The following is a 461373-nucleotide window of genomic DNA, read 5'->3' on the forward strand; positions in this document are numbered from 1 at the left end:
AGAAGAAATTAAGAGAAAAGAAAAAGAAGCTACCGCTTCTGAAAAAGAAAGCAGCAGCGGCAGCAAATCTTCTTTTTGGGAGACTTGGTTGAACGAAGCGTTGGGGGAGCCTTCATGGCTGGAGCTTCAGGCCATACACTCGGGGTTGAGTGGTGCTTTCCTGCCGCACCTGGAGATCATCTCCAAGGCTTTCAGGGAACACGTGCTGTTGCAGGGAACGGAGGTTACGATCTGTTCGCTGCGCGATGTCAAGTCGTACTTCAGCAACTTCATTCGTCAGGGCACTGTTACGAACAAACGCTTGCGAAAGCTGATTGAAAAGGCTGCTGCCACGGATGTGTACCGCTTCGAGCAGCTGGTCGACGGACAGCGAACGTATTGCGGATTGCCCATCCCGGAGGGAGCACCACCTCGTCCGGCCGTGACTTCGGTGTGGGATGAAAGGAAGTTCTGCTGGGAGTATTAGCTTGCTTTCACGGCAACAAATTGCTCGTGGCAATCCACCCAACTGCTCAGGGCAATCGCCTCCATTGCTCGGGGCACATTTTGAATTGCTCGGGGCAATTAGAAGCACGAGTCGTGACCGTTTTTGGGTGCTTTTTCGTGAAGTGCTCCAACACCTGTTGCAGGTTCTCACTCGGCAAAAAATACAGGCAAAAAAATGTTGCAAAACAAACATTTTGTGTTCGAAATTGTTTTTAGATACGAAGCTACCTAAAAGGTGGTAATGGTGCAGCAATGAATACCCATTTGTGGGTAGAGGCGCACACCCTGCAAAAAAGTATCTTTGCAACATAAAAAGAAATCAAATCAATCATAGTTTGAATTATGAAAATAGAAAAAATTACAGGAAGAGAAATCCTCGATTCAAGAGGTAACCCCACAGTTGAGGTGGATGTATTGTTGGAATCAGGTATCGTAGGAAGAGCATCCGTTCCATCGGGAGCCTCAACCGGTGAACACGAAGCGCTGGAGTTACGCGATGGCGACAAAGCCCGTTATGGCGGCAAAGGCGTACAGAAAGCGGTTGATAACATCAATAACATCATTGGTCCGCACTTGGTGGGTGTTTCTGCACTCGACCAAAGAGGTATCGACCATCTGATGCTTTCACTTGACGGTACTCCTACTAAATCCAAACTGGGTGCCAACGCCATTTTAGGTGTGTCTCTGGCTGTAGCTAAGGCTGCTGCCGCTTACTTGGACCTGCCCCTTTACAGATACATCGGTGGTGTTAACACATACGTAATGCCTGTGCCGATGATGAACATCATTAACGGTGGTTCACACAGTGACGCTCCTATCGCTTTTCAGGAATTCATGATTCGTCCCGTAGGTGCCAAATCTTTCAAAGAAGGTTTGCGCATGGGTGCCGAAGTGTTCCACGCATTGAAAAAAGTATTGAAAGATCGCGGACTGAGCACTGCCGTAGGTGACGAAGGTGGCTTCGCTCCTACTCTGGAAGGTACCGAGGATGCATTAAACTCAATATTGGCAGCTATCAAGGCAGCCGGATATGAGCCTAAAAAGGACATCACCATCGGACTGGACTGTGCTGCTTCTGAGTTCTTCAAAGACGGCGTGTATGATTACACCAAGTTTGAAGGTGCCAAAGGAGTGAAAAGAACTGCCGATGAGCAGGTTGACTTCCTGGAATATTTGATTAACGAATTCCCCATCGATTCTATTGAAGATGGTATGAGTGAAAACGACTGGGAAGGTTGGAAGAAGCTAACCGACCGTATCGGCGGACGCTGTCAGTTGGTAGGTGACGACTTGTTCGTAACCAATGTTGACTTCCTGTCAAGAGGAATTGAAGAAGGTTGTGCTAACTCCATCCTGATCAAAGTTAACCAAATTGGTTCGCTGACAGAAACGTTGAATGCCATTGAAATGGCTCACCGTCACGGATACACCACTGTTACTTCTCACCGTTCAGGCGAAACAGAAGATGCAACAATTGCTGACATTGCAGTAGCAACCAATAGCGGACAGATTAAGACTGGTTCTTTGAGCCGTTCTGACCGTATGGCTAAGTACAACCAATTGCTCCGTATTGAGGAAGAATTGGGCGACCGTGCCGTTTATGGTTACAAACGCATCAAATAAAAGAGAGAATATAATTTATGAAAAAGGCCGGAAGCGATTTGCCCCGGCCTTTTTTATGAATTGATTTCAGTTGTTTTAGAACGCTTTGCGATACAGAGCCTCAATGTCTTCTACTGAAGTAGAACGAGGATTACCTCCTGTGCAAACATCGTTGAAAGCAGCTACTGCCAAAGCAGGGATGTCTTCTTCTTTCACGCCGATTTCGCTAAGCTTCTGCGGAATGTTAATGCTTATAGAAAGAGCTTTCACTGCATCAACAGCAGCTTTCACACCTTCTTCAGTACTCATACCGTCAACATTTACACCCATTGCCTTAGCTATCTCTTTGTATTTGGGGGCAGCTGGCGATTCGGCATTGTATTCCATCACGTAAGGTAACAGCAATGCATTGGCCACGCCGTGCGGTGTGTCGTAGAACGCTCCCAGCGGATGCGCCATAGAGTGCACAATACCCAAACCTACATTAGAGAATCCCATACCTGCAATGTACTGTGCTTGTGCCATGGCTTCACGGGCAGCCGTGTCTTTACCATTGTCAACAGCAGCCTTCAAATTGGCAGCAATCATTTCGATGGCTTTCATTTCAAACATGTCACTCATCACCCACGCGCCCGGTGTGATGTAACTTTCAATGGCATGAGTCAAGGCATCCATACCCGTTGCGGCAGTCAGTCCCTTCGGCATAGAGTACATCAATTCAGGGTCAACAATGGCAACAGCGGGAATGTCGTTGGGGTCAACACATACCATTTTCTTTTTAGCTTCCTCATCAATAATTACGTAGTTGATGGTTACCTCGGCAGCAGTTCCGGCAGTGGTAGGCAAAGCAAAAGTAGGAACGGCTTTGTTTTTTGTGTCGGCAATACCCTCAAGCGACTTCACATCGGCAAAATCGGGGTTATTCACAACGATACCAATACCTTTAGCTGTGTCAATAGAAGAACCTCCGCCCAATGCGATGATGAAGTCGGCTCCGGATGCTTTAAAAGCAGCCACACCGTTTTGTACATTGGCAATGGTAGGGTTTGCCTTTACATCGCTGTAAAGTTCGTAAGGAATTTTGGCATCATCCAAAACCTTGATCACTTCGGCAGCAACACCAAATTTAATCAGGTCCTTATCAGTTACAAAAAAGGCTTTCTTGAATCCGCGACGAGCTGCTTCCGTAGCAATCACCGTGCGACAGCCTGCTCCAAAATAAGAGGTTTCGTTTAAAATAATCCGGTTAATCATAATTTTATATTATTTAGCGTTGATAAATGTCGTGACTTGCCCTACAAAGATAGGAAAAAAGAAAGCGAATGCCTTTCACTAAAAAACACCACCATCAAAACCAATAACATAAAAATCAAAACGATTAGACCGAAGGCAGTAGCAGGGGTGAACAAAAAAAGGCAGAAGAAGAAATGTGTTACCACACCTGCCCCTTCTGCCTGTCAAACAACAACAATCTTCTATTCTCCTACCTTAAAAGCTATTTCTTGTCCGCTTTGGCTGTCGCCTGCTACCCAAAGAGCAAAGTCTCCGGGTTCAACAACATGTTTCATGTCGATGTTCCAAAAAGCCAATTCGCTTACCGGCAGTTCAAAAGAGAGCGACTTCTTTTCTCCCGGCTGTAAAGTAACACGCATAAAACCTTTTAACTCTTTCACCGGACGGGTTACTGAGCCCACCTTGTCTTGCACATACAATTGAACCACTTCGGTTCCTTTGTATTTACCCGTATTCTCGAGGTCAAATGTCACCTTCAACACATCATCTTTCTTCAGCGTGCCCGAAGCCAGCTTGATATTGCTGTACGAGAAAGTAGTGTAAGACAGTCCGTATCCGAATGGATACAACGGGTCAAAGCCGGCATCCATGTAGAAAGATGTACAGCCCAATGACGTTTGTCCGGCCTCAACCGGAATATCGTTTAATAAAATTTCATTGCGTGTAGCGGGGCGTCCGCTGTTGTTGTGCGAATAGTAAACGGGTATCTGCCCCACCATTTTAGGGAAGGTTACCGGTGTTTTTCCGCTGGGCACTTCTTTACCAAACAACAAATCGGCTATTGCCGGACCACCCATGGTACCCGGATGGAAATAGTAAAACACAGCAGCCGACTGGTTGACTTCTTTTTCAATGGTCAACGGGCGACCCGCCATGACAACGGTCACCACCGGTTTACCTGTTTTGGCCAACGCTGCCAGCAAGTCAGACTGTGCACCTTGCAGATTCAAGTCGGCCAAGCAATGAGCTTCTCCCGAAAGGATGGATTCCTCACCCACAAATGCCAGTACCACATCTGCACGAGCTGCCGCAGCAGCTGCCCGCGCAATGCCCGTTGTATTTTTATCGCGACTGAAATCCAATCCGGCTTCATAGATAACATTTACCTTGTCACCATATTGTGCCTGAATGGCTTTCAGAGGAGTTTGCGTATATGCTTTATCGCCATCGAACACCCAGGTACCCATTTGCTCGTAAGGAGCATCGGCCATGGGGCCAACCACAGCTACCGTTTTCACCGTTTCTTTCAACGGCAAAATTCCATTGTTTTTGAGCAGTATGGCCGACTCTGCCGCAGCGCGTTTGGCAGCCGCCAAATGTTCCGGTGCGTACATAACCGACTGACGCTTTTCGTCAACATAAGGATTCTCAAAAAGTCCCAGACGGAACTTGATTCGAAGAATATTACGTACCGCCTCATTGACAACGTCTTCCTTTACCTTTCCCTCTTTGATAAGATCTTTGAGATGAGTCATGTACGTGTAACTAACCATTTCCATATCTACCCCCGCATTGGCAGCCTTCATTGCAGCATCTTTTTCATCAGCGGCAAATCCGTGAGGGATCATTTCTTTGATCGAAGCCCAGTCAGACACCACGAATCCGTCGAATCCCCATTCCTTGCGAAGCGCTTGCTTTAGAATAAACTCATTGCCCGAAGAAGGCACTCCGTCGTTGTCATTAAAAGAAGTCATGTACGTAGCTGCACCAGCCTTTGCAGCAGCCTCAAACGGCGGCAAATACACATTCCGCAATCTTCGTTCGGGAATGAAAGTAGAATTGTAATCACGACCACCCTCGGCAGCACCGTAACCCACAAAATGCTTGGGACAAGCAGCGATGGCGGTCGGGTCATTCAACGAATCACCTTGGAAGCCTTTCACCATGGCAGCGCCCATCACGGCAGTAAGATACGTATCTTCTCCGCATCCTTCGGCTATACGTCCCCAGCGTGGATCGCGGGCAATGTCAATCATGGGAGCAAACGTCCACCTGATACCTACAGCAGAGGCCTCAATGGCAGCAACACGCGCCCCCTCTTCTGCAACGGCAGGATTGAACGTAGCAGCCTGCCCCAACGGAATAGGAAAAATAGTTTTAAAACCATGAATCACATCACGCGCAATCAACAAAGGAATGCCCATGCGTGACTCCTCAACAGCCACCCGTTGCAACGCATTGACGCGAACGGGATCAATTTCATTCAAGATAGAGCCAATTTCACCTTTTTTAATGGCTACGCTCATCTCTTCAATATTACCCAAAGAGCTGATCTGATTCATCTGACCGATCTTCTCTTCTAATGTCATTTTCGACAAAAGAGTTTCAATCTTGTTTTCAATCACTTTATCTTTGTTTTCCTGCACCGTACCGCAGGAAGACAAAGACAAAAGCAACAAACATCCCGGAAGGATTTTACCAATTCTCATATCTATTTACATTAATTATTTTTGAAACACACGCACATAGTCGATCTCGTAAGTGGCGGGTAACACACTTTCATCTACCCCTTGCGCGCCACCCCAGTTACCGCCCCAGGCCAGATTTAACTTCAGGTAAAACGGCGCATTAAACGGCCAGGTGTTTTTGTTACCGGTTTTATCGTTGGCAAAGTAGAAAAGCTCCTTGCCGTCGACAAACGTTTTGATATAATCTTCCGTCCACTCCAATGCGTAAACATGAAATTCCGTCTGCGCTGTTGAAAGCAGAATTTCTTTTGTTTTCTGAGTGCCGATGGAATGGTTATAGGCCTTGCAGTGAATGGAAGAAGATACGTAATTGGCATTGTAGCCTACTTCTTCCATAATATCTATCTCACCATCATCGGGCCATGCCGTAAAGTTTTTAGGTAACATCCAGAAGGCAGGCCACGTTCCTTTTCCTTTAGGCAGTTTTAAGCGGGCTTCAAAATAACCGTATTTCCAGCTCTGCCTCGTATTCATACGAATGGAAAGTACCTGATTACCAACCTTCTTAGCAATAATCTTCAACTTACCGTCGGTCACAACCGCACACGTATCAGTGCCGGAGAAACCTGATATATAATTTTGCAGCTCATTATTTCCCCAACCGTTGTTACCTGTTTCATAAGACCAATTAGTAGTAGCAGGTAAAGCAGGTCTTCCACCACTCAGCCTTGATGCATTAAATTCATCATTCCACACCAACTGATAACCGGCAGGAGCAATAATTTTGGCCGGCTGAGAAATTGAATAAGTTGCTGTGTACGAACCCGATTTGAATGTCAGTTCTGCTGTTTTGGGTGAACCGGAAGTATTCTCTTCAACAGTAATAGTAACACTAGCCGCTCCGGTTGAACCTGAAGAGGGAGTTACTTTGCACCAACTCTGGCTGCTTATAACCTCCCAATCAGCATTCGAACTGACTTGCAATACTTTATTCTCAGCTTGCCCGGTGAGTTCCAGAGACTGTGGAGTAATACTGATTAAAACGGCGTCAGGCTTAGATACCGGATCATCACTGCTACAGCAATAAATGAAAGGTAAAATAGAAATAAACATCAATAAAAGGACTTTTCTCATCATATCATCATTGTAGGTTGTAACCATTATAAGGGCAGCTTGCGCTGCCCTTATGGGTTTGCTTATTTATTAAAAGAGAAATCATCAAAGAAGAATATGCCAGGCGCAGCATGGCCTTCACCGCCAAACTGAATCACTATCTTGTCATAGTCTTTACGATCTTTCACGGAACTAAAATCAAATTCAAGTTCCAACCATCTGTCTTTCTGAAGATTGGCTTTAACGATTTCAGTCTGCGTAGTATATGAAGTAGTACCCAGATTACTATTTTGCAACTTCACAGCAACTTGTGACTGTAGTTTGTTAATAGTAACCCAATCACCGGCTGTAGCAAATACATCTTCATAGTTATTGTACGAAGGAATATATACTTTCATTCTTACCTTATTCATTTCAGTCAAATCAAATTTATATCCGGTTACGGTATAAGATATGTTTGAATAGAATGCAGATGTTTTTTGGTACAAATAAACGAGTTTGGATTCATTAACCGGTACTGGAGCAGGGTTTGCATAAATGTGTTGTAACGTGCCCATTTCCTCGCGCTTAAAGTCGACAGACAATTTCTCCTTTTCAAAGTTTTCGGCTAAAGCAACTGCTTTAACAGGTACCACAGGCTTCACATTTTTCTCTTTAGGAATAAATCGATACCACCATTTATTGCCGGATTCTACTTTACTAGCACAACTCAAATAAAGAGCATCATCGGTCAACGATTCAATTTTATAGGTAGATGTACCTGCATAATGCCCCAAGAAAGCATCATTGCTTAACGTAAGCGTTTTCTCATTCTCGTCTAAAGCAAAAGTATATTCAGCTTGAGGCGTATATGCCACATCAAAGTCACCAGCACCACCCGGATTTTCTATAAAGTCACTTATTCCCAATGCATTTTTACCATTGGCATTGGTATAGATGTAACCATTATTTTTCCATATCATCTTCACACCAACCTGAATAAAGGTGAACTCTTGCTTATACAAGCTGGCTCCTTCTTTACCAGAAGCAGGGCATGACCACCATGACGGACTAGTAGAAACACTACCGTCATCATTAAGCACCGGACCTACACCAAAGTGCCCGTCGTGATATTCGTCAAATACCCAAGTCTTTCCTGCCAGATTAGCTGCACCGCCTGTTAAAGCATTGTACATCGGAGTATCAAGCAATGACATATCGTCTTCAGCAATAATAATTTGCTTAGTTACAGTAGCAGAACCACCTGTGGTATACAGCGTTAATGAAACGGTGTATGTACCTGCGAAAGGATATTGAGCCTCAACCGATTCACCTTTGGCCGTTGCACCATTGCCCAAATTCCATGTAGCAACACCCGAAACAGAAGAGGTGTTCTTAAGAACTATAATATTTGCCTTTGAGGAAGACGGAGTTGCAGTAAACGACAAATCAGTTTCTGTCGGTGTAGTCCCCAAACCATATTCATTGTTTTCTTGAGGGTCACAGCTTGTCATCAAAAGAACTGATAACAAAGCCAGTATACCTGTTTTAAATATATTTTTCATATTGTTTCGTATTAACTTGTTACGGTTCATCTTAATTCCAACCTGTATTTTGTTCTAATTCATATTCAGTTCCTTTTGTCTTATCAAGTTCACCTTGAGGAATAGGAAGATACTTCATGTAATCATTCCAGGTACGAACCGAATTGTGTGCTGCATCATTATCGTTCAACAAAGAGGTGTCTCCCCAACGAACAATGTCCCAAAAGCGCATACCTTCGCCCAAGAATTCCCGACGTCTTTCTAGTTTTATATTTTCAGCTGTTGCCGGAATAGAATTATCAGCTCCAAAGGCGCGTTTGCGGATTCTGTCTAAACATGATTGGGCGGATAAGCCGTTCACTTCGGTTTGACCATGAATAACAACCAATTCGGCATAATTAAGCAAAGCTTCGGCAAAACGGAAGATACGTACATTATTGCAGTAGTTTAAGTCTTGGTCTCCGGGAGGAGGGTTATAACCTATACGAGCCGAATACTTACGCATGAATAGGCCAGTATCCTGAAAGCGCGGAGTATAACTGCCTTCCGGCCATGCATTAATTGATCCGGCCAAACGAGTATCGCCATCTTCATATACGGCATAAGCAGCCTGTCTTACCGGTCCGAATCCCCAGCCTCCTTTAAATACCTCTGCCGGGTCAGTCAGTCCATTAGGAGAAATAAACGCAGGAAGGTTAGTTCCATATCCTTGCCAACCGCTTGACCAAGTTTTTCCTTCGGGCAACTGGTTACTTTCAAAGATTGATTCTACGCAAAATTCATTCTCATCATTCCACATGGCATCAAAGTTTGAATAAAGGTCATATCCTCCGGTAGAAATAAGTTCTTCCATGTCTTTAGCCAATTCGGCATATCTTGATGCATCTTTCTGGTACAAAACAACACGAGCTTTCAGCATCAATACAGCAGCACGTGAAACACGCCCCGTATTGGCTGCAGAAACTTTCATGGGTAATTTTCCTTCAGTAGCAGCAAAATCAATGTCTTCCATGATTTCTTTGTAAATGTCGTCAGCCTTGAATTGTTTTGCCATGTAAGGTGCACTAGTTAAGGGTTCTTCAAAATAAGGAATATTTCCCCAGAACTTCCATAACAAATGAACATAGTAAGCGCGTAAGAAATGTGCTTCTGCTTTGTATTGTTCAAGTGTGGCTTCGGGCACATTCACTGCATTTCCACAAGCTATAATTACATTGTTACAACGAGCAAGCCCCGTATAATAGATACTCCATAAACCGGTTATATTTTCATCGGCCGATGAAGTAAACTGTGACAGTTTGTATAATTGTCCCTGGTCACCGGCATCTCCACCACCTTTATAAATATCATCCGAACGAAGGTCAGACATCAGCGGCACACTGTTGTAGTTGCTATTTGCATAACTGTCAAACAACAATATCTGATAAGCAGAGCCTAAATTAGATAAGATAGCTCCTTCGGTAGCTGCTCCTCCGGCTTCTTGTTTCTCCGTGGAGGAGGCTGTTAGAAAATCATCACCACATGAAGTTGTACCAAGTACAACAAAAGCGGCTGCTATTATCATTAAGAATTTATTATTTTTCATACCATTTATCATTTAAGAATTAAAAAGTAATATTTGCTCCCACAGAAATGGTTCTTGCCTGCGGATATATACCACGATCAATACCAATAGTAGTATATCCACCTGAAGCAACTTCGGGGTCAAACCCGTCATACCCGGTGAAAGTCAACAAGTTCTCTGCTGCAATATAAACTCTCAACTTTTGAACAGACACTTTTTGAGTCCACATTGCCGGCAAGGTATATCCAAACTGAGCAGTTTTTAAGCGGACATAACTTCCATCTTTGATATATAAATCAGAAGAACGCCAGTTGCTATTGGGATTTGATGATGTCATGCGTGGTATTTTATTAGAAGTACCCTCGCCAATCCAACGATCAAGTATCCATGTTGGACGGTTCATAGCAGGGATATCACCACGTTGTGAAAAGTCAAACACATCATTTCCGGCAGTACCTTGGAAAAATAAATTAAGATCAAAACCTTTCCACTCTGCATTTAACGTCAATCCGAAAGTCCAGTCAGGCATTCCCTTACCAATTTTGGTTTTATCAGCATCGTCAATTACGCCACTGTTATCATAATCAACAAAGATAACATCACCCGGCTGGGCTTTAGGTTGTAATTTAACTCCTTTATCATTTACGTAAGCGTCAACTTGTGCCTGGTTTTGGAAAATACCGGCGGTTTTGTATCCATAGAAGAACGGGTAAACTTCACCATTCTTACCTTTTACATAACTACCTAAACCTGATGCACCAGCGTTTTCATAAATAGCTTCTCCTGAAGCATTACCCAATTTTATCAGTTTGTTCTTTAAATAAGAAGCATTGGCGTTTACAGAATATTTAAAATCTCCCAATGACTGCTTCCATCCCATTTCAAATTCCAATCCCCAGTTCTCCATATCACCGGCATTGGCAATGGGTGCGCTCTGCCCAACATAACTTGGAATAGGCTGATCCATCAACATACCATTTGTCTTTTTCTTGAAATAGTCAAAGCCAAAATTCAAAGCATTATTAAAGAAGCGGATATCAAAACCTAAATCGGTTTGTTCAGACTCTTCCCATTTCACATCGGGATTAGGTATTGCAGCCGGAGAACTACCATACTGCATCACACCATTTTTACTTTCCGTAGCAACTACGTAGCCACCACCAAAATAATAATTCTGTCCGCCATCCATCAATGATGTGTAACGGAAATTACCAATATTCTCATTACCGTTTTTACCCCAACTTGCACGAAGTTTCAAAGAAGTCAACCAATCCGGTCTGTTTTCCATAAAAGGTTCATTGGATACGTTCCATCCTAAAGATACAGCAGGAAATACAGCCCATTTATGACTAGGGCCAAATCGAGAAGAACCATCGCGGCGTACAGTTGCCTGTATCATGTACCTCTCTGCATAGTTATAATCAATACGACCAAAATAAGACGCTAAACTAGCATTATTATACCCACCGGTTCCACCATAAACACGTTCGTCATCTCTATCGGCTATAGCAGAGTTTATATTTGCTTTTGACGGATCATTTTCAAGTAAATCATAATCACTGCCCCCTAATTGACGATAGGTGTACCTTTGAGCAGATTGACCTAATACCACAGTCAGATTATGATTGCTAGCAAATGTTTTATTGTAAGTCAATACATTTTCAACCTGCCACTTATAACCTCTATTCATCTCACTCCAAACGGAACTTTGTGTTACGTCTTTGCCTTGGTTTGCCAAGAAATAAGGAAATTCATATCCGTCTTTCCCCCAAAATGCGAGGTCGAATCCATAGCTACTTTTGAATTTAAGTCCGGGCAATACATCTATTTCTCCCCAGAAAGTACCTACAAATTTATCTTCGTTGTTTTTCTCCGAACGAGGTTGATGCAACATAGCAACTGGATTTGCAATTTCTTGAAAGCCCGAAGGAGGAATAGAATAAACGCGACCATCTTTATCTTTTACCGCATAAGGATGTGCTGCCAATATATTAGCCGCTTCGGTGTCACTTGCATATACAGAAACCAAAGGAGAAAAAGTGAGTGCACTACCCAGAATAGAACCATATTCAGAGTTGGTTTCAATTCCTGTAGATTTTCCTCTTGAGTAACCAACATTCACTCCTACTCTTACTTTATTAAGGAATTTGCGGCTATTATCCTCAAACACATTATAAGTAGAATTTGTACGAATGCTCCATCTGTCATAATTTGATTTGCCATAATCACCACCAACAATACCTTCTTGATTAAAATAACCTAAAGAGAGGAAATAAGAGACTTTTTCACCACCCCCACTGATACTTACTTGATGATTTTGAACGGGAGCATCATAATTGAATGTTTCATCTTGCCAATCGGTACCTTTACCGGCGTTGGCAACCTGATCTGCAGTGTATCTGGGAGCATTCCCATCATTAATCTGCGCTTCATTCATTATAACCATGTATTCAGTTGCATTGAGCACAGATTTCTTCTTCCACGGATTCTGCCATCCATAGCTAAAGTTGTAATTTACAGTAGCCTTACCTAATCCTTTGCCAGTGCCTCCATCTCCGGTTTTTGTAGTAACCAACACTACACCGTTGGCAGCGCGTGCTCCATATATAGCAGCAGAAGCGGCATCTTTCAGTATTTCAACTGACTGAATATCTACCGGGTTCAAATAACCAATGCCACCATCAACAGGCATGCCATCTACAATATATAAAGGGTCGCTGTTGTTTACGGTACCAATACCGCGAATCCTCACCTTGGAATCGGACCCCGGTTGGCCGGAACTCTGAGTTATTTGCACACCGGATACTTTTCCTTTTAATGCATCTTCAACGCGTGAAGGTTTTGCTACATTCAATTCCTCTGCTGTTACACGGCTAATAGCTGCTGTTACAACACTTTTCTTCTGAACACCGTAGCCCACAACTACAACCTCATCGAGCGTTTCGGTATCTTCTTGCAAAACGACTCTCAGTGATCGGTTACCTTTAACTGAAACCTCTTGCGATTTATATCCTACATAGGAAATAGATAAGATACAATCAGAAGGGGCATTCAATGTAAACTGACCATCGAGATCTGTAATTGTACCATTAGTAGTCCCTTTCACTACCACATTAACTCCGGGCAAAGGTTCACTGTCTTGCCCGCCTACGATTACACCTTTTATCTGTATATTCTGTGAAAATACAGTAAGTGCAATCCCCCAAAAAAGAAATAAGAAAAATAATTTTTTCATAAATTTGATAAATTAAGATTAACACTGTTCCTTGTCGAACGATGCAAACATAATGTATTTGGGCATGAATGATATCATAAAATAGCATTCCTAAATACGTCAATTCAAAAATTTAAATACGTTACCAATACGTCAAAAATAAATAATCAGCTGATAATCAATGTTTTATATATACACCAATCCAACTCGTCATTTATGTTATAAAGCATATATAACAAATAAGGCCACATCAAAATGCAGCCTTATTAATACCATGTGAACAGGAGTTAAATTTTAGTGTTTAAATATTCAGTTAATCCTTCATCTCTTTCCAACTCAAATTTCTTTCGAAGACGATAACGGATTGTTTCAACTCCCCTAATGGAAATATTTAAAAGAGGAGCTATTTCCTTACTGGAAAGATTCATTTTAAGATAAGCGCACATCATGCGTTCATTTAAAGATAGATCGGGATGTTTCTCTCCCAAATGCTTCATAAAGTTATTGTGAATAAGATCGAACTGATCTTCAATGCGTTTCAAGAGTTCATCCGACTGGATGTTAGCATCGATTTTATTGTTAACCACCAGCAGCATTTGTTTCGCATCTCTGGTGCCATCTCCTTTCATGCTGGAAACAACCTTATACAAATCGGCTTTAATCTCGGTAAGCATTTCGTTCTTGCGAACAAAATTAATCATCAGATTGGCCATCTCCTGACTTTTATGTTGCAAATCGTATTCCAACTTTTCTTTTTCAAGTTCCATAATTTGTCTTTCCTTTATAGCCTTCTCTTTCTCGTATTCTTTTTCCAAATGATGAATCTCTTTATCCTTTTCAACTACTACCTGCTCTTTTTTACGTTTTACACGTGAATCATCCCAGCGATAAACATACCATAAAGCCAAAAGAAACAAAACCAAGTATATTGCATAAGCTATCGCTGTTCTATACCAGGGAGGCAGAATTTGAAAAGAAAAAGTGTCGGCAGAACTACTGCCATCAAGAAATACTGCTTTTACTTCAAATACATAGTCGCCTTCGGGCAAATTACTGTATTCTTTAGTCAAAGAAACAGTAAAGTCCGACCATTCACCGCCATTCAGACGATACTGGTAGCTAACCTCCTCACCTTGCGTAAAAGATGATATGGCATATTCAATACGTATTGAATTATGCGCATACGGAATTCTGGTATTTTCTTTTTCTCCCAAAAAATTGCCTATATAAACCAATGAATCTTTGGGGTATGAAACGAAGACTTTACGTACAAACATAGACCGGCTATAGTCCTTTTTTATCTTTTGGGCCGGCACTTTCAACATGGCAAATCCATAATCATTGGGGATAACCATCAATGAATCATTTAAAGGAACTATTCTCTCGGCTCCCTGCACCAATTCAACACCCGGCAATTCTATAGGAACAACAACAGTGGCCGCTCCTTTTTTGTAATTACGCAAATTGGCAATACAAATTTCTTTATGACTCAGGCTGATAACGTGATTATTAAATTCCAGTAAACGTGAATACGTGGTGGTTCCATTCAATAAATTATCTATTTCCTTAGAGTGTTGCATGCAATCACTCTTATCATTATACTCATATGCTCCTTTGGGAGTGGCAAAGTAGATTTTATGATTCAATTTGCTGACATAAATATCTCTTTCGGAGGGAAATCCTTTTGTCATCCCATACGACTTTATATTCTCAGCTCTTTTTAAGTCCGCACTTAATTCAATCCGCAATGTTTTATCCGAGTTAAAAACCCATATAACACGTGATGATTCTTGTTCAAAGAAACGGCAAGAGTCAAACAAACCATCTATTTTATGGACAACTTTCCATGTGCCATTTTGTTTTTCAAGTAGATACATTCCGTCATAAACTCCGACGAACATTTGATTCTTTTTGCCCATGATCTGTTCACAGGTCCATGTACCCGAGATATAACCAACACGTTCCATCTCGTTACCTTTTACCAAAAACAATCCTCTATCATGCAAACAAAAAAGATCATCTCCTATTTTGCATAAGTTCCACACCTGTCCACTGGAATGCCCTACCGGCTTTATATCCGGTAAATTATCATTCATAACAACAGGATATTTCACGTAATAAAGCCCCCTATTTGTTCCCAAATACAAGAAATCATTGTGTAAGAATGCGGCATACCCGGTTCCAAACGAATAAGGATAGGTGTATAGATTAGTGAGCGATGAATTCAGGCATATATAATCTATTCCGCTATCAAGACCAGCCCATAGGTTATGAGAACGGTCAAAAGCCATGGAAAGTACGGTATTATTCTGAAGACCGTTGTTCTCATTGAAATACTTTGTGACCAGAGTTTGCTTATTAACCAGAATAATACCCTTATGGACGGTTCCCAAAGCTATTTGATTTCCGGATGAAGCAACGCAAAACACTTCGTTATCCCTCAAGAAAGTTTCGGCGCCTGTTAAGAAAGGACGAGTAACGCCTCCATCGCAGTAAAAAAGGCCATCGTAGGCAGTGACAACAATCACCCCTTTCCCATGAGGAATAATTCCTCTAATGCGCTTCGACATTAATGATTCCGCACCCTGCAAAGGGAAAAAGGTATTGCCAACCAGAACATACACTCCATAATCCGTTCCTATGTACAATACCCCATTAACCATGGCGGAGCATTCAATTTTGGCTGCCGCATCTATTGCCGTGTATTTACCATTCAAATATTTTAGTATTTTCCCGTCACCTTGTATATAGAGTATATTATCATTTTCATGAATACGCCAAACGTTGCCGATAAAACGGTTTGAATCAGGAATCGAGTCAGACATGCAAACATACACAAGCTTTCCACCTTTTCCCGGTTTAAAGTACCCGAATTCGTTGATTCCACCTACATAAATACACTTTTGAGAGGTAGAAGGAAGCACTGATCTCACATCCGAATGATTGTGTAAAGCGAACACATTCCATGAGCTTCCATCAAATTGAAGCATGCCATTTTTGTTTGCGAAATACACCCAGTTGGCATCATAAGAAGCAATCTGCCAAGTCTGCGAGCCCTTACCGTAGAGGTTTTTATTATAATTGATAATAAAACTATTCCAATCAGCGTAGACAGGAAAGGCAAAACCTAAAAAGAATAAAGAGATAATACTCCAGTGTCTTAATACCGGCCAGTATCTTTTCATAGTAATTGGTGTTTAGTGTACAAAGTGATAACACAAATGTAGATAAAAAAGGCGAATCTGAAAAGAAAGGAAGAGGAAGTATATAAAAAAAGCGTTTCTGTAGAAAGAAACGCTTTTTTGAGCCTCTTGTCGGATTCGAACCAACGACCCCGAGATTACAAATCACGTGCTCTGGCCAACTGAGCTAAAGAGGCAGGTGGGTAAGCTTACTATATCGCGCCGCTACAACCAACTACCTTTGCTGCGATCAAGCCCTGGAGGATTCGAAGGGAGCTGGCCGTATAGGACTTACCCGGGCGCAAAGGTAGGTATTTTTAGCAAACCTGCAATACCTTGCCTAAACTTTTTTGATAGGTAAATATGTAACTAGCTACCTATCAATCGATTAATATGCCAAACTATTTGCAAAAAAACAAAAATTAACCTGCAAAGCGTCAATCTTTTCCTTACCGGACCTATCTTTGCAATGAAACTTATACTTGTTTATGAACAGGTATTTCGTGGAAAGTACTAACTTTGTGCACAATTATAACAAAAAGAAATGGCAGAGAGCAGAAGTCACATACAAAAATACGCCATGCATTTTGGCACGTACATGGGAGTTTACTGGATCTTAAAATTCAGCCTATTCCCCTTGGGATTAACTATTCCATTCTTACTTTTCTTATTTCTGGGGCTAACCTTAGGTGTACCGTTCATGGGGTATTACTATACCCGAATTTATAGGAATAAAATATGCGGCGGAGAAATCAGCTTCGGCCATGCATGGATGTTTACCGTATTCATGTATATGTTTGCCGCATTACTCACAGCCGTAGCACATTATATTTATTTTCGTTTCATAGACCATGGCTATATAATTAATACTTATACAAACATTCTCAATGCGGCTACCCAAAACACTTTGCCGGGAATGGATTCCTATATAACACAAATCAAGGAGGCGATGAATGTAATCAAAGCATTCAGTCCCACTGACATTACCTTGCAACTCTTGTCGCAAAATGTTTTTTATTGCAGCATACTGGCCATACCCACTGCATTAATTGTAATGAAAAGAAAGAAAAACATAGAATAAATATAAATCATGGATATATCTGTTGTTATTCCATTATATAATGAAGAAGAATCACTTCCCGAACTTTATAGCTGGATCGAAAGAGTGATGAAAGCAAATAACTATTCATTTGAGGTCATTTTCGTCAATGACGGAAGTACTGATAATTCTTGGGAAGTAATAGAGCAACTTAAAGCTACATCGGGTGAAACCGTTAAAGGAATCAAGTTCCGCCGGAATTATGGTAAATCTCCGGCTTTGTACTGTGGGTTCAAGGAAGCTCAGGGGGAAGTCGTGATTACAATGGATGCAGACTTGCAAGACAGCCCCGACGAAATACCCGAATTATATCGTATGATTACCGAAGAAGGCTACGATCTGGTTTCCGGATGGAAACAAAAACGATATGATCCGCTCTCAAAAACTCTTCCCACTAAGTTGTTTAATGCCACGGCCCGTAAAGTATCGGGAATCAAGAACCTTCATGATTTTAACTGCGGACTGAAAGCTTACAGGAAAAAAGTTGTTAAGAACATCGAAGTATACGGTGAAATGCACCGTTACATACCCTATTTGGCCAAGAACGCTGGGTTTAAAAAAATAGGAGAAAGAATAGTGCAACATCAGGCTCGCAAATACGGAACCACTAAATTCGGTTTAAATCGTTTTGTGAATGGATATTTAGACCTCATATCATTGTGGTTCTTATCGCGATTTGGAATAAAGCCCATGCATTTTTTCGGTTTATTGGGCTCGTTGATGTTTTTGCTGGGATTCATCTCAGTCATTGCGGTAGGAGTTTCCAAATTGTATAATATGTACAACGGAATGCCGTACCGATTGGTCACCGAATCGCCCTATTTTTACTTATCGCTTACTGCTATGATTATTGGTACCCAACTATTTTTGGCCGGTTTTTTAGGCGAGTTGATCTCCAGAAATGCTCCGGAAAGAAATAACTACCAAATTGAAGAAATAGTATGATCGAATAGATCCTAACTAAACATGATCAAATAATGAAGAATCTGATTACAAAACGATTCATGTATACTTTGGCAACTACTTACGTTGTATTAAGTGTTGCTTCATGCGTGGAAGAAGAAAATTGTTCGCAATACGGCAGAGAAAGCCTCACTTGTAACGTTTATACACTGGAAGACAGCAAAGCTGTAAAAGACACTTTAGATTCACTCCATGTTACTGCATTGGGTACTGACTCAATCATACTGAACAGAGAAGCCAAAGTTCGAAGCTTTTCCCTGCCTTTGCGCTATACCAGTGACACAACCACCTTTGTGCTGAAGTACATCAACAACATAAAAGATACCATACGGGTTATCCACACCAACACCCCCAAGTTTATATCGATGGATTGTGGTTACCAAGTTAGCCAGGTTGTGGAAAAAGTAAGTTATACCAAGCATCAATTAGATTCAATATACATATCAGATGAAGAAGCCAATACTACAGGGACTGAGAATCTCAAACTTTTTTATTAGTCTGATTGTTCTTTTGCTATCGGCACAGCCTCTATTCAGCCAGATTCAACCGGCTAATAAGCGACCGGCCGGCAAGGCAGACAGCAAGAAGAAAGACGAAAACAAAGTTGTTTTTCCTCTCTATAACGGAGTATATGTAGGAGCCGATTTATTCGGTTTGGGCAATAGCCTATTGGGAGGAGACTTTATCAGTTCTGAAGTTAGCATAGACGTGAATCTTAAGAATAAATTCTTTCCGGTTGTAGAAGTAGGATATGGTAAAGCCAACAAATGGCAAGACGATGGAGGCATACACTACAAAAGCAGCGCTCCTTATTTTAGGGTGGGAATGAACTTCAACACCATGTATAAGAAGCAAAGAGAAAATCACCTTTTCGTGGGGTTTCGTTACGGTGCAAGCAGTTTTAATTATGATGTTGAAACAACTCCTTTGCAAGATCCCATTTGGCCGGGTCAAACCAGTAATCCGGATATTGTTGACGGCATTTGGGGCGGCAGTTTACCTTATCGGCGCACCGGACTTAAAGGCAGCATGCAATGGTTTGAACTGGTAGCCGGAGTACGTGTGCAGATATTCAAAGATTTTATGATGGGATGGACCGTCCGCAAAAAGTATAAGACCTCATCATCCATCAGTGAATACGCTAATCCCTGGTATGTACCCGGTTTTGGAAAATATGGAGATTCGCAAATGGGAATCACCTACTCACTTATTTATAAACTCCCGTTTTAAGATACAAGTATGAATACAAAGAATTCAAAAACAAAGCTTTTGTGGTTAATTCCACTGGTTTTGGGCACCATTTATATTATTCGCCGTGAGCAACAAACGCCCTATAACAGTATAGAAGGTCTTATTTTCGGCACCGTTTACCACGTTACTTATCAGTACGATGGCGACTTAAAGCCCGAGATAGAGAAAGCATTTAAAACTTTCGATGGGTCCTTGTCAACGTTCAACGACACCTCTGTTATATCTAAAATAAATCAGAACAAAGAAGTCGTACCCGATTCCTTTTTCTTAAACGTTTATAACCGTTCGATGGAAATATCAAAGGAAACAGATGGCGCATTCGATATAACCGTAGCTCCTTTGGTCAATGCCTGGGGATTTGGTTTTAAGAAAAACCAGCAAGTAGATAGTCTGACGATTGATAGCTTACTACAAATTACAGGCTACGAGAAAATATCACTTGCCCAAGGTAAGATTATAAAGAAAGATGCCCGTATTATGCTCGATTGCAGTGCCATTGCCAAAGGATATGCCAGTGATGTAATAGCAGGCGTACTGCAAAGACACGGTGTAAAAAACTTCATGGTAGAAATTGGAGGTGAAATAGTAGCCAGAGGACATAACCCGAAAAAGGAAGCTTGGCGCATCGGGGTAAACAAACCCGTTGACGACTCATTGTCTATGAACCAAGAACTGCAAACAATTCTTCAGCTCACCGATGTAGGTATGGCGACTTCAGGCAATTACCGCAATTTCTATTACAAAAATGGGAAAAAGTATGCCCACACCATTAACCCTAAAACAGGTTATCCGGTACAACACAATTTATTGTCGACCACAGTTGTGGCTAAAGACTGTATGACAGCCGATGCATTAGCGACCGCATTCATGGTTATGGGATTGGAAAAAGCCGAAGCATTTGCCAATGCACATCCTGAAATTGAGGCATACTTCATTTACAGTGATGAAAAAGGTAACTTTCAAAACTATTTCACCAAAGGGATGAAGAAGTATATTGCAGAGAAACAATAAACTACTTCATAAAAACGAAATAAACAGCCAAAATCAAACACAAGAATGCCGCCAGGTGATTCCAATGGAGTGATTCACCTTTGAATAAAAGAGTAGAGAACAGTGTGAACACAACCAGCGTAATCACCTCTTGAATCACCTTGAGCTGCATCAGTGTGAAAGGACCGCCATTGCCGTGGAAACCCATCCTGTTGGCAGGCACCTGCGCACAATATTCAAACAGAGCTATTCCCCATGAGAAAAGAATCACCATAATAAGCGGCCAGTTATCAATCAGTTTAGCATCTTGCAATTTCAGGTGCCCGTACCAGGCGAATGTCATAAATACATTGGAAACAATAAGTAACAAAATAGAATAAACTCCTTGAGACATCATATGGATTATATTTTTATAATATAGATTCTTTCATCGCGTCCGGCAACAAATCAGTCTGTATGTTTGTCATGCTCCCCCACAAACTATAACGAGCTTCCGGGTTCATACTTTCCAACTGCTTCAAAACCCCTTTCATGTCGCTCCTACTCGACCCTGATTCGTACGGACAATTCTTCACCTGTTTTTTGTAATTCCTAATCTCGGCCAGTTCCAGCAAATCGCTTTCATGAATAAGGCACATCGGGCGAATGATTGTCATATCGAATTTCCTCATAACCAGTTTAGGAGGCATCGTACTAAAAGCCCCCTGATAAGTCATATTCATTAACAGCGTTTCAAGTATATCATCCATGTGATGCCCTAACGCAATCTTGTTGCATCCGCTCTCCTTAGCTACTGCAAAGAGAGCTTTCCGACGATTCCATGAACATAAAAAACAGGGAGATTTTCGGGTATCCATAGTAGGGTCAAAGGATGTTTCAAATACAATTAACGGAACATCATAGGCGGCTGCATGGTTTCTGAGGTATTCCAAATCACTTTGATAAGGAATATTCTTCATCACAACATGTACCGCTATCACAGAAAACCGGGGTTTAAAAATGCGTGCCCTCTTCCCAAGAAGCTCAACCAACGCCAACGAATCTTTTCCACCCGATAGGCCAACCAGTATTTTGTCGCCATCCTCAATTAATCCGTATTGTATAACTCCTTTGCCAAACCGCTTATTGATACGGTTGATACATACATCTTCCTTTGTTAACTCTGCCATAAATTCAAAATTGGGTGCAAAAGTAAGCCAAAAGAATCATTTAAAGAAGAATTAACATAATAGAAATACAGGCAGGAAGTGTTATTTATAAAATATTTGTATTTTTGAACTTCTGAACATAAAGTTGAATATAATAATGAAGAAAAGAGGGATTATACTTTTTCTATTCTGTTGCATCGTTAGCTTTCTTTCGGCACAAACGCTTGAAGAAGCAAAAGCCATGTTTTTAAAAGGTGAATATACAAAATCGAAACCGGTATTCAAGAAATATTTTAAATCTCAGCCAGCCAATGCCAGTTACAATTATTGGTACGGAGTATGTTGTCTCAAAACAAATGAGCCCCGCGCAGCGATAAAGCCTCTGGAACTGGCCGTAAAAAAGAAAATACAGAATGCACCATTCTTCCTTGCCGAAACGTATAATACACTCTATCGGTTTGATGACGCAGTCATGCTGCTTGAAGAACAAATACAGGCCAATTCTAAGAAGAAACAACCGGTTGACGATCTGGAAAAGCTATTAGAAAAGACAAAAGTGAATGCCCGTATGCTAAAAGGAGTAGAAGAAGTTTGCATTATCGACAGTTTTGTTGTTGACAAACGGAATTTTCTGGCAACCTACAAATTAAGTGAAGAATCGGGAAAGCTATTTACCTACAATCAATTCTTCGGATCAGAAGGAAAGAACGTAGGAACGGTTTATGAAACTGAAATTGGGAACAAGATATATTACAGTGAACGCGGACGTAACAAAACATTAGACATTTTTACTAAAAACAAAATGCTCGATCAATGGGGAGAAGGAACTCCACTACCGGGAAGCATTAATGATAATGGAAATGCCAATTACCCATTTGTGCTGACCGATGGAATTACTATTTATTACGCATCCGACAATGAAAATTCAATGGGTGGGTATGATATCTTTGTAACTCGTTACAACACCGGGACAGACACCTTTTTGAATTCCGAAAACGTAGGCATGCCGTTTAACTCACCTTACAACGATTACATGTTTGCCGTTGACGAATACAATGACCTGGGTTGGTTTGCTTCCGATCGTTTTCAGCCTGCTGACAAAGTGTGCATTTACGTTTTCATCCCCAACACTTCCAAACAAACCTACAATTACGAAAGCATGGATCCGGAGCTGATAAAGAATATAGCCAGGCTTTCGTCCATCTCCCTGACTTGGAAAGATAAAAACGCAGTAAAAGAAGCCAAAGAAAGATTAGAAGCTGCTATCAGTCAGAAGCCAAGGGAAGAAAAGAACTATGATTTTGAGTTTATCGTTAACGATCAGATAACCTACCACAAAATTGACCAATTCCAATCTGAGCAAAGCAAAGAACTGTTCAGGGAATACCAACAGTTGTGCAAGGATTACCGCCAGCAAAGCAGTAAGCTGAGCAGCCAGCGTGACTGGTACGGAGATGCTTCAGCCGAAGATCAGAAAAAGATGTCGGCAGCCATACTCGATTTAGAAAAAAGAGTAGAGGAAATGTCACATCAATTAGATACGTTATCGACCCGCGTACGTAACGAAGAAATACAATACCTTAAAAAATAATGTCTATGGATATACTTATTATTATTGTGCTTATCATTGCAGCGATCGTCCTTTTCTTGGTTGAACTGTTTGTAATTCCGGGAATCAGTATTGCCGGCATATCGGCTTTGGCTTGTGTGGCTTATGCCAATTACCACGCCTTTACCTATTTGGGACAAACAGCCGGATTCATTACACTGTCCGTTTCCATACTGGCTTGCATCGGCTCATTGATTTGGTTTATGCGATCTAAAACACTCGACAAGTTGGCTCTGAAGAAAAACATCACCTACAAAGTCGACAAACTTGCAGCCTCTCGTGTCAGAGTGGGTGATCAAGGTGTATGCACCACCCGATTGGCTCTTATCGGCTATGCAGAAATAAATGGTGATATAATAGAAGTCAAATCAACCGACGGCTTTTTAGATGAAAAGACCCCTATCATCGTTGAACGCATTACCGACGGGGTCATTCTGGTCAAAGAAATTAAAAAATAATATTCACTAAATACTATTATTATGATAGACAGTACGTTTTTAACGATAATCTTCGTAGTCGGAGGCATTATCTTTCTCATTCTGTTTTTTCACTATGTGCCATTCTTCCTTTGGTTATCGGCCAAAGTATCCGGAGTAAACATTTCGCTGATACAGCTCTTTTTAATGCGTATCCGAAACGTTCCTCCCTACATCATCGTACCCGGTATGATTGAGGCACACAAAGCCGGACTTAGCAACATCACCCGTGATGAACTGGAAGCTCACTATCTGGCCGGTGGTCATGTAGAGAGAGTGGTGCATGCACTGGTATCGGCATCCAAAGCCAACATCGAATTGACTTTCCAGATGGCTACAGCCATTGACTTGGCAGGACGCGATGTGTTTGAAGCCGTACAAATGTCTGTTAACCCCAAAGTGATTGACACCCCTCCTGTTACTGCTGTTGCCAAAGACGGAATTCAGCTCATTGCTAAAGCCCGTGTTACCGTACGTGCCAATATCAGACAATTAGTAGGTGGCGCTGGCGAAGATACTATATTAGCTCGCGTTGGTGAAGGTATCGTATCTTCCATCGGTTCGTCTTTAAATCATAAAGCCGTGCTTGAAAACCCGGACTCAATCTCGAAACTAGTGTTACGAAAAGGGCTCGATGCCGGTACTGCTTTCGAAATACTATCCATTGATATTGCAGATATTGATATTGGTAAGAACATTGGTGCTGCTTTGCAAATAGACCAAGCCAATGCCGATAAAAACATTGCGCAAGCAAAAGCCGAAGAGCGCAGAGCCATGGCCGTAGCTACTGAACAAGAAATGAAAGCTAAAGCCCAGGAAGCACGAGCTAAAGTTATTGAAGCTGAAGCACAAGTACCACAAGCAATGGCCGAAGCATTCAGAAGCGGAAACCTGGGAATCATGGATTACTATCGTATGAAGAATATTGAAGCAGATACTTCTATGAGGGAAAATATAGCAAAACCATCTGCAAATCAAGGGAAACCCCTTGGCGAATAAATAAAAAGGACCTTTACTTATGACAAAAAAATATTTTGCTTCTTCAGAACTGATTATCAATGAAGACGGTTCCGTGTTTCACCTTCACGTGAAACCGGAACAGTTGGCCGACAAGGTCATCCTGGTGGGTGACCCCGGTAGGGTGTCATTGGTAGCCTCACATTTTGAAGAAAAAGAATGTGAGATTGAAAGCCGTGAGTTCAAAACCATTACCGGTACCTACAAAGGTAAACGAATTACCGTCGTATCAACGGGCATTGGTTGCGACAACATAGATATCGTGATGAACGAACTCGATGCGCTGGCTAATATTGACTTTACAACCCGCGAAGAAAAAGAAACGTTCCGCCAATTGGAACTCGTCAGAATAGGCACTTGTGGAGGGTTACAGCCCAACACACCCGTGGGCACTTTCATCTGCTCGGAGAAATCCATTGGTTTTGACGGGTTACTCAACTTCTATGCCGGTCGTAACGAAGCGTGTGATCTGGAATTTGAGAATGCTTTCTTAGCCCACATGGGGTGGAAAGGGAACCTCTGTGCTCCGGCTCCTTACGTGATTGACGCCAATCAGGAACTGATTAACCGTATAGATCACGGAGACATGGTGCGCGGTGTGACGATTGCAGCCGGAGGATTTTTCGGACCTCAGGGACGCGAATTACGCATTCCTCTTGCCGACCCCGACCAAAATCAAAAGATTGAAAACTTCACGTACAAAGGTTACAAGATAACCAACTTCGAGATGGAAAGTTCCGCATTGGCAGGGCTAAGCAAACTCATGGGACACAAAGCCATGACCGTATGCATGGTCATAGCCAACCGCCTCATCAAAGAAGCCAATACCGGTTATAAAAAGACCATCGATACATTAATTGAAACAGTGCTCAACCGAATTTAGGTTGAGCACACCTTTTTCATATTACAATAATCGAGAAAAGATAGAATTAAGCCTCACCAATGAATAAGGTTTTGCCATCACTTCATTGCAACCGGCAGCAAGCGCTTCCTTAAACAAAACATATTCAACCTTCTTAAACACGCCTACAATACGAACATTGGAAGATAATTGTCTCATTTTCCTAACAGCCTCCCAGCCTTGATTATCGGGTAACTCCATTGACATCAAAACTATCGCGGGATGCATTCGCACAAAACTTCTAACCGATTCGTCAGCGCTGCGAGCCCATGCTAGTCTCAAATCATTTGCGAGCATATCATGCAGCTCTAAAAAAGCCCTTTTATCAGGATCAACAATCAGTACAATTTTGCCTAAATCAGACAGTTGTTCTTTCATTAAATTAATAGATGTATCAGTGTAACCAAGTGATGCATCCCAAGGCAAATAAAAAGAGAAAGTACTTCCCTTACCTAATTCCGAATCAACCTCTATCCGACCACCTAAACGTTGTGCAATTCGTTTTGCAATTGGTAAGCCCAATCCAATCCCTTGAGAAAACTCATCCACCTTCTCAAACATCTCAAAGATCTTTTCCAACTTATCGGCCGGAATACCTTTACCTGTATCAGAAACAGATAACTTTATATTATCTTTTAAAGGAATCAAATTAATCAAAATATCACCCTTATCAGTATTCTTTATGGCGTTCGTAATAAAGTTATGCATTACCTGAGTCACCCTATTCAAATCAGTTTGCATCCATATTTCTTCATTGGGTGCACCAACAATCAGCTTCACATCGGGTTTCATCTTCACCACATAAAGTTCATACAAATCACGAATGAGATGAGTCATTTCAACCCGCTGAACATTCAAAGCCATTTCTGTCGCCTCAAATTGCGAGAAATCTATGATATCGCTTATTAACTTAAGAAACAAGTCTGAATTTGACCGGATTAAGCTAGCATAAGTATTCTTTTCCTCCGGCGAAAGATCATTCATTGTTATTAACTCTGAAAATCCCAAAATAGCATTGAGCGGAGTACGAATCTCATGACTTACAGATGCAAGAAAAGCCGTTTTAAGTTTTTCAGCCTCTTCTGCCTTCTTACGTGCTTCTTCCAATGCTTCTATCTGTTTCACTTTCTCTGTTATATCACGTATAATGACCAAAACCTCGTGGTCAGAGAAAGGAGAATACCGTGATTGAAAATGAAAGACGATATCATTAAAAGTCATTTTTAATTCCGACTCTTTTATTGTACCTGTACTCAGGCACTCATCAATAGCTGTCATTATTGCCGTTGCTGCTTCAGGTTCATAAAGTTCAGTGACGGTATGTCCTATCAATTCTTCCCGGGTATGAAAAAGATGAATGTGCTGTGAAGCGATCACGTCAACCGTTTTATACTTATTATCAAAAATAAAACCAAAGTCGGGGAACGCATCAATAATCTTTCGGCTATAAGATTCTATATATTGAGCCCGATTCTCCTCCTCTACCCGATTGGTTATATTTGTACGGTAACCAATGATTCGCGCAGCAGAACCTTCTTTACACTCAGGACAAGTAAACAGTGAATCTTCAAGCCACAAGGTTTGTTCATTCTTTCCAACCATTCGAAAGCGTACTTTGAGCATTTGCTCGGCACCGGACATGATTGAATGAAAAACATTTAGGTAATTGACCACATCATTGGGATGTATAGAATGAATAAAACCTTCGTATGTATCATATTGAATGCCGATCTCTTCAATACCCAGGTTTTTGAAAAAGTCATCAGAAAACCCTATACATCTAGTGCTTCCGTCATAAAACCACATGGCTACCTTATGGGCACCAAGAATAGAAATGATTTTGCGGCAGTTTCTCTTAACTACTTCGCTATCGCCTTCGGTCGACAAGAAATTAAATTCTGCATCCATACCCGTTTTCTATATAAGGTTAACAACTAGAAAACACGCTCTTTCATACGAGTTCCTCAAATATAACAAAAAAAGCGTATATTTGTATACTCAAAAACAAAAAAAATGAATCAAGATACCATTTGTGCCATTTCTACAGCTCAGGGAGGTGCCATCGGATGCATCCGCCTATCGGGAACGGAAGCCATTTGTATGGCCGAAAGCATTTTCACTCCGGCAACACCCGGCAAGAAGTTTTCCGAACAAAAGCCTTACACACTCACCTTCGGTCAAATAAAAGACGGTGAGGAAGTAATTGACGAAGTACTGGTGAGCCTCTTCAAAGGTCCCCATTCATATACAGGCGAAGATTCCGTTGAAATCTCCTGCCACGGGTCTGCTTATATTCTTCAGCAAGTGATGCAACTACTCATCCGCAACGGATGCAGATTGGCGCAACCCGGCGAATATACTCAACGAGCTTTCTTAAATGGCAAGATGGATTTGAGTCAGGCCGAAGCCGTGGCCGATCTTATTGCATCTTCTTCTGCCGCCACCCACCGACTGGCCATGAGTCAGATGCGCGGAGGCTTTAGCAAAGAACTCACCACTTTGCGTGAACAACTCCTCCACTTCACCTCGCTCATCGAACTGGAGCTCGACTTCAGCGAAGAAGACGTGGAGTTTGCTAACAGAGACCAACTGATGCAGCTCGCCACACACATTCGGGAGGTCATCACACGCCTTGTCGACAGCTTTAGTGTGGGCAATGCCATCAAAAATGGTGTGCCGGTAGCCATCATCGGCGAGACGAATGCCGGTAAATCCACCCTGCTCAACGTGCTGCTTAACGAAGACAGAGCAATCGTTAGCGACATTCACGGCACCACAAGAGATGTGATTGAAGACACCACCAATTTAGGAGGCATCACCTTCCGTTTCATTGACACAGCCGGTATCCGTGAAACATCAGACACCATTGAGTCATTGGGCATTGAGCGTACTTTTCAAAAGCTTGACCAGGCAGAGATAGTGCTTTGGATGATTGATGCATCGGATGCATTAAAACAGATAGAGCAACTCTCGTCGCAGATTATTCCGCGATGTGCGGACAAACGATTGATCCTGGTACTAAACAAAACCGATCTCATCAGCGTAGGGCAGCAAAAAGAGCTTGAAGAAAAACTAAATGGCTTAATCACAGAAAACATTCATCACCTCTTTATCTCAGCACGCCACAAGCAACATACCGATGCTTTGCAACAACTACTCATATCAGCCGCGCAGCTCCCCACGGTAACACAGAATGACGTAATTGTTACCAACGTACGTCATTACGAAGCATTGAAACACTCACTTGAGTCGATCGAACGTGTTCAGGAAGGTTTGTCAACCGGCATTTCGGGTGATTTCCTTTCGCAGGATATTCGTGAATGTATTTTCCATTTAAGCGACATTGTGGGCGAAGTAACCAATGACATGGTACTTCAAAACATCTTTCATCATTTTTGCATCGGAAAGTAACCTACCATAAACAAACAATCAGCATTTCAGTATAAACCGTTATAATACGCCCTATTATAGCGGTTTTTCTTTTATCAGATATTTATCAGTTCTTTGCTTTATTATTCGTTTATTTATCATATATTTGTACCACATACGTACCACACAAACAAATAGAGAATACTTGTACCACATTTGATATGAGAAAGTCTCCTATTTGGACTAAAATAAATTGAAATAAAAGCTCCGTTTTGGACTAACATAGACTAAGATGGACTAACATGGACTAAAAGAGAGCGAATACATCCAAATATGCGAGCGAAAGAACCAATAAAGAAGCTATGTGAGTATTGCGGAAAGGAATTTCAGGCAAGCAGACAAGACACGCTCTATTGTTCCCATGACTGCAACCGGAAAGCATACCGAGAAGCAAAGCGTAAAGAGGTTATTGCTCTTACCGAAACATTGGTATCAAAGAAGAAGATAGAGCAGGCAGTCGTAGACTTATCAGATCGTGAGTATTTAAGCATTTCGGAAGCTGCAAAAGTATTAGGGTGGTGTAAACAGTCGGTTTATAACTATTGCCACAAAGGAATCATTCCGGCAAAGAGAATATCACAACGCACCACCTTGATACGCAAAAAAGACATTGAATCACTCTTTGATGCGATAGAACCCTACGAAGTACTAACTACTGGAGAGCGTAAACCTATTGAAAGCTGGTACACATTGGACGATATTACAGAGAAGTACGGACTACTTCGCCACCGAATAAGAAAGATTGTCAATGCCGAAGAAATCCCCACCAAGAAAGACGGCACACGAACACTGATTGCAAAAGGTAAGATAGATGCTTATTTTAAAAAGAAAGGTTTCGACGGATCATTAAATAATCTTGCTGACTGGCTAACAATATCCGGTGTCATGGAAGAGTACGAAATGACAGAACAAGGCGTTTACGTCTTCGTTTCCCGGTACTCCATCCCGAAGAAAAGAGTAAACGGAAAGCTCTATTATAGCAAACAGCATATTGATAAACTAAAGAATAAAGGACAATGAGAAAGTCAAGAACCACTAAAGTAACCCTACGTTTTCGGATGCTGGGTACAGGAAAAGAAACGCTCTACCTTGACTATTACCCCGGAGTTGAAAATCCAAAGACGGGTGAGTTAATGCGAAGGGAGTATTTAGGGCTGTATGTCGTTCCTCTAAAGAAACGCACCGGAGAACCTCAAACCAACAAAGACGGTTCATACAAATACAGTGAAGTTGATGAAGAAACAATCAGATATGCAGAACTAATCAGGAACAACCGGCAAAATGAGTTAAGTAAAGCAGAAATATATACAGAAGCAGAAAGCGAATTATTAAAAGCGAAAGAACGAAGTAAAGGAGATTTCATAAGTTACTTTCGGGACTTAGGACGTGATAAACAAGGTTCTAATTACAATAATTGGATGAGTACTTTGAAATATTTGCAAAGCTACACAATGATATCCGACAATACAAAAACAAAGCGGTTCTGTGACATCGATTTGCTTTGGTGTGAACGTTTCCGAGATTACCTCTTAAATGCAAAGACATATCGAAGCAAGGAGACTACTTTGTCCAATAACACAGCAGCTTCTTATTTCATCAAATTTAAAATTGCAATAAAGGCTGCTTATAAGTATGGCTACCTATCCAAAGATATTAATGCTGATCTAAAGAGTATCAAACAAAAAGAAACACACAGGGAATTCTTAAGCCTTGATGAACTTAGAAAACTAGTGGAAACTCCATGCACTAACCTAGTACTGAAACGGGCAGCTCTATTTTCGGCTCTAACCGGCCTAAGACATTCAGACATACGAAAAATGAAATGGAGTGAGATTACAGAAACTAACGGTAAGTACACCTTGAAATATATCATCCAAAAGACAAGTAAATACGATGAGTTGCCAATATCCGAACAAGCTATACAACTTTGTGGAGAAAGAGGCAATCCAGAGAATCTTATATTTGATGGACTAGTTTATTCCGCTTATACTAACAAGGCTTTGGCCCAATGGCTGGGAGCAGCAGGCATCACAAGGAACGTGACATTTCATTGTTTCCGACACACGTTCGCAACTTTACAGCTTGCAAGCGGTACACAAATAACAACTATACAAAAGATGTTAGGGCATAAGAATATAGGCACTACTATGGTGTATGCTAAGACACTAGAGGAGGCTAAAAGAGAAGCAATAGAAAAGATAAAAATACTATAATAAAATGAGAGGAGTTAGCTTAACTGTAGATAAATTCTTAGACTTTGTGTTCACCCATTCCGTCACGTACGATGAAATATATAGATATATTTTCAGAACAACATCTTTTGACGAACTCAAATTAGCGACATTTAGAAGCCAAATTGAGGGATGGTTAGAGAATAGAATTTATAGCGAATGCAAAAAGATGGAAAGGGAAAACCCTCAAATAGAATTTTGCGAGTTATTAGACAAAGAAGGTATACTAAAGAAAATCATAAAAGAGAATGAACTAATAGATATCCAATTAAACAAGATCAATAAAATATTAGATAAAGGAATAGACAACTCTATTAATTACATCCCAAAAAAGTTGGAATTGAACGATGAAGATTACCATAGAGTAAAGTCTATACTAAATTATACCAACCCATTACTAAACGGGATTCCGGTCGTTGACGGAGCCGATTATGTTGATAAAATATTGAATGATGAAAAAATACTTAAAGGAGCAAAGATTATACAAAATCTGTACGAGCAATACAAAGATTTTGAATTTGACGTAAAAGCACTATGTCAATTATCACCTTTTTGTATCAACACGAAATGGCATGTTTTCAAAAAATTATTTGATGAATATAACTACGAATCACGTTTTCTCGCAGAGCTAATACCGCCTGATTCTAGCAAAACAAAAAGTGATATAGAGAATTACGAGAAGTATTCCAGTCATTCCAAGGGGGAAATAAAGCTTACTTTTGCTAATATATTCACTTGCAATAATTGGGAAAAATACATTAACGTGCTAACTCAATGCGATCCCCCACTGCTGAAGAGGGAACAAAAAAAATATTATTTTATTGGCAATAAAAAAACTCAGAAAGGATGTGTAGCGCAATGGTTTAAATATCTTAGAAACAAAGGCTACATAGATCAGAATATTAGCCGAGATGAATTAGCACAATTATTAAGCAATGAGATTATTAATTTCTCTATATCTGGAAGTAGCATTGATAACAGAAGCCGTACTTATAGAGATTTTGAGCCTCAACTAAATGATTTATTAGAGAAGCAATTAGCATGATTAAGCATGCTAATTAATGCCAAATAAGACTTCATTCTTTTGCACCACTATCCTACACCGGGATGGTGGTTCTCATTTTCTTTCATGGCAGAAGACAAGAACCTACACTAAGCCAGTAGAGAATAACGATGAATGAAGTAATTACACTTGAAACAATGCCTAAAGCAATGGCTTATCTTATCACCAAGGTAGAAGCCTTAGAAAAGGCCATAGCACAAAAAGATAAAGTTCATAATATCCATGTAGATCATTGGTTTAACATAGATGAGCTTGCGGATTATCTGCCTGACCGTCCCGCAAGAGCTACTGTTTACGGTTGGGTAAGTCGAAAAGAAATACCATATCACAAAGGAGGTAAAAGATTACGCTTCTTGCAAAGTGAGATTGACACATGGCTATCTAGCGGTAAGAGAACGAGTAAGAAGGAATTGGAGGCGAAAGCCGAGAGCTATTGTGTTGCTAAAAAAGTATCAAAATAAGAAAGGATGCCTTATGAAAAGAACATCCAATCCCACCCATTCAATTGATGCCAACAAAGATACTCTTTCTAGGCAAATCACCCAACAGATACGTAAGCTTTTCTTAGAGGGCGGCAAATATACTGCCCGAGAACTGAATGAGTTAACATCAGGGAATGACAGTCGAAAAACAATATCCGTTCTACGGCATAAGGGACGAATGAACATTGTAGATTGTCGTTTACCCAATGGATGCAAACTCTATTGGTTGGACGAGAAAGGAGGCAATAATGAGTGAAGTTATCGAGAAAATTATGACTGAATTTGAGGAGCCTGAAATAATTGCCGAACCTGCTATTATGGAAGCTATAAAAAGTAGCAGACTAGATTTATCTCTCAATATTCCCGATCCGCAAATGTTAGTATCAAAAGAAGATTTACCCATATGTACTAGAGGTAACTTCTCGTTCATCATTGGATTACCCGGTTCAAGAAAGAGTTTTCTTTGCTCTGGAATATCAGCTGCATTTCTGAACGAAAACGGATGTATGGGGCTAGATAACCCTAACGGAACTGGAAAACTTCTTTGGATTGACACTGAACAGGCAGCCGGCCATGTGGCAAAGATAGGGAGAAGGCTTCACCGCATTGCAGGTTTACCCACAAACAGAAATTCGGAGAATATTATCATTCACATGTTGCGGGAATATCAGCCCACAATGAGACATGATATTTTCGTAGCGTGCCTAAAGCTGTATCATCCTGATTTTGTAGTACTAGACGGGCTAAGTGATCTTATCGCAGACCCGAATAATTCGGAACAGTCCACGGCTGTAGTTAATGATTTACTAGCCCTCACTAAGGAGTACGATTGTCATATACTCACCGTTATTCACGCCAATGTAGGAAGCGAGAAAGCACGTGGACATCTTGGTGCTGAGGCCCTACGAAAATGTGAAACTGCCATCTATGCAGAAGCGGAAGGAGATACAACCATCTGTAAATGGGTCAAAACAAGAGATATGCGGCCCGCTGAGTTTGCTTTCACAATTGTAGAAGGACTGCCCATCGAAGCTGAATACATGGGGAAACAATCAAAAGTGGATAAGCTGAAACAGATTATATCCGATTCAATGCCAAAGTTACCAAATACAATTTCTTATGCTGATTTATGCACTAAGATTATGGGTGTAGCTAAAATCAAGATAGCAGCCGCAAAGAATAAGATTCGTGATGCAGCTGAAAGAGGATTAATTATCAAAAACAACGTTGGCATGTATCATCTTCCAACCATAGATGACAGGCCTTCTAATCTGCCTTTTTAGGGAGTATAGGTTACGGTAGTATACGGGCTATCTATATATATAGCCCGATATACCTATACCAAATAGACCGAATATATACCAAATATAGACTGAATATACACCTGTTTCATGGTATATTTTATACCATTCTAAAAAACAGGCTAAATATACCAACTTTTTAGACCATGAACGAACCAATATATCACTTACAAAAATACGCCGGAATGAAAACCAGACACGTTTGTCCATCATGCGGTCACAAGGGAGAATTTACTTTTTATGTTGATGCCCAAGAAAAGCCCATAGCCCCGGAAGTTGGCCGATGCAATCGGGAACGATGTGGGTACCATCTCACACCGAGTAACTATTTCAAGCAGTACCCAAATAAGCAATCTATTGATTTCTCCATATGGAAACAGCCTCAACCGGCTAAGACTGTGACCGTGTCGTTACTGCCTATATCATTACTCCAACGAGATGCCTACAGAAGCAAGAACAATCTATTTCGTTTCATGGCCAAAGAGTTCGGAGAAGCTGAGGCCGCTTTTGCTTTTGATCTCTATCGAGTGGGCACATCCCGACACTGGAGCAATAACAACGGGTTGGCCACCATCTTTCCACAGATAGACGAACAAGGCCGATTGTGCCAAATAAAGGTAATGGCTTATAATCCTGTCACCGGCAAACGGATGAAGAAGCAGGACCGGGCAGAAGTATGGAACGATAAGATGCAGAAGTACACAACTGATGTCCGGCCAATGGATAAGATTTGGTTTGCCGGCAAAACATTGCTAAAGAACTACGAGGCGAATTTACAGCAAACTTTCTTTGGCTGCCACCTGATCAAAAATGCTTCACGAGTGGGAATTGTTGAAAGTGAGAAGTCGGCTCTTATCTGCTCTATTTTGATGCCGGACGTTAGTTGGATAGCAACAGGCGGTTGCAACGGGTGTAAATGGACGGAAAGAAGCGTTTTAAAACCTTTGGCCGGCAAAAGGGTAATCTTGTACCCTGACAGTGGAATGTTCTCAAAATGGGACGGAAAAGCGGCAATTTTGCGAAGTAATGGCATAAATGTAACCGTAAGTCAGACATGTGAAGGCTTGCCGGATAATTGGGACATTGCAGACATACTTCTTCAGGAACGTCACGCAAAGAAGGGTATGACCGTTGGCGAAGTATTGACCTATGCTACTGAAATAGGGGTTTCACATCAAATTAATGTCAACGCACGATGAAAGTATTCGAATTACTATCTCTATACTGCATATTTCGGTGATACCCACCCAGCGATTTCGGTCATATCCACCCAGTGTTTTTACTGATACATGGCTTTCTTTTGCAAATTTATTATTTCTTTCTCAAACTCTCTCCTTTAATATCAAAACGATGTGACGAATGTACAATTCTATCCAGTATCGCATCAGCAATAACCTCATTGCCTATCACATCATACCATTTACTAACCGGCAGCTGACTTGCAATAATTGTAGCCTTTCTCCCATGTCTGTCCTCTATGATTTCCATAAAATCGTTTTGTTGTTGCCCCTCTAATGCTTTCATTCCAAAGTCATCGATAATGAGTAAATCCACTCTGGATATCTTGGCAACCAACTTGATGATTGTTCCATCTACCCTTGCCAACTTGAGTTTACCGAGCAATTTCTGCATATTGAAGTAACACACTTTATAACCTTGATGACAAGCTTTGTTTCCTAGTGCGGTAGCCAGATAACTCTTGCCTACTCCTGCAGCACCAGTTATCAGGATCGCCTCTCCTTTATCTATATAACTTCCGGTACCCAACACTGCCAACATGTTTGAATCTACCCCACGATGACTACCGGCTTGAAGTTGTTCCAAGGTTGCACTGTAACGGAAGTCTGCCTCTTTTACAAGGCGGTTATTCCGATTCGTTGTACGGGTATCTCTCTCTGCCTGCAAAAGTAGCATGATTCCGTCAACAAGAGTAAGCTTATCTAAACGTTTGGTTTCGCCAAGTGAAGCCCATAGGCGAGCCATGCCTGATAGCTTGAGCGAGTGAAGTTCTTTAATAATTTCTTCCATGATACATTATTTTATAAATTATTGATAATAAGCCGCTCCCCGGATATTCTCATGATTATCCGGTTCGGGATTCTTTTTAATTGCATTTTCCTCTTCGATAAAAGCCTGTATGTTGCGCAGTACACGTTCCACAAACTTGTAGGTGTATTGTTTATGTTCCATGGCTATCCGGCAGGCTTTTTCCATTTCCGCTGCGGGGGTTATTCTTTGAAGACGCAGTAAGCCGTCACAGCGATTGTAAAAGAACTCCGGTGGCACATTTTGGGAAGCGAACATTAAGGTGAAGAACTCTCTTAATACAGCAGACTTTTCTCCTGCTCTCTCTGTATAGTAGGCTACAGAGCGTTTGTTGTATGCATTAGAATGTGAAGCAGTATGTTCTTCCAACATGCTGTAACCAAAGCCTTCCACGCGTGGGTGAGTAGCAATACGCTTACCTTTGAGATACACCTTGACCAGCGTACGAGTATAGATTACTTTGACTTTCTGCCCGATGTATTGATAAGGAACCGAGTAATAATGCTTGTCTCGTCCTAGGTATATACAACAATTAGCGCTAACGGTCAGCTCAGTATCATATTGCACTTCAAAGCGGGATTCAGGCAGTGGCTTAAGAGTTCTCTTTTCATCACTGATAAAGTGCTCCTCACGACTATAGGGACGTTGTTGCATCCGTTTGCGGTTATGTAACCGTGTCTGCTCGAACACAGCTTTATTAAGGTCTTCCAAAGAGAAAAACATACGATTACGCAAAGGAGCGTACACCCGTTGATATAACAGTTTAACTTGATTCTCAACTAAGCATTTGTCTTTAGGCTTGCCTGGTCTTGCAGGCAAAACCACAAAACCATAATGGTTACCCAAATGCTCCATCAAACGATTTATCTCAGGCTCGTAGCGGTCACTTTTGGTAACAGCTGACTTTAGGTTGTCCGGAACGACAATCTTAGTTACTCCGCCAAAGAAGCAGAACATCTGGGTAATGGCATAAATAAAATCTTCACTCTTTTGTGAAGGCACGCAAAGGGCAAATGCATAATCCGTATAAGGCAAGCAGCCCACAAAGGTCTGCACTTTAATGATTTCCCCCGTATCCATATCTGTATATTGCATTGGATCACCGGCAAAATCAATGTAGCACTTCTCCCCAGCCATATAAGTATTCACTAAGACAGTGGAAGGTGTTTGGATAGCAGCGTGTTGGTTCAGGTGGAAACAGAATTGGGTGTACCCGTAACCGCAGGGATACTCAGTGATATACTCCTCCCAAAGCCGTAAACGGGTTACGTGTTTACGGGTAAGCTCTTTCTCCAAATAAGGTAATCGCTTAGAAAAATCTTCAAACCGCTTGTCCACATAAGCAGGAGAACCACCGTTAAATAGATGCTCCAACTCAGGATTATCTTTTTGCAATACCTCTTGAAGATCAATGGACAAGCCTTTAAACTGACGGATGTATTTATTTACCGTTTCTTTGTAGAGTCCAAGTTGTGAAGCGATAGATCGGTTGGAAACTCCACTATGGTGTAATTGAAGTACTTGTTTTAGTTTACTCATTTCTGTTATTTTACCCGCCATATAATTGTGCATTAATTTATTATCAATTAAAACTAGAGCACAAAAGTAAAACAGATGTGAATATGACTGGGTGGCAATGCTCCGAAAAAGAGGACATTTTTGAACAGAACCATCTAAGTGGGGGGTAATGCTCCGAAATGCCCTTGGAGCATACCCACAAATGGAAACATTTGCTCCAAAATAAAGGCGTATGATTACTGTTTTTTATCATTTTTATCCCAGTTTATTCATAAACAAGGTAAATATGACTCAAAAATGGCTTTCAAAAAACAACTAGTTACGAGTTGTAAGCAAGCTATTTGGGGAGAAATACTGGGTGGCAATGCTCCGAATTATGCATCTATACAGAAAGCTGTTTGCCAATATGACTAGGCAGGGAATCAGTACAGATGATATTATGTACCTTGACATGTTCAAAGAATACAGAGTTATGCTGTCTGAGGGGCGAAGAAAGAGCGAAACGTACCAATACTTATCTGAGAAGTATAAAATCCCTCTATCAGCCTTAAAACAAGCCATCAAACGTTTAGATGAAAACTATAACTTATAACAGAACAATTCATGAATACAGACAATGACCTAGAAAATATTCTCAATGCTGAATCACTTGATGATCCTGACTACTGGAATGGTGATATTTGGGAAGAACTTGCAAGTCTCCCCGAACCGCTTAGTAGTCCGAAGTACTGGGATGATAATATTTGGAAAGAACTTACAAGCCTCAACATTTCAACAAATCTAAGTGAGGTGCAAGATGAGGCTTGCACGGAGGGAAGCACGTTAAGATAATAGCGAAACATTAAAACTATTTTATAGCTAGAAAGATCATTCAGAAATAGTTAATATTATCTATTTTCATTCAATATATTATCAATATCTAATTTTATGCGTTCATATTGCTCAGAAGGTATAATCTTCTGAAGTTGTTCGATTTTTGCAATTAACTCATTTTTTTTACCGAGCGCTTCTTTAGCTATAATTATATTAAGTTCCTCAAATTTGGATAAAATATATTGAATAATTTCTTTTAATAAATCCAATAACAATCGGCTTATTCTAGAAAAGTTAATGCACATTTGAGATTCTACTTCAACATCAACTTTAAGAATATAATTATAATATTCCCTATAGTCCTTAATGTCATTAAAATGGGCATAATAGGAATTCCTTCCCTCTTTTATTTTAGCATAATAAGTTTCTCTAAATACGGAGATTTCTTTAGTAAATGATTTAAATTGTCCCATTAGATCAGCTTCTAACGCAATAGTCCTTATTATCCCTAAATCATTATTATTCCTTTCTAAGAATCTATATAAATCTACATATACAGACTTTACGTAAAAGGTTTGTTCACTTTTATTTTTAGCTATATATAATTCTCTTAAGCTTATAGAAAAATCAGAAATATAACTAAGCGATAGACAGTAAATATTTAAAACATTCTCCCATGAGCACATTTTTTCAATAAGCTGAGTAGAAAAATCGTTTGGTAATAGGTTAAAAACTGCCCTGTATTTCTTCGATTGATTTATAACCTCAACCGCAGCATCAATGTTCAAAGAATTTTCAAGAATTAGATTCTTTGAAGTTTCATACAGATTGATCCCAGCCGCATTAGTTAAGATCACAATGCCATTTTCAACTATAGAATAACTTTTATTGTCCATAAATTCATATTTTATTTACAGATTGAATTAATCTTAAGTGTTAACTTTAAGCTCATTCATATATTACCTGCTATGTTGCCGTTTCTGTCACTGAGAGTAACATAAAAGGCATTACTCCGTCCTATTTGCTCGGTTTTGTGATCCTGTGAATTCAAATTTTAGATAAAATTCTTTATTAAATAACCTCTTTAATACAACAAGGTAGTGGTCTGTGCTATCTTGCAATATTTTTTGCTTCTTATCAATATTTATATAAAATTCATTTCTTACCTCTTCAAGTCCAGCCCTACTTTTTCCCATATTTGTAAGCGCTTCTTGATTCCCTTGAGTATATAAATCAAAATAAATTTTCCATTCTGATAAATGACTAATAGCATTGCTAGCAATAGTGCAAAGAGAAATCGTATATTCATGTGAACTACTAATAAGAGCGCCCATAATATCCATGACTTCCTTATCACTTTTTGTCGATACTATAACCATACGTGATTCGTGAATTAGTTCTAGTAATGTATTATTTGCATCTTTTATTAGATTAGATAACTTCTCAACAGAAGAACTATCATATAGATAAAAAAACAGAAAGTTTCTGTAAAACAGCAATTCTTCAATAAGATGCAAGATCTTTATAAATCGTTCAGTCCTTTGTTCTATATATGCATGTTTTCGCTGATTCTCAAAAGATATTTCATTTTTTACACTCTCAATTTGCTTAGTTATTTCACTTAGATCTTCTTTTGTAGCTAAGTTTTTACCCTTTTCTGTTTCATAAGAAATATCTCGACCATCTTGTTTATTAGCTAAACCTTTCCCCTTTTGGGTAAAATAACTAACGATGAGTTGTGTCAATACAGAAATGACAAAAAACAATAACAATTGTAACCAATCAGGCATAATTTAGTCCTCCTCTTCGGCTAATAGTTTTGTTTGTTCTCTATAATATTCTACGAGTAGAGAGGCGTTTGCAGATGGCGAATCGATATCTTTGCCATTATATTTAAGCACAAAATCAATTGGTATTATTATTCCGTAGTACTCACTTGAAAGATCATTGGGGGCAAGTGTGTAATCTTCAACCTTTTCGTCATGCATATTAAAGCCGTGAGGAATATAGATATCATATGTACTATACAAAATGAAACCTTCCAGATAGCCTTTTCTGTATTTATTCGCAATATATTGAGAGTTACCAAAGCATCTACTTTCTATTATTTTACGATCATTTAAAATAGCCTCATCAAGAGTTGATGAAACGTCAAAAACGTATGCGTTCTCAAAAAACCATATAAAAAAATCTTCTACTTCAGTATCATACAACTGATCCTGCAACGGATAACCTACACGATCCAATTTCTCGGTTATAGAGTTCTGTATTTCTTTTGTTAATCTTTTCATACCCTGTATCATATTAAAATTATTTCCAAGCAAAACAATGAGAGTAAAGTATTGATTTTGCAAACATATTGACTATAATCGAAGAAAGCAAAAGAAAATACTTGTTTTCGACAACAAAATTACTTCAACCCAATCTCAATAGGTTTTCCACAATGAGGGCATGTAAGCTGAGCCGTATCATGTTTAGGTTGTTCAAACAGTTCTGTTACGGGAACACCCAAGGCATCAGCGATCTTATTTAATGTCTCAACTGTAGGATTACCATTTACCATATTCGACAAATTTACACGGTTTATTCCCATCTTTTCGGCAAGTTCAGTAATCGTTAACCCTTGCTCCTTAATAACTTCTTTAATTCTTAATTCCATATTGTAGTATTTTAGTTTACGCCACAAATATAACGACATTTTCAATATGTAGCCACATAACGGTACACTTTTTCGTTAAAGTAGTGTTAAAGACATCTTTTAATTTGCATTATCGTACCGTTATATGCTACATTTGCGTCATAAAAGAAAATCAAAGCATTACGAACCATGATAAAAGAGTTTTTAAACCAGATGTGCAAAGAATACGAGCAAGTACTTTCAATGACTGAAGTTGAGGTATTAGCTAAGTACGAAGAGGACAAAGCAAGCTGTATTGCTTCTTTTGAGGCTGAGATTGATTATTGGGAAAACATTTACTATAAACTATAAAACGATGACACGAGAATCATTAAAACAAATCATGTCGCTTGCATGGCAGTTTGTCCGCAAGAACGGCTACACAATGAGTGAAGCATTAAAATGTGCTTGGGCCAATATACGCCTAAAGATGAAAATGCAAAAGGGCATTATCCGTTTCTACTATCGCAAAGTATCCGGGGAAACACGGGAAGCGTTTGGCACATTGACCGAGAAGTTAATGCCTGGTACTAAAGGGACCGGCCGGAAAGCAAACGAAACACTACAAACCTATTACGATACTGAATGTGAAGAGTACCGTTCATTCAAGAAAGCAAACTTAATTTATTAACCAGTAGCCCTTCGGGGCTGCCTCTTACTTGTACAACAATGGAAAATCAAACAGTTACAACGAAAAACACAGAAGCAAACGAAACAGAGCTGCAAAAGGCTCTCAAAAGAGACAAAGAAAAGTTCATTGACATATTTAGTCTCATAGGCAGATACACATGCGGAGAACGAGACTTAACACGAATGAAAAGTGATGGCATTGCTATGGATGTCATTATATCTATTAAACGGCTATGCGAAGCTGTCTCCGAGATAGATGGGTATACAGATGAATGCGTGATGAGCTACTATAACTTTTTCATGGAAAGCTCAAAAGGACAATATTATCAGTCAGAAGGAAAGGTTTTCTTTGATTCTCTTCTGCGCTTTCTGTTAGTCATTAAACACTACCAACGTGATGCTTCGCAAATATTCTCTGCCATGGAAGACATAGAGCAGTTCATGGACGAAAACTGACTCCGGCCACAGCATGGCTAAACATGATACGTACAGCCTCAACACACGCAACACAAGGATGAACATGTTTAAAACATCCTTGTGTTGTTCATTCAATGAAAAGCGTGTTCAATATTGTTTGTTGATACTAAAAGTGCCCTATGATACACCATGAAGATTTTTTGATAGTCATACACGTGCGTGCGTAATTTTTAAAAGGAAATGAGGCTTATTTATACCTCAAATTAGGTGTATTTAGTTTTGATTACCGCTTTAGTTACCTGTAGAAACGTAAATGGTAACGAAAGTGGTAACATAAACGGTAACATAAACATATTTAATGATAGCAATAATAACATTGATGCTAGCAATAGCCCATTAATCTCCGATGCAATAAATATTAAGCATACCTACGCTGCATCAATTCGAGATTTGTTGAGGCTATGTGGCTCAGTCAATAATGAAGGGGTCTTATTGGTCACACACGTGTGTGGAGATAGAAGCAGAATAAACCTTCAAATTTTCACTAATCGCTTTTAAAGTCACTAAGATTAATTATCTTTGCTTTAAAGCATTTCATTAGTGATATATTTATGCTTTTTGATTGTTAAAAACAACATACTTAGACCATATTTGTACCACAAAATTGTAACACCCTGATTATCAGCATAGGTTATATTTTGCATCGAAATGAGAAGGTTCCCGTCATGACGGGAGTTCCTGATTATGCAATAAGCGACCGATATTTTTACGATGCAAAACAATAATAAGTATCGCGCAAACCAACAAATAGTAGAATATGGGAGTTATTCCATTCAGAATAAATTCGCTAACCACCAACATGATGGCGAGCGTGATGGAGCCTAGTGAGACATATTTAAAACGCCATTTAACAATAAAATAAGACGCCACGGAGATAAGGACCGCAAGTGGAGCAAGTAAAACGGAAGCTCCCAATGTGGTGTTTACGCCTTTCCCTCCTTTGAACTTCAGAAAAATACTAAAATCGTGTCCCAGAATTGATGCAAGCGCCACATAATAGATAAACGAGTCGGATACCACATTTTGATAATAAGTTAAATGGGAATCATATGCAAAATACAAGTATAGACCTACCGGTAAAAGTCCTTTCGCCATATCCAACAACTGGGTAATGGCAGCCGCTTTTTTACCGGCTATGCGCTTTACATTGGTAGAACCGATGTTTCCACTTCCCAACTCCAGAATATTATGTCCGGTTACGAACCGCACCATCAGATATCCTACAGGAATTGAACCGACTAAATAGGTAGCTAAAAGAATGATTGCCTCCATACGAACCTCATTTCATTGTATCAGTATTAAAATATATAACAAAAATCCATGAGCAGTTACTTTTTAGGGAACCATGGGAAAAAGGAACTCGTTTTTTCTACATATTCAGCATACTTCGGTTTGGTTTGATTCAGTGTCTTTTCGAGCAAAGCCACCCCAGAAACCTTGATGATGAGCAAGGTCATCAGGACAGAGCCTAACACTTGCCAGTAGTTTCCGGCAGAAATACTAAATAGGCCGTAAGCCCACCACACGGCCGAATCGCCAAAATAATTGGGGTGTCGGGTATATCGCCAAAAACCATGAGAAAGCACCTTTCCTTTGTTTTGAGGATTGTTTTTAAAACGCGCCAATTGATAATCGCCTCCGGATTCGAAAGTAAAACCAACAAGCCAAACCAAAATACCAACATAATCGAGCGCATGGAGCGCATGAGATGGAGTGCCCATGCTAACGCCCAGCAACGGCAATGAAATCAGCATGGTCAATACACCCTGCAACAAGAAAGTCTGGAAGAAACTTACCCACCAATAGCGCGCAGGACCATACTTTTTTCTGAACGCCTGATACCTGAAGTCTTCGCCTTTCCCTTTATTGCGCCAGGTAAGGTAGATAGACAGCCGCACTCCCCAGAGAGTTACCAAAACGAGCAGGAGTATTTTTCGGGGAGTTAGATCGCCCGACATGAATACATAGAACGTGTTTACCACCACAAAACCGATTCCCCAAAAGAGATCGACAATACTTACATTCTTTAACCGAACGCTCAAGAGCCATAAAAGCGTAAAAAGAATCAAGATAACAAGCGATGCCTGTGAAAATAGTGTCAACATGACGGGTAAATTTAATTGGTTAATAATAAAGAGATTGCTATTGCCCCACTGCCAGCATGCATACCGATAACGGGTGAAATATCAACAATGGCAGCAGCCTTTTTACCGGTAAGAAGCACCATCTTTTTGGCTGTTTCTTCAGCACCTTCGGGGTTGTGTGCATGCAACACAATATAATTCCACACCTTTTTCTGCCGACTGATTTTTGCGATATGCCCCATTACTTTCTTTAAGCTAGCGCGCTGGCTGAAGGTATTGCCAAACAACATCGACTTTCCCTGCTCATCCATAGATATAACCGGATTGAATCCTAAAAGATTGGCTATGAACCCTTTGGGCTTTGACACCCGCCCCCCTTTGATCATATACTTCAAGTCGCGGACACTGACAAATATCTTCGTTTGCAGGATATCATCGGCAAGCGTTCGTACAACGGCATCGGCCGTTTGTCCGACTTCAATGCTTTTAGCAGCCTTCAGCACAAGCAATCCCAAGGCTCCAGACAGGTTTTTAGAATCAATCACGTAGATCGGCTTATTAAACTCTTTCGATATACGCTTTCCGGCTTTGGCACTATTGGCAAATGTTCCGCTAAAGTGCCCGGTGAGGTGTATGGCAATAATAGCATCATAATGCGAAGCTAGGTGGGAGTACAAATTCGTAAAGGTCTGTTCGTTTATTTGAGAGGTTTTAGGAAACTCAGCTTCCGATTCGAGCATATCGTAAAAACGGTCGGGATTGATGGTTACTTTATCCAGAAAATGATTGCCGGCGAAGTTCAGGTTAAGCGGAACGACATTTATTTGATAATAGTCGATCAGTTCCTGCGACAGGTCGCAAGAAGAATCGGTCACCAAGGCGATGTTCCATTTACGCTTGGTAGCCGTTTCGTGTTGTCGAATCATGTCGTCCACTTTTTGAAAAGTGATAGTGCCACACGCTTTCAGTTCCTGGAAAAGTTCTGCCGGCTGATTGGTATGAACATGAATGCGGCAAGTTGCTTCGGAACCAGCTACCACAACAGAATCGCCACTTTTACTTGCTATTTTCTGAATCTCATCACGACCTACACTCAGATTTTTAATGATCGCTTCTGTACAGTAGCGGTATGTAATCTCCTCATCGACTATATGCTCGGGGGAAACAAAAGAGAAAGCGGCTGGAGAGGGGGCAGCCAACTGTCGGACATTTCCGGTTCGTAAAAAATCGGTAACACCTTTGATAAACACCACAAACCCCTTCGCTCCGGCATCGACAAAACCCGATTGTCGCAGTGCCTTTAGTTTGAAGGTCGTTTCAGATAAAGATTTCTCCAACACAAACAGAGAGTCGATAATCACCTTTTTAAATTCATGTATATTTTCTCTCTTGGCATGAAGAAATTCGGCCCACTCTTTAATGATCGTCAGCATAGTGCCTTCCACCGGATTTGAGATAGCCCCGTACATATAAGGAACGGAACCGGAAACGCTTTCCGAGAATTCGGTGATTGTGAGTGCAGCTTTGTCTTTTGTTTCACAACTCAGCCCATACAAAAACTGGGCAAAAATAACGCCGGAGTTACCTCTGGCACCCACCAATGCCGCCTCGGCCATATCGTTTACCATCGTTTTATAAAACTTTTGCGGTTGAATGTTATCTAATACTGACCGAACCGTAGCGACTAAATTGGTTCCGGTATCTTTATCATTTACAGGGAAAACATTTAGCTTATTTATCTCTGCCTGATGTTGAAATAGTTGATTGGCACCGGCAATAAACGAATAATAAAGTATTCTCCCATCAACCTTTGTAGTGTCATTATTTGTTTTTTCTGGGTATTCAGCCATCTTCTTTGAATCATTTGGAACTTATCTTGTCATATTAACACTAATGAAACAACTCAAAGGAATTAGGGTTCACCGGATGAGTCTAAATAAGTTAATAATGATAACTCCCTAAATTCTACTTCATATCTTTGAGCCTATTTCTGCGTTGACGGCATTCTGCCAGATAGGTTTTCTGGGTGTCGGTGAATTCCAGGCACATAAAAAGTATGAAAAAAAGTATCACCAAGTATCACCAACTTTTTCCGCAGTTATTTATTACAAACACATCGCTATTTATCTTGTATATATAAGCCTTTTAACAAGCATGCTTATGCGATTTATTTTGCCGGTGAACAATTTTCGTCTCCACCCGGATGTACACAGTTTGTACACCCGCATGTACAGGTCCTGTACACCCAGATGTATAAAACTTGTACACCGGGGTGTATGTGGAAATTTGCAACGAGCTGTAATCCGTTTGCGAAAATGGACTAATTGGGATGAATTGCAGGGAAAAGAAGGCACAAATTCATCCATACCACAGAAATATTGAAAGTAAGCATTCTCACTCCATTGTTCGACGACAGACTCATCAGAGAGGTTGTGCAGATGTTTGAGAATCAGTAACCCGCACATCAGACGGATCGGTTCAGCCGGACGACCATTATCTGGGCTGTAAAGAGAAATCAATCTCCAATTTCATTCATTTTGACCTAATAATTCCCCCTGTCTGAAATAGCTCCAGGCAGGGGGAATTTTATGTGATATAGAACATTTATTTGGTCTTCAATGATAATGTGGCGGTAGGCAGCGAGCTCTTGATGCTCACGCTGACAGTGCCCTTTTTCTGCGTGCTGCGTACCACTAGTATGGCACGTCCTTTCCACGTCTTCGTGCGAGGCGAAGTGTAAAGTTCCGTGTCTTTCAGGTCAGCAGAGGCGAAGGCAAGAAGCTTGCCGGCACCCTTCACTGTGGCCTCACAAGGGAGGGCTGCTTCCGGTACGAGTGTACCGTCCTTGTCCACTACTTCTGCAATGATATAGGTGAGTGATTGGCCATCAGCAGTCATCACGGAGCGATCAGATGTGAGGCGCAGACGGGCAGGTTGGCTTGCTGTCTTCAGTGTAACACTCCTACCGCCAGTTTCAGCACGTATCGTACCAGCCTTGTAAGGTACGGTGAATACAGCTTTAAACTCGGTGTCGCGACTTACCTGCTTCGTGCCTATGAGTTCGTCATTCAGATAGAGGCTCACCTCAGGCTGATCGGTGTAGACCTCTACCTCTACAGGTTTGCCTTCCCAACCGTTCCAAGTCCATGATTCCCATGTAGGCCAAACGCTCCACATGGTTTGCTTGATTTCTCCGTGATAACCCTCTGGTTCTTTTACGGCCATATAGAGTGGTGTATCTTTATTCCAAAGCATCTCGCGATAATGACTGATAGGTTTGCGCCAACCTGTGATATCTACGTCGCCACATGGAGCGCCATGCCATTCAGGTTGTCCGCCCTCAATCCACGACTCACCCTCGCGTTCACCTTTGTAATAAGTACGCCCGATGCCGCTTTCGCCCAGATAGTCGAGACCCGTCCATACGATATCACCAACTACATAAGGGAAATCATTGACTGTGGCCCAGTTTCTGAAGGCATCGCGTGGGTAACTCTCAGTCTGCCAGATCACACGCTTTGGGTCACGCTTATGGTCATCGGCATGCTTGAATAGCATATAGTTATAGCCCACCACGTCGAGCACCTCTGCGTGTGGATCATATATTTCCCAGTCACGGTCCCATGCACACAAAGCCTCGGTCACAGGGCGTGTGGCATCTTTTTCAAGTATTGCGGCCTTCATCTGTCGGGCGGTATAGACCACGCGGATGTCCTTACGTTCAATCACTTCGTTGCCGATACTCCACGAGATGACGCTCGGATGATTACGATCGCGCAGCACCATCGACTGGATATCGTCACGGAAGCAAGAGTCGATGACGGTAGAGTAATCATAAGGATTTTTCTGAGTACGCCATCCATCAAATACCTCGTCGATCACGAGCATACCAATGGAGTCACAGGCGTCGAGGAAGGCGCGAGTGGTAGGATTATGACTGGTGCGGATGAGGTTGAATCCGGCATCCTTCATCTGTCTAACTTTACGTATTTCTGCGTCGTCGAAAGCACGTGCACCCAGCACACCGTCATCGTGGTGTACGCAGGCACCATTGATGAGTACCTTTTTGCCATTAAGCATGAAACCGTTTTTGGCATCGAAAGAAAAAGAGCGGATACCGTATTTGCAAGTCTGATTGTCGATGATCTTGCCGTTCTCCTTTAGCTTCACAGCGATTTCGCTAAGGGAAGGATTCTCGGGCGACCACAGTTCCGGATTATTGACCGTCAGCATCGTGCTCACGTTTTTGGTTTGACCAGCATCAACTGCCACCTTTAACTCAGTATCACCTACAATGACAGTAGCGTTACGGTTGGTCTGCGACTCATTGACAACCGTCACCTCCACCTTCACCTGAGCCTTATTTGCCAACACATCGGGGGTAGTGACAAAGACGCCATTCTCTGCGATATGTAATACGGGCATCGTTTCAAGCCATACGTGGCGGTAGATACCTGAGCCGGAATACCAGCGGCAATTAGGTTGTTCGCTATTGTCCACTTTGACAACGATCTCGTTCTTACTCTTCGGAGCTTTTTTCAGTATATTAGTGATATCGATTGTGAATGGTGTATAGCCATAGTGATGCTGTCCAGCCTTCTGTCCGTTGACAAAAATCTCAGCTTTTTGATATACCCCCTCGAAGTGGAGCTTTACAAGTTCGCCCTTAGGTGTGGAAAATGTCTTATGATACTCACCCTTACCAGCTTCGAACCATCCACCTCCAGTGCCTGTAGCACCTTTGCCAGAATTTGAACCTTCGAAAATGTCCCAGTCGTGAGGCAGATCAATGTTTTGTGTAGTTCCGTTATGTGTAAATTGCCAACCGAAGTCAAACAACTGTTTTTGTGACTGTGCCGACATGCCTATGGTCCAAATAAGCGCAGCCAAAGTTAAATAATAGTTTTTTAGTTTTTTCATTACGTATTAATTTATTTTCGATTTCAAAAGTACTAAAAAATGTTGAAACATACCTAACTTTTGCGTAAACTCGTTTATTTAGCTAGCATGTTTTTGATATATGAGAAGAAAAGGGCATTAGGCCTATTGTGATTTGCTTATGATCCGAATCATAAAGGAACCACAATGCCGTTCATGCCAGTAATCAAGAAAGCTAAGCAGCCTCTCAAATTTAGAGAAGCTGCTCATAAATTATTTCTTCATCTTACAGATACTCCTGGACATGGTACCAAATGTTCATAGGCTCTGTGTCAATAACCGAGTAAAGTCCAATCATTCAATCGGCTTTATGATTACACTCCTATCGTACCGTGCGATGTAGTGGCGAGAAGGAGTCCAAAATAGTCTCTCTCGTCAATCCTCAACAATCAGCACTGAACCTCTTTGTTAGCTCGCTCGGATAATAGGCTAAAGAAGAACGAAAATAAATAATCGCTCGTAAATTTAGCTTGCGTTTTAGACAATGTTAAGCACACCTCCGGCATACGAGGTATTGGCAAAATAAGCAGGCTCATACTCAAACGAATAACTCCCGTTATCGTTCTCAGTTGAGTTCCGGCCTCAACGCCTTCAGACCTTTGCACTTCGCATTGTTTATCGGTTCAGCTGTTTAACACCCACAGAAATCTCCAGTTCCAGCACATCCAATATCTTACTAAGTATCTCGATGGAGGGGTTCGCCTATCCACGTTCTATTTTATAGAGCGTATTAACACTAATATCCGCAATATCAGCCAAGTGGGGCTGCGTAATCATAAGGTCTTTTCTTCGGAGACGTATCTGCTCACCAATAGTCACCCGTAACGAGTTTATTTATTACAAGTATATCGCTATTTATCTTTTATATATAAGCCTTTTAACAAGTATGCTTATGCGATTTATTTTGCCGGTGAACAATTTTGTAACGAGCGGATAAAAATTTGCTTACTTGAATCAAATATTTATCAAAAACACAATTAAACATCAACACCTAATTAAAAAACAGACATGGTTTCTTATCTTTGCAGAAAAGAGACATAAGGGTATTGTAATACAACCAGCCAATAGATGAATACAAAGCAATGCATGATAGTGGATTTGGATAAATTTGGTGACAAGCGAATGTTTATCACAGAACAAGTTGCCTCCATTTGCGAAAACAAGAATGGACTGTGGACTATTCGGTTTTCCTCCTCTCCTCGCATGTTCAACTATAACTATTCTCGATTACTGTATCTCACAAACCCCGAAACGATCAATCTTGGCGAAAAGGGGCTATACATCAAAAATAAACGCATCAACGACGTAGCTGAGTTGCTCCGTTTTACGAACGGTCATTATACTTTCTATCGAGTGACTTATACCAATGGGTACTATGAGAATCTGGACGGAAGCAAAGTCTATATCACCCGTACTCCAATTGACAAGAATGGCGGTTCTACTTGGGATTATCTTTGCAAGTTGGCTGCCGAAACAGGATTGTTAGCTGAAGATGATGAAAGTATCTTGTCCAAGCAATACAACTTGGTGGATTTGAAGCGAGACAATGTACCCTTGGCACAATATTTAGGTGATAGAACGAAATTGGCTACTTATCACAAACCGAATCAGATATATTATCCTTTTGGATGCAATGCTAGTCAGAAAGCTGCTGTGGAAGCAGCTTTGACACATCAGATAAGTATTATTCAGGGGCCTCCGGGGACAGGTAAGACGCAAACCATTCTGAACATCATTGCCAATCTACTGATAAAAGACAAAACGATATTAGTGGTATCGAATAATAACTCTGCCGTAGAGAATGTAGCAGAGAAACTCAATGGAGAGAACCTGGGATTCATTGTTGCCAAGCTTGGTAGCGTGCAAAACAAGGAGGCGTTCATCGCCAATCAGTCAGGTTATCCCGATATGACAGAATGGAGTCTCGATGAACCGGTATCCATAGAGGAATTGGCGCAAAATTCGCTCCATAACGTATCCCAAGCATTTGATGAGCAATTGCGTCAGGCTCAACTGAAAGCAGCGTACGATGCTTTACTAAAAGAATCGAAGTACAACGATATACTGAGAGCAGGCAAAGCAGGAGAAGATTGGCTAAACGGTAAACCATCGACTAAACTCATGAAACTGCTAAGCCGATACCAAATGTTGACGGAAAGGGGACATAAACCAAGTTTATGGTTCAGGTTAAAATGGACGTTCTCATTAGCTACGCAGATGTTTTCGCTCTTAGGTAAGCAATCATCACATATCATTTCGACTTTTGAATCGGCCTACTACTTCTCTCGCAAAACGGAAATAGAACATGAGTTGGAATCAATTGCTTTGGCACTTCAACACATAGACATCAATAAGGGCGTAAAAGATCTACGTTCCTCTTCTCTCCAACTATTAAAGAACAAGATAGCAAAGCAATATGGTACCGGCGAAAGAAGAAAGTTCACCATTACCGATCTCAAGTTCAAATCGGAAGAATTCTTAAAAGAATATCCAGTTGTACTCAGTACTACCTATTCAGCCAAGGGTTGTATCAGCAAGGATATGGTGTTTGATTATGTGATCATGGACGAGGCTTCACAAGTCGATATAAAAACAGGAGCACTGGCACTGTCGTGCGCCATTAATGCCGTGATAGTTGGTGATGACAAACAACTGCCCAATGTGGTAAGCCGTGAAGAGGCATTGGCACTTAATGCCATCCAGACAACCTACGAAGTGGATGACCGATACAACGCCGTGACACACAGTTTTCTGCAATCCTGCGCCGAAATGTTTCAGCATGCACCGGTGATATTGCTACGTGAACATTATCGTTGTCACCCCAAAATCATAGAGTTTTGTAACCAACGTTTCTATGATGGAGAGCTTGTTGCTATGACAACAGACAACAGCGAAGATGAGGTGCTACAAGTAGTGAGAACCGTTGCAGGGAACCATGCCAGGAGCCATTTTAATCAAAGAGAAATAGATGTCATCACTCAAGAGGTACTGCCGGATTGCTCAGACGCGGAAAGCATAGGCATCATTACCCCCTATCGTTCTCAAGCAGAAGCCATAAACGAAGCATTAGGAAAAGATATTGCCAGCACAGTGCATAAGTATCAAGGACGCGAGTGCGACACCATCATTATGAGCATGGTAGACAACTCTCCCACTGAGTTTTCTGATGATGCCAACCTGCTTAACGTGGCAATATCTCGTGCAAAAACAAGGCTTTGCATTGTAACAAACGGTAACGAGATGAGTCAGGATTCCAATATCGGCCAGCTTATTAGTTACATCCAATACAATAATTTTGAAGTGAAAGCAAGTAAACTACATTCTGTTTTTGATCTGCTCTACAAGCAATATACGGCAGAAAGACTAGCTTACGAAGCTACACATTCTGCTGTCTCAGAACATCTATCAGAAAACCTCGTTTATGACCTCTTATCAAAAGCCATTGCCAAATTAGGCTTGTCCAATACGGATGTGCTTTGTCATTATCCGCTATCCATACTCATTGCAGACTGGAGTTTGCTAGATGATAAAGAGAAAGCATTTGCTGAAAGTCCGTTCTCACACGTAGATTTTCTTATCTACAACTCGCTCACCAAGAAACCGCTTTACGCAATAGAAGTGGATGGCTGGCACTTCCATAAAGGAAGTGACTCACAGCAATCTCGTGATGCACTCAAAGACAGGATCTTTTCAAAGTTAGGTCTCCGTCTGATTCGCATTTCTACTACAGATACTGTAAATGAGGAGACAATGATGAAATTGATTTCAGAAGAAAGTTTGATGTACAAAAAATAGGAATAAGATTCAATGCTAACCTTTGATAAAACTCCAAAAAATTACGGATCAAAGATAACCCACTTTAACGAAATCAAATTGATATTTTTAAATTGTTTTTCAAACGAATTCCTGTCTCATCTTAAAATTATTTATATTTTTGTAACTTGCGTATTAAAAGTATATAATCATGAAAACAAATAAATCTGATATAATGGAAATTATGGAACAAATAGTCTCTTTCACTAAGGAACGTGACTGGGACCAATTCCATAATGGAAAAGATTTAGCATTAGCTCTATCGATAGAAGCAGCAGAATTAAACGAAGCTTTTCTATGGAAGAAAGCTGAAGAAGTAAATATAGAAAAAATAAAAGAGGAATTGGCAGATATTTTTAACTATGCCTTTCTTATTGCTAATAAGTATGACTTAGACATCAAGAAAATAATTTCAGATAAGATTACGAATAATGCAAATAAATATCCTATAGAGAAATCGAAAGGATCTGCCAGAAAATATACCGAATTATGATTGTGTATCATGCTTCAAAAAAAACTTTTATCAATGACGTCTTCAATAACACAATTGCGGATGAAATAGAAAATGCATTCTTAGCGCATTTGGGAAGACATACTTCTTATAATGAAGTTCTATCATGGAGAAATTCAATGATTCACATGTACAAGGTTATCGACACACCAGATATTCCGAATGACGCTAGTATTGCTATTGAGTATCAAATACCACTGACGTCAAAACGAATAGATTTTATTATCTCGGGTTTCGATAATGAGAACAAAGGTCATGTTGTTATTATTGAACTAAAACAGTGGGAACAGGCAAAACTATCACCTAAGTCAGCATTAGTAAAAACTCGTTTTCAACATGGAGAAAGCGAGGTAGCACACCCTTCTTATCAAGCATGGTCATATGCATATATGCTCATAAATTATAATGAAACAATAAGAGACCAAGGTATCAATATATCTCCTTGTGCATTTTTACATAACTATCAAACAGATGATGTTATTACTAATCCTATATATAGTGAATATATAGAAAAAGCCCCTGTTTTTCTTAAAACAGATGCGCAAAAGCTACAAAACTTCATAAAAGACCGCATCAAATATGGAGCTAAAGATGACATTGTTTGGCTTATTGATAAAGGGAAACTTAGACCTTCTAAACAATTGGCTGACGCTCTTACTTCTATGATTAAAGGGAATCAAGAGTTTGTATTGCTGGATGATCAAAAGGTTGTTTTTGAGACAGCTATTGAAATGGCAAACAAGGGTAATGCTGGAAAAAAACATGTATTAATTGTTGAAGGAGGGCCAGGAACAGGTAAAAGCGTTGTAGCGGTCAATCTCCTCGTACAACTAACCAAACAAGGAATTGTCACCCAATACGTATCAAAGAATGCAGCACCAAGAAGTGTCTATACCAATAAACTATCAGGATCCTTCAAAAAATCATATATTGACAATCTATTCGTTGGCAGTGGAAAATTTATTGATGTTCCTGAAAGCACCTTCGGTGCTCTTATCGTTGATGAAGCACACCGGCTTAACGAAAAGAGTGGACTCTTCAGTAATTTAGGAGAAAACCAAATCTTAGAGATAATTCGCTCTGCAAAGTTTTCAGTTTTTTTTGTTGATGACAAACAACGAATACATATAAAAGATATAGGGACAAAAAGAGAAATTAAAAGAATTGCAGATTCATATAATGCTGTTGTTTATACAACGAAACTTGAATCCCAATTTCGTTGTAACGGATCTGATGGCTATTTAAGTTGGCTAGATAATGCATTGCAAATTAGAGAAACAGCAAACATTAAAATTTCGTCTGACGATTATGATTTTCGAATATTCTCTGATCCTAATGAACTATTTGATGCCATAAAAAACAAAAACCGAACAAACAACAAATCAAGACTTGTTGCTGGATATTGCTGGGATTGGAAAAGTCAGAAAGATATTAATGAATATGATATAGTAATACCAGAGTTTAACTTCAAGAAACAGTGGAACTTTAATTCAAATGTTCCTTGGATTTTAGGAGATGAATCCGTTAATCAAATTGGGTGTATTCATACTTGTCAAGGACTAGAGCTTGATTACGTAGGTGTAATAGTAGGTATGGATATACGTTATGAAAATAATAAAATAGTCACCGATGTACTTAAACGCTCTACTAAAGATCGTTCTATTGCTGGATTTAAAAGTTATCTAAAAAAAGACAACAAGAAAGCATTACAAGATGCTGATGAAATTATAAAAAACACGTACAGGACATTAATGACTCGTGGGATGAAAGGCTGCTATGTCTATTTCTGCGATAAACCACTTGCTCAACATTTCATGGACTTGATAGAAAATCAGGAAAAGAGTAAGTCCATTACACGAATTGAAGACACGGTAAATGATGATGTAAAATATATCGACTTTCTACCTTTTTATTCAATCAAGGCTGCATGTGGATATTTTGGAGAAGGAGAAAATGTTGAAGAAAAGGGATGGATAAAGGTAGAAGGTATGGGTAAATTAAATCGTAACATGTATGTAGTACAAGCTGTGGGGAATTCAATGGAGCCACTGATTTATGATGGTGATTATTGTGTATTTAGGAGTAATCCTTCTGGTAGCCGTCAAGGCAAAGTAGTATTGGCTCAACATCATAATTTCTATGATGCAGATTATAGTGGCAGCTATTCAATCAAAATATATACCAGCAATAAAGCATACAATTCTGATGGAAATTGGTGGCATGAATCAATTATATTAGAGCCTAAAAATTCTACTTATAATCCAATCATCATCGATGAAGATCAAGCCGACGATTTTCGAATTATTGGTGAATTCGTTGGAGTTATTAATCACAAAAAGGACTAATTCATAACATTTTTAAAATATGATATCTCCCTTATATAAAAAACATCTATCAAAATAGAAAAATATTTTGTGGGAACAAGAGGCTAAAGTCATTATTTAAAATTTTGCCATAGATATTATAATTGCGGTTTAAAAAAGATGATGAATATAATTCAACTAACAGAAAACAAGAAGCAGCATATAGACTTGTTATTGCTTGCTGACGAGCAAGAGTCTATGATAGACCGATATCTGGAGCGCGGAGACATGTTCGTGCTTGATGATGGCGGAGTAAAAGCTGTCTGTGTGGTAACTGATGAAGAAGACGGAGTGTGTGAGCTAAAGAACATAGCAGTTACCCCTGAGTATCAACGGCAAGGATATGGTAAAAGACTAATCAAATACCTGCTTACCCACTATATAGGAAAATATTCCCGAATGATAGTTGGAACAGGTGATGTTCCGAGCGCGGTTGGATTTTACACAAGTTGCGGTTTCAAGTATTCTCACCGCATTGAAAACTTTTTTACCGATAATTACGACCATCCAATGATTGAAGATGGTGTATTACTCAAAGATATGATTTATTTAAAACGAGAGATTTGTTACTCAATATAAACAAATAATTAAACTGAATTATGACAACAATTTATGGAATGAGCACCTGCCCCGACTGCACTTATGTGGAGGAGCAGGTCAAAGGAGACAGCAGATATAAGGTAATTGACATCGGGCTGCACGTAAGAGACCTCAAGGCTTTCTTGAAGCTTCGTGACCACAATCCGGTTTTTGATGAAGCAAAGAAAGCCGGGGCGGCAGGTATCCCTTGTTTCGTTCTTGAGGACGGTTCTGTAACACTAATTCCTGAAGAAGCCGGATTGCAATCACGTCCCATTGAAGGTACAGCTTGCAATATTGATGGAAGCGGTTGCTAGTATAGGGAAAAGCACAACGGTTAAGTGAAATATATAGTTTTATCTAACACTATTGGGCCGAAAACGCTGTTAGGAAAATTAAAGTCAGGCGCAAGGTAAACGGGTATTCATCCACTCTTCTTATTATATCTGAGTAGATTAGAAACATTTTATATTTAACTGATTTTATTGCAAGTATTTCACCATTCGGATTCCAGCCTGATGTGCATTTTGCAAATCTGAATTCCAATGAGTATTATGCCAAGCATCTTTCTTTCCTACGGAAAATCCTGCCATATCGTAACGATCGTAATTTTTAACCTGTAAGGTATTCAGAGCAATAATGCGTTCTGGCTTGGAAAGGAAGCGAGCAATAATGTCCTCGTTGCGTTCGTACATCGCCTGCATCTGTGGTTGATACTCCTCAGTAGCATTCATCGTGTAGATGATAGCTGTAGGCACACGTTTGGGTGCGTGAGTAGTGTAATCGTTGTAAGAGAGCCATGGGAAAGTAAGTCGTTCAATGAAAGCACGGAGTTGGGCGGTGACATCACTATAATATATAGGTGATGCAAAGACGATGCCGTCTGCAAATGCTGCTTCTTTCAAAACTTCGCTGATACCGTCTTTGTGGGCACAATATTCTGTAAACTTACTATTCTTTACCTTACAAGCCAAGCACGCCATACAACCGTGGTAGTCAACATCGTAGAGCCTTACGTGTTTCACTTGCACCATTTTATCGGCTTCTTTCACACCCGCTTTGAAGGCTTCAATCATCTTTGCTGTATTGAAGGTCTTGCGTGGACCTCCGTCAATTATCATTATCTTTTTCATCATTTTTGTATATATGTATTGCTTACTTGTTAAAGTCCCTGTTTATTCTTATAACATTCTCATGGCTGAAATCATCATTAGCCAACAATGCAAACTCCGCATCAAAACGTTTGCGATTTTGGAAAACACTTTCTTTTGTTGCCGTTGACTTACAACGTATATCTTTGAGCATTTCTGCCGTATAATCGCAGCAATATCCAGGTGAATTGGGTTGCTGACTCCAAGAATCTTTTAGCAGTCCATTGTCTATTGCATCAAACCCCATATCCTCGACAAGCCTCATTACTTTTTCTTTTTTAATAACATTATCCCCAGCTACCAACATGCCGAGTCGTCTCTTGTCATTTTGGGGTTTACCACCATTGATAAGAGTATGTGCCAACAACATATTGAAGGCTTTGATAACCGATCTGCCGATTTGCTCCGATACCCATAGACTCTCTACCATACCATCTTCAATTTCTTGAATCACACCGTGTTTCCTACCTGGATAATAATTATTGGAATCGACAATAACGACATCGTCAGAAACACTACAAAACAAATCTTTAGGGAGCTCTGCAATTGATGCAAAAGGTATGGAAAGCACGATGATTTCCACATCCTTTATTACTCCACGAATATCCTGCGGCTCAGCAGCAATTTCGCGTGCAAAGTCTTTTACACCTTCCACACCTTTAGTGTTTGCTACTTTCACTTGGTGACCTGCACCTACCAATTTTCTTGCTATTGTGCCACCGATAGCACCCGTACCAATTATTCCTATTTTCATTTGTTTGATTTTTAGATACTGCAAAGATACTGCAATATCTTTCAATGAAATGTTATCTAACGACACTGAATAATTATCTAATACAACGATTCTAGTGATAAATATATTATTTTACCATTTTTGTACCTGAAAGAATGATCGATTGATATTGGTATCATATTTTTATATTCTATATTTGCACTATAGATATAAATAGTCTAAGCTGTTAAGGAAAAAGTACATCAACCCGTAGGACTAAGTTTTTATGAAACTCATAGATACCATTAGCATGGAAGGCACACTCTACGAGCCTGGAAAACGAACAGAGGGTGTGTGGCTGAGGCAAGGTCTTGGTCTCATGATGGATTCCAAGAATATTGCGCAGGAAGACTGGCGAAAATACAACGAACCATATCGTGCGAATGACTGGCAAGTGATTCTTGTATTAGAGGGATCTTATACTTCGCGTTACAACTTATTGGATGTTGAGCGCACGAAGGGACAACTTATTATTCAACGCCCTGGATTGCTCATTACACACACAAAAGCCAGTAGCGACGTGAATCTTCGCACACTCTCCATTAATCCCGAATTGCTTGGCAACATTACAATGCAGGATTATTACTTGCTGTTTCGCCTCACCGAGGAACAACGTAAGTGTGTATTGTCCTACTTTGACTTGATGGAACAACAAGTCAAAAACTATAATTTAGACGTGAGAATTCTTTCTGATCTCGGCAGTTCGCTCCTCCGCTATGCTCTTCAGATTGGACAGGAAAGCTTTGGAAAAAAAGAAAAGCAATCGCAGGAAACAGTTTCGCGGAATACTCTGATATTCCGTGAGTTCATATCATTGTTGAATACGCACGGAACTAAGGAACACAAGATTGCATTTTATGCTGACCAGCTGGCAATGACACCCAACTATCTCAACTCGCTCATTAAGCAAGTAAGCGGACAAACCATGATGTCGTGGATCAACGAATACCTCATTGCCGAAATTAAGGCTACCCTCTCGCACAGTGACATGAGTGTGGAAAACATTTCCGATGCTCTTTATTTCCCCAATTCTGCTTTCTTCTGCAAATTTTTTAAAAAGCATACGGGGCTAACACCGAGCCAGTATCGTAAAAGTAAATAAATAGTAAAGCGATAGGTCAGAAATTGTTTTACCGCTTTACTTGAATTAATAATCAATGATTTATTTTGGAACAAGAATTTACTAGCCTTTAAAGATACCTGGATATAAATAATCATCCACCTTTTCTTTTCAGAAAATCTGTAGGACTTTCTCCAAATAATTCTTTATAACATTTTGTGAAATAAGACGGTGATGTAAACCCAACTTCATAGGCAATCTCAGAGACAGTCATCTCAGATGCAGCTAATAGAAAGCTAGACTTCTTTAGTCTCATCTGACGCAATAATTCATTTGGAGAATAATTTGTCAACGATTTTAATTTACGATAGAGTTGTACACGGCTCATGCCCATTTCACGGCCCATGTTCTCAACATTTAAATTCGGATCTTTCATTCTTTCTTCAACAAGCATCTTAAAGCGAGAAATAAAGTCTTTATCTAGATCGCTAATTGATTCTTTTTCAATAGCCTGATTATCTTCAAAAAATTGTTTTAATTGTCGACGATTAGCAATTAAATTACGTAAACGCGACAGTAATAATTGTGAGTTGAAAGGTTTAGAAATATAAGAATCGGCCCCACCATCATACCCTTGAATGCGTTGTTCATCCAAAGAGCATGCTGTAAGTAAAATAACCGGAATATGAGAAGTTTGTAATTCACTCTTCAAACGACGACAGCATTCTACTCCATCTAAACCAGGCATCATAACATCAGAAATTATGATATCGGGAATATATTTCATAGCAAGTTTAATCCCTTTTATTCCATCGGAAGCCTCTAGCACTCGATATTCTACCGACAGCAATGATTTTACATAAGTACGAATATCAGAATTATCATCAATGATAAGAACAGTAGGAGAATCTTCTTCAATCATTTCCTCTTCGTTAATAATCTCGGATTCAATCAATGTAGTACTAATATCCTCAACATCCACACATTTAGAATTTTCCACAAGAGAAGACTCCGATATATCTTGTTTAGGTAAAGTGACTACAAACATGGTTCCTTTACTATCACTATGCGCCACAATATTACCTCGGTGCATTTCAACAAAAGCGCGGACCAAAGCTAATCCAATACCCGTACCTGCTTGATGAGCATCAACTTGATAAAACCGTTCAAAAACAGCCTCAACATCTACCGGTGCAATATAGCTCCCCGAATTAAATATCTTCAAACAATAATTTTGAGAATCAGATTCCAAACTGATCACTATCTTACCATTTTCAGGTGTATATTTAATTGCATTTGAAAATAAATTAAAATAGATACGTTCCATCTTTTCGATATCAGCAATCGTTCTATAATCAACATCAGAAGAATAATCAAATGTAAAAGAGATGTGTTTCTTCAGTAATGCAACACGAAAAGAATCATTCCATTCTTGAAAGCCTGAAAGCAAATCAAAAGGCTCAGAATGAAGTTCCATTCTTCCATTCTCTACTTTCCGAAAATCAAGAACTTGGTTTACTAAACGTAGAAGAATATGCGTGTTTTTCTTCATCAGTTCTAATAGCTGTCGAGAACGTTCAGTTACCGATTTATCAGCCAATAGCTGTTCAATAGGATCAGCTAGTAATGTTAACGGTGTACGAAAGTCATGCGAGATATTTGTAAAGAAAACAAGCTTTGCATGTGTTGCAGTCTCTAATTCTCGAGCAAGCTGCTCCATTTGCATCTTTTGTTGTTCAAGCAGTTCCGTCTGTTGTATCAATTGAATTTTCTGTTCCTCCAATTTCTTTTTTTGCAAAGAAAGTTCACAATTTAGCTTATTTTTGGCACGCAGAGATAAATAAACTGTTATTAGCAAAGCAATCATTAATGACAAAGCCAATAAACTCCCTATCAAAATACTCTGTTGAGTAGCGTAACGAAGTAGATATTGATTAATTTTCCCCTTTAAAGTTTCAATCTTATCATCTAAAGTTCTAATATGAACTGTTTGCATTTTCATTATTAGAGCATTATCAGAATCAACAACAGAAGTATTTAGAATATTTTCACGTAGGAAATCACGTTTATTAAGGATATCCATAGCTGTTTGCATAACAACATCACCTCCTGTGGGGTAAATAAAAGTAGCATTCAATTTTCCGGAAAGTACATGCTCTAAGCCATAGCCTTCACCGGGAAGAGCATCAATTCCAATAAAACGAATGTTATTTTCTCTATGCTTATTAAGAGCAGCAGCATAAGCTCCGGCAGCCATGCGATCGTTTTGTGCATAAACAACATCTATTTGTGGATAGTCATCCAGCAATTTATTCATTTTCTCTTCTGCTTGCGACTGTAGCCATGCACCATCTTCTTTTGCCAGCAACTGAATATCTTTATATGAAGATATTGCATTTATAAAACCTTGATGGCGGTCAATTGCAGGTGAAGACCCTGCCAAGCCACTAATTTCAATCACGGTACCTTTACCATTAAGCATATTGGCCACATATTTACCAACAGATTTACCTATCTCATAATTATCCGCTCCTACATAAGCAGTATATTTATCCGATAGTATCCTACGATCGACCACAATTACAGGAATCCCTTTGTTGTATGCTTCTTCAACGACTGGGGTTATTGGAGCAGCTTCGTTAGGAGCGACAATAAGCAAATCCACTTTATTATCTATGAAATAACGAATATCATTTTTTTGTTTGATATTATCATCTTTAGAAGTACGTATTTCCACTTCAACACCATCATAAAAAAGAGCTTCACGCAACATCTCATTATTCATCTGATGCCGCCACTCATCATCGCTACACTGAGAAACCCCAATATAAAAATGAGCTTTCCGCTGTGAACAAGAATTCACAATAGCTCCAAGAATGAACAAAAATAATAAAATCGAAAGTTTATGTGGCTTCATGACGCTCTGTTAGTTAATGATCGAAAGAAACAAAGGTAATAGAAAAAGTGAAATAATAACAGAACATTTAAGTGCGAAACAAATAAAGAGAACTCCCCTCTCTCTAAAATATGGCATTAGAGATAGAGGAGATCATACGACGACTCAAATCAATACTTATTTCAATCTATTTTTCAAAACTTCCGGAAGTTCAGGCATTGCTCCACTTTGAGTGCACACAAATGCAGACACCTCTACAGCCAATTTATGAGCTTCCTGTACCGGTTTTCCAGCAAGTACCGCAGATGTGAAGGCTGCTGTAAACGAATCTCCGGCTCCAACCGTATCGGCAACAGCTACTCTTGGCGTTTCTTGAAAAGAAACAACTCCGGGCGTAAACACATAGCTGCCGTTGGTTCCACATGTTAGTATAAGCATCTTTAAATTATATTTTGCAAGAAGAATCCAACACTTATCTTGTAAGTCAATACCAGGATAATCAAAAATACGACTTATTGCAACCAATTCCTCATCGTTTATCTTTAGAACATTGCAACGGCTCATGGAATCACAGAGAATTTCTTTAGTATAGAACCCTTGCCTGAGATTGACATCAAAGATCTTCAAATTACCGTCTAAATCAGGCATCGCATCAAGAAAACGCTTGATAGTATCACGACTCACTTGACTGCGTTGTGCCAAAGAACCGAAACATACTGCACGTGTATTTAAAGCTAAAGATTTCAATTCATCTGTGAAAGGAATGTTATCCCATGCTACAGCTTCTTTAATATCATAACAAGGTACACCTACTGCATCAAGAGTAACTTGCACTGTCCCTGTAGGATAAGGAACACACGCAATCATAGTCTTTAAAGCTTTCTTTTGAAACACATCCATTATTTCTGTTCCATCTGTATCCTCACCCACTGCACTAACAATGCGACTGTCAAACCCAAACTGTGAAACATGATATGCAAAATTTGCTGGAGCACCTCCTATCTTTTTCCCCTCTGGAAGAACATCCCAAAGCGCCTCTCCCATTCCAACTATAACTTGATTCATATTAATTTATTATTTATTCTATGTATATAATTTAAACCGTTTGTTCTTTTACTCAATGTTTGATTTTTAGCATATAAAAAAATAAATATATTACACCAACGGTCATCACGGCAACCGCTCCACTTTGGCCAACAGCATCACTTGCCATACCCATTGCTATAGGGAAAATGGTTCCACCAAACAAGCCCATTATCATAAGACCAGATATTTCATTTTTCTTTTGAGGCATAGACAATAAAGCTTTTGAAAATATGACAGGGAAAATATTTGAATTCCCAAATCCAATAAGAGCAATACAAGCATATATCATCATTTTCTCATTAAAAATAAACAGGCCTACCATAGCTACTAACATACATATAACACTGATAGCAAAAAAAATCTTTGCCGATACCCTCTGTAAAATGAAAGCGCCCAAAAAACACCCTGCTGTACGAAAGATAAAATAAAGGCTTGTCGCAAAGCCAGCATCTGCTAATGTCATACTCAAACGCTCCATGAGAATTTTGGGAGCAGTTGTGTTAGTCCCGACATCAATACCAACATGACACATAATACCAAGAAAACAAAGCAAGATAAAGGGTCTACGTAATAAAGAAAAGCATTCCTTAAAGGTAGATGGGCGTCCTTCTTCTCTTTCCTCTTGAATGGATGTCATATTTAACCAAACAATAGCAAGCGCAGCTATTGACATATATATGAAAAACAACACTCGCCACTCCATTCCGAAAGAAGGTATGGTTTGCGCAACTCCCCACATGGCAATATATGGTGCTAAAAAAGAAGCAATAGCTTTTACAAACTGACCAAAGGTCAAATAGCTTGCCAACTTCCCTGTATTTACTATATTTGAAAGTAAAGGATTAAGAGATGTTTGCATCAATGTATTTCCAATACCTAATAATGAAAAAGAAATTAGCATGATTACAAAGCTATCTCCCAAAATAGGTAACAATAAAGAAAAAAATGTCACAACAAGGCTAAGTAATACTGTCTTTTTTCGTCCTATGCGGTTCATTAGTATTCCTGTAGGTACAGAAAAAATAAGAAACCAGAAAAACACGAGTGAAGGAAATATATTGGCTTGCGAATCTGTTAGGTTAAGATCTGCTTTTACATAATTAGAAGCAATACCTACTAAATCAACAAAACCCATAACAAAAAAGCAAAGCATGATAGGCAGCAGCTTAGTCTGCAAAGAAGGTTTTACACTTTCCATACTAAATAAATTCTATTTTTTTAATCCTAATCGATATACAGTCAATTCAGTAACATTGTAGCTTCCCCCTTTAGCATAGAAGCTGATGCGATTGTAAGGTTCTGAGGGAAATACAAGATTGGACATTGCAAAAGCCCCGTTATCACCAAAAGCTTCAATACTAGATTTATCAATAAACAGACGAATCTTTAATATATCCTGCCCTTTTACAGGAGCAATTGTTACAGATGGGAATTCTTTACTAAATGATATCATTCCACTCTTAGTACGATCCATGTAGAATTTCTTCTCAATCAAGTTATAATACATCTCAACCTCTTCACCTCTTGAGTTAAAGAGTTGGAAACCTATTACTTCTGCGTTTTTATTTTTAATTGTTAAGTCAATCTCATAACTTCCGGTATTATCATCAATAAGTTTGTCCAGATTATGATTGCGATCAACTTTAAAAGCGTATTTCATGCTACTTTTATCTCTCAACTTTAAAAGTTCAGGAGAAGGAGTTACTTTTATATAAGTTTCCCCCCTTGATGTATAAAGGGAAAGGTCCCGCGGCACTGAGTTAGCACTGCGATACTGTTGTGTAGGTACATCATTGGCATATTGCCAATTGCTCATCCACGCCAATGCTATGGTGCGGCCTTCAGGAGCATTACTCCAAGTAACAGTTGCGTAATGATCTTTCCCCCAATCCATCCACTTCGTAATCTCAGGTGATTCATTTACAAACTTCTTCCCATCAAATGTGCCCACAAAATATTGAGTGGCAGAGCCACCAAATGGTCCGCCCGGATTAATATTGCAAACAAGTACCCACTTCATTAGTTCAGTACCTTCAATAGGTAATTCTAACAAGTCAGGACACTCCCAAACGCCACCATGAGCCCCTTGCCCTTTACCAAAGCTACTTTCATAGGTCCATTCTTTCAAATTAGGTGAAGAATAGAACTGCATTTCCTGTCCTACAGCAAGTATCACAACCCATCTTTTAGTAGCATCGTGCCAAAAAACTTTTGGATCACGGAAATCGCGTTGTGTAGAAGTTAGTATAGGATTACGGGCATATTTTTTAAATGTTTTTCCGTTATCCAGACTGTACGCCATGCTCTGCACTTGGCGATCGCTAGCTGAAGTATAAAAAGCAACGATGGCCCCTGCACCAAACCCCGCAGTATTTTCTTTGTCAACGACACAAGATCCACTAAATATGGTTCCCAATGCATCTGGCGCTATGGCCACCGGTTGATGTTCCCAAGCGATAAGATCAGTACTTGTTGCATGTCCCCAATGCATATTTCCCCACATGGAACCATAAGGATTGTATTGATAAAACAAATGGTATACTCCATCTTTATATACCATTCCATTGGGGTCATTCATCCAGCCATACTGAGGTGTAAAATGATAGACCGGACGGAATATTTCACGATTAACTGTATCAAACTCATTAGAAAGTTTCATCTCATTCCAACAAATAGCCGTATCAGATATAAGCTGAAAGTTAAATGAAAGTGATTTATTATCAAACCCGGAAAGGTCCACTGGAATAAAATAATCAATCTTTCTTATTGCCAAGCGAACATTCATGCTGCGAACCACATCATTGTCCGCAATCATATAAAGTTTAGCCTCTGGAGAAGACTCCTCAACAGGAAGTAGCAGAAATTTCTTTGGACTCTCTATTTGTACTATACTTTGCCCCTCGCCTAAATGCTTAATAACAAAAGGAGGATTAGTTGCCTGACACGAAAACACAGCCGCGGCAGTCCCTAATATAAATACAGCAAACGTTCTTCCAACTGTATGCCAAAAATCTTTTAAATAATCCATGTCTTAATAGGTATTAAATTAATTATGTTTTTCTGTGATGCAAATATACTCTCTTGAATAAGTAGTGACTATCTTTTTTGTTTCAAATCATATTAGAAATGTTACATTCACTATCAAAACAAATAATGCAAACAGGTTTCTATCATCTCCATACAGATTTCAGCATCCAAGCGTTCAACTCCATTTTTGTCCCTTCCTTTTGTGCGAAAAGTTCAATTCCGGTTTGAGCCTCACCCGGATAGGTTAACAACGTAAATACGTCTCTCCCATCATTAGCAAAAATTTCAATGCTTGATTTATCTACAAAAATACGCAAGCGAATTTTATTGTCAACCGGTTTTACATTGGCATACGTCATACGATCAAATTTGGGTATTGCAACATCAGCACAATGAGTACGGTCAATCACCAGATTATACGAATCCGTATCATAGCTAACAACCACTTTACGCCCTTCACCTACACATAAATTAAAGCCAAAGGTATTGGATATATCAGTAGAAAATGAAGTTTCAAGCTCATAAACATTCTCTCGGGGCACAAACTCAGATAATAACCGTGTTCCTACTGGAATAGTACGTTTCATGGAAACTTTATTATAACGAAGTGTTTGCAATTGTTCTATGGGCGTCTGAGTTAACCGAATGCCTTCTGAATATGTTTTCAATCTCAAACTACGAGGAATAGACCAGAATCCCTTCCCATATTTTGATGGAACTAACTGTGCATAGTCCCAAGTCGCAACCCATCCCATTGAGATTTTAGATTCTAAAGTTTCATCAAAGTCCTGAAAAGTACGGGATGCATAAAAGTCTAATCCTTTGTCCACATACAAAGGTTCCTTAGGATGATTTTCTATCAGTTTAAAAGAAACGCCGTCAAAATCTCCTATAAAATATTGTTCTCGCGCCCAGTTTACAGACACCACCATTACCCATTTCTTTTCCTTGGAGCTTCCGTCAACTGGCAATTGAAACAAATCTGGGCATTCCCAAGATTTTTCATTATCACCGGCAGGGCCAAAATCACTCATCCAAGTCCATTCTTTTAAATCAGGAGAAGTATAAAACTTTATTTTCTTTTCTAAAGCCTTAGCTACCACCATCACCCATCTCTGAGTAGGCTCGTACCAAAATACCGTAGGATCTCTGAACTCTGTACTCCATATATCCAAAATCGGATTACCTTCATAATAATGAAATATTTCCCCATCATGGCTAAAAGATATGCCCTGTGCCTGTTTTTTGGAGTCTTTCTCGAAAATCGTATAGGCTGCGACATAAGCTTCTTTTCCAAAACCTGCCGTGTTATTCTTATCAATAACAACAGAACCGGTGAAGTAGCTGATATTATGATCTTGTCCGGTCATCGCATAGGGAGTTATTTGTTTATAATGCACTAAATCTTTAGATTCCACCTTACCCCACCAAAACATATGATATTTACCCTGATAATATATAAAACCCGAAGGGTCTCCTATCCAACCTTTCTCAGGACTGAAATGAAACTGAGGGCGGTAATATTCTTTATATAAACTATCTGAACGCAATTGTGCTTTGACAGACAATGTTAAGCCCCATAACAAAAGCAGACCTAATATTTTGTAGTTTTTCATTCCGTATGTTTTTATTAAAAATTCATATGTACTTTTGCATCCTTTAAGTTCCAAACTTCGGCAGTAGCCTCAGTCGTATTTCCATCTGAAAACAGCTCTAATTGAGTACTATTTTTCTTTAGTGGAAAGATTCTTGTAGTAAAAGTGTCTTCATTATTGATAAACCCCTCCACCACAGAACCATCAATAAATAAATGAATCTCTACCGGATTAGCTTTATTCATCTGATAATGATCTTTGCGAATTTCAAGAGGAATATGAGCACGCTGAGAAGAATGCGTCTGATCTAAAACAAGCTCTTGCTTTTCCACATCGTAATAAATCATGCTAAATTCACTATTATCAGGATTCTTACATAATGTAAATCCGAAACGTTTTGCATCACCTGGATAAAAAGTCATCTTGACTTCAACTTGATGACTGTCTCTGCTTACAACATAGGGTTTTGTTGATGTTAATTTTCTTTTAGGATAAAGCATATATTTTTCACGCAAATGTTTCATTACGGGATGAGGATTCTGACATAATTTTCCATTCTTCAATTGCCACCTTCTGGGGATGCTGTAAAGATGAGCCCAGCCTTGTTCATAAGTCGCTTCTCCTCCTATTTCATCAGGTATTATGGCAATTGCAGCTACATCTCCTTCTGGAGTTTCTACTACAGAGGGAGACAACAGACGGTTGATTACTTCCAAATTTTGAGGGATTAAGTTATCAGGAATAAACTTTTCATTCTTAAAATCACCTATCCAATATTGACAACGTGCAGGTACACCATTATGAGGAACTCTATTCACTAAAAGCACGTATTTATTACCCATTTTTTTAAAAACCGGCATTTCCCAAAAAACACCAGAGTGATCAACCTCTGGATTTCCCTCAAACAACAAATGTACAAAGTCCCATTTTTTCAGATCTGCCGATTTGTAAAGTAACAAAGCCCCATGAGACGCATTTATTTTCTCAATACCGAAACCAATAATCATGTACCAAGTTCCAGCTTCTTTCCAAACATACTGATCACGCATATCTGTACGGGTATATTGAGTCGGTTTTTGGGCAATAACAGGGTTACCTTCATATTTTCTCCATTCGATGAGAGAACTGTCTTTTGGAAAAGCAAGCGCAACTCCCAATTTATCTCCACCAGCTGTATATATTAGTTGAGGAATATCATCATCATTGATTACTGCATGACCGGACCATATGCCATTCTTATCATATGCATTGTCGGGAGTCAAAGCAGGTTTTTCCTCCGTCCAATAAAGTAAATTAGAACTAGTAAAATGTCCCCAGTTGATTTGTCCCAAAAATATTGCGGAGGCATTTTTCTGATTAAAAATATGATATTTCCCTTTATAATAAAATAGCCCATGAGTTTCATTCGTCCAATTAGCAGATGGCAATAAATGATAACGGGGACGATTGAAATCTTTAGCAAAACGTATTTCAGGAATAGCCAGAACAGGACATTTCTCAATATGCTTCACAATACTTTCCTGCAATAAACCCACATCCACAGGCTTATCTGCAATTTCTATTTCATCAATCAACCCATTTATAGACGTAACATTATACATCCAAAGTTTTTTTTCGCGAAAATCACGGCCTACTTGAATCTGTATCTCATTACCTAATAAAAGCTCCTGCCAATAGTTACTAATTAACTTCTTGCCATTCAAATAAATGGCTTTACCATTTAAATCAAGCAGTAAATGCAACCATTTAAATGGTTTAATCTTAGTATCTAATGAGTAATATACAAAAGAAGAGTCTTTTCCAATTCCAATAGATAAATCACCAAAGCGATCTGTACTTACAGTAATTGAATTACCTAAAACATCTTGCACTCCTATAAATGTCGCAGTATCTGTAGGATAAGATTCTAAAGCAAACCAACCTGAAACTGATGAAACTGGCTGATTTATAATCGTTTCAAGATAAGTTGAATACCCGTCAGTTCGAACAGCTTTTCCAACAATACCATCTACAAACTCATGTGATTCCTTTACAGTATGCAAATTCAAAGAAAAGTTACCGTCATCTGATAATAGCGGATTTGTATTATCAAAAGACCATTTTTCTTGGGCTATAAGGGCTTTTATCGGAAACAAGAAACAAATGGTGAGAAAACAAAACAAATATTTCATACCATACATTTTTCTATATTTATAAATAAGATAGTTATTCCAAATTTACATTCTCATCTCTTTCTATCTTTATCTTATCAACAGGCACACAATTATAAATTTTAGCAGATTCGTTGACGAGAAACACTCTAGTACTATTCTGATTTTCAATCAACAAATTAGCGAAGGAGTTTCCCTTACCTGCTAATGAGTAGACTGTTACAGGATCAATAGATAAATTATTCCAATTACAAACAACAATATTTGAACTCAACATATTAAAATTCCCGGCAACACGTATTACTCCATAATCCTCATTATAACCCATGAGTTGGTTTTTGAAAATGTCAGCCAGCCAAAATATATTTCCATTTACAAGATTATGATTCCCATTAATATCTAACATCCCAACATAATAACTTTTAAAATTATTATTAGTAACATTTATCTTTTCACAGTTATCTAAAACCAGATTTTTGGAACCATCAGGATAAATATGATTATTTGTAAAAAGGAAGTTTGTTTGATTCACCAATTTGCATGTAATTCCTGACGGTTGGGCACCTAGTTGACAATTGGAAATCATATTCTGAATGCCATCAGTCATTTCTATTGAGTTTTGCACTTCACATATCCAGCTATCCTGAATCATCATTGCATCGGCTGACTTCACCCGAATGCCATAATTCAAATTAATTCCAATTAAATTGGATATTCGACATCTGTCATTATCATATTTCACATCAATTCCAATCCCGTTATTAGAAGCGCCGCCAGAAATCATTAAATCTTTTATTTCAACCCCACTAATCCTATTCTTAAGACCTCCGAGATTAGGCATAATCGGTATTAAAATAGCCGTATTTGCTCTACGCAATATGAGTTTACTACCACCGCCAGGGCCTAATAGTTTATGAATATCGACAACATCAATATTGCTTCTCATTCCCGTATTCAGTCCTCTTATTGTAACAAAACTCTTATTAACAATAATAGGACTATCAAGAACAAAGTCACCCTCCGGAATTACAATTACCCCACCGGATGGAGGTAAATCCTCTATCAATTTATTGATTATTGTAGAACAATCATTTTCGCCATCACCAATAGCACCATACTTAGTTATAATATATTCATGTCCTTCTTTATTTTCGGTTATATCCTCTGTATAATATTCATTTGTACAAGAAGATAAGCAAGCCAATAACAGCAAAAAAATATAATTTTTCATAGTATAATAGTTCTTAAGGAAGGGTGAACTTAATCAGTCAGCACACCCTTCCTCATATATCACATATTACTTAAACGAAGGGTATCCAGGGTTCTGTACATATTTCCCTTCAGAGAAGCCGTATTGATTGTTCGGTATTGGATAATACTCATCTTTACCTTTGGTGAACTGTGCATTTCCGTAATAAATACGATGGTCCTTTTCTGTCGTAATATAGCTATTGATCATTTGATCTGCTATACCCCAACGAACCAAATCAAAGAAACGTTCACCTTCTAACGCTTTCTCTAATCGGAATTCCCATCGAAGAGCCTTACGAGCATAATCTTGGTCCCACACCTCAGTAGGATAAGGATTAATTAAATAATTCGCTGCATATTTAGAATTATCACTAAAATTTTTTACGTAAGAGCTATTCCTTGCACGACTACGGATATTGTTAATTAATGTCCGGGCAGTCTCAAGATCAGTACCTTCGTTTAATTCAATCAAAGCTTCAGCTTTCCAGAGAAGGATATCTGCATAGCGAATTATTTGCCAATTCAATTGTGAAGCTCCCCAAGGCCAGCCTTGAAACATATCACTACTTTCCGGAGATACCCAAAATCGTTTTGCACAATTATAACCATATGTTTCCTTGTCACGTACCCAGCCCTCACAAGCTTTTTCCTTGTAAGTCTTCCAAGTTATATTCGGACGTCCTACTACGAAATCAAGTCGTGGGTCAACATTAGGAGTTGTATTTATTAAAGTATAATTGCCATTAGATAATACAGCCCAACTGTAATCTGCTTTTACTTGATAATTAAAATCGGGTAAACCATTCGCATCTGTTTGATATGCATTAATCAAATCTTGACTAGGCAAGAAAAAGCCATCACCACCATAAGGACTACCACCACCAGGTGAGTTCAACAAATTACTCCAATTAATACGACCGGCGCTTTCAGTACCATCATTCATAGAATATTGAATGGCAAATACAGATTCTTTGCCATTTTCATAAGCAACAAGATCTAATTTTTGGAAATCATCAAGTAACTCATAACGATTACTGGCCATCACCTGATCACAAAGAGTTGCTACTTCACGAAGTAATGTTTTGTTAATATTCACCACTGCATGCGTAGTTTCATCTTGTTCATATGCTTGGTATAATTTGATTTTGGCAGCATAAGCTAAAGCGATGTATTTGTGAATACGTCCCACTTCTGGTTGAGATGTAGGAAGCTGTTCTGCTGCATCAAGCATTTCTTGAGCCAATTTATCCAATATTTCATCACGTGTAAATTCATTATTAGAAATTTCTGGATATTGAGAAATATCAACATTCTCATCAAAATAAGGTATTTTATTGAAAAGGCGACTCAATTCAAAATAATAGTGAGCACGAAGAACCTTCATTTCAGCAATGCGAGATATACGACCACTTACTTGTTCATCTGTAGCAGCATTTAACACACGTAAAGCAGAGTTACAACGCTGTACGCTACAATATAAGTGATACCACTTACTATCAAGAAAACCATTAGTGGCATCCATATCAAAGATTTCCATCCGATGAACTTCGTTAAGATCACCGACTCCTCCGCCTCCTTTATAAGCGTTATCTGAACGTACTTCTCCATATGTCCAGTTAGAAGTAGGATGGCACCACACACTCCAGCTTTGTCCTTCAGGGCCTCCAAGAGCGGCATATGCAGCATTAACAAGAAGATCGGCCCCTTCGGTTGAAGTCATAATATTTTCATTCAAGCTACCTTGAGGTACCAGATCCAAAAAGCTATCTTCATCGCAGCTTACAGTCATCAACGCCAAAGCGCCAAGCATATATATATATTTAAATTTCATAGTTATATTCTTTTAATGAGTTTAAAAACCAAATGATAATCCTAAAGAAAATGTACGAGGCAAAGGATAAGGATAACCCAAACCTTCGGGATCAGCCCCTTTATAACCGGTAATCGTAAACAAATTCTGAGCTTGGAAGTAAATCCGGGCATGATGTAACTTCATTTGATTAAGAAGTGATTTTGGTAGTGAATAACCTAACGTCAGACTTTTCAGTTTGATATAAGAACCATCTTCAATATAAAACTCTGAAACTTCATGCTCATTATTGCTATTTAGAGTGGTCAAAGCAGGTACGTCGCTATTGTATAAGCCGGTTTTTTCAAAGTTTTCATAAGCGTGCATGGCATCAAGTAGACGAGTGGAGTGATTACCGCTCCAGCATTGAAACAAATCCGTATAATATTTAGAATTATTGTAAGCATCACGAATCATACCATTAAAAAACATATTAAGATCAAATCCTTTCCAAGATGCGCCGAGTGTAAGACCGCCAATCACTTTTGGATTATCAGATCCCAACCATACGCGATCATTGGTATTAATGTCACCATCACCGTTAGCATCTACATACTTTATACGTCCCACACCTGGAGCTCCAAATTGAACATCATATTTAGACTTGTATTCGTTCACTTCCTCTTGAGTGCGAAATACGCCATCTGTTTTGAACCCCATCCAAGAGCCAAATGACTCTCCTACCAACGTTTTATCAACACCGTTACCTCCTCCATAAGTATAATAAATATCTTCAGTCAGATCAGTAACTTCATTCTTATAATAAGAGAAATTGACATCTACATTATATTGAAAGTCTTTAACTTTATCTCTCCAACTTAAAGACATTTCCAAACCTTTATTACTCATTGTACCACCATTGTACCAGCAATATCCTCCCTCACCAATTACTGCGATATATGGTTTTTCTACCAGCATATCACTTGTCTTCTTATCAAAATAATCAAGTGATACAGCCAAACGATCATTCAAAAGAGTGGCATCTACACCTACATTGATTTGTCTTGTACTTTCCCATTTCAAATCAGGATTAGTAGATCTTACCTTATATCCGCCCGGAGCAAGCGTTGTGCCGTCACCGTTAATGTTATAACTTGCATTTTTCAGGCTGATAAGATATTTGGTATATGGAGCCTCATTATCAATAATATCATTGCCATTAATACCCCAAGATGCACGAAGCTTCAAATCGGTTAACCATGTTTTGGTAGATTCCATAAACTTTTCGCTCGTGATACGCCATCCCGCAGAAACAGAAGGAAAATAATCAGCATTATTACCTTTAGCTAAACGAGAAGAAGCATCGCGACGTAGCGTAACAGATGCCAGATAACGTCCTTCATAATCATAATTAGCTTTACCGAAATAAGAGACCATGCCATAATTTGATGCGCTAGCACCCACATTCTTACCAGCAGTTACTCCATCAAGATAAATATAATCTTCATTTTCTACTGCCAAACCTGTTCCATAGCCAAACATTGATTCCGAATGATTCTTTTTGGCTTCAGTAGCAACCAGAGCAGTTAAGTTATTTTTACCAAAAGATTTAGTATATGTAGCCGTATTCGTCCACACCCAATCAATTCTCTTGTTAGTAGATTGAGTCAACTTGTTTACTGCATCACGCGCCCATGCAGGCTCAAATGTTTTATTAGTTTCATCATAGTAATTCATTCCAAAATTGGTACGCAGCACCAAGTTCTTTATCGGTTCTATTTCAAGGAATGCATTTCCAAAGATACGCCAATAATTGTGTTTGTTTTGTTTTTCATTTTCAAGCAAACGAGCCATATTTGGAGCATCGCCTAAAACATCATTAATCGCATCATTATAACCGCCATTTTCGTCATAAACGGTTTTGGCTGGGTGCTGCTTAATGGCATTTTCATCCACGCCACTCGGGCTAAGAGTTTGTGTCCACCGATTAATAGCTACATTCTCACCTATACGCAACTGGTTATTAAAAAAATTATAATTTGAACTGATGCGAGTATTGATACGTTGAAAATTTGTATTCTTTACAAGACCATCGTGATCAAGATAGTTCAATGCTAATGAAAAAGAACCGTTATCAGACCCTTTTGAAAGTGTAGCACCATAATTTTGCATCAAAGCAGTACGATAAATTACATCTCTCCAGTCAGTATCTGCAGCATGAACTTTCACATTATTCAACCCAATATAATCCTGAAGCTGAGGAGTTGAGCCATTACCATAAATTTCGCTACTTGGTGTAGCGCCATTATTTGCATATTTGTAAGCTTGCCAGTAAACTTGCCCCCACTCGTCAGCATTCAACATATCAAAACCACATTGATAAGTCTGCATCGTAAGTGACATATCAAAATCCACACGAGTTTCACCACTCTTCGCACGTTTAGTAGTAATGATTATGACACCATTAGCAGCTTGTGCACCATAGATAGAAGCAGAGGCTGCATCTTTTAAGACCTGTATAGACTCAACGTCATTCGATGAAAGAATAGAAGATATATTTTCACGAGTCATTACTCCATCAATCACGTAAAGAGGAGAATTCGCATCACTGCGAAAAGAGGACTTTCCACGAATTAATGTAGAAGTGTTTCCACTACCCGGGGTGCCATCTACCGTAATGTTCATGCCTGCAACTCGACCTTGTAAACTTGATAATACATTACCGGTCGGGATATCGGCTACATCTTTCATTTTAACTACAGCAACGGAACCCGTTAGACTAGCTTTTTTTTCAGACATATAGCCAGTAACCACTACTTCATTCAGCATTCGTGAGTCTTCTGTCAACTCAATACGAAGTGTTGGCTTAGCTCTCAATGTCACAGTCTGATAACCAACGTAGGATACAGATAAAGTAGCTCCAGAAGCTACAGAGAGATTAAAATTTCCATCAAGATCAGTTATAGCCCCGTTACTATTGGAGCCCAGTTCTAACACAGAAGCACCGATGATTGATTCACCGGTCAATTTTTCAACGACTTTACCTTTCACTTGGATTCGCTGGGCAAACAAGGTAGTGCCCGTTAAGAGAAGCACAATTAATGTGCAAAGTCTGAGACTAATGTTTTTCAACATGCTTACGTAGTTTAAAGTTAATAAAGAATCTGTTCTTCAACCCCAAAGTGGGTTTTGACATCGGCAAAAGTAGTGCAAACAGTCTTTCACGAATATAACAAATGTTTCAAATGATAAGATTCTTGATACAGGTTCATTAATTTATCTATCATTTAATGATAATCTTGGTGAGATGCATAAAATTACATCATCAAAAAACAAATCAAAAGTTATATTTCAAGGAAAAGGGGCATAGCTATTAGAAGGGAGACAGACTTTGATAAATCTTTGTGGTCCCACTTTTATTTGATTCACAGAAGGCAAAGTAAATGAGATGAATAGTATTGATCTAATTTTTGTAGAACTAGAAAGTTATTATCTTTTAAAGAACATTTTTTCTACACACACACTATGACGGCAATCACCAATTACCAAAATAGCTGTAACTGTTATTATCCGGATTAACGACGATTTGTTCTACAACAATTTCGGGGTCAATCATTATGATCTTCAAAGTGTGCTTACCCGGTTGGGTTGAAAATGAAACATCAAGCCAACGAATATTGTCAAACACTTCGTCACGACGAGGCAACTGACGACCATTCACAAATCCGCTAAGCGAGAGTTGGCTGCGTGAAGGAAGTGGTTTAAGCACCTTCGACACGGCAAGATTCTGTTTGGTATATTCAGAGAACGTATCTACCAATCCACGTCGAGCATCAAGTATCTGCATGGGTTGATCATCAAGCTGTAAGCCTATCCGAAGACCACGAGCGGGGTAAATATCTTGTGTGGGGAGAATACCAATGGCAACCTGTCCGGTACTCAGGTCTACCTCGTATTCCAAAGTTGCACCTTTGCCTGTTTCATCACTCTTTGCCAACACATTATCTATACCCATACAACCATCACCTCGGCCCAGATCGGGAAGGAATATCCATTTGGCGTCTTGACCATCTGTTTTGTTGGTGTATTGGTATGCAGAGATAGAGTATTCCTTGGTATCTTCCTTGGGATAAAGACTGTGCTCAACCTTAAATCCCAAAGTCATCGGGTTGCGGTTCTTGTCCGGAATAGCCCATTGAGTATAGCCAATATGATTATCAAGTATCATGCCTTTCCACTTACCACCAGCCAATTCATTGTTATAATAGTCGGCAAGACGTTTATCTTTCTGCATCAGCAGTTCAATGGTAGCCGAATCGCCCAGCGTGGCGCAATTGTATATCATTGCCACACCGGCACTGGCAACGGCTGGATAATATACCAATTGATAGAAAGCATCTTGTGCTTCTGCCGGGATTTTATCCTTCAACGCATCACATCTGAGCACAAGCGACTGCCACAAATTGTTGGTTCGCATCATTTCTTCCATATTGAATATGCCCGGATATTGTACTTCTGCCTTTCTCCAAAGATTGTATTTGCTGTATTTACTTATAATATCAGCAACCTCACTCGCATACTCCTTTCCAAAGATGCTCTCTGCAAATTCTTCCTGATAGGCTTTCTCATCACCCGGTTGAATGGCATCCGGATTCCATGCATACTTCATGATGAAGTCAATAGGCATTTCCTTGGGTTTGAGATCACCAACATTGATAATCCAGATGCGGTCGAGTCCTGTCTTATAAGCCAGATTTAACTGCTGGCGAAGCTTTGGGACAGTGGTTGTATTTACCCAACGGTCATTCCAGGGGCCACCATTCATATCAATGTGATAGTAGAGTCCAAGACCTCCCTTGCGTTTACGTTCGAAGTCACGACCGATGCGGCGGATGTATCCCCAGTTGTTGTCGCAAAGAAGTAGTGTCACATCATCAGGTACAGTGAATCCGGCATCGTAATAACGCTGAACTTCAGTAAAGATGGCCCAAAGCTGCGGCACACTACTTGCCGGTTTTCCATAGACTTTGTTTATGATATTACGCTGACTGGCAATCACTTTCTTCAGTGTTTTCATATTGTCGGCATCATTGCCTGCTCCCATTGCCACATCGCCATCACCTCGCATACCCATAGTGATGATGTTTTCGTATGGTTTATTGCGTTCAATGCCTTCCGTAAAAAACTTATCCAGACGATTAGGGTTCATTGCATAATCCCATGGGCCAACAGAATCTTTGCGAGTGACGTACTCCTTATGGGCACGCATCATGGGTTCGTGGTGACTGGTTCCCATCACAATACCCATCTCGTCGGCCACCTTAGGAGAAAGCGGATCGTCTTCATTGAAACGGCTGTCCCACATGGCTGGCCAGAAATAGTTTGCCTTCAAGCGCAAAAGCAATTCAAAAATCTTGCTGTATGCTTTTGAGTTAATGCCACCGAAATGTGTGTTGCACCATGTTCCAAAAGAGGGCCATTCATCATTGATAAATATCCCGCGATATTTCACTGCCGGTTCGCCGTCAGTGTATTCGCCTCGACTAACGTATATACGATCATGTTTAGCAATGGGAGCATCGGCCATCCAGTACCATGGGCTCACCCCAATCTGGCGGGAGAGTTCATAGATACCATAGATGGTGCCACGCTTATCGGAACCGGCAATAATAAGTTTATCACCGTCGGTCGTGATGATGTACTGTTCCCACTTGCCTTTCAACGTCTTATTTATTTTGCTGTAAGATTTCAAATGCTTACTCTTACCAACGGTACCAATAACGATGTTGGCCTTGTCTGAACCGGTAACTGCCTTGAGATCATTTTGGAGATTGCGGATAGCAATTTTAACGCCTTCCCAATCATTGTCATCGTAAGTGATTGTCCCATTCGATGGACAAAGAAGAAAGCCGTCATTCACAGTATTAAATGACACAAATCTCTCCGCAGCCCGAGCGGTCAAAGAACAAAAACTAACAATCAAAAAGCTGAATACTACAATACGTTTCATAATATATCATTTAGTTGGGTTATTTTTCAAGTAATCGTACTCCATAAATCTCACCAATCTGCTTACCCTGACGGGCTACAAACTTAATGCGCACCTGTGTCTTGTCTTTGAGTACCGATGAGGGGATATCGTATGTTTCGGTTTTGAATTCCGAGATGCGATATTTGCCGGTGTTGTTGACCGACTTAACAAGCACATCGTCAATAAAGATGTCGAACTCATGGGTTTTCCATTCGCCCACACCCCAGTATTTGAGTTGCAAGTCCAGATCGGTTTTACCCCCTGTCTGCATCAGGTAACTGAAATAATGACCATCACGGGCATCGCGATAAAAAACATCATTGGTATTGCCGGTGAAAGAGTTGTCTGTCTCCATCTTGTGATCGGTTTCCGGTTGTTGCTCTCCCGGTTGAACTTTATCGATGGTGCGCGCCTCCAGCAGTTGGCGTTCTTCCTCCTCCTTGGCTAGTTGAGCTATGTATTCCTTATAATTCTTCTCCGTAAGGGCCAGCCAATACATCATGTAGCGACTATCATGTATCTCAAAAAATGGTTGCAATTCATTATCTATAGCATTCTCCATGCGGGTAGAAAGACGGAAATGCAACGGTTTACCGGGTATAGGGGTAAGCTGAGTGGCAATAGACTCAATATCGTTATTAATCAGAATCGGAGCCTTGTCGACAGGTAACTTCTTACCACTGGCATACTGACCGAAGCGACTGTCGTCGGCCACCAGGCGTGCAAGATCTTCCGTACCGGTTTTCATTCCGAGAAGAACAGGACCGTGCATGATGGCAATGTACTGCGGCGTGTTTGGCAGATATTTTATGCTGTTGTGCATCGGAAATGTAACATCAACCACATCACCTTTCTTCCATTGACGATCTATGCATACGTATGATGAAGGACCGGTGATGAGTGTTACCGGCTTGCCATTCACGCTGACCTTGAAGTCACCCGGCTTCACCCAACCCGGATAACGAACCAGTAGTTTGAACTGTCCCTTACCTTTGGCGATGGTAATTTTACTTGTTTCATCGTATGGAAAGGCTGTTTCCTGACGAAGGACAACACCTTTTGCCTTCCAATTAAGCTCAGAGGCTGTAAATAAATTCACATACAATGCATCGTGGCGGGAAGTATAAATAAATTGTCCATACTTGCCATGATTTTCCATTCCCGTACCCACGCAGCACCACATGGCTTCGTTGGGAGCAGAATAGTTACGATAATGACGTGGACGGGCAGGTGTGAAATAAACATATCCCCCGTGTTCCGAATGTTGAGTAGAAAGGATGTGATTAAAGGTTGCCAGTTCATAATAATCAGCATATCGGGCTTCCGGGTTGCGACGGTGAAGATCTTCCGTCAGCTTCAACATGTTATTGGTATTGCATGACTCGGGACCATCAATGTCGTTGATGAAGTCGGTGCATGCTTCCTTGCTTGGAAAATGCTCGCGACGACTATTCCCGCCAAAGGCCAGGGAACGTTCGCCGGTCACAATGTCCCAAAAGAAAGAGCCCGCAGCATGATACGTTTCATCACCCGTCAGTTCGGCAATGCGCTCAAAGCCAATAGCTTTTGGTACTTGCGTATTGGCATGCATATTATCAAGGCAATCTTGCCGCTGCGACATGGGAGTAAGGAGTTTCTTGTGAGAAAATCGCTTGGCACAGTCAATGTACTTCTTATCATGAGTAATGGCATAAGCATCGGCAAGTACCTCATTCATACCACCATGCTCGTTGCCCAGCATTTGTTCCATCTGTTCATCACTCAAGGAAGAGGTGATGTTAACAGCCCAATCACTGAACTCAAGGAAGAGTTGTTTGGCCTGTTCGTTACCGCAATAGAGCCAAGCATCACGAAGTCCGGCATACATCTTATGAAGATTATAGAACGGAGCCCACGAACCAAAATAAGTAGAGAAGTTTCCTGTTTTGAAAGTAGACCAAAGCTTGTCGCTATGAGGGAATCCGCCCATGTAACCGTTGCCCCACTCGGGATGATTTTTCTTGTTTGCCTCGGCACATTCAGCAATCTCGGCAATCATGTATTCCATCCGCTTGCGGCACTCTTCATGACCGGTAGCCGCGTTGATAGCCATAGCTGTGAGATAATGCCCACCCACATGCCCGTCCAAACCATCCCAGTTTGGATAGGTCTTTCCCTTAGGAGCAAGCCCCGCTTCCTTGCGATAAGGAGCCAGCAACCGATCACAGTCGTACTGCAAAAGTGTCTTAATATTCAAATCGCAAGCTTTTTTAAGCGGACCATCGAGCAAGGTTACATCGCCAAGAGGAAATTCATCGGCATAAAGCTTATCTTGAGCGAAACTTGGCGCGCAAATCAAAACAAAAACAGAAACTAAAATACTTTTCTTATTCATGAGTCTTTTTATACTATATTATTTCTTCGTTGTCTCTACTTAATAATCAAGCAAAACCTTATCAATCACAATCGGTTTATCACCTGTTGACCAGAAACCAATGATATACAAATGTGACGGATCTATTGTAAGCCCATTCTTATCCTTCATGTTTTGCAAGTCGACCACCACCTTACGTGAAGATCCGAAATCATACGTAGCCGAATCCGTCCAATAGCTGGTTTTATCAAACAAACGGAAAGAAACACTGGACTGATTATCATTGCCCAATTCTATTGTTAAGGTTTTGAAAGCCGATAGGTTCAGTCCGTTAGCATACTCCCAGCCTCCAAATCCATACTTTCCGGTTACTAAGGTGCGCGTACCTTCGTCAAACGTTCCCTTTTCCCAGATGGAAGGGTTGAACATGGCAGCCGTCAAGGGGAAAGGCGTAATGACATTGACAGTGAGAACCAACTGTTTAGTGACTCCTTTTGCGGAAGTATAAGAAATGGTCACTTGAGCCTGCCCTTCTTTCACCGCAACCATTTTACCGGCATTATCTACTTGAAGCACAGCAGAATTACTACTGCTGACGGATGATTTCGAGGTAACAACCCGAGTAGTTCCATCAACATATAATGCTTTCACTATAAAACTCTTGCTGTCGCCCATTCGGATACTTAAGCTGTTAGTGACGCCGGCAACTTGCAGACTGTTCAAATCGCCTTCGGCTGGTGCTTCACCCGCATACTCCTTAAACCAATGATACACCGGCCACGGACACGCTTCGGGGTCATTGAGAAATGCATAATTTCCTTCCGTTCCGGCTACATTTTTAAATTGAGCCAACAAGTGAGGGCTTGTGAAAAGCAACCAACTGGCATTGCCTGTTCGATCCATGATATACTTGAAATTAGCGCCGAATCCGGTTCCACCCACTTCGCCCGTGATACTCTTTCCCCAAGAAGAATTATACTTTTCGGGGGCCCAGTCCATTTCAGTAATCATAATAGGGGCAAAATTAGCAACCGGCATCACCTGTGCATCCCATCCTCGTTGGAATCCATCATATCCGCCACCCATCACACCACCTAGTTCGGCGCTGGGCGATTGAGCATCGCTGCCGTACCAACCGGGGTAAACATGTACGGCATAACCAATATTCTCTCCTTCAATCGGGTACGTGGCATAGCCGCTGTAACTGGACTGATAAGATAAGCCCGGCACCCAGATAATATTCTTCGCTCCGTTAGTTCTTACTTTATCGGTAATAGTCTGGAAATAGCTCTTGAGATTCATGAAATGTCCGCTACCCGTTCCAGCATACGTACCGTCGGGCCCCAGAATATGAATGGGTTCGTTGGCCAACTCAAACATAATATCCATATTATTCTTTATATCAGGATGTTTGGATACAATGTTCCACAACGTGAGCAGAAATTTCTGGTAGTCATCGCCGACCGCAATTTTTTCGGGGGCAACTCCGGGCGGGCGCATCACGATGTATAGTCCTTTCGAGATAGCATATTTGGCCATGGGAATAAATAGTTCGTCGAGATACTTTTGGAAGCGTGCAGACGAAAAGCGTTCGTGCCCTTCATAGCGCACTGATTCCTTACTCGTATCATCACTCCAATAAGGATCCAAGTGCATACGAATAAAATTGAATTTCCAACCGGCCGACTGCATCTGGTCAATCAAGCGTTTGTTGTAACTTAAACAACCCGATACATCGTAGTTATTCCAAGCATTCTGATTAAAATAAGGGCTGTAAGTCTGGGCAAAGCCATGCAGATTAACGATTTCGCCTTTGTTATTCTTCAAGTACCGCCCCACTACCGTCAAAACCGGCAAAGCCGATTCCTCATCTGTCGTTTCTTCTTCGGGCGTGGTTGGATTCTCCTTGGGAGGTTCTTCTGCTACTGGTGCCGTATCGTCGGAGCATGAACTTAGCATGCCCACTAAAAGTAACATCACGAAAAATTTCAGGTTGCGTTTCATAGTATTTTATTGATAACAATTTGACCATACAAAAATAGGAATAACCCACACAGTCACAAGCCTCTTACTGAAACGCATTTATTTCGTGATGTTACATTTGTAGTTTGTTATGTTACATATGCCTACACGTATGTTACATCTGTAACATAAAAGAATTAATTCTTATTGAGTTCTTTTATTTCATTAGGAGAATATCCGTTCAGGTACCAACGTGGCGAATGGTTAGAGTAATTAATAAAATGAGTTCTTCTTAGTCATAAAATATACCTGAGTCAACATTATTTTGTGCTATTGTTTAAATAACTATATAAAATTGTTTTATATCTTTGTGAACACTCAGGTATATAATTATATGCATGGAGTAAACTGAACACCCTAAAAAACGAGTCAATGTCTTTATTCAGAGTTATTTTATCTATTATATTCCCTCCTCTTGCTGTGATCGACAAGGGTTGCGGTTCCGTGCTGATCGTGTTCATTCTTACATTGGCAGGATGGATTCCGGGCGTTATAGCAGCGCTTATCATCATCAATGGTTCAAAAAAATAAGGCTCGTAAAACCCAATCAAGTTCCATCATTTTCTACCTCGAGGTAAAAAAGGCCAAATGGTATTATATCTCAAATTAGTCCATTATCTTTTTTGATGTGATACCACATACCTTCTTTGGGAGAATCCGGCAATGAGCCAAGTCTATTCTGAATGTACTTTAAATGTATTAAATTCAATACCCGGTCTGTATCCGATAAAAACTCTTCAAATTTATAAAAAGCAGATAATGGTTTATATCCTTTATTTAATGCAAAGCCTAGAAAATCTTCAAACTGCAATAAATCCTCAACTTCGTCGGTCAGTTCAATCAATTCCATCCCCTCAATCTCCAACGGAATGTGGGCTTCTCTGATTACTCCCATCTCATCAACAGCCGCTACCATAGGATCTTGATACGCATTGCGTTTGCGTATTTTTTTCTGATCCAATCTCCAAATCCGGTCTTGCTGGCAAAAGCCATGCTCCAGCCACAGACCGGCATTATCAAGAACAATGCCTTCCTTTTTGCCTGCACAAGGGCGCATACATCTTCCTACTTGCTGTAAATACAACGCTAATGATTTGGTAGGACGAGCCAATTGTACGACTTCACAATCGGGTACATCAAACCCTTCGGACACTATATCAACGTTACTCAAAACCATAGTCTCTCCATTCCTGAAACGCTGTAATATTTGTTCACGTTCCTTCTTCGGAGTATTAGCGTCAATGTGTTCTGCCGAGATTCCTTCTTGCTGATACCTTTGCACAATGAGTCTGCTATGTTCTATATTAACAGCAAAAACAATCATCTTTTTACCTTCAGCTTTACTATAATAGCTTTCTATCAGATCTGCCATCAGTTCGGAGTCTTGCATGAGTTCACCCAATTCGTCTTGAACGTAATCATTCATTTTAATATTGATGGATGACAAGTTGGGGGTTACACCTACAAAATGCTTCACTTTAACTAAATAACCATGAGAGACAAAGCCACTTAGTTGTCCGCAGTTAATAAGTATATCAAATAAGTCAGAAAATCCTTCACCGTTCATGCGAATAGGTGTAGCAGTAACTCCCAGAAAACGTGCTTCATAATAAATATCCCACAATTTTCTATAAGTTGCTGCTTTTGCATGATGGCATTCATCAATGATCACTATATCTGCCTTAGGATACTCTCTTCTTGACAAAGATTGTATCGTTGCAACTTGTACCTCTTTTGTTCTATCAGGTTTAATCTGTCCGGAAATGATTCCGGCATCTATTCCAAAACGTTGCAAACGGTCAATAATCTGTTCTACTAGTTCTTTCCGATGAACAACAATGAGTACATTCTTCTTTTTACGATGTGCACGACGCACAATTTCGGAAAAGACAGTTGTCTTTCCTGTTCCGGTGGGCATCTGAAACAAAACATTCATCAGATTGCGTGAAGTTGGATCCCAAGCATCGAATATGGATCTAATTCCCTCGATTTGGTATGGACGTAGTTCTATCAATTTTGTATATGTTTTAAGGGAAGAAAGAGAATTCATAGTATAATACATCCATACTTCCTTAATTATATAGCAAAGATACAAATTATTTATACTATTTTTGTAAAACTCAATCATTTAAACATCACTCACCATGGAACAGAAATGTAACGATTGCTCTTTGCGGGCAAAGTATGACAAGAATCCCAAATCATTCATGGGAAAGTTCTGGCGTTGGCACATCAATTTTTGTCCGGGTTGGAAAGCTTATTTCCAGTCACTTGACCCCGAAGAACAGGAGATGTTACGAACAAAGTATCATTTCAAAAAGTACTAAATAATGCGCATTACCTCTCTCCTTTCAATTTGTGCAGCGATTATACTCGGCTTTTCAGGATGTAGTTCGCAGAAAAACATCAGTGAAATCAAGCTGAATCAAGTGGGGTATTATCCGCAACAAGAAAAAGTGGCTATCTGGGAAGGGAAATTCTCCGGTTCTTTTAAGGTTATAGATGCCACCACCCGCGAATGGGTAATGGAAAACAAAGCTGGGGTGAACGTTGTCTCTCCCTGGAATGATAAAATACGCACTCAACTGGACTTGAGCCGAATTACCTATCCCGGCGAATTCATCTTGGTAGTGAATAATACCGAAGTTCCTTTCAGCGTGGCCAACCAAGCACTGAAACCTTTAGCACAGGCTGCTTTCAAAGCATTTTATTACCAACGAACCGGTATGGGTATAGAACAACCGTATGCCGGAATGTGGAGCCGACCGGCGGCTCATAACGACAATCGTGTGTTGGTACATGCCAGCGCAGCGTCTCAGTCGCGCCCCGAGGGCACCATCATCAGTTCGCCCGGCGGGTGGTATGATGCGGGTGATTATAATAAGTATGTGGTAAATTCGGCATATTCCATCGGATTGATTCAGGCTGTCTGCCAAATGATTCCCGATTACATGGCTTCACTCAAACTGGATATTCCGGAGAATACCAATAAGACTCCCGATGTGCTGGACGAGATGTATTATAACCTGAAATGGTTACTGACCATGCAAGACAGTGTGGACGGTGGTGTGTATCACAAATTGACAACTCCCGATTTCGAAGGGTTCATTAAACCGATTGATTGCAAGCAAACTCGCTACGTGGTGCAAAAATCGGTAACGGCAACGCTGGATTTCGCTGCTGTAATGGCGCAGTCATCGCGTCTTTTTGCCGCTTTTCAGAATGATTATCCGGGCTTTTCGGAACGTGCTTTGCAGGCCTCCAGGCAAGCATTTGTATGGGCTCAAGCGAATCGTAATGCATTTTACAAACAAAACGAATTAAACGAAAAATACGATCCCGACATCAATACGGGGGCGTATGGCGATATTCATGCGGAGGATGAGTTTTTCTGGGCGGCCTCTGAGCTTTACCTCGCAACGGGAGAAAATGATTACTTGCAAGTGGCGCTGAAGTATGCACCTCAGGCGTATGCCGTTTCTTCGTGGGGTAACGTATCGGCACTGGGAATCTTCACTTGGTTAACGCCCGGTTTCTCGGTAAGTGAAGCGGCTGCGGAAACAGCAAGCCGACTTAAAGAGAGCTTGCTGGCGTATTGTGACCATTCAGTGAAAGCAGCAGAGCATTCTTGTTTCCACTCTCCATTCGGCAACAAACCCGAAGACTTTTTCTGGGGAAGCTTATCGGAAGGTTGTGCCAATCAGGCGTTGTCACTGTTAAGGGGGTATGCTCTCACGGCTAAAACCGAATATTTGCAAAACGCAATGCGTAACATGGATTATTTGCTGGGGCGCAATGCCACTGGTTACTGTTACGTAACGGGCGTGGGGACAAAGAGTCCGATGCACCCACACCACCGTTTATCGGCTTCCGATGAGGTTAAAGATCCTCTTCCCGGCTTCCTGGTGGGTGGTCCTAATCGCGGCAAACAGGACAAAGCGGAAGTAAATTATGCATCAAACGCACCAGACGAATGTTATTCGGACACCGAACCATCGTATGCATCCAACGAAATTGCCATAAACTGGAACGCTTCTCTGGCTGCTTTGGCCGCTTCATTGGATGCCATATTAAGCGATAAATTAGAGAAGTTCATACGTAACTGATAAAGTTATATTCTCCTCGCTTGTTTTAGGAATAATATAAGCTAAACACCAAGGCTCCATGACCGCAGCAATGTTTTTATATACGTGAATAGCGAACATATATTTATTATCTGTTTTCAAAATCGTTTTCTCAATGCTTCTTATCCCTGATGTGGAAACACCTTTGACTAACAATAAAGTATAGTTCTTAAAATCAACGGCTTTTGCATTGGGAAAATTGGAAAAAACCCTTTGAAATTCAACCTTATCATTAATTAGTACAGCCTTATCTGCCTCAATATTTAAATCCAAAGCACCAGCCTTGGCCGGTAACTCGTATTCCTTATAAATAAAATCCTCAGATTCGCTATCACAAGCGCACATACAAATCAACATTAGTAAGGATAAAATAGTTTTCATAATTTACTCAATTTATATAAATACTTACAATCGTCTTCTAGCTCCCAATACGGCATTATATGCATCAATCAATCCGTGTCCCATCTCTCTATTCCATGTGCAATTAAGTCTACCGAACACCGTTGTATAAGAATAGCCATCAATAACTCTGTTCATTATTTACTTTTACTAATTCAAATATATATATTTATTAGCAATATAGAAAACATAAAACACAGTCAAACAAACAATTACAGTCATTTACTTACAGTATGTTTTTGTTCACTAACATTCAACACACCGATATTCAATATCATTTTATCATTTAATGAAATAATAATTACTTACTAACGAGACAATAACTAATTAATGTTAAGAACAAAACTATCTAATTTTTAGTATTTTAATGGTGACCAAACTATTAATATACAGTTCAAGGTAGAACTATGTAAGAATCAAAGAGGATAAAAAAGTTCAGTTGACCACGTAGTAGAACTAATTTTACAAATTCACCCTTTGACATCATGAATCAGACAAATCTTGTCAAGAGCAGTTTTATATATTATTAACCAATAAACCGGGAACCAACAAGGAGCAGCAAGACTTTGGTAAAACATAACCAACTTTTTGAAAAACATAACCGACTTTTTCAAAAAGATAACGAGCAATTTTAAATCATAAACCGTCTTTTGGTTCGGGAGAAACCGTCTTACGGCCATAACACGGTTTCTCAGGAACCTTTTGCTACCGTGCTCACCGACGCGAGACACCGTGTTAATGCAATAATAAACCGCTAAGACATAAAAAAAGGCAAGAGTATGAGCTCCTGCCTTTGCGCCTATAATAATTTGAATATACTATAAGATTATAAGTACAAAGATAATACATTATACTGTCAATTCCAAATCATTGTGGTTATTTTATTAGGTGTTATTACATTTTATGAGGAACGCAACAACCCATGTACAAGTATCCGTTGGCGGAATTCATGAAGTTAAAAGGGTTATGTCACGAATAAAAGTTCATTTGGGAGATGAATCAAAGCAAAAAAGACTGTTTATTATCAGAAAAGGCTCGAAATGAGCCAAACATCGACGAGATTTCAGTTAAATTGTAGTTAACGAATCTGTATACATTGTTAAAAGTGATGGATAGTGATAGTAAAACACCGTTTTTAGTGGTAGATATCTTTTACTATCACTACACTAAAAGCCCTTTCTGCAAAGGGTTTTAGTGTAGTTAGTGAGGGTAAGTGATGGTAAACCACACTTTTTTATTTTCTGGGAGGTGTGTCGCGTTAGCACCGGTTGCTAAAGAGCACAGCTTCCTTCACCTCCAAAGTCGGCACCGGTGGTTCCCTTGTATTCAGGATGCCGTTGCAGCCAAACAACAGCGTACGAACAGGTTGCAACAGGTTTGTATCCGTTTTCCAAGGCATAATCATACGTAGCCTTAACCAAGGCAGACGCAATGCCACGCCCTCCTATTTCTTCGGGAACAATAGTATGCCGAATGTCTAACGCTCCGTCGGCAAGTGCATAGGCTACGTAAGCCGTTACACCATCAACTTCAACACGGAACTTACTTTTTTCTTTATCATGTACTATATCCATAACTTTATATTTTAGGGTTCGCCCAAATATATAAAATTATTTTATATAACAAGTGCAGCCTAACAAAGTATTATTACCTTTGCTTGCATGAATCTGAAGACGCAACTATCCAAACGAATCGGCATGAACCAGGTGCGACAGCTGTTGCTTCACATCGGGGGAAATGAAAAGTCAATCAAAGAGCTGTATGGCTTAATCTTTGAGGAAGACGTTACCACTTCTTTCCAGGCTCTATGGGTGTGCACACACTTGAACGAGGAAGATAACCGCTTGCTGTTTGACAAACAAAACCAATTGATTGACTTGGTGATGAATTGCACGCATACGGGCAAGCGACGCATTTTGCTGAATGTGCTTTGTCGCCAGCCCGTTCCGGAAGAATTCAGAACCGATTTCTTAGACTTCTGCCTCGAAAGAATGATGTCGAAACAGGAATTGCCCGCCACACAAATGCTTTGCATGAAGCTGGCTTACGAAATGTGCCGACACATCCCGGAGCTGCTGCAGGAATATCGTAACCTGATAGAGATCATGGAGCCCGATTTATTATCACCCGCCGTGAGGGCTGTTCGTCGAAACATTTACAAGGCGATCACTAAAAAAAGAGGTATACTAAAACAATAACAAAGAAAGAATATGAAACTACATCACATCGCTATCTGGACATACAAACTGGAAGAGTTGAGAGATTTCTACACGCGTTATTTTAACGGAAAAAGTAATCAGAAGTACGTCAACAGCGCCAAAGGATTTGAATCTTATTTCATTGCTTTCGACGGTGAAACGAGTCTGGAGTTAATGAGCCGCACCGATGTGCAAAACCTGCCCATAGAGGAAAACCGACTGGGTTTAACGCACATGGCTTTCACTTTCGGTAGTCGGGAAGAGGTTTTGCAGCAAACAGAAAGATTAAGAGCCGACGGGTATGTCATTGCAGGCGAGCCGCGAACTTCGGGAGATGGCTACTTTGAAAGTGTGGTGCTCGATCCTGACGGCAACAGAATAGAATGTGTATTTCAAAAAGAAGCATAAGTATGAATAAGAATTATATAGAAACAAACCGCTTGATTTTAAGGCGATTCGAAGAGACCGACATCGATGACTTTTTTGAGTGTTGCCAGAATCCCAACCTAGGCAATAATGCCGGTTGGAAACCGCATGAAAGCAAAGAAGAATCATTGGCTATTCTGAAATCTTTTTTCATTGAGAGCGAAAACAATGTATGGGCAGTGGTACTGAAAGAGACCGACAGAATCATCGGTTCTATCGGACTTGTTCCCGATCCCAAACGGGAAAACCCGCACAGTGGCATGCTGGGCTATTGGTTAAAGGAATCTTGCTGGGGAAAGGGTTACATGTCCGAAGCCACACAAGCTGTCTTGAAGTTTGGCTTTTCCACACTCAACCTGAATCTGGTAACGGCCAACTGCTACCCGCATAATGAACGTTCGCAGCAGGTGCTCAAACGCAACGGCTTTGTTTACGAAGGTTTATTGCATCAGGCGGAAGTTACTTACGACGAAAAGGTATTGGATCATCTTTGTTATTACCTAACGAAGGAGGAGTATATAAAGTAACCTTACTGCATTTGTCTGATGCGCACTTCAACGCCACTTCCTTTGAGTTTAGCCGGTAATTCATCAATGGCGGTACTGCCGTAATGATACGGGTAAAGGACTTTGGGCGAGAACATGCGTGCTGCACGAGCAGCCTGATCAACCGTCATGGTGTAAGGCTGGTTCACGGGCAGAAAAGCCACATCAATTTCTTTCAGTTCTTTGAGTTCGGGAATGTCTTCCGTATCTCCCGCTACGTAAATGCGTAGTCCGTCAAACGTAAGCACATAACCGTTATCACGGTGGCGGGGGTGATACATCTCTCTTCCCGCCGTAGTATTGTAAGCCGGAACAGCCTCAACCTTAACATCACCCAAGATAAAGGCTTCATCGCCATTCTTAAGTATGTTGCCTTTTTCCAGTTTTTTGTAACCGGATTCATTAATCAGTACTTCGGTTTGATTTTTACTGACTGCCTGAATGGCTTGCAAATCCAGATGATCGGCATGTTCATGTGTAATAAGTATCACATCTGCTTTGGGGAACGACTGGTAATCGGCATATTGTGAAACGGGATCTATCTGAATGTATTTCCCGTTGTACGAAAGCATCAAGCTACCGTGTTTAATGAAGGTAATAACAACGTCCTTACCCGATTTGGTTTTAAACGTATCTGTTTCAAGGGGTTTTGCCCAAAGAACTGTGGCAAGTGCACAAAGCAGCCCCAACACCATGTTTCGTTTCATATCATTTTACTTTTATGGTTCACACACAAATATAGATAAATTTAAAAAGATATTGCTACTTTTGTTGCTGCATAAATAATAAAAACGATTAACTAATGAAAATTTCTTCTCCTCGCATACCCAAAAAGCTTCAGGAAAACGAAGATCTGAGTAATCTGGTTGCCGAACTGACCGAGGATATTGAAGGCAGGCTATTTACGGCACAAACGGCTCATGAGATTTCGAAATCATTGCTAGACGTACAAACTTGTATCTTTAATCAGTGCATATTCCGTGAGTGCGACTTGCATAAGTCGAGATTCTGTGATGTGGAATTCAGAAGCTGCGATTTGTCAAACGTCAAATTGCATGAATGTGCCTTTAACAGGGTTAGCTTTGTTGATTGCAAACTAATGGGGACTAACTTCTCGGAAGGAACCTTTAATCACGTTTCTTTCAGTCATTGCAGTGCTCCTTACGTTATTTTCTCGGGCAGTAAGTTTCACCACGCACTGTTTAGCGAGTCGGACATGCGTAGATGTGCTGCCGAGAATTGCGCATTCGGCTTCACGGAGTTCAATCAGTGCAACTTCACCGAAGCAGAATTTCATCAAAGCAAACTGAGGGATATTGATTTAAGTTCCTGCGAAATTAATGGCATCCGTCTTACCGGCAATGAACTGCGCGGAGCCGTTGTAAACAGCATGCAGGCTGTAGAGTTAGCCAAGTTGCTGGGAGTTATCGTTGTTTAATGAGAAAGAATCATGAAAAAGGTTATTATAATAGGTGCTACGTCGGGCATTGGAGAGGAAATTGCTAAAATATACATTGCCCAAGGGTGGCAGGTAGGTATTGCCGGCCGGCGCGAGGAGGCTTTAACGGCCTTAGCGGCTACCGCACCTGCACAAGTAAAAACGCAGGTGATTGATGTTACATGTGCCGATGCACCCGAACAACTTCAAAGCCTCATCGAAAAGCTGGGGGGAATGGATTTGTTCTTACTCAGTTCGGGCATCGGTAGCCAGAATGTAAAACTGGAGCCCGAAATTGAATTGAATACCGCACGAACCAATGTAGAGGGGTTTATACGAATGGTAACGGCTGCTTATCGCTTTTTTAAGGAACAGGGTAGCGGACACCTGGCAGTAATCAGTTCCGTTGCCGGTACCAAAGGATTGGGGTCGGCACCGGCTTATTCGGCTACGAAGCGTTTTCAAAACACTTACATTGATGCTTTGGCTCAACTGGCACGCATGGAGAGGTTATCCATACAGTTTACGGATATTCGTCCGGGCTTTGTGGCTACCGCTTTGCTGAAGAACCGGAAATATCCGTTGCTGATGCGTGCCGATAGCACAGCCCAACACATTGTGAAAGCGCTTACCAATAAAAAACGCGTGGCGATTATCGACACACGTTATGCTATACTCGTTTTCTTCTGGCAGCTTATACCTCGCTGGGTGTGGGAAAGACTGCCCATACGCAACGACAAATCATAAAGCGATCAAGGCTTTTTCTCCTCAAAATCGAGCGAGATGGAGTTGACGCAATGGCGGGTGTTCTTTGAAGTGAACCCTTCGCCCAAAAATACGTGTCCCAAATGTGCTCCGCAACGAGCACATTGTATCTCCGTTCGTCGCCCGTCGGCATCGGGCACGCGTTTTACAGCACCTTTTATCTCATCGTCAAAACTGGGCCATCCGCAACCGGCATCAAATTTATCGTCCGACCGGTACAGGGGGGCTCCGCAGCGTTTGCAACAATAGGTGCCGTCTGCTTTATGCTGGTAGTATTTGCCTTGGAAGGGACGCTCAGTCCCTTTATCCACAATCACTCTCTTTTCTTCGGGGGTTAATTCTTTCATAACATATCCTTTCTGAACAGGTTTTCCTTTCTCTTCTGTTTCACGTTGCATCTGCTTCAAGCCCATCAGGCTGACCGACAACATAAAAATCCATATCAAATCTGTTACCTTCATCTTTGTTTATTCTATTATAGAAACAGTGGCTTTTAGTTAATAGTTCAAAGCAATGGGCTGTTTGACATACTTAAACAAACAGATTCTTTATATTTGCATTTGCTATGACAATATCAAAGATAGAAAAGATAGATAAGGAGAAAAGAACAGTAGAGCGAATGATCAGGCTGTACTGTGAAAAGAAAGAAGGGAATCAGGAACTTTGTGCCACTTGTAAGGAACTGATTGCTTATGCACATGCCCGATTAGATCATTGTCCGTTTGGCGAACAAAAAGGCATGTGCAAGTATTGCAAGATTCATTGCTACTCACCCGAGAAACGCAAAGAGATTAAAAAGGTGATGCGTTTTGCCGGACCGCGAATGTTACTTTACGCTCCATGGCAGGTTATAAAACATTGGCTGAAAAAATAGACGGCTATTCCTCGCTTTGTTTCACCCAAAGCAAACGGGAGATATCGTATCCTCTTCGTTCGGCTTTGTAAAGCAGCATTTTCTTAACGTCATCCGGCAATTGCGGCGTGCGGCTTAATATCCACAAATAGTTATTGTTGCTACTTCCTATAAGCACGTAATTGTAATTCACTTCATCAAGTTCCAATATGTAGTAGTCACTGTAGAACCAAAGGAAAAAGGCGACTTTCAGTTTGCCGGGCATATCCGGATCGGGCACGTATGCTTTTCCTTCCGAAACATTCAGTTCTCCGTTTAGGTAGCCGCTGTTAACGACACGTATCTTGTTACCGGATAGTAAAGTGTACTCCGCCGTCACGCGGGTCAGATTGCGTTCAAACCGATTTTCAAAACGGGCTATCTCGTACCATTTGCCCATGTAACGCGACAAATCTATTTTTCGGACGGTCCACTTAGTCGTGTCAGCCAGAAATTCATCAATGTCATTCGCCGAGAATTCAAAACCTGTTTCTTCCAGCGTGGCAGGGATAACGCATTGACCTGTAGTAAGGAAATTCGATGCTTCTCCCATAAAGAAACGAATAACGGCAGACGGAACGGTCAATTTGAACCAACTGCTATATCGCCAGGCCATTCTGTCTCTCAACTCGGTTTGGGTTATTTGATGAGGTGCAACAAAATTAATGATGCCGATAATGGAGGTGGTCTTAATAACATGGAGCATGGCCTTGTTCAGGTCTCGGATGTCTATCCACGGAAAATACTGATTACCGGGACCTATTGCTACGGCCATCTTCAACTTCAACGAGCGCGAAAGTTCTTTGAATGCGCCTCCGTCGGGCGAAAGCACTACACCGAAACGAGTAATAACCAACCGTGTATCGGTATGCACCTTGGCAGCTTCGGCTTCCCAACGACAGCAAAGGTCAGACAAGAAGCCTTCTCCCCTCTCCTGCGAGTAGTCGTCATGGCAACCTTCCGTAGGATAATACCCTACAGCCGAAGCCGAAATAAACAACTGAGGTTTCTGTTCGAGTGAATTGATGGTTTGTACCAGTCGGCGGGTAACGTTGATGCGACTGTTATATAGTTCCTTTTTATATTCGGTTGTCCACCGGCGATTGATGGTTGCCCCTGCCAAATTGATAACCACTTCGCACTGTGAAAGGCGAGCGATTAACTGATCGGACATGTTATCACGGAACATAGCACGTCCTAAAGGGACTACCTGGTGTCCCTGTAACTCCAAGAAGGCTGAAAGACGCTTCCCGATAAATCCGCTTGCTCCGCTAATGGCTATTTTCATGTTATACTTGTTTTCTTAAAAAACACAAATATAACATGAAAAGTTTAGCTATCAATAGATTAATCGGCACAATACTTTTTCAACGGGCAATCTGTTGCTTTTAAACCTTCAACAATGCTCCGGGCATTCATCCGGGCGCCTTGAAGTGAAGTGTGAGTATGGTCGTTATTAAAGAATGCCGCAGCCTTTTCGGGTCCCATCTGCTGAAGTTTATCGGCCGACAGTTTATTCAGGTCAATATAGTAAGCACCGGCTTTCTCGGCGGCATCTTTCGCCCACTGTCCGTAGGTGTCTGTGTTACGTTCAATTTGGCCGTCCTTCCACTTGTTACGAGGCGTGTGACTTAACACTACAGGTATGGCTCCTTTCTCTTTCACATCTCGAATAAACTTGCGAAGGTACCACCCAAATGTATATACTACCTGATATTTACCGGTTGCCTCCATTAAAAAGACTTTACTTTCTTCACCGGAACCGTGCAGTTCGCCACGAGCTTTGCCTACATGAATATCACCACCGTCATTGTGTCCGAACTGCATCAGCACAAAATCACCGGGCTTTAATGCATTATAAACTTTGTCCCAACGGCCTTCATCAAGGAAAGTACGTGCACTGCGGCCTGCCATCGCACAGTTTTCAACGGATATTTTATTCTGGTTGAATTCATCGGCTATAACGCTACCCCAGCCCCACATGCCGTTTTCATCTTTGTCATTGTTCTTAACGGTACTGTCGCCGATGGTAAATAGCACCGGACGACCCTTTTTTCGACTAGAGCCTGTGATTGTGTCTTTTGCAACCGGTTTCAGGTAGTTAGCCAACTCCAATCCTTTGTAAGCACGAATTCCTTCTGCAGCCGACTCAGCATTGACTTTAGCTCCGAACGCACTGGTATGTATGCGGTCCAGATAGAACATGTACTGAACCTTTTCTTTTCCGAATTTCTCAAACTTGCGAGCACTGATGTCATTCAAATCAATGAAAGGAACCTTCTGTTCTTTCGCTATTTGTTTTGCCCATAAACCAAACGTTTTGTTTACTCGGGTTACAATGGTACTGTCTTTGTCTTCCCAAGCATTACGAGGAGTTAGCGAAACTAAAATGGGATGCGCTCCTTTGGCTTTTGCCTCCTGCACAAACCGACGCATGTACTCGCCATAGGTGTAAACAGTTTCTTTGGCACCTGTTTCTTTAATGGTTACCGGAAGACTGTCTTTGCCGATACCGGGAATGGAGGCACGTGCACGTCCGCTGTCATAAGGACCGTTGTCATTATGTCCCAGCTCAATGATTACCCAATCGCCCGGACGAATACCTTTAAGTACATCGGGCCAAAGACGAGTATAAAAGGTGCGGCTACTGGTTCCTCCCAGAGCATGATTCTCAACGGTTATCTTATCTGTATCAAAAAAGTCGCCGGCATAGTAGCCCCAGCCCCACTGCCCGTTATTACCGTTACCTAACGTACCGGTGCGCATCGTAGAGTTACCAACTAAAAAAAGAACCGGGTTGTTGCCCTTGCGACTGGCTCCGGCAACAGGGCGTGCCGTTCGCGCCTTATTTAAACTGTCGAGTGTATTGTCAATCACGTTATTCACATCTTTCATCGGTGATGTGATGTTGTTTTGTGCGTGTACAGATCCTGTATATAACAGGAGTCCGAATAAGCCCCAGAGGCTGCATAATAATAGATTCTTCATCTTTCTACTTTTAAACATTGGTTTGAGTGCAAAAATAGAAAGGATATGCTTATGTATACATGGCATATCGTTCACATTCATGTTATATTATTCTTTTTAAGGCAATAATAAAAGTTAAATATTCATTTTCGTCGAATAACAAAAGAGACTAAACATGCAATTCTAACTCCCAGGTAACCATGTAACTTCGTGGTAAGCTCTTGCACAGTTAAACTTCACATTGTACATTTGCTCTCCATAAGAGAGTTATCGCTAAAAATAAACGTGCTACACTTTATATATTAATTAAAGTAGGTTTTACGATTTAAAATAAGAAGTCATGAAGAAGTTATTTATTTTATCTGTCATAGTATTGAGCTCTGTAGCCGCAATGGCTCAAAGCAAGGTTTGGAAAAACGATCCGGCACATTCTCGACTGGGTTTTGTTGTTAAGCACTTGACCATATCTGAAATTAGTGGTCGTTTCGCTGATTTTAGTGTGGATGTTACTACAACAAAAGCCGATTATTCTGATGCTCAAATATCAGTTACGGCAAAGGTAGCAAGTATTGATACGGATATTGAAGCGCGCGATAATCATTTGCGCTCTGCCGATTTCTTTGATGCGGAAAAATATCCGGTTCTTACTTTCAAAAGCATTTACCTGAAAAAGACCGGTCAGAATGAAGGAAAGCTATATGGTAATCTGAGCTTTCACGGCATAACCAAAGCTGTAACATTAGACGTTACTTATTTTGGCACGGTGGTTAATCCCATGAGTAAGGCTGAAACTGCCGGTTTCAAAATTAAAGGAACCATTAAAAGATCTGATTTTAATTTGGGCGCAAACTTCCCTGAAGCGGTAATCAGTGATAATATTCAGATTATTGCCGATGTGGAATTCAGTCCCGCTAAATAATACATTCACCATTAATAACAAATTGAATTTATGAAAACAATAGTAGTTTTAGCTCACCCGCATATTGAACAATCTGGTGTTAACAAAACATGGACCAGTGCATTAGTACAAAAGCATCCGGAAGTGAAGTTACATAACCTGTATACCAAATATCCCGACTGGAAATTTGACGTACAAGCCGAGCAAGCTTTGCTGGAACAATACGATCGCATCATTCTGGAGTTTCCGGTTCAATGGTACAGCGTTACTCCTTTATTAAAGAAATGGCTCGACGATGTATTTTTGCAAGGTTGGTGTTATGGCGAAGGAGGCAATAAACTTGCCGGCAAACAGATTGGCATTGCTTTGTCTACAGCGGGCGTTGCGGAAGCATACGTCGAAGAGGTATACGGAACTGTAGCACAAATTTTGAAACCGCTGGAATCGACCGCCAAGTTTGTTGGAGCCGAATACATTTCACACCATGTATTCCACGGTGCATATACTCCGGATGCAAGCGAACGACTTGCAGCGGATGTAGAAAAGTATATTGATTTCGTGACGAAATAAGCAGCACGTTGCTAAGTGATACCATGTCTCTGTTTTGCATGCGTTGCAAGACAGAGATGTGTAGTTTATTAATACACCAACAAAAGGATGACAATGAAAAGAAGAACAGAATCAGCCTGCCCGGTTCGCTCTGTTTTAAACAGTGTGGGCAGTAAATGGTCTATATTGATTATAGATATTTTGGGCAATACGGAAAGTATGCGTTTTAATGAGATAAATAAAACATTGGGAGATATCTCTCAGAAAATGCTAACATCTACGTTGAGGTCATTGGAAGCAGATGGTATTCTATCAAGGAAAATGTATAATGAAATACCTCCCCGAGTAGAATATGCGCTGACTCAATTGGGACAAGAACTGTTACCACATATACGCAACCTGATTGGTTGGAGTCAACAAAATTTAGAATCTATCAAAAAGAACCGCTTACTTTTTGAACAAAACCATTAAAGAAAGCGTATTGAGAGTACTACTAAAAATAAAAAGATGAGCTTAAAACATCAGGCGTATAAAGAAGCCAACATTCGGTTTCTAGAAGAAAATCTTCAGAATGAGGGAATTAACGAACTTCCTTCGGGTATTCAATACAAAGTCATTTTAAAAGGAAATGGACCGGTTCCTTCCATCAAAAGCACGGTGAAAGTACATTATAAAGGGACCATGATTGATGGCACCGAGTTCGACAATTCATTTGCTCGCAAGAAACCGGAAGTGTTTCGCGTGAAAGATGTTATTACGGGCTGGCAACATGCGCTCACGGCAATGCCTCTGGGGTCACGGTGGATCATCTATATTCCGTATGAATTGGGGTATGGAACAAGAGCATGCGATAATATCAAAGCGTATTCAACACTTATCTTTGAGGTGGAACTACTCGGAGTCAAGTAGGTCAAAGTTGTTTTTCGGTTAAATGTTTCCAATAGCGTACAGGCATGTTTTGCTTGTGCAACTTAGGATTGATACGCTCTTTAATGGCAATAGACTTGAAATAGGTTTTCCACATTTCCTGAAACAGTTTCTCGTCTTCTGCCATTTGGGTTTCATCAAGCATTCCACTCACCAAATGGGCGGCTTCGGTTTCTAATGTTATTTCTTCTACGGTATTCAGGTCGTAATAATAACCGTAACTGCGTTTCAAATCATATATAATCCACTTTTGATCGGAAAACCGGTCTTTAAAGTGAGGAATAGCAAGTGCCAGAACGTTATACATAGGCTCAAAAGCAGCAAAGAAAGTGCCGTCTGCCGCTTTTTGAAAGCGAACAAACTGAAGCATACGCCTTCTTTCTGCACATACTTTTTTCCATATCTGTGCTAATTCAAGCACATCGGGATCGGCAAAGTTGACTTCGATAGACTGACGAGAATCAATTGCCTTACGAATATAACGAAACAAAAGCATATCAATGTGTGGAAGCTCAGACAGCCAACAGGTGGTTATGCATGAAAGAGCTGAAGTTGATAGTTTTTTCTGCAGACCGGCCCAAACACGGGTCGACTTCTCTTCGTCAGCAATAACAGTAAAACTATCATCAACGAAAAGCGGTAAAGGTTCACCTTCGGCAAGCAATACATCGGGGAAAGTACGACGGTAATATGCATCAAACACCACCGTGAGTAAACCTTCAAATGTTTTATCATACCGAAAGACAATCATTCGTCAACAAAGTTAAGTAACAATTGCCTGTCATCCAGATTTTTCTTACCCGACGGCACAAGTAGTTTTCGAACAGTCTGAGGCGTCATTTCATTGACTGTACGAACCGTTAACTCGTTGCAGGTAATAAAATACTGTGCTTTCTTCATCACAATCCCTATTTTCTTCAACTGATAACTGCCCAACTTTCCGTAACGGCGAGAAGTAATAATGAGCTTAGCCGATTTCACTCCGATACCGGGAACCCGCAACAGCAATTCGTAATCAGCTTTGTTCACATCGACTGGAAATTGTTCGGGATGCCGCAATGCCCACGACAACTTAGGATCGACCTCTAAGTCAAGATCAGGATAGGCATCATTGACAATCTCATCCACTTTAAATTGGTAGAAACGGAGTAGCCAATCGGCCTGATACAACCTGTTCTCCCGAACCAAAGGAGGTTGTTTCAACGCTGGTAGACGTTTATCGTAAGTATTCACCGAAACATAGCCCGAATAATAAACGCGCTTCATTGTTGGACGTTGATAAAGCACGGAAGAAAGGCGCAGTATGTCTTTGTCTGTTTCAGGAGTGGCCCCTACAATCATCTGCGTACTTTGTCCGGCAGGAGCAAAACGCGGTGCATAGCGATATTTCTTTCTCTCTTCACTGCTCTCAAGTACTCCCTGCTGAATATATTTCATCGGTTGAAATACACTCTTAAAGTCTTTTTCGGGTGCCAGGTGTTTTAAGCTCTCTTCATTCGGGATTTCAATATTTACGCTTAATCGATCCGCGTATAATCCGGCTTCATTCACCAACTCCCTACTTGCTCCCGGAATACTTTTAAGGTGTATGTATCCGTTAAAACGATGCACTTGTCGCAAATCTTTAGCAACGCGCACCAGTCGCTCCATTGTATAATCAGGGTTACGAACCACTCCGGAACTCAAAAAAAGCCCTTCAATGTAATTCCTACGATAGAATTCCATTGTAAGCTCTACCAATTCAGTAACGGAGAATGTTGCTCGTCGCAAATCATTGCTGCGGCGGTTAATGCAATAAGCGCAATCATAAATGCAATGATTGGTAAGCATGATTTTAAGCAGAGATATGCATCGACCATCTTCCGCAAAGCTATGGCAAATGCCCCATCCGCCTACAGTATTCCCCAATCCGCCCTTCTGATTGGAGCGAACACTTCCACTAGACGAACAAGATACGTCGTACTTGGCCGACTCAGCCAATATCTTTAATTTTTCGAGCACATCTGCATTCATAATCAGCACTTTAAGCACTTAAAATCGTAGAGCCAAAGATAGTAATTATCAGTCAAAAATCAATTAGGCATTATATTGTTATAACAAAAAAAGACCACTCTTCACCAGAGTGGTCTAACTGTTTTTTGAAAAGATGAAATTTATTTCTTAGAAGCTTCTAAAGATGCTTTTCTGAATTCTTTCATTGATTTTTCAATCTCTAAAGAAGCTTTACGAGCACGTGTACCTGCAGCTTTGTTTCCGTTCTCAATTTGTGCTTCAGCGTCTTTTAGGAACTCAGCTACCAACTGATTTACCTTTTCTACTAGTTCTTTCATAATCCTTTTTATAATGTTTCGTTAATATTTGGTCGGCAAAATTACATTCTTTCCGCAAATAACAACATAGTTGAGAATCTTTTTTTTAATAAAAAAGCCTTAAAAGGGCTCACAGCATACTCAAATCGTTTTTTTTCTATACTTTTGCATCTGAAAAACCGATTAGAGGCATTCATAACTGGCCCAAATATCAAGAAGTGCAGTTGGGCTCTTACCAGCCAAATCTATTCGGTTTGATATAACCGAAACTGTATTTGAAAATCATAAATTCTGTTTCAAACTGAAATGATCATTCTTTTTATTTGTACATTTGCACTTTCATGATCATATATAAAAATAGTAAGAATCAATAATATAACTCTTATAAATAATGAGCTTGTTATCTAAATTATTAAAAAAGGACACCGGAGACGGTAACAGCAACGTTGGCAATGTGGAAGATTTCGTTTCACTCACCCGCGTTTATTTTCAATCGGTCATTGCTGTAAATCTTGGAATCACCAATATCAATTTCATTCCCGATGTTGCACAATTTAAACGTATGTTTAAAGTGCAGACGCAAAATGGAAAATTGGGATTAGCCGAAAAATCACGTGCACGCAAAATGTTGATGCAGGATTATGGATTAAGTGAAAACTTCTTCAAAGAAATTGATGCATCGGTCAGAAAGAGTTGTAAAACACCTAATGACATACAAGCGTATCTGTTTATGTACCAAGGATTTTCAAATGACTTGATGATGCTGATGGGAAACCTTATGCAATGGAAATTCCGCATACCTTTATTATTCAAAAAGATTTTGAAAGGAATGACAGAGAAAACCGTTCACGAAGTATGTACCAAGAAAGTGTGGAAGGCTGACGATGTGCATAAAACAGCGACTGCCGTAAGGCAGTATAAAGAACGCTTAGGGTACTCAGAACAATGGATGACAGAATATGTGTACAATATTGTTTTATTAGCCAAAAAGGAACCCAAACAAAAAGGAGACATCGCTAAATAATTGAAATAAAACTGTTTGTATTGATTAGAAAAGGGAACAAAAAAACTTTTTTTTTCTTAATAAACGCACGAGTTTGAAAGCGGAAGAATTGATCTTCCGCTTTTTTTTGTTATATTTATGCAAATATCTCAATTAAGAACTTATAAACAACGACGCGCATGAAACAAAAGAAAATGCTTTCACTTACTCTTTCCGAACTAAAAATCATGTATAAACAAAGGCTGCCCGACATAGTTTCTATGGCCGAAAGCTCCTGCGATGAAAACGAATTCAAACAGAAATTAAATGAATACGTTGGCTTGCATAATGAATGGAATGCTAGAAGAAGTGAGCATATTCGAATGCTGATTGAATACGATGGGAAAAACATCAACGAACTTTCTACCGGCGAAGATATGCATATTCAAACCTTGACACTTCTTTGGAACTACCTCAAAAACCCACTTGATAAGACAGAAGCAAGCACTGATTTATTTATCGACTTATTCTTCTTGTTCTACGAAAATGATTGGGCCGACAGCAAATCAACATCAATAAGCAAGATAAAAAGGCAAATGGGGCGTTGGAATACGGGTATCGATAAAGAGACAGTAGCTATCAGAGTTCAAAATAAAGAACGTATGATTAGAATCTTAAGCAAAAAAATTGAGCAAAAAAAAACGGTTCATTCACGTTACACCTTTGAAGAAAATCTATCTGAAGAAGGCAAGCTTGAAAAGGTAAGATATTGGTGGAATGATTATCGTTTCCATCTGGCTATGGCTGCAAAGAGCCCTACAGAGCTAAATACCTTACTAGGCAATTCTTTTTCTGATAAAACCATGCAACTGCTTGTGCGGGCACATAAAAAGAAAATGCCTTTTTTTGCTACTCCATATTATCTATCACTACTAAATACAACACAGCAAGGGTATGACGACGAAGCCATCAGAAGCTATATTCTTTATTCACCAGAACTGGTTGACACGTATGGCAACATCAAAGCTTGGGAAAAAGAAGATTTGGTGGTATCTGGAAAACCCAACGCAGCGGGTTGGTTGCTTCCTGAGGGACATAACATCCACCGCAGATATCCAGAAGTCGCCATTTTAATTCCCGACAGTATGGGGAGGGCCTGTGGTGGCTTGTGTGCTTCTTGTCAACGCATGTACGATTTCCAAAGTGAAAGGCTTAACTTTGAGTTAGAATCATTGAAGCCGAAAGAATCATGGAACAAAAAACTAAAACGCTTGATGGCTTATTTTGAAGAAGATACGCAATTACGTGACATTCTCATCACAGGAGGAGATGCCTTAATGAGCCAAAATAAAACGTTAAAACATATTTTGGAAGCTGTACTGCAGATGGCTAAAAACAAACAGAAAGCTAATTTGCAAAGACCTGATGGTGAAAAATACGCAGAACTAACTCGTATTCGCTTAGGAAGTCGCTTATTGGCTTATCTCCCGATGAGGGTTGATAAAGAACTGATTGATATTTTGAAGGATGTGAAACAAAGAGGAAGTATGATAGGCATAAAACAGTTTATCATTCAAACGCATTTTCAAACCCCACTGGAAGTAACCCCCGAAGCTCTTGATTCCATAAAAAAAATACTTTCTGCCGGATGGCTAATAACGAATCAACTGGTCTATAACGTGGCAGCGTCAAGAAGAGGACATACCGCACGACTGCGTGAGGTACTCAATAAAGCGGGAGTTCTCTGCTATTATACTTTTTCTGTAAAAGGATTTAATGAAAACTATGCCGTGTTTGCACCTATCAGTCGATCTATACAAGAGCAAACAGAAGAGAAAATATGGGGAGAATTAAACGACTGTCAAAAAACTGAATTAGATAAGTTGCTCAAAGAAAATCATGAAAAGGAGAATCTTATCGCCACATTCCTGAAAAAGTACAATTTGCCTTTTCTATCAACAGATCGAAATGTTCTTAATTTACCTGCCATCGGTAAAAGCATGACCTTCCAAACAGTTGGTATTACTACCGAGGGAAAAAGAATCATGTTATTTGATCATGATGGTTCGCGTAAGCATAGTCCCATCATCAACCAAATGGGCAATGTATTCATTGTTGAGAATAAATCGCTGGCTGCCTATTTGAGGCAACTGGACACAATGGGTGAAAACATTGAAGAATATGCAACGTTATGGTATTATACAAAAGGAACGACGGAACCTCGCTTTAAAATATACGAGTATCCGTCGCCTTTGTACAGTATAACTAGTAGAATTAGTAATCTGGAGATAAAGAATTAAATATCACCTTCTTCTTTAACGCGTATCACTGCATTGGCTACAATAGCTGTTAGTCCACCTGTAGTGATACCGGAAGAGAAAATACCCTTAATCGCATCAGGAGCATTTATTAAAATATCAGGAATAAGTTCGACCCCTAAGCCGAGTGACAAGCTGACAGCCAGTACAAGCGTTTCTTTACGACCAATTTGCTGAGAAGAAACAATGCGAACACCAGCCGCTGCTACAGTTCCGAACATGAGTAAAGTAGCTCCACCCAATACAGGATCGGGCATTAAGGAAAACACTGCACCTACAATAGGGAAAAGACCCAGCAGTACAAGCATGGCAGCAATGTAATATCCTACAAAGCGGCTTGCCACTCCAGTAAGTTGTATGATTCCATTATTCTGAGCAAAGATTGAATTTGGAAAAGAATTGAAAACTCCTGCCAAAAAAGAATTAAATCCATCAGCTAATACACCTCCTGAAACTCTTTTCACATATCCTTCTCCCTCAATGTCTAATCCGGAAATCATAGAATTCGCGGTCACATCTCCGGTAGCTTCAATAGCCGTAATCAAATAGACTAAACCGATAGCAATAAATGAGGATATATTAAAATCAAGTCCATATTTAAAAGGCATCGGGATATTAAAACTCGTAAGTAGATTTAAATCCAAAGATGACATATCGACTTTACCCAAAGCAAAAGCCAATCCATATCCCAAACAAATTCCCAACACAATGGAACTCATACGGAGATATTTGTTTTTACTGCGATTAAAAAATAAAACGCTTAGTAAAACCAAACCTGCTATTGAAAGATTTTCCCACGAACCAAAGGTTCCATTATCCATAGCTCCATATCCGCCCCCACATGATACAACTCCAACTTTAATCAGACTTAAGCCAATCAAAAGAACTACGATTCCAGAAACCAAAGGAGTGATAATATTGCGCATATAGCGAAAAGTACGACTGATAACCATTTCAACGGGAGCAGCAGCCATACATACACCAAATATAAGTGGTAATCCACCCATCAGACCCGTTGTTATAATGGGACCGATAAATGAAAAACTGGTTCCTTGAATACACAATAAACGAGCCCCGACTGGGCCGAAGCGTTTACACTGTATAAATGTAGAGATTCCTGAAACAAAGAGTGACATGGATACCAAAAAACTTGTTTTTTCAACATCAAGTTTTAAGGCTCCTGCAATGATAAGCGGAGGGGTAATAATAGCCACAAAAATAGCAAGTAGATGCTGTAATGCAGCAAATATTGCATCTTTAAATGGTGGGCGATCTTCAACCCCATAGATTAAATCTGTTTTCATTCAGGCAGATTAATTTAAAGTCCATTTCAAAGCAAGAGTAGGAATCACATAGGCTCTACCTTTATAGAAATTATTACTCACTTCTACTTCAGTGCCCACACTAAGATTGAATTTATCATTTACTCCATCTATTTTATTCAAGTTAACCCAAAATTGAGGTTCGGTAAGAAATGTGAGTTTTGAATTAAACCAGGTCTCTTCTCTCCAAAGGTCAGCAAAACCGCAGAACGTAAAGAGGTTATCATTCATATTCATATACCAAGTACCAGTTAATTGAAAATTATTAGGTGAATCATTCTTCTGAATGTATTTATACATTGCAGTCAATGAAAATCCTTTGCTAAAAGATGCATCGTTATATGTATAAGTCCCACCAAGCATATAAGCATTATTAATAGAATATGTTTTTGCCAGACCGCCATTGTATTCTAAATGAAGAGATAAAGGACCGTCCCAAAATTTTAATTCGCGGGCTATTTCCCAATATGCCTGCTCAACGCCTTTAGAGTTATAGTCCATATCGACAAAGAAGAAAGTACTTCCCCAATCGTCTGGCTGGAATTTTTCTACAGTACTAGTTAACAATGGACGAACATCCATGTTCTTGTCATACAACGCACGACCAAAATCATAGTGTAACTGAATGTTTTGCGCACGTAAACCAAAAATGCTCAGAGCAAGCGCTAAGAAGAAAATTGTTGCTAATCGTTTCATAAACTTATGTAATTCGGATAATTAAAGGTGCAAAAATAGTTAATTTAATTAAGAAGCAAGCAAACATAGAGCAAATAGTATGTTTTTGATTCTTATTTTTGAAGAGAAATTAAATCCATTAACTAATAAATTATGCCCAATATATTAGACGAAATACCAATAGAAATACATCCGTTAAAGCCATTTCTGCCCCCTCAAGCTAGCCTATTGATGCTGGGTAGCTTTCCTCCTCAACAAAAAAGATGGTCAATGGATTTTTATTATCCGAATTGGAATAACGATATGTGGCGTATTATGGGGCTATTATATTATGATAATAAGAGTCATTTTCTAAAAGAACCTTTAAAAACATTTGATAGAGAAAGTATTATTAAGTTTCTTAATGAAAAGGGTATAGCATTGTATGATACGGCATCTTCCATAAAACGTTTACAAGACAATGCCTCCGACAAGTTTTTAGAAGTGGTTGAACAAACAGATATCAGAAGATTACTCAATCTCTTGCCTCAATGCAAAGCTATTGTTACTACTGGGCAAAAAGCAACGGAAACTTTACTCAAACAGTTCGACATACAAGAACCCAAGTTGGGGGATTTTTCAGAATTTGTATTTAACAATCGCGCATTGAGACTTTACCGTATGCCTTCTTCTTCAAGAGCGTATCCACTCCCTTTAGAGAGAAAAGTTGCATCCTATCGCATCATGTTTCAAGACTTGCAGATGATGTAGCTTTTTTCAGTCAGATAAAAAAATAGGGTAGAGAGCTGATTATCAGCACCAAGCAAATTTATAGGTTAGAAAATAAAAAAGTATTCCCTTACAACTCTTGCTAATTCGGGATATTCTACTACCTTTGCACCGCAAACACGGGAGTAGCTCAGTTGGTAGAGCACCGGTCTCCAAAACCGGGTGTCGGGAGTTCGAGCCTCTCCTCCCGTGCATAAAATAAAACTGTGGCCACAAAATGTAGCCACAGTTTTATTTTATAAAGCAAATCTTAATATGGTCAATCTGATGAGAATATTACTTGTAATCATAGGCACCATTTCACTTATATTAGGTATTGTGGGTATATTTCTACCCCTACTTCCTACCACGCCTTTTCTGTTACTTTCAGCTGCCCTGTATTTCAAGTCTTCACCAAAACTATATGACTGGCTACTAGGCCAAAAACACTTAGGACCTTATATTCGCAATTTTAGAGAGAAAAAAGCGATTCCACTCCGTGCCAAGATAATATCCATCACATTGATGTGGGGCAGCATGCTTTATTGCGTAGCCTACCTTGTTCCAATCATCTGGATTAAATTTTTGCTTATAGCCATTGCCATTGGTGTTACTTATCATATTTTATCATATAAAACACTAAAAAAATGACTTAAAGCCGTCCGCGCATCTTTCAATTTATCCTCCCAATGAGCAACCGAGTTCTTACCAACAATATCAGTTACGTATTTTACTGCAATAAAAGGCACCTCTTTATCACGACACACAAATGCTTGAGCATAAGCTTCCATATCAACAACATCACCCTGAATAGTTGATTCTTCTGTAAGAAAACTATCTCCGGTATTACATACGCCCTCTCGACCCCATTCTTTACAAAGCCCTTTATCTGACAATAATGATGTAGTCGATATTTCACTTTCCAATCCGAAATCTTTCAACTTAGCCATATCTCTGTCTACAAATGTTCTGCAAACAAAGATATCGCCTACCTGATGAACTATGGTACCGGCAGTACCTGCATTGACAACCAAATCAGGTTGAACATGATTTATTGCTTCTGCAACACGGTAAGCCGCTTTAGCTTTACCAATTCCGGTGAGTACATAATACACCTCTGTATCGGGCCATTTTATTTCAAAGAATTCTTCTCTGACGGCACAAGTTATTAAAATCTTAAGCATATGGTTATCTTAATATATATGTTTTCAAAGCTTCTACATACTCTTCAAAAGCATCTACACCTACAGGTGTGATTTTACAGACGGTGCGTGGCATTTTTCCTTTGAATGTCTTGGTAACGTCAACATATCCAGCATTATTCAATTTATCGATCTGAATGCTTAAATTACCAGCGGTAGCACCAGTTTGCTGGCGAAGATACACAAAGTCTGCTTCTTCGACTGTCATTAACAAAGAAATAACAGCTAAACGTAATTCAGAATGAAGCAAAGGGTTTAATTCTTTAAACATCAAGTCCTCCTTTCCTACCTTCTTTTAGCTGTATAATTTAGCATGTGACCAGGTATAACCATCATCAACACAAAAATAGCAGCAAAAATTAAAATAGAAGATGTATCGCGAACTATTACGCAAAGCGGCGAAAAGAGAATACCGATAAAGCCGGAAAAAATAATAGGCTTAAAACGAATTATCAATCCTGTAATTGCCGTAGCCATACCCATGGTAAGTAATACAATAAATAAAATGGGGATGTAAGTCAAAAATGATATGATCGAAATCATAAAAGAAGCAATTCCAAACACCATCCACACATGACTGATTGCTCTATCGACAAACGTGATAACTCGCGATCTATTATTTAGTTGTTTCTTATTGTGCAATAACCATAATGTTCCTCCAAACACCGGTATAGCGAACCAAAGCCAATGCCATAAATAATTGCCGGACGTTGTTACTAAAGACCACACAATTACAGCAACAATTACAGTAGTATATCCCCAAATGAGAAAAGGAATACCACTATTATCTTCTAAACGACTTCGTGTATTACGAATCATTTGAGAAATAAGATCTAAACTTTCTTTCTCAGTTAAAACTTTATCTTCCATATTTTCTAATAATTACGTGTGTAATCACAACATATATAAACTATAGCAACAAATGATACAATCCAACACACACTCAATTTTAAAATAAGCTCATCCATTTTATTTGTTGTTATACTTAAATTCCAGATAGTTTGTCACAATAGTTAATATTAAACCGATCCCCCAACCGGCAATTACCCACAGTACCCATAAATAATTAGGCGTTGTCATCAAATTGACAAACACCAAAAATGCATTTACGACCAAATACTTCACAATGCTCATTATTATATTTAATTTGCATTGATTCTTCATTTTTGTTTTTTCATCTGTTAGTTCCATAATTAATTTTTCGTTTTCATCTTCCGTACTAAGAAATACGGTTCTGGTTCATATTCTTTTTAGAGATTTATTTTTTATAAAGTACAAATACCTATAAAAAATAGTAAGATTCGAATCTTCTGCAAATGTAACTAGTTTATTTTATAAACCAAATTATTTGAAATTATTTTTTCTTTCTATCATTTTTAAAGATAATAAAGACTGTTTTATTAGTATTAAATAAGTTTTTTAAGACTTTTGAATTAATTTCTTATGAAAAGTTTTTGTAATCTGAGAGTAAATTGTATTTTTGTGTACAATTTTAGTGTGGAATGACAGAAGAAGAAAAAAAGTTATTATCAACCTTTGAAGCCCGATTAAGGCATTTGATTTATCTTCATGATGAGCTAAAACAAGAAAATGCCGGTTTAAGGCAACTATTGGAAGAACAGAAAGAAGAAATAGCAAAGGTAAAGGCTTCTTATTTAATTTTAGAAGCCAACTACACTAACCTAAAAACAGCGAGGACAATCAGCCTTAACGGCAGCGATGTAAAAGAGACAAAGCTGCGATTGTCGAAATTAGTGCGTGAAGTCGATAAATGCATCGCTTTATTAAATGAATAAAACAAATAAAGAATGGTGTATGAACGATAAGATAAAAATAAATCTGCAAATTGCTGATGCCAATTATCCTCTACAAATAAATATGGAAGAGGAAGAATTAGTTCGAGAGGCAGCAAAACAGGTAAATATGAGACTTAATACGTATCGGAGCCATTATAAAAATTTGGAACTCGAAAAAATTATCGCTATGGTAGCGTATGAATTTTCTTTAGAGAATCAAAAATTAAAGCAACGTAATGACACTGAACCGTATAGCAAAAAAATAGATGAACTCACAGACTTGCTGGAAGAGTATTTCAGGAAAGAATAGAGTTCAGATATATTTAGAGATTTATTAATTATTAGAAGATACACGCACTACTAGAATACATGGACAATTAAGGTGTTGCATGTGTTTTAGTAAGTGCGTTTTTATTTTATACACATATTAAATTAATTGAAATGACAGTAACAATAGTAGCATCCATTGTATGCCTCCTTCTTGGTGGAACATTGTCGTATGTAATGTTTCGATATGTACTCAAATCGAAGTATGACAGTATTCTCAAAGAAGCCGAAACGGAAGCTGAGGTTATAAAGAAGAACAAGCTGCTTGAAGTGAAGGAAAAATTCCTAAACAAAAAAGCAGACTTGGAGAAAGAAGTCTCTATCAGAAACCAAAAAATTCAGCAAGCTGAAAACAAACTGAAACAAAGAGAAATGGTTATTGCCCAAAGGCAAGATGAAATTCAACGTAAAAAAGCAGAATCCGAAGTAGTAAAAGAGAATCTCGAGGCTCAGCTTGTAATCATTGAGAAGAAAAAAGAGGAACTAGATAAGTTGCAACATCAAGAAATTGAAAAACTTGAGGCATTATCAGGACTTTCTGCTGATGAAGCAAAGGACCGATTAATTGAATCATTGAAAGAAGAAGCTAAAACAGAAGCCCAATCTTTCATTAATGATATTATGGACGATGCTAAATTAACCGCTAATAAAGAGGCTAAGCGCATTGTTATTCAATCAATACAACGCGTAGCAACTGAAACGGCAATTGAGAACTCAGTTACAGTATTCCATATTGAGTCTGATGAAATCAAAGGACGTATCATCGGCCGTGAAGGTAGAAACATACGAGCTCTTGAAGCTGCAACCGGAGTTGAAATTGTGGTTGATGATACCCCCGAAGCGATTGTATTATCTGCATTCGATCCTGTACGTCGTGAAATAGCGCGTCTTGCACTTCATCAACTAGTAACAGACGGACGTATTCACCCGGCTCGTATTGAAGAAGTCGTTGCAAAAGTTAAAAAACAGATTGAAGAAGAAATCATTGAAACAGGTAAACGTACCACAATTGACTTGGGAATTCATGGTTTACATCCTGAATTAATCCGTATCATTGGTAAGATGAAGTATAGGTCTTCATACGGACAAAATTTGTTGCAACATGCTCGTGAAACAGCTAATTTATGTGCAGTAATGGCATCGGAACTCGGTCTTAATCCAAAGAAGGCAAAAAGAGCCGGATTGTTACACGATATAGGTAAGGTGCCCGATGAAGAACCAGAATTACCACATGCATTATTAGGTATGAAACTAGCTGAGAAGTTCAAAGAAAAGCCTGATATCTGCAATGCTATCGGGGCACACCACGATGAAGTTGAAATGACAAGCTTATTAGCACCTATCGTGCAAGTTTGCGACGCAATTTCCGGTGCACGTCCAGGAGCAAGACGAGAAATTGTGGAAGCTTATATTAAACGCCTCAACGATCTTGAGCAATTAGCCATGTCATATCCGGGCGTTACCAAGACGTACGCTATTCAAGCAGGTAGAGAATTACGCGTAATTGTAGGTGCTGATAAGATTGACGATAGGGAAACAGAAAATCTTTCTACTGAAATAGCTAAGAAGATTCAGGATGAAATGACTTATCCAGGCCAAGTAAAAATCACCGTGATACGTGAAACTCGTGCAGTAAGCTTTGCTAAATAAGCAATCAATCAAAAGATAAATGAAAAGGTTCGGCAGTGTTGCCGAACCTTTTTTGATTCATAAATTCAAAGGAAAAGACCCATACAAAATAAAATCGAATACTTTTAGCATTATTTATATGTTATAAAACATACAAATAAGAAATAAGCTTTATCTTTGCATCGAAATAATAGAAAAGAATAATAATAGCTCTCCAAAAGGTGGTGAGCACAAAAGATGAAGATTATGAAAAAGAATGCAAATGAAATTATGATGTTACAGTACCGTATTAAAAGATACCAAGCAATGGGAAACGGCATTATGTGCCAGTTATTAAATGGTAAGTTACAAAAGCTTATGGCAAATAGAGCCGTAGCCTAACACAAAGTAAGACTTCATATAGAAGTCGTAAATTCCAAGAAAGTATATAAATAACAATAGAGAAAAGGGGAGGGCGAATAAACACCCTCCCCTTTTCATTTATATCAAAACGAAACTAGGATTAAGAAACTTCTTCAATTAATTGGTTAGTATTTCTACAAGAGAAATTGTAGAATTAACAAGAACCGTAATGCCCACTGTAAGCATAATAATGCGAGACCTAACTTTTAAACAACAGCCGCCATGAAGACATTCTGAAAACGACTTCTTGAAGCATTTTTTTTGTAAATAGCGAAATAATAGGAATACCAAAAAACCGATCATGGCGCCCAACAAAATTCCACCAAGAACATCAGTCACAAAATGAACACCCAAATAAATTCGTGAGTAACACGTTATGAGCCCCCACAGAGACATGACAGAAGTAAATATCAAACATCGATAAACCAAAGACAGAAATACGACAGCTCCAAAACCATTGGCAGCATGAGAAGAGACAAAACCAAACCTGCCTCCTCGATAGTTATCTACAGTAAGCACCTGAGCCATAAAATCCGGATGATGCGTGGGGCGTAACCTTGAAAACAAAGGCTTAATGACATTGGCTGAAATTTGATCACAAAGACAAGCTAACAATATAAAACAAGCAATAAACAGCAATGCATTTTGCCACTTAACCTTATAGAAAGCTAAACCAAGAAAAACCAGACAAAGCGGAACCCATAACAACTTACCCGAATACAACATCATGAAATTATCCCAGAACTCAGAGTGATGTCTGTTCAAAAAAAGAAATAGATCCCTTTCATAAGGCAACATTCCTTCGCCAATCTCTTCAATAGCAGATTCTTCCATTGTATTTAATTAAAAAAATGTCTTCATAGTAAATTACTCATTCATACTGAAAAAGCAACAACTTGTTATATGATTTAAATTCATTAAAATTTAGTGGATTGCTTCTTTAACCGCTCCCTACAAATCAGGTTAAATTTGTAGGGAACGACTAAATTGTCAGATTGGCTAAGTGGAGCTGGAGGGAATCGAACCCTCGTCCAAACGAGGAAATCATAAGCTTTCTACATGCTTATCTTTGCCTAAATTTTCGTGTCTGTGCAGAACCAAAGCCATCAACACAAACCTTATCTTCTTTATTTTCACTTTAAATGCGAAGCCACTTAAAGCTATCTCCGATATGACTGCACCACTGAACCAGAATACTTCGAAGCCACAGCTTCTGAGTGATGTCCCGTCCGGATACCTAGTATCCAGATTAAGCTAATCTACTATAATTCGATTAAGCAGCAAGAGCGTAATTATTTTCGCCAGATAAAATTTTGATAACTGATATTTAAGTGCAAATTACCGACGCACTGCATGCTTACATACCATTTCTGCCCGCTGTCAAATCCAGTCAACCCCTTTAAAGGAGTGGTAAACCACTTTAGCGTTGCAAATATATGTATTATCTGATTAATACAAACACAAAAAGGGTCAATTATTCGTTTTTTATGTTCTAAAAAACAAAAATTAAAAGATTATTGTATTTTTGTAGTATCGTTGAAACATTTAAAAGACAAACAATGGTGAAAGAGATCGTAAGTATTTGTACAATTGGCATCCTGGCAACAAGCTGCCAGTCGCGTAAGGAAGCCAAATCAATGAACGAAGCAACCAATGACACACTAACCATGTTAGTGGGTACATACACTTCCGGAGAGAGCAAAGGCATATATACCTATCGCTTAGATGCGAAAACAGGAAATGCACAACTAATGAGTGAAACACCTGTTTCGGATCCTTCTTATTTAACCCCCTCCGCAGATGGAAAGTTTGTGTATGCTGTGAGTGAGCACAACGACACGACGGCTGCAGTCACAGCGTTCGCGCTCGATAAAGAAAAGGGAAAGCTCACTAAATTAAATGAGCAACCCGCTATGGGAGCCGACCCTTGTTACATTATCACCAATGGCCAATATGCAGTAACGGCCAACTATAGCGGCGGCAGCATATCCGTTTTCCCTATTAAAGAAGACGGTACACTTGACAAATCTTCGGAAGTTATGAGATTCAACGGCTCCGGACCCGACCCTGTTCGCCAGAAAGTGCCCCATCTGCATTGCGTACAATTCACACCCGACAAGAAATACCTGTTCGCCTGTGATCTTGGCACCGACAAAATACATAAATTTAATGTCAACCTTCAAGCCAACCACCGCAATAAACAGCCTTTGCTGACTACGGGGCAACCTCTTTCATTTCAATTAGAACCAGGGTCGGGACCGAGACACCTCACCTTTGCTCCCAATGGTATGTACGCATACGTAATTAACGAGTTATCGGGGAAAGTCACCGCCTTTCAGTATACAGACGGACAATTAAAAGTAATACAAAACATTGAGGCCGATAGTGTAAGAGCCCAAGGAAGCGCAGATATACACATTAGTCCGGACGGAAAATTCCTATACGCTAGCAATCGCTTAAAAGAAGACGGAATAGCCATTTTCAGCATCAATGGCAAAGATGGCACACTGACCCAAAAAGGATATCAACACACCGGCATACATCCGCGTAACTTCATAATCACCCCCAATGGAAGATTTTTGTTGGTAGCCTGCAGAGATAGCAACGTCATTCAGATATACGAGCGCGACATAAATACAGGTCTGCTTACAGATACCCGCAAAGACATCAAACTCAGTAAGCCGGTCTGCATTAAGTTTGTCGAGTAATTACAACGATTTCACACGGACTTTATTACCTTTCTTAATACATTGAAGGCATGCTTTTCGAAGTGTGCCTTCATTTATATTGAAAATTAAGTTCGGATTAAAGTGCTGCCCATTGATGCGGGTTTCAAAATGAAGATGTGCGGTGGTAGCCCTGCCAGTCCGTCCGGTAAGTGCAATGGGCTGACCGGCTTTCACCACATCACCACTTTTCACAAAATTCACTGAATTGTGGCTGTAAACAGTCTCCAAACCACCGGGATGACGAACCACTATAACCTTTCCGTAAGCACTATAAGGTTTCGACATGCGAACAATGCCGTTGAATGCTGAATAAATGGTATCATTCGGACAAGTTTTTATATCGACACCACTGTGTCCGCCTCTTGATCCATAATTAGAAATAATTTTAGCACCAGGCAATGGGAAAGCGAAATTGGCCATTTGTACCAAAGAATCTATATTAAGTATTAACTTACCCGAACTGGCAAACAAACCGGGAGTTGCTACCCGAATGTGATTAATCTCCATGGAACTAAACTCCGGACACGCTTCCTGAGCCTTCAAGAAAACAGAAGCAACTAATAACAAGGTAAGAACAAAGGTCTGTTTCATACATTAAAATTTAAACGATTCAATAATAATAAACGCCTCCACTGTTAGATTCAGCATAATTTATAAGCAAATGCTGAATCATTGCGGCAGCCTGCTCCAACTCCCCACGGCCATTGTATCCATTGACCAACGCCAGAATATGCGTGGTTTCCAAATCCATCTTTGTACGTTCGTGATCACTGGTAGGCGTACCGATTCCCCCTGAAGCATCTCGGTAAACAGGCAACCCGTCAATGTTGAGTATCCCCCGCCCTATTCCTTCAAACGGTTCATCGGTCTTCCCTATTCCAAGTACCAGCCGATTACCTTGAATTTTATCAGCATCAAAGCCTCCAATGGAATATCCCGTGCGTAAAGAGACCAAATTGATGAGATCCACTAACGTATCAATCTGATACAAAGGAATATTACGTAACAAGCGCCTGCGCAAAGCCTCAGCCGACGGACGATAACGTCCAGGATCCTTGCCACATCTTTTATACGCCTCACGCGTGGCAGCAATCACCTCATGTTTCTTGATATCATCCAACTGAGACGACTGCAAAAGCTCAGCGGTAAAAGTATTAATTTCATCCCATAATCCCTGAGAAAAAGAAGAGTTTTTCACCTCCGCATAAACCGCCACCCCTTGAAATTGGGGGCAAACAGCCCTTATTTCTTCTGAAACAATGATTTCAAACATATCATTTCAATGTCTTGTTCAACATAATTCCCGATAAGATTCTGCCCGACAGAATTCCCAAACGCCGAGCAGAGAAGAACTCCTCATGACGAGCGAACGTACAAATGCCGGCAAGCTGAACCTGTACATCGGGTACTCCGAAATCAATCAGCGCCATGCGGTTCGCCTCCCACAAGTCCAGGTGATGCTTACCCGTCTGCTCATTAAAGAAAGAAATACGTTCCATCGGATACCCTTGCCGGAAAAACGCATCATAAACCTCCTGTCCCACTTCAAAGGAAGTGCACGAAATGGAAGGTCCGATGCATGCCAGCACATCCTCACCTTGCGTACCAAAAGAAACATTCATCTGGTGAAGCGTCTCGGCCAAGATTCCAGCCACCGTTCCACGCCATCCGGCATGAACCACCCCAACAGCAGCATTCTTCCTATCATACAAAACAATAGGAACACAGTCGGCTGTCGATACACAAATGCAATACCCTTCCACATTTGTAATCAGCGCATCCACCCCTTCGAGTAACAACTGTCGACTATTCGCATCCAAATCCATGAAATCAGCTTCCAAACACCGAACCACCGTACCATGAACCTGATGAGGAATAATCAACACCTCGGGTTGTTGCGGCAACGAGTTGCATAGTTTAAGCTGATTGCGCTGCACAGCCACTTCATCATCGCCCGAAAACGGTGAGCAATTAAAAGTTGAGTAAGCATCATCCTTACTGAAACCTCCCATACGAGTGGTTACAAAACAAGCAATGTTGGGATACGAATCATACAGTTCATATCCCAACATTGCCTTATCTTCTGTTAAAGAGATCATTTTTCTTCCCAATCTTCTTCCTCGTATTCGTAATCAAGATCGTCGTCTTCCTCTTCTTCCTCGTATTCAAAATCAAGAACCTCATCTTCACCCATATCTTGTAGCTCCTGCTGCAAGCGCGAAACATCTTTCGAACGGTGTACAATCCCTTCAATCTTGTTACTCTCCTTATTGAGCTCCTCCCATAAAATATCTTTCAGCTCCGCTATACCCAGTCCGGTAATAGAAGAGATAAAGACAGAAGGAATACCCTCGGGCAAAGTCGGTCTGATTTCATCCATCAGTTCCTCGTCGAGCATATCACTTTTCGTGATGGCAAGCACCCGCTGTTTGTCGAGCATTTCCGGGTTGAACGTTTTCAGTTCATTCAGCAAAATATCATATTCGTTGCGAATATCGTCACTGTCTGCCGGCACCATAAACAACAACAAAGAGTTACGTTCAATGTGTCTGAGGAAACGCAATCCCAATCCTTTTCCTTCACTGGCACCTTCTATAATGCCGGGAATATCAGCCATCACAAACGACTTTCCGTCGCGATACGACACAATACCCAAGTTTGGCTCAAGCGTAGTAAAAGGATAATCGGCTATTTTCGGTTTGGCCGCCGACACAGTAGACAACAAAGTCGACTTACCCGCATTGGGGAAACCTACCAAGCCCACATCCGCCAGCAACTTCAACTCCATGATCACCGTTAACTCCTGCATCGGTTCACCCGGCTGAGCAAAACGAGGCGCCTGACGAGTAGCCGTACGGAAATGCCAGTTTCCTTGTCCGCCACGACCACCTTTCAACAAGATTACCTCTTGTCCGTGATCCGTTACATCACAAATATATTCCCCCGTTTCTGCATTATAAACCACCGTACCGCAAGGAACATCTATTACTTTATCCTCACCATCCTTACCAAAACTCTTGTTTTTGCTACCCGACTCGCCGTGGCCAGCCATAGCATGCCTATCGTAGCGCAAGTGCAGTAACGTCCAGTAATTACGATTTCCGCGCAAGATAACATGGCCTCCTCTACCGCCGTCGCCACCATCGGGGCCTCCGTTAGGAACATATTTCTCGCGCCTCATGTGTGTAGATCCCCTACCACCCTTACCAGAGCGGCAATATATCTTTACGTAGTCAACAAAATTCGATTCAGCCATACTTCTTTTCCTCTATTGATAATAATAGCCGGGCACGCTATCTCTACGAGAAACGTTGCCCGGCTACAAAATTATACATTTTCTATTGCTTTGCAAATATCTGCAAAGATTCCGTCCATTGTTCCAAGACCTTGAATGTGTTTATACACACCTTCGTTCTTGTACCAGTCAATTAACGGAGCTGTTTGTGAATGATATACCAGCAAACGCTTCTTAATTGTTTCTTCATTATCATCGGCACGACCTGATTCCTGTCCGCGTTTAATCAAACGAGTCATCAATTCCTCTTCGGGAACATCCAGATCAAGCATAACAGAAACCGCCTGTCCTCTATCGGCAAGCATTTGTTTCAATGCACCTGCTTGTGCAATGGTGCGTGGAAAACCGTCGAAGATCACCCCTTTGCTATCTTTAAAGCTATCGAAAACGCTAGCCAGGATGTCAATCATCAACTCATCGGGAATCAATTGGCCTTGGTCAATATAACCTTTTGCCGTTTTACCCAATTCGGTTCCGTTTTTAATTTCAGCGCGAAGAACATCACCTGTAGAAATGTGGTTAATCCCGAATTTTTCTACAATACGTTCGCTTTGTGTTCCCTTTCCTGATCCGGGAGCACCAAAAATAACTACATTCAGCATCTTTCTTTTTACTTATTTATATTTCAAAAAACATTCTTACCTATTCTTCTACTACCGTATAAATATCAGGGTAATTACGTCCGTATCCGTCATAATCGAGTCCGTAGCCCACAATGAAATCATTCGGAATTTCCATTGCTACGTAATTAATATCCAGCTTTACCTTCAGTTTTTCGGGTTTAACTAACAGCGAAGCGATCAAAATTTCTTTAGGATGACGAGTGCCCAATGTCTCGATAAGACGCTGCATGGTCAATCCGGTATCTACAATATCTTCTACAATAACTATCGTGCGACCGGCAATATCTTCATTGATACCAATCACCTCTTTAATCGTTCCGGTAGAAGAAACGCCCTGATATGAAGCCAGTTTCACAAATGACACTTCACAAGGAATGGCAATGTGCTTCATCAGGTCGGCCGTAAACATAAACGAGCCGTTCAATACACTAAGAAACAATGGATTTTTATCTTTCAGGTCGCGATTTATCTCATCGGCAACACGCTTCACTTCTTTCAGAATGTCCTCCTCCTTAATGGAGATAGAGAACTGTTTATCTTTTATTTGTATGGTATCCATAACCGGTTGAATTAATAATAATGGGGCAAAAGTACGATTTTTATTCCACTCCATGCATCATCTGGCGCAATTTCTTCGATAAAAGGAAGAGAATCAGTGCGGCAATGCCCGACATAATGACAAAAATCATAAAGAAATCATACATGGTCTCAATGCGGAAACCGAGTAGTACTTTCTCTTTTCCTGCCTCCGGATAGAGACCTCCCAGCATACCGGCAAACTTATTGGCCGTTGCCATAGAAAGGTACCATAAGCCCATCATCAATGAAGCAAAACGCAAAGGTGTCAATTTGTTGACCATCGAAAGGCCAATGGGCGACAAGGCTATTTCCCCCATCGTGTGTATAAAATAAAGACCGGTGAGCCACATCAAATTAACCTTGGTTCCGGCCTGCACATCCTTCACCCCAAAACAGATAAAAAGATAACCCAGAGAAAGCAATAAGAGTCCGATAGCCTGCTTCGCCGGCGACGAAGGCTCACGGTTTCGTTTATTGAGAAAAGCCCAAAAGGCCGGCATAATATAAGCCAACAAAACCACAAACAAAGGGTTAAACGACTGAATCCAGGAAGCAGGCATCTCCCATCCCCAGATAACCCGGTCGGTTTGCTCGGCGGCAAACAAAGTAAGAGACGCTCCCGCCTGCTCATAAGCTGCCCAGAAGAAGATTACAAAAAAGGCAATGATGTAAATGACAAAGATTCGCTCCCGCTCAATTTTGGTCAGCGACGAATCGAGCAATATACTGATAGGAAACACCAAACAAGCCGTAAAGATGCCTACACTAACCCAGTCATCGCCCAGCCAGAGGTAAAACAACGTGCCAAACACGAGTGCCAGAGCGGCCAGAATGCCCAAGTTGCGCCACTTGCGTGAGCTTTGTTCGCCAGCCGAAGCCGATTTTGCCTGCTCTGCGGAAAGAGCCTGCTGACGAGCGTCGGGCAACACACCCAACTGCTTGCCATCCGGCGAAAGCAAGTACTTACTTTTCTGCGTTTCAAAAATGACAATGGTAAGCAGAATTACAACGGCAGCCAGCAGAAAGCCCCACTTGAAATCGTCGGGATTGCCCGTTTCGCCAAAGTAACCACATGCCAGCGGAGCAATGAAAGCCCCCACATTAACCCCCATATAGAAAATAGTATATGCAGAATCAATCCGTTTATCACCGGGTGTGTACAACTGTCCCACCAAAGAAGAAACCGTAGGTTTGAAACAACCGTTGCCCAGAATAAGCAATGTCAGTCCGCCATACATCAACCCGTGTGCCCATCCGGGCGTATGCAACATAGACGCACTCAAGAAAAGCAGAAACTGTCCAAGTCCCATCATAACCGCTCCCCAACGAATGGATCGCCTGATTCCCCAATACTTATCTGCAATGTAACCACCTATCAGAGGAGTGAGGTACACCAGCCCCGTATAACTTCCGTAAATTGAGGTGGCCAGCTCCTTATCAAAGAGCAAAGCCTGCGTTAGAAATAAAATAAAGATGGCACGCATGCCGTAATAACTAAAACGCTCTGCCGTACTAGTGGCGAAGATTAGATATAATCCTTTGGGATGACCTTTTAAACTGTTCATTTGCTTAATTGAGTATTTACTATTTGATTAATGGCTGCAAAAATAGTTATTTTCACAGGAGTTTTAAATGTAAGGCTTGACTGTTTTATATCTATTGAGTACTTTTGCAGGATACAAAAATACACGAATATGAAGATTTTCTCGGGAAACCGTATTAAAATACTCGATGCTTACACCATAGAGCATGAACCGATCAGTTCCATTGACCTGATGGAAAGAGCTGCTCATGCTCTTACTTCAGCTATTGTTGCCAAATGGACCGCCCAGACTCCGGTCACTGTTTTCGCCGGACCGGGCAATAACGGGGGCGACGCCCTGGCAGTGGCTCGTATGCTTGCCACGAAAGGTTATCAGGTAGCCGTTTACTTATTTAACACCAAAGGATTGTTGTCGGCCGACTGCCAAGTTAACCGGGAACGAATTGAATCCATGCATTCTGTAACCTTCACCGAGGTAAGCACACAATTTGTGCCGCCCACGCTAACAGCCAACCATTTAGTGATTGACGGACTTTTCGGTTCCGGCCTCAACAAACCCTTAAGCGGAGGTTTTGCCGCCGTGGTGAAGTACATCAACTCATCGCCTGCAACGGTGGTATCTATCGATGTTCCCTCGGGATTAATGACGGAAGAGAACACATTCAATGTACGCGCGCACATCATCAAAGCACGCTACACATTCAGTTTGCAGCTGCCCAAGCTATCTTTTCTGTTTGCCGAGAATGCAGAATATGTAGGCGAATGGAGCCTGCTTGATATCGGCATTAGTAACGTCGCCATCGAAGAGACACAAACCGATTACTATCTGACAGAACGCGAAGAGATGAGCCGACTCATCAAACCACGCAACCGCTTTGCTCACAAAGGCAACTTCGGCCATGCATTGCTCATTGCCGGATCATACGGCATGGCAGGCGCTTCTGTCTTAGCAGCTAAAGCTTGTCTGCGGTCGGGCGTGGGATTGCTTACGGTTCACGCTCCTTCACGAAACGTAGAAGTATTGCAAACATCCGTTCCCGAAGCAATGGTACATGCTGATTTGAACGAAACATATTTCGGCACACCCGTTGACACCGAAAAATTTCAGGCTGCCGGCATTGGTCCGGGGCTGGGCAAGCACATAGAATCGGCAGCGGCATTGGTAGAACAAATCAGCGGTAGCCAAATTCCGATGGTGATTGATGCCGATGCGCTGAACATCTCGGCCGAGAACAGATATATTCTTTCTTCCATTCCCAAAGGTTCCATACTGACCCCGCATCCGGGAGAGTTTGATCGTTTGGCAGGGAAGTGCCAAGACGGCTATGAGCGATTGGTCAAAGCCTGCGAACTTGCTCAAAACACTCGATGCTATATTGTGCTGAAGGGTGCTTATACAGTAGTAGTCACCCCGCAGGGAAAATCATACTTCAACTCAACAGGTAATCCGGGCATGGCCACCGCCGGAAGCGGCGACGTGCTGACGGGCGTTATTTTAAGTCTGCTAGCCCAGGGATACGTCTCCGAAGATGCAGCACGACTGGGGGTATTTGTGCACGGAATGGCCGGAGACATAGCCGCCGAGCAACAGGGAATGATTGCCCTCACTGCGGGGGATATTGTATCCTGCCTGCCTGCCGCATGGAAAGCATTGACAGAGAAATAAAACGTACGTTGAGTATTTTTCACTCCCATTAGCATCATTCTATCAAGAAGATGATTACATTTGCTGTTAAACTATTTAAAAGAAAACCATAAAAATGAAGAGAAGCTCTATTTTACTTTTAAGTTTGCTCCTTTCATCTACCGCAACCTTCGCCCAAACCAAGGTAACTATGGGCGTTACACGCGGAAAAGATTTTGGTGTTACCTACCTGTTACCTAAAACAGAAGTTGAAATTGAAATAAAAAGCGTAAAGACTACCTTTACTCCCGGTGAGTTTGGTAAATACGCTGAGAGATATTTGCGGATGAACAACGTATCTGTTGACTCCGACGAATACTGGGAACTGTCTGAAGTAAAGGCAAAAGCAGTGGGTGTGCCCGACAAAGAGCGGACTTATTTCGTTAAGCTCAAAGATAAAACAGTAGCTCCACTCATGGAGTTGACGGAAGACGGCATTGTGCGCTCCATCAACATGCCGTTGAGCCCCCGTAAAGAAGTGGTTGCCCAACCGCAATCGGCAAAGACTGTGCGCATAAACCCCAGATCATTCCTTACCGAAGAGATTCTGATGGCTAATTCTACCGCCAAGATGGCTGAACTTGTGGCCAAAGAGATATACAGCATTCGCGAAAGCAAAAACGCTTTGCTACGCGGACAAGCCGATAACATGCCCAAAGACGGCGAACAATTACGTATCATGCTCGAGAAATTGGAAGAGCAAGAACGTGCCATGACGGAGATGTTTACCGGAACAAAAACAAAAGAAGAAAAGACACACGTTATACGCATCACTCCCAGCAAGGAGATGAAAGGCGAAGTGTTGTTCCGTTTCTCAAAGAAACTAGGCATATTGGGTGCCAACAACCTGGCGGGCGAACCAGTATATGTATCGCTCACCAACCTTAAAACGCTGAACATTCCGGCAGAAGATAAAAAGAAAGAGCTAGAAGGTATTGCTTACAACGTGCCGGGAAAAGCGCAAATCGTAATTGAAAGAAATAACGAAGAGCTAGTGAAAGAGGATATTTCCGTTACACAATTCGGTACGCTTGAATATCTTGCTCCAGAATTGTTTGATAAAAAATCGACCATCAAAGTTTTATTTGATCCGTCAACCGGAGGCTTGATTAAAGTTGACCGCGAAGAGGAAAGCAAATAAGTAAGAGATTAAAATAGTTAAAGCCGTTTGCCTTTCTGTCATCATTTGACAGATATAGGCAAACGGCTTTTATTATATATCAATCGCATTAATATCAAATCTCGTTATAGCTGTCGGGAAGCCCTAAGTTTAGCCCATTCATTCGACCTTCTTCCTTTTGATTACATACATTGAGAAAGTACAAATAGTTACCCAACCCAATACAGCTCCTATAATAGCAGGAATGTTTTTAAATGGAATAAAAAACAAGATTGAGACAGCAGTAAAAGAAATGAGCTGTTTCCATGACATTTCTTTATAATGGAAAGCATTTGTTATTGAATAGGCAGACGCCATAAAAAAGAAGCCATTGCCTACATCTACTAAATGAAAGTCCTTTAGTCCATGATCAATAAGGTATGGTTTCAATATATTATTTAAAACGAATCCGATAAAAATCCCCATAAGGGCAAGAATAACAAAGGACTTTCTTTTCATCACATGTAATATTTAATAGATTGTTTCATCGCATTACTTACCTGCAAAACTAATCAATAATATTGAATCCATCCCAAACCAAACCAACTTTTATTTTACAAGGAAAGAAAGAAACAGTTTAACGTTTATTATTCGAACGGTCGGCATCGGGAATGTATTCGTTGCCCAGCGTAACGCTTGTTATATCCTCCTTTGAATCAATTGAAACGGTGATGGATTTGTTGTGCTGTTCCAGCCAACGGTGTGCCGGCAGCGTAATCGTTTTCACTACTTTGTCGCCACTGTAAAAGGAAAGAACAACGGGCAACGGAAAATCACCCTTATTGGCAACAGTCACTTGCACTTTGCCGGTCTCACGAGTCACTTTGTCTATCGCCAAATCGGGGATGCCGCCCTGCTGATAATACCAAACATTCCAAAACCAATTCAGATTTTGTCCGGAGAGTGCATTAAAGGTATTAAAGAAGTCGTACGGCGTGGGGTGTTTGTATTTCCAACGTTCCATAAAACCTGTCAGACAAGTTTTAAACAGAGCATCACCCAGTTCGGTTTGCAACATGCGCAAGGCGACTTCTGTCTTAGCGTAGTTGAGATAGAAGTAGATGCGTCGATCCAGATAGTGCGTAGAAGTTATAACAGCCGGTTCGTCTTCCAGGCCGGCGTAACTTGAAAATGCTGCGGTATTCCGTTTGCCCTCATCAAGAGTAGCCATCTGCGTTTGAACCTTTTCGGGCAGAAAAACAGTTAGCCCCTCGTCAAGCCAGCCGTTCTTGGTTTCGTTGGTGCAAACGTAGAACGGAAAGTATGTATGCGCTATTTCGTGTGAATTGGCATAGACCGTCATCTCGTAACTCGGGTCGGCACCCACATTGGTAATCATGGGATATTCTACACCGAAATCGCCGTTGAAGACTGTCATGTAGGGGAAGGGAAATGGAATGCCCGGCATCTCTTCCGACAGGGAGCGAACGGTTTTTCGGGCAATATCTACCACTTTATCGAAATGTGGCGAGGCAGCGTTATAAGCAACTCCTACCACGGTGCGCCTCTTCGTGAGTTTATCAACCTCCACACTGGTCACGTCCCAGCAGTAATGGTCACTGATACCGAAAGCAAAATCAGAAACCTGCGAAGCCTTGTATTTCCACGTATGCCGGTTCGTCGTGACATTTCCCTGCTGCAAGTCCTGTTGCGTAATCAAATGTACGACTTCATCCGAAGTTGCCGCCTGCTGATACTTGGCATAATACGGAGCTTGTATTACCTCTTGTATATTCACCGGTTCGCCCGTAGCCCATACCATGAATCCCTGCGGAACGGTAATTTCCACATCAAAGTCGGCCACTTCGTTGTAGAACTCAGCCAATCCGTTGTACGAATGAATGTCCCATCCGTTTACGTCGTCATACACAGCTACCTGCGGATACCATTGTCCCAGAAAAAGAGTAGTGCTGTCAATGGTGCCCATCCTTACTAACGTGTGTTCGGGAATGTGAAAGTTCCAGTCCATCTGTATGTCGGCCTTGCTATGTGGCAACACCTTATCGTCCAGCTGAACGTACATCAGTGTTCCTTTGCGACGCACTTGTTTCTGAGCAGCATCGGCAGATAGTTGCTTATTGCCTACTAACATTCGTCCAATCTCTACCCCATCGGTCAGGTCGCGCGCATCAACATCCACCAGCGAAGTGCGATTGGCGCCTTTTTTAAAGAAGTCTTGATAAAGCCTTATCACAAGCGTCTTTAGCGTATCGGGACTATTGTTGAAATAGGCAATTCGTTCCGAACCGTGTAGCATTTTGTTCTTCACATCGACTGTAGCTTTGATGGAATATGATGTCGTGTTTTGCCAGTAATGTTCACCGGGATTTCCATCTTCGCCGCGCGTTTGTTTGGCGTATGCCAATGCAACGGCTTTGGGCACTATGACTTTTTCTTGTTGCTGTGCTTTTGCGGAAAGGCAAAGCAACAACGTAACAGCAATTACAACTCGTTTTTTCATCTTGGGGCAGTATTATTTATTTCATTATTTCCGGTAGTCTTTGTTGGATTTCCTGTTCGCTCCAATCCCACCATTTCATTTCCAGCAATTCAGCGATTCTTTCCTCAGAGAAACGCTTGCGTATTGGTTTAGCAGGTACACCACCAACTATTGAATACGGTTCCACATCTTTAGTCACCACTGCCCGTGAAGCAATAATAGCTCCATCTCCAATGGTTACTCCCGCCATGATAACTGCTTCAAAGCCAATCCACACATCATTTCCTATTACTATATCTCCTTTGTTATCCCATGCGTCTGTTACGGGAACCTGCAAATCCCATTCACCGGCTAATACAGGAAAAGGATAAGTTGACAAAGATTTAAGCGTGTGGTTAGCTCCGTTAAACAAAAACTTCGTTCCGCAGGCAATAGAGCAGAATTTCCCAATAATAAGCCGGTCGTTGTTTACGTACGGATAATGGTATAAAACACATTTCTTTTCAAAGTCCAGCGGATTATCAAAATCATGATAAAACGAATAGTCGCCCACTTCTATAAACGGGCTTTTGACGCAACTTTTGAGATAAACCATTGTTTTATCTTCTTTGCGGGGGTAAAGGGTTTCTTTGTTTGGCATAATTATATTCTTTTCTCTAAATAAATCATTGTCATGTTTGTGTTCGTAACTTCTCTTTTAAACTCCTTATAGCCGTGTTTACGGTACAGATACAAGTTCTTTTCACTTTTGTGCCCCGTAAAAAGCACCCATCGTTTACAATCGGGGAAGTCAGTTTCGACAGCACGGAGCAATTGTCCGCCAATTCCGTTATTGTGAAAGTCTTTCTTGACGATAAGTTTTCCCACAAAACAAGTGGTTCCGTCGGCATACGCACGTATGGAGCCCACTATTTCCGTTGCAAGCACGGCTTTCAAAAAGAGGGAATGCTCAAATTCTTTCTTCAAAGTCTGCATATCTTGCAATAAAGGCGGAATGGCATAGTCATTGTAAATCTCCGCCTCGCTCTGATAACACTCTTTCTGAAGGCGAAGAATCTCTTCTAGGTCGTGTTCATCAACTAACTGTATGTTAACCTGCATAGCATTGTTTATTTATATCGTTAGTCTGCCACATGAATGAAAAATCACAGATTGAAGTGGAATAATGTGAGAAGTTGAAGCGCGTGATGTTCTTTATATTGGACAAACAGACAGCAATCAAGGTCTTTTTGTCAAGAGCAACTTTATATATTATTAACCATTGAAGAGGTAGTGAGCACGCACCAGCAAGAAGCAAGGAAAAGATAACCAACTTTTTGAAAAACATAACCGACTTTTTCAAAAAGATAACGAGCAATTTCAAAAGAGAAACCGTCTTTTGGTCCGCGAGACGCCGTCTCCCGGCTGTGAGACGGTGTCTCGCGGACCTTTTGCTACCGTGCAAATGGGAATAAGAAACCGGGTTAAGTCACTTTTCAACCGGGCAAAACGAAAAAAGGCAGGAGTTTGCGCTCCTGCCTTTGCCGCCCATAATAAAATCAATCTATTATAGGATTACTTTTACAAAGATAATACATTATATTGCCAAAGTCAAGCGTTTGGCCAATTATTATTTCTTTTCTATGTTTGCCTTTTCCAATCCGTAACCGTACTTCTTGTTGGCTACCTTCAACAACAGTCCGATGACCAGAGAAAGGGTAGCAAAGCCGGTGAAGACGAGCATCGGGATGGTATAATCGTACTGATTCACACCGTTAACTGTTTCACTAATACAGAATTCCTTCTGAATCCATCCGATTAAATTGGGCACGCCCCACAAACCGATGTTCTGAATGAAGAAGATTAGTGCATAGGCCGTTCCCAACTGATGGGCAGGGAATATCTTAGCCACCGAGGGCCACATGGCCGATGGTACTAACGAGAAGGCAATTCCCAGGATAATCATCAGTACGGTAGCCACCCACCAACCGTTGATGGAAGGGATGGAATAAGTAAGGTGTACGAAGATAAGCATGGCAGCGCCGATGATCATGATATTGTCTGCCTTGCCTTTACTGTCAACCAAACTACCAAAAACGGGAGTGAGAATCAGCGCGCCCAGTGCCGGCAAACCTACAATGGAACCGGCAAAGTCGGCATCAATACCGTATTTGCTCACCATCAATTCTGTGGCGAACTTCTGGAACGGGAACACGCATGAGTAAAACAACACGCAAAGTAAGGCGATCAACCAAAAGCCGGGATTGGAAAGAATGGCTCCCACGTCTTTAATGGAGAATTTCTCCTCATCAACAGAAGTCTTATCGTCTTGTATTTGTTTGTCGAGCTTCTTATCGAGTACAGAGAATGCGAAGAAAGCAATCAGTCCGCCCACCAACAATACTAAACCAATCAGTACGGGAGTATCAAGGTGAAAGCTTTTGGCAACAGGAATAGCCAGCGTATAAGCGGCCTGTGAGCCGATACGGGCTAACGCAACCTGAACGCCCATGGCAGTAGCCATTTCTTTTCCTTTAAACCATTTGGCAATCAGTTTGGTAACTGTAATACCTGCCACTTCTGCGCCCACACCGAAGATGGAGTATCCAACCGACGATATAAAAACACCGGCCTTGTAACCGAAGTAAACCGAGTTACTGTCGGCCAATTCGGTAATGCCGTAATATTGAAGTGCCGTACCAAACACCATCAGGATGGCAGCCAGTTTACCGGTGAAACGAATGCCGAAACGGTCAAGAATGAGTCCGCCCCAGATAAGCATCAGGAAGAATACATTCAAAAAGCTGTATGCGCCGGTGTAAAAGCCGAAGTCCGTACTTCCCCACCCCAGCTGCCCTTCGAGCATAGTCTTCAAAGGTGCCATCACATCGTTAACGAAATATGCGGCCATCATGGTGAAAGCCACAACCCCCAAAGCCATCCAACGGGTGAACTTGGAGTCATTCAATTTTTTATTCAATTCTACAGACATAGTAAATTATTGCTTCTATATTATTATTTTAGTTGCCAAAGATAATGTAAGTACGCTATAACTGCAACAAAAAGACAGTGTAAAGCGGACAATAAAATAAGGGCCGTTCATTTTTTAATGAACAGCCCTCACTTTTATTTCTATTTATAACATTCCGCGCATTTAACGGGCAGAATCCGAAGGTGCAGCAGTAGCCGGAGCAGTAGTAGTTTCTGCTTTAGGCGCTGTAGAGCCTGCGGGTAAGTTATATGGGTTGGTCTTCTCCTCTTTCTGTGCTTGTTCCATGATGACACTACCATCTTGTTGTGAAGCCGATGGCATTACGTAGGCAGTAGCAATGCTTGCTATAACCATGAATACGGCAAGTCCCCAGGTTAGTTTCTCAAGAACATCGGTCGTTTTGCGCACGCCCAATATCTCATTAGACGAAGAAAATCCTGAAGCAAGACCGCCTCCTTTGGAATTCTGTATCAGCACAATAAAGCACATCAATATGGCTGCAACAACCATTAAGATAACTAAGAATAAATACATTTTATTATTTTGATTTAGCGTTAATAATCAATTTCTTTAAGAATCTTATTTGATCTGCAAAATAAGCATTTTTTTTTGGATAATTCAAATTTAATTTTTCAATAATTTCTAAAGCCTTCTCGTATCGCTGTTGTTTTATGTATATTTTAGCCAAAGTTTCCGTAAAACAACCTTCTTCATCGTCTTCATCTTCTAAAACAGGATCATCGTGAGTGGCTTCAGCCGTTTCGTCTTGTGGGATGCTTTCCATCATTACGCCGGCAGCTCTTGCCGCTTCTATCACAACTGAAGGGCGGCGGCGACCTCCTCCTTCTGAAGTTGCAACAAGTGATTGGGGTTCTTCGTCCTCTTCTTCGTTGTAATATTCTTCTTCGTCTTCGTCCTCTTCCCCCACAAAGGTTTCGACTTCGATCTGCTCTGTTTCAGGATCCGTTGTCGAATAGGTTTCTTCATCGGGCACATCCGTTTCGTCTTCCTCCGGTTGTTCGGGCTCTTGGGCAATCAGTTCTTCTGGGGCGGCAGGGATCGGCTCGACTGTTGCCGGTTCGGCGGCCAACATTTGTTTCTTTACCCACAACGATTCGGCATCATTACGGGCAATGAATCCGTCAATCAAATCTTGTCCTTTCAATCGGGGAGCATCCGTTGCCGGTTGTTCGTCGCCAACGGGCATATCGTTTTCCAGATAAGTGGTGTAATCGGTTGCATAATCAAGCCCGATAGCGTTTTCAGACTCTTCGGGAATGGTAGAAAGAAAAGCGTCGATGAGTGAGATGGTTCGGTCCAAACCGGGTTCTTCATCTTCTTCACCGCTAAGGTTTTTCTTTTTCTCTGCTTTCTGAATGGCATACTTCTCACCCTCAATAAGGTAAAAAAGGCTTCGGCGGTCGGCTACATAGAGCGCTGCCTTTCGAAGTTCGGGTCCGAAAGTAATGTCGTGAAGCAAGTAAAGGTTCTTCAGATAAAGCAAACGAAGGGACTGGAAATAGGGATAGCGCGCCAGCAGAGTTCGTATCTCATACAGCGTTTCCCGATTCAGTTGATCCGGATGCTCCATCCATTGTTGAAGATCGTACGAAGTCATTTTTACCAGTTTGCTACGGTTGCGTTAAATATCTGATCGGCAATCTCTTTCACCATCTGCTCTATCAGCTCGTCTTGCACGGCGGTAAGCATCTGGGTGGAATCATACGTACGGAAGGCGCTGAACTGTTGCTCAAAATCTTCTTCGTGATTGGTGTTGTTCACATAACGCACGTTGACCGTGATGGTGAGTTTCACTTCGGATGAATATCCGTCGGCCTTCACCGCCTGGTTGTATTGGTTGTAACCGGTAATTTCACCTTCAACCTGCAAATCGGCATTACGGGGAACCAGTCGCAAACGGGTTTGCTGAACATACACGTCCTTCAACTTTTCATTGAACTTAGTGGCCAGCGGAGCATATACGTAAGCTGCTTTTATGGGGAAATCGGCTACGGAGATGGTTTTCACCTTATCATAATTGATAGATGCTCCGTTAAATTTATAGGAAACACTGCATGCATTTACCACAACCAGCAAACCGATCAGGGCAAAGGCGTGCATCATTTTTTTAATCCAATCCATATTCTTTTATCTTTCTATATAATGTACGTTCCGAAATATTCAAATCTTGGGCAGCTGCTTTGCGCTTACCGTGGTGTTTATCAAGCGCTTTACGAATAACTTCGCGTTCCAGATCGTCGAGCGACAGGGACTCTTCCACATATTCTTCCGTGTCTTCAATGTCTTCGTCTTGTTTGGAAACTACGGAGTGAATGTTAATGGTAGACACCGGCTGCGGTTGTGTAACCACCGGCGCAGGGGTATAATAAGAAGGTGTGTTTTGGGGCACATTGGTTGCACCAACGGAACGCTCGGACATGATGTCGTGCACCAGCCTTTTCAGCTCAGTAACATCCTGACGCATGTCGAACAATACCTGATACAATATTTCGCGTTCGCTTTCAAAGCCTTTGCTTTGTCTCACTCCAAACAGGGCAGGCAGGCGTTGTGCCGACTGCTGGGGCAGGTAGCTTTGTAAGATGGTGCTGTTAATCTCACGATTGGTTTCAATGATGGAGATTTGTTCCGTTATGTTTTTTAGCTGACGCACATTTCCGGGCCACGAATAGGCTACGAGTACTTTGCGGGCGTCTTCGGTTAGCTGAATAGCGGGCATGCGGTACTTCTCGGCAAAGTCCGAAGCAAACTTACGGAAAAGCAATACCACATCGTCTCCTCTTTCACGCAAAGGCGGAATTTGAATGGGCACCGTGTTGAGCCTGTAGAATAAGTCTTCACGAAAGCGTCCTTCAGCAATGGCATTGCTCAGGTTTACATTGGTGGCAGCCACAATACGCACATCGGTTTTCTGTACTTTTGATGAACCTACTTTAATAAATTCCCCGCTTTCGAGTACCCTGAGCAAACGAGCCTGTGTGGGCAAAGGCAACTCTCCCACTTCGTCAAGGAATATAGTTCCTCCGTCGGCCTCACCAAAATATCCTTTACGCTCGCCAATGGCACCGGTAAAGGCACCTTTTTCATGACCAAACAGTTCGGAGTCAATAGTTCCTTCGGGTATGGCACCGCAGTTTACTGCAATGTATTGTCCGTGTTTCCTGCGACTGAACTGATGAATAATCTGAGGAAAGCTTTCTTTTCCCACACCACTTTCACCTGTAATCAGCACAGATAAGTCTGTTGGCGCCACCTGAATGGCAACGTCAATGGCACGGACCAATGAATCTGTATTACCAATAATACCGAATCTCAATTTTACCTGTTGAATCTCTGCTTTTGTCATATCTTACCAAATCTATGACAAAATTACAAAAAGCTTTCAATAGCACAAGAAAAAAGCCTATATATTGGGCAAAGAATGCTACCTTTGCACCATTCACTCACAAAAAAAGGTTTTAGCGTAAATATGAAAAAGCAACTTTATATCTTCATACGCACTTATTTATTGTTCGTTGTGGTCTTTATTATTCAGAAGCCGCTGTTCATGTGGTACTACCACGGGTTATTCACAGACGCAAATCCGGCCGATTATTTACAGGTTATGCTTCACGGATTGCCACTCGATTTGTCCATTGCCGGTTATCTGTCTGTCATTCCTGCTCTGCTGCAAATTGTTTCTTTGTGGTTGCTTCCACACTTTGCTCAAGGGGCCCGAAGGGTGTACTTCGCTCTTATCTCTTTTGTAATGGCCACCGTTTTTGTGAGCGACATGGCATTGTATAGTTACTGGGGGTTCCGCTTGGATTCTACTCCGCTCTTTTATTTCTTTTCATCACCCAAAGATGCGCTGGCGAGCGAAGGCATAGGCATTGTCATTGCCGGCTTTGCTATCATGGTCGTGTTGACGGTGTTGTTTTACCTGTTGTTTTTTCAGTGTTTTGCCAAAGAGTATCGCGATATGCGCATTCCGTTGAAGAGGGGTCGCGTATCTATCGTTTTATTGTTGGTCACCGCCGCTCTCTTCATTCCCATCCGAGGAGGCTTTTCGGTGTCGACCATGAACATCAGCCGGGCTTATTTCAGTGAAAAGATGTCGCTCAATCATGCAGCAATCAACCCGATGTTCAGTTTACTAGAGTCGGTGAGCAGGGAGAGTGACTTCAAAAATCAATATCGTTTTATGGAGGCCGATAAGGCCGATGCTTTGTTTCAGGGAATGAAAGATGCAGGTGCTGCCGATAGTATTCCGCAACTGTTCAATCAGAAAAGGCCGAATGTTGTTTTTATCATCCTTGAAAGTTTTATGTCGAAAACCATGACTTCGCTAAAAGGTTTGCCCGATGTGGCTGTCAACATGGACAAGTTTGCTGAAGAAGGGGTGCTATTCACGAATTTCTATGCCAATAGTTTCAGAACGGACAGGGGATTGGTTGCTATTTTAAGCGGGTATCCGGCGCAACCTACTACGAGTATTATGAAGTATCCGCGGAAAACGGAGAATCTTCCTTCTATTCCGCGGTCGTTAAAAGCCAACGGCTATAACTTGCAGTACTACTACGGGGGTGATGCCAACTTTACAAACATGCGTTCTTACCTGGTGTCTACCGGCATTAAGGATATTGTGTCCGACAAAGATTTCCCCATTACGGAGAGATTGAGCAAGTGGGGTGCGCATGATCATGTGGTGTTCAACCGGATGATTGCCGATTTATTGAAAGAGCAAAAGGAACCTTTTATGAAGATTCTGCAAACATCGAGCAGTCACGAGCCTTATGAGGTTCCGTATCACAAACTATCGAACCCGTATCTGAATTCGGTGGCTTATGCCGATAGTTGTTTGGGACGTTTTATAGCACAGTTCAAACAAACGAAATGGTGGAAGAATTCGGTAGTGGTGCTCGTCCCCGATCATGCCCGTCGTTACCCCGATAATCTGAGTGATTTCGCTGTCGAAAGGTATCAGATTCCTTTGATTCTGATAGGCGGGGCGGTGAAGCAACCTACCAAAGTGTCTGTCTATGCATCGCAAATTGATTTGGCTGCCACGCTGTTAAGTCAACTGCAAATGAAGCATGATGAGTTTGCATTCAGCAAAAACATAATGAATCCGGCTTCGCCTCACTTTGCTTATTTTACTTTCCCCAATATGTTTGGCATGGTAACCGAAGACAATGCGGTGGTCTTTAATTGTGAGGGGAATAAAGTGGTGTCTGACACGGGACGGGCAACAGGAAAAAACTTAGAAAAGGGAAAGGCTTTCCTACAAAAGTTATATGATGATTTAGCGGCGCGATAAGGAACTGTGTGTTCCGCGTGGGGGTACAAACAAAAAACGCTTTTAACGGGTTTATCCGGTTAAAAGCGTTTTTTATTTCTTGGCATCTGGTCTGAATATGCTATTTACATATCATCATCAATGCTATCTAATTTAAGTTTATCGCTATCATCACGTTTTTCGTAATACTGTTTCCGCAACGGATTGACGCGTGCTTCTTTATCCCGACAACGGTTACGGAAAATATCCAGTGCTACGTAAACGGCTTTACGGAAGGAATCTTCACTGGCAATACCTTGTCCGGCAATGTCATACGCAGTGCCATGAGCAGGTGATGTGCGGATAACGGGAAGTCCGGCGGTATAATTTACGCCCTCGTCCATTGCTAATGCTTTGAAGGGAGCCAATCCCTGATCGTGGTACATAGCCAGTATTCCGTCGAAGCGCATGTAATTTTCAGAACCCATGAAACCATCGGCAGCATAAGGGCCGTAACAAATAACTCCTTCGTCATTCATTTCCTGCAATGCGGGAGAGATTATTTCTTGCTCTTCCTTTCCCAGCAAACCGTCATCTCCGGCATGTGGGTTAAGGGATAAGACCGCAATACGTGGTCTGCCTATGCCGAAATCTTGTTTCAGTGACTTATTGAAGATAGCAATCTTTTCTTTGATCAGGTCTTTGGTTATAGTCGAGGCAATCTGACTAACCGGAATATGTCCGGTAACAAGTGCCACACGGAAATCATCCTTCATCAGAATCATCAGCGACTTGGCACCATTGCCTAACTTCCTTTCAATGTATTCCGTATGACCGGGAAAGTCGAACGTTTCCGATTGTATGGTGTGTTTATTAATGGGCGCGGTTACAATGACATCAATGAGACCTTGTTTATACTCTTCAGTGGCTCTTTCTAATGCATCAAGTGCAGCTTTACCTGCTTCGGGATCGGCCTTTGAAAACTCAACCTTCACCTCATCATCCGAGCAATTCACAACGCTCAGTTTGTTAGGTGCGGCTTCACTTGCCGAGTTAACAATGCTAAAACTGGCGTTGATGTCGAGTGATTTGCGGTGATAAGCTGCCACTTTGGGCGAACCATATATAATAGGCGTACACAGTTCCAACATCAACGGTTCAGAGAAGGTCTTGAGAATCACTTCATAACCTACTCCGTTAACGTCGCCTTGCGTAATGCCGACTCTGATTCTATTGTCTTCCATTTATTATAATGTTTTAATTTAGTTTTCTTCTTTCACTTTTAATGGAATCTGGCCTTGCTTCTTTTCATTGGGTAATTTCAATGTATATAAAGAGGCTTCCATTAAGCGTACCAGGTTTCTTTTAAGTTTTTCCGGAGAATAAATAAAGATTTCAGCTACAATAATACGCTGATTTGCTTTATCCAAACGCATGTGCGAAACAAAAGGTCCTCCCATAAAGTCGCCCTTTACACGCCACAACCCGCGAGCTTCAAGCGTATAGTCTCCGTGCACATCAATGGGGCGTACGGTTACCATGGCCGAATCTGTTGTCATGTACATTCCTTCCTTGGAACCGGGAATGTTCTTCTTCATCACAGAGTCGCGCTTGTGTATAAAGTATTCTTTCGTAAAGGTGTCTTTGTCTTTGTAGGGAAATGAATACATCACGAAATTCTGATCGGCTGTGGCTGTGTTCGTGGCTGCCCAAAAGAAATTATCGCCTTCTTTAGATCCGGTAAGTTCAGCCGGTAACCAGATTTCACAATCAAACATAGAGGCTACTTTAGTAGAAATATAATCATTGTGTTTCTTTTCTAGGCCGGCTATCTGACGGTTCATTTCGGCACGGGTAAAGAAGTCAAGAAGTACTTGCTTATTTTCATTCACAAATTTCTCAAACTCTTGTTCATTAGGTGCTTGTATGGTTAAAATGATCTGCGGAGCAGCATATACGTCGCGAGCGTATTTAAACTTGGCTTGCGTATACACGTCTTTTTGTATGTCAACAATAATAATATTGCGAATCAGCTTGAGTGTAGTGTCATAGTCTCTGGGAGCTGTATACATGATTTTGAACGAACGTTCTGACTGGGGTAATCCCGGAACATCGGTATCAAGTACATTAAACAAGGCTCTACCTGCCGGCCTTTCCCACAAATCATGGTCAACAACCACTAAAAGTTCATACGGACGACCACTGGAAGTAGGTGTCATGATCCCTTTATTCCCTTTACAGGAGAATAAACTTATAGCCATCAGGGCTACCGACAAATATAACAAGTACTTTTTCATGTTGATAGGTATTATGTTTTTCACAAATCTACAGAATAACTGTAGATTTAAATCATGTTGTGCGACAAATTATGTTAATATTATTTCAGTCCTTCTTGTTTTGCAGTCGATAACATACCACAGGCTGCAAATATATCTTCTCCTCTGGAAGCTCTTATTGTTGTAAACAATCCATGCGAAGTAAGGTAATCGCGGAAGGCTGTCATTGTTTCCATATCGGCACCTTCAAGCGCAACTCCGGGAATGGCATGAAAACGAATCAGATTAATTCTGCAATCTATTCCACGCAACAGTTTCAACAGTTCTTTGGCATACACCAAAGAATCATTCACTCCTTTGAAAACAATGTATTCAAAGGAAAGGCGACGCTGTTTGGAGAAGTCGTATTCTCTGAGAATATCTGCAATTTCTAACAACGAGAAAGCACGTTCGGCTGGCATCAGTTCGGCTCTTTGAGCAGAAAGCGGAGAATGTAAGCTTACAGCCAGATGGCAATCGGATTCATCAATGAAACGCCTGAATGATTTTTTCAACCCGCATGTTGAAACCGTTATTCTTTTAGGGCTCCATCCATACCCGTACGATGAAGTCATTACTTCGATGGCTTTCAATACTTCGTCAATATTATCCAGTGGCTCTCCCATTCCCATAAACACAATATTGGTCAGCTCTTCTTTCTCGGGCAACGAATGAATCTGGTTGAGAATATCACCGGCCGTGAGGTTGGCAGAGAAACCTTGTTTACCTGTCATGCAGAATTTGCAATTCATTTTGCAACCCACTTGCGACGATACGCATAAAGTAGCCCTCTCATCATCGGGAATGTAGACAGCTTCCACAAAGTGGTTTCCATTTACTTGATACAAATACTTTATAGTACCATCTACAGAGCGCATCGCTTCCACCGGCTCGTGCAGACCTATCTCGTATTCTTCCTTGAGTAACTCTCTATGTTTCAATGACAAATTACTCATTTCATCAATAGAACCAATTTTCTTCTGATACAACCAAGAAGCTATTTGCTTTGCAGCGAAAGCAGGCATTCCTAAACTTTTAACGACTCCTTGAAGTTCAGACAAAGTCAACCCAAACAAAAATCTTTTATCCATAAATCTGATAATACGTATATTGTATGCAAAAATAAGGAATAATACTAAAAGTACGACATATATATGGAAGAAAACGTAGTTAAAGAAAGGACACAAAAAAAGTGGCACAGTTCCCTGTACCACTTTTCCTTATATAATTACCGATATTTAGAAGAACAAATATCGTTTATCTTTTACGTTAGCTTTTAAATACAAATCGTTAACAAAACGACTAGCCATGCGTTGATGCATACTTTCTATTGTATTTTCTTCAGCTCTTACATCAAATTTCTCATTCAATTTTTCCTTTGCAAAAACCTGAAGAACAAATACGCCTGCGTTACCTTTGATAGGTGCACTTACTTGATTCAATTGTGCTACCGAAGCATAAGCTCCGACTAATGGTTCACTGCTACGCAAAGCTGCTACGTAAGCCGGAGCCGCAAAAGTTACGTGTTTTACAGAGTCTGTTACTACATTAGCAACCGATTTGAACTGTTCAATTGAAGAAGCCTTAACGCCACCTAATTGTGCAATAAGCTTCTCGGCTTTCTTGTCTCTGATCAGTTCTGCTTTCAGTTGATCTTTTACTTGATCGACAGAGCGATATCCTTCTTCCGTTACACCAGCTAAAGCAACAACCATCATGTGGTCACTTTCACCGCATTCATATAATCCGGAAACTTCTCCTTGTTTAGCAGCAAAAATCCATTTCAATGCTTCTTTGGTACCACGAACACCGCCAATTCCGTGTTCCGAGCTATAAAGATCTTTTCTTTCAAGCAATTTATAACCAGCCTCTTCTGCATTAACAGTCAACTTATCAAGAGTAGGATTGGTAGCAACAAATTGGCTGAAATCATTGTAAGCCTTGTTATAGGTGTCTTTACTGAACTCAACGGCACGTTTAATAACGGCTACCTTATACTTATCCTGAACACCTTTCTTATTAGTAACTTGCAAAATTACATTAGCCTGACCAAGCGACAAGTTTGTCAATTCATTCACTCCTAAAGAAGTAACAGCTTTAAGGAACTTAAGATTGTCTCCGTCAACCTGAGCGTTCTCATAATTAGCAGAAGACATCCAGTTAGCGTCACCTGTCTGACCATATTTTTTAGCAATAGCAGCAAAATCACCACCAGCTTTTAATGCACCCATAATGCTATCAGCCAGTACTTTTGTTTTTGCAGCATCGGCTGCCAAAACTTGAATCTGACGGAACTCTACTGAATCAGCAGCAGCTTCTTTCGCTAACACTTTGAAAGAGTTAATCGTATTGTCGCCTGCATTATAATAAGGGCCATACACTTGTCCCATGGAAACTGAATCAAGACGAGCTGCAATATCAGTTGGAAGAGCTTTTTTTGTATAAGGTATATCAACATAAGGATATGTTGAACCCGTTGTGCGAATAAAAGAGGTATAATCAACGTCAGCTGCAGCTAACTGATTAGTATATTCTGCAACTTCTTTCTGTATAGCAGCTTTATCTTCTGCACTAGCAGTAACTTGTACGTCAATATACTTCACGTCTCGTGTCTCAACATACTGTTTGAACTGCTCTTTCTTTTTGTTATATAGGTCTTTAATTTCAGAGTCCTTCACAACAACTGTTGAGTCAACAATTGAAGAATATGGTACTGCCGCTAACAACAAATCCATTTGATTCACACGCGCGTCAAATGCAGCTTGTGCTTCAACCGAATTTGAAAATAAAGCTTTCGTAACTAAAGCCTGATATTTCTCTGCCAAACGACTTTGAGTAAGGCTCTTTTCAATAAAGCTCCAAAATTTATGCAAAGACTCATAATACTCTAAGTATTGAGGTGTCATTTGTTTCTTATCCATCTTGGCATAGTCAACCAAGAACTTCTTCAACATATCCTTATCGAATGCACCGGTTTGTGGATTGCGGAATGGAGTTTGTTGAAGAATTGGATTCACACCTGCATCAATAATAGCTTGTATCTCTGCTTTTGAGACTGTTAACCCTAATTTTTTGGCTTCGTTTTCTATTAACTTGTTATTAACATAGCTACGCCATACCTCGTCCTTTATCTGGTTTGTCTGTTCATCATCAAGTGATTTCATTCCACTGGAGAATTTTACAACTTCAGTATACTCTTCAACCATCGCTTGATATTCCTGAGCAGAAAGAGCTTCACCATTTACTTCACCGGCATCTTGTGCCTGATGAGGCTGAAGAACTTTCCATGCATCACCCGCTATAAAAGCGAACAATGCCAAACCAATAACAATTACCAATAAAGGTCCTTTGGTTCTGATGTTTTGTAATGTTGCCATCTTAATTAATATGATTTATGTTTATTATTATTTTCCACAGTATTTATTATTAGCGCACGAAGATACAAAAAATGCTAATATACACCACTTAATAACCGAAAAAATAGAGCTAATATTGATTAATCGATGATTTTGAGTCTTACTAATTCTATTTTAGTTGCCGTCATTTTAATAATTCTGAACTGATAATTATCCAAATGAACTACTTCGTGTAATTTGGGGAAGCTCTGATATGTATTCAGAATGAGGCCGGCAATCGTTACATAGTCATCGGACTCCGGCAATTTCAGGCTAAACATGTCGTTTACCTTCTCTATTTCTAGACGCCCCGAAAGCACATATTCATTTTCTGTAATTTGTTTGCAGATATATGAACTGTTATCGTGCTCATCTTCAATATCTCCAAATATTTCTTCGACCAAATCTTCCAAAGAAATAACACCGGATGTTCCACCAAATTCATCAACGACCACAGCAATAGTCTTCTTCTGCAACATGAATAATTTCATTAATTTATTTGCAGCCATTGTTTCAGGAACAATAGGAATCTCTTTCACGCTTTTCAACCAATCATCTGATTGTTTAAACATCTCTGATGAATGAATATACCCAACAATATTATCTATATTTCCATCAAACACAATAATTTTCGAGAGTCCCGACTCTACAAAAAGTGTTTTCAAATCATTCAACGAGGTATGTATATCAACTGCTACAATTTCAGTACGGGGAACAACACAGTCGCGTATTTTTATAGAAGAAAAGTCAAGCGCATTTTGGAATATTCTGACTTCAGTATCCAAATCATCTTCATTAGAAGCATTGCTTATACCTGATTGGACAAAATAATCAAGATCTATCTTTGTAAAAGCCTTAGCAGAAGCTGACTTTGTTATCTTCTGACCCAATAATCGTAACAGCAAATAAGACAAGCCTGAGCTCAATAAGGAAATGGGATATAAAACGACATAACATATAAACAAAGGCAAAGCAAATACACGAAGCATCCGATTGGGATTTATCTTAAATAAAGTTTTGGGAAGAAATTCCCCCGTCACAAGTATGATGAGGGTTGATATGAGAGTTTGAGTAAAAAGTAATAAGAGATGGTTATCTATTCGGCCCGCCAATAAATTCTTTTCAATTAACTGCGCCATGAGTATACCATATACCACAAGTGCAATGTTATTACCCACTAGCATAGTAGAAATAAAATTATCCGAGTGGCGGTAAAAGAAAGAAAGGATTCGGGAAGCCAATCCAGTACCCTTCTCCATTTCAAAACGTAGTTTATCAACAGAAACAAAAGCTATTTCCATTCCGGAAAAGAACGCAGAAAAAGCCATTGTAAGAAGTAGGTAAAAGAAAAAGTCCATTTGTTATTTTTTCAAAGAGTCGTTTCTGGCGTCTTCATCAACATAGAAAATGCCTTCGATATTGCGTATAGTATAAAGTGTCATTTGTTGATTAGAATCAAATCCATGACCTGTGATAATTCGGTCTGTTTGTTCAATGCGGATAAATTTATCTGAATAAACCTTTTGAGTCGCTTCATTCCAATACAGTACTTCGGTATTAAATTTATCTCCTTTTTGATTCTTTATGGCAACGTGACCCGATAACTTCCAAAGTTTCTGTTTATCATAATAATAAGCTGTATCAGCTTTAATACTGGCATCAACATGAAGTAAAGAGTCGAATTTTTCCAGATAAACACCTTTCTCAAAGGCCCAATAAGAAGGACGTTTTTTATCATAAATCAACCACTCATCGGTTTTTATACGATATCTAGTTACACCTGAGTCTGATATTAGGGTTGTAACACCGCGTGTATCCATTAAAGGTAAAGAATCACGTTCTTTAATGGCTTCTGCCAGTTGTTTTTTCTCCCCTGAGCAGGAAGATAATAAAACAAGCATAACAATTGCCCCAAAGACAATTGTTATGCTTATAAATTGATGAATAAAAATTCTATTTTGTTTGAACCACATATTATCTGATGGTAGTAGATTCACCGATCCAGCCTCCTACAGTAATTCTGTCACCTTGCTTATATCCAAGCATAAACAACTCATTAGCGGCAGGAACATGACGTCTGTAAGTAGAAATCAGTCTGTCAGCATCATCAGCACAACTTGGGTCAACAGCTTTCGCTCTTGCGAGTTTATCAAGAATCACAAAATAAGTGCACTTATTTAATGCGGGTTCATCGCTCCAATTAGGGCTAGTAGCATACAAATTAGCAATCAATATATAAGGAGCACCATAATTATCTCTGTAAGAAATTGCTTTCTGTGCATAATTTCTTGACTGAGAAAGTCTCTTTACAGAAGCCAAGACCGCAGCAGCAGCATAAGCATAGTCTGCCTTTTTATTATTATCCTGCTCTAACTGAATAGCCTGATCGAAAAACTTAACTGCATCATCAGTATCACCTTTCTTGAAAGACATGTAAGCGCATCCTGCAGCAGCTTCAGCAGTTGGTTCTATTTTATAAGAATAGAATGATGCTTTAAAGTAAGCTTCCTGTTCAGTACATTTCATCATTTTCATGATATCAATCACTTTTTTGAGATAAGCAAGATCCGTTTTGTTTGCTTCAATCTTTGGAGCATAAATTTCTTGTAAAGACTCACAGCTTGCAGTTCCACTGTTAATAAACAAAGCTACTAAGTTATCTTTTACTAGTTGATAATCTTTCTTAATGCTTTCTTTTGTAGCAGCAGCGATAGCATCATCAGCCCACTGAGAAGCATTTAAATAATCTTGAATGAATTGTTCTTTATGAACAGCATCAACTTGAAACTTCTTCATGGAAGAATCCAAAAAATAAAATAGTACAGCAGCCAATGATTCAGATTTCTCGACATTAACCGATTTACTTAACCATTCATACGCCACATTTGGATCTGCTTTAGGGGCAAATTGCAAATAATCAATAGCTTTCAGAGCAAGTGTTTTTTCAGCTGAACGAACACCACGAATATTTGCCTGCAAATCAGGAGTATACTTTATTAATTGATCGTAAACTCCCATCAACTCTTCGAAATATTTATCGTATTCAGGTTTACCTTTGGTTGTAGTCAGAAAATACTTCAAAATATCAAACCCGTCTGAATAAGTGTAATAGCGCAAAAGCGGACAATCCTTCATAACAGCTTTCCAAGGCAAATAAGCATCTTTGTAATTTCCTGCTTTTACTGCCTCATGAGAAATACTACTATTTACATTACAAATACTGTCAGTTGATTGTGCTAAAGCACTCGTTGCTCCTGTCGAAAGAAACAACACAGCCACAAGCGTTTTAATTTTCATTGTTATATTTTTTTTAGTTTATAATTTCTTTTAATCAACTTTTCTCTTGAAAAACCATCTTTCATTAAATGTCAAACCGACAGAAAACCTCAAACAATTCTCATTCAGAAGATTTTGCTTTAGACCTTCTACTCTGACATATTGTGCAGAGATACTTAATACAGAGCGATTTCTAGAAAAAGGTATACCAAATCCACCCGTTACTCCATATTCTCTTGCAGCTCTTTTACCTTCTATTTTATAATATGGTTCTGAATAATAAGCTCCTAATCTATATTTTATGTGCGCCAAATAATTACTGCTTGTATTGCTAGGCAAATATTCCAATCCCAAAGAAATCTTAGATCTATCAGCCAATACGTTTTGTTCATCAAGATAAGTTACATCTCCCCATTTCTGAAGTGTGTAATCCAAACCGACAGTCAGTCTTTTATCATATGTATAAGCTAAACCTATTCCAAATGTATTTGGCAAGCCCATGCTCAACAATGTATCTTTTCTAGTAACTACAGATCCTGTTGTATTTTCAACATAAGCATCATTATTCAAATCATTTCCCGGAGAAAAGGTTACGCCAAGAGTTAAGTCTTTCTTATCAGCCAATTTATAAGTATACTGCACACCTAAATCGAGCTTAACATCCTTTACCGAATAATAATCCAGCTTTTTCACACTAGATGCATTGGGGTTAGTAGGAAACTCAACAGTAAACGAACGACTCACATTTCCCCAAAAATAGGATAAATTAGCTCCGACCGACAAATTCTTCAGAATCTTGTATCCGGCACCAACATACAATTGATGAAAACCTCCTTCACCATTATAAGTAACAGTATTATAAGTGTCTGAATTTCCAGTATTATCTATTTTATTCAAACTATAACCCACATTTGAATAGGGTAACAACCCCGCGCTTATTCCTAATTTAGGATGTAAACGGAATTGCATAGCTATGTAATCAAAACTTGAGTTCTTAGCATTAATCTTTGTTTCTCCATTACTAAAGTTACTATTTTGGAGAGTTAGACCTCCATCAAAGATGAAAGTCAACGAATCAACAGCCGAATAAGAGGCTGGATTCATGGCATTAACATGGTAAGGATCACGTAGTGCATAAGCAACACCCCCCATCGCTTTACTATTTCCAAAATTTTGATCAGACAATTGTCCGAAACCATATCGAGTGTAAGGAGAATTTGTATTATTTTGAGCTACAGCCAATATAGGCAATAGCGTTATGCAAAAAACACAAAAGTACGTTTTATATCCTACCATTATTATAGTTTAATATTCTGTTTAATCCCTTCAGAACTAAAAATCTGTCTGCAAAGATGATACTTTTTAATTTCGTATCAAAAGAAATTTCATCTCCACCCGTTAAAAAAACCAAAAGTTCAGGATATTTATGTTTCAAAGACTCTATGTAGCCCTGAATTTCAAATTCCACTCCTTTTAAGACGCCTGACCGAATAGCCGTTTCTGTATCTTTGCCAATATGAAGCAACTTTCCTTGAGCTGAAACCAGAGGTAATTTCCCTGTAAAATTATTCAATGCTTTGAAGCGCATTTGTATGCCCGGTGAAATATTCCCTCCATGATAACAGCCGTTAGCGTCAATAAATTCATAAGTAATCGCCGTACCGGCATCAATTACCAAAATATCTTTCCCAGGGAAATAAGTATATGCACCTACTACAGCAGCGATACGATCATATCCCAGCGTTTCGGGAGATTCATATAAATTTTGAATGGGTAATAAAGTCTTGCTATCTAACGTAATTAAAGGGAAACTCAATTTGGAAACCATCTGGCTAACCGAATCATTCAGATCAATAACAGAAGCTAGAATGCCTCTACTTATAGGATACTTATCACAAACCTCTTTCAACACATCAAGAGAATCGTTTGAGGCATAAAATACTTCAACGACTTCTTCTGCCTCAAAAACAGCAATTTTTGCAACGGTGTTTCCTATATCAATAATCAGATTCATGTAAAAGACATATTTCGGGTTGCAAAGTAACTCAAAAAAAGCCTAACATAATGCATTCTTATGAAAAAAAGAAGAAGGAATAAAGCATATAATTACAAATAAAAGTACTTTTGCAGCAAAATACATCTTTTCTTATTAATATGAAAGTACTCCGTTGTATACTGTTGTTAGCTTTGTTATTGAATGCCAGAGTTATGTTTTCAACTTCCGTAGTGAATCAGAAAGACTCCATACGGATAAGTTTGCTCACATGTGCACCTGGAGATGAGGTCTATTCTTTATTTGGCCATACAGCAATCAGATACCAAGATCCACAACAAAAACTGGATATCGTTTTTAATTATGGGATGTTCAGCTTCAAAACCCCTCATTTTCTATGGCGTTTTATTAAAGGAGAAACCGACTACGAATTGGGGGTTAACAGCTATCAGGATTTTGCATCCGAATATATATATTTAGAGCGAGGTGTAAACGAACAAATATTGAATTTAACCTCAGATGAGAAAAACAAGCTATTCCAATTACTGCAGGAAAATTACAGGCCTCAAAACAGAGTATACCGCTACAATTACTTCTTTGATAACTGTGCAACACGACCAAGAGATATCATAGAAGAGTCTATCAATGGAAAAATTCATTATCAGAACCAAATCTCGTCTAAATCATTCAGAGACATTGTGCATGAGTACACAGCGAACTATCCGTGGACGCGTTTTGGTATTGATCTGTGCTTAGGATCTCAAGCTGATTTACCCATTACGCTGCGTCAGGAAATGTTTGCACCTCTCTATTTGCAGCGTAGTTTTGAAAGTGCAGTCATTAAAACCAATAATAATTATTCAAAGAAGTTAATCCTTACCACCCAAAACATAATCCCAGAAAGAGAAGATAGCATAACCGGCAAGGCTGCAGGAGTTACTCCATGGCAAGCCTCTCTCATCCTATTTACCTTAGTGACATCAATTACGATATACGGCTTAAAAAAGCGTAAAAGCATGTGGGGTGTTGATTTAATACTATTTTTTAGTGCGGGGATCATCGGCTGTATCCTTACATTCTTAGCAAACTTCTCCGAGCACCCAACTGTAAGCCCCAATTATTTACTCTTTATTTTTCATCCGTTTCACATTATTGCCCTTCCTTTCATTATTTACAAGAGCATTAAACAGCAAAAATGTTTGTATCACATCCTAAATTCAGTGGTTTTAACACTATTTATATTGCTTTGGGTCCTAATACCTCAAAGATTTGACTTAGCTGTATTACCTTTGGCCCTAAGTTTGTTGATACGTTCAGCAAGCAATTACATTTTAGCATATAATCATAACAAATGAAAGGACTATTAACCTCCCTCATCACCGTACTTACTTTCACCGGGCTTCAGGCTCAGTCGGTTCCTTCTACCCCCAAGCTGATTGTAGGACTTACAATTGACCAGCTCCGCACTGACTATCTGGAAGCATTCTCGGCTTTGTATGGGGAAAAAGGTCTGAAAAGGTTATGGAAAGAGGGAAGAGTTTATCGTAACGTTGAATATTCATTTGCTCAACCCGATCGTGCATCTGCCATTGCTGCCATATATACCGGTACTACTCCGTCTGCTAATGGTATTATAGCTAATAATTGGCTCGATATATCGTCTCTCCGCCCAGTGAATTGCGTTGACGATGCTTCTTTTATGGGGAATTATACCAATGAAAGTACTTCTCCTTCAAAATTGTTAACCTCAACCATTACTGATGAACTTAAAATTGCAACCCAAGGTAAAGGATTAGTCTACGCCATTTCTCCATTTAGGGAAGCCGCCGTTTTGGCAGCCGGTCATGCGGCTAATGGTGCGTTTTGGTTAAACGATGATACGGGTAAATGGGCGGGTACAACATATTACAGCGATTTCCCTTGGTGGGTAAGCCAATATAATGATCGGAAAGCACTTGACTTCAGAATTGACAATATGGTATGGACACCGGCATTACCGGTAGAGAACTATAAATACCTGACTGCCGAATGGGTACAGGACACGTTCAAATACAAATTTGATGATGCTCGAAAAAACAAATATCGACGATTCATTGTCAGCCCCTTTGTTAACGATGAAGTAAACTCCTTGACGTCAGAGTTATTTGCCAACAGCACCATTGGTAAAGACGAAACACCAGACATTCTGTCACTAACCTATTATGCCGGAAATTACGATCACAAAAGTCCTCGTGAATGCGCTCTTGAAATGCAAGATACGTATGTAAGACTTGATAAAAGCATTGCAGCATTACTAGATTTGCTTGATCAAAAAGTCGGTTTACATAACGTAATGCTTTTCATCACATCCACCGGATATACCGACCCCGAGACTGCCGATTTCGGGAAATATCGCATACCAGGAGGCGAGTTCCACCTCAACCGCTGTGCTGCGTTACTCAATATTTATCTGATGGCTACATACGGCGAAGGGCAATATGTGGAAGCATATCACAACCAGCAAATTTACCTAAACCATAAGCTAATAGAGAAAAAACAGCTCAACCTTACTGACATACAAGAAAAGGCAGCTGATTTCCTTGTGCAATTTAGTGGTGTTAATGAAGTATATTCTGCTCACAGACTATTATTAGGTGCATGGACACCGGAAATTTATAAAATAAGGAATGCATTCAACCGAAAACGTTCGGGCGACTTATTAATTGATGTATTACCAGGATGGACCATTGTTGAAGAACAAGCAACAAATAGTCGCATTGTCCGAGCAGCTAACACGCCTGCTCCCCTTATTCTTTTAGGCGCTTCAGTAAAGCCTGAAATTATTGAAATACCAACCTCTGTTGAGTATATAGCTCCAACCATCGCACATGCGATCAGAATACGTGCCCCGAACGGTTGCAAAACATCTCCTCTAACCGGCATTCGGTAAATATTCCTCTTAAAAAAGGAAGAGTGAAGCGCAAATAAATCAGCATTTTAGTATAACTTTGCGCTCACATATATTCATCAGTAAATAATAAAAATACATAAAATGGGATTTAATAGTTTTTTAAGTAAACTCCTCGGCAACAAGTCGGCACGTGACATGAAAGAAATTCAGCCATGGGTAGAGAAAATCAAAGCAGCCTATCCGGAAGTTGCCCAGTTAGACAATGACGCACTCCGTGCAAAAACAGAGGAAATCAAGAAGTATATCTATGAATCGGCAGCAGCCGAACGAACAAAAGTTGAAGCTCTCAAAGCAGAAACCGAAACCCTTGAACTTGAATTTCGTGAAGAACACTTTGCTCAGATTGACAAAATAGAAAAAGACATTCTTGAAATATACGAGAAAGCACTCGACGAAGTTCTTCCGGTGGCATTTTCAATCGTGAAAGAAACCGCCCGACGTTTTTCTGAAAATGAAGAGATAATTGTTACCGCCAGCGATTTTGACCGCGAACTGGCAGCAACGAAAGACTTCGTTCGCATTGAAGGTGATAAAGCAATTTATCAAAATCACTGGATGGCAGGAGGTGCCGAAATTCTTTGGAACATGGTACACTACGATGTGCAGTTATTTGGTGGTGTTGTACTTCACAAAGGTAAGATTGCCGAAATGGCTACCGGTGAAGGAAAAACGCTTGTTGCCACATTGCCGGTATTCCTCAATGCACTGACAGGCAACGGTGTACATGTTGTTACCGTGAATGATTACCTGTCAAAACGTGACTCAGAATGGATGGGTCCTCTTTACCAATTCCACGGGCTAAGTGTTGACTGCATTGATAGGCATCAACCCAACTCTGATGCACGTCGTCGCGCTTACATGGCCGACATCACTTTCGGAACAAACAATGAATTCGGTTTTGACTACCTGAGAGACAATATGGCAATCAGTCCGAAAGACTTAGTACAACGTCGCCACAATTATGGTATTGTTGATGAGGTCGACTCTGTTTTGATTGACGATGCCCGTACCCCACTTATCATTTCGGGTCCTATACCCAAAGGAGAAGATCAACTATTTGAAGGTCTTCGTCCATTAGTAGAACGCTTAGTCGAAGTTCAAAAAGGACTTGCCACCAAATACCTGGCAGACGCCAAAAGATTAATTGCTTCCGAAAACAAGAAAGACCAGGAAGAAGGCTTTCTGGCTTTGTTTCGCAGCCATAAAGCATTACCTAAGAATAAAGCTCTGATCAAATACCTCAGTGAACAAGGTATTAAAGCCGGCATGCTGAAAACGGAAGAAATTTACATGGAGCAGAATAACAAACGTATGCACGAGGCAACTGACCCGTTGTATTTTGTTATCGATGAAAAGCTCAATAGCGTAGATCTTACCGATAAAGGTATCGACTTGATTACAGGAAACTCAGAAGACCACACGCTCTTCGTTTTACCAGACATTGCGTCGGAACTTTCGGCCCTAGAAGCAGAGACCGGACTTACCGAAGAACAAAAGCTAGAGAAAAAAGATGCATTGATGACAAACTATGCCATCAAGTCAGAACGCGTACATACAATCAACCAGCTACTCAAAGCATACACCATGTTCGAGAAGGATGATGAATATGTTGTTATTGACGGACAGGTGAAGATTGTTGACGAGCAAACCGGACGTATTATGGAAGGTCGCCGTTACTCAGACGGATTGCACCAGGCAATTGAAGCTAAGGAACGTGTGAAAGTGGAAGCCGCTACGCAAACATTTGCAACCATTACGCTTCAAAATTATTTCCGTATGTATCACAAACTCTCGGGTATGACGGGTACTGCTGAAACAGAAGCCGGTGAGTTATGGGACATTTACAAACTTGATGTGGTAGTAATACCAACCAACAAACCCATTTCTCGTACTGACATGAATGATCGCGTTTACAAGACTAAACGTGAAAAATACAAAGCTGTCATTGAAGAAATTGAACAATTGGTACATGCCGGTCGTCCGGTATTGGTAGGTACTACATCGGTTGAGATATCTGAAATGTTAAGCAAGATGCTTACCATGCGTAAGATAGATCACAATGTATTGAATGCCAAGTTACACCAAAAAGAAGCCGACATTGTAGCCAAGGCAGGTTTCAGCGGAACAGTAACCATTGCAACTAACATGGCCGGTCGTGGTACCGACATCAAGTTAAGTGCAGAAGTGAAAGCTGCAGGCGGTTTGGCAATCATCGGAACAGAACGTCATGAATCTCGCCGTGTGGACCGCCAGTTGCGTGGTCGTGCCGGTCGTCAGGGCGATCCAGGTTCATCCGTATTCTTCGTGTCACTAGAAGATGATTTGATGCGCCTTTTCTCATCAGACCGTATTGCCAGTGTTATGGACCGTCTGGGCTTTGAAGAAGGCGAGATGATTGAACACAAAATGATTTCTAACTCCATTGAGCGTGCACAGAAGAAAGTCGAAGAAAACAACTTCGGTATCCGTAAGCGTTTGCTTGAGTACGATGATGTGATGAACAAACAACGTACAGTGGTTTATACCAAACGCCGTCATGCTTTAATGGGCGAGCGTATCGGTATGGATATTGTAAACATGATATGGGATCGTTGCGCGGCAGCCATCGAAAGCGTTGATTACGAAGAATGCCAAATGCAACTGTTGCAAACCCTTGCCATGGAAACTCCTTTCACTGAAGAAGAGTTTCGTAACAATAAGAAAGAAGAGTTAGCCAACAAAACGTTTGATGTGGCTATGGCTAACTTCAAACGCAAAACAGAACGTCTGGCTCAAATCGCTTATCCGGTTATCAAACAAGTATACGAGACTCAGGGACACATGTACGAAAACATCCTGATCCCTATAACCGACGGCAAACGCATGTATAACATATCATGCAATTTGAAGTCGGCTTACGAAAGCGAGTGCAAAGAAGTGGTGAAAGCTTTTGAGAAATCAATCTTACTTCATGTGATTGACGAAGCTTGGAAGGAAAACTTGAGAGAGCTTGACGAGCTGAAACATTCTGTACAGAACGCAAGTTATGAACAGAAAGATCCGCTGTTGATTTACAAGCTGGAATCAGTAAACTTGTTCGATACCATGGTGAACAAGATCAATAACCAAACCATCTCCATTTTGATGCGCGGACAAATTCCAGTTCAGGAACCTCAACAGCTAAGACAAGCTACGGCTGAAGAACGTCAGGACATGAGTAAGTATCGCGAAGAAAAGCGCGACCTTTCTGATCCGCACCAACAAGCAGCAGCCCAACAAGACACGCGCGAAGTAAAACGCGAGCCCGTAAGAGCTGAGAAAACAGTTGGTCGAAACGATCCTTGCCCATGCGGAAGCGGCAAAAAGTACAAAAACTGCCACGGTCGTAACGAATAACAACCCCTTATAAACTTAAGAACCCCGATAGAACTTCTGTCGGGGTTCTTTGTTTATATAAATATTAATAACATTTTATATACATATTAATAGAAGAAATTGTATTTTTGTGGAATACATAATCTGTTGATGCCATGATTAAGATACGCACCTATTTTATCTGTTTGTCTGTTCTGTTCAGCCTTAACGCCTGCCAGAGTCTGGAGACCTTATCCATTGATTACCTGGTACCGGCCGAAATCAGTTTCCCTTCGAATCTGAAACGAATTGCCGTTGTCAATAACACATCGGCAGTGCCCGATAGTAATATCATCAACGTTCCTCAGAAAAAAGAACCACTGCTGGTCAATGAAATTAAAAAAAGCACCACGTATTTTTGGGGTGATGCAGCCATAGCAACCGAATCGTTGGCTAACGGGTTAGCCGATGCTAACTATTTCAACGAAGTAGTGATCTGTGATTCTGCTTTAAGAGCCAATGATGTGATACTTCGGGAAAACACGCTGAGCAAAAGTGAAGTAGAAGAACTGTGTCGGAAACTAGACGTTGACCTGCTCATCTCTTTAGAAAATCTTCAGATAAAGGCAGTAAGAACCGTAAAGTTTATGCCCGATTGGAACGTTTTTCTGGCAACAACCGATGCGCGAGTATTTACTAGTGTAAAAGCTTATCTGCCCAAAAGAAACGGAGCAATGGCCAGCTTGGTACTCAATGACAGTATACTTTGGGAAGAAGGCGCCTCAACAGAAACTTCAGCCATGGCACAACTCATTAAAGATGAAGAACTCATTAGACAAACTTCCGATTTTGGCGGAACCATTCCGGTGAATAAGCTGACTCCCTCTTGGAAAACCTCCCAACGCTTTTACTATTCAAACGGCTCTGTTAATATGCGTGATGCGGCAGTATACGTTCGTGAGCAAGAGTGGGAAAAAGCATTTGAGTTGTGGCAAAAAGAATATCAGCAAAGTAAAAGTAAAAAAGTAAAGATGAGGACTGCACTCAACAGCGCCCTTTACTATGAGATGCAAGACAGCATACCTCAAGCGGTTGAATGGGCTACCATAGCACAAAACCTAGCTGATGAAGTTGAGAAAGCAACAACTAAAATGAAAGAAAAGAAAAGCATTTATACCTTCCCCAACTATTTTTCTATCAGCGTGTATTTGTCCGACTTATCAGAACGGATGTCGAACATAGCCAAATTAAACATGCAAATGGACCGGTTTAAAGATGATTTTTAATCAAAACGGAGAAGCATATTTGTTTTTTTTATACCTTTGACTCTCAAATAATAAAAAGTCTTATGAAACTAAGTCAACAGTCATTGTCTGCCATAGAAAAAGCTATTCAGAAAGCAGTCAATAAATACGCCGGCTTACCGGAACAATCCGTCGTTACAGATATTCATCTGCAACCGAATCAGAATTCGGGCGATCTCATTATATTCGATGACGAAGATAAAGAACTGGCATGCATTAGCATTGAAGAGTTTGCGAACGATGACAGTGATGATTTCTATGAAGAAATGCAGCACATATTGCAAACGTTGCTGGGCAAGTTAAAGGAAGAAGGTACTTTTGACAGGCTACCTATCATGACTCCCTACAACTTTGTACTTGTTGATGAAGACAAAGAAACCGTTGCCGAGCTACTGATTGTTGACGATGACACACTTATTGTAAACGATGATCTGCTCAAAGGACTGGATGAAGAACTGGATACTTTCCTGAAAGACTTACTTAACAATTAAGTTTAAGGGTTACTTCCATTCCACTTTCATCTCTTTAAGTAACGAAGCACTGGCACCCACGGATCCGGTATGTTGAATACCCATTCCAGCAAAAGACAAAGGTTCCACTACTGCACTCATATCTACCACCGGAAGAATACGGTGGTCCGTTACATCGACCGTGCGCGCATTGGATTCAGCGTGGGCGGTCAGTTTGTTTCCCACCATTGCCAAACGAATGCTACAAGTGGAGCGATAACAAGAGGAAGCCACCGGCTCAGCCAGCGGAGTAGCAACTCCGTTAACAAACTTCATCAGTATAAATTCCACCGCTTTGTCATATTTGGTAGTGCGCACAATGCGTAAACCGTAACCGGTTAACGTGCGTGTGTCAAACTGAATATATAGATCCAAATACTGTCCCGTTGCACTACCAAAACCCTGTCCCGCCGTTTTGCAAGGATCTATTTGCAGAGAAACAACCATACCCGCGCACTTGTCTGCCACAGGAGTATACAATAAACGTGCCCCTTTGGCCGCTTGTAAAAGTCCCCAACTACCCGATGCCCCATCAACTCCGGAACCGTACATCCAACTACCGGCAGGATCCGGCTGCCAGTCGAATGCCGCTGTGTCAGCAGGTTTAAATCCATCTACCGTCCAAAAGCCAGGAATAATCTTCGGCTGATAATTAGTCGGGAAATTCCTGAAATCAGTCATAAAGTCGCGCCCTGACACATCCGTTGTACGAATCACCTGAGCACACACCACACTTTCAGCCTGCCCGGCACGACAACGCAAATGCTTGGGAGCAACCGAAGCCATAAGATAATACCCCACATCTCCGGGTGAAAGACGATACGTTTGCTCCGGTTTATTTAATCGTGAAACGGCCACCGGTACAGCATTACTTCCCTTCGCATCCGTGCAACGATACCACATAATAAGAGATTCATCAACCCTTCCGGCAAGGTCTAATTCATACTGCACAGTCAATATTCCTTTTTCTTTCCACTCAATTCGTGGCAAGTTCGTAAAAGCAGGCGCCTCCAGATAGCGAGGTAAAATAAGGATAGCCGCAGCACCTTGCAAGCCCGATTCGGTACAAGCGTTAACAAGTATCGTTTTCGCCTCATCGTTATCATTATGTCCGGATACTTCACAACTACCATCTTCCTTTACTTGTAAACGAGCTATCTGGGCATCCTCGGGCGATAAGCTCCAATGCACAGTTTCTGCATTAGCAGGTAAATTGCCAAACAATAAAACTTGCGCCTGAAGCAATTGAGTACTAACCCCCGATTCCAACTCGCACCGGCGCGGAGAAACAGTCAGCATGGTAGCAACAGCCGTATACTTCTTACCCGTTGCCTTACCAATCATCTCAATAGTCTTCTTGTTTTTCAGAGGATCCCATTCATCGGCACCGCGCAATAAATTGTACGTATTGTATACCACCGCCCCTTTGTGCACCAAACGATAAGCATCGAGCACCCGCTTTCCCGTCATGTCTACCGTATTGGCTGGCTTTAATCTATTAATAAAAAGAGGCTTTTCGTTGAGCGACACGTTATATTGATAACACTTCAAATCGGGTGTGGGGTCTTGCGTCCAACCTACGTATAAAGGAGACTGAACCGTATGCAACCGGCAGTCGACCATTGTTACCGCACTACCTACTTTGGTGAGGTACTGCCTTTCACGCGTTACCACCTCAAAGTCGCAATTGAGAAACACCGCCCCTGTGCCCTGCGTAGCATAAAACGGTTTGGAACTAAACAACTTCAACTTGCAATTAACATGCACTCCCGTACCACAAAGCGCATCATCCGTACATTCAAAATAACAGTCGTCAAACAGTACACGCTTCCCTCCCACCAACGGGCACGAGTTGAGCCGGCTCACAAAATGCACCCCACGCGCCATGATGCGGTCGCCCTCACAAATAGCCAGCTGCGCCTGCACAATGGCATCGGCCCTTCGGGTTCTGTTAAGCTCCGGCATCAACGGATAAACCAGGTCGATGTTACAGTAGTTGCCCATCGTAAGATTCTCAACCGACAAGTCATTACCTACAAAATGAAACATGGTAAAATTACCAACCGCCCCCTGTGTTTGTCCCCGATTACTCGCCAACACCACCTGCTGCGGTTTGTTCGTCAGTCCCACAAGCCTCAATCCGTTACACTTCACTTTCATTCCATAAGGAATACCACCGCCGGCAGGCACACGCACCGCCTCATCATCCGGATTATCAATCCAGTAAACATAAGGTGCCAGATAAATAGTCATCGGAGCATCGGGCGTACCGTCTTTCAGTTGCCCAACCGCCGCTTGAAAAGAAGAAAAAGCATACGGATATTTATCGGTTATTTCTTTCGTTAAACGCCCGTCGACAAAGAAAGTACGCTCATTCAGCATTATTTTCTTTCCTTGATAACGAATGTAATCACCCCCAAAAGCAACCGGATTCTTTTTATCGAGCGGCAAGTAACCATCCACATCCTTGGCAGGCATGCTATGCGCCAAAAACAGAAGAATGAGAGAGAAGATAATGTTTTTCATGATGCTATGATTGGTTTGACAATACGAATGTATACAAAAAGAGTCTCTTCTCCAATACATTGATCGGAAAAGAGACTCCCTGCCTGGCAATCACTGCTTATTTAAACTTCAAAGCCATCGTTACCAAGTGCGATTTTAGTCCGTCGTTACGGCTATAGTAGCCGTATCTCAGTTCCAGCACATTCAGCGGTTTGATGCCCAATATTCCTTTGGCAGACATCCATCTGAAGTTAACCCCCACCAAGCTACTGTTGAATTTAGACAAATCATAATCACTTGTATAAAACTCCGGATTATCGGCCATGCGGTGCTCTCCATAAGGTTTAAAATAATCCACACCGTTTTGCGTATAGAAACGATAATACGGAGCGATGGAAACAAAAGGAGTTATTTTATAAGGCACTTCCAACTCAGCGGTATGAGCCGTGAGGTTCCAACTATCCGTGTAGAAACGATAAAAACTTCTCAATATAATCCTGTCACTCAGGAAATAGTTGGCTCGCAAGCCGATGGGAAGTTTAAAACGATGATCGGGCAGTTTCTCGGAGAACGACTGAGTTCCCTTATCACTAAAATACACACGTTGATAAGCCGTACCAAGAAGTCCGGTTTGATAACCGATGTCTGCCAACAAAGAAACCTGAAGTTCTTTATTAACCACCTGCGCTATGCCTAACCCTAAGTTATAAGAGTTTCGAGGAGCGCTGTCGCCCTGCTTATACTTAAAGTTATTATTATCAATATTGTCCCCTCTGAGTTCCACGGGGAGCAACACCTTCCAGGTATCCAGAAAAACAGACGCTTTGGCAGATAACTCGGTATTGCCACCGTTTAAAGACTTCGAATAAACCATGTTACCACCAAAGGAAGTATAATCATACTCTTGCGAGAACGACAAGCCACCGCCCCATGAATACTTCTTTTTAGTATTCTCGAACAGATAACTTGCTGCAGGCGAGAACCGCACATCGCCGCTTGAAGCAGACGAAACGGTTGAAGGATCTATCTTGTCAGATGACGCCGAACTGTACACATCAACGCCCAGTTCAAAATTCCACGTATGCTTATTCAGTTTCTTATCGAATCGACTAAGCTGTAAGTCTATTGAGTTACCAAAGTCATTGAGGTTTTCGCTACCCACACCGCCCGTAACGGCAGAGTGATCACCACTTTGATGATAGTAGCTGGTTACAAAATTAACCTCATCAATCTTTAACTTGCGATGCGAAACAGAATCTGTTTGCGCTTTGGCCACATTCATGAAGAACATAAAAGAGGCTACTGTATAAACTATCTTTTTCATTAGAATACCCTCTTTTAGTTACAACCACATCCACCGCCCGTGCGCCCACCGTTTCCACCGGTAGCACCTTCGCGGTACATTAAGAAATTATTCTCGTACTTTTCAATGGAACGGCCGGACAATACCATCTCCGCATCATTGAGTTTCGCTTTCTGATAAGGTTTTACGCTAACGCACGAAGCCATCATCAAAAGAGTGAAGCATACGCATACTATAAAAAACACGTACTTCATCATTTAATTAATTTAATGTTATTGGATACATAAAGCTTGTCTGCATCGTCTATCAAGACACATTCAATGCCCTTAATCTGATTAATAAAATTCAATCCGTCTTTCACCCCCATGATAGAAACAGGGGTAGCCATGGCATCGGCCAGTTCCGCATTCGTTGTAATAATGGTAACACTCTTTACGCCCTTCACCGGATATCCGGTACGAGGATTAATGGTGTGGGAATAAAGTTGATTATCAATAACGACAAACTTCTCGTAGTTACCCGATGTAGCAATGGATTTATTAGTAATATTAAGCGTGGAAAAAAAAGTGTGCTTCAAATTAGGGTTGGCAATGCCTACCGTCCACGGAGAGCCATCTTCCTGATAACCCCACGCATTCAAGTCGCCCGAGGCACTGACAATACCGTTTTCAACACCGGCCAGCATCATCTTCCGTTTGGCGCAATCGGCTGCATAGCCCTTCCCTATCCCACCAAAGCCTATACGCATGCCCTTGTTCTTCAGAAAAACAGTACAAGTTTGCGCATCCAGCACAATGTTTCTGTAGTCAATCAGGCTGACAGATTTCTTGGCCTCATCGGGGTGAGGGAGCTGAGTCATTGCCCGATTAAAATTCCAGAAGTCTTTATCAAGCGAACCATACGACAAATCAAAAAGACCTTGCGTAAGTGCCGATATCTTCTGAGCACGAAAAACCAGCCAGAAGAATTCCTCCGGCACTTCAACAGGAGAAACACCTGCCATTCTGTTGACCTCGTTGGTCACGCTGTTGTCGCTGAAAGTCGTGAATATCTTTTCTATTCGCTTTACCTCCTCGACACCAACGGCTATCTGCTCATTGCCTATTTGTTCGTTGGGCGCCAGTGCAATGAACTCAAACGTGTTCCCCATCAGGCGGGTTTGTACCTTTACAGGAATCATCTTTTATTTATTGATGAAAGCGTTGACGTCGGCCATGTAATCCTGCACCGTGTGCTTCTTATCGTAGCCGTGCCATTTGCGCAACGTGTTTCCCTGTGCATCGATTAAAACCATGCAGGGGAATTCTCCTTCAGGATTGTACGTTTCGGCCAATTGATCATTGATGGCTTGCTGCTCTTTAGGAAGCTGATTCTTCTTTAGTCTGGGAAAATCAGCCTTAAACAGAACTAGTTTGTCGTGAGCAAACTGCTCAAACACCGGATCGTCAATGATCACTTTCTGAAGTTGAATACACGGTCCGCACCAATCGGAACCAGAGAATTTCAATAAGATCAGTTTGTTTTCTTGTTTTGCCTGCGCTTTGGTGTCGTCCCAATTGCCAGCATATACGAGTTGCGCCAGGATCAACACACCCAGCAAAAACAGATTTCGTTTCGTCATAATTGTTATTACGTATTACGTTAATTAGTCACGTTATCAGTAAATCAACATTCGGCGTGTTATTTTGTTGCGCCGGGAGTCTTAATAAATAAAAAAGCATCCTTCCGTCTGTGCAGAAAGATGCTTCTTATTCACTTAATTAAATTATAAATAGATTAAAATTCCTCGTCTTTGAAGATAAATATATATTCGCCTTTGATATTTATAAAACCATCATATCTTTGATCACCTACAAAAGCCTGACAATGAGCCAAACCACTATTGTAACCGAACATTGCTTCATTGTAATTTCCTTTAATAAGTTCCTTTCCATCAGGAGATACCAACCAACAGCCATCACCTCCTAGTCTCACAGAAGCTACATTATCTTGAAAATGATATCCCATCTCTGTTTGTTCATACGGAATATACATTTCTGATGTGCGACGCACTTCCGTAAATGTAGTATCGATAACCGATGTATACTTGGGTCTTGAAACTTGATTGACAAAAGCATAACCGGCATAGAAGCTATTAGCTGAGTCATATTCGCCACTCACAACCTGACCTTTTTTATTGATATAGACAAACTTACCGCTTTGCTTCTGCACAGGAGCCAATCCATTAGCAAACCAAAGGGGGTGTTCGCTAAATTTCGCTTCAACTACAACTTTACCGGCTTTATCAATAAAGCCCCATTTTCCTAAATTACCAGAAGCATTCGCATCGTATAACTGAACAGCAGCCAAGCCATCGCTAAAATCATCTGCATTCATATAAGTTGCCGGAATCACAATCCGCCCTGTCTTATCAGCATATCCCCAGCGATTCTTGTTTACATCCATAAAAGCACGTAACCCTTCAGACACTTTTCTGGGTGATTGAGGAAAAGAAAAGAATGCATTTTCAATTGTCTGGCCTAAGGTTGGGAAGATCTCTTTACCCTGAGCATCTAAATAAACGAGTTTACCTTTCACTCTGACTCCCATGTTCTTTACTCCAAGAGCTATGCCATCGCAAAAGTCGGTCATTCTTGTAATGTTTGCAGGCATTTGTATCACACTTCCATCTTTATGCAGAATGTGATACTTCATGTCTTTCATTACAGTAGCAGCTCCTCCACTAAATTGGTTAGTTAAGTTAGTTGAACCACCCCAAACTAAATCAATCACTTTGTTACCCTTCGTATCAAAATAACCAAATTTATAGTTGTCCGTATTCGTCACGCGCAGCATTCCATCACTGAAACAATCAGCTTTTACCGAATTTACAAACACAGTCTTCGTGGAAGGAGATAAAACCGGTCGACCCGGTTTCCAAGCAACAACTTCAGCCACCACATTTGTGACAGCAACAGCTGATTCCGTTGTTTTAGCATCCGTCTTTACAGTCTCTTTTGACTTGGTTCCTTCTGTTGCAACCTCTGTTACCGCCTTAATAAAAGAACCAAACTTTGATTTTTTCTGAGCATAAAGATCACTCAAGCCAGAAGTTGCACACAACAAAGCCAACAATACAATTGCCGTTTTACATTTCATGAGTTATTTATTTAAAGTTAGAAATACAGTATCTGAACAAAGATATAAAAAGCATTCGGTAACAGAACAAGATTGGTAATAATATTCTTTTTACATTTAAAAAATGATCTGTAACTTACTTTTTTCACAAGCTGCTTAATGCAGCCAATGCATCACACTGTCGGGCTGATTGGTTATGATAGCATCTACTCCCAATTGTTTCAATCGAAAAACATCACTACGATTATCTACAGTCCATGGTGCCACTTCCATGTGACGAGCATGTGCTTTCTGAACCAATTCCTTCGTTACCAAATCATATTCGGGACTGTAGACTTGCGGAGTAAATGAAAGTCGCTTCATTTGCTCATCAAACGAAGTTACATGATCTTCAACCAAGTATGACAAACGCAGTGTGGGGTATCTTTCATGAAGGTAATTCAAGGTGCGCACGTCGAAACACTGTACCAGCAAACGGTTACCTAGTTTCTTAGTTAATAAGACGGAGATGCATAAATCAGCAAAGGTTTTGTAATCGGGGGTAAAGATTCCATCTTTGGAGGGATCCGACTTTATCTCTATGTTATAAGAAACAAGCGGCAAACTGTGAGTTTTGGTATAATTCTCAACACTATCTATTAACTCACTAACAAGCGGAACTTTGCATTTCAGGCTTTTTCGTTGTGGAAAGCGGGGATTAGGGTGCGTGCCCACATCGTATTTAGAAATACTATCATAATCCATGGCGTAAAGTTTGTATGATTTCATTTGTTCTTCGGGTATCGTATCACCTGTGGGAGTATAAGCTTTCACGGCATTAAAGTAGGCATCATGAGACACCACCACCTGATGATCTTTACTAACGTGCAAGTCGAGCTCTAATACCGGCGCACCGATGCTAACTGCATGAATCATGGCCGGAATCGTATTTTCAGGATACAAAGCCATACCTCCCCGGTGTGCGTGTACCAACGGAGTTTTCTCTACGGTTGATTGGCAGGCAGAAACAGCAGTTGCCAACAACACAAGCAGAGCGCATTGAAATACATATTTTTTCATCTTTTGTATATTTTAGTTTGCCGGCAAATATAAATAATCCATATTACGATAATACAACAAATACCATTCATCAAGGAAAACATTCCATTCATCATCTAAATTTTATGGACTGCAACGGGGCATTTATCTTTGCTGAAAAAGAAAAAGATGATGGTCAACAAAGTTATTTTATGCATTTGTGCCGGCTTTATGGCACTATTGCCATTGGCAGCTCAATCGGTTAGCGGAACGGTTACCGATGAGAAGAATCTTCCGTTGGAGGAAATTACGGTGATTGCTTTGCAAGCGCCGGATTCCTTGTATATAACCGGAGGGGTGACGAATGGAAACGGGGAATTCCATATCCGCATTTCTCATTCGGGGAAATACATTCTGAAACTATCGGGCATCGGGTTTCAAACCAAGTACATTGCTTTTTCCCTGAGCGCCGACCAAAAGAAACAACTGGGGAGTATTCTTTTGAAAGAAGATGCTTACCTGCTTTCCGGGGTGACGGTTACGGCCAAGAAACCTGAGATGGAACTTACATCGTCGAGTACGGTGATAAATCTGGCGTCTTCGTCACTGGGTTCGCAAGGGACTTTGTTTGATGCGCTGAAGAGATTACCGGGCGTGCAGGTGAAGGACGACGGAACCATTTTGCTGAACGGACAAAGCGGTGCTACTGTTATGCTCAATGGCAAGCCGACTTATCTTTCGGGAAGCAATCTGGCTACCTACCTGCAAGCCATTCCGGCTTCTTCCATCGGTAAAATTGAGCTGATCAGTATGCCTTCTTCCCGCTACGAGGCCTCGGGCAAATCGGGAATCATCAAGGTGGAAATGGCTAAAAACAATGTTCAAGGTTTTTTGGTTGGGTTCCATGCCAGTAGTCAACAGCTTGATCAGTATAATAAGGGCAACAGCAACTGGATGTTTCAATTACGCAAAAACAAGCTAAACGTATCAGCTAATTATTCTTATTATGAGGGGACGGACATCAATCCCACGTTTATAGTAAGGGATCATACTGATTATTCTCAAACTCCCGTAGTGCCTGTTATCTTGAACCAGGATGCGCATCGTACTTATAATTACAAGTCATATTATGGTCGCACGAGGGTGGATTACGACTTATCGTCGCGTTTATCGGTGGGTGCGTACGTCAGTAAAAATTGGACCGACAGGGTTAGAAAGGAACGAATGCACTCTGTTTTTACTTCTGTCAAAGCAGAGCCCGACTCAACATTGATGACTTGGAATAAAAACAAATTGAGTCAAACCAACCTGCAAGGCGGGGCTGATTACAGCTACAAAGTAACTTCTAAACTCCAGTGGACGGGTTCTGTTGATTTCCAGTCATACCGGGCTTCTGACAAACAGGATCAAAACAGCCTGTACAATGATTATTGGCAGGGCAACTACGAACAGGCCGACACGCTGAGAGGGAAACTAAGAGACAACATTGATATTGTGTCAACGCAGAGTGATGTGGAATTTGTCTTAACGAAAACGCTCAAACTAACAGGCGGCGTGAAGGCTTCTTTTGTGAACATCGACAATGAAACTAATTACTCGGACAAGTATAACGGTGCATGGACGCCCAAGCTGAATATGAACAAAGACTTCCAGTATGAAGAAAACATCTATGCCGCTTACGTGCAACTGCAAAAGAAGATAGCCGAACGTGCTAACATGGAAGTGGGACTCAGGTTTGAGGAGACGCACGTGAAGGGGCAGTTGCACGAGTACAGTTCCAACAGAGACTCGTCTTTCCAAAAGCGCTACCGAAACCTCTTTCCGTATGTATCGGTCGATTACAATCTTTCCAAGACGATTAAACTGAACGCGGCCTACGGCAGCCGGATTGTGCGTCCCAACTATGAGGACATGAATCCTTTTGTTACAATCAACGATAAGTATTTATACGATCAGGGCAACGTGGAACTGAAACCAGAAATATCTCATCAAGTGGAAACGGGTTTGTTATTCAATAACCGATACAAAGTGATTCTTTTCGGAGCCTACACTCGTCACCCCATTTGCAAAAGCTACCTGGCCGGCGCCGGAAACCGTGTTTGGGTGTATCCGTTAAACATGTCGTCGGATTATTCGTATGGCATCAAGATGACTGCCGTCAATTTACACCCTACCCGTTGGTGGACATTGGTGGGCAACGCTACCCTGACTTATAAGAAATACGCCTGGATATACGACCATAAAAAGCAGAATAACCGCGTAATGACTCCCTTGTTTTATTTGGGAAACTACTTGAAGCCCGCCGACAAGTGGAATGCGGAGTTAAACGGCTATTGGAACGGAAAAACGCCTTTGGGACAAGGGTTAATCAGTCCGATGTGGTCTGTAAGCATGGCCGTTTCACGAAGTATACTCCATGACAAAGGAACCGTTCGTTTATTCCTGAACGACATATTGTGCAGCAGATACACCCGTGTAAGGGTTATCAATGTGGAGCAGCCTGCCCGGTACAAAGAAAGAAAAGAGGCTACTATCGGAATTAGCTTCTCGTATAAGCTGCAACGCGGTGAGAACATTAAGAGTTCCGCTCCGCAGCGCGAATCGAATGAAAGTAAACGAATCAAGTTATAAGCAACGAACAGGGCATATCACGAAAGAATAGTTGCCGGCTTGCTTCGTAGAAATTGTTTTACCAATACAGCTTTCTCCTCCCCTTTTCGGCCGATTTTTGTCAAGAGCAGGTTTATATATTATTAACGAATGGAAACAGGTTCACGAATCATCGGGAAGAGTTGGGCAAAACATAACCAACTTTTTGAAAAACATAACGGCCGATTTGAAAAAGATAACGAGCAATTTGAAAAGAGAAACCGTCTTTTGGGTCATGAGAAACCGTCTCTTCGCCGTAACACGGTTTCTCGCGGACCATTTGCTACCGTGCAAACAGGAATAAGCAACCGTCTCCGCAAAAAATGGAACCGTGCCCAACGAAAAAAGGCAAGAGTTGGAACTCCTGCCTTTGCGCCTATAATAAGTTGAATATACTATAAGATTATGATGACAAAGATAATACATTATATTACCAAAGTCAAGTGTTTGGCACATTATTTTGGTTACTTTTGTATTCAAGACCAAACTTATATGAATCATACTCTATCCGTATGAAAAAAGTAATGCGCTGGCTCTCGCCTCTTATTCTTGGAGTTGTCATGTTCAACTTCATCCGTTTGGTTACTGATTTGCCTCGGAACGATGATTTCTGGGCACATTCTAAAATGCAACACCTGCAAGCACTTGGGGTGAGCGTTTTATTCTGCTATGTGCTCGACTATAGAATCAGAATCACCATTGCCAAAAAGCTGTCTCAGCCCAAGCCATTTATTTTTAAGGAATACCTTACGCTCACTGTGGGGTTATTTGTGGTACTAAACCTCGTTCTGTTTATCGGATCATTGACGGGCATCTTATATATGGGCAACGGAATCAATGATTACATCATTGCCAACGTGATATACATACCGCTGTTTTTGCTCTATTACGCCATCATACGCAACGATATGATAGCCGCCCGTTATCACGAGCAAACCCTGCAACTCGAAAAAACTAAAGTGGGACAACTCGACATGGAGCTGAAGTTCTTGAAATCTCAATATCATCCTCATTTCTTGTTCAACGCACTGAATACCATTTACTTTCAGACGGAAGCCGGCAACACGCAGGCGCGTACTTCCATTGAACTGCTGTCCGAATTGCTTCGTTACCAGCTTTATGATATTCAGAAGACAGTTACTTTGAAACAAGAAATGAATTACACGCAAGCTTACATTCGGTTTCAGCAAATGCGCATGAGTGAACGGTTGCAGCTCACCCAGTTCTATGACGAGGGAATGGACAACCAGGAAATACACCCGCTGCTGTTTCAACCATTAATAGAGAATGCGTTCAAGTATGTTAGCGGTGAATACTGGATTAATTTCTGCTTTGAGTTGAGCGGCAACGAACTGACTTTCCGGGTTGGAAACTCTTTGAGCTGGAAAGGCAGGCCGACGAAAACCAAACAGGGCATCGGCATTGAGAACCTGAAACGACGTTTAAATCTGCTGTACCCCGCCAGGTATCAATTGACCATTACTCCGGCCGATGATGTGTTCACTGCCGAACTAAAAATAAAGCTATAAACCATGAAAATAAAATGTGTCATAACAGACGATGAGCCGATAGCACGCAAGGGCATCAAAGGCTACGTGGAGAAGATTGACTTCCTGCAACTGGTTGGTGAGTGCGAGGATGCGCTTCAATTAAATACATTATTGGCCGAACAAGAGGTTGATCTCATCTTCCTTGACATAGAGATGCCTTACTTAACGGGCATGGAGTTTCTGGCTCAACTAAAGAACCCGCCCCAAATTGTGATCACTTCGGCCTACGAGCACTATGCCTTGCAGGGATATGAGCTCAATGTAACCGATTACTTGCTAAAGCCTGTTTCGTTTGAACGCTTTCTGAAAGCAGTGAACAAGGTGCGCGATGCATTGGCCAAGGAGCCGGCAGCGGAAGAGGTGCCTTATCTTTTCGTGAAGAACAACAAACAGCTAAAGAAGATCAATCTCAATGAGATACTCTACGTGCAGAGTCTGGAGAACTACGTCATTATACAGTCCGAAACGTCAAAGGAAATAGCCTATAGTCCGCTGAAAAAGATAATGGAGTACCTGCCCGAGCCACAGTTTATACAAGTGCATCGGTCTTTCGTGATCAACTCACTCAAGGTGGAGGCTATTGAAGGCAATCAGTTAGTGATTCAAAATCACAAGATACCCATAGCCCGCAATCTAAGGGAAGCCACCTTCGAGAGTTTGTTGAAGAACAAATTAATTTCGCGATAGGCTGCGGGGGCAACGATTGGGGTGCTAAAAAAAGACGCGGACAAACCCCGAAAGATTAGCCCACGTCTCCGTATATAAACTAAAACAAATATATTACTGTTTTCTCAAAGCAGCAATGCTTTCTTTGAGCGAAGCAATAATGCTTTCGGCATCCGCCTGTTTCTTGCGTTCAAGATCTAACACGGCAGCAGGCGCATTGTTCACAAACTTCTCGTTGCTCAGCTTTTTCATTACTCCCTGCAAGAAGCCTTCTTTGTGCTTCAGCTCGGCTTCCATACGGGCAATCTCGGCTTCCACATCAATCATATTGCCCAAAGGTACGGCAAATTCTGTTGTTCCCACCATGAACGATGCAGCTCCTTCGGCCTTTGTTTCTACGGAAGTCAGCTCACTCAAGTTGGCCATCTTCTTAATCACCGCGGTGAATTCGGCTACCGGATTGGCTCCCAATATCTGAAGTTCAAGCTCTTCTTTCTGAGCAATATTTTTCTGCAAACGAATGCTGCGGATGTTGGCTATCACTTCTTTGGCTACTTCAAACTGACGCACGTAAGGTACATCCACATAAGTGTCTAATTTAAAGTACTGAACCATGATGCTTTCACCTTCTTCGCGTTCGTACATCTGTTGCCACAGCTCTTCCGTAATGAAAGGCATAAAAGGATGCAGCAACTTCAACAAATTATCGAAGAAGCACAAGGTAGTGCTATACACCGAGCGGCTGATGGGCTGACCGTAAGCCGGCTTAATCATCTCGAGGTACCAAGAAGAGAACTCATCCCAAAACAGTTTGTACACTGCCATCAATGCCTCGCTCAAGCGGTACTTGCCAAACAGGTCGGCTACTTCGGCAGCCACTTCGTTTTGTTTGGACTCAAACCAGTGAATGGCTTTCTGTGAAGCTTCGGGAACCGATGCGGTTTCGTCAATCTCCCAACCTTTAATCAGTCGGAAAGCATTCCATATTTTATTATTGAAATTTCGTCCTTGCTCGCAAAGTGATTCATCAAACAAGATGTCGTTGCCGGCAGGTGCCGCCAACATCATTCCCATACGCACACCGTCTGCTCCGTACTGTGCAATCAGGTCGAGCGGATCGGGCGAGTTACCGAGTGATTTTGACATCTTACGACCTATCTTGTCGCGCACAATACCGGTAAAGTACACGTTTTTAAAAGGCATCTTGCCTTCGTATTCGTAACCGGCCATAATCATACGGGCCACCCAAAAGAAAATAATATCGGGTCCGGTAACCAAATCACTGGTTGGATAGTAGTATTTTATTTCTTCGTTTCCGGGATTGTTGATACCGTCGAACAAAGAGATAGGCCACAACCAAGAAGAGAACCACGTGTCGAGGCAGTCTTCATCCTGACGCAAGTCGGCCATAGTCAATACAGGGTCAATGTATCTTGCATTTGCTTTTTTCAACGCTTCTTCTTTAGTCGCAGCTACCACATAACCTCCTTCGGGAAGGAAATAAGCCGGTATGCGGTGGCCCCACCATAGCTGACGGCTGATGCACCAGTCTTTGATGTTTTCCATCCAGTGACGGTAGGTGTTTTTATATTTAGGCGGGTAAAACTTGATGTCGTCGTTCATCACCGGCTCTAACGCTGTTTTAGCCATTTGTTCCATCTTCAGGAACCACTGCATAGACAGCTTCGGTTCAATAACCACGTTGGTTCTTTCGGAATAGCCCACCTTATTGGTATAAGCCTCAACCTTTTCGAGTAAGCCGGCTGCTTCCAGGTCTTTTTCAATTTGCTTGCGCACATCGAAGCGGTCCTGACCAACATACAGTCCGGCAGCCTCGCTCAGTGTACCGTTGTCATTGAATATGTCAATGCTCGGAAGGTTATATTTTTCACCCAGCATGTAGTCATTTACATCATGCGCAGGGGTTACTTTCAAACATCCCGTACCGAATTCTATATCTACGTAGTCGTCTTCAATAACCGGAATAACGCGGTTAACCAACGGCACAATCACTTTTTTACCTTTCAGGTGCTGATTCTTGGGGTCATTGGGGTTGATACACATAGCTGTGTCGCCCATAATAGTTTCCGGACGAGTGGTAGCCACTACCGCGTAACCATCTTCTCCCTCTATCTTGTAGCGCAGGTAGAAAAGTTTGCTGTGCTCTTCCTTGAAGATAACTTCTTCGTCAGAAAGGGCAGTCAACGCTTTCGGGTCCCAGTTAACCATTCGTACGCCCCGGTATATGAGTCCTTTGTTGTAGAGGTCAACAAAAACTTTCAAAACACTTTCGCTGCGCTCTTCATCCATCGTGAAGGCAGTGCGCTCCCAGTCGCAAGAAGCACCCAACTTACGGAGCTGCTGCAAAATAATGCCTCCGTGCTCATCGGTCCACTCCCACGCGTGTTTAAGGAAATCTTCGCGGCTCAGGTCTGTCTTCTTAATGCCTTGTGAAGCCAAACGGTTTACAACCTTTGCCTCTGTAGCAATAGAAGCATGGTCGGTACCCGGCACCCAGCAGGCATTCTTGCCTTCCATGCGGGCACGGCGCACCAGAATATCCTGAATGGTATTATTAAGCATGTGTCCCATGTGCAACACTCCGGTTACGTTGGGAGGAGGAATGACGACGGTATAAGGCTCACGGCTATCAGGTTTTGAACTGAATAAACGATGACGGTTCCAGTATTCATACCACTTCTCCTCAACCTCGGCAGGATTGTACTTGCTTGCTAATTCCATTTTATTTTATCTGTTAATTATTTATTGCAACTTCATGCATACTATTGTTTTATAGTATAGTGGTCGCAAAATTAATAAAAATAAGTAGAAAAAAGCAGCGGGAATGCGTACTTTTGCTTTTGCTTAACAAGAAAAAGGATGATACGTAAGAAACAACTGATCAGGTATATCGTTCTGGGTATTCTTTTGGGCTTGGTGCTCATGGTCCAAAGCATTCCCGCGTGGGGGGAGGTGTACGCCCGTTCCGTGTATCCGGTAATAGGTGCACTATTGTCTTCGCTGTCTCACGGAATTCCTTTTTCTGTAGGCGATTTGTTCATTTCTCTCAGCATAACGGCAGTCATTTGCTTTCCCTTTTACGGCAGATACCGGAAGTTTTCTTGGAAAAAAGTGTTGCGTCTGGAAGTAGAGTTCCTGGCGTGGATCTATGTTTGGTTCTATCTCTCCTGGGGATTGAATTATTCCCAACATGATTTCTATGCTCGGACGCAAACGCCTTACGTGTCGTATACACCGCAGGGCTTTAAAGAATTCGTAAAAGAATATATTGTGGAGCTTAACCAAGCGTATGTTCCAGTGAACGACATCAATAAAAAGGAGATTGCCCACGAAATAACGTCGCAATATCGGTTGATGGCCGATTCATTGGGGGTAAACAAGCCGTTCCAAAGTTCGCCGCGGGTGAAGAGTATGATGTTCAGCTGGCTGAGTTCGGCCGTTGGCATTACAGGATACATGGGACCGTTCTTCTGCGAGTTCAACCTCAATAAGAATTTGTTGCCCGTTGAATATGCTGCTACTTATGCTCATGAACAAGCTCATTTGTGGGGAATAACTAGCGAAGCCGAGGCTAATTTTTATGCGTACCAGGTATGCACGCATTCTGCCAATAGGGCCATTAAATACAGTGGCTATTTTTCGGTGCTCAACCACGTGCTTTATAATGCCAAACGGTTGTTGCCCGAAAAAGATTTCAAGGAGTTGGCGGAATCGGTGAAGCCGGATATTCAGGCGCAAAGCGAGGGTGTGTATAAACATTGGATGGCGATGTATAACCCGGCTGTGGGTAAAATGCAGGATTGGATTTACGATCTTTACCTGAAAGGGAACAAAATAAAAAGCGGACGGAAGAATTATTCCGAGGTAGTGGGACTCCTCGTTTCATGGAGGGAGAAAACTCAAATTGATCATTTAAGAAATAGTATTATAAATCAAAGAAAAGATGCACAATAAAGAAGAAAAGATGGAAGCCTTCGGGCGGTTACTGGATATTTTGGATGAGTTGCGTGTGAAGTGTCCGTGGGACAGAAAGCAAACGAACGAAAGTTTGCGCCCCAACACCATTGAGGAAACTTACGAGTTATGCGACGCTTTGATGCGTGACGATAAAAACGAAATCTGCAAAGAGTTGGGCGACGTTTTACTGCATGTTATTTTCTACGCTAAAATCGGTTCTGAAAAAGGTGATTATGATATAAAGGATGTATGCGATAAGCTTTGCGACAAACTGATTTACCGTCACCCTCACGTCTTTGGCGAAGAGAAATCAGAAACCGTGGGACAGGTGCTCGATAACTGGGAGCAACTGAAACTGAAAGAAAAAGATGGGAACAAGAGTGTGTTAAGCGGGGTACCCGCAGCACTTCCTTCGCTCATCAAAGCGTATAGAATGCAGGACAAGGCGCGACATGTTGGTTTCGATTGGGAGAAAAAGGAACAGGTGTGGGATAAGGTCAAAGAGGAATTTAGTGAGCTTCAGGTTGAAATAGCCAACTTGGACAAGGACAAAGCCGAGGCTGAATTCGGGGATCTTCTTTTCAGTGTAATCAATGCGGCACGACTTTACGGCATCAACCCCGACAACGCGCTGGAAAGAACCAATCAAAAATTCTTGCGACGGTTTAACTACCTGGAGGAGCACACGCTCAAGAAAGGAATCCAATTGAAAGAAATGAGTCTGGAAGAGATGGATGTGATCTGGGATGAAGCTAAGAAATTGGGATTATAAGCCATATAAAAAAGTCGTTCATTGTATATTCTCCAATAATGAACGACTTTTTTGTATTTTAGCTCCTATCTTATTGCTGCACTGTGCCCGAGAAAACAGGACCACCGGCACCAACTTGCATATCCGCACCGAACTGAGGCGAATAAAAACCTTCCGGAAGATCTTCCAGCACAAACGTATTGCATCTGCGGGCAGCAATTACTTTATCGGTCAGAGCGGTATTGATGGCAGACGCTGCCAAATCGACTAATGCCCCGAGAAGTCCGGCATTTCCTCCGGAGTTCACACTGGTGTCAACACTTAATACACCTTTTCTGGTAAACAACACTTCATTGGAAGTCGTTGATTTAAGAATGTATTCAATATCGACAGTTATAACGCTTCCAATGGTCGACTTACTCCATTGATTGATGATCGTAAACAAAGCAACATCGGCTCCAAATACATTCTTAAAGGCAGTTAGCGAACCATCTATATACATTTCACTATCATAAGCGCTTTCACTTTTCATAAAATCCATTGCCAGAAAAGGAGAGATTACATAATAACCCTTCTCTGCCAAAGGCATTGCCATGGATGTATAAAAGTATTCTTTGGCCTCCACATTCACTGTTTTATTAATAGGAGGCATCACTAAAATAGTTAAAGGCTTTTCAGCATACATTTTAGGATAACTATCGCCACGGGTGGTAGTGGCAGTGGTTCCGCAAGAAGCTAAAATCACTGAAGCCAACAGCAAGTATATATATTTTTTCATTTGGTAAACTTTTTAATAAGGTGATCCATAAACACAGCCGACTCCGGATAAAGTTCCTTCTCCTTGGTAAACATAGCCAAACCTTCTTCTTGTTTGCCATTTTGAATCAAGAAATAACCATACTCAGCACAAATACCGGGAGGAACAACCTTTCGGGTGCCCTTCTGATTATTGATAATGTCTTCATACGTTTTCATCAAGTCGGCAGCCGCTTCCGGTGTTTGTTTCTTATAGTATTTATAAGAGCTGTTCACGTAATCGTCCCAACTGTAAAGTGTGGTGGTGGTAGAACACGATGCAAGTATGCAACTGAGTGAAACTAAGAATAGTAATTTTCTCATGGCAATGATATTTTTTTCGTTTCTTGGGGAGCAACAAACACGGTACGGTCATACAATACCTGACCTTTACTTCTTACAACTACGTGTCTTTTGCCCGTTCTTATGGCATACGTAAAGCCTTTTATCGTTGATTTCTTTTCTTTTACTACTTGAGCTTCGAACGTTGCATCTTCGTCAACACTCACAACGACCGGTTCCTCATACTTATTGCTGGATGCAAAGTACAGATACGCCTGATCGGTCAGCCCCTGACTGGAAGCTACGTTTCCCACTTTGCAACCTGTCATAAGCAAAGCCAGTCCAAAGACAGCTCCTAGAATCCATTTGTTTTTCATTGTTTAATCTCCTCTATGTAATAGTTACGTAATTGTGTTCCGTCAATTTCTCCTTCTTTAAAAGAAACAATGGAGTATTCCGTTTCGGGGGTATCTCCTGCTACCGACACTACCTCAACCTTGCCCACTTGTTTCCCGGGGAGTTCTATATTAATTCCTGTCTGAGGGTTTTTAACAGTCTTTCCTTTCAGCTTTACTGCAAAAACATCTCCAACGGATATTCCTTGGCTAGCGCCTCCCGATACAATCACTGCATCAGAGTCATAGGTCAGGAAGTATGATCTCCAAGGTTTGTTGGTGCACTTATTAATAATATTCTCAACCAACTTAGAAATAGCGGCAGAAATCGCTTTATCACTCAGCGTTGCATCAAAATCGGCTCTTCCGCCTATGCCCATGGTTGTTTTGGTTTTTAGTTCAGCATCCCCCTTCGCTTCGTCGGAATAGATAATCAGTCCGGTAGAAACATCCACCAGACGAATAGATACTGCTGCCTCAACAATTTGGGTTTTAGTGGTAGAAAAGACTTTGGCATCGCCTAGATTCTTGCGGCCATACTGGGTTATTGAACCTATGATCATGTAGTCGGCGCCTATTTTCTGAAAGCCATTCTCTGTAGAATTGGCTTCATCTAGTAACTGACTGATGTCATTTCGTTCCAATAAGATAAACTTGTCGGATGCGGCAAGTCGTGTCGATAAGATGTCTAGGGCCTGTTTCCCCATCGGGTCATTTTCTTTATCATAAAACAACCCTTTAGCATACTGCGTTTCATTTGAGAAACGACCGATAGCCACTTTACGTTTCAACATTCTGGCCGTTTCAGATTGAGAAGTAGGTTCTGTTTCAACCTCAACGACTTTTCGCTGTGCATACACAGCGCCAGAAATACAGATAAACAATAGAATAAAAATGTACTTTTTCATACGTGTTTCATATTAAGACATTTAAACAGAAACAAATTAAATACATTTATCCAATATAATGAATCTTTTTGGTTAAAAAATAGACCCTATAAACAAAAAAACCGGAATTACTTCCGGCTTCATTTGTATCATATAAGTTACTTATTCTTATTACCTCCCCACTCTCCTCTTTGCACACCTTTCAGCAGCTCTCGGTGGAAACGCATCTCGGCCCTTTGAATAAGGTATATTTTCCGTGGAGACAAGATTCCTTTGAATCTTTGATAATAGGACCGCTCCAATTTATCAGAAGCAATTCGGAGATCGTATATTTTACGGAGTATCTCATCATATTGCTCATCAGTCGTTTTAGAATCTCTTCCTTTTCTTAATAGATTCCATACCTGATCACTCAAGTCTTTCTTTTTATCTTGTAAATCAAAATAAACAGGAAAGAAAGAGGTAGCTTCCTCACTTGAAAGTCCGGCATGTTGAGTCATAAAAGCTTCTTGCTTAACCCGGAACTGTTCGGGCGTAAGTTTCTGATTCACATCATCTTCTGCAAAAAGATGTAATACGGAAACACAAGCAAAGAAGAATAAAACAATCAGCTTCTTCATTTATATCTGTACTTTAATTATTCAACACTTTCATCGGCCAGATACACATAAAGCGAATAATCATCCATCATAGAATGGTCAAGCGCAGCATCTATGTATTGATCGGAAACAGCCTCAGATGTTTCTTTTTCAGTAATAACAGATTTATCAGTACCTTGATTAGATGAAGCGATTCTGATAATCAATGCGGCACCGGCAAACATCGCTGCCATATATGCCCACGGCTTCACCCTATCCCATAGAGTAACCTTCTTCACACTAAATTCAGTCTTTTCTTTTTCAGGAAGTCTGTTCATTACTTCTGAAGTAAGGTTTTCAAAGTAGCCCTCAGGAACCGTAAAAGGGTTCGTTGTGCCCACTTTTCTAAGTAACTTATCTTCTTCTTTCATATCTTTATCCTCCTATTCACTCTTTTCATTTAGACATTCTATACCATCAAAGGTTTAATCCGTACCTTCTAAAATCTTCTCTATCTTCTTCACTGCGTGATGATAAGAAGCTTTTAAAGCACCTACTGAAGTTCCTAATATCTCCGACATCTCTTCATACTTCATATCCTGATAGTACTTTAAATTGAATACCATTCTCTGTTTTTCCGGAAGGGAAAGAAGTGCTTTTTGAAGAGAGAGTTCAATCTCATCACCCGAAAAGTAAGGATCACTTTCCAGTTTTTGTATCACATCGGCTTCGGGATCATCTATATCAACCAGCGTAGTTGCCCGTTGTTTATTTAAAAAGGTAAGTGATTCGTTTAACGCAATTCGGTAAAGCCAGGTAGACAATTTAGCTTCAGCCCGGAAATAATCAATATTCAGCCAAGCTTTTACAAAGGTATTTTGTAGTATATCATTCGCATCTTCATGAGAAAGAACCATACGACGAATTTGCCAATATAACTGTTCGCTATATTGCTTTACCAGCAATTCAAAGCCTTTTTTCTGCGTATCTTCTTCCTGCAGTAAAGCAAGAATTTCTTTCTCATTGAATAGTGTCATGGATACTGTTTCTTCTATCTTATAAAGATCATTTGATAACAAGTTTTTTCACTACATTACCAACCCGCACTAAATAATATCCTTTAGGAAGATTTAAATCTGTTTCCTTGTTAGCAGATTCGCTTGGTATAGAAAGTACTTTCACACCAAAGACAGTATATATATCAATGGAAGAGCCGGGAGCTATATTCTTCACAGAGAGTTCATTTCCGGAATACGTAATTACAATCTCGGCATCAGGTTGGGCTGTTTCTGTTTTTTTCTCCTCTCCATAAATAGAAGTAAGGTTCAAAGAAATCAGACTCATGAAACATATACTAAAAAGAAATTTCTTCATTTGGTGCAAAACAATTAATTGTATTGTACAAATATAGAATCTTTAGCCTTTATAAAAGAGACATTTTAAATCTTTAACACAACAAAATACTATAGCGGAATCGTGATGCACAGGTTTTCGCGTGCAAGAATTGTCTCAGGAAATACCATTTGCGCTTCTTCAAGCAATACGCTTTCGTCTTCATATCGTGCAGAGAAATGCCCAATCACAAGTTGTTTGACATTCGCTTTCTTAGCAATCGTAGCAGCCTGCGCAGCAGTAGTATGAAATGTTTCACGCGCACGAGCTTGTTCTTTCTGAGCGAAAGTCGCTTCATGAAACAATAAGTTAACCTCTTTGATTTGTTCAATCACTGATTCTCTGTAGATTGTATCAGAACAATAAGCATATTTTCGAGGTGGATCGGCCGGTATTGTTAAGCGAGCATTGGGAACAACAGTTCCATCGGCAGTAACATAGTCTTCACCGCTCTTTATCTTGTTAAGTTCATAAAGAGGGATTTCATAAAAATCAACCATATCTCTGATTATATGATTAAGAGTAGGTTGCTCAGCAAATAAAAACCCACAGCATGCAATCCGGTGTTTTAAAGGAATAGTGGTAACGGTTAGCGAGCGATCTTCGTATATCAGAGTCGGCCGTTTGGTTTCGAAAGCATGGAAAAACACCTTATAGGGTAGATTATCACAAAAGAATTTTAGCATCGGCTGCAACAGCTCTTCCAAACCTGCTGGAGAATAGATATGCAAATCGGCCGTTCTCCCCAGCAAACCGAAGGAAGAGATAAGCCCCAGCAAACCAAAACAATGATCACCATGAAGATGGGATATAAAAATATGATTTAATCGGGAGAATTTTAATCGTGATCTTCTAAATTGCATCTGACAGCCCTCTCCACAATCTATCATAAACAGCTTGTCGCGAACATTCAATACCTGAGACGTAGCAAAATGTCTGGTTGTTGGCAAAGCCGATCCGCAACCTAAAATATGTAGTTCAAATTTCTCCATTCCCCATTTAATCAATAAAACAACACCTTATAAATAATACAGAACAAAAAAAGAGTTGCCACAGTTCGCAGCAACTCTTTTTATATATGAATTTTCTACAATTTTACTTTTCAGAATCCATTTGTTCTTTCAAAGCAGCAAGTGCATCAATATCACCCAATGTAGTAGAAGCAGCTTGGTTTTGGATTGAAGAAGCTGGTTCTTCTTTCTTAACTATTTTCTTAGCAGCTTTCTTCTCTGCTCTTTCTTCAGCTTTAGCTACATCTTCAAAGATACGGCTGTGAGAAAGGATAATTCTCTTAGCATCTTTATTAAATTCAATCACCTTGAACTCAAGTTTCTCTTCAAGTTGAGCTTGTGAGCCATCTTCTTTTACAAGATGTTTAGGAGTAGCAAAACCTTCAACGCCATAAGGAAGAGCAACTACAGCACCTTTATCTAACATTTCGATAATAGTACCTTCGTGTACAGAACCTACAGTGAATACAGTTTCAAATACATCCCATGGATTTTCTTCCAATTGTTTGTGGCCTAAGCTTAAGCGACGATTTTCTTTGTCAATCTCCAAAACTTGAACTTCAATATCTGCTCCAATTTGAGTAAATTCAGAAGGATGTTTCACTTTCTTTGTCCAAGACAAGTCAGAGATGTGGATCAATCCGTCAACACCTTCTTCGATCTCAACGAACACACCAAAGTTAGTAAAGTTACGTACTTTTGCTGTGTGCTTAGAAGCTACAGGATACTTTTCTTCAATGTTTTCCCATGGATCTTGTTTCAATTGCTTGATACCCAAAGACATTTTACGTTCGTCACGATCAAGAGTCAATACTACAGCTTCAACTGTATCACCAACCTTCATGAAATCTTGAGCAGAACGCAAATGTTGTGACCAAGACATTTCAGAAACGTGAATCAAACCTTCCACGCCTGGAGCGATTTCAATAAATGCACCATAATCAGCCATCACAACTACTTTACCATTTACCTTATCACCAACCTTCAGTTCAGTGCTAAGAGCATCCCATGGATGAGGAGTAAGTTGTTTCAAACCTAAAGCAATACGTTTTTTCTCGTCATCGAAATCAAGGATAACTACATTCAGTTTCTGATCGAGTTCAACAACTTCTTTCGGATCGCTTACACGGCCCCATGAAAGGTCAGTGATGTGGATCAAACCATCTACACCACCAAGGTCGATGAATACACCATAAGAAGTGATGTTCTTAACTGTACCTTCAAGAACCTGTCCTTTTTCAAGTTTACCGATAATTTCTTTCTTCTGTTGTTCCAGTTCAGCTTCAATAAGAGCTTTATGAGAAACAACAACGTTTTTGAATTCTTGGTTAATCTTAACCACTTTGAATTCCATTGTTTTTCCTACGAATACATCGTAATCGCGGATAGGTTTCACATCAATTTGAGAGCCTGGTAAGAACGCTTCAATACCAAACACGTCAACAATCATACCACCCTTAGTGCGGCACTTGATGTAACCCTTAATAATTTCTTCGTTTTCAAGAGCAGCGTTCACACGATCCCAAGAGCGAGTAGCACGGGCTTTTCTGTGTGAAAGAACCAACTGTCCTTTTTTGTCTTCCTGGTTTTCAATGTATACTTCAACAGTATCACCTACTTTTAATTCAGGATTGTAGCGGAATTCATTTAAAGGAATGATACCGTCTGATTTGTAACCGATATTAACAACAACTTCACGTTTGTTCATAGCAATTACGGTACCGTCAACAACCTCACGGTCGTTTACCTTGTTCAGCGTGCCATCATAAGCTTTTTCAAGGTCTTCACGGCTTGCTCCCGAGAAGCTTTCACCATTTTCATACGCATCCCAATTGAAATCTTCAATAGGAGCAACGTTCTTCAAATTTTCCATTAATAATAAATTGTTTAAACTTTAATTAAATAAGACATTATGTTGATTATGTAAATCGGGCGCAAAGATACTATTATTTTCGCGAACGACAAACAATTTCAGTCATTTAGTTCTTCAAATAATAGTTTATGGTAGTTACCACACGCACATTTTTAATGAACGGAGTATTGGCATCGCGATCGGTTATGGTAAATTGTCCTTGCGAAGCATCCCTTATCTTGCCCAATTCACTGTCCGAATCGCGTGCAAACTTATCTGCTGCCGTACGCGCATTTTTAGTTGCTTCTTCAATCATCCGGGGTTTAATCTGATTCAGCCCGGTGAATTCATAAACTACATTATACCGATAATCGCCACCTGCAATAGCAATTCCCTGCTTCAGTAACTCGGCCTGTTCCGTCATCAGTTTTCTTACTTTGGCTACATCTTTTGAAGTAACAGTAACTACAGACGTTGCATTGTATCTGTAAGCAGAAGGAGTAGAGCTGTACCGTTCCGCCTGCATATCCAACACTTCGGGCGGAGCAATACTAATCTCTTGAGGGGTTACGCCATTCGCTTTAAGGAAAGACACAATGGCCTGATTTTTACGATTCATGATATTGTATAAGTTAATAAGATCATCTCCTATTTCCTTATACATCAAAGGCCAGATTACTTTATCGGCTGCAACTTCCATTTCGGCCAATCCTTTTACGCTGACCACCCTTTCCTTGTCTTTAAAATCAGTTATGCCCGATTTTATCTGATAACCCAATAAAAACAACCCGACACAGAGCAACAAAGCTTCCCATTTTAAGTTTTTCATGTTAAGTCCTCCTACAAAAATTAATTATACAATTATTATCTATTAAATAGTTCAAAGGTGAATTTGCAGCCAATTTGCGAAAATTCACCATTTACATTACTCACAAATACGCCCAAATCAAATATATGCGTACCGATGCCGTAACCAAATTCCAGATAAGGCATTAAATGCGGTACCAGTAAAGCCCCAAAATAGAGACGTTCATTAATAACATTGCGTGTATATCGCACAATATGAGGTAATACTAAGAACGGTGCTTCATAAGTAAAGTTAGCTCTGACGTATTTATTTGATGAGTTATACCAACGCCTGTCTAAAAGTTGAAAAACACCACCAATATCATCATTCCATCCCACAGGTAAATTGTTCTTACTGAAATTAACAAAGTCAACAAAGTAAAGCTCTTCTTGTTCCGTAAACATACCTCCTCCCAAACGCCAATAAACACTTTTCATCAGACCGAGAGAACGTTGATGCTGAACGTCAAACTCCCAGCGTTCATATTTACCGGTACTACCTAAAACTCCTTTCACCCCTCTTTCCCAATCGAGCGAAACAGAAGGATAATCTGAATGCAGATTCACTTTGCGCTTTCCATTCATGTAATAATACTGCCCCGGTGTCCACTCCAATCTAATTCGGGGCGCAAAACTCTTATACTTACTTTTAATTTTAGAGTCGCCACCGGGATGCAACGAATCAATCGGAGCAAAAGCAGCAGGATTCACGGCAGTCCTCCTGTGCGCGGAAACTCCAAGGTTAAGCGTAAACCCGTTGAACACCTCCAAACTATGATTGAACGCAGCATACAAGTCGCGGAAATAATTCAATTCAACCTTATTAAAGTTAAAAATACTATCGGGAATATCTTTCAACTCATCCAATACATCACTACTATAAATACGGTTACCATTACCAACCTGCAAATGCACTGCTGCCTTTTTGGCCGGCCAATAATCAAAATCAGTATTAGCTGACCAATACAATTCTTTGCGTTTGAAGTTATAGCCAACCTTTGGTACAATGCGCAGTAACCGGTCGCCCTTCAGATACCTGTTATATTTAAACTCCTGCTTGTAAGAAAGACCGTCAGTAGCACTATAGCTCAATAAAAAAGGATTTAATATCGGAGAGCACTTTACCATGCCCAGATTTGACATATCAATATAATAATTGCTAATCAATGCATCTCCCGCATTTCCAAAGAACGACCATTTATTGTTTTTGAAAGACAACTTATTTTGCAAAGAATACTTCCTTACATCATAATCATTATATATTTTCTCTTCGTTGGCGTTAAGACTCAGCGGACGCATTTTTTGAAAGTAATTCTTATCCGTAAAAAAAGAATTCGTATCACATTGCAACGTATATGACTCTGTCAGATCATACATTTTTTTTTGTTTTCCCAATTGATGCTGAATCTGTTGATACTTAATATCCTTATAATGCAACGCAGCATTGTAATTGGTAACAACCACATTGCCTAAAAATCGAAAACGCGTATCAACCTTACATGCAACAGGTAAGAACTCATCATCATCTCCTATTTTCCCCATCTCAATATGATTGGTGAAAAGACGATATTCAGATCTACCGGTAAATAACATTTCACGCACACTCCAAACCTTATCCGTCACAATAAAATAGCCTTCAACCAATTGATAACTGGGCCATTTGGGAACGAAGGAAATTTTATAATGCACATTATTCGCATCATAAAGAATGGAATCTATTGAATACGTATAATATTTACGCGCATCATTTTGCAATGGAGAAAGCAATTTCTTATTTAATAAATCAGAAGAATAAACATTAACATGAAAGAAATCTAAAATATCCGCATTTACACCTTTGTACTTTTTCACCGTTCCCGAGCAGGCCTTAACCTTCTGATCATAAATATTAGGAGCCGTGTAGTGCAATTCGCTATGCGATTCCATAATATATTGACGTACACCCTTATCCGTATCAAACATAAAAGGCACAAAACGCAATATAAGATTTTTCTTCTTTATGTCGGCTTTGGCTTTAATATATAGATCGGCAGTGTATTCGCCTACTATTTTTTCGTAAAAAGGAGCATAAAGTATTACTCTATTCAGAATCGTATCAACAGGCATTCCATTGGCTTCCGAGCCAGAGAACGTATATGATGCACAGGCTTTGTTTCCACATAAACCTGACAGAACAATGCACAACCCTATTAATATATATTTTTTCAAATCAAAAACATGCCTAGAATAAACCACACAAATATAAATAAATTAGATAACATTGACACGGTCAAGCTGTTAATACATGTTGTTATCTTTATATTTGAATGAATATTCATCGAAAACCGATATAAATAGATTATTTTTTGCTTTTATTCCGTTTTTCATTTTTTCTTCTTACATTTGTGCTTTATAACACAGTTTTGCAACACTCATGGTTAAAATGAATTTGTCAGACATAGTTGTTTCGGATTATATTGCAGAGATGTGGACTCCTTTAAACGAAGAGCAAAGGGAGTTCCTTGCCAGTAATTTTACTCTTCAAAATTACAAAAAGAACGAAACCATTTATTGTGAAGGCGAAGCTCCCACTCACCTGATGTGTCTTTTAAGTGGAAAAGTCAAGATATACAAAGACGGTGTAGGAGGCAGAAGCCAAATTATTCGCATGGTTAAACCGGGAGAATATTTCGGCTACAGAGCCTATTTCGCAAAAGAAGATTACCTTACTGCCGCTGCCGCATTCGAACCATCCGCCATTTGTCTGATTCCCATGAGCGTTATTACAAAGCTGGTTAGCGAAAACAATCAATTGGCGTTATTTTTCATCAAACAATTGTCTATTGACCTTGGAATATCCGACGAACGTACGGTTAACCTTACCCAAAAACACATTCGCGGACGATTGGCAGAATCACTTCTCTTCCTCAAAGAGAGCTACGGATTGGAAGAAGACGGCTGCACACTGAGCATCTACCTTTCCAGAGAAGACTTGGCCAACCTTTCCAACATGACTACATCTAACGCCATACGAACCTTATCCAATTTTGCAAACGAAAGATTAATCAGCATCGATGGAAGAAAAATAAAGATCATTGATGAGGAAAAAATAAGAAAGATTAGCAAGATAGGTTAATCTTGCTGGTTTATTATCACTTAACACACGTAATATTATGAAAAGAGGATTTTTTATCCTTCTTTTGATTGTGTCATTTATCTCCCCCGGATGCGGACAATCAAAAGAAGCAGTTAATGAGTACCAACTCATTCCGTACCCTAATGGGTTAACACCCCAAAAAGGAAGTTTCAAACTAACCAACGGTTTACCGGTAGTGGTTCAATGCCCCGAGGCACAATGCGTAGCCGACAGTTTTATAACCCGCCTGAAGCAGTGCGCTCTCATGAACCTGACAGCAGAGACAAAGGGAACTCCCGGTCAACCGGCTATTTATTTCCAAAAGCAAGAAGGTCTTCACAAAGAAGGATATAAACTTTCCGTTTCCAACAAGCAGATCACTGTGAAAGCCTCAACAGCCAATGGCTTTTTCTATGCCGTGCAAACATTGTATCAACTCCTGCCACCTGCCATTTATAAAAGAGATGTAACTCCTGGCTTAACATGGAGCATACCCGCCGTTGAAATTGAAGACGAACCTCGTTTTGCTTATCGCGGTTTAATGCTTGATGTATGCCGGCATTTTTCACCCGTAGGCTACATCTATCGGTTTATTGACATGCTGGCCTACCATAAAATGAATGTCTTCCATTGGCATCTCACGGATGATCAGGGATGGAGAATTGAAATCAAAAAATACCCCAAGCTAATAGAAATAGGTTCAAAAAGACCGGAAACACTGATTGGGTACTATTTTGAAAATTACCCTCAATTATTTGACGGCAAAGAACATCAAGGTTATTACACCCAAGAGCAGATCAAAGAGATTGTAGCTTACGCCGCCAGTAAACACATCACCGTTATTCCTGAAATAGAGATGCCGGGACATGCGCTGGCTGCTTTGGCCTCTTACCCGGAGCTATCGTGCAGACCCGATACAACTTACGGAGTATCAACCAAATGGGGCATCTTCAATGAAGTGTTCTGTCCCAAAGAAGAAACATTTGCGTTCCTAGAAGGAGTACTCGACGAGGTAATGGCGCTCTTCCCCAGTCCGTACATCCATATAGGGGGCGACGAATGTCCCAAAACCGAATGGAAGAACTGCGCCCATTGCCAGGCATTAATCAAAGAACTCGGATTAACAGACGACAGTGAGCCTAATAAAGTAGACGGGAAAAAGCACAGCAAAGAGGAAAAGCTACAGAGCTATTTTATCACTCGCATGGAAAAGTATCTCAATGCTAAAGGAAGAAACATCATCGGATGGGATGAAATTCTGGAAGGTGGACTGGCGCCCAATGCAACTGTGATGTCGTGGCGCGGTGTTGAAGGAGGTTTAACCGCAGCCAAAGCCGGGCACAATGCCATTATGACTCCTGGTGCCTACATGTACCTCGATCAGTATCAGGAGAATCCGGAGATAGCGCCTACCACTATCGGCGGATACGCAACCTTGAAGAAAGTATACGGATACAACCCCGTTCCCGATGATGCCGATGCGCTGGTGAAAAAACACATCATTGGTTTGCAAGGAAACATCTGGACTGAGTACATGCCTACCACCGACCGAAGAGATTATCAGGCATTTCCTCGCGCGTTGGCCATTGCCGAGACGGCGTGGACACAGAATAAACATAAGGATTGGAACAGCTTCCGCCAAAGAGTAGAAAGTGATTTTGCCCGCATGGACATCATCGGTGTAAAAGCATGCCGAAGCTTCTTCGACGTTAACATCCACACACGCGGAAACGGTAAAAACGGACTGAACGTGACGTTGGAAACCGACGTACCCAACGCCGAAATACATTACACCACCAATGGTACCGAACCAACCAACCAATCAACCCGCTACACTCAACCTTTCCTGCTTCACGGCAACTTATCACTGAAAGCAGCAACGTTCAGAAACGGGAAACGACTGGGAAGTATTACATCAAAACCACTGTACGGAAACCTCATCAGCGGACACAGCTTTACCGTAACTCCGGGAGCAGGTTGGATGACAGGCGACATTTGGGACGACAACCACGTGCTGGGTTCCGACAAACAAACCTTTGGCCTGACCAATGGCAAACGCGGATACCGACAGTCATACACGCCGTGGGTAAGCTTCGGCATGAACGAATCATGCAAAGAAGTTATTTTCACAACCGATTTGGGTAAAACAGAATCGATTAGCAAAGTCGTATTCGGTTCCCTGCACAACCCGGCTTATAAGGCACTCCCTGCGGGAAAAGCAGTTGTAGAAATATCGACGGATGGTGTTAACTACAAAAAAGTAGCCGAAGAAACCTTCCGCAGACAATTGCCCGAAAACGGCAGAAAAGCCTTTACCGACGAAGTAATCTTTGCCGCTTCCGATGCACGCTACATTCGTTTAACCATTCAAAACGGAGGAACGCTGCGCAACGGCATTGATTACAGAAAAGATAACGGGCCCGCCACCATCCAAGCTAATTTATACCTGGATGAGATAGAAGTTTATTAAGCAAAGCAACGATTAAAGCTTTCATACAAAATAAGAAGCAGGGTGATTGAAGGAAGTCCCATTCAATCACCCTGCTTTATTTATGATCCGGTGCTAATTAAAGCCCGTGTTCAGACAAGTATCTTTCAGCCTCAATAGCAGCTTTACAGCCACTTCCGGCAGCCGTGATGGCCTGACGATAATGCGAATCGGCTACGTCACCGGCAGCAAACACACCCGGCACTTTGGTTCGGGGTGAATCACCTTCCGTTAAGATATAACCCACTTCATCCGTTTCCACATAAGGTTTGAAAATATCGGAATTCGGTTTATGACCAATGGCCAGGAAGAAACCGTCAATCGCAATGTCGTAACGTTCTTCATCGGCCTCTCCCATCCTTTTAACCAAATGAGCCCCTTCAACGCCTTTTTCTCCAAACAATCCAAGCGTGTTATGCTCAAAAAGAACTTCAATTTTCTCGTGATTCATCACGCGATCTTGCATGATCTTTGAAGCACGCAAGAAAGGCTTGCGAACAATGAGGTAAACCTTAGACGCCAATCCGGCCAGGTAGATAGCCTCTTCACAGGCAGTATCACCACCTCCTACTACAGCAACCACCTTTTTGCGATAGAAGAACCCGTCGCAAGTAGCACAAGCACTAACGCCCATACCGGCATATTTCTTTTCATCTTCCAGTCCCAAATACTTAGCCGTAGCTCCTGTTGATATAATAACAGTCTGAGCCTCAATCACCTTTTCATCATCGATGGTTATTTTATAAGGTGCAGCGCTCAAATCAGCTGCGGTAGCCATACCAAACCGAACGTCAGCTCCGAATCGTTCAGCCTGTTTGCGAAGATCCTCCATTAACTCAGGACCCGTAATACCTTCGGGATAACCGGGAAAGTTCTCGACTTCAGTCGTAGTCGTTAACTGTCCGCCCGGTTGAATACCTTCGTAAAGCACAGGTGAAAGATTAGCTCTTCCGGCATAGATAGCTGCCGTGTAACCAGCAGGGCCCGACCCAATGATCAGACATCTTACTTTTTCTGTTTCCATATACTTAATCTTATTTTATCTTAAATCAATTAGTTCCACGTTAGGGTGCTGTTTTCTATTAAATACAAAAAAAGAATCAGCGTACCGCTGTCCCGGCTGATAATCAGTGATGACTATTTCGCTGCGAGAACCATCCCGCTGCTGTGCCAATATGTACAACGGTTGATATGAATCCCTGGCCACATAAATAACCAAGCTACTTAAACTCTGTTTCTTGCTGCTTGCCGAAAGCTTCACCTCATAAACAGCCTTACCCCGAAAACTCTTCACCGAACCCAGCTTGTGCGAGAATCCTTTTTTATACATATATAATAAAGTATACGGATTCATGGATTGCAGTTCCTGTTCGGTAGGGTTACTGATATTAACCTCCTCACTGCCCGACAGATAACTCCACTGCGTTTTCCCATCAAACCAAGTAGTCATTTCCGCAGTTTGAAGCACAAACTTATTACCCTTTAGTTGAATGGTACCGCGAGTATCTCCGGCAGGCCGTCCTTTCGCAAAAGCTTTTATGGTAAACCCGGCTTTGATGCCACCCGCATTTTGAAAGGCAGCAGCCGTTTTGTCGAGCACCTCAATAGAACTTCCCTGAGCAGCTAGTAAGCTAAAACCACCAGCAACACATAATAACAGCGTAAAAATATATTTTTTCATTGTTCTAATAACGACTTATTACATCAAATTGTTCAAACGCATTTCCAAATCATTTTCATCCAAGCACATTACCTGACGCGCCTTACTTCCCTCGCTGGGACCCACAATTCCCGCTTTTTCAAGTTGATCCATGATACGTCCCGCACGGTTATAACCAATGGCAAACTTACGTTGAATAAGCGACGTAGATCCTTGTTGGTGAATGACAATAAGACGTGCCGCATCGGAAAATAAAGGATCGAGTCGTCCCATATCCACATCGCCCAAATCACTTGAAGCATCTTCATTCACATATTCGGGCAAGAAGAAAGCCGTGGGGTATCCTTGTTGTCGGGCAATGTATTTGGTTATATCCTCCACCTCGGGCGTATCAACAAAGGCACACTGCACACGAATGGGGTCTGCCCCCTGAAGGAAAAGCATATCACCCCGACCAATAAGCTGGTTGGCACCCGGGCGGTCGAGAATGGTACGTGAGTCCATCATAGAAGACACACGGAAAGCCACTCGTGCCGGGAAGTTAGCCTTAATGGTACCGGTAATGATATTTGTCGTTGGGCGTTGCGTAGCAATCACCATGTGAATACCAATGGCACGAGCCAGCTGAGCAATACGCGCAATAGGCAACTCCACCTCCTTACCGGCAGTCATGATCAAGTCGCCAAACTCATCGATGATCACCACAATGTAAGGCATGAACTTATGTCCCTTTTCGGGATTCAGCTTGCGGTTAATAAATTTCTCGTTGTACTCCTTAATGTTACGCACATGCGCCTTTTTCAGCAAATCATAGCGGCTGTCCATCTCCACACAAATGGAGTTCAACGTTTGCACCACCTTGGTTACATCGGTAATGATGGCCTCCTCCCCGTCGGGCAGTTTAGCGAGAAAATGATGCTCGATAACCGAATAAATGCTGAACTCAACTTTCTTGGGGTCAACCAATACAAACTTCAGTTCAGACGGATGCTTCTTGTAAAGCAAGGAAGTAATGATGGCGTTGAGCCCAACCGACTTACCCTGTCCGGTAGCACCGGCAACCAGCACGTGAGGCATTTTACAAAGGTCGACCATGAACACCTCGTTGGTGATGGTTTTACCCAATGCAATGGGCAAATCGTATGACGACTCCTGAAATTTCTTACTACCAATGATAGACTGCATCGACACAATCTTAGGATTCGAGTTAGGCACCTCAATACCAATCGTTCCTTTACCCGGTATGGGAGCAATGATACGAATACCAAGAGCCGACAGACTGAGAGCGATATCATCTTCCAATCCGCGTATTTTAGAGATACGCACACCCTGTTCGGGTGTAATTTCATATAGCGTAACCGTGGGACCTACCGTTGCCTTGATGGAACTGATTTCAATACCAAAACTTCTCAACGTATTGATAATACGATCTTTATTCGCCTTCTGCTCCTCCATGTTAATGGTCGGTTCGTTGTTATCGTATTTCTTCATCAGCTCCAACGTAGGATAGCGATAATTCTCCAAATCAAGTTGAGGATTATAAGGTTCCACCTCGGGGCCTTGGTACGATTCATCGTCGTCGCCTACAGGTGTTGCAACCTCAAAAGCCGGACCCTCGGGAATCGGCGGACTAACCATCACATCATCAGCCGTTTTGGAGAAAGTCATATCCAACGCTTCTGCCGGGGCAGGCTCTTCAACCATGAAATTGTCATGAACAGGAGGAGCCACTTCCATCGCAGGCTGTTGAGCCGGAATATCTTGTTTGAAAGTCTTCTTCACCGAAAACTCAACCGTCTGCGGCTGAGGATTTGTAAATTCGGGCTGTTCAGCCTCTTCCTCCTCGCCCAGCGCCTCCACCGATTCTTTCTCTTTGCGTTTGATAAAGCCCAAAGAAAGAATTTTGCGCAACCAAATAATGGTACGAGCACTCAGGTAAATCAAGAAACAAATAGCAGAAACCAAAAGAATCATCCAAACACCGGGTACACCAACCTGAGAGATCAGCCAGATACTCACGTTGTAACCATGCATGCCTCCGAAGTAGATAAAAGAATCTTTGTAATGCTCCATGAGCACAAAGCCAAAAAATACAGAAAACCAAACCAACAGCAGCGTACAACCGATAAACCATTTCCACAGTCGGAAGTTACGTACGCGCATCAGTTTCAATCCCGTGACAGCCAAAAATACCAGAATAAAAAAAGAAGAAACCCCAAAACAGTCGTTTATAAGGTAGCTGGCCAACTGCGCTCCTCGTGAACCTGCATAGTTTTTCACGTGATTATTGACCGAAGCCAATTCCTGTGAATTGCCCGCATCAATAATACTTTGATCGGCAGCTCCCGTGAAAAAGAACGAAGAGAGAGCCAACAACAGATACACCGAAAAAATAACCAATACCAATCCGAGAACAAAATGAATGGTTTCATTCTTGAAAAACAGTATAACTTTATTGGTAGAAGCTTCATCAGTAACCACTTCCTTTTCTGATTTCTTTTTAGCCATGAATAGAATATCTTAAACAATAACATATTAATAATGCAAACTTAGACAAAAATCTGCAATTATTCGCTGCTTACCCTAAAATTAAGAATTTGTAGCCCGAAATGAGCACCCGCTCTCATAAAAAGTATGAAATAAAGTATCACCAAGTATCACCAACCTTGTAACAACCTGACAATCAGATTATTCCGGGTGACACTTGCCTAAAAAAAAGCCTCACCAAGTATCACCAAGTATCACCAACTTTTTTGGCATTTATTCATTACATGTACATCCGTATTTAGGTTCTATATATAAGCTTTTTAACAAGTACGCTTATGCGATTTATTTTGCAGGTGAGCAAATTTCATCTCCACCCGGATGTACACAGTTTGTACACCCCCATGTACAGATTCCGTAGACCCGGGTGTACAAGCATTCTACACCCGGGTGTACACAAAGATTGGCCACATTGTTTTACCGTCCATTAAACTAGCAGTAATAATAAACAGTTATTCATTGTACCAAACACAACTTTTTCTTACCTTTGCAAATCAATTTCTTATTTATGAAAACAGAAAGCCAAGTTATATTCGATAGAAACGTCATAGAATTTGTTACAGTTGCTGCTGAATTCTGCGGTTTTTTAGAACGCGCCGAAGGAATGAAGCGCGATAAGTTCGTTGACACCAGTTTAAAAATACTCCCGCTACTATATCTGAAAGCGTCACTTCTGCCCGAGTGCGAAATGATGAGCGATGAATACCCTGAAAACTATGTTACAGAAGAAACTTACGAAATTCTTCGAATGAACATTGCCTCTGTCTTGACAGAGAAAGATGATTACCTGGAAGTGTTTCTGCCCGACATGGCTTACAGCGACACCCCCATCAAGAAGTGTATTTCCGAAGATCTGGCCGATATCTATCAGGACATTAAAGACTTTATTTTTATTTTCCAGCTCGGTTTGAACGAGACCATGAATGACTCATTGGTTATTTGCAAAGAAAACTTCGGCAATATCTGGGGACAAAAGCTGGTTAACACATTGCGCGCATTGCATGATGTGAAATACAACACCAGTCCTTTTGAAGACGAAGAAGAGAGCGAAGACGACGACGATCACGAACATTGCCACTGTGACGACCCCGATTGCGATTGCGGGCACGAGCATCACCACCACGACCATGAATAAATTATGATTATAAAAAGAAACATATCCAAACAGACTATTTCAGAACTGCCCAAGGCTTTTTTTCCCGGTAGAATATTTGTTGTACAAACAGAAACGGAAGCGGAAAAAGCGGTGGAGTATCTTTCCTCACAAAAAGTGATTGGAATTGATAGTGAAACACGGCCGTCCTTTACCAAAGGGCAATCGCACAAAGTGGCTTTGCTGCAAATATCGTCAGATGACATATGTTTCTTATTCCGTTTAAATATGATAGGGCTGACTCCTTCTATCATACAATTATTAGAAAATCCCCACGTCATCAAAGTGGGACTTTCGTTGAAAGATGATTTCATGATGCTTCGAAAGAGAGCTTCATTCAAGCAACAAGCCTGCATTGAGTTGCAGGAGTATGTGAATCAGTTTGGCATACGCGACAAGAGTTTGCAAAAGATATACGGTATTTTGTTCGACGAAAAAATATCAAAATCACAGCGTCTCTCCAACTGGGAAGCCGATGTGCTTAGCGATGCCCAAAAACTATATGCAGCAACCGATGCCTGGTCTTGTCTGCGCATATATAACCTGTTGCAAGAGCTGCAAGAGAACGGCAATTATGAGGTAGCGCCGGAAGAAGAAGTGATTCAAAGTACATCATTCACAACAGAGTCTACAGAAAACAAGTAATTCTTAAACAAAAATATGTCTTATAAAAAAGTATATCTGAAAGCAGGTAAAGAGGAATCATTAAAGAGATTTCATCCATGGATTTTCTCGGGAGCCATATCACACATTGACGGTGAACCCGATGAAGGCGAAGTGGTAGAAATCTATACATCGAAGAACGAATTCATTGCTGAAGGACATTTTCAAATTGGTAGTATTGCCGTGCGCGTGCTCAGCTTCAAACAAGAAGAGGTCAATCTCGATTTCTGGAAGCAAAAACTTCAAATAGCTTACGATATGCGTAAGAGCATTGGTGTGGCAGCGCACCCAACGAACAATACCTATCGGTTGGTGCACGGTGAAGGCGACAACCTGCCCGGACTTATCATTGATGTGTATGCAGCCACCGCGGTTATGCAGGCGCATTCGGCTGGTATGCACATGGACCGCATGGAGATAGCCCAAGCGCTAAGCGAGGTAATGGGCGAAAGCATCAAGAACATCTACTACAAATCAGAAACAACGCTTCCTTTCAAAGCCGATCTTTTTCCGGAAAACGGCTTCCTTAAAGGAGGTAGCAGTGATAATATAGCCCAAGAATACGGATTGAAATTCCACGTGGACTGGCTAAAAGGGCAAAAGACAGGCTTTTTTGTCGATCAACGTGAAAACCGGGCATTGCTTGAACGATATGCCAAAGATCGCAGCGTGCTCAACATGTTCTGCTACACGGGTGGTTTTTCGTTCTACGCCATGAGAGGCGGCGCCAAGCTGGTGCACTCGGTGGACAGCTCGGCCAAAGCGGTTGACCTCACCAACAAGAATGTGGAATTGAATTTCCCCAATGACAGCAGACATACCTCTTATGCAGAAGATGCCTTCAAGTACCTTGACCGCATGGGTGATCAATATGATCTTATCGTTTTAGATCCACCCGCATTTGCCAAGCACAAAGACGCACTGCGCAACGCACTGCAAGGTTACAGAAAGCTTAATGCCAAAGCCTTTGAGAAAATAAAACCGGGCGGCATTTTGTTCACATTCTCGTGCTCACAGGTCGTTACAAAAGATAATTTCCGTACGGCCGTGTTCACCGCTGCTGCCATGTCGGGACGCAGTGTGCGAATACTACATCAGCTTACTCAGCCGGCAGACCATCCGGTCAACATCTATCATCCTGAAGGTGAATACTTAAAAGGATTGGTTTTATACGTAGAATAACAGCATTAAAGCATAATTAAAGTTAAATAAGATAAGATTTTTAGTCTAATACTATGTTTTAAAGCATAAAACGCTTTATATTTGCACTGTGTTTTTCATGGTATTAGATTTAAGGTTATAAAGATTGGTTGTCGCGACGACAATCAATTTTTTTTTTGCCCGTAAGTGAGAAACGACTGATAATCAATTAGTTAGACGCATTAAGAAATATAGGTTTTTGAACTATGTTGCAAAAACGTTGCACAAAACAAAAAATCAGTCGCCCACAAAACATCAATAAATATATACTAAAATATTATCGGAACGATTCTCTTGAAGGGATTACAGGGCAAATATATAATATTAAATCCACATTACAAGTCTTCGTAGGGTAAATTTGAAAACCTAGAAAATTGCCATCCGTGTGAATTCGGGTTGGGTGTGGTTTAAACGGTGTTTCCCATAAAATATTGCCCCATACCCCTTAAATAATTGATTGTCTCTTTTCATCGTCTCCCACGCATATCAAAAAACGGATAATCATAAAGATCAGGATTATCCTCCTCTCTTAGTAAAGCAAAAAAAGCTTTTGCCTTATCGGTTAGATCACCATATATGACACAGTATTCACCAGAACTTATTGGTTCGTTAGTCTCAATATCTATCAAATTATAATCAGACGGTGCAACGCATCTTATTGGAGGTGGAATATATATCCCACGTTCGTTTATTCCCATCTCTCTTTGACTATCCCTATCTAAAATAACAATCTCTCCACTAGGTCTTAGACGAGGCCTATACGCTATTCTAATACCAGCAGCTTGTAGATCACGATACGAGGTTACTACATCAGTAGATTCTGTTCTCAATTGATTGCAGTAATCTACAACCCTTTCTATTAAAAAGAAATCATTCATATATTTAAAACGTTATTAGTTAATAATACAACTGAAGAATGGGAAAGAGGTGGTTTAATACCTCTTCCCATCACTCTCGCCTACCCTATACTGTTGCTATAGGCTGTGTTTAGCAGGGCAATGAAGTCTGTCTCAGAATTTATTTCACTGGTTAAAGCCGATAATGCTTGGAAAGCTCGTTCTTCACTATGGGTCTATTAAACCCTTTACCCAATATTTAGACACTTTCTTTGTTTCGTATTAAGCGATAATAAATTGATGTAGAATCTTTTGCCCACATCATATATATATCAACTTTTTCCCTTCCCTTTTCAGTAAATAGAGATATATAAAACGCACCTGACATAAAACCCTTATTGTATTTATCCTTTGGAATAGTAGAACCACCACAGTACGCCCTTTCAATAGTCGATAGGTTAAATCCATCATTTTGAGCGTTGTTAATCGCCACTATTAGATTATCGCTATCAAAATATCTAAACTCCTGAATATCAATTTTATCACCATCACTACAAGTTGTATATATAGAATATATAACTATATGATCATTGATCTGAGTTCTCACCTTAAATTCGTCAAGTACAACACATCTACTAAGCTTTCTTTCAACCTGAACAATTTGCTTTTCTACAGCGGTAATAATTGATTGATCAACAGAATTCGCTCTAAGCGTTTCTAAATTTCTCTTTGTGGCACTAAGTGCCTTGAAAATGTTTTGCATATTAAATTGAAAAGGAGAATTCAACTCATAAAACATTTATTAGCTGTTTTCCTTTACGCCACAAAGATCAAGCAAATAAAACCAGTGTAAATAGAATAAAATTTTTATTCAAACACCCCCCCCTTCTGAAAAACAAAAGCAAAAAACTAATAAATACGCCTAATAAATGCTTTATTATTGCCAATATATATCATTAAGTTTATCCCTTTTAGCGTTTTTATATTGTTTTATATATCCTTTTAGAGTTTCATCTCCAACATTGAAATTTTCGTTCCTAGATAATTCTACGAAATATATAAGTCTAGATATTAATAATAACTTTCCTGAATCCTTTCTTTTCTGAGCTTTAAATTGAGGATTAAGCTCAAAAATTTAACAAACATTGAGGCGAAAAAATAAATAAAATATGAATTAGACTCAATCGAACTAAATTCCTCAAAACTTCTATGATCCATCCTTTTATAAAAAGAATTTGAATCTAGTTTTTCACTTTCAATTAGGCAAGAGTTGCAAAAAAGAGAAATAAAAAATAATGTATCCGGATTCTTTATTGTGAAAGCCTGTTTATTATCTATATGGAGTGTTAGCTTTAATTCTTTATCAGATTTCATACGAAATGGTTTATTACCTTTATAATCATAACCTTTAATATTATCATCTATTGCCCTTATTAAATCCTCTAATTCCTCCCTTGAGCTTTTTTTGCATCTATATCCGCTTGTACATTCACCATTGCAATAATCATAAATAAACAACAATAGATACCAAAACTTTTCAGAATCAATATTACGTATTTTAAGTGTATTTTGTATATCTAAATCAGACATATATTTGTCATAGGTAAAATATATACCAAAGTAATTATTATACCGATTCTTAAACGTATACAATGAAGCAGGATTAAAAGACCTATCAGAATAAAATTCACCTATATCATAATCATAGTCTATATATGGACAATACTCGCCCATTAATTGAATTACATAATCCAGCAATTCATTTTCTTCTGGAATATCAGTTTCAATATTAAATTTATCTATCATATTTAATTCTTTTTCTGCAAAGAAACAAAAAAGCCTGTAATCACCAGACTACAGGCTAATATAATTAACTTTGAATTTTTCTATAATGATAATCAACTCCGAATAAAGCACCCGCAAAAGTGCATACTTCTCCAAAAGCTACAAGGATAGAGCTGTCTATTATGCCAACAGGCGCAACACAGAAGCCAGCAATCAACAATCCGACTCCAACCAAAACAAGTAAGCAGGCTACGGTTAGTTGAATATTTAATTTTCAATTTTTATTCATAAAAAGGTTTTATAATTTATGTTTATTATTAGTATATTAATTTCATCTTTTCTAATATTATATCTTTTTAATTATGCGTGAAACATAAAAGGTCCTCAAATTAATGAGAACCTTTAATTTAACGTCCAGAAACTCTAGGTGCAACACAATTTAATAAAGCCTCTTTTGGATTGTACAGTTTAACTGTATCAATAAAAAACTCTGTACTTTCAAAACTTTGTCTTTCAGTACTAAAATATGCCACTTTCACTTTAGTTTCTTCGATTGAAGTGACTGTTAGTTTAACATCTGGAGGTAAGTTCAAATAAACAACATCCCCTACTTTTAAATTATTATTTTTCATAAATAAAATATTAATGCTCATCAACATAATGAACATTTGCAAATATAGTAGCAGATACAAAAAAATAGCAATGTAAATCATTGTTTAACTATTAAAATCTAAACATTTTCCAAAAACACCACTTAAACTCCTGATTATCAATACACTAGACACATAATAATAAAACAGGTGGAGTTATTAACAATTATAATGTAAAAATAAAACATTGTATTCGGATTATCCGCGCAAAACGTCCAAAATTGGGCCATAAAAGCAAAAAGTTACTTATCAAAATAACATATAATCAACTATAAATATTATTATACCACTCATCCCAAATTTGTTAAAAATATAAAAAAGGCTCTCAAATTAATGAGAACCTTTAAAAAACTACCACTTAATTACATTTGGTTTTAATAATAATAATAATAGCTTCATCGTTTTTTAAAATTTGAAAACAATCACGTGGAATTATACGCATTTTAGATATTCCATTGCGATTTTTATAAATTAATTCAATTTCATTATTAGTGTTAATGTTAATACCAATAATATTGTCAAAATCATCAAAGAAACAATTTTCTTTAAATAAGCCATTTTTTAAAAAATCGGTGCTCATTTTTGTGATTTATTTGACAAAGGTATTTATTTCTTTTTTAATGCCGATATAGAAATAAATAAAAGTTAAAAAAATATTTTTAAACAACTGATAATCAGATAATTAACACAAGAAAAACAAATTCTTAAAAACACACAAAGCTCTCTAAATAGAGAGCTTTAATTATTATAACTGTGATAAATCTAATATTATTTCTTCAGTAATTACTTTCTTTTCAAACGCAACAGGACTAGACTTTTGGAAACTGCAATATATCCTTGCATTTCGAGCTTTTCCATTCACCAACAAAATATCAATTATAGTTTGAACATAATCACGTAATTCAATGGAACTGCAACATAATCTTCTCAGGACATCAGACATAGAACCGTTTGCTAATTTAACCTCAACTATAATTGCCTCTATAGATTCTAATTTCTGATTTACCAATAACGCATCTTTAGTTCCCTTAATAACCCTTTGGGCATCGCTATCCCAATGATTAGGATTAATAGAATATCCAGTAACAATTTGCTTGCGTATTCTACCACTCCTTAATTTCAGTACAATAGGACTTTTTTCGTTTTTATATACATTAGAACCACCAGAAACTATTGCAAAACTGTTGCAAAATTGATCTAAAACACCGATTTTAACCATCTTTTTAACTCTTGTAAAATTTATAACTAACTGATAATCAGGTACTTATCCATCAAGAGAACCTCCGCAACGACAATCATTTTTTTTTGCCCGTATTCCATATATAAAATAAAAGAAACTTCCCCATACAGGTCTTACTTTCTTCTCATTTTGTTTAAAGATGTAACAGTAGCATATATTCGTGTAACACAAGTCTTTAATCTTTATTAGTGTTATTCAGTAATTTTGCCACATCGCATGAAGGCATACTTCAACTAAACGATAAATGTCTGATAAAAAACACTGATGATTATGAGATCTTTTGACTTAAATTATAAAATCTGTTTATATGAATACTAATAATTTCATTCTACTTCTTACCCTATTACTATTTGAGACACATGCCGCAAAAAGCAATTCCTTAACAGGTGTTCAGCAAAAACACACAAAGGAATTGAATACAAACCGAACTTCTGATAATCCATCAACAGAACAGCGTTTGCTTCAAATGCTTGACAGAAAGGACTTTTTTCGACTTAAAACTTTATTGCAAGAAAAAAAGGATGAGTTACCTCAACATATTGTATTGTATATTGAAGCTAACTTGCAAGATGCCTTCAATCAAACTGAGCAATCTTTGCTAACTATTGACAAACTACTCAACAATTATAGAAAATCTTTGAGTGATGCCTTTCTTTATAGGATATACGCAATAAAATACGACAATTTATTTAATCAATATCACTACAAAAAGGCCGCAGAGGCGTTAAAAATCGCTATTGACAAGTATGGTCATGCTGTAGACAGTGCAGAATTGACTAGGTCGCGTAAAGAAAAATACGATTTTGTCAATTCATTAAGAAAGTTCCCTGTACAAAAAATGCATATAACCACTGACGTAAGTATTCCTATATCGCTCAATCAGTACAATCATATAATACTAAATGTATCAAGTGGCGAGCAATCAGAGAATTTCATTTTTGATACAGGAGCTTCGAATATTGTAACCGAAAGCAGTGCTCGACGATTGGGAATCCGAATACTTGAATCCGAAGCAAGTATAGAAGGAGCAGTAGGCAAGAAAGTCCAATCAAAAGTTGGCTTAGCTGATAAACTATGGATTGGTGACTTAATGTTTGAAAACGTCGTTTTTAAGGTAATGCCTGATGAATTACTCACATTTCCGGCAGCCAATTATGTAATCCATGGAATTATAGGTTTCCCTGTCATGAACCAAATGAAAGAAATAGAAATATACAAAAATAAAAACATTAACGTGATTGCCAATCCGCAAAAGGGTAATTTATGCAATCTCTTTTTGGATAACACCTTGCCTATTGTTCAATTTGAGGCGAATAGCGATACAGTACTTTTCGTATTAGATACTGGTGCTAATACAAGCAAGTTTTCCTCAAAATATTTCGCCGCGCACAATACTGAAATAAAAGAGAAAGCAACTTCAAATACAATACGACGGGAAGGGATAGGCGGTACTGCCGATAACAATGTGCATGAATTGAAAAATATCCCATTGAAGATCGGAGGACAAAAGATGACAGTTCCCACTATTATTGTATTAACAGACGAGCTCTCGTATCTTACAAATTATGATGGTCATTTAGGACAAGACATATTGATGTCTTTCAATAAATTAACCCTAAATTTTAAAGAAATGAGTTTGTCATTTGATAATTAGTGAAGCAGGTATTATAAAAAAAAAGTAACCATGATTAATACAAATAACATACTATATTATTCATCTCACTAATTATCGGGTTGAGCCTACTTACTTTCTTTTCATTTCGTTTAAAATATAATAGATTATCCCAAAATTTCTAACTCACTTCTCTACTAATCTTAATTTGTACTGCACAGAAAGCGTATAATGTGCATTAATAAAAACCAATTTTATACTCAATTCACGCCCAAAAACACAAATGCGTACCAAATGCGTACTATAAAATCATAAGAAGCAACACATTCAGAACTATGTTTGCAAATAAAAAGAACATGCAAGAAAGACATTTAGATAGACTCCGCTATTTTGAAGAGTCAGCTAATTCCGCGCAGGAATATTATATAGACTACCTGAAGAATTTCATTTCAATAGACTCAGAAACAAACATATTGGAAGTGGGATGTGGTGAAGGAGGAAATCTTTTACCTTTTGCAAAAGCAGGTTGCCAAGTAACAGGAATAGACCGTTCTTCAACGAGAATCTCACAAGCAAAAGATTTCTTTATTAGATTTGGCCAAAATGGGAATTTCATCACTTCAGATTTCTTTAATATTGAAGTCTCTATACATAAACATTTGTATGACATCATTCTAGTTCATGATGTAATAGAGCACGTAGAAGAAAAAGAAAGGTTTATGGCACATCTAAAGTCTTTTTTAACTCATAAAGGAGTTGTTTTTTGGGGGTTTCCAGCATGGCAAATGCCATTTGGAGGTCATCAACAAATATGTCATCATAAAATTTGCTCGAAACTGCCATTTATTCATTTACTTCCAAGTTTTTTATATCGTACATTACTAAAAGCATTTGGAGAAAACCAGGCTTGCATAGATGAATTAATGGAAATAAAAAGATGTGGTGTCACAATCGAAAGATTCGAGGAACTTCTCAAAATAAACGGTTATAAGATTAGTGGTAGAATTTTGTGGTTAATCAATCCGCATTACATGCAAAAGTTTAAACTAAGGCCTCGAAAATTGAACAAATCACTGTCACAAATCAGATATTTACGAAATTTCTTTTGTACATCCTGTTTTTACATAACAAATATTATTCCTAAAGACGTAAAAAAGAATTAATGTGTGTTTCATAGAATATTATTTGTATTTATTATGATTAGACACCTTTACTCGCATCAGGGAAGAGCCCCTTCTTTGCATTTAAAAATTGTTCAAAGAAAAATAAGTCTCTATTCCTTATTTTTATTACCAACCTCCAGCATATAGACACCATCCGTATAAGTATATAAATATAGTCTATTTTTATATAACTCAAAATCAATAAGTCCGCCAATACCCGACAAGTTTGTCTGAAAAAGAGTTTCCCAACTATCACCTCCATTAGTTGATTGATAGATCATAAGCTTATGATTCTCATACGGTAATCTGTTTACTCCCGAAGTATATAAAACTGAGGGGGTATTTTTGTCAAAAACAGTTTTAAAGAAATACAAGCCACCAGTTAATACAGCTTTCCATGTTTCACCTTTATCAATGGACTTTTTAATAATAAGTTCTCCGGAATAGAGTAGTATCTTTGAATCAGTAGGATGAAATTCAATGTGGTGAATGCAATTATTATCTACTGACTCTATTAATTGCCAGTTTTTTCCGTTGTCATACGAAGAATACATAAGAGACTCAAATGCCATAGATTCACCTGTATAATAAATATTGGTTGTATCGTTGGGGTTAAACCCTACAAACCAATTCTGATACCCTGCATACTCTTTATTAAGTACCGTCCAACTTTGCCCAAAATTGGTAGATTTGATCACCCCAATCGGTTCTACCAGAGCCAAAATAGAGTTGGGATTCTTGGGGTTTTGAATTATTGAATACGGGATTACCTTATACTCATTTTCTTTTAAAATGAATGAACCGGGAGTAATCGATTTGTAGGTTTCTCCATTGTCCGATGAATAGAGAAACGCCCTTTCATCAGCACATCCGGAAATAGCCAAAATTTTATTACCGTTCTTTACAAACTGAATAATGGGAAGATCTTTAAATGCAAACAGTTCCCAATCAGTGTTATTGGTCGTGCTTATATGCTTTCGGTACACACCGGTCAAGGTGGTAACATAAATGTAATTGTCTATAATTTGTATTTTAGATCGGTAAGGAACTCCAAAGTCACGAAAAACAGCCTCTTCTGCTTTGCTGACATTTGCAATATCTTTTAAACCCAAATATTGAAACGCTTCGGTTGAGGAGGTTTCATTCGTTTCATTGTCATTGCTGCATGAGCATAAGAAGAAGAAAAATATAATCGGCACTAGAAACAACACTCTCATTATTTAAATGATATAAATTAAACTCATTTCCATCTATGTATTGCGAATGTAAACAAAAAAATGTGATTTGCAACAAATTTTACCAACCATAATACTAGGAAAAAAGCAATCAATTATTTATTTTTGCAGCAAACACAACAATTACTATAAATGAAGCCATCTATCCAGTTTCTATTTACACTTATTTTTCTGTTCTGCTTGTACTCTTGCAATAATAAGCCTTATCCACGCCCTATGCAAATTGCAGATTCCATAGTTATACAAGACCCAGACAGTGCAGTTTTATTATTAGAGAAGCTCGAAAAAGATATAATTAAAGAGCCCGAAAACACCCGCATGTATTATTATCTACTTTATACAAAAGCAAAAGATAAGGCATACATTCCTCACACTTCTGACAGCTTAATGCAAAGAGTGTTGCACTATTACCAATCGAATAAGGACAAAAAACACTTACCGGAAGCCTATTATTATACGGGATGTGTTTATCGGGATTTAGGTGATGCACCACAAGCATTGGACTATTTCAACAAAGCCATTGAAGCCAGTAAGAAAAGTCCTGATTACAAAGTAATTAGCCTGATTTATAGCCAAACTGGTACTTTGTATCTATATCAAGACATTTATGATCTAGCCATGAATGCTTTCAAAGAAGCTTACAACTACAATAAGATGGCAAAAGACAGTGTAAGAATTGTATATAACTTAAGAGATATAGGACGAACCTTCACAGGGCTTAATAATGCTGATAGTGCGTTATGCTATTACAAAAAATCGTATGAACAAGCTTTAAAAATAAAAGACAAACATCTGATAGATGTTACGCAATATGGATTGGCTAGCCTTTATGTGCAACTTCACAAGTATAACCTCGCCAAACAAATCTTGCAGTCCACATCAAGAGATATTAAAAGAGGCTATGCCAGCGGGGTATATTCTATTTCAGCAGATTTGTATTACAAATTAGGGAAAACCGATTCTGCTGTTTATTTTTTTAACAAAATGCTAAATGAAGGCACAGTTTATGCTAAACAATCGGCCCATTGGGGACTGGCTAGCATTGCAATAGAAAAATCCGATTGCAATACAGCAATAAAACAACTTCGTGATTACAATACTTATACGGATTCCATACAAAAAATAACGGCCACAGAGACCATAAAAAAGAAGCATTCGCTCTATAACTATCAATTACGTGAAAATGAGAATAATAAATTGCGGAGAAAAAATGCCTATCAAACTTTATGGATTGGATATGCTTCCATAGCAGTTATTCTTCTATTAGCATTTATAGTCAGCTACATTCAATATAATAAGCGCAAAAAGGCTCAATGGCAAATACAGTTGAACAAACTAAAACAGATTAAGGAAGAACAATATAAAAGAAGCATTCAATTTATTGAAGAGAATAAGATACAAATTAAAAAATTAGAAGAGACATTACAGCTCGCAAAAGGCGAATACAATACGCTAAAAGAAAAGTTATTAAAAGCACAAAAGAATGCTATAGAACAAACAAATACACAAATAAAGGCGAAACTCAAAGAAGAAGAATTAGCTGAAATGAATCTCAAACAATCTGACATTTATATTCTATTTCACAAATCCGCAAACGATTCTACATTAAAAATAACTAATGACGATTGGGATGCATTACAAGATGCTGTAGACAATACTTACAATTTATTCACCCAACGTCTTAATGCTCTTTATCCAATTAGCGAAATAGAAAAACGTATTTGCCTACTTATTAAAATTTCAATTCCCATTAAGGATATTCCATATTTAGTTTCACGCTCCAAGCAAGCCGTTACTTCCGCACGAAAAAGACTCTATGAGAAAATATATGGGGAATCCTGTGCTCCCGAAACTTTTGACGCTTTTATTTCTGAGTTTTAGTTCGAATAGAATTAATTCTATTCTATAATGATAAGGAGAACTTTTCCGGTTTTCCTCAAAAAAGCATTTATTTTCCAATAAAATACATACATTTGCACTGATGTTACAGTATTTTTAAGAACACACAAAAATATATTTAAGGCTATGAGCATTAAGTTTCGTTTAACGATCATGAACTTCCTTCAATATGCAATTTGGGGAGCATGGTTAATTTCTCTGGGTGCCTATTTGGGCGGTGAACTCTCATTCAGTGGTCGCCAAATAGGCAGTTTCTTTGCTACAATGGGTATTGCCTCTCTGTTTATGCCCGCCATCATGGGTATCATAGCCGACAGATGGATTCCCGCCCAGAAACTTCTCGGGATATGCCACATCATAGGTGCAGCATTACTGGTAGTTGCTGCTCCGCAACGAGAGTATCTCCCGCTTTATAGCTTGATATTATGCAGTGTTATGTTTTATATGCCCACCATTTCTTTATCTAACTCGGTGGCTTACAACGCATTAGCCAAATCTGGCCTCGATACAGTAAAGGCTTTCCCGCCTATCCGGGTATGGGGAACAGTTGGTTTTATCTGCGCTATGATTGCGGTCGATCTCCTTGGGTTTGCTCAATCATCCATGCAACTTTACTCATCGGCTGTGCTGGGATTCATTTTAGGAGTTTATTCTTTTACGCTTCCTAATTGTGAAGTAAGCAAAGCGTGCAAGAATCAATCGTGGGTGGACACCCTGGGACTGCGCGCATTCATGCTCTTCAAGCAAAAGAAAATGGCTATTTTCTTTGTTTTCTCCATGCTGCTGGGGGTATCGCTTCAAATTACCAATGCATTTGCCAATGATTACCTGACCAACCACTTTGGAGTGATTGATGCTTACAAAGGTACTTTCGGAGTGGAGCATGCCAATATCTTAATATCTTTATCGCAAATGTCCGAAACGCTTTGCATTCTGCTGATTCCTTTCTTCTTGAAACGTTTTGGTATCAAGAATGTGATGCTCATCAGTATGTTTGCCTGGGTGCTCCGTTTCGGTTTATTAGGAACCGGTAATCCCGGTGATGGCGTATGGATGTTAGTACTTTCCATGTTAGTTTACGGTGTTGCATTTGACTTCTTCAATATTTCAGGTTCTCTGTATGTTGATAAAGAAACGGATCCTTCCATCAGATCGAGCGCGCAAGGTGTGTTCATGATCATGACCAACGGATTTGGTGCTTTTCTGGGGTCGTATGCTGCCGGCGAGGTAGTTGACATTTTTGGCTGGCCTCATTCGTGGTTCATCTTTGCTTCGTATGCTCTGGCAGTGGGCATTTTATTCGCTATCGTCTTTAAATACAAACATAATCAGGAAATAAAGTAAGAATGGAAAGAAAGAAAGCAGAAGTACTGGTTATTGGGGTGATTAATATTCAGGAACCCAGCGGAACCTATGCGCTGTTATTGGGGGAGCTTAACGGAAATCGACAAGTTCCTGTCATTATAGGCCCCGCTGAAGCAAACCCCATAACCATGCAGCTGAAAGGAGTAGAAACACCTCGCCCCATGACTCATGATTTGTTTAAAAGTTGCCTTCGCACTTTCAATATTCAAGTCAGTGAGGTACTTATCTACAGAGTGGAGGAGGGAATCTTTTATTCTTATGTCTATTTAAAGCACAATCATGATGTGATTGCAATTGATGCCCGAACTTCAGACGCTATTTTGCTGGCTCTTACTTTCCACGCTCCGATATACATGTATGATGATATTTTAGAAACTCAATGCATGCCTTACGATGAGGATGAGGAGAGAGATGATTATTCAACGGCAAATGAGAGCGAAGAAGCTGAGTCTGTTGAGGAGCTTGAGATGGCTTTGGAAAAGGCGATTAAAGATGAGAACTACGAACTGGCCTCGGTTTTACGCGACAAGATAAAAAAACAAAAATAACATGCATGTTTTTTATACTCCTGATATTCTGACCAAAGCCGAACTTCCTGAAGAAGAGGCTGCTCACTGCACGCGGGTGCTCCGCCTCAGCGAGGGGGATGAAATAACTCTCACGGATGGAAATGGCTATTTTTATCAGGCTGAAATATCGGCTGCGAGCAACAAACGTTGCTCCGTCATAATTAAAGAGACTACTTTCCAGGAACCTTTGTGGCCGTGCCACCTGCACATTGCCATGGCGCCGACCAAGAATATGGATCGCAATGAATGGTTTGCCGAAAAGGCTACAGAGATTGGATTTAGTGAACTTACTTTTCTGAACTGTCGCTATTCGGAACGCAAAGTCATTAAAAACGAGCGCATTGAGAAGATATTGATTTCTGCCATGAAGCAATCGCTGAAAGCCAGACTGCCTAAGCTAAACGAAATGGTTGACTTCGACAAATTCATAACCGGCAACTTCGAGGGACAAAAATTTATAGCACATTGTTACGAAGGTGAAAAACCTTACTTAAAAGATGTGATCAAACCGGGTGAAGATGCACTGATACTAATTGGTCCCGAGGGCGATTTTAGCGAAGAGGAAGTGAACAAGGCAATAGAAAAGGGATTTACTCCCATAAGCCTTGGCAATTCAAGGCTTCGCACGGAGACTGCTGCTCTTGTGGCTTGCCATACGCTGATTTTAGCAAATGGATAAATGAAATTGAATAGATGATATATAACGATAACTATGAAAAGAAATGTTTCATGCTGTTTATCGGTTCTGATAGGACTGATAATTGTTTTAACCGGGTGTTCTGATAAGAAAGAGTATACCAATGCTGTACCTGCCGACACGCAAGTTTTGGCTCGCTTTGATTTAGTGGCGATTGCTCAGAAATCAGGATTAAATGACAAAGAGAACCAAGCTACGAAAGGCAAACTAATGGATGCTTTGAAAGAGGGTATGGGGGCAGCAGCCTATAAACAGATGGAGAAAATCATAGCCGATCCGGCTGAAAGTGGCTTGGCGCTGAACCAACCGGTATATCTTTTCAGTTCTCATAAGCTACCCTACCCCACGCTGCTGATTAAGGTCGACAATGAGGAAAAGGTTACTGCTACATTAGAGGCCATGGCGTCCGAACAGCTTTGCAAAAAGCCGGTTGAGGAAGGTGATTACTATTTCACAACAATGACCGATGGCTCCGTGTGTATGTACAATGAAGGTACTTTTATGCTTGTATCGGGCACAGTCAACGCCGCTTCAAAAGAGGTACAGACTACTGTTGCCAAACTGTTTGATCAGGATGCGGAAAAAAGCGGAGTAAAGAATAAGGGGTTCATTAAAATGGAACAACAAAAGGGTGATATTACTTTTTTTGCTTCCATGCGCGACTTACCCGAAGCCTATACCAAACAAATTGCCTTCGGATTGTCTGATGATGTTGATTTGCGTGAAGTATTTGTGTTAGGTGCGCTTCGTTTTGAGAATGGGAAAATAAGCATAAACTACGAAACGTATAGTGAAAACAAGGAGCTGAATGCTCAACTCGACAAACAGCAAAAGGCTTTCGGCAAACTAAAATCTTCGCTTACCGGTTTATTCCCAGCCTCAACCGTTGCCTATATCAGCATGAACATCAAAGGGAAAGACTTGTACGGCATTTTATCTGAGAATAGGGAGTTTCAAAATGCATTCATCGGGGCTGAAAGAAAAGAGGTGAAGAACTTCATCACGCATGTAAATGGTGAGGTGGCTGTAGCTATTACTGATTTTTCGATGTTTGGCATCCCGGGGTTTATTGCTTATGCCGAAATTGATAATGACGAAGCAGTGTCTGCTTTGAAAAAATATGCCATGACTTCTTTTATACCTATGTATGCGGGTAAAAGTGGAAACTTGGCTTACTTAACGAACAACAGGGCTTTGGTTGCTTCGGTAGGTAAAACAACCGAAAAATCGCTGACCAGCGCTCCTTTTGCTTCCAACATAGCAGGAAACAGTTTCTATTTTGCACTTAATGCCGAGAATATCTTGAATTTATCGGCTATAAATGAGTTAAGTAGCTACGGTGAAGAATTTGCAATGTACCGAAACATAGCTTCTCAAATTTCTTTTCTGGAAGTGAAAGGGTATGACAACGGAAAAGGTGAAGCAGCACTCGTGCTCAAGGACCCAAAAACAAATGCATTGAAACAGATGGTAAACTTTGCAAAGCAATTTACCGGTTTATAATAAAGAAAAGAAATGATGGACTGCATTCACTTGCAGCAAACACTACCAGCAGTGTTTGCTGACCGCAACTCAATAGAGTCTGATGTTTGGCACAAAGACATACGTTTTGAGAAAAAAGGAATTTACCTGATTGAAGCGGCATCTGGTACCGGCAAGTCTTCTTTGTGTAACTTCATCTATGGTTACAGGAAAGATTACCAAGGCATCATTAATTTTAATTCTGATAACATCCGTTCATATAAAATCAAACAATGGGTGGAAATCAGAAAGCATTCTATCAGTATGTTATTTCAGGATATGCGGTTATTTACTGAACTTACTGCCATGGAAAACATATTGCTTAAGAATAACTTAACGCATTTTAAAAGCAAAAAAGAAATAGTCTCATTCTTTGAGGCGATGGGAATTGCCGACAAACTAGATAGCAAAGTAGGCCGGTTGTCTTTCGGGCAACAACAACGTGTGGCATTCATACGCTCGCTTTGCCAGCCTTTCGATTTTATCTTCCTGGATGAACCGGTGAGCCATCTGGATGACACAAACGGAGAGATTATGGGGGGGATACTAATGAATGAAGCCAACAAGCAAGGTGCGGGTATCATCGTAACCTCTATTGGCAAGCACATTACGCTTCCTTACACTGAGACATTAAAATTATAAGTATAACATGGAGCAGGCATAACCGCTCAAAACCGTAAAACAATGAAACTTCTTTGGAAACTTCTTCGCCAGCACATTAGCATAGGACAACTAACCGGTTTTTTCCTGGCGAATCTCTTTGGTATGTCTATTGTCTTATTAAGCATACAGTTTTATAAAGATGTAATACCTGTCTTTACGGAAGGTGACAGCTTTATGAAGAAGGAATATCTGATTGTCACAAAGAAAATCAGTGCAATCGGGTCTTTCGCAGGTAAAACGAATACTTTCTCTGAAGATGAATTGAAGTCGCTTCAGGAACAACGTTTTTCAAAAGATGTAGGTGCTTTTACTCCTTCGCAGTTCAAAGTATCAGCCGGTTTTGGGATGAAAGAGGCAGGTATCAGTCTGTCAACAGAGATGTTTTTTGAATCGGTGCCCAACAAGTTTGTGGATGTTAGTCTGGACAAATGGCATTTCGACAAAGAAAGTCGCTCCATCCCTATCATAATACCCCGGAGTTACTTGAACTTATACAATTTTGGGTTCGCACAATCACGTAGTTTACCTAAACTTTCCGAGGGGGTTATGGGACTGATTCAGATGGATATTGTCATCAAAGGAAACGGACGTTTAGAGCAATACAAAGGAAACATTGTGGGGTTCTCAAACAGATTGAATACGATTTTGGTACCGGAAGATTTTATGAAATGGGCCAATAGTGAGTTTGCCGATGAGAATAAGCCTCAGCCTGTGCGACTAATTGTTGAGGTTGACAATCCTGCCGACGATGGAATAGCTCGCTATTTTCAAGAAAAAGGCTACGAGGCTGAGAATGATAAGCTGGATGCCGGTAAAACAACTTATTTCTTAAGACTCATAACGGGTATCGTCATGGGAGTAGGCTTATTTATAAGCATTCTTTCGTTCTACATCCTGATGCTGAGTATTTTCTTGCTGCTTCAGAAGAATACGGTTAAGCTGGAGAGTTTGCTACTTATTGGCTATAGTCCGGCCAAAGTAGCTATTCCCTATCAGGTTCTGACTCTCGGACTAAACCTCATCGTATTGGCGTTAAGCATCGGCATCGTTATGTATATGCGTGGTATGTACACGGAAGTGCTTATGCAGTTGTTTCCTCAAATGGAAATGTCCATCATGTGGCCGGCATACGTAGCTGGTATTATTTTATTCAGCTTAGTATCCGTTATTAATATTATTGCAATCAGAAAAAAAATAGCTTCTATCTGGCTACATAAGAGTTAATCACTTTTTTTGTTATCTTTGTAGAAATATAATCAGATACTGCTATGCCAAACTATGATTTAATTGCCATACTGGGTCCTACTGCATCGGGTAAAACTTCTTTTGCTGCCACATTGGCTTATGAACTCGACACTGAAATTATCAGTGCTGATTCTCGCCAAATATACAGAGAGATGGATTTAGGAACAGGAAAAGATCTGGCAGATTATACAGTCAACGGTAAGCAGATTCCTTATCATCTTATTGATATTGCAGAACCCGGATACAAGTACAATGTATTTGAATACCAACGTGATTTTCTAAATGCCTACCAAAGCATTAAACAAAAAGGCCGTTTGCCTGTTTTATGCGGTGGAACAGGTTTATATCTGGAGTCTGTTCTCAAAGGGTATCAGTTAATTCCTGTTCCTGAAAACCCGGAACTGAGAACCAGGCTGGCCGGTAAAACGCTGGAGGAGCTGACGGATCTATTATCGACTTATAAAACGCTCCACAATTCGACGGATGTTGATACGGCCAAAAGAGCCATTCGCGCCATTGAAATAGAAGAGTATTATGCGACTCATGATTTGTCGGCCAGGGAGTTTCCATCCATTAACAGTTTGATTATCGGTGTTGATATTGATAGGGAACTTAGACGGGAGAAAATAACCAAACGCTTGCGTCAAAGACTGGATGAAGGAATGGTTGAGGAGGTTCAGCAATTGCTGAACAAAGGCATTCAGCCCGAAGATTTGATTTATTACGGACTGGAATATAAGTACCTCACGCTGTATGTAACCGGAGAAATCAGTTTCGAAGAGATGTTTAAACAGCTGGAAATAGCCATTCATCAGTTTGCCAAACGACAAATGACTTGGTTCAGGGGGATGGAAAGAAAAGGATTTAAGATACATTGGATACAGGCATCCATGCCTACAGATGAAAAAATAGAACTGGTTAAAAAATTAATTTAATCAGGATGAACTGAAAAAGCCTCCGTCAATTGATTAGTGCTTTGAAGTTCTAGTAACTCTCTAAAAAAAGAACAACTATGAGTGTAGATTCAGGAAAATGGGGAGTAATATACAATCCCAGAGCCGGTACCAGAAAAGCTCAAAAAAGATGGAAGGAAATTAAAGAATACATAGACAACAAACAAGTTGCCTATGATTATATACAGTCCGAAGGGTTTGGCTCCGTTGAGAGAATTGCCGGTATGTTTGCAAATAACGGTTATAAAACCATTGTAGTAGTGGGTGGTGATGGTGCACTAAATGATGCTATTAATGGAATAATGGCATCGGACGCTCCCGAAAAAAGCAGCATTGCCATTGGTTTAATTCCCAATGGGATTGGTAACGATTTTGCCGACTACTGGGGACTGACGCTTGACTATAAAGTGGCGGTTGACTGGATTATCAATAACAGAAAAAAGAAAATAGATGTGGGGGTTTGCAGTTATTATAATGGGAAATCTCACGAGAAACGGTATTTTCTGAATGCTGTAAACATAGGCCTTGGGGCAAGAATTGTATCTATTACTGATCAGACTAAACGCTTCTGGGGAGTTAAATTCTTATCTTATGTGGCTGCACTGTTTTTATTGTTCTTTGAGAGGAAGCTTTACCGAAGCCATCTCAAGATAAACGATGAACACATCAGGGGTCGCATCATGACCGTCTGCGTGGGAAGTGCCAAAGGGTATGGTCAGACGCCCAGTGCTGTTCCCTATAACGGGTGGCTCGACGTATCGGTCATTCATCGCCCGGAACTTCTTCAGTTGGTGTGGGGACTATGGATGTTGATTGAGGGCCGAATTCTTAATCATAAAATGGTGAAGTCATATAGAACCAAAAAAGTACGGGTGTTACGAGCAAAAAATGCATCGGTTGACTTAGATGGTCGCTTGTTACCCAAACACTTCCCTATTGACATTGGCATCATTCCTGAAGCAATAACCTTGATTATTCCTAATTAAATTGATTATAAAGATGAGAATCAAAGAATTAAAACATACTGACTCAGATAATTTCTTTCTGTTGGCCGGTCCGTGCGTCATTGAAGGTGAGGATATGGCACTTCGCATCGCTGAAAAGGTAGTCGATATCACAGATCGATTAAGAATTCCTTATGTATTTAAAGGGTCTTATCGCAAGGCAAATCGTTCCAGGTTAGACTCTTTCATGGGAATAGGTGATGAAAAGGCGCTGAAAATACTTAAAAAGGTGAGCGATACATTTAATGTTCCAACGGTAACAGACATACACAGTCCGGAAGAGGCAGTTATGGCAGCCGAATATGTAGATGTGTTGCAGATACCCGCTTTTTTATGCCGGCAAACGGATTTATTAGTAGCAGCTGCCAAGACCGGTAAAATAGTAAATATCAAGAAGGGACAGTTTCTTTCGCCTATGGCTATGCAGTTTGCGGCTGACAAAGTGGTTGAGGCGGGCAACGAGAACGTAATGATCACGGAACGCGGAACAACCTTTGGTTATCAGGATTTAGTTGTTGATTACAGAGGAATTCCTCAAATGCAAACGTTCGGATTTCCTGTTATACTAGATGTTACGCACTCGCTGCAACAACCCAATCAGTCGAGTGGCGTAACAGGTGGCATGCCCCAATTGATTGAGACTGTAGCCAAAGCCGGCATAGCTGTTGGAGCCGACGGATTATTCATTGAAACACACGAAAATCCTTCTGTTGCCAAAAGTGATGGAGCCAATATGCTGCAACTCGATTTATTGGAAGATTTGCTAACCAAACTAGTACGTATACGCCAGGCAATCAAAGCGTAAATACCACTTGATAGCTACCGAAACAAAATGTTCTACTGTCTTTTTTTTCGGTAGCTATGTCTATTCTATCCTCCCTTGTTTATTCTTTTTTTCTGCTATGTGTGATTAATCTACCGCAGTGGCCGACCAATGTAGCATAATAGAAAATCACATAAAAAAACATTCTAAAATGAAACATCTATTTCTCACATGTAAAGTTGCTGTTGCATTCTTTTTTTGTGCTCAGACAAGTATTACTTTTGCACAACAAATGCCCCCTGTTCCGGTAGATACCAAAGTTCGTATTGGAAAACTGGAAAATGGGTTGACTTATTACATCAGAAAAAACAATCTACCCGAAAAAAGAGCCGATTTTTATATCGCTCAAAAAGTTGGAGCCATCCAAGAAGAGCCTTCACAGAGAGGTTTGGCGCATTTTTTGGAACACATGTGTTTTAACGGCACCAAACATTTTCCCGGCAGTCAACTAAAAGAGTATCTGGAAAGTATCGGCGTTAAGTTCGGTGAAAATCTGAATGCATATACATCGGTTGACGAGACTGTTTATAATATATCCAATGTGCCGGTTCACAGAGAAGGGCCCATTGATTCTTGTCTGCTCATTCTGCATGATTGGTCAAACGACTTATTGTTGGAGGAGAAAGAGATAGATAAAGAACGTGGAGTCATACACGAAGAATGGCGTACACGCATGAGTGCCAATCAACGTTTACAAGAGAAGGCGCTTCCACAAATGTTTCCAGGTTCCAAATATGCCGACTGTTTACCTATAGGCAATATGGATGTTGTGGATAATTTTAAGTATCAGACATTAAGAGATTATTACGAAACATGGTATCGTCCTGATCTTCAGGGAATTGTCATCGTTGGTGATATAGATGTTGATCAGGTTGAAGCTAAAATTAAAAAAATATTCTCAGACATACCCGCACCAACTAATGCGAAAGAAAGAGTATATTATCCGGTTAATAACAACAAGGAACCGATAGTTATTATTGAAAAAGACAAAGAACTTCCCAATGTGCAGCTTCTTATTTTTAACAAGCACGACTATACTCCTCTCGAACAAAAAAACAACTTGGGATATGTAGTTGAGAATTATGCTAAAAGTTTGATTAGCAACATGTTGAATGCCAGACTGAATGAGTTGGTACAAACGGCCAATCCTCCTTATGTTTTTGCTCAATCGGGCGACGAGGAGTTTTTTGTAGCTAAAACAAAAGATGCATTCACTAGTATCGTTATTTGCAAAGAAAACGAGGTAGAGCAAGGCTTAGCTGCCGCACTACGTGAAGTAGAAAGAGCACGTCGTTTCGGTTTCACTGAATCAGAATACAATAGAGCCAAAAGCGAATATCTGCGTCACCTGGAATCAGCATACAATGAACGTGATAAAAATAAAAACGAGAGCTATGTTCAGCAGTATGTACGACACTTCCTCGACAACGAACCGATACCCGGTATTGAAAACGAATATACAATTTTAAATCAGATTGCTCCGGCTATTCCGGTACAGGCTCTTAACCAAATGATGCAAAGCTTAGTTACCGACAGTAATCTCGTTGTGGCTTTATTCGGTCCTGATAAAGAGGGAATAAAATATCCGGAAAAAGAGCAACTTCTTGACGTTATCACAAAAGTAAAGGCTGAGGAACTGACTGCTTATGTAGACAAAGTCTCTAATGAGCCGCTAGTAGCCAACAAGCCTAAAGGGGGTAAGATTGTTAAGACACAGAATAATTCTATCTTAGGAACAACAGAGCTGACCTTGTCAAATGGTATCAAAGTATATCTGAAGAAAACTGAATTTAAAGCCGATGAGATACTCATGAAGGGCTTCAGTTTAGGTGGTAGTTCACTCTTCCCCGATACGGAAATAGCAAACATAATGAATTTGAATGACGTTGCTGCAGTAGGCGGTTTAGGTAAATTCAGTACTACGGAACTTGAAAAGGTGCTTGCGGGAAAGAAAGCTTCTGCAAGTGCTAGTATTGGAGACAAAACAGAGGCAATTAACGGTAGCTGTTCTCCTAAAGATTTTGAAACCATGATGCAACTCACCTACTTGAGATTTACGGAACCTCGTAAAGACCTTGATGCATTTAGTTCTTATAAAACCCGAACAAAGGCTGCACTGCAAAATCAAGAACTGCAACCAATGGTTACTTTAGTGGACTCAATACAGCAAATTGTGTACAACAAGCACCCGAGAAAACAAAGACTCAAGGCTGCAAACATTGACCAGATTGATTATGATAAGATTCTTTCAATGTATGGCGATCGATTCAAAGATGCAGGCGACTTCAAATTTATCTTTGTAGGAAACATTGAAATTGATAGCATTAAACCTTATATTGAACTGTATTTGGGTTCATTGCCTAATTTGAAAAGAAAAGAATCATTCAAAGACAATAAAACTTATTTCAAAAAGGGTCTTTATAAAAGTGAATTTATAAAAGAACAAGAAGCAGTTAAAGCATCGGAATTTGTTTTTTATAATGGCAATTGCAGCTACAATCTTAAAAACAACATTCTCATGAGCATGACCGAACAAATTCTCACACTGTTATACACCGAAAAGGTACGTGAAGAGGAAGGCGGTACTTATGGCGTTTATGTAAGCGGAGCGCTCGATAAATTCCCTAAAGAAAGCTACAACCTGCAAATCATGTTCGATACGGATCCGGCCAAGAAAGATAAGTTAATGCAAATCATTTTGGGAGAGATTCAACAGATTGCCGACAAAGGTACTACTCAAGAAAACCTCAGCAAAGTAAAAGAATTCATGCTCAAAAAATATACCGAAAATCAAAAAGAGAATGGATACTGGCTGGGACAAATTGACGAAATGCTCTTCACCGGAAGCAACATGAGCAATGAATATGAAAACATTGTCAATGCGATTTCAAATGCAGACATACAGAAGTTTGCTTCAGAGATATTCTCTCAAAACAATCGGGTAGAGATCAGCATGATCAGTCCTGAAAAAAAGAAATAATAACTTGTATACAGAATTATGCTTTTTAATGAACTAAGAAAACATCACAGGCTTGCCGCCAAAAGACATCCGATGTATGAGAAGAATCGTTTTGGGAAATTCTTCATGTATTTCATGTCTGTCTTTTGGGCGGGCTACCTCATCTTCTTCGGCACAACTTTTGCATTTACTTTTGCCGAAGGAATACCCAACATGGAACCTTATCATGTGCTGAACAGCGGATTGATATTTGTTTTAGCATTGGACTTTCTATCTCGTTTTTCTTTTCAGAAGACCCCTACGCAGGAAGTAAAGCCCTATTTATTATTACCAATCAAAAAGAGCAGGATACAAGATTTCCTGCTCATCCGCTCGGGAGTTGACCCGTTTAACTTCTTATGGCTATTCATGTTTGTTCCATTTGCCATTATAACAGTAACCAAGTATTATGGAGTAATGGGAGTGATTACTTATTCACTTGGTATCTACTTATTAATGGTGCTAAATAACTATTGGTATCTTTTCTGCCGTACGCTAATCAATGAAAAGCTTTATTGGATCGGGTTACCTTTAGTTGTCTATGCCTTGATTGGAGTAGCCACTTTCCTTCCGAAAGAGAGTATTGTCGACAATCTCACTATGGATTTAGGCGAAGGTTACATTGAAGGTAATGTACTGTTTTTCGCCGGAACATTACTCGCCATAACTGCTGCCTGGTTTATCAATAAATGGCTGTTAAGCAAATTAGCTTATTCAGAGTTGAACAAGGTGGAAGATACGAAGGTGAAACATGTTTCCGATTATAGTTTCCTTGAAAAATACGGTGAAATTGGTGAGTATTTGCGTCTTGAGCTAAAGATGTTGTTTAGAAACAAAAGATGCAAAACTTCATTGAGAATGATTGCCATTATTGTTGTATTCTTCTCTCTTATGCTGAGTTTCTCTGGAGCATACGACGGTACATTCATGAAAAGCTTCGTTTCTATCTATGCTTTCGTTGCCTTTGGTATGGTAATCCTAACTCAAATAATGAGCTTTGAAGGTAACTACATTGATGGTTTGATGACACGAAAAGAGTCTATATTCAACCTGCTGAAAGCCAAATATTATTTTTATAGTTTGGGAGTGATTATTCCTAATATCTTAATGATTCCGGCTATGATAATGGGAAAGATCAGTGTCTTGGATGCATTGTCATTCAGTTTCGTTGCGATTGGACCCATCTATTTTATACTATTCCAGTTAGCTGTTTACAACAATAAAACAGTTCCTTTAAACGAAGGGGTGACAGGTAGACAAGCTTCGGGAACCGGATTTCAAACAATTGTAAGTTTCACCTCATTTGGTTTACCTATGCTGTTGAACTTCGGTCTTAAATCGGCTTTTGGTGAAACAGCAGGTACATTCATTCTGCTCGGGATAGGATTGGGATTCACGTTAACCGCACATATTTGGATTAAAAACGTTTATGTGCGATTCATGAAAAGAAGATATAAAAATATGGAAGGTTTCAGAGATACAAAATAAGAAGAGATATGATTACGATAAATGAATTACAGAAAATATTTGGAGAAAAGATAGCAGTCGATATTAACAGCTATACTATTAATCCAGGCGAGATGATTGGTCTTGTTGGCAATAACGGTGCGGGAAAAACTACTTTGTTCCGTTTGATACTAGACTTGTTGAAGGCTGACAAGGGCAATGTAACGATCAAAGACATTGATGTAAGCAAGAATGAAGAATGGAAAACATTCACTGGAGCATTTATTGACGATGGGTTTCTTATTGACTACCTTACACCCGAGGAATATTTCTATTTTGTTGGAAAGATGAACGGAATGAAGAAAGAAGCCGTTGATGAGAGATTGGCAACTTTTGAAAGATTCATGAATGGTGAAGTCATGGGACAGAAGAAATACATACGTAATTTCTCAGCTGGTAACAAACAAAAGATTGGCATTATATCTGCCATGCTTCATCAACCGGAACTGTTAATTCTGGATGAACCGTTTAATTTCTTAGACCCAAGTTCTCAATCCATTATCAAACAATTGCTGAAGAAGTACAACGAAGAAACTCATGCTACCATACTTATTTCAAGCCATAACTTGAGTCATACGGTCGATATTTGTCCGCGCATAGCTTTGTTAGAACATGGAATTATAATAAAAGACATCAAAAATGAAAACAATTCTGCCGAAAAAGAGTTGGAAGAGTATTTCAATGTAACTGTTGAATAGCTTATCAGCTGTCGCTTCACAACTTTGTCTGACAGCATGTAAAGCCGGCGTGCCAGAACTCAATGATAGAGTTCTGGCACGCATAAGTATTAATTAATCAAATAAAAAATACAATGGTGAAACTAAAATTATGTCTCTTTTTCTTAGCATGCTTCAGTTTAAATACAAATGCTCAACTTCTGTGGAAAATAAGTGGTAAGGGACTTAAGGCTCCTTCATACCTTATGGGAACTCATCACTTAGCCCCACTAAGTATTATGGATAGCATAAAAGGTATGCAAACAGCTTTGAATTCAACAACACAAGTAATTGGCGAATTAAATATGTCAGACATACATAAACCGGCCAACATACAACTCCTGCAAAAAAAGATGATGATTGAGTGCGATACCACACTACAGACTCTCCTTTCACCGTCAGATTATGATACGGTTAATAAATTCACAAAAGAATCTCTCAACTTCGACTTGTCGCAAATGCCCAAAGTCAAACCTGCTTTTATATCCAATAATGCAGTTGTTATAATATACATGAAGCACATTGGTAACTTCAACCCTCAAGAACAATTGGATTCTTATTTCCAGAAGCAAGGTACTGAGAAAGGGAAAAAAATAGAAGCACTGGAAACCCTCGATTTTCAGCTTAATATACTTTATAACAGCAGCTCACTTCAAAGACAAGCTCAGTTATTAGTCTGCGCTTTGAACGATTTACCTCAAATTATTGACAACACAAAAAGACTCTCAGCCGCTTACATGACTCAAGATCTCAACCTTATGCAACAAATAGCCGAAGAGAAGCAAGGAAATTCTTGTGATCCATTGGCCCAAGAAATAGAAAGCATGATTACTGCCCGCAATAAAACATGGGCTGACAAGCTTCCTTCATTAATAGAAACGGCGCCCTCCTTTATTGCAGTAGGAGCTCTGCATCTGCCTGGAGAAGAAGGCTTGATTAATTTATTGAGAGCCCAAGGATATCAGATTGAAGCTGTTTGGTAAATCGAATAACATGAATACTCAAAGAATCAAGGCATACATTCGTTTAATCACTTTTCGAATCAAAGAAGGAAAGAAAATCCCTGTATATCACCAAGAGGGAACTACAATCTGTGGCAACTGCCAAACAGACTTCAGCGGAAACTATTGTTTGAACTGCGGTCAGCACAAAGATGTACCCAGGTTTTCGTACAAATGGATTGCCAAAAACATGATTGGAGGATGGATAAACATTGATAGTGGATTCTTTTTCACTATAAAAGAGCTGTTTATAAGACCGGGATATATGATAAATGATTATATAACCGGAAAAAGAATACGCTATTTCAGACCTCTTCAGATGTTATTCGTGTTAGGAGCTGTATACGTACTCTTAAGTCAAGCGCTATATTCTTCTGCAGAAAGCATAATTAGCCATGATAAAGAAAACCAGGAATTAGTTCTTGAATTGGGGAAAATCAATATTGGAAAATGGATTACGGAAAATGAATTCATTCAGTCCGTTTACAAATTGTTGGATAGCTGGTTTAGCAGCAATAGAGCGTTAGGGGTTGTTTGGATGTTGCCAGTATCTGCCTTAGCCATGAAAATTGCTTTTAGGAAAGGGGCACGGAAGCTAAATTTAAACTTAGTTGAATATTTCCTAGTGAGGACTTATGCTGCCTGCCAAATATTTATCGTTTCAATTTTACTTCTTCCCTCATCGAAGGATCCGGAAAATTCACTGCCTTGGTGGTTGTATTTTATATTTTCTTTTTGGATCAACCTGCAATTATTCAATGATAAGATTAAAACAACGTTTTTCAGAACAGTACTCATGTACGTCTATTTAGTTTTAATACTAATTATACTCGCATTATTTTTAGTCAGCATATTGGTATTTATACTCTGGATATTCAATTAAGATAATATAAAAGAAAAAAAGATAAATGTTTGTCTGATTGAAAGAAAATATCTAATTTTGTGCCCTGATTATTCCGCAACGGGTAAACTAAGTGTACTTTGAGTGATTAAAGACCACCCGCCGGATCAAACCTGTATAGCAATATTATAACAGATGTACGCAATCGTAGAAATCAACGGTCAGCAATTCAAAGCAGAAGCTGGCAAAAAACTGTTTGTTCACCACATGCAAGAAGCTGAAAACGGATCAACAGTTGAGTTTGACAAAGTTCTTTTGGTAGATAAAGACGGAACTGTAACAGTTGGTCTTCCTACTATCGAAGGAGCTAAAGTTGTATGTGAAGTTGTTTCAAACCTTGTTAAAGGCGACAAAGTGATCGTTTTCCACAAGAAAAGAAGAAAAGGTTACAGAAAACGTAACGGACACCGTCAACAGTTTACAGAGTTAAAAATCACAGAAGTAGTAGCTTAATCAATTTAAATTTTAAGAAGAAATGGCACATAAAAAAGGTGTCGGTAGTTCTAAGAACGGCCGCGAATCAGCAAGTAAGAGATTAGGCGTGAAGATATTTGGTGGCGAAACTTGTAAAGCAGGTAACATCATCGTTCGTCAAAGAGGTACTGAATTCCACCCGGGAAATAACATCGGAATGGGAAAGGACCACACTCTTTTCGCTTTAGTTGATGGAGTTGTAACTTTCAAGAAAGGTAAAGAAGACAAGAGATTCGTATCTATTGTTCCTGCTCAAACAGAAGCATAATTCTTTGTTGAAAACACAAATAAAAGAAAAAAGAAAGAGGTGTCACTTTTAAGTTGCACCTCTTTCTTTTTATATATAAATCACATCGTGTCTTTATTTTATTTATCTTTGCACACGAAATTTGATATTTAAAAAAACAGATATGCTTACCATTAAACAAATTACAGAAAATACAGACGCTGTATTACGCGGTCTGGAGAAAAAACACTTTAAGAATGCTCAAGAAGTGATTTCTCAGGTGATTGAAGCAAACGACAAGAGACGTAATTCGCAAAATCAGTTAGACAAAAACCTGGCAGAAGTAAACTCCTTATCGAGATCCGTAGGTCAGCTAATGAAAGAAGGTAAGAAAGAAGAAGCTGAAACTGCGCGTTTGCAGGTAAATGAAATAAAAGAAAAGAACAAGGAACTGGAGGCAGCCATGAATGAGGCAGCAACTGAACTCCAAAATTTATTATATACCATACCCAATATCCCTAATGAGGGTGTTCCCGAAGGTTATGGTGCAGAGGATAATGTCGTTGAACGAATGGGAGGAAACCATGCTGAACTGCCAGCCGACGCACTTCCACATTGGGAACTAGCCAAAAAATATGATCTTATTGATTTTGAACTCGGAGTCAAGATTACAGGAGCCGGATTTCCTGTTTATAAAGGAAAAGGGGCACGCTTACAAAGAGCGCTTATCAATTTTTTCCTCGATGAAGCAAGGGATGCAGGTTATCTTGAAATAGAACCTCCTTACGTGGTGAACGCAGCTTCCGGGTATGGCACAGGACAGTTACCCGACAAAGAAGGACAGATGTATCATGCCAATGAGGATGATTTATATCTGATTCCAACCGCTGAAGTTCCCGTAACTAATATCTATCGGGATGTTATTTTGGAAGAAAAAGAATTGCCGATAAAAAACTGCGCATACTCTGCGTGTTTCCGTCGTGAAGCCGGTTCTTACGGTAAAGACGTAAGAGGTTTGAACCGCTTGCATCAATTTAATAAAGTAGAGATTGTACGTATTGACAAACCAGAGCACTCATACGAATCACTAAATGAGATGATTGCGCATGTTGAAAATCTGGTTCAGAAACTGGAACTACCCTATCGCATCTTGCGACTTTGCGGAGGAGATATGAGTTTCACTTCTGCAATCACTTTCGATTTTGAAGTATTCTCTGCTGCTCAAAAAAGATGGTTGGAAGTAAGTTCGGTATCAAATTTCGAATCATACCAAGCCAATAGACTTAAATGCCGTTACAGATCCGGAGAGAAAAAAACAGAACTTTGCCATACGCTAAACGGTTCCGCCTTGGCTTTGCCTAGAATTGTTGCTGCATTACTAGAAAACAACCAAACTCCAGAAGGTATTAAAATACCCAAAGCATTGATTCCTTATTGCGGTTTTGATATAATTGATTAATATTTTGTTCATAACATGATAAAAGCCACCCATTTGAGGTGGCTTTTCTTTTACATTTACTAAAATAGCAGTATCTTTGTCCCGCAACAATCTGACATAGGTTACATACAAATTACAACAAATTAATTAAATAATGAACAGAATCGTAAACAAAGAGCACTTTTCCGAGAAAGTTTTTAAGCTTGAGATAGATGCTCCTCTTATCGCAAAATCACGCAAGGCCGGACATTTTGTAATTGTTCGCGTTGGGGAAAAAGGCGAACGTATGCCACTGACTATTGCAGGTGCCGACATCGCAAAAGGTACTATTACACTCGTAGTTCAGGAAGTTGGATTATCATCAACGCGGTTGTGCGAACTCAACGTGGGAGACTATATTACAGATGTGGTGGGTCCACTGGGACAGGCCACTCACATAGAAAACTTCGGTACTGTAGTTTGTGCGGGAGGCGGTGTAGGTATTGCTCCCATGCTTCCTATTGTTCAAGCTCTAAAAGCAGCAGGCAATAAAGTTATTTCTGTATTGGCAGGCAGAAGCAAGGAATTAATTATCTTGGAAAAAGAGATTCGCGAAAGTTCTGATGAAGTCATTATTATGACGGATGATGGATCATATGGCAGAAAAGGGCTTGTCACCGAAGGAGTGGAAGAAGTTCTCAAGCGTGAGAAGGTAAACAAATGCTTTGCTATTGGTCCGGCTATTATGATGAAATTCGTATGCCTACTTACCAAAAAGTACGAAGTTCCAACGGATGTTTCATTGAATACCATTATGGTTGACGGAACAGGAATGTGTGGAGCATGTCGTATTACTATAGGAGGAAAAACCAAGTTTGTTTGTATTGATGGACCCGAATTTGACGGACACCAAGTTGATTTTGATGAAATGTTGAAACGCATGAATGCTTTCAAAAGCATTGAGCGTGAGGAAATGAATAAGCTTGAAGCCAACTGTGAAGCTACCAAAAAGACTGAACTTACTGGAAGAGACGCTCCTTGGCGCGAAGAATTAAGAAAATCAATTAAAGCCAAAGAAAGAGCCGGTATAGCCCGCGTTAAGATGAATGAACTTGATGCTGAATATCGTTCTCATAGCCGTAAGGAAGAAGTTAATCAGGGACTGACAGCCGAACAGGCGGTCATTGAAGCCAAACGCTGCCTTGATTGCGCCAATCCGGGTTGCATGGAAGGTTGTCCTGTAGGAATTGACATCCCCCAATTTATAAAAAACATTGAACGTGGAGAATTTCTTGAAGCAGCAGTAACGTTAAAAGAAACAAGTGCATTACCCGCAGTATGCGGACGCGTATGTCCTCAAGAGAAACAATGCGAATCAAAATGTATCCACTTAAAGATGGGTAAAGAGGCTGTTGCCATAGGAAACTTGGAACGGTTTGCTGCCGACTACGAACGTGAAAGCGGACAAATATCTGTTCCTACTATAGCAGAAAAGAACGGAATAAAAGTAGCCGCCATCGGTTCGGGACCTGCCGGACTCGCCTTCGCCGGAGATATGGCGAAATACGGATATGACGTAACGGTATTCGAAGCTTTACATGAAATTGGAGGTGTACTAAAATACGGAATTCCTGAGTTCCGTTTACCCAATAAGATTGTAGATGTTGAAATTGACAATCTTTCAAAAATGGGAGTGGAATTCATCAAAGACTGTATCGTAGGGAAAACAATCAGCATTGAAGATCTCAAACAAGAAAGATTCAAAGGATTTTTTGTCGCATCGGGTGCCGGTCTTCCTAATTTCATGAACATCCCCGGTGAGAATTCTATCAATATTATGTCCTCCAATGAATACCTAACACGAGTAAACCTCATGGATGCAGCAAGTCCGGATTCTGACACGCCCGTATCTTTAGGTAAAAATGTAGCAGTAATAGGTGGCGGTAATACGGCAATGGATTCAGTGAGAACAGCCAAGAGACTTGGAGCTGAGCGTGCTATGATTATTTATCGTCGGTCAGAAGAAGAAATGCCTGCGCGTTTAGAAGAAGTGAAACACGCAAAAGAAGAAGGGGTAGAATTCCTGACCTTACATAATCCGATTGAATACATTGCCGACGAACAAGGCAAAGTAAAACAAGTAGTACTGCAACAGATGGAATTAGGAGAACCGGATGAATCAGGAAGACGTAGCCCAAGAGCCATCCCCGGTGCTACTGTTACCGTTGACATTGATTTGGCAATTGTCAGTGTAGGCGTATCCCCTAACCCAATTGTGCCTAGCTCAATAAAAGGGCTTGAAGTTGGAAGAAAAGGTACTATCACCGTTGACGAAAATATGGAATCCTCTATACCTACAATTTATGCAGGAGGAGACATTGTCAGAGGTGGCGCTACCGTAATTCTGGCCATGGGAGACGGCAGAAAGGCAGCCGCATCTATGAACGAAAAACTTAAAGTTCAGAAATAAATAACTTCACATAAAAAAGAAGAAGGCGTCTTTTCAGGATGCCTTCTTCTTTTTTATGGTTTAATAGTAAGCCTATTTATTTCACTTAACAACACTATTTGTTGTTGGATCAGGGAATATAACAATAGGTTTAAATTGTTTCGCTTCCTCAAAATCCATCATGGCGTATGACATGATTATGACAATATCATCCGGCTGTACCTTTCTAGCTGCCGCACCATTCAAACAAATCATGCCAGATCCTCGCTCACCTTTGATTACATAGGTTTCAAAACGCTCACCATTATTATTATCAACAATATGTACCTTTTCACCTGCAATCATGTTGGCTGCATCCATAAGATCTTCATCAATTGTGATGCTCCCCATATAATTCAAGTTTGCTTCTGTTACACGGGCACAATGAATTTTCGACTTCAACACTTCAATCATCATAAGGTTTGGTCCATTTTAAATTTAAACTTCTTTGTACTTAATGTTATCGATGAGACGTATTTCACCACAAAAAACAGTAATGCATCCTACAGCATAAGGCGTCTCATCCCAACTTTCAATCCGTTGCAACTTGTATCCGTCTACTATTTCAAAATACTCCAGGTCTAACCCGGGAGCTTTCTTGATAGCCTCTTCAACAAACTGTAATGTTTCACTCACCGTATGAGTGGCTGCAAAGGTACGACTTTTAAATAATGTATCAGATATTTTTAAAGCATTTTCACGTTCCAGAGAAGAAAGGCGTGCATTTCTACTGCTAAGTGCAAGTCCATCGCTCTCACGAATGATGGGGCAACCCACTATTTCAATTGGATAATTCATCTGCTTAACCATTTCCCGAATTATAGCCAATTGCTGAAAATCCTTCTCACCAAAATAAGCCCTATTCGGCTCAACAACGTCAAACAGCTTACTGACTATTTGGCAAACACCATTAAAATGACCCGGCCTGAATGCACCCTCCATTACAACATCCAAAGGTGGGTAACTAAACTGCCTTTGATCGGGTTCGGGATACATTTCCAGAACAGAAGGAGCAAACACCAAAGTTGCTTTATTTGCCTCCAACAACACACAATCGGCATCTAATGTACGCGGATATTTAACCAAGTCGTTCTTATCGTTAAATTGAGTCGGATTAACGAAAACGCTAACAACCGTTATATCATTCTCTGTTACACTGCGTTTCACCAGTGACGCATGACCCTCATGCAAAGCTCCCATAGTAGGCACTAAACCTACTGATTTACCTTGAATCTTCAGCTTTGCTAACTTATCTCTGAGATCCTTTATAGTATGAATAACTTCCATTTCATTCGTTTTATGACAGATTATCTTTTCAAAAAACACTGCAAAATAAACCATTATTTACCACATAACGAAAGAATACGGTAAATTAATGCAGCTTATGTTATATCCAGTGCATACATAAGCAAAGTATTATTAACTGATTTACAAAGAGTTAACATATCACAAGTAATTATAGAGCCGTCCGACTTGTATTAATGCCCTTTTTTTTTTATATCTTTGCAGAATATTTACGAGAATGATTGTTATTATGGCAAAAGCTAATAAAGTTTTATTCATTACACAAGAGATAACTCCTTACGTTGCAGACACTGAAATGGCAAATATAGGACGATATCTTCCACAAGCAATACAGGAAAAAGGAAGAGAAATCAGAACTTTTATGCCTAAATGGGGAAACATAAACGAACGTAGAAATCAACTACATGAAGTAATTCGACTTTCCGGGATGAACCTGATTATTGATGATACGGATCATCCGCTCATCATAAAGGTGGCTTCCATTCAAGCAGCACGAATGCAGGTATATTTCATTGACAACGATGATTATTTTCAGAACAGATTGCAGACATGCGATGAAAACGGTTTGGAATATGAAGACAATGATAGCCGCGCTATTTTTTATGCCAGAGGAGTTCTGGAAACAGTAAAAAAGCTCAGATGGGTTCCTGATGTAATTCATTGCCACGGATGGCTAACTGCCTTGGCACCGTTATACATAAAAAAAGCTTATGCAGACGAACCTTCGTTTAGAGATACTAAAGTAGTATTTTCTGTGTATGGTGAAGATTTTAAAAGCACATTCAAAGAAGATTTCCCTTCTCAACTGATGCTCAAAGGAGTTGGTGCAGATGATATTAAAAGTTTAAGCACGCCTGTAGATTACACTTCATTAATGAAGCTGGCCATCGACTATTCTGACGGAGTAATCCAAAACAGTGAATCTGTTAATGAGGAGGTTATGAATTACGCACGTCAATCGGGCAAGTTAGTACTTGATTATCAAACTCCGGAGGCATTTCATGATGCTTGTGACGAATTTTATGATAAAGTTTGGGAGTCAGAAAACAAATAGGAATAACTTAACGATAATATAACCATGAAAATAAAACATCTGTTAATGGCGTTGTTGGCATCTGCAATTTACAGTTGCGATGACACCACAGGTAGTTTGGGTCTTGATATGTTGCCCGGAAGTGACAATGTCAATGTCTCCTCTACTAGTTTCGATGTAACAACCAAATCAATACTCTCAGGTCCTGTATTTGCCAAAACCGATATTGGTTATGTAGGAAAATATACGGATCCGGACTTTGGTTACTTTGAATCGGGATTTCTTACTCAGCTAAACTGTACAGATAGCCTTCAATTTCCTTTCGGTGTAATGGCAGGCGATACAGCTCATTTAGCTGAACTCGTTTTATTTTACGATAGCTATTTCGGAGACTCATTAAACGCTTGTAAAATGAGCGTTTATGAATTAAATAAAGTATTGGATAAAAGCCACTATACGAATATTAATCCGGATAATTACTACAATAAGTCGACCGGGTTAATAGGAAGCAAATCATATAGTGCGGTAGATCTTTCTATTAGTGATTCTATAAGAAACAGTTCAAACTATAGTAAATATGTTCGTTTCGTACTACCCAAGTCATTTGGAAATGACATGATCAAACTCAACAAAGAGCATCCTGAATATTTTTATAATGCAGATGCCTTTATCAAAAATGTGTTTAAAGGGTTATACGTAAAGAGTGATTACGGAGACGGTACTATTTTATACATCAACCACGTAAACCTCAACATTATCTACAATAGTCATTACACTGACAGCCTTGGCAACTTCTTAAAAAAGAAAGACGGAACCGATTCCTTGTACTATGGAAAAAGGACTTTTGCCGCTACAAAAGAAATTATTCAGGCCAATCAATTTAAAACGTCTCAAAAGTTAGCTGAAAAAGTAAACGAAAAGGATTGGACATATCTCAAATCACCTGCCGGTATATTTACTGAAGTAACGCTCCCTGTGCAACAGATTGCTGACCAATTAAGTAAGGACACATTAAACACCGTTAAACTTTCAATCAATAATTATCATCAAGAGAAAGTAAATCAATACAGCTTACTTGCTCCTAAATACATGTTACTTGTCAGAGAAAAGGATGCAACATCATTTTTTGAGAAGAATGAAATCATTGACAATATAACATCTTATTTAGCTGTTCACAATAACTCAAAGAATAATAACTATACATTCGGTAACCTTTCCCGATTGATAAGTACTTGTATTGCAGAGAAGAAAGCGGCAAAGGAAAAAGCAGGTAAAAATTGGGATGAGCAACAATGGCTCAGTCAGAATCCTCTTTGGAACAAGGTCGTTCTGATTCCTGTAAATGTGACTGTTGACAATAACAGCAATAACATTAATCGCATACAACATGACTTGAGTCCGGCTTCAGTTAAGTTGGAAGGTGGTGAAAACAATAAATTAAAATTGGAAGTAACGTACACCAAATTCCCCAAATAGCTAGTCATCGGTTAGAATAATAACATATTCATATAAGTAATCCCATCAATGATACGATTGTAACTTTGATGGGATTATTATATAAAGCCTATAAAACAGAACTTATTCTACAACCTCCGTATTAGTTCCCTTCTTTTTACCGGCAGCCTTTTTACTGCGTAAACGATCCAATTCTTTGTGCAGTTCACTCAACTCCTCGCCTTGGTTACGAATAGTAGTCAGCAAGGAATTAAGTTCCTCATTATCCATATCTTCAGGGTATAACGCATTGACTCTGGTTATGAAATCGCCTAGAATATTCATATAATTAGTGAACGCATCATACGCAGAATCATAAATACCTCTATAAACAGGAAGACCGGTGTTCTTTGTAGTCATAAAGCGGAAGTTATTGCTGGCCTGCAAATAATCCCAATCTTGCTTAATACGCCTGTCATTACACAAATAGACTCTTTCTGCAATACTATACAACTTATTAAATGCTTCACGCTGCAATACATTACCCAACCAAGGACTTATATCGCGTTCTTCGTCAACCCACGATATAGGATAAGGAACATCCAGTTGAGAAACCGACTTCAATTTAGAAACGATCTCTGTAGGCGTTGAGAAGTTAATGCCTTTAGCTTTTGCACATCCCGGTAAAGCCTTTAAAAACTCTAATATATTAGAAGATAAAGGCTGCGACATGCCTAAGGCCGATAATTCCATAAAGACGTTGACTATTTGCTCGTCTTGAGGCAAAGCGTCAATCCAATTAATGTATTTATCAGCAAACAGAGGATATTCACTCCATTCCGAATTAGAGAAACGCAAACTGATATCATCCGAGAGTTTAAAATCACGCAATAAAAGTTTCAACGAAGGAGCCTGATTGCAATGATACATGTAATGAGGACTTTTCCAGCCAAGAATATATTTTGCACCTTCAGTAAGCATCCCTTTGAATCCCATCGAAGCAACTACCGCCCCAATATCATCCGAATAAATCAAGCTTGAATTGCGAAACACCTTGGGAGCCTTTCCGAACAACTGTTTTATCTTCTGACTCTGCCTTAAAACCTCCTCCTTGAAACACTCTTCGTTGATTAAGGAAGATAGTCCATGTGAATAAGGCTCAGCCAAGAACTCACAGCAGCCGGTATCGTTCAGCTGATGTAGCAAATCAATTACTGCGGGAGCGTGAATTTCCAATTGTTCCAAAGCCACACCGGACACAGACAAGGCAACCTTAAATGTGTTATCTGAATTTCTGACCATTTCAATTAACGTATTCAGTGCCGGGATATACGATCTCTCAGCCACCTCGTTAATGCTTGATTCATTCACAAAATCATCATAGTAATAATGATCCTTACCTATATCAAAAAAACGGTAACGTTTTAAGTGAATAATTTGGTGTATTTCAAAATAAAGACAGATTGTTCTCATATTCTATCTATTGTTTTCGTTATTATCAATATTTAGTTAACACATCCTCATAAATGCGGCGCACCTTGTGCCCAACATTCTCCCATTTAATTTCATCAACTTCTCGCTTCCCTTCCACTTTGAGGTATTCATACAAAGCCGGATAAGTACAAATAGCATAAATAGCATCGGCCATGGCCTGAATATCCCAATAATCAGTTTTGATACATTTCTCTAAGATTTCTGCACAACCCGACTGTTTGGAAATAATAGTAGGCACACTACATTGCATCGCCTCCAAAGGAGAAATGCCAAAAGGCTCTGACACCGAAGGCATTATGTACACATCACTCGCTTTAAGCACTTCGTATACCTCATGTCCTTTCATGAAACCGGGGAAATGAAAACGGTCGGCTATTCCTCTTTGGGCAGCCAATCGAATCATTTGATTCATCATGTCACCGTTGCCGGCCATCACAAAGCGAACGTTCTTAGTCTTTTTCAAAACAAGAGCAGCAGCTTCAACAAAATACTCCGGACCTTTTTGCATGGTGATTCGTCCCAAAAAAGTAACAATCTTCTCTCGTGGATTTTTTTTGGGAACAATATCGATGATATCTTGTGAAAGGGGAGACACGGCATTATGTACGGTAGATACCTTTTTGGGATCTTGAAAATACTTATGTATCACCGTCTGCCGGGTGAGTTCGCTCACACACATAATGTGATCGGCCAGATCCATTCCATTCTTTTCTATGGCATAAACCGTAGGATTGACATTACCCCTGCTGCGATCAAAGTCAGTTGCGTGCACATGGATAACCAAAGGTTTGCCGCTCACTTGCTTAGCATGAATGCCGGCAGGATAAGTCAGCCAGTCGTGTGAGTGAATTATGTCATACTGTTGCTGACGCGCAACCACTCCGGCTACTATTGAATAGTTATTTATTTCCTCGTATAGATTATCAGGATACTTTCCCGAGAACTCAATGCACCCCAGGTCATTGGTATACAGATAATTAAAATCGGCATAAATATGATCACGCAAGTCATAATACAGTTGCGGATCCATATAAGCCCCTACTCTACTCTTCACATGCTCCCAGTTAACATCACGCCAAACAACCGGCGTGCTGTTCATACCTATTATTTTCAAGAAACTTTGATCTTCATCACCCCATGGTTTAGGAATACAAAATGTGATTGATAAATCATTCTGTATGGCCATGCCCTTAGTCAACCCATAGCTTGCAGTTCCCAAACCACCAAGAATATGAGGGGGGAATTCCCATCCAAACATTAATACTTTCATATCCGCCCCTCCTAAAAATTATATTTCGACAATAGTTTTAATATTCTCAGCATCTCCGCCACATTCATTGCAAAAGAAACAGCTCCCCGACCCTTGAACGGTGGATTACCGTCAAACAGTTCAGGCAATGAACCGATGCAGTGATTAGTCATTTCATCTTCAAAGCCAATCAGTTGCCTTTCAACAAACGATATGCCACTTATTTTATAGATTTTAAGATAAGCTTCCATGTAAAAGCCCATCAGCCAAGGCCAAGCGGTTCCCTGATGGTAAGCACTATCCCGTTCTCTTTGAATTCCTACGTAATTGGGGTTATAGCCCACACTCTTAGGGCTCAGACTTCGTAAACCTTTGGGGGTAAGCAGTTCCTTGGTTACTATATCCAAAACCTGTTTCTTTTGAATTTTATCCAGTGGAGAATAATCAAAGGCAACCGTAAAAATCATATTCGGACGAACGCTCCAATCCATCATGTTACCATCAACAAAATCAAGCAGATATCCATATTCATTACGGAATGTTTCAACAAAAGACGCTGCCATTTTCTGCGCCAGGGCGTCCAACGTATCGGCTAAAGAAGGATTTTCATCTTCTCTTAACATATCGGCCACAAATCGCAATGCATTATACCACAAAGCATTCACCTCCACAACATAACCGGTGCGGGGAATAACCGGATGACCGTCAATGGTAGAGTTCATCCACGTAACAGGTTTATTCGCCCCATGCGTGTAAAGCAAACCGTTGTCATGCAAAAACAAGTTATTGTGCTTACCCTTTCTGATAAAATCAATAATTTCCAGCAGCAAATCGCCATACTTTATCCGGCATTTTTCTCTTGTGGTTTCTTTGGCATATTGCTGTAAGGCCCAGACAGCCCATAATAATACATCCGGATCATCTAATTCGTATATTTTGCAATCGGCAGGAATGTTATTCATGTAGCAACGCAGTGTTTTCTGAGCTGTTTCCATTACATGTTCAAACTCCTCAGGCTCATCAATTGCCAAAGTCAGTCCTGGTAAAGACACAAACAAATCGCGTGCTCTACACTTAAACCAAGGATAACCGGCTAGTATATAATGGCAATCACCCTGTTTGTTATGAAACTGATGAGCTGAGTTTTTCAAACAATGATAAAAGCTATCACGCGGCGTACGGTCATTCACTTCATGCTGAAATATCTGTTTCAACTTATTAGTCGACACATCGGATATTCCGGCGGAAAAAACCACGCTTTCACCTTTCTTAATATCTACCTCAAAAAATCCGGGTACATAGAGATCCTCGTTAAAGTCGTACCCTCGCTCCTGTTCTTTGGGGTATTCAATACCCCGATACCAATCGGGTTCAAAATGAAATTCATTCTTCTTGTTCACTTGCATAAAAAGTTCCGGATAACCGGGATACATGCACGTTTTAATTCCATTTTCAACTACCTGATACTCCTTGTTCACCTCATTGTTTTCGTGCGTATATTGCCGCACACTTCTAAAGGCCAAGAAAGGCCTCAATCGCAACTTGGTAGCCGAATGTGCCTCTACAAGCGTGTATCTGATCAGGATTCTATTCTCATGGTGTACAAAAACTTTTTCTTTGGTAAGGAGTACTCCACCAACACGGTAAGTTGTAACCGGAACTTTCTCACAATCAAATTCACGGATGTATTTATGTCCTTTCGGGCTAAAATTATTTCCCTGATACTTATGTAGTCCCAAATTAAACTCTGCACCATGCTGAATTACCGTTTCATCAAGAGAAGAGAGCAGCACATGATTTTCTTCATCCAACTCAGGGACAGGAATGACAAGCAATCCATGGTATTTTCGTGTGTTACAGTCAACTATTGTTGTACAATGATAAGCTCCCGATTTATTTGTCCGAAGAATTTCTCTGGGCAGAGATTCCTCCAGATTAAGCATAAGGGTCTTGTCGAATCGTAAATAGCTCATAGTCTGCACTATTAAAAAGGTTAATTTAAATGCCACGCGGCAATATTATTGTATTCTCCAAAAATACAAATTATACGAAGAAGTCGAAATAAAAAAGCCGATTATTTTCATTTTTATTGTAAATATTCGTAGCATTGTGTAGCCAATCACATAAAAAGACGATTATGAAAGTTGAAATACAAAGATTAATTCTTTCTCTGGTTATTCCGTTGCTTTTACTTTTGATGCTATACGCTATTAAGATATTGGAAGTAGGTATGGGATGGGATTTGTCACACTTTGGCATATACCCTTTACACGTCAAAGGAGTCGTAGGAATTATAACTTCTCCGTTGGTTCACAGTAGCTTCAGCCATTTAATAGCTAATAGTTTCCCGCTTTTATTTCTTACGTGGTGTTTATTTTATTTCTATCATTCCATAGCAATCCAGATACTTACTGCCTTATGGATAAGCAGTGGTTGTTTTACTTTCATCATAGGAAGTCCCGGTTGGCATATCGGTGCTAGCGGACTCATTTACGGGTTGGTCTTTTTCCTTTTCCTTAGCGGTGTAATCCGCAAGTACCCTCCATTGATTGCCATTTCGCTCCTGATTACATTTCTATACGGGGGCATTGTGTGGAGTATGTTTCCGTTCTTTGTGAAAGCCAATATTTCTTGGGAAGGTCATTTAAGCGGAGGAATAACCGGAATGATACTCGCATTACTTTTCAAGAGCTACGGTCCACAAAAAAGGATCATAACCGATGATGAAGAAAGTAACACTGACATTGAAACGGAAGAAGAAAGTGACCGAAATGAGCAAGACGCTACATGAAATGCATGAAAAAAAGTATCACCAAGTATCACCAATCTTATAACAAATTGACAATCAGAGCATTCCGTGTGACACTTGGCTAAAAAAAAGTGTCACCAAGTATCACCAAGTGTCACCAACTTTTCGACAGTGATTCCTTACAAACATATCACTATTTAGCTTTTATATATAAGAGTTTTAATCGGCATGCTTCTACGATTTATTTTGCAGGTGAGTAAATTTCGTCTCCACCCCGGTGTACACAGTTTGTACACCCCCATGTACAGCCTTTGTACACCCCGGTCTACAAAGACCCTACACCCGGGTGTATAAAGAATTTCTTGACGTGGAAAAAAAATATCTATTTGTTGAGAGCCTCCATAAGCAAGGTTATGTTGGCAGTAAACAGTCTGACAGAGATAGCTAACAAAATAATTCCAAAGAATTTTCGGATGATATAAATCCCTCCTTTTCCCAGAAATCGTTCCACCCGGTCAGTCATCTTAACCACAAAATAAACCCAAACCATGTTAAGTATCAAAGCCAGAATGATATTAAAGCTATCATACTCGGCCCGAAGTGACAAAAGAGTTGTAAATGCACCAGCCCCAGCCAACAAAGGGAAAACCAACGGCACCAATGTTGCTTCTTTAATAGGTCCTTGATTCTTGAAAATCTCTACATCGAGCAACATTTCCAATGACATCAGGAAAATGACGAAAGCACCTGCAACGGCAAACGAGGCAATGTCAACATGAAAAAGCTTCAGCATCATATCTCCCGCATAAAAGAAGCCAAGCAGAAGAAGAAATGATATAACCGTAGCTTTCATGGCATTAACTCCCTTCCCTCTTTGTTTGAGATTAATGATAATAGGAATTGAGCCAATAATATCAATTACGGCGAATAATACAATAAAAGCACTGACAAGCTCCTGAAGATCGAATCCTATAAACATATTACCTCCTTTTTGATTGCAAATATAGGTAATTTTTATGCAGAAACAATACAATATAGCTGCAAACTTAAGAAATGATAAAAAAACAAAAAACTGAACTTAATAATAACAAAAGGAATCTATTTTACTTACATTTGTCTAAAATAAAAAAAACCTTTATGGAAACAATGTACGACACACTTCTTCAGTTGCCTTTATTTCAAGGCCTTTGCCACAATGACTTTACGGAAATACTTGAAAAAGTAAAGATACACTTTGCCAAATATCAGGCAGGAGACACAATCCTTACTCAAGGTGACGTTTGTGATAAATTGGTTTTCCTGTTAAAGGGAAAAATTTCTTCGAACACTATTTCGGCAGATAAAGTATATACATATATAGAGTATATTGAAGCACCCTACCTTATTGAGCCCCATTCGCTTTTTGGAATGGAAGTGGCGTATAACTCTACTTATATGGCTGAAGGAGAGGTCAATATCATTAGCATTGATAAACCTTTTGTTTTAGAGGAACTTTCAAAATACGAAATATTCCGAATCAATTACCTGAACATAATTAGTAGCAGGGCACAGTTGTATTATAAACGGACTTGGGAATCAAGTGTTAAAAATGTGGCCCAACAAATTTTAGACTTCATTGTGATGCGCTCTGAAAAGATTATGGGCGAGAAGTTATTAAAAATACGCATGGAAGACTTTGCCGAATACATTGATGAAACGAGGTTAAGCGTTTCCAAAGAGCTGAGAAAGTTTGAAGAAGCCGGATTGCTTACCATTGGCAGAAGCACCATTCAGATTTTTGATTTAGAAAAATTGGTCTTATGGGTTGATGAGCACAAAGACGAGTGATTGAGTACTTAGTAGCAACATAAAAAGAGACCGGATCTTTTCGACATACGAAAGAATCCGGTCTCTTTTTATTATATTCTATACATTTTCACTTACTCCCATTCAATGGTTGCAGGTGGTTTTGAACTAATGTCATACGTTACACGATTAACGCCTTTCACCTTATTAATGATGTCATTGGATACTTTCCCCAGAAATTCGTAAGGAAGGTGAGCCCAATCGGCCGTCATAGCATCAGTGGATGTAACTGCACGAAGAGCAACCGCTCTTTCATACGTACGTTCATCGCCCATCACTCCAACTGATTGGACGGGCAATAAAATGACGCCGGCCTGCCACACCTGATCATAAAGGTCCCAATCACGCAAGCCTTGAATGAATATATCATCAGCATCTTGCAAAATACGCACCTTTTCCGGCGTAATATCTCCTAAGATACGTACTGCCAGCCCAGGTCCGGGGAACGGATGGCGTTTAATGAGATGCTCCGGCATACCCAACTCACGTCCAACTCTTCTTACCTCGTCCTTAAACAGTAAACGTAAAGGTTCGCATAACTTCAAATTCATCTTCTCGGGCAAACCGCCTACATTGTGGTGGCTTTTAATAACCGTACCGGTTATTGAAAGAGACTCAATGCAATCCGGATAAATAGTACCTTGCGCAAGCCATTTTACATCCTTTATCTTGTGAGCTTCCACATCGAAAACATCGATAAAGCCTTTGCCTATAATCTTTCTCTTAGCTTCAGGCTCGGATACTCCTGCCAATTCACTAAAAAATTTCTCGCTGGCATCAACTCCAATTACATTTAGTCCCAGACATTTATAGTCATTCAAGACATTAGCATATTCATTCTTACGCAACATACCGTGATCTACAAAGATACAAGTCAGGTTACCACCTATGGCTTTATGAAGCAAAACGGCAGCTACGGATGAATCAACACCGCCGCTTAGCCCTAAAACAACTTTATCATCACCTAATTGCGCTTTCAATTCAGCCACTGTGCTTTCAATAAAAGAAGCAGGCGACCAGTCCTGTTTACATCCGCACACATCAACCACAAAGTTTTTTAAGATTTGCGTTCCGTCTTCCGTATGAAAAACCTCGGGATGAAACTGAACTCCCCACACCTTTGCATCGGCTACTTCATAAGCAGCAATAGCAACTTTGTCAGTCGAAGCAATAATTTTGAAATTATCGGGTATGGCAGTAATCGTATCACCGTGACTCATCCAGACTTGTGAATTGTTTCTCACCCCTTTAAACAGAATGTTACCGGAATCAAGACTTGCCAAGTGAGCACGACCGTATTCACGTGTGCCGGCAGGCTCTACTTTGCCTCCATTGACGTACGAAATAAATTGCGCGCCGTAGCAAATTCCCAATATAGGGTATTTTCCCCATATCCCTTCCATATTAATTTTAAACGCTGCATCGTCATAAACAGAGAAAGGACTACCCGACAGGATAACCCCTTTTACGCTCGGATCTTCTTTGGGAAACTTATTATAAGGTACAATTTCGCAATAAGTGTCGAGCTCGCGAACCCTGCGTCCAATAAGCTGTGTAGTTTGAGAACCGAAATCAAGTATAATAATTTTTTCTTGCATATAGAAGATATGTTTTGAAGTTTGCGCACAAAAGTACGCAAAATATCACGATTTTACTTCTTTTCTTTCAGTAAATCGCGAATTTCAGTCAACAATAGCTCTTCTTTACTTGGCGCTGGAGGCGGTGGAGGCGTTTGTTCGACCGCTTCCTGTTTGCGTGACATCTTATTTATAAGTTTAATAAACATAAAAATGGAGAATGCGATAATGATAAAATCAAAAGTCGCCTGCAAAAAGTTACCATAGTTTAATGTAACGGCTGCTGCTTCTTTTCCATCGGCACCTATTTCGGCCGCTTTCATTACCCATTTCAAATCTACAAAGTTAACACCTCCAACCAGCAAACCGATGGGTGGCATAATCACATCTGCAACAACAGAAGATACTATTTTGCCAAATGCACCGCCAATGATTACACCGACTGCCAAATCAATCACATTGCCCTTCATGGCAAAAGATTTAAAATCCTGAAGCAAATTGTTTTTTCCCATTTTTTTTGTTTTTAATATTAATTTGTGCACTAATATAAAAACATTTTTTTAATTTTGCACCGCATTAAGTTGAAATATGAAGTCTTTCTACATATTTTGAATAAATATTATTAGAACCCTTAAAAGTTTAAACAAAATGATTAAAGTAGGTATTAATGGATTTGGCCGTATCGGACGTTTCGTTTTCCGTGCTGCTCAAACAAGAAATGACATTGAAATCGTAGGTATTAATGACCTTTGCCCTGTTGATTACTTGGCTTACATGCTGAAGTACGATACTGTACATGGTCAGTTCAAAGGTACAATCGAAGCTGACGTAGAAAAAAACCAGTTAATCGTTAACGGTAAAGCTATCCGCATCACAGCTGAAAGAAACCCTGCAGATCTGAAATGGAACGAAGTTGCTGCTGAATACGTTGTAGAATCTACTGGTTTATTCTTATCAAAAGAAAAAGCACAGGGTCACATCGATGCAGGTGCAAAATACGTAGTGATGTCTGCTCCTTCAAAAGACGATACCCCTATGTTCGTTTGCGGTGTTAACGAAAAGACTTACGCTGGTGAAACATTCGTTTCTAATGCATCTTGTACTACTAACTGTTTGGCTCCTATCGCTAAAGTATTGAATGACAAATTCGGTATCACAGACGGTTTGATGACTACAGTTCACTCAACTACTGCAACTCAAAAAACAGTTGACGGTCCTTCTTTGAAAGACTGGAGAGGTGGACGTGCTGCTGCTGGCAACATCATCCCTTCATCAACTGGTGCTGCTAAAGCTGTAGGTAAAGTAATTCCTGCACTTAACGGTAAACTGACAGGTATGTCAATGCGCGTTCCTACTTTGGACGTTTCTGTAGTTGACTTAACTGTAAACTTAGCAAAACCTGCAACTTACGCAGAAATCTGTGCAGCAATGAAAGAAGCTTCTGAAGGCGAATTGAAAGGTATCCTTGGTTACACAGAAGATGCAGTTGTTTCTTCTGACTTCTTAGGCGATCCTCGTACTTCTATCTTCGATGCTAAAGCAGGTATCGCTTTAACTGATACTTTCGTTAAAGTTGTATCTTGGTATGACAACGAAATTGGCTATAGCAACAAAGTTCTTGACTTGGTAGCTTACATGGCTTCAGTTAACAACAAGTAATTATACGCTGTATTACTTATAATGAAACTGCTTCGGAGCTTCCGAAGCAGTTTTTTTTTGCAACTTACCTAATACTTTGTTAAAAAACTATTCTTATCAGCTTAAATAAAGCACAATTTTAGTATGTTTGTATCTTGAAAATAAGTATAAACAATTAATCTACGGATTATATGAGACGAATTGCACTATCTCTTTTTTTATTTTGCACTGTAAATATGATAAATGCCCAAAATCCTTTTTTCGAAAAGTATAATACTCCGCATCAAACCGTACCGTTTGATAAAATAAAAAATGAACATTATGAACCGGCCATGCTCGAAGGAATAAAACTTCATGAAGCAGAGATTGAGGCCATCATCAATAACCCTGAAGCACCCACTTTTGCCAACACAATAGTAGCTTATGAAAAATCCGGAAAATTCCTGGATAGAGTTACTACGGTATTTGGAAATCTTCGTAGCGCTGAAACGAATGATGATTTGCAAAAGATTGCTCAAAAAATGATTCCTTTATTAAGCGAGCACAGCAATAACATCAGCTTGAATGAAAAGTTATTTCAACGCGTAAAAGCGGTTTATAAGCAAAAAAGTAAATTGTCGCTGACCATTGAGCAAGCTAAATTGTTGGATGACATCTACGATGGTTTTGTGCGACGGGGAGCCAACCTACAAGGAGAAGCACGCAATAAATACAGAGAGTTAAGTAAAAAACTCAGCACATTAACGCTTCAATTTGGAGAGAACAACCTGAAAGAAACAAACAACTTCCAACTGGTTCTCACACAAAAGGAACAACTAGCCGGATTACCCGAGGGGATTGTTGAAGCAGCCGCACAAACAGCCCGCGAAAAAGGAGTTGAAGGTTGGGTCATCACTCTTCATGCACCTAGTTATGTTCCTTTTATGACTTATGCAAGTAACCGTGAGCTACGAAAAGAACTCTACATGGCATATAATACCAAATGTACTAAAGACAATGAATTCAACACGCTTGAAATCGTTAAAGATTTAGTGAACATACGTATGCAAATAGCTCAATTGCTAGGATATAAAAGCTATGCGGATTATACGTTGAAAGAGCGCATGGCCGAAAACAGTAAGAATGTTTATAAGTTATTGGATCAGCTACTCGATGCCTATACTCCTACAGCTAAGGCAGAATATAATGAAGTACAGGAGTTAGCGCGTAGTACTCAGGGTAAAGAGTTTCGCCTCATGCCTTGGGACTGGTCATACTATTCTGATCAATTGAAAAATAAAAAGTTCAGCCTGAACGACGAGATGCTTCGCCCTTACTTTGAATTGAGTAATGTAAAAGAAGGTGTCTTCGGACTTGCCACTCGATTATATGGTATTACTTTCCGTAAAAATAACGAAATCCCGGTTTATCATCCGGATGTTGACGCTTACGAGGTATTGGATAAGGACGGAAGTTTCTTAGCTGTTTTATATACTGACTTCCACCCGCGTGCCGGTAAACGTGCCGGTGCATGGATGACCAGCTTTAAGGGTCAATGGATTGATGACCAAACAGGAGAAAACAGTCGTCCGCACATAACATTGGTCATGAATTTCACTAAACCCACCGAAAGTAAACCAGCTTTATTAACATTCGATGAGGTCAATACTTTTCTTCATGAATTCGGTCACGGTTTGCATGGTATCTTTGCCAACACTCATTATGAGAGTCTGAGCGGAACAAGCGTTTATCGTGACTTTGTGGAACTTCCATCGCAAATAATGGAGAACTTTGCAGTTGAAAAGGATTTCTTGAGCACTTTTGCCAAACATTATCAAACTGGCGAGATAATTCCCGACACTTTGGTGCAACGCATTATAGATTCATCTAACTTTAATGTTGCTTACGCTTGTCTGCGCCAAGTTAGTTTCGGCTTACTCGACATGGGCTGGTATACCCGAACCGCACCTTTTACCGGCGATGTGAAGGCATACGAACAAAAGGCATGGGAGAAAGCGCAGATTTTACCCGTAGTTGAGGGCACTTGCATGAGCGCTCAGTTCTCACACATATTCGCCGGAGGATACTCTGCCGGGTATTACAGTTACAAATGGGCGGAGGTTCTGGATGCCGATGCTTTCTCTCTTTTTATGCAAAAAGGAATATTTAATCAGGAAGTTGCACAGTCATTCCGTAACAACATTCTATCAAAAGGAGGAACAGAGCATCCGATGACGCTTTACAAGCGATTCCGCGGACAAGAACCTACTATTGACGCTCTCCTGATTAGAAATGGAATAAAGAAATAAAAAAATGAAAAACAGGTGTTTGTTCATATTGTTATGTATACTTCCCATGCTCTGCGGATGCAATGAGAGTGACGATGTAGTCAGAATCTTCACTGGGAAAACCTGGAAGTTAACGGATGTGTTGGATGGTGGCACTTATATTGTTCGTAATCCGTATGATGCTTCAAGCAACCCCGGTTATTGGAGTAGCAACGAAGCCAAAGAAGCGTCTATCAAGTTATTAGAGGCTGAAAATAATTTCACCATAACTTTCACAGGCGTTCTCACAAATAAGACAATAAGTGGTGGCATATCCGGAAGAGCAGCCAGTACTTCTTTTACCGGTTCGTGGAGTGCAGACGCTGAAAGCAACTATTTTACTGCTAAACCATCTTCAACTTCAGATAATGATGCACTGGGTAGGGCCTTTTTAAATGGTTTGAACAACGCAACTTCTTACAAAGGTGACGAGAACAACCTGTATATTTATTTTAAGGAAGGACAAAGAACAAGATGCTTATTGTTTCACGTCCAAGAATAAAGTTGAGAATACATGGAAGCACCAAACAAACAATTAGAATTAGACATGCGTTATATACGCATGGCCAAAATATGGGCAGAAAACTCTTATTGCGAGCGCCGCAAAGTTGGTGCGCTAATCGTTAAGGATAAAATGATCATATCCGACGGATACAATGGAACTCCGTCGGGTTTTGAAAACATCTGTGAAGACGAAAACAACGTAACCAAACCTTACGTATTGCATGCAGAAGCTAATGCCATAACCAAAATAGCACGTTCAAACAACAGTAGCGATGGTGCTACCATGTACGTGACCGATGCCCCATGCATTGAATGTGCCAAATTAATCATTCAGGCAGGCATCAAAAGACTTGTGTACTCGAAGGAGTACCGGGTAGAAGACGGAATTAATTTATTAAAAAGGGCTGGCATCGAGGTTATTTACCTGAACCCCGATAAAAGTGACTCCATAACCGACTAAGTAATCAGGGACAAACGTTCAAATTATATTAAGGACATGCGTACAAAAAACTCTTCACGGTTTATACCCATTGTAATTGCAATCAGTGTAGTTATTGGAATTCTTATTGGAACTTTCTATGCAAAACATTTTGCCGGAAACCGATTGGGCATCATCAACAGCTCGTCAAACAAACTAAATGCTTTGCTTCGAATCGTTGACGATCAGTATGTTGATACGGTAAACATGACCGATTTGGTTGAGAAAGCACTTCCGCAAATATTAGCAGAACTGGATCCGCACTCTACTTACATACCGGCAAAAGATTTGGCGGAAGTCAACTCCGAATTAGAGGGAAGCTTTAGCGGTATTGGCATTCAATTTACCATTCAGGATGACACCATACATGTAAACAGTGTTATTCAGGGTGGTCCTTCTGAAAAAGTGGGGCTCATGGCAGGCGATCGTATTGTATCTGTGAACGACACGGCATTTGTGGGAAAGAAAGTAACCAATGAACTTGCCATGAGAAAGCTCAAAGGGCCTAAAGGCAGTGAGGTTAAATTAGGTATTAAACGAATGAGCGAAAAAGAGGTTCTTCATTTTTCAATTATCCGTGGAGAGATTCCTCAAAATACAATTGATGCTGCTTATATGATTTCCGATAATTTTGGATACGTGCAAATAAGCAAGTTTGGACGCACCACACACGTTGAATTGTTAAATGCAATAGCCCAACTCAGTCACAAGAACTGTAAAGGACTGATTATTGACTTACGGGGCAATACGGGCGGATACATGGAAGCTGCCATTCGCATGGTAAACGAATTCCTGCCCGAAGGACGGCTGATTGTATATACGCAAGGGCGTAAATATCCACGAACCGACGAATATGCTAACGGCACAGGCAGTTGCCAGAAAATGCCTATTGTAGTACTCGTCGATGAAGGTTCTGCTTCTGCCAGTGAGATATTCGCAGGGGCTATTCAGGATAATGACAGAGGGGTTATCATCGGAAGACGCTCTTTTGGTAAAGGATTGGTTCAGCAGCCTATAGATTTCAGTGACGGTTCGGCTATACGCCTTACGATAGCTCGTTATTATACTCCCGCAGGTCGTTGCATACAACGTCCTTATGAAAATGGAAAAGATCAGAATTATGAAATGGATTGGCTAACTCGTTACGAACACGGTGAATTCTTCTCCAGAGACAGTATCAAACTGGATGAGAAATTACGGTATTCAACCACTCTAGGCCGTCCTGTATACGGAGGTGGAGGCATTATGCCCGATATTTTTGTTCCACAAGACACAACAGGGGTCAGCTCTTATTTAACAAGTGTATTGAACAAAGGACTAACCATTCAATTTACCTTCCAGTACACAGATAAAAACAGAGACAAAATGGCCCAATTTGAAGATGAGACAACCTTACTGTCGTATCTTCGTCGCCAAAACATAGTAGAACAATTTGTGCGTTACGCAGAAACGAAAGGGATTAAAAGAAGAAATATTTTGATACAGAAATCCCATAAACTATTGGAAAGAAATATCTATGGCAATATCATTTACAATATGCTTGGAAAAGAATCTTATATTAAGTTCTTCAACAACAGCGATGCAACTGTAAAAAGAGCGATTCAAATTCTTGAAAAGGGAGAATCATTTCCTAAAGCACCGGCTAATGCCAACCAACCAAAAATAAAAAATGAAAGAAAGAAAAAAAGAACTGCGCAAGCTGATAGCAGAGGAGAAAGCCAAGTACTCCGCCTCTATGCTGAAAGATCTTTCTGCTGATATACTTTTACAGCTCGAAAAGCACCCCGCTTTTCGAGCTGCAAAAACCGTACTTCTCTATCATTCAATGAAAGACGAAGTATACACTCACAGCTTTATTGACAAGTGGACAGATAGCAAACAAATAGTGCTTCCCGTAGTAGTGGGTGACACATTGGAAATACGTAGTTACGAAGGAATTGATAGCATGAAACCTGGTCCTTACGGCATTCTTGAACCTATAGGTACTGTTTTAGACAATTATTCATCTATCGATTTAGTGGTTGTTCCCGGTGTGGCTTTTGATCGGGAAAGAAATCGTTTAGGGCATGGGAAAGGATATTACGACAAAATACTTCCTCAACTAGCAGCCTATAAAATCGGAATCTGCTTTCCTTTCCAATTGGTAGAGAAAGTACCAGCCGACTCATTTGACGTAAAAATGGATGCTATCATAGTTGGAGCGTCTGAGATATAAAGCCCAAAGGTTTAACGAAAGATGATGTTTGTGATAACAGTTGCCCCTACGTGATTATTTAAATTGCGAACAAGAATTTCTCTCCCCATCATCAACTCCTGGCGAAGTACTGAAGAAGTCAGATGAACATACAATATCTGATTTTTTATAAACAATTCTTTGGTATAGAAATTTATGGTAGGACCCAAAACCTCTTTCCAAGCGGCCATGAGTCGCTGTTCATTCAACGGAGCCTCCAAACTCTCCTGTCTTAGAAACTGCTGAATTAATTTTCCAATCTGTTCTGCGTCATTTCTTTTCATGTCAGTTCTCCTTCATCAATTGAACCTCACCCTTTTCAACTAAAAACATGCTATGATCACTCTCCAAGTTCAAAAGAATTTGATCTAAATGCTCCCGGTTCGTATCTGTTATAAATATTTGTCCAAAACTGTCACCCGATACTAGTTTCACAATTTGTTCCACTCGTGAAGCATCCAGCTTATCAAATATATCATCGAGCAATAATAAGGGAACAGAACCTCCGGTTCTTTTTAAAAAATCAAACTGAGCCAGTTTCAGGGCCACGAGATATGTTTTATTTTGCCCCTGCGAACCTTCCCGTTTTATAGGAAAATCACCGAGCAACATATTTAGTTCGTCTTTGTGGATACCCTTAAGAGAGTAGCCCATAATTTGGTCTTTCACTCTGCTTTCTTTAATGACTTCTAACAACGAGTTGCCAGAGGCGTGTGAATCATAAGACAAACCCACCTTCTCTTTGTCTTGTGAAATAAAAGAATAGAAAGTCTGGAAGATGGGAATAAATTCACGTATAAACTGCTCACGTTTACGACATACCATTTCACCGGCAGTAGCCATTGCTTCTTCCCAAATAAAAAAAAGTTCTTCCTCAACCGGGAATTCACTTTTCAACAACGTGTTACGTTGCGCCATGGCTTTATTATAACGAATCAGATTTTCCAGATAATCTTTGTCATATTGAGAAATAACCACATCCATAAACCTCCGTCTTTCTTCGCTGCCACCAGCTATCAAATCGGCATCGGCAGGCGAAACCATAACCAATGGCACAAATCCGATGTGATCCGACAAACGGGAATACTCCTTTTTATTTCGCTTAAATTGCTTTTTTGATCGTTTCTTCATCCCACAATAAACTTCCTCAGGAGATCCATCCTCAGCTTCATAAAAACCTTGGATAACAAAAAAGTCCTGCTCATGTCGGATGTTCTGCGAATCAACCGGATTGGCGGCACTTTTACAGAAGGATAAAAAATAAATGGCATCGAGCAAGTTGGTCTTCCCCATTCCGTTCTGTCCGAAAAAGCAATTCAGCTTAGCAGAAAAGTTCAACTCAACCTGTTCCAGGTTTTTATAATTTAAGATAGAAATTCGTTTCAAAATCATAAGCAACATAAACTTAGGTTACAAAAGTAGCAAGAATTTCGAGGTTTTAGGTTACTAAAGAAAAAAAGATGGCTCTAAATTTCCTTTATATATATAAAAAAACTACTTTTGCTGACCGAAATATCTGGTTTGAAAAACAACAAAAAAATATTAAAATAAAATGGCAGATAAAAAGAACCACCACGAATCCTTAAATGTAGAAGAGGCATTGAGCGTATCTGAAGCATTTATCGTTAAACACAAAACCGCAATTATTGGCTTTGTTGCAGGCGTTATTATTTTAGTAGCCGGTGCTTTAGCATACAAACACTTATATGCTGAGCCTCGTGAAGAAAAAGCTCAAGCCGCTATTTTCAAGGGTCAGGAGTATTTTGAGCAGGATGCTTATGATATTGCACTGAATGGTGACAGTTTGGGTTACCAAGGTTTCCTAAAAATTGCAGATCAGTTCAGTGGGACATCCACAGCTAATCTGGCCAAAGCATACGCCGGTATCTGTTACAAGAACTTAGGTAAATACGATGAAGCATTGAAACAATTGGAAAGTTTTGACGGTGATGATCAAATGGTAGCTCCTGCTATTCTTGGTGCAACAGGTAACTGCTATGCCGAACTTGGACAATTAGATAAAGCCTCTTCTATCTTGCTGAAGGCAGCAGATGAGGCAGACAATAATACATTGAGCCCTATTTTCCTTATGCAGGCTGGTGAAATATTGGTTAAACAAGGCAAATTTGATGATGCAGTAACTGCTTATACAAAGATAAAAGATAAATATTTCCAGTCTTATCAGGCTATGGATATTGATAAGTACATTGAGCGTGCTAAACTTCTGAAGAAATAAGAAGCAAGTTCCATTACTTATTGTGTAGCGCAGATTTCCGCAGATACTGAATCTACGAAGATCTGCGCTATTTATTTTAAAACATACTCATACAACTAATTAAATTAATATAATTCAGATTATGGCAACAGCATATCATAACTTATCAGATTACGACTTTAGCTCGGTACCTGATGCTTCTGAAATGAAATTCGGCATTGTTGTATCCGAATGGAATAGCCAAATAACAGGCGCTCTGTTAAACGGTGCAGTTTCAACACTGAAAAAGCACGGAGTCAAGGAAGATAACATTCTCGTAAAAACAGTACCCGGAAGCTTTGAATTAACTTTTGGTGCCAATCAAATGATTGAGAGCACAGAGGTCGATGCGGTTATTGCTATCGGATGCGTTATTAAAGGAGACACTCCACATTTTGATTATGTTTGCATGGGCGTAACTCAAGGCATTACTCATTTAAACGTAACTGGCGATATACCAGTCATTTACGGATTGATAACGACTAACACCCTAGAGCAGGCAGAAGACAGAAGTGGTGGAAAGCTAGGAAATAAAGGGGATGAATGTGCAATTACTGCAATAAAAATGATCGATTTTGTTTGGAGTTTAAATAAATAATCGTATCTTTGCACCGCATTAGAAAACAAAGGGCAAATACCAGAGTGGCCAAATGGGGCAGACTGTAAATCTGCTGGCTTACGCCTACGGTGGTTCGAATCCATCTTTGCCCACTTCTAATTGCGGAAGTAGCTCAGTTGATAGAGCATTAGCCTTCCAAGCTGAGGGTCGCGGGTTTGAGCCCCGTCTTCCGCTCAAAAGAGAATCTGAAAACAGATTCTCTTTTTTTATATCCACAATTAACGTTTCACGAAGATCTTTCTATCGCTAACCCACTCAAAAGCCAAAGGCTTAGATAAAAAGCTTTTCACCTTATCAGCAATTTCCTGACTCAAGTAATCAGTAGTAGTCATGCTAAAGGTTAGCGTATCATCTTCTTTATTTAAAGAAGCCTTCATCAAGAATAAGTCAGCTGCATCTCTGGCCTCTGTGTATTCCAACTGTTTAGTAGAATCTGGATTTAAAAAGAAATCATCCATAACGGGCAATAGAATAAATTGTGATGCGGGTAGTTCTTGCCAATCGGTTGTATAAAACCTTATTTCGCTATCACAAGCCGGTGCGCACGCTGTAGAAATCGCGCAAACAATCTTTGTTGAATCTGTGGTAGCCAACAACTTCATTTGCCAATCACTCTGTTCAGTCATCTTCATACGAATGTAATCAACAGATAGATCTGTCATTTCCGACGTATTACCAAACTTGTTTTTCACCTGCGCCCTCATTTTGCTATCAAGAAAATCAATGCAATCTTCTCTATTCACTTTCGTGAGCAAAGGCATCAGCGAATCGGGCATGTTAATAAAAACAGTTCGTGCATCCTGCGCCTGCGCGAATAAAGCCAGAAACAAAAGAAATGATCCTAGTAAGCTCTTTTTCATATCTATTTTTTATTTTGATCCCAAATATAAGAATATCATACCGATTAGTACCAGTATAAGGTCAACTGCTTTACTTTTTAAATTCTTTTCACGGAAGAACATCGCTCCAAACAAGAAAGATACAACAACGCTTCCACGTCTCACCATGGAAACAATGGAAATCATCGAATCGTCGAAACTAAGCGCATAGAAATAAACGAAATCGGCAGCTGAAAGAAAAATTGAAATAAGCAAGATGGCCCAGTCCCATCTGAACGGAGTGGTTTCCTTTCGTTTAGGCCACCACAATAAAGCCAAAATAGGGCACATAATAAATACCTGATATACATTGTACCAAGACTGCACCACCATCGGATTAAACTGTCTCATCAAAAACTTATCATACAGTCCACTAATTGCCCCTGTTATGGCAGCCAAGACAATAAAGAATATCCATTTGTTATGTGCAAAATCGATCCCTTCTTTCTTTCCTGATCGACTCAACATAAAAAACGAGAGAATAGCAAGCATCACCCCAACCCATTGATAAAGATTAAGACGTTCACCAAACAGCAGCATGGCGCCCACTAAAACCATTACAGGACGAGTAGCATTAATAGGCCCCACAATGGTAAGTGGCAAATGTTTCATCCCAAAATAACCAAATATCCAGGAAGAAAGTACGATAAACGATTTGATGATTATAAACTTATGCACATCCCAGCCAACTAGAGGTACATGAAAAAGGGTGCCTTCAAGTATGGAAGGAGCGATAGCGGATAATCCGATAAAAGGCAAGAAGATAAGACTTGAGAATAAAGTATTGAGAAACAAAACCGGCAAAACGGCATTCTCTTTCAGCGAATGTTTTTTAAAGACATCGTAAAAGCCTAGTAGAACAGCCGAAAGAAAGGCAAATAATAACCACATTTTTACTATATTTATTTATATAAAACGAAAATCAGTCAATAAACAAATTTTCTGGATACTCCACATTAACCAAAAAAAGAGCCTGACCGGGAGCTGAAGTGCCCGCTTTACCGCGATCTTGCAGTTCTATTACCTGCTTAAAATCTTGAACGGTCATTTTACCTCTGCCCACTTCAAGCAAAGTGCCCACAATAGCCCGAACCATATTACGCAAAAAACGATCGGCCCGAATTGTAAAGACCCAAGTCACTTCGTCGGCCTGAGTCCACTCAGCCATCGTTATGCGACAAATGTTTGTTTTTACGTCCGTATGCAATTTACTAAAACTGGTAAAATCGGAGTAGCCAAATAATTCTTGAGCAGCTTCATTCATCCTTTTAAAATCAAGGTTTCCATGAATACGGCAACGATATTGGCGATTAAACGGATTCTTAGAAGTGGTAATATAATACTTATAGGTACGTGCAGTAGCATCAAAACGTGCATGTGCGTCAGATTTCACTCTTCGAACCTGATAAACTGAAATATCAGGAGGTAATAAACGATTCAGTTTATCTGCAACCAACTCTACATCCAAATCATCTCCTTCAAAGTCAAAATGTGCAACCATCAACGTGGCATGTACGCCAGCATCCGTTCTTCCGGCACCAATCACCTCAATTTCACGTCGCAGGAAAGTGGCAAGTGCTTTTATTAAACATTCCTGCACACTAATCCCATTAGGCTGAATTTGCCATCCGTGATAGTTTGTTCCATCATACGCCAAATAAATAAAATATCTCTGAGTTGCCATTTCTTCAAGTTAAGGAGAATAAATAATCAAGAAAGAACTGTCAGACTCTTATCTGACAGTAATATGAAAACATCCTTGTTTAAGTTCGTACTTTACATAGCATTTATTGGCTTCGCGCATATCTCTCAATACTTCGGAGAGTACCAATTTTAAGGTGTCGGCACTCACATCCTCAGAAGGGCGGCCATCAGGATCCTCCACTTTTCTAAAACGTTTCCAGCTAACGTCAAAGGTAGTTCCATAAAAATGAGCTGAGTTCTCAGATGCGTTACCATTACGACGACGTAATTTCTTAACGTCATCTTTAGTTCTTAAAACCGAAGTTACAACTATTTTATTCGGATTTAAACCTTTTGATTCAAGCGAATCAAGAAAAACAAGACCGATTGAATCAAGTAAGCTGCTAGCACGAGGAACTAAATAAGGCAACGAGTGAGTCAACGAATCAAGTGAATAGTGCTCATTGTCTCTTATTTCCATCAATTGGCCTTTTAAACTTTCTGCTTTTTCTCTTGAATTAAGAGGTATTATTCCATGCGTACGCGCAGCAACCAGTTGAATATCATTCAAGTCGCCGAAAGAACGCTTATAGCTGATTACACCGTGGATATTCCGAGGATTATTCACCTTTAGTGACATATCTTTTTTCCCACTCGGAAAAATCAACAACGCAATCAGTCCCAAAAACAAAAATAAAAGAAGATAGCCTATCCGGCGATATTTCGGTTTCAATTTTCGCATATCACTATTACTGTTTTCTTAGCGCAAAGATAAGGAAAATGCCATTTATCAGAAATAAGCCGGCAAATTAAATCGATTGTAAATAGATAAAATGTGCCGGCGATTGCTTAAATTTGCAAACGTTTTGGCCGAGCATAATCTACAACCCGGCAAATTATTGTTCGCCGAGAAAACAAATCAACCCTTAAACTCATTTAATGATAGAAAAACTAATTGTTCTTGAGGACATTGATCCTGTTATTTTTTACGGTGTGAATAACGCTAACATACAATTGCTAAAGGCGCTCTACCCCAAATTGAGAATCGTTGCCAGAGGAAACGTAATCAAGGTATTGGGAGATGAGCTTGAGATGTGTGCTTTTGAAGAAAACATTCAGGCTCTGGAGAAATATTGTGCAGAGTACAATTCTCTGAAAGAAGAAGTAATCATCGATATTGTTAAAGGTAACGCGCCGCAGGCTGAAAAAACGGGCAATGTCATTGTTTTCAGTGTAACAGGAAAGCCAATTATTCCACGAAGTGAAAACCAATTAAAGCTAGTTGAAGGCTTTGCCAAGAATGACATGATATTTGCAGTAGGGCCAGCCGGGTCAGGCAAAACCTATACAGCAATAGCATTAGCCGTAAGAGCATTAAAAAACAAAGAAATAAAAAAAATAATCCTTAGCAGGCCAGCCGTTGAAGCTGGAGAAAAACTTGGTTTCCTGCCGGGAGATATGAAAGAGAAAATTGATCCGTATTTACAGCCATTGTATGATGCATTACAAGATATGATTCCGGCAGCTAAGCTGAAAGAATATATGGAATTAAATATTATCCAAATAGCACCTTTAGCATTTATGCGCGGACGTACTCTGAATGATGCAGTCGTCATTTTAGATGAAGCACAAAATACAACGGTTCAACAAATCAAAATGTTCCTCACCCGTATGGGGATGAACACTAAAATGATTGTAACAGGTGATATGACGCAGATAGACCTTCCTCCGTCTCAGACTTCCGGTTTGATACAGGCCATGAAGATACTAAAAGGAGTAAAAGGAATCAGCTTTGTTGAATTGGGTAAACGAGACATTGTGCGCCACAAACTAGTAGAGCGTATTGTTGATGCTTATGAGAAATTCGATAAAGAACAAAAAGCTGCGCGGGACAAAAAAAGAGAAGAAGAAAAGAATGATAACCAGAATGGGTAAATCCTAATTGTAATTGAATATGAAAGCATTAGTAAAAACCGATTTCAACTTTCCAGGACAACAAAGTGTATATCACGGTAAAGTACGTGATGTGTATAACATTAATGATGAACTTCTAGTGATGGTAGCAAGTGACCGAATTTCGGCATTTGATGTAATATTACCTAAAGGCATTCCTTTCAAAGGACAGGTTTTAAACCAAATTGCAGCCAAATTTCTTGATGCAACTGCAGATATTGTTCCTAATTGGAAAATAGCGACTCCCGATCCGATGGTTACAGTTGGCATCAAGTGTGAAGGATTCCGCGTAGAGATGATTATTCGCGGTTATTTAACCGGAAGTGCTTGGCGAGAATATGAAGCAGGATGTCGCAATTTATGCGGTGTAGCTCTGCCCGACGGAATGAAAGAAAACCAAAAGTTTCCCACTCCGATTATCACACCAACAACCAAGGCAGATGCCGGACATGATGAAAACATCTCAAAAGAAGAAATAATCAGCCAAGGTTTAGTAAGCAAAGAAGACTATGAGCTTATGGAAAAATACACCTATGCGTTATTTCAGCGTGGCACCGAGATGGCTGCAGAAAAAGGATTGATTTTGGTTGATACAAAATACGAATTTGGGAAAAAGGATGGTAAAGTTTACCTGATTGACGAGATACATACACCAGACTCATCACGTTATTTCTACGCAGAAGGCTATGAAGACAAATTCGCGCAAGGAGAACCTCAAAGACAACTCTCAAAAGAATTTGTTCGCCAATGGTTGATTGAGCGCAACTTCATGGGTAAAGAAGGGCAAGTTGTACCCGAAATGACCGATGAATATGTAGAATCGGTATCTGAACGTTACATTGAGCTTTATGAACACATTGTTGGTGAAAAATTTAATAAAGCCAATGCCGAAGATGTTGCAGCACGTATCGAAAAAAATGTAACTGAGTTCCTGAAAAAATGAATTATCCACAAGAAAACATCAAGCCTTACGGAAGCGAAGGCAGAAAAGCTCCGCAAGTAGAGCGCATGTTTGATAACATCGCGCACAAATATGACTTGCTCAATCACATGCTCTCCATGGGCATTGATAAATACTGGAGACGCAAAGCCATAAACTGGCTACAGCCTTTTGCACCAAAACAGATTATGGATGTAGCAACCGGAACAGGTGATTTTGCTATTCTGGCGTATCGCATGCTACAACCGGATAAAGTAATCGGTACTGATATATCCGAAGGAATGATGAATGTGGGTAGAGATAAAGTTGAAAAGTACAATCTTTCGAATAAAATACATTTTATCCGTGAAGATTGTACTTCACTATCATTCGAATCCGGTAAATTTGACGCTATAACGGTGGCATTTGGTATTCGAAACTTTGAAGATTTAGATAAAGGGTTAAGAGAAATGCAACGAGTACTGTGTCCCGGAGGGCATTTGGTCATTCTTGAACTGACAACCCCAGAGCACTTTCCTATGAAGCAACTATTTGCCATCTATTCTAAAATAGTTATTCCCACTCTTGGTAAACTCTTATCAAAAGACAAGAATGCCTATTCTTATCTTCCGCAAACCATAAAAGCTTTCCCACAAGGAGAGGTTATGAAAGAAGCAATTGCTAAAGCGGGTTTCAGCGTTGTTAGTTTTGAGAGACTTACCATGGGAATTTGTACTCTTTACACAGCTACTAAATAATTTATAAAACATATAGTCATGCAAAAATACGGTTTGGTTGGTTATCCATTGAAACATTCCTTCTCAATTGGATATTTTAATGAGAAATTCTCTTCTGAAAAGATTGAAGCAGAATATATTAACTTTGAGATTCCTGATATTAATAATTTTCCGGAAATAATCGAAGCGAACCCAAATTTACATGGGCTAAATGTCACTATACCCTACAAAGAAAAAGTGATTCCCTTTCTTGACGAACTGGATAAGCAGACTGCTGCTATCGGGGCGGTTAACGTAATCAAAATCATTCGAAACAAAGGAGGAAAGCCCAAACTGATAGGATACAATTCAGACATTATCGGATTTACTCAATCCATACAACCTCTTCTGCAGTCACACCACAAGAAAGCCTTGATACTGGGAACAGGTGGGGCTTCCAAAGCTGTGTTCCACGGTCTTAAAAACTTAGGTATTGAAGCAAAGTTCGTTTCACGAACCGCACGTTTTGGTATGTTGACCTATGAAGAGCTTAACGCGGAAATTATCAAAGAATATACCGTCATAGTCAATTGCACTCCTGTGGGAATGTATCCCAAAGTAGATGCCTGCCCCGACATTCCGTATGAAGCTATAACTTCCGAACACTTATTATATGACCTCCTTTACAATCCCAATATAACTCTTTTCATGAAAAAGGGAGAGGCCAAAGGAGCCGTTACTAAAAACGGATTGGAAATGCTCTTACTACAAGCATTTGCTGCTTGGGAAATCTGGCAGAAATAAACCAAAACAGCCGCAACTATGAAACGCCGCAATATTCTTTTAATACTAAGCGCACTCATCTTACTGATAGTTGGTGGACTTACCTGGGGAAGTTTCTACATGTTAAATTTTTCTCTTCGTCCTGATGAAAACAAAGAAACTAAGGAAGAATCTCTCGCATATATGTTCCGTGAGTATCCTTACATAAAACCTTGGATAGACAGCTTACAAGAAGCTGGAGCATTGAGAGATACAAACATTTACAGTCCGGCAAACAATGTAAAACTACACGCTTATTATATAAAAGCTTCAAGGCCTACTACGCACACCGCTGTTATTGTACATGGATATACAGACAATGCCATACGAATTATGCAAATTGGCTATATGTATAACCATGATTTGGAATTCAACATCTTATTACCCGACCTTCAGTACCATGGACAAAGTGAAGGGAACGCCATCCAAATGGGTTGGAAGGATCGCTTAGATGTACTGCATTGGATGCAAACCGCAGCACATATTTACGGTGATTCCATCCGTATGGTAGTTCATGGAATTTCGATGGGAGCCGCCACAACCATGATGGTATCGGGAGAACCTCAACAAAATTATGTAAAGTGCTTTGTGGAAGATTGCGGATATACAAGTGTATGCGAGCAATTTAGTAAAGAACTTAAAGAACAGTTTAATATACCGGGTTTTCCTTTGTTGTATGCAGCTAGTTGGCTCTGTCAGCTAAAGTACGGATGGAATTTTCAGGAAGCTTCAGCTCTTGATCAAATAAAACATTGTCATCTGCCCATGCTTTTTATACACGGTGATGCAGATAAATATGTACCAACCTACATGGTAAACAAACTTTTCGAGAACAAACCTGCCCCCAAAGAATGTTGGATTGTTCCCAACGCTGAACATGCAGTTTCTTATAAAGAAAACAAAGAAGCATACACCAAAAGAGTGAAAGAATTTGTAAGCAAATACATATTCTGATTTTTTATTGGCCTAAACTTCCTGATTACATGTTTTTTGAGTAGGTTTGTGTTATTAAATAAATAAAGATGAAACGACTCTTAATCATTCTTACATTTTTCTGCTTATGGCTGCAAGTTCAGTCACAGGAGAACAAGATATATACAGTAGATAACATCCCCAAAGTACACTTGCAAAATAAAACAAGGTATGTTTGTAACCCCGAAGGAATACTTTCGGAAGCAGCCGTTGATTCGATTGATCGGATGCTGTATCATTTAGAAGAACAAACCGGCATTGAGTCGGTCGTTGCAGTTTTACCGTCCATCGGTGAAGTTGATTGCTTCGACTTTTCTCATCAATTGCTTAATTCATGGGGTGTAGGAAAAAAAGGAAAAGATAACGGACTCGTTATTTTGCTTGTTACCGATCAACGCTGCATTCAGTTTTATACCGGTTATGGACTGGAGGGAGTGCTACCCGATGCTATCTGCAAAAGAATACAAACCAAAGATATGATTCCGTACCTGAAAGACCAAGATTGGGATAAGGGAATGGTATCAGGTATAAAATCTACCATATCGCGGTTAGATGGTTCCATGCCTAATGATGCGCAAGAAGAATCTGAAGACGGTGGTGTTTTCTTTTTGTTCATTGCCATTGCCGGTGTGGTACTGGTAGGCGGACTAACTAGCTTATGGGCTATCTGGATTAGTACCAAATGCCCTAAATGCGGAAAACATAAACTTCAGCGAAGCAGTACACAACTCATATCTAAACGTAACGGAGTAAAAACAGAAGATGTTATTTATACTTGCATGAATTGTGGACATAGCATTGTCAGACGTCAACAATCGTATGACGATAACTATCGGGGAGGCGGTGGCAGCGGCGGCCCGTTCATCGGTGGTTTTGGTGGTGGCAGCTTTGGCGGTGGCGGCGGCTTCAGCGGCGGTAGCTTCGGAGGAGGCTCCGGTGGTGGCGGTGGAGCAGGATCACGCTTTTAAAAAATAAATAGTAATAATTAAAACGAAAAGAATATATGAAAAAGTCAGTTATCATTTTAATAGCCGTTATAGCAGTCATTGCCATCTGGGCAGTATCTTCCTATAACGGTATGGTATCCATGGAAGAAAATGTAAGTAACCAATGGGCCAATGTTGAGACACAATATCAACGTCGTTCCGACCTGATTCCTAACTTGGTTAATACAGTAAAGGGATATGCGTCACATGAAAAAGAAACGCTGGAAGGAGTTATTGCAGCACGTTCACAAGCTACGCAAATGAAAGTCGATCCATCGAACCTTACTCCCGAAGCTATAGCTAAATATCAAAAAGCACAAGGAGAGATAGGCGCTGCATTAGGTAAATTATTGGCTATCACCGAGAATTATCCTGATCTAAAAGCCAATCAAAACTTTTTAGAGCTACAAGCACAACTTGAAGGGACAGAGAACCGAATAAATGTAGCTCGTAAAAACTTCAACGATGCTGCTAAAGAGTACAATACTGCTATTCGCAGATTCCCCAAAAACATCTTTGCCGGAATGTTTGGGTTTGAAAAGCGTCCCTACTTCGAAGCTGAAGAAGGAGCAGAAAAGGCACCCAAGGTTGAGTTTTAAAAGAATAATCTTATCTTAAGGTACAAGGAAATGGAGGCCGGTTTTTATAAAACCGGCCTCCATTTCCTGTATTTATGCATTCCTAAATGAGTATCTGACAGAAATAGTTGCCTGTAAACGAAAAATGAAGTAATTTTGCGGCATATACATTAAAAATGTTCCATTCATGAGTAACCAACGATACATGCAACGTGGCGTATCGGCATCTAAAGAAGATGTGCACAATGCCATAAAAAACATCGATAAAGGTATTTTTCCTCAAGCTTTTTGCAAAATTATTCCCGACATACTGGGAGGCGATCCCGATTACTGCAACATTATGCATGCCGATGGTGCAGGTACAAAATCAAGTTTAGCCTATCTTTACTGGAAAGAGACCGGTGATCTCTCAGTTTGGAAAGGCATAGCTCAGGATGCCCTTATTATGAACATTGACGATTTACTTTGTGTAGGTGCCGTAGACAATATTCTGGTTTCTTCAACAATTGGCCGCAACAAATTACTAATCCCCGGAGAAGTTATTTCTGCTATCATAAACGGAACGGATGAACTTCTGGCCGAGCTACGCGAAATGGGAGTTGGCGTTTACGCCACCGGAGGTGAAACAGCAGACGTGGGCGATTTAGTTCGAACCATTATAGTTGACAGCACAGTAACGTGCCGCATGAAACGAAGCGACGTTATTGACAACGCTCAAATTCGTCCGGGAGATGTCATTGTTGGTTTAGCTTCGTATGGTCAGGCCACTTATGAAAAGGAATACAACGGTGGTATGGGAAGTAATGGTTTAACTTCAGCCCGTCACGATGTTTTCGCTAAATACCTGGCACAGAAATATCCGGAAAGTTTTGACGCCGGTGTACCCGATGAGTTAATTTATTCTGGAGGGCTCAGGTTAACAGACGAAGTAAGCGGTTCCCCATTAAATGCCGGGAAACTGGTTCTTTCGCCAACACGTACCTACGCTCCTGTAGTAAAGCAATTATTGGATCAACTTCGCTCTAAAATACATGGAATGGTACATTGTTCGGGTGGTGCTCAAACTAAAATTCTTCATTTCGTAAACGATGTGAGAGTCATCAAAGATAACCTTTTCCCTGTTCCTCCCCTATTTAAAACGATTCAGGAACAAAGCGGAACCGATTGGGCTGAAATGTACAAGGTATTCAATATGGGACACCGTTTGGAAGTATATCTCTCACCCGAAGATGCTGAGACAGTAATTGATATCTCGAAGTCATTCCGGATAGACGCTCAGATTGTAGGCCGTGTCGAAGAAAGCGATAAAAAAGAGTTAATTATTAGAAGTGAATTCGGCGAATTCAGATATTAAAATATGGCAGGAAATAACAGTTTGCTAGAAAAGCTGGAAGGATTAGTAAGTCGGTTTGAAGAGATTTCTACCCTCATTACAGACCCGGCAGTAATAGCCGACCAGAAAAGATATGTAAAGCTCACCAAAGAGTATAAGGATTTGAATGGTTTAATGAAAGCGAGAAATGAATACATTCAAGCCGTTAATACCATTGATGAAGCCAAAGAAATTATATCTAACGAAACAGATCAAGAGTTACGTGACATGGCTCGCGAAGAGTTAGATATATGTCAGAACAGACTTCCTGAACTTGAGGAAGAAATAAAAATATTACTTGTACCTGCTGATCCACAAGATGGCAAGAATGCCATACTTGAAATTCGTGGAGGTACAGGAGGTGATGAAGCCGCTATATTTGCAGGAGATCTCTTCCGCATGTACGCAAAATATTGCGAAAACAAAGGATGGAAAATGGAAGTTTCGAGCTGCAACGAAGGAGCAGCTGGCGGTTATAAAGAAGTTATATGCAGTATTACAGGTGATAATGTATACGGCATCATGAAATATGAATCGGGTGTACATCGCGTACAACGGGTTCCGGCAACAGAAACACAAGGGCGAGTTCATACATCGGCTGCATCGGTAGCCGTCTTACCGGAAGCTGAGGAGTTTGATGTAGTCATCAACGAGGGCGAGATCAAATGGGACACTTTCCGTTCGGGAGGTGCTGGTGGACAAAATGTGAATAAAGTAGAGTCGGGCGTACGCCTTCGTTATGTATGGAAGAATCCGAATACCGGCATACCCGAAGAAATTCTAATTGAGTGTACTGAGACCCGTGATCAACCTAAAAACAAAGAAAGAGCGTTAGCCCGTCTGCGTACTTTTATATACGACAAGGAACATCAAAAATACCTTGACGACATTGCATCAAAACGCAAAACGATGGTATCTACCGGGGACCGTTCAGCCAAGATTCGTACTTACAACTACCCGCAAGGCCGCATCACCGATCACCGCATTAACTATACCATCTACAATCTCGCTGCCTTTATGGAAGGAGATATACAAGACTGTATTGACCATCTAATTGTAGCCGAGAACACAGAACGAATGAAAGAAAGCGAATTATAGGACTATTAAAAGTACAGAATAATGGATAAACAGCAATTATTTGAAAATATTAAACGTAAACAATCTTTCTTGTGTGTAGGGCTAGATACCGACATAAAGAAGATTCCTGAGCACTTATTAAAAGAAGAAGATCCTATTTTTGCTTTTAACAAAGCCATTATTGATGCCACTGCCGATTTGTGCATCGCTTTTAAACCCAATCTGGCTTTTTACGAAAGCATGGGAGTTAAAGGCTGGATAGCTTTTGAAAAAACAATAAAATACATCAAAGAGAATTATCCCGATCAGTTCATTATTGCCGATGCCAAACGCGGAGATATTGGGAATACAAGTGAGATGTACGCTCGCTCATTCTTCGATGAACTGAATATTGATTCGGTAACCGTAGCTCCTTACATGGGTGAAGACAGCGTAAAACCGTTCCTTATCTATCCGGAAAAATGGGTTATATTGTTAGCACTGACTTCTAATAAAGGCTCACAAGATTTTCAACTTACGGTAGATAGCAACGGAGAACAACTCTTCGAAAAAGTACTTAAAAAGTCACAAGAATGGGCTAGTGACGAACAAATGATGTATGTAGTGGGTGCCACTCAAGGTGAAATGTTCACTGAAATTCGCAAGTACGCTCCCAACCATTTCTTACTCGTACCCGGCGTTGGTGCCCAGGGAGGTTCCTTAGAAGAAGTTTGCAAATACGGCATGAATAATATGTGCGGACTGATAGTCAACTCCTCCAGAGCAATCATCTACGCTGACAAGACAGAGCTTTTTGCAGAAGCAGCCCGAAAAGCCGCTAAAGAAGTGCAGGAGCAAATGGCAATAGAGTTGAAACGACTTGTTTGAGCCGTATTCGCAGATACTTAATCCGAGTAGCAGCAATAAAAGACAATGAATAATAAACGAAAGATTATCAACGACCCGGTATTCGGGTTTATAAACATCCCAAAAGGATTGTTGTACGACATTGTGCGACATCCTATTGTGCAACGCCTCAACCGCATCAAGCAAATGGGACTTTCGTTTGTTGTTTATCCGGGTGCCCAACACACACGTTTTCAGCATTCGCTGGGTGCCTATCATTTAATGCAGCAAGCCATCACACAACTCACTGCAAAAGGAAACTTCATATTCGACAGCGAAGCAGAAGCTGTTAAAATAGCCATTCTCTTACATGACATCGGACACGGTCCCTTTTCTCATGTACTTGAAAACACGTTGGTGCACCATGTTTCTCACGAAAAAATATCTTTGATGCTCATGGAACGCATGAACAAGGAAATGAATGGTCAGCTCAGTTTAGCCATTCAAATATTCAAAGATGAATATCCAAAGAAGTTCCTGCATCAAATGGTTAGCGGGCAACTTGACATGGACCGTCTGGATTATTTAAAACGTGACAGTTTTTACACCGGTGTATCCGAAGGCAGTATCGGTTCTGCACGTATCATTGAGATGCTTCAGGTGAAAGATGATCAGCTTGCTTTAGAAGCCAAAGGAATTTATTCCATTGAGAATTTTCTGACTGCGCGTCGCCTCATGTATTGGCAGGTTTACCTGCACAAAACATCAGTGGCTTATGAACGTATGTTGATTAGCGTACTGCTTCGTGCCAAAGAGCTGGCTACACAAGGAACTGAGCTATTTGCTTCGCCGGCCCTTCGTTTTTTCTTGTACAACCATATCGGACCAGAAGAATTTCACAACAACCCAATTGTCTGGAGCACTTTATTCAGCTCGACGACAATGACATTTGGACCTCTTTAAAGGTGTGGGGATCACATCCAGACAAGGTATTGTCAACATTAAGTAACGCCATCATAAATCGGAACATATTCAAAGTGGAAATATCGACCGATCCTATTAGCCCAGAACGCAAAAAGGAATTAACTTATCACATCAGTCAAAAACTAAATATCAGCTTCGAAGAAGCCGGTTATTTTGTCTCTACCCCCAGCATTGAGAATCACATGTACAATCCGGATGATGATAGTATTGACATCATATATCCAGACGGAACGATAAAAAATATAGCAGAAGCATCAGATATGCTTAATTTTTCTATGCTTTCTAAAAAAGTAAAGAAGTATTATATTTGTTACTATCGTTTTGCCTAGGTACTGTAAAATATTCAATGAAGAATAAGGTAATATAAAAAAAAAATCCGTTATTTGCGCCCTGATATGCTGTCGCGAAACAATATGTCTCCGACCCCGAACAGCAAATATAAGGATAGAACTATACAACAAGAAAATATAAAATGGAATTTTCAGCTAAGCAAATAGCAGCATTTATACAGGGTGAAATTCTTGGCGACGAGAATGCAACCGTGCATACATTTGCTAAAATTGAAGAAGGAATACCGGGTGCCATTTCTTTTTTGGCTAACCCCAAATACACCTCTTATATATATACAACACAGTCAAGCATTGTGTTAGTAAACAAAGATTTCATCCCCGAACATGAGATAAAAGCTACCTTAATTAAGGTAGATAATGCCTATGAGAGTTTGGCAAAGCTACTTAACATGTATGAAATGAGCAAGCCCAAAAAGCAAGGAATACATTCATTGGCATACGTATCATCAACAGCGCAGATAGGCAAAAACGTATACATTGGCCCCTTTGCCTATATTGGTGAAAATTGTATTGTGGGAGACGATACATTAATTTATCCACATGCATATCTTGGCGACGGGGTTACCGTAGGGAACCATTGTACTGTTTACTCCAACGTAAGCATATACCACGATTGTCGCATAGGTAATGCATGCATACTACACTCAGGAGTCGTTATTGGAGCCGACGGATTTGGCTTTGCCCCTACTCCTGATGGATATGAAAAAATCCCTCAGATAGGAATCGTCATTCTGGAAGATAGCGTAGAAATAGGTGCCAATACTTGTGTCGACAGGGCTACCATGGGAGCTACCGTCATTCGCAAAGGAGTCAAACTGGATAACTTAATACAGATTGCTCATAATGACGAGATTGGTTCACATACCGTGATGGCCGCACAGGCTGGTATAGCCGGTTCAACCAAAGTGGGAGAATGGTGTATGATTGGCGGTCAAGTAGGACTTGCCGGACATGCCAAGATTGGCGATAAAGTAAGTATTGCTGCTCAATCGGGTATACCGGGAAATGTAGCATCGGGTTCTCAGATAATGGGTTCGCCTGCATTTGATGCCAAAAAGTACTTCAAAGCATCTGTTGCATATAAGAAACTACCTGAAATGTATACAGAGGTCCATGCACTACGCAGAGAATTAGAAGAATTAAAACAACAATTAAATAAGTAAACGATGTTGAAACAAAAAACACTGAAAGATAGCTTTTCGCTAAGTGGAAAAGGTCTTCACACCGGGCTTGAACTCACCGTAACCTTCAACCCTGCTCCAGACAATCACGGGTACAAAATACAACGTGTTGATATGGAGGGGCAACCAATTATAGATGCTGTGGCTGATAATGTTGTGGAAACAACCCGAGGTACAGTATTGGCAAAAGGAGACGCCAGAGTCAGCACAATAGAGCATGGTATGGCTGCCCTTTATGCTTTAGGCATAGATAACTGCTTGATCCAGGTGAACGGTCCTGAATTTCCTATTCTTGACGGAAGTGCACAATACTACGTACAAGAGATTGATCGCGTAGGAATAGAGGAACAGAATGCGGTGAAAGACTTCTACATCATTAAATCTAAAATAGAGTTCCGTGATGAAGCAACCGGTTCTTCCATCATTGTGCTACCCGATGAGAATTTTAGCCTGAACGTACTCGTTTCATATGATTCAACAATCATCCCTAATCAGTTTGCTACGTTAGAAGACATGAGCAAATTCCCTACAGAAATAGCGGCAAGCCGCACTTTTGTTTTTGTTAGAGAAATTGAGCCGTTACTGTCTGCCGGACTGATTAAAGGTGGCGACTTAGATAACGCCATCGTTATCTACGAACGTAAAATGTCTCAGGAAAGTTATGACAAACTGGCCGACGTTATGGGTGTACCCCACATGGATGCCAGCGAGTTAGGATATATCAATCACAAACCACTTGTATGGGCTAATGAATGCGCCCGCCATAAGCTACTCGATGTAATTGGTGACTTGGCACTTATTGGTAAACCCATCAAGGGAAGGATTATTGCCACCCGTCCGGGACACACTGTAAACAACAAGTTTGCACGCCAAATGCGCAAAGAAATCCGCTTGCATGAGATACAGGCTCCAACCTATAATTGCAATGAAGCACCAGTTATGGATGTCAACCGCATACGCGAATTACTGCCCCACCGTTACCCATTCCAATTGGTAGATAAAGTAATCGAAATCGGAGCGAACTATATTGTTGGTGTAAAAGGAGTAACAGTTAACGAGCCCTTCTTCCAGGGACACTTCCCAGAAGAACCTGTTATGCCCGGTGTACTACAGGTTGAGGCGATGGCGCAGGTTGGAGGACTTCTTGTTCTCAACTCAGTCGATGATCCCGATCGTTACTCTACTTACTTCATGAAGATTGACGGAGTTAAATTCCGCCAGAAAGTAGTTCCGGGTGATACGCTCATCTTCCGTGTTGAGCTTATAACACCTATCCGCAGAGGAATTTCTACCATGAAAGGATATGCTTTTGTAGGTGAAAAAGTGGTATGTGAAGCAGAATTCATGGCACAAATAGTAAAAAACAAATAAAATTATAGCATGATAAGTCCCTTAGCGTATATTCATCCCGAAGCAAAAATCGGTGAAAACGTAGAGATTGGTCCTTTTGTATACGTTGACAAGAATGTGATTATTGGTGACAACAATAAGATTATGCCCAATGTGAACATCCTGTACGGATCTCGAATTGGTAGCGGTAACACCATATTCCCAGGTGCCGTCATTGGTGCAGTACCGCAAGACCTAAAGTTCAAAGGAGAAGAAACAACAGCAGAAATCGGTGACAACAACCTGATTAGAGAAAATGTAACAATCAACAGAGGTACAGCTGCTAAAGGCATTACCAAAGTAGGTAGTGGCAACCTCCTGATGGAAGGCGTACACGTAGCTCATGATGCACAAATCGGAAACGGATGCATTATCGGCAATGCAACCAAAATGGCTGGCGAAATTGTGATTGATGACCATGCCATCATTAGTGCAGCTATTTTAATGCACCAGTTCTGTCACGTAGGAGGTTATGTAATGGTACAAGGCGGAAGTCGCTTTAGCAAAGACATCCCACCCTACATCATTGCCGGTCGTGATCCTATCACTTACTGCGGAATTAATATCATTGGCCTTCGTCGCCGTGGTTTTTCAAACGAAATCATAGAGAACATCCACAATACTTACCGTATTATCTATCAAAGCGGTTTGAATATATCGGATGCACTTCAAAAGGTTGAAGCAGAAGTGGAAATGACACCCGAGATTCAATATATTGTTGATTTTGTACGTTCATCAGAAAGAGGAATTATCAAATAATAACAACCATGATATACAGATTTACCATAATATCTGATGAAGCCGATGACTTTGTCAGAGAAATACAGATTGATCCGGAAGCAACGTTTTTCGAATTGCACGAGGCCATACTGAAATCTGTTGATTATAAAGCAGATCAGATGACATCCTTCTTCATCTGTGATGATGATTGGGAAAAAGAAAAGGAAATCACCCTTGAAGAAATGGATGATAACCCTGAGATTGACAACTGGGTGATGAAAGATACCCTGTTGAATGAACTCATTGAAGATGAGAAACAAAAACTTCTTTATGTATTCGATTACATGACAGAGCGTTGTTTCTTTATTGAACTTTCTGAAATCATCACAGGAAAAGAAATCAAAGCAGCCAAATGCACAAAGAAAGAAGGAAATCCTCCCAAACAAACGGTGGATTTTGAGGAAATGGCTCTCACCAACAGTTCTATGGACCTGGATGAAAACTTCTACGGTGACCAGGACTTTGACATTGAAGAGTTTGATCCGGAAGGATTTGAAGGTTTGAACGGAGATACTGCCGGAGGTTCATTCGAAGAAGATCGTCTTTAATGGCAAAAAACCTGCTTGTTATAATAGGCCCTACAGGTGTCGGGAAAACAGAACTCAGTTTACGTATCGCTGAAAACTTCGGTTCCGAAATTGTATCTGCAGATTCCCGGCAGCTGTACGCCAATCTCAAAATAGGCACAGCCGCCCCAACCCCTGAGGAGCTGCAACGGGTTCCTCATCATTTTATAGGCACATTGCAATTAACAGACTACTACAGTGCCGCCCAATACGAAGAAGATGCTTTAAAATTACTTGATCGTTTATTCCAAACAAAGGACGTAGTCATTCTGACAGGAGGTTCCATGATGTACGTTGATGCCGTTTGCAAAGGAATCGATGACATCCCGACTGTAGATGAAGAAACCCGCAAGACTTTGCTTGAACGATATGACAAAGAAGGTTTGGAACAATTGTGTGCCGAGTTAAAATTGCTTGATCCTGATTATTATAAAATTGTAGACCTTAAGAACCACAAGCGCGTTATTCATGCGTTGGAGATATGCTACATGACCGGAAAAACCTACACCTCATTCCGCACACAAGAAAAGAAAACACGTCCCTTCCGCATGATAAAGATTGGGCTGATCCGCGATCGTGAAGAACTTTACGCCCGTATCAACCAACGTGTCGACATCATGATGGAACAAGGACTGCTTGATGAAGTCAAACAGGTATACCCCTACCGACAACTTAATTCACTGAACACCGTAGGATACAAAGAGCTATTCAATTACCTTGACGGTGAATGGGAACTCCCTTTTGCCATAGATAAAATCAAGCAAAACTCACGAATCTATTCACGCAAACAGATGACTTGGTTTAAACGCGACGAAGAAATACGCTGGTTTCACCCGAATCAGGAAGAAGACATCCTGACTTACATCAAACAGAAGATTCAATTATAAATCAAACAACTCCTTGTATTTGAGTGCAATAAAATCATCGAGCTCCCTGTACAAGAGAGCCTGATCCGCTGTATCAACGAATCCGTTTTTGCGCCAACCTTCCAGTTTGGTTGCCACCCGTTGAAAAACAGCATCCTCAACTGGCTCCAACAACTGCATATATCCCTTGCCTGCCTTGTTAAAAATCAGTTCCCAATTAAAATAACGTTCGCTTCCCAGACCCTGAGTATATGAAAAAGCCCGATCTCTCAGTGTAACCGCCCTGTCACACAAAGGCGACAGTTTCGTTCCGGCATTACGAGCCAATAAAGCAGGCAACTGCTCAGAAGCACCTTTTACCCAAACCGGTACCACAACACTAGCCGGCGGATACCCTAAAACCGTCCACATGGTAGTAAGCTCCGCATTCTCGCCAAGCTTCACACCTTGAACAACCACCGAACAAGAAGTACTTTTACGTGCAATAAAGTCCTGATCAACAAACCACCCTGAAGTCTTAGGACGGTTAAAATCTCCACTTTTGAGATCAATGCCAAGCAATGAATTAGTAAACGAACGAGCTAATTCTTTAAATATCCACGAAGGCGTTATCTGTTTCGTTGCCGAAGCCGGCATTAATATCTTATCTTCCTGCATGTAACGAACATACCCAGCACCGTTGTTCACCTCGCCGGCAAATGAGAAATTGGTTCGTGCTATGTATCCGTAAGGCGCATCCTTGGGATTGTTCACATCATACATCGTATATTTGTAGTACCCCGTTTCAAACATAGCCGCACCCCCTTTGGCGTCAATCACCCCAAAATTAGCTTCCGTAAGTGAAGGCTTCTTGATTGAGTCAAGGAAATGTTTAAAATCCTCTACTGTAGCACATACCTCCAATGCCAGTTTCATGATCCGGCCGTTGTCCGATCCTCTATCCTCCCCCTTCTTAACCTTTTCCAGATTGTACGACTGAGTGTTCATAATAGAAAAGCCAGCAGAATTGGTACCAATCCATATATCCCTGGGATTCTTTTCATTGCTGTTTATAATTGCAACAAAAGAGAAACGTTTCCCCGAAAAATACATCACACTGTTTTGTGCCGTATCCGTATCCCTTTGTTTCCACAACAGCGGTCGCCCGTCGGGAGTAATCTTACCGGATATAACAGCCGATGTACATGCCCACGTGTGATTGCATACAAAAGCCAGCAAAATGAAAAAAGCCACAAACAAATTTCGTTTCATAAATAAGCATTTTTAGAAATTAAACGTAGCAGGAAAATTTATTTAAGAAGTCCGGTTACCACCCAGCAGGCAACATCGTTCATCACATAATCAGGAATAGAATCAGACTTCATGTATTCGCCGGGCGTTGATTTTCCTACGCCACGCTGGTATAAGTGATTCAGTTCAGGATACGATTTCAGGAAAACATTCCTTCTTTTCTGCAAGGCCGACTTCCATAATGAAAAGTCGTTCATAGTAACCTGATAGTCGCGCTCACCTTGCAACAACAACATCCTTAACCGCAATTTGGCAACCGTTTTAAGCGGATTATAATTGTGAGCAAACACCCAATAACTTTCAGACGCATTCATGGGGCCTCCCAACTCAGCATTAAACTTTCTGGTACCCGCCACTTTCACATTATCAACCTGCTTCTTCAGCTGTTGCAGCTTATCAGCCCCGTATTGATTATTCCCCGGCAAAGTCGATAGATAAGTGACCTGTTCCCAAATTAAATCCTCCATCGGACGGGCGGCTGCCGAAAGCATGATAACGCCCGCCAACCGATTGTGAGCTTGTTGAGCAATTAACGGAGCCAAAGTAGCCCCCAGACTATGTCCCAGAATATATACCTTTGTCGAATCAACCGACGCATGCCCTCGCGCCCAATCGATAGCCGCCAAAGCATCCTCCACCGTTTCATCCATGAAAGTACCCTTTCCCGCAACCGATTCCCAAGAAGAAGGATAAACCAATGTACGCTTATCGTAGCGCACCACGGCCACTCCCCTTAACGCCAACTCATGCGCCAACTCCCTGAATGGTTTATTGGGACCTATCGATTCATCCCGATCATTCGGTCCCGAGCCATGCACTAAAATCACCACAGGCACCTTCTTGCCCGCCTTAGGCAAAGTCAATACAGCAGGCAACTTATACTTTCCGGAAATCAGTTCAAAAGAAGACTCCGCCATCTTATCATTGTTGAGCAGATTATCGGTAGTGGATTTAGCGGCCGGAGTAGCCGGAACAAACCGAACCGTATTAGCCCTACCGTCCTTGTTGAAAACGGTAAAAAATCGCAGGGCCGAACGTTCAAACCGCACATCACAATAATAAACCGTCATGTCGCCGTTCGTGGAAGTTCCCCAAGGACCTTTCGATTGAAACGATCCAAATTGCGCCTCCAGCTGTTTAGGCGTTTCACTAAAAACAGCCGGTGCAATTTTAGAACGAATATCTTCCGTCAGACGAACATGCACACTATCCCCTTTGCCATCCATCAAAAAGCGAAACAATTCCTCAGCCTTGGCCTTTCCATCCTGAGCCATAACACAGCCACAATCTCCAATCAGCAAAGCAACCGAGAGCAGCAACTTAAACAAATAGTTTTTTTTCATATACGTCAGAGATTAAACTTAACACCAAAGAAATACAAATATAGAAAAATCAACCAAGAGCCTGCTTTATATCTTCTAATAAATCATCCGGACACTCAAGTCCCACAGAAAGACGAATCGTTTTATCGCTTACATCCATGCTCATGCGTTGTTCGGGCGAGAACGAACCATAAATAGTACTAGCCGGATGAATGGCCAATGTTTTGTTATCGAATAAGTTCGTTGCCCGGCGAATCAGCTTCAACCGATTCATGAAACGAAAGCAATCCTCACGTGAAGCCAGATCGAACGTAAGCATGGCCCCCGGTAAGCTACCAAATTGTTCTTTGCTGATCAGATAAAAAGGATTCGACTCCAATCCCGTATAGTTAACCGACTCAATACCGCCCAAATCTTGCAAGCCGCGGGCTAGCTGCAAACAAGAACCAGCCTGTCTGGCATACCGCACCTCCATTGTTTCCAATCCCAGCGTTTGCATGTAAGCCACCTGGGGAGTCATATAAGCCCCCAAATTCCGGTGAATTTCCTTTCTTAATTTCGTAGCAAAAGCCGCCTTACCAAAATCACGGCTCATGCCCGCCAATTTCTGCGAGCGACTCCAATCAAATGAGCCATAATCAACAATTAGTCCGCCGATGCTGGTCGCCCCACCCGAAATATACTTCGTGCTCGACACAATTTCAATATCTACCCCAAACTTATCAGCCTGAAACACATGAAAAGGCACAACCGTTGTGTCGGCAATCAACGGTACCCCTTTCTCGTGAGCAATGGCAGCCAACTTCTTCAAATCCGCCACTTCCAGTTGAGGATTGGTAATCACCTCCAAAAAAAGAGCACAAGTATGTTCATCTACCTGTGCCCGTACCTCATCCATATTTGTTAAATCACAACAACGGCACTCTACCCCGAAAGCAGCCAACGTATTCTTCAGAAAAGAATAAGTATTGCCAAACAAGTGAGACGAAGTAACCACATTGCTTCCTGCATAAGCCACCGTAATAAGCGCATTACTGATGGCAGCCATGCCCGAGTTCAGTGCCGTGACTCCTAAAGCCCCCGTTACGCTGCGTATGCAATTCTCAAAATGTTGTACTGTAGGGTTTGTGATGCGTGAATAAGCATGATCTGCCGTCCGACCGCAAAAGGCAGCCTCCATAGCCTCAGCCGTTTCAAACTCATAAGCCGCCGTGTTATAAACCGGCATAGCCAATGCTCCATACACATCCTCCCTTTCATAAGAAGTATGTAAAACCCGTGTTTCAAAACCTTGTTTCTTCATTCCGTATAATCATTATTTTTGTCGTTCGTTACAAGCTTTCTCCAATTGTTCCAAAGCTTTCTGCAGCACACTGCGCGGCGTTGCCACATTCAGCCGCATAAAACCGGTACCCTCCTTACCAAATATAGCCCCATCGTTCAATGCCAAATGCGCTCCCTCCACAAAGAGAGAGACTAATTCAGGTTGCGACAAACCCAGTTCCCTGCAATCCAAAAAAACCAAGTAAGAAGCCTGCGGTCGTATGGCTTTAATAGCCGGAATACGCTCTTTCAGAAAACGATCCGTGAAGTCAATGTTACCCTGAATGTAAGCAATCACCTGGTCAAGCCATTCCGTACCGTTACTGTAAGCCGCCGCCACCCCGATAAAAGAAAACACATTCCCTTCAGCATACTCGCTGCCATTGATGTAAGCCGTAAATGTGCGACGTATCGATTCATTTTCGATAATACAATAAGAGCTTGCCATGCCCGGCATGTTGAACGCCTTACTGGGCGACATAAAGACAATGGAATTGCGCCTTGCCTCCTCAGAAACAGTAGCAAAAGAACAATGCTTGTTGGGAGGTAACGTTAGGTCGGCATGAATTTCATCAGACACCACAATGGTACCGTTCTCATCACAGATGCGGGCCACCTCAATTAATTCCTCTTTTGTCCACACCCTGCCTCCTGGATTGTGCGGGTTGCAAAGAATGAACAGTTTGCACCCCTTTACATCCTCCTTGAAACGCTCCATATCCATACGGAACTGACCGTTTTCAAGCACCAGAGGATTGTACACCACCTCACGGTTATTGTGCTGTGTGATCAGAAAAAACGGATGATATACCGGGGGTTGCACCATCACCCTGTCGCCGGAGCAAGTCAGACTCTGAATCAACATAGCCAATCCCGGCACAATGCCCGGTGTAAAGTTCATCATTTCGCGGGAAACCTTCCAGCCATAACGCCGATCAACCCAATTGATAATGGAATCATACCAGCTATCCGGTTTTACCGTGTAGCCTAATATTTCATTTTCCAGTCTGTCACGCAAAGCTTTGATTATAAACGGAGGAGTGCGAAAGTCCATATCCGCCACCCATAAGGGAATCAAATCCGTTCTTCCCCAACGAGGTTGCAATGCCTCCAGCTTCAGCGCATCCGTGTTGCGGCGATCAATCACCTCATCAAAATTATATATCATATCCTCATTCTTTTAAAGATTACATTCACAAAGGTAAGATTCATCTCGTTGATAATAAAAACAAATGTTATTTTTTAGACTAAAAAGCCATAAAAATACCATATCTATGGTACTAAGTTCGTATTTTTGCAACAAACGAAAAAGAATAATAATTATGATAAAAGCCCTGTTTTTTGATATCGACGGGACACTAGTTAGTTTTAACACCCATACCATACCGCAATCTACCCTCAACGCCATAGCCGAACTCAGAAAGAAAGGAATTAAACTGTTCATCTCCACCGGCCGCCCCCGGGTAGCTATTAACAACCTGGGCAACCTACAGTTTGACGGTTACATCACCATGAACGGAAGTTACTGCTTTGGCGAAAACGATGAGGTCATTTACAAAAGCCCCATTCCGAAAAGCGATGTAGAAACGATGCTCGGCATACTGAAAAAAGAGAAAAGCTGTCCGTGTGTTATTGTGCACGAGAAAGAAATGTCTTTTTGCAATCCCAATGCACAGACGGCATCCTTCATACAAATGTTGAAGTTTCCCGATGTGCCCGAAATCAGTGTGGAAGATGCCGGTAAAAAAGAAATCTTCCAATTATCACCCTTCTTCACGTTGGAAGAAGAAGAAAAATACCTGCCACTGATGCCCCATTGCGAGTCGAGCCGCTGGTATCCTACCTTTACCGACATCGTTTGTAAAGGCAACAGCAAACAGCTCGGCATGGATAAAATCATGGAGCGTTTCGGTTTCACGCTAGAAGAAACGATGGCCTTCGGAGACGGAGGAAATGACATCAGCATGCTTCGCCATGCCGGTATCGGAATAGCGATGGGCAACGCCAACGATACCGTAAAAGCCTCGGCCAACTACGTAACCGATTCTGTTGACGAGGACGGCATCTGGAACGCATTGAAACATTTCAACTTAATATAAAAATATCATGGCAGATAACTTAACAGTCGACACCCAAAACCAGGAATTTCAGGACGCACTGAATTTGATTCAGTACACCCGCCAGTCGGTATTCCTTACCGGTAAGGCAGGTACGGGTAAGTCGACTTTCCTAAAATACATCTGCCAAAACACAAAGAAGAAGCACATTGTGCTGGCTCCTACCGGTATTGCCGCCATCAATGCAGGCGGAAGCACCATGCACAGCTTCTTCAAACTACCTTTTTACCCATTGCTGCCCGACGATCCGAACCTCAGTTTACAGAAAGGACGCATACACGAATTTTTCAAATACGCCAAGCCTCACCGCAAGCTCATTGAACAAGTTGAGCTGGTTATTATCGACGAGATTTCCATGGTACGCGCAGACACGATCGATGCCATCGACCGCATTTTGCGAGTATACTCACACAACTTGCGCGAACCCTTTGGCGGCAAACAGATTCTGTTGGTGGGCGATGTGTTTCAGCTGGAGCCCGTAGTTAAAAACGATGAACGCGAAATCATCAACCGTTTCTACCCCACTCCCTATTTCTTCTCGGCACGCGTATTTGCGGAGATAGATCTCGTATCCATTGAGTTGAAGAAGGTGTACCGGCAAACCGACAAAGTTTTTGTGAGCGTATTGGATCACATCCGCACCAATACCGCAGGAGCGGCCGACCTCCAACTACTCAACACACGTTACGGCACCAGCCTCAGGCAATCAGAAGAAGACATGTACATCACACTGGCCACCCGTCGTGACAGTGTGGACTTCATCAACGATAAAAAACTAGCCGAACTGCCCGGAGATCCCATCACATTCCCCGGCGAAATAACCGGCGAGTTCCCCGAAAGCAGTCTGCCTACCCCCAAAGATCTGGTCCTGAAGCCCGGAGCACAGATCATCTTCATTAAAAACGATTACGAAAAGCGCTGGGTCAACGGCACCATCGGTGTAGTGAGCGGCATTGACGAAGAAGGAACCATTTACGTTTTAACGGATGACGGTAAAGAGTGCGATGTGAAGAAAGACTCGTGGCGAAACATACGTTACCGGTACAACGAAGAAAAGAAACAAATTGAAGAAGAAGAACTGGGAGTATTCGTACAATACCCTATCCGTTTGGCTTGGGCCATCACCGTACATAAAAGTCAGGGCCTTACCTTCAGCCGGGTAGTGATTGACTTTACCGGAGGTGTGTTTGCTGGCGGACAAGCCTACGTGGCACTCAGCCGTTGTACTTCACTGGAAGGTATACAATTGAAGAAGCAAATCAGTAGGGCCGACATCTTTGTGCGCCCCGAGATAGTGAGTTTCTCTGAACGGTTTAACAACCGCGTAGCCATAGACAAAGCCTTGAAGCAAGCTCAGGCCGACGTGCAATATGTAGAGTCGGTGAAAGCTTTCGATGCAGGAAACTTTGCCGCATTTCTAGAGCAATTCTTCAAAGCCATCCATTCTCGTTATGACATTGAAAAGCCTGTTATTCAACGTTTCATCCGCAAAAAGCTGAACATCATCAACCAGCTTCGCGCCGAAAACAAAGAATTGAAGGAGCAGATGGCGCAACAAAAGCAACGGCTGCGCAAGTACGCACAAGAGTACTACCAGATGGGAAATGAATGCATCACCGTGGCTCATGACAATCGCGCCGCATTGGCTAATTACGACAAAGCCCTCGATCTGTACCCCGAATATGTTGATGCATGGGTGCGCAAGGGAATTACTCTTAGCAACGAAGGCAAATACGGCGAAGCAGAAAATTGTTTCAATACTGCCATCAAGCTATCACCAATTGATTTCAAAGCCTTTTATAACAGAGGAAAGTTACGCCTGAAAACAGAAAATAACGACGGTGCCTTGGCCGACCTCGACAAAGCCACCACATTAAAGCCCGAACATCCCGGTGCTCACGAACTCTTTGGCGATGCCTTACTTAAAGCAGGGAAAGAAGATCTTGCCAGTTTGCAATGGCGATTGGCGGAAGAATTAAAGAAAAAGAAGAAGAAAAAATGAAAGAATTCTTATCATTTCCACTTTTCCAATACAATTCGAGGTGTTTTTTGCCGCTTTTCCAATAATAGCCCGATATGTGTTAATCAAGTTTTAAAATGGTACTATTCATATTCGTGTTAATTTCGTTGTTAGCACGAGACGTTTTCCGGCCAAAGTCAAAGGTATAAGTCACTTTGACATAGCCGCTTTGCTGATAAAGCTTACCCGTAGCCACATTATGGAAACTGTAAACACCCCGATTCATAGACGATTCCTTTTGATCATGTTTTGAAAAAGGATTCTTCCACCCACCTTCTAACTGCCAGCCCGAATGGCTCCAGCCAATATAGCAACCATATTGAGCCGGTTCAGTGATGTACATCAGGTTATAGTTTAGCGATTTATTCTTCGTTCGGGAAAACACTCCCGCCGAAAAATCATTTAAATAGTAGTCAGCTTGCACCATACCCGAAAAATGACGTAACGTTTCCGGCGTATCTTTATGCCTGATATACAACCAATTACCAACACACTTAACACGAAAATTATCTGTCACCTTCCATCCGCCCGACAGTTGGCTTGAAAGCATTCTACGTTTCCCCTCACTTTGATAACTTCTTATCAATTTATCATTTTCAATGTAAAAACCTTCAGAAGGAACATGATTAATCCCATCATACCATAACTCAGCACCCAGATTAAACCGACCAAATTGTCCGCTGTACGATGCAATGATTTTATAAAGAAAAGCAATCTTTTGATTCAAATTGCCCCGCCTTATCTGCAAAGAATCAATTTGTTGCTCTACTTCATTTAACTCATTAATTTGCAGCTGACTGTTACCGACATGGTATCGTAACTGAAGCTGCTGATTTTTGGCAAAAGAATAAATCAGGCGAGAACGCAAACGAGGAGTTAACTGGTCTTCTCTGTCACCACCGTGCAAACGATATTGTACGTATGATACGCCCGGACCAACTTTAAGCGTCACTTTCTTTCCTATTTTCTGGTTATATTCTAGGAATAAAATACTCTCACCATTCCAGAAATGCTGCCAGGAAGGGTTAGTACCTTTGTAATCCACAGAACTGATTGTTTGAAAATGAAAGGCCTGAGCTGTTAATGAGCTTTGAGGATTGAACTCAATGCCATAATTCACATTCACTGAAAAATCGTATAAATCTTCTTTGCTGTCGGTTAAAGTCGAATAATTAGGTTCCTTGTATCCATAAGTATACGAGTTATTAGTGTAGTTAGCCCCTAGGCTCGTTTCCAAAAACTGATTTTTACTCAAATGAAAATAACCGTATAGCTCCATGTCTGTTTTCCATCCGGACTGGTCTGTACTTTTAAAGTTCTCTATCACCTGTGCCGTATCATCATATTTCAATAAGTTTCTGCTAAAATTATCGGGAGCATCATTACGCACCAAAGATAATTTTCCAATAAGTGTACGTTTGGTACTCTCATTTGCAACATTGAACTGAGTATATTGGCTGTTATTCTTTACCCTATTTTCCAACGTGCCCGATTGGCGATCTGTTTCATGATCTGAAAAAACAAAATGCTCACTCGTTTTGTCTTTTGTGCCATCATATTTTTGCATGGCATGCCCGGCAAACAAGGTGTAACTGGTGTTATCGTGCGATAGTTTAGCCACGACATTGTAATCTCCGTTCAAATAACCGATTCGTTGCTCTGCATTTACTGACACGTATCCGCCTGTTTTATATTTCTTGGTAATAAAGTTAACAGCCGCCACATCATTCATATATTTTCCGCTAGGAACATCATAATACTCAACCTTATCAATATCTTTAGGATTCAGGTTTTTCACTTCTTTAGAGTCAACCTTACGTCCGTCAATATAAAGCGTAGCTTCGCCGCCCAAAGTCGAGACTTTTCCATCCATTCTGTCTACGTCCAGCTCCGGAATCATCAATCTATAAAGCAAATCATATCCTGAAGATGAGTGCTTCACTTGTTTTTTATCCGGATAGACCAAAAGCTTATCGGCTTGCCGAACAAAGGAAGAAGCCTCAACGGTGACCTCGTTGAGAACCACATTGTCGGTCTCTAAAATGACCGTGGGAAATGATTTAGTTGTTTGCGCCTGCACTTGCAACAGGTGTGTTTTGTAACCGATGCAGCTTAAACTCAATAAATAATTCCCTTCGCGTCTCATATCCATCGAGTAAACGCCCAAACTATCAGTATAAGCACCTTGAACGAAAGTTGAATCAGTTTGGAGTAAACGAACTGTTACGTAAGGTAGCGCCTAATGATTAGCATCTAAAACAGTGCCTTTTATTGTTTGTGCTGTAACGTGTTGGATAGATACAATAAGTAGTAAAAACAGTATTATTTTTTTCATATACTTATATTCGTGTTTACTAAAGATAGAAACAATTTTTAATTTTCCGATTCATTCTGTTTGTCTTTTTTAATACGCTTAATTTCCCTGTCAAAGTCAGATTCAAATAAACGATCTTGCACAATACGGTATTTCTCAAATTCGCTTTCGGCAAAAGCTTTAGCCATCAGGGCTGTAATTTTTCCGCTGTTTTGTAATATATCACGATCATCGGCCTCTAGAAATTTATCGAGACGTCGCGCCCAATCTTCCATTGTCATTGGAATATGTCTTTTTGCACGATCTTCCGCTAAGTCCAAATAAGCGTTGACAATACGCCCTAAAGACTCCAATTCGGCCTCGGTTAGGTAGTTTTTAGCCACAGAAACATCCGTTTTAACGATTTTTCCATCGGGACATCTCTCCCATGAAGTCAATCCCATATTCTCTTTTTGGGCATTTGTTCTTGAAATAATGAGTTCGGCTGCCGTATGCCCATGAACGGCATAATGCAGCTTATTTTGGACTTTGGCAAAAAAATCTTTGGTAACTTGTGCGTCCTTATTATAGTCCATTGCGGTAGCATAAATATCAGTTATTTTTTGATAGAAACGACGTTCGCTCAGACGAATTTCACGTATTTCAGCAAGCAGATGTTCAAAATAATCTTCACCAAGAAAAGCACCGTTTTCCATCCGTTTTTTGTCAATGACATAACCACGAATGGCATAATCGCGCAAAACAGTTGTTGCCCATTGTCTGAATTGTGTTGCTCTCTGAGAATTAATGCGATAACCAATTGAAATGATGGCATCAAGATTATAGAACTTCGTTTGATAATTCTTACCGTCTGAAGCAGTTGTCAAGAAATCCTTGACAACTGAATTCGCATCCAATTCGCCGTCTTGAAAGATGTTTTTCAAATGAAGGCTGACATTTTGTTTTGTAGTCTGGAATAATTCTGCAATTAGATTTTGCGTCAACCAAACAGTATCATCCTGTACACGCACTTCAATCGTATTCTCTCCCGATTGGGAAGTAAACACCAAGAATTCTGCTGTGCTGTTACGTATTTGTAAAGGTTTCTTTTTCCCCATTATATTATTCTATTCTTTACTTTAAAACGAATATTATTACATGTAAAATAGATGGATATATTTTAATATACAAGTACATCTTTCAATTTATTTCATCCCATTTGTTAAATTGTTGATGTATTTTGCAAAGGTATTGATTCGGTTGGAGTTTTCTAAATATTTATTATCTTTTTAATTGTCCAGACAAAAAATGCTACCAACACACATTAATCGTATAAACCCCAATACACCAAATTATCATTTTTATCAAAGGGTTAATAAATCATATCCAAACTTCCTTTTCATAAATATCAGCCAACAATATTCAAAACATCCGAAGGATGCACTAATTCATATTTACAAGGTATTTCCTTTTTACCATTACTCCAGGTAGCCAATGCGAAGTCAACGTGAGAGTTGGCGGCACAAGCACTATCATACGCAGCGTCTCCTATATACAAACAAGCTGATAGAGTAGCACCAGTTTTCTCTAAGTAGGCAAGTACCGGCTCTGCCGAAGGCTTGGGGTTTACAGTATCCGTTACGCAAATGGAAACATCAAAGAGATGAAATATTTCACAGAGAGCATCGTCGTTATTCAATTCACTTCGTGTTCGTGAAGTAATTAATCCCAATCTGAATTGCCTTTCTTTCAGGGTATTAACAAGCTCATCAATCCCTTCAAACAAGGCTATCTCGCGTCTATGTTTTTGGAAATTACGGCTCCATAATTCAAACGCTTTATCCGGATTCTCTATTCCTAACTTCTGCATAGTAGTAACGCCTGGTATGCCTAACACAAAATCCAACTCATTTTTCTCGAAATGTTTACCCAGCAATTCTTCAATGGTTTGCTGCCATGTATTTATTACAGCACTTTCGTTATCAACCAATGTGCCGTCAACATCAAATAAGATATGTTTGTATTTCATAAGATGAAATCTGATTAGTGTGAGTTCGATGAAATCTATTTGATTGATTTATTGGTAAACAACGATGAAAGCAGTAAATTTATAGTACTTAATTATAACTTTTACCACTATATTTACCGATACCAAAGTTACTGAAATATTTTGTTTAGCTGATCATTTCTGTAGGTTTTTTGATTTTTTGCTGGAAAGAGACTCGTTGAATGCATCTTCTGTTACCCCAAAATGGAAATATTATCGTGCCCCCAAGGATATATTAGCAAAAAGCTTTTTGAAAAACTCTTTGTAGATGGAATACAATTGACGTTGATAGACCACTTACTTTATTTTAAAAATTTCATCGAACTCACGTTAAATATTATTATGGAATTTTTGAGATGAGGAGACAACAACGTAGTCGTTTTCTATCATTTTGCTAATTTGTAATAGTCGATAATATTGTCGATTGTTTTCCCGTCTGAAATAACATTTTTATAGTTTGTACTATATATCCAATCATTAAAGAAAGACTGGACTTTTTTAGAATTGGTCACCTCTTCCCAATGATCTACAAATTCTTTGGTAGATGCACCTGTCACATAATATTCTTGGTAAAAACCGCCAATCACATTGTTAAATATTTCCTGACCAAACCAATAATATAATATAGCAAACATAATCATTCCTTGATTATATGAGTAATCGGTCAACTGTTCATTTCCGTATTCAATCATTGGAACATTGGCAAGTTTTTGATTTTCAGTTAGAGCATTTCTTAACCATTTTAGGTTACTATTAACAATGCGTTTCACTAATCCATTCTTTCCCGCGTTCAGGTTTTCAGATAATAGGTATTGGCAAAACGTAGCCAATCCTTCTTCCCAACGTGGCGATAACCCTTGCTTCTCTTTTATGCGTACATTCCATAAATGAGATATTTCGTGGAATAAATATTCAAAATTCTCTCCACCAAATGCTTCTCCCGGTAATAATATGGTTGTTTCATCGGTTTGACCTCCGCTACCTTTTTCGGTTTCGATGACTGTCATTATATTACTCTTTTTCAACTTGCCCCACCAATCCTCGTATAAAGAAAACGCTTTTATGCCATACTCTATAATATTTTGTGCCGCAATGGAATCATTGTAATAATAAACATTCAATCGTTCGTTTTTAATTTCTTTATAGGCAGCAATGGCAATATCAATTCTCCAATTAGGTTTCTTGCTTTTATATTGATAGGAAATAAGATTATTAGCTTCTGGGTTCTTTGATTCCAAAATACCTCCGTTTACAACAACTAGACTATCGGGAACTATTACTTTAAGCGTATAGTTATAATTGGATGAAGAAACAACTTGTTGTAGCAATGAGATACTTGGTTGTCCTAATGATGGATAAGCATATGAATCTTCTCGGATTAATGTGAAATCAGGCGAAATTTTATCAGTAATATACCTCATTCCGGTCTCGGAATATCCTAACAAATAGCCTTTATATTGCAAAGTGATTGTCTTGGTTTCATGAGGGAGTAAATTTTGTTGGATAGTAATATAATTAACTTGCAGTTTTTCAAAATCACTAAATTGAACTACATTTTGTGAAAATGAGATATTGCTACCTGATTGGTCGGTTATAGATGATACATTCATCAATCTATATAGTAATAAGGGGATTTCAGAAACATTTGAATCAGATTGGTTACTGATAGTTATTTTTGCGACTCCATTGAGGATACCTTCTTCAAAGTCGAAGGATAGTTCCAAATGATAATTTTTTGTCTCCAAAGGAAATTTAGTTTGCGCGATAGATGAAGCTAAAGCACAAATTGAAAAGATTAAAATTAATAATGTCTTTCTCATAAAATAATGTTTATTATGCTGTTAGTTCTTTCGTTTTAACTGTAACCAATTGAGACATGAGTTACACTGAATTGCCGTTTTTATGTAACACGACTATCATTCCCCACGATGCCAAATGCAATGGTTTCTGATAGTTCAAAGGCTTACACTCGCCAATATAACGTGAGTTCGATGAAATGTATTTGATTGATTTATTGGCAGATAGCAACATCAAAGATACTGAAATATTTTGTTTAGCAGATGATTTCTGTAAGTTTTTTGATTCTTTGCTGGAAAGATACTCATTGGATGCATCTTTGCATCTAACTCATCCATTACCATATAGTCTGCCGTAACGTAAAGCTTCAAACGATACATTCGTAAACTATACATCACCATCGTTTACACTAATCCCTTTCAACAGACAAACTAAGCAATTTCTTCTTTATATACAGTTCGTCCCCGCTACCTGTGACGAACGTCCCCGCATGCGGGGCTATGAGTCACCGCATGCGGGGACGAATGGAACGGGTATGCGTGACGAACTAGTTGTCGGCAGAAAAGGACTTAGTATCCGGTAAGCAATGATTTAGGTTGCGGCAGTAAAATACATGGCACAGCCGTTAGATTATTTATGAATGAATATAACACTTAAAACGCCAAATTGCATATTATTGCATTTAGAGCACCTTTCTTCAGAAACAAATCAACGCAAAAACGGATCGAAGCAACCAAGTATGTGCCTAAAATGAAGAGTTATGAGTCCATAAAAGGGCTTTTTTCATCGCGAAAGGCCTCGAATGGGCCCAAAGTCGACAGATTTATAGTTAATTTGGAGTTAACGAATCTATATACTTAGTTAAAAGTGGTAGATAGTGAGGGTAAAAATGCTGTTTTAGTGGTAGACATTTTTTACTATCACTCTTCTGTAATTCTTTTCAGCAAAGAGTTTCCGTTCAGTTAGTGAGGGTAAGTGATGGTAAACCACACTTTTTTTTCTCTGGGAAGAGAGCAGCGCATAAACATGCAATTGGCTTTATCTATAAGGAAATTTGTACTCTTATTAAAAAAACAGTATATTTGTGTTTGAATAGACGTTGACAACTAACTCACTTAAACTGACTAATTATGAAGAAGGGTCTTAAAATTACCGCAATTACCGTTGGGAGTATCTTGGTTTTGATGCTCCTATTGCCTTTTGCGTTTCAAGGAAAAATGGAGAAAATCATTAAAACGGAGGGAAACAAGATGTTGAATGCTCAGTTCGACTTTGAGAAACTGGGCATTAGTCTTTTCCGCAACTTCCCCAAAGCGTCTGTTACTCTCAACAATTTCTGGCTAAAGGGTACCGGTGAATTCGAAAAGGATACGCTGGTGCAGGCGGGAGAGGTTACCGTTGCTCTCAATTTGTTTTCGCTGTTCGGAAACAGTGGTTACGATATTTCAAAGATTACACTCGAAGATACGAAGTTACATGCCATTGTTCTGCCCAACGGAAAGGTGAACTGGGATGTCATGAAGCCCGACTCGGCTGCAACGGAGGCTGCTACTGCAGAAGAGGCTCCGTTCAAAATGAAGTTACAGGAACTTACGGCCAGCAACCTGACGATTATTTACGATGACCGCCAGGCGGGTATGTTGGCGCAAATAGATAGTTTGGAGGCAACCTGCTCGGGCGACTTAGGCAGTGATCGCACGCTCTTGAAGGTGGAGGCTAAAACGCCGGGACTTTCTTTCAGGATGGGTAACATTCCGTTCTTAAGCAGGGCGGTGGTGACCACGCGGATGGATTTGGATGCCGACTTGCTCAACAGCCGCTACACGTTCAAGGAGAGTGAGTTCAGCCTGAATGCCATCAAAGCGGGAATCGATGGTTGGGTGGCTATGAAGGATCCGGCCATGGAGATGGATTTGAAATTGAAGACCAGCGAGGTTGGGTTCAAGGAGATTCTCTCTTTGATTCCGGCTATCTATGCGAAAGATTTTGAAAGTATCAAAACCAACGGCAAGGCTACCTTGTCGGCTTTTGCAAAAGGTACGTTGCAGGGCGATACATTGCCGCAGTTTGATGCGACGCTGGATGTGAAAGATGCCATGTTCCGCTACCCATCTTTGCCGGCAGGGGTGGATCAGATCAACATACATGCCAACGTGAAGAACCCGGGCGGCAGTGCCGACCTTACGGAAATTACGGTCAGCCCGTTCAGTTTCCGGTTGGCGGGAAATCCGTTCAGCATCACGGCCGCCGTTAAGACTCCGGTTAGTGATCCGGACGTAAAGGCTTCAGCTAAAGGTACGCTGAATTTGGGCATGATTAAACAGGTTTATCCGCTGCAAGACATGGAACTCAACGGGGTGGTGAATGCCAATATGGAGATGGCGGGCCGCTTGTCTTATGCCGAGAAGGAGCAGTATGACAAGTTCTACGCAGCAGGTACCATCGGACTGAGCAACATGAAGCTGAAGATGAAGGGGATGGATGATGTGGATATCAAGAAGTCGTTGCTCACTTTCACTCCGAAGTATTTGCAGTTGAGCGAAACAACGGTCAACATCGGTAAGAATGATGTGACTGCCGACAGCCGTTTCGAGAATTACATGGGTTATGCCTTGAAGGATAAAACATTGAAAGGTACGCTCAACATCCGCTCTAATCACCTCAACCTGAACGACTTTATGGGTAGTGCGGACACTACCGCAACAGCAACTCCCGCCGATAGCACGGGAATTATTGTCATTCCCAAGAACATTGATTTCCAGATGGAGGCTAATCTCAAAGAGGTGTTGTTCGATAAAATGGCTTTCAGAAACATGAACGGTAAACTGGCCGTGAAGGAGGGAAAGGCCGACATGAAGAATCTGTCAATGAATACCATGGGCGGACAAGTGGTGATGAATGGATATTATTCTACGCAGAACGCTGAGAAGCCCGAAATGAACGGGGCGTTCAAATTAACGGGTATTCAGTTTGCGCAGGCGTACAAGGAGCTCGACATGGTGCAGAAGATGGCGCCTATATTCGAGAATTTAAAAGGAAATTTCTCCGGAAATATGGATATACGCACGGAACTCGACCCAACCATGAGTCCGGTAATGGAGACGATGAAGGGGGCGGGAAGCCTCACAACACAGGACATCAGCCTCAGCGGGGTGAAGGCGATCGACGGAATTGCCGACGCTTTGGGCAAGCCCGCGCTGAAGGATATGAAAGTGAAGAACCTGAAGGTGGACTTCACCATCGACAAAGGGCGGGTGTTTACCGAACCGTTCGACGTGAAGTTGGGTGAGTACACCATGAATTTATCGGGTAGCACGGGACTGGACCAAAGCATTGCTTACGCCGGTAAGGTGAAGTTACCCGCTTCGGCAGGTAGTTTAGGACAGTTATCTACACTCGATCTGAAGATTGGCGGCACGTTTGCCTCGCCCAAGGTGTCTATCGATACCAAGAGTATGGCTAAGCAGGCGGCGGAATCGGTCAAAGACAAAGCAATTGACAAGTTGGGTGAGAAACTGGGACTCGACTCGGCCACACGTGCCAATACGGATACGTTGAAGAAAAAAGTAACAGAGAAGGCCACCGAGAAGGTATTGGACTTCTTGAAAAAGAAAATAAAATAATGTTGTTGAAGTTATACGAAAAGAATAACAATCCCAATGATTTGCAACGAATTGTGGATGTATTGAATGATGGCGGGTTAATTATTTACCCCACAGATACGATGTATGCCATCGGGTGCCACGGTTTGAAAGAGCGTGCTATCGAACGCATCTGCCGGATAAAGGATATCGATGCCAAGAAGAATCACCTTTCCATCATCTGCTATGACATGAGCAGCATCAGTGAGTACGCCAAGTTGGATAACAATACGTTCAAACTGATGAAAAGAAACCTGCCCGGCCCGTTTACATTTATTCTGGGTGCAGGAAGCCGGTTGCCGAAGATATTCAAGAACCGCAAGGAGGTGGGTATCCGTATGCCCGACAATGACATTTCACGGGAGATAGCTCGCATGCTCGATGCTCCCATCATGACCACCACCCTACCCTACAACGTGAAGGATGATGTGGAGTATCTTACTACGCCGGAACTGATTGAGGAAAAATTCGGAAACATGGTCGACTTGGTGGTCGACGGTGGCATTGGTGGTATTGAACCGTCAACCATTGTGTATTGTGTAGACGGTGAGGCGGAGATTACCCGTCAGGGAAAAGGCATCTTACAAGATTTTTAAAGTAAAAAGACCGGCTCATGTTACTGAACCGGTCTTTTTTGTATCTGTACGTAAGCCGAAGGGCTTAGTCGGCCAGCAAGGATTCGGGATCCAGGTTGGCTGCTTCAATATCTTTGAAGTAACGGTACGTACCTACTTTCAATTCAAAGGTAGCAGCGTCATCGCAAACAATAATGCCATGCTCATGCATCTGCAAAGCGCTGATGGTCCACATTTGTGTAATGGGGCCTTCAACAGCATGATACAAAGCGCGGGCTTTGTTGTGACCGTTCACAATGATAAGCACTTCTTTAGCAGCCATCACGGTTCCTACTCCTACCGTGAGCGAAGTCTTCGGAACTTTGTTCACATCGTTATCAAAGAAACGCGAATTGGCAATAATCGTGTCTGTTGTCAACGTTTTGATGCGTGTACGCGACGAGAGTGAAGAGCCCGGTTCATTGAACGCAATGTGTCCGTCGGGACCAATACCGCCCAAGAACAAGTCAATGCCACCATACGAAGCGATTTTAGCCTCGTAATTGGCGCATTCTTCTTCCAAGTCGTTTGCATTACCATTGAGAATGTTCACGTTTTCACGCTTCACATCTACATGGCTGAAAAAATTATTCCACATGAAAGAGTAATAGCTTTCCGGATGTTCTTGCGGCAAGCCTACATACTCGTCCATGTTGAACGTTACTACATTTTTAAAAGATACCAGGCCTTTCTTATTAAGGTCGATTAATTCTTTGTACATGCCCAGCGGAGACGATCCGGTAGGTAAACCAAGTACGAAAGGTTTGTCCGCAGTAGGCTGTGCCTTGCGGATACGGGCTGCCACATAACCGGCTGCCCATTTGGAAATTGCCTGATAATCGGGCTGAATAATGAGTCTCATGTCAGATTGTATTTAAGATGTTAATAAATTGGGGGAATTTCTATGCATGGTGTTATCTGTCTTTCTTCAATCTGTCGGCCATGGCTCTACCTAGCTTTTCGCATTGCTCGTAGATGTTGTCGTCGATAGCCATTTTCATGTCCACAGGATTGCCTACAATCTCGAACTTGCTCTTTTCGGCAAACTCGGCCAAGCGTTTCACTGCGGCACTCGACCAGCAGAATGATCCGAAGTAACCCAGGTAACGGTCTTTCATGTCGCGAGTCAGAATCTTTGAAATCAACGAATCAATTTCAGGGAAAAGGTGATTGCAATATGTGGTACTACCAATGATGAGGCCTTTGTATCTGAATATATCGGCTATGATATACGAATGATGACGTTTGTTGGCGTTATGCAAAATGATGTTCTTTATGCCTTGTGCAGAGAGTTCCAACGCAATGGCTTCGGCCATCTGTTCGGTGTTGCCGTACATGGTTCCGTAAACAATGACCACGCCTTCTTCTCCTTCGTAACGGCTCAATTTGTCGTATATACCAATTACTTTCTCAATCTGATCAATCCATACCGGTCCGTGTGTAGAACAGATAGCTTTGATGGGAAGAGGTGCCAGCTTTTCAAGGGCTTTTTGTACAGCCGAACCATACTTGCCCACAATATTGGCATAGTAGCGTCTCATTTCATCCCAGAAGATTTCCACATTCATGTTGCTGTCAATAAAGCCACCGTCGAGCGTACCGAATGCTCCGAATCCGTCGCCCGAGAAGAGCAATCCTTCCGTTTCGTCGAATGTCATCATCGTTTCCGGCCAATGCACCATAGGTGTAAGGTAGAACCGGAGTTTGTGATAACCCAAATCGAGCGAATCTCCATTTTTGATAAGCAACTGATGATCCGGCGAGATGTTGTAGAATCCTTCTACCATGCCGAATGTTTGCTTGTTACCCACAATGGTTATGTTGGGATAGTATTTTTTGATCAGCGATATAGAACCTGAATGATCGGGCTCCATGTGGTTAATAATAAGATAATCAACCGGTCTGTCGCCAATAACGGCTTTTATTTTGTGCAGAAATACCTCAAAATAACAAATATCTACCGTGTCTATTAAAGCTACTTTATCATCATCAATCAGATAGGAATTATATGACACACCATAAGGAAGGGGCCACAATCCCTCAAACAAATGTTTGGTGCGGTCGTTTACCCCCACATAATGTACTTTACCTCTGATTATTGTTTTCTGTTTCATACTTCTTTTTTTTTATAAAGCAAAAATAATCCTTTTTTTTCAATCTTTATATAACTTACCCTGATATGAGCCTCTTTCCTGCATCCTTTTCTGAACCCGGGCGGTAAATTCATAGTTCTTCAACCCCCAGTCGGGCGCAATAAGCAACTTCTTGGGCGATTGCGAAATGAAACGTTCCAGTACGATGTCCGGACGAAGGTGTTCTACATAATCAATCACTAAATCAATGTATTCGTCAACTCCGAACAGATGAAAATCTTCGGGGTTCTTGTAATATTCATAAGCCATGCGGGTACCTCGTATGAGTTGCAGCTGATGCAGTTTCAACGTGGTAAGCGGCAAACGCGAAAGGGTGCCGGCTTGCGACACGATTTCTTCCGGGCTCTCACCCGGCAGTCCCAGTATAACATGACCGCCCGTAAGAATGCCTCTCGAAGCAGTTCGCTCGATGGCATCAACGGTTTCGGCGAACGTATGTCCGCGGTTGATCCGTATCAACGTTTGGTCATTGGTACTTTCAATTCCATATTCAACCAATAAAAAGTGCTGTTTGTTCAATTCCTCCAGATAGTCGAGCAATTCATCGGGCATGCAGTCGGGCCGTGTACCAATAACAAGTCCCACTACGTCTTCGGTTTGAAGGGCTTCCAGGTATTTGTTTTTCAGTTCTTGCAACTCGCCGTAGGTATTGGTGTAGGCCTGGAAATAGGCCAAATACTTCATATCGGGATATTTATACGAAAAGAATCGTTTCCCTTCTTCCAACTGGGTGCGTACCGACTTATCGGTGTGGCAGTATTCGGGATTGAAGGTCTGGTTGTTGCAGTAGGTGCAGCCTCCCTGACCTTTGGAACCGTCCCGATTAGGGCAGGTAAACCCGGCATTTATGGATATTTTCTGAACTTTGCAGGTGAAATGCTGCTTCAAGAAGGCAGCAAAATCATTATATAGTGGGTTGTGAACCATCATTCAACTAATTTTAGCTGCAAATTTACGAATTAAGTAATTACAAATTCTTAAATTTGCGGGATAATGCGTAAATCAAAACTATTAAAAGATGAAAAAACTTAGCATACTCTTTCTACTTTGCCTGTTGGTGCAGGTAGTACCGGCACAGGGAAGCAAGGCTCTCGACTTGAAGGAAATCACATCCGGTAAGTTTCGTGCCGAAGGCATTCAGGGTGTAATTCCAATGGCCGACGGAGAACACTATACTCAGATGAATGCCGAAGGTACTCAAATCATTAAATATTCGTTCAGAACGGGGCAGCAGGTGGAAGTTGTATTCGATGTGGCCAAAGCGCGTGAGTGTACCTTCAAACGTTTTGATGGTTACACCTTCTCGCCCGACGGCAGTAAGATTCTGATTCGCACGGAAACGCAACCTATTTACAGGCATTCATACAAGGCAGTACATTACCTATACACCATCAAACGGAATATCGTTGAAAAGTTGTCGGAAGGCGGTCCGCAGCAATCGCCCGTGTTCTCGCCCGACGGTAACATGGTTGCTTTTGTCAGAGACAACAACATTTTCCTAGTGAAGATGCTTTACGGTAACAGTGAATCACAGGTGACAGAAGACGGCAAGTTTAATCATGTGCTGAATGGCATACCCGACTGGGTGTATGAAGAGGAATTTAGTTTCGCGACGGCTTTGGAGTTCAGTCCGGACAACACCATGCTGGCTTTTATCCGCTTCGACGAATCGGAAGTAGCGTCTTTCACGTTCCCCATCTTTGCCGGACAAGCTCCGCACTACAGCGCACTCGAAACCTATCCGGGTGCCTATACATATAAGTATCCCAAAGCAGGTGAAGCCAACTCAAAGGTTTCCGTGCATACGTTTGACATCAAGTCGAAAGTAACCCGTAAAATGAAGTTGCCGTTGGATCCCGACGGGTACATTCCTCGCATCCGTTTCACGCAAGATGCAGCCAAGTTGGCTATCATGACGCTGAACCGTAACCAAAACCGGTTCGACCTTTATTTTGCCGATCCGCGTTCCACACTCTGCAAGCTGGTGTTGCGTGACGAGAGTCCTTACTATATTAACGAAAGTGTGTTTGACAATATAATGTTCTATCCTCAAAACTTCAGCTTCATCAGCGAGAAAGACGGATACTCACACCTATACTGGTACAGCATGGGTGGTAACTTGGTTAAGCAGGTTACGAAAGGAAAGTTTGAGGTGAAACGTTTCATCGGGTGGGATGCTGCTACGAATACATTCTACTTCGAAAGCAATGAAGAAAGTCCTCTACGTACGGCTGTATACAAGACCGACAAAAAGGGCGGACGCATCAAGCTGTCTGAGAAAGCGGGAACCAACTCAGCCATCTTCAGCAGCAATTTGAAGTATTTCATGAACACCTACTCGAGCCTGCAGACGCCTGCCGTTATTACGCTGAACGACAATACGGGAAAGGTTCTGAAGACTTTGGTGACTAACCAGAAGCTGAAGGAAACGCTGGCGCAGTATCAGCTGCCGAAGAAGGAGTTCTTTACTTTCCGTACTTCTCAAGGCACGGAACTTAACGGATGGATGATTAAACCGGCCGACTTCAACGAATCGAAAAAATATCCGGTGTTGTTGTATCAATATAGCGGTCCGGGTAGCCAGGAAGTGGTCGACAAATGGGGTATTGGTGGTGATCGCGGTGGCATCGGCTGGGATGCATACATGGCTTCCAAAGGCTATTTGATAGTATGTGTAGACGGTCGCGGAACAGGCGGCCGAGGCGCTGAATTTGCCAAATGTACGTACCTGAATTTGGGTGTGAAGGAAGCACAAGATCAGGTAGAAACAGCCAAGCACATGGCTGCACAGCCTTATGTGGATAAGAGTCGAATTGGTATTTGGGGATGGAGCTTTGGCGGATACATGACCATCATGAGTATGAGTGAAGGTACGCCGGTATTCAAAGCAGGTGCGGCCGTAGCGGCTGTAACCGACTGGAGGTTCTACGATACCGTGTACGTAGAAAGATTTATGCGCACGCCACAGCAAAATGCAGAAGGCTACAAAGCAGGATCGGCTTTCACCCGAGCTGCCAACCTAAACGGTCGCTTGCTATTGGTGCACGGCATGGCCGACGATAACGTACACTTCCAGAACTGCGCGGAATACAGCGAATGCTTGGTGCAAGCCAATAAGCAATTCGACATGCAGGTGTACACCAACCGCAACCACGGCATTTACGGCGGTAACACCCGTTACCACTTATTCACCCGGTTAACGGAGTTTTTCCTGAATAATCTATAAAAAAGGTTGCGGCGGAGGGTTTTACCTTCCGCCGCAACAACAAATATAAAGAGCAATCAGAACTAATTGTGCCATCGGTTGTTTTTAGATGTAGAAACGATAGATTATGCGAAGATGAGTCACCGAAAAATTCTTTCCGTAGCTTTTAATATGTCATTGGGATATGCGCCCGTTATTTTAACCATATTACTTAGCGAATTAATAGCACAGGATGTTGCGATATACATAGGCATGGCAACAGCTCTCACTTATACATATTTCACCTTGTATATAAACAAGGCGAGGATGCACAATTACATTCTATACCTGTCAACCTTTGTTTTATCGGTACTGGCTTTGGCTACATTGCTTCCTATTGATTACTGTCCGAAAGGAAACTTGCCCATTACATTGGAAATGTCTATTGTAGTTCCGTTACTCATTCTGCATTTGCATCGCAGGCGGTTTGTTAATTACTTCCGGCGTAAGAAAGGGGCCTGTGACAAACGGAACCTCATTCAAAGTGCAGAGTCGACCGTAGTGGCGGGTAAGGTAATTCTTATTTTATCGGGGCTTCAGTTCCTTGCTTTGACGTTAGGCATCTTATTTTCGCATCCGCTCGCGGAAAGAACGATGTGGGTGTACTTCAACTTACTGCCGGGGCTGATCTTTTTATTCAGTATCTTACTCAACCAAGTAGTCATCAATTTCTTCAATTCCATGATGGCCTGTTTGGAATACGTTCCCATCGTAAACGAAAGAGGAGATGTAATTGGTAAAAGCTTAAAGGTGGAGGCCATTAGTTATAAAAACACATACATCAATCCGGTTATCCGTATCGCAGTGGTGAGCAACGGACGTTTATTTCTCTGCAACCGCTCACAAGAGTGTATTCTCGACAAAGGAAAGACGGATATTCCCATGGAATGTTATTTGCGCTACCGCGAAACACTCAAAGAAGGTGTAGCCCGGGTAGTTGGACATGTATTCCCCAACCTGACCGATATAGAGCCGACCTTTAGCATCATGTACCATTTTGAAAATAAAATCACCAACCGTTTGATTTATTTGTTTGTGGTGAACATGGATGACGAATCAATTCTATGCAATCCCCGATTCAAAAACGGAAAACTGTGGACCCTGCAACAGATGGAGCAGAATTTAAAAGAAAACTTCTTCTGTGAATGTCTGGAGGTAGAATACGAATACCTCAAAGACATTATTTATACAACAGAAAAATACAAGGGATCTTAGACAAATCAGGAACCTTGCCTTTCCATTCACTGATTGCACGTGTTTTAATGTACTCGCCCTCACAAGTGAGATTGGCTGCTATACAGAGTTTTGTCTGCGGACGACAGTTTTGCAGCAGGTCGTCAACCATTTTATGGTTGCGGTAAGGTGTTTCAATAAACAGTTGTGTCTGATTCTCGGAATAGATGCGCTGTTCGAGTTGCTTGATTCTTTTCACCCGTTCACCCGGTTCAATGGGCAGGTATCCGTGAAAAGCAAAACTTTGACCGTTAAAGCCCGAACCCATAACGGAAAGAATAATAGATGACGGCCCCACCAGAGGAATTACTTTCAGATTCTTACGCTGTGCGATGGCTACCACGTCAGCTCCCGGATCGGCTACTGCCGGACAGCCTGCCTCGGAAATGACTCCCATTGATTGCCCGGCCAACAAAGGTTCTAGATAACCCGAAATATCCTCGGCAGAAGTATGCTTGTTCAACGGATAAAAACTAAGTGAGTCAATATCGAACTCGCGATCTACCTTTTTCAGGAAACGGCGTGCCGAACGAACATCCTCTACTATAAAATGTTTGATCCCTTGAATGATCTCTATATTATAAGCCGGCAAAACGGTGTTCAACTCGGTGTCGCCAAGTGTAACCGGCAACAGATAAAGGGCTGTATCCATAAATGATTAAAATTTAAACTTATCAGACGTGTATTGTGATTTGGCTAATACCAAATCATAGTCTGTCGTATTGAGTAATTGTTGGATGGTCACTTTCTTGTTGTGTTCCATATAGGAAGAGATAATTTGCATACCTACCCATATACCGGTTAACGGGGGTGAGTCATCACCAAAGTAAACCGGATCGGGTGCCGGCTTTGTATAGTTGCGAATAATTTGAGGGTCGGTTGCATGCAGATGTCCGTTGGCCAACATATATTCCCACACCGTTTTACGATGACTCTCACACCACGCCTTTTCACGCTTGGAATATCCCAAAAGATCTTCAGCTGAAGATATGTTCAAAATCTCCTGTACGATGTAGTTTAGCTTGCCGAAATGAAGAAGCGTATGTAATAAGGTACGCTTGCTGTTAGCCGGCAAAGGATATTTACTAAAAAGATAAAAGAAAAAACAATCGGGTACTATTCGCTCAGGCAACATGGAGCGACATTGATAATCGTAATAGAATTTTTTGTAAAGTGGGTAATCAGCACCCATATATTTATCAAGACTGATTCCAATCAGACTATCTTGAACAATAATCGACTCATTGAGCGCAGAAATCTGGGTGTAAACGTGCGGAACAGGTAATTGAGGAACCTCCTTCGTTAACCGGGCAAATCCTTTGTTTATCTGTTTTTCTATTTTCCCAATATCTTCATATTTGGCTTCCACATCAGCCATGAGTTGCAACAAAGTGGTATCTGAGTAGAATTCTTTGAGCTTCTGATGAATGTTATCGTCGTTAACCCGGCCGATAGAGAGAACATCTTCTATCAGGATTTTAGTCTCCTGCATGCTCTCGGTATTCATCTTCTGAAGAGCAGAAAAACTATTGAATTTTACATATTCGGTGAGCAGCTTATCATAACGGGTTATGTGAACGGCTGCACTGTCTGAACGTTCTAAAGGCTTACTGTCGCCGCCAAATTTACAAGCGGAGAGCAGCAAGCCTATTAGAATAAATATGTAGATTCTCTTCAGACTCATTTAACGATTAACCGTAAATGATATGACCATCTTCATCTTTGTACTCATCAAGTCCTTTTTCGTAGGTAGCCATTGCACGAAGGCTCATGCCCACGCTAGAGAATCCTCCATCATGGAATAAGTTCTGCATCGTCACTTTACGAGTAAGATCGGAGAACATCACAATACAATAGTCAGCACATTCATCGGCAGATGCATTACCCAGTGGTGCCATGCGATCAGCAAAGTCAAACAGCTTATCCATTCCTTTCACTCCCGATCCGGCAGTAGTCATGGTAGGCGACTGAGAAATGGTATTGATACGTACGTTGTGCTCACGACCGTAAATGTATCCAAAGCTGCGAGCGATAGACTCAAGCAACGCTTTGGCATCGGCCATGTCATTGTATCCGAAGAAAGTACGCTGCGCAGCCACATAGCTTAACGCCAAGATGGATCCGTATTCTGATATGGCATCTAATTTCTTAGCCACCTGAATCATTTTATGAAAAGAAACAGCTGAAATATCAAGTGTTTTATCCAGCATATCGTAATCAAGATCATCATACGTACGTCTTTTGCGCACATTGGGCGACATACCAATAGAGTGGAGAACAAAGTCTACTTTCCCACCGAAAATTTCCATAGAACGTTTAAATACAGTTTCCAGATCTTCAACGCTGGTAGCATCAGCGGGTATTACCTCACAGTTCAGTTTTTCAGATAAAGCACTTACTTCACCCATTCTAACTGCAATAGGAGTATTTGACAATGTAATGGTTGCACCTTCTTCAACGGCTTTTTCGGCTACTTTCCAAGCTATTGATTGCTCGTTCAACGCACCGAAAATAATGCCCTTTTTTCCTTTTAATAAATTGTAACTCATACCTATATTATAGTTAAATTAGACGGCAAAGATAAGAACTTTCGCAATAAAAGCAGACAATAAGGGCAAAGAAAAACCCTAATCAACAAAAAATCCACCTAAACTAACAAATTGTACACACAGAGATGGATGTTCTGAAATATTTTTGCACTCAGATAGTTAGGAAGTTTTTCCCGATATTTTTAAAGTTTAAAAATTAGGTTAACATGAATCCTATTACCATCTTCGCAGGCCGCTCGCGAGAGTAGCCTGCGAATGGGTAATAGCTTCCGCAACTGCTATAATCCCGAGTGAATTACCATATTATATAATCTTAGAATATTCATAGCGAATGAACACACTTGCAAAAAGGCTTTTATTGGTAGCTACACTTTGTTTGCCCCTAACGGCAAATTTAGTGCAGGCACAACACAGAGAGGTAATAGACAATAGTATCTATAACGACGTTCCTTTTGAAATGCCAAAGGTACAACAACCCAGCTTCCCCGCTTTGTCGGTCAACATCAAAGACTTCGGAGCAAAAGGTGATGGTGTAACTCTCAATACCCAAGCTATCAACGATGCTATTAAAGAAGTAAACTCAAAAGGCGGAGGAACAGTTGTTATTCCCGAAGGCTTATGGTTAAGCGGTCCGATTGAGTTATTGAGTAACGTCAATTTGTATACCGAGCGTAACTCATTGGTCTTATTTACCGATGATTTCGATGCATATCCCATCATAAGCACTTCTTTTGAAGGTTTGGAAACCCGTCGTTGCCAGTCGCCTATTTGGGCACGCAACGCTGAAAACATAGCAATAACCGGCTACGGTGCCTTTGATGGTGCCGGCGACAGCTGGCGTCCAGTCAAAAAAGAGAAGCTAACAGCATCTCAATGGAGCAAGCTGGTGAAGTCGGGTGGAGTACTCGATGAAGCCAAGAAGATATGGTATCCCACTGCCGGCTCATTAAAAGGAGCATTGGCATGCAAGAACTTCAATAACCCCGAAGGCATTGAAACGGACGAAGAATGGAACGAAATCAAACCATGGCTCAGACCGGTGCTTCTTAACATTGTTAAAAGCAAGAAAGTATTGCTGGAGGGAGTAACCTTTAAGAACTCGCCCAGCTGGTGTTTGCATCCGCTATCATGCGAAGACATCACAATCAATAACGTAAAGGTGTTTAACCCGTGGTACTCACAAAACGGTGATGCACTTGATATGGAATCTTGCAAAAACGCATTGATCATCAATAATATATTCGATGCCGGTGATGATGCTATCTGCATCAAATCGGGTAAGGATGAAGACGGAAGAAGAAGAGGTGAACCTTGTCAAAACGTACTTGTAAAGAACAACGTGGTATTACACGGACACGGAGGTTTTGTGGTAGGAAGTGAAATGTCCGGAGGTGTGAAAAACATCTATGTGGCAGATTGTACATTCCTCGGAACCGATGTAGGTCTTCGTTTCAAAAGCACACGCGGTCGCGGCGGTGTAGTTGAAAACATCTTCATCAACAACATCAACATGATCAACATACCGAACGAGCCGCTTCTGTTCGACTTATTCTATGGTGGTAAAGCACCCGACGAGCTGACTGAAGCAGATAAGAACAGAAAACCGGCGCTTATGCCTGTGACCATTGAAACTCCTGCTTTCAGAAACATTCATATATCTAACGTTACCTGTAAAGGTGCAGGAAGAGCTATGTTCTTCAACGGACTTCCGGAAATGCCTATTCAGAATGTAACTGTGAAAGACGTAGTGATTACTGATGCTGCCGAAGGTGCTGTCATATCACAAGCAGACGGTGTAACATTAGAGAACATACACATTCAGGCAGCCAAAGGTGCAACTGTAGAGCTGAAAAGCGCAAAGAATATCAAGGTAGAAGGTGTTTTTTATAAAGAGATTGATGCAAAAGGAAAATCGATTAACAAGAAATAAACATTCGGATTCTTTCAATTAATCGATAAGCTTGCAAATTTCGGGCAGTATTAACCACCTGAGGTTTGCAAGCATTGTTTTATACCCGAGCCGCCTTTCAGGATTATACAAAGTTCTTGTTCAGCATCAAAACAAAGAAGCTAGTGATTCAATCAAATTGTGTATCAGAAATAGGTTCAATTAACCTATATTTGTATCAAATATAAATAGACCAATTCCATGAAAAAAGTAGTAGCAAGCATTTTCCTTCTTTCCATTTGTACGACAGCACTTATGGGAGCAGTAAAAGCATCGACCAAAAGTGTGGTTGTAGAAGTAGAAAATAACTGGAACAAAGCAAAAAGCGACGAACCGGTAGTACTGAAGATAAGCGATCTGAAAACCGGCTTCGTCGTTAAATCAGCCACCGTATGGGATGGCGAGAAAGAAATCCCGTCACAGCTCGATGACCTCAACTCAGACAGAAAAGCCGATGAGCTGGCATTTTTGATCAACATCGATCCTCAAACAAAGAAAACATTCAAGGTAGTTCTGTCCGGCCAAAAGTCAGACAAGAAATATCCTTCGCGCGTTTTTGCCGAGATGTTAGTAAGCGACAAAAAAGGAAAGCACGTGCCCATTCATTCACTCACCATTCCGGGTACCAGCAACATTTACAATCAATTACATCATCACGGTCCGGCATTCGAATCGGAGTTGGTAGCTTACCGACTATACTTTGATCAGAAGCAAACGGTAGACATCTACGGCAAATTCAACAAAGGATTTGAAATCGAAGCCTGTCAGTTCTACCCCAACGACGAGCAGCTGGCCAAAGGATTCGGTGATGACGTACTTCGAGTGAGTGGAAGTGGTGGCCTGGGTGCATTGAAAGGCTGGAACGGCAAAAAAGCAACGCACATAGAACCCGTACTGCAAAGAACAGAACGGATATTGGCCTACGGTCCGGTAAGAACAATCTGCGAAATTGAGGTGAATGATTGGGAGTATCAAGGTTCGGCTTTAAACATGATCAACCGTTATACACTTTACGGCGGACACAGAGATGCCATCGTGGAAACTTTCTTTGAAGAGCCTCTGAAGAATGAGCTATTTTGCACCGGAGTGCAAGATGTAAAAGGATCTGTTTCTTATTCGGATCACAAAGGACTGATTGGATGTTGGGGTACCGACTGGCCTGTTAACGACACCGTTAAATACGCCAAAGAAACAGTGGGTTTGGCTACTTACATTCCTCAGAAATACGTAAAAGCGGAAGTGAAAGACAATGCCAACTATTTATACACCATCGGTGCTGAAGGACAAGCTTACATCCGCTATAACATCATGTTCACTTCCCTGAAAGAAACCTTTGGGTACAAAACACCCGAAGCATGGTTTGCTTATATGCGTGAGTGGAAAGAGGAAATTGACCATCCCGTACTAGTCAAAGTGAAACGATAAACTACGTTTTATCAGATTCTAACAAATAATACGAAGACTCTGCTAATAAATCCACCTTTATTGCAGAGCCTTTTTTTATCTTTGCTCTTATTCTTATTATTCACCAATCAATATTACATGAAAAAGTTAGCACTAATTATTGGTTTAAGCTTATTCGTTACATCATCAGTAACAGCACAGAAAAACTATGTTTCTGAAGTGTGGGTAGCCGACAAAGGTGATGGTACCTACCGCAACCCCATTATTCATGCAGACTATTCTGATCCCGACGCATGTCGCGTAGGAGATGACTACTACATGACCTCTTCCAGTTTCAACTGTTTACCTGCCTTACAGATCTTGCATTCAAAAGATTTGGTAAACTGGACCATTATTGGAGCTGCCGTACCTTACGAATTATCGCCCGTTGAGTTTCCCGAGAAACCTCAGCACGGTAGCAGAGTATGGGCGCCAAGCATTCGTTATCACAAAGGAGAATTCTATATTTTCTGGGGAGATCCGGATCAAGGAGCTTTCATGACGAAAGCCAAAGATCCCAAAGGACCTTGGAGTGAGCCCGTACTGGTGAAAGCCGGTAAGGGAATTATCGACACAACTCCGCTGTGGGATGAAGACGGTAAAGTCTACATGGTTCACGGATATGCCGGAAGCCGTTCGGGCATTAAGAGCTTATTGGGAATTTGCGAACTGAATGCAGATGCTACCAAAGCAATCACACAGTCGCGCATCATCTTTGACGGTCACGATGAGCACCCCACTGCAGAAGGCCCGAAATTCTATAAACGTAACGGTTATTACTATATCTTTGCTCCTGCCGGAGGTGTTGCAACCGGATGGCAGCTGGTGCTTCGTTCTAAAAACGTATACGGACCTTACGAAGAAAAAGTAGTTCTCAGCCAAGGAAAAACCAATGTAAACGGACCTCATCAAGGTGCGTGGGTTGACACTACTACCGGTGAAGATTGGTTCTTGCACTTCCAAGACGTAGGTGCTTACGGTCGCTTGGTACACTTGCAACCGATGAAGTGGGTGAATGACTGGCCTGTTATCGGCGTTGATAAAGACGGTGACGGATGCGGCGAGCCTGTTTTAAGCTACAAGAAACCCAACGTGGGCAAGACTTACCCCATCTGCACTCCGCAAGAAAGTGATGAATTTGATGGCTACACCTTGTCGCCCCAATGGCAATGGCATGCTAACATCAACGAAAAATGGGCTTACTTTGCCGGCCACAAAGGTTATGCAAGGCTTTACTCCTATCCGGTGGTAAAAGAATATAAGAACTTATGGAACGTGCCCAACCTGATGTTGCAAAAGGCTCCTGCCGATAACTTTGTTGCTACCATCAAACTCGATTTCAAACCAACAACCAAGTATAAAGGAGAGCGTACCGGTCTAGTTGTCATGGGATTCAGTTATGCCGGTCTCGTATTGGAAAACACGAACGACGGCATTGTGCTTTCACAATTGGAATGCAAGAATGCCGATAAGGGCACTGCGGAACAAATAAACGAAACCACTAAATTAAAGAACGGTGCTATCTATCTTCGTGTTGAGTTCAAAGCCGGCAAGAAGAAGCTAAAGGAAAGCGAAGGCGGATCGGATGTACTGGCCATGTGTAAGTTCAGCTACAGTCTCGATGGCAAGAAATTCAAGTCAATGGGCAATGAATTCCAAGCCAAAGAAGGTATGTGGATCGGCACGAAGGTTGGAACCTTCTGCACTCGTCCGGCTATAACCATTAACGATGGCGGATGGTCTGAAGTCGACTGGTTCAGAATCACTAAGAAATAAAAGAGAATGATATTTCTTTCAGAAAACGTATTTCCCCAAGGAGATACGTTTTTTTTATGTTTAAGCAAAGAACAAAAAGCGTATCTTTGCAGAAACTAAGATACTTAAAAGATGAAGAGATTGATTATATTCGATTTGGACGGAACCTTATTAAACACAATAGCAGACCTGGCTCAAAGTACGAATTATGCATTAAAGGAAGCGGGCTTCCCTACACATCCTGTCGAGGAATATAAATTTATGGTAGGCAACGGCATCAACAAACTCTTTGAACGGGCATTGCCAGAAGGAGAGAAAACAGAAGCCAACATACAACTGATCAGAAAACTATTTGTGCCGTTTTATGATAGTCACAACACCGATTTAAGCACTCCCTACCCCGGGATTACAGATCTTTTGAACGAGTTGCATCAACAAGGAAAGGTGCTGGCTGTTGCCTCCAACAAATACCAAAGCGCTACAGAAAAGCTAGTCAGTTATTTCTTTCCAAACATTCCTTTTGTTGCCGTATTGGGACAACGGGAGGGTGTCAACGTAAAACCCGATCCGGCTATTGTATATGACATAGTAAAACAAGCCGGAATAAGCCAAGAAGAAACTCTTTATGTAGGTGACTCGGGAGTAGACATGCAGACAGCACACAACAGTGGCGTAGAGGCCTGCGGTGTAACCTGGGGGTTTCGTCCGCGCACGGAACTGGAACAATTCACCCCCAAACACATAGTGGATGTTCCGCAGGAAATTATCCATTTTATCTAATCTAAAAGCGGCAACTTCTTATTCAAAAAGAAATACAATATCAAATTAAATGTTGCAACTTTAGATACATAAACAGGGCATTAACACAGCAAAAAGGGAGGCATACGCCTCCCAAAATCTGACTAAAACCAACCAATTACTAACGCACCATACTACGTGAAACCCTACGGAGATATGCCACGTTCAAACTTACATTCCGAAACTCAAAAAGGGCTAATTCGTCTATAAACTTCCCATTCGCAACAACAATGATACCAATCTGTAAACGCTTTAAGCTGAACAGAATGATAATTCGTTGTGCAATGTGCCCAAAGCATATAACAAAAAATACTATCGTAAGAACAAATATTGCACACAGACCACTTAAACCCGTCTTATTTTTGTATTGATGAATTAACAGAAACGTTATACTTAAAATTTTTTAATCAGTGAACATGCAAAAAATGTCTAACAAGATGAAAAACATGCGCACGGTATTGCTTATGCTTTTTGCAACAATATCGCTTAGTTTATCTGCGCAGAGTGTTACCTTGAGTGGTAATGTGAAAGACAAGACAGGAGAACCGGTAATCGGAGCCTCTGTTGTTGAGAAAGGAACCACCAACGGTACTATTACCGATTTTGACGGAAATTTCAGTCTGAAGGTATCAGGCAAACATGTTTTGGTTATTTCCTATATTGGAATGAAAACCAAAGAAATAGACGTTAAAGGTAAAAGTAAGTTGGAAGTAACACTGGAAGATGATGCACAGGCATTGGATGAAGTGGTTGTCATTGGTTACGGAACCGTAGCAAAGAAAGACTTGACCGGCTCTGTGGCTTCTGTAAGTGCCAAACAACTAGAGTCAGTTCCTGTGTCAAGTGCTTCTGAAGCATTGCAAGGGAAAATGGCCGGTGTGCAAATCACAACAACCGAAGGCTCTCCTGATGCAGATATCAAAATCAGAGTAAGAGGTGGTGGTTCTCTTTCGCAAGACAACTCGCCCCTTTACATTGTTGACGGATTCCCTGTTTCAAGCATTTCGGATATAGCACCTACAGATATTCAATCTGTTGATGTATTAAAAGACGCTTCTTCTACCGCTATCTATGGTGCCCGCGGTGCCAATGGTGTTATCATCATTACCACCAAATCGGGTAAAGAAGGAAAAACACAGGTAAATTTCGGAGCTTCGTTCGGTCTAAGAAAAGTAACGAAACAGGTTGGAGTGCTTAACCCTTATGAATACGCATTGTACCAATACGAACTGGATCAGACCGGCACTTCATACGGAGTGTATGACGACTTGGAAATCTACAAATCAGTGAAAGGTACCGATTACCAAGATGAGATATTTGGCCGTACCGGAAACCAGCAATCATACAACGTAAGCGTGAGCGGTGGAGCAAAGTCAACAAAATATAGCGTAAGCTATGCACGCAACGATGAAAAAAGCATTATGAGGGGTTCCGGTTTCTCAAAGAACAACATCAATGCTAAAATCGATACCGAGATCAACAAATGGTTAAATCTGGACTTCAATGCCCGCTTAACTTATCAAACAGTTGATGGTTTAAGTGGCGGAGCCGACAACGAGACGAGTGCTGCTAACTCACTTGTGGCCAAATCAATTGTTTACAAGCCCATCAGTCAGCTCAACGAAGACAGTGAAGACGGCGAAAACACCCTGAATGCTCAGTACTCTCCATTGGAACGTTTGAATGCAACCTACAAAAAACAAACCAAGTTCCAACAAAACTATAACGCCGGACTGAATTGGAAGCCAATGGCAGGACTAACTTTCCGTTCCGAATTCGGTTATGGATGGAAATACCAAGACACGGATCAGGTGTGGGAGTATCAGGCTACTTCAAACTCTAAATACGGATATGCCGGATTACCACAAGCCTACATCTCAAAAGTAAATAACAAGAACTGGAGAAACGCCAACACGGTTACTTACGATACAAAACTCTTTAATAAAAGAGACAGGCTGAATGTGTTACTTGGTCAGGAAGTAACTTCCAGTCAGGATACCAAGACCTACCTTACGGCTGTTAACTTTGCCAAAGAAACAACGGTTAACGAGATTTTGGCCGCATTAGGAAATGGAACTTCATTACCTACCACAACTTATATCGGAATCAAAGACAACTTATTGTCATTCTTCGGACGTGTAAACTATACATTGAACGATAAATACCTGTTTACTGCAACAATGCGTGCCGATGGTTCCAGCAAATTTGCAAGCGGAAATCGTTGGGGTTACTTCCCTTCTGCTGCTTTTGCATGGAGAATGTTCGATGAACCTTTTATGGAAGGAACAAAAGACTGGTTATCAAACCTGAAGTTCCGCTTAAGCTATGGTACGGCAGGTAACAACCGTATTCCCGATGGTTCTATGTATACTACTTTCTCTGTAGCAGGAACCGGCGACAAGAGTATTTATTTCGGTGATCAGACAGCTACCGTACTGAAGCACGGTGACATTTTATCGAACCCTGAACTGAAATGGGAAACTACCATTTCAAGAAACTTAGGTTTCGACTTTGGCTTTTGGAACAACAGACTGTCGGGTTCTCTCGACTTCTATTGGAATACCACCCAAGACTTGCTCATGAAGACAACCATTGCAGCAAGCTCCGGTTACGGATACCAGTACAAGAACCTGGGACAGACTTCAAACAAAGGTGTTGAGTTACAACTCGACGGAGTTATTTTGGATAAGAAAAACTACGGTCTGAACTTCAACTTCAACATTTCATACAACAGAGGTAAGATTGATAAGCTAGATGGCAATAGCAGCTGGCAAAGCAGTAAGTGGGGAGGTAGCGCAGCAGCCGGACTGGAAGATTTCTTAATTGAAGAAGGCGGACGTCTGGGTGAGGTTTACGGTTACAAGACCGACGGTTTCTATACAGCCGACGATTTTAATTTCAACGAAACTACAGGAACTTACTCACTCAAAAGCGGTATCACGAACAGTGCTTCGCTTACCGGAGGTAATGTGTACCCGGGTAGCATTAAGTTGAAAGCCGATGCTGATGGAAACATCAAGAAAGTACGTTTGGGTAACACGATAGCACCCGTATCGGGAGGATTCGGATTGAACGGACGCTTCAAGAACTTTGATTTCACAGCATTCTTCAACTACAGCTTAGGCAACAAAGTGATCAACGCTACCAAACTGGGTTCTAGTTTCTATAGCGGATCATCAAAGAATTGGAATATCAATGATAACTTCACCATCGATAAAAGATACACATGGATTGATCCGACTACAGGTAACAGCCTGTTAAGCAGTTCATCCATCAAAACATTGGGAGCCGAGGGAGTGAAGAATCGCTTAAATGAGCTGAATGCCAATGCTTCGATCTGGAATCCGGCAGCAGCAACCGTTATGCCGCTTATCGACTGGGCTGTTGAAGACGGATCATTCTTGCGCGTTAACAACATCAGCATAGGGTATACCTTACCCAAGAACCTGGTTCAAAAGATGCTGATGCAAAACGTCAGACTATATGTTACAGGATATAACCTTTATTGCTTTACAAAATACAAGGGTGCAGACCCCGAGGTTGATAGTGCTACCAGCACACCTATGACTCCGGGTGTAGACTACTCTGCATACCCTAAAAGCCGTTCTTTTGTAGGTGGTATTAATGTTACATTTTAATTTAGAAGCCATATAATGATGAAAAATATATTTAAGCTATTTATTCTGGGAACAGGAATAGCAAGTTTAACGGCTTGTTCTGATTTTCTGGATCAGACCTCACCGTCTGAAATGACTGATGAAACAGTCTTCAACTCCGCCGCATACACAGAGAATGCACTCAATAAAGTATATGCAGGCCTAACCCTTGACCACACTTACGGAGCACGTATTCCATTGAACTTCTCAACCAATTCGGACATTGAATTAGTTGACGGACTTGATAACACCGGTTCCGGAAATTCAGTGGCCGTTAACGAAAGAGGTGCAGGTAACTTTAACCCGAGCTCAAGCTGGACTAAGCTGGATGACAATTGGAGCGAATGTTATGAGATCATTGAAAACGCCAATATCGTTGTAGAGGGAATAGAAAACAGCAGTTTGATTGCCGAAGGTAACTCTTCAAGAGCCAAGATGCTGAGATACAAAGGTGAGGCATTGGCTCTTCGTGCTATGATCTATTTTGATCTGATAAGAAACTACGGAGACGTACCGATGAAATTCGAAACGACTAAGTCGGACGGATCAAATATTTACCTGCCCAAAACAGATCGTGATGCCATTATGGAGCATCTCATTACCGACTTAGAAGAAGCCATTGATTACTTGCCATGGGCCGGAGAGTCATCATACACAACAGAGCGCATCACCAAAGGTTTTGCACACGGACTATTGGCTCGTATAGCGATGAGTTACGCCGGATATTCTATTCGCGAATCATCCAAAGCCGGTGAAGGTTACGAAACATTGGCAAACAGTGATGCCACTTACCCCACTCAAAGACCGGGTGCTGCCAAAAGAACGGAGCTTTACACGAAAGCACTGACTCATCTGGACGCTATCATTGCCAGCGGTACGCATCAGTTGAACCCAAGCATTGAAAACGAGTGGTACTTGATTAACCAGCAATCATTGGATCAAACGTACAGAGAAAACATCTTTGAGGTGGCTCACGGATTAAATTATTCAGGAGAAATGGGATACACAGTGGGCGTACGTTTGTCGGGTGTAACCACCACTTACGGATACGGAAACTCATCCGGTAAAATCAAGCTGACCGCACCTTTCTTGTGGTCGTTTGACAAAGACGACTTAAGACGCGACCTGACTTGTGCAACCTATGAAATTAAGCCGGGCAGCAGCAACGAACCTGTTGAAACCATGCAAAGCAACTCACCATTTGCCATCTACGTGGCTAAGTGGGACCCTCGAAAAATGAGCGACTCTTGGCGCACGGCATCAAAGGCCGCAACAACTAAGTTTGGTTACGGTATTAACTGGATAGTACTTCGCTATGCCGACGTATTACTGATGTACGCTGAAGCGTTGAATGAATTGCAGGGAGCCGACGTGGTTGGTCCTACCTGCGGACTCACCGCCCGTGAAGCCTTGTTGAAAGTTCGTTCCAGATCTTTTGATTCAAGCAAGCAAGCAGCCGTAACGGCTTATGTAAACGCAATAAGCAGCGGAAGTGATTTCTTCAACGCGCTGGTTGATGAAAGAGCATGGGAGCTTGCCGGAGAAGCGGTTCGCAAGTACGACCTGATTCGTTGGGGATTGCTTGACAGCAAAATAACAGAATCAAAAGAGCAATACATGGAATTGATTACCAAAGCACCTGCTTCACTATATTATAAGATGAAAAGCAGTGATGCTAACGCCATCGACATGTCGAGCATCTGCTGGTATGAAGCTCCCGCTAATGTGGCCGATTATAAGAGTGTAACCGGATGGGGAGGCGAAGATCCTACAAACGGTAAAAACGTAGCTTATCTTCCTTACATCAGCTGGGGATTGAACAGAGTGGTAAAGAACAGACACTTATTGCCTCTGGGAGCAACCACCATCTCCGACTCAAAGGGATCACTAAAGAACTCATATGGATTTGAATAATTTATATACAATGAATAGCATAAAGAAATTAAAAAACATAGCAGTCGCGGGAGGATTATTCCTCCTGACTGCATGGGTTAACACATCGTGCGATACCACAAACGACTGGTCGGTTGACGAGAGTTACGACCGCTTATTCCGTACTACTTCCATTAGCATCGTTCCGACTGCCACTGAGGCCGAAGTAACTTGGGGAACAGGATCGAAAGCCGATTTCTATATCATTGAAATCAGTAAGGATTCTCTTTATCAAGATGACATTCAAACCGGATCTATTGTTTTCGGTGAAGACAAGTCAATCACCAAATCACCGTTTACATTAACCAATCTGGATAGCGATACGAAGTATTACCTGCGTATTAAATCTTGTTCGAACGAAAAGATTAGTTCGAAGTGGGCTTACCATGAAAAGTTCTCGTTTAAAACAAAATCGGAACAGATCATGTCGCCCGTAGCGTCCGAAGACTTGAAAGCCACTTCGGCTACCTTGCGGTGGACAGCCGGCAAAACTGTTACCAACATGGACATTCTGACTCCAGACCTCGCGGTAATTAAGACAATCAATTTAGATGCCAATGCAGTTGCTAACGGATACGTAACCGTTACCGGTTTAACACCTAATACTTCGTACACGGCCAACTTGTATAACGGTACCGTAAAAAGAGGATACATCAGCTTCACAACCTATCCGGAAGTGCCGGAAGCCGACAAGATGATTTACCTGAATGCTAACGACTCAATTAATCAAACCTTATTTGATGACCTGGCCGGTAGCTATTCAACCGTCACATTGGCTATTCCTGCCGGAGCCGTATTTGCAAACAACAATATACTGACTATCCCCAACGGCATGTCGGTGAACTTCTTTGGTTTGCCGGGAGCCAGCAAGGCCGTACTATCAATCAAACAGATTGCGTTAAGTGCCAACCATTCGTTCATCAACTTTACAAATGTTGATATAAGCGGATATGTGTACGAGAATGGAGTGGTAACAAGCTCGCTGAACAGTTACCTCTTCAACCAGACAACTGCCACTAACGTGGGTGCCATTACGTTTGACAATTGCTTGATTCACGATTTAGCGAATACACCTTTCAGGTTGCAAGGTTCGGAAGCCAAAACCATTGGTACGCTGACATTCAATAATTGTATCGTGACGAATCTGAAGGACAGTTATTACTTTATCAATGCTGATGCCAGCGGTAATGGAGTGATAAGCAACATCAATATTACCAACTCAACCTTCAACACGGTTGGCCGCTTTATTTTGAGTAAGAGTACCAATACAAACAGCATAACGCTGAGCGACTGTACTTTCTATAACATGATTGCAAGCGGAAGATACTTCATTGATTTCGGTTCAACCAGCTACGGTCCGGCCAATGGCATCAGTATCAAGAACTCAATCTTTGCACTGAGTCAGGCTGCTACTGCGAAAGGAATTCGTGCTTCGGGCACAGTGGCAGTAGAAAACAGTTATGCTACATCCGACTGGCAGCTAGGTTCACCCTCCATTTCAGGATTGATAAGCTATAGCGGTGCTGCTTCTGCCTTATTTACTTCACCGACGACAGGTGATTTCAGCTTCCTCGACAAAACATTTGCGGGAACAGAAACAGCCGGTGATCCTCGCTGGAGAGAATAATAGTGATGAGGGTATGCTATGCCCAAAATAAATGGCCAAACGCTTGACTTTGGTAATATAATGTATTATCTTTGTCAGCATAATCCTATAGTACATTCAAATTAATATAGGCGCAAAGGCAGGAGCTCAAACTCCTGCCTTTTTTGTTTGCTGCCGGTTCATTTTTGAGCAGAGACGGTTGCTTATGCCGGTTTGCACGGTAGCAAATGGTCCGCGACAAACCGTCTCTTGGCCGTGAGACGGTTTGTCATGACCCAAGAGACGGTTTATCTTTTCAAATTGCTCGTTATCTTTTTCCAATCGGCCGTTATGTTTTTCAAAAAGTTGGTTATGTTTTACCCAACTCCTGCCGATCATTCGCCGAAGCCTCCTTACGAGTTAATAATCTATAAAACTGCTCTTGACAAGATTCCACTGAAAAGTGCGTAGAAGTAAAGCTATTTCATGGAAACAGCCAGGTACGTGGGGATAAAAGCCATAGTCCGTTGAGTGAACTGCTCAGCGAACTACAGCTTACACGACTTGCCATACGTGTCGCGATACTCGGTTGGGGTCATGTTAAACCGTTGTTTAAAGCACTTGCTGAAGTAACGCGGGTCATTGATGCCCACCATATAAGAAATCTGCGTCATATTGAACTCGCCCGTCTCAATGAGTTGAGCAGCGCGTTTGATTCGCATCTCTTTAATAAACTCAATAGGTGCAAGACCCGTAAGTGTTTTCAGCTTTTTGAAGAACACGGAGCGGCTAACGGCCAGCTCGCTTACCAAATCGTCGACAACCAATTCGCCGTTATCCATATTCTTTTCCATGATTTCCACCAGCTTATCCATAAACTTACGGTCGTGCGACGACATTTCAGGTTGCTCGTCATCCTTACGCTCCTCGTCGGCCTGCATGTTCATCAGGTTGCTACGATACAAACTCTGCAACTTGGCACGTTGCGCCAGCAGGTTATCCACTCTGGCCTCCAGGTAAGCAGCACTAAAAGGTTTGGTAATGTAGTCGTCGGCACCGTATTCCATGCCCTCGAGCTTGCTTTCGATGGAGTTTTTGGCAGTGAGCAATATCACGGGAATGTGGCTGGTTGTCATGTCGGCCCGCAAATCTTTGGTCAGCTCCAGTCCGTCTTTCTGAGGCATCATCACATCACTGATAATGATGTCGGGCAGGTACTTCAACGCTTTGTTCCAACCATCAAGCCCGTCAACAGCCTCAACCACACGGAACTTGGAGACAAAGATGGAGCGCAAAAACACTCGCAGCTCCGAGTTATCTTCAACGATAAGCATCGTTGCCTGCGTTTTTTGCCGTTGAGCGGTTTCCACCGTTCCGTCATCCGGAGCATCTTGCTTCGAATCATCGTGGCGTGCTTCTGCAAATTCGCAAGGCAAAGAAGTTGTGTCTTCGGCTTTGACCGAATCGTCGAGAATAAATTCCACCGTTGCCTCATAGTGTTCTTTCCCTTTCAGGAAGGTCGTTTTGAAACAACTGCCCTCACCCAGTTTGCTGTCAACGGAAATGGTTGCCTGATGCATTTCAACCAACTCCTTTACCAAGGCGAGTCCGATGCCGGTGCTGGCCTGCTGGTTGAAAAGATTCTTATCTACCAGGTTTTCAAAACGCACAAAGATGGAGTTCTTTTTGTTTTCGGCTATACCGATGCCCTGATCTTGCACGCCTACCGAGACCGTATTTTCTTCCTCCCTGATAAACACGGTAATGCTCTTGCCCACAGGCGTGTATTTAAACGCGTTGGAAAGGAGATTAAACAGTATTTTCTCAAACTTATCGGCATCCACCCATAAACACAACTCCTCTTTTTCGGTTTCGAAAATAAAATCGATCTGTTGTTCCTCGGCCAATGACTCAAAGTTATTCATAATGTTTCGGGTGAATGCAACCACGTTGATGCGTTGCACCTGCATCTTCATCTTCTTGTTCTGAATCTTTCGGAAATCGAGAATCTGGTTGACCAACCGAAGCATTCTATTGGTGTTTCTTTCTACGACCAGCAGTTGCTCTCTTACGTCGGCCGACAATTGGTTGTTCTTCAGGATGTAGCCCACCGGACCGGCAATCAGCGTTAACGGTGTGCGCAACTCATGCGATATGTTGGTAAAGAAGCGCAATTTAATATCAGAAACTTGCTGTTCTACGGACACTTCGTGTTTCAACCGGTAGATCGTAAACAAAATGTAGACCGTGATGAGAATGATCAGCAAGATAGCAACCACATAAAGGAAGTAGGCAAAGGGTGTTTCCCAAAAAGAAGGCAACACCTCAATATCGAGCGTGCGCACATTGTCCACCCACACACCGTCACTGTTGGTGGACTTCACCTTAAACACATAATGTCCTTTCGGCAAATTGGTGTACGTGGCGTTTCTTAGTTTATCGGCATACGTCCACTGCTTCTCAAAGCCTTCTAGTATGTATGCGTACTGAATATTGGCGGGGTTAATGTAATCGAGGGCGGCATACTGAATAGCAAAAACATTTTCCTTGTGAGAAAGAACCAGTTCACGCGTATCGTCAAGAATAACTTTCAGCACCGATTTATCTCCCGGTATTATGTCTTCGTTGGCTATCAGAAGTTTTGAAAACACAATGTGAGGAGTGAAAGTGCTTTTCCTTATCTTCTGCGGATTGAAGTAGAAAATCCCTCCGCTTGCTCCGAAAAAGATTTGTCCGTTCGCTGTTATTTCAGAGGCCGCCTCATTGAAACGCACCCGGAAGGTGAAACTTCTGTCATCATAGTTTTCGAACGTCTCTGTAGAGGGAATGAACTTGCTTATTCCGTTCTCCGTGCTCATCCATAAGTTACCTTGTTTGTCTTCACGAATAGAGAGTAAAACGTCCGACGGCAGCCCGTCGGCCACGCTATAGGCGCGAAAAATCGCTTCATCTCCTTTGCCGTAGCCTGTTAACTTGTTCAACCCTCCGCCGAAAGTGGCCAGATACACCTCGCCTTTACGCGTGGCCAGAATCCAATGCACATCGTTGTTACTCAAACTATGAGGATTGGTTGATGATCTTGAATAATGATGGAAATGTATGGCCTCGGGGTTCTTAAAATTCTCATTGAAGGAGATGGCTCCCGTAGTCGTTCCTACCCAGATGCTCCCTTTCCGGTCGGACGTAATAAAACGGGCCCGGTGACATTTGTCAATGGGGTATCCTTTCAGGTTGTTCCGGTGATTGATAAAAAGCAACTTATCCGTTTTATCTTTTTGAATGTAATTGATGCCTCCGCCGTAAGTCGCTATCCACAACCTACCTTTGCTGTCTTCAAACACACTGTATAGGTTGTCGTTACTCAGACTGTAAATGTCGTCTGCGCTGTACTGGTAACGGGTCAGCAGGTAACGGTCGCCCCGTTTTTCGGCGCGGACCAGTCCGTCGCCCTTCGTGGCAATCCACAAAATTCCCTGGCGGTCTTGCGTCAAAGCATACGTGCTGCCTTTGAGGGGAGTGCCCGACTGAGCGATGGTTCCCTGTTCGGTGAGGTAGCCCAGGTACTGTTGTTTCGAGTTATACACCCTGAGCATTCCGTCTTTAAAACCTGCCCACAGGTTGCCCTCCTTGTCTTGAAACAGCGCACGCACGTCGTTACTCAACGATTCGTAGTTATGCTTAACGGGCGTATTCAGATGAAACTGTGTGGTGAGGAACGTTACTTTTTCCAATCCTTTGGAATGCGAGCAAAGCCACAAATTACCCTGACGGTCGGAGAAGGCGGCATGCATTTTATTTGAGAACCGCCAATCGGGTGAGTCGAGGTCATCATAAAAAGGAATCAGGCTATTGCTTTTGCGATCGAAATAAGAAAATCCGCCGCCGTAAGGGTGCACCCACGTGGTTCCGTGGCTGTCTTCGTGAATGTGAAAAGCCGGATGTCCGCGATAAGCGCTACCGGGCTCCACACGCATCTTCTCTACTTTCAGTATCTTCGAGGAAGGATTGAAATGGGCAACGGTACCTACCAGTTCCTGTTCAAACCACACTTCCGATTTCTTATCAACGTATATGGAGCGCACGGGCACATGGGGGAAATCGCTGCAAACAATGTGCGAATAGTGCGTTGCCTTCTCCGTTTTCAGGTTGTAGGTAAAGAATCCGTCGGTTTCTGTTGCGGCAACCAACTCCGAAGAGTGAACGACTGCTATATCGGCAACGGCCGATTTCGTTGGTAATTCCAGTAAAGTAAAGCGTTGCGCTTTCTTATTGTAACGCCACACACGCCCCCTATCGGATGCAAAAAAGAGTTCGTTCTGACTCTCGGCGAAACCATAAAAGGCCTGATCGGCATGTTCGCGCCCGTCTTTGGCATCAACGAAGTAAGGAGTCATTTTCTTCTCCCCTTTCTTGATCAAGCCCAGGCCGTTGTCGGTCAGTATCCATTCGTTGCCGCTTTGATCCAGTTCCGCCTTGTACACCCGGGTTGCAGGAAAGAGTCCCGACTTCACCGAATACGTATCGGTAGAAAGCCGGTAAGTATCCGCATCCGTGCGAACTCGGATGGCTCCGTCGGCTTCGGTAAGCAGCCACACCACGCCGTTGGGTAGCACCTCAATCGTTAAAACATTATAAGTACTCGCCTCTCCCGTGGCCGGCACCTGTTCAAACGTCTCGGTGCGCGGATCGAAACGATGCGCCCGGTTGTCGTAAGTCAGCACCCACAAGTAACCATAACGATCCTCGTACATCCGGTCCACCCGGTTGTTGGTCAGACTGATGAGATTGCCCTGACGGGCTTTGTATGTTTTAAAGGAGTAGCCGTTGAACTTATTAATACCATCCCAGGTAGCAAACCACATATTCCCTTTGTGATCTTGCAGAATACTCATTACCGTATTCTGCGACAGTCCATCTTCGGAAGAATAATGGGTAAAGAAACATTTATGTTGAGCAAAAGAAAACAGACTGGTAAAAACAAGTAAGCAAAAGAGGCCAAATTTCTTCATATAATACGTGGCGTTTTTTAATAATAAGGTTCAAATATACGAATTAAAGAGAGATTTTGCTATCTTTGTTACAAATTTTAAAGTTTTCAAGCCATGAGAAGATTCGCATTCATATTTGTTTGCATAGCACTATTGCAGTCATTAAACGCCCAAGAAGCAGCAAACGCCTCGTACGAAGTGACAAAAAACATGCCTGTTTTTTATGAGCAGATAAAACAGCAGCTCACCTACCCTGAGGCATGGGGAAAATCACCCGTCAAAAAGTTTGCCAAATGGCGCACGGAAGCCCGGAAAACGCTCATGGAATGTATGGAAAATATTCCTCCCACAGCCAAAGCTTACAACATGGTGGTAGTAGGCAGTGAGAAGCGAAAGGGGTATGAAGCCCGAAAAATACTATTTAACTTATCGGAATGGAGCCGGGTGCCCGCCTATCTGCTTGTTCCTGAGGGGAAAGGACCGTTTCCGGCTATCGTCATGCTACACGACCACGGTGCACACTTCTCCATCGGAAAGGAAAAGATGGTCAGACCGTTTGGCGTTTCTGCCGAAGTAATGGCCGATGCAGATGACTGGGCACAGAAATGTTACGACGGACAGTATACCGGTGATTACTTTGCCGCGCACGGGTATGTCGTTTTATCCATCGATGCTTTGTATTGGGGGGAACGTGGACGAAAAGAAGGGGTTAATTATGAGGGCCAGCAGGCATTGGCTTCCAATCTGCTGCAAATGGGAACTTCCTGGGGGGCTTTGATCACCATGGATGATGCGTATAGTGTTGACTTTCTGTCGACTTTACCCGAGGTTGACTCGGAGAGAATCGGCACGCTCGGCTTTTCAATGGGTGCGTACCGCGCCTGGATGCTTTCTGCTGTGACCGATCGTGTAAAGGCGGCTGCGGCCATTTGTTGGATGAACACAACCGACTCGTTAATGACGCTTACCAATAATCAAAACAAGGGAGGCTCTGCTTACTCCATGATCATACCGGGCATACGGCGGTATCTGGACTATCCGCATGTTGCTTCCATTGCGTGTCCCAAGCCCACGCTGTTTTTCAATGGAACGAAAGACAAGCTCTTCCCTGTTCAAGGGGTGGAAGATGCATATAAAACCATGCGTGCCGTGTGGAACAGTCAGGGAGCCGACGAGAAACTGGTCACCAAAATATGGGACGAGAAGCATTTCTTCAACCGGGCCATGCAGCAAGAAACGCTGGACTTTTTTGACCGTTGGTTAAAGAAGTAAGGAATAGCATAACGAATAAGTCCCCGAAGTGAGATGACTCTGCTTCGGGGACTTATTTATTTGTAGTAACTACAGCCTGAACTACTTGTTACCTTATCTTTTTATTTCAAACACAGCGTTTCCGTTTTTCACGGGATTCCAGCCGTCATCACCTGCCAGTACAGTTGAGATTTCGTATCCCTTTGTTGTTTTCAGCTGATGCGAGAAACCGGCACGTGCTTGGGGATTTGCTCCGGGACCTTTGCTTTGGTATTCAGCATAAAAAACAGTTTTCTCGTTTTCTTTCTTTCCCCAGTTATTCCAACCCACCGGCAAAATGTGGCTACCCAGTTCACAGCGAATATATACGGCCTGCGCGTAAGGTCTCCACGGGCGCGATAAATAGACGTTCTTAACGCCTTCATCTGCCGTCAGCTTACAATCATAAAACAGATAACCGTATTTTTTCCCCTGATCCGTTGAAGGCGCCGTTACGTATCCGTCACGTTTGCTATGAATAACACAACGATTAAACACAACCGTTGACCATCCGAAAATGAAATCAACCGTACCCTCTATGTAGCAGTCCTCGTAATATTGACGACTGTGCTTACCGTAGGTGTAAAGTGTGTCTTGAAATCCCAAGAAGCGGCAATGCTTGAAATAAGCTCTGTCTCCGTTTACGAAACAAGCAACAGCTTGTCCCACCGGGCCGGCCGTATTTTCAAAAGTGATGTTCTCTGCGTAGAAATCGGGGCCATAAATGTAACAGGTAGAAGACCCCGATGTGCCCATCTTCTCTCCCAACCGGTTGAGTTTATCGGCATAATCATCGTTGGATATAACTGCACCCTCCTGCCCGATCAACGAAACATTGATTTTGCTTTCGGGAACCACCAATTTCTCTTTGTAAACCCCTTTTCTGATCAGAATGGTAGTGCGTACACCTTTGCGGAAATCGGGAACGGCATCAATAGCCTCTTGTACGGTAAAGAAGTCGCCGCTACCGTCTTTCGCCACTACATAGTCATAGTAACGAACATACCCGGCCAGCGCAGGAACTTCTTTAGCTATGGCCTGCACAGCCAGTTTAGCAACGACCCTCGCACCGTATACATTTAAGTGCGTATTGTCTTCACGTCCTTGCGGAATGGCGGGAACCGTTTGAGGCTGAACCCACATAAACAGTTTCTTTGATTCTACCGGCCCCATGCCTTGAACCAGATCATGCGTTATTTTATTCATATCCACGAATGCCACGCCCAACTCTTTAGCTACGCGACGAGGCGATTCAAGATACGCTCCGTGCGTGTCATACAGCACATTGCCTTCAACCGGTTTGGTCGCAGCGCCGGGCACCTTTCGGGCATCAACCTTCATATCCTTATCGTCCGGACTGATAAAGTTGCGACGAACAATGGAATTGAATAGAACAGGGATACCTCCTTTGGCACGAGTTTCGTTGACAAATCGACGAAGATTATCATCAAACGAACCACCGGGAACGGTGTAACGTGTTGAATCCTTCTTCTCGTCGTTGTGTCCGAATTGAATAAAGACATAATCGCCCTTCTTCACTTGGGAAATGACTTTCTCCCAACGTCCCTCATTAATAAAACTTTTTGAGCTTCTGCCATTTTGGGCATGGTTATCAACTACGATGTCTTCGGAAAAGAAGCCGGGAAGTACATGCCCCCAACCTCTTTCGGGATTGCCTCCGTCTAACTTTTTGTTAGCCATGGTCGAATCGCCAATCATGAAAATAGTTATTGCCGGTTTATCTGCTTTAAAAGCCGAAAAAAGGAAAAAGGTTACCAAAAGTAACGCTAATTTATTCTTCATCTTTCTACATATTATGGTTTATACTGCAATATTACAAAGAAACATCCGGTTAGAAGTGCAAAAACAGGTGTAACAAGTGGAAAAATTAATATCTTGTTATTTATTCTTCTTGCTTTCGAGGAATTGGATGCACTTCATCATATTTGACACATAGACAGCTGTTGATATGCCCATAACGGGCTCTTCACTCGTATAACAAGATGTATCAAATTCGTCGCCTACAAAAGTGGATGCATACTTCGTTTCCTTGCTCGGCTCCATGTCCAGACATTCTTTATAAGGGTTGGAAATTTGTTGTAGTGGAGTAAGCCAGTATCCTTCTTTTGTCAGTGAACGCACAACTTGCATCACATCTCCTCCCTTATCACCGCCCCGAGAAAATATACGCGTATAAAACCGGGGTAATGGAACTTGTTCGGTGCTCAGGAGCGGAGAGTCTTTTATTAACTCTTCCACCGGCTTTGTCCGTATCTCGTTGTAAGCCGATTTTAAAGATGCTATATCAATAAAAGCACCCGAACTGTAATGAGCAATCGTATTGGTGATATTCTGATCCGTATAATAATGACCGTTTGCTACATTGCTTCCTACCCTGTGTACATAAAGAGGTTTGCCGGTATCGGGATCAACAAAGCGGGGAACCAGTATTCCTTGACGGCCGTTTCCGGTATAACCGTACTTCCGTGCTTCTTCTGCAGGTAGTTCCATCGATTCCAAATACTGAATAGCAGCCGGTATGCCTGCCAAGAACTTGGTTTCACCCGTCAGCCGATAATAATCCATTAATAAATGAATGGCACGAACCGTGGTTCCGGCATTGATACTTCTGGGTTCGTAAGAGCGTGCATGTGCAGGTTTCATGTCTTCTACGTAGTATTGATCGGCCCAGCCGGCATAAGGAGCACCCTGTTGCAGTACAATAAGCTGATTCATTGCCCTGTAAATGGGTTCTTTCACGTTTTGTAAGCCAATTGCCTGATAACATTGAATCAGAAATTCAATGTTCTCGGGAGTTACATCATCATTCAAGGTTATAAATGACGAATAATCTTTCTTCCCTCTAAATGGGTGATCGTGCATCAATGGGAATCTTTGCGGCCACCCTCCCGAAGGATATTGACTCTGCAAAACAAAATGGATAACTTTTTCCAAAGGGTATCGATAAACCGGATCGTCTTTCTCGACATACATGCGAAGTAAGAATTTGGCCGCCTGCATAGTACCCGAATCATCAAAGGTTGCATTCCCGTAATAATGCTGAAACTCTTCCAATCGCCAAGCGTTTTTGCCAATCGTAGCATACCATTGCTTCAATGAATTCTCTCCGGCAAAATCAAAAACGTAGTTCCATCCGCCACAGGGTAGTTGTCCCCAAATCAGAGCGCTGGCCACTTTTTGTGCAGCCTCATAGTAGTATTCATCACCGGTAGCGTGGTAGGCATCCAGAAGCAGATGTCCAACTGTAGGTGTTCCGGGAGGTTGTATCCAGACCATGGTGCGTTTTGCTTCCAATTCGCCCCAACTTCTAGATAGGTCGGGCAGATAACTCCAAACAAATCCTCCATTGTAACTAACAGTTTCCATCATGAATCGGGTGGCTGTTTTCATCACTTCCAAAACTTGCTGTTCATTTTTGGAAGCATGTGCCGGCTGTGTAAAGATTGCAAGAAACAAACAAGCCAGACACGAAGTCAATTTCAGGGGTAGGTTTCTCATCATTGTGTTGTTGGTATTAGAATTAAATGTGTATATTTGAACTATATAATTACAAAAGAAATAATCAAAATATTGAATTTATGAAAACATGTAGCGAGAAGTTTATTTTTGAAAGTAACAAAGAATGGGAGCCTGCCGGTGAAGGTGTAACACGGCAGATTATGGGGTACGATGGCCAAGTGATGCTTGTCAAGGTTCAGTTTACCCAAGGAGCAAAAGGTTACGCACATGCCCACTACCATACGCAGACAACTTATGTGGCAAGTGGTAAATTTGAATTTACCGTAGATGGTGAGACGCGTGTTGTTGAAGCAGGTGATGGCATTTACATTGCCCCCGATGTGGAACACGGATGTAAATGCCTCGAAGCAGGTATACTGATTGATTGCTTCAGTCCTATGCGTGCCGATTTTATCGGGAAATAAACTTTGCATACGCTTCAAAAACTTTTTTTGGCCAATATCCATACCAGTCGTATCCGGTACGTCGTTCCGGATCGACATCGGCCAAACGCCATACCTTCTTTCCGGAACGTGTACACATAAACGGTTTATTATTCGTCACTTCGTAAAAGCGAGCCCAAATAGGTTCCGCTTTTAAATCTTTCACCACAACTAAATCATACGGATATTCATGGTTAATGATCTGGTCAGGTGTCAAAGGAACACGCTTCAACTTGACATCCTTGATCTGAACTTGGCGAAGCCATTTCACTCCGCAATGAATAGCCTCAACTACTTCTGGCGATGGGTTCTTAATTCCCATGAGGAAAAGAAGTATCTCGCAACTCTCGTTCGCTGTTATGGCCGGCAGTTCAAAAGTACGGGCCTTGACCGGTTGTAGGGTTATATTGTCATGTTGTTGTGCCCATGCCGTCTTCACCCCCTGCTGACTTACCTGACAGTCGAGCACCATCTTCAAACCTCTTTCAAAAGCAGCATGAATCTGGTTGCGCACGGAATCATTAAGCCAGGCAAAGCTTTTATCACCCTGCACTATATTACGAAACAACTCCAACGCTCCCGTTGTCACATCATCATTAAACGTGATCGCATCTACATCCCAACCTCGCCAGCCACCGTTTTCATTCTGTGTATTCAGCAAATAAAAGAGTCCTTTCAGGGCAGCCTCTTTGTACGCCGGTTTACGATACAAACAATAAGCATCGGCCAGATACTCTATTTGCGGAAAAGTGTTACGATTATCGAGTGTACTTCGTTTATATGATTCTTTTAGTTTCTGATAAACCGAGTCGGTATTTAACACACCCAGCCAATCTATGTTTTTAGGCCAGCCACCGTCTTTATTCTGATAAGCCATCAGATTCGAGGCTATCTCGTGTACCTGATCCGGTGTAAAACGTTGATAGGTTCTCTCCTTGTGCTCAAGATTCCAATGGTGAATGCCATCGCTGAATCCATCCAAAGAAGGACTTTTGAAATCAATCATATTACAAACTAACTTTTGAGCGACCAAACCGGCTGAAGATGGATTCACAATATTACCATAAATATCTAATGTAGAAAAAAGCACCTTTCCTTTGCCCACAGGGATTATTCCCATAGAAGTTCCTAAAGCCATGGGATAAGTATGGTAAGCGCCGACCAAGAGTTCTTCTCCCTCCATCACAATTCCCATGCGTTCAACTCCTGTGTGAATCAATGCCTGATAAGGCCAGTTCAATGCTCCGTCCGCCGGAAGTTCATTGAAAACCGGGTGTGATTTATTAAACATCACCCCTCCCAGCCAATTGGTTCCGACAAAAAATTTGTCTTTAAACACAGCGCGGCTATTCCTAGCAATATACTCCGTCCATTCCTCGGTATTTTCTAATATAAAAATACGCGTTCCGTCATTTTGAGCTCGTTCAAGCAAACGCTGCGGATTGGGTAAATTGTTGTTGGGAACAGCCCATTCCAATCGGCATCTGGCATTACTTCGAGGATGTTTGAATCGAACTTCAATCGTTGCTTCGTCCGATGCATTTAAATGTACTTTGCCATTGCCCAAATGAGTTTTATTGGCCAATACTTCATAAACCACCTGGCCGTTGACCAGCAGTTCGATGATACTTCGGTCATTACTTTGAACATGAAAAGTATATTCTCCACTAACGGGAGGTATCACCTTGCCTTTCCACACAATACCATATCCGGCAATAGTAGGAACCGATGGATTGGGAGTAGCTCCTTCAATAGCACTCAGGTTAACCACTTTAGAAGTCTCTCGGTGAACTTCTTGTTGAAAATCCATATCCATATAATAAACAGCCTCCAGACCGTGTTCACCTTGTGGAGTGCGCAAAGATTCTGAGGGAATCATAGTTAACTGTTCTTTTCTGGGAGGGCGGGTAACAAGCACCCAGTCGAGCTTACCCAAATCATCACAATATTTTTCTACCGGCTGTGCTGTTCGTCCTTTTAAGAATGAAGCCATAGCGGTTCCATCTTCCCATACGGATCCCTTCCCTTCTAATTTATTCGTTGAAAGATCAACTACCAATACCTCATCATAACCAGTAGTTACCGACGTACCATCTTCGTTGAGTAGTCTGGCAGATATTCGGCACAGGCCTCCCACCGAGGGGAGTTTCAAACAAACACTATCGGCTATTAACTGACCATACGTTTCTCCACCAATCACTTTCACTTGCCGGTTCGTTTCAGTACATACTCCTCCAGCCACACTTTGAAGATTGATAGATAAAACAAAATGGCCTTTCACGTCATTCTCGTTAATCAAATAAAAATCGGTGACCACTGTTTCACCTGCCTTTACGATTTGTTGCCTCGGTTTCACAGCTACGTAAAGAGGTTTATTATACCTCGCTATAATACTAGGGTTTGATTTGGGGTAACGAAAACAATCGACTATACCCGAATAGTTCTCTATCAACTCTGACTCCCAGCCATTCACCACATAAGCATCCGTATAATTGTTTATGCGAGCCAATTCGATTTTTCGTCCTTGGTGTTCAAAAGAGACAGTCCCCATGGCTACAGTCAATGAATCGACCGACGGATATACCTGCCTCAAACCTTTGTTGTCGATAAAGCGGTCGAACTCATCATACCAGCGCAGATATTCGCGTCCATCCCATCCTTTGTATTCCATTTTGTCGAGTTCCTCCTTGTTCTTGGCCAGTCTGGGTGGGGCCGACAGAGCACCTTCCTCACCAAAAAACACTATTTCTTTAGCATTTGTAGTATTGTTATAATAATTTGCCGGACTTTTATACAATGCTTCATTCCAAACAGCCGGACCGCCCGCATGATGATAGTCGTACCAACCATTCCAATAAACAGTCGTATCATTTGGCCGAATATGGATTTTGGCCTGATCATCTATATCATAGCCTTTAGCCCAAGCCGAAGTGCGAAGAACGTATCGTGAAGGATCCATTTTATGGACATCCTTCATCGTATTTATTTCAATCGCTAACTGCTCAGGAGATGCATTTCCCGATTCATTCATCATATTATAAATGACTAAACTAGGATGACTGCGGTCACGCCTGACCATTCGCATCACTTTCTCATGCAGATTCTTGTTCAGAAAATCATTACCCGCTTTCACACGAAATCCACCAGGCTCTTCGAAATACAAAAGACCTAGCTCATCGGCATAATTTAAAATATTGGTAGAACCAATAAAGCGATGAAAGTTCAGCATATTTAAACCCAGTTCCTTAGCTATGCGAATTTGTCGCTCGGCCAACTCATCGGATGGGTAAATTCCATTAACCGGCCAAAATCCCCAACTAATAGCCGAGCGCAAAACAATTCGTTTGCCATTCAGACGAAAAACTGCATTTTGTCCGATACCTGATACCTCAAACCATCGGAAGCCAAAACGTTGTTCAGCTACATCACGATGATTTTTATTCCCTAATAATTCGACCTTACATACATATAAATTAGGTTGATCTATATCCCATAATTTAGCTGCAGGAGCCGCAATTGAAAGCTTGACATTGTTGAGGCCAGACGATAAATCAACTGACTTTAATTTCTTTTTAAACAAAATTTGCGATGGATTATTCCACTCATATATCGTGAAAAGCACATCTCTTTTGTCTACCCTGTTTAATTGATTGTCTATGCTAACAATAGCATTCACCGTAGTTACTTCAGGTGTGTTTTGCATGTAAATATCGGCAACATGAACAGCCGGACGTACTTCCATACACACCTTACCAGTTATTCCGCCAAAAGCATGTCCAGGGGGGAGTGTTTTATCGCCCCACGTAATCAAAGCGCCGTCTCTCCAATCATAATTGCCGCCGGCATCGGTAATTCTAACAGCTAATTCTGCCGTAGTGCCTTTCTGTACATAAGGAGTTATGTCAACCTCAAATGGCGTATTATCTACAATCTGATAATCGACCAGCTGCCTGTTAATGAAGATTTCCGCACGCGAGCGGATAGATTCAAACTTCAAATAAACCTTCATTCCCTTATTAAAAGAGGGAATCTGAATCATTCTGCTCCACCAACTGACCCCGTGAATATCGCCCTCCGGCCCCGAGATGGTCTGCAAATATTCTTCGGCAGTACCAGGAACCTTTACTTCAAGCGCATCATTAGTAGAAAAGATATTCCATCCTGAAGAAGGAATAACTATAGGCAACGTTCTGACATCAAGCGGTGGCATAACTAGAGATTCACTCTTCCAATTGGCCTCTTTGTCGTACCAAAGTTTCCAACCTCTTCCCGAAAGATCTATAGAAATTCTTCCCGACTGAGCATAAAGTGTAAAAGAGAATAATATGCATGCTAGAAACAGCAGTATACTAAGTATATTATGTTTTGGCTTCATGAAGTATAAGATTAAATCAGTGCTTTGAAGGGGTTCATGTGGTAAAGTGTGTGAAAATAAAAAAGGAAGAGGATAGTACTTCGATTATCCCCTTCCTCTTTTTATATCCTCACTACTTACTCTTGCTTAAATCCATAACCGTTGGTAAATCCGCCCGTTGATAAAATATTAGGAGTAAACGGCCATAAATAAATAGGCGCTTTCTTATAATCATAATCGTAGAATAAATACTTATTGTACTCATCTGCAGCGCCCCTCAAATCTGCTCCCCAATTCGTTTTCTGATAGCCTGCAGCTTCGAGCGCTTTGGCTTCATCACTACCCGGGATGATATTCTCAAAGAGTCCCTTGATGGCAAGGTTGGTTTTACCATTGTTACCAGTCAAACCAAGACCTTCCCAATTATCATTTTGTCCACGCCATCCCGGATAAAGTACCGGATCAGTTTCTTTCCCTTCAGGACATTGTGCTGTAAGCCGGAAACCATATTCTGTTTTTGCGTCGACCAACTTCGTCCACACGTAATCAGAAATAATATTTCCATTGTTAAAGCGATAGTATCCATTGGTTTTCAAACCTTCAATCATTTCATTGGTAAGATCCTTAATGCGTTTAATTGCTTCAGGTAAGAATCCCGAACGGATCAGTGTCCAGCGACGGTCTCCTTCACCTGCAAACTCGAAACCACGTTCTTCAATAATCGCTCTCAGCAGACCTCCCTGTGATGTGATGAAAGCATCTGTATTTGCTTTACCGGCAGGGAAGGAACGTTCACGGATAGTTGCTAAATATTGCTTAGCTGTCACCTGATCACCTAATGCAGCACATGCTTCAGCATATCCTAAATAGATTTCGGCAATACGCATGTATGGACCATTAATACCCGACTTACGTTGCTCAGCTGTCCACGGACTCACTTGACGATTCTCATCCCATTTATTAAGACTCGGGCCACCACCATCAGCTTTTGAATTCGGTTTAAAGGAAATAAGTTTTTCTACACCTTTACCTGTTGAACCGGTTAGTACAACACTCACGTCGCGACGTTTGTCCTGAGGATCGAACACCCCATAATAATAAGCAGGATTGATACGCGCTTGTCCGTAAGCCTTGCAAGGATAAGCTTGCTTGCTACCTCCACTGGAAGGACGGCCCATTGAGTAAGATCGTGCATCGTTACCTCCACTCCGCTGCATAGGATATTCATAAATTGATTCATCTGCATAAACCGCATCATCCATCATCATCTGTTGAAAGAAGTACTGATAAGGATTGTCATAGACACGTCCCTTTTCAGCCGAACGCGGATCTGTTAGCACAAGACGTGCAGAACCAGAGTTATCCAATACCTTCTTAAAGTAGTCTTTCGCTGTAGTGTATAGACTTTGCCAGTCACTGCGTCTGCCATAAACAGCATTATTATTTTCTGTTCCCTTGTTCTCGAAAGTAAGTACATTGCCTTTACCATCTTTGTAGAAAGACGCCCCAAGATCTGTACGTCTTGTGTGATATCCACCGGCTTCAAGCGCTATACGCCCAATCAAGCCTTGTACATAAGTACGTGAGAAATAGTTCTTACTAGCAGCTTTAAATCCAGGAGCTTCACCCACACGATACATTAAAGGCTCTACGCGAATAAGGTCTTCCAACACTTTGTCATAGATTGAATCACGTGGAGCCAATCCTTTAGCAGGTGCACCAAAAGCAGCCTGATAAGGCACATCACCATAATACCTGATCAGTTCGCGATACATAGTGGCCCTCAAGGCAATGGCCTCACCATATAATTGTCCTAACTCCGACGGCTGACCAGTACCAGTGATATCGGCAAAGTTACTGGCATTTTCCATAGCCGTTATAATAGCATTTGCTTTTCCTACAACGCTATACATTTTATTATACGGACCGGTAGCATCATCCTTGTTATAAGAAGTTAGTGTATATTGCGATGCATAAGTTCCATTTTGATAGAAAGTTTCGGGATAATGACGACCAGGTTGGTTAGTAAATGATTCGGGGTGACGCTCTATGTCTGAACCTGCCGCATCTGCAGCGTAATATAATCCGTCACCAAACACTTGATTCTGTGCACAATCGCGCCAGGCTTCATAGGCGCCATCCATAGCTGCGCGAGCTGTTCTTGTATTAGAGAATACAAAGTCAGCATCCACCACCGATGGAGAACTTGTATCCAGATAATCGCTACATGCTGTGGTAGTAACAAGGCCTACGGCAACAATTAATAACTTATATTTTTTCATATTGTTTTCCTCCTTTAATATTAGAATGATACGTTAACGCCGAATGTATACGACCGAGTTTTAGGATATGCTTGATAATCATAGTTAGGTGTTGGGAATCCGTTTACACCATCAGTGTCAGTATTGACATCCGGATCAAGACCAGAATAGCCAGTCAAACAGAAAAGATTGCTCCCTGTAAAATAAAGACGTACACGTTGCATACCGGCTTTCTTGGTCCAAGTCTTAGGTAAAGTATACCCCAAAGTTAAAGTCTGTAAGCGTAAATAAGAAGCGTCTTCCACAAATTCAGAAACCGTAATACCGTACTCTGAATAATTAAGAGCATATTTGGCATTCTGATTCAAAGTATTCAATGCATTAGGTTCAGTTACCAAGAATAAATCGCCATTGCTATCAACATCATATACTTTATAGCAATCTTTCACAATATTCAAACGATTAGCTCCCAAAGCATTATCTTTATCTCCCATCATGCTGTGCATAGCATTAGCGTTATACACATCTCCACCAATCTGATAAGTAAATCCAAGAGAGAAGTCGAAGTTACGATAGTTACCTGTAAAATTAAAACCTCCGGTATGCTCGGGCAATGTTTTACCTATTACAGTTGCATCACCTAAGTCAACTGTCTCACTACCGTCAACATCCTTGAGCTTCAACATACCGGGAAATGCAAGCTGACCGTCGGCGCGTTTAAAACCTGACATGCCTGTGGGGTAATTAACCACATTCTTAATGTCGGGAACTCCTTGTTTTAAAGTATACACACCATTAGCATAATCAAAATCGTCAACAGTATAGAATCCGTCAGACTTGAATCCCTGAATCAGACCCACCGGTTGTCCTTTACGAATGATGTAGTCATATTGAGGTAAACGCATAGAAGATCCCCATCCAGTATTAGTATCTGCAAGTGTGTTTTCGTCTAAATCATCAATGTTATTTTTATTAAAGTTATAAGTCAAATTCACTGATAAATTGAAATCTTTCGAACGAACCAAGTCGGTACCCAATGCTAATTCAACACCTTTATTAGACGTTTGACCTACATTTTGGAATTGATAGCTATATCCGGTAGAAGAGTCTACAGGAACTTTCATTAATAGATCTTTTGTTGTATTCCAATAGAAATCTAAACTACCACGAATGCGGCTATTAAAGAAACCAAAGTCTAAACCAATGTTGCGCGATATCGTTGTTTCCCACTTCAAGTCAGGATTGCCTTTCATTGAGCCCGGTTTATAGATTGTTACTGATTCACCGTCTACCTTGATTAATTCTGTTGTCCAGGTTTCTTTCCACAAAAGCGCATCGATATTATCAGCACCCGTTGATCCATAAGACATACGTAATTTTAAATTATCCAACCATTCCTTCTGTGCTTCCATGAACGGTTCGTCAGATATACGCCATGCTACAGCTGCTGCAGGAAAGTATCCCCAATGATGATTGGGTGCAAATTTACTTGAACCATCGGCACGAAATGTAGCTGTTAACAAATAGCGTCCTTTGTATGAATAATTACCACGTCCAAACCATGATTGAGTGTGATTAGGAGTACCGATTGTTGACCCAAATTCATCTTTTCCCAAACTAGGAGTTGTCATATTAATCATACCGAATGCATCTTCCTTGGTAAAACCATCAGGATATCCGGATCCGGAGATATAACTTTCGTTAGTTTTAGAAGAGAGCACTTCGTTACCAACCATGAACGACAGATTATTGTCAGCTCCCAAACCTTGCACCTCATAGTTCAAGGTTGTAGCCCAACGTATAGCATAACCATTTTTATTAGTCAGTTCCGCCGTGTTGTAACCAGCCTCCAAACCGCCATCCCATTTTTTTGTTTCTTGCCAGTGACGGCTAAGTGACAATTCTGATTTGGCAGTCAAGCCTTTTATTACATTCCACGTTAATCCACCTTTAGCACGGATACGTTGCATCTTGCTATTGTTATCATAATTATTAATAACAGAAACAGGATCTCTTCCTAATTCGACATAAGAGCTACCATTACCAAATGCAGTTGTAAGTTCAGCATCACCCAACGGATTATCTACCGGGCGGTATTTATAAGCAGAAGTAGACACATCATATTTGGTTCCTAAATATTCGGTTTCAGTATAACGCAAGTCAGCATCAAAACTCAATGATTTATTAATCTTCTGATCTATTTTAAAGCTACCGCTCCAACGACTAAATCCTGTATTAATACGAGCACCTTCTTCATCCGTATAGTTAACAGAGGCATAATACTTGGTCTTATCGTTACCTCCACTCAAAGAAAGGTCATGGTTCCAAGCGGCGGCACTACGCATAATATCGTTAACATAATTATGAGAAGCAACACCTTTATATTCATTTAAATGATTTCCATATTTGGATCCCAGTCCAAAATATTTGGCAATATTATCACCATAAGTACCACCGTAAGCGGTTCCGTAAGCCCAAGTTGAATAAACATAATCATAAGCATTCAGCACATCCAATGTTTCGGGTTTCTCTTTCATCTGGTAATACATGTTGTAATTAACAGAAACCTTTCCTTCTTTACCCGCTTTAGTAGTTACCAAAATAACACCATTTGCACCGCGTGCACCATAAATAGCTGTTGAAGCAGCATCTTTCAACACATCAATACTTTCAATGTTATCGGCTGGAATATCATCAATGCCACTCACTTGAACACCATCAACAATAAACAAAGGATCATTGCTTTGAGTTATAGAGCCACCTCCACGTACACGAATAGACATGGTAGCTCCCGGACGACCATCCTGAGATGTCACAGACACACCCGGCAGCTGACCTTGTAGTGCCTGCGCCACATTAGAAACCGGATTTGCAGCCAGTTTCTCACCCGAGACAGATGCTACCGCACCTGTTAAATCTCTTCTTTTTACTGTACCATAACCAATTACCACCACTTCATCGAGGTTCTTGGCATCTTCCACCAACTTAACATTGATTTGTTTTTGGGTACCAACTTCAACTGTTTTGCTCAGATAGCCAATAAAAGAAAATTGAAGTTTAGCATTAGATGCTACGGATAGTGAATAGTTTCCATCGATATCGGTTATTGTTCCGTTGGTTGTTCCAACCACAGTAACATTCACTCCAATCATCGGTTCACCATTAGCATCAGTGACCAATCCCGTAACTTGTCGGGTTTGTGCATAAGAAAGCAAACATAGCATACTCATAAACAGAGACGCAATTGCCTTTCTGGCAAGTGTTTTTCGATTCATAGACTTTTGTATTTTTTATAGTTATTAATAGGCGACAAAGGCTAATAAAGACCCGTTATCGAACACAAAGATACGTTTCTTAACGAAACGGCAATGGGATTTATTGATTTTTTATGTGGAAATGTTATTCTTTTCCTAGGGAACAATACGTTGCATATATAGCACAAGAAAAGGGGACGCGTCATTTCGGACACATCCCCTTTTCTTTTTTGAGTAATTTCTATCACATAGAACTATTAATATCCCGGATTCTGATCAGCAGAAGTTAATTGATCATTTGCATCAATTGCAGCTTGTGGAATAGGCCATAATAGCTTTTCACCAATAGCTGTTGCCGCAGTACCTAGAAGATTAGGGTTATATAGATTATTATATTCTATCAGTTTGCCAGTGCGACGCAACTCCATACGTCGATAACCGTTTCCAAACATTTCACAAGCAGACTCTTTAAGGATGGCATCAATATTAACGCTTGTAGCATCCGTAAGTCCCGCACGTTTGCGAAGTGCATTCATACGCTTAAGCGCTAAATCATTATTGCTAGCTTTCAAATAGGCTTCGGCTGCTACAAGGAAAATTTCCGGCAGTGTAATGACGTGTAAATCACGGAAACTTTTGCCCGCAGCGTACTGAGCCGTTTGACTATCATCAAACTTACGACAAGGACTTACTGCCCAACTCCACTTTTGCGCAGTTGTGAAATCATATTTGGCAATGACACCATCAGGATATCCTGCAAGATCTTTTATATAGTTAGTCATAGGCTCCATTCCGGCAGTCAGGTCATTCTGAGGAATAATGAACGTATTAGCTCTGTTAGCCGGATCTTCAGCACGCCATGCTGCAACAGATGCAGCGTCGCACTCCCAGTAAGCTGGATAATAAACACCAACCATTTTGCCTTTAGCCTTCTTGCCATTTGTATAGAAAGCAAAGTAATCACCTATCGGACTACCGTTTTCTTTGAATCCCATTGCCGGATCCCATGCTTTTTTCACTAACAACGTTTTCATGAAAGTTGCATCATATCGTTTATCACCCGGTTCAAAACACTTCAAGGTGTGCATGAGAGGAATAAAACCTGAAGAACCGTTTTTCATACCCTCTTCTGCACCTCCGTAATAACCGGAATAGAATGATTGCCAACGGTTACCTGTATTTTGGTCGTGAGCACTGTTGTAGTCATACTCCACATCAAAAAGGAACTCGGCATTGTCATCACCAGAACGGTCAGCAGCCCATAAATCGGCAAATTCAGTAGTTAATGAACGACTAGCAATCACTTCATCAGCATATTTTGCAGCTTCCGTGAAGTATTCAGCCTTGTTTAAGTCCCAAGCTGCAGAAAGGTAAGTCTTTGCGAGCAAAGCTTTTGCTGCTTCGATGCTAGCCTCGCCTCCTCCTTTTGTTGCAGTTGAAGCCGCTAATTTATTGTTAGTAATAATGCTTTTCAGTTCATCTATAATATAAGTATAGACCTGCTCCGCAGTAGCGCGCGGATAACCTTTAACAGCAGAATTAGCATATTCTTTCACTAATGGTACACCACCATAGTTGTTTACCAACAAGTAGTAGAACATAGCTTCGACAAAACGTCCTTCATCAATCGCTTTCTGTTTAACATCAGCGCTAACGTTTGCAGTAGGCGCATAGTACTGAATGGCCAAACAAGAGCGAATGCCATCGTAACAATCAGTATAGAATGTTTTTACAGTTCCATTTTCAGGCGTAAAGTTAGACCAACGGTGCAACGCAGCATTAATATCTCCACGACCATCATGATACAAATCCGTACCCGCATTGAAATATGTGGTTACGTCAGAACTGTTATAAATACTCGTTAATTGAGCATACGCATCGTACACCAGAGACTGAAAACCAGAGGCAGTTGCAAAGTAATCGGCATCCGTCACAGAACTTTTATTGTCAGCCGTAAGGAAATCATCGCAACCAGTCAGCATGGTTGATCCTACCATGCATGCAATATATAATATTTTTTTATAAATCTTCATATCCTTAATAGTATTAATGTAATTAGAATTTAATATTTGCACCAATCTGATAAGTCACAGAAGCAGGTCCCCCATCAGTTAAGTTTGCACTAGCCCATTCAGGATCGAACCCTTTGTAATCAGTGAAACAGAAAGGATTGAGTACATTAACATAAAGACGCAAATGCTTCATGGCTATTTTATTCAGCCATGCCTTCGGGAATGTGTAACCTAAGGTAATGTTTTTCACTTTTACAAAAGATGTTTTATGATAGCGTACAGATGCACTGCTTGAACTGTAATAACCGCCACCAGTCTTTTCTGTATTGTTCGGATAAGGACTTGAACCAATGTGTGCTTCTGCAAGAGCAGTAACTTCACCGGTTTCTTTGTCCATTACGGGGGTTCCTGCAGGGATATAATAATCAAAACTCATTTTCTGACGTCCACGGTCATTATAGTCTTGGTATTGTTCGTGGAAATAACTGCGAGACCATTGTCCTTGTTTAGTATAAAGCATAAATGAAAAGTCAAAACCTTTATATCCCATGGAAGAACTTAAACTACCAGTCCATTTGGGGTCTGTACAGCCATAAATCTGTTTGTCATCATCGTTAATAACACCATCGTCATTCCAATCATTCACTGCCATTTGACCTTCATACCATTTCAGCTTGTTTTTGCTTTTCGGCCCGAAAGTATCATAAACTTCCTGAAGTGTATAATGACGGTCACCATTAACAGTATGCATTGTAACACCTTCGGTAGTTATGATGCCGGCACTTGTATAATCGCGCAATACATTCAAGCGTTCGCCAACAAACCAGTTGTTAGCCACATCGTCTCCGTTAGGAAGTTCCTTTATCTTGCTCCAGTTACGGGCAAATGACAGATTTACATCCCAAGTGAAGTTTTGATTACGAATAACTCCCAGATTCAATCCTAATTCTATACCTGTATTTTGAACGGAACCAATGTTGGTAGTAATAGAACTCTCGCCTGTTTCCAAAGGAACAGTAGCTTTCATGATCTGTCCGTCTGATAAGCGTCGGTAAGCATCGGCAGTCAAGCTGATTCTGTTTTGAAGAACTGCAAAGTCAACACCAAAGTTAAGCTCTTTAATTTTTTCCCAGATCAGACCTTTGTCAATAAGGCCGTTGGCATAATACCCTTGATATTCTTGCCCGCCAATAACAGCATAGCTAGGACCGGATGCGGAAGAAGCTGTAACATAATCGCTTACGTTATTATTACCCGTAACACCATAAGACAAACGAAGCTTCAAGTTGTCAACCCACTCTACATCTTTCAAAAAGTCTTCTTCCGAAGCTCGCCACGCAACGGCTGCAGATGGGAACCAACCCCAGCGGTTGTCTTTTGCAAAACGTGAAGAACCATCTGTACGTACCGTCACAGTAGCCATATAACGTTCTTTGTAGGCATAATTCAAACGAGCTGCTGCCGAAACAAGAGAAGATTCAGTGTAGGAAGAATTAATGTCTTTACTGCCTGAACCTTTCCCCATAGAGTGATATGAAAGTTTATCATCAGAAATATTTGTCACAGTCTGCGTGTAAGTTTCCTTATTTGTGGCATATAAAGAGTACATACCCATCGCACTAAATCTGTGCTCACCCCAAGTTTTACTGAAGTCTATTTGGTTATCCCAAGTCCAATCGAAACGTTCTGTATTAGTAACAGATGCGTTATTATACTTTTTATTTTGATAATATGCAGTTCCCAATGGATATTTTTCTGACACACCTGTGCCCATGAAGACACCTTGGCGACCATGGTAGTAATTCGGCGAAAAAGTAGTCGTAAACTTCAAACCTTCCATGATATTGAATCGCAAATAGGCATTACCGAAGACGTGGAACTTACGAGTTTCATTTTCGTAAGCATCAATATCGAAGTCAACCAAAGGAGAGGGAGTAGAAGTCAAAGACATTTTACCCACTTTTGCAGGAATGGCTAAGAGGTTACCATTTTCATCCCATGGTGAAACGACCGGCGCAAACCAAAAGGCATTATTATAAGGAGAGTATGCATTAGAACTATCTGTAATCCAATCATTCTGTATATCGTGTACCAAATTAACAGACATACCTGCTTCTACTACTTTTGATAATTTACTATCAAAAGACCCCTTGATATTAAAACGATTATAATCATTCTTTTTGAAAACATTTTCTTCACCTTGATATCCCATTCCTAAACGGTAAGTCGTTTTTTCAGTAGCACCTGTTGCACTGATGAAATGGTTCTGTTGCGATGCGGTACGCAATACTTGACCCGCCCAATCATAACCTTGATTATTTTGCCATGCGCTGTATAGAGAAGATTCTTTCCATTCTGCACCATTTTGGAACACAGACTGAAGATCAGCATCTGTAATAAGATAATTAATCGTTCCGTCAGCGTTAGGTCCCTTTGTTGTTGTGTAGCGGGCGAAACGATAATCCATCCATTCTGTAGCTCCCATAAAATCGGGCATACGTGCTACTTTACGAATACCATAATAACCGTCGTAACTGATTTCTACCGGTTGAGCTTTGTTTTGACCTGCACCAGACCCTTTGGTCGAAATGATGATAACGCCTTCGGAAGCTCGAGAACCATAAATAGCTGTAGATGACGCATCTTTTAATACATCAATTCGTTCAATGTCTTCGGGATTAAGGAAATCAATTGAGGATACAACCATACCATCAACAACGTAAAGCGGACCACTTGAATTGTTTATAGAAGCCTGACCTCTGATCTGGATATTAAAGCCTCCGTTAGCACGGCTGTTAGACTGTGTGATGTTGACTCCCGGAACAGATCCTTGTAATGCATCTTCTACACGGAGCACTCCACGTGCCGCCAATTTATCAGAAGAGACAGAAGCCATGGAACCTGTTACGTCTGTTTTCTTCATCGTACCATAACCAACTACCACCACTTCATCGAGGGTCTTGGAGTCTTCCACCAACTTAACATTGATTTGTTTCTGGTTACCTACTTCAACTGTTTTACTCAGATAGCCAATAAAAGAAAATTGAAGTTTAGCATTAGATGCTACAGACAGAGAATAGTTCCCATCGATATCGGTTATCGTTCCGTTGGTTGTCCCAACCACAGTAACATTCACTCCAACCATGGCTTCACCATTAGCATCGGTGACTAATCCCGTAATCTGTCGGGTTTGTGCATAAGAAAACAAACATAGCATACTCATAAACAGAGACGCAATTGCCTTTCTGGCAAGTGTTTTTCTACTCATAGATTTTGTATTTTTTATAGTTATTAAATAGGCGACAAAGGCTAATAAAGGCCCGTTATCGAACACAAAGATACGTTCTTTAACGAAAATGCAATGTAATTTATTGATTTTTCATGTGGAAATATCGTTTTTAATAAAAAAGGCCGATACCAGATTATGGAATATCGACCTTTTACAATTCACTATAATATTACTTATTTAAACGGATACCAGTCCGAACAATTCTTAAATATATTTTCAACAGTATATTTCAAGGCTTCTTTCTTGGTCAACTTATGGCTCCAATTAACGCGGCCAGCTAAGCTTGAACCTTCACCTGTATTATCAAATTCGGCATAGCGGGCTGTTTTTTCATTCTCCGGATTGCGCCAGTTTTCCCAACCCGGTGCACAAATGTGCTTACCCATCTCGCAATTAATAAATGCAGTGGCTGCATAAGGACGCCAAGGACGTCCCAGGTATACCTTGTCAACTCCATCGGCAGCGGTTAGCTTGCAATTTTTAAAAACATAACCATATTCAACATCCTTGGGAGTAGAAGCCGCCGTGATGTATGAATTCCGTTTGCTATGAATAGTACAATACTCAAAAAGGACTGTTGAAGGGCCAAAGATAAAATCAGTAGTACCTTCAATGTAGCAATGTGAAAACAACAAACGTGTGCCTTCGGCACCGGTATAGATTGTATCTTGATTACCTAAAAAACGACAACCAATAAAGATGAGCTTATCACCTTCCGTATGCAGAGCGACTGCCTGCCCCAATTGGGCTGCATTATTTTCTATTGTCAGATTCTTAAAGGTAATGCCACTGCCCTCCACTTTTACCGTATAAGTACGGAAAGTTCCCATCTTATTAATATTTGCATGGTCATCATAGGTAATAATGGTACCTTCAGCACTTTCACCCACAATTTGCACATTTTTAAGCCAGGAAGGAATCACTAGTTTTTCCTTGTATAGACCGTTCTTAATATAAATGGTAACGGTGTAATCCATAAAAGCACGGACAGCCTCCACCGCTTCCTGAATGGTACGGTATTTACCGGTTCCGTCACGCGAAACAACCAATGTATCTTGCTGCTGAGCCAAGATGGAAATGCTAACAGAAGTCAGCATAAATATCGATAAAACAATACGTCTCAACATGCTCATCATTATTTAGCCAGTTTACATCCTAACCGTTGAAGGCGTTCCCACTCCAGACTGGCCATGATAAACGGACCAACAGCCTTGGGATCGTTGCTGCGAATAGTTTCATTTATATAATAGTTATAATCTCCTGAACGGTAATTCTTTCCACCCAGTCCGGCCACAGCACAAGCTTTGGTGATGCTAACCAGTCCGTTCTTGTCAACCTCAATAAAGTTATTCAAAATCCCTTTGTATCCTTTTATTGCCACTTCCAGATAGGAAGGATCAATGTAGCCCATGCGTACAGCTTTAAAGAGTGTATACACAAACATGGTTGAGCATGAAGATTCAAGGTAATTGCCTTTATCACCGCTTCTATCGAGCACCTGATACCACAATCCGGTTTTGGGATCTTGAATTTTCTTCACCTGAGTAGCGATATTATTTAAAATAACAAGCATTGAGTCTCTTCCTGCTTCATGTTTTGGAATAAAATCGAGTGCATCGACAAATGCCATGGCATACCACCCCATTGCCCTACCCCAGCTATGAGCCGATTGTCCGGTAACGGGGTCCGACCATCGTTCTTTTTTGCTCACATCGCAAGCATGGCGATACAATCCGTTTTTGGGATCGTACGTATGTCGTGCCACGGTAATGAATTGGTTGACTACATCTTTATAATCTTGGGGACGGCTATTTCTGAACGCATACTCAGCGTAGAAAGGTGCTCCCATGTAAAGTCCGTCGAGCCACATTTGGTTAGGATATATTTTTTTGTGCCAAAAACCACCATCGGCATTCCGTGGATGTGTATCGAGCTGACTTCTAAGTAAATCAATGGCTTTCTGGAACTTCTCTTCTTTTGATTGTTCGAAGATGCGAAATAAAAACTTGCCCGAGTTTAAACGGTCAATGTTATACTCACTTAATTTGTAAGTTTTGATACTCCCGTCGGCCTGAATCATAGTATCGGCGTAGGCATAAGCATAATCATATATCTTCTTGTCACCGTAAGCATCATACACATCAAGCATGGCCTGTAATTCAAGTCCGTGACAATAATCCCACTTCAAACTAGGTTGAAAGTCGAGTTGCCAAGACTCCGGACAACGAATCATTTCCGATTCGGTCATACGCACAGACCACGGAAGCTGTTCGTCAACTTTCTGGGCGCTGACTTGCAAAGAGCTAACCACAGCTCCCATCATAAGTAGGTTACAAATTAGTTTATTCATCTTTTCTTTAAATTAATTAGGTAATAGATTTCTTGCCATTATACAAAGATAATACCTTGTTTATACACATTTGTGTATTTTTCGTTTTAAAAGGTGTATTAATTACATTTTCTCGTGTACGCTAACGATTGTCTTCGTTATCGCGAACGATTTTGCACTACTTCGGTCAATTTATACACTAAATTAAGCAATATTTATAGTTGATTTACATCAAATTATAACTAATTTTGGCAACAGATAAAAACTATATAATTTTAAATTAACTATCATGAGTACATTTCAGAAAGTAAATGAAAAAATGACGAACTACAGATGGACCATTTGCGCCATGTTGTTCTTTGCCACTACAGTTAACTACCTGGACCGACAAGTCTTGTCGCTGACATGGAAAGACTTTATCGCCCCCGAGTTCCATTGGACAAATGATGACTATGGTAATATTACGGCTCTTTTTTCAATTTTCTATGCTGCCAGTATGCTTTTTGCAGGTCGCATAGTCGATTGGTTGGACACAAAAAAAGGCTTCTTATGGGCAATTGGTGTTTGGTCTATCGGTGCATGTCTTCATGCTTTTTGCGGTATAGCAACGTCTGGTGTTACTACAGGCCAATGGCTGCTAGGTTTTGAAGGCGCCAAAGAAGCGATTGCAACCGTAGGAGATGCTTCCATGGTAGTATCTGTCAGCGTTACACTGTTTATCTTCGCTCGTTTTGTACTTGCTGTGGGTGAAGCCGGTAACTTCCCCGCTGCAATTAAGGCAACTGCCGAGTATTTTCCCAAGAAAGACAGAGCACTTTCAACCAGTATTTTCAATGCAGGCGCTACCGTAGGCGCTCTTGCTGCACCTGTTACTATTCCGATTATTGCCGAGCATTTTGGCTGGGAAATGGCTTTCATCATTATCGGTGCGCTAGGCTTCATCTGGATGGGATTCTGGGTACTCGTATATAAAAAGCCCGAAGTTCACCCCAAAGTAAATGCTGCCGAGCTCACTTACATTCAACAAGACAAAGACGATACACAAGCGGCTTCTGTTAACGGTGAACCGGCTAAAGCACAACGCAAGCTCACTTTTGCCGAATGTTTCAAATTCAAGCAGACATGGGCGTTTGCCTTTGGTAAATTCATGACCGATGGCGTTTGGTGGTTCTTCTTATTCTGGACACCGGCCTACCTGAGCTCGGTATACGGAATGAAATCTTCTGATTTCGAAAGCCAGTTGGCTCTATTTGTTCTATACGCCATCACATTGCTTTCAATCATTGGCGGATGGTTGCCTACTTACTTCGTTGATAAGAAAGGAATGAACCCGTATGCAGGCCGTATGCGCTCTATGCTTATCTTTGCATTTTTCCCGCTATTGGCTCTTGCAGCACAACCATTGGGACACATTTCTTATTGGTATCCGGTTATCATCATCGGTATTGCAGGTGCAGCCCACCAGGCATGGTCGGCCAACATCTTCTCAACCGTAGGTGATATGTTCCCCAAATCGGCTATTGCTACCATTACAGGCATTGGCGGTATGGCAGGTGGTGTTGGTTCTTTCCTTATCAATAAAGGATCGGGTCTTTTATTTGACCATGCAGAAACAACCAACATGAAATTCATGGGCTTCGAAGGAATTGAATCGGGCTATTTCATTATTTTCTCTATCTGTGCGGTAGCTTATCTCATTGGATGGATCGTAATGAAAACATTGGTTCCTCACTACAAACCAATCGTGGTAGAATAATACTTCTCCATAAAGAATCATAAAGTCCTCCGGCTATTGCAGTTCGCTGCAAATAGTCGGGGGATTTTTTATTTGCCGTATGGCGCCAATAAATTTTGCTGGTAGCAAATCTTTGTGTAAACCCGGGTGTAGGATGCTTGTACACCCGGGTCTACACAACCTATACATGGGGGTGTACAAACTGTGTACATCCGGATGGAGACGAGAATGGCTCACCAGCTGTAATAACCTAATATAGGTTGACTAAACGTCTCTTATCCCTATCTGAAGTTGACAGGTTATAATTTAAATCTCTAACTCAGGTTGACTAGCTTCTTTCTAGTCCCTAACTTGGATTGACAGCTCTCTTCTAGGCTTAAAATATTTAAACGTGAGGAGCTGTTTGCATCCATCCGGGTTTGTTTCATTCAAGTGCTAAACAGAACCCGGTTCACTCTTTTGAAAGCAAAGATAGTTTTTTCTTCTTATTGCGGGCAAGGATCTCTGTATTTATCCTTATAACTTCTCCACCGCTTCTTGATGAGCCCCGTCTTACCATAAGCTTGTTCAGGAGTCAGCATATCCAAACTTCTATGAGGTCGTTTAGTATTGTAGAATGTGACAGCTTCCTGTACCGCTTGCCTGACTTGCTCTATCGTTTGAAAGGAATATTGATTAAGGAATTCCTTTTTGAGAATGCCATTTACCCTTTCTGCTATGGCATTCTCTTTAGGATCTCCATTCTGGGTCATACTAATCCTTATTCCTTTTTGCCTCAATTCATTTATATACCCAAAGCTTGCGTACTGCACCCCTCGATCTGAGTGATGAATCAATGAATCTCCCTGTTGTATACTTCTGTTTTTATAAGATTGCTTAAGAGCCTCTATGGTGTGAATAGCAGCCAGCGTAGGGCCTACGTAAGCACCTACAATCTCATGGTCGTAGGCATCTGTTATAAGGGAGAGAAAACAAAATTCATCTTCCCGTAAACGAATATAGGTTATGTCGCTCACCCAGACTTGATTGGACCTGTTGATAGTCAGATCCTTGATTAGGTTAGGGTAAGTCGGTAAACCGTGAGTCGAATCGGTGGTACGGCAACTTCTCTTGGGCGCTTTGAGCATCAGGTTGTGTTGCTTGAGTACTTTCAAAAAAACATCACGGCCGATGCTGTAATCTTTACCGAAGTATTGGTTGTACATCACCCAGAGTTTCTCACCACCTATGGCAGCGGCTTTTCCCCGAATATCTTGAGCGAACTCAATAATGAAACGGCAGAGGGCAAGAGATTTGATGTTATCATCTACGTGTTGGTAATAAGCTTGCTTAGAAGCACCAAACAGTCCGCAAAGAGCTCCCACATGATAAGAGGGATTCTTTGCGTGAAGCTGTTTTACCGTTTGGTGCCAGCTTTTTTTCGAATAGGAAGCTGAAACTTTTCTTCGGCTACATTAATCATTTCATCTAAGAAATCAGCACGCATCTTTTCACGCTTCAAGCACAATTCTTTTTCTTGAAGAAGACGACGCAAGGCTAAGATTTCTTCGTTCTCACTCTGAGGTTTCTTTGGCATGGGCGTATCATGTAGTTCATTATCCGGAGCAAAGATACGAATCCAACTCCGTAATGTACTTGTACTGGGAATGGAATATTTATTACACAAAGAACGTTTGCTATGTGTACCCTGAAGAAACTCTGCAACTACCGACATTTTAAATGCGGTATCAAAAACACGACGACTCTTAGATATATCACTCATCTTTTAAGGAATTTTAGAGTCAACTTTTTCTAGGGTAAGACAAGCAAAATAAATCGCATAAGCATGCTGGCTGAAATTCTTTATGTAAAGGATTTAATCAGTGTTATACTGTAAGGAATCATTGCAAAAAAATGTGGTGATACTTGGTGATACTTGGTGAGGCTTTTTTTAGGCAAGTATCACACTTCAACGACCTGAAAATCAATCTGTTAGCAAGTTGGTGATACTTGGTGATACTTTTTTTCATACTTTTTATGTAGCGGTATGATCCGGAATCGGCATATATCAATAAAAAAGCCCTTTCTCACGAAAGGACTTTTTGAGCCCCCTTCAATCTATAAAAGAAAGAGGAGGCTTAAGGCAAAAAAAAGGGAAGTCTCACGACTTCCACAATTCTTCTAACCTTAAATCTAAATCTCTATGAAAAAAACGTAGTGCAAATATAGAGGTTTTGGCAATACGGAAGTGTTAACAAACCGCATAAAGACAGAATAAAACCTAATTACTCCGTATTTATGTAAAATCTGCTTTCATTTTGATAAAATTAAGCAGCTTTTTATAGATCGGATTCAGAGCCAACAATTGAGGCACGCCCATTATGAACATTTGTTTTCGGGCACGCGTTAAAGCCACATTCAATTTTCTGTCAACTGCTACTCCGTCTTCTTCCATCAGGTTCGACAAGAAACGAAGCTGATAGGGTTGATTCACACAGAAAGAATAGATAATAACATCGCGTTCGCTTCCTTGAAATCGTTCTACCGTATCAACCAATATGGAGTTCAGCTGAGGGATGCCCATCAGACAAAGCTCTTTTTTGATTAGCGCAATCTGACTGCGGTAGGGTGTAATAATGCCCAGTGTAAAAGAAGGATTGAATGTGTTTTGATACTGCTCAAACACTTTCCGCGCCAATTGAGCACACAAGCGGGCTTCACAGTAGTTCACCTTAACAGATGCTCCTTGCTTATTTGGTTCTGAGGGAAGAAAAGCTACGCGATGAGTTATTAGTGCGTTGAGTTTGTCCTCCGTCAGCGTATCGGCCGGCAAAATCTCGTCGACTTGATGCGGAAGACCTATTGAGACCAATTTTCCACCATAAAAGGCCTCGTTCGGAAACAGAGCAACCTCCGGATTCATTCTGCCTTGTCGGCACAGCTGGTCAACCGCCTGCTCCTTTACCGGTGCAGAGAGGCAGGCACGGTGTAGGCGCTCAAACAAAGATTCTTTGAGATTCACAAGTCCGGCCGAACGCAAACTGTCTTCGTGTATTTCGGAGTGAACATCGCTTTGCTGAACCACGGCCGGCAACTGTTTGTAATCGCCTATGAGGATAAATTTTCCAATTGCATTGGAGCCGGCTGCATTACGGGCGCACAGTATGCCCAGCAAGTGAGGTTCCAGTATTTGAGTAGCCTCATCAACAATTGCCACGTCAAAGGTTTTAAGGCGGAACAATTCGGGTTTGGCGGCTATGGAAGCCACTGTCCCCACAAATATCCGGCAGGAAACCATGCGCTCTACCACTTCCGATCGACGGGTGCAAAGCGCCAGCTCATTCTCCATCAGGTGATTTCTGTAAGCGGCATCACAAGATAATTCGCTACCAACACGGATGAAGTCAACAGCAGGTGTGATGGCCGACAAGGCCTTACATATTTCATCAACGGCTCTATTGGTATAGGCCATCAGCAGAATATGTACCTCAGGATTTTCCCGAAAGCGTTCAACCATCAAGCGCAAAGCTCGCGATGTTTTGCCCGTTCCCGGAGGACCAACCAACAGGAAATAATCTTGGGCAGCCAATGCTTTCCACGCAACACGATCAAAGTCGGTCGATGCATGCACGATCTGTTCATCATAAGCCGTGCTAAACTGAGGCAGGCGCTGAAAGAGAAGCAAGTCACGCCTTTCTTTCGTGGCACGCGCAAAAGCCGACAGTCCCATATACATGCTTCGGAAAATGGTATCCATGACGTCGTGTTCCAGCGCATAGAGACTATCGGCCGGAATCACCGAAGGATTTTGTTGCGAAGCACGCAGCCGTACTTTCACACAATGTTCGTCAATGTATTCAATATTACCTTTAAAAACCATTTGGTTGGTAACCTTATCGGCATCGTTGTTTCGCTGATACAAAACAACAGCATCTCCTTGCCTGAAATTAGGCAACGCCACCTCTGCATCAACTTCACAGCAGTCGGCTTCGGGAATAGCTAGAGTAAGCGATGCTTTGTGTTCATCGGCAGCGTGGTTCTCAACAATGGTTAAACGATGCAGAATCTCACCTGCTTCGAGTTTCTCGGACAATGAGGCGAGCCACAACGCAGCTGCTCCGGCACGACCTTCGTAATCAATATCACCCGATTTTGCGGTATACTGTTCTTTGGTGATGAAGTTATAAACGGTTAGGTAATAAGCTTTTTCGATGGAGGTAAGCTGTTGCAGCTCTCCACGGAAACCGTCAATAGAAGGTGCCAGGTATTGTTCCCAGAACCGACCTGAAAGATGTTTCTCATTCAATGTGTTCGCATTGATTTGCTCCAACAGGTTACCGGTGTATTCTATATTATTATGCAACTGTACACCGAATTCATTTGCAACAATGCGGTTTCTCAGGTTAATGGCACGTCGCACCAGCGCCCAGGAGGTACGTGCCGGATAGAGCAACGGATAGCGGGTGTAGAGTAAATAAGGACGCACTTTACGGTGATCTACTCCCATGGAATATTGCAGCACCGCTTGGTATAGCAACATTTGTACCAAGTTATTTTCTTTTGGCTCTATCTTTCCTTTTATAGCGTATTCATCGGCCTTGCCCGACTTCATCTCAATAAACGAACGCATATCGCGTTGCATATAATCGAGGCGTCCTTGCAGCCCCAAAGCTTCACAAATATAGGCCGGCTCGAGCACAGCATCTTTTTTATTCAGGTCGTAACCGGGCGAAGCAAAGGTATCGGTCACCATGCGACGAATGTTTTCAAAATGCATCTTGCAATCATCAAAGAATTGACGCTCACGCTCTTTGTCTGTCAACTCACTACAAGCAGCCAATTCAATGGGGTACCGGCGAAACGCCTTTTTCATGCTGCTGATGTAGTCAACCTCTCCATCCGCATGTATCCATTCATCCAGAAAGAGGTTGGCGATATTTCCCAGCAGCAAAGGCCGCGCATTGTCTATGGGTTGAAGTCTGCTTAACAGGTAATTGGCCGGGTGATGACCGTAATCTCGAAAGCATTCTGCCAATGAGCTGATATCTATCAGGTAATCGGGTTCCAAAACAATAAAAGCAGGAAGCAATACGCCATCTTCACCAACACGTACATCCAGCAGATTCAACTGCGCATGCGTCCACAACAGCTTGCAGGTTTCAGCAAATTCTTCATTTACCTGAGGCTCATTATAACGTACACGAAGACATTCATCGGATACTTCATCAACAGGCATCACATGTAGAAAAGTGTCATCGGCATATTGAAAACACACCCTCATTCTGCTGAATTGCTTGCGTGTTGAGGTCTGTTTGACGGAAGTCGGCTGTAGCTTAGGTAAGAGGTTGTAGAGTTTGGATGGAATATCTTGGCTCGTCAATTTCCGGAGCAGGTAGCTCAACGTTTTCACATCACGAAGGAAGAGTTCTTTCGTTGGAGCCAACTCATGGTTGAGTATGGCATTGGATGTAACCCTGAACGTGTGTAGCTTGTTTTGTTCTGCACTATCTAACGAAACGCAAGACGACAGAAAGCTGATTCGTGCAGCTAAATCGGTCATCTGAAGACTTTCGTCTTTCATGTATAAACGACAAATACGTTCCAGCATGTCACGCAACTGTCGGTAGCGAGCACTCAGCGAAGTTTCCTCTGCCTCACAAAGTGCCAACAATATGTCATAGTATTCTTTTACTTCATCAATCATTTGGCAAAGGTAGCGAATCTTTGTCTTTTATCAGCAGGATGCTTAGTTCATATAAAATGATTAGGGGAATGGAAACCACACTCAGGGTAAATGGGTCGCCGGTAGGAGTAATAATGGCGGCTACCGCAACAATAATAATAATGGCGTGCTTGCGGTATTTGCGAAGAAAAGTTTTGTTCACTAACCCCAAGAGGGAGAGCAACCAGGTAACAAGTGGCAGTTCAAACGCTAGTCCCATGCACAACACCAATACCATGAAATTGTCAATGTATGAGTTCAGCGATATTTGGTTCACAATTTCGGCACTCAGCTCATACGTTGTTAGGAAGCGCAACGTCAACGGATAAACCATAAAATAACCCATCAACACGCCAATAAAAAACATCATGGCGCCTAAAATCAATGTTTTGCGCACACCCTTCTGTTCGTGGGGATACAGAGCCGGACTAACAAATTTCCAGATTTCCCAGAAAAGATAGGGCATGGCTGTGACAACCGACATCCAGAATGCGGTAGACATGTGGATAAAAAATGGAGCGGCCAGGTTGATGTTAACCAACTTGACGGAGAATTCTCGCGTAAAGAAATCATCCGTCAGGTTAAGCGATTCTCCGATAGACCGTAACAATGAGTAAAAAACAAAATCATTGTGGCAGGGAGCCAGTATCACATGGTCAAACAACCAAGGCATGGCAATGAAATAACCAATTGCCAGAACAAACCAAACTCCCAAGATGCGAAACAGTACTTTCCGCAATTCATCCAAATGATCCCAAAAGGTCATTTCTGCCATTGCTAGTCTTTCTTCTCGTTCGTCGTATCATCAGCCGGTTTCTCAACATCTTCTTTCGCTTTGTTGATCTCTTCTTTGGCCTCGTTGACTCCTTCTTTGAAACTCTTTACGCCTTTGCCCAATCCCTTCATCAACTCAGGAATTTTTCTTCCTCCAAAGAATAACAAAATCAGCAGTGCCAGAATCAAAAACTCCGATCCACTGGGAATAAAGCCTAAAATCACTAATTCATTAACCATACATTCAGATTATTAGGTAGATACATAAGTTATAATCACACAAAACTAGGTAAAAGCAAGCATGTCACCAAGTTTTTTATTTCCTAAGTTTAAAGCATAGAATATTAATCTTGGAAATAGATTCGTTTCACCCTCGACGACACGCTGGTGAGCACCTCGTACGGAATGGTTTCCAGCAAATCCGAAAGTACCGTTATGGGTAATTCGTCTCCGAATATAATAACCGGATCACCTTCCTTGCAATCAATTCCGGTAACGTCAACCATGCACACATCCATACAGATATTGCCTACATAAGGGGCTTTCTGACCGTTAACAAGGCAATATCCTTTTCCATTTCCCAAATGTCGGTTCAGTCCGTCGGCATAGCCTATCGGAATGGCAGCAATGCGCGAATCACGGGTCAGATGGCCTTTACGACTGTAGCCCACCGTATCATCGGCCGGCACGTTGCGTATCTGCAGAATGGTTGTTTTCAATGTGCTTACATTATTTATAATGGAATTGTCGATGGGACTAACGCCATATAAACCGATACCCAAACGCACCATGTCATACTGTGCTTCCGGAAAGCGTTCAATACCGGCTGAATTGCAGATATGACGAAGTATTTTATGCGGAAAGGCATTTTGTAAAAGTGTAGAGGCTTCTTCGAACGCAGCAATTTGTTTACGGGTAAATGCATCAAACTGTTCACTGTCACTGCCCACCATGTGCGAAAAGACAGAACGTGGAATTACAGCATTCTTACCTTTCAAACGTTTAATCAACGCCGGCACATCCTGCGGAGCAAAACCGAGCCTGTGCATACCAGTATCCAGCTTAATGTGTATGGGGAAATTGGTTATACCTTCTTTTTCAGCCTCTTTAATTAAAGCATCGAGCAGATGAAAACTATAAACCTCAGGTTCCAGTTTGTAATCGAACAACGTTTTAAAAGCTGTCATTTCTGGGTTCATAATAATGATTGATCCGGTAATGCCAGCCTTGCGAAGTTCGGAACCTTCGTCGGCTACAGCTACTGCTTGATAATCAACCCTGTGTTCTTGCAACGTTTTAGCAACTTCGTACGAACCGGCGCCGTAAGCAAATGCTTTAACCATGCAAACGATTTTCGTTTCGGGTTTCAGTTTAGAACGGTAATAGTTTAGATTACCAACCAAGGCATTCAGATTTATTTCAAGAATTGTTTCATGCACCTTCAGTTCTAATCGTTCGGATACGGTGTCAAACTCAAAGTTTCTAGAGCCTTTAATCAGAATGATTTCATTACGGAGATTCTTAATTACATCTGAGTGCAACAATGATTCTGTATCCTGAAAGAAATACTTCTCCACATCAAAGCGGTCTGCACACGAAGAGATATCCTCTCCAACACCTATTATCTTTTCGATGCCGCGACTATGAACCAACTGTGCCACCTTACGGTAAAGGGTAGTTACGCTTTGTCCCGTTTCAAGCATATCCGACAAAATCAAGGTACGTTTGAGCCCCTTCGACAAAGAACGTCTATAAACAAAATCAAGGGCAATATCCAGCGAAGCCAAGTCTGAATTGTAACTATCGTTAATCAGCACACAGTTATTCTTTCCTTCCTTTACTTCCAGGCGCATGGCAACAGGTTCGAGCTGTTGCATACGTTCCGTAATTTGTTCGGGAGATAGCATGAGGTATAGACAAACGGCTAAGCAGTTCAGTGAGTTTTCTATTGACGCATCATCAATAAAAGGAATGGTGAAGGTATTATCCATCTCCAGATAACGATAGGAGATAACCGTACAGTCGGCTTCCTTTTTGATACTACTGATGTAGAGCGGCTTCTCCATGTCCACACATGACCAAGCAATTTCACGGGCAGTAAGCATGGATTTGGCAACACAATTGCTCAACAGTTCATTGTCGCCGTTGTAAACAAGAACCTCGCAATCTTTAAAAAGCAAGAGCTTCTCCATGCACTTCTCCTGCAACGAGAAGAAGTTTTCCTGATGAGCACCGCCTATATTGGTCAACACTCCTATGGTAGGTCTGATGATATTTTGCAATGCCCGCATCTCTCCTACTTCAGAGATACCCGCCTCAAAGATTCCCAATTCGGTAGATTCGTTCATCTGCCACACGGAGATGGGTACCCCTATCTGCGAATTATAACTTCGGGGTGATCTCACAATAGTACGTTCCGGACTAAGTAGCTGATGAAGCCACTCTTTCACAATGGTTTTACCATTGCTTCCGGTAATTCCGATAACGGGAACCTGAAATTTCTGGCGGTGTAACTCTGCCAGTTTTTGCAAAGCTTTCAGCGGATTGCTCACTACCAGAAAATTAGAATCCGGGTATTCATCCTTGTTCTCAGGCAGTTTGCTTACTACAAAGTTACGTACTCCACGAGCATACAAATCGGGAATATACTTGGAGCCATCGTTACGTTTCGTTGATAAAGCGAAAAACAAGGTAGTCTCCGGAAAACATAAAGAGCGACTATCGGTAAGTAACCAATCAATGTGTGCCTCGGCATGAACCATGCACTTGGCGTCAATCAGTTTTGCTATTGATTCAATTGTATATAACATTGTTCTAATTCTTTTTTCAAATCTAAGTACGGGTATTTTTCGTTAAGTTGCTCGATTTTTAACACTATTTGTCCTAAAAATCTTTTATACTCTGTCGAATCGGGCTTCAGAGGTCTGTGAGCTAATGCTCGAGCCAGATTGCTACATTCCTTCATTAATTGAAGCGTGTCAGCCGAAAAATACAATTCACAAAAACGCTCCCATATATATTGAATTGCTAATGCAGAAGGATGAACCATATCATCGGCGTAGAAACGATAATCCCTCAGTTCATCCATTACAATTTCATAAGCAGGGAAGTAAGAAATTTGTTCGGGAAACCTTCTTGTTAATTCGTCAACCGCTAAAAGAAGTGTTGCCTTGCTTAATTGATTTTCATGCAAGCCGTCTTTCACATGCCTGATAGGGCTCACCGTAAACAATAGGCGCAGATTAGGAGAACATTGCTGCAGCTTAGCAATCAGCGAAGAATAGGTTTCCACAATGTCGTTTACCGTTAACTTTTCTCTTACAAATTTTTTTGCAGGCATCTTATGGCAATTTGACACAACTTCCCGAGTGCTTTGCAGATAATACACCCATGCTGTGCCAAACGTGATAATAAGCACTTCTGTTTGTGCCAATCGTTGAGATGCTTTGCTCAGACGGGTATTGATAGTATCAAGTACTATTTCCTGATTGGTCGCCGAGAAACTTCCATGGTGCATATAGCTATGGTAACATTCTTGGTGAAAGAACAAATCATCGGGTCCGTAGTGCTTACACGCAATAATATCGTCAAGAGCTTTCGACACAGATAGCGGATTGTATAGAATACCAAACGGATTGACATCGCAGTCGAACTTATTCTCCCTCATCAGGCAACCTATATTTTCGGCAAAACATGAACCCAGTAACAAAGATTTCGACAAGTGACTGATTTTGAAAGGCGCTTTACCGTACTCAACTTTTGTAATTAGTTCCATTCTATAGGCTATTTATCATTTTCGTGTGACAAAAATAAGGCAATAAATTCAGAACAATGCATGAATTCATTTAAAATGCAGGATTAGGAATGACAGTAAGTCACATTGCTATAAAATTATGCCTTAAAAGAGCATACTTCGACTTATTTATACTAATTTTGCAGTAAATTTTGGCCATATAATGGAAAACGAGCAAATACATAACTTGCTAAAATTCATTTCATATCCGGAAGACTTACGTAAACTGACCCTGAATGAGCTTCCTTTGGTATGTGAAGAACTTAGGCAAGACATCATAAAAGAACTGTCCTGTAACCCAGGACATTTTGCAGCCAGCCTGGGAGTCGTAGAACTCACAGTTGCTCTGCATTACGTTTACAATACCCCTTACGACCGCATCGTATGGGATGTTGGGCATCAGGCATACGCACATAAAATTCTAACAGGCCGGCGAGAAGTCTTTTCAACTAATCGTAAATTCAAAGGCATTCGTCCTTTCCCCTCACCCGAGGAAAGTGAATATGATACATTTACATGCGGACATGCATCAAACTCTATTTCTGCAGCTCTGGGCATGGCAGTAGCCGCTCAGAAAAAAGGAGATCGTAAACGGCATGTGATTGCTGTTATTGGTGACGGTTCCATGAGCGGCGGACTTGCTTTTGAGGGTCTCAACAATGCTTCATCAACTCCCAACAACTTATTGATTATACTCAATGATAACAATATGTCTATCGACCGCAGTGTTGGAGGGATGAAGGAGTATCTGTTTAACCTCACTACATCCAACCGTTATAATCGGTTACGATTTGAAGCATCTAAGATGTTATTCAAAATGGGGGTTTTGAACGAATCACGAAGAAAAAGCCTCATACGCTTTGCCAACAGCCTCAAGTCTATGTTGGCTCAGCAACAAAACATATTTGAAGGCATGAATATTCGTTATTTCGGCCCTATTAACGGGCACGATGTAAAGAACCTCACCCGGATACTTCATGATATAAAAGACATGCAAGGACCCAAAATATTACACTTGCATACTATTAAAGGAAAAGGATTTGAACCGGCAGAGAAGCAGGCTACTTTGTGGCATGCACCCGGCAAGTTTGATCCGCAGACGGGTGAACGTTTTGTGGCTAACACAAACGGAATGCCTCCTCTCTTTCAGGAAGTGTTTGGCAATACGTTGGTTGAGCTGGCATCTATGAATGACAAAATCATCGGGGTAACTCCAGCCATGCCTACAGGCTGTTCCATGAATATATTAATGGATAAAATGCCAGATAAAGCATTTGATGTCGGTATAGCCGAGGGGCACGCTGTCACTTTCTCAGGAGGAATGGCCAAAGACGGACTAATACCTTTCTGCAACATATATTCTTCGTTCATGCAACGGGCATACGATAATATTATTCACGACGTGGCAATTCAAAAGCTACACGTAATCTTTTGTCTGGATAGAGCGGGACTGGTTGGAGAAGACGGACCTACGCATCACGGCGTGTTCGACATGGCCTACTTAAGGCCAATACCCAATTTGACTATTGCATCACCTTTTGATGAACATGAACTCAGAAGAATGATGTACACCGCTCAACTACCCGATAAAGGGCCGTTTGTGATCCGTTATCCGAGAGGAAGAGGATCACTTACAGATTGGGAATGTCCATTGGAAGAGATTCCGGTTGGTAAAGGTCGTAAACTCACAGATGGCAACGAAATTGCCGTCATAACAATCGGTCCAATCGGTAAAGCAGCAGCAGAGGCTATTAATATGGCAACAAAAGAAGGTATTTCAATTGCTCATTACGATTTGAGGTACCTCAAACCACTTGATGAAGAATTGTTGCACGAAGTTGGCCGACAATTCAAGAAAGTAATTACCGTAGAAGATGGAGTGATTAAAGGAGGTATGGGTAGCGCGGTACTTGAATTTATGTCGGACAACAATTATTATCCGCATGTAAAACGCATCGGTATACCGGATCTGTTTATTGAGCATGGAAGTGTACAAGAGCTACATTCGTTGTGCGAAACAGACGCACCGGCTATCTGCAAAGCAATTATACAAATGCACAATCAAGAGGTGTGAACCTCCTGACAATATAAAACAATCGTTTGGAAAACGAATTAAAAGAAAAACAGGTATTGCGATGAAAATTATTATTGCGGGTGCCGGAGCTGTAGGCACACACTTAGCCAAATTACTATCCCGTGAGAAACAGGATATTATTTTGATTGATGACGATGAAGAAAAGTTGAGCGCATTGGGTTCTAACTTCGACCTGATGACTGTATGCGCTTCGCCGTCTTCCATCTCCGGATTAAAAGAAGTAGGTGCCAGTGAAGCTGATTTATTCATTGCAGTTACACCCGATGAAAGCCGCAACATGACGGCTTGCATGATTGCCAGTAATCTGGGGGCTAAAAAGACAGTAGCCCGTATTGATAATTACGAATATCTGCTGCCCAAAAACAAGGAATTCTTCCAGAAATTAGGAGTCGATTCACTCATCTATCCTGAAATGCTTGCTGCAAAAGAAATTGTTTCATCTATGCGAATGAGTTGGATCAGACAATGGTGGGAGTTTTGCGGAGGCGCCTTGATTCTCATTGGAACTAAAATGAGAGAGAGTGCCGAAATATTAAACATTTCGCTTCAACAATTGGGTAGCGGCAACAACCCCTATCACATCGTAGCCATTAAAAGAGGAAACGAAACCATTATCCCACGCGGTAGTGATGTGATAAAGTTACATGATATTGTCTATTTCACCACAACCCGTAAATACATTCCTTATATTCGGAAAATTGCCGGCAAAGAAGATTATGCCGACGTACGCAATGTTATGATCATGGGAGGGGGCCGCATCGCAGTAAGAACGGCTCAATACGTACCCGACTACATGCAGGTTAAAATAGTAGAACAAGACGTCAACCGGTGCAACCGATTAACCGAACTGTTGGATGACAAGGTCATGATCATCAATGGAGACGGAAGAGATCTCGACTTGCTTACTGAGGAAGGATTGAAAAACACAGAAGCATTTGTGGCGCTTACCGGTAATTCTGAGACAAATATTCTGGCTTGCCTAGCTGCCAAACGAATGGGTGTAAGCAAAACCGTAGCAGAGGTTGAGAACATTGACTACATCGGAATGGCAGAAAGCCTGGACATCGGTACTGTGATCAATAAAAAAATGATTGCTGCCGGACATATCTATCAAATGATGCTCGATGCTGATGTATCGAACGTGAAAAGTTTAACCTTCGCTAATGCAGATGTTGCCGAATTTACAGTGAAGGCAGACTCTAAAATAACCCGCCATCATGTTAAAGATCTCGGCCTCCCCAAAGGTACTACCATCGGAGGGCTAATCAGAGACGGAGTTGGTATTGTCGTTACCGGTGATACGTTAATACATGCCGGAGATCACGTCGTTGTGTTCTGCCTAAGTATGATGATAAAGAAAATAGAAAAATTCTTCAACTAAAAGACTGTCATGCTTAACACCAAAATGATCTACCGAATTATGGGGTTTCTGATTCTTATTGAAACAGCCATGTTGTTATCGTGCATCGGAGTCTCTCTATATTATCAAGAAGATGATCTGAATAGTTTTCTGCTGACTACAGGTATCACATTTATTACGGGTAATTTATTGCTCTTAATGGGCAGGAACGCCGAAAAAAGTCTTAGCAAGCGAGACGGATATGTAATTGTAAGTATAGTATGGGTTGTCTTTACTATCTTTGGTATGCTGCCATTCTACCTGAGCGGTTACATTCCCGATATAACAAATGCATTTTTTGAAACCATGTCGGGCTTCACGACTACAGGAGCAAGTATTCTCGATAATATTGAATCCTTACCCCACGGATTACTATTTTGGAGAAGCATGATTCAATGGATCGGCGGACTTGGTATTGTCTTTTTTACAATAGCCGTGCTACCCATATTTGGGATAGGTAGCATGCAATTATTTGCTGCCGAAGCGACCGGTCCTACGCACGATAAAATTCATCCTCGTATTGGGGTCACGGCAAAACTCTTATGGAGTATCTACTTAGTACTTACCATCAGTGAAACCATCCTTCTGATGTTTGGCGGCATGAGCCTCTTTGATGCAGTTTGCCATTCCTTTACCACAACAGCAACAGGCGGTTTCTCAACCAAGCAAGCCAGTATTGCCTACTATAATTCTGCCTACATAGAATACGTCATTTCTATCTTCATGATTTTATCGGGGCTCAACTTTACACTCTATTTCTTCATGATTAAAGGCAAGGTACGCAAGTTCTTCAGTGATGCTGAAATGAAATGGTTTCTATACTCAATCGGCCTCTGTACGCTTTTCATCACAGTTAAGTTAATACAGAATTCACCGATGGGCATGGAAGAAGCATTCCGAAAAGCACTCTTCCAAGTAGCATCTTTGCATACTACTACCGGATTTGTGACTGCAGATTATATGACTTGGGAGCCGATTTTATGGAGTATTCTTGCTTTTACCATGGTAGTAGGAGGTTGTGCCGGATCTACCAGTGGAGGTTTAAAAGATATCCGTTTGGTGGTACTGGCCAAAATTATTAGAAATGAATTTAAGCACTTGATACATCCCAATGCCGTATTACCCATTCGAGTAAATAAACAAGTTATTTCACCGTCAGTTAAAAATTCAGTTTTAGCATTTACCTTTCTATATATATTAGTACTTGTCGTCGGACAGCTTATTATGATGTTACTAGGCGTAGGATTTATCGAGTCATTCGGAACAGTTGTTTCAAGTATGGGAGGCGTAGGACCTGGATTAGGAACTTGCGGACCCGCATATAGTTGGAACCATCTTCCGGACGCAGCCAAATGGCTATTGTCTTTCCTCATGCTTGCCGGCCGCCTGGAAATATTCACTATCTTGCTGATTTTTACTCCTGGTTTTTGGAAGAAGAATTGATCTGCGACAAAAAAGAGTGCTAAAAAAGCTTTTTTTGATATATAGAGATTACAAAATAGCCAAATTAAGTTCTATATTTGCACCCGAAAAGGGGTAGCATGAAAAAAATACTTAAATACGGCATCTTTATTTTATTCGTTGTTATGCTTCATTCATTAGTAATGACAGCAGCAAAGGTGTCGTCTTCAGCCCCAATCACCGGCCATGCAGAAGAAATTGGTAGTGCTCAAAGCATGCAAACCGTCTTATTAAGACAGTTTTGTTACCTCTATTCCCATCTAGCATGTGACGCGGCTCATATAGACAAGTGCTACACGCTACAGTACAAAGTACTCATACGCTTTGTCAATGGCTATTGTGCTTACAAGCCGGAATCTCTTTTTTCATGTTATCATCCTCCTCACCTCCCTCTATTCAGCTCAACGAGCCTTAAGACCTACTATGTGTTTGGGTTGAGGAAGATACTGATCTAACATCCCAACCTCCCTCTTTCGAACAGTATTGTTACACCGGCTAAAGGTCTGTGTAACCCAGCATTATATCATTCAATCTTAAGTATATTGAATTATGAATTTCGTATTATTAGTTGTTGTATTATTAACGGCAATAGCTTTAGTTGCCGTAGCTTTAGGCATAGCAAAGGCCATCTCTCCGCGCTCTTACAACGCACAAAAAGCTGAAGCGTATGAATGCGGTATACCCACACGCGGTAAATCATGGATGCAATTCCGAGTAGGATACTACCTATTTGCTATTCTATTCCTGATGTTCGATGTAGAAACCGTATTCTTATTTCCTTGGGCAGTCATCACCAAAGACTTGGGTGTTGCCGCTCTGGTTAGCATCCTATTCTTTTTAGTAATCTTAGTCCTGGGTCTTGCCTATGCCTGGAGGAAAGGAGCATTAGAATGGAAATGAAAAAACCAAAAATCAAATCGATTCCTTACGAGGATTTCGTTGATAACGAATCATTGGAACAAATGGTCAAAGAGCTCAACGAAGGTGGAGCCAACGTTTTTCTCGGTGCATTGGATGACGTCGTTAACTGGGGACGTAGCAATTCATTGTGGCCGCTTACTTTCGCTACCAGCTGTTGCGGTATTGAATTCATGTCATTGGGCGCAGCCCGCTATGACATGGCCCGCTTCGGATTTGAAGTAGCACGTGCCAGTCCACGACAAGCAGACATGATTATGGTTTGCGGTACCATTACCAACAAGATGGCTCCCGTGCTGAAGCGACTTTACGACCAAATGGCCGACCCCAAATACGTAGTTGCCGTAGGTGGTTGTGCAGTAAGCGGCGGTCCATTCAAGAAGTCCTATCACGTACTGAACGGAGTAGACAAGATACTACCCGTAGATGTATACATACCAGGTTGCCCTCCCCGCCCCGAAGCATTTTATTACGGATTGATGCAATTGCAACGCAAGGTCAAGGTTGAAAAATTCTTTGGTGGTGTTAACAAAAAAGAGAAAAAAGATGAATGAGATCATAGAAATACCTTTGGAGAAGCTACACGATGAAGCTTTAAGATTATACAACGACAAAAAGATGGACTTCCTTGAAAGTCTCACCGGTATGGACTGGGGAGACAGTCTGGGAGTAGTTTATCACCTCGAGTCGACCGTGACAGGTGAAAGAATGACCATCAAAACATTGACTACCGACCGTGAGAATCCGGAAATACCTTCCGTATGTGATATTTGGAAAGCCGCAGAGTTTAACGAACGCGAAGTCTATGATTTCTACGGCATACGCTTCATCGGGCATCCTGATATGCGCCGCCTCTTTTTACGCAATGATTGGGTAGGATATCCCATGCGTAAAGACGACGATCCGATGGATGAACGCAATCCGCTACGAATGGATAACGAAGAAACGATAGATACCACCACCGAACTGGAATTGAACCCCGACGGTAGCATAAAGGACAAAGAAAATATTATCTTCGATGACCGCGAATATGTGGTGAACATAGGACCTCAACACCCCGCAACACACGGAGTTCTGCGTTTTCGTGTATCGCTGGAAGGCGAGAATATCAAAAAGCTGGATGCTAACTGCGGATACATACACCGAGGTATTGAGAAAATGTGCGAAAGTCTCACTTACCCGCAAACACTGGCATTGACAGACAGACTCGACTACCTCGGTGCACAACAAAACCGCCATGCCCTGTGCATGTGTATTGAGAGAGCTATGGGCGTAGAAGTTTCGGAACGCGTACAGTATATCCGTACCATTATGGATGAGCTGCAACGAATCGACTCCCATTTACTATTCTACTCCTGCCTTTGCATGGACTTGGGAGCTTTAACTGCATTCTTCTACGGTTTCCGTGATCGTGAAAAGATACTCGATATCTTCGAAGAGACCTGTGGTGGCCGCTTGATTATGAACTACAACACCATTGGAGGTGTACAAGACGATATACACCCTAACTTTGTAAAACGTGTAAAAGAGTTCATCGTCTATCTGAGAGGTATCATTCACGAATACCACGATGTATTTACCGGTAATGTGATTGCACAACAGCGTTTGAAAGGTGTCGGCGTACTTAGTCGTGAAGACGCCATCTCATTCGGTGCAACCGGCGGAACCGGACGTGCATCGGGTTGGGCATGTGATGTTCGTAAGCGTATGCCATACGGAGTGTATGACAAAGTTGACTTCAAGGAAATAATATACACGGAAGGTGACAGCTTTGCCCGTTACATGGTGCGTATGGATGAAATCATGGAATCGATGCGAATTATCGAGCAACTCATTGATAACATCCCCGAAGGTAACTTCCAGGAAAAGATGAAACCTATTATCCGCGTACCCGAAGGCTCGTATTATACAGCTGTAGAAGGCAGTCGCGGCGAGTTCGGCGTATATTTGGAAAGTCGGGGCGACAAAACACCGTATCGTGTACATTTCCGTAGCACCGGTCTTCCTCTGGTTTCCACTGTCGACACCATCTGTCGCGGAAGCAAGATTGCCGACCTCATCGCTATCGGTGGAACACTCGATTATGTAGTGCCCGATATAGACAGATAATTCATACAGGTAATAACACAAATCATCAAACGTAAATCAATTATATGTTCGATTTTAGTATAGTAACCAGTTGGATACACCAGACACTCACCTCGCTTATGCCCGAAGGACTGGCTGTGTTCATCGAATGTGTAGCAATAGGCATATGCATTCTGCTCATGTATGCAGTGCTGGCCGTTATTCTCATATACATGGAGCGTAAAGTCTGCGCTTTTTTTCAATGCCGCCTGGGGCCGAATCGTGTAGGTAAATGGGGAAGCATACAAGTTTTTGCCGATGTAATCAAAATGCTGATCAAAGAAATTATTGAGTTAAAGCATGCTGATAAGTTCTTGTACGAACTAGCCCCTTTCATGGTCATCATTGCTTCTGTTATGGCATTCTCTTGCATACCCATTAATAAAGGAATGGAGATACTCGACTTTAACGTGGGTGTATTCTTTCTCTTGGCAGCTTCATCAATCGGTGTGGTAGGTATCTTGCTGGCAGGTTGGGGAAGTAACAACAAATTTTCATTGATCGGAGCTATGCGAAGCGGTGCTCAGATTATCAGTTATGAACTCTCTGTCGGACTATCCATCCTCACGATGGTAGTACTCACAGGCAGCATGCAGTTTTCGGAAATAGTAGCCAACCAGGCAGATGGATGGTTTATCTTTAAAGGACACATCCCCGCTCTGATAGCATTCGTTATCTACCTCATTGCCGGTAATGCCGAAACCAACCGTGGTCCGTTCGACTTGCCTGAAGCAGAGAGTGAGCTCACCGCCGGATACCATACCGAATACAGCGGTATGCATTTTGGATTCTTCTACCTGGCTGAATACCTTAACATGTTTATTGTTGCCTCTGTTGCAACCACTATCTTCTTAGGAGGATGGATGCCTTTCCACGTAGTGGGACTCGACGGGTTTAATGCAATCATGGATTATATACCCGGATTCATCTGGTTCTTCGGCAAGGCATTCTTTGTTGTATTCCTGCTTATGTGGATCAAGTGGACGTTCCCCCGTTTGCGTATTGACCAGATACTCAGTCTGGAGTGGAAATACCTTGTCCCCATCAGCTTGGTCAACCTTATCATCATGGTATTAATCGTAGTCTTCGGGCTGCATTTCTAATAAGGAGGAAAAAGAATGAAGAATGAAAACAGCTATTTCGGAGGCTTGATACAAGGCATCTCATCCTTGTTAGTCGGTATGAAAACCACCATCAAGGTATTCTTTCGTGCCAAAACAACCGAGCAATATCCCGAAAACCGTGCCGAACTGAAAATGTTCGACCGTTTCCGCGGTGAACTGATCATGCCCCACAACGAGAACAACGAACACCGTTGTGTAGCTTGCGGACTCTGTCAAACAGCCTGTCCCAACGACACCATAGAGGTAATCAGTGAAATGATTGAAACAGAAGAAGGGAAAAAGAAGAAAATACTGAAAACCTATCGATATGATTTAGGTTCCTGCATTTTCTGTCAGCTCTGCGTCAATGCTTGTCCGCATGATGCCATAACTTTCGGTCAGTCATTTGAGCATGCAGTCTTTAACCGCGACAAACTTGTTAGAACGCTCAACAACGAGGGTAGTAAAGTAATCGATAAAAAATAAGTTATGGAATTCTTTGAAACAATTATATTCTACGCACTAGCTATATTCATCTCCGTATTCTCGGTGATGACCGTAAGTACCCGGCACATACTCCGTTCGGCTACCTACTTGCTATTCGTGCTATTCGGAACGGCAGGTATCTACTTTTTGCTCGGTTACACTTTTCTGGGTTCCGTTCAAATCATGGTATACGCCGGTGGTATCGTGGTGTTGTACGTGTTCTCCATCCTGCTCACCAGTGGAGAAGGTGACCGCGCCGAACGCCTGAAACGCAGTAAGTTTCTGGCCGGGCTCGTTGCAACTTTGAGCGGTGCAGCCATCGTTCTGTTTATCACCCTGACGCATAAGTTTACTCCAACAACAGACATTGCGCCGGTTGAAACCAGTATCAAAACCATTGGCCACGCACTATTGGGCAGTGACAAGTACGGTTACATATTACCTTTCGAGGCAGTGAGTATTTTACTGTTAGCCTGCATCATAGGCGGATTATTAATTGCACGTAAACGATAAGATTATGAGTATACACATGGAATATTACCTGATAGTATCCGCTATCATGTTTTTTGCCGGCATTTACGGTTTCTTTACCCGCCGCAACACACTTGCCATCCTGATATCCATTGAGTTGATTCTGAACGCAACAGACATAAACTTTGCCGTGTTCAATCGCTTCCTGTTTCCGGCCGGATTGGAAGGACATTTCTTTGCCCTGTTTTCAATCGCCATCTCGGCAGCCGAAACCGCCGTTGCGATTGCCATCATGATCAACATTTACCGCAACATCCGCAACATTCAGGTGAAGAACCTGAACGAGATGAAATGGTAGTTTTAATTGCTAACAGAATAAATTCAGAACAATGGAATTAACAATATTGATACTCATCCTTCCTTTACTCTCATTTCTAATATTGGGAATAGGAGGAAAATGGATGAAACCTGCACATGCAGGACTGTTGGGAACGCTGTCACTATCACTGGTTACCTTGTTGAGCTACGCTACTGCCTGGCTCTACTTTACCAGTCCCCGTACAGCCGAAGGTGTTTATGAAACCCTGCTTCCCTACAACTTTACCTGGTTACCCTTTACGCAAACCCTGCATTTTGATCTGGGTATCTTGCTAGACCCTATCTCTGTTATGATGCTGGTAGTTATCTCTACCGTATCATTGATGGTACACCTTTATTCATTCGGCTACATGAAAGGAGAAAAAGGATTCCAGCGTTATTACGCTTTCCTTTCCCTCTTCACCATGTCGATGTTGGGATTGGTAGTAGCAACCAATATCTTCCAGATGTATCTTTTCTGGGAATTGGTAGGCGTCAGTTCTTACCTGCTCATTGGGTTCTACTACACCAAGCCTTCGGCTGTAGCAGCCAGCAAGAAAGCCTTCATCGTGACTCGTTTTGCCGACTTGGGCTTTCTGATTGGTATCTTGCTATACGGTTATTACGGTGGTACTTTCGCCTTTACGCCCGACAGTATGACTCTGCTCACCGGTGGAGCAGCCATGTTGCCGCTGGCTTTGGGACTTATGTTTGTGGGTGGTGCCGGTAAAAGTGCCATGTTCCCGCTGCACATCTGGCTGCCCGATGCCATGGAAGGACCAACTCCCGTCAGTGCCCTCATTCACGCTGCAACCATGGTTGTAGCAGGTGTATACTTGGTAGCCCGTATGTTCCCGCTGTTTATCGCCTATGCTCCGCAAGTGCTCGAGGTGATCGGTTGGGTAGGTGCATTTACCGCCTTCTTTGCTGCCAGCATTGCCTGCGTGCAGACCGACATCAAACGCGTGCTTGCATTCTCTACCATCTCGCAGATTGGTTTTATGATTGTAGCATTGGGCGTATGTACCGATATGAACCCGCACGAAGGCGGTTTGGGTTACATGGCATCCATGTTCCACCTCTTCACTCACGCCATGTTCAAGGCGCTCTTGTTCTTGGGTGCAGGTAGTATTATCCACGCAGTGCATAGCAACGAAATGAGTGCAATGGGAGGATTGCGAAAATACATGCCCGTTACACATATCACCTTTCTGATAGCGTGTCTGGCCATTGCCGGAATACCTCCTTTCTCCGGATTCTTCTCGAAAGACGAGATACTGGCAGCCTGCTTCCACTACAGTCCGATAATGGGCTGGGTGATGACAGTGATAGCCGCCATGACAGCCTTTTATATGTTCCGTTTATACTACGGCATCTTCTGGGGAAAAGAGAACAAAGAACTACACGCACACCACACCCCGCACGAAAGTCCGCTGGCCATGACTTTCCCGCTGATCTTCCTGGCAGCAGTGACTTGTGTAGCCGGTTTCATTCCTTTTGGTACCTTGGTAAGCAGCAACGGTGAAGCCTATCACATCCATCTGGATGCCACGGTAGCGGTAACCAGCGTATTGATTGCTATCCTTTCAATAGCTATCGCCACATGGATGTACGCCCGTTCTTCACAACCCGTGGCCGACAAGCTAGGTAAGCGTTTCAAAGGCTTACATACCGCCGCATCACACCGCTTTTACATTGACGAAGTGTATCAGTTTGTAACACACAAAATCATATTCCGTTGCATATCCACCCCTATCGCCTGGTTCGACCGCCACGTAGTTGACGGCTTCTTCGACTTCCTTGCTTGGGGAACCCATGCCACGAGTGATGAGATACGCGACTTCCAGAGCGGACAAGTGCAGCAATATGCTTTTGTGTTCCTGTTGGGAACTCTGGCGCTGATTGTAACCCTTTTTATTGACATTCTAAAGTATTAACGATATGAACTTCTTATCTTTATTCGTACTAATCCCCTTAGTCATGCTGGCAGGCCTCTGGTTATCCAAAGGCATTAAAGCCATCCGCGGTGTGATGGTTGCGGGCAGTACGGCATTGCTGGTATTGTCTGTAGTGCTTACCGGCATGTATCTGAGCGAACGCAGCGGGGGCAACACGGCCGAAATGCTCTTCCGGGCAGATGCCGTTTGGTATGCACCGCTCCACATAGCCTACTCGGTAGGTGTAGACGGTATATCGGTAGCCATGCTACTGCTGAGTGCTGTCATTGTATTTACCGGAACATTTGCTTCGTGGCAGATGAAGGTACAAACAAAAGAATACTTCCTCTGGTTTACCCTGCTTAGCATGGGTGTATTCGGCTTCTTCATCTGCATTGACCTCTTCACCATGTTCATGTTCTACGAAATAGCATTGATTCCGATGTACCTGCTTATCGGAGTATGGGGAAGCGGCCGGAAAGAATATTCGGCCATGAAGCTGACTCTGATGTTGATGGGAGGTTCCGCCTTCTTACTCATCGGCATTCTGGGAATCTACTTCGGCAGCGGAGCAAGCACCATGAACCTGCTGGAGATTGCAGCTTTGCATAACATCCCCTTCGAACAACAATGCATCTGGTTCCCGCTTACTTTCCTGGGATTCGGTGTATTGGGAGCACTTTTCCCTTTCCACACCTGGAGCCCCGACGGTCATGCTTCGGCACCAACAGCCGTATCTATGTTGCACGCCGGTGTATTGATGAAACTCGGAGGTTACGGATGTTTCCGCATCGCCATGTACCTGATGCCCGAAGCAGCCAACGAACTAAGCTGGATCTTCCTGATCCTGACCGGTATCAGTGTTGTGTACGGAGCTTTCAGTGCTTGTGTGCAAACCGACTTGAAGTACATCAACGCCTACTCGTCAGTTAGTCACTGCGGACTCGTGTTGTTTGCCATCCTGATGATGAACCAAACCGCCAGCACCGGTGCCGTACTGCAAATGCTCAGTCACGGACTGATGACCGCTCTTTTCTTCGCCCTGATCGGTATGATATACGGTCGTACACATACGCGTGACGTACGCCAGTTGGGCGGACTGATGAAAATCATGCCCTTCCTCAGCGTGTGTTACGTCATTGCCGGTTTGGCCAACCTCGGTTTACCCGGACTCAGCGGATTCGTAGCCGAGATGACTATCTTTGTAGGATCATTCCAGCACTTTGATGCGTTTCACCGCACCATGACCATACTAGCCACCACCTCTATTGTAATCACAGCCGTGTACATCTTGCGACTGGTTGGAAAAATTCTGTATGGCACCCCGGTGAATGAAGAGCACCTCAAGCTTACCGATGCTACGTGGGACGAACGTTTTGCCGTGATCTGCCTCATTGTTGCGGTAGCCGGATTGGGACTCGCTCCGTGGTGGATCAGTAACATGATCGGTGATAGCGTATTACCGGTTGTTTCACAATTAATGCGATAAACAGTCACCGTCTAATCATAAAACAAGAATATGGATTACTCACAATTTTTATATATGAAAGAAGAACTGTCACTCATTGCCGTGATTGTGATTCTTCTGGTAGCAGACCTGTTCATGAGTCCCGACGCACACAAACGCGACGGTAAAATAACACTGAACACCATACTACCCGTAGCGCTAATGACCATCCACACCCTCATCAACCTGGTGCCGGGTGCGGCAGCCGACGCTTTCGGAGGCATGTATCACTACGTGCCGATGATGACCATTGTCAAGTCGGTACTCAATATCGGAACCCTCCTGGTCTTCCTGTTGGCACACGAATGGCTGGCACGTGAAGACACCGCCATCAAGCAGGGAGAATTCTACGTGCTAACCCTGAGCACCTTGCTGGGTATGTATTTCATGATCTCGGCAGGCCACTTCCTGATGTTTTTCATCGGATTGGAAACCGCTTCCATCCCGATGGCTGCATTGGTAGCGTTCGACAAATACCGTCACCACTCCGCCGAAGCCGGAGCCAAGTACATCCTCACCGCCCTGTTCTCGAGCGGATTGTTGCTGTACGGCATCTCCTTAATATATGGAACAGTAGGTACACTCTACTTTGACGACATCGTTACCGGCATCAACGGCAACCCGATGCAGATTATGGCTTTCGTATTCTTCTTCGCCGGTATGGGATTCAAGATATCGCTGGTTCCCTTCCACTTGTGGACTGCCGATGTATACGAAGGAGCACCTACAGCCGTAACCAGCTACCTCAGCGTTATTTCCAAAGGATCGGCCGCATTCGTGCTGATGGCTATTCTCATCAAAGTATTTGCTCCCATTGTAGCACAGTGGCAAGAAGTACTTTACTGGGTGATCATTGCCTCCATCACCATTGCCAACCTCTTTGCCATTCGTCAGCAAAACCTGAAACGCTTCATGGCCTTCTCGGCCATCTCGCAGGCAGGTTACATCATGCTGGGAGTTATTGGCGGCAGTGCCGACGGCATGACCGCACTGGTGTACTACGTACTGGTGTATCTGGCAGCCAACATGGGCGTATTTGCTGTGATCTCTATTATAGAGCAACGCAGCGGAAAGTTGGAGATGGACGACTATAACGGTCTGTACCAAAGCAACCCCAAACTGGCATTCCTCATGACATTGAGTTTGTTCTCACTCGCCGGAATTCCACCGTTTGCAGGTTTCTTTAGTAAGTTCTTCATTTTCATGTCGGCATTCCGCAGCGGCTTCCACCTGTTGGTATTCATTGCGTTGGTCAACACCGTTATATCCTTGTACTACTACCTGCTCATTGTAAAGGCCATGTACATTAACAAAAATGAAACACCTGTTGCGACATTCCGCAGTGATGTGTACAGCAAAGCAGGCATGATTATCTGCCTCATCGGCATCATCGGTTTAGGAATAGCCAGCATTGTTTACGAAACGATAAACCAGTTTAGTTTCGGCATCTAGCCACATACAAACAAACCTAAAGTCGAAAGGTCCGGAACAGACAGTACCCCTGTCGGCCGGGCCTTTTTTGCATCCGCCTCATCCCTTTCTTAACCAAACTGTAACACATCTGTCAATTAAATGTATAAAACCCGTCTTACTGTTGTAATCTCATACCCGCATCTTTGCATCGAAAAAGAAACGCATTATAGTTAAGTATGAAAACAGTTAGAAAAAAAGTTTTATTTATTGTCACATTACTTAGTCTGCTATCCACTCAACTGATGGCAGAAAACATCAAAGGAATCATTCGGGATAAAAGCTCCAAAGAACCCCTCACCGGAGCCACCGTACAAATCGTGGGTACCAACATCGGTGTAATAGCCGACTTAGATGGTAATTACAACTTAGCCGGACTCAAAAACGGAACGTACAATCTGGAAATCAAGTACGTATCTTACAAAACCATCCAGATTAGAAACATTAAAGTATCGGGCAGCACCCCCACCGTTCTGAACTTCGAAATGGAACCCGAGTCACTAGTCTTGGGCGACGTAACCGTTGTGGCACGTAAAAACCTCGAAGGCGAGAAAGCCCTCTTGCAGGAGCGCCAGAAAGCTACGTTGGCCATTGAGAACATGGGAGCGAAAGAAATGAGTTTGAAAGGCGTATCGAGTGTAGCCGACGGTGTGAAGAAAATCACCGGCGTATCACTGGCCAGCGCAGGACAGCTTATTGTTCGCGGACTGGGCGACCGCTACAGCACAACCACCCTCAACGGGCTACCTATTGCTTCACCCAACCCCGACAACAAGCTCATCCCCCTCGACATCTTCCCTACCTCAACCGTAAAAAACATCACCGTGAGTAAGGTGTACGAAGCCGGCGCATTTGCCGATTACTCGGGAGCACACGTTGACATCGGTACGCGTGAAAATACCGGAGAAGACTTCTTCTCTATTTCCATCAATGCCGGAGGAAAGATAAACACACTTTTCAAAGACTTCTACAGCAGTGATCGCAAAGGCTCTTTATTCAGCACAGGCAACCTCAACAAAAGCCTGCTTACCATGAATAAAAGCGAGTTCGAAGACAGCTACGTAAAAAACAACGACCCGTTCGGTACCAGCTTCTCCATTTCAAAGAACACCTCACTACCCGTTATTGGCGGATCATTAGGAGTTGGTAAAAGCTGGAAGCTGAATAACGGACAAAGACTTAGCCTCCTGGCATCCGTAGGTATCAGCAACGACAGTCAGATTTTGGAAGACGCCTACGTAACCACCCTTACCGCACAAGGCACCAACCTCAACGAATTCAGTTATGACAAATACACATCCGAGTTGAAAATGGCAGGTCTGGCCAGCGTGGGTTACACCTTCCGCAAGGCCGACCGCATCAACTACACCCTATTCTATGCCCGCAACGCTGTTGACACCTACATGCGTCGTGAAGGCTATGACTCAGAAGGGGTAAACCTCATCGGTAGCAACAGCGTGTTTCACGCCTACACACTGCTCAACAATCAGTTGCTCGGTCACCACGAATTCGGCAAGCAATGGGATTTGAACTGGAGCGCCTCATACGGCGAAACCGGAAGTGACGAACCCGACCGCCGTCAGGTAATGTTCCGCAAAGACGATGCCGGTGCATTGAGCCTTTTCAAACTCAACAAGCAAGAAACCATGAGATACTATGGTGAGTTGGACGAAAAAGAAGTAGTAGGCGATCTTCGCCTGAACTACAAGTTTGGCGAAAGCAACAAAATTAAGGTAGGCGGAACCTATAAAGACAAAGACCGCGACTTCACCTCCGCTCGCTTCTATTACAACCTCAACGCCATCAACCCTACCATAACCGATATTTATGATACGGACGGCTACCTCAACCAGTCGAACCTGGCCAACGGTACCATCTCCATCACACGAGATTTCCAGCCGAAGTACACCTACTACGCAGGCAGTGAAATAGCAGCAGCCTTTGCTGAAGCCGAATACTACCCCATTCAGTCGCTCTTGGTTAGTCTGGGCGTTCGTTACGAACACTCTACCCAATGGGTACGCTACTGGGACGATGCTTCCAACGAGAAACGTTCCGAGTTGAATACGGACGACTTCTTCCCTGCCCTGAACATGAAGTACAACTTCAACCCGGCCAACAGCCTTCGCTTATCGGCTTCCAGAACCGTAACACGCCCCTCATTCATTGAAATGGCACCGTTCCTCTACAAAGAGTCATACGGAAGTTCTGAAATACGCGGTAACGAAAACCTGAAGAACGGATACAACTACAACATCGACCTCCGTTACGAGTTCTTCCCGCAAAACAGCAGCGACATGTTCTCTATCACCGGTTACTACAAGAAATTGGAAAGCCCTATTGAACGCGTACAAGAATCATCGGGCGGATCGGCCGTACACTCTTTCCGCAATGCCGATAACGGTATGGCAGCCGGAGTAGAAATAGAAATCCGCAAAGAAATTATCAAGAACCTTCGCTTCGGCATCAACGGATCATACATGTACACCGACGTGAAACTGCCCGAAGGAGAAGGAATCTACACCGACAGTCAGCGTCAGCTACAGGGAGCATCGCCTTACCTGATCAATGCCGACCTGAGTTACACACCCAGCTTTGGCGAAGAAAGACGCATGTCACTCGCTATGATGTACAACGTACAAGGTCCCCGCATACATTCAGTGGGTATCTACAACCTGGGAAATGTGGAACAACAAGCCTTGCATACATTCGACTTTGTAGGCAACTACGAATTCAACAAACATTTCAGTGCCAAAGTGCAACTCAAAGACCTGCTAAACAGTACCGTACGCTTCAAGCAAGACGTGCCCAGTACAGGCAAGGTGGTTGAAGTAGAATCTTTCAAACCCGGAATGAGTGCTGAGATTGGATTCACTTACAAATTCTAAGCATAGATTATTAAAGTAAAAAATTAAAAAGTAACACTAACTTTTATTCGTATGAAAATGACAAATTGGAAATTAGCAACACTGGCCATGGCAGCCACCCTGTTCGCTTTCACTTCGTGCAGCGATAACGATGAACCCAATAACGGGGGCGGAGTGGATGCAGGATCGACCTTAACCGGCGAACTCACCAAAGACCTCACGCTGAAAAGCGGTAACACCTACTACCTGTCGGGCGGTTACCACGTGAAGAGCGGTACTACACTGACCATTCAGCCGGGCGTAAACATCATAGCCAAAGACGATGACATCGTTGATTACATCCTCATTGAACAAGGAGCTAAAATTGATGCGCAAGGTACTGCCGGTTCACCTATTATCATGACTTCCGAAAAGAAAGAAGCCGGAGCATGGGGCGGTTTGCACATCTGCGGATATGCACATACCAATGCCGGAACCGGAGCCAAATCAGAAATTGGTGACGCTGCTTACGGCGGAAGCGTTGAGAACGACAACTCAGGAACACTTCGCTACATCCGTTTGGAGTACACCGGTTATGCTTTCAGCGAAGAGAAAGAAGCTAACGGCGTATCATTCTACGGTGTAGGTAACGGTACAACCGTTGAATACCTGCAAGCTTACAAAGGTTCTGACGACGGATTTGAATTCTTCGGCGGATCGGTAAACGTGAAATACCTCGTGGCAACTGACTGTAGCGATGACTCATTCGACTGGACTGAAGGTTGGAACGGTTACGGACAATTCCTGGTTGGTTATCAGGGCGACAAAACGACCATCGGTTACGACTGCGACTGTCTCATTGAAGCTGACAACAACGGCAAGAACGCTGCTGCAACTCCTGTTTCAGCACCCATATTGGCTAACATGACATTGGTGGGTAACTCATCCACAGCCAACAAACGCGGTATTCGTCTGCGTGCCGGTACTCAGGCTAAAATATACAACACGTTGGTAAAAGGAAAAACCAGCTGCTTGACCACTGAAACCGTTGAAACAGAAACGGCATTGGTTAACGGTACTTCCGTGCTCGACTATGTGTATATGGAAAGCGGTGTAGGCACCAGCAGCAACGGTTATACAGAAGCTCTTTTCACCGGCAATACCAACAACGGCATCAGCAAAATTATTTCGTTGACCAGTAACTACATCGGTACCATTGACGGTGGTAAAGACATGAGCACCGTAAACAGCTTCTTCACCAAAGCCACTTATAAAGGAGCCGTAAGTAGTAGCAACGATTGGACAGCCGGTTGGACACTAGCCAGCAACGCTGTGCAACAGTCGGAAACACTGGAAGGTTCACTTACCAGCGGTACCAAAACACTGACAGCCAACAAGGTGTACTACCTGACAGGCGGATATACCGTGAAGAGCGGTGCTACACTTAAAATCGAAGCCGGCGTAACTGTTATTGCCAAGAACGATAATATAGTAGATTACATCCTTATTGAACAAGGCGGTAAAATTGATGCACAGGGAACAGCTAGTTCACCCATCGTGATGACTTCTGAGAAGAAAGAACCCGGAGCATGGGGCGGCATACACATTTGCGGATATGCACACACCAACCTGGGAGCTACTTCAAAATCAGAAATCGGTGACGCAACTTATGGCGGAACCAATGATGCCGACAACTCGGGAACACTTCGCTACATCCGTTTGGAGTACACCGGTTATGCTTTCAGCGAAGAGAAAGAAGCTAACGGCGTATCATTCTACGGCGTGGGTAACGGTACAACCGTTGAATACCTGCAAGCCTACAAAGGATCTGATGACGGATTTGAGTTCTTCGGCGGATCGGTAAACGTGAAATACCTTGTGGCAACCAGCTGTAGCGACGACTCGTTCGACTGGACTGAAGGTTGGAACGGTAAAGGTCAGTTCCTCGTTGCTTACCAACAACCAAGCACCGCACTGGGTTATGAGTGCGACTGTCTGATTGAAGCCGACAACTTGGGAAGCAATGCAGCAGCAACTCCTATCTCACAACCCACATTGGCCAACCTCACACTGATTGGTAACGGATCGACAGCCAACACACGCGGCATTCGTTTGCGTGCCGGTACCTATGCTAAGATATATAACGCTTTGGTAACAGGTAAGACCAATAACCTCACCACAGAAACCAAAGAAACAGAAGAAGCATTGGTAGGCGGAACAAACTCTATATTAAACCACATATATGTAGCCAATGACATCAAGGTAAGCGGTTTAGGCGGATACTCATCGGCTTTATTCGCAGCAGCTACCGGCAATGCCATTAATCAGACGCTGACATTTACAGATACGTTCTTCGGAACCGTTGACGGAGGTGCAGACCTGAGCGCCGACAGCTTCTTTACCAAAGCTACTTACAAAGGAGCCATCAGTACAGCTAATAACTGGACAGCAGGTTGGATTCGTTAATCATACAAATTAGTTTGTTGATATCATTATAATAGCGTTTCTTTTCAACTAACTTGCTTAAGCCGATGGTGAACTGTTTCCCATCGGCTTTCGTTATTAAATAAAAACGAGATGAAAAAATGGACTTATGCCATCCTGGCACTTACACTGACTGCCGGCCTTGCCGCCTGCAACGGCAGTAACGACGAAACCGACAACAACATTGTTTTTGGTGATAACCAGATAGGTAACGGTGAACAAGAGTTTATCATTACCCACAACCAGACAATTAAAAAAGGAGTTTACCTGCTCAAAGGCTGGTGCTACGTAGCAGACGGTGCTACATTGGTCATTGAGGCGGGCACCGTTATCAAAGGTGACAGCGAAACACGTGCAGCACTTATTGTGGAGCCGGGCGGACAAATCATTGCCCGCGGAACAGCCGAACTTCCTATTGTATTTACTTCCGAGAAAGCTCCCGGACAACGCAAGCCGGGCGACTGGGGTGGCCTTATTCTCTGTGGCAACGCCCGCAACAACCAAGGCATTATGCAAGTTGAAGGCGGTCCGCGAACCACACACGGCGGCATCAAAGACACTGACAACTCGGGCATACTAAGCTACGTACGCATAGAGTTTGCCGGATCACCCCTGCGCACCAACCAAGAAATTAACGGACTAACACTGGGGTCAGTAGGCAGTAACACGCAGATAGACCACATACAAGTATCTTACTCCAACGATGACGCCTTCGAATGGTTTGGCGGAACAGTAAGCCCCAACTACCTGATAGCCTACCACACGTGGGACGATGACTTCGATGCCGACAACGGATACCGCGGTACCGCAACCAATCTGCTGGGCATTCGTCACCCACGGATAGCCGATGCCTCCACCTCACACGGTTTTGAGTGCAGCAGTAGCAGCAATGCCGAACCGCAGACCGCCCCTACCTTCAGCAACGTAAACCTGTACGGCCCCTCCTCCACCGATGCCGAATTTGAAAACACCACAACCTACATCAACGGAGCCGGATTGCTGCCCGATAATCAGAGTCTGCTAGGTCTTTACGGGGCAGCCATTGCTTTGACCAGTAACACAGCGGTCAACTTCAAGAACGCAAACATCAACGGATACCCGCTGAATTGGGAAGGTACTGCCGCTACTCAGGAAAACGTAACCTTTGGCACGGCAACAGTTTCATTCCCTACCTGGACCAACGGTTGGTGTAATTTCGACCCACAGAATACTGTATATTAATACACCACTTTCCTCCTAAAGAAAAAAAAGTGTGGTTTACCCTCACTTACCCTCACTAACTGGAAAGAAACGGCTTGCAGTAAGCGGTTACAGAGGAGTGATAGTAAAATATGTCTACCACTAAAACAGGCATTTTACTATCACTATCTCTCACTTTTAACCATGTATACAGATTCGTTAACTACAATTTAACTATAAATTCGTCGACGTTTTGCTTATTCAAGCCCATTTTCGATAAAAAACACTCTTTTTACGCTTCATAACTCTTCATTTTGAGAGCATATTTAGGCGGTGATTCTTCGGAGTTGCCGTTTTTTTTATAAAATAATCAGTCAGAGAGTTGCATAATTGTGCAACTTGAATTATCTTTGTGGTATGAAACGCAGAATTATAGCATTCAGACAATATTACCATGACTTTATTGCTTCTCTTAATGAAAAAGAGGTGATGAAAGTTAAGTATGTGTTATCTTTGTTGGAAACATACGACCGAGTACCAATAAAGTTTATGAAGTTCATACGTGATGGGTTATATGAATTGCGAATCGAATATAATGGTAATATATATCGTATTTTTTTCATCTTTGATGATGATCAGGTAGTTGTATTATTTAATGGTTTTCAAAAGAAAACGCGAAAAACACCTACTTCGGAAATAGATAAAGCTTTAAAAATAAAGGAGGAGTATTATGACTACAAAGAACAACATGCTGACTGATATTAGTGCTGAATTAGAAAAAGAATTCGGTAAACATGGTACGCCTGAACGTGCAAAGTTTGATGAAGAAGCCTATGCTTTCTACACCAGTCAGATTTTGCTTGATGCAAGGAAGAATGCAAGATTGACTCAAGAGGAACTTGCAAGGCGTATCGGGGCAAATAAATCATACATTTCCCGTATTGAAAAAGGCACTACCGTTCCCAGTGTTGCGACCTTCTATAGGATCGTTAATGCATTGGGACTAACAGTTGATTTGAATCCGGCTATGCAATAGCTGAACAATATGAACTTATATTGGCCAGTGTCATTGACTGGTGATAACCTGCAAGTTATGTCAAATATATTAATTAGGAATATTTAAGCGGTGATTCTTGGGAATTGCCGCTATTTTTATCAACTACTATAGCAGTATCTTTACTAAGGCTGCTTTGAGCCGGATTACAGGTATTAATGAACGCCAGTTGTGGCATTATGCAGCAGGGGTTCATAAACCTCGTAGACAACAGTTGGAAAAGATTCAGAAAGGCATTCAAGCATTAACAAAGGAATTATCTGCAATTAATCTTTTGTAATATGGCAAAAATAGAGTTACATTCGGAAGTACGCAGTTTGTGCCCTAATAATAACCTAATAAAAGAACCACAATGATTTGGAATTGACAGGATAATGTATTATCTTTGTACTTATAATCTTATAGTATATTCAAATTATTATAGGCGCAAAGGCAGGAGTTCATACTCTTGCCTTTTTTTATGTCTTAGCGGTTTATTATTGCATTAGCACGGTGTCTCGCGCCGGTTCGCACGGTGGCAAAAGGTTCCTGAGAAACCGTGTTATGGCCGTAAGGCGGTTGTTCACGACCCAAAAGACGGTTTATGATTTAAAATTGCTCGTTATCTTTTTGGAAAAGTTGGTTATGTTTTTCAAAAAGTCGGTTATGTTTTACCAAAGTCTTGCTGCTTTCCGGTTTACCCGTTAATAATATATAAAACTGCTCTTGACAAGATTCGTCTGATTCATGATGTCAAGGGGTTGATTTGTAAATATGCGCAACTTCACAAGCATAAATCTCTTAACTTTTTAATCCCGCCAACGAGTACTATAAGTGCTTTTAGATCACTGAATTGCAAATTAATAATTTAATATTCATACAGCATGAAAGAAAATAATGATAGCGGTGCAATAGGTACGCTATGGCATCTGTAATTTCCAATTGCAAACGTAGTTGTTTCTTCTATCTTTTTACGCTTACACACTTTGTCATCTAATAAGATTTCCATAACTTGCACTGTTTATTAGTCAGGCTATAATACATACGCAAATGAATTTGGAAATTCAAAAGTACATAAAAGAGTATGTGGATAGGATGCAAGCGAAGGGAATAACCCCTACCATAGAGCAGATTAACGCTCATCTTGCCAATCTTATTCACAACATGAACAACGCTCCTAAAGAAGGTTTTGAAGGATATTCTTCTTCGGAAATATCAAAGGTGCTATACGAGTCTTTTGACAGTGATTCTGTATTGCAATTCAATTCGCTCACATCAGAACAGTACAATCAAATGCCGATTTTCAGGCAAGTAAAGTATCTTCTGCAAACACTTGCCGAACATGAAATAAAACTGACGGCGGCCGGCTTCCTGCCTCCTTCCCTGGTAAAGGTGCTTTATCCTTTGGGGGTCAGCGAATATTGTATTGACAGTGGTCTCAATAAACTATCCAAAGAGGCCGATTCAAACTCGGTCACGTTAGCAAGGTATATAACCACAGCGGCAGGGCTGATAAAAGTTCGTAAAGGGATTTTATCCCTAACAACCAATGGTTTCAAGATAATGAATGACGATGCAAAACTGTTCAAGCATATATTCGAAGCTTTCTGTCTCAAATTCAATTGGGGCTACTTCGATGGATATAAGTCAGAACAAATTGGAAGATTCGGCTTTGGCTTTACCTTTATATTACTAAGTAAATATGGAGATTTGACACGAGAAGATACGTTTTATGCTCAAAAATATTTCAATGCCTTCCCCCTGTTGATGGACGGTATTGCTCCCGGCTACGGAACAGTAACCAATTATTGTGAAAGTTGTTATTCGGTACGCACTTTTGAGCGATTCATGCTTCATTTCGCATTAGTAGAGATGTCTCGAGAAAGAAAGTATAATGTTCCGAAATTCATCACAAAAACAGCTTTGTTCGATAGTCTTATAAAAATTCAACCGCATAAGGAGTCCAAATAATACATCAAAAAGATAATAAACATAGTATCTATGAATAAAGAAGCATTATTAATCATCGACATGCAGAATGATTACTTTCCGGGGGGTGCCAACGAACTGGTAGGTGCTGAGAAAGCAAGCCAAAATGCAAAAGCAATTCTTGAACAATTTAGGAGTTGCAACAAACCGGTTGTTCACATTCAACATGTTTCAACCCGACCGGAAGCCACATTTTTCATTCCAAATACGCATGGAGTGGAAATACACCCCAACGTATTTCCGGGCGAGAACGAGCTGGTTATAACGAAAGGCTTTCCCAACAGTTTTATAAATACTCCTTTATTGGAAAAGCTGAAGGAGAAGGGAGTTGGCAGTCTCGTTATTGTTGGAATGATGACGCACATGTGTGTTGATGCCACTACGCGAGCTGCAAAAGATTTAGGTTTTACTTGTACCGTCATTGGCGATGCATGTGCAACGAAAGATTTGTTCATTCATGATCAATCGGTTAAAGCCCAGGATGTTCAAAATGCTTTTCTTGCTGCTTTAAGTTATTTCTATGCAACCGTTGTTACTACTGAAGAGTATTTAAAATTATAATCAATGAACGTACTTCCTTCTCCGTTACTGGCACCTTACGTAAAGTATTACTGGGTAGTGAAAGCGGATGAAACAACTGCCATTCAGACCGTACCTTCGGGATGTATTCATTTGGTGTTTCACAGAGGAGGAAGTATGTACTTTTCTGATGGAGAGCAACAGCCGCAGTCTTTTATCAGAGGGCAGCTTTCGGGTCCGGGAGTTCTTCAATCAAAAGGTGGAATAGACATGGTTGCCGTGATTTTCCATCCGCTGGGTTTCAATGTATTCTTTTCATTACCCTTGCAACTTATTTACAATCAATATGTGGATGTTGATTCCATGGAGGATGCCGGACTAAAGGAACTGAAAGGCAACATTTTGCATGAAGAAGATTCTCTTGCCTGTATCCAACTGATAGAACATTTTCTGCTGTCTCGCATAACAGATTGGCATGATTACAACTTCAAGAGAATGTTTCACTCTGTTGAAGTAATCAGTCGGCAAGTGGAAATAGATGTGGCTTCTTTAGCCTCCCAAACCTGCTTGGGTGTGAGACATTTCAACAGGGAATTTTCTAAATACATAGGCACAAGTCCTAAAGAATATTTGCGCATTGTTCGTTTTCAACGGCTATTGCATCTATTGCAAAACAATCCCGGCACAGAATTAACAGAACTGGCCTATGGTTGTGGGTTCTGCGATTCGTCTCATCTAGTGAAAGAGTTTAGAAGCCTCACCGGATGCACTCCTACTGAATATCTGCAATCAAGAAAGCCTCACTCCACTTTCTTCTCTAAAGGAAGCAAGCTCAATATTATTAAGTTACACAGATAACAATACAAAGTCCGATTTTTACAACTCAGATGGCATTAATCGCTTTACTTTTGCAGAAGTATGAATTAGTTAAAGTTGTTGAATCATAAAAAAGAAGACTATGGCAGCGTATATTTTTGAGGATGTTATCAAGGAAATTGAGCAAATGATTGAGAAAGAGGAGCTATTCCTGAATGGGTTAGATGAAGAAACAATCTCTACCCGTTTGAATAGTCAGAACCGTTCCATCAAACAGATTGTGGGTCACATGATTGACTCAGCTTCCAATAACTTGCACCGCGTAGTTCACTTGCATTACGGTGCAAATCCTCTCGTGTTTCCTAATTATGCCACCAACGGGAATAACGATAGATGGATTGGCATTCAGCATTTTCAGGAGGAAGATTGGCAAACATTGGTGCAGCTATGGAAATATAGTAACCTCCATTTTGTGCACGTCATAAAGCATGTTGATGCACAGAAGTTGAATAACAAGTGGATTGCCGGTGAGGGAGAAGAAGTGTCTCTGCAAGATATGATTAGAGACTACCCGCGACATCTTGAACTTCACATGGGCGAAGTTCACGCATTACATGAACTCCGCTAACGGGTATCAGAATCGTTCCATGACTTCCATGCACATGCGACCGTTGTGATAGGGGCATTTCCAGAACCCCGCTTTGTCATCAGTGTGGTTTATGGTGCCATCGGCACGAAGGCTCCAAAACCATTCTCCGTTGACACGGTCAATCAGATGCGATTTGGTAAATTCCCAACAGGCGAGTGCTTTATCAAGTGAAGCCTCATCAGCAAAGTGCTGGTACAAATTAATATATCCTACCACGGTTTCAGCTTGCACCCACCAATGGCGGTCGGCATCAACATGCCCGTTAGTGAGATTGCGTTCGTAAATCATTCCTCCTTCGGGTGTGAATCCTTCGGTGGAAGCCTCAGCTATTTTCTGTACTAACGGCTCAACGTATTGCAATACGGCAGGGTCTTTCAGCTCCAATGCTGCCTCGTGAATCAACCACGATGCTTCAATGTCATGCCCGTAAGATACGATGGAGTATTTGCTGTTCCAGTCGTCATCAAAGAATAGCTCCAGGTGATGGGTTTCTTTATTGAGTATCTTATCTGTAAAAAGAAAAATGAGATTACGCAACTGGTTCTTCAAGCGTTCGTCTTTCCACACGCGGTACAAATTGGTATAGGGTTCCAATATGTGCAGGTGTGTATTCATGGTCTTTCTTTCGTTGGCATCTTTTTCACTCAAACGCATATCGGCAATCTCGCCCCATTCACGAGTCAGGGCTTCACAATAACCGTTCTTTATCTTATCGAAGCTATGAGTTTCTATGCTTTCAAAAAGATGAATGGCATAAGTAAGTGCCTCGGCATCTGCCGTGGCGCGGTAATATTCGCTCAACCCGTAAATGGCAAAGCCAATGGCGTAGATTTGCTTTTTGGTATCCAACGGGTCGCCCTGGTGGGTAAGCGACCAATAGATTCCTCCGTACGTTTTATCATAAAAAGAGTCTATGATATACCGTTTGGCGCGTGTGGCCATGTCTAGATATTCTTCTTTCTTCAGCAAACGGTAAGCGGCTGAGAAGGTCCACAACATACGGGCATGGAGTATTGCGCCCTTCTCAGCTTCGGGGCGGCACACTTCTGTTCCGTCAATACGGCCGTAAAAGCCACCGTAAGTGGTGTCAACCATTTTATTTATCCAATACGGAAGTATGTTTGTGGTAAGGACTTCGGTTACTTCTGCCTTTAAGTGAGTTATCTTTGTATTCATTGTTGTTTTCTCTTTGCTTCGAGTTCTTCGGTTATGACTTTCATTTTCTTTTCACTGAGGGGATACATGCTAATAAATATAACAGATAACACGGTACCCACAGCCGGCAAGAAACTCAAGAACATTTTAATACCGTGAATGGCTTCTTCACTTTGTATCTCATTGGCCTATCTGGAACACAAAGATCAGCGCAATATCATCTTTATCAAACCAGTAGAAAATAATACTAAGAACGGTGGCAATAACCATGGCGCCCATGTAGGTCATCTTCTTTCCAATGCGATTGCTTAACGGAGCGGCCAGTATGACTCCAACAATGTTCGCCGCCTGCCCCACTGCCAAATATAATCCGCTCAACACAAACGACACACCAAAAAGGGATACGGTTGCATAGTCGGCTTCAACTACAAAATATTTAAAGTAGTACACAGTGGCTCCGTCACGAATGGAGTTGAACACCAGTGCTGCTACGCCGGCGCCCAGCAGAATCCACCACGGCCCATTACCAAGCAGGTTTTTAAGGTCTTCTTTCAGTGGACTTTGTTTTTCTTTGATGGGCTTTACCCGTTCGCGTGTTAAGGCAAAGCAGAAGTAAAACAGCACGGCGCACATCACCGCAATCACGACTACTGCCAGCATCCATCCGCGCTGTTCGTGCACCGCGTCTGCTTCGCTGCCAGCAAAGAGATTAGCCATCGGCATAAAGAGCAATAGGGCTATGAAGCTACCGATGTAGGCAAAAGTCATTCGATAGGTTGAAAGTGTGTTGCGCTCTTTCGGGTCGGGACTCATCACGCCCAGCAAAGATGCATAGGGAACGTTGATAGCCGAGTAAACCATCATCATCAATGAGTAGGTGACGTAGGCATAAATCAGTTTTCCGGTGTCACTTAGTGCCGGTGTAGTAAAGGTCAGAATGCCGATAAGAGCAAAAGGCACAGCCAGATAGAGCAGATAAGGACGAAATTTTCCCCAGCGACTATGGGTTCTGTCAGCCACTACTCCTACAATGGGATCGAAAGCCGAGTCCCAGACGCGGGTAATTAAAAACATAGTACCTACTACCGCAGCCGGTAAACCGAACACGTCTGTATAAAAAATCATTAAGTATGACCCGAAAAGTTTCCAAAACATAGACGAGGCCATATCACCAAAACCGTAACCAATTTTTTCTTTGAGTGATATTCGTTCCTTATCTGCTACTATCTTACTTGCTGTGTTTCCCATCTTATTCATTCATTATAATACAAATCTGCTATTTTTTCAGTGAAAACTGATTAAGTACGGCCAGATTTTTTTCAATTAATTGACTTAATGTAGCCACAGATGCCGAAGAACTCAAACCATCTTCCGGCGTATGCAGACAATAATCAACTAATTTGTCGACAGTTGAGGTAGCTACGTGCATGCGTGTGTCTGATGACGCATAATAGATAAACACGGTTCCGTCTTCATCGGCAATCCAACCATTGGTGAAAAGAACATTAGACACATCGCCGATACGTTCTTCTCCCTGAGGTGCCAAAAAGTAACCGGCAGGTGAAGCGATCAATCGGGCCGGGTCTTCCAAAGAGGTCATATACATGTAGAGCACATAACGTAAACCGGCTGCACAACCGCGTACGCCGTGCGCCAAATGCAACCATCCTTTAGGTGTTTTTATGGGGTGCGGACCTTCCCCGTTCTTCACTTCTTTAATGGTGTGATAGTAACGCGGATCGATTATTTTTTCTTCCTTCACCACCGCATGGGTTATATCGTCAATCAATGCCCAGCCGATACCTCCACCGCTGCCAGCGTCAATAAATCCGTCTTGGGGACGGGTGTAAAGAGCGTATTTACCGTCAACAAATTCAGGGTGTAACACCACGTTGCGTTGCTGACTCTTGGTCTTTAAATCGGGTAAGCGCTCCCAGTGAAGAAGATCTTTGGTACGTGCAATAGCCGCTGTTGCTGTTGCCGACGACAAGTCGCCCGCCGGGGCATTATCATCGTGACGCTCTGCACAAAACACTCCGTATACCCAGCCGTCTTCATGGGCTGTAAGCCGCATATCGTATATATTGGTAGCGGGAATCAGGTCCTCGGGCATTTGTATCGGATAGTCCCAGAATCGGAAGTTGTCAATTCCATTAGGGCTCTCGGCTACGGCGAAAAATGATTTCCTGTCGGATCCTTCCACACGTACCATCAGTACGTATTTTCCATTCCACTTGATGGCTCCCGAATTCATCGTTGCATTCATCCCAATACGTTCCATTAAGTACGGATTGGTTGTTTCGTTTAAGTCATATCTCCAGAATACGGGGGTGTGCTCTGCTGTGAGCACAGGGTTCTTGTAACGGGTTACCACACCGTTATCTACCGCAAGAGGTTCGTTCTTCTGTGATAAAAAAGCTTCGTGGTCAGTCAGTAATTTCGCCACTTTATCTTTAAACAAGCTCATAATTAGGTTATTGATTTCGTTATTGAATTTCGTTAGTCATATAGCTTCTTTACGTCTCGGGCGAATAAGGTTTTGGAGTTCTGGTAGAACTTCACAAAATCGGGTGCCGAAACCTGTCCGGGGTACGGAGCGTAATAATGGTTATCTTTCTCACGGGCATTGCGCCACACCAGCACGTATGAGATAGGGTATTGACTGATAACGGGCAACAATGTTTCTGTCCACCAAGTTGCATCGGGAATAGTCTCAAACCCTGTTTCGGTAATAGCAATAGGCTTTCCCAGTTTCTTACCAACTTCAGTAAGGATGGTCAGTGATTTGTTTAATTGATCGATGTATTTCTGACGGTCGAATTGATACGTGTCGAAACCCACCAAGTCAATGATGTCATTACCCGGATACCGTTCCAAATATTCTTCTACTGTTTGTGGTTCCGTTCCGGGAGAGTATGCATAAAGCAGGTTGTTTACTCCCTTTTCCTGCATACGGTCATAAGTCATCTTCCACAAGGCTTTGTACTGGGTAGCCGTGCAAAGATTCTGTCCCCACCAAAACCAACTGCCGCTGTGCTCATGCCAAGGGCGGAAGAGTATAGGAACTTTCACACCTTTGTCGGTAGTAAGCGAATTCATAAAGTCGGCCACCTTATCCAACCAACCCAAAAACTTTTGATGATTAGCGCCACCGGACAATACAGAGGCCACAACAGTTGTATCACTCACATCCCAAGAGTCTTTACCTGTAAGAGGGTTATCGACATGCCAACTCAATGAAACCATACCACCCCGTGCGTATTGGGCCAGAATTTCTCGCCTGATCTTATCAAAAGGTACTTTATCCAGGTTTTTATCGCCTCCCAATTCTATTCTTCCCAAATCAAAAGACATCACGGCCGGATAATCTCCACATACGCTTTTCACGTCGCTTCTGTCTGCATCACCTTCCCAACCAATGCCGTAAACCGGATCATCGTGGTGACCAAACATAAAACCTTTTTGATGGATTGTCCCTAGGTTTATAAGTAAGTTTTTGGTCTCAACTGTTCGTTCTGATGATTGCATTTTCATTGTACCTTTCTGTCCAAACAGGTTGCAAGAAGATAGTCCCGCAGCAATTAGCATGCTTGCGGTCATAAACTTAATATGTCTCATAAGGCGACTTATTTAAGGATGAATGTTTCTTTTAATAATGATTCGTCGGCAGAGGAAGCACCCGCCATCACCACAAACTCTCCCGGTTCAACTATCCATTTCATCTTTTTATCATAAAATGCCAGTTTATCGGGCGTGATGGTAAAGGTGACGACTTTACTCTCTCCGGCTTTCAGTGCTACCCGCGCAAAATCTTTCAGTTCTTTGACCGGACGAGTTACAGAACTGTATTTGTCTCGTATATACAGTTGTACTATTTCAACTCCATCACGCTGGCCGGTATTGGTCACTTTCACACTCACTTCAACGTTTTGGTTTTGCGACACCTCTTTGGCAGAGAGTTTTAAATCATCGTATTTGTAAGTGGTATATGAAAGTCCATAACCAAACGACCACAAAGGAGTGCTGGGTTTAACGGCATACGGGTGAAAGTATTGCGACGGTTTATGATTGTAAATCATCTGCAATTGACCAACGCTCCGTGGGATAGTGATTGCCAACTTAGCCGAGGGATTTACTTTTCCATATAGTATTTCGGCCACTGCCTGACCGGCATACATGCCCGGTGCCCAAGCTTCTACGATGGCCGGAAGATGTTGAGCTGCCCATTCCACACCCAACGGGCGACCGTTGACTAGAATAAGAATTGTAGGCTTTCCCGAAGCAGCAACTTTACGGATCAATTCATTTTGAAGCCCCACAAGATCAAGATCCGAACGATCGGTATCTTCACCGTCGGTACGATCCGTCCAGCGAAAACGCATCATGTATTCTCCGGCAACAACAATATTTAGGTCGGACTCCTTGGCACGTTTCTCAGCCTCAGCCACCTTGGCAGGATCCATATTACGAGGATCCCAACCTTGATCTACAAAATCAAATGCCGTACCCGGTGCCACCTGACGAAGACCTTCCAGTATGGTGGTAACATTTTCTTCTTTCTGCACCGCACTCCAATCGCCCAACACATTCATGTCATTGGCGTTGATGCCTGTAACCAATACTTTCTTATATTTTGAAGCGTCTAAAGGAAGTACACCTTCATTTTTAAGTAATACGATACCGTTTCGGGCTGCTTCCAAAGCTGTTTCACGATGTTCTTTGGATAAACGCACTTTCATGCTTTTAGAAGTATCGGCAAAAGGTTGTTCAAACAGTCCTAAACGGAATTTGATGTCCAATATCCTACGCACCGACTCGTCGATACGTGATTCGGGAATACATCCTTCTTTGACTAGTTCAACGACCATTTCATTCCAGTGAATGCCATGCATGTGCATATCCATGCCAGCCATAATGGATTGATAAAAAGCCTCTTTGATGTTTTCCGCTGTGGCATGTAAGTCATGAATGTGTTCAATATCCATCCAGTCGCTCACCACAAAACCAGGGAACTTCCATTCACCACGAAGCACATCCTGCATCAACCATTCATTGCTGTGACACGGAATGCCGTTGAGCTCATTGTGCGCAGTCATCAATGACATGGCACCGGCTTCTACTCCTGCTTTGAATGGTGGAAAAAACACCTCGCGCAAGGTGCGTTCCGACAGATCTGTCGGTGATCCGTTTGTTCCGTTAATGGGTTCGCTACCGCCAACGAAATGTTTGATACATGCCAAAACATCTTCTTTGCCGTTTAAGCTTCCTTGATATCCTTTTACGGATTCAACTCCCATCAAAGTTACCAGATAAGGGTCTTCACCATAGGTCTCACCAACTCTTCCCCAGCGGGCATCGCGTGCTACCTCTACATTGGGATTAAACGTCCAGTGCATATTCATGGCCCGCATTTCCTTTGCAGTTTGCCGGGCTATTTTGTAAGCCATGGCTGTATCAAAGGAACAAGCCAGATTTATATTAGTCGGATAAACTGTGTTATCGGGAGCATTTGCATTGCCGTGAATGGCATCGATACCAAAAATAATAGGAATTTGCAGGCGGCTTTTCATTGCCAGTGACTGCAAATGGTTGGCTTCTTCAATGGTAAGCACATGCAGAAAAGAACCGATGAGGCCCTGCGCTGTCCATCGTTCTACATCCTTATCGGTCACTCCCGGATAAAATGCATTTGCGGTATTGTTTTTCAACTCATCCGCAGTCATCACAGCACTATTTGCCTTGATGTGTTCAATGCCGACAAATTGATTCATCTGCCCCACTTTTTCTTCCAAAGTCATCCGACTCAGCAAGTCTTCCACACGATCTTTCACCGGAGCTGAAGGATCTTTATACATCTCCTTTTTTTCGGCGGATCCACTTCCCACCGTTGCCGCAATTGCCATTGTCATTAAAAAGTTTTTCATGGTTTATATCAGTTTCAATGTAACGCATCATTCTATTCGACAAAAGTACGAGTGTGCGAGGAATCAAACAAATACAATTTTATCCAATGATAATATTATCTCAAATCTGGCATCTCGTCTCGTGAAAGCACGGCTTCGGTGTTGAGAGCATCGTTTTACTTACGCACTTCAACTTGCACCCTTTTATTAGAAACGATTTCACGTTCTAACTTCCTTGGTTCTATCTTGACAGGGCTATTAGTAAATTCTGGTACGTTATAAGAATACAATAACTTATCATAATAATTCATAGGGTTTTTCTGAGGCAGCAAAAAAGGCTTGCTAACTTTACCTTCCTTATTAATACATGCTAAATAAAGACGAGTATATAAACCATCTTCTCTGCGACTGCTAAAAACGAACCAATGCGAATTACTGCTCCAATTGTGAAAGCTCTCAGTATTATCACTATTAACTTCATGAATAGTACGTAAACTACCATCTTGCAAGTTTAGCAGCCATAAATCTGCTTCTTTGTGCCAAATGGAGAAGTTGCCATAATCAGATAAAGTAAACATGATGTATTTGCCGTCATAAGATGGTCTAGGAAAGGAAATACTTTTTTTCATTTTCTCGGCATCAATCAATGTGTCAATCCGGTTTCCAAACGTTCCCTTTTCTTTATCAAAATCAATACTGCATAAGCTATAACGTATTTCCTTATATTTTTCTGGAATTGGCATTTGTTTTGCCGCACAGAAATATAATTTATTACCGTCTGGTGAGAAAACAGGAAAAGTTTCAAAAACTTCTTTTTTCTTCAATAACGGAGAAAGCAATACTTGATGAGTGGAAGGGTGATATACCAAAACATCTGATTCTAAATCAAGTACTTCCACACGTTCGTCTTTAACCGCATGAAACGACTGACGCGTATTATTAACTGAATATGCTATGTATTTACCACTTGGATGCCAGTATGGATAAACGCATGCTGAAAGAGTAGAGTCTGTTTTGGTATTTAAAAGCTCACGCTCCCCCTCTATTTGCATCAAAGTTGCCCCATGAGCGCCACGAATATGAAGACTCATCTGATTAGAGTTCGTTTTGTTAAAAGAGTGACAATTAACACACATGCCAGGAACCATTGTGTTTTCGACCAAAGCGCGTTCGTTGAAAGTAGAAAGATCACGTTCGTAAATACCCATCTTACTATACACTTCATATCCAGGCGCAATTCTACGATACACTAATCCGTAATCAATTGGGTATGAGCTTACATACATTGAAAAAGATCGGTATTGTATCCATTTATTCTTTTTTTGCACACTAAGAGTGAATACAATACTGTCTCCCACATTATCTTGCAACAATTTTTTCCATTCGCTATCAGGAAAGGATATCTTATCATCATTAAGATGGATTTTCCCAGATTTTGATCCAACCACGTTAACATCCAGACATTCATAATCACCCAGATAATTAAAGTTCATAGGCGCAATACCAACAGGTACGGTCACTCCAATATAATCAGGATATATAGCAGGCAATTCGTTGATCTTCTCTGGTGAAGTAACCGGATTATTACAAGCCATTAAATATAATCCAATCCATATAAAAGTAATTATTTTCTTCATATACATTATTTTTTCTTAAACAATAAATAATACCAGAATGTATCACCATACTGCGTGTGCAAAATGGGCTGACTGTTTTGTTGAGACATATAAATTCTAGCAAAATCAGTAACCTCGTGTGCAACATCAGGTGAAATGCTCCAAGGCATTCCATCAAAATTTCTATGTGTCTGAGTCCACACATAGACTAATGCTTCCTGATAACTACGAGGAATATGATCATAGCCTGCATACTTCCCCAGAGGATAGTATTTCATAAAACGTTCCAAATCACGTTCTTGCAAAACATAAGCTAGCATATATTCAAATGCCATTCGGTTTTGATAATTATGTTGGTACAATAGCCCTAGCATCATATCTATTTCACGATCACTAAATAAAAAATCATCAGCATATCTAAGTTTCCTGAGCCACCCCCATTCTTTATGATTACTGATTTTTTTCTCATTATACAAGTAAGTCATGGCTTCTTCTGCCCAATCTTTATAGAATACTGTTTTACGAAGGATGCTTATATATTTTGCCGCTACTTCGTATTGACCATTTATCAGATTTGTTTCAGCTAATCGTTTAAAGCATCTGCCACTTTTATTATAATTAGGAATGGCCTCCATCGCTTCAAAGGTAAAACGCTGAGCAGTATTGATCATTCCCAAATAATAAAAAACTTCGCTCGTTGGAAGAGGAGATATAAAGTCTCTCTGAAAATGCGGTAACAAACCCTCTGTTCCATTTTGATAGAATTGAAACATGCGATCACCTAATTGCCCTGTTTTTCCTAAAGCCAGATTTAAGCAAGTCACTCCGAATGGCGAAGTCGGAGATTTAGCCTCTGCCTTTTCTATTATTTTTTGCCATTCTTTGTTTCGCACTAACCAATCATACTCCATAGCTTCTTCCTTATTCATGTCGGCACCTGATGAGAGTAACACATATCCACTCATTATCAAAATCAAGCTTTGAAGGATTATAGCAAAATGTACATTCTTCTTAGGAGGAGACAAAGAGGAAATCAAAAACGGAAAGAATAAGAAAAGCGCTTCTACGATGAATACCGTTAATGGTATATAAGAAGGAAAACGGTAGAAATTAATTCCTCCCATTAACCTGAATATAGGATATTGAAGCCATAAGCCAGAGATTAAAGGACATGCTAATCCCATCAATATTAGTGCAGCAATACTTCCCCCAATAGCCAATTTCTTGTTATTTTGGTACAACAGTTTTGCTTCACAAATGATTGCCCAACCTATAAATAGAAAATGTGCTGCACCAGCAAACCAATAGAGTAATGGAGCAAAGAGAACAACACTTAACACACGTCTCCATTGACTGTTTAAACTAACATGCAAATACATGGTTCCAAGCGCAAATAAGATTGAAACTGCAAAAGCAAGCATGGCATTCTCATCTGTCATAAAATACCACATAGAAATTATCGGCAAGAAGCTTAAAAGATAATAAACATCAGCAGCCTTATGTTTTTGAGCCAATAACCATACGAGGAGTTGCAGAACAACAAAAAGTGTCGCTAAAATAGCTGCACCTATCCATCTATGATAATAGAACTGGACTAGAAATTCGGAAATATATTCCGCTAATCCTCCCGGAATAATTAAATGTTCAATCAAATAATCTGTATCAAAGAGAAAAAGCTGTAATTGCTCTTGGTATGATAGATGTGACGGATAAAACCTCCCCCAAAAAAGAAATACACTCAGCCATAAAATGACTGAAAATCCTATTTTCCACCTTCTTTGTGAAAGCATTGTTATTTTTCTTTCCATATTTATATGTATTTTATTCATCTAAAAGAAGTCATCTTGTTTTTATTTAAACTTTTCTGCAACCACTTCATCATATACTCGTTTAACGTCATGTGAATCAAAAGGCATAGGCATCACTGACAAATCAGGTATATTGTAAGATTTAAGATTTAAATCATCCATTTCAGGATCTTTTTGAGGCAAAACAAAAGGTTTATGTACTTGTCCCATTTCATCAACATAAGCAAAATAAACACGACCGTATTGACCATCTCCCCTCTTGCTTGCAAAAGCAAACCAACGACTATTAGAAGACCAGCTATGATAAGTTTCTGAACGATTAGAATTGACTCTTTCTAGTTTATCGATTTTACCGGTAAGCAAATCAAGCAATTGCAGGTCAGTCTCTCTATGCCAAATAGGGAAGGTTCCACATTGGGCCACAGTAAATAATAAATACCGTCCATCCGGTGAGGCCTTCGGGTGACATACTGAACCTTGCATTAACCTTGCATTCCAAAGTGTATCTACACGAGAACCCCATTTCTGTTGTTCAGCTTCAAAAGCGACACGACACAAAGAATAACGCAATTCATTTATGTTTGATGGTAGGTCAACCAATGGTGCAGAGCAATAAAACACCCACTTACCATCTGCCGAGAAGGTAGGAAACGTTTCTAAAGTTAAAGAATCGGCCAGCAAAGGAGATGTTATCATTTTGTTTCTATCAAAGTCTGCAATAACTAAATCAGAAACAGTGTCATATACTTCCAAACGATGATTACCCTGTGCATGCAATGCCGGAATTATTGTATTAGTAGAGAAAACGGCATAACGTCCATCGGGATGAAAATCCCCGTACACAGCAGCAGAGTTCATTTGAGATGTTTTCAACATTAGTTTACGTAACTTCCCATGACGATTTAACAGAGTTCCTCCCTTGCTTCCTCTTATGTGGAACATGGAACTATTTCCTTTGCCATGAATATGACAATTCATACATTGCCCATTTGTTTGGCTGTTGTCCGCCAAGACCCTTTCATCAAAATTCTCAATACAACGTTCGCGGAGTTGGAGTTTGTTCCAAACCTCATAACCGGGTTCAATCAAGCGATAAGAGACGTAAGCATCCAGACGGTCTGCAACAACTTGCCAAGTAAAAGATCGATATTGTAACCATTCACCGTTTATACGTGCAATCACTTTTATTACAAGTTTATGACCTCTTTCCTTGGCTATAAAAGGCGTCCAGTCTTTCTGTGAAAAAACGGCCTTATTGCCTTTCGCATTAACTTGTAAACAAGTAGAAACACCTTTGACCTCAACAGACACGGCATCAACCCCTTCGTTTCTGATAAGGAAATTAAGAGGCGCCACATTAAACGGAATAGTAACATCCTTATATTCTGGATAAATAACTAACAAATCATTTGTCAGCCTTACATTCTTAGGTGAAGGTGTACATGCTTGAATGATCACCAGAGCACAAAAAAATATAGTTATATTAAAAACTCTCATCTTTCTATTAATGCATTGTGAAAATAATACCAATAAGTGTTTCCAAATGTAGCTTTAAGTAAACCAGCATTTCCATTACTAGTTTGATATAGCTTACTATAGTTCTTGAATTCGTTCAGAATGAAAGGGGAGATTTTCCATTCTTTAATTTCTTCAGCAGAAGTTTTCTTTTCTGCAAGATAAATAAGAAGAGCCTCTGCGTAAATTCCTGATGGAACCATATTCTTTGCAAATTCTTGATAGTGATCCACAAAAGAAGCAATGTCTTTATTTAGTAAATCAAAACAAAGAAGATAGTCTCGCGCCATAAAATTATCTCTGTTGTTATTCAGCAAATGTATTAGGGAAGCTGAAACATCTGTTGATAACCTTAAAGTATCAGTTTGAGATATTAATTCACGCTTGCGTTTTAGCCATTGCTGCACATCGGGACTCAGGTTTCCCGGAATACGCCGTTCTGCCCAGCGTTTATAGCACAATGTTTTCTGAAGAAGTCGTAAATATTTCAATGCGGCAGCATCATCTCCATTTATTAAATTAATTTCGGCCAAACGTTTAATGGGTCTTGTTCCTTTTTGATATGGAGAAAAAATCATTCCCAATATAGCTGCATGTTCAGCCATAGTCATGTCACCAATAGCAAACCAAGCTTCATTAGCAGCATATATCATAATGTAATTTGAGGAGGGAGAAATAGGTAAGAATAAGACTTGGGAGAGAGGCTGACTATAACTCGTTAACTTATCTGGTAGCTGATTTCTTTGGGCATTATATAAATTTCGGTAATAGGTAGACAGCAAACTCGCCTGATTATCTTCATCCAATAGTTTCTGAGCTTTTTGCCAATGTCCAAAATAGAATTCAGAATCTATTGCTAACATTTTTTCTCTTCTTAAATCGGGCGTGTTATACCAAGAACTTGACCAATTTCCATAACCCCAAAGCCAATATCCAAGGCTAATTACAAATACGCTTATAGGTACCCCCCACTTAAGAGGTTTTCTGATAAAAAAACGACAGAGTAAATAAACGAGACCAATACCAATTAATGAAATCGTTCCTGACAAGGGATAATTTAGCCCACATTCTTTTCCCGTCTCCCATATAACAGCCAATATTACCACAAACCATGCCCACCGGCCTAAATACGGAAAAGATAATTTATACACAACGACTCCCCACGAGACCAATACCACAGCCATAATCAAAGGGCCCGCTCCTTTGTAACAGAAAAATTGAGTTAAGAAATCTCCAGATAGACGAGCTAATCCTCCTGAATTATTAAAATATTGAATTAATTCAATGGGTGAAAATAAAAAAAGTATCATCTGCTCTCTATGTAACAGATGGTAAGGTAGTACTTCATAGAAAAAAAAGAAGAGTATCAAACCTCCCATACCAAGAAGTAACCAATTTACAAATTTGCTATTCCATCTTTTCATCCAACTGTTTCTTCTGTTCATTCGTAAGAGATGGTAATATAATTCTCTGCATAAATTGACCTAATGTAGTATTTTTATGATTCATCAACAAAAGGAAATTAGCTTCTTTCTCTTGCACCTTTAGTGTATCAAAAGCTTGAATTAATCTTAATGAATCGTCACCCTTCGCTTCTTTAAGTCCGTCATAAATAAAATGATAAGCAGCTAATCTTTTCTCATGCTGAGCTTTCCATATTTGAAGTGCATCATTTTGAGGAGTTCCACTAACACAGCCTATTGAATCAGCTGTCACTTTAATTACACCTGGCTCGGTTATCACTAATAACTCCTGAACATAATAACGAAGAGCCGGGCGTAACCTAATCACTCTCATCTCTTCACCTTGACCTTCGAATTTAAAAGAAGCATTAGATATCTTGACAGAATCAACTCTTCCTGGAGCATTTTCCATTGGAACTAGAAAAATCCATTCACCATCGTATCTTACAGATGGAACTGTTCCTTCAATAACAAAAGTACGATCTGTTTTGGTACAACCAATTCCTAAGAATATAAATACTAAAAAGAAAAATATGCGTGTTTTCATTTTCTACATTTTTGGAGTTATTGTAAAGCCAAAAATAAAAGTTTATAATCAGTTAAACCAATAGTAGATTAACAAAAGATGATACTTTACAACGCCTTAACAGCCATGCATTCCATTTCCACTAGCCAGCCCGGTCTACAGACAGAAGCTAACGTAATTATTGTAGGAATATTGGGGAAACTTTTTTCAAAGAAACTTTTTATAACAAGATAATCAGCCGTGTCACGTAAATAAACAATAATATATTGCAATTCTTCAAAGCATGAATCGGCTTCTTTTAATAATGCTTCAACATTTTCGCACATGCGCTCTGCCTGCCGAACAACATCACCAGGAAAAACTATTTCACCATGGTTATTAATACTTGCCGTACCCGAAATAATAATTTGTCGGCGATCTTCAAAATCAACGGCCGTACCTCGTTCAAAACTAACACCATATTCATACGTCGGATTTAAATGAGTACGAGCATATAGATACTTTATTTGATCGGGTTTTATTCCTTCGATAGCATAAGCATCGAGCATAACAAGAACTTTTGGATCTGCATGTCTTCCTTCTATTCCTGTACTGGCAATATAATGAGTCTTTTCGGTCAAATTCTGAGTGGCAAAAACTTCATTACGAGCTTTCACAGCTCCTGCATAATTACAGTCCACGTTTTGAACAAAAATCCATGTACGCAAACAATTCGCTTCCAATGTGCAATTTTCTTCCATTAGTTGCATAACATAATCATTCAGGAGCAAACGCATCTGGTACTCTGAATTTGCAGCTTTATTAGAACAACCTCCTAACCAAAGCTGACGATATTTTCCACACTTTACTTCGAAAAGTCCATTGGGTAACATATTCGTTTTGACATTAGTCAACAGATGTGCCCATAAAGCAATTTTGGTCCCGTCAAGTGGAGGCTGTTGCACCACTGATAGGGCACAATCTGAATCCTCAATCATTCTAGCAAGCAATAAATCAGTTTGATTAGCAGCATCGCTGAGAAAAAAACGTTTGAAGATACTTGACGCACCATGAAGTTCATTTTGTAACAAAGAAGTGTAGATCTTAAAAACAGCCTCCATCTGTTCATAATAAGATAGCATGGGATTAGTAACATGTAACATTATATGGTATTCAGTTACTCCATCTTCTATTATAAAAGCTGAAACTTCAGCACGAACACAGTGATAAGTATATGATGTGTATTTCATAAGTTCGATTTCATAATTGTTTCTCCACAAAGATAGATAATATTCCAGATGAGAAGAGCAAAATAAAAAGAAAAAGTCTAAATCATTCAATCAAAAAGGCAAGTCTCACGACTTGCCTTTCCTTTATTTAACCATTAAACAATTGTACTATAGGTTGTATTTTATTTCTTACGCCCAATGCTACGAACAGTTTAATAAATCTCAGTAGCGACAATTGTTTTCCTCAAAATTTCTAATTTATCATTCAGACTTAAAAACCCAGAACCAACCTGTACTCCATGAAGACATGTTAGCATCTTCTGACCAAGATAAAACCATCTTATCATCTGTAAGCGATATTATCTGATATTTTTCAATCTGACTACCTTTGGCTATATACGTTTCATTTAATGCATAACCTCCTAATACACCACAAGAAGAGGTCAGTGTACCATACCAATTTCCAAATACGGCATCTCCTGCACTAAAGTCTAAGGTACCAGTCTTGCCATTGCTTAACTTAATTTGCTTACCTGACATGGTAAATGTCATAGTGGCACTGTTGCCTTCACCGGCAAATTGTCCTTCAACACCATCTGCACCCATAGTCCACCATTGAGGCCCTGCTGCTCCATCATAAAAGCCACCATTACCAAAACATGAACCGTCGGCCCATTTCCAGACTTTTTCGCTACCATCAAATAACAAACCATATATTTCGGGCACAGGATATGCCAGTTCTTGAACATTAACAGTAAACTCTTTCGTCACAATTTCTCCGGTTTGATCCATAGCAGTTAATGTGATCTTTTGATTCCCTGCCCCCATTAGCTGAATCTTACCACTGTTTGAAGTGAGTTTACTGATACCATCTGTCCATTGGCAAGTCACAGGACTCTTGCAATTTAAGATTGCCATATTAGCCGCTTTTCCATTAATAATCTCTAATTCACAAGTTGCATCTAGTTCTCCTGAGAATGCTTGTGCTGTAGAACCTTCAATGGTTTCCGGCTCGCATGATGCTAAAATTGCACCAAATGCTATAAGGAATATATATATTATCTTATTCATAATAACTTTTTATTTAAATCAATATAGAAATCCAATTATCTTGGCCAGCCACCATATTCACTATCAGTTGTTCCCCAGCCTTCATTTTGCTTGAACTTATATTGTTCTCCGGCTTGAGCAGACAAAGAAATTTGATCAGTTGGTAATGGTGCAAATCCTTTGGTTTGAGTATAACGACTTCCGTAACCACCATTAATGCTGCTCACGTTATTTTTCCCAGGCGTTCCTGATAAATAAATATTCACATTATTTTGTTTATCAAGTGCTGTTTTAGCATAATCATCACCATAACGACGCAAATCATTCCACCGAACACCTTCAAATGCTAATTCCCATCGTCTTTCATTTCTAAGTGCCTCTACAGAATATGCTACTGCCGGCAAACCAGCACGTGCCCGTACTTTATTCATACCGGTTGCATCACCTGTTAGTTCGGATTGCATTAACAATACTTCAGCAAAGCGAATCAACACCATATCATTTATGCTATTTAACTGGAAGTTATCCTCATTACCGCTTGACCATGTAAGGTTAGGGTCCATCGCGTTTGAGAATGAAGCCCAAAATGAAGTTCCATCATCTTTACGCGCAACAACTGGCATAATCTTTTTCTGAAGATAATCCGTTTCTTGTGCAAAATCATTCCACCCACCGGCACCATAAGAATAACCCGGAAGATCATTAACTTTCTGAATAGAAGCATCCCTACGTGGGTCATTTGGTTCTGAGGCATTCCAATCAGAATACAAATTAGGAGCAACCGGACCTGCTCCCCATCCTTGACCAAATGGGAATGTTTTTGCATAATCCTGTCCACCACGAACACCAAAATGAAGTGCGTAACCATTTACATATCCAATGGTGGTGCTCCAAGACGGTTGCGTATTATACTTCACCATAAACATGGCTTCAGGGTTTGTTCCATAATCGTTCTCAACCCACACCAGGCCCTTGCCTTTATAAGCAGAAAGCTCATCATTAACAGTACAACGATTTGTATAAGCCCATAGATTGTAATAATTAGGAACCAATGAATATCCTGAATTCGCAACACAATCATTAATTTCATCAATTACATTTTGTTTGGTTATTTCTGTTCCATCAGGACATGTAACGGTTTCGTCGTTATAAAAACCTGAATAAAACAAGTATGCGCGACCGAGCAAAGCCTGTGCACAATACTTATCTACATGACCAGTTCCCATCTGCGCCTTTGCTGGCATCAACTTAATGGCAGCCATTAAATCTTGTAATATTTGCCCCCAAAGTGGCTCACCAGATATCTGGGGCAATGTAGGGTCAGCTACAGAAGAAACCGGGCAGGGTATGTTGCCAAACATAGAAGCCAATTCATAATAATAGTAAGCTCTCAAGAAATAAGCTTCTCCCTTATACTGATTCAAAGTTTCTTCAGTTACCCCTTTGCAGTTTCCTAATGTTTCTATTGCCATGTTAGCTCTAAAAACACCTTTGTAACGATCTTGATAAAACTGCGTGTACATGGTTGAACCTGTATTCAGCATTAAGTCTTCGGCTTGCATCAATTGGTCATTGAAACCACCACCACCCAAACGGTCGTCTGAGGCTAATTCCGAGTAATAAAAGAAAGAATATTGCGGATTAGCATTAACAATATTCAAATTGTTATATATTCCCGTAATTACCTGTTCGGCATCTTCAGCTGTTAACGGATAGTTGCCTGTATTCTTCTGAGTATAACTTTCCGAATCAAGAAAATCATTACAAGAAGAAAACATCATGGCCGCAACCGCAAAATAAATTATCTTTTTCATACTAAATAATTCTAATTAAAATTTAAGATTAACACCTACCAAAAATGTTCGTGGACTCGGATAGAATCCCAAATCAATACCTGATCCCCATGAATAGTTTGTCTCATCACCAGAAGCACCAACTTCAGGATCCATACCAGAATACCCTGTTATGGTAAACAAATTCTGAGCAGTTACATAAAGACGTGCTTGTTGGAACGGTGCTCTGGGGAAAAGCTTTTTAAAATCATATCCCAAAGTAATATTCTGTAATCTGAAGAAATCAGCATCTTCCATGTAGATATCAGAAATGTTAAGGTAATTATAATTATTACCAGGAACTAAACGAGGCAATTTATTGGAAGTTCCTTCTCCGTGCCAAGTATCATAAACATCTGTTGTATAGTTATCATATTGGCCGTCTCCAAATTTACGATATGATTTGGCAATCTGATGACCAAACGCCCCGTAGCCGGCAATAGTCAAATCAAATCCTTTATAACCGAAATTCAAATTCAAACCGGCAGTTAGATCTGGGTGCGGATTACCAATATTAGTTTTATCAGCATCAGTAATTGCTTTATCACCATTCAAATCGACAAAAATCAAATCACCCGGAACCGGATTTGATGACATCGTAGCATTTCCAGCAGCTTTCCATGCATCTATCTCAGCTGCATTCTGAAAGACTCCTGCTGTCTTATACCCCCAGAAGTAACCAATAGGTTGACCTACTTCTGCGCGATACATTTCAGTTGTTCCTTGTGATAAAACATTAGATGGACCGTGAAGTATACCTTCAGCATTAGCAATTCGAGTTACCTCATTTTTATTGTACGCCATGTTCACTCCTACAGTGTAAGTAAATTCCTTACCTGCCTTATCATTCCAATTCAATGCTAGTTCAATACCTGTATTTTCAACATCTCCACCATTGATATCTGGGGCTCCAGTTCCATAATGTCCAAGAACAGGCGCATTAACTAACCAATCTTTCGTTGTCTTTTTATACCAATCAAACGCTACGCCCAAACGGCTTCTGAACAAGCGCGCATCAAAACCGAAGTTTAGCTGTTCAGATGTTTCCCATGTTATATCTGCATTAGGTAGTTTATTAGCATAACCACCCGTCTGAGGATTATTTACTTGATTATTGAAAGCATAAGCAGCGGTTTTATCAAAAGAAACAGTTGCCAAATATTGGAATCCAGCGACATTACAGTTTCCGTTTTGTCCCCAGCTTGCGCGAAGTTTCAAAAAGTCAAGCCAATTACTTAAATCTTTCATAAACTCTTCATTTGTCATGACCCAACCGGCCGAGAATGAAGGGAATGTACCCCAACGATTACCACTAGCAAAATTTGAAGAACCATCGTGACGAACAATAGCGCTAAACATGTATTTTTCCTTATAATCATAGTTCACACGACCGAAAAAAGAGGCCAAGCCACCTTCACCCCAAGGAGAACCTGTAGCAGAAGCCGTACCAACATCCTTCATGTTATCTAACCAAGCATGATCCCAATCACTCCATAATCCTCCCGAATTTGTAGCTTCCATACTTTCACCCATGCCCCACTTCTCTATAGATGTACCGGCAAGAAGATCAATATTATGGCTAGTGTCTATACTAAACTTATAGTTTAGCGTATTTTCCCATGAATAAGACCATCCCTGGCTAGCTGATTGCTGAGTCCTATCGCTTTGGGCTTGTGAATTAACAGAAGGGTTGATCTTATATTTAGGCACATACTGACGATATGAGTTTGAAGACATTTTATAATTAAACTGGCTTCTCCAAACCAAATTCTTAATAGGTTGAATTTTCAAAGTTGCTGACATATTCAATGCATGATTCTTGGAAATATTATTTCCGCGGTTGTATATCATGTCTCCAAGAGGATTTCCGGCTCCAGGAATTATTCCAAAAATACCACTAGCCAATAAATCATCGTACGCAAAAATATCACCACTTTCATTATAAGCAGGAGTAATGGGATTTGCACGCAACACATTAGAAATGTCATTCCAATATTGATTGCCAATACCAATACCCGATTTCGTCTTATAGTTATATGTCATGTTCTCAGATAACGATATTACATCTAAGTCACCTTTCTTCCAAAGCACGTGATCAGAATTTAGACGAACAGAAGTTCGTTCAAAATCAGATTGAACGGGTCTTCCGTAAATACCTTCTTGAGAGGTGTAAGACACACCCAAAGAGAACTTAGACATATCGTTACCACCTACTACATTCAACGCATGGTTGGTGATTGGTGCATCATCATTATGGATCAATTTTAACCAATTGGTTCCTTGATAAGATCCGTCCATGATACTATTATATAGTCCAGATGATAATTTTCCTTCCCAGTCAATTGCTTCTCCACCCTGATTGAACATAATCAGGTCCTGCACTTCCATATATTGTTTTGCATTCAGCAATTCTGGCATCTTGGGTGAATTTTGCCATCCAAAATAGCCATCGTACGTTACTTGTATCTTACCTATTTTTCCTTGTTTCGTTGTTACAAGAATTACACCATTGGCACCGCGAGCACCATAGATAGCACAAGAAGCCGCATCTTTCAACACATCAATACTTTCAATATCAGAAGGGTTTAAAGAGTTGATATCTCCACCGGTAATACCATCAATAACATATAGAGGAGCATAACTGCCTACTGTTCCTAAACCACGGATATTAACCTTAAATCCTTCACCAGGCTGCCCTGAGGATTGAGTGATATTAACACCTGGAGACATGCTTTGCATGGCAGTCAAGGCACTAGTTGTATTTAGCGCTGCTAGTTGTTCTCCCTTTACTTGAACCGTAGCACCAGTTACTAATTTCTTTTTTTGAACGCCATAACCTACTACTACTACTTCTTCAAGAGCTTTAGAGTCTTCAACTAAAACAATTTTAATAGTAGGACCGGTTACTTTTACAGATTGGGTAACATAACCTACAAAAGAGACCTCAAGTGTTGCTCCTCTTGGTACATTTAATACGAAGTTTCCATCAATGTCTGTTATGACACCATTCGTAGTACCTTTTTGAAGTACGTTAGCTCCAATAACGGATTCACCGTATTGGTCAACTACTGTTCCTGTTACTTTACCGTTCTGCTGAGTCGTTTCAACAGCAACAGGTAAGGTTGCAAAAGCCGAAGGAACGCCACCAATCAGGAAAGAAAGACAAATCTTCGCAATTAGTGCTGTTTTTCTAGAATTAAGATTCATGCTTTTAAAAGTATTAAAAGATTAAACGACTATTCATTAAATAATAGTCAAATTACTGATTAGATAATAGTGTCTGTTAGAACTTAGAACAGAAGAGTATCCCCCTACTTCTATTCCACTAAGGAGTTTTCCAACTTTTCTTCATGCATTTAAATTTAAGTTTATAATAACATTAACAAAGGACAATTCATCTACTATTCTCCTAGATTAACTAAGCTAAGAAATATTATTTCTCTTCAAAAAACAAAAATACACAATTATATATAAGTATAACCTTTTTTAAGATTTTTATTCCCTGAATTACTGAAATCAAATATCTAAGAATAGAATAATATCAAAACACCAATATTTATACATAAATACAACAAATATGTCTATTAGATATTAAATAAAAGAAATAGCATGCATCTATCTAAAAAGAAAAATACATATTAATTTGCTTCAATCACAAGACATACATATTTACGATACAAAAGTAAATAAGCTAAAACATCCTAACAAATACAATTTTATCATAAACCAATACTTTATAAACAGCCAACGAGATTAATCCAACCCCATCTGTTTCCAAAGCCATTGGTTCCACTCATCGTATTGTTCCTGATACCAGTAATGACCCGTTTCAAGATACGGGTGCAATTCTTTAGATGATGGAACTGAGTTATAAGCAGCATACATAGAACTAGGCGGGCAAACATCATCGTTATACCCCCAGCTAAACCAGGCAGGAACTGATAATCGGCTAGCAAAATTAACCGCATCGTAATAGCGACTAGTCTCCAATTGATTCTTATCAGGATTGCTTTGTTTATAAAAATAATGTGGCCATCCACAGGCTCTATCATACTGAGCCGCCATAAAGTCGCACATAGCAGGATGCACCGCAGCCAAGCAGGTAACCCGTTTGTCTAGTGCAGCGGTAATGATAGACAAGGCTCCACCTTGACTGGAACCACTTACACCAAGCGCCTTCCCGTTATACTGGGGCAAGCTGCAAATGAAGTCGACTGCGCGCAAAGCTCCAACCACAACGCGCTTGTAATAAAAGCGGTCCTTATCATTCGCATTCATTTCCCAATAGTTCCACAAAGCTCCATTAAATAACTTATCGTAATAGCTTTGTTCCATGGTTACAGGAATGCCATGAATTCCTATTTCTAATGTAATAGCACCTTTTGAAGCCGTTGTTATATCACCATAATAAGGGCGAATACCGGCACCCGGCACACGTAAAAGTGCCGGATATTTACCACTGGCCTTAGGCATACACAAAATACCGTATGTTCGCGAACCCCATCTTATATTCTGGAAACTGACTTGATATACATTTACCTTATCCGTACATCTTTCAGGTATTAGCTCCATCGTAGGCTCTAATGGAACATTCCTAGATTCAGCCAACGCGTTGGCCCAGTATGGATCAAAATCGGCAGGAGCTGTTGTATAAGCTTTTATTTCTTCAGGTGCATAGCCGGCCGTAGCCATTCCCTCATATACACGTTCACCGACATAGGCTTTCACTTTACAACGAAGAAAGCCCGGTTTTTTGAGCGAGGAAGAAACCTGTATCTTGCCATCCTTTAATACTATGTTCTTTTTTTGTACATCAGGATACATCTCAGGGCCTAATTCATAATCAATTCGCACATTCTGAAGTAGATTCTGTGCTTTGAATACTTGTATAGTGAATTCACACTTTTCATTCAATGCATAACGCCAATCATTGTGATTGGGAGATACGACCACCCTCACTTCATTTCCTCTGATCTGAGCAAAAGTCGTACTAAATATGACTTGCCCAATCAGTATTGCCAAAACAAATACAATTTTACGAACCATGTTAACTACAATTTATTTTTTCTTTTTGGCGACCGACAAACGGTACATAACAACGTCATGTCCCGGAATAGTAACCGGCCTTACTTTCTTAGTATCTCCTTCATTTTGGTTGGTCCAAAGATTTCGAATGGTGTAAACTTTCGAATCAAAATCAGTAAAGCGCTTCGAAACCTCATCATACAAATTAAACTTCTGCCAGTCAATGACATACTGCTTATCCGTTGTCGAACGGTTCAAAATACAAAAAGCCCAATCATTATCAGCCAATGGCTTGAACCAAAATTCAAGACCATCTTCCGCAGCAAACTTCAATCCTTGAATACCCAGTTTATCTTGATTTACAGCAATAACCTCTTTATTCATCAAAATATCTTTTGTTTGCTGAGACATGCTGCGAATATCATTTCCCAAAATCAGCGGGGCAGCTAACATACTCCACATAGAGAAATGTGCACGATCTTCATTCACACTTTGTCCGTTACCAACCTCCAACATATCCGGATCATTCCAATGTCCAGGACCGGCATATTGCCTAAGACCGTTTTGCATATCTAAGATTTGCAATACCCCATAAGCAGCCCATCCCGGGTGCTGATCTACGCAATCGAAACAATTAAAGATATCACCTGTTGTACGCCACATGTGACCGGTTTCCTTTGCCCAAGTCCAAGGTTTACTATGTCCCCATTCACACATACTGAAAAGTATAGGACGACCGGCTGCCCGTAAAGCATCCCTCATTAAATTGTAAGCTCCTACCGGATTGATATCTTCCGTTTCACACCAATCATATTTCAAATAGTCAATACCCCACTTGGCATACTGAAGAGCATCCTGATATTCATGACCGAAACTTCCCGGGCGACCACCACAGGTTTTCCGGCCAGCGTCTGAGTAAATACCAAATTTCAGTCCTTTACTGTGAATGTAATCACCCAAAGCTTTCATGCCAGAAGGAAACTTAAGAGGGTCAGCCTGAATAAAGCCTAAAGAATCTCTCTCACCATGCCAGCAGTCGTCCAGGTTAAGATATACATACCCGGCGTCGCGTAAGCCGCTTTCAACCATGGCATCGGCAATGGTCTTAATCAAATTCTCATCAATATTACAAGCAAACTTATTCCAACTATTCCATCCCATGGGAGGTGTCTGCGCCAACCCCTCAAATTTCTGAGCATTTAAAGCTAAGGGCAAGCAGAACAATAAAGCTGCTATCCATGTCTTTTTCTTCATCTTTTTTTGTTTATCTGATTATTTCAATTTATTGTTAGCCTCCTTGATTATAGCCACTGTGCTGTCCGTTGCGAAAACAGAATTCAGCCCCTGCTCTTCCTGAGCCGGATCGCCCGTGTAATCATCTCCTTTTCTCCAGTTTACATGTTCTGCAGATGGATTAGCAAAACCGCCCCAAGCCCAAAAATTACAGCCGGCCAACAGTTTATAAGCCTCCGTTTTATCGGCTACCAGATCAAAAATAAACCGATAATAACTATCACGTGCCCGAGTGGTAACATCCTTTGAAAATTGAAAGCCGTCACGCGGATACCCAAATTCCTCCAGAGCTATGGGCTTATTGTATTTACGAGCTACCACCAAGTGCTCGTCGATGTACTTCTTGGTATTGACTTTGGCTTTTTCCAAATTCTCTTGCAGACTGTCCTTTGGAGCCCATCCCCAATTATACGGCCAGATATGAATGTTCATATAATCAATATGGGTATCTGCATGAATCTGTTCAAACAACTTTATATCTTGCTCGCAACCGTGCTTTCCTTCGCTGCCGGTTGACACCAGGTGATTGCTGTCAATCGACTTAATGAGCGCAGCGACCTCTGCTATCCATTTAGCAAAAGGTTCTTTGTTTTCCTCGGAAAAAGCGCGCGGCTCGTTACCAATCTGCCAGGACATGATTGTCGGATCATCTACATATTTTATATGTGTATACCTATTGACTCTCGAAAGGATGTCTTTCACATAATTGGCAAACAAAGCCTTTGCGCTATCCGATTTTTGATATTGTTTCACGTATTCCATATAAGCAGGCCATCCATCGACCGCAGGTACCGGCGCTTTACCATGTCCGGCCCACTGAAGGTATTGTCCATATCCTCCACTCCATTCCCAAGAGTTATTCAGGTAAAGTACTGCTACCATCTTTCGTTTACTCATTTCAGCCAGCAAATAATCCAAACCGGCTAAAATAGTATCATTATACACACCGGGAGCTATTTGTAACGTAGGTTCCACCTTTGCGGTTATTCCTCTTTCACCATCGGATCCTACCAGAATTCTCAGGTTATCCACTCCTATGCTTTTTAAAAAATCGAGTTCTTTGTTCAAACGGTCTCTGTTGCCTCCTTCACCTTCGGATGCTAAAATAGCACCATACCAAAAGTTGGCTCCTACAAAATGGTAAGGCTTACCGTCCCTCATAAAATGACCGTCGTTGACTTGAATGAAAGAAGATGCAGATGTTGACTTGCGCGCCATGCACCCTGTGAATAGAAATAGCAAAGAAATAAAGAGTGAAATAAATTTCGCCATAATATCAGATTTTTTGTTTCATGGCAAAAGTAATACTCTTACGTTAAAGTATCTTGTATTATTTTATCTATTCATTGTACAAATAACTATATTTGCCGCATAGTAACCCCAAAAGCATTTTTAATATGATGACAGACACTGTGTACTCAGCCAGTCCGGAACGTTATCGTAGCGGCATGAAATACCGCCGTTGCGGACAAAGTGGTATCTTGCTTCCCGAAATTTCATTGGGATTGTGGCACAATTTCGGGAGTGTCGATACATTTGACAACAGTCAGAAAATGGCGCATTACGCATTCGATAACGGTATTATTCACTTCGATCTGGCCAATAATTACGGTCCGGTTTATGGTTCAGCCGAAGAAACATTCGGGCAAATCATGAAAAAATCATTCGCTCCCTATCGTGACGAACTATTCATTTCAACCAAAGCCGGACATGAAATGTGGCAAGGTCCTTATGGTGAGTGGGGTTCACGCAAATACCTCATGAGCAGTCTGGACCAAAGTCTAAAGCGGATGAATCTCGATTACGTTGACATCTTCTATTCTCATCGTTTTGATCCGAATACGCCGTTGGAAGAAACACTCCAAGCGCTGGTCGATATCGTACGCCAGGGCAAAGCTCTTTATGTGGGTATATCAAAATACCCGTATGAAGCAGCCCGGTTTGCCTATCATTACCTCAAACAGAGAGATGTACGTTGCCTACTATACCAAGGGCGATACAATATTTTCAACCGTGAACCCGAGCAAGAACAAATTCTGCAGCAGGCAAAAGAAAACGGAAGCGGATTCATTGCCTTTTCACCTTTGGCACAAGGCTTGCTCACCAACCGTTATTTACAAGGTATTCCAGACGATTCACGCATAGCGCGGGGCGGATTCTTGAAGAAAGAACAACTAACCAATGATGTTCTCCAAAAGATTGAGCAACTCAATAAAATGGCGCTCGAACGTGGACAAACGCTCGCTGAGATGGCATTGGCCTGGGTATTAAAAGATGATTTGGTAACCTCTGTCATCATTGGAGCAAGCTCCGTTCAACAGATGAAAGACAACCTTAAGGGTCTTGAAAATTGTCAATTTACGGCCGAAGAGCTACGTTTGATCAATCGGATAATTCTTTAGTAAACCACAATTCACAGAAAATAAGTACGGCTGCATGTATTCGTCAGGAATATGCAGCCGTACCTGTTTCTTGCAGAATCAAATCAATTTCTTTTTCTTTCTATAGTTATCGCGAAACTCTTTGGGAGAGCATTCTTTCTTTTTCTTGAATATCCGGTTGAAGTTCGACAAATTATTGAATCCGCATTCATAACAAATCTCGGCAACCGACATGGTTGAGTCCACCAGCAAGCGCGCCGCATAGCCCAAACGAATATCAATAATGTAGTCAGACAAGTTCTTTCCTGTTCGTAACTTAAAGAAACGGCTAAAAGAAACAGATGTCATTCCAACCATATCGGCAAGCTGATTCAGTCTGATTTCCTCTTTGTAATGCGCATTAATAAACTCCTGCACCTTTTGAACCCGGCGGCTGTCAGAGTGAATGCCTATCTTAGCAAAAGAAGAACTTGACAGCGTGCGGGCTTCATCACTGTGCAGAGACAATTCATACAAGATAGTGAGAAACTTGATCACAGCGTAAAACCCCTGTTTTTCAGAGGCCAATGTATCCAATAACGGATAAACCTTCATAATAGCTTGCATGGGAAAGCAAAGTCCTTTCTGAGCACGGTCCAGCATAGATCTGATGGAATCAAACTGGTTTTTATTGATGAAGCTCTTGAAAAACAGATCTGAAGAGAACTGAATGGTTATTTCACGAATCTCTTTCGAACAACAGTCGTGTTGCTCCCACACATGTTCCAAATCCTTTCCGGTGATCAGCACCAAGTCATAATCACTGATAATCTCAGCCGAATCGCCAACGATGCGACGCACTCCGGCTGCTTTCTCAGTAAAGTTCAATTCGAATTCAGCATGACTGTGCATCGGATAAGTAAATTCCGTTTTATACCGCTCCGCGATGTAAAAACAATCTTTGTCCGATAAAGGGGTAATTTCACGAATAATCTGGTTTTGTGCTACATTCATATCGATAGAAGGTTAATATAGTATTATCGTCACAAATATAGCACATTATTTTAAATCCAGTGCGAACCCATACTTTTTTATCAATTAGTGCGTAATTCCCTGAAATCACTTCCCGTAGGATTTTGAAAAACACGTAGCTCAAACTCAGGTATGATAGCTAACACATGATCAAACACATCAGCCTGAATACTTTCATAAACCACCCACTCTTTGATAGCAGAAAAAAAGTATAACTCAATCGGTATGCCCTGCTCCGTTGGCTGCAATTGTCGCACCATGCAAGTCATCTCTTGATTCACCGCATCCAGGTTTTTCAGATAATTATTCAGGTAAGCTCTGAAAACCCCTAAGTTAGTCTGCCTCCTTCCGTTGACCAGCAGACTGTTATCGATGTGGTGCGTTTCATTGTATTCGGATACAACCCGTTCCGTTTCATCAATGTAGTCAGCAAGCAGATGTATTTTACGGTATTTATCAAGCATTTCAGGCGTGCAGAATTTAACACTGTTCATATCAATCCGGATAGAACGCTTCACCCGTCGGCCGCCGGATTCCTGCATGCCCCGCCAGTTTTGAAACGAATCGCTCACCAAAGCATAGGGCGGAATGGTCGTAATGGTATTATCCCAATTACGAACTTTAACCGTATTGAGTGTCACCTCAATCACCGTACCGTCGGCCCCATATTTGGACATCACAATCCAATCGCCCACACGCAACATATTGTTGGCCGACAACTGAATGCCCGACACAAATCCCATGATACTATCCTTGAATACCAACATCAGGATGGCTGCCGATGCACCCAGTCCGGTAAGCAACACCGCAGGCGATTTATTCATCAGGATACTGACTATGGCAATGCCTCCAATGAAGAACAGAGTAACCTGAGCCGTTTGCAGCAATCCCTTTAGCGGACGATCCTTAAACTGCTCCTTTTCGCTATAGACATGGTAAATAGCTGTCAGGAAAACATTGATAAATCGCAAGAAAGTGGCAATGATATAAATCATGCAAAGGCGCTGCAAAAAAGAAACGACATCCGGTTCACGCGGGAAAACCACCGGAAGCAACACATAAATCAGTACCGGAGCCACCATTCGGCTAAGGTTGACCAATACTTTTTTATCAAACAGAACATCGTCCCACGTTACTTTCGTATTCTTCACCAGCTTAGTCACCACATGCAGCAGCACAGTGCGACAGATAAAGTTAGCCGAGAATGCCAGCAGCAACAGCAGGCCTACGGCAATAAACTGGTCCAGACTATCGGCTAAGCTCTGTCCCGTCCCTAAAGTTACCAGATATTCATTAATGTTTTCTACAATTCTGTAATCACTCAACATTTCCTTTGTCATACACACCTATTTATTTTTCCTTCATAAACTCCCTTACATCATCACGGAGCCATTTATACAAATAAAGTTCCTTGTAACTCTGCGCCCTGCGCAACATCACCTCTACGTTGACCTGACTATTTTCATAGCTCGTCAGTTCGTTCCGGTATTGTTCCTCGTGTTCAGCCAGTCGTTTAATCTCCTCTTCCCTTTCCCGCCTCAACACGGCACAGACAGGATTCAGAATCTTCATCACCACATTATCCATGATGTGGTGCCCCTGAATATACAGATAAGTAGTTTCCGGATTCAGTCCCAGCTTCTGCAAATCCTCGCCCAGTTTCTCCACCTCATGCGTAAATTGCCCGAAACGCTTTTTCAGTTGAAACAACTTAGCACTTACCTCCTTCTGCATTCTTTCCAAAGCCACTTCCGGATGATGAAAGTTCAAGTCGCGCACCCGTACACAAGCATGAAACTCATTCATCGGAAACGAGTGCGTATCATACTGCCGGTAAAAGAAAACCGTCCACAAGAAAAGCGGATAAGCTATTTCCGAGTACCTCTTCATGAAAGCATTAAAATCAAAGAGACGCTTGTCATTCAAAGTCGACTGCACACATACCTCGTGCAAACCATCGGCATAACAATGATAATTTTCAATGGCATAAGCATACGTTTGAAACACATACTTGTTTTCGTTCAGCTTGCGCGAAGTAGCCGTAGCTCCTTGCAACAGGAAATCAAAATCACTGTCCACACAAGCAATGAGACTCTTGCCCAACTCCTCCACCCGAAGCGTATTCATGAGTACCATCTTCTTGCCTTTCGACAAAGACGTGTTCGAAGGCAGCATCACTTCAAAATAATACTCCTCCGTTTCGAACTCCTCCAGCAGATTTCGCCAAAAAGCAATGTCATCATAACTTTCCACATACGCCACAATCTTTTTTCGGGTTTTCTTCGGATAAAGCTGTTGTGCCGCACCGATATATGACGAACTCAGGTTGTCAACCAATCTTTTCCCCATATCTATTTCGCGTGCACCAAGGTTGATATATCACTTACTTCAGTCACCGCATCGAGCCAGCCTTCCATAATCACCGCGGGCGAGTGAGTGGTGAGCACAATCTGCACATTCGGGTTGAGCTCCCTGATCATCGAAATCAACTTTTGCTGCCATTCAATGTGCAACGAAGCCTCCGGTTCATCCATGAACAGCACATAATGCCGGTTATCCTGCACCAATGTAGTCAACAAGATAACAAGCATCTGCTTCTCACCCGACGATAGTTTGTACGGGTGCAGCAGCTCATCGTCCTGATAAAAAGCAATATCATTACGCTTACGATCAATCTTTTTACGCGTATAGCTAAACAAATGATCAATTAAGTCCTGAAACCTCTTCTTGGGACAAGAAAGTGTGGAAGCTTTGCTTCGTAACTCCTCATCATCACTAGCCAACATCTCAATCATCCGGTTGCCAATGTTCACCTGATAGTCCAGGTACCTGCGTTGCAACAGATAAAGTTGCCAGTCGAGCTCAGACTTCACATTCTTATCTGCCATGTGCGCGGTAAAATCGCCCATAATAAGCGGCCGGTCATAACTTCTAATCACATCATAAGGAATAAAAGTAGCTTCAGGGTCATCAAAGAAAACACGTACCCCGTTCTTCTCATCACTCTTCATCTCACCCGACAGCCTTTCGAGATAGCTCACCGAACGATTCAGAATAGTTGTTTTCCCCACTCCATTGATGCCGGAAAGAATATTCACATCCGGCCTGAGATCCCAGGCAATGTTGAAGCGCCCCCAGAGACCATCCAGTTCAATCCGCTTGATATAATTCGCTTGCTTTTCCATCTTGTTTCTATTTAATTCGGATAGCATTCCGTACCACAAAGATAAAAATATTCTTCATTAACCCGTAACGACATACTTTTTTTCTACCTTTGCAACAGGTTTTATTTAAGGATAACAGGATGACAAACGATAAAAATATTTGGGGACACGCAGCCATGTTCACTGCCAACCTCATGTGGGGACTAAATGCCCCTATCGGAAAAGCCGTTTTGGCAGAGTTCACACCCATGTCGGTAACCACCTTCCGTATGGTAGGTGCTGCGGTAGCTTTCTGGGTACTGTCTTTTTTCTGTAAAAAGGAAAATGTAGAGAACAAAGACCTCTTGAAACTTTTCTTTGCCGCTTTGTTTGGCGTTGTGTTTAATCAGGGAGCCTTCATCTTTGGCTTGTCGCTCACCTCACCCATCGATGCCTCCATTGTGACCACCACTTCACCCATTGTTACTATGATTGTGGCGGCTATCTACCTCAAAGAACCGATAACGAATAAGAAAGTGCTGGGTATATTCATCGGGGCATTGGGAGCGCTCACACTGATTCTGAGTGGTCAGGCCGCTACCAGCGGTCATCCCGGCAGCATGTTGGGCGACCTGTTTTGCATGATTGCACAGTTCAGTTTCGCCATTTACCTTACCGTATTTAAAGACCTCATTACCAAATATTCTGCCGTGACCATCAGCAAATGGCTGTTTATCTATGCGTCTATGTGCTTCATTCCCTTCTCTTACCATGACGTAGCCGCCATTGACTTTACGAGCATCCCGTTTGATATGATACTAAAGATAGGTTATGTCGTATTCTTTGCCACCTTCCTGGCATACATACTCACTACCTCTTCACAGCGCGTGCTTCGCCCTACCCTAGTAAGTATGTACAACTACGTGCAACCCATTGTAGCCTCCTTTGTGGCCGTAGCCATCGGCATGGATACATTTGGCTGGCAAAAAGCCATAGCCATTGCCCTTGTCTTCCTGGGAGTATACATTGTAACACAAAGCAAGTCGAAGGCACAGTTGGAGGCAGAAAAACAGCGGAACCCTTGAAAAGAGTTACGCTACTATGATTATTTTTTCAACTCGGCAAAATAAGCATCCAGTAAATTTCGTGCAGCCACAAAAGAAGTCAGGTTCGCTTCCAGCACCTGCCGCTCTTTGTCGGCCAGCATAGACTTCACCACTTCGTTGTTATAAAAGCTGTCGCGCAAATGTTCGTTGATGGCCTCATACATCCAGTACTTGCTCTGTTCGTTGCGGCGATAGTCAAAATACCCGTTCTCCTTTACAAAAGCAATGTACTCATCAATCATGTCCCATATCTCTTTCACACCCAGGTTGTAAAAGCCCGAGTAAGTCAGCACGCGAGGTGTCCAGCCTGAATCCGGAGCAGGAAACAGATGCAAGGCATTGCGAAATTGCGTAGCAGCCAGCTGCGCCTTATCCACGTTGCTGCCGTCGGCCTTATTGATCACAATACCGTCGGCCATTTCCATGATCCCCCGTTTGATGCCTTGCAGCTCATCACCCGTACCGGCCAGCTGAATCAGTAAGAAGAAATCCACCATGGAGTGAACCGCTGTTTCACTCTGACCTACCCCCACCGTTTCTACAAAAATCTTATCGAAACCGGCCGCTTCACACAGAATAATAGTCTCCCGCGTTTTGCGGGCTACCCCTCCCAATGATCCGGCCGACGGACTGGGGCGTATAAAAGAATCAGGGTGAACGGATAGTTGCTCCATGCGGGTTTTGTCGCCCAGAATACTTCCCTTGCTGCGTTCACTGCTGGGATCAATGGCCAACACAGCCAGTTTGCCTCCCTTTTGCAACTCATGCAAGCCAAACACATCTATCGAAGTACTCTTCCCGGCGCCCGGCACCCCACTGATGCCCACCCGCACAGAATTGCCCGAATACGGAAGGCACTTTTCAATTACCTCCTGTGCAATGGACTGATGTTCGGGTTTTACACTTTCTACCAGCGTAACTGCCTGACTGAGTATGGTGACATTACCCTGCAAAATACCTTCCACAAATTCGGCAACCGACAACGTACGCCTTTTGGCCTTGCGTTGCGCTTTCAGGTAAGGGTTAACAGATGCAGGTTGTTCGATGCCCCGGTTCACTGCCAGGCCTTTATATTCTTGATTGTTTTCAGGATGTTCCATGTTTCATTCGTTTCGTTTAAGCCACCGCGTCAGTTGGCCTTCAGATTGATTTCCACCTTGGGCTGCACGGGGTCGTTGGTTATCATTAATATGCGTAAATGTTTCTTCTTGTTGAGCCCTTTACGCTTCAACGTAATGGTCAGGCGCGTTTGCTCACCGGGCAGAAGCACCGTTTTCTTCAAACTCACACCCACCGCCGGGTTAAAGACTTGAAGCTTGCCGATGGTGAGAGGTGATTTACCCGTATTGGTGATAACAACCGCATGAGTCGCTTTGTTCTTCTTCAGCAGATGAGGAACAAAATCAACCTCCGTTTGCGACAAACGAATAGCCGGAGCCTTGGCTTTTTCCTGCGCGCTCATTTTAGAGAAGTCGGGCAAAAGTACGGCCGATACCGGAATCTCATTCTCCTCACTTACCTTATCGCCCGCAAAGCGAGCCAGGTACACCGAACTTTGCGTCAACCCAAAATCATTCAGCTTTTTAGAATCCAGTGTCAGTTTGATGGTACCCTTCTTACCCTTCAACAGCACATTGGGACTCTTTTCCATACGCAGGTAAGGCGGCAAATGCATCAAGACCGGTTCGTACGGACGGTCCGACAAGTTCACCACACCGATGGTAATCTCGGGACGATCACCCGCATTCACATCCGGAAAATCAAGGGTATTTCTATCCAAACGAATTTGACCGATCTGGTACGGATGCGAAGTGGTGAAATCCTTCACCTCACGCACCACCTCCCCTTTGAAGGTGAGGTACACCAGTGACGGTTCCGCATTGCTGTAAATGCCCACCGTCTTCTCAAAGTGCCCCAGCGCCTGAGCGTCAAACGTAGCCGTTACCGTTCCCTTCTCACCCGGTGCAATGGGCTGTTTGGTCCACTCGGCTACCGCACATCCGCATGAGGTAGTCACATTGCTCAGCACCAACGGTTTATTACCGGTATTGGTAATGGTATAATCCACCGTTACCGGTTTTTTCCATTCAATCTGGCCGAAGTTATGCGTTTCCTTATTCGAAGAAATGTGCGATTGCGCATAAGCCGACAAGCTGAAGGCCAACAAAGAAAAGAGAGCAGTCATATTGCGTTTCATCCGTTTCTATTTTTAATCATTACAAATTAAGCTGCACAAAAATAGCCCTTTTTCATGAATTAAGGAACATGAAACAGCGGTTAATTTGCAACCTCCAGTGTGGTCGATGCCGAATGTGCCGAGTACTCGGGCGTGTAAGCCCCCTGTACAGTGGCAATTCCCGCTTCATACGTACCGGGGCGACTCACCACATACGTGTTCTCCCACACATGCACACCCTTGCTCATCGAACTGAAAAACATCTGTGTAGAAGCATCTTTCACCTCCACATAGCAGCCACCCCCGGCCGACCACCGGTAACCCGAGACAGGGTTGAGCGGTTCCATGCAAGCAGCCAAACGATCTTTGATCTGCACAAAATCCATGTCACGATCCAAACGGATGGTCAGTCGCACCACTACCCGGTCGCCCACCTGTAGCGGATTAGCCGTCGTAATCAGTTGCAACTGCTTCTTGCCGCCCGCCACGCGTTCGGCGTAAATCACCTTGTCGACCGATAAGCCAGCCGTACCGTAGCGAGTAATCTTTCCAAATTCCTCATTAAACTGAGCATACACACCACCCCACGCCAAGCCTTTCCCCTGCTTGCTCACGCGGATGTTTTTGGCACGCTTTACCGTTGCGGCATCGGTTATCACCTCTTTTCGGTACCCCATTACATTGGTGACCGACGAGCCGACGCTCCACTCCTTGCCCCCTACCTTCACGTTCAGCGAAGCATCCGCAGTCAGCACATCCTTACCGCGAAGCAACAAAGCATAAATAGCATCAACGGTAGCCACCGGCGAATCCCACTGCTGCGTGCGCTTTTGGTTCAGCACCCACACCTTCATTTCATTCGTCAACACCGTATCGTTTGATAAGGTTTCAAAAGCCTCAATGGCAGCCACCTGCGTAGCCATGCGGCGCATGTTCCACGTTTGGGGAGCCGATCCGAATGCAAAGAAGCGCCCCTCTGCCGGTTTGTACACCGTGTGCTCCTTCAAAGAAGCCAAAGCCTCCGCCGATGCCTTTTCCTTACCGGCCGCATGCAACACCAGTGCAGCCCGAGCCTTGTCGGCCAGCGACAAACCCGCTACCGATCGTGATAATTTCTGAAGGAAATATCCATACGCCTTTTGGTTGGCAGCAGGTACCCCCTTGCCCCACAAATACACCAGATACAAATACTCCGTCTGCCCATCCGTGATGCCCGGTTCCGTTTGCCCCTTCTTCAGAGCCTCCTGTTCAAGCTGATACACCTTCAGCATCTCCGCATGCAGATAATTCAGTGCAGCAGTCACCATCTCTTCAGTTTCAGCAGGAAGCTTCACCTCCTGATTCCTGCCGAGGCGGAGCAACGTCTCCAACACATACGTTGTGATGTATCGGTTGCCCGACATGCCGTTGTACCAGCTCCACGAGCCATCGGGCAACTGCAAAGCTTTCAATTTCTGCTGAGCCACAGCCAATTTATTATTCCTGTTATTGAGATCAAACAACGTAGCCAAGCGCTCCATCTGTGCCGTTTCACTCTGCGCCTCGAGCAACCAGGGCGATTCCTCCGCCAACAGATCCTTCAGTTCCTGATTCTTCAGCAAGTTACTTACCCACGTATCCTTGTCGCCCCCCATCATCTTCCAGGCATCCATTGCCTGATGAATACAAGGCTGCTGCTCCACGAGGTAAGACGCCATGGCATTGGCATAATACGCCGTTGCCCACGAAATGGCATTATCCGACTCCGGGTTGCTCACCGAAGGCAACGCCTGAATGGCATACCAAGCCGGGTTAGAAGAAAACTCCACCGTCAGCTTGCGCGAAGTAGCTGTTTGGCTACCCTTGTTAAACAAGTCGGCCAAACTATATTCTTGTTCCTTGCCAGGCAGCACCGTAATGGGCAACGCCTCGGTCACATACTCCTTATTGGGAAGCACCGGAATCACATGCTGTTCACCGTCGCTAAAATTCTCACTCTCGGCCACCAGGCGACAGCCCAGCAAGTCATACCGATCCGTTGCCGTGAAGGCGAACTGCACCGCCACACTCTGCTTGGCTTCCGTGGCAAACGGCTGCTTCTGCGTAGCAACCACCTCATTCGTCAACGGGTTGAACCAAGTCAGCGTCACCACACCCGCCAGTGCACGCTCCGTACGGTTATCCACCGTAGCCGCCAACACCGTATGGTCACCTACCCGCACAAAACGCGGTAAGTTAGGCGTTAGCATAAAATCCTTGCTGGTAACCACCTCTTCGTCCAGCTCCGCCAGCAACATATCCTTCGTGTGCGCATACCCCCTGAAATTCCAGGTCGTGAGACTCTCGGGCATGGTAAAGCTAAACACAACCTCCCCTTTCTCATTGGTCAGTAACTGCGGATAGAAGAAAGCCGTTTCCGCGAAGTTCGTACGCACTTGTCCGGAACCAACCGTTTGCACACTGCCGGCAGTTTTCGATTGAGCCTCATCACTAACCCCATACCCCACAACAACTACCTCCTCAAGAAGTTCCTCCGAGTTCTTGGTCATGATCCCTGCCGCTTTGCTCGCCATGCCACGTATCATAATGGGCGACCTTTCTTCAAGACTATAAAAGATCCGATCCCCGTCGGCCACTCCATATAACGAGTCGAAAATCAATTCAGGAACCTTGATGGCCCGCTGCGGAAAACTGAACGAACCGAAAACCCCTTGCATAAAAGGAGAATACCACTGCACAGTAGGAATCAAACGATTATAATAAAGATTCCACTCCTGCTCATTGTCCCATATCTTATCGAGTGACGCATCATACATGGTTGCCAGCATCTCCGCATTCGCCGGTTTACCCTGAGGAGTCGTCAGCGTGAGCCTCCATTCCTCCTTCTTACCCGGTTGCAACTTATCTCTGAACACCTGCCATTTTGCTTTTAGCCATTTCTCCGGTTGCTTCTTCGTCAGCCTCACACTCTGCTGATACACCTGCCCGTTCTTCACGAAGCAGAACTGCACATTCACCCCGTCACCGTATTTCCCCAGATACGGAAGGCGGAACGTCTGTACAGAGTCCGACCAATGCAACACCCGGCTTTCGGGCTTTTGATCACCGTAAAGCACATCCATCAGTACATACGCATCAGCATGCGAAGTACCTACCACAAACACAGCCGGGTGCGTGGCATCAAACTCCGTATTCACCGGATGATACCATAAATCAGTTGTTTCAGCCGGACGCGTGTCCCGGAGCGAGAACAGCACCACCTTCGTTGAGAAAGTCACCTCCCTGCCCTTTGCGTCGTGCGCCTGCAATACCAACTTGTAAGCCCCCGACGGCAAAGCCTGCCAATCAGCCAAGAACATCTTTTCATTGGCAACAAACGAGCCCTGCGCCACAGCGACAGAGTCCACCCGATCCGCCTTCACATCCGTGTAGCGTAGCAACCGGTACACCCCGTTCACCGCCACCTGCTTGTCCGAAAGATTGCGAGCCTCAAACGTAGTCCAAATAGAATCGTCGCGACACACCATCTCTTTGAGAGTCGTACTCAAAACCAGCGACCGCTCACCTGCATGGATGTCAAACGTTTCCGTTTGCGTTTCGCCCGCATCACTAGTCACCGCCGCCTCCACGACATACCTGTAATAACGCCCCTGAGGCATATCCTCCTTGCCGGGCGTTAACTTCACGGGCACAACAAAACTGCCGTCTGCCGCCGTTTCCGTTTCACCGCTCCCGATAACCTCCGATTGCATACGCCCCATGCGCCACCAACCACCAGCCTGGCGAGTCACCGTGTAACGAACCTTCGCCTTCATCAGCGGCACCGCACTATACGTACGAACAGTGCCCCTCACCCCGACCGAATCATTGAGCTGAAACTCATCCTTCACCTCATCAAATGCCACAAAGAACGTAGGTCGTTTGTACTCCTCCACCCTGAAACTACACTCCGTATTTTCAGCAGTCAGCCTGTACACCCCATTCAATCCCGATGCCGGTAACACAAACTCCAGATGAAAAGAACCAAATTCATTCGTAGGTAACCTGCGTGTATCTATTCTTTGCCCGTTGGCACCAAACAGCCTCACCTCATACGTCTTGTCGGCCACCACCCGGCTGCTGTCCTCCATCTGCTCATACGCCACCCCCTTTACATACACCGTTTGCCCCGGCCGGTAAATGGTTCGATCCGTAAACAATTGCACCACCTCCTTGTATCGGGCCACTTCCTGATAATAATATCCCGCTTGCCAATGCTGATAAGGCATAGACTCATCGCCCGCAGCACTCACCCTAAAAAAGCGGAACGTAGCATCCCAGGGAAACACCACCTTGCCCTGCGCATCCGTAGTCAAAGCCTTTGCCAACTTCGTATCTTCCTTTTCCTGATTGTACAGCAACACCTGCGCACCCGCTATCGGATGCCCGCTTTGCGCATCGACCACCACCACTTCGCAATCCTTACCCGGCAGCCGGCGAGTCAACGTCTTCAGCTTACTCACATAAACCAGTGAAGACCGATCTTGCGCCCCCGACACATGCGATGCCGTGATCAAGTACACCCCTTCGGCAGGCATCTTCACCCGCAAAGTCGTATCGGCCTCCACGTAATCCGCAGTGCGCTTCAACACCAAGTCCTTAGTCAACACCCGGGTACCGTGCCTCTTGATGAAATCCGCATCCAAACGCTCCTTCAGTAACTCAGATGTAGCCGGAACATTCAGCTTGTAAAACTGCAACCGGAAACCGTCCACATTGCGGTGATTCACCTTTACCGACACCTCCGCCCCCGGGTACACCACCTCGTTCAGGCTGAAAGACAACGAAGACGCCAGAATCTCTTGGCGCACCTCCTTCAATGCATTGATGCGATTGTATTTGGGATAACGAGCGATGCCCTCGTTGCACAGCGCCAACGCCTTCACCATTTGATTCATGCTCCGTGCCCGGTTGGCCTGCTGCAAATAAATCTCCGCTGCCACGGCACTCTTGCCGTACTGCTGCAACAACCCATGAAGCGCCAGCATATATGCATCTTTCTCAAAGCCCTCCGTTGTTTTTTGCTCCTCGTCAATGCCACCATTCACTTCCGTGTAATGCCAGCTCAGGCTGTCGAGCGTCGCCAGCACCACCCCGTCTATATTCTTTTCCGCTTTGTACGCCTTTATCAGGTTGGCATACAGCTGCCTTATCTTCGGTCGAAAAAACTCTCCATGGAGCTGACCATCCACCTGCTTCATCACCTGCACATTACACATCACCAGCAGATGATACAAGTTGTGCCCATACAGCGCACTGGTACTACCCGGTTCCACAAACGGCACATAGCTGCGTGCCGATGTAGCCAGCAAGAGCGCCGAGTCGCGCAGCGCTTGCTCCACGTGGCTGTTCACCTTCTCTTTAAAGAGGTTGGCCCCCCACTCGTCCATATCATCGGGCACTACCCCCGGTTCCGTTTCCATTCGTTGATTGATGTTCCAACTCTTGGCGGACACATACCGGTTATAAGCCTGAGCCATCAGTGTGTGCAGCACGGCCCTGTCTGTTGGCTTCTGGGCGCGCAGTGTCCATTGCTCCAGCTCGGCGAGACACACCCGGACGCTATCGGGTGCCTTTTGTTGCAGGTAATTCATTCGCCACACAAACGCCTTGAGCATCTGTGGAGAATTCTTCTCGGCTTCCGCCTTGGTAAAAATACTTTTTGAGATGGACAGTGCTGTTTGCGGTAAGCTTTTCTGCTCTGCCGTTTTCAGGTTCTTCCAATAAGTGTTATACGTTTGTGCGCCAGCCGGTATCAGCGTAACGCAAGCCAGTAACAGGGTGAGAATCAATGCATTCTTTTTCATACTTGTGGGTTTAAGTCTGAGTTGAATGGCAAAGTAAAGAATTTATTTGTGATTTTTGTATGGGTTGAGGGGGGAATTATATAAAAATATAAATTATCTTTGTCGACGAATATAAAATTAATAACTATTTAATTAATACTATGAAGAAAACAGGACTTGTCCTTATGGGGGCATTTACATGCTCCCTCTTTTCTTGTGTGAACGAAATTAGTGATGACAACTACAAAGGTGACAAAGTCCCCATTATAATCACAACAAATATCACTAATACACAAACCAGAGTAAAAGATAACAGTTTTGAGACTAATGATTCAATTGGACTTTTCGTATTAACTCAACCCAACAAACTCTCAGAAGAAAGATGTGTCAACAATGCTTGTTTTACTTATTCGCTTAATTCTGTATTTATATCCGAAAAAGATTTATTTTATCCTGATGGCAATTACAAATGTGATTTTATAAGTTATTATCCTTATCAAAAGTCTGGGATTAAGGCTGGACAAACAGAACTAATTGTATCAATCAATAAAAATCAAACAAGTATAAAAAGTTTCGCATCTTCAGATTTCTTAGTTGCACGACAGAATGGAATTTTGGCAAGTAAAGAACCCGTTAGCCTTAGTTACAAACATCGTTTTTGTAAAATCAAGCTTAAATTAAAAATGAATGGAATAAAGATAGATTCACTCCTAGTTACACATCCCATTGTCTACTTAAATAAAATCAAGACAAAATGTACATACAATTTGCAAACTGATAGTCTATACTCAGCATCGTCACCTCAAAAAATCACTCCTTACGGAGAATGGATTATTTCTGGAGAATATCTTATAGGAAAAGAAATGATTATTATACCACAAACTATACTTAGTGGCACTAATAGTGTCAGTGTCAAATTAGGTTCAAACATCTTTAGTGGTTCAATTCCAGACACAAAACTTATATCTGGAAAGTCAGAAGAACTGATTATTACATGTAACAAATCAAATAATACATTGGCTGCTAGCTTTAATCATTCTATTGATTCATGGGAAGACAATAGCAGCATACAAGTGCCAACAAATGAAATCACTAATTTGATTGATCTTTCTGCTCTTTCCTTTGAAGAATCCTCCATTTATAAGATCTATGTTAACGGATTACAAATAGGAGAATTGTGTAAAGAATATCTCTTATCAGACAACATTAATGCTCAAGCAATAGTATATTATCCAGTTTCTGATAATGTAGTAAATCTAGCTAAAGGAACAGCACTTAGAATTATAAATAGAACAGAAGAAATACACGGGGGAAGTGTACAATGGAATTTGTTGAGTAATACACTAAATTACACAGCAGGAAATCTTGCTGATTCAGATGAATTTTATATTGATGTAAACAACCAATTATCAACATATGGTGCATCAAATTATCCCAATATAGAAATAAAGGCAGATATATTGACCGACATTCGCGAAGATGAAAGTATTACTTACCCAATTATAAAGATCGGAACGCAGTATTGGCAAAGAGGAAATATGAAGGCCACTTATTACATTAGCGGTGAACCCATTACTCTTAAAACAGACTTTTCCACCGAAAGTGCTGGCTATGGAAAACCGACTACAAGCTATTGTTTTTACAATCAGAAAGCCGTTACAAGCGGGAAAATAGCACCAGTTGGATGGTCTATTCCGACATCTCAAGATTGGCAAAATCTTATTACATATATTCAGAATGATGCATCCGTACTTAAAGGCGGTACATCATGGATTGAATCTGAATATCCAGTAAGCAATTTAACCGGTTTCTATGCTGTGGGTGCAGGCTACTTTGATGTTACTTATACTTCTAGAAAAGAACAAATTAGATATTGGATGGCAGGAAACACACAGACCAGCATTGCCGATAAGGTTGTTTGCCTACAATACTCTTCAAATAAAATAACGGAAGAATTTCATAAAACTACAAATGGCCTCTCGCTACGAGTTATAAGGAAATAGTCTCTACATTAAAATAAAAGAAGAAAGAGCCTTCGCTGAATGGAAGGCACTGAAAAAGTCCCTCCTAGGGGCAATGCTCTAAAATTAATCGACACATATCAAGTTGAATACTTTGATATGTGCCGATTTTTTTAGTAATTTTATAGGTATAAATCATACCGATATGTTACCGAACCAGCACACAATTCAGTTCAGTGGTTATACAGAACTTTACGATTTAATAATTCCTCAGGACAATCTTCTGCGGCGGATAAATGATTTGATAGATTTTTCATTTATCCGGAAAGAACTTATGGACAAGTACTGCCCTGACAATGGGCGGACGGCTGAAAGTCCTATAATGATGTTCAAGTACCTTCTGCTCAAGACAATCTATGATATATCCGATGTTGATGTTGTGGAGCGGTCACGTTATGACATGTCGTTCAAATACTTTCTGGGAATGACACCGGAGAATACCGATTTGATCAATCCCAGTTCATTATGCAAGTTCCGCAAACTTCGTCTTAAGGATAAAGAACTTCTGGATCTTCTTATCGGCAAGACCGTAACTATAGGGATAGAAAAAGGCATAATCAAATCGCGGACAATAATAGTGGATGCCACACATACCACTTCTCGCAGCAATCCATATTCCCCTATAGAAATACTGCGTCTGCGTTCAAAACAGCTTCGCAAAAGCCTTTACGACTCGGATGAGTCCATCAAAGACTCGTTGCCGTCTAAAAATACCGACGATAACTTGGAACATGAACTTGATTACACCAAAGGATTGCTCGAAGTTGTCAGCTCAACCCCAGCTCTGGTCGAAGTACCAAAAATCAAGGAGCGCCTTAATATGCTCAAAGAGGTCTTGTCTGAGATTGAAGACCATTACATCACATCGAAGGATGAGGATGCACGAATGGGAGATAAAAGCAAAGACGATTCATTCTTCGGCTACAAGCCCCATATCGCCATGAGCGACGAACGCATAATAACAGCAGCCACAGTAACTTCGGGAGAAAAAGGTGACGGACCGCAACTTCAGGAACTGGTGGAACAGAGCCGGAGCAATGGCATGACGGTGGATACTGTGGTTGGCGACACAGCATATTCCGGCAAGGATAACATAATTCTTTCCAACGATGAGGAAACGGATTTGAATTGATAGCTAGACTGAACCCCACAATCAGCAATGGCGCACGTAAAGACGAGGACAAATTCGATTATAATAAAGATGCCGGAATGTTCGTATGTCCTGCAGGGCACATGGCTGAAAGAAAAGCCCGTCAAGGCAAGAAGGGGCAAGGGACGAATCAAACAATGGTATACTTTTTTGATATTCAGAAATGTAAGACTTGCTCAAGACGAAACGGCTGCTACAAAGAAGGATCCAAATGCAAGACCTATTCGGTTCAGATTAAATCTGAACAGCATCAGCAACAAGCCAATTTTGAAAAGACCGATGAGTTCAGGGAGAAAACCCGAATGAGGTACAAGATAGAAGCAAAGAATACTGAATTGAAGAATGTGTTTGGTTACGACCGGGCTTTATCCTATGGCATAGAATGTATGCGCATGCGAGGTGCTATGGTGATTTTTGTTGCCAATATCAAAAGAATCCTCAAATTGAGCTAAAAGAGATACTTAATCAGTTTAAATGAAATAATCCGAAGACGAATAAAGCCAAATATGACTTGCTGAAGCCTGTAATCTGTGTAAAATACAAGTTCGCCAAATCAAACTCAATGGACTTGGCGAACTCTAATTTTTAAGGCATATGCTCGGTGACTCTGAAAAGTTGCGACTTTTTCAGAGCCCTCGCTGAATGCTAGGCTCTTTTTTATTCATCCTTTCCGACTAAGCAACTCAATCATAATACGGGCGGCATGATTGGGTGCTCCGGCACCACCTAACTGATCATTCACCTCTTGATAACCGGCTAGCATATTCTGCCTGTAAGTTTCATCGCTGGTTATGGCTTTCAACTCGGCTTTCATATTGTCAACGGTCATGGTATCTGCTACCAGTTCACGCACAATTTCTTTATCTGCAATGAGATTGACCAAAGAGATAAAGCGTACCTTGAGCAAATGTTTCTTTAAAAAAGCGATGAACTTGGCCAACGGGGTGTGATAACACACCACTTGCGGGGTATCGAATAAAGCGGTCTCCAAAGTAGCAGTGCCCGAGGTGACCAAAGCGGCTTTGGCATGAAACAACAAAGGAAAGGTTTGCCCGGAAACAAGTTTCACGGGGGTTCCACCAATGAATTGCTCGTAATGGGAGGTATGGATACCGGGTGCTCCAGCCAGCACTAACTGATAATCGGCAAATGCCAAAGCGGCAGAAATCATATCGGGCAGGTTGTCTTTTATTTCTTGCTTACGACTACCGGCCAAAAGGGCGATTATGGGTTTGTTTTCGAGATTATTGCGCTTGCAGAATTCTTCCTGCGTTTCGCTGTAATGAGATTTGAAAGAGGTAACCTCGTCTAAGGTAGGGTTACCAACGTAATGAATGTGATAGTTGTGCTTGCGAAAGAACTCTACCTCAAACGGAAGAATTGAAAACAGTTTGTTCACATCCCGCTTTATATTTTTAATCCGATACTCTTTCCATGCCCATATTTTAGGAGAAATATAGTAATAAACAGGTATGTCTGAGTGTTTATGGATATGCTTGGCTATATTCAGATTGAACCCCGGATAATCAACCAGAATAAGAACATCGGGACTCCACTGCATGATGTCTTTCTTGCACAGTTTCATGTTCGACAAGATGGTAGGCAAATGGAGTAAAACAGGAACAAAACCCATGTAGGCGAGTTCTTTATAATGTTTAACGATCTCTCCCCCCTCACCTTTCATTAAATCGCCTCCCCAAAAACGAAACTCTGCACGGGCATCTTGTTCTTTCAGTGCACGCATTAAATGAGATGCGTGCAGATCTCCGGATGCTTCTCCTGCTATTACGTAATATTTCATAATCTGCAATTTGTTTTATTGAACGATTATTCTGCAGCAAGCGTTGCCTTCAACTGATTGATGTAATGGTATGCAGTCACATCAACTGTTGTAGGCGTAACCGCCACATAGCCGTTTCTAAGGGCCCAATTATCGCTATTCACATTGTCGGAATCTACAATGGTAAATTCACCTGTAAGCCAAAAATATTTCTTCCCGTTTTCTCTGGGACATGTTTCCCACTCTTTCTGCCAAAATCCTTTGGCTTGCTCGCACACTTTGATTCCTTTATAAGATGGCAAGTCGGGGAAGTTAACATTCAAACAAACCAGCTCTGGCAAACCGTCTTTCAACACAGCCGAAACAATTTGCTGAACATAACGGTGGGCAGGAGAGAAATCGGCATCCGCCTGATGGTTACACAAAGAAAAGCCGATTGACGGAATGCCATTGAGACAACCTTCTATCACCACTCCCATAGTGCCCGAGTAATGAACACTTGTAGCTGAATTATCTCCGTGATTAATTCCTCCAATCACTAAATCAGGATTTCTCTCAAGAATTGCATTTCTGGCTAATTTGATGCAATCGGCAGGTGTGCCCGAACATTTATAAACGGTGAGGCCAACCTCTTTCCGAACCAGTTGATAATGAATTGGAGTGGTCACTGTCAGCGCGCAACCACTACCGGATCTGGGAGCATCGGGAGCAACAACCACAATTTCACCCAAGGGGCGAAGAAACTTAATAAGTTCACTGATACCTTTTGCCGTAAAGCCATCGTCGTTAGAAACCAGAATAAGGGGTCTTTTATTTTCCATTCAAAAATCTTTCTTAATATTGATACCACAAAAATAGCAAAAAACATAGGAATAATGAAACTCTGGCTCATAACTACTTACCGATAACTACAATTAAGGTTTAGTAACCCATATCTATAATAATAAGGGTATAAGCCGTTTATAAATCTTAATGTTCTGCAAGTGAGTAAAAAAAAGACTGTTAATTCAACTAAAATATTTATATTTGCGTGCTTAATGAGTACTAAAGAAAAATGTGAGTAACAGAAGTTATTAACAGAAACAACGTTTTATCAACAGTTTGAGAAAAGTTTCATTTTTTTAGTAGGCTCTCTGAGTTTTTATGATTTATTTCGCTGCCATAAATTAAAAGGCATATGGGAAAAATAATTGCTTTGGCTAACCAAAAAGGTGGTGTTGGAAAAACGACCACTACGATAAATCTTGCAGCATCGCTCGCCACACTTGAGAAGAAAGTTTTGGTTGTTGATGCCGATCCGCAGGCTAATGCCTCTTCCGGATTGGGAGTTGACATCAAACAATCTGAGCACACGATCTATGAGTGTATAATTGACCGGATTGATGTAAGAAAGGCCATTCATGATACTGAGATCGAATCATTAAAAGTGATATCTTCGCATATAAATCTGGTTGGAGCTGAGATTGAAATGTTGAATCTTAAAAACAGAGAGAAAATATTGAAGGAGGTACTAGAACCTTTAAAGAGTCAGTATGACTATATATTGATTGATTGCTCTCCTTCATTGGGATTAATTACAATCAATGCACTCACAGCGGCCGATTCGGTAATTATTCCGGTACAGGCAGAGTATTTTGCATTGGAAGGAATCAGCAAACTCCTTAATACAATTAAAATTATAAAGTCAAAACTGAATCCGACTTTAGAAATTGAAGGATTTCTATTGACCATGTATGACTCGAGGTTACGACAGGCTAACCAAATATATGATGAGGTGAAGAAACACTTTCAGGAACTTGTCTTTAAAACGGTTATTCAACGTAACGTAAAATTAAGCGAAGCACCCAGTTATGGTTTGCCCACTATTTTGTATGATGCAGAATCAACCGGAGCAAAGAACCATTTGTCATTAGCAAAAGAACTTATAAGCAAAAACAAAAATAAATAGTATGGTACAAAGAAGAAATGCGCTAGGAAGAGGACTCGATGCCTTACTATCTATGGATGAGGTGCAAACCGAAGGTTCTTCTTCTATCAATGAAATTGAATTATCGAAAATATCCGTAAATCCCAATCAGCCGCGTCGTGAATTCGACGAAACAGCATTAAGTGAACTGGCCGACTCTATCTCAGAAATAGGAATTATTCAGCCTATCACTCTACGTAAGATCAACGAAGACGAATATCAGATAATTGCCGGAGAAAGACGTTATCGCGCTTCTTTGAAAGCAGGACTCAAATCAATACCTGCTTACATCCGTACCGCTGATGATGAGAATGTCATGGAAATGGCATTGATAGAAAACATTCAACGTGAAGATCTTAACTCTGTTGAAATAGCATTGGCTTATCAACATTTGATTGAGCAATATGACTTAACACAAGAACGCCTTAGCGAAAGAGTAGGTAAAAAACGTACTACTATAGCCAACTACCTGCGTTTGTTAAAACTGCCCGCACCTATACAAATGGCTCTTCAAAACAAACAGATAGATATGGGACATGCACGCGCTCTGATCACATTGACTGATCCTAAACTACAGATTAAAGTGTTTGAGGAGATTATTCAGCATGCTTATTCTGTTCGTAAGGTTGAGGAAATCGTTAAGTCGTTAAGTGAAGGAGAGACCATTACAAGTGGGAATAAAAAAATAGTGCCTAAAAGAAAGAAACTGCCGGAAGAGTTCAACTTGCTAAAAAAACATCTTTCTGGTTTCTTTAATACGAAGGTTCAATTAACCTGCTCCGAAAAGGGTAAAGGCAAAATAAGCATTCCTTTTAATAACGAAGAAGAACTAGAACGTATTATGGGAAAGCTTGATTCATTAAAGAAGTAAATGATAATTAAAAATCAAAAATATTACTGGAAAATTATATGGCTGCTTGTTTGCTTAACGCACACCGGGGTAGGTTGCGTATATGCACAGGAAGCTGCTGCTCGAAGAAAACGATTATCAATCAACGAAGTATCGGAAACAAATATTCGTAGAAATGATTCGATAGCCATTTCGGATAGCTTGGCACTAGCAAACCAGCGCAATATTAAGAAGTTGTCTTCACCGGTGTTACTGGCAGACAGCCTGAAAAATGACAGTGTTAATTTTGTGAAGAACAAAAAACAATGGATACCCAATTCGGGCAAAGCAACCTGGTTGGCTGTTATTTTTCCGGGAGGAGGACAGATATACAACAAGAAATATTGGAAACTCCCCATTATATACGGAGGCTTTGCCGGATGTGCCTATGCGTTGAGCTGGAATAATAAGATGTATAAGGATTATTCACAGGCGTATATGGATTTAATGGATGGCAATGAAAATACAAACAGTTATTTGAATTTACTGCCTCCCAATGCTAACTATACCGATAGTCAGCTACAATCTGTACTAAAGAAAAGGAAAGATATGTATAGGCGTTATCGGGATATGAGCATCTTTGCATTTATTGGCGTGTATCTTGTGTCAATCATTGATGCCTATGTTGATGCAGAATTATCAAGCTTCGACATCACACCGGATTTAAGCATGAAGGTAGAACCAACTATAATTAACAACCGGACTCAAGCGGGCAAATCAGTCGGATTGCAATGTAGTTTCCGTTTCTAAAAAAAGTAAATATGAAGAATAAAAACATGATAAGCGAACTTCTCAAAACAGTTAATGGGGGTGTATACAGAATTCTGTTTCTGGTTATTACGGTAATCTTAGCAGAAAATTTAAATGCCCAAAGCGTTGACGTTGTGGTTCGTGACAACGGAGTAGAGAGACAGGAAAGTATTGATTTACCCAAAAGTATGACCTACCCGATAGACAGTCTGCTGAATGATTGGAAAGCTAAAACGTATCTTCAATTGGGTAAGGATTGCAATACCTCCGAAGAGAATCCGTACTTCAGTGATTCCATATACGTAGACCGGCTTTCAAGGATTCCCAGTGTGATGGAAATGCCTTACAATGACGTCGTAAGGAAGTTCATTGACATGTATGCTTCACGTTTGCGCGAACAAGTATCCTTCATGCTCAGCGCTTCAAATTTTTATATTCCTATCTTTGAAGAAGCTTTAGATGCATATAACATGCCTTTGGAACTCAAATATCTACCCGTTATCGAATCGGCTTTAAACCCGTCGGCAGTATCACGTGCAGGTGCTTCGGGATTATGGCAATTCATGATAGGCACCGGTAAAATATACGGTTTAGAGGTTAACAGCCTCGTTGATGAAAGAAGGGATCCTATCAAAGCAACGTGGGCAGCAGCCAGATACTTAAAAGACTTGTATGAGATATACCAAGATTGGAATTTAGTGATTGCAGCCTATAATTGCGGACCGGGAAATATCAATAAGGCTATACGTCGCTCAGGGGGCAAGAATGATTATTGGAGCATTTATAATTTGTTGCCGAAAGAGACCAGAGGCTATGTTCCTGCTTTCATTGCCGCTAATTATTTAATGACGTATTATTGCGATCATAATATCTGCCCCATGGAGACAGATATTCCTGCTAATACAGATACCGTGAAGGTAACGAAAGCATTGCACTTTGAGCAGATAGCCGATATCTGCGGCATCAGCATGGAGCAGATTAAAAGCTTAAATCCACAATACAGAAAGAATATTATTCCCGGCAACATAAAGCCGTATACCCTCAGATTGCCCTACAATCAGGTCAGCACGTTCATTGATAGCCAGGACACTATTTACAAACATCGTGCTGAAGAACTTTTCAGCGACAGAAAGATCGTCGAGGTGAAAAACGAACCTGCTACTGTACGTAAATCAACTCCCCGAGGTACAGCTACGTATCATAAAATAAGAAGTGGAGAGACTTTATCTACTATTGCTGAGAGATACAATGTGCGTATCAGTGATCTCAGGAAATGGAATAACATTCGAAATAATAGGATTACTGCAGGAAAGCGTTTGAAAATATATAAATAAGAGGCAGTCGGATCGTATTTTTGAAAAAAAAGTTTTATATTTCCGCATATTAGATTGAAAGTAGAATCAACCTAATATGCGGAAATATTGTTGTATTTACAATATGATAAGAAAAGGGTGCACAGTGCTTGTATGCTCTTGATTTTTGATTATTTTTGCAAACCAACGAACAAAAAAGTGCATGATGGAGAATGTGATATATAACGAGATGTCTGATGAAGAGATGATTGACCAATCATTTCAGGAACTTCTGAATGACTATTTGGCGACTAAGCATCGTAAGCGTGTTGAGATAATTACCAAAGCATTCAACTTTGCTAATCAGGCGCATAAAGGAGTAAAACGCCAATCAGGAGAACCCTACATTATGCACCCGTTAGCTGTTGCAAAGATTGTATGCAATGAAATTGGCTTAGGTTCCACATCAATATGTTCTGCACTGCTGCATGATGTGGTTGAAGATACCGATTACACGGTTGAAGATATTGAAAATATATTCGGTCCCAAGATTGCTCATATTGTTGACGGGCTGACAAAAATATCAGGCGGCATTTTTGGTGATAAAGCATCGGCTCAAGCCGAGAACTTCAAGAAACTGCTTCTCACCATGTCTGACGATATACGGGTGATTCTTATTAAAATAGCCGACCGCTTGCACAATATGAGAACACTCGGTTCCTTACTACCCAATAAGCAATATAAAATAGCCGGAGAAACACTATACATCTATGCCCCTTTGGCTAATAGGCTGGGCTTGAACAAAATAAAGACTGAGCTCGAAAACTTGAGTTTCAAATACGAACACCCCGAAGAGTACCAGGAGATTGAAGAAAAGCTGGTAGCCAGTGCTGCTGAACGTGAAGAAGCCTTCCGCTCTTTCACCGCTCCTATCAGAGTACAACTTGATAAAATGGGGCTTAAATATAGAATTATAGCACGCGTCAAGTCCATTTACTCCATCTGGAACAAGATGCAAACCAAGCACGTTCCTTTTGAAGAGATATTTGATTTACTCGCTGTGCGTATTATTTTTGATCCTCGAAATGAGGAAGAAGAATTGAACGACTGTTTCGACATATATGTATCCATATCCAAGATATACAAACCGCATCCTGACAGATTGCGCGATTGGGTAAGCCACCCCAAAGCCAATGGCTATCAGGCCCTTCATGTTACGTTGATGGGAAACAACGGCCAATGGATTGAAGTGCAGATACGTAGCGAAAGAATGAATGATGTAGCCGAGCAGGGATTTGCCGCACATTGGAAATACAAAGAAGGAGGAGGCAGCGAAGATGAAGGAGAACTTGAAAAATGGTTGCGTACCATTAAAGAAATACTAGACGACCCCCAACCGGATGCCATCGATTTTCTTGATACCATTAAGCTGAATCTTTTTGCTTCTGAGATATTTGTATTCACCCCTAAAGGTGAAATAAAAACCATGCCTCAAAATTCAACAGCTCTTGATTTTGCTTTTTCGTTGCACACAGATTTAGGAAGTCATTGCATTGGTGCCAAAGTAAACCACAAACTGGTTCCCCTTAGCCATAAATTAGAGAGTGGTGACCAGGTTGAAATTCTGACTTCCAAATCTCAACGCGTACAACCTTCATGGGAAGTGTTTGCTACAACAGCCAAAGCAAGAGCTAAAATTGCAGCTATACTGAAGAAAGAACAAAAGAGCTTTCAAAAGGAGGGCGAACGTATCTTACATGACTTCTTGCTCGAAGAGGAGCTTCAGGCGGATGAGTCAAATATAGAAAAACTCTGTAAGCTTCATAATATAAAGACTGCTGATGATCTGTACATGGCTATTGGCAGTAAGAATGTTATATTAGGAGACACGGATAGAAATGAACTAAAAGAGAAAGCCAGTAACTGGAAAAAATATCTGACATTCTCTTTTGGCACCAACAAAGAGAACAAAGACCGTCCCGAGGAGAAAGCTAGTCAAGAGAAGATTAATCCTAAACAGATACTCAAACTCACAGATGATAGTATTCAAAAGAACTATGCAATAGCCGATTGTTGTCAGCCAATACCGGGTGATGATGTGTTGGGCTACATGGATGAGAATGAAAAAATTACCATTCACAAAAGACAATGTCCGGTTGCTGTTAAACTAAAAAGTAGCTTTGGTAATCGTATCATCGCTACCACGTGGGATACCCACAAAGCACTATCCTTTCTTGTTTATATCTACATTAAAGGAATTGACAGTGTAGGTTTGCTCAACGAAATCACTCAGGTTATTTCACGTGAATTGAATGTGAATATCCGCAAACTAAACATTGAAACGAACGATGGCATTTTTGAAGGAAAGATTCAATTGTACGTTCACGATGTTGACGATGTGAAAAAGATATGCGATAACCTTCGCAAGATCAATCAGATTAAAGCAGTTACCCGTGTCGAATCATAACCGGGTAACAGCTGTTTAAATCTCGTCGAGCTCCTTTTTCATGGCCAACAGCTCCTCCTTTATTGATTTTAAATGCTCCACAATCTCAAAATTGCGGATTGTATTTTCTTTATTGTCTTTCAACTTTTGTCGCGCTCCGGGTAAAGTCATTCCTTTTTCTTTCACCAAATGATAGATGAGCTTAATGGTCTCAATATCCTCCTTCCTATACTGCCGGGTGCCACCCGACGTTTTACGCGGTTTGATCTGAGGAAATTCCTTCTCCCAAAAACGTAGCAAAGACTCATTTACATCAAACATCTCTGCAACCTCGCTAATTGAATAATACAATTTCAATTCTTTATTCGTATTAAGAGCCATATTCATTAAAAGCTAACTAATTAATTTAATCAAATACTTTACCATGATTCGCTGCTATTTGAATCATTTTGTCATAATCTTCAGCACTTAAATCCATGAAGTAATAGTTGACCGGATTCACTCTTTGTCCTTTTACATGCACCTCATAGTGCAAATGCGGTCCCGTACTTCTTCCTGTACTACCCACACCCCCAATCACTTCACCTCTTACCACTTTCTTACGGAGCTTCGTCCTAAAATCTTTCAGGTGTGCATACACTGTTTTGTATCCGAAACCGTGATCAATAATAATTGTATTACCATAAGCGCCATCCCATCCCATTTTAACGACTATCCCATCGCCCGTTGCGTACACATCCGTTCCCTGATGAGCCGAGAAATCCATTCCCCCGTGAAACTTAGCACTACCATAAATCGGATCAATGCGCACCCCATATCCCGATGCCGTCTGCCGCAGTTTCTTATTAGCCACCGGTTGAATGGCAGGAATACATTTTAACATCTCATCATGATTCTTGCACATGGCAACCACATCATCAAAAGAGCGTGACTGCACATAAAGCTGTCTGCGCAGAAGGTCCATTTTCTTTGTTGTACTCACCACCAGTTCAGCATTCGCCATTTCCATTAGCTCTTCATAGCGATTGGTTCCACCGTAGCCAGCCTTTCTTATCACCTCGGAAATAGGATCAGCCTGAAAAATAACCCGGTAAAGATTATCATCACGTTGTTGAATGTCCTGCATGACCCCCAGCGCTTCATCCAATCTTTTTGAAAGCACATGATACTGCGCATTGAGCTGACTGTTTTCCATTCTAAGCTCCTTTTCAGACGGTGATCCAAAAATGATAAGTAAAAGAATAAAAGCACCCGCACCCAGTCCCATACCAATAAAAAGTCTGCGGGCTATACTCAAAGCTCGTTGACGAACGGTGGGATAAATGCGGTCATACGTCTGTGTCCGGGGGTTATAAATATAGTAAACTTTACGCATCAGGCAAAAATATTTCACGTAATAATAGGGCAAAAATAATAAAACGAGCTATCTTTGCACATCTTTTTTTAGAATATTAACCTCAAAGATTCCAAGTTGCATAGATCAATATATTTGAGGCGATTGATGAATCTGAATAATATAAGCGAATAAATAGTATGTTAACTGCAAAAGAGATTAGAGAATCATTCAAGAATTTTTTCGAATCGAAAGGACATCAAATTGTTTCTTCGGCTCCAATGGTGATTAAAGATGACCCTACGCTCATGTTTACGAATGCGGGGATGAACCAATTTAAAGATATTATTTTAGGTAATCATCCGGCAAAGTATAAGAGAGTGGCCGATTCACAGAAATGTCTTCGTGTAAGTGGTAAGCATAACGACTTGGAAGAAGTAGGCCATGATACCTACCATCACACCATGTTTGAGATGCTAGGTAACTGGTCATTTGGAGACTATTTCAAGAAAGATGCCATAGAGTGGGCCTGGGAATACTTGGTTGAAGTATTGAAGCTGGATCCTAATCGTTTGTATGCAACTGTATTCGAAGGCAATCCGCAGGAAAATCTGGAGCGCGACAATGAAGCCGCTGCTATCTGGGGACAATTTCTGCCGGCCGACAGAATTATCAACGGAAACAAGCACGATAACTTCTGGGAGATGGGTGATACCGGTCCTTGCGGTCCTTGTTCAGAAATTCATATCGACTTGCGTAGTGATGCCGAGCGTGAGGCAGTTAGCGGACTGACACTTGTTAACCAAAGCCATCCGCAGGTTATTGAAATATGGAACCTTGTTTTCATGCAATACAACCGCAAAGCCGACGGTAGTCTGGAAGGCCTCCCTGCCAAAGTGATAGACACCGGTATGGGCTTCGAACGCCTTTGCATGGCTCTGCAACAGAAAACATCAAACTATGATACCGATGTTTTCCAGCCCATTATTAAAGAAATAGCCCAAATGGCAGGAATCCAGTACGGAGCCGATGCGCAAAGCGACATTGCCATGCGCGTTATTGCCGACCACATCCGTACCATTTCATTCTCCATAACAGACGGACAGCTGCCCTCGAATGCCAAAGCCGGATACGTAATCCGCCGCATTCTGAGACGCGCGGTGCGTTACGGATATACCTTCCTCAATCAGAAGCAAGCCTTCATGTACAAGCTCTTACCCGTGCTTATCAGTAACATGGGCGATGCCTACCCCGAGTTGGTGTCACAAAAAGGACTGATTGAGAAAGTAATCAAAGAAGAAGAAGAATCCTTCCTTCGTACGTTGGAAACAGGTATTCGTTTGCTCGATAAAACGATGAGCGATGCCAAGGCCGCAGGTCAAAACGTGATCAATGGTAAAGACGTGTTTACCCTATATGACACGTTTGGATTTCCGCTTGACCTCACCGAGCTCATTCTGAGAGAAAATGGAATGACTCCGGATATTGAAGAGTTCCATGCCGAAATGCAGAAGCAAAAAGAGAGAGCCCGTAATGCAGCAGCCGTTGAAACGGGCGACTGGATTGTGCTCAAAGAAGGAACCACCACATTTGTTGGTTATGATTACACCGAGTACGAAGTTTCCATTCTGCGTTATCGTCAGGTAAAACAAAAAAGCCAAACCCTGTACCAGTTGGTGCTCGATTACACCCCATTCTATGCAGAGAGCGGAGGTCAGGTAGGAGATACGGGTGTGATAGTAAGTGAGTTCGAAACCCTTGAAATAATAGATACCAAGAAAGAAAACAACCTGCCGGTACACATGGCCAAGAAACTGCCCGAGCAACTAGATGCTCCCATGATGGCATGTGTTGATACCGATAAGCGTGCAGATTGTGCAGCCAACCACTCGGCAACCCACCTGCTCGATGAAGCATTGCGTGAAGTATTGGGCGAGCACGTAGAGCAAAAAGGCTCCTTGGTCACTCCGGATTCGTTGCGTTTTGACTTCTCACACTTCCAGAAAGTAACCGATAAAGAAATTCGCGAAGTAGAACACCTGGTAAATGCCAAGATACGTCAGAACATACCGTTAACTGAATACCGCAACATCCCCATAGCCGAAGCCAAAGAGCTGGGCGCCATTGCCCTTTTCGGTGAAAAATACGGTGATGAAGTGCGCGTCATTCAATTTGGCAAGTCCGTAGAGTTCTGCGGAGGCACACACGTGAAGGCAACCGGTCACATCGGCATGATGAAGATCGTATCAGAAAGCTCAGTAGCAGCAGGTGTACGCCGTATAGAGGCCTATACCGGTGCACGTGTGGAAGAGATGCTTGACACCATTCAAGATACACTGACCGATTTGAAAGCCCTTTTCAACAATGCGCCCGATCTGGCTAATGCCATCAGAAAGTACATTGACGAAAATGCCGGATTGAAGAAGCAAGTCGATGAGTTTATGAAAGAGAAAGAAGCTCAGATCAAGCAAACCCTTCTGAAGAACATCCAAGAGATTAACGGCATCAAAGTGATAAAAACCTGCATGCCCATACCAGCCGAAGCCATTAAGAATATAGCCTTCCAGCTGCGTGGTGAAATAACAGAGAACCTATTCTTTGTTGCAGGTACTGTTGACGCTCAGAAGCCCTTGCTTACCGTTATGCTCAGCGACAACCTGGTAGCCGGCGGACTCAATGCCGGTAAGCTGGTTAAAGATGCTGCTAAGCTTATTCAGGGCGGCGGCGGCGGACAAGCCCATTTCGCTACGGCGGGAGGCAAGAACGCTGACGGTTTGCATGCAGCTGTTGATAAAGTGATAGAGCTAGCCGGCATTTAATATATTTCGGTATTTGAATAGCCGAAGTTATTTAGGCTTGTGTAACATAGGGGACAAATTCATCATTTATGATTTTGTCCCCTATTCTTATTTATAATTGGCTTATAAGTCTTTTATTGCTATCTCTATTCAGTCTGTTCCTTTGGGTAATTTACCAGATACAACGTATGAGTAGCTCGTGTGAAAGCCGTATAAAGCCATTTGAAATATTCGGGCGTTAATTGCTCCTCATTCACATAGCCCTGATCTAGGAACACATTTTTCCATTGCCCACCTTGTGCTTTATGACAAGTAACCGCATACGCATATTTCACTTGCAAAGCATTGTAATGAGGATCCTGTTTCATTTTCTTCATCCTCTCACGCTTCATGCTAATCTCCGCATAATCTTCCAAAACTGCATAGAACAATCTATCATTGTCGGCCTTTGGTAAAGCAGGTGCGTCGGCATGTAGTGTGTCAAGCAAGACACTGGCTTCCATTTCAAAATCATCGCGGTCGGGTAAAGACAGAACCACATCGGCAAAGCGGAAACCATATAGTTCACGCGTTCGTCGAACCCTTCGAACACAAACAATTTCCCCATTTGCTATAAAGTCCATTTCTTTATACTTCTCCGTCCAGAAATAATTATTGCGGGCTACCATTAAATAATCGCCGGAGTTGAGTTCATCCTCTCTATATAATATGGTATTCCTAATTCCTTTATTATAAATGTTAGCCCTCTTGTTCGAACGGCAAATAACGATAGTTTCACCCATACCGTCGTTGCTATAACATGCGGTTATCTTGTCAATCAGCTCATCCCCGGGAACAGCCTGTATGTCTGCAAAGCCCGTTACTCTGATTTTAGGTAAAGACAAAGGACCTTCGTCGGTAATATACTGACGGAGTCGGGTAGCATTAAATAAGATTCCCGAGTTCATCTCCTGTCTGACCACTTGAGTCAAATCAGCCTCATTAACCTCCAGACCATACCCTTTCAGTACGTCAGAAATAAGGGCAGGAGCCTCATTCTCACCTATTGGAGGCAACTGCGCGGTGTCTCCCATTAACAATAAGCTGCATTGCACGCCTGAATAAACAAATTGAATCAAGTCATCGAGCAAACGCCCCGTGCCAAACATAGAGCCCGAAAGCCCTTCATTGGCTATCATAGAAGACTCATCGACAATAAACAACGTTTGTGTATTCAAATTATCGTTGACGACAAAGTTCGATACTTCATTTGAGAAAGATTGCTGACGATATATTTTTTTATGTATGGTATAGGCCGGATGTCCGGCATACCCTGAAAATACCTTTGCGGCTCTCCCGGTAGGAGCCAGCAAAACTACTTTTTGCTGCAAGGCAATCATCGCTTTTACCAAAGCTCCTATCAGTGATGTTTTACCTGTACCGGCAAACCCTCTGAGCACAAAAACGGTGTCCTTTTTACCCGATAATAAAAAAACGGATAATAATTCAACTGTTTTATTCTGCTCAAAAGTCAGTTCATAAGGGAAATTTTCCTTAATTTGTCTTTCTAAATAGTTATTTATCATTTCGTTATAAGAAAAAAGTCTCCTTAACTATGGCTAATTAGATTTATTTATTTTATTTTTGCGCTACGAATATAAACTAAAAAAAACATATTTATCATGAAAGCTGTAATTAATATCTTATTAGGCCTTTGCGTTTGCGCATTAGTATATATTTGCTATGCCAGCATCATGGGTCCTATTGAATTTGAGCAAGAACAAAAGTTTAGAGAAAAAAAGGTTATTGCGCGCCTTATGGATATCCGTAAAGCACAACAGGAGTATCGTATGCGCAATGAAGGCAAGTATACTGCCAGCTTTGATACTTTGATTGAGTTTGTTAAAACACAGAAAATTCCTTTCATCATGAAAGAAGGAGTTTTGAATGACAAGCAATTGGAAGAAGGGTTAAGCGAAAGAAAGGCTATGGCTATTGTTAACAAAGCCAGAAAAACCGGAAACTGGGCAGAAGCTAAGGCTGCCGGTCTGGAAAACTTCAAACGTGACACCATGTGGGTTGCTATCATGGATACCATCTTCCCAAAAGGTTTCGATGCTGATTCATTGAGATATGTACCTTTCGGTAATGGCGCTCAGTTTGAAATGGCCACAAAGAACAGTACCACAAAATCTGGAGCTCCTATCTACTTGTTAGAAGTTAAAACTCCGTATGATGTGTATTTGAATGGTCTTGACCAGCAAGAAGTTGCTAACATGAAAGACCTTCAAATTAAGTTGAATAAATATCCGGGTTTAATGGTCGGTTCACTTGAAACGCCAAATAACAACGCAGGAAACTGGGAATAAATAATCGTATTATCATGCCCGAAGGTGCAATTGAAAATATAGATTTCACTAATACAGAACAGTACACACTATCCATCCGTCTTAGTACGGATGGATTTTCTTTTTCTGTATATAATCCGCTTCAGGAAGGAGAATCTTTCTTATCAGAATGGTCTATTGAAACATCGCTTTCACTAACAGCCAATTTGAAAAGAGTCTTTCAGGAGTCGGAATTGCTGAAGCATGCCTATAAACGGGTTAACCTAATTATAACAAGTAAAAGATTCACGACCGTTCCGCTCGAACTTTTTGAAGACGAACAGGCTGAAGCCTTTTTCTATCACAACCACACTCCCAAAGAAAACGAAGTGGTTCTTTATAACGTACTGAAGAAAAACAATATTGTAATCATCTTCGGTATGGATAAAAGCGCACACCTGTTTCTGACAGAGCAGTTCCCCGAGGGTAAATTCTATTCGCAGACCTCTCCGATGACAGAATATTTTTCTGCCAAGAGTAAGTTGGGTAACAGCAAAAAGATGTATGCAACCGTTCGTCAGCAGAGTGTGGATATCTATTGCTTTGAACGAGGACAGCTCTTGCTTGCTAATTCTTTCGATTACAAGCAGTCCGAAGACCTTATTTATTATTTGTTGCACATTTGGCAACAGCTTAATTTCAGTCATGAAAGAGACGAACTCCATCTGACCGGAACTATCAGAGATAAAGAACGTTTTGCGCTTGAGCTCAGACGTTTCTTAACCCATGTCTTTATTATTCCCCAAAGTACATTCACAGACATTCAAACACTCATATCATGCGAGTTATAAGCGGCATTTACAAAAGAAGAAGATTTGACGTTCCACGTACATTCAAAGCAAGACCTACAACCGATTTTGCAAAAGAAAACCTGTTTAACGTATTAAGTAATTATATTGATTTCGAGGATGGTGTAACCGCACTCGATCTTTTTGCAGGTACCGGAAGTATCAGTTTGGAGCTTGTATCTAGAGGATGTGACAAAGTCATCTCGATCGAAAAAGAAAGTGCACATTATAGCTTTATTTGTAAGGTGATGCAGGAAGTCAAAACGGACAGATGCATACCCATTCGGGGAGACGTATTTAAGTTTGTGAGCAAAAGCAAAGAACAGTTCGACTTTATCTTTGCCGATCCTCCTTATGACTTACGTGAATTGGAAACCTTGCCGGATCTTATCTTTCAGAATAACCTGTTAAAGGAAGACGGCCTGTTTGTTTTAGAGCATGGAAAGACCAGCCATTTTGAAGACCATCCACATTTCATTGAAAAGAGAGTTTACGGAAGCGTGAATTTTTCCTTTTTCTCTTCAGAGCAACGGAGCGAGAAGTCGGACGACTGATTCGGCAGCCCGCTGTTTTAGCGGACGTTTGATCCAGTTTTTCAGAAACACCTGACTGCATTTGCGCTGGTCATTGAGGAAAACCTCCTTCATGGCCAATGCCGTTTGTGTGTCGTACACAAAAGCATTCACTTCAAAGTTGTGCTCAAAACTACGAAAATCGACATTGGTAGATCCTACCGTTGCAAGATAATCATCGGCAACCATTAATTTGGAATGTAGGAACCCTCTTCTGTAAAAATAAACCTTGACTCCCGCGCTCATCACATCTTTCAAATAAGAGAATGACCCCAGATGCGTAATTCGGTTATCGGCTTGAGCAGGTAACATTAAACGTACATCCACGCCCGACAATGCCGCTGTTTGCAAGGCAGCCAAAATGGGTTCTGTAGGCAAAAAATACGGAGTCTGTATATAAAAGTATTTCTGAGCTTGCGATATAGCCATCACAAGCCCTTGCATAATTTCTTTCCAGGGACCGATGGGGTCACTGGTTACAATCTGTGCCATGGAGTCTCCACAAGACTCGATACGTGGGAAATAACGTGAAGAAGTGATTAAGGTACTGTCTACAAAATACCAGTCGAGCAGAAAAGCTGTTTGCAAACCATGCACGGCCTTACCTTCTATCATGATGTGTGTATCACGCCATTCTCCCCAAGCAAATCCCCTCAGATACCGTTCAGCAAGATTCATTCCACCCACAAAACCTATTCGGCCGTCAATCACCACTATCTTTCTGTGATTCCTATAGTTTACTTTGCTTGTAAACAGAGGGAAACGAACTTTAAGAAAGGCCCGAACCTCAATGCCTGCATTCTTCATCTCTTCGAAAAAGCTCCCCGGCACATGCCAGCACCCCACATCATCATATACCACTCTCACCTCAACTCCCTCGCGTGCTTTATCAATGAGCACATCGCGAATTAAGCGGCCTACCGCATCATCTTCAATGATGTAATATTCCATGTGTATGTGGTGCTTAGCCCGATAGAGCTGCTGTATCAATGCCTGCAACTTAGCATAGCCTTCGGTAAATATCTCCATTCGATTGCCTTCAAAGGGAAGCGCCTGATTTGTCTCTTTGAAAAGTTCAATGAGTCGGGCATACGTTTGCGGATATGAAGAATTCTCTTGCGCCAGGTATTCGGCAATAGGCTTCTTCATTAAACGGTTATAAGTCTTTTTACTGATGATGCGTTCTCGGCGAGTGCTTCTGCCAAAGAAGAAATAAAAGACAAGTCCCACAAGAGGCAAGAACATCAGAATCAGTATCCAGGCCATTGTTTTCACAGGATTTCTATTATCCAGAATCACCACAGTGATGGTTCCGATAATTGCTCCGAAGTAGATCAGTTTAAAGATCACTCCGGCTATTTCTCCGGCAAATAAATTCAAGTCGGCCATGATGGAATACGTATGATTTATGTTCTTCAAACAAATATACAAAAAACAATACGAATAAAACAATAAGCAGTCATGATAAAAAAAGTTCCAACACAGTTTGCCCGTGTTGGAACTTAATAAACGCCCGTAGGCATTTATCTATTGAATTAACTGGTTTGTTCGTTTTTAAAACGGACGACCTCCTCCGAAGCCACCACGACCGCCGCGTCCGCCCGGGCGAGGCCCGTCAAATCCTCCTCTGGAGTTTCCTTTGCCAAACGCATTCAGTCGGTACACAAAATGCACCATAAAATAACTGTTTATAGCATTGTATTCAGTATCCTGTCTCATGCTGGCAGAGATGCTTCTTGATAAATTGCTCTGCTCTTTCAGGATGTCATAAATCTGCAAACTGATGGTAGCCTGTTTCTTTTTGAGGAAGTTTTTGGCAATTTGTGCATTCCAAATCAGTTCGTTTCTGTCGAGTCCCTCACTGTATCCTCGTTTCATGCTATAGGACGCATCTGTAGACACAGTCACATCCCACGGCAGTGTTACATTGCTGCTGGCGCCAAATGAATAATCAAACGTTTCCTTGTCACTTTGAGGCTGCAATGTACTCTTGGACACATTGTAACGGATACCTCCATTCAAACCAAACTCAAACCAATCGTTTCGGAATGTACCATTGAGTCTTTCCGATAAGTTCAGGCTACGTGTTGTGTTCTTCTGCGAATCAGTTTGTCCCGACAAACTTGTAAATCCAACCATATTATTATACGATCCGTCTGAGAAAGTAGAGACGGTGAACTTTTTGTTCTTCAGCGGCGTGTTAAAAACAAAACCTCCGCTGGCCGACCAGTTACCGTTAATATTTTTAGGCTGCGTAATGCGTGCGCCTGTTTCTTCATCATAAGTCACCGTGTTGCTTACACTGTTTATGGTATTCGAGAATGTCAGTCGAGCCATCATACTCTGTTGCTTCTCAGGCAAGAAAGTATTATAAAACAACATGAAACTATTGGTGTACGAAGGCTTCAGTGAAGGATTACCCTTGCTGATATTCAACGGATCCGACGTGTCGGTTATAGGTAACAAATCAGTCATACTGGGTTGCGAAGTACGTCCCCGGTAATTGATTCGTAACATACTCTGTTTGTTGAAACGGTAACGATAGTCAAAAGTAGGAGAGAAATTCACCACGTTGCGTGTGGTATCTACTTTGATGGTTCCTTGCTCATAACTGGTTGTCGATTGCTGCGGTTGAACGCTGAACCCAATGTTGTATTGATACTTCTCCCTGATCGTTCTTAACGACACGTTGAACTCGTGCGTATTGTACTTATTTTCATAAAACTTACTTAGTGAGTCCAGCCTATTATTCATGTAATCATCCGGATTCATGTAGTCATACGTATCCTTATCCGTCTTCTGGTACCTATGCTGATAGCTATAGCTGAACTGCAAAAAACGGTTTGTGAAGACCGGCTCACTATACGTTGTCTGTATCCGGTAATTGTAGCCGCTACCTACATTTTCAATATACTGATTGGTGAGTGAAGTGGAATCTTTTTTAAAATAGCGTACTTTCGATTCAGCATACTGGTCGGAGTCGTCATCGTTGTATCCGTAAGTAAGCCTTAAGGTAATATTTCTCCCTTTGCTATTCAGCTTGCGGTTAATCTGCAAATTGCCATCGGTAGAGAATCCTTTGCTTAGATTTGATGTTTTGCGCATGTTGTAGTTAACCAGATTCACATCGTCTAAGTCATCCTGAAATAAATGATCAGACAGCATATACTGAGCCAGATTATCGGCGTCGGAAGTGAGAGAAAGAGAGTTCGAAAAGTTGTCGCCGGAAGAGTACGACATCGACGGACGGAAAATGATATTCGTCATGCTATCCGGCTTCCATTCCAAACGAAAATCAGCGTTGACCGTTTCCGATTTATTCATTTGTGACCTCAGGCTTTTGGAAAAAGAAGAAGTGTTTTGTAAGAAGGTCTCCGACAAACTCTTTGTCTGAATGTCTTTGTCCGAATAACTATAAGTCACATCGCCACCAAGTTCTAGTTTGCTCGATTCTGTCGCAAAGTTAAGACCGGTAGTCTTGAGTGCATTCACCCCGTTGTTTGATCCTCCGCCCATACGGAAGCCACCGCCTCCGGGAAATCCCTGGTCGTTGATGTTGTTGGCATTGGCCACGACGCTAAACTGGTCACCGTCGGCAAAACGGTTCAACATAGCCTTGCCGATGTACCTTTCTTCGCTACCATAGCCCAAGTCCATGTTACCGAACCAACCCTGATTCATGCCTTTTTTGACCGACAAGTCGAGAACCGTTTCCTCCTCACCATCTTCAATACCAGTGATACGTGCCAAGTCGGACTTCTTATCATACGATTTCACCTTCTCAATCATTTCAACCGGCAGATTCTTCATGGCCACTTTCGTGTCCTGCGAAAAGAACTCCTTGCCGTTCACCATGATCTTTTTAATTGTCTTGCCGTTGATGGTGATAGAACCATCGTCGGCTATCTGTGCGCCGGGCAACTTCTTAACCAACTCCTCCAACATGGCCCCTTGCGGCACCCTGTAAGCAGACGAATTATAAACCAAGGTGTCTTCCGCTACTGTTACCTGAGGAGCTTCGGCTGTGACTACAGCCTCTTTTAATAATATAGCATCGGCTTTCAACGCCACCGTACCCACGTTTTTGCTTGTGTTGGTTGAAGATAACTGTACGGGAACGTTTCGGGTTTTGAACCCGATGTAAGAAACGGACAATACATATTTGCCCGCGCTCACCTTAGGAAGCGTAAAAGTACCCTTTGTCAGCGTAGCCGCACCAGCAACGTACGTACTGTCGGGTAAAGAGAGCAATCTTACAGTAGCCTGCAAGATCGGTTCCTTTGTTTCGGCCTCTACGACAATTCCCGATACTGTAATGTTTTTGTTTTGCGCATAGACGGATAACAAGCCAACAAAAAGCATGGTTATCCCAATCAGAATTTTTTTCATTAGTGTTGCATTGAGTGATAACAATGCCTTTTTGACAAGCTACAGCCCAAAAGGTTTAATCAAAATGCAACTTATCTTTTGAAAAATCGATCAACAGCCGCTTTTTTAAGACCAAACTCCAAACAAATCACATGAATAATTAAAAACGAAAGAAAAGAAGACGTATCGACCGTAACCAAATCGCCTTTAGAAACACGATACAACATGGTTCCGAAGATAACCGCTATGGTGATAAAAACAGCGTTGCGCATAGCTTTTATCCGTATGGCTTCTGTCTCTTCCGATTCATTTTTGGTCAGCGCCATTAAAATCATCAATGCACCCACCATCATCAGCAGTTTGATGCATTCTTTGTAAAACAACAAATTACTATCCGTAATAGCGCCCTGCATCACCATCATAAAGGGTAAAAACAACGACACAAGTAAAATTACGTAGCCCAACGGACGACAAAATAAAGGCAACATGGCTTTCATAATACAAATCACATTATATAGTTTCGTACAAAGATACCAATTTTGCCTAAACACATGGTGAAACCACCCGTTAAGTGCCCTTTGATTTCACTTTTTTAAGTTCTGCGCTTTCAGTTGTGTGCGGAAGTCCTATCTTTGCATCGTAAAGAAACCCTTTTGCAATATGAGTAAACAAGATGTCATTCTGTGCGAAAGTCTGGAACACAGTCTGGAGCAAGCCATTGAAAAGTGTCCGCACGACAAGCTCTTTGTGTTAACCGACGAGCATACCACCTCCTTGTGCATGCCCGCACTTCGTGAACTAAGTCCGCTAAAAAATGCTGTTGAAATAGTTATTGGTGCCGAAGACACCCATAAAACCCTCGATACCCTTGCCAGCGTGTGGCAGGCACTGAGTGAAAAAGGAGCCAGTCGCCATTCCCTGCTGATCAATGTAGGCGGAGGCATGGTGACCGATCTGGGCGGCTTCGCGGCAGCTACATTCAAGCGAGGCATAGCCTATATAAATATTCCCACTACCTTGCTGGCCATGGTCGATGCCTCGGTAGGAGGGAAGACCGGAATTAACTTCAACGGATTGAAGAATGAAATAGGTTCCTTCTTTCCTGCTTCCAGCGTACTGATTGAAACCGAATTCCTGCGCAGCCTTGACCGCTACAACTTCCTGTCGGGTTATGCTGAAATGCTGAAACACGGATTAATAAGTACCCCTGCCCATTGGAGCGAGCTGCTTACCTTCAACACTGAGCACATTGACTACAGCGAACTGAAACAGCTGGTAGGCCGGTCTGTGCAAGTGAAGGAAGACATTGTGCAGCAAGATCCGTTTGAGCACGGCATCCGCAAGGCCCTTAACCTGGGGCATACGGTAGGTCACGCCTTTGAGAGTCTGGCATTGGCAGAAAACCGCCATGTGCTACACGGCTATGCCGTGGCTTGGGGAGTGGTGTGCGAGCTCTACCTGTCGAACGTCAAAGCCGGGTTCCCTACTGATAAGATGCGTCAAACCATTCAGTTCATTAAAGAAAACTACGGAACGTTCTTTATTGATTGTAAAACCTACGACCGGTTATACGAATACATGCTGCACGATAAGAAAAATTCTTCGGGCATCATTAATTTCACCTTGTTGAAAGAGGTAGGCGACGTAAGTATCAATCAATCAGCCACTAAGGACGAAATCTTCGAGATGCTCGACTTCTACAGAGAGTGCATGGGCTCTTGATGAGAACCTGAAAAACGCCCAAAGCTAAAAAAAAGAGCGCCCAAAGTTTGGACTTTAAAAATGAAGTTGTAACTTTGTGCTCCGAATTCGGGGTGTAGCTCAGCCCGGTTAGAGTACGCGTCTGGGGGGCGTGTGGTCGGAAGTTCGAATCTTCTCACCCCGACATTTGCTGAGCAAAGAAAAAGGAGTCAGGCGACAAGCCTGACTCCTTTTTTCTTTGGCAGGTAGGAGATTTTAAACCAACTCTATCAGATAAAGATAGACTACCGCAGCAGGGATGGCTATCAGTGCACTATCAAACCGATCGAGCATGCCTCCGTGACCGGGCAAAATTTGGCCGGAATCTTTAACTCCCAGCTGTCTCTTTAACAAAGACTCTGTTAAATCTCCCCAGGTTGCAAATACAACAACGACAAGCGAAAGTCCTATCCACTCAACGGTATTCAAAAAAGTAAAGTACGATGCCATTGCAATGGAAGATCCTATTGCGATTGTTCCGCCACCCAAAGATCCTTCCCATGATTTCTTAGGAGAAATCCGTTCAAACAAGCGATGTTTACCAAATAAGCTTCCAACACAATAGGCTCCCGTGTCATTTAGCCAGATAAATATAAAAATAGACAGAGGCAATATCGGATTGTATTCTGCACTATTTGTTAAGGAGTTAGTCTGAAACGCCAGAACATTAAGCATGGCAAAAGGCAAACCGATGTATAGCTGACTAAACATGGCGTAAGCCCAATTATTTAAAGGACTTTTTCTCTGCAAATAAAGTTCACTGATCATTAGATATATCAACAGAACTAAATAAGGAATGAAAACTTTGGCATCTGCCATGTCCATGCAATAAATCATAATGGACAGGAATAGATACATTCCCCCAAGCATACAAATGTGTTTGTTTATGTGTATGTCGGTTCCCGATTGATTAAAGAGAGTGGCAAATTCCTTGATTGTCATCATGCTGATGATCGAAAAAAGAATACCGAATGATATTGGGCTGTATAAAATACAACCCAATAATATAATAACAAAGAATACTCCTGTTATTGCTCTTTTGATAAAATTACTTTTCAATGTCTAAAAAATTAATTACCCGCAACTTCTGCTTCCAATGGTTGATCTGAAACCTCAGACTCGGACGATTGAACTTCAGGAACATCATTTGAATCAGTCTTCTTTTTAGATTCGGCAGCCATGATTTCTTCAGAACGTGAAGCCCATGGACGTTTACCGAATATCCGTTCTACGTCTTCTGCAAATATAACTTCTTTTTCAATAAGCAAATCTGCTAACTGATTATGTTGCGAACTGTATTCAGATAGAATTTGTTTGGCTCTGTTGTACTGTTCGTTTACCATTGTTTTCACCTCGTCATCAATCACTTCTGCCGTGCGCTCACTATAAGGTCTGTTGAACGAATATTCATCATTATTATAATAGCACAAGTTGGGCAACTTTTCGCTCATGCCCAAGTACGCAGTCATGCCATACGCTTGTTTGGTAACCCGTTCCAAATCATTCATTGCACCGGTTGAAATTTTACCCACAAACAAATCTTCAGCAGCCCTTCCACCCAATGTAGCACACATTTCGTCGAGCATTTGTTCCTTAGTAGTGATTTGTCTTTCTTCGGGCAGATACCATGCTGCACCTAATGCGCGTCCTCTGGGTACAATGGTTACTTTAATCAGAGGGTTGGCATGTTCCAACAGCCAAGACAAACTAGCGTGTCCGGCTTCATGCAGCGCAATTGTTCTACGCTCTTGCTCGGTCGTAATTTTTGTTTTCTTCTCTAATCCGCCGATAATTCTATCAACAGCATCCAGAAAATCTTGCTTATTGACAAATTTCTTGCCATGACGTGCCGCGATAAGAGCCGCTTCGTTACATACATTCGCTATATCAGCGCCCGAAAAACCCGGAGTTTGACGCGCTAATAAATCAACATCAACAGATTCGTCTATTTTAATAGGGCGCAAGTGTACCCCAAAAACCTCTTTTCTTTCATTTAAGTCAGGCAAGTCAACATGAATCTGACGATCAAAACGTCCGGCTCTTAACAACGCCTTGTCAAGTACATCCACCCGGTTAGTCGCTGCTAAAATGATAACGCCGCTATTGGAGCCGAAACCATCCATTTCGGTGAGAAGCTGATTGAGTGTATTTTCTCTTTCGTCATTGCCTCCCATGCTTGGGTTTTTACCTCTGGCTCTACCTACAGCATCAATTTCGTCAATAAACACAATACAAGGAGCTTTTTCCTTGGCCTGTTTGAAAAGATCTCTAACTCGTGAAGCACCTACGCCAACGAACATTTCAACGAAATCTGATCCTGCCAACGAGAAAAAAGGAACGTCAGCTTCCCCTGCAACAGCTTTAGCCAATAACGTTTTACCCGTACCCGGAGGGCCTACCAACAATGCGCCCTTAGGTATTTTTCCTCCTAAATCAGTATATTTTTGCGGTTCTCTCAGAAACTCCACAATTTCCTCTACTTCTTGTTTGGCTTCAGCAAGACCGGCCACATCTTTAAACGTCACCTTAATAGATCCGCCTTTTTCAAAAAGTTGTGCTTTTGATTTTCCAACGCTAAACACATTACCGGCAGATCCGCCGCCGCCACTCATTCTTCTCATAAAGAACATCCACAAACCTATCAGGAATACGATAGGGAGTACGTTCCAAAGAATAACGCTGAAGTAATCTTTTTTCTTCTCGTAACTAACGGAACCGTCGAAATGCGCTTCATCCCTTTCTTTTTGCAGAAACTCGCCCAAGCTTTCTCTGGATGGAGCTTCCGTTGTAATCATGGGGTTCTTACCAACGCGATTGGAATCCTGTTTGAATACATCTTTCACAAAATAAGGCTTGATATAAGCTTCTACGGAATTGTCATCATAGCCAATTACCTTACTGACATAGCCGCTTTTCACGTATTGCTGAAACTGATCATACGAAGTTTCTTTGTTGACTGAGCCGCTTTCATTGGTAAAGTATAGTCCCAAAAGCATCAATGCAATAATCATATACATCCAGCTCATGTTAAAGCGGGGCATATTTACTTTATTAGGTTTCTTTTTGTTCTCCATATTGTTAATTAGTCAATATCTGGGATGTTAATAAGTTGAGCGTCAGCCCACAAGTGCTCCAAGTTGTAGAAATTTCTGGCTTCCGGTAAGAAAACATGAACCAACACATCAGCGTAATCCATCGCTACCCACTCTGCGTTATTCAATCCGTCTACAGCAGAAGGCTTAACATTCGCACCTTTACGGGCAAACTCTTTGACCGAGTCAACAATTGCACCAACCTGACTAGGGGAGTTTCCCTGGCAAATAACAAAATAGTTGCATATAGTATCTCTGATTCCCGTTAAATCAGCAATAACAATATTCTTACCTTTTTTTTCTTGAATTCCCTCTTTAATTTTTTCTAATAATAATTTGGTTTCGTTCATTTATCAATGAATTTAATATTTTGTTTCTATTTTGTAACTATAACAAGAAATATACAATCTTTGTTTTGCATCGAAATCTCGATATATTTTACAAATATACACCGAATTATAATATGAATGAAGATAGGCTGCTATTTCTCCTCTTTTTTTTGTGTTTTTTTAGGGATAATGAGGGCTATAACCTGTTTTTTTTCTTATCAAAAAGAATAAAAAAGAGCTAAATCGCTTTGAATATACAAATATTTTCTATCTTTGCACCCGAAATGATTGGGCTATGGTGTAATGGTAACACTTCAGATTCTGGTCCTGACGTTCCAGGTTCGAATCCTGGTAGCCCAACTAAAAAAAGCAAAGACGTCTTTTAACGTTCTTTGCTTTTTTATTTGATATAAACAAGAGTAAAGATTGTAATTCCATAAAAAAAGGATGACTAGCCTAATGCCTGTCATCCTTTCTTTTTTATATTTTATTCTTCATGTTGAAGTGACTCGTCAATCATTTTAATTTTCTGTAATACCACTTCTAAATCCGTTTTCAACTTATCAACTTTACGGTTAATTTCGGTGAGTAAGCTATTTCCCTTCTGAGAAGATGAGCTTAAAAAGCCCAAGTTGTTTTCATACGTCAATAGTTCATTTTTCATGTTTTCGTATTGACGAGAAAGTTTCTCTCTTTCTCTATACAAAGACTGATTACCTCCTTGCATTGAGTTGATAGCAAATTTGAAGTTATTCAGTTTCTTATTAGACGCATTTGTATTCAGGTTGTCAAAGATACCATCTACAGCAGTATGATATTGCTTGTATATTTTATCTTTCTCCTTGAAAGGAACATGTCCTATGGAGTTCCATTCCTGCATAAAATCTCGCAATTTCGCTTCCGCGTCTTCAGCATTCTCAGTGCCCTTTAATTCAGCCAATTGATTGATAATTGCTCTTTTCTTCTCCAAGTTTTCAACTTCCTCCGAGCGTTGAGAAGAAGTGGCTTTCATCTTCTGCTCAAAGAAATAATCACATGCAGAAATGAAACGATTCCAAATCATATCAGAATGTTTTTTGGATACGGGTCCTATAGCTTTCCACTCTTTTTGCAATTTAGCTAAAGCGTCGGCCGTTTCTTTCCAATCGGTGCTATCTTTTAAAGCTTCGGCTTTTTCGCATAAAACCTTTTTCTTTTCAAGATTTTGCACCATATTATCTTTCAGTTGCTTGTAAAACTCGCTCTTCTTTTTAAAGAAGTCATCACAAGATTTTCTGAATCTCTCAAATATTTTGACGTTCATCTTTTGAGGAGCAAAACCAATGGTTTTCCATTTATTCTGAAGTGCAATAACCTCCTGCGTTTTGTTCTCCCATCCGGCAAACGTTGTCAGCTCGTTATATTCAATGGCCTCAACAATTTCGCAAATCACTGTTTTCTGGTCAAGGTTGTGTTGTTCAACCTCCTTTAATTCCTCAAAGTGTTGCTGATGATTTCTATTAACTACGGTAGATGCAGCTTTGAACCGAGCCCATATCTCATCACGAAGTTCTCTCGAAACAGGTCCTGTATCCCTGAATTCCTGATGTAATTTTTGCAGCTGATGGAACGCTGAAACAACATCCGATTCTTCTGTTAGCCTTTCAGCAGCTTCGCACAAACGAGTTTTTATTTCCAGATTCTTTTTAAAATCATAATCACGAAACTCATTGTTTAGCTTCAGAATATCATAAAACTTTTCAACATACAGTTGATGCATTTTCCATATTTCATTGGCTTTAGCTTGCGGAACCTGTTTTATTTCGTTCCATTCCTGCTGAAGTTTCTTGAAATCGTTATATGATTTGTTAGCATTATCAGGCGATTCGGTCAACTCTTTCAGCTTGTCTAATATACCAAGCTTAAGCGTCAGATTATGCTCTTTTTGTTTTTCTACCTCGGCGAGTAAAGAGTTCCTTTTTTCTTTGATAACAGACATGACATTCTTGAACTCATTTTCAAGCTCATCGTTTTGTGGTACAAAGTCTTCTTCCTTGCCACCATTATCAACAAACTCTTTTTTGAGTGCTTCCAACTCTATATTATGTAATTTATAGAATGATTGTTTGAGCGTGTCAAGCTCAATTTTACTTGCATTTTCAGGATCTGTTGCTAAATCATTCAGACGTTTCAGCACGCTTTCTTTGGTTGGTTTCTCAACCGGTTCACTTTGCTTTTCCAATGTAGTATCAGTCGTTGCATCTTCAGCAGTTTTATCAGATACCTCGGTTACATCTTTTATTTCCTCGGGATCGCCTTGATTTAAAGGCAGATTAGTGTCATGAGAGTCCATCATTGTATATTTCATTTAGGAACAGGATTTTACCCTATGGTTACATTACGACACAAATTAATGAAATAAAACAATCACTTCATACTTTTTTGAGATATTTTTTTGTTGCAGCCCGATTTTATGATAAAAGAACAGTGATTCCCATGTACAACATCATGCCAATGATGTCATTGGTTATGGAGATGAAAGGCCCGGTTGCAATAGCCGGATCTATTTTGAGTTTCTCCAACGTCATGGGCACAAACGTTCCGAAGATCGATGCAAACATAACCACTGCAAACAAACTGATAGAAACCGAATAGGTCACCGTGGCAGTTGCTCCGAAGCGAATGAAGTTATACAAATAAACCAACAATGAAATGATGGTAGCATTGATAGAAGCAACTACAGTTTCTTTTAATATTTGTTTAAATGTATCTTTGGTGTCGAGCGAACTGTTGGCCAATCCTTGTACAACCAACGCTGACGATTGAGTTCCCACATTTCCCCCCGTACCTCCAATTAGAGGAATGTATAATGCCATTTCCGGGTGAGCAGCAAAGGTAGTACCAAAGTTTCCAAGTATCATGGAATTCCCAATACCACCCAACATGCCGATGAGTAGCCACGGAAGTCGCGCGGTTGTTTGCCGCAACACATTATCGTCCGTTTCCACATCCTGAGAAAGTCCGGAAGCCAACTGATAATCACGTTCAGACTGTTCACGTGCCTCGTCCATAACGTCGTCAACAGTGATTTGTCCCACCAATCGCCCTATGCTATCGACAACAGGAACAGCCACCAAGTCATACTTTTCAATCGTCTGAACCACATCGTCTATCGCCGTGTCAACCCTTACAGAGATGGGGTCTTTTTTCATAACGTGTTTCACTTTGGAAACAGAAGGCGATGTTATCATCTTCTTCAGTGGAAACACCCCCCTGAGACGTTCATCGTCATCAATGACATACACATAATATATTTCATCCAAGTCTTCAGCCTGTTGCCTCATCTCTTTGAGACATTCTGGCATACTCCAGTTTTCGTTAACGGTAACCATTTCGGTACCCATCAATCCACCAGCCGTATCCTCGTCATATTTAAGCAGATCGACAATATCACCCGCCTGCTCAATATCTTCAATGTGCGACAGAATTTCTTCCTGTTTATCTTCATCCAGATCACGCATGATGTCGACAGCATCATCCGTATCCATGTAATCAACAAACCTTTTGGCAATGGTTTCAGAAGGCAGAATTTCAAGAAACTCCTTACGAGCCTCCTCATCCATTTCAATTAATACATCGGCAGCCGTTTCGTTATCGAGCAACCGATAAATGAAACGCGCATCGTCAATGCTCAGTTCGTTGCATAACTCGGCAATGTCGGCCGGATGAAGACCGAGTAACGATTCCCTTACCTGATCAGCCTCTTTCTGTTCAATAAGAGATTTTACTTTATCAATGTATTCCTCGTTCACGCTTGCTTGAATTACTACTTTTGATAAACAAGTTTTCTTTGCTTAATGTTGTTGGCTATTCATTAAAACCAACTCTTTTTCAACCATATTGGTTAATTCAACAAACTGTTGTACGGAAAGTTGTTCAGGACGTTTGTTGAATATTTCATCTTGCAAAATCGAGCTTTCCTTCCCTAGAATGGGTTTTATGGAGTTACGTAACGTTTTGCGTCGTTGGTTGAAAGTCGTTTTAACCACTTGTTTGAAAAGTTTTTCATTGCATCCCAAATCGTGGGTTTGGTTTCTGGTCATTCTGATAACAGCACTTTTTACTTTGGGAGGCGGATTAAAGACATGTTCGCTCACGGTGAACAGATACTCCACCTCGTACCAAGCCTGTATCAGAACGCTTAATATACCATAAGTCTTACTTCCCGGTCCGGCAGCAATTCGTTCGGCCACCTCTTTTTGAATCATACCGGTACAACAAGGAATCAACTCCTTGTTATCTAGCATTTTAAAGAAAATCTGGCTGGATATATTATAAGGATAATTGCCCGTCAGGACAAACGGATTCCCATCAAAAGTTCTGTTGAGGTTCATTTTCAGAAAATCATCTTCAATGATGTGATCCTCCAAACTGGGGAATGCTTCGCGCAAGTATGCTACCGATTCATAATCAACCTCCACAACCTTTACAGTTCGTTCTTTCTTTACCAGGAACTGAGTCAACACTCCCATCCCCGGTCCTACTTCAAGAACAGGAAGTTCCGGTTGTGAATCAACTGTGTCGGCAATGTCTTGCGCTACTTTTAAATCTTTCAAAAAATGTTGTCCTAAGAACTTTTTGGGTTTGACTAATCTCATTCCTTCACATTTTAATGTTTATTCATACCGGGTTTGCAGATAAGTACTATCTTTGCAGCCGACAAAGGTAATTCTTTTAAATGAAGAATTGAAAGCTAAGAATGAATAAACTGATAAAAAAGAGCCTGAAGCTGATTTTACCGCTTCTTTTGGGAGGGTTCATACTCTTCTGGGTATACCGTGATTTTGATTTTGCCAGAGCAGGTAATGTACTAATTTTTGAAATGAACTGGTGGTGGATGCTCGTCTCTCTTATATTCGGCGTATTCAGTCATGTTTTTCGTGGCTGGCGCTGGAAACAAACCTTAGCACCATTGGGAGCCTATCCCAAGACAAGCAACTGCGTTAATGCCATCTTTATTTCTTACGCAGCCAATTTGGTTTTGCCAAGAGTAGGCGAAGTGTCACGTTGCGGTGTACTGTCTAAATATGACGGAGTATCCTTTTCCAAATCGTTGGGTACTGTTGTTACGGAGCGGCTCATTGACTCTTTATGTGTTATTTTGATTACCGCTGTAACCTTCATGCTCCAGCTCCCTGTTTTCAAACGTTTTTTTGAAGAAACAGGTACCAATATGGATTCCATCGGAGAACTTTTCACCTCCGTGCATTTGTATATCATACTTTTTTGTCTCATAGGAATTGCCGTTTTGTTATACTATCTAGTACGCACCCTTTCTTTTTTTGAGAAAGTAAAAGGTATCGTTCTCAATGTATGGGAAGGCATTCTGTCTTTGCGACATGTAAAAAACATCCCATTATTCATTCTTTATACCTTTTTGATTTGGTTTTGCTACTTCATGCAATTCTATGTAGCCTTTTACTGCTTTGACTTTACCACCGATTTAGGTATTCTGGCAGGACTGGTTATGTTTGTGGGCGGTAGCTTTGCCGTTATTGTTCCCACCCCCAACGGAGCCGGACCGTGGCATTTCGCCGTTATTTCCATGATGATGCTTTACGGAGTCGATGCCACAAATGCGGGAATATTTGCCTTGTTAGTACATGGTATTCAAACTTTTTTAGTAGTTTTGTTAGGAGTATATGGTATGGCGGCTTTGCCGTTTACAAATAAAAAGCAAAACGTATGAAAACAATTCAGTCATTAGCGCCACAAAACGTGTGGAAGCATTTCTATTCATTGACTCAAATACCCCGTCCTTCGGGTTACATGCAGCCCGTAACAGATTTCTTGCTCAACTTCGGTAAGAAGTTAGGTTTGGAATCATTTACTGACGAGGTAGGCAATGTTATTATTCGCAAACCGGCTACAACCGGAATGGAGAACAGAAAAGGAGTCATTCTTCAAGCCCACATGGACATGGTGCCTCAGAAGAATAACGACACCGTTCATGATTTTGAGAAAGACCCCATTGAAACCTATGTTGACGGCGACTGGCTACGCGCTCGCGGCACCACATTGGGAGCCGACAACGGTTTGGGAGTAGCAGCCATACTTGCCATTTTGGAAGACAACACCCTGAAACACGGTCCGCTGGAAGCACTTATCACCAAAGACGAAGAAACCGGCATGTACGGTGCATTCGGTTTGAAAGCCGGCACCTTGCAGGGTACCATTCTGCTGAATCTTGATTCCGAAGACGAAGGCGAATTATACATCGGTTGCGCCGGAGGTATGGATGTTACCGCCAGTCTGGAGTACAAAGAAGTAACTCCCGAAGAAGGAGATGTAGCCGTTAAAGTGACTTTAAAAGGTCTCAGAGGCGGTCATTCCGGTTTGGAAATCAATGAAGGCCGTGCCAATGCCAATAAATTACTGGTACGCTTCCTCCGTGAAGCCGTTGCCAGCTACGAAGCCCGTTTGGCCAGCTGGGAAGGCGGAAATATGCGCAACGCCATTCCTCGCGAAGCCCATGCAGTAGTTACTATCCCAGCCGAAAACGAAGAAGAACTTCTGGAACTGGTCAAATACTGTGAAGACCTCTTTAACGAAGAATATTCAGTTATCGAAACCCCAATAAGCTTCACCGCCGAGCGTGTTGAACTACCACAAGGAGAAGTACCCGAGGAAATTCAAGACAACCTTATTGGAGCTATCTTTGCTTGTCAAAACGGCGTGATGCGTATGATTCCTTCCGTACCCGATACGGTGGAAACTTCTTCCAACCTGGCTATTATTAGCATTAAAGACGGGAAAGCCGAAGTGAAGATACTTGCCCGTAGCTCTAGTGACAGCATGAAAGAGTATCTCGTTACCAGCTTGGAGTCATGTTTCTCCATCGCAGGAATGAAGGTGGTGCTTTCCGGTGGTTATTCCGGTTGGCAACCCGATGTTGACTCCCCTATTCTTCATGCGATGAAAGCCTCTTATCAACAGCAGTTTGGTGTAGAGCCGGCGGTAAAAGTGATTCATGCCGGACTTGAGTGTGGCATTATTGGGGCTAACGTGCCGGGGCTCGACATGATTTCTTTTGGTCCTACATTGCGCTCACCTCATTCACCTGACGAAAGAGCTTATATTCCTTCTGTTCCCAAGTTCTATGAGTTCTTGGTAGCCACTTTGGAACAAGTACCTTTGAAGTAAGAAGGAGATAAATTATAACATAAATAGGAGGAAAGCTGCGTTGTTTTCCTCCTATTTTTTATGTTTAGGGCTTTTTATTTGTAGTGTTAAACTTTTATGCTTAACTCAATGTCTGGACAAAGTTAGCTATTTCATTATAATTAAATTAATCCTTCTAAGCTTAAATAAGCAAATTGAATTTCATCGTTTAAATTCATTATAATTCTATTATTATCATCATCATAACAGAAGTCTACTATTTTATAACCAACATCTAACGTTTTCAAATAGTCACCATGTAAATCAAAAACCAATATCTTTGTAGGATTGTATTCATCAGAAAAATTAGCGCCACCAGAATACGAAGCTAGTATCTTATCTTTGCAAAATATTACATCTCCGTAATGATGAACTCTATTTGACTCTTTACTGTCCCATGAAGGCCCATAAATATTGCAAATCAAATCTCCGTTTAGGTTACAAATAGACATCAAGTCATTAAATGTATAGCATTCAACATATATATCATTTTCAATAGAGACAGCGAAACTTATCCTTTTTTTTGTTATATCGGGATGCTGGTATTTCATGCGCGCAAACTGCCCGGATTGCATATTCCATTTTGCAATATATTGTTTAAATGTAGATGTACTTGTGGGTTCTATCGCCAAAGCAAAAGATAATGTATCATTTACATATTGATACTTACTAGGAAACTGAACCGTATTCATTTCAATCTTAACCGTTGGCATATAATTGGGAAATGATAAGACACTATCTATGTCATAACTAAATATTTTCTGCTTCCCATGATCGGATACATAGAATTTATGCCTATTCTCATCCGTACCAATATGTCCAATTCTTGTAATTTCACCAGGTCCCTGACCCGCATACGCCGTACTAACCAAATACTTAAAATTATCTTTTCTAAATAGGTGTATCAACCTATCAGAAGAATTAAAATCAGCAATGATTACATAGTTCCCCAAAACACAAGGTCTGGCAATAGAACCTATTAAAACAGGATCCGTCTGGATCTCTGTGACTAATGAATGTACATTGGTAATAACATCACGTTCTTTTTGATATATCTCTGTTTTTGTACTATTCGCACAGCTTTCCAAAACCAAAAGTAATAACAGACCTAACAGGCTCTTAATATGATTCAAGCTTAAATACAAACCATCTTTTAGGACGAATGACAAATTGGGGTTATAGATATATTCAGGAAACAATGTTTTTCCAATTATATTCAACAGGTTATCACGTATTCTTAACATATTATTTTAAATTAGAAGTAATCAAGTGAAAATATAAAATCAGACAATTTTCGCATCAATTGCTTAATGGAAGTAGCTCTATTTTCTGAAACCGCAATGTGTTCTCGTTAAAATCAGGCCGTTTAAAATGACTAATACTTATATAAAGTCCGTCTTCACTAACAAAAAATAAATACGGATTGAAACAATATTCGGGAAAAAGGGTTTCGCCCACAATATTCATCTTTTTATCTAATATTATAATTGAGAATTGCTTGCGACCATTGTGATAAATATCCATAAAATTCTTTTCATCGTCCACATTAACCTCAGGAAAAACAAAACGATAATATACCTGTCGATATTTATCATAAATAAGATTTCCATAAGTTGGTAACTCACACTTGCGTTTTATTATTTCGTCAATAGTAGCATCAGAAGATAACACTTCTGATTTGGGATGTTTCATATACTTACTTTTCGCTAAAAACTTAGTCATTGTTTTAAAATTACGAGACATACATACGATTGAATCTTGCATTTCATCAGAGTAGATAAACCTTTCTCCATCAAAACAAGTACTCACTTTGCCAGCCGTAGTTGAATAAGGAAGTTCCCTCAAATCATTGATTTCTAAAGCAAATTTTAGAGGAGTAGCGGTTATTTGCTTATTAGACAGATTGATAACAACTCCAAGTGGACTTTCTGAAATAAAATGATCGCCAAGACGGCTATTTATTGTTTGAGGTAAATAGAGACTGTCTCCTAAAAAAAACATAGGAGAATATGTTATGGTATTAATAAGTGCAGGAACCAATGGTTGTTTATCAGTCGTTTCATAATACTCAACCTTTGACTTAATCTGACCAGTAGAATCAGTAGCATAAATTACAGGCAATGATGAGCTTGCAATGTATATGTGATTAAAATCAACCGGGAAAAAGCCATCTATCATACCAACACCATGGTCACCTTCAGTCTGATAGACTACTTTCTTAACCATTTTTTCATCCTCAATACTATAAAATAATATTTCACGTCCTATATTGGGGAAGCACAAATATTCTTTCCCTTTTTCCTCAAAGGTCCACAAACAATAACGAGGTAAGCGAGTATCGTTATCAATAGAAAAGGTTAAATAAGTATTAGCCGGTTGCAATGAATATAAATCCTGAGTTTTTTTGTTCCCACAAGAAACTACAACAACAAGCAAACCCCAAAGAAAGCAAATCTTCTTTTTCATAAATCAACAGATTAAAATTACCACTATCCAGTTTATAGAAGCAAATATAGAACAATATATCTAACATAAAGACAATTGCAGAGTAAAATAAACTTCACACAGCATACTTCTCTTTAAATCAGGCGATTTTTAATTAGACAAATTCTAGCTATTTTGAAAGAGTAAAATTCATTCCACGCCATTTTTAAGTATTTTTCACGCCAATATCGTTTTATGATAGATGCGTTATTCTATATTTGTCATACGTATTAATATCTTATGGGGTAAGATATGAGCTTGTTGTCACTAAATTTAATCTAGGTAACACTAAATACAATTATTATGTCTAGAGAATTATCTATTTTTTGCGGCGTACTCCTTTGTTTTGTTCTTTTGTCTTGTGGCTCACGGTCTGAGAGTTCGGATGAGTTTCTGCTGAATTCGCCAGTTATTGCGAAAAAAGTTTTAGTTAATGGCGACTCAGTCATAGTGTGCGACCCTTCACTGACCAAAGATACGATTACAATATACCTGGATGATTTTGCCGGTAACCCTGAGCTTATATTGCTTGAAAGTGAAAGTGACTCTGCTTTAGTAAAGGCTGACGGACATAGTATTATAAGTGAAAACAATATAGGTATATACTCTACTCAGTCGGGTGGTTACAAATTATTTAACAAGAAAGGCGAATTTATTTCATCAATAGCCTCCAGAGGAAATGGCCCGGATGAATATCTTTTTTCAATATATGATAGTTATATTGATGAAAAGGAACGTGAAGTCTATCTTTTACCCATGGTGAGTAATCAGATTTTAGTGTATGATTTTCATGGAAATTTCAAGAGATCAATCCCGTTAGCTCACAAAGTGCATAAGGGTAAGTTCAAGATTGATACTACTACGGGCAATATCTCCATTGGTGTTCTTCCATTTCAAGATTCTCCATTTGTATATTGGCAGCAAGACAGAAATGGAAAAAGAATAAAAGGGGTTTCTGCCAATCATTTAACAATAACACCCACCGATTATAGTAATGAGGTAGATATTAATTTAAATACAAATAATTTTGATCTGGCGTTATTTCATTGGACCCCTTCAAATGATACCTTGTATCATTATGCTGAAGTAGGTAATAAGCTGAAGCCTGTTTTTACGGCAACTTTTAAAGCGGACGATATATTACAACATGAGTATATTGAACTGCCCGATCATTTTCTGCTTCGATTATACAAACCTAATTCTCCCGATGCGTCAATTGTTATGGTGGATAAAAAAAGTCTAAAAGGAAACTATGTAAAATTTGGCTTAAAAGCTTTAGGGGGAGTCGAAATTCCGTCCAATAACATTCATTTCAGGAATAATTTCTACTGGACGAATTTATATCCCTTCGAGCTATTAAAAGAGTGCGAAAGGATATTGTCCACCCAAAAGAAATTAGATCCGAAAATAAAAGAAATGTTAGTCCATCTCTTAGATAGGGTTGATGATGAAAGTAATAATATAATTATTACAGGACGATTGGCCAAGAATGGAGCCGGTTCGAATAAAAGCATTTTAATTACTGAAGGGAAAAAGAACATATCTTCTGGTAAAAAGGAAGTTGCAGATAAGCCCATAATAGATTCGCAAGAAGGAAATTCTGATAACGACAGAGTTTATAGATTTAAAGATTTGAAAGAGATAAAACAGACAGCTATATTAGATAAAGCAAAGGAGTATTTCAGGCAAAACAATGTATACAAAGACTGGGACCCTAAAGATAAGAAGGAAACCCGATTGTCTTTTATTGTGGAGAAAAACGGTACGACTTCAAGCATTGAGGTCATACAGAGTAGCGGTATTGAAAAACTCGATAAAGAAGCCATAAGATTGATTGAAAAGGCACATTTCCTGTACGGAACGAACCTAAAGAACGAACCGATAAGATGTGGAGATACGCAAATCATTGTTTATTTTCCACCTAAATGATCAGGGACAGTAAAATTCTTAATTTTATATTTAATTTCATCTTCATTGGCGTAAGCATTGATCATTTGCAGAGTTAATATGTAGACAAACATTGCCTGATAATCAACAAGTTGCGTGTTACTATATAGACCAAGCCGAAAGAATAAGGTAAGAATCAGATAAAATAATGATTTGAATACGTAATTAATAGATATATTTGCGTTAACAGAATAATCTGTTTTATTAATATCTCCCTATGAGCAAGATTCTTATAATTGACGACGAAAGTCAAATTCGCACACTATTGGCACGTATGTTTGAACTTGAGGGCTATCAGGTTTGCCAGGCTGCTGATATAATGAATGCATCAAAGCAACTTGAGATACAAAATCCGGAAGTTGTTTTATGTGATGTTTTCTTGCCAGACGGAAATGGAGTCGATTTTGTGATTGAACTGAAAAAGAAATACCCACATATTGAAATCATTTTATTGACCGCACACGGCAACATTACAGATGGTGTTCAAGCCATTAAAAATGGTGCATTTGACTATATTGTTAAGGGAAATGATAACAACAAAATCATCCCGCTGGTAGAACGCGCATTGGAAAAGGCCCAAATGAGTAACCGCATTGATCGATTAGAAAAAAGAATTAATCAGAAATATTCGTTTGAGGCTATACTAGGTGAGTCAAAACCCCTAAAAAGCGCTATTGATCTTGCTCGGAAAGTATCGCAAACAGATGTTTCTGTACTGCTCACAGGTGAAACAGGAACCGGAAAAGAAGTTTTTGCACAAGCAATACACCAAAATAGCCAACGAGCAAAACTAAATTTCGTTGCAGTAAACTGCTCTTCGTTTTCCAAGGAGCTTTTAGAAAGCGAAATGTTTGGTCACAAGGCAGGTTCATTTACCGGAGCACTAAAAGATAAAAAAGGAATTTTCGAGGAAGCAAACAATGGAACTATTTTCCTAGATGAAATTGGGGAAATGGCTATTGAACTACAAGCCAAATTATTGCGTATTATTGAAACAGGAGAGTTTCTCAAAGTTGGCGATACTAAGCCGACAAAAGTAAACGTGCGCATTATTGCAGCAACTAATCGGAATTTACCTGAAGAAATAGCTAAAGGGCATTTTCGAGAAGATTTGTTTTATCGGATTTCCGTCTTTCAAATACAACTACCTCCTCTTCGCGAACGCAGTGGTGATATTGTTATCTTAGCTCAGCATTTCATAAAGTTCTTTTCGGAGAAGCTCTCTCACCCCATTATGGATGTCAGTTCTTCGTTCATGGATTTACTTAAGCAACAAACTTGGAAAGGCAACATAAGAGAGCTTCGTAACACAATAGAGCGCAGTATTATTGTTAATGAGAATGGTTGTCTGGATGTAACCGATCTTCCACTCGAAATGCAAAATGCGACTAACGAACCAATAGGTGAGAACAGTACTTTTGAACTATCTGCAATGGAAAAACGACACATCAGCAGGGTTCTAAAATATACTGAAGGGAATAAAACCGAAGCAGCGCGACTGCTCAAGATTGGGTTGACTACCTTGTATCGAAAGATCGAAGAATATAAACTCTAATACAAGAGAATCATATTTCATCAGTCAATAGCCCCTTCCATTCTGAAAAACATTTTTCAGAATGGAAGGGGCTATTAGCGTATAGTCACATCCCCCAAAAACCATAATACCTTAATAACAAGCCTATTACGCAGGAAAAACATTTTTGGCACATCTTTAGTAAAGGTGATAGTGTAACATTCAGCATAATATTAATCATTAAAAGAAGAAATATGACGGCAACATTATCATTTATTTTTTGTATCACAAGCGGTTTTATCTGCTTCAAGTTATTTGGGAAATGTATTGATTGGTTTGAAAATATTTAATTTTAGAAAGTATATGTACACTCTACTCTTTGCATTAGGTATAATGATCTTCGGATACTTGACATACGTACTTATCAAGCCCGAAAAGTTTTAATCAATAATATAAAAACGATGAATACAGAAATTTCGGGTGTAATCCTACAAATCATCTTAATGCTAATATTTGCCTATCCGCTAGGTAGGTATATTGCAAAAGTATACAAAGGAGAGAAGACCTGCACTAACTTTATAGCCCCCATTGAGCGATTAATCTACAAGGTCAGTGGAATTAACCCTGAAGAAGAGATGAACTGGAAACAGTTCTTAAAAGCGTTATTGACTCTAAATGCTTTTTGGTTTGTATGGGGAATGCTGCTATTAGTCTCTCAAGAATGGCTGCCTTTAAATCCGGATGGGAATGGAGCTCAAACTCCCGATCAAGCATTCAACACCTGCATCAGCTTCATGGTTAACTGCAACCTACAACATTACAGTGGCGAAAGCGGCTTAACCTACTTTACGCAATTGTTTGTTATCATGCTGTTTCAGTTTATAACAGCGGCAACCGGAATGGCTGCTATGGCCGGCATAATGAAAGGAATAGCTTCTAAGACAACCAAAACAATAGGTAATTTTTGGCACTTTCTAGTGATTAGCTGTACGCGAATCTTACTTCCTCTTTCTTTAATCATAGGATTTGTTCTTATTCTAGAAGGAACTCCCATGAGCTTTCAAGGTAAAATGAAAATTAAAACACTAGAAGGACAGGAACAAGTTATTTCACAAGGTCCAACAGCTGCTATCATTCCCATTAAGCAATTAGGAACCAATGGAGGAGGTTACTTTGGGGTCAATTCAGCCCATCCGTTGGAAAATACCAATTATTTCACCAACATAATTGAATGTTGTTCTATTCTGATACTCCCTATGGCAATGGTATTAGCATTCGGATTTTATACAAAAAGGAAGAAACTGGGATATAGTATTTTCGGAGTGATGTTCTTTGCTTTTATTGTTGGAGTTTGCATAAATGTAAATCAAGAAATGGGTGGCAATCCTCGTATCAATTCAATGGGTATCTCCCAAGAAAATGGTTCGATGGAGGGAAAAGAAGTCCGCTTCGGCGCGGGTGCAACAGCTCTTTGGAGCATCGCCACTACCGTTACGTCAAATGGTTCGGTTAATGGTATGCACGATTCGATGTTACCGTTATCGGGTATGATGGAAATGTTGAATATGCAAATAAATACCTGGTTTGGCGGAGTTGGTGTAGGTTGGATGAACTACTATACTTTTATTATAATGGCAGTATTTATAAGCGGATTAATGGTTGGGCGTACACCGGAGTTCTTAGGGAAGAAAGTGGAAGCTCGTGAAATGAAAATAGCAACTATAATTGTTTTACTTCATCCGCTTTTGATCTTAGCTTTTACGGCCATATCGGCTTATCTCTATTCTCATCATCCGGAATTTGTTGCAAATGAAGGCGGCTGGCTAAATAACTCAGGATTTCATGGGTTAAGTGAACAGCTTTACGAGTACACGTCTTGTGCTGCAAACAACGGTTCGGGTTTTGAAGGTTTAAAAGATAATACATACTTCTGGAACTGGACATGCGGTATCGTATTGTTGCTAAGTCGTTTCATCCCAATTATCGGGCAAGTGGCCATTGCAGGACTGCTGGCCGAGAAACGTTTCATCCCCCAAAGTGCAGGAACATTGCAAACAGACACTTTCACATTCGGCTTGATGACATTTGTGGTTATTTTCATCATAGCAGCCTTGTCATTTTTCCCTGTACACGCATTGTGTAGCATTGCCGAACATTTAAACCTATAAGAAAATTAAACAATGAGAAATAACAAATCGGCTTCTTTATTTGAAAAGAAGCAAGTAATAAATAGTTTGAAACAATCTTTTGCAAAGTTAAGTCCGCAAAAGATGGTTAAGAATCCTATCATGTTCACCGTAGAAGTAGCAACAGTTGTGATGTTGCTGGTTTCATTACTCTCACTATTTACTGTTGAATATGGTTCGTTTGGTTATAATCTGCTTGTATTCATCATACTGTTTATAACCCTTTTATTTGCGAATTTTGCTGAAGCCATAGCTGAAGCACGCGGAAAAGCACAAGCAGATAGTTTAAGAAAAACGCGCGAGGATACTCCTGCAAAGAAAATCGTGAACAACGAAATTACGTTAGTTAATAGTGCCAACTTGCAAAAGGGAGATCTTTTTGTTTGCGAAGCAGGAGATACCATTCCGGCCGACGGTGAAATAATGGAAGGATTGGCTTCGATAGATGAAAGTGCCATAACGGGCGAGTCGGCTCCCGTTATTCGTGAATCTGGTGGTGACAAAAGTTCTGTAACAGGTGGAACCAAAGTTCTTTCGGATAAGATTGTGGTAATGGTTACCCAACAACAAGGTGAAAGTTTCTTAGATAAAATGATTGCGTTAGTTGAAGGCGCATCTCGCCAAAAAACACCCAATGAAATCGCCTTAACCATCTTGTTAGCCGGGTTTACTTTAGTCTTTGTCATTGTATGTGTTACTCTGATTCCCTTTGCTGACTATACCGATATGACACATTCAGGAACTGTGATTCCTATCGCTTCACTCATTTCACTTTTTGTATGCCTCATTCCCACTACCATCGGTGGTTTACTTTCGGCAATAGGCATTGCGGGTATGGACAGGGCGCTTCGTGCCAATGTAATAACCAAATCTGGTAAAGCTGTGGAAACAGCAGGAGATATTGACACCTTACTGTTGGACAAAACCGGAACAATCACCATTGGTAACCGCAAAGCAACCAAATTCTATGCAGCACCGGGAGTTGAGGAACGCAGTTTTGTTGAAACGTGCCTGCTTTCTTCCTTGTCTGACGACACCCCTGAGGGAAAATCGATAGTGGAACTGGGACGCGAATGGGGTGTACGTATAAGAAACCTAAACACCACAGGTACACGCATGATTAAATTCACAGCGGAGACTAAATGTTCCGGAGTTGACCTGGCAGACGGTACACAAATTCGCAAAGGAGCATTTGATTCGATTCGAAAGATAACAGAGGCAGCCGGAAATGTTTTTCCTCAAACAATTGAGAAGGAAATAACATCCATCACCGGCAATGGCGGGACTCCGCTGGTGGTTTGTGTAAATAGCAAAGTGACAGGAGTCATTGAGTTGCAAGACATTATTAAGCCCGGTATTCATGAACGTTTCGAACGCTTGCGTAAAATGGGAGTAAAAACAGTGATGGTTACGGGTGATAATCCGTTAACAGCCAAATACATTGCTGAAAAGGCAGGTGTGGACGATTACATTGCGGAAGCAAAGCCCGAGGACAAAATGGAGTATATCAAAAAAGAGCAGCAAACGGGCAAGCTGGTTGCTATGATGGGTGACGGCACGAACGATGCACCGGCCCTGGCACAAGCCAATGTCGGAGTAGCCATGAATAGCGGTACTCAGGCTGCTAAAGAGGCCGGTAACATGGTCGATTTAGATAATGATCCGACTAAATTAATAGAAATCGTTGAGATAGGGAAACAGCTATTAATGACCCGGGGAACTTTAACCACTTTTTCTATTGCTAATGATGTGGCTAAATATTTTGCAATAGTTCCTGCTCTTTTTATGGTTGCTATCCCCCAACTCAGCACTCTTAACATTATGCATTTACATAGTCCTGAAAGTGCCATTCTATCTGCTGTAATATTTAATGCCATCATCATTCCTCTTTTAATACCTTTGGCCTTACGAGGTGTTCAGTATAAACCTATTGGCGCATCAGCACTACTTCGTAGGAACTTATTGATTTACGGTGGCGGAGGCATTATTGCCCCTTTTATCGGAATCAAACTAATTGATTTAGTAGTTGGAGTATTCTTTTAATTTATAAGATTCAAAATGAAAACATTATTAAAATCCATCAAAATAACATTGGCATTCTGTGTTCTTTTCTCTGTATGCTATATTTTTGTGTTATGGCTATTTGCCCGAATTGCGGGACCTAATGGAGGAGAACCGGAAGTCGTAGTACAAAACGGACAGATTGTAGGTGCTTCACATATCGGACAAAGGTTTACTAAAAACACCTATTTCTGGGGACGTCCTTCATTGGCCGGAAACGGATACGATGCAAGTAGTTCAGGAGGTAGCAATAAAGGGCCTACCAATTCTGAATATCTGGCCGAGGTCAACGCACGAATTGACACGTTTCTGATGCATCATCCTTATTTGAGCCGCAAAGAAGTACCTGCTGAAATGGTGACGGCTAGTGCTTCGGGACTGGACCCTGACATCACTCCTGCATGTGCTTACGTACAAATAAAACGAATAGCGATGGCCCGTTCTCTTAAAGAATCGGATATGAAAGATATGGTTGATTTGCTAATCCGGAAGCCTTTATTGGGACTGTGGGGCACAGAAACTGTAAACGTATTAAATCTGAATATTGCTTTGGACCAATTATCAAATAAACATTCAAGCCAGCATATTAAAGATGAACAGGGAAGATAGCGTACAACATTTTCTGGACTTGATAAAGAAATCGAGGCGTGGGAAATTTAAAATCTACATCGGCATGATTGCCGGTGTAGGCAAGTCATATAGAATGCTACAAGAAGCGCATGAGTTACTTGACAATGGCGTTGATATACAAATT

367 protein-coding genes, 6 tRNA genes, 1 other RNA gene and 8 pseudogenes (1 of these 382 only partly in view) are annotated in these 461373 nt (G+C 41.3%); 186 read left to right on the plus strand and 196 right to left on the minus strand.

Annotation, left to right across the window (positions count from 1 at the left end):
* On the plus strand, positions 1 to 466 hold a 466-nt coding region (locus ACKPCE_RS00005; protein ID WP_462676479.1), incomplete at its 5' end, for a DUF7833 domain-containing protein.
* Between the two features lie 362 nt (positions 467 to 828).
* Positions 829 to 2109: a phosphopyruvate hydratase gene (eno, locus tag ACKPCE_RS00010; protein WP_319503729.1), complete on the plus strand. Its 1281-nt coding sequence runs from the start codon at positions 829 to 831 to the stop codon at positions 2107 to 2109.
* A 75-nt stretch (positions 2110 to 2184) separates the two neighbouring features.
* Here the strand turns inward: eno and fucO are convergent, their stop codons facing one another.
* The 8 genes from fucO to ACKPCE_RS00050 all read right to left on the minus strand — a co-directional run bounded on the left by fucO (position 2185) and on the right by ACKPCE_RS00050 (position 16582).
* On the minus strand, positions 2185 to 3339 hold the full coding sequence (gene fucO / locus ACKPCE_RS00015; protein ID WP_319505886.1) for a lactaldehyde reductase: 1155 nt from the start codon (positions 3337 to 3339) through the stop codon (positions 2185 to 2187).
* 224 nt (positions 3340 to 3563) lie between these two features.
* Positions 3564 to 5810 (minus strand): beta-glucosidase BglX, encoded by a 2247-nt coding sequence (gene bglX / locus ACKPCE_RS00020; protein WP_319503730.1) that lies wholly within the window; start codon positions 5808 to 5810, stop codon positions 3564 to 3566.
* Positions 5811 to 5825: 15 nt separating this feature from the next.
* A complete protein-coding gene (locus ACKPCE_RS00025) occupies positions 5826 to 6926 on the minus strand; it encodes a family 16 glycosylhydrolase (protein ID WP_276962150.1) in 1101 nt (366 codons plus the stop codon).
* 59 nt (positions 6927 to 6985) lie between these two features.
* Positions 6986 to 8446 carry a PKD domain-containing protein gene (locus ACKPCE_RS00030; protein ID WP_276962151.1) on the minus strand — a complete coding sequence of 487 codons (1461 nt, stop codon included), beginning with the start codon at positions 8444 to 8446 and terminating at the stop codon, positions 6986 to 6988.
* A 31-nt stretch (positions 8447 to 8477) separates the two neighbouring features.
* A complete protein-coding gene (locus ACKPCE_RS00035; protein WP_319503731.1) occupies positions 8478 to 10010 on the minus strand; it encodes a RagB/SusD family nutrient uptake outer membrane protein in 1533 nt (510 codons plus the stop codon).
* A gap of 19 nt (positions 10011 to 10029) precedes the next feature.
* Positions 10030 to 13224, minus strand: coding sequence for a SusC/RagA family TonB-linked outer membrane protein (locus ACKPCE_RS00040; protein ID WP_319503732.1), 3195 nt, complete (start codon positions 13222 to 13224; stop codon positions 10030 to 10032).
* Between the two features lie 266 nt (positions 13225 to 13490).
* The gene (locus ACKPCE_RS00045) at positions 13491 to 16388 is read right to left on the minus strand and encodes a triple tyrosine motif-containing protein (RefSeq protein ID WP_319503733.1); all 2898 of its coding nucleotides are present in this window, start codon (positions 16386 to 16388) and stop codon (positions 13491 to 13493) included.
* 120 nt (positions 16389 to 16508) lie between these two features.
* A tRNA-Thr gene (locus ACKPCE_RS00050) sits at positions 16509 to 16582 on the minus strand.
* Between the two features lie 347 nt (positions 16583 to 16929).
* On the opposite strand from ACKPCE_RS00050, the gene ACKPCE_RS00055 reads away from it, so the two are divergent.
* The 5 genes from ACKPCE_RS00055 to ACKPCE_RS00075 are packed head-to-tail and all read left to right on the plus strand — an operon-like array spanning position 16930 to position 20709.
* Positions 16930 to 17466 carry a DUF4199 domain-containing protein gene (locus ACKPCE_RS00055; RefSeq protein ID WP_276993844.1) on the plus strand — a complete coding sequence of 179 codons (537 nt, stop codon included), beginning with the start codon at positions 16930 to 16932 and terminating at the stop codon, positions 17464 to 17466.
* Between the two features lie 9 nt (positions 17467 to 17475).
* Positions 17476 to 18429: a glycosyltransferase family 2 protein gene (locus ACKPCE_RS00060; protein WP_319503734.1), complete on the plus strand. Its 954-nt coding sequence runs from the start codon at positions 17476 to 17478 to the stop codon at positions 18427 to 18429.
* A 32-nt stretch (positions 18430 to 18461) separates the two neighbouring features.
* Positions 18462 to 18944: a DUF6452 family protein gene (locus tag ACKPCE_RS00065; RefSeq protein WP_277639388.1), complete on the plus strand. Its 483-nt coding sequence runs from the start codon at positions 18462 to 18464 to the stop codon at positions 18942 to 18944.
* Positions 18895 to 19677 (plus strand): DUF6048 family protein, encoded by a 783-nt coding sequence (locus tag ACKPCE_RS00070; protein WP_319503735.1) that lies wholly within the window; start codon positions 18895 to 18897, stop codon positions 19675 to 19677. The genes ACKPCE_RS00065 and ACKPCE_RS00070 overlap by 50 nt, the downstream gene beginning before the upstream one ends.
* 9 nt (positions 19678 to 19686) lie before the next feature.
* On the plus strand, positions 19687 to 20709 hold the full coding sequence (locus ACKPCE_RS00075; protein WP_319503736.1) for an FAD:protein FMN transferase: 1023 nt from the start codon (positions 19687 to 19689) through the stop codon (positions 20707 to 20709).
* Position 20710: 1 nt separating this feature from the next.
* Here ACKPCE_RS00075 and ACKPCE_RS00080 read toward each other — a convergent pair whose 3' ends face one another.
* Positions 20711 to 21082: a DMT family protein gene (locus ACKPCE_RS00080; RefSeq protein ID WP_024997696.1), complete on the minus strand. Its 372-nt coding sequence runs from the start codon at positions 21080 to 21082 to the stop codon at positions 20711 to 20713.
* A gap of 16 nt (positions 21083 to 21098) precedes the next feature.
* Positions 21099 to 21857: a PP-loop family protein gene (locus ACKPCE_RS00085; protein WP_319503737.1), complete on the minus strand. Its 759-nt coding sequence runs from the start codon at positions 21855 to 21857 to the stop codon at positions 21099 to 21101.
* Between the two features lie 136 nt (positions 21858 to 21993).
* Here ACKPCE_RS00085 and ACKPCE_RS00090 point away from each other — a divergent pair, with 136 nt between their 5' ends.
* The 4 genes from ACKPCE_RS00090 to ACKPCE_RS00105 are packed head-to-tail and all read left to right on the plus strand — an operon-like array spanning position 21994 to position 25821.
* Positions 21994 to 23427 carry a hypothetical protein gene (locus ACKPCE_RS00090; protein ID WP_319503738.1) on the plus strand — a complete coding sequence of 478 codons (1434 nt, stop codon included), beginning with the start codon at positions 21994 to 21996 and terminating at the stop codon, positions 23425 to 23427.
* 5 nt (positions 23428 to 23432) lie between these two features.
* Entirely contained in the window at positions 23433 to 23903 is a 471-nt protein-coding gene (locus tag ACKPCE_RS00095) for an NfeD family protein (protein ID WP_024997698.1), read from the plus strand.
* A gap of 21 nt (positions 23904 to 23924) precedes the next feature.
* Positions 23925 to 24920 (plus strand): flotillin-like protein FloA, encoded by a 996-nt coding sequence (gene floA, locus ACKPCE_RS00100; protein ID WP_276962173.1) that lies wholly within the window; start codon positions 23925 to 23927, stop codon positions 24918 to 24920.
* Between the two features lie 19 nt (positions 24921 to 24939).
* Positions 24940 to 25821 (plus strand): nucleoside phosphorylase, encoded by an 882-nt coding sequence (locus ACKPCE_RS00105; RefSeq protein ID WP_319503739.1) that lies wholly within the window; start codon positions 24940 to 24942, stop codon positions 25819 to 25821.
* Positions 25822 to 25842: 21 nt separating this feature from the next.
* On the opposite strand, the gene ACKPCE_RS00110 is transcribed toward ACKPCE_RS00105, so the two are convergent.
* On the minus strand, positions 25843 to 27747 hold the full coding sequence (locus ACKPCE_RS00110; protein WP_319503740.1) for an ATP-binding protein: 1905 nt from the start codon (positions 27745 to 27747) through the stop codon (positions 25843 to 25845).
* A gap of 105 nt (positions 27748 to 27852) precedes the next feature.
* Here ACKPCE_RS00110 and mnmE point away from each other — a divergent pair, with 105 nt between their 5' ends.
* From mnmE to ACKPCE_RS00150, 8 genes are all read left to right on the plus strand, one after another.
* Complete coding sequence (gene mnmE, locus ACKPCE_RS00115; RefSeq protein WP_319503741.1) at positions 27853 to 29250, plus strand: tRNA uridine-5-carboxymethylaminomethyl(34) synthesis GTPase MnmE; 1398 nt, start codon at positions 27853 to 27855, stop codon at positions 29248 to 29250.
* Positions 29251 to 29541: 291 nt separating this feature from the next.
* Positions 29542 to 30288 carry a helix-turn-helix domain-containing protein gene (locus ACKPCE_RS00120; protein ID WP_319503742.1) on the plus strand — a complete coding sequence of 249 codons (747 nt, stop codon included), beginning with the start codon at positions 29542 to 29544 and terminating at the stop codon, positions 30286 to 30288.
* Positions 30285 to 31481, plus strand: a complete 1197-nt coding sequence (locus ACKPCE_RS00125) for a site-specific integrase (protein ID WP_319503743.1) — start codon at positions 30285 to 30287, stop codon at positions 31479 to 31481. The genes ACKPCE_RS00120 and ACKPCE_RS00125 overlap by 4 nt, the downstream gene beginning before the upstream one ends.
* Before the next feature lie 4 nt (positions 31482 to 31485).
* Complete coding sequence (locus ACKPCE_RS00130; RefSeq protein ID WP_319503744.1) at positions 31486 to 32544, plus strand: hypothetical protein; 1059 nt, start codon at positions 31486 to 31488, stop codon at positions 32542 to 32544.
* A 128-nt stretch (positions 32545 to 32672) separates the two neighbouring features.
* Positions 32673 to 33023, plus strand: a complete 351-nt coding sequence (locus tag ACKPCE_RS00135; RefSeq protein WP_319503745.1) for a helix-turn-helix domain-containing protein — start codon at positions 32673 to 32675, stop codon at positions 33021 to 33023.
* Positions 33024 to 33036: 13 nt separating this feature from the next.
* Positions 33037 to 33300, plus strand: coding sequence for a hypothetical protein (locus ACKPCE_RS00140; protein ID WP_319503746.1), 264 nt, complete (start codon positions 33037 to 33039; stop codon positions 33298 to 33300).
* Positions 33293 to 34327, plus strand: a complete 1035-nt coding sequence (locus ACKPCE_RS00145; protein WP_319503747.1) for an AAA family ATPase — start codon at positions 33293 to 33295, stop codon at positions 34325 to 34327. Before ACKPCE_RS00140 ends, ACKPCE_RS00145 begins: the two co-directional genes overlap by 8 nt.
* A 164-nt stretch (positions 34328 to 34491) precedes the next feature.
* The gene (locus tag ACKPCE_RS00150; RefSeq protein ID WP_319503748.1) at positions 34492 to 35544 is read left to right on the plus strand and encodes a DUF6371 domain-containing protein; all 1053 of its coding nucleotides are present in this window, start codon (positions 34492 to 34494) and stop codon (positions 35542 to 35544) included.
* Between the two features lie 112 nt (positions 35545 to 35656).
* On the opposite strand, the gene istB is transcribed toward ACKPCE_RS00150, so the two are convergent.
* Positions 35657 to 36373: an IS21-like element helper ATPase IstB gene (gene istB / locus ACKPCE_RS00155; protein WP_319503749.1), complete on the minus strand. Its 717-nt coding sequence runs from the start codon at positions 36371 to 36373 to the stop codon at positions 35657 to 35659.
* 18 nt (positions 36374 to 36391) lie between these two features.
* Entirely contained in the window at positions 36392 to 37951 is a 1560-nt protein-coding gene (istA, locus tag ACKPCE_RS00160; RefSeq protein ID WP_319503750.1) for an IS21 family transposase, read from the minus strand.
* A gap of 334 nt (positions 37952 to 38285) precedes the next feature.
* Here istA and ACKPCE_RS00165 point away from each other — a divergent pair, with 334 nt between their 5' ends.
* Positions 38286 to 38501 carry a hypothetical protein gene (locus ACKPCE_RS00165; protein ID WP_319503751.1) on the plus strand — a complete coding sequence of 72 codons (216 nt, stop codon included), beginning with the start codon at positions 38286 to 38288 and terminating at the stop codon, positions 38499 to 38501.
* An 11-nt stretch (positions 38502 to 38512) separates the two neighbouring features.
* Positions 38513 to 38740 carry a hypothetical protein gene (locus ACKPCE_RS00170; protein ID WP_319503752.1) on the plus strand — a complete coding sequence of 76 codons (228 nt, stop codon included), beginning with the start codon at positions 38513 to 38515 and terminating at the stop codon, positions 38738 to 38740.
* A 56-nt stretch (positions 38741 to 38796) separates the two neighbouring features.
* On the opposite strand, the gene ACKPCE_RS00175 is transcribed toward ACKPCE_RS00170, so the two are convergent.
* From ACKPCE_RS00175 to ACKPCE_RS00190, 4 genes are all read right to left on the minus strand, one after another.
* Positions 38797 to 39618 (minus strand): hypothetical protein, encoded by an 822-nt coding sequence (locus ACKPCE_RS00175; protein ID WP_319503753.1) that lies wholly within the window; start codon positions 39616 to 39618, stop codon positions 38797 to 38799.
* A gap of 111 nt (positions 39619 to 39729) precedes the next feature.
* A complete protein-coding gene (locus ACKPCE_RS00180; protein ID WP_319503754.1) occupies positions 39730 to 40512 on the minus strand; it encodes a hypothetical protein in 783 nt (260 codons plus the stop codon).
* A 3-nt stretch (positions 40513 to 40515) separates the two neighbouring features.
* A complete protein-coding gene (locus tag ACKPCE_RS00185) occupies positions 40516 to 41013 on the minus strand; it encodes a hypothetical protein (RefSeq protein WP_319503755.1) in 498 nt (165 codons plus the stop codon).
* A 119-nt stretch (positions 41014 to 41132) separates the two neighbouring features.
* Positions 41133 to 41381, minus strand: a complete 249-nt coding sequence (locus ACKPCE_RS00190) for a helix-turn-helix domain-containing protein (protein WP_319503756.1) — start codon at positions 41379 to 41381, stop codon at positions 41133 to 41135.
* 168 nt (positions 41382 to 41549) lie between these two features.
* On the opposite strand from ACKPCE_RS00190, the gene ACKPCE_RS00195 reads away from it, so the two are divergent.
* Genes ACKPCE_RS00195 through ACKPCE_RS00205 form a run of 3 tightly spaced genes read left to right on the plus strand, consistent with a single transcriptional unit; the run spans position 41550 to position 42485 of the window.
* Positions 41550 to 41711: a 1-aminocyclopropane-1-carboxylate synthase gene (locus ACKPCE_RS00195; protein ID WP_319503757.1), complete on the plus strand. Its 162-nt coding sequence runs from the start codon at positions 41550 to 41552 to the stop codon at positions 41709 to 41711.
* 4 nt (positions 41712 to 41715) lie between these two features.
* Positions 41716 to 42030 carry an SH3 beta-barrel fold-containing protein gene (locus ACKPCE_RS00200; protein ID WP_319503758.1) on the plus strand — a complete coding sequence of 105 codons (315 nt, stop codon included), beginning with the start codon at positions 41716 to 41718 and terminating at the stop codon, positions 42028 to 42030.
* A gap of 38 nt (positions 42031 to 42068) precedes the next feature.
* Entirely contained in the window at positions 42069 to 42485 is a 417-nt protein-coding gene (locus ACKPCE_RS00205; RefSeq protein WP_319503759.1) for a hypothetical protein, read from the plus strand.
* Between the two features lie 684 nt (positions 42486 to 43169).
* Here ACKPCE_RS00205 and plsY read toward each other — a convergent pair.
* The 5 genes and pseudogenes from plsY to ACKPCE_RS00230 form a co-directional block, all read right to left on the minus strand.
* The gene (plsY, locus tag ACKPCE_RS00210) at positions 43170 to 43778 is read right to left on the minus strand and encodes a glycerol-3-phosphate 1-O-acyltransferase PlsY (protein WP_319503760.1); all 609 of its coding nucleotides are present in this window, start codon (positions 43776 to 43778) and stop codon (positions 43170 to 43172) included.
* A 56-nt stretch (positions 43779 to 43834) separates the two neighbouring features.
* Positions 43835 to 44611 carry a DUF1295 domain-containing protein gene (locus tag ACKPCE_RS00215; protein WP_319503761.1) on the minus strand — a complete coding sequence of 259 codons (777 nt, stop codon included), beginning with the start codon at positions 44609 to 44611 and terminating at the stop codon, positions 43835 to 43837.
* Between the two features lie 11 nt (positions 44612 to 44622).
* Positions 44623 to 46440: a DAK2 domain-containing protein gene (locus tag ACKPCE_RS00220; protein WP_319503762.1), complete on the minus strand. Its 1818-nt coding sequence runs from the start codon at positions 46438 to 46440 to the stop codon at positions 44623 to 44625.
* A 450-nt stretch (positions 46441 to 46890) separates the two neighbouring features.
* Positions 46891 to 47100: pseudogene (locus tag ACKPCE_RS00225) on the minus strand (transposase); the annotation flags it as partial.
* A 94-nt stretch (positions 47101 to 47194) separates the two neighbouring features.
* The gene (locus tag ACKPCE_RS00230; RefSeq protein WP_319503763.1) at positions 47195 to 49510 is read right to left on the minus strand and encodes a glycoside hydrolase family 2 TIM barrel-domain containing protein; all 2316 of its coding nucleotides are present in this window, start codon (positions 49508 to 49510) and stop codon (positions 47195 to 47197) included.
* 1086 nt (positions 49511 to 50596) lie between these two features.
* On the opposite strand from ACKPCE_RS00230, the gene ACKPCE_RS00235 reads away from it, so the two are divergent.
* From ACKPCE_RS00235 to ACKPCE_RS00255, 5 genes are all read left to right on the plus strand, one after another.
* Complete coding sequence (locus ACKPCE_RS00235) at positions 50597 to 53323, plus strand: AAA domain-containing protein (protein WP_319503764.1); 2727 nt, start codon at positions 50597 to 50599, stop codon at positions 53321 to 53323.
* Positions 53324 to 53492: 169 nt separating this feature from the next.
* Positions 53493 to 53834 (plus strand): nucleotide pyrophosphohydrolase, encoded by a 342-nt coding sequence (locus ACKPCE_RS00240; RefSeq protein ID WP_277639400.1) that lies wholly within the window; start codon positions 53493 to 53495, stop codon positions 53832 to 53834.
* On the plus strand, positions 53831 to 56197 hold the full coding sequence (locus ACKPCE_RS00245; protein WP_319503765.1) for a DNA/RNA helicase domain-containing protein: 2367 nt from the start codon (positions 53831 to 53833) through the stop codon (positions 56195 to 56197). Before ACKPCE_RS00240 ends, ACKPCE_RS00245 begins: the two co-directional genes overlap by 4 nt.
* Before the next feature lie 141 nt (positions 56198 to 56338).
* Positions 56339 to 56794 carry a GNAT family N-acetyltransferase gene (locus ACKPCE_RS00250; RefSeq protein WP_319505887.1) on the plus strand — a complete coding sequence of 152 codons (456 nt, stop codon included), beginning with the start codon at positions 56339 to 56341 and terminating at the stop codon, positions 56792 to 56794.
* Positions 56795 to 56814: 20 nt separating this feature from the next.
* Positions 56815 to 57111: a glutaredoxin-related protein gene (locus ACKPCE_RS00255; RefSeq protein ID WP_319503766.1), complete on the plus strand. Its 297-nt coding sequence runs from the start codon at positions 56815 to 56817 to the stop codon at positions 57109 to 57111.
* Between the two features lie 165 nt (positions 57112 to 57276).
* Here ACKPCE_RS00255 and ACKPCE_RS00260 read toward each other — a convergent pair whose 3' ends face one another.
* Positions 57277 to 57930 (minus strand): flavodoxin family protein, encoded by a 654-nt coding sequence (locus ACKPCE_RS00260; RefSeq protein WP_319503767.1) that lies wholly within the window; start codon positions 57928 to 57930, stop codon positions 57277 to 57279.
* Positions 57931 to 57949: 19 nt separating this feature from the next.
* A complete protein-coding gene (locus tag ACKPCE_RS00265; RefSeq protein WP_319503768.1) occupies positions 57950 to 58765 on the minus strand; it encodes an NADPH-dependent F420 reductase in 816 nt (271 codons plus the stop codon).
* A gap of 178 nt (positions 58766 to 58943) precedes the next feature.
* On the opposite strand from ACKPCE_RS00265, the gene ACKPCE_RS00270 reads away from it, so the two are divergent.
* Positions 58944 to 59819 (plus strand): helix-turn-helix domain-containing protein, encoded by an 876-nt coding sequence (locus ACKPCE_RS00270; RefSeq protein ID WP_319503769.1) that lies wholly within the window; start codon positions 58944 to 58946, stop codon positions 59817 to 59819.
* A gap of 112 nt (positions 59820 to 59931) precedes the next feature.
* On the opposite strand, the gene ACKPCE_RS00275 is transcribed toward ACKPCE_RS00270, so the two are convergent.
* The 12 genes from ACKPCE_RS00275 to ACKPCE_RS00330 form a co-directional block, all read right to left on the minus strand.
* Positions 59932 to 62694, minus strand: coding sequence for a substrate-binding domain-containing protein (locus ACKPCE_RS00275; RefSeq protein ID WP_319503770.1), 2763 nt, complete (start codon positions 62692 to 62694; stop codon positions 59932 to 59934).
* A gap of 156 nt (positions 62695 to 62850) precedes the next feature.
* Positions 62851 to 63738: a carbohydrate kinase family protein gene (locus tag ACKPCE_RS00280; RefSeq protein WP_319503771.1), complete on the minus strand. Its 888-nt coding sequence runs from the start codon at positions 63736 to 63738 to the stop codon at positions 62851 to 62853.
* Positions 63739 to 63790: 52 nt separating this feature from the next.
* On the minus strand, positions 63791 to 64957 hold the full coding sequence (locus tag ACKPCE_RS00285; RefSeq protein ID WP_319503772.1) for an MFS transporter: 1167 nt from the start codon (positions 64955 to 64957) through the stop codon (positions 63791 to 63793).
* Positions 64958 to 64969: 12 nt separating this feature from the next.
* The gene (locus tag ACKPCE_RS00290) at positions 64970 to 66787 is read right to left on the minus strand and encodes a glycoside hydrolase family 32 protein (protein ID WP_319503773.1); all 1818 of its coding nucleotides are present in this window, start codon (positions 66785 to 66787) and stop codon (positions 64970 to 64972) included.
* 142 nt (positions 66788 to 66929) lie between these two features.
* The gene (locus tag ACKPCE_RS00295) at positions 66930 to 68402 is read right to left on the minus strand and encodes a glycoside hydrolase family 32 protein (RefSeq protein ID WP_319503774.1); all 1473 of its coding nucleotides are present in this window, start codon (positions 68400 to 68402) and stop codon (positions 66930 to 66932) included.
* Between the two features lie 14 nt (positions 68403 to 68416).
* Complete coding sequence (locus tag ACKPCE_RS00300) at positions 68417 to 70552, minus strand: glycoside hydrolase family 32 protein (protein WP_308764054.1); 2136 nt, start codon at positions 70550 to 70552, stop codon at positions 68417 to 68419.
* Between the two features lie 34 nt (positions 70553 to 70586).
* Positions 70587 to 71762, minus strand: a complete 1176-nt coding sequence (locus ACKPCE_RS00305; RefSeq protein WP_308764055.1) for a glycosyl hydrolase family 28-related protein — start codon at positions 71760 to 71762, stop codon at positions 70587 to 70589.
* Positions 71763 to 71828: 66 nt separating this feature from the next.
* On the minus strand, positions 71829 to 73613 hold the full coding sequence (locus ACKPCE_RS00310) for a RagB/SusD family nutrient uptake outer membrane protein (RefSeq protein ID WP_319503775.1): 1785 nt from the start codon (positions 73611 to 73613) through the stop codon (positions 71829 to 71831).
* Between the two features lie 21 nt (positions 73614 to 73634).
* The gene (locus ACKPCE_RS00315; RefSeq protein ID WP_319503776.1) at positions 73635 to 76706 is read right to left on the minus strand and encodes a SusC/RagA family TonB-linked outer membrane protein; all 3072 of its coding nucleotides are present in this window, start codon (positions 76704 to 76706) and stop codon (positions 73635 to 73637) included.
* A 400-nt stretch (positions 76707 to 77106) separates the two neighbouring features.
* Positions 77107 to 79581, minus strand: a complete 2475-nt coding sequence (locus ACKPCE_RS00320) for a glycosyl hydrolase 115 family protein (protein ID WP_319503777.1) — start codon at positions 79579 to 79581, stop codon at positions 77107 to 77109.
* Between the two features lie 19 nt (positions 79582 to 79600).
* Positions 79601 to 81976, minus strand: coding sequence for a glycoside hydrolase family 127 protein (locus tag ACKPCE_RS00325; RefSeq protein ID WP_319503778.1), 2376 nt, complete (start codon positions 81974 to 81976; stop codon positions 79601 to 79603).
* Between the two features lie 39 nt (positions 81977 to 82015).
* A complete protein-coding gene (locus tag ACKPCE_RS00330) occupies positions 82016 to 83959 on the minus strand; it encodes a cellulase family glycosylhydrolase (RefSeq protein ID WP_319503779.1) in 1944 nt (647 codons plus the stop codon).
* A gap of 390 nt (positions 83960 to 84349) precedes the next feature.
* Between ACKPCE_RS00330 and ACKPCE_RS00335 the strand changes: the two genes are divergently transcribed.
* Entirely contained in the window at positions 84350 to 84508 is a 159-nt protein-coding gene (locus ACKPCE_RS00335) for a YqaE/Pmp3 family membrane protein (protein ID WP_276994939.1), read from the plus strand.
* A gap of 70 nt (positions 84509 to 84578) precedes the next feature.
* On the opposite strand, the gene ACKPCE_RS00340 is transcribed toward ACKPCE_RS00335, so the two are convergent.
* Positions 84579 to 85991 carry a DEAD/DEAH box helicase gene (locus tag ACKPCE_RS00340; protein ID WP_319503780.1) on the minus strand — a complete coding sequence of 471 codons (1413 nt, stop codon included), beginning with the start codon at positions 85989 to 85991 and terminating at the stop codon, positions 84579 to 84581.
* A 130-nt stretch (positions 85992 to 86121) separates the two neighbouring features.
* On the opposite strand from ACKPCE_RS00340, the gene ACKPCE_RS00345 reads away from it, so the two are divergent.
* Together ACKPCE_RS00345 and ACKPCE_RS00350 are read left to right on the plus strand one after the other, a co-directional pair.
* A complete protein-coding gene (locus ACKPCE_RS00345; protein WP_319503781.1) occupies positions 86122 to 86304 on the plus strand; it encodes a hypothetical protein in 183 nt (60 codons plus the stop codon).
* Positions 86305 to 86307: 3 nt separating this feature from the next.
* Positions 86308 to 88083 carry a glycoside hydrolase family 9 protein gene (locus ACKPCE_RS00350; protein WP_319503782.1) on the plus strand — a complete coding sequence of 592 codons (1776 nt, stop codon included), beginning with the start codon at positions 86308 to 86310 and terminating at the stop codon, positions 88081 to 88083.
* On the opposite strand, the gene ACKPCE_RS00355 is transcribed toward ACKPCE_RS00350, so the two are convergent.
* From ACKPCE_RS00355 to ACKPCE_RS00365, 3 genes are all read right to left on the minus strand, one after another.
* The gene (locus tag ACKPCE_RS00355; protein WP_319503783.1) at positions 88060 to 88482 is read right to left on the minus strand and encodes a hypothetical protein; all 423 of its coding nucleotides are present in this window, start codon (positions 88480 to 88482) and stop codon (positions 88060 to 88062) included. The genes ACKPCE_RS00350 and ACKPCE_RS00355 overlap by 24 nt on opposite strands.
* Positions 88483 to 88506: 24 nt before the next feature.
* Positions 88507 to 88638 carry a hypothetical protein gene (locus ACKPCE_RS00360; RefSeq protein WP_319503784.1) on the minus strand — a complete coding sequence of 44 codons (132 nt, stop codon included), beginning with the start codon at positions 88636 to 88638 and terminating at the stop codon, positions 88507 to 88509.
* A 1133-nt stretch (positions 88639 to 89771) separates the two neighbouring features.
* Positions 89772 to 90074: a GNAT family N-acetyltransferase gene (locus tag ACKPCE_RS00365; RefSeq protein WP_277638793.1), complete on the minus strand. Its 303-nt coding sequence runs from the start codon at positions 90072 to 90074 to the stop codon at positions 89772 to 89774.
* A gap of 87 nt (positions 90075 to 90161) precedes the next feature.
* On the opposite strand from ACKPCE_RS00365, the gene ACKPCE_RS00370 reads away from it, so the two are divergent.
* Both ACKPCE_RS00370 and ACKPCE_RS00375 read left to right on the plus strand, forming a co-directional pair.
* On the plus strand, positions 90162 to 90698 hold the full coding sequence (locus ACKPCE_RS00370) for a HEAT-like fold family protein (protein WP_319503785.1): 537 nt from the start codon (positions 90162 to 90164) through the stop codon (positions 90696 to 90698).
* Between the two features lie 12 nt (positions 90699 to 90710).
* Positions 90711 to 91642, plus strand: a pseudogene (locus tag ACKPCE_RS00375) (GNAT family N-acetyltransferase); the annotation flags it as partial.
* Positions 91643 to 91653: 11 nt separating this feature from the next.
* Here the strand turns inward: ACKPCE_RS00375 and ACKPCE_RS00380 are convergent.
* Positions 91654 to 92376: an MBL fold metallo-hydrolase gene (locus ACKPCE_RS00380; RefSeq protein WP_319503786.1), complete on the minus strand. Its 723-nt coding sequence runs from the start codon at positions 92374 to 92376 to the stop codon at positions 91654 to 91656.
* A 95-nt stretch (positions 92377 to 92471) separates the two neighbouring features.
* On the opposite strand from ACKPCE_RS00380, the gene ACKPCE_RS00385 reads away from it, so the two are divergent.
* Both ACKPCE_RS00385 and ACKPCE_RS00390 read left to right on the plus strand, forming a co-directional pair.
* A complete protein-coding gene (locus ACKPCE_RS00385) occupies positions 92472 to 93107 on the plus strand; it encodes a pentapeptide repeat-containing protein (protein ID WP_319503787.1) in 636 nt (211 codons plus the stop codon).
* A gap of 12 nt (positions 93108 to 93119) precedes the next feature.
* Complete coding sequence (locus tag ACKPCE_RS00390; RefSeq protein ID WP_319503788.1) at positions 93120 to 93854, plus strand: SDR family NAD(P)-dependent oxidoreductase; 735 nt, start codon at positions 93120 to 93122, stop codon at positions 93852 to 93854.
* Positions 93855 to 93877: 23 nt separating this feature from the next.
* Here the strand turns inward: ACKPCE_RS00390 and ACKPCE_RS00395 are convergent.
* Positions 93878 to 94219, minus strand: a pseudogene (locus ACKPCE_RS00395) (methionine-R-sulfoxide reductase); the annotation flags it as partial.
* 218 nt (positions 94220 to 94437) lie between these two features.
* Here ACKPCE_RS00395 and ACKPCE_RS00400 point away from each other — a divergent pair.
* Positions 94438 to 94746: a nitrous oxide-stimulated promoter family protein gene (locus tag ACKPCE_RS00400; protein WP_319503789.1), complete on the plus strand. Its 309-nt coding sequence runs from the start codon at positions 94438 to 94440 to the stop codon at positions 94744 to 94746.
* Positions 94747 to 94750: 4 nt separating this feature from the next.
* Here the strand turns inward: ACKPCE_RS00400 and ACKPCE_RS00405 are convergent, their stop codons facing one another.
* Together ACKPCE_RS00405 and ACKPCE_RS00410 are read right to left on the minus strand one after the other, a co-directional pair.
* Positions 94751 to 96052: a TIGR01777 family oxidoreductase gene (locus ACKPCE_RS00405; protein ID WP_319503790.1), complete on the minus strand. Its 1302-nt coding sequence runs from the start codon at positions 96050 to 96052 to the stop codon at positions 94751 to 94753.
* Between the two features lie 59 nt (positions 96053 to 96111).
* Positions 96112 to 97659: a rhamnogalacturonan acetylesterase gene (locus ACKPCE_RS00410; RefSeq protein ID WP_319505888.1), complete on the minus strand. Its 1548-nt coding sequence runs from the start codon at positions 97657 to 97659 to the stop codon at positions 96112 to 96114.
* Positions 97660 to 98071: 412 nt separating this feature from the next.
* On the opposite strand from ACKPCE_RS00410, the gene ACKPCE_RS00415 reads away from it, so the two are divergent.
* From ACKPCE_RS00415 to ACKPCE_RS00430, 4 genes are all read left to right on the plus strand, one after another.
* Positions 98072 to 98650, plus strand: a complete 579-nt coding sequence (locus ACKPCE_RS00415; protein ID WP_319503791.1) for a YceI family protein — start codon at positions 98072 to 98074, stop codon at positions 98648 to 98650.
* Positions 98651 to 98680: 30 nt separating this feature from the next.
* Positions 98681 to 99199, plus strand: coding sequence for an NAD(P)H-dependent oxidoreductase (locus tag ACKPCE_RS00420; RefSeq protein ID WP_319503792.1), 519 nt, complete (start codon positions 98681 to 98683; stop codon positions 99197 to 99199).
* Positions 99200 to 99292: 93 nt separating this feature from the next.
* Positions 99293 to 99649, plus strand: a complete 357-nt coding sequence (locus ACKPCE_RS00425) for a winged helix-turn-helix transcriptional regulator (RefSeq protein WP_024996864.1) — start codon at positions 99293 to 99295, stop codon at positions 99647 to 99649.
* A 36-nt stretch (positions 99650 to 99685) separates the two neighbouring features.
* Positions 99686 to 100087: a BamJ family beta-barrel-assembly machinery protein gene (locus ACKPCE_RS00430; protein ID WP_319503793.1), complete on the plus strand. Its 402-nt coding sequence runs from the start codon at positions 99686 to 99688 to the stop codon at positions 100085 to 100087.
* Position 100088: 1 nt separating this feature from the next.
* Here the strand turns inward: ACKPCE_RS00430 and ACKPCE_RS00435 are convergent, their stop codons facing one another.
* From ACKPCE_RS00435 to ACKPCE_RS00445, 3 genes are all read right to left on the minus strand, one after another.
* A complete protein-coding gene (locus ACKPCE_RS00435; protein ID WP_276993402.1) occupies positions 100089 to 100856 on the minus strand; it encodes a TIGR03915 family putative DNA repair protein in 768 nt (255 codons plus the stop codon).
* Positions 100853 to 102118 carry a putative DNA modification/repair radical SAM protein gene (locus ACKPCE_RS00440; RefSeq protein WP_319503794.1) on the minus strand — a complete coding sequence of 422 codons (1266 nt, stop codon included), beginning with the start codon at positions 102116 to 102118 and terminating at the stop codon, positions 100853 to 100855. Before ACKPCE_RS00440 ends, ACKPCE_RS00435 begins: the two co-directional genes overlap by 4 nt.
* Positions 102119 to 102258: 140 nt before the next feature.
* Positions 102259 to 102435, minus strand: a complete 177-nt coding sequence (locus tag ACKPCE_RS00445; protein WP_024996868.1) for a BF3379 family histone-like protein — start codon at positions 102433 to 102435, stop codon at positions 102259 to 102261.
* A 370-nt stretch (positions 102436 to 102805) separates the two neighbouring features.
* Between ACKPCE_RS00445 and ACKPCE_RS00450 the strand changes: the two genes are divergently transcribed.
* Positions 102806 to 103438: a DUF8491 family protein gene (locus tag ACKPCE_RS00450; protein ID WP_276964945.1), complete on the plus strand. Its 633-nt coding sequence runs from the start codon at positions 102806 to 102808 to the stop codon at positions 103436 to 103438.
* A gap of 158 nt (positions 103439 to 103596) precedes the next feature.
* Complete coding sequence (locus tag ACKPCE_RS00455) at positions 103597 to 105696, plus strand: KamA family radical SAM protein (RefSeq protein WP_319503795.1); 2100 nt, start codon at positions 103597 to 103599, stop codon at positions 105694 to 105696.
* Here the strand turns inward: ACKPCE_RS00455 and ACKPCE_RS00460 are convergent.
* Complete coding sequence (locus ACKPCE_RS00460) at positions 105693 to 107018, minus strand: nucleobase:cation symporter-2 family protein (RefSeq protein WP_319503796.1); 1326 nt, start codon at positions 107016 to 107018, stop codon at positions 105693 to 105695. The genes ACKPCE_RS00455 and ACKPCE_RS00460 overlap by 4 nt on opposite strands.
* A 9-nt stretch (positions 107019 to 107027) precedes the next feature.
* Entirely contained in the window at positions 107028 to 107732 is a 705-nt protein-coding gene (locus tag ACKPCE_RS00465; RefSeq protein ID WP_319503797.1) for a nucleoside-specific channel-forming Tsx family protein, read from the minus strand.
* A gap of 132 nt (positions 107733 to 107864) precedes the next feature.
* Between ACKPCE_RS00465 and ACKPCE_RS00470 the strand changes: the two genes are divergently transcribed.
* From ACKPCE_RS00470 to ACKPCE_RS00480, 3 genes are all read left to right on the plus strand, one after another.
* The gene (locus ACKPCE_RS00470) at positions 107865 to 108461 is read left to right on the plus strand and encodes a uracil-DNA glycosylase family protein (RefSeq protein WP_319503798.1); all 597 of its coding nucleotides are present in this window, start codon (positions 107865 to 107867) and stop codon (positions 108459 to 108461) included.
* 137 nt (positions 108462 to 108598) lie between these two features.
* Positions 108599 to 108671, plus strand: a tRNA-Trp gene (locus ACKPCE_RS00475).
* A gap of 75 nt (positions 108672 to 108746) precedes the next feature.
* The gene (locus tag ACKPCE_RS00480) at positions 108747 to 109109 is read left to right on the plus strand and encodes a YbaN family protein (RefSeq protein WP_319503799.1); all 363 of its coding nucleotides are present in this window, start codon (positions 108747 to 108749) and stop codon (positions 109107 to 109109) included.
* Here ACKPCE_RS00480 and ACKPCE_RS00485 read toward each other — a convergent pair.
* The 4 genes from ACKPCE_RS00485 to ACKPCE_RS00500 all read right to left on the minus strand — a co-directional run bounded on the left by ACKPCE_RS00485 (position 109076) and on the right by ACKPCE_RS00500 (position 110851).
* Complete coding sequence (locus tag ACKPCE_RS00485) at positions 109076 to 109642, minus strand: phosphorylase family protein (protein ID WP_319503800.1); 567 nt, start codon at positions 109640 to 109642, stop codon at positions 109076 to 109078. The genes ACKPCE_RS00480 and ACKPCE_RS00485 overlap by 34 nt on opposite strands.
* 4 nt (positions 109643 to 109646) lie before the next feature.
* Positions 109647 to 109931 carry a winged helix-turn-helix domain-containing protein gene (locus ACKPCE_RS00490; protein ID WP_319503801.1) on the minus strand — a complete coding sequence of 95 codons (285 nt, stop codon included), beginning with the start codon at positions 109929 to 109931 and terminating at the stop codon, positions 109647 to 109649.
* 14 nt (positions 109932 to 109945) lie between these two features.
* On the minus strand, positions 109946 to 110530 hold the full coding sequence (locus tag ACKPCE_RS00495; protein WP_276993416.1) for a hypothetical protein: 585 nt from the start codon (positions 110528 to 110530) through the stop codon (positions 109946 to 109948).
* A gap of 99 nt (positions 110531 to 110629) precedes the next feature.
* Entirely contained in the window at positions 110630 to 110851 is a 222-nt protein-coding gene (locus ACKPCE_RS00500; protein ID WP_319503802.1) for a 2TM domain-containing protein, read from the minus strand.
* A 311-nt stretch (positions 110852 to 111162) separates the two neighbouring features.
* Between ACKPCE_RS00500 and ACKPCE_RS00505 the strand changes: the two genes are divergently transcribed.
* The 4 genes from ACKPCE_RS00505 to ACKPCE_RS00520 all read left to right on the plus strand — a co-directional run bounded on the left by ACKPCE_RS00505 (position 111163) and on the right by ACKPCE_RS00520 (position 113793).
* On the plus strand, positions 111163 to 111456 hold the full coding sequence (locus ACKPCE_RS00505; RefSeq protein ID WP_024996879.1) for a coiled-coil domain-containing protein: 294 nt from the start codon (positions 111163 to 111165) through the stop codon (positions 111454 to 111456).
* Positions 111457 to 111475: 19 nt separating this feature from the next.
* Positions 111476 to 111766 carry a cell division protein ZapA gene (locus tag ACKPCE_RS00510; protein ID WP_024996880.1) on the plus strand — a complete coding sequence of 97 codons (291 nt, stop codon included), beginning with the start codon at positions 111476 to 111478 and terminating at the stop codon, positions 111764 to 111766.
* Between the two features lie 131 nt (positions 111767 to 111897).
* The gene (rny, locus tag ACKPCE_RS00515; protein ID WP_276964922.1) at positions 111898 to 113433 is read left to right on the plus strand and encodes a ribonuclease Y; all 1536 of its coding nucleotides are present in this window, start codon (positions 111898 to 111900) and stop codon (positions 113431 to 113433) included.
* Between the two features lie 225 nt (positions 113434 to 113658).
* Positions 113659 to 113793, plus strand: coding sequence for a hypothetical protein (locus tag ACKPCE_RS00520; protein WP_262482319.1), 135 nt, complete (start codon positions 113659 to 113661; stop codon positions 113791 to 113793).
* 138 nt (positions 113794 to 113931) lie between these two features.
* On the opposite strand, the gene ACKPCE_RS00525 is transcribed toward ACKPCE_RS00520, so the two are convergent.
* A complete protein-coding gene (locus tag ACKPCE_RS00525) occupies positions 113932 to 114648 on the minus strand; it encodes a phosphatase PAP2 family protein (protein ID WP_319503803.1) in 717 nt (238 codons plus the stop codon).
* 167 nt (positions 114649 to 114815) lie between these two features.
* Positions 114816 to 115212, minus strand: a transfer-messenger RNA (tmRNA) gene (ssrA, locus tag ACKPCE_RS00530).
* A gap of 161 nt (positions 115213 to 115373) precedes the next feature.
* Here ssrA and ACKPCE_RS00535 point away from each other — a divergent pair.
* Positions 115374 to 116522: a lactonase family protein gene (locus ACKPCE_RS00535; protein WP_319503804.1), complete on the plus strand. Its 1149-nt coding sequence runs from the start codon at positions 115374 to 115376 to the stop codon at positions 116520 to 116522.
* On the opposite strand, the gene ACKPCE_RS00540 is transcribed toward ACKPCE_RS00535, so the two are convergent.
* The 7 genes from ACKPCE_RS00540 to ACKPCE_RS00570 all read right to left on the minus strand — a co-directional run bounded on the left by ACKPCE_RS00540 (position 116523) and on the right by ACKPCE_RS00570 (position 122605).
* The gene (locus tag ACKPCE_RS00540) at positions 116523 to 117134 is read right to left on the minus strand and encodes a M23 family metallopeptidase (protein ID WP_319503805.1); all 612 of its coding nucleotides are present in this window, start codon (positions 117132 to 117134) and stop codon (positions 116523 to 116525) included.
* Between the two features lie 19 nt (positions 117135 to 117153).
* Positions 117154 to 117816, minus strand: a complete 663-nt coding sequence (locus ACKPCE_RS00545) for a B3/B4 domain-containing protein (RefSeq protein ID WP_319503806.1) — start codon at positions 117814 to 117816, stop codon at positions 117154 to 117156.
* 1 nt (position 117817) lies between these two features.
* Positions 117818 to 118642: a peptidoglycan editing factor PgeF gene (pgeF, locus tag ACKPCE_RS00550; RefSeq protein ID WP_319503807.1), complete on the minus strand. Its 825-nt coding sequence runs from the start codon at positions 118640 to 118642 to the stop codon at positions 117818 to 117820.
* Positions 118639 to 119799: a GTPase ObgE gene (gene obgE / locus ACKPCE_RS00555; protein WP_319503808.1), complete on the minus strand. Its 1161-nt coding sequence runs from the start codon at positions 119797 to 119799 to the stop codon at positions 118639 to 118641. The genes pgeF and obgE overlap by 4 nt, the downstream gene beginning before the upstream one ends.
* Before the next feature lie 71 nt (positions 119800 to 119870).
* Positions 119871 to 120440, minus strand: coding sequence for an adenylate kinase (locus ACKPCE_RS00560; RefSeq protein WP_024996886.1), 570 nt, complete (start codon positions 120438 to 120440; stop codon positions 119871 to 119873).
* A gap of 40 nt (positions 120441 to 120480) precedes the next feature.
* A complete protein-coding gene (gene hpt, locus ACKPCE_RS00565; RefSeq protein WP_024996887.1) occupies positions 120481 to 121020 on the minus strand; it encodes a hypoxanthine phosphoribosyltransferase in 540 nt (179 codons plus the stop codon).
* Between the two features lie 40 nt (positions 121021 to 121060).
* Positions 121061 to 122605 (minus strand): peptide MFS transporter, encoded by a 1545-nt coding sequence (locus tag ACKPCE_RS00570; RefSeq protein ID WP_319503809.1) that lies wholly within the window; start codon positions 122603 to 122605, stop codon positions 121061 to 121063.
* Positions 122606 to 122734: 129 nt separating this feature from the next.
* On the opposite strand from ACKPCE_RS00570, the gene ACKPCE_RS00575 reads away from it, so the two are divergent.
* Positions 122735 to 124249 (plus strand): NAD(P)H-hydrate dehydratase, encoded by a 1515-nt coding sequence (locus ACKPCE_RS00575; RefSeq protein ID WP_319503810.1) that lies wholly within the window; start codon positions 122735 to 122737, stop codon positions 124247 to 124249.
* Between the two features lie 94 nt (positions 124250 to 124343).
* Complete coding sequence (locus tag ACKPCE_RS00580; protein WP_319503811.1) at positions 124344 to 125408, plus strand: DUF4831 family protein; 1065 nt, start codon at positions 124344 to 124346, stop codon at positions 125406 to 125408.
* Positions 125409 to 125546: 138 nt separating this feature from the next.
* Here the strand turns inward: ACKPCE_RS00580 and ACKPCE_RS00585 are convergent, their stop codons facing one another.
* The 9 genes from ACKPCE_RS00585 to ACKPCE_RS00625 form a co-directional block, all read right to left on the minus strand.
* The gene (locus tag ACKPCE_RS00585) at positions 125547 to 125885 is read right to left on the minus strand and encodes a hypothetical protein (RefSeq protein WP_319503812.1); all 339 of its coding nucleotides are present in this window, start codon (positions 125883 to 125885) and stop codon (positions 125547 to 125549) included.
* Between the two features lie 118 nt (positions 125886 to 126003).
* Positions 126004 to 127887, minus strand: a complete 1884-nt coding sequence (locus ACKPCE_RS00590) for a M1 family metallopeptidase (RefSeq protein WP_319503813.1) — start codon at positions 127885 to 127887, stop codon at positions 126004 to 126006.
* A 16-nt stretch (positions 127888 to 127903) separates the two neighbouring features.
* Positions 127904 to 128461, minus strand: a complete 558-nt coding sequence (locus ACKPCE_RS00595; protein ID WP_407655018.1) for a CatB-related O-acetyltransferase — start codon at positions 128459 to 128461, stop codon at positions 127904 to 127906.
* Between the two features lie 47 nt (positions 128462 to 128508).
* Positions 128509 to 128967, minus strand: a complete 459-nt coding sequence (locus ACKPCE_RS00600; RefSeq protein WP_319503815.1) for a GNAT family N-acetyltransferase — start codon at positions 128965 to 128967, stop codon at positions 128509 to 128511.
* Positions 128968 to 129475: 508 nt separating this feature from the next.
* Entirely contained in the window at positions 129476 to 130837 is a 1362-nt protein-coding gene (locus tag ACKPCE_RS00605) for an MFS transporter (protein WP_319503816.1), read from the minus strand.
* A 162-nt stretch (positions 130838 to 130999) separates the two neighbouring features.
* The gene (secG, locus tag ACKPCE_RS00610) at positions 131000 to 131371 is read right to left on the minus strand and encodes a preprotein translocase subunit SecG (protein WP_024996891.1); all 372 of its coding nucleotides are present in this window, start codon (positions 131369 to 131371) and stop codon (positions 131000 to 131002) included.
* A gap of 4 nt (positions 131372 to 131375) precedes the next feature.
* Entirely contained in the window at positions 131376 to 132455 is a 1080-nt protein-coding gene (locus tag ACKPCE_RS00615; RefSeq protein ID WP_319503817.1) for a DUF8458 domain-containing protein, read from the minus strand.
* 2 nt (positions 132456 to 132457) lie between these two features.
* On the minus strand, positions 132458 to 132979 hold the full coding sequence (gene lptE / locus ACKPCE_RS00620; RefSeq protein ID WP_319503818.1) for an LPS assembly lipoprotein LptE: 522 nt from the start codon (positions 132977 to 132979) through the stop codon (positions 132458 to 132460).
* Positions 132966 to 134201 carry a sigma-54 interaction domain-containing protein gene (locus tag ACKPCE_RS00625; RefSeq protein ID WP_319503819.1) on the minus strand — a complete coding sequence of 412 codons (1236 nt, stop codon included), beginning with the start codon at positions 134199 to 134201 and terminating at the stop codon, positions 132966 to 132968. Before ACKPCE_RS00625 ends, lptE begins: the two co-directional genes overlap by 14 nt.
* 123 nt (positions 134202 to 134324) lie before the next feature.
* Between ACKPCE_RS00625 and ACKPCE_RS00630 the strand changes: the two genes are divergently transcribed.
* On the plus strand, positions 134325 to 136154 hold the full coding sequence (locus ACKPCE_RS00630; RefSeq protein ID WP_319503820.1) for an LTA synthase family protein: 1830 nt from the start codon (positions 134325 to 134327) through the stop codon (positions 136152 to 136154).
* Between the two features lie 104 nt (positions 136155 to 136258).
* On the opposite strand, the gene pdxA is transcribed toward ACKPCE_RS00630, so the two are convergent.
* The 9 genes from pdxA to ACKPCE_RS00675 form a co-directional block, all read right to left on the minus strand.
* Positions 136259 to 137356 (minus strand): 4-hydroxythreonine-4-phosphate dehydrogenase PdxA, encoded by a 1098-nt coding sequence (pdxA, locus tag ACKPCE_RS00635; protein ID WP_319503821.1) that lies wholly within the window; start codon positions 137354 to 137356, stop codon positions 136259 to 136261.
* An 18-nt stretch (positions 137357 to 137374) separates the two neighbouring features.
* The gene (locus ACKPCE_RS00640) at positions 137375 to 138409 is read right to left on the minus strand and encodes a DUF4837 family protein (RefSeq protein ID WP_319503822.1); all 1035 of its coding nucleotides are present in this window, start codon (positions 138407 to 138409) and stop codon (positions 137375 to 137377) included.
* A gap of 80 nt (positions 138410 to 138489) precedes the next feature.
* Positions 138490 to 139518: a dual-specificity RNA methyltransferase RlmN gene (gene rlmN / locus ACKPCE_RS00645; RefSeq protein ID WP_319503823.1), complete on the minus strand. Its 1029-nt coding sequence runs from the start codon at positions 139516 to 139518 to the stop codon at positions 138490 to 138492.
* Between the two features lie 147 nt (positions 139519 to 139665).
* Positions 139666 to 141804: a peptidylprolyl isomerase gene (locus tag ACKPCE_RS00650; protein ID WP_319503824.1), complete on the minus strand. Its 2139-nt coding sequence runs from the start codon at positions 141802 to 141804 to the stop codon at positions 139666 to 139668.
* A gap of 119 nt (positions 141805 to 141923) precedes the next feature.
* Positions 141924 to 143180: a hemolysin family protein gene (locus ACKPCE_RS00655; protein ID WP_319503825.1), complete on the minus strand. Its 1257-nt coding sequence runs from the start codon at positions 143178 to 143180 to the stop codon at positions 141924 to 141926.
* A gap of 3 nt (positions 143181 to 143183) precedes the next feature.
* The gene (lptC, locus tag ACKPCE_RS00660) at positions 143184 to 143756 is read right to left on the minus strand and encodes an LPS export ABC transporter periplasmic protein LptC (protein ID WP_276966001.1); all 573 of its coding nucleotides are present in this window, start codon (positions 143754 to 143756) and stop codon (positions 143184 to 143186) included.
* A gap of 40 nt (positions 143757 to 143796) precedes the next feature.
* Positions 143797 to 145119 (minus strand): tetratricopeptide repeat protein, encoded by a 1323-nt coding sequence (locus tag ACKPCE_RS00665; protein WP_276965972.1) that lies wholly within the window; start codon positions 145117 to 145119, stop codon positions 143797 to 143799.
* A gap of 30 nt (positions 145120 to 145149) precedes the next feature.
* On the minus strand, positions 145150 to 146394 hold the full coding sequence (locus tag ACKPCE_RS00670) for a BamG family beta-barrel-assembly machinery protein (protein WP_319503826.1): 1245 nt from the start codon (positions 146392 to 146394) through the stop codon (positions 145150 to 145152).
* Positions 146381 to 147112: a type III pantothenate kinase gene (locus tag ACKPCE_RS00675; protein WP_319503827.1), complete on the minus strand. Its 732-nt coding sequence runs from the start codon at positions 147110 to 147112 to the stop codon at positions 146381 to 146383. The genes ACKPCE_RS00670 and ACKPCE_RS00675 overlap by 14 nt, the downstream gene beginning before the upstream one ends.
* A 134-nt stretch (positions 147113 to 147246) precedes the next feature.
* Between ACKPCE_RS00675 and lnb the strand changes: the two genes are divergently transcribed.
* The 5 genes from lnb to ACKPCE_RS00700 all read left to right on the plus strand — a co-directional run bounded on the left by lnb (position 147247) and on the right by ACKPCE_RS00700 (position 155169).
* Positions 147247 to 148446, plus strand: a complete 1200-nt coding sequence (gene lnb / locus ACKPCE_RS00680; RefSeq protein ID WP_462676496.1) for a lipoprotein N-acyltransferase Lnb — start codon at positions 147247 to 147249, stop codon at positions 148444 to 148446.
* Positions 148443 to 150020 carry an alkaline phosphatase family protein gene (locus ACKPCE_RS00685; protein WP_319503828.1) on the plus strand — a complete coding sequence of 526 codons (1578 nt, stop codon included), beginning with the start codon at positions 148443 to 148445 and terminating at the stop codon, positions 150018 to 150020. The genes lnb and ACKPCE_RS00685 overlap by 4 nt, the downstream gene beginning before the upstream one ends.
* Positions 150021 to 150122: 102 nt before the next feature.
* Positions 150123 to 153416, plus strand: coding sequence for a preprotein translocase subunit SecA (gene secA, locus ACKPCE_RS00690; protein ID WP_319503829.1), 3294 nt, complete (start codon positions 150123 to 150125; stop codon positions 153414 to 153416).
* Between the two features lie 134 nt (positions 153417 to 153550).
* Positions 153551 to 154660: a DUF6340 family protein gene (locus ACKPCE_RS00695; RefSeq protein WP_319503830.1), complete on the plus strand. Its 1110-nt coding sequence runs from the start codon at positions 153551 to 153553 to the stop codon at positions 154658 to 154660.
* 62 nt (positions 154661 to 154722) lie between these two features.
* Complete coding sequence (locus tag ACKPCE_RS00700; RefSeq protein ID WP_319503831.1) at positions 154723 to 155169, plus strand: hypothetical protein; 447 nt, start codon at positions 154723 to 154725, stop codon at positions 155167 to 155169.
* 9 nt (positions 155170 to 155178) lie between these two features.
* Here ACKPCE_RS00700 and ACKPCE_RS00705 read toward each other — a convergent pair whose 3' ends face one another.
* The 7 genes from ACKPCE_RS00705 to ACKPCE_RS00735 form a co-directional block, all read right to left on the minus strand.
* Positions 155179 to 157713, minus strand: coding sequence for a pectinesterase (locus ACKPCE_RS00705; RefSeq protein ID WP_319503832.1), 2535 nt, complete (start codon positions 157711 to 157713; stop codon positions 155179 to 155181).
* 97 nt (positions 157714 to 157810) lie between these two features.
* On the minus strand, positions 157811 to 159016 hold the full coding sequence (locus tag ACKPCE_RS00710; protein WP_319503833.1) for a DUF3570 domain-containing protein: 1206 nt from the start codon (positions 159014 to 159016) through the stop codon (positions 157811 to 157813).
* A gap of 14 nt (positions 159017 to 159030) precedes the next feature.
* Positions 159031 to 159252 carry a DUF4266 domain-containing protein gene (locus ACKPCE_RS00715; protein ID WP_024996218.1) on the minus strand — a complete coding sequence of 74 codons (222 nt, stop codon included), beginning with the start codon at positions 159250 to 159252 and terminating at the stop codon, positions 159031 to 159033.
* Complete coding sequence (locus ACKPCE_RS00720) at positions 159249 to 160175, minus strand: FAD:protein FMN transferase (protein ID WP_319503834.1); 927 nt, start codon at positions 160173 to 160175, stop codon at positions 159249 to 159251. Before ACKPCE_RS00720 ends, ACKPCE_RS00715 begins: the two co-directional genes overlap by 4 nt.
* Before the next feature lie 3 nt (positions 160176 to 160178).
* Positions 160179 to 160616, minus strand: coding sequence for a thioredoxin family protein (locus tag ACKPCE_RS00725; protein WP_319503835.1), 438 nt, complete (start codon positions 160614 to 160616; stop codon positions 160179 to 160181).
* Between the two features lie 155 nt (positions 160617 to 160771).
* Entirely contained in the window at positions 160772 to 162133 is a 1362-nt protein-coding gene (locus tag ACKPCE_RS00730) for a WG repeat-containing protein (protein ID WP_319503836.1), read from the minus strand.
* A gap of 135 nt (positions 162134 to 162268) precedes the next feature.
* The gene (locus ACKPCE_RS00735) at positions 162269 to 163171 is read right to left on the minus strand and encodes a glycerophosphodiester phosphodiesterase family protein (protein ID WP_319503837.1); all 903 of its coding nucleotides are present in this window, start codon (positions 163169 to 163171) and stop codon (positions 162269 to 162271) included.
* A gap of 147 nt (positions 163172 to 163318) precedes the next feature.
* Between ACKPCE_RS00735 and ACKPCE_RS00740 the strand changes: the two genes are divergently transcribed.
* The 4 genes from ACKPCE_RS00740 (at position 163319) to ACKPCE_RS00755 (ending at position 168015) form a co-directional block, all read left to right on the plus strand.
* Positions 163319 to 165760 carry a TonB-dependent receptor gene (locus tag ACKPCE_RS00740; protein WP_319503838.1) on the plus strand — a complete coding sequence of 814 codons (2442 nt, stop codon included), beginning with the start codon at positions 163319 to 163321 and terminating at the stop codon, positions 165758 to 165760.
* A 129-nt stretch (positions 165761 to 165889) separates the two neighbouring features.
* Positions 165890 to 166168 (plus strand): hypothetical protein, encoded by a 279-nt coding sequence (locus ACKPCE_RS00745; RefSeq protein ID WP_319503839.1) that lies wholly within the window; start codon positions 165890 to 165892, stop codon positions 166166 to 166168.
* Positions 166169 to 166290: 122 nt separating this feature from the next.
* Entirely contained in the window at positions 166291 to 167307 is a 1017-nt protein-coding gene (locus tag ACKPCE_RS00750; protein ID WP_319503840.1) for a sensor histidine kinase, read from the plus strand.
* 3 nt (positions 167308 to 167310) lie between these two features.
* Positions 167311 to 168015, plus strand: a complete 705-nt coding sequence (locus ACKPCE_RS00755; RefSeq protein ID WP_319503841.1) for a LytR/AlgR family response regulator transcription factor — start codon at positions 167311 to 167313, stop codon at positions 168013 to 168015.
* Positions 168016 to 168108: 93 nt separating this feature from the next.
* Here ACKPCE_RS00755 and ACKPCE_RS00760 read toward each other — a convergent pair whose 3' ends face one another.
* Positions 168109 to 170736 carry a valine--tRNA ligase gene (locus ACKPCE_RS00760; RefSeq protein ID WP_319503842.1) on the minus strand — a complete coding sequence of 876 codons (2628 nt, stop codon included), beginning with the start codon at positions 170734 to 170736 and terminating at the stop codon, positions 168109 to 168111.
* A gap of 138 nt (positions 170737 to 170874) precedes the next feature.
* Between ACKPCE_RS00760 and ACKPCE_RS00765 the strand changes: the two genes are divergently transcribed.
* Together ACKPCE_RS00765 and mazG are read left to right on the plus strand one after the other, a co-directional pair.
* The gene (locus tag ACKPCE_RS00765) at positions 170875 to 171969 is read left to right on the plus strand and encodes a DUF3810 domain-containing protein (protein WP_319503843.1); all 1095 of its coding nucleotides are present in this window, start codon (positions 170875 to 170877) and stop codon (positions 171967 to 171969) included.
* The gene (mazG, locus tag ACKPCE_RS00770) at positions 171959 to 172744 is read left to right on the plus strand and encodes a nucleoside triphosphate pyrophosphohydrolase (RefSeq protein WP_276993734.1); all 786 of its coding nucleotides are present in this window, start codon (positions 171959 to 171961) and stop codon (positions 172742 to 172744) included. The genes ACKPCE_RS00765 and mazG overlap by 11 nt, the downstream gene beginning before the upstream one ends.
* Positions 172745 to 172814: 70 nt before the next feature.
* Here mazG and ACKPCE_RS00775 read toward each other — a convergent pair whose 3' ends face one another.
* The 12 genes from ACKPCE_RS00775 to ACKPCE_RS00830 form a co-directional block, all read right to left on the minus strand.
* Positions 172815 to 173501, minus strand: coding sequence for a GNA1162 family protein (locus ACKPCE_RS00775; protein ID WP_319503844.1), 687 nt, complete (start codon positions 173499 to 173501; stop codon positions 172815 to 172817).
* Positions 173498 to 173842: a DUF4810 domain-containing protein gene (locus ACKPCE_RS00780; protein ID WP_319503845.1), complete on the minus strand. Its 345-nt coding sequence runs from the start codon at positions 173840 to 173842 to the stop codon at positions 173498 to 173500. Before ACKPCE_RS00780 ends, ACKPCE_RS00775 begins: the two co-directional genes overlap by 4 nt.
* Entirely contained in the window at positions 173839 to 174177 is a 339-nt protein-coding gene (locus tag ACKPCE_RS00785; protein ID WP_276993739.1) for a hypothetical protein, read from the minus strand. The genes ACKPCE_RS00780 and ACKPCE_RS00785 overlap by 4 nt, the downstream gene beginning before the upstream one ends.
* On the minus strand, positions 174174 to 175103 hold the full coding sequence (locus ACKPCE_RS00790; RefSeq protein ID WP_319503846.1) for a CsgG/HfaB family protein: 930 nt from the start codon (positions 175101 to 175103) through the stop codon (positions 174174 to 174176). Before ACKPCE_RS00790 ends, ACKPCE_RS00785 begins: the two co-directional genes overlap by 4 nt.
* 137 nt (positions 175104 to 175240) lie before the next feature.
* A complete protein-coding gene (locus ACKPCE_RS00795) occupies positions 175241 to 175702 on the minus strand; it encodes a hypothetical protein (protein WP_319503847.1) in 462 nt (153 codons plus the stop codon).
* A gap of 17 nt (positions 175703 to 175719) precedes the next feature.
* Positions 175720 to 176091, minus strand: coding sequence for a hypothetical protein (locus tag ACKPCE_RS00800; RefSeq protein ID WP_024996234.1), 372 nt, complete (start codon positions 176089 to 176091; stop codon positions 175720 to 175722).
* Between the two features lie 54 nt (positions 176092 to 176145).
* A complete protein-coding gene (locus tag ACKPCE_RS00805) occupies positions 176146 to 176697 on the minus strand; it encodes an RNA polymerase sigma factor (protein ID WP_319503848.1) in 552 nt (183 codons plus the stop codon).
* Between the two features lie 28 nt (positions 176698 to 176725).
* The gene (locus tag ACKPCE_RS00810; protein WP_276993744.1) at positions 176726 to 177034 is read right to left on the minus strand and encodes a T9SS type A sorting domain-containing protein; all 309 of its coding nucleotides are present in this window, start codon (positions 177032 to 177034) and stop codon (positions 176726 to 176728) included.
* Between the two features lie 89 nt (positions 177035 to 177123).
* The gene (locus tag ACKPCE_RS00815) at positions 177124 to 178044 is read right to left on the minus strand and encodes a ribonuclease Z (protein ID WP_276965912.1); all 921 of its coding nucleotides are present in this window, start codon (positions 178042 to 178044) and stop codon (positions 177124 to 177126) included.
* 103 nt (positions 178045 to 178147) lie between these two features.
* On the minus strand, positions 178148 to 179935 hold the full coding sequence (rpsA, locus tag ACKPCE_RS00820; RefSeq protein WP_319503849.1) for a 30S ribosomal protein S1: 1788 nt from the start codon (positions 179933 to 179935) through the stop codon (positions 178148 to 178150).
* 106 nt (positions 179936 to 180041) lie between these two features.
* Positions 180042 to 180743: an SIMPL domain-containing protein gene (locus tag ACKPCE_RS00825; RefSeq protein WP_319503850.1), complete on the minus strand. Its 702-nt coding sequence runs from the start codon at positions 180741 to 180743 to the stop codon at positions 180042 to 180044.
* A gap of 35 nt (positions 180744 to 180778) precedes the next feature.
* Positions 180779 to 182968, minus strand: coding sequence for a DUF5686 family protein (locus tag ACKPCE_RS00830; protein WP_319503851.1), 2190 nt, complete (start codon positions 182966 to 182968; stop codon positions 180779 to 180781).
* 205 nt (positions 182969 to 183173) lie between these two features.
* Between ACKPCE_RS00830 and ACKPCE_RS00835 the strand changes: the two genes are divergently transcribed.
* Positions 183174 to 183875, plus strand: coding sequence for a Crp/Fnr family transcriptional regulator (locus ACKPCE_RS00835; RefSeq protein WP_024996241.1), 702 nt, complete (start codon positions 183174 to 183176; stop codon positions 183873 to 183875).
* 37 nt (positions 183876 to 183912) lie between these two features.
* Entirely contained in the window at positions 183913 to 186345 is a 2433-nt protein-coding gene (locus ACKPCE_RS00840; RefSeq protein ID WP_319503852.1) for a glycoside hydrolase family 20 protein, read from the plus strand.
* A 97-nt stretch (positions 186346 to 186442) separates the two neighbouring features.
* Here the strand turns inward: ACKPCE_RS00840 and trxB are convergent, their stop codons facing one another.
* Genes trxB through ACKPCE_RS00855 form a run of 3 tightly spaced genes read right to left on the minus strand, consistent with a single transcriptional unit; the run spans position 186443 to position 190531 of the window.
* Complete coding sequence (gene trxB / locus ACKPCE_RS00845) at positions 186443 to 187387, minus strand: thioredoxin-disulfide reductase (RefSeq protein ID WP_024996243.1); 945 nt, start codon at positions 187385 to 187387, stop codon at positions 186443 to 186445.
* Between the two features lie 15 nt (positions 187388 to 187402).
* Positions 187403 to 188044 carry an outer membrane lipoprotein periplasmic chaperone LolA1 gene (gene lolA1, locus ACKPCE_RS00850; RefSeq protein ID WP_319503853.1) on the minus strand — a complete coding sequence of 214 codons (642 nt, stop codon included), beginning with the start codon at positions 188042 to 188044 and terminating at the stop codon, positions 187403 to 187405.
* 18 nt (positions 188045 to 188062) lie between these two features.
* Positions 188063 to 190531 (minus strand): FtsK/SpoIIIE family DNA translocase, encoded by a 2469-nt coding sequence (locus ACKPCE_RS00855; protein ID WP_319503854.1) that lies wholly within the window; start codon positions 190529 to 190531, stop codon positions 188063 to 188065.
* A gap of 544 nt (positions 190532 to 191075) precedes the next feature.
* Between ACKPCE_RS00855 and ACKPCE_RS00860 the strand changes: the two genes are divergently transcribed.
* Genes ACKPCE_RS00860 through ACKPCE_RS00870 form a run of 3 tightly spaced genes read left to right on the plus strand, consistent with a single transcriptional unit; the run spans position 191076 to position 193565 of the window.
* Entirely contained in the window at positions 191076 to 191702 is a 627-nt protein-coding gene (locus tag ACKPCE_RS00860) for a DUF5063 domain-containing protein (protein WP_319503855.1), read from the plus strand.
* Between the two features lie 3 nt (positions 191703 to 191705).
* On the plus strand, positions 191706 to 192365 hold the full coding sequence (locus tag ACKPCE_RS00865) for a 3'-5' exonuclease (RefSeq protein ID WP_319503856.1): 660 nt from the start codon (positions 191706 to 191708) through the stop codon (positions 192363 to 192365).
* 15 nt (positions 192366 to 192380) lie between these two features.
* Positions 192381 to 193565 carry a class I SAM-dependent rRNA methyltransferase gene (locus tag ACKPCE_RS00870; protein WP_319503857.1) on the plus strand — a complete coding sequence of 395 codons (1185 nt, stop codon included), beginning with the start codon at positions 192381 to 192383 and terminating at the stop codon, positions 193563 to 193565.
* A 485-nt stretch (positions 193566 to 194050) separates the two neighbouring features.
* On the opposite strand, the gene ACKPCE_RS00875 is transcribed toward ACKPCE_RS00870, so the two are convergent.
* The 7 genes from ACKPCE_RS00875 to ACKPCE_RS00905 form a co-directional block, all read right to left on the minus strand.
* Complete coding sequence (locus ACKPCE_RS00875) at positions 194051 to 194461, minus strand: hypothetical protein (protein ID WP_319503858.1); 411 nt, start codon at positions 194459 to 194461, stop codon at positions 194051 to 194053.
* Positions 194462 to 194678: 217 nt separating this feature from the next.
* Positions 194679 to 195218: a hypothetical protein gene (locus tag ACKPCE_RS00880; RefSeq protein WP_319503859.1), complete on the minus strand. Its 540-nt coding sequence runs from the start codon at positions 195216 to 195218 to the stop codon at positions 194679 to 194681.
* Positions 195219 to 195490: 272 nt separating this feature from the next.
* Positions 195491 to 196225, minus strand: coding sequence for a hypothetical protein (locus tag ACKPCE_RS00885; protein ID WP_319503860.1), 735 nt, complete (start codon positions 196223 to 196225; stop codon positions 195491 to 195493).
* Positions 196226 to 196289: 64 nt separating this feature from the next.
* Positions 196290 to 196469: a hypothetical protein gene (locus ACKPCE_RS00890; protein ID WP_319505890.1), complete on the minus strand. Its 180-nt coding sequence runs from the start codon at positions 196467 to 196469 to the stop codon at positions 196290 to 196292.
* A gap of 142 nt (positions 196470 to 196611) precedes the next feature.
* Positions 196612 to 196836: a hypothetical protein gene (locus ACKPCE_RS00895; RefSeq protein WP_319503861.1), complete on the minus strand. Its 225-nt coding sequence runs from the start codon at positions 196834 to 196836 to the stop codon at positions 196612 to 196614.
* 376 nt (positions 196837 to 197212) lie between these two features.
* Positions 197213 to 197434: a hypothetical protein gene (locus ACKPCE_RS00900; RefSeq protein ID WP_319503862.1), complete on the minus strand. Its 222-nt coding sequence runs from the start codon at positions 197432 to 197434 to the stop codon at positions 197213 to 197215.
* A 165-nt stretch (positions 197435 to 197599) separates the two neighbouring features.
* Positions 197600 to 198073: an Arm DNA-binding domain-containing protein gene (locus tag ACKPCE_RS00905; protein ID WP_319503863.1), complete on the minus strand. Its 474-nt coding sequence runs from the start codon at positions 198071 to 198073 to the stop codon at positions 197600 to 197602.
* Between the two features lie 328 nt (positions 198074 to 198401).
* Between ACKPCE_RS00905 and ACKPCE_RS00910 the strand changes: the two genes are divergently transcribed.
* A complete protein-coding gene (locus ACKPCE_RS00910; protein ID WP_319503864.1) occupies positions 198402 to 199748 on the plus strand; it encodes an aspartyl protease family protein in 1347 nt (448 codons plus the stop codon).
* A 314-nt stretch (positions 199749 to 200062) separates the two neighbouring features.
* The gene (locus ACKPCE_RS00915) at positions 200063 to 200869 is read left to right on the plus strand and encodes a class I SAM-dependent methyltransferase (RefSeq protein ID WP_319503865.1); all 807 of its coding nucleotides are present in this window, start codon (positions 200063 to 200065) and stop codon (positions 200867 to 200869) included.
* A 110-nt stretch (positions 200870 to 200979) separates the two neighbouring features.
* On the opposite strand, the gene ACKPCE_RS00920 is transcribed toward ACKPCE_RS00915, so the two are convergent.
* Positions 200980 to 202086 (minus strand): WD40/YVTN/BNR-like repeat-containing protein, encoded by a 1107-nt coding sequence (locus tag ACKPCE_RS00920; RefSeq protein ID WP_319503866.1) that lies wholly within the window; start codon positions 202084 to 202086, stop codon positions 200980 to 200982.
* A gap of 234 nt (positions 202087 to 202320) precedes the next feature.
* Here ACKPCE_RS00920 and ACKPCE_RS00925 point away from each other — a divergent pair, with 234 nt between their 5' ends.
* The 19 genes from ACKPCE_RS00925 to ACKPCE_RS01015 all read left to right on the plus strand — a co-directional run bounded on the left by ACKPCE_RS00925 (position 202321) and on the right by ACKPCE_RS01015 (position 224552).
* Complete coding sequence (locus ACKPCE_RS00925; RefSeq protein ID WP_319503867.1) at positions 202321 to 203985, plus strand: tetratricopeptide repeat protein; 1665 nt, start codon at positions 202321 to 202323, stop codon at positions 203983 to 203985.
* Positions 203986 to 204129: 144 nt separating this feature from the next.
* Entirely contained in the window at positions 204130 to 205347 is a 1218-nt protein-coding gene (locus ACKPCE_RS00930) for a nucleoside permease (RefSeq protein WP_319503868.1), read from the plus strand.
* A gap of 2 nt (positions 205348 to 205349) precedes the next feature.
* Positions 205350 to 205916: a bifunctional nuclease family protein gene (locus ACKPCE_RS00935; protein ID WP_319503869.1), complete on the plus strand. Its 567-nt coding sequence runs from the start codon at positions 205350 to 205352 to the stop codon at positions 205914 to 205916.
* 1 nt (position 205917) lies between these two features.
* The gene (locus ACKPCE_RS00940; protein WP_277638856.1) at positions 205918 to 206616 is read left to right on the plus strand and encodes a 16S rRNA (uracil(1498)-N(3))-methyltransferase; all 699 of its coding nucleotides are present in this window, start codon (positions 205918 to 205920) and stop codon (positions 206614 to 206616) included.
* Between the two features lie 33 nt (positions 206617 to 206649).
* A complete protein-coding gene (locus ACKPCE_RS00945; RefSeq protein ID WP_319503870.1) occupies positions 206650 to 208137 on the plus strand; it encodes a DUF4836 family protein in 1488 nt (495 codons plus the stop codon).
* A 15-nt stretch (positions 208138 to 208152) separates the two neighbouring features.
* The gene (locus ACKPCE_RS00950; protein ID WP_319505891.1) at positions 208153 to 208797 is read left to right on the plus strand and encodes an ATP-binding cassette domain-containing protein; all 645 of its coding nucleotides are present in this window, start codon (positions 208153 to 208155) and stop codon (positions 208795 to 208797) included.
* Positions 208798 to 208839: 42 nt separating this feature from the next.
* Positions 208840 to 210042, plus strand: a complete 1203-nt coding sequence (locus ACKPCE_RS00955) for a transporter (protein ID WP_319503871.1) — start codon at positions 208840 to 208842, stop codon at positions 210040 to 210042.
* A 44-nt stretch (positions 210043 to 210086) separates the two neighbouring features.
* Positions 210087 to 210998, plus strand: coding sequence for a tRNA (adenosine(37)-N6)-dimethylallyltransferase MiaA (gene miaA / locus ACKPCE_RS00960; RefSeq protein ID WP_319503872.1), 912 nt, complete (start codon positions 210087 to 210089; stop codon positions 210996 to 210998).
* 77 nt (positions 210999 to 211075) lie between these two features.
* Entirely contained in the window at positions 211076 to 212002 is a 927-nt protein-coding gene (locus ACKPCE_RS00965; protein WP_319503873.1) for a diacylglycerol/lipid kinase family protein, read from the plus strand.
* 13 nt (positions 212003 to 212015) lie between these two features.
* Positions 212016 to 212825: a 3-deoxy-8-phosphooctulonate synthase gene (gene kdsA / locus ACKPCE_RS00970; RefSeq protein WP_034781405.1), complete on the plus strand. Its 810-nt coding sequence runs from the start codon at positions 212016 to 212018 to the stop codon at positions 212823 to 212825.
* Positions 212826 to 212994: 169 nt separating this feature from the next.
* Positions 212995 to 215823, plus strand: a complete 2829-nt coding sequence (locus tag ACKPCE_RS00975) for a M16 family metallopeptidase (protein ID WP_407654938.1) — start codon at positions 212995 to 212997, stop codon at positions 215821 to 215823.
* A gap of 18 nt (positions 215824 to 215841) precedes the next feature.
* On the plus strand, positions 215842 to 217329 hold the full coding sequence (locus ACKPCE_RS00980; protein WP_319503874.1) for a DUF5687 family protein: 1488 nt from the start codon (positions 215842 to 215844) through the stop codon (positions 217327 to 217329).
* Between the two features lie 8 nt (positions 217330 to 217337).
* Positions 217338 to 218045, plus strand: a complete 708-nt coding sequence (locus ACKPCE_RS00985) for an ABC transporter ATP-binding protein (RefSeq protein WP_319503875.1) — start codon at positions 217338 to 217340, stop codon at positions 218043 to 218045.
* Between the two features lie 113 nt (positions 218046 to 218158).
* The gene (locus tag ACKPCE_RS00990; RefSeq protein WP_319503876.1) at positions 218159 to 219046 is read left to right on the plus strand and encodes a TraB/GumN family protein; all 888 of its coding nucleotides are present in this window, start codon (positions 218159 to 218161) and stop codon (positions 219044 to 219046) included.
* A 10-nt stretch (positions 219047 to 219056) separates the two neighbouring features.
* The gene (locus ACKPCE_RS00995; RefSeq protein ID WP_319503877.1) at positions 219057 to 219947 is read left to right on the plus strand and encodes a DUF3667 domain-containing protein; all 891 of its coding nucleotides are present in this window, start codon (positions 219057 to 219059) and stop codon (positions 219945 to 219947) included.
* A gap of 153 nt (positions 219948 to 220100) precedes the next feature.
* The gene (gene rplU, locus ACKPCE_RS01000) at positions 220101 to 220418 is read left to right on the plus strand and encodes a 50S ribosomal protein L21 (protein ID WP_276965310.1); all 318 of its coding nucleotides are present in this window, start codon (positions 220101 to 220103) and stop codon (positions 220416 to 220418) included.
* A gap of 22 nt (positions 220419 to 220440) precedes the next feature.
* A complete protein-coding gene (gene rpmA, locus ACKPCE_RS01005) occupies positions 220441 to 220707 on the plus strand; it encodes a 50S ribosomal protein L27 (protein ID WP_276993508.1) in 267 nt (88 codons plus the stop codon).
* Positions 220708 to 220849: 142 nt separating this feature from the next.
* The gene (serS, locus tag ACKPCE_RS01010; protein ID WP_319503878.1) at positions 220850 to 222124 is read left to right on the plus strand and encodes a serine--tRNA ligase; all 1275 of its coding nucleotides are present in this window, start codon (positions 220850 to 220852) and stop codon (positions 222122 to 222124) included.
* 133 nt (positions 222125 to 222257) lie between these two features.
* On the plus strand, positions 222258 to 224552 hold the full coding sequence (locus ACKPCE_RS01015; RefSeq protein WP_319503879.1) for a bifunctional dihydroorotate dehydrogenase B NAD binding subunit/NADPH-dependent glutamate synthase: 2295 nt from the start codon (positions 222258 to 222260) through the stop codon (positions 224550 to 224552).
* A gap of 81 nt (positions 224553 to 224633) precedes the next feature.
* Here the strand turns inward: ACKPCE_RS01015 and panD are convergent, their stop codons facing one another.
* Positions 224634 to 224987, minus strand: coding sequence for an aspartate 1-decarboxylase (panD, locus tag ACKPCE_RS01020; protein ID WP_024996266.1), 354 nt, complete (start codon positions 224985 to 224987; stop codon positions 224634 to 224636).
* Between the two features lie 21 nt (positions 224988 to 225008).
* A complete protein-coding gene (gene panC / locus ACKPCE_RS01025; protein WP_276965319.1) occupies positions 225009 to 225857 on the minus strand; it encodes a pantoate--beta-alanine ligase in 849 nt (282 codons plus the stop codon).
* Between the two features lie 247 nt (positions 225858 to 226104).
* Between panC and ACKPCE_RS01030 the strand changes: the two genes are divergently transcribed.
* Both ACKPCE_RS01030 and ACKPCE_RS01035 read left to right on the plus strand, forming a co-directional pair.
* On the plus strand, positions 226105 to 226929 hold the full coding sequence (locus ACKPCE_RS01030) for a glycogen/starch synthase (RefSeq protein ID WP_319503880.1): 825 nt from the start codon (positions 226105 to 226107) through the stop codon (positions 226927 to 226929).
* A gap of 24 nt (positions 226930 to 226953) precedes the next feature.
* A complete protein-coding gene (locus ACKPCE_RS01035) occupies positions 226954 to 228384 on the plus strand; it encodes a DUF4270 domain-containing protein (RefSeq protein ID WP_319503881.1) in 1431 nt (476 codons plus the stop codon).
* 102 nt (positions 228385 to 228486) lie between these two features.
* On the opposite strand, the gene ACKPCE_RS01040 is transcribed toward ACKPCE_RS01035, so the two are convergent.
* The 3 genes from ACKPCE_RS01040 to ACKPCE_RS01050 are packed head-to-tail and all read right to left on the minus strand — an operon-like array spanning position 228487 to position 233058.
* Positions 228487 to 229815 (minus strand): glycoside hydrolase family 57 protein, encoded by a 1329-nt coding sequence (locus ACKPCE_RS01040; protein WP_319503882.1) that lies wholly within the window; start codon positions 229813 to 229815, stop codon positions 228487 to 228489.
* Between the two features lie 25 nt (positions 229816 to 229840).
* Positions 229841 to 231106 carry a glycosyltransferase family 4 protein gene (locus tag ACKPCE_RS01045; RefSeq protein ID WP_319503883.1) on the minus strand — a complete coding sequence of 422 codons (1266 nt, stop codon included), beginning with the start codon at positions 231104 to 231106 and terminating at the stop codon, positions 229841 to 229843.
* Positions 231107 to 231117: 11 nt separating this feature from the next.
* Positions 231118 to 233058 (minus strand): glycogen debranching enzyme N-terminal domain-containing protein, encoded by a 1941-nt coding sequence (locus ACKPCE_RS01050; protein ID WP_319503884.1) that lies wholly within the window; start codon positions 233056 to 233058, stop codon positions 231118 to 231120.
* A gap of 164 nt (positions 233059 to 233222) precedes the next feature.
* Between ACKPCE_RS01050 and ACKPCE_RS01055 the strand changes: the two genes are divergently transcribed.
* Positions 233223 to 233876 carry a rhomboid family intramembrane serine protease gene (locus tag ACKPCE_RS01055; RefSeq protein WP_319503885.1) on the plus strand — a complete coding sequence of 218 codons (654 nt, stop codon included), beginning with the start codon at positions 233223 to 233225 and terminating at the stop codon, positions 233874 to 233876.
* 340 nt (positions 233877 to 234216) lie between these two features.
* Here the strand turns inward: ACKPCE_RS01055 and ACKPCE_RS01060 are convergent, their stop codons facing one another.
* Positions 234217 to 234813, minus strand: coding sequence for a MarC family protein (locus ACKPCE_RS01060; RefSeq protein ID WP_319503886.1), 597 nt, complete (start codon positions 234811 to 234813; stop codon positions 234217 to 234219).
* A gap of 158 nt (positions 234814 to 234971) precedes the next feature.
* Between ACKPCE_RS01060 and ACKPCE_RS01065 the strand changes: the two genes are divergently transcribed.
* Positions 234972 to 235661, plus strand: a complete 690-nt coding sequence (locus tag ACKPCE_RS01065) for a Crp/Fnr family transcriptional regulator (protein WP_319503887.1) — start codon at positions 234972 to 234974, stop codon at positions 235659 to 235661.
* Between the two features lie 92 nt (positions 235662 to 235753).
* On the opposite strand, the gene guaA is transcribed toward ACKPCE_RS01065, so the two are convergent.
* Positions 235754 to 237277 carry a glutamine-hydrolyzing GMP synthase gene (gene guaA / locus ACKPCE_RS01070; RefSeq protein ID WP_319503888.1) on the minus strand — a complete coding sequence of 508 codons (1524 nt, stop codon included), beginning with the start codon at positions 237275 to 237277 and terminating at the stop codon, positions 235754 to 235756.
* 53 nt (positions 237278 to 237330) lie between these two features.
* Positions 237331 to 237768 (minus strand): large-conductance mechanosensitive channel protein MscL, encoded by a 438-nt coding sequence (mscL, locus tag ACKPCE_RS01075; RefSeq protein ID WP_276965342.1) that lies wholly within the window; start codon positions 237766 to 237768, stop codon positions 237331 to 237333.
* A 136-nt stretch (positions 237769 to 237904) separates the two neighbouring features.
* On the opposite strand from mscL, the gene gap reads away from it, so the two are divergent.
* From gap to ACKPCE_RS01105, 6 genes are all read left to right on the plus strand, one after another.
* Positions 237905 to 238915 (plus strand): type I glyceraldehyde-3-phosphate dehydrogenase, encoded by a 1011-nt coding sequence (gene gap, locus ACKPCE_RS01080; RefSeq protein ID WP_024996276.1) that lies wholly within the window; start codon positions 237905 to 237907, stop codon positions 238913 to 238915.
* Positions 238916 to 239085: 170 nt separating this feature from the next.
* The gene (locus tag ACKPCE_RS01085) at positions 239086 to 241182 is read left to right on the plus strand and encodes a M3 family metallopeptidase (RefSeq protein WP_319503889.1); all 2097 of its coding nucleotides are present in this window, start codon (positions 239086 to 239088) and stop codon (positions 241180 to 241182) included.
* A 4-nt stretch (positions 241183 to 241186) separates the two neighbouring features.
* The gene (locus ACKPCE_RS01090; RefSeq protein WP_277638870.1) at positions 241187 to 241702 is read left to right on the plus strand and encodes a DUF4847 family protein; all 516 of its coding nucleotides are present in this window, start codon (positions 241187 to 241189) and stop codon (positions 241700 to 241702) included.
* 12 nt (positions 241703 to 241714) lie between these two features.
* Entirely contained in the window at positions 241715 to 242164 is a 450-nt protein-coding gene (locus tag ACKPCE_RS01095) for a deoxycytidylate deaminase (RefSeq protein WP_024996279.1), read from the plus strand.
* Positions 242165 to 242200: 36 nt separating this feature from the next.
* The gene (locus ACKPCE_RS01100; protein WP_319503890.1) at positions 242201 to 243940 is read left to right on the plus strand and encodes a S41 family peptidase; all 1740 of its coding nucleotides are present in this window, start codon (positions 242201 to 242203) and stop codon (positions 243938 to 243940) included.
* On the plus strand, positions 243852 to 244397 hold the full coding sequence (locus ACKPCE_RS01105; RefSeq protein WP_319503891.1) for a 5-formyltetrahydrofolate cyclo-ligase: 546 nt from the start codon (positions 243852 to 243854) through the stop codon (positions 244395 to 244397). The genes ACKPCE_RS01100 and ACKPCE_RS01105 overlap by 89 nt, the downstream gene beginning before the upstream one ends.
* 11 nt (positions 244398 to 244408) lie before the next feature.
* On the opposite strand, the gene ACKPCE_RS01110 is transcribed toward ACKPCE_RS01105, so the two are convergent.
* Both ACKPCE_RS01110 and recF read right to left on the minus strand, forming a co-directional pair.
* Positions 244409 to 244699 (minus strand): DciA family protein, encoded by a 291-nt coding sequence (locus ACKPCE_RS01110; protein WP_276965352.1) that lies wholly within the window; start codon positions 244697 to 244699, stop codon positions 244409 to 244411.
* A 1-nt stretch (position 244700) separates the two neighbouring features.
* Entirely contained in the window at positions 244701 to 245807 is a 1107-nt protein-coding gene (gene recF, locus ACKPCE_RS01115; protein WP_319503892.1) for a DNA replication/repair protein RecF, read from the minus strand.
* 160 nt (positions 245808 to 245967) lie between these two features.
* On the opposite strand from recF, the gene ACKPCE_RS01120 reads away from it, so the two are divergent.
* The 4 genes from ACKPCE_RS01120 to ACKPCE_RS01135 all read left to right on the plus strand — a co-directional run bounded on the left by ACKPCE_RS01120 (position 245968) and on the right by ACKPCE_RS01135 (position 247462).
* Positions 245968 to 246651, plus strand: a complete 684-nt coding sequence (locus ACKPCE_RS01120; protein WP_319503893.1) for a tetratricopeptide repeat protein — start codon at positions 245968 to 245970, stop codon at positions 246649 to 246651.
* Between the two features lie 121 nt (positions 246652 to 246772).
* Positions 246773 to 247267 (plus strand): 6,7-dimethyl-8-ribityllumazine synthase, encoded by a 495-nt coding sequence (ribH, locus tag ACKPCE_RS01125; protein ID WP_024996285.1) that lies wholly within the window; start codon positions 246773 to 246775, stop codon positions 247265 to 247267.
* A gap of 30 nt (positions 247268 to 247297) precedes the next feature.
* Positions 247298 to 247380 (plus strand) — tRNA-Tyr (locus ACKPCE_RS01130).
* Positions 247381 to 247389: 9 nt separating this feature from the next.
* Positions 247390 to 247462, plus strand: a tRNA-Gly gene (locus ACKPCE_RS01135).
* Positions 247463 to 247506: 44 nt separating this feature from the next.
* On the opposite strand, the gene ACKPCE_RS01140 is transcribed toward ACKPCE_RS01135, so the two are convergent.
* From ACKPCE_RS01140 to ACKPCE_RS01155, 4 genes are read right to left on the minus strand one after another with little or no spacing between them, the layout of a single operon-like run.
* Positions 247507 to 248148 carry a DUF3256 family protein gene (locus ACKPCE_RS01140; RefSeq protein WP_319503894.1) on the minus strand — a complete coding sequence of 214 codons (642 nt, stop codon included), beginning with the start codon at positions 248146 to 248148 and terminating at the stop codon, positions 247507 to 247509.
* 9 nt (positions 248149 to 248157) lie between these two features.
* The gene (locus tag ACKPCE_RS01145; protein WP_276965369.1) at positions 248158 to 249057 is read right to left on the minus strand and encodes a DMT family transporter; all 900 of its coding nucleotides are present in this window, start codon (positions 249055 to 249057) and stop codon (positions 248158 to 248160) included.
* Positions 249058 to 249088: 31 nt separating this feature from the next.
* Entirely contained in the window at positions 249089 to 249850 is a 762-nt protein-coding gene (gene truA, locus ACKPCE_RS01150; RefSeq protein ID WP_319503895.1) for a tRNA pseudouridine(38-40) synthase TruA, read from the minus strand.
* A gap of 48 nt (positions 249851 to 249898) precedes the next feature.
* Positions 249899 to 250489, minus strand: a complete 591-nt coding sequence (locus ACKPCE_RS01155; protein WP_276966079.1) for a DUF5715 family protein — start codon at positions 250487 to 250489, stop codon at positions 249899 to 249901.
* A gap of 299 nt (positions 250490 to 250788) precedes the next feature.
* Here ACKPCE_RS01155 and ACKPCE_RS01160 point away from each other — a divergent pair, with 299 nt between their 5' ends.
* The 16 genes and pseudogenes from ACKPCE_RS01160 to miaA (ACKPCE_RS01235) all read left to right on the plus strand — a co-directional run bounded on the left by ACKPCE_RS01160 (position 250789) and on the right by miaA (ACKPCE_RS01235) (position 266206).
* Positions 250789 to 251784: a PhoH family protein gene (locus ACKPCE_RS01160; RefSeq protein ID WP_024996290.1), complete on the plus strand. Its 996-nt coding sequence runs from the start codon at positions 250789 to 250791 to the stop codon at positions 251782 to 251784.
* Between the two features lie 19 nt (positions 251785 to 251803).
* Positions 251804 to 252745 carry a phosphoribosylaminoimidazolesuccinocarboxamide synthase gene (locus tag ACKPCE_RS01165; protein ID WP_276993877.1) on the plus strand — a complete coding sequence of 314 codons (942 nt, stop codon included), beginning with the start codon at positions 251804 to 251806 and terminating at the stop codon, positions 252743 to 252745.
* Positions 252742 to 253479, plus strand: a complete 738-nt coding sequence (ubiE, locus tag ACKPCE_RS01170; protein ID WP_319503896.1) for a bifunctional demethylmenaquinone methyltransferase/2-methoxy-6-polyprenyl-1,4-benzoquinol methylase UbiE — start codon at positions 252742 to 252744, stop codon at positions 253477 to 253479. The genes ACKPCE_RS01165 and ubiE overlap by 4 nt, the downstream gene beginning before the upstream one ends.
* Before the next feature lie 18 nt (positions 253480 to 253497).
* Entirely contained in the window at positions 253498 to 254241 is a 744-nt protein-coding gene (locus ACKPCE_RS01175) for a shikimate dehydrogenase family protein (RefSeq protein WP_319503897.1), read from the plus strand.
* An 18-nt stretch (positions 254242 to 254259) separates the two neighbouring features.
* Positions 254260 to 255213, plus strand: a complete 954-nt coding sequence (locus tag ACKPCE_RS01180) for an alpha/beta hydrolase (protein ID WP_319503898.1) — start codon at positions 254260 to 254262, stop codon at positions 255211 to 255213.
* Between the two features lie 68 nt (positions 255214 to 255281).
* Positions 255282 to 256199, plus strand: coding sequence for a TPM domain-containing protein (locus ACKPCE_RS01185; protein ID WP_319503899.1), 918 nt, complete (start codon positions 255282 to 255284; stop codon positions 256197 to 256199).
* 35 nt (positions 256200 to 256234) lie between these two features.
* Positions 256235 to 256816 carry a LemA family protein gene (locus ACKPCE_RS01190; protein WP_024996296.1) on the plus strand — a complete coding sequence of 194 codons (582 nt, stop codon included), beginning with the start codon at positions 256235 to 256237 and terminating at the stop codon, positions 256814 to 256816.
* A 166-nt stretch (positions 256817 to 256982) separates the two neighbouring features.
* On the plus strand, positions 256983 to 258149 hold the full coding sequence (locus ACKPCE_RS01195; protein ID WP_024996297.1) for an AIR synthase-related protein: 1167 nt from the start codon (positions 256983 to 256985) through the stop codon (positions 258147 to 258149).
* Positions 258150 to 258152: 3 nt separating this feature from the next.
* Complete coding sequence (prfA, locus tag ACKPCE_RS01200) at positions 258153 to 259265, plus strand: peptide chain release factor 1 (RefSeq protein WP_319503900.1); 1113 nt, start codon at positions 258153 to 258155, stop codon at positions 259263 to 259265.
* Between the two features lie 21 nt (positions 259266 to 259286).
* Positions 259287 to 260111, plus strand: coding sequence for an orotidine-5'-phosphate decarboxylase (gene pyrF, locus ACKPCE_RS01205; RefSeq protein ID WP_319503901.1), 825 nt, complete (start codon positions 259287 to 259289; stop codon positions 260109 to 260111).
* Positions 260112 to 260156: 45 nt separating this feature from the next.
* Positions 260157 to 261382: pseudogene (locus ACKPCE_RS01210) on the plus strand (HD domain-containing protein).
* 143 nt (positions 261383 to 261525) lie between these two features.
* A complete protein-coding gene (gene lpxD / locus ACKPCE_RS01215) occupies positions 261526 to 262566 on the plus strand; it encodes a UDP-3-O-(3-hydroxymyristoyl)glucosamine N-acyltransferase (RefSeq protein ID WP_276966034.1) in 1041 nt (346 codons plus the stop codon).
* 3 nt (positions 262567 to 262569) lie between these two features.
* A complete protein-coding gene (locus ACKPCE_RS01220) occupies positions 262570 to 263955 on the plus strand; it encodes a bifunctional UDP-3-O-[3-hydroxymyristoyl] N-acetylglucosamine deacetylase/3-hydroxyacyl-ACP dehydratase (protein ID WP_319503902.1) in 1386 nt (461 codons plus the stop codon).
* A 9-nt stretch (positions 263956 to 263964) separates the two neighbouring features.
* Entirely contained in the window at positions 263965 to 264732 is a 768-nt protein-coding gene (gene lpxA, locus ACKPCE_RS01225; RefSeq protein WP_319503903.1) for an acyl-ACP--UDP-N-acetylglucosamine O-acyltransferase, read from the plus strand.
* 8 nt (positions 264733 to 264740) lie between these two features.
* The gene (locus ACKPCE_RS01230; protein WP_276966041.1) at positions 264741 to 265301 is read left to right on the plus strand and encodes an IS1096 element passenger TnpR family protein; all 561 of its coding nucleotides are present in this window, start codon (positions 264741 to 264743) and stop codon (positions 265299 to 265301) included.
* Positions 265301 to 266206, plus strand: a complete 906-nt coding sequence (miaA, locus tag ACKPCE_RS01235) for a tRNA (adenosine(37)-N6)-dimethylallyltransferase MiaA (protein ID WP_319503904.1) — start codon at positions 265301 to 265303, stop codon at positions 266204 to 266206. The genes ACKPCE_RS01230 and miaA (ACKPCE_RS01235) overlap by 1 nt, the downstream gene beginning before the upstream one ends.
* Here the strand turns inward: miaA (ACKPCE_RS01235) and ACKPCE_RS01240 are convergent.
* From ACKPCE_RS01240 to ACKPCE_RS01255, 4 genes are read right to left on the minus strand one after another with little or no spacing between them, the layout of a single operon-like run.
* Complete coding sequence (locus ACKPCE_RS01240) at positions 266201 to 267436, minus strand: carcinine hydrolase/isopenicillin-N N-acyltransferase family protein (RefSeq protein ID WP_319503905.1); 1236 nt, start codon at positions 267434 to 267436, stop codon at positions 266201 to 266203. The two genes, miaA (ACKPCE_RS01235) and ACKPCE_RS01240, sit on opposite strands and share 6 nt — an antisense overlap.
* Before the next feature lie 38 nt (positions 267437 to 267474).
* On the minus strand, positions 267475 to 268818 hold the full coding sequence (locus ACKPCE_RS01245; protein ID WP_319503906.1) for an alpha/beta fold hydrolase: 1344 nt from the start codon (positions 268816 to 268818) through the stop codon (positions 267475 to 267477).
* Between the two features lie 49 nt (positions 268819 to 268867).
* Positions 268868 to 270100 (minus strand): PLP-dependent transferase, encoded by a 1233-nt coding sequence (locus ACKPCE_RS01250; protein WP_319503907.1) that lies wholly within the window; start codon positions 270098 to 270100, stop codon positions 268868 to 268870.
* A 12-nt stretch (positions 270101 to 270112) separates the two neighbouring features.
* Positions 270113 to 271288, minus strand: a complete 1176-nt coding sequence (locus tag ACKPCE_RS01255) for a MalY/PatB family protein (protein ID WP_319503908.1) — start codon at positions 271286 to 271288, stop codon at positions 270113 to 270115.
* Positions 271289 to 271442: 154 nt separating this feature from the next.
* Between ACKPCE_RS01255 and ACKPCE_RS01260 the strand changes: the two genes are divergently transcribed.
* Positions 271443 to 272219 carry a Cof-type HAD-IIB family hydrolase gene (locus tag ACKPCE_RS01260; protein WP_319503909.1) on the plus strand — a complete coding sequence of 259 codons (777 nt, stop codon included), beginning with the start codon at positions 271443 to 271445 and terminating at the stop codon, positions 272217 to 272219.
* Between the two features lie 7 nt (positions 272220 to 272226).
* On the plus strand, positions 272227 to 274239 hold the full coding sequence (locus tag ACKPCE_RS01265) for a tetratricopeptide repeat protein (protein WP_319503910.1): 2013 nt from the start codon (positions 272227 to 272229) through the stop codon (positions 274237 to 274239).
* 79 nt (positions 274240 to 274318) lie between these two features.
* Here the strand turns inward: ACKPCE_RS01265 and ACKPCE_RS01270 are convergent.
* The 4 genes and pseudogenes from ACKPCE_RS01270 to ACKPCE_RS01285 form a co-directional block, all read right to left on the minus strand.
* Positions 274319 to 276481, minus strand: a pseudogene (locus tag ACKPCE_RS01270) (TonB-dependent receptor); the annotation flags it as partial.
* Positions 276482 to 276630: 149 nt separating this feature from the next.
* Positions 276631 to 277668 (minus strand): virulence RhuM family protein, encoded by a 1038-nt coding sequence (locus tag ACKPCE_RS01275; protein ID WP_319503911.1) that lies wholly within the window; start codon positions 277666 to 277668, stop codon positions 276631 to 276633.
* Between the two features lie 290 nt (positions 277669 to 277958).
* Positions 277959 to 278579 (minus strand): HAD family hydrolase, encoded by a 621-nt coding sequence (locus ACKPCE_RS01280; protein WP_319503912.1) that lies wholly within the window; start codon positions 278577 to 278579, stop codon positions 277959 to 277961.
* A gap of 404 nt (positions 278580 to 278983) precedes the next feature.
* The gene (locus ACKPCE_RS01285) at positions 278984 to 280417 is read right to left on the minus strand and encodes a M1 family aminopeptidase (RefSeq protein WP_319503913.1); all 1434 of its coding nucleotides are present in this window, start codon (positions 280415 to 280417) and stop codon (positions 278984 to 278986) included.
* Between the two features lie 1107 nt (positions 280418 to 281524).
* On the opposite strand from ACKPCE_RS01285, the gene ACKPCE_RS01290 reads away from it, so the two are divergent.
* Both ACKPCE_RS01290 and ACKPCE_RS01295 read left to right on the plus strand, forming a co-directional pair.
* The gene (locus ACKPCE_RS01290) at positions 281525 to 284017 is read left to right on the plus strand and encodes an AsmA family protein (RefSeq protein WP_319503914.1); all 2493 of its coding nucleotides are present in this window, start codon (positions 281525 to 281527) and stop codon (positions 284015 to 284017) included.
* Positions 284017 to 284631: an L-threonylcarbamoyladenylate synthase gene (locus ACKPCE_RS01295; RefSeq protein ID WP_308764156.1), complete on the plus strand. Its 615-nt coding sequence runs from the start codon at positions 284017 to 284019 to the stop codon at positions 284629 to 284631. The genes ACKPCE_RS01290 and ACKPCE_RS01295 overlap by 1 nt, the downstream gene beginning before the upstream one ends.
* Positions 284632 to 284695: 64 nt before the next feature.
* Here the strand turns inward: ACKPCE_RS01295 and nagB are convergent, their stop codons facing one another.
* From nagB to mnmL, 3 genes are read right to left on the minus strand one after another with little or no spacing between them, the layout of a single operon-like run.
* Positions 284696 to 285511, minus strand: coding sequence for a glucosamine-6-phosphate deaminase (gene nagB, locus ACKPCE_RS01300; RefSeq protein ID WP_277638892.1), 816 nt, complete (start codon positions 285509 to 285511; stop codon positions 284696 to 284698).
* Positions 285512 to 285563: 52 nt separating this feature from the next.
* Positions 285564 to 286763, minus strand: a complete 1200-nt coding sequence (locus ACKPCE_RS01305) for an FprA family A-type flavoprotein (RefSeq protein ID WP_319503915.1) — start codon at positions 286761 to 286763, stop codon at positions 285564 to 285566.
* Positions 286764 to 286802: 39 nt separating this feature from the next.
* A complete protein-coding gene (mnmL, locus tag ACKPCE_RS01310) occupies positions 286803 to 287729 on the minus strand; it encodes a tRNA modification radical SAM protein MnmL/YtqA (RefSeq protein ID WP_319505893.1) in 927 nt (308 codons plus the stop codon).
* Between the two features lie 91 nt (positions 287730 to 287820).
* Here mnmL and ACKPCE_RS01315 point away from each other — a divergent pair, with 91 nt between their 5' ends.
* Both ACKPCE_RS01315 and ACKPCE_RS01320 read left to right on the plus strand, forming a co-directional pair.
* Positions 287821 to 290028: a S9 family peptidase gene (locus ACKPCE_RS01315; RefSeq protein WP_319503916.1), complete on the plus strand. Its 2208-nt coding sequence runs from the start codon at positions 287821 to 287823 to the stop codon at positions 290026 to 290028.
* A gap of 114 nt (positions 290029 to 290142) precedes the next feature.
* A complete protein-coding gene (locus ACKPCE_RS01320; RefSeq protein ID WP_319503917.1) occupies positions 290143 to 291261 on the plus strand; it encodes an NUDIX hydrolase in 1119 nt (372 codons plus the stop codon).
* Here ACKPCE_RS01320 and ACKPCE_RS01325 read toward each other — a convergent pair.
* From ACKPCE_RS01325 to ACKPCE_RS01335, 3 genes are read right to left on the minus strand one after another with little or no spacing between them, the layout of a single operon-like run.
* Positions 291227 to 291931 carry an SAM-dependent methyltransferase gene (locus ACKPCE_RS01325; RefSeq protein ID WP_319503918.1) on the minus strand — a complete coding sequence of 235 codons (705 nt, stop codon included), beginning with the start codon at positions 291929 to 291931 and terminating at the stop codon, positions 291227 to 291229. The two genes, ACKPCE_RS01320 and ACKPCE_RS01325, sit on opposite strands and share 35 nt — an antisense overlap.
* Before the next feature lie 6 nt (positions 291932 to 291937).
* On the minus strand, positions 291938 to 292963 hold the full coding sequence (locus ACKPCE_RS01330) for a gliding motility protein GldB-related protein (protein ID WP_319503919.1): 1026 nt from the start codon (positions 292961 to 292963) through the stop codon (positions 291938 to 291940).
* Between the two features lie 7 nt (positions 292964 to 292970).
* Positions 292971 to 293828, minus strand: coding sequence for an enoyl-ACP reductase FabI (locus ACKPCE_RS01335; RefSeq protein WP_027317840.1), 858 nt, complete (start codon positions 293826 to 293828; stop codon positions 292971 to 292973).
* 331 nt (positions 293829 to 294159) lie between these two features.
* Between ACKPCE_RS01335 and ACKPCE_RS01340 the strand changes: the two genes are divergently transcribed.
* From ACKPCE_RS01340 to ACKPCE_RS01370, 7 genes are all read left to right on the plus strand, one after another.
* The gene (locus ACKPCE_RS01340) at positions 294160 to 295758 is read left to right on the plus strand and encodes a glycoside hydrolase family 28 protein (protein ID WP_319503920.1); all 1599 of its coding nucleotides are present in this window, start codon (positions 294160 to 294162) and stop codon (positions 295756 to 295758) included.
* Positions 295759 to 295977: 219 nt separating this feature from the next.
* A complete protein-coding gene (locus tag ACKPCE_RS01345; RefSeq protein WP_319503921.1) occupies positions 295978 to 297201 on the plus strand; it encodes a DUF4861 domain-containing protein in 1224 nt (407 codons plus the stop codon).
* Between the two features lie 117 nt (positions 297202 to 297318).
* Positions 297319 to 298995, plus strand: coding sequence for a glycoside hydrolase family 43 protein (locus ACKPCE_RS01350; RefSeq protein ID WP_319503922.1), 1677 nt, complete (start codon positions 297319 to 297321; stop codon positions 298993 to 298995).
* A 111-nt stretch (positions 298996 to 299106) separates the two neighbouring features.
* The gene (locus ACKPCE_RS01355) at positions 299107 to 299754 is read left to right on the plus strand and encodes an HAD family hydrolase (RefSeq protein ID WP_319503923.1); all 648 of its coding nucleotides are present in this window, start codon (positions 299107 to 299109) and stop codon (positions 299752 to 299754) included.
* Between the two features lie 443 nt (positions 299755 to 300197).
* Positions 300198 to 303410 carry a SusC/RagA family TonB-linked outer membrane protein gene (locus tag ACKPCE_RS01360; protein ID WP_319503924.1) on the plus strand — a complete coding sequence of 1071 codons (3213 nt, stop codon included), beginning with the start codon at positions 300198 to 300200 and terminating at the stop codon, positions 303408 to 303410.
* Between the two features lie 18 nt (positions 303411 to 303428).
* Positions 303429 to 305342: a RagB/SusD family nutrient uptake outer membrane protein gene (locus ACKPCE_RS01365; RefSeq protein ID WP_319505894.1), complete on the plus strand. Its 1914-nt coding sequence runs from the start codon at positions 303429 to 303431 to the stop codon at positions 305340 to 305342.
* 10 nt (positions 305343 to 305352) lie between these two features.
* Positions 305353 to 306987, plus strand: a complete 1635-nt coding sequence (locus ACKPCE_RS01370; RefSeq protein WP_319503925.1) for a DUF5123 domain-containing protein — start codon at positions 305353 to 305355, stop codon at positions 306985 to 306987.
* Between the two features lie 506 nt (positions 306988 to 307493).
* Here the strand turns inward: ACKPCE_RS01370 and ACKPCE_RS01375 are convergent.
* A complete protein-coding gene (locus ACKPCE_RS01375; RefSeq protein WP_319503926.1) occupies positions 307494 to 311954 on the minus strand; it encodes a hybrid sensor histidine kinase/response regulator transcription factor in 4461 nt (1486 codons plus the stop codon).
* 93 nt (positions 311955 to 312047) lie between these two features.
* Between ACKPCE_RS01375 and ACKPCE_RS01380 the strand changes: the two genes are divergently transcribed.
* The gene (locus tag ACKPCE_RS01380; protein ID WP_319503927.1) at positions 312048 to 313205 is read left to right on the plus strand and encodes a dienelactone hydrolase family protein; all 1158 of its coding nucleotides are present in this window, start codon (positions 312048 to 312050) and stop codon (positions 313203 to 313205) included.
* A gap of 93 nt (positions 313206 to 313298) precedes the next feature.
* Here ACKPCE_RS01380 and ACKPCE_RS01385 read toward each other — a convergent pair whose 3' ends face one another.
* Positions 313299 to 315026: a pectinesterase family protein gene (locus ACKPCE_RS01385; RefSeq protein ID WP_319503928.1), complete on the minus strand. Its 1728-nt coding sequence runs from the start codon at positions 315024 to 315026 to the stop codon at positions 313299 to 313301.
* A gap of 96 nt (positions 315027 to 315122) precedes the next feature.
* Complete coding sequence (locus tag ACKPCE_RS01390) at positions 315123 to 316745, minus strand: pectate lyase (protein WP_319503929.1); 1623 nt, start codon at positions 316743 to 316745, stop codon at positions 315123 to 315125.
* Between the two features lie 77 nt (positions 316746 to 316822).
* Here ACKPCE_RS01390 and ACKPCE_RS01395 point away from each other — a divergent pair, with 77 nt between their 5' ends.
* Positions 316823 to 317167, plus strand: a complete 345-nt coding sequence (locus tag ACKPCE_RS01395; RefSeq protein WP_319503930.1) for a cupin domain-containing protein — start codon at positions 316823 to 316825, stop codon at positions 317165 to 317167.
* On the opposite strand, the gene pelA is transcribed toward ACKPCE_RS01395, so the two are convergent.
* The 7 genes from pelA to ACKPCE_RS01430 all read right to left on the minus strand — a co-directional run bounded on the left by pelA (position 317154) and on the right by ACKPCE_RS01430 (position 334705).
* Positions 317154 to 321560, minus strand: a complete 4407-nt coding sequence (gene pelA, locus ACKPCE_RS01400; protein ID WP_319503931.1) for a pectate lyase — start codon at positions 321558 to 321560, stop codon at positions 317154 to 317156. The genes ACKPCE_RS01395 and pelA overlap by 14 nt on opposite strands.
* 116 nt (positions 321561 to 321676) lie before the next feature.
* The gene (locus ACKPCE_RS01405; RefSeq protein WP_319503932.1) at positions 321677 to 323821 is read right to left on the minus strand and encodes a RagB/SusD family nutrient uptake outer membrane protein; all 2145 of its coding nucleotides are present in this window, start codon (positions 323819 to 323821) and stop codon (positions 321677 to 321679) included.
* Between the two features lie 20 nt (positions 323822 to 323841).
* Complete coding sequence (locus tag ACKPCE_RS01410) at positions 323842 to 327075, minus strand: SusC/RagA family TonB-linked outer membrane protein (RefSeq protein ID WP_319503933.1); 3234 nt, start codon at positions 327073 to 327075, stop codon at positions 323842 to 323844.
* Between the two features lie 236 nt (positions 327076 to 327311).
* Positions 327312 to 329087, minus strand: coding sequence for a RagB/SusD family nutrient uptake outer membrane protein (locus tag ACKPCE_RS01415; protein WP_319503934.1), 1776 nt, complete (start codon positions 329085 to 329087; stop codon positions 327312 to 327314).
* Between the two features lie 22 nt (positions 329088 to 329109).
* A complete protein-coding gene (locus ACKPCE_RS01420) occupies positions 329110 to 332334 on the minus strand; it encodes a SusC/RagA family TonB-linked outer membrane protein (protein ID WP_319503935.1) in 3225 nt (1074 codons plus the stop codon).
* 194 nt (positions 332335 to 332528) lie between these two features.
* The gene (locus ACKPCE_RS01425) at positions 332529 to 333452 is read right to left on the minus strand and encodes a pectinesterase family protein (RefSeq protein WP_407655019.1); all 924 of its coding nucleotides are present in this window, start codon (positions 333450 to 333452) and stop codon (positions 332529 to 332531) included.
* Positions 333453 to 333490: 38 nt separating this feature from the next.
* Entirely contained in the window at positions 333491 to 334705 is a 1215-nt protein-coding gene (locus ACKPCE_RS01430; protein WP_027317832.1) for a glycoside hydrolase family 88/105 protein, read from the minus strand.
* A 268-nt stretch (positions 334706 to 334973) separates the two neighbouring features.
* Here ACKPCE_RS01430 and ACKPCE_RS01435 point away from each other — a divergent pair, with 268 nt between their 5' ends.
* A complete protein-coding gene (locus tag ACKPCE_RS01435) occupies positions 334974 to 336440 on the plus strand; it encodes an MFS transporter (protein ID WP_276964623.1) in 1467 nt (488 codons plus the stop codon).
* Between the two features lie 464 nt (positions 336441 to 336904).
* Here ACKPCE_RS01435 and ACKPCE_RS01440 read toward each other — a convergent pair whose 3' ends face one another.
* The 7 genes from ACKPCE_RS01440 to ACKPCE_RS01470 all read right to left on the minus strand — a co-directional run bounded on the left by ACKPCE_RS01440 (position 336905) and on the right by ACKPCE_RS01470 (position 346669).
* Positions 336905 to 337783 carry an IS3 family transposase gene (locus tag ACKPCE_RS01440; protein WP_319503937.1) on the minus strand — a complete coding sequence of 293 codons (879 nt, stop codon included), beginning with the start codon at positions 337781 to 337783 and terminating at the stop codon, positions 336905 to 336907.
* A 32-nt stretch (positions 337784 to 337815) separates the two neighbouring features.
* On the minus strand, positions 337816 to 338181 hold the full coding sequence (locus ACKPCE_RS01445) for a transposase (RefSeq protein ID WP_319503938.1): 366 nt from the start codon (positions 338179 to 338181) through the stop codon (positions 337816 to 337818).
* Between the two features lie 513 nt (positions 338182 to 338694).
* Complete coding sequence (locus ACKPCE_RS01450; RefSeq protein ID WP_319503939.1) at positions 338695 to 342102, minus strand: DEAD/DEAH box helicase; 3408 nt, start codon at positions 342100 to 342102, stop codon at positions 338695 to 338697.
* Positions 342095 to 342895, minus strand: coding sequence for a twin-arginine translocase subunit TatC (gene tatC, locus ACKPCE_RS01455; protein ID WP_319503940.1), 801 nt, complete (start codon positions 342893 to 342895; stop codon positions 342095 to 342097). The genes ACKPCE_RS01450 and tatC overlap by 8 nt, the downstream gene beginning before the upstream one ends.
* Before the next feature lie 2 nt (positions 342896 to 342897).
* Positions 342898 to 343134 carry a Sec-independent protein translocase subunit TatA/TatB gene (locus tag ACKPCE_RS01460; RefSeq protein WP_319503941.1) on the minus strand — a complete coding sequence of 79 codons (237 nt, stop codon included), beginning with the start codon at positions 343132 to 343134 and terminating at the stop codon, positions 342898 to 342900.
* Positions 343135 to 343238: 104 nt separating this feature from the next.
* Positions 343239 to 345704, minus strand: coding sequence for a bifunctional UDP-N-acetylmuramoyl-tripeptide:D-alanyl-D-alanine ligase/alanine racemase (locus ACKPCE_RS01465; RefSeq protein ID WP_319503942.1), 2466 nt, complete (start codon positions 345702 to 345704; stop codon positions 343239 to 343241).
* Positions 345680 to 346669, minus strand: coding sequence for a GSCFA domain-containing protein (locus ACKPCE_RS01470; RefSeq protein WP_319503943.1), 990 nt, complete (start codon positions 346667 to 346669; stop codon positions 345680 to 345682). The genes ACKPCE_RS01465 and ACKPCE_RS01470 overlap by 25 nt, the downstream gene beginning before the upstream one ends.
* A 181-nt stretch (positions 346670 to 346850) precedes the next feature.
* Between ACKPCE_RS01470 and dxs the strand changes: the two genes are divergently transcribed.
* From dxs to ACKPCE_RS01585, 23 genes and pseudogenes are all read left to right on the plus strand, one after another.
* Positions 346851 to 348761: a 1-deoxy-D-xylulose-5-phosphate synthase gene (gene dxs, locus ACKPCE_RS01475; RefSeq protein WP_319503944.1), complete on the plus strand. Its 1911-nt coding sequence runs from the start codon at positions 346851 to 346853 to the stop codon at positions 348759 to 348761.
* Between the two features lie 61 nt (positions 348762 to 348822).
* Complete coding sequence (trkA, locus tag ACKPCE_RS01480) at positions 348823 to 350163, plus strand: Trk system potassium transporter TrkA (RefSeq protein ID WP_319503945.1); 1341 nt, start codon at positions 348823 to 348825, stop codon at positions 350161 to 350163.
* A 9-nt stretch (positions 350164 to 350172) separates the two neighbouring features.
* Positions 350173 to 351624 carry a TrkH family potassium uptake protein gene (locus tag ACKPCE_RS01485; RefSeq protein WP_319503946.1) on the plus strand — a complete coding sequence of 484 codons (1452 nt, stop codon included), beginning with the start codon at positions 350173 to 350175 and terminating at the stop codon, positions 351622 to 351624.
* Between the two features lie 567 nt (positions 351625 to 352191).
* On the plus strand, positions 352192 to 352542 hold the full coding sequence (locus ACKPCE_RS01490; protein ID WP_024995939.1) for an NADH-quinone oxidoreductase subunit A: 351 nt from the start codon (positions 352192 to 352194) through the stop codon (positions 352540 to 352542).
* Positions 352533 to 353114 (plus strand): NADH-quinone oxidoreductase subunit B, encoded by a 582-nt coding sequence (locus ACKPCE_RS01495; RefSeq protein ID WP_319503947.1) that lies wholly within the window; start codon positions 352533 to 352535, stop codon positions 353112 to 353114. The genes ACKPCE_RS01490 and ACKPCE_RS01495 overlap by 10 nt, the downstream gene beginning before the upstream one ends.
* Positions 353107 to 354669, plus strand: a complete 1563-nt coding sequence (locus ACKPCE_RS01500; RefSeq protein WP_024995937.1) for an NADH-quinone oxidoreductase subunit D — start codon at positions 353107 to 353109, stop codon at positions 354667 to 354669. Before ACKPCE_RS01495 ends, ACKPCE_RS01500 begins: the two co-directional genes overlap by 8 nt.
* A gap of 44 nt (positions 354670 to 354713) precedes the next feature.
* Complete coding sequence (gene nuoH, locus ACKPCE_RS01505; protein WP_276966106.1) at positions 354714 to 355790, plus strand: NADH-quinone oxidoreductase subunit NuoH; 1077 nt, start codon at positions 354714 to 354716, stop codon at positions 355788 to 355790.
* A gap of 15 nt (positions 355791 to 355805) precedes the next feature.
* Positions 355806 to 356276: a NuoI/complex I 23 kDa subunit family protein gene (locus ACKPCE_RS01510; protein WP_024995935.1), complete on the plus strand. Its 471-nt coding sequence runs from the start codon at positions 355806 to 355808 to the stop codon at positions 356274 to 356276.
* A gap of 3 nt (positions 356277 to 356279) precedes the next feature.
* Entirely contained in the window at positions 356280 to 356789 is a 510-nt protein-coding gene (locus ACKPCE_RS01515; RefSeq protein WP_024995934.1) for an NADH-quinone oxidoreductase subunit J family protein, read from the plus strand.
* A 4-nt stretch (positions 356790 to 356793) separates the two neighbouring features.
* Complete coding sequence (gene nuoK / locus ACKPCE_RS01520; protein WP_024995933.1) at positions 356794 to 357105, plus strand: NADH-quinone oxidoreductase subunit NuoK; 312 nt, start codon at positions 356794 to 356796, stop codon at positions 357103 to 357105.
* Positions 357106 to 357136: 31 nt separating this feature from the next.
* The gene (gene nuoL, locus ACKPCE_RS01525; protein WP_319503948.1) at positions 357137 to 359041 is read left to right on the plus strand and encodes an NADH-quinone oxidoreductase subunit L; all 1905 of its coding nucleotides are present in this window, start codon (positions 357137 to 357139) and stop codon (positions 359039 to 359041) included.
* A gap of 4 nt (positions 359042 to 359045) precedes the next feature.
* Positions 359046 to 360530 (plus strand): complex I subunit 4 family protein, encoded by a 1485-nt coding sequence (locus tag ACKPCE_RS01530; protein ID WP_024995931.1) that lies wholly within the window; start codon positions 359046 to 359048, stop codon positions 360528 to 360530.
* A 30-nt stretch (positions 360531 to 360560) separates the two neighbouring features.
* Positions 360561 to 362000, plus strand: coding sequence for an NADH-quinone oxidoreductase subunit N (locus ACKPCE_RS01535; RefSeq protein ID WP_319503949.1), 1440 nt, complete (start codon positions 360561 to 360563; stop codon positions 361998 to 362000).
* Between the two features lie 197 nt (positions 362001 to 362197).
* Positions 362198 to 364906, plus strand: coding sequence for a TonB-dependent receptor (locus tag ACKPCE_RS01540; protein ID WP_407654940.1), 2709 nt, complete (start codon positions 362198 to 362200; stop codon positions 364904 to 364906).
* A gap of 1059 nt (positions 364907 to 365965) precedes the next feature.
* Positions 365966 to 367330 carry a beta-helix domain-containing protein gene (locus tag ACKPCE_RS01545; protein WP_407655020.1) on the plus strand — a complete coding sequence of 455 codons (1365 nt, stop codon included), beginning with the start codon at positions 365966 to 365968 and terminating at the stop codon, positions 367328 to 367330.
* A 111-nt stretch (positions 367331 to 367441) separates the two neighbouring features.
* The gene (locus ACKPCE_RS01550) at positions 367442 to 368569 is read left to right on the plus strand and encodes a beta-helix domain-containing protein (RefSeq protein WP_319503950.1); all 1128 of its coding nucleotides are present in this window, start codon (positions 367442 to 367444) and stop codon (positions 368567 to 368569) included.
* 375 nt (positions 368570 to 368944) lie between these two features.
* The gene (locus ACKPCE_RS01555; protein WP_319503951.1) at positions 368945 to 369286 is read left to right on the plus strand and encodes a type II toxin-antitoxin system RelE/ParE family toxin; all 342 of its coding nucleotides are present in this window, start codon (positions 368945 to 368947) and stop codon (positions 369284 to 369286) included.
* Entirely contained in the window at positions 369258 to 369563 is a 306-nt protein-coding gene (locus ACKPCE_RS01560) for a type II toxin-antitoxin system RelB family anti-toxin (RefSeq protein ID WP_319503952.1), read from the plus strand. The genes ACKPCE_RS01555 and ACKPCE_RS01560 overlap by 29 nt, the downstream gene beginning before the upstream one ends.
* Before the next feature lie 106 nt (positions 369564 to 369669).
* Positions 369670 to 369861 (plus strand): annotated as a pseudogene (locus ACKPCE_RS01565) (antitoxin HicB); the annotation flags it as partial.
* A gap of 749 nt (positions 369862 to 370610) precedes the next feature.
* Positions 370611 to 371531, plus strand: a complete 921-nt coding sequence (locus tag ACKPCE_RS01570) for a hypothetical protein (RefSeq protein WP_319503953.1) — start codon at positions 370611 to 370613, stop codon at positions 371529 to 371531.
* A gap of 30 nt (positions 371532 to 371561) precedes the next feature.
* Complete coding sequence (locus ACKPCE_RS01575) at positions 371562 to 372110, plus strand: cysteine hydrolase family protein (protein WP_319503954.1); 549 nt, start codon at positions 371562 to 371564, stop codon at positions 372108 to 372110.
* A 3-nt stretch (positions 372111 to 372113) separates the two neighbouring features.
* The gene (locus ACKPCE_RS01580; RefSeq protein ID WP_319503955.1) at positions 372114 to 372926 is read left to right on the plus strand and encodes an AraC family transcriptional regulator; all 813 of its coding nucleotides are present in this window, start codon (positions 372114 to 372116) and stop codon (positions 372924 to 372926) included.
* 100 nt (positions 372927 to 373026) lie between these two features.
* On the plus strand, positions 373027 to 373512 hold the full coding sequence (locus ACKPCE_RS01585; RefSeq protein WP_319503956.1) for a DinB family protein: 486 nt from the start codon (positions 373027 to 373029) through the stop codon (positions 373510 to 373512).
* A 6-nt stretch (positions 373513 to 373518) separates the two neighbouring features.
* Here ACKPCE_RS01585 and ACKPCE_RS01590 read toward each other — a convergent pair whose 3' ends face one another.
* The 17 genes and pseudogenes from ACKPCE_RS01590 to ACKPCE_RS01670 all read right to left on the minus strand — a co-directional run bounded on the left by ACKPCE_RS01590 (position 373519) and on the right by ACKPCE_RS01670 (position 399199).
* Positions 373519 to 374709, minus strand: a complete 1191-nt coding sequence (locus ACKPCE_RS01590) for an AGE family epimerase/isomerase (RefSeq protein ID WP_319503957.1) — start codon at positions 374707 to 374709, stop codon at positions 373519 to 373521.
* A pseudogene (locus ACKPCE_RS01595) lies at positions 374706 to 375936 on the minus strand (MFS transporter). Before ACKPCE_RS01595 ends, ACKPCE_RS01590 begins: the two are co-directional and overlap by 4 nt.
* 28 nt (positions 375937 to 375964) lie before the next feature.
* Entirely contained in the window at positions 375965 to 377155 is a 1191-nt protein-coding gene (locus tag ACKPCE_RS01600) for a glycoside hydrolase family 130 protein (protein ID WP_319503958.1), read from the minus strand.
* Between the two features lie 32 nt (positions 377156 to 377187).
* On the minus strand, positions 377188 to 378306 hold the full coding sequence (locus ACKPCE_RS01605; RefSeq protein WP_319503959.1) for a glycoside hydrolase family 26 protein: 1119 nt from the start codon (positions 378304 to 378306) through the stop codon (positions 377188 to 377190).
* A gap of 8 nt (positions 378307 to 378314) precedes the next feature.
* Positions 378315 to 380612 (minus strand): glycoside hydrolase family 3 N-terminal domain-containing protein, encoded by a 2298-nt coding sequence (locus ACKPCE_RS01610; protein ID WP_319503960.1) that lies wholly within the window; start codon positions 380610 to 380612, stop codon positions 378315 to 378317.
* A gap of 155 nt (positions 380613 to 380767) precedes the next feature.
* Entirely contained in the window at positions 380768 to 382228 is a 1461-nt protein-coding gene (locus ACKPCE_RS01615) for a TolB family protein (protein WP_024995917.1), read from the minus strand.
* Positions 382229 to 382233: 5 nt separating this feature from the next.
* Positions 382234 to 384015 (minus strand): DUF6057 family protein, encoded by a 1782-nt coding sequence (locus ACKPCE_RS01620; protein ID WP_407654941.1) that lies wholly within the window; start codon positions 384013 to 384015, stop codon positions 382234 to 382236.
* 42 nt (positions 384016 to 384057) lie between these two features.
* On the minus strand, positions 384058 to 385512 hold the full coding sequence (locus ACKPCE_RS01625; RefSeq protein ID WP_319503961.1) for a TolB family protein: 1455 nt from the start codon (positions 385510 to 385512) through the stop codon (positions 384058 to 384060).
* Complete coding sequence (locus ACKPCE_RS01630) at positions 385509 to 386954, minus strand: DUF6057 family protein (RefSeq protein WP_319503962.1); 1446 nt, start codon at positions 386952 to 386954, stop codon at positions 385509 to 385511. Before ACKPCE_RS01630 ends, ACKPCE_RS01625 begins: the two co-directional genes overlap by 4 nt.
* Complete coding sequence (locus ACKPCE_RS01635) at positions 386938 to 387540, minus strand: DUF4369 domain-containing protein (RefSeq protein WP_024995914.1); 603 nt, start codon at positions 387538 to 387540, stop codon at positions 386938 to 386940. Before ACKPCE_RS01635 ends, ACKPCE_RS01630 begins: the two co-directional genes overlap by 17 nt.
* An 86-nt stretch (positions 387541 to 387626) precedes the next feature.
* A complete protein-coding gene (locus ACKPCE_RS01640; RefSeq protein WP_319503963.1) occupies positions 387627 to 388748 on the minus strand; it encodes a Rid family hydrolase in 1122 nt (373 codons plus the stop codon).
* A 240-nt stretch (positions 388749 to 388988) separates the two neighbouring features.
* A complete protein-coding gene (locus ACKPCE_RS01645; protein ID WP_319503964.1) occupies positions 388989 to 389798 on the minus strand; it encodes a hypothetical protein in 810 nt (269 codons plus the stop codon).
* Between the two features lie 35 nt (positions 389799 to 389833).
* Complete coding sequence (locus ACKPCE_RS01650; RefSeq protein WP_319503965.1) at positions 389834 to 391591, minus strand: RagB/SusD family nutrient uptake outer membrane protein; 1758 nt, start codon at positions 391589 to 391591, stop codon at positions 389834 to 389836.
* 15 nt (positions 391592 to 391606) lie between these two features.
* Positions 391607 to 394816 (minus strand): SusC/RagA family TonB-linked outer membrane protein, encoded by a 3210-nt coding sequence (locus ACKPCE_RS01655; RefSeq protein WP_319503966.1) that lies wholly within the window; start codon positions 394814 to 394816, stop codon positions 391607 to 391609.
* Between the two features lie 546 nt (positions 394817 to 395362).
* The gene (locus ACKPCE_RS01660) at positions 395363 to 396655 is read right to left on the minus strand and encodes an acetylxylan esterase (RefSeq protein ID WP_319503967.1); all 1293 of its coding nucleotides are present in this window, start codon (positions 396653 to 396655) and stop codon (positions 395363 to 395365) included.
* A gap of 12 nt (positions 396656 to 396667) precedes the next feature.
* The gene (locus ACKPCE_RS01665) at positions 396668 to 397888 is read right to left on the minus strand and encodes a glycoside hydrolase family 27 protein (RefSeq protein ID WP_319503968.1); all 1221 of its coding nucleotides are present in this window, start codon (positions 397886 to 397888) and stop codon (positions 396668 to 396670) included.
* Positions 397889 to 397906: 18 nt separating this feature from the next.
* Positions 397907 to 399199, minus strand: a complete 1293-nt coding sequence (locus tag ACKPCE_RS01670; protein ID WP_407654942.1) for a glycoside hydrolase 5 family protein — start codon at positions 399197 to 399199, stop codon at positions 397907 to 397909.
* Positions 399200 to 399327: 128 nt separating this feature from the next.
* On the opposite strand from ACKPCE_RS01670, the gene ACKPCE_RS01675 reads away from it, so the two are divergent.
* Entirely contained in the window at positions 399328 to 400329 is a 1002-nt protein-coding gene (locus ACKPCE_RS01675) for an aldo/keto reductase (protein WP_276964442.1), read from the plus strand.
* Between the two features lie 78 nt (positions 400330 to 400407).
* On the opposite strand, the gene ACKPCE_RS01680 is transcribed toward ACKPCE_RS01675, so the two are convergent.
* The 4 genes from ACKPCE_RS01680 to ACKPCE_RS01695 all read right to left on the minus strand — a co-directional run bounded on the left by ACKPCE_RS01680 (position 400408) and on the right by ACKPCE_RS01695 (position 404504).
* Positions 400408 to 401301: an AraC family transcriptional regulator gene (locus tag ACKPCE_RS01680; protein ID WP_024995905.1), complete on the minus strand. Its 894-nt coding sequence runs from the start codon at positions 401299 to 401301 to the stop codon at positions 400408 to 400410.
* Between the two features lie 80 nt (positions 401302 to 401381).
* Positions 401382 to 402659, minus strand: coding sequence for a mechanosensitive ion channel family protein (locus tag ACKPCE_RS01685; RefSeq protein ID WP_319503969.1), 1278 nt, complete (start codon positions 402657 to 402659; stop codon positions 401382 to 401384).
* Positions 402660 to 402669: 10 nt separating this feature from the next.
* Positions 402670 to 403668 carry a DUF4435 domain-containing protein gene (locus ACKPCE_RS01690; protein ID WP_308764201.1) on the minus strand — a complete coding sequence of 333 codons (999 nt, stop codon included), beginning with the start codon at positions 403666 to 403668 and terminating at the stop codon, positions 402670 to 402672.
* A gap of 2 nt (positions 403669 to 403670) precedes the next feature.
* Positions 403671 to 404504 carry an AAA family ATPase gene (locus ACKPCE_RS01695; protein ID WP_024995902.1) on the minus strand — a complete coding sequence of 278 codons (834 nt, stop codon included), beginning with the start codon at positions 404502 to 404504 and terminating at the stop codon, positions 403671 to 403673.
* A gap of 119 nt (positions 404505 to 404623) precedes the next feature.
* Here ACKPCE_RS01695 and ACKPCE_RS01700 point away from each other — a divergent pair, with 119 nt between their 5' ends.
* The gene (locus ACKPCE_RS01700; RefSeq protein ID WP_308764202.1) at positions 404624 to 405547 is read left to right on the plus strand and encodes a DMT family transporter; all 924 of its coding nucleotides are present in this window, start codon (positions 404624 to 404626) and stop codon (positions 405545 to 405547) included.
* Positions 405548 to 405567: 20 nt separating this feature from the next.
* On the opposite strand, the gene meaB is transcribed toward ACKPCE_RS01700, so the two are convergent.
* The 3 genes from meaB to ACKPCE_RS01715 form a co-directional block, all read right to left on the minus strand.
* Positions 405568 to 406668, minus strand: coding sequence for a methylmalonyl Co-A mutase-associated GTPase MeaB (gene meaB, locus ACKPCE_RS01705; RefSeq protein WP_024995900.1), 1101 nt, complete (start codon positions 406666 to 406668; stop codon positions 405568 to 405570).
* 29 nt (positions 406669 to 406697) lie between these two features.
* Positions 406698 to 407765 (minus strand): DUF1573 domain-containing protein, encoded by a 1068-nt coding sequence (locus ACKPCE_RS01710; RefSeq protein WP_319503970.1) that lies wholly within the window; start codon positions 407763 to 407765, stop codon positions 406698 to 406700.
* Between the two features lie 80 nt (positions 407766 to 407845).
* On the minus strand, positions 407846 to 413569 hold the full coding sequence (locus ACKPCE_RS01715) for an alpha-2-macroglobulin family protein (RefSeq protein WP_319503971.1): 5724 nt from the start codon (positions 413567 to 413569) through the stop codon (positions 407846 to 407848).
* Between the two features lie 140 nt (positions 413570 to 413709).
* Between ACKPCE_RS01715 and ACKPCE_RS01720 the strand changes: the two genes are divergently transcribed.
* Together ACKPCE_RS01720 and ACKPCE_RS01725 are read left to right on the plus strand one after the other, a co-directional pair.
* Entirely contained in the window at positions 413710 to 415551 is a 1842-nt protein-coding gene (locus ACKPCE_RS01720; protein ID WP_319503972.1) for a fimbrillin family protein, read from the plus strand.
* A 163-nt stretch (positions 415552 to 415714) separates the two neighbouring features.
* Positions 415715 to 417171, plus strand: a pseudogene (locus ACKPCE_RS01725) (IS1182 family transposase).
* A gap of 209 nt (positions 417172 to 417380) precedes the next feature.
* Here the strand turns inward: ACKPCE_RS01725 and lpxB are convergent.
* Together lpxB and surE are read right to left on the minus strand one after the other, a co-directional pair.
* Positions 417381 to 418520: a lipid-A-disaccharide synthase gene (gene lpxB, locus ACKPCE_RS01730; protein ID WP_319503973.1), complete on the minus strand. Its 1140-nt coding sequence runs from the start codon at positions 418518 to 418520 to the stop codon at positions 417381 to 417383.
* A 26-nt stretch (positions 418521 to 418546) separates the two neighbouring features.
* Positions 418547 to 419320 carry a 5'/3'-nucleotidase SurE gene (surE, locus tag ACKPCE_RS01735; RefSeq protein ID WP_276964398.1) on the minus strand — a complete coding sequence of 258 codons (774 nt, stop codon included), beginning with the start codon at positions 419318 to 419320 and terminating at the stop codon, positions 418547 to 418549.
* A 356-nt stretch (positions 419321 to 419676) separates the two neighbouring features.
* On the opposite strand from surE, the gene ACKPCE_RS01740 reads away from it, so the two are divergent.
* The 5 genes from ACKPCE_RS01740 (at position 419677) to ACKPCE_RS01760 (ending at position 425863) form a co-directional block, all read left to right on the plus strand.
* Entirely contained in the window at positions 419677 to 420447 is a 771-nt protein-coding gene (locus ACKPCE_RS01740; protein WP_276964400.1) for a ParA family protein, read from the plus strand.
* A gap of 1 nt (position 420448) precedes the next feature.
* A complete protein-coding gene (locus ACKPCE_RS01745; protein ID WP_024995880.1) occupies positions 420449 to 421336 on the plus strand; it encodes a ParB/RepB/Spo0J family partition protein in 888 nt (295 codons plus the stop codon).
* Positions 421337 to 422104, plus strand: a complete 768-nt coding sequence (locus ACKPCE_RS01750; protein ID WP_319503974.1) for a DUF5683 domain-containing protein — start codon at positions 421337 to 421339, stop codon at positions 422102 to 422104.
* Positions 422105 to 422130: 26 nt separating this feature from the next.
* The gene (locus ACKPCE_RS01755; protein ID WP_319505898.1) at positions 422131 to 423438 is read left to right on the plus strand and encodes a lytic transglycosylase domain-containing protein; all 1308 of its coding nucleotides are present in this window, start codon (positions 422131 to 422133) and stop codon (positions 423436 to 423438) included.
* A gap of 184 nt (positions 423439 to 423622) precedes the next feature.
* Positions 423623 to 425863 carry a RelA/SpoT family protein gene (locus ACKPCE_RS01760; RefSeq protein ID WP_319505899.1) on the plus strand — a complete coding sequence of 747 codons (2241 nt, stop codon included), beginning with the start codon at positions 423623 to 423625 and terminating at the stop codon, positions 425861 to 425863.
* A gap of 15 nt (positions 425864 to 425878) precedes the next feature.
* Here the strand turns inward: ACKPCE_RS01760 and ACKPCE_RS01765 are convergent, their stop codons facing one another.
* A complete protein-coding gene (locus ACKPCE_RS01765; RefSeq protein ID WP_024995877.1) occupies positions 425879 to 426223 on the minus strand; it encodes a MerR family transcriptional regulator in 345 nt (114 codons plus the stop codon).
* 25 nt (positions 426224 to 426248) lie between these two features.
* Positions 426249 to 427217 carry a M23 family metallopeptidase gene (locus tag ACKPCE_RS01770; RefSeq protein ID WP_319503975.1) on the minus strand — a complete coding sequence of 323 codons (969 nt, stop codon included), beginning with the start codon at positions 427215 to 427217 and terminating at the stop codon, positions 426249 to 426251.
* Positions 427218 to 427375: 158 nt separating this feature from the next.
* Between ACKPCE_RS01770 and alaS the strand changes: the two genes are divergently transcribed.
* On the plus strand, positions 427376 to 429994 hold the full coding sequence (gene alaS / locus ACKPCE_RS01775) for an alanine--tRNA ligase (RefSeq protein WP_319503976.1): 2619 nt from the start codon (positions 427376 to 427378) through the stop codon (positions 429992 to 429994).
* A gap of 125 nt (positions 429995 to 430119) precedes the next feature.
* On the opposite strand, the gene ACKPCE_RS01780 is transcribed toward alaS, so the two are convergent.
* The gene (locus ACKPCE_RS01780) at positions 430120 to 431538 is read right to left on the minus strand and encodes an ATP-dependent DNA helicase (protein WP_319503977.1); all 1419 of its coding nucleotides are present in this window, start codon (positions 431536 to 431538) and stop codon (positions 430120 to 430122) included.
* A gap of 96 nt (positions 431539 to 431634) precedes the next feature.
* Here ACKPCE_RS01780 and ACKPCE_RS01785 point away from each other — a divergent pair, with 96 nt between their 5' ends.
* From ACKPCE_RS01785 to rsmD, 3 genes are read left to right on the plus strand one after another with little or no spacing between them, the layout of a single operon-like run.
* Positions 431635 to 432321, plus strand: coding sequence for a hypothetical protein (locus ACKPCE_RS01785; protein ID WP_319503978.1), 687 nt, complete (start codon positions 431635 to 431637; stop codon positions 432319 to 432321).
* Between the two features lie 14 nt (positions 432322 to 432335).
* Entirely contained in the window at positions 432336 to 433130 is a 795-nt protein-coding gene (locus ACKPCE_RS01790; RefSeq protein WP_319503979.1) for a DUF3822 family protein, read from the plus strand.
* Positions 433118 to 433681 (plus strand): 16S rRNA (guanine(966)-N(2))-methyltransferase RsmD, encoded by a 564-nt coding sequence (gene rsmD / locus ACKPCE_RS01795; protein WP_319503980.1) that lies wholly within the window; start codon positions 433118 to 433120, stop codon positions 433679 to 433681. Before ACKPCE_RS01790 ends, rsmD begins: the two co-directional genes overlap by 13 nt.
* Here rsmD and cls read toward each other — a convergent pair.
* From cls to ACKPCE_RS01810, 3 genes are all read right to left on the minus strand, one after another.
* Entirely contained in the window at positions 433649 to 435088 is a 1440-nt protein-coding gene (gene cls, locus ACKPCE_RS01800) for a cardiolipin synthase (protein WP_319505900.1), read from the minus strand. The genes rsmD and cls overlap by 33 nt on opposite strands.
* 165 nt (positions 435089 to 435253) lie before the next feature.
* Complete coding sequence (locus ACKPCE_RS01805) at positions 435254 to 438088, minus strand: TonB-dependent receptor (protein ID WP_319503981.1); 2835 nt, start codon at positions 438086 to 438088, stop codon at positions 435254 to 435256.
* A 71-nt stretch (positions 438089 to 438159) separates the two neighbouring features.
* The gene (locus tag ACKPCE_RS01810) at positions 438160 to 438564 is read right to left on the minus strand and encodes a hypothetical protein (RefSeq protein WP_024995239.1); all 405 of its coding nucleotides are present in this window, start codon (positions 438562 to 438564) and stop codon (positions 438160 to 438162) included.
* A gap of 163 nt (positions 438565 to 438727) precedes the next feature.
* Between ACKPCE_RS01810 and aroB the strand changes: the two genes are divergently transcribed.
* A complete protein-coding gene (gene aroB / locus ACKPCE_RS01815; protein ID WP_024995238.1) occupies positions 438728 to 439789 on the plus strand; it encodes a 3-dehydroquinate synthase in 1062 nt (353 codons plus the stop codon).
* Positions 439790 to 439877: 88 nt separating this feature from the next.
* Positions 439878 to 439952, plus strand: a tRNA-Pro gene (locus ACKPCE_RS01820).
* A gap of 71 nt (positions 439953 to 440023) precedes the next feature.
* On the opposite strand, the gene ACKPCE_RS01825 is transcribed toward ACKPCE_RS01820, so the two are convergent.
* The 3 genes from ACKPCE_RS01825 to rsfS are packed head-to-tail and all read right to left on the minus strand — an operon-like array spanning position 440024 to position 443249.
* Entirely contained in the window at positions 440024 to 440866 is an 843-nt protein-coding gene (locus ACKPCE_RS01825) for a phosphatidate cytidylyltransferase (RefSeq protein WP_319503982.1), read from the minus strand.
* Positions 440867 to 440877: 11 nt separating this feature from the next.
* The gene (ftsH, locus tag ACKPCE_RS01830; protein WP_448787970.1) at positions 440878 to 442881 is read right to left on the minus strand and encodes an ATP-dependent zinc metalloprotease FtsH; all 2004 of its coding nucleotides are present in this window, start codon (positions 442879 to 442881) and stop codon (positions 440878 to 440880) included.
* An 8-nt stretch (positions 442882 to 442889) separates the two neighbouring features.
* Positions 442890 to 443249 carry a ribosome silencing factor gene (rsfS, locus tag ACKPCE_RS01835; protein WP_024995885.1) on the minus strand — a complete coding sequence of 120 codons (360 nt, stop codon included), beginning with the start codon at positions 443247 to 443249 and terminating at the stop codon, positions 442890 to 442892.
* A 268-nt stretch (positions 443250 to 443517) separates the two neighbouring features.
* On the opposite strand from rsfS, the gene ACKPCE_RS01840 reads away from it, so the two are divergent.
* Positions 443518 to 443588, plus strand: a tRNA-Gln gene (locus ACKPCE_RS01840).
* A gap of 127 nt (positions 443589 to 443715) precedes the next feature.
* Here the strand turns inward: ACKPCE_RS01840 and ACKPCE_RS01845 are convergent.
* From ACKPCE_RS01845 to rsmA, 3 genes are all read right to left on the minus strand, one after another.
* On the minus strand, positions 443716 to 445563 hold the full coding sequence (locus ACKPCE_RS01845) for a DUF349 domain-containing protein (protein WP_319505902.1): 1848 nt from the start codon (positions 445561 to 445563) through the stop codon (positions 443716 to 443718).
* A 115-nt stretch (positions 445564 to 445678) separates the two neighbouring features.
* A complete protein-coding gene (gene mgtE / locus ACKPCE_RS01850) occupies positions 445679 to 447019 on the minus strand; it encodes a magnesium transporter (protein ID WP_319503983.1) in 1341 nt (446 codons plus the stop codon).
* Between the two features lie 42 nt (positions 447020 to 447061).
* Positions 447062 to 447865, minus strand: coding sequence for a 16S rRNA (adenine(1518)-N(6)/adenine(1519)-N(6))-dimethyltransferase RsmA (gene rsmA, locus ACKPCE_RS01855; RefSeq protein WP_319503984.1), 804 nt, complete (start codon positions 447863 to 447865; stop codon positions 447062 to 447064).
* Between the two features lie 101 nt (positions 447866 to 447966).
* Between rsmA and ACKPCE_RS01860 the strand changes: the two genes are divergently transcribed.
* Positions 447967 to 448956: a lysylphosphatidylglycerol synthase transmembrane domain-containing protein gene (locus ACKPCE_RS01860; RefSeq protein WP_319503985.1), complete on the plus strand. Its 990-nt coding sequence runs from the start codon at positions 447967 to 447969 to the stop codon at positions 448954 to 448956.
* The gene (locus ACKPCE_RS01865) at positions 448953 to 450410 is read left to right on the plus strand and encodes an aminoacyl-histidine dipeptidase (RefSeq protein WP_319503986.1); all 1458 of its coding nucleotides are present in this window, start codon (positions 448953 to 448955) and stop codon (positions 450408 to 450410) included. Before ACKPCE_RS01860 ends, ACKPCE_RS01865 begins: the two co-directional genes overlap by 4 nt.
* 140 nt (positions 450411 to 450550) lie before the next feature.
* Here ACKPCE_RS01865 and ACKPCE_RS01870 read toward each other — a convergent pair whose 3' ends face one another.
* Together ACKPCE_RS01870 and ACKPCE_RS01875 are read right to left on the minus strand one after the other, a co-directional pair.
* A complete protein-coding gene (locus ACKPCE_RS01870; protein WP_319503987.1) occupies positions 450551 to 451672 on the minus strand; it encodes a 6-bladed beta-propeller in 1122 nt (373 codons plus the stop codon).
* Positions 451673 to 451727: 55 nt separating this feature from the next.
* Positions 451728 to 452894 (minus strand): DUF4221 family protein, encoded by a 1167-nt coding sequence (locus ACKPCE_RS01875; protein ID WP_319503988.1) that lies wholly within the window; start codon positions 452892 to 452894, stop codon positions 451728 to 451730.
* 321 nt (positions 452895 to 453215) lie between these two features.
* On the opposite strand from ACKPCE_RS01875, the gene ACKPCE_RS01880 reads away from it, so the two are divergent.
* The 7 genes from ACKPCE_RS01880 to ACKPCE_RS01910 form a co-directional block, all read left to right on the plus strand.
* Complete coding sequence (locus ACKPCE_RS01880) at positions 453216 to 454841, plus strand: TonB family protein (protein WP_319503989.1); 1626 nt, start codon at positions 453216 to 453218, stop codon at positions 454839 to 454841.
* 235 nt (positions 454842 to 455076) lie between these two features.
* Positions 455077 to 456414 carry a sigma-54-dependent transcriptional regulator gene (locus ACKPCE_RS01885; protein WP_319503990.1) on the plus strand — a complete coding sequence of 446 codons (1338 nt, stop codon included), beginning with the start codon at positions 455077 to 455079 and terminating at the stop codon, positions 456412 to 456414.
* A 321-nt stretch (positions 456415 to 456735) separates the two neighbouring features.
* Positions 456736 to 456816, plus strand: a complete 81-nt coding sequence (locus ACKPCE_RS01890; protein WP_319505903.1) for a potassium-transporting ATPase subunit F — start codon at positions 456736 to 456738, stop codon at positions 456814 to 456816.
* Between the two features lie 17 nt (positions 456817 to 456833).
* Positions 456834 to 458540 (plus strand): potassium-transporting ATPase subunit KdpA, encoded by a 1707-nt coding sequence (gene kdpA / locus ACKPCE_RS01895; protein WP_319503991.1) that lies wholly within the window; start codon positions 456834 to 456836, stop codon positions 458538 to 458540.
* A gap of 12 nt (positions 458541 to 458552) precedes the next feature.
* Positions 458553 to 460601 carry a potassium-transporting ATPase subunit KdpB gene (gene kdpB, locus ACKPCE_RS01900; RefSeq protein ID WP_319503992.1) on the plus strand — a complete coding sequence of 683 codons (2049 nt, stop codon included), beginning with the start codon at positions 458553 to 458555 and terminating at the stop codon, positions 460599 to 460601.
* 15 nt (positions 460602 to 460616) lie between these two features.
* Complete coding sequence (locus ACKPCE_RS01905) at positions 460617 to 461228, plus strand: K(+)-transporting ATPase subunit C (RefSeq protein WP_319503993.1); 612 nt, start codon at positions 460617 to 460619, stop codon at positions 461226 to 461228.
* Positions 461212 to 461373: the start of a sensor protein KdpD gene (locus ACKPCE_RS01910; protein ID WP_319503994.1), read on the plus strand. The gene runs 966 nt beyond the window's last position; 162 of the gene's 1128 nt are visible here — the first part of the coding sequence; the start codon lies at positions 461212 to 461214; the stop codon falls past the right edge of the window. The genes ACKPCE_RS01905 and ACKPCE_RS01910 overlap by 17 nt, the downstream gene beginning before the upstream one ends.

This window comes from Bacteroides graminisolvens (assembly GCF_963666085.1).
GTDB classification, from domain to species: domain Bacteria; phylum Bacteroidota; class Bacteroidia; order Bacteroidales; family Bacteroidaceae; genus Bacteroides; species Bacteroides graminisolvens.

Excerpts from the sequence above, each read along its gene's own strand:
- eno (WP_319503729.1), top strand. The coding sequence starts at position 829 with ATGAAAATAGAAAAAATTACAGGAAGAGAAATCCTCGATTCAAGAGGT.
- bglX (WP_319503730.1), bottom strand. The coding sequence starts at position 5,810 with ATGAGAATTGGTAAAATCCTTCCGGGATGTTTGTTGCTTTTGTCTTTG.
- ACKPCE_RS00025 (WP_276962150.1), bottom strand. The coding sequence starts at position 6,926 with ATGATGAGAAAAGTCCTTTTATTGATGTTTATTTCTATTTTACCTTTC.
- ACKPCE_RS00030 (WP_276962151.1), bottom strand. The coding sequence starts at position 8,446 with ATGAAAAATATATTTAAAACAGGTATACTGGCTTTGTTATCAGTTCTT.
- ACKPCE_RS00035 (WP_319503731.1), bottom strand. The coding sequence starts at position 10,010 with ATGAAAAATAATAAATTCTTAATGATAATAGCAGCCGCTTTTGTTGTA.
- ACKPCE_RS00040 (WP_319503732.1), bottom strand. The coding sequence starts at position 13,224 with ATGAAAAAATTATTTTTCTTATTTCTTTTTTGGGGGATTGCACTTACT.
- ACKPCE_RS00045 (WP_319503733.1), bottom strand. The coding sequence starts at position 16,388 with ATGAAAAGATACTGGCCGGTATTAAGACACTGGAGTATTATCTCTTTA.
- ACKPCE_RS00055 (WP_276993844.1), top strand. The coding sequence starts at position 16,930 with ATGGCAGAGAGCAGAAGTCACATACAAAAATACGCCATGCATTTTGGC.
- ACKPCE_RS00060 (WP_319503734.1), top strand. The coding sequence starts at position 17,476 with ATGGATATATCTGTTGTTATTCCATTATATAATGAAGAAGAATCACTT.
- ACKPCE_RS00065 (WP_277639388.1), top strand. The coding sequence starts at position 18,462 with ATGAAGAATCTGATTACAAAACGATTCATGTATACTTTGGCAACTACT.
- ACKPCE_RS00070 (WP_319503735.1), top strand. The coding sequence starts at position 18,895 with ATGAAGAAGCCAATACTACAGGGACTGAGAATCTCAAACTTTTTTATT.
- ACKPCE_RS00075 (WP_319503736.1), top strand. The coding sequence starts at position 19,687 with ATGAATACAAAGAATTCAAAAACAAAGCTTTTGTGGTTAATTCCACTG.
- ACKPCE_RS00080 (WP_024997696.1), bottom strand. The coding sequence starts at position 21,082 with ATGTCTCAAGGAGTTTATTCTATTTTGTTACTTATTGTTTCCAATGTA.
- ACKPCE_RS00085 (WP_319503737.1), bottom strand. The coding sequence starts at position 21,857 with ATGGCAGAGTTAACAAAGGAAGATGTATGTATCAACCGTATCAATAAG.
- ACKPCE_RS00090 (WP_319503738.1), top strand. The coding sequence starts at position 21,994 with ATGAAGAAAAGAGGGATTATACTTTTTCTATTCTGTTGCATCGTTAGC.
- ACKPCE_RS00095 (WP_024997698.1), top strand. The coding sequence starts at position 23,433 with ATGGATATACTTATTATTATTGTGCTTATCATTGCAGCGATCGTCCTT.
- floA (WP_276962173.1), top strand. The coding sequence starts at position 23,925 with ATGATAGACAGTACGTTTTTAACGATAATCTTCGTAGTCGGAGGCATT.
- ACKPCE_RS00105 (WP_319503739.1), top strand. The coding sequence starts at position 24,940 with ATGACAAAAAAATATTTTGCTTCTTCAGAACTGATTATCAATGAAGAC.
- ACKPCE_RS00110 (WP_319503740.1), bottom strand. The coding sequence starts at position 27,747 with ATGGATGCAGAATTTAATTTCTTGTCGACCGAAGGCGATAGCGAAGTA.
- mnmE (WP_319503741.1), top strand. The coding sequence starts at position 27,853 with ATGAATCAAGATACCATTTGTGCCATTTCTACAGCTCAGGGAGGTGCC.
- ACKPCE_RS00120 (WP_319503742.1), top strand. The coding sequence starts at position 29,542 with ATGCGAGCGAAAGAACCAATAAAGAAGCTATGTGAGTATTGCGGAAAG.
- ACKPCE_RS00125 (WP_319503743.1), top strand. The coding sequence starts at position 30,285 with ATGAGAAAGTCAAGAACCACTAAAGTAACCCTACGTTTTCGGATGCTG.
- ACKPCE_RS00130 (WP_319503744.1), top strand. The coding sequence starts at position 31,486 with ATGAGAGGAGTTAGCTTAACTGTAGATAAATTCTTAGACTTTGTGTTC.
- ACKPCE_RS00135 (WP_319503745.1), top strand. The coding sequence starts at position 32,673 with ATGAATGAAGTAATTACACTTGAAACAATGCCTAAAGCAATGGCTTAT.
- ACKPCE_RS00140 (WP_319503746.1), top strand. The coding sequence starts at position 33,037 with ATGAAAAGAACATCCAATCCCACCCATTCAATTGATGCCAACAAAGAT.
- ACKPCE_RS00145 (WP_319503747.1), top strand. The coding sequence starts at position 33,293 with ATGAGTGAAGTTATCGAGAAAATTATGACTGAATTTGAGGAGCCTGAA.
- ACKPCE_RS00150 (WP_319503748.1), top strand. The coding sequence starts at position 34,492 with ATGAACGAACCAATATATCACTTACAAAAATACGCCGGAATGAAAACC.
- istB (WP_319503749.1), bottom strand. The coding sequence starts at position 36,373 with ATGGAAGAAATTATTAAAGAACTTCACTCGCTCAAGCTATCAGGCATG.
- istA (WP_319503750.1), bottom strand. The coding sequence starts at position 37,951 with ATGGCGGGTAAAATAACAGAAATGAGTAAACTAAAACAAGTACTTCAA.
- ACKPCE_RS00165 (WP_319503751.1), top strand. The coding sequence starts at position 38,286 with ATGCATCTATACAGAAAGCTGTTTGCCAATATGACTAGGCAGGGAATC.
- ACKPCE_RS00170 (WP_319503752.1), top strand. The coding sequence starts at position 38,513 with ATGAATACAGACAATGACCTAGAAAATATTCTCAATGCTGAATCACTT.
- ACKPCE_RS00175 (WP_319503753.1), bottom strand. The coding sequence starts at position 39,618 with ATGGACAATAAAAGTTATTCTATAGTTGAAAATGGCATTGTGATCTTA.
- ACKPCE_RS00180 (WP_319503754.1), bottom strand. The coding sequence starts at position 40,512 with ATGCCTGATTGGTTACAATTGTTATTGTTTTTTGTCATTTCTGTATTG.
- ACKPCE_RS00185 (WP_319503755.1), bottom strand. The coding sequence starts at position 41,013 with ATGAAAAGATTAACAAAAGAAATACAGAACTCTATAACCGAGAAATTG.
- ACKPCE_RS00190 (WP_319503756.1), bottom strand. The coding sequence starts at position 41,381 with ATGGAATTAAGAATTAAAGAAGTTATTAAGGAGCAAGGGTTAACGATT.
- ACKPCE_RS00195 (WP_319503757.1), top strand. The coding sequence starts at position 41,550 with ATGATAAAAGAGTTTTTAAACCAGATGTGCAAAGAATACGAGCAAGTA.
- ACKPCE_RS00200 (WP_319503758.1), top strand. The coding sequence starts at position 41,716 with ATGACACGAGAATCATTAAAACAAATCATGTCGCTTGCATGGCAGTTT.
- ACKPCE_RS00205 (WP_319503759.1), top strand. The coding sequence starts at position 42,069 with ATGGAAAATCAAACAGTTACAACGAAAAACACAGAAGCAAACGAAACA.
- plsY (WP_319503760.1), bottom strand. The coding sequence starts at position 43,778 with ATGGAGGCAATCATTCTTTTAGCTACCTATTTAGTCGGTTCAATTCCT.
- ACKPCE_RS00215 (WP_319503761.1), bottom strand. The coding sequence starts at position 44,611 with ATGTTGACACTATTTTCACAGGCATCGCTTGTTATCTTGATTCTTTTT.
- ACKPCE_RS00220 (WP_319503762.1), bottom strand. The coding sequence starts at position 46,440 with ATGGCTGAATACCCAGAAAAAACAAATAATGACACTACAAAGGTTGAT.
- ACKPCE_RS00230 (WP_319503763.1), bottom strand. The coding sequence starts at position 49,510 with ATGAAAAAACTAAAAAACTATTATTTAACTTTGGCTGCGCTTATTTGG.
- ACKPCE_RS00235 (WP_319503764.1), top strand. The coding sequence starts at position 50,597 with ATGAATACAAAGCAATGCATGATAGTGGATTTGGATAAATTTGGTGAC.
- ACKPCE_RS00240 (WP_277639400.1), top strand. The coding sequence starts at position 53,493 with ATGAAAACAAATAAATCTGATATAATGGAAATTATGGAACAAATAGTC.
- ACKPCE_RS00245 (WP_319503765.1), top strand. The coding sequence starts at position 53,831 with ATGATTGTGTATCATGCTTCAAAAAAAACTTTTATCAATGACGTCTTC.
- ACKPCE_RS00250 (WP_319505887.1), top strand. The coding sequence starts at position 56,339 with ATGAATATAATTCAACTAACAGAAAACAAGAAGCAGCATATAGACTTG.
- ACKPCE_RS00255 (WP_319503766.1), top strand. The coding sequence starts at position 56,815 with ATGACAACAATTTATGGAATGAGCACCTGCCCCGACTGCACTTATGTG.
- ACKPCE_RS00260 (WP_319503767.1), bottom strand. The coding sequence starts at position 57,930 with ATGATGAAAAAGATAATGATAATTGACGGAGGTCCACGCAAGACCTTC.
- ACKPCE_RS00270 (WP_319503769.1), top strand. The coding sequence starts at position 58,944 with ATGAAACTCATAGATACCATTAGCATGGAAGGCACACTCTACGAGCCT.
- ACKPCE_RS00275 (WP_319503770.1), bottom strand. The coding sequence starts at position 62,694 with ATGAAGCCACATAAACTTTCGATTTTATTATTTTTGTTCATTCTTGGA.
- ACKPCE_RS00280 (WP_319503771.1), bottom strand. The coding sequence starts at position 63,738 with ATGAATCAAGTTATAGTTGGAATGGGAGAGGCGCTTTGGGATGTTCTT.
- ACKPCE_RS00285 (WP_319503772.1), bottom strand. The coding sequence starts at position 64,957 with ATGGAAAGTGTAAAACCTTCTTTGCAGACTAAGCTGCTGCCTATCATG.
- ACKPCE_RS00290 (WP_319503773.1), bottom strand. The coding sequence starts at position 66,787 with ATGGATTATTTAAAAGATTTTTGGCATACAGTTGGAAGAACGTTTGCT.
- ACKPCE_RS00295 (WP_319503774.1), bottom strand. The coding sequence starts at position 68,402 with ATGAAAAACTACAAAATATTAGGTCTGCTTTTGTTATGGGGCTTAACA.
- ACKPCE_RS00300 (WP_308764054.1), bottom strand. The coding sequence starts at position 70,552 with ATGAAATATTTGTTTTGTTTTCTCACCATTTGTTTCTTGTTTCCGATA.
- ACKPCE_RS00305 (WP_308764055.1), bottom strand. The coding sequence starts at position 71,762 with ATGAAAAATTATATTTTTTTGCTGTTATTGGCTTGCTTATCTTCTTGT.
- ACKPCE_RS00310 (WP_319503775.1), bottom strand. The coding sequence starts at position 73,613 with ATGAAATTTAAATATATATATATGCTTGGCGCTTTGGCGTTGATGACT.
- ACKPCE_RS00315 (WP_319503776.1), bottom strand. The coding sequence starts at position 76,706 with ATGTTGAAAAACATTAGTCTCAGACTTTGCACATTAATTGTGCTTCTC.
- ACKPCE_RS00320 (WP_319503777.1), bottom strand. The coding sequence starts at position 79,581 with ATGAAACGTATTGTAGTATTCAGCTTTTTGATTGTTAGTTTTTGTTCT.
- ACKPCE_RS00325 (WP_319503778.1), bottom strand. The coding sequence starts at position 81,976 with ATGAATAAGAAAAGTATTTTAGTTTCTGTTTTTGTTTTGATTTGCGCG.
- ACKPCE_RS00330 (WP_319503779.1), bottom strand. The coding sequence starts at position 83,959 with ATGAAACGCAACCTGAAATTTTTCGTGATGTTACTTTTAGTGGGCATG.
- ACKPCE_RS00335 (WP_276994939.1), top strand. The coding sequence starts at position 84,350 with ATGTCTTTATTCAGAGTTATTTTATCTATTATATTCCCTCCTCTTGCT.
- ACKPCE_RS00345 (WP_319503781.1), top strand. The coding sequence starts at position 86,122 with ATGGAACAGAAATGTAACGATTGCTCTTTGCGGGCAAAGTATGACAAG.
- ACKPCE_RS00350 (WP_319503782.1), top strand. The coding sequence starts at position 86,308 with ATGCGCATTACCTCTCTCCTTTCAATTTGTGCAGCGATTATACTCGGC.
- ACKPCE_RS00355 (WP_319503783.1), bottom strand. The coding sequence starts at position 88,482 with ATGAAAACTATTTTATCCTTACTAATGTTGATTTGTATGTGCGCTTGT.
- ACKPCE_RS00360 (WP_319503784.1), bottom strand. The coding sequence starts at position 88,638 with ATGAACAGAGTTATTGATGGCTATTCTTATACAACGGTGTTCGGTAGA.
- ACKPCE_RS00365 (WP_277638793.1), bottom strand. The coding sequence starts at position 90,074 with ATGGATATAGTACATGATAAAGAAAAAAGTAAGTTCCGTGTTGAAGTT.
- ACKPCE_RS00370 (WP_319503785.1), top strand. The coding sequence starts at position 90,162 with ATGAATCTGAAGACGCAACTATCCAAACGAATCGGCATGAACCAGGTG.
- ACKPCE_RS00380 (WP_319503786.1), bottom strand. The coding sequence starts at position 92,376 with ATGAAACGAAACATGGTGTTGGGGCTGCTTTGTGCACTTGCCACAGTT.
- ACKPCE_RS00385 (WP_319503787.1), top strand. The coding sequence starts at position 92,472 with ATGAAAATTTCTTCTCCTCGCATACCCAAAAAGCTTCAGGAAAACGAA.
- ACKPCE_RS00390 (WP_319503788.1), top strand. The coding sequence starts at position 93,120 with ATGAAAAAGGTTATTATAATAGGTGCTACGTCGGGCATTGGAGAGGAA.
- ACKPCE_RS00400 (WP_319503789.1), top strand. The coding sequence starts at position 94,438 with ATGACAATATCAAAGATAGAAAAGATAGATAAGGAGAAAAGAACAGTA.
- ACKPCE_RS00405 (WP_319503790.1), bottom strand. The coding sequence starts at position 96,052 with ATGAAAATAGCCATTAGCGGAGCAAGCGGATTTATCGGGAAGCGTCTT.
- ACKPCE_RS00410 (WP_319505888.1), bottom strand. The coding sequence starts at position 97,659 with ATGAAAGATGTGAATAACGTGATTGACAATACACTCGACAGTTTAAAT.
- ACKPCE_RS00415 (WP_319503791.1), top strand. The coding sequence starts at position 98,072 with ATGAAGAAGTTATTTATTTTATCTGTCATAGTATTGAGCTCTGTAGCC.
- ACKPCE_RS00420 (WP_319503792.1), top strand. The coding sequence starts at position 98,681 with ATGAAAACAATAGTAGTTTTAGCTCACCCGCATATTGAACAATCTGGT.
- ACKPCE_RS00425 (WP_024996864.1), top strand. The coding sequence starts at position 99,293 with ATGAAAAGAAGAACAGAATCAGCCTGCCCGGTTCGCTCTGTTTTAAAC.
- ACKPCE_RS00430 (WP_319503793.1), top strand. The coding sequence starts at position 99,686 with ATGAGCTTAAAACATCAGGCGTATAAAGAAGCCAACATTCGGTTTCTA.
- ACKPCE_RS00435 (WP_276993402.1), bottom strand. The coding sequence starts at position 100,856 with ATGATTGTCTTTCGGTATGATAAAACATTTGAAGGTTTACTCACGGTG.
- ACKPCE_RS00440 (WP_319503794.1), bottom strand. The coding sequence starts at position 102,118 with ATGAATGCAGATGTGCTCGAAAAATTAAAGATATTGGCTGAGTCGGCC.
- ACKPCE_RS00445 (WP_024996868.1), bottom strand. The coding sequence starts at position 102,435 with ATGAAAGAACTAGTAGAAAAGGTAAATCAGTTGGTAGCTGAGTTCCTA.
- ACKPCE_RS00450 (WP_276964945.1), top strand. The coding sequence starts at position 102,806 with ATGAGCTTGTTATCTAAATTATTAAAAAAGGACACCGGAGACGGTAAC.
- ACKPCE_RS00455 (WP_319503795.1), top strand. The coding sequence starts at position 103,597 with ATGAAACAAAAGAAAATGCTTTCACTTACTCTTTCCGAACTAAAAATC.
- ACKPCE_RS00460 (WP_319503796.1), bottom strand. The coding sequence starts at position 107,018 with ATGAAAACAGATTTAATCTATGGGGTTGAAGATCGCCCACCATTTAAA.
- ACKPCE_RS00465 (WP_319503797.1), bottom strand. The coding sequence starts at position 107,732 with ATGAAACGATTAGCAACAATTTTCTTCTTAGCGCTTGCTCTGAGCATT.
- ACKPCE_RS00470 (WP_319503798.1), top strand. The coding sequence starts at position 107,865 with ATGCCCAATATATTAGACGAAATACCAATAGAAATACATCCGTTAAAG.
- ACKPCE_RS00480 (WP_319503799.1), top strand. The coding sequence starts at position 108,747 with ATGAGAATATTACTTGTAATCATAGGCACCATTTCACTTATATTAGGT.
- ACKPCE_RS00485 (WP_319503800.1), bottom strand. The coding sequence starts at position 109,642 with ATGCTTAAGATTTTAATAACTTGTGCCGTCAGAGAAGAATTCTTTGAA.
- ACKPCE_RS00490 (WP_319503801.1), bottom strand. The coding sequence starts at position 109,931 with ATGTTTAAAGAATTAAACCCTTTGCTTCATTCTGAATTACGTTTAGCT.
- ACKPCE_RS00495 (WP_276993416.1), bottom strand. The coding sequence starts at position 110,530 with ATGGAAGATAAAGTTTTAACTGAGAAAGAAAGTTTAGATCTTATTTCT.
- ACKPCE_RS00500 (WP_319503802.1), bottom strand. The coding sequence starts at position 110,851 with ATGGAACTAACAGATGAAAAAACAAAAATGAAGAATCAATGCAAATTA.
- ACKPCE_RS00505 (WP_024996879.1), top strand. The coding sequence starts at position 111,163 with ATGACAGAAGAAGAAAAAAAGTTATTATCAACCTTTGAAGCCCGATTA.
- ACKPCE_RS00510 (WP_024996880.1), top strand. The coding sequence starts at position 111,476 with ATGAACGATAAGATAAAAATAAATCTGCAAATTGCTGATGCCAATTAT.
- rny (WP_276964922.1), top strand. The coding sequence starts at position 111,898 with ATGACAGTAACAATAGTAGCATCCATTGTATGCCTCCTTCTTGGTGGA.
- ACKPCE_RS00520 (WP_262482319.1), top strand. The coding sequence starts at position 113,659 with ATGAAAAAGAATGCAAATGAAATTATGATGTTACAGTACCGTATTAAA.
- ACKPCE_RS00525 (WP_319503803.1), bottom strand. The coding sequence starts at position 114,648 with ATGGAAGAATCTGCTATTGAAGAGATTGGCGAAGGAATGTTGCCTTAT.
- ACKPCE_RS00535 (WP_319503804.1), top strand. The coding sequence starts at position 115,374 with ATGGTGAAAGAGATCGTAAGTATTTGTACAATTGGCATCCTGGCAACA.
- ACKPCE_RS00540 (WP_319503805.1), bottom strand. The coding sequence starts at position 117,134 with ATGAAACAGACCTTTGTTCTTACCTTGTTATTAGTTGCTTCTGTTTTC.
- ACKPCE_RS00545 (WP_319503806.1), bottom strand. The coding sequence starts at position 117,816 with ATGTTTGAAATCATTGTTTCAGAAGAAATAAGGGCTGTTTGCCCCCAA.
- pgeF (WP_319503807.1), bottom strand. The coding sequence starts at position 118,642 with ATGATCTCTTTAACAGAAGATAAGGCAATGTTGGGATATGAACTGTAT.
- obgE (WP_319503808.1), bottom strand. The coding sequence starts at position 119,799 with ATGGCTGAATCGAATTTTGTTGACTACGTAAAGATATATTGCCGCTCT.
- ACKPCE_RS00560 (WP_024996886.1), bottom strand. The coding sequence starts at position 120,440 with ATGCTGAATGTAGTTATTTTTGGTGCTCCCGGATCAGGAAAGGGAACA.
- hpt (WP_024996887.1), bottom strand. The coding sequence starts at position 121,020 with ATGGATACCATACAAATAAAAGATAAACAGTTCTCTATCTCCATTAAG.
- ACKPCE_RS00570 (WP_319503809.1), bottom strand. The coding sequence starts at position 122,605 with ATGAACAGTTTAAAAGGTCATCCCAAAGGATTATATCTAATCTTCGCC.
- ACKPCE_RS00575 (WP_319503810.1), top strand. The coding sequence starts at position 122,735 with ATGAAGATTTTCTCGGGAAACCGTATTAAAATACTCGATGCTTACACC.
- ACKPCE_RS00580 (WP_319503811.1), top strand. The coding sequence starts at position 124,344 with ATGAAGAGAAGCTCTATTTTACTTTTAAGTTTGCTCCTTTCATCTACC.
- ACKPCE_RS00585 (WP_319503812.1), bottom strand. The coding sequence starts at position 125,885 with ATGAAAAGAAAGTCCTTTGTTATTCTTGCCCTTATGGGGATTTTTATC.
- ACKPCE_RS00590 (WP_319503813.1), bottom strand. The coding sequence starts at position 127,887 with ATGAAAAAACGAGTTGTAATTGCTGTTACGTTGTTGCTTTGCCTTTCC.
- ACKPCE_RS00595 (WP_407655018.1), bottom strand. The coding sequence starts at position 128,461 with ATGGTTTATCTCAAAAGTTGCGTCAAAAGCCCGTTTATAGAAGTGGGC.
- ACKPCE_RS00600 (WP_319503815.1), bottom strand. The coding sequence starts at position 128,967 with ATGCAGGTTAACATACAGTTAGTTGATGAACACGACCTAGAAGAGATT.
- ACKPCE_RS00605 (WP_319503816.1), bottom strand. The coding sequence starts at position 130,837 with ATGTCTGTAGAATTGAATAAAAAATTGAATGACTCCAAGTTCACCCGT.
- secG (WP_024996891.1), bottom strand. The coding sequence starts at position 131,371 with ATGTATTTATTCTTAGTTATCTTAATGGTTGTTGCAGCCATATTGATG.
- ACKPCE_RS00615 (WP_319503817.1), bottom strand. The coding sequence starts at position 132,455 with ATGACTTCGTACGATCTTCAACAATGGATGGAGCATCCGGATCAACTG.
- lptE (WP_319503818.1), bottom strand. The coding sequence starts at position 132,979 with ATGGATTGGATTAAAAAAATGATGCACGCCTTTGCCCTGATCGGTTTG.
- ACKPCE_RS00625 (WP_319503819.1), bottom strand. The coding sequence starts at position 134,201 with ATGACAAAAGCAGAGATTCAACAGGTAAAATTGAGATTCGGTATTATT.
- ACKPCE_RS00630 (WP_319503820.1), top strand. The coding sequence starts at position 134,325 with ATGAAAAAGCAACTTTATATCTTCATACGCACTTATTTATTGTTCGTT.
- pdxA (WP_319503821.1), bottom strand. The coding sequence starts at position 137,356 with ATGGAAGACAATAGAATCAGAGTCGGCATTACGCAAGGCGACGTTAAC.
- ACKPCE_RS00640 (WP_319503822.1), bottom strand. The coding sequence starts at position 138,409 with ATGAAAAAGTACTTGTTATATTTGTCGGTAGCCCTGATGGCTATAAGT.
- rlmN (WP_319503823.1), bottom strand. The coding sequence starts at position 139,518 with ATGGATAAAAGATTTTTGTTTGGGTTGACTTTGTCTGAACTTCAAGGA.
- ACKPCE_RS00650 (WP_319503824.1), bottom strand. The coding sequence starts at position 141,804 with ATGGCAACATTACAAAACATCAGAACCAAAGGACCTTTATTGGTAATT.
- ACKPCE_RS00655 (WP_319503825.1), bottom strand. The coding sequence starts at position 143,180 with ATGGACTTTTTCTTTTACCTACTTCTTACAATGGCTTTTTCTGCGTTC.
- ACKPCE_RS00665 (WP_276965972.1), bottom strand. The coding sequence starts at position 145,119 with ATGAAAATTAAAACGCTTGTGGCTGTGTTGTTTCTTTCGACAGGAGCA.
- ACKPCE_RS00670 (WP_319503826.1), bottom strand. The coding sequence starts at position 146,394 with ATGGTAGGATATAAAACGTACTTTTGTGTTTTTTGCATAACGCTATTG.
- ACKPCE_RS00675 (WP_319503827.1), bottom strand. The coding sequence starts at position 147,112 with ATGAATCTGATTATTGATATAGGAAACACCGTTGCAAAAATTGCTGTT.
- ACKPCE_RS00685 (WP_319503828.1), top strand. The coding sequence starts at position 148,443 with ATGAAAGGACTATTAACCTCCCTCATCACCGTACTTACTTTCACCGGG.
- secA (WP_319503829.1), top strand. The coding sequence starts at position 150,123 with ATGGGATTTAATAGTTTTTTAAGTAAACTCCTCGGCAACAAGTCGGCA.
- ACKPCE_RS00695 (WP_319503830.1), top strand. The coding sequence starts at position 153,551 with ATGATTAAGATACGCACCTATTTTATCTGTTTGTCTGTTCTGTTCAGC.
- ACKPCE_RS00700 (WP_319503831.1), top strand. The coding sequence starts at position 154,723 with ATGAAACTAAGTCAACAGTCATTGTCTGCCATAGAAAAAGCTATTCAG.
- ACKPCE_RS00705 (WP_319503832.1), bottom strand. The coding sequence starts at position 157,713 with ATGAAAAACATTATCTTCTCTCTCATTCTTCTGTTTTTGGCGCATAGC.
- ACKPCE_RS00710 (WP_319503833.1), bottom strand. The coding sequence starts at position 159,016 with ATGAAAAAGATAGTTTATACAGTAGCCTCTTTTATGTTCTTCATGAAT.
- ACKPCE_RS00715 (WP_024996218.1), bottom strand. The coding sequence starts at position 159,252 with ATGATGAAGTACGTGTTTTTTATAGTATGCGTATGCTTCACTCTTTTG.
- ACKPCE_RS00720 (WP_319503834.1), bottom strand. The coding sequence starts at position 160,175 with ATGATTCCTGTAAAGGTACAAACCCGCCTGATGGGGAACACGTTTGAG.
- ACKPCE_RS00725 (WP_319503835.1), bottom strand. The coding sequence starts at position 160,616 with ATGACGAAACGAAATCTGTTTTTGCTGGGTGTGTTGATCCTGGCGCAA.
- ACKPCE_RS00730 (WP_319503836.1), bottom strand. The coding sequence starts at position 162,133 with ATGAAATGTAAAACGGCAATTGTATTGTTGGCTTTGTTGTGTGCAACT.
- ACKPCE_RS00735 (WP_319503837.1), bottom strand. The coding sequence starts at position 163,171 with ATGAAAAAATATGTATTTCAATGCGCTCTGCTTGTGTTGTTGGCAACT.
- ACKPCE_RS00740 (WP_319503838.1), top strand. The coding sequence starts at position 163,319 with ATGATGGTCAACAAAGTTATTTTATGCATTTGTGCCGGCTTTATGGCA.
- ACKPCE_RS00745 (WP_319503839.1), top strand. The coding sequence starts at position 165,890 with ATGGAAACAGGTTCACGAATCATCGGGAAGAGTTGGGCAAAACATAAC.
- ACKPCE_RS00750 (WP_319503840.1), top strand. The coding sequence starts at position 166,291 with ATGAAAAAAGTAATGCGCTGGCTCTCGCCTCTTATTCTTGGAGTTGTC.
- ACKPCE_RS00755 (WP_319503841.1), top strand. The coding sequence starts at position 167,311 with ATGAAAATAAAATGTGTCATAACAGACGATGAGCCGATAGCACGCAAG.
- ACKPCE_RS00760 (WP_319503842.1), bottom strand. The coding sequence starts at position 170,736 with ATGGAATTAGCAAGCAAGTACAATCCTGCCGAGGTTGAGGAGAAGTGG.
- ACKPCE_RS00765 (WP_319503843.1), top strand. The coding sequence starts at position 170,875 with ATGATACGTAAGAAACAACTGATCAGGTATATCGTTCTGGGTATTCTT.
- mazG (WP_276993734.1), top strand. The coding sequence starts at position 171,959 with ATGCACAATAAAGAAGAAAAGATGGAAGCCTTCGGGCGGTTACTGGAT.
- ACKPCE_RS00775 (WP_319503844.1), bottom strand. The coding sequence starts at position 173,501 with ATGAAAAAATATATATACTTGCTGTTGGCTTCAGTGATTTTAGCTTCT.
- ACKPCE_RS00780 (WP_319503845.1), bottom strand. The coding sequence starts at position 173,842 with ATGAGAAAATTACTATTCTTAGTTTCACTCAGTTGCATACTTGCATCG.
- ACKPCE_RS00785 (WP_276993739.1), bottom strand. The coding sequence starts at position 174,177 with ATGAAAAACAAATGGATTCTAGGAGCTGTCTTTGGACTGGCTTTGCTT.
- ACKPCE_RS00790 (WP_319503846.1), bottom strand. The coding sequence starts at position 175,103 with ATGAAAAAGTACATTTTTATTCTATTGTTTATCTGTATTTCTGGCGCT.
- ACKPCE_RS00795 (WP_319503847.1), bottom strand. The coding sequence starts at position 175,702 with ATGAAGAAGCTGATTGTTTTATTCTTCTTTGCTTGTGTTTCCGTATTA.
- ACKPCE_RS00800 (WP_024996234.1), bottom strand. The coding sequence starts at position 176,091 with ATGAAAGAAGAAGATAAGTTACTTAGAAAAGTGGGCACAACGAACCCT.
- ACKPCE_RS00805 (WP_319503848.1), bottom strand. The coding sequence starts at position 176,697 with ATGACACTATTCAATGAGAAAGAAATTCTTGCTTTACTGCAGGAAGAA.
- ACKPCE_RS00810 (WP_276993744.1), bottom strand. The coding sequence starts at position 177,034 with ATGAAGAAATTTCTTTTTAGTATATGTTTCATGAGTCTGATTTCTTTG.
- ACKPCE_RS00815 (WP_276965912.1), bottom strand. The coding sequence starts at position 178,044 with ATGGAGAAATTTGAACTACATATTTTAGGTTGCGGATCGGCTTTGCCA.
- rpsA (WP_319503849.1), bottom strand. The coding sequence starts at position 179,935 with ATGGAAAATTTGAAGAACGTTGCTCCTATTGAAGATTTCAATTGGGAT.
- ACKPCE_RS00825 (WP_319503850.1), bottom strand. The coding sequence starts at position 180,743 with ATGAAAAACTTAAAATGGGAAGCTTTGTTGCTCTGTGTCGGGTTGTTT.
- ACKPCE_RS00835 (WP_024996241.1), top strand. The coding sequence starts at position 183,174 with ATGGTTAAAATGAATTTGTCAGACATAGTTGTTTCGGATTATATTGCA.
- ACKPCE_RS00840 (WP_319503852.1), top strand. The coding sequence starts at position 183,913 with ATGAAAAGAGGATTTTTTATCCTTCTTTTGATTGTGTCATTTATCTCC.
- trxB (WP_024996243.1), bottom strand. The coding sequence starts at position 187,387 with ATGGAAACAGAAAAAGTAAGATGTCTGATCATTGGGTCGGGCCCTGCT.
- lolA1 (WP_319503853.1), bottom strand. The coding sequence starts at position 188,044 with ATGAAAAAATATATTTTTACGCTGTTATTATGTGTTGCTGGTGGTTTT.
- ACKPCE_RS00855 (WP_319503854.1), bottom strand. The coding sequence starts at position 190,531 with ATGGCTAAAAAGAAATCAGAAAAGGAAGTGGTTACTGATGAAGCTTCT.
- ACKPCE_RS00860 (WP_319503855.1), top strand. The coding sequence starts at position 191,076 with ATGAAAACAGAAAGCCAAGTTATATTCGATAGAAACGTCATAGAATTT.
- ACKPCE_RS00865 (WP_319503856.1), top strand. The coding sequence starts at position 191,706 with ATGATTATAAAAAGAAACATATCCAAACAGACTATTTCAGAACTGCCC.
- ACKPCE_RS00870 (WP_319503857.1), top strand. The coding sequence starts at position 192,381 with ATGTCTTATAAAAAAGTATATCTGAAAGCAGGTAAAGAGGAATCATTA.
- ACKPCE_RS00875 (WP_319503858.1), bottom strand. The coding sequence starts at position 194,461 with ATGAATGATTTCTTTTTAATAGAAAGGGTTGTAGATTACTGCAATCAA.
- ACKPCE_RS00880 (WP_319503859.1), bottom strand. The coding sequence starts at position 195,218 with ATGTTTTATGAGTTGAATTCTCCTTTTCAATTTAATATGCAAAACATT.
- ACKPCE_RS00885 (WP_319503860.1), bottom strand. The coding sequence starts at position 196,225 with ATGATAGATAAATTTAATATTGAAACTGATATTCCAGAAGAAAATGAA.
- ACKPCE_RS00895 (WP_319503861.1), bottom strand. The coding sequence starts at position 196,836 with ATGAAAAATAATAATTTAAAAGTAGGGGATGTTGTTTATTTGAACTTA.
- ACKPCE_RS00900 (WP_319503862.1), bottom strand. The coding sequence starts at position 197,434 with ATGAGCACCGATTTTTTAAAAAATGGCTTATTTAAAGAAAATTGTTTC.
- ACKPCE_RS00905 (WP_319503863.1), bottom strand. The coding sequence starts at position 198,073 with ATGGTTAAAATCGGTGTTTTAGATCAATTTTGCAACAGTTTTGCAATA.
- ACKPCE_RS00910 (WP_319503864.1), top strand. The coding sequence starts at position 198,402 with ATGAATACTAATAATTTCATTCTACTTCTTACCCTATTACTATTTGAG.
- ACKPCE_RS00915 (WP_319503865.1), top strand. The coding sequence starts at position 200,063 with ATGCAAGAAAGACATTTAGATAGACTCCGCTATTTTGAAGAGTCAGCT.
- ACKPCE_RS00920 (WP_319503866.1), bottom strand. The coding sequence starts at position 202,086 with ATGAGAGTGTTGTTTCTAGTGCCGATTATATTTTTCTTCTTCTTATGC.
- ACKPCE_RS00925 (WP_319503867.1), top strand. The coding sequence starts at position 202,321 with ATGCAAATTGCAGATTCCATAGTTATACAAGACCCAGACAGTGCAGTT.
- ACKPCE_RS00930 (WP_319503868.1), top strand. The coding sequence starts at position 204,130 with ATGAGCATTAAGTTTCGTTTAACGATCATGAACTTCCTTCAATATGCA.
- ACKPCE_RS00935 (WP_319503869.1), top strand. The coding sequence starts at position 205,350 with ATGGAAAGAAAGAAAGCAGAAGTACTGGTTATTGGGGTGATTAATATT.
- ACKPCE_RS00940 (WP_277638856.1), top strand. The coding sequence starts at position 205,918 with ATGCATGTTTTTTATACTCCTGATATTCTGACCAAAGCCGAACTTCCT.
- ACKPCE_RS00945 (WP_319503870.1), top strand. The coding sequence starts at position 206,650 with ATGAAAAGAAATGTTTCATGCTGTTTATCGGTTCTGATAGGACTGATA.
- ACKPCE_RS00950 (WP_319505891.1), top strand. The coding sequence starts at position 208,153 with ATGGACTGCATTCACTTGCAGCAAACACTACCAGCAGTGTTTGCTGAC.
- ACKPCE_RS00955 (WP_319503871.1), top strand. The coding sequence starts at position 208,840 with ATGAAACTTCTTTGGAAACTTCTTCGCCAGCACATTAGCATAGGACAA.
- miaA (WP_319503872.1), top strand. The coding sequence starts at position 210,087 with ATGCCAAACTATGATTTAATTGCCATACTGGGTCCTACTGCATCGGGT.
- ACKPCE_RS00965 (WP_319503873.1), top strand. The coding sequence starts at position 211,076 with ATGAGTGTAGATTCAGGAAAATGGGGAGTAATATACAATCCCAGAGCC.
- kdsA (WP_034781405.1), top strand. The coding sequence starts at position 212,016 with ATGAGAATCAAAGAATTAAAACATACTGACTCAGATAATTTCTTTCTG.
- ACKPCE_RS00975 (WP_407654938.1), top strand. The coding sequence starts at position 212,995 with ATGAAACATCTATTTCTCACATGTAAAGTTGCTGTTGCATTCTTTTTT.
- ACKPCE_RS00980 (WP_319503874.1), top strand. The coding sequence starts at position 215,842 with ATGCTTTTTAATGAACTAAGAAAACATCACAGGCTTGCCGCCAAAAGA.
- ACKPCE_RS00985 (WP_319503875.1), top strand. The coding sequence starts at position 217,338 with ATGATTACGATAAATGAATTACAGAAAATATTTGGAGAAAAGATAGCA.
- ACKPCE_RS00990 (WP_319503876.1), top strand. The coding sequence starts at position 218,159 with ATGGTGAAACTAAAATTATGTCTCTTTTTCTTAGCATGCTTCAGTTTA.
- ACKPCE_RS00995 (WP_319503877.1), top strand. The coding sequence starts at position 219,057 with ATGAATACTCAAAGAATCAAGGCATACATTCGTTTAATCACTTTTCGA.
- rplU (WP_276965310.1), top strand. The coding sequence starts at position 220,101 with ATGTACGCAATCGTAGAAATCAACGGTCAGCAATTCAAAGCAGAAGCT.
- rpmA (WP_276993508.1), top strand. The coding sequence starts at position 220,441 with ATGGCACATAAAAAAGGTGTCGGTAGTTCTAAGAACGGCCGCGAATCA.
- serS (WP_319503878.1), top strand. The coding sequence starts at position 220,850 with ATGCTTACCATTAAACAAATTACAGAAAATACAGACGCTGTATTACGC.
- ACKPCE_RS01015 (WP_319503879.1), top strand. The coding sequence starts at position 222,258 with ATGAACAGAATCGTAAACAAAGAGCACTTTTCCGAGAAAGTTTTTAAG.
- panD (WP_024996266.1), bottom strand. The coding sequence starts at position 224,987 with ATGATGATTGAAGTGTTGAAGTCGAAAATTCATTGTGCCCGTGTAACA.
- panC (WP_276965319.1), bottom strand. The coding sequence starts at position 225,857 with ATGGAAGTTATTCATACTATAAAGGATCTCAGAGATAAGTTAGCAAAG.
- ACKPCE_RS01030 (WP_319503880.1), top strand. The coding sequence starts at position 226,105 with ATGGCAAAAGCTAATAAAGTTTTATTCATTACACAAGAGATAACTCCT.
- ACKPCE_RS01035 (WP_319503881.1), top strand. The coding sequence starts at position 226,954 with ATGAAAATAAAACATCTGTTAATGGCGTTGTTGGCATCTGCAATTTAC.
- ACKPCE_RS01040 (WP_319503882.1), bottom strand. The coding sequence starts at position 229,815 with ATGAGAACAATCTGTCTTTATTTTGAAATACACCAAATTATTCACTTA.
- ACKPCE_RS01045 (WP_319503883.1), bottom strand. The coding sequence starts at position 231,106 with ATGAAAGTATTAATGTTTGGATGGGAATTCCCCCCTCATATTCTTGGT.
- ACKPCE_RS01050 (WP_319503884.1), bottom strand. The coding sequence starts at position 233,058 with ATGAGCTATTTACGATTCGACAAGACCCTTATGCTTAATCTGGAGGAA.
- ACKPCE_RS01055 (WP_319503885.1), top strand. The coding sequence starts at position 233,223 with ATGAAAGTTGAAATACAAAGATTAATTCTTTCTCTGGTTATTCCGTTG.
- ACKPCE_RS01060 (WP_319503886.1), bottom strand. The coding sequence starts at position 234,813 with ATGTTTATAGGATTCGATCTTCAGGAGCTTGTCAGTGCTTTTATTGTA.
- ACKPCE_RS01065 (WP_319503887.1), top strand. The coding sequence starts at position 234,972 with ATGGAAACAATGTACGACACACTTCTTCAGTTGCCTTTATTTCAAGGC.
- guaA (WP_319503888.1), bottom strand. The coding sequence starts at position 237,277 with ATGCAAGAAAAAATTATTATACTTGATTTCGGTTCTCAAACTACACAG.
- mscL (WP_276965342.1), bottom strand. The coding sequence starts at position 237,768 with ATGGGAAAAAACAATTTGCTTCAGGATTTTAAATCTTTTGCCATGAAG.
- gap (WP_024996276.1), top strand. The coding sequence starts at position 237,905 with ATGATTAAAGTAGGTATTAATGGATTTGGCCGTATCGGACGTTTCGTT.
- ACKPCE_RS01085 (WP_319503889.1), top strand. The coding sequence starts at position 239,086 with ATGAGACGAATTGCACTATCTCTTTTTTTATTTTGCACTGTAAATATG.
- ACKPCE_RS01090 (WP_277638870.1), top strand. The coding sequence starts at position 241,187 with ATGAAAAACAGGTGTTTGTTCATATTGTTATGTATACTTCCCATGCTC.
- ACKPCE_RS01095 (WP_024996279.1), top strand. The coding sequence starts at position 241,715 with ATGGAAGCACCAAACAAACAATTAGAATTAGACATGCGTTATATACGC.
- ACKPCE_RS01100 (WP_319503890.1), top strand. The coding sequence starts at position 242,201 with ATGCGTACAAAAAACTCTTCACGGTTTATACCCATTGTAATTGCAATC.
- ACKPCE_RS01105 (WP_319503891.1), top strand. The coding sequence starts at position 243,852 with ATGAAAGAAAGAAAAAAAGAACTGCGCAAGCTGATAGCAGAGGAGAAA.
- ACKPCE_RS01110 (WP_276965352.1), bottom strand. The coding sequence starts at position 244,699 with ATGAAAAGAAATGACGCAGAACAGATTGGAAAATTAATTCAGCAGTTT.
- recF (WP_319503892.1), bottom strand. The coding sequence starts at position 245,807 with ATGATTTTGAAACGAATTTCTATCTTAAATTATAAAAACCTGGAACAG.
- ACKPCE_RS01120 (WP_319503893.1), top strand. The coding sequence starts at position 245,968 with ATGGCAGATAAAAAGAACCACCACGAATCCTTAAATGTAGAAGAGGCA.
- ribH (WP_024996285.1), top strand. The coding sequence starts at position 246,773 with ATGGCAACAGCATATCATAACTTATCAGATTACGACTTTAGCTCGGTA.
- ACKPCE_RS01140 (WP_319503894.1), bottom strand. The coding sequence starts at position 248,148 with ATGAAAAAGAGCTTACTAGGATCATTTCTTTTGTTTCTGGCTTTATTC.
- ACKPCE_RS01145 (WP_276965369.1), bottom strand. The coding sequence starts at position 249,057 with ATGTGGTTATTATTTGCCTTTCTTTCGGCTGTTCTACTAGGCTTTTAC.
- truA (WP_319503895.1), bottom strand. The coding sequence starts at position 249,850 with ATGGCAACTCAGAGATATTTTATTTATTTGGCGTATGATGGAACAAAC.
- ACKPCE_RS01155 (WP_276966079.1), bottom strand. The coding sequence starts at position 250,489 with ATGTCACTAAAGGTGAATAATCCTCGGAATATCCACGGTGTAATCAGC.
- ACKPCE_RS01160 (WP_024996290.1), top strand. The coding sequence starts at position 250,789 with ATGATAGAAAAACTAATTGTTCTTGAGGACATTGATCCTGTTATTTTT.
- ACKPCE_RS01165 (WP_276993877.1), top strand. The coding sequence starts at position 251,804 with ATGAAAGCATTAGTAAAAACCGATTTCAACTTTCCAGGACAACAAAGT.
- ubiE (WP_319503896.1), top strand. The coding sequence starts at position 252,742 with ATGAATTATCCACAAGAAAACATCAAGCCTTACGGAAGCGAAGGCAGA.
- ACKPCE_RS01175 (WP_319503897.1), top strand. The coding sequence starts at position 253,498 with ATGCAAAAATACGGTTTGGTTGGTTATCCATTGAAACATTCCTTCTCA.
- ACKPCE_RS01180 (WP_319503898.1), top strand. The coding sequence starts at position 254,260 with ATGAAACGCCGCAATATTCTTTTAATACTAAGCGCACTCATCTTACTG.
- ACKPCE_RS01185 (WP_319503899.1), top strand. The coding sequence starts at position 255,282 with ATGAAACGACTCTTAATCATTCTTACATTTTTCTGCTTATGGCTGCAA.
- ACKPCE_RS01190 (WP_024996296.1), top strand. The coding sequence starts at position 256,235 with ATGAAAAAGTCAGTTATCATTTTAATAGCCGTTATAGCAGTCATTGCC.
- ACKPCE_RS01195 (WP_024996297.1), top strand. The coding sequence starts at position 256,983 with ATGAGTAACCAACGATACATGCAACGTGGCGTATCGGCATCTAAAGAA.
- prfA (WP_319503900.1), top strand. The coding sequence starts at position 258,153 with ATGGCAGGAAATAACAGTTTGCTAGAAAAGCTGGAAGGATTAGTAAGT.
- pyrF (WP_319503901.1), top strand. The coding sequence starts at position 259,287 with ATGGATAAACAGCAATTATTTGAAAATATTAAACGTAAACAATCTTTC.
- lpxD (WP_276966034.1), top strand. The coding sequence starts at position 261,526 with ATGGAATTTTCAGCTAAGCAAATAGCAGCATTTATACAGGGTGAAATT.
- ACKPCE_RS01220 (WP_319503902.1), top strand. The coding sequence starts at position 262,570 with ATGTTGAAACAAAAAACACTGAAAGATAGCTTTTCGCTAAGTGGAAAA.
- lpxA (WP_319503903.1), top strand. The coding sequence starts at position 263,965 with ATGATAAGTCCCTTAGCGTATATTCATCCCGAAGCAAAAATCGGTGAA.
- ACKPCE_RS01230 (WP_276966041.1), top strand. The coding sequence starts at position 264,741 with ATGATATACAGATTTACCATAATATCTGATGAAGCCGATGACTTTGTC.
- miaA (WP_319503904.1), top strand. The coding sequence starts at position 265,301 with ATGGCAAAAAACCTGCTTGTTATAATAGGCCCTACAGGTGTCGGGAAA.
- ACKPCE_RS01240 (WP_319503905.1), bottom strand. The coding sequence starts at position 267,436 with ATGAAACGAAATTTGTTTGTGGCTTTTTTCATTTTGCTGGCTTTTGTA.
- ACKPCE_RS01245 (WP_319503906.1), bottom strand. The coding sequence starts at position 268,818 with ATGAAAAAAAACTATTTGTTTAAGTTGCTGCTCTCGGTTGCTTTGCTG.
- ACKPCE_RS01250 (WP_319503907.1), bottom strand. The coding sequence starts at position 270,100 with ATGAAGAAACAAGGTTTTGAAACACGGGTTTTACATACTTCTTATGAA.
- ACKPCE_RS01255 (WP_319503908.1), bottom strand. The coding sequence starts at position 271,288 with ATGATATATAATTTTGATGAGGTGATTGATCGCCGCAACACGGATGCG.
- ACKPCE_RS01260 (WP_319503909.1), top strand. The coding sequence starts at position 271,443 with ATGATAAAAGCCCTGTTTTTTGATATCGACGGGACACTAGTTAGTTTT.
- ACKPCE_RS01265 (WP_319503910.1), top strand. The coding sequence starts at position 272,227 with ATGGCAGATAACTTAACAGTCGACACCCAAAACCAGGAATTTCAGGAC.
- ACKPCE_RS01275 (WP_319503911.1), bottom strand. The coding sequence starts at position 277,668 with ATGGGGAAAAAGAAACCTTTACAAATACGTAACAGCACAGCAGAATTC.
- ACKPCE_RS01280 (WP_319503912.1), bottom strand. The coding sequence starts at position 278,579 with ATGAAATACAAACATATCTTATTTGATGTTGACGGCACATTGGTTGAT.
- ACKPCE_RS01285 (WP_319503913.1), bottom strand. The coding sequence starts at position 280,417 with ATGAGAAAGACATTATTAATTTTAATCTTTTCAATTTGTGCTTTAGCT.
- ACKPCE_RS01290 (WP_319503914.1), top strand. The coding sequence starts at position 281,525 with ATGAAGAAGGGTCTTAAAATTACCGCAATTACCGTTGGGAGTATCTTG.
- ACKPCE_RS01295 (WP_308764156.1), top strand. The coding sequence starts at position 284,017 with ATGTTGTTGAAGTTATACGAAAAGAATAACAATCCCAATGATTTGCAA.
- nagB (WP_277638892.1), bottom strand. The coding sequence starts at position 285,511 with ATGAGACTCATTATTCAGCCCGATTATCAGGCAATTTCCAAATGGGCA.
- ACKPCE_RS01305 (WP_319503915.1), bottom strand. The coding sequence starts at position 286,763 with ATGAAACAGAAAACAATAATCAGAGGTAAAGTACATTATGTGGGGGTA.
- mnmL (WP_319505893.1), bottom strand. The coding sequence starts at position 287,729 with ATGGTTCACAACCCACTATATAATGATTTTGCTGCCTTCTTGAAGCAG.
- ACKPCE_RS01315 (WP_319503916.1), top strand. The coding sequence starts at position 287,821 with ATGAAAAAACTTAGCATACTCTTTCTACTTTGCCTGTTGGTGCAGGTA.
- ACKPCE_RS01320 (WP_319503917.1), top strand. The coding sequence starts at position 290,143 with ATGAGTCACCGAAAAATTCTTTCCGTAGCTTTTAATATGTCATTGGGA.
- ACKPCE_RS01325 (WP_319503918.1), bottom strand. The coding sequence starts at position 291,931 with ATGGATACAGCCCTTTATCTGTTGCCGGTTACACTTGGCGACACCGAG.
- ACKPCE_RS01330 (WP_319503919.1), bottom strand. The coding sequence starts at position 292,963 with ATGAGTCTGAAGAGAATCTACATATTTATTCTAATAGGCTTGCTGCTC.
- ACKPCE_RS01335 (WP_027317840.1), bottom strand. The coding sequence starts at position 293,828 with ATGAGTTACAATTTATTAAAAGGAAAAAAGGGCATTATTTTCGGTGCG.
- ACKPCE_RS01340 (WP_319503920.1), top strand. The coding sequence starts at position 294,160 with ATGAACACACTTGCAAAAAGGCTTTTATTGGTAGCTACACTTTGTTTG.
- ACKPCE_RS01345 (WP_319503921.1), top strand. The coding sequence starts at position 295,978 with ATGAAAAAAGTAGTAGCAAGCATTTTCCTTCTTTCCATTTGTACGACA.
- ACKPCE_RS01350 (WP_319503922.1), top strand. The coding sequence starts at position 297,319 with ATGAAAAAGTTAGCACTAATTATTGGTTTAAGCTTATTCGTTACATCA.
- ACKPCE_RS01355 (WP_319503923.1), top strand. The coding sequence starts at position 299,107 with ATGAAGAGATTGATTATATTCGATTTGGACGGAACCTTATTAAACACA.
- ACKPCE_RS01360 (WP_319503924.1), top strand. The coding sequence starts at position 300,198 with ATGTCTAACAAGATGAAAAACATGCGCACGGTATTGCTTATGCTTTTT.
- ACKPCE_RS01365 (WP_319505894.1), top strand. The coding sequence starts at position 303,429 with ATGAAAAATATATTTAAGCTATTTATTCTGGGAACAGGAATAGCAAGT.
- ACKPCE_RS01370 (WP_319503925.1), top strand. The coding sequence starts at position 305,353 with ATGAATAGCATAAAGAAATTAAAAAACATAGCAGTCGCGGGAGGATTA.
- ACKPCE_RS01375 (WP_319503926.1), bottom strand. The coding sequence starts at position 311,954 with ATGAAGAAATTTGGCCTCTTTTGCTTACTTGTTTTTACCAGTCTGTTT.
- ACKPCE_RS01380 (WP_319503927.1), top strand. The coding sequence starts at position 312,048 with ATGAGAAGATTCGCATTCATATTTGTTTGCATAGCACTATTGCAGTCA.
- ACKPCE_RS01385 (WP_319503928.1), bottom strand. The coding sequence starts at position 315,026 with ATGAAGAATAAATTAGCGTTACTTTTGGTAACCTTTTTCCTTTTTTCG.
- ACKPCE_RS01390 (WP_319503929.1), bottom strand. The coding sequence starts at position 316,745 with ATGATGAGAAACCTACCCCTGAAATTGACTTCGTGTCTGGCTTGTTTG.
- ACKPCE_RS01395 (WP_319503930.1), top strand. The coding sequence starts at position 316,823 with ATGAAAACATGTAGCGAGAAGTTTATTTTTGAAAGTAACAAAGAATGG.
- pelA (WP_319503931.1), bottom strand. The coding sequence starts at position 321,560 with ATGAAGCCAAAACATAATATACTTAGTATACTGCTGTTTCTAGCATGC.
- ACKPCE_RS01405 (WP_319503932.1), bottom strand. The coding sequence starts at position 323,821 with ATGAAAAAATATAAGTTATTAATTGTTGCCGTAGGCCTTGTTACTACC.
- ACKPCE_RS01410 (WP_319503933.1), bottom strand. The coding sequence starts at position 327,075 with ATGAATCGAAAAACACTTGCCAGAAAGGCAATTGCGTCTCTGTTTATG.
- ACKPCE_RS01415 (WP_319503934.1), bottom strand. The coding sequence starts at position 329,087 with ATGAAGATTTATAAAAAAATATTATATATTGCATGCATGGTAGGATCA.
- ACKPCE_RS01420 (WP_319503935.1), bottom strand. The coding sequence starts at position 332,334 with ATGAGTAGAAAAACACTTGCCAGAAAGGCAATTGCGTCTCTGTTTATG.
- ACKPCE_RS01425 (WP_407655019.1), bottom strand. The coding sequence starts at position 333,452 with ATGCTGACTTCTGTTAGCATTTCCATCTTGGCTCAGCAGCAAGATACA.
- ACKPCE_RS01430 (WP_027317832.1), bottom strand. The coding sequence starts at position 334,705 with ATGAATAAACTAATTTGTAACCTACTTATGATGGGAGCTGTGGTTAGC.
- ACKPCE_RS01435 (WP_276964623.1), top strand. The coding sequence starts at position 334,974 with ATGAGTACATTTCAGAAAGTAAATGAAAAAATGACGAACTACAGATGG.
- ACKPCE_RS01445 (WP_319503938.1), bottom strand. The coding sequence starts at position 338,181 with ATGAGTGATATATCTAAGAGTCGTCGTGTTTTTGATACCGCATTTAAA.
- ACKPCE_RS01450 (WP_319503939.1), bottom strand. The coding sequence starts at position 342,102 with ATGATTGATGAAGTAAAAGAATACTATGACATATTGTTGGCACTTTGT.
- tatC (WP_319503940.1), bottom strand. The coding sequence starts at position 342,895 with ATGGCAGAAATGACCTTTTGGGATCATTTGGATGAATTGCGGAAAGTA.
- ACKPCE_RS01460 (WP_319503941.1), bottom strand. The coding sequence starts at position 343,134 with ATGGTTAATGAATTAGTGATTTTAGGCTTTATTCCCAGTGGATCGGAG.
- ACKPCE_RS01465 (WP_319503942.1), bottom strand. The coding sequence starts at position 345,704 with ATGTTATATACAATTGAATCAATAGCAAAACTGATTGACGCCAAGTGC.
- ACKPCE_RS01470 (WP_319503943.1), bottom strand. The coding sequence starts at position 346,669 with ATGGAACTAATTACAAAAGTTGAGTACGGTAAAGCGCCTTTCAAAATC.
- dxs (WP_319503944.1), top strand. The coding sequence starts at position 346,851 with ATGGAAAACGAGCAAATACATAACTTGCTAAAATTCATTTCATATCCG.
- trkA (WP_319503945.1), top strand. The coding sequence starts at position 348,823 with ATGAAAATTATTATTGCGGGTGCCGGAGCTGTAGGCACACACTTAGCC.
- ACKPCE_RS01485 (WP_319503946.1), top strand. The coding sequence starts at position 350,173 with ATGCTTAACACCAAAATGATCTACCGAATTATGGGGTTTCTGATTCTT.
- ACKPCE_RS01490 (WP_024995939.1), top strand. The coding sequence starts at position 352,192 with ATGAATTTCGTATTATTAGTTGTTGTATTATTAACGGCAATAGCTTTA.
- ACKPCE_RS01495 (WP_319503947.1), top strand. The coding sequence starts at position 352,533 with ATGGAAATGAAAAAACCAAAAATCAAATCGATTCCTTACGAGGATTTC.
- ACKPCE_RS01500 (WP_024995937.1), top strand. The coding sequence starts at position 353,107 with ATGAATGAGATCATAGAAATACCTTTGGAGAAGCTACACGATGAAGCT.
- nuoH (WP_276966106.1), top strand. The coding sequence starts at position 354,714 with ATGTTCGATTTTAGTATAGTAACCAGTTGGATACACCAGACACTCACC.
- ACKPCE_RS01510 (WP_024995935.1), top strand. The coding sequence starts at position 355,806 with ATGAAGAATGAAAACAGCTATTTCGGAGGCTTGATACAAGGCATCTCA.
- ACKPCE_RS01515 (WP_024995934.1), top strand. The coding sequence starts at position 356,280 with ATGGAATTCTTTGAAACAATTATATTCTACGCACTAGCTATATTCATC.
- nuoK (WP_024995933.1), top strand. The coding sequence starts at position 356,794 with ATGAGTATACACATGGAATATTACCTGATAGTATCCGCTATCATGTTT.
- nuoL (WP_319503948.1), top strand. The coding sequence starts at position 357,137 with ATGGAATTAACAATATTGATACTCATCCTTCCTTTACTCTCATTTCTA.
- ACKPCE_RS01530 (WP_024995931.1), top strand. The coding sequence starts at position 359,046 with ATGAACTTCTTATCTTTATTCGTACTAATCCCCTTAGTCATGCTGGCA.
- ACKPCE_RS01535 (WP_319503949.1), top strand. The coding sequence starts at position 360,561 with ATGGATTACTCACAATTTTTATATATGAAAGAAGAACTGTCACTCATT.
- ACKPCE_RS01540 (WP_407654940.1), top strand. The coding sequence starts at position 362,198 with ATGAAAACAGTTAGAAAAAAAGTTTTATTTATTGTCACATTACTTAGT.
- ACKPCE_RS01545 (WP_407655020.1), top strand. The coding sequence starts at position 365,966 with ATGGAAAGCGGTGTAGGCACCAGCAGCAACGGTTATACAGAAGCTCTT.
- ACKPCE_RS01550 (WP_319503950.1), top strand. The coding sequence starts at position 367,442 with ATGAAAAAATGGACTTATGCCATCCTGGCACTTACACTGACTGCCGGC.
- ACKPCE_RS01555 (WP_319503951.1), top strand. The coding sequence starts at position 368,945 with ATGAAACGCAGAATTATAGCATTCAGACAATATTACCATGACTTTATT.
- ACKPCE_RS01560 (WP_319503952.1), top strand. The coding sequence starts at position 369,258 with ATGACTACAAAGAACAACATGCTGACTGATATTAGTGCTGAATTAGAA.
- ACKPCE_RS01570 (WP_319503953.1), top strand. The coding sequence starts at position 370,611 with ATGAATTTGGAAATTCAAAAGTACATAAAAGAGTATGTGGATAGGATG.
- ACKPCE_RS01575 (WP_319503954.1), top strand. The coding sequence starts at position 371,562 with ATGAATAAAGAAGCATTATTAATCATCGACATGCAGAATGATTACTTT.
- ACKPCE_RS01580 (WP_319503955.1), top strand. The coding sequence starts at position 372,114 with ATGAACGTACTTCCTTCTCCGTTACTGGCACCTTACGTAAAGTATTAC.
- ACKPCE_RS01585 (WP_319503956.1), top strand. The coding sequence starts at position 373,027 with ATGGCAGCGTATATTTTTGAGGATGTTATCAAGGAAATTGAGCAAATG.
- ACKPCE_RS01590 (WP_319503957.1), bottom strand. The coding sequence starts at position 374,709 with ATGAATACAAAGATAACTCACTTAAAGGCAGAAGTAACCGAAGTCCTT.
- ACKPCE_RS01600 (WP_319503958.1), bottom strand. The coding sequence starts at position 377,155 with ATGAGCTTGTTTAAAGATAAAGTGGCGAAATTACTGACTGACCACGAA.
- ACKPCE_RS01605 (WP_319503959.1), bottom strand. The coding sequence starts at position 378,306 with ATGAGACATATTAAGTTTATGACCGCAAGCATGCTAATTGCTGCGGGA.
- ACKPCE_RS01610 (WP_319503960.1), bottom strand. The coding sequence starts at position 380,612 with ATGAAAAACTTTTTAATGACAATGGCAATTGCGGCAACGGTGGGAAGT.
- ACKPCE_RS01615 (WP_024995917.1), bottom strand. The coding sequence starts at position 382,228 with ATGAAGAAAATAATTACTTTTATATGGATTGGATTATATTTAATGGCT.
- ACKPCE_RS01620 (WP_407654941.1), bottom strand. The coding sequence starts at position 384,015 with ATGGAAAGAAAAATAACAATGCTTTCACAAAGAAGGTGGAAAATAGGA.
- ACKPCE_RS01625 (WP_319503961.1), bottom strand. The coding sequence starts at position 385,512 with ATGAGAGTTTTTAATATAACTATATTTTTTTGTGCTCTGGTGATCATT.
- ACKPCE_RS01630 (WP_319503962.1), bottom strand. The coding sequence starts at position 386,954 with ATGAAAAGATGGAATAGCAAATTTGTAAATTGGTTACTTCTTGGTATG.
- ACKPCE_RS01635 (WP_024995914.1), bottom strand. The coding sequence starts at position 387,540 with ATGAAAACACGCATATTTTTCTTTTTAGTATTTATATTCTTAGGAATT.
- ACKPCE_RS01640 (WP_319503963.1), bottom strand. The coding sequence starts at position 388,748 with ATGAAATACACATCATATACTTATCACTGTGTTCGTGCTGAAGTTTCA.
- ACKPCE_RS01645 (WP_319503964.1), bottom strand. The coding sequence starts at position 389,798 with ATGAATAAGATAATATATATATTCCTTATAGCATTTGGTGCAATTTTA.
- ACKPCE_RS01650 (WP_319503965.1), bottom strand. The coding sequence starts at position 391,591 with ATGAAAAAGATAATTTATTTTGCGGTTGCGGCCATGATGTTTTCTTCT.
- ACKPCE_RS01655 (WP_319503966.1), bottom strand. The coding sequence starts at position 394,816 with ATGAATCTTAATTCTAGAAAAACAGCACTAATTGCGAAGATTTGTCTT.
- ACKPCE_RS01660 (WP_319503967.1), bottom strand. The coding sequence starts at position 396,655 with ATGGTTCGTAAAATTGTATTTGTTTTGGCAATACTGATTGGGCAAGTC.
- ACKPCE_RS01665 (WP_319503968.1), bottom strand. The coding sequence starts at position 397,888 with ATGAAGAAAAAGACATGGATAGCAGCTTTATTGTTCTGCTTGCCCTTA.
- ACKPCE_RS01670 (WP_407654942.1), bottom strand. The coding sequence starts at position 399,199 with ATGGCGAAATTTATTTCACTCTTTATTTCTTTGCTATTTCTATTCACA.
- ACKPCE_RS01675 (WP_276964442.1), top strand. The coding sequence starts at position 399,328 with ATGACAGACACTGTGTACTCAGCCAGTCCGGAACGTTATCGTAGCGGC.
- ACKPCE_RS01680 (WP_024995905.1), bottom strand. The coding sequence starts at position 401,301 with ATGAATGTAGCACAAAACCAGATTATTCGTGAAATTACCCCTTTATCG.
- ACKPCE_RS01685 (WP_319503969.1), bottom strand. The coding sequence starts at position 402,659 with ATGACAAAGGAAATGTTGAGTGATTACAGAATTGTAGAAAACATTAAT.
- ACKPCE_RS01690 (WP_308764201.1), bottom strand. The coding sequence starts at position 403,668 with ATGGGGAAAAGATTGGTTGACAACCTGAGTTCGTCATATATCGGTGCG.
- ACKPCE_RS01695 (WP_024995902.1), bottom strand. The coding sequence starts at position 404,504 with ATGGAAAAGCAAGCGAATTATATCAAGCGGATTGAACTGGATGGTCTC.
- ACKPCE_RS01700 (WP_308764202.1), top strand. The coding sequence starts at position 404,624 with ATGACAAACGATAAAAATATTTGGGGACACGCAGCCATGTTCACTGCC.
- meaB (WP_024995900.1), bottom strand. The coding sequence starts at position 406,668 with ATGGAACATCCTGAAAACAATCAAGAATATAAAGGCCTGGCAGTGAAC.
- ACKPCE_RS01710 (WP_319503970.1), bottom strand. The coding sequence starts at position 407,765 with ATGAAACGCAATATGACTGCTCTCTTTTCTTTGTTGGCCTTCAGCTTG.
- ACKPCE_RS01715 (WP_319503971.1), bottom strand. The coding sequence starts at position 413,569 with ATGAAAAAGAATGCATTGATTCTCACCCTGTTACTGGCTTGCGTTACG.
- ACKPCE_RS01720 (WP_319503972.1), top strand. The coding sequence starts at position 413,710 with ATGAAGAAAACAGGACTTGTCCTTATGGGGGCATTTACATGCTCCCTC.
- lpxB (WP_319503973.1), bottom strand. The coding sequence starts at position 418,520 with ATGAAATATTACGTAATAGCAGGAGAAGCATCCGGAGATCTGCACGCA.
- surE (WP_276964398.1), bottom strand. The coding sequence starts at position 419,320 with ATGGAAAATAAAAGACCCCTTATTCTGGTTTCTAACGACGATGGCTTT.
- ACKPCE_RS01740 (WP_276964400.1), top strand. The coding sequence starts at position 419,677 with ATGGGAAAAATAATTGCTTTGGCTAACCAAAAAGGTGGTGTTGGAAAA.
- ACKPCE_RS01745 (WP_024995880.1), top strand. The coding sequence starts at position 420,449 with ATGGTACAAAGAAGAAATGCGCTAGGAAGAGGACTCGATGCCTTACTA.
- ACKPCE_RS01750 (WP_319503974.1), top strand. The coding sequence starts at position 421,337 with ATGATAATTAAAAATCAAAAATATTACTGGAAAATTATATGGCTGCTT.
- ACKPCE_RS01755 (WP_319505898.1), top strand. The coding sequence starts at position 422,131 with ATGATAAGCGAACTTCTCAAAACAGTTAATGGGGGTGTATACAGAATT.
- ACKPCE_RS01760 (WP_319505899.1), top strand. The coding sequence starts at position 423,623 with ATGGAGAATGTGATATATAACGAGATGTCTGATGAAGAGATGATTGAC.
- ACKPCE_RS01765 (WP_024995877.1), bottom strand. The coding sequence starts at position 426,223 with ATGGCTCTTAATACGAATAAAGAATTGAAATTGTATTATTCAATTAGC.
- ACKPCE_RS01770 (WP_319503975.1), bottom strand. The coding sequence starts at position 427,217 with ATGCGTAAAGTTTACTATATTTATAACCCCCGGACACAGACGTATGAC.
- alaS (WP_319503976.1), top strand. The coding sequence starts at position 427,376 with ATGTTAACTGCAAAAGAGATTAGAGAATCATTCAAGAATTTTTTCGAA.
- ACKPCE_RS01780 (WP_319503977.1), bottom strand. The coding sequence starts at position 431,538 with ATGATAAATAACTATTTAGAAAGACAAATTAAGGAAAATTTCCCTTAT.
- ACKPCE_RS01785 (WP_319503978.1), top strand. The coding sequence starts at position 431,635 with ATGAAAGCTGTAATTAATATCTTATTAGGCCTTTGCGTTTGCGCATTA.
- ACKPCE_RS01790 (WP_319503979.1), top strand. The coding sequence starts at position 432,336 with ATGCCCGAAGGTGCAATTGAAAATATAGATTTCACTAATACAGAACAG.
- rsmD (WP_319503980.1), top strand. The coding sequence starts at position 433,118 with ATGCGAGTTATAAGCGGCATTTACAAAAGAAGAAGATTTGACGTTCCA.
- cls (WP_319505900.1), bottom strand. The coding sequence starts at position 435,088 with ATGGCCGACTTGAATTTATTTGCCGGAGAAATAGCCGGAGTGATCTTT.
- ACKPCE_RS01805 (WP_319503981.1), bottom strand. The coding sequence starts at position 438,088 with ATGAAAAAAATTCTGATTGGGATAACCATGCTTTTTGTTGGCTTGTTA.
- ACKPCE_RS01810 (WP_024995239.1), bottom strand. The coding sequence starts at position 438,564 with ATGAAAGCCATGTTGCCTTTATTTTGTCGTCCGTTGGGCTACGTAATT.
- aroB (WP_024995238.1), top strand. The coding sequence starts at position 438,728 with ATGAGTAAACAAGATGTCATTCTGTGCGAAAGTCTGGAACACAGTCTG.
- ftsH (WP_448787970.1), bottom strand. The coding sequence starts at position 442,881 with ATGGAGAACAAAAAGAAACCTAATAAAGTAAATATGCCCCGCTTTAAC.
- rsfS (WP_024995885.1), bottom strand. The coding sequence starts at position 443,249 with ATGAACGAAACCAAATTATTATTAGAAAAAATTAAAGAGGGAATTCAA.
- ACKPCE_RS01845 (WP_319505902.1), bottom strand. The coding sequence starts at position 445,563 with ATGATGGACTCTCATGACACTAATCTGCCTTTAAATCAAGGCGATCCC.
- rsmA (WP_319503984.1), bottom strand. The coding sequence starts at position 447,865 with ATGAGATTAGTCAAACCCAAAAAGTTCTTAGGACAACATTTTTTGAAA.
- ACKPCE_RS01860 (WP_319503985.1), top strand. The coding sequence starts at position 447,967 with ATGAATAAACTGATAAAAAAGAGCCTGAAGCTGATTTTACCGCTTCTT.
- ACKPCE_RS01865 (WP_319503986.1), top strand. The coding sequence starts at position 448,953 with ATGAAAACAATTCAGTCATTAGCGCCACAAAACGTGTGGAAGCATTTC.
- ACKPCE_RS01870 (WP_319503987.1), bottom strand. The coding sequence starts at position 451,672 with ATGTTAAGAATACGTGATAACCTGTTGAATATAATTGGAAAAACATTG.
- ACKPCE_RS01875 (WP_319503988.1), bottom strand. The coding sequence starts at position 452,894 with ATGAAAAAGAAGATTTGCTTTCTTTGGGGTTTGCTTGTTGTTGTAGTT.
- ACKPCE_RS01880 (WP_319503989.1), top strand. The coding sequence starts at position 453,216 with ATGTCTAGAGAATTATCTATTTTTTGCGGCGTACTCCTTTGTTTTGTT.
- ACKPCE_RS01885 (WP_319503990.1), top strand. The coding sequence starts at position 455,077 with ATGAGCAAGATTCTTATAATTGACGACGAAAGTCAAATTCGCACACTA.
- ACKPCE_RS01890 (WP_319505903.1), top strand. The coding sequence starts at position 456,736 with ATGTACACTCTACTCTTTGCATTAGGTATAATGATCTTCGGATACTTG.
- kdpA (WP_319503991.1), top strand. The coding sequence starts at position 456,834 with ATGAATACAGAAATTTCGGGTGTAATCCTACAAATCATCTTAATGCTA.
- kdpB (WP_319503992.1), top strand. The coding sequence starts at position 458,553 with ATGAGAAATAACAAATCGGCTTCTTTATTTGAAAAGAAGCAAGTAATA.
- ACKPCE_RS01905 (WP_319503993.1), top strand. The coding sequence starts at position 460,617 with ATGAAAACATTATTAAAATCCATCAAAATAACATTGGCATTCTGTGTT.